The sequence below is a fragment of the Acinetobacter sp. HZNU-JH01 genome (genome assembly GCF_037996845.1).
Taxonomy (GTDB): Bacteria; Pseudomonadota; Gammaproteobacteria; order Pseudomonadales; family Moraxellaceae; genus Acinetobacter; species Acinetobacter haemolyticus.
Map to the genome: position 1 here is coordinate 749,730 of NZ_JBBMZX010000001.1, position 461,373 is coordinate 1,211,102.

Here is a 461,373-nt window from a genome sequence, read left to right on the forward strand (position 1 = left end):
GCAGACAATAATTGAATAAATAATCTGTGGTGAGTTTCAAACCTGCTTTGGATTGACTATTTTCTTCAAAGATCGGTGTTCCCGTGAATCCAAACATCTGCGCATTACTAAAGAACTTTTTAATGTTTTGATGGGTATCACCAAATTGACTACGGTGACATTCATCAAAAATAAATACCACTTTTTTATCTTTTAGATAATTGATGTGTTCTAAATATCGGTCCGTGCTAATCGCACGATTCAGCTTTTGAATGGTGGTCACGATTAGCTTGTCATGGCGTTGATCGAGTTGTTTAACCAAAGTGTGCGTGTTGTCTGTGCTATCCACGCTCTCGGCTTTAAAAGCATTAAACTCGCGTGAAGTCTGCGTATCAAGGTCATTACGATCCACCACAAACAAGACCTTTTCTACATCAGGCATCTTCATGATGAGCTGACTGGCTTTAAATGATGTCAGTGTTTTACCTGAACCTGTCGTATGCCAGATATAGCCATTTTGTTCTGAATTTTGTACATGGGCAATAATCTTTTGCACGGCGTAAATTTGATATGGGCGTAATACCATCAAACTTTTACTGGTTTCTAGCATCACCATGTATTGAGTCAGCATGTCTGTAAGATGCTGATGATTTAAAAATGCATCCGCAAAATCGACAATTTCATTGATATGTTTATTGGCAACATCAGCCCACGGAAAGGCAAACTCTATCCCAGTCGTACCATTTGAGTAATAGCGAGTATTTGCGCCATTACTGATGATAAAAAGCTGGATAAAACCAAACAGCCCTTGCCCTGCCCAATACGCTTCACGAATATAGCGTTGCGTTTGATTAAAGGCTTCGGCAATTTCCATGCCTCGTTTTTTCAACTCAATTTGAACTAAAGGCAAACCATTAACCAAGAGCGTGACATCAAAACGGCTGGTTCGACCATTAAAATCACGATGATCTACCGTGATTTGATTGGTGACTTGGTATACGTTTTTGCTTGGGTCATCTGATAAAAAGAAAATGTGCTTGCTTGAACCATCATCAAATTTAACAGGAAACTGGTCACGTAGGTTTTTAGCTCGTTCAAATACAGTGCCTGTGTTCAAAAAACTGATGACCTGTTTCCATTCCGTTTCTGATAATGGTGCAAGTCCGTTGGCACGTTCGACTTGGGTTTTTAGGTTAGACAGTAGTTGGCTTTCATCTTTAATCGTGACGGTTACATAGCCCAAGCCATTGAGCTGTGCAATCAGTTCATTTTCAAGTTGAAATTCGCTTTGTACTGTCATTTCACTCTCTTGATTAAATTTTTAGTTAACAATAATTTAGAATCATAAATCACTAGAAATAGCTAAATTTAATCATTTTTAGCTATTTTCGCTTTACCGTGTTTTAAGCAATTGTTGCACACACTGCTGGATATGTTGATATATTCCCTCTATATTCGTCATTACATCGTGATTGTTAATGCGGATAGTGGTTAAACCCAACTCTAGCATAAATTTATCTCTAATTTTATCATAAGCTTGGGCATCTTCGGAAAAATGGCTTTCACCATCGACCTCGATAATCAATTTTAATTGGGGACAATAAAAATCGACAATATAATGTCCAACTCCATGCTGTCTACGAAACTTCACACCCAGCTGATTATTTCTTAAAATTCCCCATAAGCGTTTTTCAGGTTCGGCCATGTTGTTGCGTAATGTTTGGCGGCGTTGTTTATATTCTATTTTGTTAAATATTTTTTGTGTCATGGTTTTTCTCAATTTATTCTCAACCTAACTTCCCCTTTTTATGGTGAGGGCTGTCAAGTTTAACCCTCCCTCACCTCCCCTTGTCAGGACAAGGTCGTCAAGTACAACCCCACCTAACCTCCCCTTAATAAGGGGAGGAACTCCACGAATCATATTCAGCCTTTAATTTCGTGGAAAGTCCCCCCTGCAAAGGGGGGATTTAGGGGGGTATTAAATCTACACAAACATCTGCTGCAACAAGCCTTTTTTCCACTGCTTAGCTTGTTCAATTTGCTGGGCGACCACTTCAATTTTTTGGTCGATAGCAGAGAGGAAATTGGCGATTTTGGTTTGCTCCTCAAGACAAGGTATATCCAGCTCAAAACTCATAACATCTTGGTTTGAAATGTTGGGCTGTGCACTTGCTGAAGGAATCGACTGAATATAAGTATAAAAATCTTTAGAAAGCATTATCTGATATAAGAATTCATTGGTTGAACTTTCTTTAACTATAAACGTTGCTACTCGTTGATTAATACAAGCTGTACCAGATTGAACTTTACCTAGTTTCCCGAAAGTAGCCCCAGACAATGCCATCACAATAGCTCCCTGTGAAACATAGTAGCGTTTGTCTGGAACCTCGGATGACGTAACACCATCAAAATTATCTAGATCAATATTTTTTAAAATATCGCCTATTCGCAGTACTTTAGTATCCCCATTGCCAAATTGAGTACTTTTAAAAGCATACCCTCCTTGGATATCAGTTAAATTTGCCAAACTTCCAGCAGACCACTCTCCAAACTCACTCCCATCATCCGCTTTAAAACGAATCTGCTGACTAAACAGCTTCTGCATCATGCCCTGTTTATATTGGCTAAGCAGCTCATATTTTTGAGTGAGTTGACTAATCTTTTCATCTACTGCGGAAAGGAAAGATGCGATTTTGGTTTGTTCTTTTTTTGTTGGATATACAAGTGAGAATGCTAAAACATCGCTTTTCGTAATATTTGGATCTTTTCGGCTACTTGCTGCAAAATTTTTCCAATCATCTACTTTATGATTTAAATATGTTAAAAGAAAAAATGAGTCAATTTTTTCATTTGGATAAATTGCTGATAATGCTTGATTACAAGCTGATTCATCTAATAAAAGACCAGTGCGCCCAATCTGATTGAAACCACCATACATTGCAACAAATACAGTTCCTTTAGGTAGTATTTTTACAGATGTTTCTTTTAAAGCAATTTCAGAAATCATTTCTTCAGTTTTAGAAATGAAAGAATTATTAAGGTCTGTCGTTTTTACCCAAGGAATATGTGCATTTTCAAAAAAGCGCTTATCACTTCGTAAAGGGGTTGAACCTGATGTAACTTTAAAGATTTCTCCAATTTTATTGAAATCCCAATCCCTATCAAACTCTTTAAAACGTAACTTAGGTACAGACATCACTTCACCTCCGCAAATGGTGAAGCAATCCCAAGCTCTTTACAAAACTCGCTTATTACGGCATCAGTTTTTTGACTTTCAACTTCCAAAGCTTGCAAGGCTTGAGCAATTGCATCTAGATCAATCACATCCTCAGCTTCAAAAGTATCGACATAACGCGGAATATTCAGGTTAAAGTCGTTGTCTTTCACTTCTTTTAAAGTCGCTACATGCGCATACTTTTCAATATTCTGACGGTTTTCAAATGCGCCAATAATATTATCCAAATGCTCAGGCAATAATTTATTTTGATTCTTCTGCTTCTCAAACTCGTTGCTGGCATCAACAAACAAAATATTGTCTTTATGCTCACGGTTTTTCTTCAGCACCAAAATACAGGTCGGAATAGTCGTGCCATAGAAAATATTGGCAGGTAAACCAATAATGGTATCAATCACATTGAGCTGTTCAATCAAGTACTGACGAATTACACCCTCACTCGAACCACGAAATAAAACACCATGTGGTAGCACTACTGCCATCGTGCCATGCTCATCCAGTTGATGCAGCATGTGCTGAACAAATGCCATATCCGCTTTAGAACTTGGCGCAAGTTTGCCATAAGCTGCAAAGCGTTCATCTTGTAAAAATAATGGATCGGCTGACCATTTTGCCGAAAAAGGCGGATTGGCAACCACCGCATCAAAACGCTTATCTAAGTGCTGCGGACGAATCAAGGTATCTTCTTGCTTAATATCGAACTTGGCGAAATGCACATCATGCAAAATCATGTTCATACGCGCCAAGTTATAGGTGGTACGGTTCATCTCTTGACCATAAATCATATCAACATCTTGCACTTCACGCTTTACACGGAGCAACAATGAACCAGAACCGCAAGTAGGGTCATAAACTGAACGTAAACGGGTTTTACCTTGGGTTACGATCTTCGCCAGTAAAGTTGATACTGTTTGAGGCGTATAGAATTCCCCTGCTTTTTTACCTGCACCTGATGCAAACTCACCAATCAGGTATTCATAAGCATCACCCAAAACATCGGATTCAGTATTTGAAATATCAAAATCAATATCATCTAAATGACTGAGAACCTTCGCCACCAACTCATTACGGTCACTCGCCGTATTTCCCAGTTTGGTCGAATTTAGATCAAGGTCTTCAAATAGATTGGCAAAGTCATCGGCAGAATCAGAACCCAGCGTACTTTGTTCAATTGCTTTCAGCGTGGCAGCCAAGTCATCTAAAATAAATTCGCCTTTACGACCACGTTCAGCAAGCGTGTGGAATAATTGCTTTGGTGTCAGCGCATAGCCCACTTCTTCAATGGCATTCTTTTTAATTTCTTCAATGTAAGGCACATGTTCTACATTGTTTTCATCAAGCTCTAAAAAGCCAATGTCTTCACCATCCAACAACTCGTTGGCGAAGTTCACGGCTTTTTCAGATAAATATTTAAAGAAGATAAACCCTAGAATATAGTCACGAAACTCATCTGCACCCATTTTGCCACGTAATGTATTGGCAATATTCCATAGTTGTTTTTGTAGCTGTTGCAGTTGTACTTGGGTCATTGTAAGCCTGTTTCTTCGCATATCTCTTAATAAAGTGAGTGTACAAAATTTTGAAGCTTTTTAGTTGGATTCTTTACTGAATACGTCAACAAGTGTCGTTATAAAAATCAACAACATAAAAAAACTCGCCGAAGCGAGTTTTTTTATTTGGGATGTATTACAAGCTGTAGTACATATCAAATTCAACTGGGTGAGTCGTCGTGTTAAGACGACGTACATCTTCAGTTTTAAGTTCGATATATGCATCAAGCATTTCTTTAGTGAACACACCGCCTTTCAACAAGAACTCGTGATCAGCTTTAAGCGCTTCAAGAGCCATATCTAAGCTATGAGCAACTGTTGGGATTTTTGCTTCTTCTTCAGGAGGAAGATCGTATAAGTTCTTATCAGCAGCTTCACCTGGGTGGATCTTGTTTTGGATACCATCAAGACCAGCCATCAACAATGCCGCAAAACCTAAGTATGGGTTCATCATTGGATCAGGGAAACGAGCTTCGATACGCTTACCTTTAGGGCTTGAAACGTATGGAATACGGATAGATGCAGAACGGTTACGTGCTGAGTAAGCAAGCATGATTGGTGCTTCGTAGTGAGGAACCAAACGCTTATAAGAGTTTGTAGATGGGTTAGTAATCGCATTCAATGCACGCGCGTGTTTGATTACACCACCAATGAAGAACAATGCCATTTCAGATAAACCAGCATATTCATCACCAGCAAACAAGTTCTTGCCATCTTTAGAGATAGACATGTGAACGTGCATACCAGAACCGTTATCACCTACCATTGGCTTAGGCATGAAAGTTGCTGTTTTGCCATATTGGTGAGCAACGTTCCAAACAGCATATTTGAACTGTTGAACTTCGTCTGCTTTACGAACCATTGTATTGAAGCTCACACCAATTTCTAATTGGCAAGATGCAACTTCGTGGTGATGTACTTCTACACGACCAGGCCCCATGATGTCTTCGATACGTGCACACATTTCAGCACGCATGTCTTGATGAGAATCAACCGGAGGAACTGGGAAGTAACCACCCTTAACACGAGGACGGTGACCTGAGTTACCAGCTTCGAAATCTTTGCCAGTAGACCAAGCTGCTTCTTCAGCGATCAGCGTATGGCGAGCGCCAGACATGTCGATGTCCCACTTCACTTCGTCAAAAACAAAGAATTCTGGTTCTGGACCAAAGAATGCAGTATCACCGATACCAGTAGATTTTAAGTATTCTTCTGCACGACGAGCAATCGAACGTGGGTCACGCTCGTAACCTTGGCCAGTAGATGGCTCAATTACGTCACAAGTCACAACAACTGTAGGCTCAGCAAAGAACGGGTCAAGGAAACCTGTTTCAGCGTCTGGACGTAAGATCATGTCCGAAGCTTCAATGCCTTTCCAACCAGAGATTGAAGAACCATCAAACATTTTACCATCTTCAAATGTATCTTCATCAATTGTATCTGCTGGGTAAGTTACATGTTGCTCTTTACCCTTAGTATCAGTAAAGCGAAAATCGACCCATTTTGCGCCACTTTCTTTGATGAGTTGAAGGACCTTGTTCGCCATGCTCATTTGCTCCAATGAAATTTATATGCACTTGTTAAGTGCGTGTTAGCTGTTGGTTTATAATAAGCAATTACCATACCAACAATTTTAAAGCATACTTAAAATATTGAAATTCTTTGTAGAAAAAATATTTTAAGCTCCCTGTCCTATGTCTATTCGCATGTCTGCAATCGCAAATGCACCATATTCACACATTTATATTTTAAGTCGTCCCTAAAAAAGGCTTATTGAACCAAAATAGTGCAATACATGTAACAAAGAACTATTGTAGTGCTATATTTATGCCACGTATCGTTTGCATAAAATTGACTTTTTATATCATTCTTTTCAACATCAATCCAATCAATTCATTTAGACTTTTGATTCACTTGTTGCTTATTTTGACAAAGTATTCAATTTGAAATAATTCTTTTGGTTTTTTAAGAGTTTTTTTAATTAATTAATTTTTTGATTTCCCTATCTGCCTGAAATATTCGGCATTGACCATCGGTTTTTGGTATGATGATTTCCCACTATCTTGATCACCCTCCATACTCAGACATTGTTGGTGGCTGAACATTGATACCGAGATTATTTTTTAGAATTCAATCGCACAAAAGTGCTTATTTTCAAAAAGGTTATAATCATGCTTCTAATGATTGACAACTATGACAGCTTTACTTACAACATCGTTCAATACTTTGGTGAATTGAATCAAGAAGTAAAAGTTGTTCGTAATGATCAAGTCACATTAGAGGATATTGAGCGATGGCAGCCAAAATACCTCGTTATTGGTCCTGGTCCATGCTCACCAAGTGAAGCAGGAATTTCAATTCCTGCAATCAACCACTTTGCAGGAAAAATACCTTTACTCGGTGTATGTTTAGGTCATCAAGCGATTGGTCAAGCATTTGGCGGTAACATCATACGTGCCAAAACAGTGATGCATGGTCGTTTGTCTGATATGCACCATAGTGATAAAGGAATTTTTAGCCACCTTCCTTCTCCATTTGCAGCAACGCGTTATCACTCTCTTGTGATCGAACAAGAAAGCTTACCAGAATGCCTAGAAGTGACGTGTTGGACCAACCAAGCCGATGGCACGATTGAAGAGATTATGGGTGTTAAGCACAAAACCCTCCCTGTTGAAGGTGTTCAGTTCCATCCTGAATCTATCTTGAGCCAACACGGGCATCAAATTTTCAAAAATTTCTTAGATATCTATGCTTAAAACTGTAAAAGAATTTCGTGCATAAGTCTGACAGCCTATTCATCTTGAATAGGCTGTTTTAATTTTAAACATCTAAAAACAATAAATAACTACTCTCTATCAAGAATTTTTTATATTTTAAAATTAACATACTGCCTGTATTAACTTAGAACAAATCATTCTATTTCAATAATTAATGTATTTTTCACATTAAAAAAGAAAATTAATTAAAGCCATCACCAAGCGTCTAAAAAGTGCTTTTTAATTTTTTCGATTAACTATAGTCATAGGAATGATTAAGCTTTCAGGGTAACACGATGCTAAAATTAAAATCATTATTTATAGCTTCTGGCTCCCTGAATCATCTATCAGGACACCTCTTGTGAACACACTCGTTTTATTGAATATTCTTGTTTTTATCTTGCTTTTGGCTGGATTATTTTTTACCAATCGCCATGACTGGAGTCTAGCCAAAAAAGTATTGATCGGAATGCTGATTGGTATCATTTTCGGTTTAGGTCTCAAAACCATTTACGGTGAAGGCACTGTACTCGATCAATCGGTGGCATGGTTCAACATCGTTGGTAATGGTTATGTACAACTGTTACAAATGGTGGTTATGCCACTTATTTTCATCTCGATTTTAAGTGCTGTTGTTAAACTACATCAGACCACCTCATTGGGAAAAATCAGCATTTTAGTGATTGGTATTTTACTCTTCACCACAGCGATCGCTGCCTTTGTAGGAATCAGCGTTACCAATCTCTTTGGTTTAACAGCAGAAGGTTTGGTCCAAGGCGTTCGTGAAACAGAACGTTTAGCGGCGATTGAAAGCCAGTATATTGGACAAGTTGCCAATCTCGATATTCCGAAGCTGCTGCTTTCATTATTTCCGCAGAATCCATTTGCGGATTTAACAGGTGTTCGCCCTACCGCAATCATTAGTGTGGTTATTTTTTCTGCGTTCTTAGGTGTTGCAGCCTTAAAGCTCATGGAGAAAGACAAAATTAATGGGGAGCGAATTCGACACGGGATCGAGGCATTACAAGCATTAATTATCAGTCTAGTTCGCTTAGTTATGCAATTCACGCCTTATGGTGTACTTGCATTGATGACCAAAATGGTGGTAACGGCAAACCTCGCCGACATCATCAAACTCGGTGAATTTGTAATCGCCTCTTATTTGGGGCTGATCATCATGCTTCTGGTACATGCACTGATTCTATTGTTTGTACGCGTTAACCCAATCGACTTTTTCAAAAAAGCATTCCCTGTTTTAAGCTTTGCATTTATCAGCCGTTCTAGTGCAGCGAGTATTCCCTTAAATATAGAAACACAAACAAAGCAACTCGGTGTACCTGAAGGTATTGCCAGTTTTTCAGCTTCGTTTGGTGCGACCATTGGGCAAAATGGTTGTGCAGGCTTATATCCAGCGATGTTGGCGGTAATGGTTGCTCCCACTGTCGGTATTAACCCACTCGACCCCTTATGGATTGCACAATTGGTGATTATTGTGACACTCAGTTCTATTGGCGTAGCTGGTGTGGGTGGTGGTGCAACATTTGCAGCACTGATTGTTCTACCGATTATGGGACTTCCAGTTACACTGGTTGCCCTGCTCATTTCGATTGAACCACTGATTGATATGGGGCGTACTGCATTAAATGTAAACGGTTCAATGACTGCTGGTACCGCTACCAGTCAACTGCTTGGCGTGAGAGAACCAGTAGACGATCAGCAATAACATCATTAACTCTAGTTCCAGTAAAAATGCCAATCGACATCGATTGGCATTTTTCATTTTGAAGATCAATAAAAGATAGGTTTAAGATATTATTATTTTAAAATTTGAATTTCTTGTCCAAGTGAAATCAATCCGATCCCTCGATGCAATGCATTTTGTCCCATCATGACTTTATTACCTTGCTTCCGATACGCCAGCATGGCTTGCATAACTTCAGGTTGTTTTTGGCTGGTTTTTAAATCAATCGTAGGAATAACACAACGAGAACATGGCTTAACCAAATCAAATTTAATCTCACCAATCTGAATCTGTTTCCAATGATCCTCAGCAAATGCTTCACAACCTGAAATCACAATATTAGGCCTAAACCGTTGCACATCTAATGGAAATCCAACTTTTTCAGCAAGAAATTCTACCGACGCCTCACCAATAATTAGAAAAGGAAAACCATCAGCAAAACCAACGCGATCACCTTGCTGTGCATATTCCAAATCGACTTGTCGCAAGGTTCTCTGCGGCATAAAGACCAAACACGCTTCCCGCCCTAATATCTGACTGAACCATTGATTTACAGGATGATCTATACGGTTGCCTTGCAATTGATCTTGCCATACTGTGATCAGACGATCATCAACCTGTCCTTGTGCTTCCTCAAGACTTAAAGTTACCTCATCGCCTTGGAATTCAAAACGTACTGTCTCAGCAAATACCTTGACACTGATCTGTCCCATAATCGCGCACTGACGCTGAGTGATAAAACGTCCTTCATGATCCACTAGCATCCACCTACGATCCCATTTTGGTCCAAAAGAATCGATTTCCATCTCAGTTAGTGCGTTACCACGTAATGATTTGACTGGATAATGAAAAAGTTGACTCACATGCACGATGAAATACCTTTAAGAACAGTTAGAATAATTAAAAAACAATGAAGCAGGGTTATGACAAATATCTTTTTATAATGATTCAAAATTATAACAACTAAACTAAAGTTTAGCAGCCATGCCGTTTTATGTCTGAACAAGTAAGTGAAATATCAACCTACCCTATAAAATCTAAACTATTTTCTGATAACATAACGCCTGACGTATGTAAGTCAGTAGTCATGAATACCGTCGTCCACCTCATTCCTTCAAAACATTAGAGCATGAATGCTATATCCAAATTATGAATATTCAACAGGCACTTAATCACATTACAAAAAATATCCATTTGACTCAAACACAAATGGAAGATGTCATGCGAAGTATCATGCAAGGCGAAGCAACCGATGCTCAGATTGGCGCATTGATGATGGGCCTACGTATGAAAGGTGAAAGCATTGATGAGATCACCGCAGCAGCTCGAATCATGCGAGAGTTTGCGATCAAGATTGATGTGAGTGATATCCCCCATCTTGTGGATATTGTGGGAACAGGTGGAGACGGACAAAATTTATTTAATGTTTCTACAGCCTCAAGCTTTGTGATTGCCGCCGCTGGCGCAACGATTGCCAAACATGGGAATCGTGGTGTTTCAAGTAAATCAGGATCATCAGATGTACTTGAAAAAATGGGCATTCAACTTGATTTAGACATGCAACAAACTGAACGCTGCATCCGTGAAATGGGTGTGGGTTTTCTGTTTGCACCGAATCACCATAAAGCCATGAAGTATGCTGTTGCACCACGTCGTGAGCTTGGGATTCGAAGCATTTTCAATTTACTCGGTCCGTTAACCAACCCTGCAGGCGTGAATCGATTTGTCATTGGCGTATTTTCAGATGAGCTTTGTCGCCCTATTGCGGAAGTTTTAAAACAACTCGGTGCAGTACATGTATTGGTTGTACATTCAAGAGATGGCCTAGATGAAATTAGTCTCGCTGCGCCTACAGCCGTAGCTGAATTAAAAGATGGTGAAATCACAGAGTGGACACTCACCCCTGATGATGTTGGCATTCCATCACAAACACTGACAGGTTTAGTGGTCAGCAGTTCTGAAGAAAGCTTTAAATTGATTAAAGATGCTTTGGGTCGTGATAAATCTGAAATCGGTGAAAAAGCTGCAAATATGATCGCGCTGAATGCAGCCGCAGGCATATATGTTGCTGGTCTTACCAACACCTATAAACAAGCAGTTGAACTGGCTCAAGATATTCTTTACGGTGGTCAAGCCCTAGAAAAAATGAGTATTTTGGCTGAATTTACCAAAACATTGAAACAATATCAGGCAGACTAAGGATTTCTCATGATCGATATTCAAAATACCATTCTCGGTAAAATTGTTGACCGCAAACATGAAGAACTTGCTGCACGTTTAAAACAACGTAGTTTGCATGATGTTGAACAATGGGCAAAAGAAGCAACACCTGTTCGTGGTTTTGCGAATACTTTGCAACATAAACGTCCTGCTGTGATTGCTGAAATTAAAAAAGCGTCACCATCAAAAGGCATCATTCGTGCAGACTTTAACCCTGCTGAAATTGCACAGCAATATGAACAAGCAGGTGCAGCATGTCTCTCTGTTCTGACCGATGTAGATTTCTTCCAAGGTGCAGATGAAAATATTGCGATTGCACGCAACCACTGTGCCCTGCCTGCATTACGCAAAGATTTCTTGATTGATCCCTATAATGTCGTTGAAGCAAGAGCTTTACATGCTGATTGTATTTTATTAATCGTGGCATGTTTATCGGATCAACAGCTTGAGGAAATGTCAAAAACTGCATTTGAACATCAACTGGATGTATTGGTTGAAGTGCATGATGAAGCTGAACTCGAACGTGCGTTAAAGCTTTCTGATCAATGTATTTTGGGTGTGAATAACCGTAATTTAAAAACTTTTGATGTGGATTTAAATACATCATTACGTTTGAAGAAATTACTACCTACTTCTCGTGTTTTGGTCACTGAAAGTGGAATTGCCACGCCTACTGATGTTGAAATGATGCAAGCTCACGATATTCACACTTTCTTAGTTGGTGAAAGCTTTATGAAACAGCCTCGTCCTGATGTGGCATTTGGTGAATTGTTTGGTAAGCCTGAGCAAATCTAAACATATTGAGGATCAAGGTAAAGATTTTGCCCTGATCCTTAAACACTACACAACACAATGAATAGCAGTAAAGATAAACACTCATAATAAATAATATTTAACATTAAGTGATGATCCAAATAAATAATAAGCTATCTTTTATTTCTAACACCTCATAATATCCTTTAAATTTAATATCTATAGGAGAAAATTTTGAGTATCCATTTTGAACGTTTAAGTCATATTAACATTAAAGATATTATTGAAATAAATACGAATGAACGTGTGCTTGAACAAATGCCTTTAGCACAAGATATTGTTTTCGACCACCAACAATGCATTGCTTGGGTGAAGTCTAAAGAAAAGCATTGGGGTGAATACGGTTATGGTATTTGGGCATTCTTGCTTGGCGATAATTTTGTTGGTTGGGGAGGACTACAGTTTGAAAATGGTGATCCAGATTTAGCTTTAGTTCTGCATCCGCGATATTGGGGGCTAGGCAAGAAAATTTTCAAGCAAATTGTTAATATAGCCTTTAATGAATATAAATTTAACTCCATCACGATTTTACTCCCACCTTCAAGAAATAAACTAAAAGCGATTTATTTATTAGGGTTCAAATTTGATGGTGAAGTCACAATAGATAATCAGCTTTTTATCCGATATAGATTATATAAGCCCAACTGAATAAAGTAGACTATATACAATTAAGTCAATATTTTATCTTAGATTTTTGATTTTCTCTCAAATGTAATATTAACCTCCATGAATGTATTTAGTTCAAATTCCAGTAGATTCGGATTATAATTTTACACCTCTCTCGTATCTTGCATATTTCCATAAAATTATGAGTAAACATGATTCATCGCTTTCTAAAGATCAGTTTAATTTACTGAAGCAATTTAAAAAGCAGATCTCAAATCCTCAATCCAGCAAACTTACTCAACAAGCTGAGTCAAAAAAAGTTCAGGCTGTTGAAGAAGAAATGGAAGATACCGAGCTTTTTAAAAAAGCACTGTCGGGTGTAAAACCGATTGATAATGGCAATATCGCACAGCTTCGGACTAAACCTTCAAAGAAAGTAGATGCCCAAATTTTGGCAAAGCGCGCAGCAGCAGAAGGTGGTGCTGAGCAAGAACTTACTGAGATTTCGGATACTCAAGCGATTTTAAATCCTGTGGCAAGCCAAGCTGCTCTTAGTTATCGCATTGCGACACTACAGCACAAAGTATTTGAAGATTTAAAAGCAGGTAAAATTCGCTGGTTTGAAGCGGTGGATTTACACGGTTGCACCGTTGAACAAGCACGCGCAGCAGTTTTGCAAATCATTCAGATGGCTAAAGACGAAAATCAAAATGTCATCAAAATCGTACATGGAAAAGGCCCGGAAGCGATTTTAAAAACCTATGTAAACGGTTGGCTCAGACAACACCGTGATGTACTGGCATTTGTCAGCGCCCCTGAAAACCAAGGTGGTACTGGCGCAGTTTTAGTACTATTAAAACGTGCAGAAAAGAACCCAAAGTACAAACAATAATCGGTACTTAGATCAAAGTTAATTTTTCTAGCGGTTTTCTGATACAATTCCCGTTTTGTTCAACCCACCTAAGTGAACATTGTTATGTCTATGCAGCAATCGTACGCAAATATCTTAACTGCCGTTGGTGAAGATCTTACTCGCCCAGGTCTACAAGATACACCTATGCGTGCGGCTAAAGCTTTCTCATTTTTAACTTCTGGCTATAGCAAAACGCTTGCTGAAGTAACAAATAGTGCTGTCTTTCCATCCGATAACCATGAAATGGTATTGGTTAAAAATATCGAATTTTATTCACTTTGTGAGCATCACCTGCTTCCATTTTATGGGCGTGTGCATATTGCCTACTTGCCTGAAGGTCAGGTTCTCGGATTATCAAAATTTGCACGTATTACTGAAATGTTTGCACGTCGTTTACAGATTCAGGAGAATTTGACTCAGCAAATCGCAGAAGCGGTTGTAGAAGTCACACAGGCACGAGGTGTAGCTGTAGTTATCGACTCAGCGCATATGTGCATGATGATGCGTGGTGTTGGCAAACAAGAGTCAACCACACGTACCGTTTCTTTTGTCGGTGATTTTAAAACAGACAAAGATGCACGTCGTGAATTTTTAAGTGCCGTTCCAGAAAGTTATTAAACTGAGCATTAACCATGTCATCTCTTCACTTAGCAGGTTTTGGTGAATTATCTCAACCTGAAGCGAGTATCGATTACCCACGTCCCGATCGTTTGGTCACGGGAAATCCAAAACGCCTGACTTATAGTCTATATGAGCATCCTCATATGGATTGTGGAATTTGGCAGTGTGAGGTGGGAGCTTGGAATATCCAGTTTGCGGACAATAAACAAGAGTTCTTTCAAGTCATTGAAGGTGTCGTGCGAATCCACGATGTCAAAACAGCTTCATTTGTTGAAGTGACCGCTGGAAATGCAGGTATTATTCCTCCTGCATTTGTAGGTACATTTGAAGTGGTTGAAACAGTTAAAAAATACTATGTAATTGTTGAAGTGTAAGCGTCCCTCAGGATCACACTTCAACAATTATCTTTTTAAAAGAAACGAATAAAAGCCAAACCCAATTTATTCCAGTCTTTATGATCTTGTTGTTCATATTTCCAATTTAAGCGAATGGCGTTATTGGCATTTAAACTGTACTGAACTTGTGTTCCTACCCTCAGCCCCCATTGATTTCGATCTTCCCAGTACGGTAGCTCGACTTGCAATAGGCTATTGACTTGATTGCTCCACTGATTCATACACCCAAGTGTTGGCCCTCCCCCTATCCGCCAACCTTTTTCAAGTGCTTTACCACCCTGTAAATGCCCTTGTACTTGTGCATAACATAAGTGTTTACGATCATCATCCGCTAAACTGTAGCCCACTTGCACATTTAAATTCATGACACCATGTTGGGATTGATCTGTAAAATCACCTTGCTCAATCGCCTCTTGTTTCCAACCTAAATTAAAACCCCAAGTTAAAGGCGCTTTAAAGGGTTGAATGGGATTATATGAGTTAACAGCGAGCAAATCTAAATGCTCAAGTTTAAGTTTATCCTCTCGATATTGCAGCGCACCATTTAGAAAAAGTAATTGAGTTCCTAAACGATAACCACCCGATGGATCAATTAAGTCGTGATAAGCTTGACGATGACCGAGCTCAATAAAGGTTTTGCCCTGCACCTCTCCAACGTTCACAGAAATATTTCGAGCATGATGTCCTTCAACAGGCTGGATCGAAGGTCTCTGTGGTTCTTGACGTTGTTTATCTATCTGAATCTGACTACGCTTTGCGAGTAACTGACGCAAATGTATAGGTGCAAAATCAGCATCGGCTTTATGACTAATATATTTTAGATATAAATCATCATAAGCCATTTCAAGAATTTTGGCTTGATCGTGCATTTCATAAGGTTGCAAAATTTCAGACACTTGCTCTATCGGTGTAAATGCAACATTGTGAGCAACTTTTGCCAAACTGTTTCCATGTTGTTTTGCTTGAGATAGTAACTGTGTTTCTAATGCTGGACGATAAATAACGTCTTTTACTAATTTCTGCTGATCGACCGCTTTGAGTGTCTCAATTGGAATCGCTGCATAATTAAATTGAGCCTTTAGATTGAGATTTGGACGAACTAAATCAATTAACCCGAGTAAACGATATGCACAGTTATCACTCACAAAATAGTAAGGGAAACTTACATGTTGCATTTCCCAAATATGCTCAACTAAGAATCGTGTTTCTTCTGGTGTCAAATTGAGCTCATATTCCCATAAATCACGACTTTCAAAATCACCATATTCTTTTACTTTACGGTAATATGGCATCAAAGAATATTCGCCGGGATATTGACCAGTTAGACCCTTCCATGCATAAGACCAATTGTCTTGATTATTTACCGTTGCTGCATAATTAATTGCATAAGAGACTAAGTTTAATTGTTGTTGATCTTTGGGATCTAAACGCAATAAGGTGTGTCCAAACATAGAGCTCGGATTACCCATAAAATCTGTTGCGTAAATCAATGTTGCTTTGTGAGGATTAATTTGGTTGATCCATTCATCGAATTCAGGACAGTTCACCGCTGGAAGTTGTTTTGAATCGATGTTTAACTGTTGCATCAACCAACGACTTCGTGCAGGAAATTTACAACGAATCGATTGATTATCATTAGATGCAATAAATAAGGCTTGAATATCTGCTTTTAATTCATTGAGTAAATTTGTCTGCCCATCATTGGCGTAAAAATATCCTTTATAAGTGACTTCGCTTTTATTTGTTTGCTCCGCATACATTAAACGCTGCCACGTAATATGCTGGTCTAATTTCTTCTGTTCAGCAATTTGCTGGTAATTATTGATATTTGGCTCAATCGCCGCATGTGCAACATGAGATAAAAAAGCTGTAATCGCAAAAGTTAAAAATTTCATTCAGCAACAAATATTTTAAATATAATTCGGATTGACTATAAGAAAACCCTGTCACTAGGACAGGGTTTTTAAATGCGATAGATTAAACGTAAGCTTTTAATACATCATCATTTGACATTACGTTTTGTAAAGAATCCAAAACTTGGAGTGTGTTTTGGTTTTTGCTTGAATAAATCTCAGCAAAGTTTGCTTTAGAAACTGCAAAGAAACGTGCTTTGTCTTCAGATTTAATTTGCATAAGTTCAGCAAGGACATTTAAGCTTTCGCCTTGACCAACTGCCATATCACGCGCCAAAGATTCAGAGTTTTCATTGGTGAACTGAACCACTTGTGCAGTCACTGTTCCACCTTGACGGCAGCCCAATGTACCAAAAGTAATACCGAGTAATTGGTTAGTAAAAATACCGTTGGTCGTTGCAGCAAGGATTTTAGGACCCACACCTTTTTTACCTGCCCATACTTGTGTACCAACACCACAACCTACATCATTATCAGCCATTGCGACAGTTGAACCAGCAGCGAGTAATGCAGCTAATGCAATTTTTTTTAACATCGGAAAAGTCTCCAGTATCAATTATTCTTTAGTATTTGTTATTACTAATGTGCTGTGACATCTCACAGACACAGATTAAAATAGCGAGGTTCAGGTTTTTTAGCAAATAAAATTTTTAATATTACTGAAATATTAATAAATCACCGTTTGAATATCTATATTATCCATTATACAAACCGAAAAAATGGATTAATGTAATTTCCAAACTCCTTTTCGATCACGAACACCTAATATTTTAAGTACAAGTACTAAACTCAATAACAATAATAGATACCAAGAGCCTAATTTACCCCATCCAACCATATGCCAAGCATCGACTTGACTTGGATATAGCCAAATTTTGTAAAAGGTACTGATATTTTCAGCAACCCAAATGATAAATGCGAGCAATAATAAAATTGGCAACATCGGGACATTGAAACGGTGTTGCTTTAGTTGGAAATATATTTTCGTTTTCCAAAAAATCATCACACTCCAAATAAACAATCCTATACGAATATCTGGAATGAAAAATTTTGTCATAAAGTTGAGATAAGACAATACTGCCAATAACAACATATTGCTAAAAGTGGGCAGGTTTTCAAAAGAAACTTGATAAAGTCGCAAAGAACGTGCAAAGAAACTTCCCACGGCTGAATACATAAAGCCAGCAAATAAAGGAACTGTCAGCAATTTAAATACTGCTGGTTGTGGATACTGCCAAGACGCAATTGCAGGGTGCGTAAGAAATATTTCCATCCCCATTGCAAGGATATGGAATAAAGCAATCACTTTTGCTTCTGCCCATGATTCCAACTTTAAATAGATCAAACAAACTTGGATAATCAATGCATAAAATAACAAATAGTCATAACGAAAAAATCCATAATATTCATGGCTTCCCATCGGTGCTGTGACTGCGAAAGCAATTAAAAGCAATATACCAAATAAGGCAGCAGAAGCTGCCTTAGTCATGAAATCGAGTGAGATTAAAAATAACGGCACAAAATAAACCTTTCAAAAATGATTAGGATTTGATGGCATTTCAGCCTCTAATCATTTAACCCAAATATTTCGCACTGTATTCATGCACTGTATCAACAAAAATCTTGGGTTGAGCAGGATCAACCCACTGTGTGATTCCATGACCTAGATTTGCAATATAGCCTGTCTTTTCACCATTTTGATATGCATCATCAAGCATCACTTTAACAGATTTCTCAATAGAAGCAGCAGAACCATAAAGTACAGCTGGATCTAAGTTCCCTTGTAGCGCAGCACGACCAGCAACAACATCACGTGCCGTATATAACGGTGTTGTCCAATCAAGACCAAAAGCATCCGCACCCGTCGTCAACATGGTTTCTAACCACTGCCCACCACCTTTGGTGAAAACAATAATCGGGATACGCTTTCCGTCTTTTTCACGTTGAAGCCCAGCAATAATCTTGGTCATATAATTCAATGAAAATTCAACATACTCACGATGCGCAAGTGCGCCACCCCAACTATCAAAAATTTGGATTGCCTGAGCACCCGCATCAATTTGTGCATTTAAATAATCAATGACTGAATCCGCAAGGTGATCAAGCAATGCGTGTAGCACTTCAGGTTGTGCGTACATCATTTGCTTGGTAAAACGAAATTCTTTACTCGATCCACCTTCAATCATGTAGGTTGCCAAAGTCCATGGACTACCAGAAAAACCTATCAATGGTACTTGCCCATTTAAAGCAGATCGAATTGTTGAAACAGCATTCATTACATAAGCAAGATCAGACTTTGCATTTAATTTAGGTAAATTCGCGACATCTTGTTCGGTACGCACTGTTTTATGAAACTTCGGACCTTCGCCTGTTTCAAAATATAAGCCTAAACCCAAAGCATCTGGTACAGTTAAAATATCTGAAAATAAAATAGCGGCATCAAGTGCATAACGGCGTAAAGGCTGTAATGTCACTTCACAAGCAAAATCCGTATTTTTACATAAAGAAAGAAAATCCCCTGCCTCTGCACGAGTTTCTCGATATTCTGGCAAATAACGCCCTGCTTGACGCATCATCCATACTGGCGTGGTGTCTACAGGTTCACGTAGCAAAGCTCGTAAGAAACGATCATTTTTCAACGTTGTCATTACCAATCTCTATAATCTTTCATGTGAAAGGCATGATAACAAAAATCACCTAAGATATATAACCACGTATACCGTTGATCTATTTTGATGACGAAAAAATTGTCTGGTCACAAAATTGCTACTGCAAGCTTGAGTATTTTCTGTAATACTTGCAAAGTCTTATATCTCAATATGAATAATTCTTAAGGTTGAATTACATGTTTGTTCGCTCATTACTCGCTATGAGTTTAAGTTGTATTCTTGCTAATGTTGCTTTTGCTGCGCCAACAACTGAGCAACCATTAAAACCGCAAAAAATTTCCGCAGTCCAAGATCCGATTGATCCTTTGGCAATTGATTATGCCGCATCAAGCAGTAGTGCGGTTTCTTCTGCTGCATCTGAGCCACAGCTTAGCCCAAATCCAGCAGCCAATGTTGCTCAAACAATAGAAAACACGCCTGAAGTACCTGTAACAGCTGCACCAGCACGCGAAGCTACGCTAGATACAGCAACAACAGCGACTAAAACACCATCTCAAGCACCTGAAGTTCCTGCATCTTGGACTATGGATGCAATTAATTCGGCTGAATGGTATGAAGACATGCCTAGACGCCAGTTACCTGTGTATGCGCGTGCTCATGTTATGTTGAATAACGCACATGCTTCACCGGGTGCAATCGATGGTTCTAATGGTCAAAACACGTTAAAAGCAATTGCATCATTTCAACAGATGAATGGTTTAACGCCTACAGGACAACTCACCAAAGAAACATGGGATGCCTTAGTAGCGAAACAAACTAAACCTGCTTATGTTGAATATACAATTACAGAAGCGGACCTCAAAGGTCCCTATGCTGAATCAATTCCAACAGACTATGCCTTACAAGCAAAAATGAAAGGATTGTATTACACCCGCGTAACTGAAATGTTAGGTGAAAAGTTCCATATGGATGAGCGTTTTCTAAGACAGCTTAATCCTAGAGCAAACTTTAACAAGGTGGGTGAAAAAATTATTGTAGCCAATGTCCGTAATGATTTACCTGAAGATATTCATTTAATCGTTGCACACAAAGGTGCAAAACAACTGTATTTATTTAACAGTCGCAATCAAATGATCGCTTCGTTTCCTGCAACAATTGGCAGTACAAGCACGCCTTCTCCAACAGGTACTTACAAAGTAACTGGTGTTGCTAAAAACCCATGGTATAGCTACTCACCATCTAACTTTGTCCAAGGTAAAAATCTTAAACCATTATCACTGCCACCGGGTCCAAATGGCCCTGTAGGTAACATTTGGATTGGTCTGAGCAAAAGATCGTTCGGCATTCACGGTACTCCGAATCCATCAATGATCTCTAAAAATACTTCACATGGTTGTATTCGTCTAACCAACTGGGACGCAAATGATCTTGGTAATAAAGTACGTGCTGGTGTAACAGTTCGCTTCTTAGAATAATTTGTATCATCCAAAAATATTAAAAACCGAATATCAACACTGATATTCGGTTTTTTATTTTTGTAGATGCTCTTGAAGATTAGGTAAAGGCTGATAATAAATCTGATTACGTCCCAATTGCTTTGCTCTATAGAGTGCTTTATCTGCCGTATCAATGAGCAGCTCTTGGCTAATCGCTCGATTACCGTTGAATACGGTGATACCTAAACTGATCGTCACATGATTAGATACCAAGGACTTTGCATGTGGAATCATCAACCGATCAATTGCACGATAAATATTTGTAGCTACAGCATATGCACCTTGTGCAGGTGTTTCAGGTAAAAGTACCACAAACTCCTCTCCACCATAACGTGCAATAAAATCCATATGTCGAATGGAACCTTTGATTGTCTTGGCGATCTCAGAGATCGCATGATCGCCCATTTGATGTCCATAAAAATCGTTATAGTTTTTAAAATAATCAATATCAATAAATAACACAGCCAGTGGTTTTTGTTCTTGGCATGCTAAGTCATAATAATATGTACACATCTCTTCAAAAGTACGGCGATTGGAAACATTGGTTAGATCGTCATGTTGGCTTAAATGTAAAAGTTCTGAAGCCTGCAAGCGTAATATTTTCTCATCAATCTCAGAAATTTTTGATTTTACAAAAATCCGACGTTCTTTCGAAGTCAACATCACGCTAATCGAAAACCCCAACAAAATACTGCCAATAAAGGTTCGACCAATCATCAATAAATCATAAGAAACATCAAATAAATAAAGGAAAAAGAGAATGACGATTGCCGCACAAGTTCCTATGATCAGCATATGTAATGGTTTAATACCGCTAAGAATAAAGCCAAGCATATACAGAAAAGCAATCAACACCATTGCCTGATTTTGAAGTACGACATTGGATACACTCATCATCAAAATAGATGTAAAAACAATTGTACAAAAAACCAGTGTGCAGACTGCTGGATAAAATAGGCGGCTAAACTTTCTGAATCGAGCGAATGCCCAAAATAGAAATAAAGCCAAACCAACGACAATCAAACTGAGTATGCTATATACAAAGTCTGAGAGAAAATCTTCAGTGCCTTGGATGACGATATAGTTAGACGGTAAAATCAGCAGAACAAAAATCGTATAAGTAATTACGCCCTGACCAAAAAACTGAATGGCGTTGATACGTGTCCGCTCAAGATTAAACTTCCAAAAATCATGTTCTAATTTTGGAGGTAAAGCATGATGTGTCCGTCCTGATTTAAAATGCTGAGCAACAAGCTGTTCAAGTGCTTCTTTGGACCTCCTTAACTGCTCAAGATCATATTGATTTTCCATCCTTTTTACTCTTCTTATAATTCGGCATCCTTATACCGCATAAAAATAACACAAATTCTCATTTTGTCATGAACTTTACTTAACCACTTATCCGTAATTGTAGTTACCATTTTCACACTTTATGCATTATTATTTGTATTATTTTTAAGTTTGAAGTGCACCTTGAATACACTTACTCTTTTACAACCCGATGATTGGCACGCACACCTGCGTGATGGTTTAGCTTTAAAACGTACAGTACCTGATTTAGCAAAACAATTTGCCCGCGTAATTTGTATGCCAAATTTGGTTCCGCCTGTCAAAACTGTGGATGAAGCTTTAGCGTATCGTGAGCGTATTCTTGCCCATGTTCCAGAAGGCCTTCATTTTGATCCACGTATGGTGCTGTATTTTACTGATCACACCTCTCCTGATGAAGTTCGAAAAATCAAAGCATCTGATCATGTCAATGCCATCAAACTTTATCCTGCTGGGGCAACAACAAACTCCGATAGTGGTGTAAGTGACATTCGCAAAGTTTATGCGGTGATTGAACAACTCGAAGAGCATCAAGTTCCATTGTTATTACATGGTGAAGTAACTCACAACCATGTTGATATCTTTGATCGTGAAAAAAGATTTTTAGACGAAATTCTCTCACCACTACTCAAACAATTTCCAAAACTTAAAATCGTACTTGAACATATCACAACCAGCGATGCAGCAAATTTTGTTCTTGAACAAGATCGTAATGTTGCCGCAACGATTACTCCCCAACATCTATTGTTTAACCGTAATGATATGTTGGTAGGAGGCGTGAAACCACATTTTTATTGCTTACCTATTTTAAAACGTCAAACACACCAAACAACTTTATTGGAAGTGGCAACGAGCGGCAGTCCGAAATTCTTCTTAGGTACAGATAGTGCACCACATGCACAAAATGCTAAAGAGAATGCATGTGGCTGTGCAGGTTGCTATAGCGCACCAAATGCGATTGAACTATATGCTCAAGCTTTTGATCAAGTAGGTAAGTTAGAACGTTTAGAAGGCTTCGCCAGCATATTTGGTGCTGACTTCTACGGTTTACCACGTAATACGTCAACCATTACCTTGGTCAAAGAAGAACATACCGTCGCTGAGTCTTTTGATTACCTAGAAGACCAAAAAATTATTCCACTTCATGCAGGCAAAACACTGCAATGGAGAAAAGTGTGACAGAAGAAAACAAAGTTCCCGTAATTGGTCAGCGTTTTCGTGGTTTTTTACCTGTTGTTGTTGATGTAGAAACAGCAGGTTTCAACTGCCAAACTGATGCCCTACTTGAAATCGCCTGTATTCCAATTGTCTATGATGAACATGGACAATTTGTACCGGGTCCCTCATTTCAGGCACATATCAACCCTTTTGAAGGGGCTAATCTAGACCGTCGCTCACTCGACTTTATTGGTATTGACCCATTTAACCCTATGCGCGTTGCAATGGCTGAGGATGAACGTTCAGCATTACGCCGTATTTTCAAATCACTCAATGAAATACGAAAAGCGCAACATTGCACACATGCGGTATTGGTTGGTCATAATGCTCACTTTGATCTTGGTTTCCTACAAGCCGCGATTGCGCGTTCTGGCACTAAAAATCAAAATCCATTTCATAGCTTTTCAGTCTTTGATACGGTGACACTGAGTGCGGTCATGTTTGGTCAAACAGTTTTAGCAAGAGCATGTATCCAAGCGGGTATTGAGTTTGATGGTAAAGAAGCACACTCTGCTTTGTACGATACTCAAAAGACAGCCGAACTGTTTTGCTATATTTTGAACAAACTGTCTCCTCACCTTCTTGACAGTTTGGTGACAGAACCCTAATATACACCCACCTCAAGAAGTCCCTATCGTCTAGAGGCCTAGGACATCGCCCTTTCACGGCGGTAACCGGGGTTCGAATCCCCGTAGGGACGCCAAATTCAAAAAAGCCACTGCATCATACCGACAGTGGCTTTTTTATTGCTAGTAGATTAAATCACTTTTTGTTCAGTTGATTCTGTTTCAATTACAAATGCATCGGACACAAAATCAGTTTTAGGTAATGTATTAGGTAAAGCTATCGATACGCTGCTCAAACCAATCCCAAAATCCTTTTTTATTTGATCAAGATCAGGTGTTCTTTGATAACGAATTAGCCGATAGCCAGCTTCAGCAATTAAAGCATCTCTCTCAGCATCTTTTAGTTCTTTTCCTTTGTGCGATGAGTCATCAAGCTCTACGATAGCCACAACATTAAATTGCTTATCTAATACAACGTAATCAGCCACCTTACGATTAAACAGATTGCGTGTTGCATATCCTTTAGCAGTCATAAATGCGCTAAACGCAACCTGAGCTAAAACAATATGTTCTGGTAAAGCTTCTCTAAGTCTCAAAAATGTTGGTTGCTCATTCATGGAGATGATACATCGTCCTTTTATAGGGTTACGCTCTCCTTTTTTATTCCCCTTATTAACATTTCCAAAAGCTAATACAAAAACTGCGCATAGAATTATAAAAATAATAATCCAAGTCATAGATATTTCCCCTTTTAAAAGAAATATTCTAAATGAAATTTATTTTATTTATTCATCAAAAATTAAAAAGGACTCCGAAGAGTCCCAAATACTATGCTGATTTTCGAGAGTTTACGCGTCCTTTGACCACCGCTTTAATATTTCCTTTCGCATAATTTAAGAATACCAGTAATGGTGATAATTTAGGATTTGGTTTTTTGCCCTGTCCAATCGCTTTGAACTGTGCTGCATACCAAATGATTTCCATAATTGCCATTTTATCGACAAAAGGAATACCTGTTTTAATTTGATTTACGGCGTAGCGCACGTCATGCCCTGCAATCAAACGATCTGTTAAATCTGTTTCAACGGCCAATGGACGAGCAATACCAATAAAGTCACATGCACCGCTTTCAAGCGCAGCGTTCATGCCTTCCACGGTGCGGAAGCCACCTGTAACCATCAACTTACAAGACACGTGCTGACGTATTTTCTCAGCAAACTCCAAGAAATAAGCTTCACGAGCAATCGTGCTTGCTTTACGTTTTTCTGCTTTCGCACCTGCCATCGCTGGTGCTTCATAAGTACCACCTGAAATTTCAATGAGATCAATACCAGCAGCATCAATCGTTTTAAATACATTGATCACATCTTCTTCGGTGATTCCTCCACGCTGGAAATCGGCAGAGTTGAGTTTTACAGAAATAATAAAATCATCAGATGTTGCTGCACGAACAGCTTTATAAATTTCTAACAAGAAACGCATACGATTCTCGATAGAACCACCCCACTCATCAGTACGCTTGTTGGTCAGTGGTGATAAAAATTGACTGATCAAATAGCCATGAGCACCATGTAACTGCACGCCTTCAAAACCAGCTTTCTCACAAATGGCAGCAGCTGTTGCAAAGCGTTGAATAATATCTAAGATTTCGTCATGTCTGAGTTCACGAGGTGTACCAAACATTGTGGCTAACATTGGACTAAAAGGAACAGCCGAAGGTGCGACAGTTTCTTTATTTAATCCCTTAGGACATTGACGACCAGGATGTGACAATTGAATCAATTGCACCATACCGTATTTTTTACCTACCGCAGCCCATTGCTGTAATTTAGCCAAATCGCGTTCGGTTTCAATAGCAACAACACCAGGTTCATTCTTTGCAGCAATGTTGACCATGACATTGCCAGTAATCGCACAACCCAAACCACCTTTTGCCCATGCCTCATACAAACCAATATGCAACTCATTCGGCTGTCCATCATGGTTGGCTAATGCTTCACTCATCGCCCCTTTGATGATGCGATTTTTAAATGTTGTATTACGAATCTTAATACTGTCTGCAATCTGACTCATGGTCATCCTCTGCTATCAAAATTAGAGCAATTACTCTAATTTAATCCAATTATTTATGGTGTCAAGTAACCTTGCTATAATTTGACAATATCACATGTCAACTTAATTACAAGACTAATACTGACTCGCTGCGATTAACTGACGGGTATATTCAGTTTGAGGTTGTGAGAAAAGCAATTCAGTGGCTTGATATTCCATCAGTTTTGCATGTCGCAACACCATCACTTTTTGACAAAGCGCTTTGACGACTTGCAAGTCATGACTGATAAAAATATAACTAATCTGCTCTTGCTGTTGTAATCGTCTCAACAGCTTCACAATCGCTCTTTGTGTGGTGCGATCCAGTGCCGAGGTTGGTTCATCCAAAATCATCAGTTTGGGCTGTAAAACTAAAGCACGTGCCAATGCAACCCTTTGCCGTTGACCACCCGATAACTCATGGGGATAACGATTTTTAAAATCAATCGGTAATTCTACTTTTTCAAGCGTCTGTTCAATCTGTTGATCAACAACAGCTTGATCCAGTGCTTTAAGTGCCAATCCTTCACCAACAATCTGTCCAATCGTCATACGAGGATTTAAACTGCTAAATGGATCTTGAAACACGATTTGAAAATCTGTACGCAAAGGACGCAATTTTTTCTCATTGAGCTGATTCAAATCATTGCCCAGAAAAACAATCTGCCCTTCACTTTCAATCAAACGTGTAATAGCCAAAGCCAAAGTTGATTTTCCAGAACCACTTTCACCCACAACTCCTAGAGACTCGCCCTGTGCCAAGGTCAAATCTAACGGCTCTACAGCAGTAAAATAATCTTTTACTCGATTTAATAACCCCTGTTTAATCGGGAACTTTACGCCTAGCTGATCTAGCTCAAGAATCGTTTGAGTCTCTGTAAAAGTAAGTGCCTGGCCAAAATCGTGATCCAGCAAATGCTGGGTATAACTTGCTTGAGGACGAGAAAAAATCTCAGTGACCGACCCTTGTTCCTCGACTCGCCCTTTATTCATCACAATGACATCATTGGCATAACGTTTGACCAGATTCAAGTCGTGGCTGATCAGAATCATCGCCATATTACGTTGTTGCTGTAACTGTTTCAGCAAATTTAAAATCTGTGTTTGTAAAGTTACATCCAGTGCTGTTGTTGGCTCATCTGCGATCAGAATGTCTGGTTCAAGTGCCAATGCCATTGCAATCATCACGCGCTGTCTTTGCCCACCTGACAACTCATGGGGATAACGACGTAATTTTTGTTCAGGTTCGGGTATGCCCACATCATTTAATAAGGCAATGACCTTTTCTCTTACTTTTGTTTTTGGCCAACCCAGTAACAATAATGTTTCACCAATAATTTTCTCCACACGATGTAAAGGATTTAAGGCAGTCATCGGCTCTTGGAAAATCATGGCAATTTTTTGCCCACGAATTTGACGTAATGCGATTGAATCTAAAGCCAATAAGTCCTGATCGTTCAGATATGCTTGACCCTGAATATTTAAATGGCTCGGTAACAATCCGAGCAAGGCCAAACTGCTAACTGATTTTCCTGAACCACTCTCACCAACAATTGCGACTGTTTCACCCGCAGCTAAATCGAAACTCAATTGATCAACTAAAACTTGGCCTGTCTCTGTCGTAACAGTTAATTGTTTAACATTGAGTACATGATCTTTTTTTAAATCATTGTCTTGGATCGAATGCATCACGTGTTGCCTCCCCAATATAAATCAATAATGACAACACAATTGCGAGTGTAAAAAAGCCCGACAATGCCAACCAAGGTGCATTTAAATTATTTTTCCCTTGTAGTAATAACTCACCAAGTGAAGCTGCATCTGGTGGCAAACCATAACCTAAAAAATCCAGTGCAGTTAATGCCGTAATATTTGCTGTCAACATAAATGGTAATTGCGACAGACTTGAACTCATGGCATTCGGTAAAATATGTCGAAAAATAATTGTACGATCCCTAACGCCCAATGCTCGAGCAGCACGCACATAATCAAAGTTTCGCGCACGTAGAAACTCAGCGCGAACCAACCCGACCAAAGCAGTCCAACCAAATAACAGCATAATCAAAAAAAGCCAGTATACATTTGGGGTGAACATGCTCACGAGGATCATCACCATAAACAGCATCGGCAACCCACCCCAAACTTCGAGAATACGTTGCCCAAGCAAATCAATCCAACCGCCATAATAGCCCTGAATTGCACCGACAATGATGCCTAGCACTGCCGCACAAATCGTTAAAGCAAAGCCAAATAACAGAGATACTCGTAAGCCATACAATACCCGAGCCAACACATCACGCCCCTGATCATCTGTGCCTAACCAGTTTTGTACCGTTGGTTTCGACGGTACAGGAACAGTTAAGTCCAGATTTGGTGTTTGATATGAAAATGGAACAATTGGAGAAATCATCCAGCCTTGAGCGGAGATGAGTTCACGAACAGCAGGATCTTGATAATCCGTTGCTGTCTCAAAGATGCCGCCATAAGTGGTTTCTGGATAATCTTTAAAGACAGGAAAATAAAAACTATCTTGATATTTCACCAATAACGGTTTGTCATTGGCAATAAACTCGGCAGCCAAAGATAAAATAAAAATAATCGTAAATAAAATAAAACAGCGAAAACCCAGTTTATTTTTTTTAAATCGATCTAAACGTGCTTGCATCACAGGTGACATTATTTCGCTCCTCGTGAATCAAAGTTAATACGAGGATCAATCACCTGATACAATACATCACTGACCAGACGTAAAATCAGACCAAGCAAAGTAAACAAAAACAAAGTACCAAAAATAACTGGATAATCACGTTGAACGATGGCTTCAAAACCCAACAATCCAAGCCCATCCAAATTAAAGATGATTTCGATAAAGAGGTTACCAACAAAGAAAATGCCAATTAAAGCTTCGGGCAATCCTGCGATCACGATAAGCATGGCATTACGAAATACGTGCCCATATAACACGCGATTTTCAGTTAAACCTTTAGAGCGTGCAGCGAGTACATATTGCTTATTTAACTCTTCCATGAAGGAGTATTTGGTGAGGTAGGTTAAACCCGCAAAGCCCCCCAATACGATACTTAACAATGGCAAACTCATATGCCAGAAATAATCTTTAATTTTATCCAATGTACTCAACTGAGCGAAGTTTTCAGATACCAATCCTTGTAGCGGAAACCACTGGAAATAACTGCCACCTGCAAAGAATACAATCAATAATACTGCAAATACAAAAGATGGGACGGCATAGCCCACTGCCAATAATAATGAAGTCGATTTATCGAACACTAAGCCATGCTGTTTGGCCTTACGGATTCCTAATGGAATAGAGACCAAATAAATTAATAAAGTACTCCATAACCCAAGAGAAATGGTGACTGGCATTTTTTCATAGAGCAACTGCGTCACAGGTTTATCTTTAAAGAAACTGGTACCAAAATCAAAGGACAAATATCCCTTGAGCATCAGCCAAAAACGTTCAGGTGCTGATTTATCAAAGCCATATTGCGCTTTGATTTGCTCCACCATATCCGCACTGAGTCCTCTTGCCCCTTGATACTGAGTTTGGGAACCCTGTGCTGTTTCTCCGCCAGACAACCCCACCCCTTGGAAGCTTTGTGCTTGTTGAATCGCTTGCTCAACTGGCCCGCCTGGTGCAATTTGAATCACAGCAAAATTAATCAACAAAATCAGAAACAAAGTTGGAATAATCAATAATAGCCGTTTTAATATATATGTTCCCATCAATCTTATTCCTATCGTTTAGACTGATTATTTTTTACGTAAATATTGCCCTACTTTTTTTGCTTTTTCAGCATCTATCCACCAATAATCAACTCCAACTGACAATTTTGGTTTTTGTTGTGGCTGTTGGTACATATCCCAGTATGCTAACCATGTTTCTGGCTTACCATAAGTTGGAATATGATAATAACCTGCTCGCAATAAACGGTCTAATACACGTGTATGTAATACCACCTGTTCACGACTCTCAGCAGCAATGATCTTTTGGATCACTTGATCAATGGCTGGATTTTTAATACCCGCAAAATTATAGTTTCCCTCTTCATCTGCGGCCTTGCTACTCCAAAACTGAGCCTGTTCCTTACCTGGTGTAATCGTCTGCGGTAAACGCATCGTGGTCATATCAAAGTCACTACGGCGCATTCTTTCTATATATTGTGGCACATCCACATGCCGAATATTCACCGTTATCCCTAAACGCTTCAGATTACGAACAAAAGGCATTAGCGTGCGTTGTAAACCATCTTGGTGAATTAAAATTTCGATTTCAACTGGCTTAGCCTGATGATCAAGTAAGCGACCATTTTTGATGGTATAACCTGCGTCTTGCAATATTTGACGAGAAAACAATAAATTTTGTCGATTAAAGCCACTTGCATCAGAAGCTGGAAATTTCCAATCAACCAATACACCTTTTTGCATCAATGGATTTAATTTAGATAAATAAGGGTTAAGAATGGACATTTCTGCTGCTGATGGTCGCCCAACTGCCGCTAACTCACTATTGGCAAAGTAACTCTGCAAACGTTGATACTGCCCATAAAACAAAGCCTTATTTTGCCACTCGAAATCATAGGCATAACTCAATGCTTTACGTAGGTAAATATCATCTAAAGGTTTACGTCGGGTATTGAATACGAAACTTTGAAAATCCAAAGGCTTAGATAAATTGGCATTATATTTCTTAATCAAACCATCTTGTACCGCTGGAAAGTTATACTCAGTGACCCAACGGCGTGAGATATTCTCTTCATGTAATGTGAATTGACCAGATTTAAACCCTTCAAAAGTGACATCCAAATTACGATAATACACATATCTGAGACGCTCAAAATTATAGCGTCCACGATTTACAGGCAAATCCTTTGCCCAATAATTCGGATTACGTTTGTAGGTAATACTCCGCCCGGCATCAATCCGATCAATCAAGTACGGCCCTGACCCTAAGATCGGTTGCATGGTGACACGGGTAAAGTCTTTATTTTGCCAATCTTTCTTGGAATAGATCGGTAAGCTTGCGACGATTAATGGCATTTCAGCATTATCATCCGATCTAAAGGTAAATTTGACTTGGTATTTCGATAGAACCTCTGTCTTTTCCAAATCCGACAAATACATCTTTAAGCCCGGATTGGCTTTTTCTTGATAAGTATCAAAGGTAAATTTAACATCCTCAGCTGTCAGTGCATCTCCATTGCTAAACCGAGCCTTGGGATTAAGATAAAAAATCACAAATTTAGGTTTATGTGGATCGTATGTCGCCTTTTCTGCAAGCAGTGGATACATCACATTTGGCTCATCCAGCGAACGATCCATCAAGGTATCAAATAGATAGTTGATACCATCTGTTGAGCTGCCTTTGCCATTCATACTGTTTAGGTTATCAAATGTGCCATTACTCGACTGGCTCAACATCCCGCCCTTAGGCGCATTTGCATTTGCATAAGGCATCACTTTTAAATGGGTGTACTGAGGCGTTGCATGTACTGCCAAAAAAGGCGTCGTTTGTTGAGCAGCCAAACTAAATTGACTACCCAACCCTAGACCAAATAAAAGGATGAGAGTTTGTGCTCTTCCATGAGACAAGTGCATATATATCCTTATAGATTTGGAACTTTAATCACGTCACCAATACGTAACTGTGTATTCGGAGCCAAGTCATTCATTTCAGCCAATGCTGTGGTTTGCATCCCATAGCGACTTGCCAACCCAATTAAAGTATCACCACGTTTAACACGATATTCAGTTACTGTTTTCGGGATCAAGATGGTTTGACCGCGCTGTAAACCTGTATTGGCACGCAGCTGGTTTAAGTCAGCAAGTTCACGGCCTGTCATTCCCAAACGGTTCGCAATACTATTTAAAGATTCACCTGCTTTCACGGTATATTGCTCAGTATTTGTATTGCGACTGCTTGTAGCAGCAGAATTATTTCTCGTTGGCTCCGCAGGTGCTGGCGCTTCAACACTTGCGACTTCACCTGTTAATTTCAGACGCTGTCCAATACGCACACCTGAAGTCGGTTTTAAACCATTCAAGTCAGCCAAGTAACTTACCTGTAAATTATATCGGCTGGCAATCGCATTCAAGCTATCTCCTGACTGAACCACATACTGATCTGGCACCGTTGAGCCAGCAGGAATCTTCAAACTTTGTCCAAGGCGAATACCACTATTGGCTTTTAAATTGTTTAACTCCGCCAACTCATTCAGTGTGATCTTTGATCGAGTAGCAATACTCGACAAGGTATCACCACGCTGCACCGTATAATTTTCTGTCTTGTAACTGGTTGATGCCGTAACATTTTCATGTTTTACAGTATTCTTGGTATTGGTTGTTTCTTCGGTTTGACCCACTTCTTGTAATGGGACATTGATTCGCTGTCCAACCATCAAGCTACTTGTTGCCGACAATCCTTCAGTCAAATCTGCCAGTTCTTGATTTGACAACGCATAACGATCTGCAATGAGTTTCAAATACTCACCACGTTTAACCGTATATGATTTAGTCGCAACTTTTTGTGAGGTCGCAGCTTTTGCTTCAGTTGCACGAGCAGTTTGCTGTGATGTACGGGGATTATTCTTTGGTTCTTTTAAGGTTAATCGTTGACCGACCAACAATCCATCCGTAATAGATAAATTATTATAGTCCGCCAACTGTTTGATCGTTAAATCAAAACGACTGGCTAAACTAGTGAGACTATCACCAGACTGTACCACATAACTTTCTGGTTTAGTTTCTGTCGCTTTTGTAGTCTCAGCTTGTGGCTTTGCATCATATAAATATAAGCTTGTACCCACAAATAAAGTACCAGCAGGATCAATTTGATTCCACTTTGCGATATCACGCCAGTTCACACTATTTTTTTGGGCAATAACAGCCAACGTATCACCTGGTTGTACTACATAAGTACTGCGCTTACCTTTTGGTGCGACGACAACCACTTCTGTATCTGTACTAATATAAGGTTTGCCTTGGTTACGTTTTTCATCTTCGCTATTGGCAGTAACTTTATCTTCAACTAGATTTCTTGGATAAGCAAAGCCTTTGCTTACTTCTTGTCCTTTTTCATCTGCTACAGATTGGCTAGTCTGAATCGCTGTTAACTTAATTTTTCCATCAAACGGATCGACGATCTCCGTACCCTTTGGTGCAATTGCCTTGATTTCAGCAACGACCTGATCTTTTTCAGCTTGTGTGGCTTGCGGCTCTAAAACTTGAGTAACTGATTTCTGCTGGCCTTCGGCTTTCATGGCTGCAAGAATTTGCTCACGTTCTTTGCCCGAAATCGGTGGCTCGGTGCTTACTGGTTTTACATTGGCTGCTGGTGTAACCGCTACTGGAATACGTGGTGCGCTTGGAACATCTGCCGCTGCTGCAAAAGAAGCCAATGCATCAGACCCTCTTGGTGTAGAGATTCTAGTATTCGTCGTCGTTGAACTTGGACGAGTAGTGGTACTACTCGCCGTCATCGTTGGTGTTGTTTTTACTGTGGTGTTACTTGATGGTGCAGTCGTACTTGTCGTTGTACGAACTGTTGTACTTGTATTTGATGAAGTATTCATCGCTGGTGGTGGCGTTTTACTCGCCCAGAAACCACTAGATGATTTATTTGAACGAAGTCGAGCATCAATAGATGGGCTTAAATCTGCTGGGATCAAAATACGCATCGGGCTCGTTGGGTCCATCACTTCACCACGATGTGCAGGGTTCAATGCATATAACTCAGCACGACTTAGACCCGTGATTGTAGAAATTTCATTCAATGCCATAGGTCCAGATAATGACACCTCACGAAAGTGTGGACGATTTGCAATTGGAGGCAATGACACCCCGTACGCACTTGGATTTTTAATAATTTGTGCAACTGCCAAGAAACGTGGCACATAGTTCATGGTTTCTTGTGGTAATTTTAATGACCAATAATCAGTCGGCAGACCTGCAGCACGATTCCGATTAATCGCTTGTTGTACACGACCAGGACCAGCGTTATAAGCAGCTAAAGCTAACTCCCAAGAACCAAACTGGTTGTATAAACTCCCAAGGAACTCGTAGGCAGCGCGTGTAGACTCCACCACATCACGGCGGCCATCATAAAGACTCGTTTGCTGTAAACCATATATACGTCCCGTACTCGGGATAAACTGCCATAGACCTGCCGCAGCCGCACTACTTGTTGCCGCTGGATCATAAGAGCTTTCAATGACAGGTAACAAAGCTAATTCAGTTGGCATGCCACGACGTTCAGCTTCTTTAACAGTATGGTACAAATAGCGACTAGCACGTGCACTCAATCGATCCAAATATGGTTGTCGCGAAATAAACCAACCACGCTGAGCTTCAATACGCGAGTCCCAATGATTCAAATCCATTTTGAAACCCACAGTCATGCGCTTCCACACATCACCATGTTTCAACACGAGTAGACGATCACCTTCTACTGCACGCATATCTGTGGCAGATAACAGATCTTCAAGCGAGTCTAAGCTACTCGCATCTAAATAACCCGATCCAAGTTGCTTAGAAGATGAGGTTTTTGCAGAATGAGGTGTCGAAGAACAGCCAGTTGTAATTCCCAGCGCAGCTAAAGCAGAAGTGAGTACAGTGATTTTGAATAATGATGTTGCAGATGTACGCGACACCAATGTGCTCGATTTAGACATAAAATCTTCCAGTCAACTTACGCTAGTTTATTACTTTGATAGCCATTGTAGTAAAGCCTGCTACATAGACAAGGCAATAATTTAACGTGATTTGCATGGAAATGTTACAAGAAATTAAAAAACATGAGTTTTGTAACTCACAACATCTGATTTTAGCTTTACAATGCATGATATTCGAGGGAGTGCTAATATTCTCTTCGGCTATTTTTGCTGACTTTATTGCAAAATAGATCAAGTTTTTTACTCATATATTGTTCAGGTTCAAATATGTCACAAACAATCACTCTTTATGTTGATGGCGCATGTAAAGGCAATCCAGGCTTAGGTGGTTGGGGTGCATATATCATTACAGAACATGAAGAACATAAACTGTTCGGTGGTGAAGCAGAAACAACCAACAATCGTATGGAGCTACAAGCTGCAATTGAAGGTATTTCTTTTTGCCCAATCGACGCACACCTTATCATTTGGACAGATTCTAATTATGTAAAACAAGGGATTACCGAATGGATTCATGGATGGAAGAAGAAAAACTGGAAGGATGTAAAAAACCCAGATCTTTGGAAAAAATTAGATGCTGTTTGTGCCAATCGTGATATCGAATGGAATTGGATCAAAGGTCATGCTGGTCATGCTGGCAATGAAATGGCGGATCAACTCGCAAACTTAGGGGCTGAACAAACTGCTCAACAACTCAAAGCATCAACACAGGCTAACGCTGATATAAAAAAGTCTGAAGCCGATTGGCTTTTGAATGATCCTTTGGGTTTAGACCTCGATACAGATGAAATGAATGATGAGTTAGATACTGAAAATGGGTCAGTGACTCTGCTAGATGAAGCTGAAGCAGAAAATCCAGTTCAAACTATGGAATCATTGGTAACGAATCAACATCCACACATTGTTGTGACCGAAGCTAAATTAAAGTTGCAAGGCCCACGTCAACTTATCCTCGATACTGAAACCACGGGTTTCTATTATCAAGATGGTGATCGTATCATTGAGGTCGGAGCGATTGAGATGATCAATCGTAAACTCACGGGTAGTTCGATTCATATTTATATTAATCCAGAAAAACCTGTAGGCGACTCGGTTGATGTGCACGGTATCACTGATGAATTTCTACAAGACAAACCAAAGTATGCTGAAATTGCAGATGCCCTGTTTGCTTATTTAAAAGGTGCTGAAATCATTGCGCATAACGCAACATTCGATATGAACTTCCTAGATATGGAGTTTAAACGTGTTGGTTTACCTTTACTTTCAGAGGTATGTGAAGTTACAGATACCTTAGCACTCGCAAAGAATAAGCATCCTGGACAAAAAAATTCTTTGGATGCATTGGTTAGACGCTATGAGATCCCAGCACGAGATCGTACCTTCCATGGCGCATTACTCGATGCTGAAATTTTAGCCGATGTTTACCTTGCGATGACAGGTGGACAGGTTTCATTTGACATCGATGCATTATCTCAACATGAACAAAATCAAAATAAAACCACACGTCAACGTGTCCAAATTGACTTAGCTGTGATTCGTCCATCTGAACATGAGTTAAATGAACATGAGACGTGGGTCAAACAATTTGAAGAAAAACACGGAGAACCTTGCCTTTTCGCAAAATAAATTTTTGAATCAATGTCGCTTTTTATATTTCAAGCCTTCAAAGTTAAGTTATATTAACTGTAAGTGATTTAGACCTCCTCAAAAGGAGGTCCATGGATATAACAACTCAGGAAAGGTGTAGGTCATATGTCTTACCAAACCTCGATTCATTTCGACCCAACGGCATTATTAATAATAAAAAATGAAATCGACAATTCGATTAAATTGGTAGAAACAGCGGTCAATACCCTTGCCGAAGAACAAGCTTTACCCTTCGGAATAGATGATGCACTCAATCAGTTTGAGCAATGCACTCAGGTACTTGCACTGATTGATATGCCACATTTATCGCAAATTACCCGATACTCAAGTGAACTTATGCGTAAGATCATGGCCCAACCTCAACAAATTAAAACCAGTGATGTGGTTGCGTTGAGTGAAGGTACGACGATGCTGAAACGCTATATTGAGTTTATTTGTTTACGCGAAGTTAAAGTTCCTCAGTTCTTACTCGATACCTTGAATCGTTTAGAACTAGCTTTGGGCAAACCATTAACGAAAGAAGGTCAAACAATTCAGCCTCTACTAAGTCTGATTAGTCCTCGTTTTAATCTGCCACTTGCTCCAACACTAGAGAAATCTCAATACATTCATCAGCTTTATAAGTTATGTTTGCATAAACTGATTAAACAGACAGAAACTCCTCTTGATTTACAAGGCATCAAACTTGTTGGTGTTTATCTAGCTGGATTATCTACCGATCTACAAAGCCAACAATATTGGCAATTAGTCAACGTTGCTTTAGGTTTAATTGATGAGCTTTCTATTACCGAAGCTCGGTTACGAACGCTTATCCAAATCGAAACCAATATTGCTAAGTTTTTAAACCAGCCATCTACATATGCAGCTGAACTCAGTGATCTTGCGGATGTATTATCGATTTGTATCAGCCAAGAAAACAATATTTCGCATCACATTCGTGATCAACTCAATATTGGTGACGAGTTACTGAGTGACACCCAGCTTCAAGTATTGAGTCGTCATCTATATGGTCCAGACTATGAAACCATTCATACCGTTAGCCGATTGATGACGGATGAAATGGCCCAAATTCGTAATGAAATTGAGTACAACTACCAAAACATGTCCACAGAGAAAACTCAAGAGATTCAGCAAAAGCTCAATCAACTTGCCAATGTTTTCAAAGTTCTCAATTTAAATGAAGCTGCAAAAGAGATCACACAACAAGCTGAAAAACTAAGCCATTCTGACTTCCTGACCGATGCTAATTCAGTTCAACAATTAATGAATGGTATTTTAGCTTCAATGAATTCAATTGGTATTTTAGAGCGCAATTATACCTCTAGCCGTCTACAGCTTCGTGTGAATAATCTACAAATCTCACTTGATCGTTTAGATGAAGCACATAAAGCTTTATTGACTGAAACGAAAACATTAATCGAGACGCTTACGCAGACTCTCAGCTTATATGCCCAAGATCCGACCTCACATAGCATTGAAGCTTTGCCTGACTACCTCAAAGAACTGTCAGGTGCAGCCCAATTCTTAGGTAGTACCGCACAACAAACTGCATTATTAGGTGCAGCAGATTTTGCTCAACACCGTCTTGCGCAGAACCAAGCATTAGATGCTGAACAAATCAATTGTCTACTCAATGTCGTAGCAGGTTTAGATTTGTTGGTGGATAACTTAAGGAATAAACAACCTGTATTGCAATCTATGTTTGATGTGGCATTATCAAATAGTCAGCAATTACAAACGATAGCAGCCTAATGTCTCAACGATCACTTGCTTATATTTTCCAACACCAAAAACTGTTAGTCGATGAAAATTTTCAACTGCCTAAAGTTGAAAAGTTAGCAAGTGATCTTCCCATACATCCAAATGATCATGTCATTGCACGTGACCTGTTAGAAGGCGAAATCATCCCAGAAGGCTTTCAACTTGTTCCTATCCGTGATTTGATTCAGACTTGGTCAACATCAGATTTCCTACAGGCCAGTCGCGCTGTACAACTGCTTGAATGGCGTCGTAATCATAAGTTCTGTAGTCACTGTGGTCATCGTACTGAAATTCATGCCAAAGAATATGCCATGATTTGTCCAGCTTGTGGTTATCATCAATATCCACGTGTTCAGCCTTGTATAATCACGATTATCACACGCGGTAGCAATGAAGTATTACTTGCTAAATCAGCCCATAACAAAGGCAATATGTATGGTTTGATCGCTGGTTTTGTAGAGGTTGGTGAAACTTTAGAAGAAGCAGTACAACGTGAAACAATGGAAGAAGTTGGCCTAAAGCTTAAAAATATAAGTTATATGTCTAGCCAACCGTGGCCATTCCCGAGCAATTTGATGATTGCCTTTCATGCTGAATATGAGTCTGGAGAGATCCAATTACAACTTGAAGAGATCAGTGATGCTCAGTTTTTTAAATTCGATCAGTTACCACAGATCCCATTTAAAGGAAGTATTGCTCATAGCATGATTATGCAGATGACTGAAAAAAGAAAAGCATCCTAATCGATGCTTTTCTTATAACTTCATGGATTCAATGCTTCGTCCAAAAAATGTAAAATAGTCCGTTTCGTCTTGAAATAATGGCTCATCAAACTTGCCAATGTGGCAACAATGGTAATATGCCCAGTCTTGGGAATAATCGAAATATGGCTATGATTACCCTTTTCCCTGAGTGCAATATCCAAATCAAGCGTATTTCTTCTTTCTACCAATTGATCTTGTTCAGCTATTAACAAATAATGCTTAATTTGATTAGGCTCAATAAAATAATATGGCATAACTTGTTGATAAGAAATATTCAGATCAAAGGCATGTTCTGCAAGTGGATCACCTTTATAATCAAAATGATAAGGACCTGCCAATCCAACAATCGCTTTGATTTGATCTTTATATTTAAAGTTCTTCGCTTGAGCAGAATAAACCACAGACATCACATTAAATGCACCAGCGGAATGCCCCATCAAAATCAGATTTTCTGTTGATATCTTTAACTTCGTTTGATTCTGATTCAGATAATGGATAGCTTGTGCAATATCATCAATAAAAGCAGGAAAAATATGCTCAGGTGCAAGATGATAATTGATCACAGCGACATCATAGCCTTCACGGGCAAATGTTTCACCGATAAACAAATAATCTCGCTTATTGCCATGCTGCCATGATCCCCCATGCACAAAGACAATCAGCGGTTTTTGTGGCTTGGCATTTTTACTTCGATATAGATCTAAACGTTGGCGTGCTTTTAATCCATAAGCAAGGTGTTCTTCCTTTTCGAAAGTATCTTTAGGTGTTAAATAGTTAATCGAATAACTTGCAAAATCATACAGACGAAATTCTTTATAAAAGTCTTTCGCCCGTATAACATTTTCTTGAACTTGTTGAATAAGTTGTTTCATAAATTAGGGATTAGTTGGGGTAATAGTCACAGGCTCAGCTTGATCAGGATCAATCGCTACAGGTGTTTCAACCAGAGACTGTGTTGTTGCTGTCCCTACTCGAGCCGTTGAAGTCCCTGCTGTTTGGTCGATATTATCAACCAAAGTCACAATTCTACTCACATTGCCGACTTTTTGTAAGACATCATCTAAATCTCTAATCTCAGCCGTATTTAAACGCCCCATCACATACAACACGCCATTTTCAGTATGAACTAAAACCTTACTGTCCGATACGACAGGCGCTCTCATCAACAAGCCACGTGTATTTGCAGTGACCGTACCATCTTGCATGATCGTGCTATAACCAACTTTATCGCCTACTGTAATATAGTTATGTACCGCTTTGACATCACTCATTGCACGTACATTATCCTCAGCAAGTTGCTTTAAATATGGATCAGGCACTTGACCTGTCAAAAGCACGTTGCTGTGAAAACTTTCAATATTGATGCGAGACTGTCTAAAACGATGATCTAATTTGTATAAATTAACATTTGCAGTACGTTTGATTGAAGAATCAATAAAAACTTGTCCTAGACTACGATCACCACTATTTGTGCCAACAGGTGCAGTCCCTGTTCCGCCAGAAATAAAGCTCGCACAACCCGATAAACTTGCAGCGCAAAGTAACGTGATCGATAAACGTTTTAACACTTGGCCAGACTCCCTATTCACACATTTGCTCAATCTTCCACACCTACTTTTAGATCATATTGCCAGAATTAGTCTAAAGTAAATGCATGTTCAATCCATTGCTGATCATACTTCAATTTTGAAAAATCTGGTTGTACTGTTTTTGCAATTTTCTGTGGAAAATCAAAACAAATCACATCAAAACGACAATCAAAGTCATAATAACTAGGATAACGTTGTAAAAAGAATTTGGCTGTTTTAATAATTTTACGCTTTTGCGCTTGGGTAATCACCTCATAAGCATGAGCATAACTCCCAGAGGATCTGGCTTTTACTTCAACAAAAACAAGTTCTTGACCACGCCTAACGATTAAATCAATTTCACCAAAACGTGAATGATAATTTTGACTGATACATTGATACCCATGAGAATGGAGCAATGTCTTTGCTGCTTCCTCAGCCCATTGCCCCATAGAATTTGTTTGCTGTTCCATGCGTGAGATATCTTATTTTAAAATTTGGATGTGTTTTTTCTGCTGTTCAAAGCAATAAGGCTGTCGATTGATTTTGCCCGCATTCACCTCAATAGCCCCCGTTCGTCCAACAAAAGAAAATTGCTGGTTATCAGCACCGGCTAGGAACTGCTGACTAAGCGTCCATGCATCACCACCAAATGCCAACAAGCGTTGAAAGGCCATATTCTCAGGTTGTTCTTTGTAAGCCTCAATTAGGTCAGCCCATTGTCCATTATATAAAGCGGGGGTATCACAGAAACGTAATCCGATGGGAATAGATTTCCCCTCTTCGATACTCATCGGAGTTGCATAAATATTCTGTTTTGGTAATGAACCAAGCTCCATCATCCACTCATGATCCCCTAATAGTAACAATCCTGTTTTTTTAGGTAGTTTTTTAGGTAATTCATGAATCACTTCTATCGCAGCATGTGACTGAGACATGAGTGACATCATAAATAGTTCTGTCGCAGACTCAGTCCCAGCTTCACGCAATACCAATAAAGTTTGGATTTGATCCTTGATGAGTAATTTATTTAAAGCTTCAGCGTCATGCTGTTTAGCCAAACTAAATTGCCATACATTTTCAGTTTGTGTATTCACATCGTTTAGTGCTAACACAGGAACTTTCGGTTTTAGTTTAATCACCGCCTCAATATCAGATCGGCCTAATGGCCCAACAACCAATTTCGTATTTTTATTAACCCTAGTTTTAAAAATTTGATTTACGTTACTTTTTGCAGAATCCACGAAAATAATTTTTTCTTTACTTCCCGATGCTGTATAAGCACTCATGAAACCGCGTTTAATACTTTCACCAGCTCGCGCCATAGGACCTGATTCAGGTAGAATGACCAACACGTCCGCATAAGCTGGACTAATCAATGCTGCCAAACTCAGTAGCAGCCAATATTTTTTTGAATACATTATGGAGTTACCTTTTATGAGTGCTCAATTATTTGTTGTAGCAACCCCGATTGGGCACTTGGATGACATGACGTTTCGTGCAATCGATATTTTAAAATCAGTCTCGGTGGTTGCAGCAGAAGATACTAGACAATCTGCTCAATTATTCAAACACTATAATATCTCAACTCCGCTCACTGCGTGCCATGATCACAACGAAAGTAACAAAATTGATCAACTTCTCCAAAGAATGTTAAATGGAGAAACAGTTGCCTTAATCAGCGATGCTGGAACACCTTTAATTAGTGATCCAGGGTTTAAACTTGTTCGTGCAGCTCAAGAACATGGGATTCGTGTGATTCCAGTCCCAGGTGCATGTGCCGCAATTGCCGCATTAAGTGCAGTTGGTTTACCGAGTGATCGCTTTAGTTTTGAAGGTTTTTTACCATCAAAGGCGTCTCAACGAATTAGCCAACTTGAGAAACTCAAAGATGAAACACAAACACTCATTTTTTATGAAGCTCCACATCGTATTTTGGCGTGTATTCAAGATATGGTCCAAGTTTTTGGTGAAGATCGTCCAGTAGGTTTTGCTCGTGAAATCACCAAAACCTTTGAAACCATCAAGAAAATGACCTTAAAAGAACTGGTCACTTTTATTGAAAATGATCACAACCAAGAAAAAGGTGAAATCGTGGTAGTGGTCGGCGGTGCATCCGCAGAAAAAGACATGGAACAGGATAAACTGGATGAGTTGTTAAAACGCTTATTACAGGATTTATCAGTCAAAGCGGCGTCGCAACTGGCTGCTGATTTGACTGGTATTAAAAAGAAAGTGGCTTATCAGCGTGCTTTGGAACTCACCCAAAATAATGAATAAAACATAAGGGGAGATTATAAAAATCTCCCCTTATCATTTAAATATGCAATAAGAACAATATATTTTAAGCCTTAGTCATGATATTAGCTTGATCCATTTTTCTTTCCGCTCTCGCCTGTTTAATCACGCTCAGCCCCGAAGACACACCAAGATAAGCAATCACAAAAGCGACCAGTAAATCGGGAAACATGGTTCCTGTTCCAAAAACGCCGACAGCTGCAATAATAATCGCGATATTGGCAATCGCATCATTACGGCTGCACAACCACACTGAACGCATATTGGCATCACCATCACGGAATGCATAAAGCAGGAGTGCAGAAACCACATTCACCGCCAGTGCAAGTACACCAATCGCCCCCATGAGCATCGGTTCAGGTGTAACACCCAGCCACCATGACCAAAACACTTTAACAATCACAAAAATACCAAATGCCGCCATGGTGATACCTTTGACTAAAGCTGCGGTCGCGCGCCAATACAGGGTCATGGATAACACTGCCAATGAGATGGCATAGTTAGCCGCATCACCTGCAAAATCTAACGCATCGGCCCATAACGATACAGAGCGTGCATGTGAACCACCAATAATTTCCACAAAGAACATCAGCGCATTTAGAACGAGCGCGATCCACAAAGCTCTACGAAACTTCGGACTAATCTTCTGTGTTGGTGAACATGTTGTGTTGCATCCACATCCTGCCATGACTTTTCTCACTTAATCTTTTATAGTGATTTAAAACCCTAGAGTAACTCCAGAGTCAAGCATGATAAATTTTACAATTGGGCAATTGGCAAAAAAGTCTGGCGTATCTGTGGATACGATTCGTTATTATGAAAAAATTGGGCTGCTTGAGAAAGCCAAACGCACGGCGGGCAATTATCGACATTATTCTGAACAGATGCTGTCAGAACTTCTCTTTCTAAAGCATTGTCGTGAACTGGGCATTACCTTGCAGGATATTCAAAAGCTCAAGGATATGTCAGAGAACCCGAATCAAACCTGTATGGAAGTCGATCATCTGATTGATCAATATCTTGCAGAGGTTTCTCAGAAGATTCGAAACCTAGAACATCTCAAGCAGGATCTAACGCATTTAAAACAACAATGCTCGCAACACCGTACCATTGAGCAATGTGGAATTTTAAAAGAACTACATCAACCACTCGAATGTGAACATGAATCACATCAACACAAAAAAGCACCACAATCGTGATGCTTTTTTGATGTCTTTATTCGACTTAATCTTGATGTTCATCTGGTGGGACTTCGGTAATGCGTCCACCACGTGCAAGAAACGCAGCCACTTCATCTTCTAAAGCCTGACGTTGTTTCTGCTTTGCAGTCACCGTTAACGTTTCTGCTTCGGCAAGATCGGCATCATTGGCACTCGACTCTTCGCTATCTGCACCAGTTTCTGCGGCTTTCGCCTCTTCGTCATCTACAGCAGCATCTTCGGTGTTTTCGTCGTAATCATTCATTTCCGTCATATTACTCTCCCCACAATGACTAAATCTTCATCATCGTTATTTGGTCATCAGAACTTGATGAAATTTAACAAGCTCTTCTCATTTATCAAAGCAAAATATTTATCAATTTGTGCTTTTTTTAACCAAATTCACTCTGATTTATAAATGATTGTCTAAAAAATATCTACTGTTTTTTAGCATGCATAACGTGTCTCTTTCAACGCCCCCAAACCATTGGCTTGTTGCATGAAACCATCTTTGAGCCAATCCAGTTGTTCGACCTGTTTCAGACCGAAATTTCTCGCCCAAACAAAAGGAAATAACTCTGAACTTTCTAACCAACCTATCGCTGACATGCTGTGCATCATGGCATCGTTCTGCCCTTTACGTTGGTGTTCGTAACGTAACAAAGTCTGCTCATTTGCCCATACACCACGTTTTAGATCGTGCAGCAAAACATCACAAAGCACCGCTGCATCTAAGCAACCAATATTGACACCTTGTCCAGCTAAAGGATGAATCACATGTGCTGCATCCCCAATCAATGCTAGACCTGATTTGATATACCGTTGCGCAGCGCGAGCTTTCAATGGGAACTGTGCTCTTGAACGTACTTCAACCACTTCACCAAGCATTTTCAAACTTTCTTGGGTCAGCAATTGCATAAATTCCTGATCACTGAGTGCTGAATATTCATCAGCATAATCATCTGGTAATGTCCACACAATCGATTGCCAATAACCATTGTCTTGCGCGTCCAAACTCGCCATTGGTAAATAAGCCAATGGTCCTGTTGGTAGGAAAATTTGGCGTGCCACATATTGATTCGGTTGAGTGGTTTTAATCGCACAACTGATTGCAGCTTGTTTGTAATCTAAGACATCCAAATCAATATAAGCTTGTTCACGTACAAACGAGTTTGCCCCATCAGCACCGATCAACAGTTTGGTTTTCAACGTTGTACCATCTGCTAGCTGAATCGACCAACCTTGTGGAATTTGCTCGATACGAATCACTTTCACCTGAGTGCGGTAATCTTTAAGCTGCTGCAACATTTTTTGTTGAATCGCAACATTCAGGACACTTGGCTCCACCATTGAACCCAATGCTTGATCTGCATGTGGTGGTCGCTCCGATGCATGTCCAAAATTGATTTCTCCATAGCCATTTTTATTCCAGACCTGCATGCCTGAATATGGCATCTGACGGGCTAAATCATCCCAAACATCCACAGTCTTTAATATATGAATGGTTGCCTGACTGAGGGCCAACACGCGTGGATTCATCACCGCAAGTGTTTTTTCTTGATCTAGTACAGGGGCAGCGTCCAATACTGTTGCTTGCACATTACCTTGTGCCAATAGCAAGGCGGTTAAGCCACCAACCAAGCCACCTCCTACAATGACCACATCTAACATTTCACTCATGCTTTCAGCCCCATTGCGTAATTGGCAACCAACGGCTTAATTCCCGGAATCACGTCAAAGGCAAGCAATCCTGTATTACGTATTAATTTTAAAATTGGATTTTGATTACTAAAGCCACGAACGACTGAATCACAGAACTTGATCACGCGTTGTTGGTCCTTCAAACGTGCTTGCTCATAAGCCAACAAATTGTCTGGGTGACCAATATCATCTGACTTCACTAATTGTTCCATCAAGAAACGAACCAGCACATCAGCATCACGTAAGCACAGATTAAAACCTTGTCCTGCAACAGGGTGAATGGTGTGTGCTGCATTGCCCATCAACACTACGCGCCCAACGGCTTGTTTATGTGCCAAGACTTGAGACAATGGATAACTAAAACGTTTGCCTGTTTTTTCAAATTTACCCGCACGATCGCCATAGGTTTCCTGTAGGGCTTCAAGGAAGTGCTGATCGTTTTCTTCACCTAACCATTCAGTTTCCGTACCCTTCTTCACAGGCCAAACCACTGAACGGCGGTATTCACCCGGTAACGGTAAAAGTGCCAACGGTCCTAAAGCGCTAAAACGTTCAAAGCCAACTTGTTGATGCGGTTTAGAAGTTTGCACAGTGGTGACTATCGCCACTTGGTCATAATCATGTTCATCTACACCCACGCCAATCGCCTGACGACAGAACGAATCACGACCATCTGCTGCGATCACCAACTTGGACTTGAGCGAATGAATATATTCTCCATTGCGCATCGCTTCGATGTGAACCTCATCTGCATCTTGTGTCAGTGAGGTCACTTGTACACCATCAATCAGCTCAATCAACGGCTGTTGACGTACTTGGGTCAGTAATACACGTCCTAGCCATGCATTCTCAATTACTTGTCCAAAGCTTTCTACTTTCTCTTGTTCTGCGACTAGTCGTGCTTTACCAAAGCTACCTTGCTCTGTGATATGCACTTGTAAAATTGGGGTCGCATGCTGTTGTAATGCATCCCACAATCCTAACTTTTGATAAATTTGCACACTACGGCGTGACAATGCGGTATTTCTTGCATCAAAACTAGAATGATAAGGCGCAAGGTTTTCATCATCATAATTTGGATATTTCACAGCTTCTAATAGCTTTACGGCAATATTAGATTTTGCCAACATTAAAGCAAGGCTGAGTCCAACCATACCCCCACCGACAATGATGACTTGTTGCTGCATAATATTATTCCTTATCAGTTTTTCATGACTTGATGTTAAGGGTCTGTAGGTATTTCATCTATGCATTGCGTTATAGGCTAAAACAACTTAAACGAGGCATGAAACGTAGGCAATGGCAACTCCCTTGTCAAGTTTCATAACAAAGTTTAAGGAAGTTTTAGCCATAACCCTGTGGGACAGGGATATTTTTTGTCGCTACTGCGTTATGGCTTATTTATTTAGAATGACTAAATTTCATAAGCCATGCCTTGTATCACCTAAAAAATATCCACTGTCGCAAGCATTTATGAAATATCTACAGACCCTAGCCTATCTTACTCTAACTCAAATCAGCAAAGGAATTTGTACTTTGTTTGGTCTGTGTGGTTAAAATCACCCTACATTTTGGAAACATTACATTCTTTCTGTTGAATTTGTTCTAACCTTTTTGGATCAACAAGACTGGTCTGTTTTACTGCTGTAAAATAACCAAATACAGTAAAAGCAAGTACACCCACACACCAGATTAAAAAGAAATAACAACGCCAAGTCGCCCTAAAACCATACACATACTTTGTTTTATTCATTACTTTTTTATTGGGTAAAGGATATTGTTTTAATCTATAAATTTTTAACATATCCCTCCCCTGTATCAAAATACCAACGAGAAGCATAAATAGAGGGGCAAATACCCCCATTCCATACCAAAGCATATGCCAACCATATGGATGGCATAGAATCCAATTGCTTTCGTTTAGCCATGGAAAAAAGATTCGATCTAAAACCAGAAATAGAGGTATTGCCCATAAGCAATGTAAAGCAATAATTTTTATTCGTTCTTTAAATGTATACTGTGGTGCATATTCACTCATTATTATTCTCTTAAATATAAAAATGGGCTTAATCGATTAGCCCATTTTTATGATTATGCTTTCACCTGACCCATCAAGCTTTCAATCTCTTCAACGGTTTTCACCACATTCTTGGTTAACACCAACGGTCCATTTTCAGTCACGACAATATCATCTTCGATACGAATCCCGATACCGCGCCATTTTGCATCTACCGTTTCATCGTCTGGTGCAACATATAAACCTGGCTCAACGGTAACCACCATACCAGCTTCATAAGCACGCCAATCTTCATCAATTTTGTAAGAACCGACATCATGCACATCCATGCCTAACCAATGCCCTGTACCATGCATAAAGAATTGACGGAATGCTTCACTCTCTATCAGCTCATCTACAGCACCTTGCAGTAAACCAAGATCAACCAAACCTTGAGTTAAAATCTTTACAGCAACTTCATGCGGATATTTATAATTATTGCCAATACGCGTAGCATCGATTGCGGCAAGCTGGGCATCTAAAACAATATTGTAAAGTGCTTTTTGTTCTGGACTAAATTTACCATTTACAGGGAATGTACGGGTAATGTCTGAGGCATAGCATTCATACTCACAAGCCGCATCAATTAAAACCAGATCACCATCTTTTAACGGCTTATTATTTTCAACGTAATGCAAAATACAAGCATTTTCACCACCGCCTACAATGCTATTGTAAGCAGGCACACAACCATTTTTACCGAAGATATAATTGAGTTCTGCTTCAAGCGCATACTCCATCATATCTGGTTTTACAGTTTGCATCGCACGCGTATGTGCTTCTGCACTGATATTGGATGCGATCTGCATCAGTTCAATTTCTTGCGCCGATTTTTTCAAACGCATTTCATCAATAATCGAATCAATTTGAATAATTTGCTGAGGTGCATCGCCACCCTGACGTTGCATTGCTTTTGCTTTGTGTAACCACCCACCCACTTCAGCATCAAATTTTTTCGTTTGTCCTAGTCGAACAAAGAGTTTCGATTTATTTAAAAGTAAAGGAACAATTTTCTGATCCAACTCATGGATGGTAAATGATTGATCTGCTTGATATTGTTCGACTGCACCTTCTAGTCCTGCTCGGTAACCATTCCAAATTTCCATTTCACGGTTACGTTCACGACAAAATAGCGTATAACGATATGCCTCACCCTGAGCAAAAGTCTCGATCACTGCAACAGCTTCAGGTTCAGCAAATCCAGTAAGATAATAAAAACTACTGTCTGCACGATATTTATAATCTGCATCACGATTACGGTACATTTCCGCTCGTGTCGCAATTACCGCAATACTATTACTGCCCATTTGTTCCGCAAGGCGATCTCGACGTTGTTTAAAATCTGCTTGAGTTAGTTTCATATTATCCTACGACTAAAAAGTCCCTCCGAAGAGGGATCTATAAAATTAATGCAATTAACTTGGGCGATGTGGCGTAAACATTTCAACGATCGTTTGTGGATCTGAAACCGTCTCATCTTGATTACGGCTTTTTGCATGGAAGTTTCTCAATAATGAACTTTCAGCAACAGGAACTTTTGTTCGTCCAATCGAAAGACTAACAGGAATTAAGCGTACGAACTCATACAACTCCTGATAACTTTCTTCGCCTTCTTCATCATTGTCTGAATCTTCAAATTCAACAGCTGCAACATCTTGTAAATGTTCAATCAGTTCTTGCTCTTCGCCTCGAATATGCCCCGAAGCTAAACCAAAACCAAGTACAACTCCTGCACACCAATCTGCCAATGCTTGAACTCGATCAGCCAATACATGACTGTCATCTGGCAACATTGGTAAATAATCTAATTCATCATCGGATAAAGCATGTGCTACATCTTCGGCCTCATCAGTCAAACTTCTGAGGGCTTCGGGTGAAAGTGGAGGTACATTGAGGGTGTTTAAGATTTGTGACCATTCATCTGAAGTTGGTGCTTGTGTCACACAAACTATACCTGTTAGCAAACCATGTAACTCACTTGGACTTGAAATTTCTTCAATCCCCTCAAAATGAGCATTCCATTCGTTCCAACCTGAAATATCGTCTTGCATTCGTTTATCCAATCTCTATACTGCTGTATATATTACCTTTGATTGCAACTCTGTGCGACCTTCGTTATGTTAGAACAATTACAGCGTCTACAAGCGCATATTGGTGTTTTAAAAACACGCTTAAGTCATTTAGAGCGAGAAAATAACTCGCTTTCTGAAGCTAAACAATTAGCTGCAACTGATCACCATGCACAAATTGTGCAAAAAAATAGCATCATCACGCAAAAACAGGATGAAGTTGATAACTTAACTGAACAACTCACTCAGTTACAAGATCAATTCAAACAACTGAATAATGATGCAACAACTTTAGCCGAGCGCTATAGTCGTTTGGAAAAAAGTACCACTGATCTGAAAAATCGTTTCCAAGAAATCTTGGCTGAGCGAAATGATTTACGCGTAATCAAAGAAAAGTTACAAGCCCAACAGCGTAACAACATGCAAGAGATTCAGGATCTACAACAAGATCGTGATCGACTATTGCAGAAGAATGAACTGGCTAAATCGAAAGTTGAAGCCATTATTCAGCGTCTAGCGATTCTTGGTACAGCCCAAGATCAAAATGCACAAGAAATCCAACAGCTCGCCCACCCTATTGCTGAACCTCAAGAGGAGTCACAATCATGAGTGAAACTATTGTCGTTGAACTCCGTTTAATTGAGCAGACTTTTCGCCTCAATACGACTGAGGATAAACGTGAAGAGTTAGAGCGTGCAGCGGAACTATTGAATCAGAAATTTCATGATATGCGTCGTAGTGCTCCGAGAGTCGAACATAATAAATTGGTGATTATGGTGGCTCTACAAATGGCACAGGAAGTTTTTAGTTTAAACAAGTCTTTACAGCAATATGCGCACTGCGAACGTTTGCTGCAAACTATTTTAGAAGATGTTGAACAAACTGTTGAGTAAAATTGCACAAAGTCCCATCAATTAGTAAGTATCGTTACAGATATGTGATCCACAAGGATTGTCATCGTATAAAGATCAGTTATACTTAATACTGTCTCTAGGGTGTTCGCCAGTACGTCTAGTCCCCTGCCGATACTTAAATTTATGGATGTGTTCTGTATATTTTGAGTGTATGCCTACCTCCGAGTAGGAAACCCATTAAATATGCGTCACCTCCACCTTGAACTCATCGGGTTCAGGGTAACGACCATGCAGCGGCATCTCTGGAGCATTTTTATTTACAAACACTCATCTGTGCTGTAAATTTTCCTATAATATTCCCTCACTATCAATAAGATATAGCTTCAAAAACTCGGTAAATGAATCTGCAACTTTTCTTTTAGGTGTACCCGCTACTTGATAAACAACACCATCAGATCCTATTTGATCTAGTTCTACGGCATATCCCCAACACCAAACTAAGTAATCTGAAAATACAAAACAGTTAGAATATAAAATCTTATCTGAATTACTATTTGAAATACTTTCCATTAACCGGAATTGAGCGAGTGAGAAGAAAGAAAAATAATCATCAGCCATATTCCCTTCACCAGTTCCATTAAACTCTAAAAAATAATTTCTTAAAATAGGTGACAACCTTAATTGATATTTATATTCAAAAGCCAAAACCTCTTGCCATGTCGCAGGCTTGTTTAAGCTTATATTTTGTTTTTGTAGTTTATTTTTGAGTTCAAAGATAATAGTCATGATATACCTTATAGAATCGTATTCCTCATAGGGTATATCATTAATATAAGCCGAATAATCAATTCTTTGGATATTACTTATTACTCATCATTCAAAGAACATTCAAAATGAGTCGGTTGCTGTGAACAACGAACTTGTTTAAGCAGTTTCATCATTTCTTTATTGTAATAACCCTCTTTGGTCATTTGAATACGTGCTTCACGCATTAATCGCATATAACCAGGCTTATCGCTTTCGTGGATATCCATCCAGTATTTTTCAGGAATATCTTTTTCAATTTTGTCTACAAAATCAAAGGCAGGTTGTAATTGTTTAGAGATAATCTCGCGTGCAATCGGTCCCATTCCCGCAGGAAACTTATTTCGATGCATGATTAAGGTTCCTGTTACCTGAACCACAGGAAAACGAATGATTCCTCCAGCCACTTTACCTGATTTATCGGTCATGCCCTTATGCAATTCCAAAGGATCAAATAAAATTGCTGGACCAGCAATAATCTCAACTTCTTTGTTATTAAATTTAGGGCCAACTGTCGCCAAATCTACTGATACAGGCTGTGCACCGACATTTTGTGCTAATTTTTTCTGTGTAGGATCAAAGGAAAACACCGCAACTTTTCGCCCTGCAGCCTTTGCCAACGTATTGATATTTCGGTCACTGACCATAATATACGCTGCGCCAAGCGGTACAATTCCGACCACCTCATAATCTTTATTTACCATTTTTTCATCAAATTTTGGATCTGCTAACAACTGAATTACTGAAGTTAATTGCTTATAGTTTTGCAGTGCTCCAATCGCATCAATACTTCCAACAAAAGAGTTGAACTGGCGCGCCCTTAAATTACTAATCCCTGCTCCATCACAACGCTTGCTACGAAAATCCTCAGTTAATACGCCTTCGTTGGTATACACTTTGAGCGTCACCATCGTCGAAGCAGTTTGCTTTAATTTAGGATAATCAATATCAATTTTAAGTTGTAAATTAGAAGGTCGAGTGATGTTCATATTGACCCCATACTGTTTTGCAATGCGCACAATACGTGGTAATTCACTCATATAACTGGTGGCTTGTTGGAATGCCTCACCATGCTCACCATTGGGTGAGTAAACACATAGGGTCACTTGTTTTGGAATTTGCTGCCAAATTTTTGGATCATTTAACAACGTTTTAATTTTATTTTGAGAGTGTTGGGATAGTGTGAGATCCAACTTCTCGGCTGGTGCTGCCTGAACAGTCGTAGTTAGTAATAGCGGCGTTAGCAAAGAAGCTGTAAGGGATATAGATTTGAATAAATGTCCCAATTTAAATTGTTTTTGTTGTTTAAACATCATTATCACTCCTGTGAATTATTCTTACACTAAGTAAATCCCTCGCAAATAAAATTGACCAGAGTTGCTTTGATCCCGTCAAAATAGTCAAAACAACGTATAAAAAAGCTGTCGATCACCATCACGACAGCTTTTCCTATCTCTAAAAAATTAGAGTTTATTTACATTTTAGCTTTGTATTATGAGCGATTTAATCTCAAAGCATTCACAACAACCGATAAGGAACTTAACGACATTGCGACAGCAGCAAACATCGGTGTGAGCAATAAGCCTGTTAACGGGTAGAATAATCCTGCTGCAACAGGTACTCCCAATCCATTATATATAAATGAGAAAGCAAGGTTTTGCTTCATGTTTTTCACGCCTAGTTTTGCCATATGAACCGCATGTGCAACGCCCTGAATATCCCCTTTTACCAATGTCACTTGAGCAGTTTGCTTGGCAATATCGGTTCCTGTTCCCATCGCAATACCCACGTTAGCTTGTGCAAGTGCTGGCGCATCATTGATACCATCACCTGCCATCACGACAACTTTCCCTTGGGCTTGCGCCTGTTTCACAATCTCAAGTTTTTGCTTTGGATCACAATTTCCATAGACCTGATTAATCCCAAGTTGTTCTGCTACCATCTGCGCATTTTTCTCATGATCGCCTGTTGCCATAATGACATCAATACCATCTGCATGGAGTTGGTCAATCACTGCTTTCGCATTTTGTTTAATTGCATCATGGATCGATACATAAGCAATCACTTCTTGTTCAGACATCAGAAAACTAATCACATCACCTTGTGATCTCATCTGATCAAGTTGCTTAGTTAGACTCTCACTAAAGGTTAAACCAAGTTGATCCACAAGTTTTTGGCTACCAATATACAAGGTCTTACCATCGATCTGCCCTCTTACTCCAAAACCCGTAACATCCTCAAAATCAATAACATTTAATAATTGCGTAGGTTCAACCAATTTGGTTAAGGTCTGCGCAATCGGATGTGTTGAATATTGTTCAATGGATGCGATCCACAATTCAATTTGTGCTTGAGTATATGTCTTAGACAATGGCTGAATTTTCTTTAAGCTTGGCTTTCCTTCAGTTAATGTCCCTGTTTTATCAATAATTAGGGTATTTACCTTACTCAAAGCTTCAATCGCTTCAGCATCTTTAAATAAAACACCTTTCTGTGCGGCTCGACCTGTTGTTGCCATCACAGACATCGGTGTTGCCAAACCTAAAGCACAAGGACATGCGATAATTAAAACTGCTACCGCACACATTAACGCCAAATCAAATTGCGCTTTACCAAACACCATCCATGCAATAAATGTCAAAACACTGATTGCGAGAACCACCATCACAAAATATTTTGCGACTACGTCAGCAATCCGTTGTAATGGTGCTTTGGAACGCTGTGCATCAGCGACGGTTTGGATCATTTTTGCCAGAGTTGTATTGGTACCTACAGCCGTCGTTTGGATACGAATTGAACCTTGTTGATTGATGGTTCCACCGATCACTTGATCATCCTTTTCCTTTTTCACAGGTACGGGCTCACCTGTCATCATGGATTCATCAACGTAGGTTTTCCCCTCAATCACCACACCATCCAGAGGAATTTGCTCGCCCGAAGCTATTTGTAATACATCACCTTGTTTAACCATGGCTATATCTACATCAACCACTTGATCATCTTGAACTAATTTCGCTTTACTTGGTTGTAAGCGTAATAAAGCCCTTAATGAATTCGCTGTTTGCGAACGTGCTTTCAGTTCTAAAACTTGTCCCAATAAACTCAGTGACACAATCATACAGGCGGCTTCATAATATACGGCGACACCATGACCTGTTTTTGCTTCAACAGGAATCAGTGATGGGAAAATCGTTGCCACGACACTATAAATAAATGCAGCAAGTACACCAACACCGATCAAACTCCACATATTAAGATGCCCAGTTTTATACGACACCCAACAGCGTTGTAAAATTGGATAACCTGCCCAGAGTACAACGGGCAAACTAAGAATTAATTCAATCCACGGCTGAATATGAGGAGAAATAAAAGCATGAATATGCGACCCCATGGCCAAGACCACAACCAACAAACTCAAAGGTAAAGTTGTCCAAAAGCGTTTGCTGAAATCCACCAATTCAGGATTGGGACCTTCATCTAAAGTGGGCTGCATTGGTTCTAAAGCCATACCACAAATCGGACAAGTTCCTGGTCCTTTTTGTACAATTTCGGGATCCATTGGACAGGTATAATCCATATCCATAGCACCTTCAGGCACAGGACGCTGATCGACAGGAATCAAATAAAATTCAGGATCATTTTTAAATTTATCTAAGCAAGAGGGATTACAGAAATAATAAGTCTTGCCTCCATGATCTGTTTTTAAATCGGTTGTCGTCTTCACTGACATACCGCAAACAGGATCAATCTCTGTTTCTCCATCTGCTGCAACCTCCGCATGAACTTGCTCACTTCCACAACAAGACGATTTTTTTTCTTCTGGTTTAGTCGGCTGTAATTGAGTTTTATGATCACAACATGTACTTGCCTTAGATGCATCAGGTTTTGGAGCACAACAAGAAGATGTTTCTGTAACTGTGAGTTCTTCTTTCAGAGTATCGCAGCAACTTGACTGCTTTTGCTGCTTTTCTTCAGGGCAGCAAGATGATGCATTTTGCTCAGCTTTATCCACGTTTAAGTAGTTTTCTGGGTGCACGCTAAATTTCTGCTGGCAGCCAACCGAACAAAATAAATATCGAATATCTTGATAGTCAAAATAATGCTCAGATGTTTCGGCAACCTGCATCCCACATACAGGATCAATATATTCATAAATAATTTTTGAGTTGTTACCTGAACAACATGATGGAGATTGTTGATGCGCCATTGCTACACCTATCTTTTATTTTCTGATAGGTTTAGGATAAAGTCTGTACCTAGGTACAGAGTCAAGCAATTTTTAATACTTTTTGAGGAGCAGCAAATGAACCTCACTATCGGTAAACTGGCAAAATCATGTCAGTTAAATGTTGAAACAATTCGTTATTATCAACGGATTGGCTTAATGCGTATACCTGAAAGTACGCAAAGCTATCGCTACTATCATCAACAAGATATAGAAACCTTGAGTTTTATTCAAAAAGCTAAAGATGCTGGCTTACAACTCAACGAAATTAAAGAGTTACTTACCTTAAATTTAGAGGATCGTGTAAAAGTACGCCACGTTATAGAACAACGTTTGAATAAGATCGATGAGCGCATTCAAGAGTTACAAGGATTGAAACAACGCCTATCAACATGGTTAGATGAATGTAAAACTACAGAAAATGAGTGTTGTCCTATCTTATTAGAACTGAAAAAATCTATTTGATGTCTTAAATAGGATAAGCATCCAAACATCACAAGGATAAGATGCTTATCTTATAATTTGAACCGGTAGGCTTAACTTTTTACACAAAAGACCAAATCACATTTTCATCTTGCTGTTTTAATACAAAACTAATCTGTTGATCATCTTCCACAACAATATGTTGATTTGAGATCATTTTGACTTTTAGCAATGTGTCATTTTCATATACTAAATCATTTTTGCCCTCTTTCGTTAAGATAAGCGTTTGATCTAGCACAATAAGATTTCTTGATTCCAACATAGCTTTCCCCTTCAAAACAGTTCTGCAAATTTTGTGTATGTCTTTCAAGTCAATCACAACTAGATAACATTCATAAAATTGACATCTAAAGATGTTAAATCTGCTGGGCATTTTAGATCATTTCTCGATCAATTATACATTTTTTGTAGGACAGTTCTCATTAATTTTATTTTATGCATTAATTTACACAATTTAATCGAGTTGCATGAAATTTTCAGCATTTAGCAGTATCGGAAAATTGCCATCCAACTTTTTTAGGCTACAAAGATTAACCATTCCTGATATGAATCCAGTATGTAATTATGAAGTTTTAAAGCGGACTAGTTGTAATTTTCAATCAATGTATTTTTAAGGACGACTAATATCTCAGCCGTTGCTTGCGTTGTAGTTAGAACCACTCAAAAAAGATAGAAAACAAATAATGGTAGCCTCCAGTGCATTTCAATACCCAAAGAGGAAAATATTGATAAACAATTGAGATTCCAAATCAGTTATGATTTATCCATCAAAACGACTTTCTATACAGCATGAGTCATCAACTAAATACACTAAGAAAACAGCTTCGCTTAAAAAGAAGACAACTCTCTCAGTTTCAACAAAAACAAGCCGAGCAACAGATTTTAAACCAGCTTCGGCAATTCAGTACATTTCAATCCGCAGCAAAAATTGGTTTGTACTTACATGCATTTGGTGAAATTCACACACATAAAATCTTAGAATTCTGTTTCAGGAACAAAAAACAAGTTTATCTCCCGATGATTTGTAATATGAATCAAAAATTGGTTTGGGTAAAAATCAGCGCCAACCAATATAAAAACAAACGTTTTTCCCATCATCCTCTTGGGATGAAAGAACCCATGGCTGGACGAGGTCAATCGGTTTCAAATTTAGATTTACTCATCATGCCATTACTTGCTTGTGATCATCTCGGTACAAGAATCGGCATGGGAGGTGGCTATTATGATCGAACTTTAGCTACAGCCCCACGGCGACCTTTTCGTCTAGGTTTAGCACATACATTCCAATATTTAGACTTTCCTTTAGTCCGTCAAAAATGGGATCAACCACTGGATGCTTTATTTACCCCAACACAAAAATATTTTTTCAAACGCTAAATACATCTTCTTTATAAAATTTCGCCCAAATCCCAACCAATTTAGTCTTTTTTTTATATTTTCTAATTAAAAACCCTTGTAATTTTTGAAATGCACATCACTATAAAAACATGGCAACACCGTTGTCACTCATTAGGAGTGCCCATGTCTGAATATATTATGAATAATGAAACTAACTTAGAGCCGCAGGTTCCAAGTGTATTACCACTATTGGCGTTACGTGATGTTGTGGTCTATCCACACATGCAAATTGCGCTCTTCGTGGGTCGTGAAAAATCGATCAATGCAGTGGATGTGGCTCGTAACAGTGACAATTTAGTATTTGTAGTTGCGCAAAAAGATTCGCTTACAGAAGAAATTGATCACGATAATCTCTATCAATATGGAACCGTGGCTAAGATCGTACAAGTTGTGAATCATGAGAATGATGAAAACTGTATTAAAGTGCTGATTGAAGGCTTACATCGTTCTAAATTAGAACGGATTATTGACGGGGAAGAATATTTAACTGCTGAGCATCACCTCAGTCCAATGACGGTAGCATTGGATCAAGAAGCTCAAGAAACTCGCTTAAATGAATTACGTACTCTGTTTGCTCAATATGCTGAAGCAAAATTACGTAATGCGCGTGAATTGGTTGCTGCAGCAAATAAAATCGAAGACTTATTACAACTCATGTTCTTCGTTGCAACTCGTGTGCCTTTAAATATTGAAGTGAAACAAAAATTTTTAGAGCACGATGAGTTTGAAGCGCATTTGCAAGAGTTAATGAGCTATTTGATGAATCAATCTGCTGAACAGCAAATTGAGCAAACGCTGCATGACAGCGTAAAACGTCAAATGGAAAAGAATCAGCGTGAATACTTTCTCAACGAGAAGATGAAAGTCATTCAGCGTGAACTCTCGGATATGAATGGCGGCACTGAAGATGACGTTGCTGAAATTGAGAAACGTCTCGCTGAAGCAGATTTACCTGAGCATGTCCGCAAAAAAGCGGAAGCTGAGTTTCGCAAACTGAAAGCGATGCAACCAGCTTCAAGCGAAGCGGCTGTAGTACGTAATTATCTCGAAGTGATTTTAGATACACCGTGGAATAAGGCGAGCAAAGTCAGTATTAATCTGGCAAAAGCACAAGAAATTCTCGATGCTGATCATTACGGTTTAGATGACGTCAAAGATCGTATCGTTGAGTATCTTGCCGTTCAGTCTCGCGTGAAAAAACTCAAAGGTCCGATTCTATGTCTAGTGGGTCCTCCAGGTGTAGGTAAAACCTCGCTGGGTGAGTCCGTGGCTAAGGCGACAGGTCGTGAGTTTGTGCGCATGGCACTCGGTGGTGTTCGTGACGAAGCAGAAATTCGTGGTCATCGTCGTACATACATCGGTGCGATGCCAGGTAAAATTGTGCAGTCTTTAACAAAAGTCGGCGTGAAGAATCCATTATTCTTGCTCGACGAAATTGACAAGATGGCACAAGACTATCGTGGCGATCCTGCTTCTGCATTACTTGAAGTATTAGATCCATCACAAAATAGCAAGTTCAACGATCATTATTTAGATCTTGATCTTGATCTTTCAGAAGTAATGTTCATCTGTACAGCTAACAGCATGAATATTCCTGAAGCTTTGCTAGATCGTATGGAAGTCATTCGTCTACCGGGTTATACCGAAGATGAGAAAGTAAATATTGCTGAGCGCTACCTTGTTCCAAAAGCAATCAAGAACAATGGTTTACGTGCCAAAGAGTTAACTATACACGAAGAAGCGATTCGTGACATCGTGCAACGTTACACACGTGAAGCAGGTGTACGTAGTTTAGAACGTGAAGTCTCTAAAATTGCACGTAAAGTGGTTAAAGAAGCGGTTAGCAAAAAATCTAAGAACTTACAGCTTGACGTAACATCGGCCAATCTTCCTGAATACTTAGGTCCACATAAGTTTGACTTTGGTATGGCAGAAGAAGAAGCCCAAGTCGGTCGCGTGAATGGCTTGGCTTGGACTTCGGTTGGTGGTGAGTTATTGACGATTGAAGTTGCGGCAGTAAAAGGTAAAGGTAAATTCATTACGACGGGTTCACTCGGTGATGTAATGAAAGAATCTATTACAACTGCGATGACTTTAGTACGTACTCGGGCAGATGAATTAGGTATCGAATCTTCTCGTTTTGAAGAAACCGATGTGCATGTTCACTTACCTGAAGGCGCAACACCGAAAGATGGTCCATCTGCTGGTTTAGCTCTGACCACTGCCCTTGTATCAGCATTTACAGGTATTGCAATTCGTCCTGACATTGCCATGACAGGTGAAACCAGTCTAGGTGGCCGTGCAATGCGAATTGGTGGTTTAAAAGAAAAACTTCTTGCCGCGCATCGTGGTGGTATTAAGTTAGTATTTATTCCACAAGATAATGTTCGTGACTTGGACGAGATTCCAGACAATGTTAAAGAAGGCTTAGAAATCAAAGCGGTGAAAAGCATCGATGAAATCTTACCTCTTGCATTGACGGACACACCAAAGCCTTTGCCGAAAACACCGATTGTAAAACCAGTGGAAGATGCAAAAGCCGCACGTCACTAATCATTTATCGACCAAAAAGAGAGCTTCGGCTCTCTTTTTTTGTTACATAATTTGGTTGAAAAATAACCTGCTTGTTGCATAATAAAATAGAGTCCATAAAAACAAAGGCTAAGCTTGGCTCGTGTGCAACTCATTTTTTAGTATCATCTGAACTCCAGACGGATGATACTTTGATCGCAGCTCATACGCGTTTTGAGCTGCGTTTTTTATGAACAAGATAACCCAATAATTTGTCTTTTTTATGACAAGATAAATGGCTATATCCACCATGACATAGCTTCAAGCTTTATAATGCATTTAATTCTATAAATGAAACGAAGCTATGAAAATTCGTATTCTGACGATTGGTCAAAAAATGCCTGCATGGGTGATTACTGGTTTTGAAGATTATTTCAAACGAATTCAACCTTTTGTACAAACGCAAGTCGTTGAATTACCTATGGCGAAGCGAGGCAAAAATGATTCTGAAGCGGATATTTTAAAATACTGTCAAATTGAAGGAGACAGTATTTTAAATGCGATGAAACCCAATGAAGTCTTGATCGCGCTAGAAGTGGGTGGACGTGAATTAAGCACTGAAAAACTTGCAGATACCATGAAACAATGGATGCTTGAAGGAAATGATGTCGTGCTAGCCATAGGTGGTCCCGATGGACATTCTGATGCCGTACGCAAGGCTGCTGCTTGGCATTGGTCGCTATCAAAACTCACTATGCCCCACCCAATGGTACGTATTTTACTGATTGAACAATTGTATCGAGCGATGACTATTAATCACAATCATCCCTATCATCGAGCGTAATCTAAAACAGTGTTCTGGTTTTAGAACAATCTGTTGAACCCAATCAACTTTTAAATTGTGCTTATCTTTGTCACCATAAGCATGTATTTCTATTCAGGTGCTTGATTATGAATCTGCAAACATTACCGGGGTTATTTATTTCTCATGGTTCACCAATGCTTGCACTTGATCCTGAGCAAGTCGGACCAGCTTTACATCGTTTGAGTCATAATCTTCCGAAACCAGAAGCGATCATTGTCATGTCTGCACACTGGGAAAGTCAGGCTCTCGAAGTCAGCACATCAACGCGACCACAAACTTGGCATGACTTTAGAGGTTTCCCTCCAGAGCTATATCAAATCCGTTACCCTGCTGCTGGTGCACCTGACTTAGCAGAAAAAATACTAGCACTATGTGCAGAAGCCGGCATATCTGCACATGCAAATAGTACACGACCACGAGATCATGGTGTCTGGATGCCTTTATTACATATGTATCCAGATGCAGATATTCCTGTGATTGAGATTTCACTTCCAATCTCGATGAGTTCCGATGATATTTATAAAATCGGAAAAGTCCTTGCCCCATTACGAGAACAGCAAATTTTACTGATTGGTTCGGGTAGTATTACCCACAACCTAGCTGAACTTTCATGGCAAGCTGATGCAGATGTACCACTATGGGCAAGCACTTTCCGCAATACTGTTGTCCATAAACTCTCTCATCAAAATTATGATGCAGTTCTTGACTGGCCTTCACTCCCTTATGTACAGCGTAACCATCCAACACTCGAGCATTTTGCACCACTCTTTTTTGCGATGGGAACAGGTAACCGTTTTAATATCGTCCATAGTAGTTTCTCCATGGGTTCCCTAGGAATGGATATTTATCGTTTTGATTAACCCATTAACTAGGCGAATTACTTGCCTCCATTTTTGAACAATTGCTCTATAAAAGTGGATTTTCACACACGTTAATCCACTAAAACTTCTATATTTTTATTATATTTTACAAATTGACACATTTAACGAACTTAATGCATAAAGTGCCGTCATACGCTTCTTTTAAGAATACTTTAAGCTATTAGCTGCTATTTTTTATGTGTTGTTTAGAAAATGAAAATCAAATACTTAATTCTTGCTTTACTCCCTTTTTCTTTGATGGCGTGTCAAACGGTACAAAATGTTGCAGATCATGTAAGCACAGAAGTCAACATGGCTGCTGCAAAAAAACTCACTGATTATCGCTGGACTTATCAAGCATCTACAGCCTCAAAACCATTGGTATTAAACTTTAATAGTAACCAACAATTATCAATCCAAACGGGTTGTAATGGTCAAGGGGGTACTTGGAAAGTTGAAGGCGGCAATATCATTACAACTTCAGCATTGGTATCAACGATGATGGCATGCTCTGATGATCTAATGCAGCAAGAACGTTTATCAGCAGATATCTTTAGCGAGAAAAAAGTACCGTTCCAAGTCAGCACATCAGATAACCAAGCAATTTTGACTGTAACCGACAGTAAAGGTCAAAAACACGTATTTACAGGTGTTAAAATGACTGAAAGCAAACTTTTGACCAACTATACTTGGTCTTATCAACCTACTGAAACTAAAAAACCAATCGTTTTAAGCTTCTTAGATAACAATCGTTTATCAGTAGATACTGGTTGTAACCGTCAAAATACATCTTGGAAAGTTGAAAATGATGTGATTGTTACAGGTGACATGGCCTCGACGCTTATGGCGTGTGAACCTACACTGATGAAACAAGAACAGTTCGCTGGCGATCTCTTGCAAAAACGTCAAATCCCATTTGAAATGAATGTAAGCAACTTGGATCAACCGACGCTTGTCGTACGTGATACGAAAGGTCAAGCATATACATTTGTTGGTAAAATGACACCTGAAGCGAAGTACCAAACTGAACCAAAAACCGTATTCTTGGAAATTGCGCCAGAAACAAAATCATGTGTTGGCGTAGCACCACAAACTTGTATGCAAGTTCGTGAAATTAAGTATGATGACAAAGGCATCAAAACTTATGCTGATAAAGACTGGTCACTTTATTATGGTCAAATTGAAGGATTTGAACATAATCCAAATCAACGTGTAATCGTTCGTGTTAAGCGTTTTGAAGTTAAAAACCCAGCAGCAGACCAATCAAGCCTAGCTGATGTATTAGATATGGTTGTTGAACAAGAAGTTGTTAAGAAACCTTAATACATTGCTATAAATAAAAACTCCGATGTTTTTACATCGGAGTTTTTATTTGCTCGGTAAAATACTAATAAATACCTTGAGCCAAAATTGCATCAGCAACTTTCACAAATCCTGCAATATTTGCTCCATCCACATAGTTCACTGTACCATCTTCTTTGGTGCCATATTTCAAACAATTGGCATGAATATCTTTCATGATGGCATGTAATCGCTCATCAACCTCTCCATGCGACCAACCTAGACGCAAAGCATTCTGTGACATTTCGAGACCAGAAGTGGCTACACCACCCGCATTTGATGCTTTACCTGGCGCATATAAAATTTTTGCAGCAATAAACTTTTCTACTGCATCTAATGTACAAGGCATATTTGCACCTTCGGCAACACAGATCACACCATTTGCAAGTAATGACTCAGCATCTTTTTCTTCTAATTCATTTTGCGTTGCACAAGGCAAAGCAATATCAACAGGAATATGCCAAGGTGTTTTTCCTTCAAAATATTCAAAACCATGTCTTGACGCAAACTCGGAAATACGACCACGCTGAATATTCTTAAGCTCCATAATTTCAGCTAGCAATTCATCGGTAAAACCATTTTTTAAATATACTGTACCGTTTGAATCAGAGAGTGTTACGACTTTTGCCCCTAAAAACATTGCTTTTTCTGCTGCAAACTGAGCCACGTTCCCTGAACCAGAAATAGAAACTGTTTTACCAGTGAAATTATCACCTCGTGTTTTAAGCATTTCCTCAGCAAAATATACTGCACCATATCCAGTTGCTTCTGGGCGCATGAGACTTCCACCAAACGAAACTCCTTTGCCAGTAAACACACAAGCTGTATCGTTACTGAGCTTTTTCATCATGCCAGCCATGAAACCGACTTCACGTCCCCCAACGCCAATATCGCCCGCTGGAATATCAGTATTCGGACCTAAATGACGATATAGTTCGATCATTAAGGCTTGGCAAAAGCGCATAATTTCAGCTTCTGACTTTCCTTTTGGATCAAAATCCGAGCCGCCCTTTCCTCCACCCATAGGTAAAGTAGTTAAAGCATTTTTCAAAGTTTGTTCAAAGCCTAAAAACTTTAGAATCGATAAATTCACCGATGGGTGAAAGCGCATGCCGCCTTTATATGGACCAATCGCAGAATTATATTGAATACGGAAAGCGCGATTAACATGAGTTTGGCCTTGATCATCCATCCAAGAAACTCGGAATTGAATTGCTCTCTCAGGTTCTACCAAACGCTCCAATAAACCATATTGCGCATATTTGGGATTCTTCTCAATGAATGGCCACAAGCTCAGCATTACTTCTTCAACGGCTTGTAAAAATTCAGGTTGATCAGGATCTCTGGCTTTCACATAAGCTAGAAAGTCATTTAAGCTATTGTATTTCAACATTCACCCCCGAGTAAGTGATTTATATTGGTGCGAAAAATGCACCAATACAGAATATCTCACATAATGAACATAGATTACTATTACACCTTTATACAACGCCTAGAAAATTAAAATTTTAAATATAAAAATCAAAAACTTATAACAATAAATGTTCGTTATTTTTATAATAAATATACATCAAAACAATCAAATTTTGAGCATAACCTTCTATGTGATCGTTAGCTTAGCTCAAGAATTAACCACATTTCGCACCATAAACAAACAATAAAGGCATTATTTTTGAGCATTTCCAACATTCATAATGGTCAAATTATCCTTCGTCTTTTAACAATTCAGATATGGCATTCAATTTTTAGAAAATCATACATTCCGTTCTTTTTGCTCTATATAACTTTCTGGATATGGATCTTGTTCAATGACCTTACGATATTCAAATACTGCTTCCAGCAATAAATGATCTTTTTCACTAAGATAACGACTTGGTAATAAAAAACTTCTTTAGGATCTTTAAACCCATATAATCCAAAAATCTGCTCAGATTTTTCTGATAAATGTTTTAGTGAACGTGCTGCGTTGTTTATTACAAAGAATAGAATAAAGTAAAATAAAGCTGATATTACAAGAAAAACTAATACATCTTCTAAATTAAATCCTCTTGCCCAAAAATAAATCAGGGAACCTAAAAAAATTGTGACTGCATACCAAATATTTCGTCCTTTAGTAACCGAAGCATCATGAGTTTTAACAGATGCTCCCATCCCTATCTGCATATGTAATAATCCAGTCTTAGGACTTAGTACCGAATATAATTCATAAAGATTATTTTCTAAACGCCTGACCACACAGATCACGTATTCACCCTCTTCAAATAAAGCACGATGAAATTGACCTACACAAATCCTATCATTTATTTCCAAAACAACGGACTTAACATGTAAACGACTACGTGAAGCTAAAAAAATCGTTTGTGCAGATAGTGAGACACTTTCACTTACCCCACTTAAAATTGCCGATGAAGTGATTTGTGCATCACTAGATTTTCCAAATGCACTTAGAGAGTCATCATAAACTTCTAGTCTTTGAATACGACCTTCAAATTTTAGCAAATCATACATTCCGTTCTTTTTGCTCTATATAATTTTCTGGATATGGATCTTGTTCAATGACTTTTCGATATTCATAGACAGATTCTAATAAAATTTTATAATCATCACTATAGTAACGGGCAGATAGTAAATATAAATCTTCTGTATTATTAAAATTGTATAGTTTGAATATTTCTTCTGACTTTTCTGAAAGATGTAAAAGTGAACTTACAGATCGTCTTACTATAAAATTTAAAATAAAATAAGCTATTATTATACACCCCGCCCAACTTAATAAATTATTCAAAGTATAATCACCATCAAATATAACAGTTAAAATCAAAATAAAAAATGAAATTAAAAATATAAACCTCCCACCTTTTAAAGATGATTCTTTGGATTTCTTCTTTGAACCACCCATTCCAACTTGCATATGTAGCAAACCTGTTTTAGGACTCAATACTGAATAAAGCTCATATAAGTTTTTTTTTAATCTCCTAGCCACGCAAATAACATATTCATTTTCAACTATTAGAGCACGATGGAATTGACCAACAAAAACGTTCTCACCTATTTCCATAACAACAGATTGTATATGTAAACGGCTTTGTGATGCTAAAAAAACTGTTTGTGCTCCTAATGATACACTTTCAGCAACACTAGATAGAATCGCAGATGAAGTAATTTGATTATCGCCAGTATTAGCTAATGTATTCAACGTCCCTTCATGAATTTCTAATTTATAAATACGACCTTCAAATTTAACCAAATCATACATTGCGTTCTTTTCGCTCTATATAACTTTTTGGATATGGATCTTCTTCTATACCTTTTCGATATTCATATACAGACTCAAGTAACAAGTGATCTTCTTCACTCAGGTAGCGACTTGGTAATAAGGAAACCTCTTGAGGGTCTTTAAACCCATACAAACCAAAAATCTGCTCTGATTTTTCTGAAAAATGTTTTAATGAATTTGAAGCATTTTTAATGATAAAAAATAAAATAAAATAAAATAAAATTGAGGCTACCAACCAAATAGAAAAATTTTGTATAGAAAAACCTCTACCTACTAAAAGAAGAAAAAAAAGCCCTGTTATAGAAATATAATACATAAACCGTCCACCTTTAATAACCGAAGTATTATGAGTTTTGACAGAAGCCCCCATCCCTACCTGCATATGTAATAATCCAGTCTTAGGACTTAGTACCGAATATAATTCATAAAGATTATTTTCTAAACGCCTGACCACACAGATCACGTATTCACCCTCTTCAAATAAAGCACGATGAAATTGACCTACACAAATCCTATCATTTATTTCCAAAACAACGGACTTAACATGTAAACGACTACGTGAAGCTAAAAAAATCGTTTGTGCAGATAGTGAGACACTTTCACTTACCCCACTTAAAATTGCCGATGAAGTGATTTGTGCATCACTAGATTTTCCAAATGCACTTAGAGAGTCATCATAAACTTCTAGTCTTTGAATACGACCTTCAAATTTTAACATCTCATACATTTTAAACACTCACGATTGCTTTCATAAAATCCTCATACTCTTCATCTGCATCTTTAAATTTTTTCTCTTTGCTATTAGCCAACCTAAATGCGGATTTTTGGCACCAATCCTCCATCGCATCATCTAGCACATATTTTCTGAGAACAACTTCTATCCCTATAAGACTCAATGTAATGATATTTAATCCTGCAATCACTCTAGCCCCCATCAAGAATGCAACTAAAGCATTTGTTGAGAATTTCGTTAAAGCTCTTTTAATGATTTCATTTTTACTATATTGAACAATAGCACTTGCTAAAACTCCTGCTTGTCCAATAGTCAAACTTAGTGATGCTAGCCATCTTACAGATATAACTAACAACATGAGATTTGACCTTTCACTAATGACATTTTTGCCATCAACAATTAATCCTGTAATTCCCCCTAAAGTTCCCAAACTAGCAGCAGCAATCCTAAATGCAGAGGCTGAAGCAGCAGCACTTGCGGTAGTTTGGCGAGACCAATGTTCACCTAACATATCAAATGCAACGGATGAAACTAAGAATGATGCCCCAACCAATTGTACCGAAAGCTCAGGTTTATCCTTTAGATCATTTTTCCAAGCATCATATTGGAAATAGAAATTTAGCAACTCAAAAATACCAACGATTGCCAGTATTCTATTCTTAGTAATTTCAGGTTTACCTTTTACAGACAATGTAACTGCATTCTTGATTTCAGTTGCTCTAGTATTACGATAAGTATAATTCACACCAGCATTTTGTGGTAAAGAGGCTCTAGCTGCTTCTCGAAACTCAAGATTATACATCAGTCGAGCTAAAGGTACTTGTTGTGCAAAATCACCTGATCTCAGATATAACAATCGTGCGGTATGCGTATAAGCTCCAGCAGTTGCAACCACATTGATCTGACTAACATGTAAAGTTTTTAGACGTAAATTACCAAACTCTTTCAATGCTGTATTGAGCATCAATGACATCCAATAGAATAGTTTATCGAATGCTTTGAAGTCTCGAGTAGTGATGAATTTTTTCCCTTCAATACTACCTAACCAGCTATCAAAAGCCGCATCTGCTTCTTTAAATACAGTGAAACCCTGCTTACTATAATCAAGTAAGTCTTTTGCGGAACTTTCACTTGCAAAAATCTTCTCATATTCAGTCATTAATAACTTATTATTAAAACAGTAAGCGCGGAGAAATAGGTTTTTATCCGAAACCTTTTTCTCACAAATCCAAGTATTGAGTAAATCCTTACCTTTTTGTAATAGATTCATTCCATACATTAAATCGAGTAATAATGCATGGAAAATAAAACCATTACTTTCCTTAGCAACTTTACCCTGTTTTAACTCTTCACTCTGATCAAAATAAAAAAGACCTTTTATAAGATTAGAAGAAACTAGCCAATTATAATGATCATCTACATAACGTGCAGCCACGTTATAGCTTTCATCAGATTTTTTGTCGACATTTTTACGAAATTCCTCCAATGCATCTATATCTAATTGTTTACGATATTTTTCCCATGCTTTATCACCCCCAACAGTCGCTTGTTTAACGGCCTCTGCTCTCTTTTTTTCGAGCTCAGCCGCAGCTTTAGCAGATGCATTTTTTTCGAAATTTTTTAGATTTTCAAGTCCTTTTTTATCCCCCATACGTTCAGCTCGCTGAATCGCAGCTTGAAGATAGGGATCTGTAATTTGCTTTCTTTGTTGTTCATTTGAATCAATGATTTTAAACTTCGCCTGAATTGAATTAGCAATTAACGTTTCCTTCATATTATCAATCAACGTCATCGTTTGAAGCTTATGCTCATTGCTAAAGCCATTTTTTTCTTCTTTTAGAAAACTATCAAGTCCTTTAAAACTTAAAATATTACGATCTTCATTTAGCTTAGAGGTAATCCCAATCGGGTCATATAAAGCAACACCAATATGTTCTTTAGGTTTTTCATTAAATTTTTTATTGATAGCACTCCAACGACTAGAACCAAAACTTTCCAAAGGTAAAGCAACTGTTCCTAGCTGCCCCGAAGATAAGCAGTGCTGCTGGGTACTTCCTTTTGCTACATCTATTTTTTGCCAATAACCAGAACTAACATAATGATCCGCATTTTTTTCAAACTGCGCTCTCATTTTTTGAGTGAGGGGTGCATGCGCATGTAATAAATAAACTGTCTGTGCATCATCATTATTTATAGAAGGTACAGTAATCAAGGATGCATTTGCACTATGTCCTGCTTTATTACATGCAAAATCTTGTGCCACAATTGGCGGTTTTGCTCCTATTGGAAATTCCTGATGATAGCCTTTTTTATTGGTAATATAAGCGACCCATTCTTTTTTCCCTGATTTTCTTTTTATCAATAAATATAGATAACCAGAATTAATCATGCGAACAGTATATTTATAATGTTTAAGTGAAACATTGGTTACATTCGCACCTAACTGAGCAGGTAACGGTTTTACCCCCATACGAGCAACCGAATATCTTAACGGAAGAATATTGATCCCAGTAGGCCTACAAAAGTTAGTACACTCTTTTTTATCAACTTGCGTTACAGGTATTTTTTTATTTTGTGTGGTAGCGGCTTTAGCCTGTTGACTAATTTTATTCGTATTTGGACTTACGCCCAGTTTTTGCGTAACTTTCTGTTGCTGTTGAGCAGGTGTTCCATAAATTTGCATTTGTCTCGCAAAAGTTGGTTTTTCATTAGACATGGTACACCCCTTCTGATTCCTGTTTAACTTGCAAATATTGATGTTCTTCTAAATAACTCATTGCATCGGTGAAAGATTCTTCACGAACTCTGTCAGTCCAATATTGTGTTAATACTTTATTGACAGTCGGGCTATGCATAAAATCATGATGTAAAATAACCGAATACATGCCATAAGCAATTAAGTCCGTGACAAATAAAATTCCGTATTGTTTAATGGCTTTATCGAGGGATTCTAAAATTAGGTTGTGATTAATTTCCAACTCACTATCATACTTAAGAGATTGTTTAATCACTGTATTAGATAACTCTATCAAATCAAGTCTTTGTGATTCTATTTCATTGAAGTTAAAAGGGAAAACTTGCAATCTTTCCTCCATTCGAACTTCATACAACCCATTGAAAAAAACAAAATTCCAATGTTGTAAAATTGATTCAATTTGCTCACTTTTTTGATGAATAATAGTAGGCAAATATACCAAAACACGAGCATCGTACCATCTAAAAATAAACTTGTTTTTTGCATCTTTTGCAATCAAAAATTTTTTATAGTTCTCTACAGTTACCTTCAGATCATCTACATATCCAAACCCACAAATAAAATAACCATCTTCTTGCTGATCTAAATTTAATAACAATGTATCCGTAAGAAAGTTAAGCGTGTTCTCTAAATCCTCTTTTTTCTTTATCTTAATAAAAAATAAATCTGCTTTTTTATTTCGACTTGATGCAGCAAGCTCTATAGGTTCTTTCTCAAAATCAGTTAAGTTTTGTGTAAATTCATCAAAAAAACCATTGAGTAAAGTTTCGTCACATAACAAAGTTACATGGCCATATTTTTCAAAAGAACTCAAAATAACATCGCTTAGCTTTTCCGATGTTAATTCTGCTTTATTTAATAATAGATTCATTAGTCTAGTATCACTTTTGCTGAACCACTTTTCGCTGCATCAGCCTGCTTCGCCGAACAATCAGGTAAATCAATCGCAGGAACACTGACAGATGCTCCACTCTTCAACAAATGCTGCCCTGCTTTCACCTCAAACTTTCCACCTGTAGTCGGGAAAACTCCACCACCATTAATTTCTAGCTGAGAACCTCCAGCCAAGATCACAATTTTCTTTTTCGCCGTAATTTCAATGCGTCCCTCTGTTGAAGTCACTTGCAAAGCATTCCGAGCAATCAAATCAGCGCCATCCCCTTGTGCCTGTATCTCAACCTTACCTTTGCCTGCCACTTGTTTAATTCCACCTTGTGCGGCAAATAGACTGATCTTTTGGCTGGCTTGGGCGATTAAATTCTTTTGCGTGGTCAGGTTAATACTGTCCCCTGCAAATTGGTTCAGTTGTCCATCCGAAGATAGATGAATGTCTTCTGAGGTGCTGAGTCCGATGCCATTTGGTGAGCTGAGTAACAGCATCGCTTGTTCAAAGCGGGCTATTTTCTCTTGGATCTGTTCTGCAAATGCCTGTAATTGCTCTACCGACTCCAATTCATCCGTTTGTTGGTTCTTTGCCACTTCACTCAGGGCTTTAGCATTGTTTTGGTTGCCTTCCAGTTGTTGTTTGGCTGTTTGTGCTTCGAGATGATCGCCTTCGGCTTGCGCTTGTGCATGGGTGGTGATCAGTAAGCCTTCACCTGCTCGAATCGCACCCCATTGATCCGTCCGTAGTTCAAAGCCTTCGCCTCGGTCTTCACTTTCTGCTTGGGCTTTGGGATGGCTCAGTTTACCGAGATTGAGTTGGCTGGCTGCATGGCTGCTTTGCAGTTGGGCACTAATCTGTCCGGTGGTGTCGTCAAAGCGCAGTTGGTTGTAGCCAGTGCCTTGGTATTCTTTGGATTTGATCCCTGCCAGTTTTTTGGTATCTGGCAGTTGTCCTTGGTCATCGAATTTTGTTGGACTGCGTTGTGCTTCGTGGAGTCGTCCAGTGACAAAGGGACGGTCGATGTTGCCATCAAAGAAGTCGATGACGACGATTTCACCAATACGGGGTAGAAAGCGTGCGCCATAGCCTTCGCCTGCCCATGGGGTCAGTACATCCACCCAAGCTGAATCGGTATCGTTGTTGTTGCTGCCTGCACCACCATCGTGGCTATGGTCGTCATTGCGGGTAAATAGGAAGCGAACTTTGATTCGTCCCCATTCATCCACATGGATTTCTTCGCCTTCGGGTCCCACTACTCTTGCGCGTTGTGGGTGAGCGGCTGGACGGTGTTGCAGTGGATGGTATTCGGGTACGGTTTTGATGTTACGGCGTTGTAGCGTCAGTTGGTTGGCTTGGCGTTCTTCTGGGTTTGTGTTTTGGTGATCTTGCCATTGGCTTTGGGTGATCAGCTGATGGACTTGTTGTTGTAAGTCTTTTGGGAGGTTGTTTTGGTTGTAGTAGCTTTTGGCGGTGATTAGAAATTCTTGGTCTGCACCACTGTGTTGATCGATCTCTGGGTGTTCGTTGAGTTTAAACCAGTATCCTACTTGGGTGTCTCGTACCGTGGTATTAGCGATAAATTGTTTGGCTTGGGCATCGTGGTAGTGACTGAGGTGTTGGTTCAGTTTTTCGATTTGGGTGTTGCCTGATGCGGTTGCGCCATCTTCACCGTTGAGGTCTTGCATCCATGCAGGGGTGAAGTGCCATGCGTCTTCGAGTCCTAAGCTGGCGTTGTCGTGTTGTTGACTATGTTGGTGTTTGCTTTGAACGCTACCTGCCCCATCTTCTTGTTCTAAGGCATCGGCTTGCCAGCGTTGGATATGGACTGCGGTCGGTTGTAGCGAACGTTCTGCAATGAGGCTGGTCATACTGTCGTATTGTTCGGTGGCACTGCTGCGGTGGTAGCGAATCGTTCTGCGTTCTAGGGCTTGGTATTGGCTGTTGTCATCGATCAAGCGGAGTTTTTGGGCTTGGATTGGACTGTTGCTGTTGGCAACACTGAGCTGTGCTTCGTCGATCAGCCAGTTGATGCCTTCACTTCGGAGCAGTCGGGTAATGAAGTCGTAGTCGCTTTCATTGGCTTGCATTACAAAGGGACGGATGTCGTAGTCTTGGGTAAGTCCACTCAGATCAAGGGTGAGACTCGATGCAAACAGCTGACTTTTGGCTTGCCATTCATTAAACAATATTTGCACAATATCCACGACAGTCTTATTCATAAACACACGGCTGTTTCGGCGTTTATGCCACAGTGCGGTTGCATCTTGTAGTTTGAGTTTATACAGCGTGAGACTACCGTCAGATTGTCCTTGTACGGCTTCTGTGATAATCCCTGTGGTTCTGAATAGTGTACCTGTATCGGTGACTTGGTCGATCGCTGCCTGACAACCGATGAATTGTTTTAATGGGATGTGGGCGTTAGTTGATAGGCAGATCAGCTCTGCAGTCATTCCCTGATTAATGGCATGCTGACCTTGAATTTTTTGGAGGAAGACTTGTTGATTTAAGCTCGGATTGGCAAATTGTATGTGTATCGCACGTTTTTGTGCGGTAAGACCTAATTGGTCAAGCGCTTTGAATATATTGTTCAACATTTGTTATAAAATATCGCCTAAAATCTCGAGCATTCTATAAGAAACATACAAGTTCGTCTATGTATTTAATGTTATAGATCTGGCGCAAAAGTCAACGTCTCCTCCAAGGTGACTCGTCGTAGACAGTGATTATTGCTATACTATCGATCCTGTTTTTGCTGTTCCCATGTTCATGTCATCATCTGTGCAACATTCGCTTATTGTTCAAATAGACCAACACCTACCCCAAACACAATGCGGTTTGTGTGGGCATCGTGACGGATGTTTGCCTTATGCTAAAGCCATTGCAGAAGGTGAAGATGCCAACAAATGTGTACCAGGCGGACAACCAGTTGCAGATGCTTTAGCAACACTCCTGCAACGTCCTCGATTGGTTGCTGAACCAAGTGTTTGGGAGGTTCAGGCCGATGGCCGTCCACAACGTATGAAAGCAATCATTCGTGAGGATGAATGTATTGGCTGCACCAAATGCATTAGTGCTTGCCCTGTTGATGCCATTATTGGAAGTGGCAAATTAATGCATAGTATTTTGACCGACTTGTGTACAGGTTGTGAATTATGCATTCCTCCTTGTCCGGTTGACTGTATTGATTTGATCCCAGATACCAAACCATTGCCAACCGAAGTACAACGCTCAACAGAACAAGACGATTTAAGACATCGTTACTATGCACATATCCAACGTGAAGAAAAACGGCGTATTCATCGCAAAGGTCCAATTGTACGTGCAGAAATTGATGTCGAGTTTTTTGCCCAATTTTCTCAGACAGTGAACAATGTCCCTGTCATTACACTCGCTGAACAACCAAAAGAAAAGCCATCACTAGATGCAAAAACCACGATTGAACTTGCCAAGATCCGTACTCAAATTAAGAAATTAGAAAAGCAACTCAGTGTACGTGCGGATGAACAAAAACAAACACAACTCATTGCTCTCCAACAACGTTTAAATGAATTGCAAGGAATCTAAAATGCCTGTCAAAAATATGACCAAAAAGCAAATTCAGATTTTCTTTGAACGTCTACGAGAGCAACGTCCAAATCCTCAAACTGAGCTCAACTATAGTTCACCATTTGAACTGCTGATTGCAGTTATGCTTTCTGCACAAGCCACAGATGTCAGCGTCAATAAAGCGACCGATAAGCTTTATCCAATTGCAAATACGGCACAAGCCATTTTAAATCTCGGTGTTGATGGCTTAAAAGAATATATTAAGACGATCGGTCTATATAATGCCAAAGCAGAAAATGTGATTAAGACATGTCAGATTCTGGTCAACCAATATCAAGGACAAGTCCCTGAAACACGCAAAGAACTTGAAGCCCTACCTGGTGTAGGACGCAAAACAGCCAATGTTGTTTTGAATACCGCATTTGGTCAACCTACGATGGCTGTGGACACACACATTTTCCGAGTAGGGAATCGCACAGGCCTAGCGATTGGAAAAAATGTGCTCGAAGTTGAAGATCGACTGATTAAAGTCATTCCGAAAGAGTTTATTATCGATGCACACCATTGGTTAATCTTGCATGGGCGCTATTGTTGTATCGCACGCAAACCAAAATGTGGCGAATGTATTGTTTCAGATGTATGTCACTGGCCTGACCGTTTTGAGTTTGGGGCAAACAAAGTAATTACAGTTAAAAATCTCAATTAATCTTGAGATTTTTTTTGCTGTTGTAATTTAGGGTGAAGCTGGCGCGCTTTACCATTTTTTTTATTTTCCAAAGCTTGTTGCTGTTGTACATGGCGCAGCATTTTTTGGCTTTGATACAATAAAAAAAGCAATAATGCAAAACTCAAAACCACGACAATAATCAAGATAAACTTCAGCATTATTTTCTCCCAAATAAAAAGAGCTCTATATTCAGAGCTCTTTTATCATCAACAATTTAGATTACTTGTCTAAAATTGCGAACAAATCTTTTTGAACGTCTTCAATTGCACGTAAACCATCCAACTTATTGTAAGTTGGTGCATTTTCGCCTGAAGCAGCACGTCCTTGGTAGAAACCAACCAATTGCTCAGTTTCGCTGTGGTATGAACCTAGACGCTTACGAATGGTTTCCTCTTGATCATCTGGACGCTGTACCAAGTCTTCACCAGTCTCATCATCTTTACCTTCCACTTTTGGTGGATTGTAAACAATATGATATACACGACCAGAAGCTGGATGTTGACGACGACCAGAAAGACGTTGAACAATCTCTTCGTCTGGTACATCAATCTCAATCACATGATCAATGCTAATACCAGCCACTTCTAATGCTTCAGCTTGTGGAATGGTACGTGGGAAACCGTCAAAAATACAACCGTTTTCACAGTCAGGCTGAGCAATACGTTCTTTAACTAAGCCAATAATTAGCTCGTCAGAAACCAAACCACCTGACTCCATAACGCTTTTCGCTTTTAAGCCAAGTTCAGTACCTTCACGAATTGCAGCACGGAGCATATCACCGGTTGAAATTTGTGGGATATTGTAGCGCTTACAGATCAACTGAGCTTGGGTACCTTTGCCTGCCCCAGGTGGTCCGAGTAAAATAATGCGCATAAAGAACATCCTCATCTAAAAACAATAAATCTTAAATTGAGCAATATCATACAGATTTATCGCTCAACCAACATCAAATTAATTATAAGAAAGCAACAAATAAGTGAATTAAACCAGCGAAGAAACCAGTTACACCACCCAGTACAATTAAAATCCATTCATCCTCTTGGAATGCAGGGCGTAATAAGTTCTGGAATTCTTTCGGCGTCAGTTCACGAATTCGATCTCTAAACATTTGAAAGATTTTCTGTGCACGGCTTGCATTCAAGGCTGGATCACATACTGGACCCATGGTAATTTCAATCGAACGATCAATCAAGTCGGTCTTTAGTCTAGCATACTCTCTTGGCCCTAAAGATAATTGCAATGATGTTCGCACCAAAGGTGTTTCCATAATTTCATTGATATGACGTTTAACGATACGGCGCGTTTTATCTTTTTTACTACCATACATCATTTCAGTCATAATCGACTTCAATGTAATCAGATCTTCTGTTACGACACTGGCAAATACATCCGAAACCTCTTCTTGACGTTTCATAAATGCACCCTGCACATTGTAAGTACCAATCTTAAGTACAGGCACAATCCAAGGGAATTTACGGTCTTTGGTTAAACGGAAAATCTGAGGATAACGAATCGGATGTGGTTCAATCGGATTGAATACCATCCAGATCGCGATCCAGTTGGTCAAGAAGCCCCAAATCGCCGCCCAAAATGGAACTGTCCAATGCCAAGGTACAATGAACCAAACAATCATTTGGAAAATACCAAAGAACATCCCGATCAATGCACTGATATGCCAAATAAAGTTAATTTCTTTTTGGCCAACTTTAAGGAACATACGCACCATTAAACGGCGATCACCTTCCATTTGGCTCACGACCATTTCACGCATATCGACCAATGACTCAACGTTCATGGTCAGTTCAGTCACCAATTCTTTCAGTGTATTTGGTAACTGTTTATGTGCTTGGGCATAGATACGACGTTTAATCGAATACGGTAGATTTTCCCATAGCACCGCATTTCGATCAATCATGACCTCATCAATCAAGTGCTCAAGTTCAAATCCAACTTGCTCACCAATGATCATTGCCATGTCTTCAGGATCCATCGCCTCCAAAAATTCACGCAATGAACCCAATTTTGATAGTGTATTGTCAGTAATAATGCCTGAAATACGCCCCGCTTTGCGTGGCACAATTCCTTGCCAACCTACAGGCAATGGCCCCAAGTGAAATCCCCAAAATTTAATTGGGTAGAACACCATTTTTAAAGCCATCCACACATGCGCCCAAGTCACAAAAGCAGTGACGGGGATAATGCTGAGGACTGCCCAAAAATCTGGACGAGCTAAAAAAATCTGCCACAATTCATTGACGTAATCAAACATGCATGACTCTCAGAATTATTGATACATTATGACTCATCGGCGTTAAGCAATTTGTTCACACTTATAAGCCAAAACTTAAGGTATAAGAGAATTGAATTGTAGGTTCTGTTTTCTCTATGAGATCACCATTCGCATTTTTCATACGCTCACCTGCTCCAATTCCCACACTAAAGGTACTGATACGTTCCGAATTCAACCACACGAACGCAAGATCGACACCCGCGCCTAAGCGCGCTTTTTCTTCATTATCTATTTGCTTACTTTCAATATGGCCAACATACGCTCCGATGTAATAACCATTTTTATCTGTACCTGTTAGGTGGTACGGATAGCGAAATCCAAGTTGCCCACCCGCAGGATTGTCATCATTCATGAATGCACCTGCTTTAGCATAGGCGATTCCATAAGGGTTTACCCACTCCAAATTGGCGTGTAATAGTTTTTTAGTGAAACCTGCCCCAACATTCCATGTTGAAACCTTTGCATCTGTCAATTTCGCTTCAGGAAGAAATGAGTTTCCTTCAGCATGCGCCAAACCACTAACTGCCGTAACCGCGAGTAAAAGATAAATTTTTCTCATTATTTCTCCATTTTCCCTAAGAGTGTGTATTGGTATGTCCTATCTCAAGCCGTTTGTGACTTTAACAGAATTATTTTGCTTCTAATATACAAGACCGTACAATTTTAATGTCTGCAAAGTCAAAAACGGTCAATCAAACATTTGCATGATTCGTTGAAAATTCTACAGTAAGATCATGCAACTTACGTTAAAATATTCAGTCTTTGTATTCTCTCAATCTTGTAATTAAGTCGATCCCCTATGAAACAGCACTTTCCTTTAAAAAACATGCAACAAGAAAAGCGCATTTACAAGGGTCGAATTTTCTTTGCAATGTTTGTTGTCGCAACTTTTTTATTGTTGCTGATCTGTCGTTATGCATATTTACAGATTGTTCATTACGATGATTTTACAACAGCATCAGATAAAAACAGGATTCGTTTGCAACCACTGCCACCTGCGCGTGGTTATATTTATGACCGTAATGGCATTTTATTGGCAGATAACTATCCTGTATTTACTGCCACGCTTAGCCGCACTGATGTCAGTGATATTGATGATACATTGGAACGTCTCATTCCCGTATTAAGCCTGACACAAGAAGACGTGGATCGTTTTAAAAGTCGTGTCAAAACTGCCCGAAAAACTGAACGTATTGCGATCAAACTCAATTTAAATGAAGCCGATATTGCTAAATTTAGTGAGGTCAAATATGCATTTCCCGGCGTAAAAATTGAAACGCAAATGACACGCTATTATCCATTTGGCGAATTATTTGCACACGTCATAGGCTATGTTGGACGTATTAATGACCGAGAATTAAGGGCGATTGATAAAGACTTATATGCAGGAACAAACCTAATCGGGAAAATCGGTGTAGAAAAAAGCTACGAAGAATTACTACATGGACATCCAGGTTATGAATCTGTTGAAGCCGATGCACACGGTAATGTGCTTCGTAAGCTAGGACGCAAAGATCCAACGCGTGGCAATGATTTATATTTATCCTTGGATTATGGTTTACAAACTATTGCATCGGAACAATTGGCTGGACGACGTGGCGCAATTGTCGCGATGGATCCACGTACAGGTGAAATTTTAGCTCTCGTTTCTAGCCCAAGCTTTAACCCTAATCTGTTCGTCACAGGCATTAGTTACAACGATTATGGGTCATTACGTGACAACCCTGATCAACCATTATTTAACCGTGCAGTACAAGGTGTATACCCTCCGGGTTCAACGATTAAGCCAATGTTTGGCCTTGGCGGCATTCATTATGGTTTAGTAGACTGGCACACAGCGATTTCCGATCCTGGTTATTTCTCACTACCAGGCGATAGCCACCGCTTCCGTGACCATAAGAAAAGCGGTCATGGACTGGTCAATATGCACAAAGCTCAAATCGTTTCTTGTGATACCTATTTCTATGTCTTGTCTTATCGTATGGGCATTGAAAAAATGAATGAGTGGATGCGCCAATTCGGTTTTGGTGAGAAAACAGGAATTGATTTACCTAGTGAAAGTACTGGCCTATATCCAAGTCCTGAATGGAAAATGAGAACCCGTAATGCCAAATGGTTAAAGGGTGAAACCATTTCTGTGAGTATTGGACAAGGTGCTTTTACAGCGACACCACTTCAACTGGCAATGGCAACAGCGATTACAGCCAATCAAGGTGCACATGTAACCCCTCATGTTTTACGTGAAACCAAAGGTACAAAGAAACATGATGTTCACAACGCACCTGATGGACAAATTCAATTTAATGGCACACTCGATGACTGGGTAAAAATGCGTGAAGCAATGGTTGATGTCATTCAATCAGGGACTGGCCGAGGAATCAAAAGCGGTTTGCAATATTCGATTGCTGGTAAAACAGGTACCGCTCAAGTGAAAAGTATTGCACAGGGCAAGCGTTATAACGAAGCTGCACTCTCTGAACGTCAGCGCGATCATGGTCTATTTGTAGGTTTTGCCCCTGCTGAAAATCCAGAAATTGCCATTGCAGTCGTTTGGGAAAATGGTCGAAGTGGTGGTGCTGCAACACAAATTGCGCGCCCAATTTTTGACTATTGGCTAGTTAAACGTAAGACAGAACCACTAAGACCAGCCAATCACCAAATCAGCGGTGGTCTAATGACCGCAGGTATCAAACCAGGTGAGTTACCGAGTGGAAATGTATCAACAACTACGCCTGCACCTCCAACTGACCAACCAGCTCAACCTGCCGATGGAATTTCAGAATAATGAAGAACCAGCTACGTATTATTGGTGGAGAATGGAAACGACGTGTTTTACCATTTGCCAGTATCGAGGGTTTACGCCCTACCCCAGATCGCGTGCGGGAAACCTTATTTAATTGGTTAATGTGGGATATCCAAAATGCACAGGTTTTAGATCTGTGCAGTGGTTCAGGTGCACTTGGCTTTGAAGCACTATCACGTGGCGCAGCACAAGTGGTCATGATCGAACCGAATACCACACAAGCACGTTATTTAAAAGACAACCTTCAGCTACTCAAAACTCAAAACTGTCGCCTCATTATCAGCACAGCTCAACAAGCATTAAACAAATTAACTGAACAATTTGATGTTGTATTTCTCGATCCACCTTATAGCCTCGATTTATGGCAAGAGTTATCAACGTTGGCTGATCCATTGATTAAAGATAACGCTTATATCTATGTTGAAGCAGACCGCGAATTATCCCAAATCCAATTACCTGCATCATGGCAAAAAATAAAAGAAACCAAAGCTGGACAAGTTCGAGCAGCGTTATACCAAAAGAAAATTTAAAATAGGCGTAACCAGAAAAAACGAATTAATTGCCCTCGATCAAATGGGAAACTGGACAGATACTCATAGCCGATTCGATTGCTCAAGTTAAACTGATACACAATCCCATATCCCAATGAAATGGAAAAATCATCTAAGGAGAGGCTCTGTGTCTCTCCTGTCAACATCTTATGGTTGAATTGATTGGTTTGATAAGCGGTATAATTGTAGATACGCCAACGTTCATCCTGAAAAAACATATTATGCAAAATGGAATAATCAGTTTTGCTTTGTTGAGGATAAGCAGAATCAAATAGCTCATCTGAATCATCTTTGATTTCTGCAAAAAAATTATAATCCTCTGCATAGGTATAACTGGATAGAAGCAACAGTAGTCCACAGATAAAAATTTGCATCATTAATTCAAAATATTTGGGATCAAGGATAGAGATAGCATAACGCCTAAAATAAATTTTACTATGTTAGACATAAATTATTATTTTATAAAATGAATGTTATATACCATAATACCGTCTTTAGAATTTCACCTTAAATAACATGAAACTTTTTTTCTTACTTGTTGCTATGCTAACTTTAACTGGCTGTCTGTTTGGGAAATCAAATGAAGTACAACGTGCAGAGAAAATCTTTCAACATTTTGAATGCAGTAATATTGAAACCAATCAACTGGCATCATCATCTATTTCTAGTTTTCACCAACAATCTCTTGCGGTAAATAAAGAAAAAGTCAGTTCTTATATTGAACAGTATAAAAATGGTGAAGATCTCTTTGACATCCCCTTAGATGAAGTTGTACAACAAAAATATCAATTATATAAACAAGCGTGTCAGGCACTTGGCGGTATCTCTTCAGCGAAACAAACCATCCGCATAGATGATGCTGAATAAGATCCAAACTCAGTGTTAGACCTCATTTGAGATATGGCATGATCGAAAAAAAATTTAGTTTAAAACATTCTATTGCCCTTGCAATGGTGCTGCTTTTTATCATCATCGCTAGTATCAATCCATTAGAATTTGAGTCTTATCTATTACACCAAGCAGGCACCATCATCATGCTGGTCGTTCTCATTGTTACAATGAGAAAAATCGGCATCAGCTTTTTTAGCTTTTTTTTATATTTAGCTTTCCTATTTATTCACATCATTGGAGCACATTATTTATATTCTTATGTTCCATATAATCAGTGGCTTCTAGATCTCTTTGCTTTTGATTTAAATCAAAGTATGGGATGGTCACGTAACATGTATGATCGATTAGTTCATTTTGCTTATGGTGTATTGCTTTACCCATTTTTTTATCGTTGTTTTCAAGTTTGGATTCCATCAGCAAAACCCTTCACCCTATTTTTATTGGTTCTCCAATTTGTTATGGCATCCAGTATGATTTACGAGCTACTTGAATGGGGGCTATCCATAGGTCTATCCCCCGAAGATGCTGAAAATTATAATGGGCAACAAGGCGATATGTGGGATGCACATAAAGATATGTTCTTGGCAACCATCGGTGCATTACTTATGGGCATCGGGTATTATTATCAAATGTCAAATACCCATGCAAAAACACCAACATAAATACCTTTTTGTCGAATCCACCCAATGATTTAAATCACTGGGTGCTGAACCGTATCGAATAATGCAAAAGGATCAGATTTAATCGTCTGTGAAAAATCTGTATATACGGTACTCAGTCCAGTATCCGATACAGCTGTATCTGATGGAACTAGAGTTTGCTCTGGAACGAGTTGATCCAGCACATCATCCAATTGATTAGAATGTTGATCCGATGAAATCATGACCTCATCTAGCGCAATCGTTTCAAGTTGATTGAAAGAAAGTGTACTTGCCTCAGTATTAGCAAGTAATTTTTCCAAATCAACTGAATCCGCAAGTGAGATTTCAGCGTGCTGTGTTTCAAATGATTCTGTTTGAGCCAAGGTGTTAGTTGTTACAGGAGGAACTACTGTAAAATTAAATGCATCACTCACTTCACTGGTATTTCCTGCCGCATCTGTTTGGGTTAGGGTGATTTTATGAGATCCTAAGGCTAAATCTTGAGTAATTTCAAAACTCCACTTTCCATCATTACCAACAGTAACGGTCCCAATCGGCTGCCCATTGTCATAAATGGTTAATACAGCTTTGGCTTCCCCTCTTCCAGATAATGTTGGTCTTGCATCATCCGTACTTCCCCCTGTACTAATTGGACCTTTCACCGCCCCAACATCATCCATAACCTTTTCTAATACAGGTTTTGTTGGCGCTATAGTATCTTTATTCCCAATAACATTTGCTTCAACTGAACGGTTACCAGCCGCATCAATTACATAAACCTTTCCGCTGTTTTTATCTGTTAAAGCTGGTGAAATACTCACCGTAAATTTGCCATCAGCGCCGACTGTACCAGAACCAATCACTTTTCCGTCAGCACTTCTAATTTCAATTTTTGCATTGGCTTCAGCCGTACCTGTGATGGTGTCTCCAGCCGCATTAATTTGTACAGTTGCCTGATCAGGTGCAATTGTATCTTTACCTGCATTAATTTCGACAGGTTTAGACTGATTACCTGCTGCATCTTCAATAATAATCGTGCCTTTTTTTCCATCAGTCAAAGCTGGGGAAATATTTACTTCAAATTTACCTTGAGCATCAACTGTACCACTCCCTATTATATTCCCATCGGCATCTTTAATTAATACTTTTGCATTGGTCTCAGCCTTACCTTGGATAACTGAACCTTCTTTATTTACTTCCACTAAGGGCTGTTCTGGAGGCGTTGTATCTTTACCCGCAATCACTTTTGATGCTTCAGACTTATTACCAGCAGCATCTTCGGCAATCACAGTCCCGCCTTTTTCATCAGTCAATGGTGGAGTAACTTGTATCGAGTACAAGCCTTCTTTATTTGCTTTAACTGTCCCTAAGAGTTTGCCATCAGAATCAAAAATAGATACTTTGGCATTTGCTTCCGTTTTACCGGTTACGATCGTACCGTCTGCATTTAGCTGAGCAGTTGGTGCATCAGGTGCAATCGTATCTTTCGTACCAGTCACAGAGGTACCTTGTGAAATATTTCCCGCACGATCTACAGCAACAACACTCACTTTATTACCATCAGTCAACACCTGATCAAGTTTTATCGTATAGTTTCCTTGATCATCGGCCTGCCCACTTGCAATCACCTTACCCGTCGCATCACGAATTAATATCTTAGCTTTTGCTTCAGTTTTACCTGAGATCGTTAATGCATCGCTTGCTAAAGCCGCTGTAGGCGTCGCTGGTGGTGTAGTGTCTTTAGGTGAGTTATCACTTTTTTTATTGTCATCATCATCCTTTACTGCCCATAGGTAAATTCCTTCTGCAGCAAGCGCAACCAACCCAGCTTTCATCAGTTGTGACTTTGTAACACCAAAATCATCTGATCCATCTTGATTCATTGGCGTTTGCGTTGGTGACTGAGTGTAAGCAAATTGAGACAACTGGGTTGCAGGCACATAACGGATAAACTCACCAGACTGATCAAACTGTGCAACCTCATACGTTCCGTCAGCTTTTTCAAGTGTTAAACTGTGTTCACTGGTACCATTCTCATTGTAAAAGTCACTGATTACAATCTTTTCTCCATTCTTCAATGTAATGACAAGATCATTACCTTGCTTTGTAATTGACTTTACATCTGCTTGAGTTATACCAATTTGTACAATAGAAGGCTGATTTAAAATCACTTCTTTCATTTGCGCATCTTGTAAAGTCATTAAATTTTTCTTTGAAGAAACGACAACGTTCGTCATTATTATGCTCACTGATCCATTATAATTTTTAAGACTTATCGATTAATGAATAATTAAGTTATTAATCTAGCAATTAAAGTATCAAATGATCACTATAAGAACAATCATCTCAAAGCAAGTTTTGTCGCTTTTATTTAGCTGACCATTTGTTAAAATCTTTAAAGTTTTATTTTTGAAAATAATTATATTTCTTTATAAAAAAACCAGCCTTATTTAAGACTGGTTTCCAATACAATCCATCCAATTAGAATTTCGGATCACGCATTTGTACCAAACTGCTATTTGCTTTAGCTAAACTATCGGCCAACTTACCCATGACAGTTGGAATAAGATTTTCAGCCATTTGTGCTGCTTGTAATCCAAGCTTTTCACCAAACGTTGGACGCTTGCGCGTATTGATGACATAGACATCATGTTGCGACAACAAACCAAGTAAATATTCATCTGAAGTCTGAAGCTTATCCACTAAGTTTAACTGACGTGCATCTTCGCCATACCAATGCTCACCTGTTGCAACTTTTTCAACATCCAATTGAGGACGATATTTTTCGATGAAGTGTTTGAAGAGAACATGAGTCTGTTGTAATTCTTCTTCAAATTTAGCTTTACCTTCAGGCGTATTTTCACCAAACATGGTGACTGTACGTTTATATTGACCAGCCGTGTATAGATCAAAATCTACATGATGTTGTTTGAGTAAGCGATTGAAATTAGGTATTTGTGCCACCACACCAATTGATCCAACGACTGCAAATGGCGCTGAAATAATTTCACTTGCGATACATGCCATCATGTAGCCACCGCTAGCAGCTACTTTATCCACACAAATCGTCACATGAAAGCCCGCATCACGTAAACGAACCAATTGTGCAGCAGCAAGACCATAACCGTGCACCATACCGCCAGGACTCTCTAAACGCACTACAACACGATCATGTCCTGCTTTTGCCGTCGCTAGAATCAGAGTAATTTCTTCACGAATCGTATCGACTGCGGAAGCCTGCATATCCCCTTTAAAATCTAAGACATATATTTTCTTATCATTCTTTTTACGTACTTTTGCTTCTTTTGCAAGTTGTTGAACAAGTTGCAATAATTCCAAACGAGAAGCTGTAGTCTGCGCAATCTTTTTTCTTTGTTCATTTACACGCGCGTTTAAATGGCTAATACGAATTTCAGCAGGAAATTTAGGTAAATGGAATAACATAAAATATGTGCTCTTTAGTTCGGCTTTATTGCACTAAGATGCGGTCTGTTCAATAAAAATTCAATAGTGAATTTGCAAAATAGATTCATTTTCATCTATATACACGCTGAATTCGGAGAAACTTCCTCCAAGTGTGCTGACTAACATTTCATATCGACCTACGACATCAACATGATTCTATCTCAACCAAAACAGGTTATATTTAAACAATAGAATCTCTGAATCAATAAAAAAGAGCCCTCAGGCTCTTTTATAAATACAGTTCGATATTAACCGAAACGCCCCGTAATATAGGCTTCTGTAAGTTGATGATCAGGCTGGGTAAACACTTTTTCAGTTGAGTTTACTTCGATCAAATCACCCAAGTGGAAATACGCTGTACGATCAGAAACACGTGCTGCTTGCTGCATCGAGTGAGTTACGATTGCAATGGTATATTGCTCAGAAAGTTCAGAAATTAACTCTTCAATCTTTGCAGTCGCAATTGGATCAAGTGCTGAACATGGTTCATCCATCAAAATGACTTCTGGGCTGACCGCAATCGTACGTGCAATACATAAACGCTGTTGTTGACCGCCAGATAAACCTGTACCAGGTTGATTCAAACGATCTTTAACCTCATCCCATAGACCCGCTTTACGTAAGCTATTTTCGACGATCTCTTCTAGATCATATTTATTACGAGCCAATCCATGTAATTTTGGGCCATAAGCAACATTGTCAAAAATTGACTTTGGGAATGGGTTTGGTTTTTGGAATACCATACCCACTTGTGCACGCAATAATACAACATCTAAGTTTGGATCATAGATATCTTGGCTATCCAAAGTCACCTTGCCTGTGACGCGACAAATGTCAATCGTGTCATTCATACGGTTCAAGGTACGAAGAAAGGTTGATTTACCACACCCTGATGGACCAATAAATGCAATGACTTCATTTTGGTAAATATCTAAATCGATGCCTTTAATCGCTTCAGTCTCACCATAGTACACATGCACATCTTGAGTACTGATCTTCACATCACCATGCGACGGATTTTTTGCTTTGGCAGAAGTTTCAAACTGTGCAACAAACGCTGTTTCCTGCTGAGCTGGTGTTTCCGACGATGTAAATTGAGTTTGCTGTGGATTCACTGATTTATCCTTTTCTAAGGAGTTCGTGGTATCAATAGTATTCATCATGTTATCTCCGATTACCAACGTACTTCAAATTTCTTACGTAACCAAATTGCAAGACTGTTTAAACCAATCATCAGGGCAAGCAGCACAATAATCGCCGCTGCGGTACGTCCTTCGAAGAAGTTACGTAGCTCATTGCCCTGCCATAAGAAAATTTGTACAGGTAATGCTGTAGATTGATCCAATGGCGAAGCTGGCACACTCGCAACGAAAGCACTCATACCAATTAACAAGAGTGGTGCTGTCTCACCTAGTGCCTGTGCAACACCAATAATTGCTCCCGTCAAAATACCTGGCAAAGCCAACGGTAAAACATGATGGAAAACGGTTTGAACTCTTGATGCGCCTAAACCTAGAGCAGCTTGACGAATCGAAGGAGGAACGGCTTTTAGTGATGCGCGTGTTGTAATAATCACTGTTGGAAGTGTCATTAAACTTAATACCAAACCACCCACTAATGGTGCTGAGATTGGTAAATGCATCCAGCCAATAAAGATTGCTGCACCTAATAAACCGAATACAATCGAAGGTACTGCTGCCAAGTTGTTGATGTTGACTTCAATAATATCAGTCATCACATTCTTTGGTGCAAACTCTTCTAGGTAAATCGCACTCGCCACACCGATTGGAATCGAAATCAAGATTACGATAAGCATCATGAACAAAGAGCCCATGAATGCACCTGCCAAACCACTGGTTGCAGGAGAACTACGCGAATCTGGATTAACAAACAAGTTCGTATTAAAACTATTTTTAATCACGCCATCCGCTTTTAATTGATCCGCTAACTGACGTAATTCTGGGTTTAATTGCTGTTGTTCATCTGGAAGAGAACGATCAATATTACCTGCCAACCAAACATCTACATTTGCATCAGCCAAAATCTTAATATCTTGTGTTTTACCAATCAGTGATGGATTGGCAAATACCATGTCACGTAAACGGTACGCTTCTGAACTGGTATATAGACCTCTCAACTCATCACGTTGAGATTCAACCGCAGGATCTTTTGTAATGATCGCATTTGCAATTAAAGCATCCCAATCGACCATTCCCATTTGCGTTTGCCACTCAATATAACGCTCTTCAAAACGCGCTGGACTCTCCCCAGCTTGACGCTTTGGAGGTGCACCCACATCGATAATAGTCGGATCAAAATACACTGGAACCGTCATCGTATTTTGCCAGAAAGCTGGAAGCCCCTTCGATAAAATACTCACGAAAAGCAATGCAACAAACGCTAAGCCAAGCATCACGGCTGAAAACCCAAAGAAACGAAACGTTTTTTCTTTGCGATGCCGTTTTGCAAGTGACTTTTCAATTCTTGCTTTACGCTCAGCACGTAACTCTTGCGCTGCTTGTGGGTCAAATGCAGGACTTTGATCCACGGGAGATGTATTGGATGAAGTCATTCGTATTGCTCACGATATTTACGCACAATGTACAGTGCAATAATGTTGAGACCCAATGTAATTACAAATAAGGTCAAACCAAGGGCAAATGCCACAAGCGCTTGCGGGCTTGCAAAGTCGGTATCTCCTGTTAACTGGTTCACGATCGTAACCGTTACGGTAGATACTGCCTCTAATGGATTTGCATGCAATATTGGACTATTACCAGCCGCTAAGACCACGATCATGGTTTCACCAATCGCTCGCGAAGCAGCCAATAAGAATGCACCAACGATCCCTGGTAGCGCAGCTGGCATCACCACTTGACGAATCGTTTCTGATTTAGTCGCACCTAAGCCCAAAGAACCATCACGTAACGATCTCGGCACTTGCGTAATGATGTCATCCGATAAAGACGATACAAATGGGATAATCATAATCCCCATAACGAAGCCAGCAGTAAGCGCGCTGGTCGCATTGATATTGAGTCCTATCGCCTCACCGAACAATCGGAAATATGGTCCGATGATCATTAATGCAAATACACCATACACAATCGTTGGAATACCAGCCAAAATTTCAATCGTTGGTTTTGCCCAAGAGCGTAAACGTGGTGAAGCATATTCGGCCAAATAAATAGCAATCATCAATCCAACAGGAACTGCAACTAAAAGTGCAACTCCACTGACCATTAACGTACCCCAAAGCAATGGTAATAAACCATAACTTCCTTCAGCAGTACCAGAAGTGCTAAAACCAGGATTCCATTCTGTTCCAAAGAAGAAATCAAATGGACTAACAAAACTAAAGAAGCGTAAAGCCTCACTAAACATCGACAATACGATTCCAATCGTGGTTAGAATCGCAACACCAGAACATAAAATTAAACCAACGTTAATCGCACGTTCAACTTGATTACGCGCTCGAAACTGTCGACTGATTGTTCTTTTGGCCCAAACCAATCCCGCCAGTGCTGCACTAATCACAACTGCTACTTTAGCAAAGGTACCAATACTCTGAAATTTAGCCAGCTCTTTAGCTGCTGCAAGCTCATAAGTTGCAGCTTGATCAGTTACCCCAAAGCCTGAAGCAATTGCTTGTACACGACTAAATAAAACTGAACGACCACTTTCATCTAGGCTGGCATTCACAGTGGCAGGAATATGATTAAATACAATTTGTTTTAATACTGTTGGCTCAACCACATTCCAAATCAACAAAATTAAAAAAGCTGGAATACCACACCACAAAGCAACCAAAGCACCATAATAACCGGGACGCGAATGCAATGCAGCCGAGTTATTTCCCTTACCTGCTAGGTTACGGCTTTTTCTCAGCCCAATTTGATATGCGATTGCCACAAGGGCCAACAACACACCGATAATTAGCAGATTCATGCAATCTCCACTGTTTTCTCAATTCTTTTCATCTGAAAAAACTTAGCCTGATAAAAAAGGCTGATGATATAAATATCACCAGCCCGATTTAGTCGATCTTATTTAACAGTTTTACCTGCTTTAAAGTCCGCCAAGATTTTTGCACGCTCGCTATCCGACATTGGAATTAAACCAGCGCGCTCTAACTTAGAACCTTTACCTGTAACATTCTTATTCAAGAAGTATTCTACATACTGTGGTAAGCCTTTGATTGATTTCAAGTGCTCCCCTTTCACATAGAAGTATAAAGGACGAGATACAGGATATTTACCACTTAAAATCGTAGCTTCTGACGGTACAACATTATTTACTGTTGCCACACGAAGCTTGTCACGGTTTTGATCATAGAAACTTAAACCGAATACACCGACAGCACTTTGATTTGTTCTTAAACGTGCAAGAGTTTCTGTGTAGTCACCCGCAATTTCAATTACACGACCATCTTTACGGAAGTTCGAACATGCTTTTTTCTGTGCGTCTTTGTCTAAGCCTTTGATATATTCATAAGTTTCACAACCTGAATCTACCATTTTCTCTTGGAAAACTTCACGTGTACCGTGGTTAGAGCCAGGAATTACCAATGTAATTGGCTCATTCGGTAAAGTTTTATCAATTTGATTCCAACGTGTATACGGATTTGGCACTAACTTACCATTTGATGGTAACTCAGCTGCAATCGCGGTAAATACATGATAAGGCTTTAATTTAAATGCTGCTTTATTAATATTTGATGCAAATACGATACCGTCATAACCAATTTTTATTTCTAAAATTTGATTAACACCAGCTTTTTTACAAACTTCAATTTCAGAATCTTTAATTTTACGAGATGAGTTTGCAACATCGATCGTGTTATCACCCACACCTTGACAGAATTGTTTTAAACCACCTGAAGAACCACCAGAACCAACTACAGGTGTTTTAAATTGTGGGAAAGTGTTACCAAACTCTTCCGCTACAATACTTGCAAAAGGCAAGACAGTTGAAGAACCAGCAATTTGGATCGTATCACGAGCTGCGTTTGCAGTCGTTGCTACAGTTGCCCCAGTTACAGCTAATGCAATTGCGAGATTACGTGGATTTAAGCGCATATTGTTTTCTCTCATTTATACAATTTGATTTACAACTCTTTTAAATTCAAGTGTTGTACTTTGGTTAACTGCATTTTGATTAGATAATATGACAAATAAGTTACAACTTTGTGACGCTTTGATGATAATTGATGTATTGCATCAAATTTAATTAAATATTATTAAATATCAATAACTAAAAGAATTAAAAATATCCTTATAACCTAAACAGGTATCATTAAAATTGTAATATTTAATTCATTTAATGCAACTTATATTTAATTTTTTAGAACAAAATCATCTTTGATTGTAAAAAAGCTATGCTGAGTAACATTTCAAGCATTTTGCCGATTCAATCATGTGACAGACTGATTAAACATCGACACCTCACCATAGCCCTTGCTCTTAAACTTAGACATCATAATAGCTTAGAGTGAACTATGATCATCCAAATGGATTCATCTAAATCTAAGTCGTGTTCTAAAAGTATCAACACATCATTCAGTTTATTGAAATTTATTCGAACAGTGTATTGATCTATATTCAATTTAAACGAATAGAAAGAAGAGATCATGAATACTAAAGCCATCGCGACCTTCAATCCTGATTTACCCATTCACATGACATTTTCAGAGCATGATTGGCATTTACTTGCCCAACATTGGTATCCAATTGCTTTAGCACGTGACATTAGCGAACAACCCACAGCCGCTACATTACTGGATATGCCATTGGTGATTTACAAAATGTCAGATCAGCTTATAGTTGCCAAAGATGCTTGTCCACACCGTGGTGTTCCATTGAGTTTAGGCCGTAATGATGGTCTTGGTGTCGTCTGTCGCTATCACGGTTTACGTTTTGGTGAAAATGGAAAATGTAATCGGATTCCCGCCCACCCAGAACACAAAATATCTGAACGCTTTCATTTAAAGACATATGCTGCTATCGAGAAATATGGGTTGATCTGGTGCAATCTCACGGCAAATAAAGATGCGTTACCCACCATTCCACAAATGCCTTATTGGGATCATTCTGACTTTCAACAATTGGTGTGCCCCTCTGTAGAACTCAATTGTTTTGCAGGAAGACAGCTTGAAGGTTTTATTGATGTGGCTCATTTTGCTTGGGTACATCCTGATACTTTTGGAGACCCAGATAATGTTGAAGTACCAGATTACACGACGACAGAGACAACCTACGGTTTTGATGCCGATTATATCAGTAGTGTTGGTCGTTACCCGATTGGTATGGATCAGCGTGGACAAGAAGGCTTTCAGTGGTTAAGGCATTTTGAAATCAGCCTCCCCTTTACTGCAACACTGACGATCCACTTTCCGAATGATAGCAAGCAAGTGATTATGAATGCTGCTAGTCCTGTGTCTGCGCGTCAAACGCGTTTATTTGCACCAATCTGCCGTAACTATGATAAAGACTTACCTGTCGAAGAGGCTTATAAATTCAATTTAGAAATTTTTGAAGAAGATCGCCTCATTGTTGAAACACAAAAACCTGAATATCTACCACTAAACCTATCTATGGAAGCACATTTCCCAGCAGATCGTAGTTCTAGCATGTACCGTAAACTGCTCCGAAAAATGGGATTTAGTCCAATTTTTGCTGCCTGACTTTATTTTCGAACATTCATAAATAAAAACGAGGTCATTAAAGACCTCGTTTTTATTAGTAAACCAAACTGCAACTACACAATTGGTGGTACATAAGTACCTTCAACAATTGAGTCTTTGATTCGATCTGCTTCTGCAAGCACAAGTGCAAGCAAGTTCTGTACGTTTTCAAGCGTTGCAACAGGACTTAATGTAGTCATCTTCAAAGATTGAACATTACCCACTTTGGTCACACCAATATTCGCCTCACCACGTGCAAACAATTCATCTGCAACGTTTTGATTCAAGCTATCAACAAACTCAGCAGGATAACCTTCTGGCACGACACGGAACAGCACTGACGCAAACTGCGGTTCAACTAACAGCTCAAGACCATCTGTTGATTTGATATAGTCTGCAACTTCACGTGTTAATTTCACGCCGTGATCGATCATTGAACCATAAAGCTCTTCACCTAATGCTTCAACCGTCATCCACAATTTCAATGCATCAAAACGACGAGTCGTTTGTAAAGATTTAGACACAAGGTTAGGTACACCATGTTCTTCATCATAAGCAGAGTTTAAGTACTCCGCTTCATAATGCATAAAGCGATAGTTTGCTTCGTCTTTCAACAGGAAAGCGCCACAGCTAATGCTTTGGAAATAGTGCTTATGGAAATCAAGCGTGATTGAGTCTGATAATTCAATTCCATCAAGCATTGCACGATGGTCATTTGAAAGAATCAGTGCACCACCCCAAGCAGCATCAATATGCATCCATGAACCAAATTTATTAGTAATTTCACGGATTTTCTTGAGTGGATCAATCGCACCAGCATCTGTCGTACCCGCTGTTGCAACTACACAAGCGACGATTTTGCCTTCTGATTGAAGATGTGCCATGGTTTTTTCTAGCGCATCCACATCCATTTGTGCATTTTCATTCACAGGAACAGTGACAACTGATTGGAAACCCATGCCCATCATTGCCATGTTCTTTTGCACAGAAAAGTGTGCATTTTCAGAACAAATCACTTTGACGTTTTTCATCGCCTCGGCTGGGATACCATCACGCTGAACAGACCATGGTTTACCATTTTCGTCTTTCCAGTTTTTCGAAATGCACCAGTCGCGCGCAAGTAATACACCCATCAAGTTAGACTGTGTTCCACCTGAAGTAAACACACCTGCTTGACCTGCACCATAACCCACTTTTTGGCGTAGCCAATCAATCAACTGAACTTCCATCAATGAACCTGCTGGGCTTTGGTCCCATGAGTCCATTGATTGGTTAGTCGCATTGATTAACACTTCCGCGATTTGGCTCATCACCATCGTTGGGCAATGCAAATGTGCCAGTGAATGCGGATGATGTACTTTTAAGCTTTTGTTGAGAAATAACTCAACCATACGCTGCAAAGACTGCTGTACGCCTAAACCTTCTTTCGATGGATTAAAAGATATTGCTGCACGCAAATCTTTAATGCTACCACCTGTATACATTTTATCGTTTTGCAACCATGCTGAAACGGCTTGTACCGCCTCGCCCATTGCTGACTGATAGTCAGCAATAGATTGAGCATCATTGCAGAGTAACGCTTTACGATGTTCTGCAAAATCAACCATGGTTTAGCCTCGTACTGCTTTGAGTGCTTCCGCAACTGCCTTTTTGAAACGTGCAATCACTTCAACACATTCATCTTGGTTGATAATCAACGGGCAAAGTAAACGAATAACTGTACCGTTGCGACCACCTTTTTCCAACAATAGCTTATTGTTGAAACATGCAGTTTGAATTGCCGCAGCTAATTGTGCATCAGCAGGAAGCGAACCCATATGGTCTGCTGGTTTACGCTCATCGACGATTTCAACGCCGATCATTAGGCCACGACCACGCACATTACCAATACATGGGAATTCTTGTGCAAGTTTCTTAAACTCTGCTTGTAAGAAATCACCACGCTCTTGTGCATTTTGCGCAAGATTTTGCTCTTTAATGGTTTTCAAAACCATTAGGCCTGTGCCCATCGCCAATTGGTTACCACGGAAAGTACCCGTGTGACCTGCTGGCTGCCAAGCATCAAACTTACGCTTAATACCAAGCACAGCTAATGGAAGACCACCACCAACAGCTTTTGACATCACCACAACATCAGGCTCAATCCCAGCATGTTCAAAGGCAAACATTTTTCCTGAACGTGCGAAACCAGCTTGAACTTCGTCCAAAATTAAAACGATATTGTGCTTTTCAGTCACTTCACGAATTTTTTGTAGCCATTTCGCTGGCGCAGTTACAACACCACCTTCACCCTGAATTGCTTCTAGAATGACAGCAGCTGGCTTTGTTACACCGCTTTCAACATCTTCAATGAAGTTTTCAAAGAAATACGTTAATGCATCAACACCAGCCTCACCACCTAAACCAAGTGGGCAACGGTATTCATGCGGATATGGCATGAATTGAACACCAGGCATTAAACCATTCACAGCATTTTTAGCAGACAAATTACCTGTCATTGCTAATGAGCCGTGAGTCATACCATGATAACCGCCAGAGAAGCTGATCACTGAACTGCGACCAGTAAAAGTTTTTGCAAGTTTAATTGCTGCCTCAGTCGCATCTGCACCAGAAGGACCACAGAACTGTAGGCAATATTCTTCTTTACCACCCGGCAAGTGTGCCAAAAGTGCTTCTGTAAACGCATCTTTTAAAGGAGTCGTTAAGTCTAAAGTATGCAATGGCAAACCGCTTGCCAATGTATCTTGAATACTTTGAATCACCGCAGGATGATTATGACCTAAAGCCAATGTTCCTGCCCCAGCTAAACAATCAAGGTACTCTGTACCTTCAACATCAGTAACCCAGCAGCCTTGTGCTTTTGCAATTGCCAACGGTAGTTTACGAGGATAACTACGAACATTCGATTCCATTTGACTTTGGCGAGTCAAATAATATTCGTTGGTTGCATTAGCGGCAGGATTTACGGAAGTAACGCTCATATCGAATTACCATCTCTGATATGGGTAAAAGAAATAAGTCTGGTGACTTTTGGTCCTTTGACTCGGTGCTTGTTTGAATCTAGCGCAGACACAAAATTTTATATCTTTCAACTAGGAGCGAGATGATACCTAATTTTCAAAGAAAATAAACAATTTTATGTCTTAGATTCATCTAATATTATTGAAAAAAAAATTCTTTCAATTAAGTATGATGGATTATCATCATACTATGTGACAAGAGAAAGAAAGTAAGCTTTTTTTAATATGAAATTTATTTTTAGATAAATGGTCAAATTACACAAGATATACAACTGATTTTTAAATATTTTTTATTTTATTTCTCAGTTGCAAGATCACACTAAGTTATTACAAATCCACCACAAAATATGCTGATGTTACTCACGACTTCTTTTTAATATCAAAGTTGAAAAAATAAATCTTCAGTACCAAATTCTAAGGAATTTTTTATGCGCACTCTAGCTCTCTCAACCATGATACTTGGAGCAACATTGAGTCCTACACTTTTTGCCCATGAAACAGAAAAACTAAACTACAACATCGTTAACATTCAAGCAGATGCTTCGCGACAAGTTGCAAATGATGAAATGCGCGCCGTGCTTTATATTGAAAAAAGCCACAAGCAGCCTGCTGAACTCTCTAATCAAATCAATCAATTGATGAATCAAGCACAAGCAATTGCTCGCAAATACACTCAAGTTAAAGTTGAAACTGGCGCTCAAAGTACCTACCCAATCTACGACAATGACAGTAGAAAATTGAAAGAATGGCGTGCTCGTGCTGAGATCCAACTGGAGAGCAAAGATTTTAAAGCAGCAAGCCAGCTCATTAGTGAGTTACAACAAAATTTCCAAACTCAATCCATTAACTTTACTGTTTCAGATGAACAGCGTAAAAAAGTTGAAAATGAGTTGATGATTGAAGCATCTAAAAATTTCCAGCAACGAGCACAAGCCATTACTCAAGCATGGAACAAAGCTCAATATAATTTGGTCAGTTTAAACTTGAATACCAGCAACTATTTCCCTCAACCTGTGATGCGTGGTGGGATGGCTAAATTTGCGATGGCAGAAGCTGCCCCTGTTCAAGATATGGCAGCAGGTGAATCAAAAATTACGGTCAATGCGAATGGGAGTATTCAGTTTAAATAATTTGTACTCGATATTTGAATAAGAAAAGGCATATTGATATGCCTTTTCTTCATTTGGTCTGGGCAAGATTCTGCAAAGAATCCCACGCAGCTCTTGCTAGCACTTCCCGATACATTTTGGGATCAGCAACCACTTTTTTAGATAACCAAGCGCGGCAATAACTTTCTGATGCACCAATCACCAATGACATCATCAATTCAATCGGTATTTTTTTCAATGATTCAAAATCAGCGTGTCGTGAAACATGAGCCATAATATTTTGATTTCTTTTTTTATTTTTATCGCTTAATGCCTGTTTATATTCACTTTGCATAACACTGAAATGCGCTAATAATAAAAACTTTGCGAATTTTGGTTGATCAGATACCCAATCAACATAGCTATATATCAGTGCAAAAATTACATCTTGTAGTGATTGTGCCTCATCTAAATATCGATCTCGTAAGCAAGCTTGATCTTCTAAAGCGGCAAAAACCAGTGCTGCAATCACACCCTCTTTATTTTTAAAATGATGATAAATCGCACCTACACTACTTTCAGACTTTTCTCGAATCATCTCAATACTGGTTGCATCTAATCCATAGTCAAGAAAACAGGACAATGCATCCAACAATATCTGTCTTTTTAACAAAGATCTTCGCTGAGGATACAATCTTTCCAATAATTGCTGAGCCGTTTCCATATTCAATTTAAGTTCACCGATCGTCGGAACTATTGTGTATGACTTGACCATAACTTGTAAACAGAATTATATTCTGTAAAAGAATTAAATTTTGTTTAATTAGGATAATATCAAATGGCTTCAACTTTAGATTTATGGAATAAAGCTTCTGCTTTTCCTGCTGGCAAATGGACATTTACACGCATGCTTTGTCTTAAAGCACCCTATTTCAGTAGTATTGCTCCATTATTTGAAGAACTAAAACCCAATTACTGCAAAATATCGATTAAGAAAAAACGTTCGGTACTCAATCATATTGGTACTGTGCATGCGATTGCGATGTGCAACATGGCTTAATTAGCAGGCGGAACGATGACAGAAGTTACGGTACCTTCTAGCCACCGTTGGATACCAAAAGGCATGACTGTTGAATACTTAAAGAAAGCAGAAACCGATCTAATCGCAATTGCCTCACCTGTTGAGGAAAACTATGATTGGGACAAAGCGGGCGAATATCTTGTGAATGTTGACGTATTTGATAAAGTAAATGAAAAAGTGTTCCATGCAAAAATCACAATGTGGATTTCTAAAAAGAAAAAATAAAAAAAGCCCCGAACTCTACAAGTTCGGGGCTTTTCACATTTAAAGATTATTTTTTAAATGGCAATGCATATTTAAAGATACGACCCACCACTTCACCGAATTGTTTTACAAAACTCGCATTGTTGTAATTTAGGCCATATTTTTTACATACAGCTTCCACTTTTGGTGCGACTTCACGATAACGACGTGCAGGGATATCTGGAAACAGATGATGCTCAATCTGGTGACTGAGATGCCCTGTTAAAATATGAAATGCCTCTGATCCCGTGAGATTTGATGACCCACGAATTTGGCGCATATACCAATGACCACGACTTTCATTTTGTAAAACTGTTTTCGGGAAAACTTCTGCATCTTTGGTAAAGTGACCACAGAAAATAATACTAAATGTCCAAACATTACGTATACCATTGGCAACCAAATTTCCTGCAAATACAGGAATTGCCGACGGCCCCGCAATCAATGGGAAAAATACATAATCTTTAAATAATTGTTTGCCTATTTTCTTTTTAACAGGTCGCCATTCCTGCTTAAACTCATCCATAGTTTTGCGCTTATACACGAGTTTGCCTAATTCAAGATTTTGAATTGCGACACCCCATTGGAATAACAGACTGAAAGGCAAGATATATAATGGCTGAATCACAGAGAACTTCGTCCACCGCTGCTCTGGAAATAAGCGAAATACGCCATAGCCAACATCATCATCCATACCTTTAATATTGGTATAAGTATGATGCTTGTAATTATGTGTTTGTCTCCAATTATCTGAAGTCCCTACCGTATCCCATTCGTAGGTTTGACCATTGAATTTAGGATCGTTCATCCAGTCATACTGACCATGCATGACATTGTGTCCCAACTCCATGTTTTCCATGATCTTGGCAAAACCTAATAAACCTGTTCCCAATAACCATGCTGGCGGAAACCAACCTGCAAATAACAGTGCACGTCCTAAAAAGCTACTATAGCGAATGGTTGAATAAACACGACGAATATATTTCGCATCTTTTTCGCCCAAATCATTTAACACATCTTGTTTGATTTGATCCAATTCGCGTGCAAAAGCTTCTAACTCTGCGGCAGTTAAATCACGATTTTTAGGGTTTTTAAAATATTGAATTTTAACAGGCATGTTCATAATCATTTTCTCGCTTATAGATCAATCACAAGATCAGATTGAGCAGAATTTACACAAATTTTTAATAGCTGAGATGGTTCATGATTGGCTGAACCATTAAGTAGATTTTTTGTCGCACCTTGCGCTTTATTACAAGCACACTTATTACAAATTCCCATACGACAACCGTGGTTTGGCTTGATGCCTTGCTGTTCTAAACTGGCTAAGATCGATTGACCTTTTGGAATTGCCACAGTCTTATTGGACTGAGTTAATGTGACATTAATAAAACCCGTATCTGTCGCATCATGTTCAAATTGACTTAAGCTAAATGCTTCTGTTTGGATAAATGCAGCATTTACGAATAATGTCTCTGCGGTTGCCACAAAGCCAGAAGGACCACATGCATAAACTGTGGTTTGATTCAACTTGGTTAATTGATCAACATGATTTTGATTTAAACGCTGATCTTGTTCTTGGGTATAAAGAATTTGATAACTAAAATTTGCAAAATTTTCTGAAACTTCTTTTAAATACTTAGCGTATGCTGCATCTTCATAGGTTTTAACCCAGTACATTAACTGAACATTGACCGTATTCAATTGCTTAGATTGGCATAGTGCTTCAATCAAACTCAACATCGGTGTGATGCCACTGCCTGCTGCAAGTAACAATAAATTTGGACTTTGAATATGCTGCTGCATATCGCCATAAGGCTGCCCTAAACGAACGATATCGCCTATTCGAGATTTCTCAACAAGCCATGAACTAACAAGACCTTGATCAACTTTTTTCACCGTCAAGCAAAGATGTTCTGCATCCACTTGCATCAAACTATAAGTACGCTCGTAATGACGTCCAGCAATTTCAACCGTAATCGGATGATGTTGTCCTGCCATCCCGCGCTGAACATGACGATTGCATTTTAAAATTAGACTGACTGTATCTTTTGCCACTATTTGTTTTTTTACGATTTGGGCTAAAGGTTGATTTACAGACCACAATGGATTGATTTTCTGTAACCAAAAATTGGCATCATGGCTGTTCATTACGCTGTTTGCCAATGAATTGAATAGAGAATTTCTCTTTTCGATTGCATACATGAGCAGGTACTCTGGTTGTTTTGTAGTTATTATACACATGTATATTTATTTGTATATATACATGTGTATAATAATTTATGTTTCACAAGTTCAAATACAACCGCTATACTCTGAATTAGCTTACTTATATTTTGAAAACAATGGTTCATTCTTCTTTTTCACAGCTCAACACTGACACATTAAATGACCAAGATGTCATTCCAATGAAAGCTCCTGTGCGTTCAGTAGGCAGAAAAGCAACAATTACAAGAGAAGAGTTATTCCAAGCAACTTTGAATCTGATCGGTCCACAAAAAAGCATTGCTTCATTGAGTTTGCGAGAGATCGCACGTGAGGCAGGTATTGCACCTAATAGCTTCTATCGCCATTTTAAAGATATTGACGAGCTTGCGATTGCACTAATTGATCGTGCAGGTTTGGTTCTGCGTAAGATTATTCGTGAAGCTCGATTAAAAGCAGTTTTACAACAAAGTATTATCCGAAGTTCTGTCGAGGTCTTCATTCAGCAATTAGATGCAGATGAAGGAAATCTCAGTCTATTGCTACGTGAAAGTTATACTGGCTCAACCTCGTATAAAGCTGCGGTTGATCGTCAACTCAATTTCTTTCAACAAGAATTACAAGAAGATTTGATTCGTTTAGAACAAATGAATAATAGTAAAATGAGTCATGCCGACATTGCAGCCAAAGCGATCACTCAATTGGTATTTAATATGGGTGCTAAAGTACTCGACCTCCCTGTTGAACAACGAACCGAGGTTGCAGAACAGACTATGATCATGATTCGAATGATCTTAGAAGGTGCTCGACATTTGGATGAAGCCAGTATTCGTTAATCCATGTCTATCACAATTTACATTATTGTTGATCACCCGCTTGAATAATCCGTACTGGTATAAATCTTATTTGTACAAGAGTAGGCATATTTTTTAAGTCACGCGGTAAAATAGCGTTTAATTTCTCTATTTCTGCAGTATTTGGCAATGTGTCTCCTTCAACGACAACACGGACTAACGTGTATTGAGTCTGATTAGCAAATTGTATTTTGTCGATAATATTATTATTTTTATTTAAAGCTTCGGTAATAGCTGTACGCGCTTTTGTTTCGTACATCTGTTTTTTGATCATATGTAAAAAATTTGCAGTCAGATAAACACTCAGTACCAACAAGCACAGTAAACTCACCATATTCCGTTTTATAAACTCTAATACATTACTCTGTACTTGCTCATCAGAACCTCTTCTAAAACCTGCAATCCACAATACCAATGAAGAACTGATCTGTATTGCCACAATATTGGTAAATGCCAATAAAAAGGCGTTGGCGGAATGGCGAAAATCCAAATGTGCCAATAAAATCCCACTTGCAACTAATGGCGGAACTAAAGCCGTTGCAACCGCAACACCAACGACAGCCACGGAGAGTCGAGGTGAAACAGCTGCAAATGCACCAGCAGCCCCACCTGCCAACGCAATCATTAAATCAATCACATTGGGTTGAGTTCTAGATAATATTTCATGGGTGAGCGCCATATTAAAATTGATCAGTCCTAATATCACACCAATCCCAAAAATCATGACCACACCTAGAACCAACGTTTTAAGTGCCGTAATAAACAAGATCCATCGATTATCAATCAGAGACAATGCAATTGCTGAAATTGGCCCAAGCATCATTGCGACAAGCATAGCCCCAATTACTACTGCTGAAGAATCAGCCAACAAACCATAGCCTGCAATGACTGCAGCTAATGCATTCATAATAAAGAATGTTTTCGTAGGTAAAGCATCTGCCTGAATATTTAAACGCACTAATTTATGGTCAATCTTTTTAGAATTCTCTCGCAAAGCTTGCTTATAACGTAGTTTTTCTTTTAAAACTTCAATTCGCTTATGTTCAGGATGATCACTAATGACAATGGTTGGCTTATCTTTTTCATTTTCCATTTGTTACGTCTCTTTATTAAAAGAATAAAATCACTACGCTCAGCACAGCAGAACCAAGGCTTTATTTCAATCGAATCATTTTACTTTAAGACACTGTAATTTATTCAAAAAAATATTAAAACTCACCATTGATTACAAAAGGTTTAAAAACTAAAACACTCTCAAAAGATCTTGAAGCGTACTCTAAATAAGGAGTCAACGGTTTTAATTTACTGTTTTTCATTAATGATAATTGAATGAGGTAACTATGAATTCTTCAGCGGCTAAAACTTTAAAAGTATATACACGTAATAATTTAGATGATTCAATCAAAGAAGCGACGGTTAAAATCTTGAATCAAATTCTTGCAAATTTGATCGATTTATCATTATTAACAAAGCAAGCACATTGGAACATGCGCGGTAGCAATTTTATTGCAGTTCATGAAATGTTAGATATGTTCCGTACATCTATTATTACGCATTTAGATAATGTTGCTGAACGTGCGGTACAAATTGGTGGTACGGCGCTAGGGACTACTCAAACAGTTGCAGAAAGCTCTCATCTAAAACCTTATCCAGTTGCGATCCATGCTGTACAAGACCATTTAAAAGAACTAGCTGATCGTTATGGCGTAGTGGCTAACCATCTACGCGATACAATTGACGAAATTCAAGATCCTATTTCGGAAGATATTATTCATGCAGCTTTAGAAGACTTAGACCAATATCTATGGTTCTTAGAAGCCAATATTGATCACTAAATTTAAATGCATAAAAAAGAGGACCTTATCGTCCTCTTTTTTGTTGGTATTACAATTATGGTTTAACGACGACCAACACCTGAATCGCCTCAGGCGTAACAGATAAACCATCAAGTAAGCCTAAGCCTTCTTGTTGGAATTTTTGCAAACGCTCAATTTCATCTTGGCGAATACTTGGGTTAAATTGCTTGAGATAAGTTAAACGGTCAATCTCATACTGCCATTTACCACTATAGTGTTCTTTAGCCTGTTGCATTAACTCAGGCAATGACGATTTAGCAATATCCAACGCTTGTGCATAACGTGTTTCAATCACTTCGCGACGTGCTTTCACCACTTGACGGCAACTATTACCATCTAAATGGTGCAGGTACGGACGTAAAATGCTTGGATCAATCTTTGCAGACAAGTCCTGACCATTTTCACTCAGTAATACACGAATCAAATGCTTCGGCAAACTAGATGGTAAGTTCAATGCTTTGGGCGCAACCACGTCAACTTTAAACCAAACTTCAAGTAACACTGAACCTTGTTTTAACGCATTAGATTTTAACAACGCAACATTGGTACTACCAAAAGATTGTGTACGGATCATTTCCATCACACTTTCAATAAATGGGTGTTCCAACGTTAAGTATTGCGCGTCTTCACGAATCTGTGCCTGATCACGATAGAAAGTTGCTGTCATACCTTCTTCATCCAAGGTCAAACCTTGAACTTGCATTTGATCAGTAGGCTTGATGATCACGGTACCGTTACTTTGCTCATCAAAATCAATGTTGGTTGATGACATAAAACGCTTCACAAACATCGGTAAAGTCGTATTGTCATCATAATCTTCAAGTGCTTGTACAATGCCTTGTGCAACCACTGGACGACATGAATTGTACTCAAGCAAACGGTCACGCCCTGCTTGTAATTCAGCTTCCAGTGCTTGACGTTGTACATTCACTTCTTCAAGTAAATCTTCAAAGGTCTGACCTTGATCCGCAAGCAAACAATCTTTCAATTCAACAATAAAGTTCTCTTGTAGCGTTTGTGCCGTTGGAGAAATATTACTGAAAATATTGAGTGCTTCGTTGTACCAACGGAACATACGTTCTTGCGCTGTTCCCATTAAGTAAGGCACGTGGATTTGTATACGGTTTTCTTGACCGATACGATCTAAACGACCAATACGTTGTTCAAGTACATCAGGATTTGCCGGTAAATCAAATAGGATCAGGTCGCTGGCAAACTGGAAGTTACGCCCTTCTGAACCAATCTCAGAACACAACAGGATTTGAGCACCATAACTGTCTTCTGCAAAGTATGCCGCCGCTTGGTCACGCTCTAATAAACTCATACCTTCATGGAACATCGCTGTGCGAATGCCTGCATGTAAGCGTAATGCATTTTCCAAGGCCTCAACCACAGGCCCACTGCGTGCAATCAACAATACCTTTTTATGTTTTAAATCCTTGCGGAGCACTTCCATTAACCAAGGCACACGCGGATCTGTTTCCATCCAAGCGCCATCAATTTGCCCCTCTTCAGGCCACATCTGCTCACGCATTTTGCCATCCATAGACCAATCTTCTGGTGCTGGTAATGGCGCTGGCTGACAATCACGACCAGGGAAACCTTGGATCGCTTCACGGGTATTACGGAATAAAATACGACCTGTACCATGACGATCTAAGAGCTCATGAATCGCGCGCATGCGCTGTTCAGGCTGATCATCAATCCGATGACCCAATAAGCCTTCTAATGCTGCCAAATGCGCTTCAGTCAATGCTTCGTCAGACATTAATACTTCGGCAACTTTCGCCGTTTGTTGATATTGTTCTTCTTCATCAAGGAAACGGTCGAGGCTGCTAAAACGTTGCGGATCGAGTAAACGTAAACGTGCAAAATGACTTTCTACACCTAACTGTTCAGGTGTAGCTGTAAGTAATAAAACACCCGCCGTTTGTTCTGCTAATTCTTCTACCAGATCATAACGATCATTACCGCCTTCTTCTTCGCTCCACATCAAGTGATGCGCTTCATCCACCACCAGTAAATCAAAGCCCGCTTCAACCGCCTGCTCACGTAAATCCTCATGGTCAACCATCAAATCGACACTGGCGATAATGCATTGTTCCGTTAGGAAGGGATTAAGATCAGGATCATGTTCTTTGATCGAAGCAGTACGGGTTAAATCGAAAAGCGAGAATTGCAAATTGAAACGGCGACGCATTTCAATCATCCACTGATATTGCAGTGAATCAGGCACCAAAATCAGGATACGTTCTGAACGTCCTGTTTTGAGTTGTTGATGGATGATTAAGCCTGCTTCAATGGTTTTACCCAAGCCTACTTCATCGGCCAATAAAACACGCGGTGCAAAACGCTTACCGACTTCATGCGCAATATAAAGCTGATGTGGAATCAAACCGACACGCGCACCGAGAAAACCACGTAAAGGACTGGTATGCATTTGCGCTTGCAACAACATCGCCTCGATACGAAGGTCATACCACTCTTTATAATCGACTTGGCTTGCCAACAGACGTTCTAAAGGTTTTGACAGCTGAATTTGCGCACCAATACGGGTTTCATTGAGAGACTTACGCTCTTCTTCACCATTTTCCAGTGTGCGAACCACGTCATAACGCAATACACCATGACGGTCTTCAATGGATTCAACAATCCACTTGATTCCTTCTTGGTCTTGCACTTCATCTTTAACATTAAAAATGATTCGTGATAAGGGTGCATTGTTACGTGCATAAACACGAGTTTCATCACTTTTGGGGAATAAAATACTAATAGAACGTTCATCTACATCAATAAGAACACCTAAACCGAGTTCAGTTTCTGTATCTGATAACCAACGTTGACCAATAGCAAACGGCTGCAATTTATTCCACCTTTTCTCATGTTAGCCCACATATTGTATGCCTTAAACTGATGAAAGTTTAAGCTACTTTATGTAGTTTTAAATTTGGTTTTCACGGAAAATGATTCACGCAAACAACCCTAATATTTTGACATAAAGCTGACTAAAATAGCGCACTTTAAGTCTCTTTAGATTAAAAAAATACGGTTAAAACGGCACAGGACAATCAAAATCAAGCTGTGTGCCTGTTTTAGGATGAGCAAAGCTCAGTTGCGTCGCATGTAAACACAAACGCTCATAAAGCTGTTGCTGTTCTGGTGTGGCATATAAGGTATCGCCAAGAATCGGATGACCTAAATATTGCATGTGTACCCGAAGTTGATGTGAACGCCCTGTAATTGGGATCAACTTGACCCGTGTAACTACTTGCCCTTGAATCTCTAAATGCTCAAGCACTTGCCACTCTGTTAAAGCTGGTTTGTGATGAGTTGCATCAACGATATGTAATGGAGGACGGCTTGGATCATAAATCACAGGAATATCAACTGTACCCTGTCCTTCTAAATGACCCGCAACCAAAGCTTGATAGATTTTTGAAGTTTGGCGATCTTGGAATTGACGCGAAATAGTACTTTGCCCAAATTTAGATAATCCAAAAACCAAAATACCGGAGGTATCACGATCCAAACGATGGATGAGTAAAGTTTTGGGTTCTAATTTTAATAATCGATTGATCAGACAATCTTGTAAATCTGGTGTTTTCCCCGGCACTGTCAGTAGTCCAGCAGGTTTATGGATGACCATAAAATCTTCATCACGATGAATCAAATGTTCACTTAGAAAATCACTCAAGGTAGCCTTCCAACGACTCGATGAAAACAAGCGGGCAATCATAAAAAGCTTAGAAGAAAATTACAATCAAATTTTATCTAAATTGGTTATTCTTTATCAACAGCATGTTAGAATACAATCAATTCTTTGTTTCTCTGTTAGACATATTTCTAGCTCAATCACGCCCGAACTTGACAGTACATAACAAGAAAAAGCATCACAATTGGTTTAAAATCAAACAATGTTAGCGAGTTATTAATCAATGGAAATTAATAAAAAAACAGGACTATATCTTTTTTCTTTATATATTCTCTTAGGATGTACAAGTAAAGATGAAGTTAAACGCTTAGAGAGTGAAAATAAAATTAACAAACAGATTCAAGAATATATCCAAATACGAAAAAAAGTAATATCTAGTCACTCTGATAAAGTTTTTGGCATTGGTCTAGGCACAAATTATAATGATATAAAAATTTTATTAAATCCATCTTTATCCACTATCAATTCAAATTCATATGAAGATGATATAGATAGCATGAATATGCTTATTGAAATAGGTGAAGACTCAGCCAAAGTAAAACCATTATATAGCTTTACAAAAAGCTATTTATTTAATAAAGATATAGATACAGAAAATTTTAATTATCAAATCTTCCCTATAAAACCTTCACAACCTTTCACAAAATATGAAGCCAAGATCAGTAAAAAATATGGTGTTTGTGCACTTTCTGGTAATTACTTCTCTAACAAGGAATCAGGGGTAATAATAAGTAGAAGTGAACTGTATAATCAGATTGAAAACATAATTTATGTCCTCAATCAAAGATATCAACTAAAAAGTATAGCTTTAAGCCCAAATAACCTATTAACAAACTCATCTTCTAATGGAGTATTAATTGGAGATTGGTATAATAAAGATATTGATATAAAATTATTCGGACTTTTTAGCCAGCTAAAGGATGGAAAGGTTATGGAGCATATTAAAATAGAATATTTCTCTAAGGATTCAAATTGCCATGAAGATGTAAAAAATGAACTTTACAATATCAAAAGAGAGCGAGATGATTTAAACTCCATAAAAATCGAAAAAAATAAAATTAAAACTCTAGAAGAATCTCCACTCTAAAAATAATTAGTCAAAAAATAAAATAAAATTAATTATGTCCACCAAAGTGGACATAATTAATTAAATATACAACTTAATAGATACTAAAAATTCATTTTAAATCTTATTAAATTAATTTTTTTATATTTTAAATCTTTCCGAAAATATCTTTATACAAATAAGATATCTTTGATTAATGAGTGCAGTTACAGCTTTTTTATATTTTATTCAGCAGAACATTTTAGTTCATAATATATCTCAAAAATAGTTAATTTAAATATATTTTTTCTCACTCCATCCATCACATCCTGATTTACAGATTGAATAATATCAGTTATGGGCACTCCATTTTATCTATCTTTCATAACTACTTTTAGCAAAACCAGCCATATCCCCACGAATATTTTCTATAAAATCAGTTTTAGATAATACTGAATTGTTCTTTTTAATTTCTTTAGCATTTACCAACGAACTTAAACTAGTCAGCAATAAAAATAGAAAAGATTTTTTCATAACAATTTGGAGCTTTTTTCAATAAGCTTATAATATTGAACAAATAAACACCTTTTAAAATAGTTTTTTAAAACAAAAAAGCAAGCATATTCGAAAAAATATGCTTGCCTTAGATTTAAGCATTCATTTCGGCAAAAGTTTCTTTGGCAGCTTGAATAGTATCTGCAATATCTTGATCTGAATGCATAGATGAAATAAATCCAGCTTCAAATGCCGATGGTGCAAGATATACACCGCGCTTTAACATGCCATGAAAGAATTTCTTAAATGCTTCAACATCACAAGCCAGCATTGAATCAAAGCTGGTAATGTCATCCTGATCTGTAAAGTACAAACCAAACATGCCACCCACTTGTTGGGTTTTAAATGGAATTCCGAATTCGTCTGCCGCAGTCTGTAAACCTGCGAGCAATTTTGCTAACTGTGCAGCAAGTTTGTCATAGAACTCTGGCTCACGTAGATGCTTGAACATCGCAATACCTGCTCGCATTGCCAATGGATTACCCGACAATGTTCCAGCTTGATAAACGCCACCCAAAGGTGCGATGCATTCCATAATTTCACGTTTACCACCGAAAGCACCGACTGGTAAGCCTGCACCAATGATTTTACCCAAAGTGGTCAAATCTGGTTTTACGTTATACACCGATTGCGCACCACCTAAAGCGACACGGAAACCTGTCATCACTTCATCAATGATAAATACTGATTTGTATTCATCACAAACATCACGAATTGCTTGTAAGAAACCATCAATTGGCGTTACCAGATTCATATTACCTGCAACAGGCTCAATGATCACACCCGCGATCTCATGACCAAATTTGCTAAAGCATTCTTTCAACGCTTCAATATTGTTATACGGCAACGTTAAGGTATGTTTAGCAAAATCAGCAGGTACACCTTTTGACGTTGGTTCACCTTCTCCTAAAGTCAATAAACCAGAACCCGCCTTTACCAATAACGAATCTGAATGACCATGGTAACAGCCTTCGAACTTTACGATTTTGTCACGACCTGTATAACCACGTGCTAAACGTATCGCAGTCATCGTCGCTTCAGTCCCAGAACTGGTCATACGAACCAACTCAATTGATGGCATAATTTCGCAAATCGTGTCTGCCAAAGTGGTTTCGTGTACCGTTGGCGCACCAAAACTTAAACCATCTTCCGCCGCTGTTTGTACTGCTTGGATAATATCTGGATGTGCATGACCCAAAATCATCGGTCCCCATGAACCAACGTAGTCTACATAACGCTTACCATCAACATCCCACAAGTACGCACCTTTAGCCTTTTCAATAAAGACAGGCGTACCGCCAACACCGTTAAATGCACGTACAGGCGAATTGACACCACCCGGAATATGTTTATTTGCTTGTTTAAATAACTGTTCTTGCTTTGGAGATAAACTCATAAAAGACTCAACCTAGAATCGAGGACAAGGAACGTTGTCGTTCCGAGAAACGATGAAAGTTCCGCAAAGCGGATTACATCTAATTTAGTCAAATAACGTTGCCCATGCATTTACACGAGCAGGAATTTCGGCTGTTGATCGTCCTAATATATCACTAATTACGGCACAAAGGCTTGCCCCAGCCTCAATCACCACTTGAGAATTTTCAACGGTCAAACCACCAATCGCACAAATGGGTACAGTAAACTTTTGTTTAGCCTGCTTGATTACTTCGATGCCAACATTACCTGCTTCTGGTTTGGTTGAGGTAGCATAGACAGCACCAAAAGCCACATAAGTTGCGCCATCAGCAATTGCTTTTTCAGCCAGCTCTAATGAGTTTAAGCATGTACGTCCAATAATCACATCTTGCGGTAACCGTGCAGCCGCATCGCTTATTTCCCCATCTGACTGCCCCAAATGGACACCTAATCCAAATTGTTCAGCTAAAGCCAAATCATCATTAATCACAAATGGTACTTGGTACTTTTCACACAATGTTTTGATCTGTTCAACTTCCATCGGTTGATCTATTTTTGCCACTTTCTTACGGCGATATTGCAAAATCGCAACCTTTCCCGTCGCTAAAGCAACTTCTAATTTTTCAAGTAATAATTGGATGGGATCATCATTGGTGATGAGATAAAGACCGCGCATGAAAAATTCACTAAAAATATATTAGGTTCAGGGTATATTTTCTTATTTAAAAATTAAAGTGCCTGAATGTATTAGGAATAACCATTTACACTATTTAAATAGCGTATGACACCATGAACCTCGCCGTGACTCGCCTTCTGTCATTATGATGTTTATAAATGGCGTATGCCGCCATGAACATCACATGAAAGATTTCTATTTGTCGTTCAAATTTCTAAATGGCGTATGCCGCCATGAACTCGGCAACGGCACTGGTGGCAGTGATGGTAATTTTCTAAATGGCGTATGCCGCCATGAACTAGGTGGCTGCCATGACTGAACGTGTAGTTAATTTCTAAATGGCGTATGCCGCCATGAACAGCACGATCGGGAGGATACTTTTCTAAGTAATTTTCTAAATGGCGTATGCCGCCATGAACGTTCTGCAATATGGAGCGCCTGATCTTCATGTTTTCTAAATGGCGTATGCCGCCATGAACTAGTTGCAATGTGTAATTCACCTGTGCTTTTCTTTCTAAATGGCGTATGCCGCCATGAACTCCAAAGCCAAGCCCTTGATGACAATGAAACATTTCTAAATGGCGTATGCCGCCATGAACGTTTGACGTTGAAATTATGATTACGACCCGATTTTCTAAATGGCGTATGCCGCCATGAACGGTTTATTTGCAGCTCTATACGTGCTTTACACTTTCTAAATGGCGTATGCCGCCATGAACCAGATAATATTTCCAAAGTTATTGTTCCTAAGTTTCTAAATGGCGTATGCCGCCATGAACATTACACAAAGCTTTCGACATGGGGGCGGTATTTTCTAAATGGCGTATGCCGCCATGAACTGTGGATTATGAAACTGAAAATGGATTTATTTTTTCTAAATGGCGTATGCCGCCATGAACTGCTTGTCATCTTGTCTCTGCCTCTTGAGATTTTTCTAAATGGCGTATGCCGCCATGAACCTTGCTCAATACCTTGCATATTTACTTGAGAATTTCTAAATGGCGTATGCCGCCATGAACATTACGCTTACTACACTGAATTACCTGAAGAATTTCTAAATGGCGTATGCCGCCATGAACTTATCCCCCGATCCACGGTCAACTTTCGTGTCTTTCTAAATGGCGTATGCCGCCATGAACTTTCTCATTTTGACTGTGTTGGCAGCAATGGTTTTCTAAATGGCGTATGCCGCCATGAACTTATAAATAAAGTAAAGCCGCTTTACTTAAGCTTTCTAAATGGCGTATGCCGCCATGAACTTATAAATAAAGTAAAGCCGCTTTACTTAAGCTTTCTAAATGGCGTATGCCGCCATGAACGTGTGCACATCGTTTGAAATGGTTTTACAGTTTTTCTAAATGGCGTATGCCGCCATGAACTTCCGACAATCCCCGCACCGCCACCCCCATTATTTCTAAATGGCGTATGCCGCCATGAACGTCTACCTGGCGCGATTCGTTTGGGAACCTATGTTTCTAAATGGCGTATGCCGCCATGAACATTTGCTTATAAGTCCTTGATATATCTTGGTATTTCTAAATGGCGTATGCCGCCATGAACCATTCGACTTTGACCGTGGTTCGCATCGTACATTTCTAAATGGCGTATGCCGCCATGAACTTTTCTTTCTGTGGGTTTCCGTGTGATTCCTTTTTCTAAATGGCGTATGCCGCCATGAACTTTCAATATGAGAAATAGTCAAAGCAACGGTATTTCTAAATGGCGTATGCCGCCATGAACCACCAATTACATGGGTGATAAGGGCAAAGACTTTTCTAAATGGCGTATGCCGCCATGAACCGTACGCCCATGTTGGCGTTCTGCTTTGCGTATTTCTAAATGGCGTATGCCGCCATGAACTTAAGTTTTCAGAAAATATGGTTCGCATGGATTTTCTAAATGGCGTATGCCGCCATGAACGTCACCAAGCTTGAACAGGAAAAACAAGAGTTTTTCTAAATGGCGTATGCCGCCATGAACACCACTTTCAGCAATTCGTTCTGCTTCATCTTTTTCTAAATGGCGTATGCCGCCATGAACTACTTCGCAACTGGCTTGTACTCGTCGTGAATTTTCTAAATGGCGTATGCCGCCATGAACTGCTAGAGAGTGACACAGTTACTACACCGTCATTTCTAAATGGCGTATGCCGCCATGAACGGTTTACTAATGGAAACTATAAAGTTTATAGATTTCTAAATGGCGTATGCCGCCATGAACCCATAGTTGAACCAACAGCAGCGTTTTGTCCCTTTCTAAATGGCGTATGCCGCCATGAACAATATTGTGAGTAAATCAACTTAAGCCAAAATTTTCTAAATGGCGTATGCCGCCATGAACACAAAACAAATGACGACAAATGCCCCTTTATTTTTCTAAATGGCGTATGCCGCCATGAACATGTAAACTGGCTCTTTATGCTCAATCTTCGCATTTCTAAATGGCGTATGCCGCCATGAACTTGCTTACTTAGCAATTATTGTTGGTGCTGTATTTCTAAATGGCGTATGCCGCCATGAACGGCTATTGGTAATGGTTGTGAAACTTTCAATTTTTCTAAATGGCGTATGCCGCCATGAACGCCTGCCGACAATGAAATTGCTGTCATTGACTTTTCTAAATGGCGTATGCCGCCATGAACAATAGCCGACACCTGTGGTTCCAGAAATTACATTTCTAAATGGCGTATGCCGCCATGAACATTATCCACGACAGAGGAGTGGAGCTAATCATTTTCTAAATGGCGTATGCCGCCATGAACGATGTAGTCAGTTATCACAACCCGATGCTAATTTTCTAAATGGCGTATGCCGCCATGAACGGTTGAACGTAACAAGAGCAGTGATCTTATCTTTTCTAAATGGCGTATGCCGCCATGAACTGAGGAGTGCTTCTATCGTCGTGCCATTGACTTTTCTAAATGGCGTATGCCGCCATGAACCAATAATCCTCTGGTACCAGAAGGCACATTCATTTCTAAATGGCGTATGCCGCCATGAACTTTCGATAGATCCATTAAGTAAGGAGCTAGATTTTCTAAATGGCGTATGCCGCCATGAACTTTCCAAGGGTCAGTCATGGCTGTGCTCCTGTTTTCTAAATGGCGTATGCCGCCATGAACCGTCATAACCCATCTTGGAGTAAGACTTCACTTTTCTAAATGGCGTATGCCGCCATGAACAAGCCGATGCAAATCGCCAAAACGGAAAAACATTTCTAAATGGCGTATGCCGCCATGAACTTACCAATCGCATTACCACCAGTCAAATCCATATTTCTAAATGGCGTATGCCGCCATGAACTATAAAATTATAGTAAAAATATAAGTTACAACAAGTACTTATCATGGGTTTTAGCAATTTACCCAATCAAAAAACGACTTATTGTAACTTATTGATTTTATTAAGCTGTTAAAGAGTAGAAAAAATATTGGGTCAAAATTCTGGAACTGTTGCCACTCGACTTAGCCCATACGTTCCAAACTCTCCATCTTTTGCCTCATCAACAAGAGATTTACCAATATATAAACGATATGGTCGATCTATATTTTGTTCTCGTTTTGCACTCAGACTTTTTAAACTCACATAAGGCTCAATGATAGGTTGTTCAATATATAGCTTAAAATGTTGCTTAGCTTCATCCAAAGAAATATTTCGACGTTGCGCTTGATGAACTATACGCTCCTCTATACTCATCTTTGGATTGACTCGATAATAGTGTGCATGACCATTAACCTTGGCTTGAGGTACTTCTCTCGGTTGAGTGATATGTACATAATCAATGAATCGTTCTAGCCATTTACCTAAATTAAGCTGTTGTAGCTGACTTTCCGAGCTGGCAAACACACGAATTTTTGTCCCCAAAAATCCAATCTTTTTTTGCTCATTCATACGATATTGAGGGAAAGATACGCCAAAGGATATTCTTCCCTGCTCATTACTATGTTCCGCAAAAGCAATATGAAGCTGGGTATAAACTTTTGACCAAAGAAAATACGCAGAAGTATCTTCATTAGGCAAAAGTGTAAGCTCAATATAATATTGCATTATTTGTCACTCTCACCAAAGACGCCACCACGTACCAAAACAGACATAACATAATGCTGCTGCTCAATTTCAGGAACTTTACCTGTATTTATCCAACCATCAAACAGGCTATAGAAATCTTGTCCTTCTTTGGGCTGACGATACGCTTTCCCTTCTGAAGTCACTGAACCATAAGGTTCAACTGCAATTGGTTTAGTGGCTTCTGGATACCATGTATCAATAGTACGTAGGGCGTTACCAATTTTTTGTGAGTGAATCCCTGCTTCATTGTCCTTTATTGCATATAGGGTTTTACTTTTTTTACCCTTTGTATTTCCTGTATCAAGAATTAATTCTTGAGAGGGATAAACCTCTTGCCCTTCTCCTAAACGCGCAAAACCTGTAACACGTAATAATACATGTTCATCACCCGTCAACCCTGCCTGAATCCATGTAGAAAGTTGTGTTAACGATTGTTCCTGATCTGAATGGACTTTAACCTCATATAAGCGATTAGCCAAAGCATCAAAATTCAATTTTGCACTTGGTTTACCATCAACAATACGCTCAACGGTCACACTGACATTTTCAGCACCGATACGATTACGCCATAAAAAACGTCCATTAGCGAGATTTACTGCATAACGTTTAGCCAATTCTTGAAATTGTGTTTCAACTTTATACCCTGAAACAACTGCATTAAGACGTTCTGCAAAACTTTCATCATTACAGGCTGATGGTTGTCCAACATTCGGTAAAATACGTAAGGTAAATGTAACAGCAACCGTATCTTTACCTTGTGGTAATGCTGCAATATCAACGGTTTGTAAGTTGGCTTTTTCTACCGCTGCATTAATATACGCAGGATCAATTTCTTTGGCATTTTTAGGGCGATTTGAAATCGTACCTCGTACTGATTTTTCCTGAATCTGGATAACCGTTGTACCAGCACCATTTTCAATTTCTTTCCAGTTGACTGCAGTCATACGCCCATCTGATGGGTCTAAATGACGGTTAAATGATAATACTGATGCAGTTTTAATTTTAGTTGTTGGAGCTTTAGCCATGATTAATCTTCCTGTTCTTCTAAATCTAATTCATCGAAATCAAATGATTGTTCTTCTAAATCATCTGACAATAATTGTAAGTTGAGTTTTGGAGCAAAAGGTTGAGTGATTTCATAAACCCCATCTTTAGGTTCGGTGTTATAAGTCCATAAGGTATGGGTTAAATCTGAAATCCGATGCGGACTTTGCCACTCTCCCAAACTCAATAAAGTTTCAACAAAAGTTGCTGGATATTGATTATCTCTTACGCCTGTAATTGAACCTTTGTCTTGAAGTTTTGTTAATGCTGCATAGCCAATTGGTATCGGCACTAACCAGCCTTTTAAATGCTCAGGTCGAGACCTCACTTGCCAAATACCTTTAAGCTCTCCCTCAGCACCAAGTTGCGATTGTTCCTTACTGGAAAGATTGAGGCGGCTGATATCCAACAAAGTATCCAGAACATCAGGATTCTGCTCTTGTGTCTCTAAATACGCTTGTTGTCGGCTTAACCATTTTTGATGAGCAAGCAACACTTCATGTCGATGCAGCAATGCAAAACCTGGCAATAACGCATGACGCAATTTTTCGGTTTTATTGATAGCCTCAGACAATGTCCAATTCACCAATTTAGGCTTTACCCGTCGATGAGGAAAAATTGCTCCACCAGCCAATCGCATTCCGTAAATCAATTGGTTAAGTCTTTGAATTAAGTATTGGGTTTGCTCATTTAAATCTTCATCATTGGCAGATAAATGTTGATCTAAATCATCGCCACTTAAACCAATGATCAAACTAACCTCAAAATGCCCTTTTCCTTCTTCCACCATTGCAGGCGTTGATCCATCTGATTCTAAAGGATGACGAGCGAGATTGAGTTGATAGGGTGAATAACGGTAATCGCTACTTTTCGTCACTTGAGGGGTAAACTGGTGACATACGATACCAATCCCACAACATTCCAGATTGCGATACTGTTCTCTTTCATTCAATTTTCGCTGCAAAGCATGAGCAAAGCCTGTAAAGGCACTCGGTGCAGGAAAGCCCCATGTTAGATGACTACTGATAATAGAAGCATTTTCAACTTGTAAACGGACAATATATAAAGCTTTAGGATGGGCATAACTCATTAGGCAAACTCCTCTTTGAGTAATTGCAACTTATCCCGCAAGGCGATTGACCATACCCGAGACTCATGATCATCCAGATCAACTAATTTGCCTCTGACAATTAAAATTTTGTTTAACCAATTGCCAAAGTTGTTGCCCACTTCAGTACGCCAATCCCGACAACGATAATCTTCTAACCATTGCTGTTCTTCATCCGTTAAAATATTTTGATCTTCCTTGTCAAAAAGCTCCTCACGATAGCCACGATCCAACCAGAAACTTTCGGCACGGTTAAAGTTACGCTGCGAGTCAAGTGTCCACCCTGAATTTGCACTTTGTTGAAGTTCAAGACTCATATCAATCACACAATCCACAAGCTGATTGACTAATTCATCTCGCCTATCTCGAAACACAACATTATTTCGATCATATTCATGTCGATATATATGAATGATAGACTTTAAAATCGGTTTTACATCCTTACGATTACTTAAATACCCTGTAAAGACTGAATCAGATTTTGGCAATTCAACTAACTGTCCTTGCCAAACAGGTGGTAACGATGGCAATAACCACATCGAACCACGACGATCACTATTCAGTTGTGAGATATTCTGCGGCTTAGAACCGCCATAATTATGAACCAGTAAACTTGGGTATTCTCGGCTTTCCTTCGAATAATGCAGCCCCTTAAAGCGAGCTTCACGTAACACCTTGCTTTGCTCACCAAAGCGATCATGTGAAATTTGCTGATAAACCCGATGTACTAAAGCACTTGGGTATAAAATCACCAAGATATGATACTTATCTTGAGCGACAGGAAAATAAACCTGCTTGGATAAACGCCCTGCATTTAACTCCGATGGAATTTCACTGAATGCCAAAAATCTTTGATAGCGGATTTGTGCCTGTTCAGCATTGCTTGCGAGCGCAGCAATCAAGTCTTGATCCGCTTTTAATAAACGATCAAGTAAGGATATCCCTTCGAACTTTTGCCGTAATAGCTTAAATACATCCAAGACGGCAGCATTTCCAATCACATCAGCTTCCAGTTGTAGACCCTGTGATCCAACAAAATTATGAGTCTTATCTTGCTCTGCATAAAACATAGCCGAAGCTTTAGAACTGGGATGGTGCTGTTTTGGGGTATGTGTTGCCAAACGAATTTGGCTGATCCTTAAACTTGCATCTTCTAACCATGTTTCAGGTTGGTATTTTTCTAGTAACTTTTCACGCTCAGTGAAGTCATCTTCTTTTAGCTTCCCCAACTTTTCCTTTAAACGCCCCTGAATGTATTGCTCAATCAAGAATCGAATGGTTGGAGGAGAAGCATCTTCGAGTACTTCAGTCATTATTTTTCCTTAGTTTTTACAAAGTAAATTATTTTTTTAAAGTTATCTTTGTTATCATTTACGATAGTTTAACTACCGTAAACGATGTCCATTACCTAACTGCTTAGACTCTTCTAACCAGATATGTGCTAAACATCATTTCCTCCTTACCCTATCGGGTGATGTGATGATCCTGCCAGATCGTTAGTTAAACTAATCATTTTTAACAACCTAGTCAGTAATTCATAAAATGTAAGTTATCCACTAATTAAACTAATAGATTTCCATCTACATTGCAATAGATTTTCATGTGATATACTTCGCTCTACCATACAGGTAGCTTAGAAATAGTCTGCTTATACAAGTGTTCACTGCCGCACAGGCAGCTTAGGAATAGGGATTTATAAGGTTTATTCCCTTATAAATCCTAGCCAATCGTGATACAGCCATTTCTTTTGCTCTGCCAGTTTGGGTAAATTAAGACTTAAATATCGAGAACAGTTTTCAGCCCAGCTTCGACCCAATGAAATTGTATTTAAATATTTTTCTAAAGCGATTTCAGGTTTCTGATTCGGCCAACAGTGAATTTGAGGATTATTTGTCAATTCAATTCGTCTAACCAAACTTTCAACCAATAACCAATTTCCTGTTTTTTCATTGTATTGATATAGCTTTAAAGCCTGCTCTTCCTCTTCTGCTCTCAACGCAGTAAAAAACTCAGCCTGTGACTGCCGAAATCGGCTCAATGTTTGTAAAATGCCTGTATAGTGAATAGGCGTATTCCAAAAACTATAAGCAGGAAATTTAATTGGTGATACATCAATAGAACGCATCTCAGGACAGATGCCATGACCCAATAAAATGTGATGCATACGGTCATGTTCTAAGTCAGCTAAGCGTGGATAGCCTGATCTTTCATAGTATTGTTTGAGGTAATTTGCTGGTGGCTGGATCAATCGAGCAATTGAGTCGAGTTGTTTAAAATGGTTAAGATCCATTAAACCTGCATTTTTTGTATCATCTATTCCTCGTAAAAAATGCCTCCTTACACCTTTCCCTTGAAACTCAAATCCAGTTGCTTCAAAACCAGGACGAGAAAAACAAGCTTGTTGAGGATACCTAAAATGACGGATGTTAGTTTCCATAATAAAGACATTAGAATGGAAGTAAGGTTCTGTACGATGCCGTCTTGCTCGACCTGATGCCTGAATAATAGAACGCATCGAAGAAGGTTCAATGATCATCCAGTCATAATCATGATCTCTACCTACTTCACAGACAGGCGAAGCCAATACCAAAATAATCTGTTTTTGTTCAGGATATTTTTGCAACCAGTTCTGTACCAAATAATGATCATGTGGTTGCTTTCCATTGTTGCGATCTAAAATTTCATCCAGATACTTTTCGATATTGGCTCGAATCAGTAACGGAAAACGGGAATGATATACACATAAATGAATACGAGTGTCTGCATCAATTTTTTGTTTTAATAATAGTTGGGCAATGTCTGCCATGGGATCAATATTGGCAAAACGCACCAACCCCACACTATATTGTTTTTGTGTTTTGGGATCAGTAATGGCATTTAACTGATGAGCTTTCAAACTAGTACTTAGAATATGTTGGGTAAATACATCTTGCCATTTTTCAATTGCAGGGATTTGTCTAGGTAAACCAACCCATTCTAAAGTACGTCTTTGTGTTGATACTGCATGTTCATTTAAATAAGCTGCTCGTTTCTTGGTAAATTGACGATGTGCTTTTTCAAATACGGGATTGGCTTCTGAATTTTTAACAGTACCATCACATGGAATGACTTGATGCGTAATGTTTTTTTCATTTTCATCGAACCATGCAGCAATAATTGGCTGATTGGCTTGAGTACGATGAAGATTATAAAACTTACGTCCAGAACTATAGGCCAGATATAAACCATTAATTTCAGCAGGCGTTAATGTTGCAGAAGACAATAACACCCGACTTCCCAATAAACCTGCCCAATAGACCAGTCGGGCGAGTGCATAATAATCCTCTGGTGAAAAATCATCGGGTTCATCAAAGACTAAATCAGATGACATCAGGCGTAACATAGGTGCAATTTGTCGCCCACCTCGGGTACTTTCAGTTGCAGGAATTAAATGGTCAATCGTGCAACATAAGATTGGACTCATCAGCATTTTTTTGACTTGATGATTACCTTTCAGCCACTTTGTTAACAAATGATCTGATGGCAAAATTCCTTCAAAATCTAGCTCAATGTCTTCAAAATCAACCCGCACATCAGGTTCAAATAAACCAGTTAAAGATTCCGATCCCATCATTTTGGCTAAGGCAGGGTTTTTAGTTGGGTCAGGGTTTTGTATATCCTTAAGAAATTGTTCTGAACTAGTTTGGCTATATTTTTCAAATATTTCTTTAACCGCACCGCCACCAACCATAATGGCTAAATCAGTCTCATCCAGATGTAATTTTTGTCGCAGTGCCTTGCCTGTTTGTAAGGTCAAAGTTCTCAAACCCAACGCAATATTAAACCGTGTGCCCTTTTCAGGATCAGCTAAACCATACATAATTCGTGTATTGGCTAGGGTTTTGCCTCGTCCTGTAGAGGCTAAATTCACACCAAAAAAACCATGATTTGGATAATTTTTCTGAATACTACAAGCTTCCTGATAAGACTTATCCTGCCATTTATAATAAGGATTGCTGGTTTTTCCTTCCAAAGATCGTTGTTTCGGTAGACGATTAAATAATTCATCTAAACGAGTCAACGCGCCCATAAGTTTTCGAGCAGATTGACTTACACCAACCAGATGATCATCTAAAGGCTGTTTTAATACGCCAAATTTATCAGTGTTGGCATAACAGGAGTATTTCGGATCATGCCATTTTGGTGTCGCCTCACAACTTGAATAATAATGATCAGATAACATCAACACCAAACGAGAAACATGACTGAGATAAGGATCAGTCAAATTAGCCGCTGGATGGGCTTTGTAAAGTTGTAAGAGCTTTGCTGCACAGCTATTCATTTCCTTACACCATATTTGGCTATTAAAAGGAATATGCTCAGCTTTAATTTTCCAACATTGCTGAATGTCTTTTTCCTTATTTTTATCTTCAATATTATACTGACGTGGATAACACCACCTAAAATTCAGATCATCTAATACGGTGTCAAACTTTGATGCGGCATACTTGTCATTGCTATTTTTGTTTAATAAATAGTTAGGGATAGGCAAACGATGATGTGAAACGATTAACCATGCCACCAATTTGGCAATGTCAGGAAGTTCCTGAAAGGGTGATTGATGTTGCGCTTGGTCAGGATGATCTTTAATCATATTATCCAGCCACACATAATCATCATTTTGGGGTGAAATTTTGATTAATTTTTCAATCCAAAATTCATCTTGATGACCACATGATTTCACAAAGGCTTCAAATAACCTTAAAGAAATCCATTCATGCCGAAATGGATCAGCAATCGGTTTTTTATTGTACTTTGCGTTGGCTATTTTCTTGGCAAAAAAAGGATTTATTTTCCCAAAATCATGAAATAAAGCAGCAATTCGGCTCAACACAGCAATTAATGGAGCCGTTTGCCAATTATGATCACTATAATCCAATTTAATTGGCTTGGCTGTCCGATTCACAGGAACAATCCCCTGCTCATTAAACTTATTACGATTTCCCACAATCCATAAAAGTTCACTTCTACGCCGACCACGAATCCAATGACAGCTCACCGCAGTATTCTTAGTAACTGTTTTTCTAAGCAGCTTTTTTACTGCTAACAAACCATCTTCGGTAATCACCGTTTGCCACGTGTTATCACCGATCCGATCTGCAAAAGCATCTAACACACGCCGTGTGCGAGGAATCGCTTTCTTTTCACATTGGGAAATAAAAGTGACGATCATCATTCACTCTCCACTACTGGAAAGCTTTTACATGCCTGAAACTTTACCTGCTCAAACATCCAGTCTAAGCATTTATATTCTGTAAACTTCTGCAAGAGCTGTTGACGGAACTCCTGCTCAGTCATGCCCTCTTTAGCACAAATAAATGCCCACGGCAAAACCACTGCATCCTTAACCAAATCAGCCACATCAAACACCAAAGCACCCCGTCGAGTCTTACCATGCATCACAGCAAAACCATGATTGATACCGAGTACCCAAAGTGTGGTTGCTGAAAGCCCATAAGCCAAATAGTTGCCATGGTTTAAAAAGTCATTCGCCAAATCACCCTGTTCAGGATTACGTTCAAAACTAAGTTTGCAACGAGTCGCTGCAATCTTATAAAGCTGTTTGGTCATTTGTGCTTCTGCAAGCAATAAATCGCCAACCTTAGCCATATTTGGAATTTTCTTTTCAAAACCATTTAAAGCTTGTTGAATATCCTGATCATCTAAATAAAAGCCTTCGTCTTTTAGGTCTTTGTCTTTTGCCCAAATTTTGCGGATAAATTCAATTCGAGCAAATTGAAATTGTTTTGCCACGTCTAAGCGTTTAGCTTCATCAAACCAAAAACTCATCCATCCTTGCATGTATTCCGTTGGACGATATTCACTCTGGGGCGTTAACCACTCCACCTCACTCCCTGCAAATAATGGTGTACCGCCACCACCACAAAAACCCACCAATACACCGGCACTACACAACATTCGCATCGCCGCTTGAGTAATAGACGTACCTGTTCCAAGTAAAATTACCGTCGTATTGGCTATCGGAATATTCCAATATTGATTTTCATTTTTAGCTTCAGTGAGATATAAAACCCGACCATCTTTTTGCATCACGCGGCAATGTTCGAGATAATAAAGATTGGCACGCTTTGAATGTAATATTGCTTTTAAATCAGATGGATTAAGTTGTTCCATTGTTATGATTTCTCTTGTTTTTTCTTATACTACTTGAACATTTGGTAATAAAAAAGCTGCCGAAGCAGCTTAGCGACATTCCACGTCGTTTTAGGTCTTTTTATTTGAAAAATTAACAAAAATTAAGAATCAATCTTATCAAACTTACGATCAATCAAACTCAGGCGACCACGAACCACATCGGACAACATCCGCCAATCAGAGATAAAACTATAAAGTGGTTGCTTAAAACTTGCAGGCTTATTATGTTCAAAGAAAAAATGTCCAACCCAAGCACACGCATAACCAGACAATAAGCCATAAGCCAAATATTTAGCCTTACGCTGGCGAATCGCTTTACTCCAAAAATATAAACCAATCGAACTGCCTGCTACATGCAAACGACGACTCGCCATACTGCGATGCTCGGTTAAGTAAAAGCGATAAAACTCATTGTAATCTTTTATCGGTAATGTGAATTCTACCGGCTTCGTTAAATTTGCTGGTGCATTCATTTTTTGATCATCCTAATCCTGTCCTCTCTGCACACGGTACTGCATTTTTTGTACAAAATAAAGTCATGTAAGATAATACGATATACTGAACCATGTCCTACAAGGAAAATAGCCTTTTTCAGCATAATTGCTCAACTTGTGCTTAGGTTATACTCAATCATAAACTTATTCATTCTAACGGTCAGGAGTCATCTCCACATGGAAATAGAACTTAAATTTCAACTTCCTGCATCTAAGAAAAAAAGTGTTTTATTGGCATTAAATAAGCAGAAAGCTCAAAAAATTCGTCTACAAGCCAAATACTACGATACTGCTGATCGAACTTTAGCAAAAAACTATGTCGCAATCCGTTTGCGTCAAGAAGGTGAACATTGGGTACAAACCTTTAAAGCAGCGAGTAAAAACCATTTACAACGCATCGAAGAAGACATTGAACTGGGTAAATGTGAACAAGAACCCGTTTTAGATTTATCTCTTTATGAAAATTATCCAGCTGTACAAAGTATTTTGAAAGACCTGTTAGGAGATCCACTCGCTCCACTAGAATTGCAATTTCAAACTGATGTGGAGCGCACCTTTCACACCTTTGAATTTCAAGGTTCTAAAATCGAAGTCTGTTTAGATGATGGTGAAATTCGAACCGCCAAGGACACTGCAAAAATCTGTGAAGTAGAATGTGAGTTAAAACAAGGTTCAGCCCGCGATTTAATTATTTTCTCGAATCACTTAGTCGAAAAGTACCAATTATGGCTCGATGTACGCAGTAAAGCTGAACGAGGTAATTTATTGGCAATAGGGAAAAAAGTTTCACCAGCGACTAAAGCCAAAACATTACAACTTCAATCAGACTTTTCTGCTGAGCAAGCGATCAAACTGATTATTGAAAATTGCTTAAATCAAATCCTACCCAACGCTGCCGCAATTGCTGGCGAGGTGGCTGAAGCAGATCATATTCACCAAGCGCGCGTTGGCATACGTCGTTTACGTTCAGCACTCAAACATTTTTCTCATTGGACAGAGCAACTTGATCCAGCTTGGCAAAATGATCTGACAGAGATTTTTCAAGCATTGGGTCAATCAAGAGATCAAGATGCGATTCAAGCATCCGTCATTCCATTAATTAAGACTGTATCTGATTTTGACTTCTCATTTCCAATTTCAGCTAAAACGAATATTTCCAAATCATTAAGCAGTGTTAAAACAACACAGCTATTTCTATCATTATTTAGCTTTATCTATAGTGAAAATGAATCAACAACGAAGTTATCGAAACAAGTTGCGAAAAGCTTAACTTCACTCTATCAAAAGATTTTGAAAGATACCTCGGTATTTTCAGAACTTCCAGTAGAGCAACAACACCGTACACGAAAACGAGTAAAACAATTGCGTTATTGCATCGACTTTATTACTGGGCTTTATCCAGAAAAAGTAGTTCAAAAGTTTCTGAATGAATTACAACCGATTCAGGAATATTTAGGTTTCTACAATGATCTATTTGTTGCAGAACACCTGTTCGAACAATATGCACCGAAACAACCGCAGTTTTTATTTGCTTTAGGTTGGGTCAAAGCGCAACAACCGCATGTGATGAAAAAAGCAGATAAAAAGCTACAAGTCTTGTCTCATAAAGATATCTTCTGGGAGTAAAAGTTTCTTTTGCCTTCTATATTATTATCATAACGGAGTCGTACCGAACCCTCATTCAATCTCGGTATATGCCTTCGGCGACCTACTTTTCTTTCGGGAAAAGTAGGCAAAACCATTTGTCATCCACAAAACCTGTTCTCGGCTTTCATTAATCTAATTTCATTAACTCGTCCAAAACTACCTATCTTTTTAGTATCACGCAGGTTGTGGATGACGCTCCCGAGTAGCATATTCCCAAACAAGATTTTTATGCAGCTTAGATCATTCAACGATACTTCCCAAAAATCTTCCATGTGCCATTATCAGCAACTGGATCGCTATAGCTATCATTACGCTGCTTGCGCGGCTTATCCCGCGCATCGACCAATTTAAAATGTGGCTCTACACTGAGAATCATGCCATTCATATAAAAACGAGTTCGCGTGTATTCACTTTGCCCATGCTGAAACACATAAGTACGCAGATCAATAAATTCACGGTGCGCCACCAAAGCGGCTGTATCATCGCTCTCTAACCACGCTTGCATCGCAAAAATTTGATCAGTATCAAACTGTCCGCATTTTTCCACTAATGCCGCCACGCCTCGAAAAGTTTTAGATTCTTTTGCACGAGTTTTATTGATCCGAATCCGATCTACATGGAAAAAAAATAGAGGTAGATTCAGATGACTCGGTAAATGGATGGCATCAACAAGCTCATCTTGCATAAATGGCTGACAAAGTTGCTGCGCTCTTTCAATCAAAGGTTGCCATTGACGATAATATTCATTTACTTCCTCTTTTAAGCCGTAATATATCGGCAGCCCTTCTACATGCTGCAAATGTTGAGGTGGATGAATATGCTGACGTAGTAAAGCAATATCGGTTTTTAGGCTTTGAATCTCGATTGCATCTGACATTTTGATTATTCTAATTTACTTAGGCTATTTTAGAGTAAGACAACGGTTTTGTTTATGCAAGGCATTGTCTATAATGTCTAATCTAGTTTTTGTTGGAAAAGACCATGTCTCAAAAAATTAATGCGACTGATGTAACTGAAGAAGAAGCTTTAAATGCGGTATTTTTTGAGCGTGCAGATGAATTTATTAAACTCGCCAATGAATTTTGCCGCCCACCAAAAGGACAAACAGCAAAACCAGAAGAGTTACGTGGTCAAGTGAGTGCAGCAATGCTATTTGCCACTGCCCGTTTTAACACATGGGTCGCAGCAAATAATTTTAAAGATGGCAATGAAATGCAAGAAGCGAAAGAGCAAGTCATGTCATATTTACTGCAACAATTTCAAATGATGTTAGAAGATAACTTTGACGAATATTGTGAGCAGTTTGATAACTATTTACGTTTCCGCAAAAACGAAGATTTCCACACACATAAACATGACCACAAATAATCCTTTGTAGGTCGAATCGATAAAAGGCATTGGGTATCTCAATGCCTTTATCTTTTTTAATTAGAATGCGGTATTCACCAAATATGCGGTATAAGCAACGAAGCTGAATAACCACACTCCACCCTTAACACGTCCGATTCGCCCTCTTCCTTTAAAGCTCAGTGTAAATATCAATAGGCTTAAAGTGAGTGCACCCATTACCACCATGTCACGATGTAACACTTCTTGTGGCACAACTGTAGGATGAATCACCCCTGCTAAACCGACAACAGCGAGCGTGTTAAACATATTGGAGCCGATCACATTACCTATCGCAATATCTAACTCACCTTTGCGTGCTGCTGCGATCGAAGAAGCCAGCTCTGGCAAAGACGTTCCAATAGCAACCACAGTTAATCCAATAATTAAGTCACTCACACCAAAGGCTTGAGCAATTTCTACCGCCCCCCAAACCAATAAGCGTGAACTAATCACTAAGATAATCAAACCAAATAAAAGCTGAAAAATCGAACTCTTTAATGGTGTTTTTTTGCTTTGTAGATCGGTGTTGAACTCATGACTCAATACATCACTTTGACTTCGCATGCCTTGCCAAATCGACCAGCCCATATATAAGACCAGCATCAAAAGCATTAACACTGCATCAATTCGGCTGAGCATCTCATCAAAAATTTGTAAGATACAGATTGCGGTGACTAACAATAATATTGGCAATTCTTTACGTACAACCGCAGATTGCACCATAATCGGATGAATTAATGCAGTTACACCAAGAATCAAAGCAATATTTGCAATATTTGAACCATAAGCATTCCCTAATGCCAGCCCTGGGTTTCCATCAATAGCAGCCATAACCGAGACAACAATTTCGGGTGCTGATGTACCAAACCCGACAATAATCATCCCAACTAGCAAGGGCGGCATACCTAAGTGACCCGCAGTGGCTGAAGCACCATCAATAAACTTATCGGCACTCCAGACCAATAAAATCAGTCCAACAATCACCGCGATCACAGCAAAAGCCATGCTACTCCCCTTTTCCTTATCAATGAAAACACTTCACATGCATTGGATTAGCTTGTCTTCTAATATGACGAGCAACAAGAATTCAAGCATGTGAATTTAAATCTAACTTCAACCATGAAAGCACAGATTTTTAAAAAAACCACCATCAAAGTGAGGAGATCCTAATCAACGAGGATCTTGAGCCTGACCATATTGATCAGCCATCACCTCAACGAAATGCTCAAGTTTAATGTATTTTTTAATGACACGATCAACATCATCTTTACTTAGCTTGGCAAATTCTTGGTCACGCACAGCTCGATCCAATAGCGTTTTATTACGTTCTAATTGCGAAGTCAACATGCCGTGAATACGGCGTTCATCTTCTAGTGCAGTCACTCGCTTTTTCATGATATCAGCCTTAGCTGCTTCCACTTCTTGCGCTGTTACACCTTTGCTGAGTAAATCATTCAGTACCTTGTGAACTGACTGAGAGACTTGGCCAGAACGACCTGCCGTATAGTTGGCGGTGATACTTAAAGTACCATCATCGATATCAGGATCTAGGTCTAAACCACTCCCAAATCCATAGACCAATGCATTTTTCTCTCGTAATTCTTGCGCTAAACGCGAAGAAAGTTGCGAGTTACCTAAAATATGACTAAGCACAATTAAAGCAGGTGCATCTGGATGATAAGAACCAACCGGAATCGCTAAAATACTTTGATAGCTTCCAAATTCACGCTGTTCAGATAGCGCATGAATTTTCTGTGCTTTATATTCCGTATATTGTCCAGTAACTTTACGGAAAGGTTGTTTTGCTTTCCAAGACCCAAAGGTTTTCTGCAAAGTCTTTTTCATTTTCTTTGGATCAAAATCACCTGTGATCGCAATTTGCGCGTAGTTCGTTTCAAAGAACTGATCGTAAAACTGCTTAACTTGTGCTTGTGTCGCTTCATTCAACTGCTTCTTCGCAAGTTCAGGCTCAAAGTGGTAACGTAAATCTCCCGGCTGATAGATTTCTAACACACGAGATAAAGTCATCGATGCAACGACTGCGGGTTCAGTATACGGACGATCCAATGCCGATAAACTTTGATTCTTAGCTAGATCAAACTCTGTTTGGGCAAACTTTGGCTGCTTTAACACATCCACGATAAAACTGAAGAAATCTTCAAATTTATCTTTTTTCGCCTGTATAACGATGGTTAAACCGTTGCCATTTGAACTCACGGAAGCCCCACCACTCGCAGCAATCGCCTTATCCGTAATTTCCTGCAAAGTATGTTTTTCAGAACCACGTAACATCAAATAACTCGCTAAATCTAAGGTTGTTGCCTTTCCAAATAGCGCCTTTTCATCACCAAAATCTAAACTAATCGTGGCATAGGTTTTATCATCACGTGTTGACGTTGGATAAAGTGCGTAACGAATGCCATTTTTCAACTGACCACGTTGAATCTTCTGTTCGTTTTTCTGCAATTGCTGTGCTGACTGTTCAACAAACTGTGCCACTTCTTGCTGATAAACTTTCACGTCCTTAAGTGGTTCAGCCACTTCATTCGTCTGATCTAAAGTTTTGGGCTGCTTTTCCTCGCTCAACGTCATTGCCTTTTTCTGATCTTCTGGCGTAGGTCGGATATCACCAGAAATACGATGTTCAGGCACTAAAAACTGTTTGAGAGTCGTATTTAATTCATCAACTTTGAGTGCTTGAATCGCTTGTAAATCTTTAAAATAACGATCCCACTGGCCATGCGAAGTTACTGCATAATCGCTTAAACGCGAACCTAAAGCGACCGCATCATTGGCAATGGTATCGGCTGCATTCTGGGTGATATTTTTGAGACGCTGTAGTTCGACTTCACTAAAAGCTTGTTTTTTCTCAACACCCGTTGTTAAGGCTTCACTCACTTGCTTCTCGTCATGATTCGGCGCATAAATTGCCCCCATAAACACAAGATTGAAATCCTGATCCAGCCATGTTGTTGATTGAACAGCAGTACTTATCCCTGTTTCAACCATACTTTTATATAGACTACCGCTTGGCTGTAAAGTAAATAATCCTGGTGCAAGCGCTAAAGCAGGTGCGATATCGCTATTTTTTCCATTCATGTAAATATGAAACTTGGCGAGGTCACTTCCCTTTTCTACACTGAACTGACGTTGTTTGATCATGGTACTATCTAATACTGGAACTTGCACTGGTACAGGCACGGGTCTCGCTGGAATTGGGCTAAAATGCTGGTCAATTTTTTTCAGCACTTCGGCCTTATCAAATTTTCCAGAAATCACCATGATTGCATTATTCGGTGCATACCACGTTCTGTAAAACTGATTCAACTCACTCATATTGATTGATTTCAACTCAGCAAGATCACCAATTGGCAAACGCCCAAGATACTGATTGCCGTAAGCTGCTTTCAACATTTGATCCATCAACACCGCAAAAGGTTGATCCATACGGATCTCACGTTCACGCTTTACAATCTCAATTTCGGCTGGAACAAATTTTTCCTGTAGAACCAACTTATCCATACGCTCAGCTTCGAGGTATAGAATTTCATTCAGCGCATTTTTCTCAGGACGAACAATATTAATATACTTGGTTGAATAATAATCAGTGCTGGCATTGGTCATTAGCGTGTATTGATCCAAACGGCGCTGAAACTCATCGCCTTTAACATTGACCGTACCTTTAAATGCCAAATGCTCTAATAAGTGTGCAAGACCGCCCTTGCCCTTAGGATCGTTCAATGAACCGGTCAAATAAACTGTGTTTACATAGACTTTATTTTCTTTTTCATTTGGTGCCAGAATAACTCTAAAACCGTTATCTAATTTATATTCTTCAATATTTCTTTCACTTTTTACGAGTACCGCTTGAGACCAAGACGTCGCACTCAACCCGATCAAACAAAGAGAGAGAGTAAGCTGCTTAAACCGCGTTAACATAATTTATCCAAGTATTTTTGGTGATTTAAATAAAAAAACTATAGTAGAGAACGATTCGCATTTTTAATAGTTATGTTTTGAAAAAAGCTGTTTAATTAAACAGCTTTTTTCTTTATTTGTTTTAAGATTACGTAAATTTTAGAGATTAAGCTCAGCTTGCATATAGAGTTTTGCATAGCCCGAAATCTCAATTCGATCTTCAGATTGAATAACGCAATCTAAAATACCGCCTCGTTTCGAAGCTTGAAAAGCAACCAATTGCTTTTGATTCAGTTTATCTGCCCAAAGTGGAACAATAGCTGTATGGATTGAACCTGTCACCGGATCCTCATCTATGCCAATCGCAGGCGCGAAATAACGTGACACACAATCAAACTGTCCTTCACCTCTTGCTGTAATTGCCACATCTGGTTGAGAGGCAGTAATCGCTGTACGCACTTTGCCAAGCTGCTTTAGCTTTTCCAGATTGGGTTGCTCATCCAATACATCTTGCACAGTTTCGTACTCAACAATATACGCCTGAACATTTAGGTACACAGCCTTAAACGGTTTCGTTAAGCCATCACGCAACACTTGTGGGTAGTCAGTGATCAACTCGGCTCTACGAATCGGGAAATTCATTTTAATTTTACCGTCTTCAGCTTGAGTAACGATAAAAATTCCTAAATCTTTCACATGAAATTGAATCGTCTTTACAGTAGTGAAATCTTTAAATAAAACAAAGGCACTAGCTAAAGTCGCATGTCCACAGAAAGCAACTTCATCTGTTGGTGAAAACCAACGAATTTCATAATTCGCATCATCTTGTCTTTTGACAAAAGCAGTTTCAGACAAATTGTTTTCTAAAGCAATATTTTGCATCAGCGCTTCATCTAACCACTCATTCACAACGATTACAGCCGCTGGATTACCTTTAAAAAGTTCTTTGGTAAAAGCATCAACTTGGTACATTTTCATAAATTTAGACTCTCAAACTTTTTCAATTATTTTGAACAAATGGTTGATGAATTATAGATACAGATTTTTCTAAATTTACAATACACATCTAAACTTTTAGCGATAAACAACTTTATTTGCAAACAGCATCGTTTTTTTAAGTTATGACTTAGAAACCCAAAGTCTTAACACGACTCAACGAGTTTCTAACTTACAGATTTTGGGTGTTGAAGTTTTACTTCTTTTCAGTGACCCATAACATGATTGTACCTTGTACAACTATAGTTCCGTCTTCACGATAAGCTTCAATCGTAACATTCAGATCACCAGCTTTCCATTCATCTTCAACACGCGCAATCAGTTTAATATCTGAATTAGATTTAGCGACATAGTTGACCTGCATCCCTTTTGGCAACCATCTAAGATGGGCTGGAATAGATGCTTCTGTTAATACTCCCATCACAAACTCTAAACCATTACAGATTGCAATCACATGAACCGTTCCAATATGATTTTCGACAGTTCTAGTTTTAGACATTATTGCTTCGCAATAATTACGCTCTAATTTCTGAATAATCGGATCAACTGTCTGAAAATATGGAGCTTTGCGACTTACAACTTTAGAAAGTAGTCTTAATCCGCCCGGAACAGGTTTTAACCATTCATAAGCAGCTAGCACATAGTTTTCTTGACGAGTAACTTTCTTTTTTACTTGATTGAGAACCGATGTAATTATATTAGTCATGTGAGTATGATATTAGGTGAATGAGCAAATAACATAACATCTCTCAGGAGTGCCCGACATTGTCTAAGTCAAATAAACGTAGACTCAATAAAGACAACCCATAAAAATAAAAAGGATGGCGCACCACACTGCTGTCCCACAATTATTCCAAGAAGAACCTCAATTGAGGTTCTTCTTGTTTTCGCCACTTCTTATCGGGTAAAAATAATGCCTTTAGAAGTTTTCTTTCAAATAAATTGACCTGAATAATTCTTAATAATCTCTGGACAGTCCATCCCTCATGAGCCATATGTTTTGCAAAACTCACTAATAAATAGGCAATTAATGCAATCCATATTTGAGTTTGTATGGCATTTCGGCTTCGACCTAGAAATGATTTCAATTTTAAATTCTGTTTAATCGCTTTGAAAAATAATTCTACTTTCCAACGATCTTTGTAAATTGCTGCAATAGTCGATGCAGCTAGATGAAAGTTGTTACTTAGAAATTCAAATGTCCTTTTCTTTTCAACATCATAAAATTCTATTCGTCTTAATCGCTTCGGTGCACCACGCTTTTTAGCATAATCACTGCTCAACTCAATATATTCATCCGCAAGAATTCCTTTGCAAGCGTATACTTCACGTTTTGACTTTACTTCATAAACCGTCTTCGGTCTTAGCCGTGTCACAAAGCTGACTTTTCGGTCAGTCATCTCTGCAAACCACTGATAATCAACATACCCCTTGTCAAAAACTACGATACTTCCAGGTGGAAATTTGAGTAATCTGCCTTGCACCATATCATTTTCAATACCATCTCCGAGTGCAACAAATTCAGGAATCGTATTGCTGTGATTTAATCCAACTGTCAGTTTAATGCTCGCTTTGGATTCATGTACTTTTGCCCATTCGCATAAGGACAGTGAAAGATCAATGTGGCTTGCATCAAGTGAATACAGCGGATTCTTAAATCGAAATTTATGTGCAATCTTTGTGTTTTCACAATGCCGAAGTAACTGAGTAAATAATTGCTGATATAGGCTGGCAGGTTGTTCTTGATTGATTCTTGCCAAGGTGCTTCGTGCAATAGTCTTAGCACCGAGGTGATAGAGCTTTTCCTGCTGTGATTCGAGATTGGATTGAATATCTCTTAAGCTTTGCCGACAGGACAGCTGGGACATCAATATGGCAATAAACTGATCCCAGCGTGTGGCTGATCTTAATTTTTGTCCACAATGATGCTGCTTGGCAAGACGTTCAAAATCACATCGTGAAATAGGTTTAAGTAATTGATGAAATACGGTATTCTGATGTGACAAAACCTGAGTCCTTGTAGTTAAAGTGTTTGTTCGCACTTATATTTTAACTATTTTGGACTCAGGTTTTTTATTTAAACAAAACTATGGGACAGCAGTGTGGCGCACCATCCTCTTGTTCACTGGATATTTACTCTTCCATATGCTCAATAATGGCTCGACCAAACTCTGAGCAGCGTAATAAGGTTGCATTTGGCATTAGACGCTCAAAATCATAAGTTACGGTTTTTGCCGCAATTGCTCCTGAAACACCTTTGATAATCAAATCAGCGGCTTCGGTCCAGCCCATATCTCGTAACATCATTTCAGCAGAAAGAATAATCGAACCCGGATTGACTTTATCTTGTCCAGCATACTTTGGCGCAGTTCCATGTGTTGCTTCATAAACTGCAATCGCACCACCAATATTTGCACCGGGCGCTATACCTATCCCGCCAACTTCTGCCGCCAGAGCATCAGAAATATAGTCACCATTCAGATTTAATGTGGCAATGACTGAATAATCCGCTGGGCGCATCAGAATTTGTTGTAAGAATGCATCAGCAATCACGTCTTTAATAATAATGTCTTTGCCGGTTTTAGGGTTTTTAATTTTAACCCAAGGACCACCATCCAGCAGTTCACCGCCAAAACGCTCGATTGCAAGCTCATAGCCCCACTCTTTAAACGCACCTTCGGTATACTTCATGATGTTGCCTTTATGCACCAAAGTCACAGAAGGCTTATCATTATCGATCGCAAACTGAATTGCTTTTCGAACCAAACGTTGCGTTCCCTCTTTTGAGACAGGCTTAATACCAATACCACATCCTTCTGGGAAACGAATTTTGGTCACACCCATTTCTTCTTTGAGAAACTTAATCACTTTTTTCGCTTCAGGAGAATCGGCTTTCCATTCAATCCCAGCATAAATATCTTCCGAATTTTCACGGAAAATCACCATATCTGTTAATTCAGGATGCTGTACTGGTGAAGGAACGCCCTCAAACCAGCGTACAGGTCGCACACATACATACAAATCTAGTTCTTGACGCAAGGCAACATTTAAAGAGCGAATGCCACCACCAACAGGTGTCGTTAATGGACCTTTGATCGAAACAATGAATTCACGTAGTGCATCAAATGTCTCTTCTGGCATATAATTACCGTAAATCTTATCGGCCTTTTCACCACAATAGACTTCCATCCATTCAATCGAACGTTTGCCACCGTATGCTTTTAGAACAGCAGCATCTACAACTGCTTTCATTGCTGGTGTAATATCTACACCAATACCGTCGCCTTCGATAAAAGGAATGATTGGATGATTTGGAACATTCAGTGACAGGTCTGCATTTACGGTAATTTTATCGCCATCTGCAGGAACCACGATCTTCTGATAACCCATTGTATAGGCTCTCCCTCATGTAACTTGCGAGTAAATGTATACCTTCTTATGGCATACTTTATTTTTTATACTGTGAATTAGTTTAATCCAATCCAATATGTTTTTTGATTTATATGAGAAATAACCGCATTTCCCGATAAAATAAAAGCATATATTCACCAAATACCCCATAATCCAAAAGTAGTATTTCTCTATGAAAATAGTTGTCTTCAACAAACCTTATGATGTCTTGTCACAGTTTCGGGAAGATGAAGCACATTTAACGGTTTCAAGTTTTATCAAAGATCCTGAGTTGCGAATTGCAGGTCGTTTAGATTTAGACTCCGAAGGTTTGATGTTTCTGACCGATCATGGAGGTTTAAATCAGTTCATCACTCATCCAAGCAATAAAAAATATAAAACTTATTTAGCCCAAGTTGATGGCGATGTTACCGAAGAAGCTTTGGAGCAACTTCGTAATGGTGTCGAACTTGCGGATGGTATGACCTTACCTGCTAAAGCGATGAAAGTTGATGAACCAGAATGGTTATGGGATCGTGATCCTCCTGTTCGCTATCGCGCAAGCATTCCGACGAGCTGGATAGAACTGCAAATTTGTGAAGGTCGTAATCGTCAAGTTCGCCGTATGACTGCCGCTGTTGGGTTCCCTACCTTACGTCTTATCCGTACTCAAATTGGTTCAATCAATTTGATTCGTCTAGGTTTACAACCGGGCGAACAAACTGAAATCGAGCCGTTGCTTTTCCCTGATTTTAAAGACCTGCCTGAGGACAAGCCTTACCGTTCTCGCTCTTATGTGAAGAAACCTGGCGGGACTGGCGGCAAGCCTATGCATCAAAAGAAAAAAGAAGGTGACAAGAAAGACCCGAATAAGAAAAAATCAGGTACCAAGCGTATTTGGCAAATGGATGAAAGTGAAAAGCCACGTCGTAAAACCAATGGTACAACTCGACCAAATACTAAAGCACCGCGCGGACGTAGCCGTAATGGTCGTTAAATAAAAAAATTATGAAAGAATGCATATGCATTCTTTCATAAAACTATTACGCCATTTCCTCATCTAAGATTTTTATATATTGTTTTAAATCGTTATTAATAAGATCATGAAAACGACTAGTAATAATTTTCTTTATCTCTTCAATATCATTATTTTCCACATAGTTGAATATCTCTTCAGAGGTCAAAATAGTCTTTTGAAATGATAAATGCCACTCAGGTGACATCTTTTTTCTACCAACTTTAGAAAAGAAGTTTTTATTTTTAGAATAAATCTTATGAAGTTTTTCTCGTATTTCTTGATTGCCTTTACCAATTTTTAAATCAAATTTAACAAAATCATTTCTTACATTGAACTCAAACAAATAGAGCCAGCTATCTTGCAAATTTTCAGAAAAATCTAACAAGCCTTTTGATCTCAACCTATCATAATTTTCATGTATAAATTTTGGCTGAAATCTAATATAGGTTTTATTACTATGAAAATACACAATACTAGATTCATTTTTTATCATATCACTTATTATTTCACCAATCTCCGTAATTTCCGTTGGTCGATTATATTTATAAACCAGATCAAATGCCGCCTTATATTTCTTATATAAGCGTTTAGAAATATCTTCAATTTCCTTATTTTCATTTAACATTGATTTCAAAGTTCCTAAATATTGTTCAAGTACAAATTTGACTTTATCTGCCAAACCTAACCTTTGATTTAAAATTATTTTCTCTAAAAGCTTTATAATATGAGAATAAGTTAGTTTCACATAATACTTCTCAGCCTCTTGGCTAACCACCTGATCTTTAAGAGATAAATATATATAAATTTGATGATTATATTCTCCATACAAATTATTCACTATATTTCTATATTTTTCTAATTGCCCACTACTCTCTCCAGAATAAATTTTATTCTCAACAAGCATAAAAAATTTATTCTTAGGTGAAATAAAAAGAAGATCTATATTTTTAAACTCTCTTTTAATAATTAAATCATCAAAATCCAAACTAAAGAAATCAAAAACTGATAACCCATTCTCTACACCTAGATTTTGGAATTCATTTTCTTGGAAATAAATTTTTATAAACTCTTTAAAAACATAATCACCTAAACCATGCGTAGCATTGGGATCAAACAACCATGATAAAAAATTAGAGTGTTGAAGCTCACGATGTGAAACTCGAAGTATACTCATTAAATTTACTTCTTCATTTGCTAAATTTTGTAAATTCGTGAAATCATCATCAAGAATCAATGCTTTTAATTGATTCTCCACCTCAGTCTCCATTGCTACCCCCCATTAATTAAAACTATTACTTAAGACGATATATTGATTTAAATCTAATAAAAATTAAAGACACAAAAAAGCCGATGTTTTCACATCGGCTTTTTACATCACTGATAAATTTATCAGTAAAGTATTAAAACTTAAATAGTTTCAAGCGCAGCATTAAGTGTTGCACTTGGACGCATTACAGCACTTACCTTCACAGGGTCTACAGCATAGTAACCACCAATATCAGCAGCTTTACCCTGCACTTCACTTAATTCAGCAAGAATTTTCTGTTCATTTTCAGCGAGTGCTTTTGCTAGAGGAGCAAACTTCGCTTTTAACTCAGCATCTTCATCTTGAGCAGCTAATGCTTCTGACCAATACAACGCTAAATAGAAATGACTACCACGGTTATCAAGTTCACCTGTACGACGTGATGGAGACTTGTCGTTATCCAACAATTTTCCTGTCGCTTGATCAAGTGTCTTGGCAAGCAATTTTGCACGGTTATTGTCTTCTTTGATACCAAGTTCTTCTAAAGACACAGCCAATGCAAGGAACTCACCAAGAGAATCCCAACGTAAGTGGTTTTCTTCAACTAACTGCTGTACATGTTTCGGTGCTGAACCACCCGCACCTGTTTCATACATGCCACCACCCGCCATTAACGGCACGATAGACAACATTTTCGCAGAAGTACCCAATTCCATGATTGGGAATAAATCAGTTAAGTAGTCACGAAGAATATTACCTGTTACTGAAATCGTATCCAAACCACGAGCTACACGCTCAAGCGTATAACGCATTGCGCGTACTTGCGACATGATTTGAATATCTAAACCTTCAGTGTCATGATCTTTCAAGTATTTTTCAACTTTCTTGATCAGTTCATTTTCGTGTGGGCGGTATGGGTCAAGCCAGAAAATCGCAGGCATACCAGAGTTACGTGCACGTGTTACTGCAAGTTTCACCCAATCACGAATTGGAGCGTCTTTCACCTGACACATGCGCCAGATATCACCTTCCTCAACATTCTGAGACATCAACACTTCACCTGTTTCAAGATCAGTGATGTTGGCAACACCCGCTTCTGCAATTTCAAACGTTTTATCGTGTGAACCGTATTCTTCTGCCTTTTGCGCCATCAAACCGACGTTTGGCACAGTACCCATCGTACGTGGATCAAAGTTACCGTTCCACTTACAGAAATTAATCATTTCTTGGTAGATACGTGCGAACGTTGACTCAGGCATTACTGCTTTACAATCGTATGGTTTACCATCAGCACCCCACATTTTACCGCCACCACGAATCATTGCAGGCATTGAAGCATCTACAATCACATCATTTGGTGAATGGAAATTGGTAATACCTTTTGCAGAATCAACCATTGCAAGTGCAGGACGGTGCTCTTGGCAAGCATGTAAATCTTCGATGATTTCTTCACGTAAAGAAGTCGGTAATGTCTCAATCTTTTCATAAAGACCAGCCATACCGTTATTCACGTTAATGCCTAACTCATCGAATAATTTGCCGTGCTTTTCAAACGCATCTTTGTAGTAAATTTTCACACAGTGACCAAATACGATTGGGTGTGACACCTTCATCATGGTCGCTTTTACGTGTAAAGAGAACAAAATGCCCGCTTCACGACAATCTTCAAGTTCTTTTTCATAAAAGTCGCAAAGCGCCTTTTTGCTCATGAACATTGAATCAATGATTTCACCATCTTGTAACGCAACTTTTGGCTTAAGCACGATGGTTTCACCACTTTTGGTGATGAGTTCCATTTTTACATTACGTGCACGGTCAAGTGTCATCGACTTTTCACCGTGGTAGAAGTCGCCTTCATCCATATGAGAAACGTGAGTTTGTGACCATTGCTTCCACTCGCTCATTGAGTGCGGGTGTTTTTTCGCATAGTTTTTAACAGCCGCAGGTGCACGACGATCAGAGTTACCTTCGCGTAAAACTGGATTTACCGCTGAACCAAGACATTTACCATAACGCGCCTTGATTTCCTTTTCTTCCTCAGTTGTTGGGTTTTCAGGATAATCAGGAATTGCATAGCCCTTAGACTGCAGCTCTTTTATGCATGAGGTTAACTGCGCTACAGAAGCACTGATATTTGGAAGTTTGATAATATTTGTATCAGGATCCTGAGTACGACGACCAAGTTCTGCGAGATTATTCGTTACCTTCTGTTCGTCATTTAGGTAATCCGAAAACTCTGCAAGTACCCGTGCAGCAACAGAGATATCACTTTTAACGATCTCGATGCCTGCAGGCTTAGTAAAAGTCTCAATGATTGGCAGTAGCGAATAGGTCGCCAACAGTGGCGCCTCATCAGTCAGTGTGTAAATGATTGTTGACTTCCCACTAGCCATATATAGCCCCTTGTGTTGGATTGAGTTTTGAGGGTCGAACTTGTGGCCCAACCCCTAAGAACCGATGTGCTTAAATAAAACCCTGAGAGTATCAGCCCTGATCGCATCTCAGTCAACGCAATATCCAGTGATAACGACATTTCGCTACGAAATAGTAGTAGCAAGTTGGAGTTTTATCGCCTGCAAATCGGTTAGCTTAAGTAAAACATGAGAGTATCAGTACTGATCACTTCTCAGTCAATGTAATATATCGAGATAACGACATTTCAATACGAAATACTACAAAACGAATATTATTTGTTCGGGTTCAAGACTTAGATTGATGAGAGTTTCAGCTCAACATTTTTTTAGAACGACTTCCGATCATAAGTGATCGAAATCAATCTGAATATTCGACTCTAGTTTTATTTACACTTTTTAAACTTAATTTTTGACCAAATGATTAAAATTAGTTTTTTTATTTCAGGATAGATCAAATGATGAAAGTTTTCGTCCCATTAGTCGCTATGACTCTTTCTTCTTTTAGCTTTGCTCAAAATCCACTAAGTGTACATGTGCTCAACTTAGAAAATGGGCTCCCTTCTGCTGGGGTTAAGGTTATTCTGGAAAAACAAGAAATAATCAATGGAAAGTGCTCAATAACAATATAACTAATCAGCAAGGACGTATTACGGATTTATATCCCAAAGACTCACCACTTCAAAAAGGGATTTATAAAGTCACGTTCAAAACAGGAGAATGGTTTGAACAGCACAAACAGAGTTCATTTTTTCCAGAAGTGCCAGTCATTTTCTCTATAGATGGAAAACTTGAACATTACCATATTCCACTTTTAATTAGCCCTTATGGTTATTCAACTTATCGTGGTAATTAACCTCATCCTAATCTATACATATATTTGCGAAGGTTTAATCATAGAAAAGCAGCCTTCAAATTAGACGATGTATCTAACCTGAAGGCTGTAATCTAGATTTTTCCTGCAAAAATAGAATTACGAATACTTCATCGGAAGTTGTGTCTGCGATCCTTTGATCAAGATGCTAACCAAGTATCAAGTTTCGCTTGGTCTTCAACATTTAAATCAACTGTAGTCAATGGATTTTCCCCACCATTCAGCTCAAATGTTAATAGCTCATCACGGCGGAAAGCATAAACCGTATATGTACCTTGCTGTTTTGCATATTTTGCCAGAAGCTTTTCCGAAGCTTTAACACCATCAATCGCAATAATGACATCATTTGCTGATAAACCAGCTTGAGCTGCCGCACCTTCACGACGTACTTGTTGCACAACAACACCTTCAGTTTTATCGAGCAATTTCAAACCAAAAGGCAAGGCTTTTTCGTTTTTAAGCACGTAACTTAGACCAAACTCAGGTAATAATTGGTCCAGTGGCAGTTCGTCAGTGGTATTGATCAAGTGATTAATCTGCTCAATCCAATCATCGCCTGTCAGCGCTTTGCACAAATCAAAGATTGTACGCTCATTGACTTGAATACCCTGCTGAGTATTTTCGTACAAACGGCGCATTAACGCATCCAAGCTAGAACCACGTAAACGAAGCCCCAAGTCTAAACACAGCGCCACCAAACTGCCTTTATTATAGTAACTGGTACCCGCATTATTAGAATTTTCATCTTGGCGGTAAAATTTAATCCAAGCATCAAAACTTGACTCAGAAACCGTTTGAATGAAACGTCCTGGATTTTGCAAATAACGATCAATTTGCCCTTTCAATAAATCTAAATACGATTTCTGAGAAATCACACCACTACGCAATAAAATCAAATCATCATAATAGGAAGTGAAACCTTCAAAGATCCACAATAGGCTGGTGTAACCTTCTTTGTGTAAATCATAATTGGCAAAATTATCCGGTCGAATAAACTTCACTAACCATGAGTGAAAATATTCATGGCTGCATAAACCTAAGAAACGTTGATAGTCCTTTGAAGGTTCTTCAGCTTCGTCAAGCTTAGGCAAATCATCCCGCGGTGTAATCAAACTGGTGCTATTGCAATGTTCCAAACCACCATAGCTATTACCTGTTGCTATCGTCATAAAGGTATAGTTTTGAAATGGCGCGGAACCAAACATTTCTATTTCAGTTCGACAGATTTTCTCAATATCTGCTTGCATACGCTCTAAATTGGTATTGTGCTTTCCTGAAATCACAAACTCATGTGGAATCCCGTTCGCTTCAAAGCTGAAACGGCTCTGCTCTGCTAGCTCAAAAGGACTATCAATCAATTGATCGTAGTTATCCGCTTTTAAGGTGAAACGTCCTTTGACTAAACTTTTAGAAGTTAAACCTGTAGCAATCTGAAAATGCTTCAACTCATCTGGCAAAAACAGCTCAACTTCACATGGGGCTTGCTCCTGATCCTGAAGTCCCAAACAAACACAGGCTGGATTGACATAGAGTCGTGTTTGATCAACATAAGCACCACGTACAGATAGATCATAAGCATAGACATCATATTCAACCGTAATCAACTCATGGTCGGTATTGAATAAACGCCAACGATTCTTCTCTGTTTTTTTAATACTGAGCAAACGTCCGGCTTCATCAGATGCTTTCACTGATTCAATATGCTTAGAGAACTCTCGAATTAAATAACTGCCCGGAATCCACGTCGGTAGCCAAAGCTCTTGATTTGGATTTGCAAGAAAACGAAGCGTGACATGAATAAGATGTTGGCGATAATCGTCAAATTCAATTTGATAGTGCAGCATAATTCAAACTAAAAATAAAAAAATTTCCGACAGCTTAGCATTTTTTTACAAACTCATGCGTAGATGTCTTAAATGTCAGCAAAAGTTTAGGGGGCTGTTGTCACTTTATCTATGGTTGCGACAGAGGATGTTTTTTAGGCGATACAAGGCATGACTTGTGAAATTTAGTCATTCTAAATGAAGAAGTCATAACGTAGTAGCGACAAAAAATATCCCTGTCCCGAAGGGTTGTTACTAAAATTCCCTCATACTTCGTTATGAAACTTGGCAAGGGAATAGCCATTCCCTGCGTTTCATGCCTCGTCTAATGAAATTTTAGTCTACAACGCAATTCATATATAAAATGTCAACAACCCCTAGATTCTTCTACGAAAAAGTCATAGCATGCTTTTTTCGCATTCCATGCCCATGGATTGGCCGCACAAGGTGTTCTCGTGAAATTTTTCCTCTCATTCCTTACATTATTGAGTTTGTTTTTTGCAAATATTGCACATGCGACTTTACTTAATATCTCCCCTGAAACGGTTGAAGCTCAAGCATGGTCTATTGTCGATGCACAATCAGGACAAATCATCGCCGAGCATAATAGCCATGTACAACGTGCTCCAGCATCTTTGACAAAGATGATGGTGGCATATGTGGCATTGAAGGAAATTGAAGCTGGAAAATTACGCAAAGAGGATGTAATCACTGCAACCTCCGTTGTAAATACCGTGATGTGGGACGAATCCCAAATGTATTTAAAAGAAGGTGAGCAGATTTCTGTTGATCAACTTTTAGCAGGTTTAATTGTCATGTCTGCCAATGATGCCGCATTGACGCTTGCTGAGAGAATTTCGGGTAGCGTGCCTCAGTTCATCATACGTATGAACCAAGAAGCTCAAGCCTTAGGCATGAAAGATACTCATTTTAGTAATCCTGCGGGTATCACGATGCCAGATCATTACTCAACAGCATCAGATTTGGGCTTATTAGCACAAGCAATTGTAACCAAAACACCTGAATATCTTTATTATTCAAAAATGCCAAGTTTTAGTTACAACCAACGTTTCCATCGCGCAACGAATCTTGCTCTAAAAATGGACCCAACAGCAGATGGTCTAAAAACAGGTTTTACCAAAGCTGCTGGTTATAACTTGGCTCTAACAGCAGAACGCCCAACTTTAAATCCACATATAGATAAACGCCGCTTAATCGTCATCGTACTTGGCACACCAAATGCCATCACACGTGCAGAAGTCGCGAACAAGTTAATGAACTTGGCTTATGCTTATACCCGTGACGAAGAAGTGATCCCAAAACATCAACTGATCGCTGAGTTGCCAGTCATTCGTTCAACCCTCAAAATCTTCAAAGTTGAGACACAGCAACCGACAATTGTGACGACTTCACTATATGACCAAGCCACACCAATCGATTTAAATCAGTTTGATCCACTGACCCAACGTCTTCAAATTGTGGATGAAAATGGTGTAAAAATCATTGAGCCACTCCAAAACACGCATACGCGGGTTAATATTGAACTCAACGAGCAACGCTTAACTGCGCCACTCACTCAAGCAATGAATTTGGCTACCGTGTCTATTTATCAAAATAATCAACTACTTCGCAGTCTACAGATTGAAAATGAGGTACAGATTGAAGAAGCAAATATTTTCCAAAAAATTATGTTGTGGTTTTCTAACTTATTTTCGTTCTTCTCAACAAATGATACAAAAGCTGCCAAACTTTATCCTTTAAATCAAGGGTAAAAAACCAACTATTTTTCTCAAGATTAACCATACAAGATTGAAAAAAGGATGGCATAATCCAACCATCCTTTCACAAAAACAATTAGGTTAATCATGAGCAAAACCTTACATCATATCGTGATTGTGGGTGGTGGCGCAGGTGGTTTAGAACTTGCGACACAACTAGGCGAACGTTTTGGTAAACATAAAAAAGCCAAAATCACCTTAGTCGATCAGAACCTCACCCACATTTGGAAACCTCTCCTACACGAAATTGCCGCAGGCTCACTTAACCCCCACGAAGAACAAACCAATTATTTCGCCCACGCAGAAAAGCATCATTTTGAGTTCGTCCTCGGTACCCTGATTGCTGTCAATAAAGATCAAAAACAAATTACACTTTCTCCCCCACAGCTTTCTAAAGAACACACCCCTGCTATTCAAAGTTTAAGCTATGACACATTGGTGATCGCAGTTGGCTCTGTATCAAATGACTTTGGTACAGAAGGTGTACGCGAACATTGTCATTTCCTAGACAGTCGTCAACAAGCTGATATTTTCCAACAAGATTTATTTCATCTTTATATTGAGGCACAAAATCAATCAACTGAACGTGCTTTAAATATCGGGATTGTTGGTGCTGGTGCAACTGGTGTCGAGCTCGCTGCAGAGTTGATTGAAACCACCAAGAATTTTTATCGCTACGGGTTAAAGAAAATCAATCCGAAACAAGTCAAAATTACTCTCATTGAAGCTTCTGATCGCATCTTACCAGCACTCAATGAGAAAACAGCAGCACATAGTGCCAAGCAATTGCAAAAAATGGGAATTGAAATTCTAACCCAGCACAAAGTGCAAAAAGTTGATGATTCCAATGTCTATTTTAGTAACGGCAATGTCATCCATTCTGATATTACAGTTTGGGCAGCAGGCGTTAAAGCACCTAAGATATTAGAAGCTTTAAATGATTTTAAACGTGATAAAATCAATCGTTTAATGGTCTATGCGACCTTACAAACGTATTCGGATCCGAATGTTTTTGCATTTGGAGATTGCGCCCATTGCCAACTGGATGCACGTCAACCACCTCTCGGACCTCGTGCACAAGTTGCCAGCCAGCAAGCGAGTTTTTTAGTTGATGCGATGGCAGCACGTTTAAACCACTCACCACAACCGATGTTTGTCTTTAATGATAAAGGCTCATTGGTTTCATTAAGCCGAAATCAGGCTGTAGGTGAGTTATTGGGTGACGTGAGTGTGCAAGGTTTTATTGCCAAAACGATGTATGTATCTTTGTATCGACTGCATCAAGCCAACATTCATGGTTATACACAGGCAGGAATGTTAACTATGAAAGATTTGCTTACCCGTCGTGTTCGCCCAAAAATTAAACTGTACTGAGTTGAAAACATAAATTTCGTTCCCATTTATAACGAAATCGTTTCAAAAAGTGGAAAATAGTCAACAAAATCGACTTTTCACTTTATGATGTACACCTGAACTCTTTGAATGGATTAACAACATGACTGCTATTGCAAATAACCACGTGGTTTCATTCCACTACACTTTAACAAACGCTGAGGGTGAAACACTTGATAAATCTCAAGGTGAACCACTTGCATATTTGCACGGCGCAGGGAACATCATTCCTGGTTTAGAAAACGCACTTACAGGTAAAACTGTAGGTGAGAAATTCACTGTAAATGTTCCTGCAGCAGAAGGTTACGGTGAATACAACCCTGAACTTGTTCAAGAAGTTCCAGCTCAAATGTTCCAAGGTGTAGACAACATTCAACCTGGTATGCAATTCCAAGCGCAAACTGATGATGGTGTACAAATCGTAACTGTTAAAGCAATCGAAGGCGACAACGTTGTTGTTGATGCAAACTTCCCACTTGCTGGTCAAGATCTTACTTTTGAAGTAGAAATCGTTGAAATTCGTGATGCTTCTCAAGAAGAGTTAGATCACGGTCACGTACACGGTGCAGGTGGTCACCACCACTAATTCTTTTTAGAATTAGCACAACTAAAAAGCAAAGCTTCGGCTTTGCTTTTTCTTCACATTCACTTTTATAAAATAAGAAAGATACCTTACTTCGAATAAATTGAGTGGTTCTTACTTTATGCAAAGCGATTATCAACTGATTTGGTTTCGCCAAGATCTCAGAATCCATGACCATGCCGCCCTTTGGCATGCAACACAAACAGGACCTACGGTTGCGCTAGTGATCTTGTCACCTGAACAATGGCAACTACATGATGATGCACCCATCAAGATCGACTTCTATCTTCGTCAACTACAACAATTACAAATTGCGTTGCAATCTCTCAATATTCCTTTAATTGTTCAGCATTTACCACTTTGGAAAGATATAACACAGCTCTTTGCAGATTTAATGCAAAATATCCCAATTCAGCAGGTATATGCCAATATTGAACTAGGGGTTAATGAACTAAAACGAGATAACGAGGTACAAAAATTATTAAACCAACAAAACAAAGAACTGGTACTTTTTCATGACCGTACACTTTTTCCAGTAGCGTCGATTCGTAATCAGAGCCATCAGCCCTATCAAGTTTTTAGTGCGTTTAAAAAAGTCTGTTATCAACGCTTGCAACAAAGCTTACCCCAATGCTATCCAGTACCTGACGTGCAGCAGCCGATCAACATCGATCCGTACCCCTCACTTGAAGATTTCAAAGAGCTAAAACTTAAATATACTCAGCAACTTAATCATCTAACACAACAATGGCCAGTAGGCGAATCCTTTGCATTAACATTACTCGATCAATTTATCCATGACAGATTGGACGATTATAAAAATGCCCGCGACTTCCCTGCACAAGCAGGCACCAGCCAACTATCTGCTTATTTAAATATTGGCATTCTCTCTATCCGTCAATGTCTACAGGCATTATTCCGTAAACAGCACGGCGATTTTGTGATTGAGTCTGAAGGCCAGCAAACATGGCTGGATGAACTACTCTGGCGAGAATTTTATCAGCATATTTTGTTCGACTACCCACGTGTTTCAAAGCACTTGCCATTTCAGCTTTCAACCCAAAAAATCAACTGGTGTGATGATCCAGTTGCGCTGCAACAATGGCAACAGGGTCATACTGGTATTCCAATCGTCGATGCAGGTATGCGACAACTCCTTGCAACAGGTTGGATGCACAATCGAGTACGTATGATTTGCGCCATGTTTCTGAGTAAAAATCTTTTGATTGATTGGCGAAAAGGGGAACAATGGTTTATGCAGCACCTTATAGATGGTGATCTAGCTGCAAACAATGGTGGCTGGCAATGGTGTGCTTCAACAGGTACCGATGCTGCACCGTATTTCCGTATATTTAATCCAATTAGCCAATCACAAAAATTTGATCCAAATGGCGACTATTTACGACAATGGATTCCCGAACTTGCTCATTTAGATGCTAAATCCATCCATGAGCCTTACGCTTACAAAATGAATTCTAGTCTTAACTATCCAATACCAATCGTTGATTTAAAAAGTAGCCGAGCACGGGCTATCGCCGCTTTTAAAGAATAGATTTGGATTATTTATCAACCGACTTAGTAACATATAGACAACACTATATGTTACTGACTATAAATTACTTCACAAAGTCAACAACATAAAACTATCGCAATCACTATAAAATAGTGCTACTTTTATCACAAAAGACAATATTAAAACTAAAATTACTATGCAAAAAAATCCTGCTCCCGCACTCGTCTTATGGATCATTTCGGCTCATATCTTCATGGGTGTAGTGGCTTATGAATGGCTGCCAGCAACTTATCGAGGCAGTTGGATTTTCTTGCTATTGTTGGTCATCGCAGGTGCATACTTAAATATTGGTATGGCATTAATACTTGGTTTGGTGGCATTTGTCGGTATTGCGTTCTATTTCTTTCTTGATCTCGCCAATCAAACTTATATCGAGCGTCAACTGCTCCTATTATTTGTAGCGCCGCTCGCGCCAGTTTTTCTTAGTGCGATCCGTCACAATATTAAAAATGCCTTGGCCTCTTATCGAGCTATTCAAAGTTATGACAGAAATTATCAACATGATATTTTACCGCTTACTGCACTCAAGCACTTTCAGGACCAGCTAAAAAAACTATTACAGTTGACTCATAAAGATCATTATGAAGTGATCAGTATTCAAATTACCAACACCGTGCTCATTCGAGAAATGCTTGGTGAAGATATTTGGAAAGAAACTCAAAATAAGATTATGACGATCTTATCCACTGAGGGTGATAGTATTATCTATCATTTCATCAATGAAGAGTTGAGTGAAATAAAAAGTATCGTAATTCATGAAAATCAAATGGATGAGCAACACCCTACCCCACATTTCTTACAACAACTACAAGAGCTGAGTGTTTTAAAACTTAAAGTCGAACAACATACAGAATACCTGTCACAAGTAGACCGAGAGGTGCACTGATGTCAGTACTTCTTAATATTTGTGGTCTGCTGGTTACAACCGAACATTACCCAGACATGACTTTACAACAACTTTATCAGCAGTATTATCACTGCTCAATTCAACCTGCAAAATCAGAGTCAAGCCCACACATTCAATCTTCTGAAATGGTTTCAGAGATCTTTTCTCAGCCTGCAACATGGTGGCCCGTTTTTACAGCAGATCAACTCCAATCGAATAGTTTTAAAGAGCTTATTGATAAAGGTGTAAAACCAGGCGTTATTTTACCAGATGAGTATTTTAGTTTTTTAACCTACTATCGGATAAAAAAAGCCGTCAATGACGGCGCAATTCCTATCGCGCTCTTTCACATGGAACATTCGAAGTACTTTTCTGCCAAAGCCACATTTTCTACCGCAATTGGTCTGAGACCATTAGCGACATTGATTGAAACAGGCTGGGATGAAAACCTCATCTCACAACCTGCGGGTAGCTATATCATTCAATCGGATAATAAACAAAATCTGCCCATACCTGCACGTAAGATTCAACATCATCAGCACTTCTTTTATCAAGCCAATCATAACTATGCTCAAAACTCTGGCTATCAAATTTTAATTAATCCTCCAGCACACTTGCCTGTGAACAGCATAGAATATCCCCAATTGGGAATATCATGGCGTTTTGGTCGTGTTGATTACACCAGTACCCCTGACGGAGTTGAAACCAATCTATTTGGTTATTTCTTAATTGCAATCAGTACTGTCGTGATTCCATTTGACTATCTTTTTTCAACCCATTTTCCTAGTTTATTAAGTAGTTTTGGTAGTTCTGTTTCTTGGATTTCGCTGTTGCTTGGTGGATCATTACTTTTGATTTTAATCATCTCTATCATTCGTAGGAGAAGACTCAATGCCCGCGATTGATATTCTATTTTTGTTTGGTTTTCTTGGTATTTGGATTCCACAAGCTTTTTGGGCGTGGTTAAGTTATCAGGCATGGAAATACTCGAAAAATGCAGCCAAAGAGTTAGAAAATTTGCCTGTGCCCGCTGAGTGGCCAATGCTCAGTGTCTTGATCCCAGCCTATAACGAAGGTGTAGTGATTGAAGATACGCTCCATGCCATTGCGCAACAAGACTACCCTGCACATGCCTATGAAGTGTTATTAATCAATGACGGCTCTAAAGACAATACTCTTGAGATCGCTGAACGCATGGCGGAGATTTATCCGTGCATTAAAATTGTGAATGTCCCGAAAGGTATGGGAGGTAAAGGTAAATCTCGGACCTTAAACAATGGTCTACCTCATGCCAAAGGTGAGTTAATTATTGTCTATGATGCCGATAGTACGCCCGAACCAGACTGCGTTCGACTCTTGGCTCAAACCTTATTGGCAGATAAAAAACTGGTTGCCGTCAATGGCAAAGTCCGCACACGAAATTGGCGCGATAGTATTTTGACTCGCTTTATTGCCATCGAGTTTATTTTCTTTCAATGGATCTTCCAAGGAGGCCGATGGCAACGTTTTGAATTATCGACCTTGATGGGAACCAACTATGTCATATGGCGGGATGCACTAGAAACATTGGGAGGATTTGATGAAAAATCATTGGTTGACGACACTGAAATGAGCTTCAGAATCTTTCTAGGGCAAAAGCGAATCAAATGGGTACCTTATGCCGTAGGTTGGCAACAAGACCCGCCATCACTGAGTGTTTTTGTCAAACAACGATCACGTTGGACTCAAGGTAATTTCTATGTGACCAGTAAATATCTACCGATTGCATTAAGAAAACCTTTTCCAATTGGTATCGAAATTTTCAACAACATAATGTGTTATGTCCTGTTCGTACCTGCGCTGATTTGGAGTCATATCACTCTAACACTTGGCTTACTTGGCATAGCGGGGATCACCTTACCCGGACCATTTACAGTGTTATGGGCATTGTCATTTTGTCTATATGTCGCACAAATGTGGTTCACCCTATCGCTTGAAAGAGTTAAACCCCAACTTTATTTCTTTTCAGTTTTATCTTACATCACATATTCACAGATCTTTTTATTCATCGTATTTAAAGCAGCCTACGACATGTTGAAAAATAAGATACAAGGGAATTCACTACAGTGGTACAAAACTGAACGTAGCAAAGAGAGAAAATAAATGAAAAAAAATCGACTCAACCATCCTGTTTTCAAAATTCTGTTAGCAAGTGCGACTCTCTCTTTGCCCGTATTTGCTCTAGCAGATTCTTGGAATACATGGAAATTTGATAATATTAATACGTCAAACAAATACACGATCGAGCCACACTACTTCTATGTTGGTAAGGGTTCTGAGTGGCAAAGTATTCGTTTTAGCAGCGATTATTCGACTGAACATTTCACTACTTTACTGGTGAAATATGATGATAAGTTGATTTATAACACTGTGTTAAACGGTGATGGTAAACTGGAATTTAATATTCCCGCTGCTGAAAGTGGTTTTCATCGCTTAGATTTTATTTTACAGCAATATTCACCCCGAACCTCACCTGCTGCTGATCGCACAACCTTCTGTAGTGAAGATGTCGATCAAGTCACGTATTTAAGTAATTCACAAATTGACTATGCACGACATCGACCAGTCTATCGTTTAAAAGATCTGCCCGATGCGTTGTTTAATCCACAAATTGTCAGACCTACACCATTCGTAGGCGTACTCAAATTCAACCCTGCCAATGTAAATGAAGCATCGATGCTCGGTCGTCTCATGAACGCATGGGGATCTGTTACCCCTGTTCAATGGTATGAACAAAATCCACCAGCAGGCCAAGCCGCCGATTTCTTAATTGAAATTTCAAAATCACCTACACCGCTATCTCAGGGTACTTTAGTTCAGATTAGTTCTGAAAATAATGTGCCAACTTTGCAAATTAAATATGATCATCCTCAAAAACTAGTCTCAGCAATTAACGGATTACTCAATCCAAATTACTTAGAGCAACTCAATACTTCTGCCACTTTTCTACCCGATAAACTTGCAGCACCAACATGGGCAAAAATCAAACAGATTAAAACATTGGCGGATTTAGGCATCAGTGATTTTCGACTCAACCAAGCTGAAAAAAACCTGTTCCTCAACTTCCCTTCTGTTTGGCAACCTACAGATATTTTGCAAGGACAAATTGCGTTACGCGTCCAGAGTGGCTTATTAGAAGGCTCTAATATCACCACTTGGATTGATGGTGGATTGGCAGGTAGTTTGAAAACTGCAGAATTAGATTCTGACCCTGTAAATCGTCAATTTAACTATTTCGCAAAAACCATTTCAGATAGCACATCATTTCACTTAAAACTCGAAAATTCTGTGATCGTAAACTCACAATGTTTACCTACAGCAAAAGGCTCTTTATGGATTGATACTGAGAAATCCACAGTCAAATTACCACATAAACTCAAAAACGGTGTGGCATCACTATCGATGGCATTTGCCACACATCCAACCATTGCAATCGATGGTGAGCTGGGTAGTTTAGAAATTGCGTTAATTTTGAGTCAAACAGCAAAACGAATGCTACTGACCAATGATCCATTGCCATTGAATTTCGTCAAATTTGATCCAGCAAAGCCCGAATTAATTAATGTTCAAGTCAACCCTAATATTTATCGCCAGCAAGTCTCTATGCATCGAGATACTGTTTATGCACCTGCTGCGGCTAAGGGTTTTTTAGTGCGTTTTCATGAACAACGTTTTGATGTTTTGACGGACTCCATTGATGGCGCTCAAAACTTCACGAAGTTTTGGGAGAAAATTCAACAAAATATTCCCAATAACGCCAGTAAAATCTTGGTGACACAGAACGGTCAAGTCTTTACTTTACAAAAAATTATTGTCGGTAATCAAAAAGCACCTCTGGTTCAGCAGTCATCTTTCTTTATCTTGGTGCTTATCATTTCTGTTATCATGATTTTGGCAATCTTGCTTTGGTACTGGCGGAAAAAACCGAATGCTAAAAATAAGGCAGAATAATTTCAAACTCATTATTATTTTCTTTTTTTCAACCATAATTTTTTTGGGCGGCTGCATACATTTTTCTCAATCTGAAATGCAGCCTGCTCATATTGAAGGAATTTTTTGGCAACCAGATTTAGCTACCACCCCACCCAAAGGCAACTGGAACCTACTCGGGGTTTCTACATTTGTTCCACAATGGTCAATTGTTCAATCCAAATCTTGGTTTGATCATGATACTGGCTTTGTAAAGTGGGATAAAAATATAAATCTTCAACAGCTAAACCAAAATGCGTGGGCATCGGAGATTATTTTAGGTTTAGCAGGCGAATATGATGAAAAGCTGGCGCGCTCTCAAGTCATGTTGCTTGCTCAAAACTCTAAACAACTGATTGCACATACTCAATCGATCCCACTCAAAGGATATTATTTTCCAGTTGAGGCCGATCCAACTTGGTTAGGTGTAGGAATATTAGGTCAAGCTTTAACGCAACTTCCAAAACCTTTATGGGTGAGCATTTATAGCGCAGATGAAATGCCAACACATTACGATGTATGGTTAAAAAGTTGGTTGCCTGAGCAGACCAATGTTTTTTTTCAAGATGGCGTTGGTGTAGGCACTCGTTCACCTGAACAAGCAAGGATCATCTTAGATGAGCTGCAACATGAATTTGGTAAAGATAAAATTACTATTGTTTTAGAAGCATTTCGAGCAACCAAAAATGGACACTTTCGAGCTGCATATCCTTGGGAAATTATCCAACAATTGAAAGCCTACGAGGGACAAAAAGTTTATATCTTTGATGGCCCCCACTATATGAGCCGTATCAATGTCTATATGATTGCCTTATGGTATAAGCTTAAATATCGCTCATAAAACAAGGCTGTTTCTTCACTAAGACAGCCTAGATCTTAGAAACTCTTATAAAATACCAGTTCCGTTCGAGTGTTGTTATAACGCTCTTGTCCATTCGCCAATGCATCTTTGAAATAGTGGCCATATAAACGCTCAACACGTACTTTTACAGGCAAATAATTAAACGGTTGCCACGCAACACCAGCACCGTATTCAAATAAATTATTATAATTCTCACCTTCAGAATCTGCCAAAGCATGTAATTTGGCATAGGCTTGTACAGTTCCCGTTTCACCTCGGTAAACATTAAAACCTGAGCGTAATCTTAAATCTGCAATGACATTATAATCTTCACGTGAATAACTAGCCACGTTACCATACAGGTCGGTGAAATAATCATTCCAAACCGTGCGATTTTCTACACTCGGATTTGCGTACCATTCTTGATAACCTGTTACACCACCAACAACACTCTCACGGAACTTATCTCGATTACGATCAATTAAGTCATAACTACCACCTAATTCTAAATAGGCTCTAATCGGGATACTTAGCCAAGGCTGATAATTTGCCCCTACACCAACCGTCACTGCATTCTCATCAATGATTTCAGGTCGAACTCCACCACGTGATTTAGTATCACGATTTAGATTCATAAAGCCATAAACCTGTGCACGGCCATTGTCCCAATTACGTCCATAACGCATTTTTAACGGAAAAATAAAATCGTCGTAGCGCGACTCATATGACGGTGCAAAATAAATATCTTTGAATACAGGTTTGACTGTCCCACCACTTAAATTCTGTACTGCTTGCTGCGCTTTAGTTGCGATTTCTACATCATTTGACTGAGCCAGCATTTTGAATATTGGTAAAGCATCTCTATCTCTCTGCAGTTGATTCAACAAATATGCTTCTTGTAGCTTAAGTTGATCATCCTGAGGTGCAAGTTGCGATGCTTTACGAACGCTGTATAAAGCCTGATCTTGTTTATTCAAACGAATTTGTAAATAAGTCAGACTTTTCCACACTTTAATATCTTGTGGGGTAAGTGCTGCAAGTTCGAGCAGAATTTTTTCCGCCTGCTCTGGCTGCTGTTGTTCTAATTTATAAAACTGATCCCATCGATCATAAATTGGATTGCCAGGTTTATAAGCCGCATCACCTTCTTTTACGAAATCAGCTTCAGCACTCATAACCGCTTGTAATGGAAACAAAAGGCTTAACGTAAACAAGGTATGACTGAGTAATTGTTTTTTTGATTTTTTCATCACATATCTCAAGTAAATATTGCCAGTTATAAGTGGATATAATCGTCAGCTTAAATCAATTTAAAATGTTAATTTATTCACACATTATAACTAAATCATTGTTATCATGTCGTTAAAATACGTTATTTTATAAATCGATTCAGCATATGAATCATAGATAAAAATAGTATGCCGCATAAGAAAACAAACACTTTTTAACTTTTTATCAAAGAGCACAACTATGTCATTTTCACATCATACAGAACCTCATGTGATTCAACGATCAGGTTGGTTAAGAGCTGCCGTCTTGGGTGCAAATGATGGCATTATTTCCGTCACCAGTTTAGTTATGGGAATGGCAGCGAGTGGTGCACATAACCAGACATTATTAGTCACTTGCATAGCAGGCTTAATTGCTGGTGCAACATCAATGGCTGCTGGCGAATATGTTTCTGTAAAATCTCAAGAGGATATTGAAAAGGCTGATTTAAAGTTTGAAGCAAGAGAACTCAAGAAAAACCCACAAGCTGAATTAAATGAACTGACCCAAATTTATATTGCTAGAGGATTAGACACACAGTTAGCATTACAAGTTGCAACTCAACTCACTGCACATGATGCACTTGCTGCACACGCAAGAGATGAAATCGGTATTCATGAAAATACTGCTGCAAATCCTATTCAGGCTGCACTGTCTTCTGCCGCTGCTTTTTCGTGTGGTGCAGCATTACCGATGCTCGCTATTTTACTCAGCGCTGAAAATTATGTCTCGCAAACCGTTATGTTCACAGGCATTTTGTCTTTAGCATTGTTAGGTGCACTTTCAGGTTATGTTGCAAAAACATCGATGTTGAAAAGCAGCTTAAGGATTACCATCTGGGGGATTTTAGCCATGCTGTTCTCAAGTTGGATCGGTTCACTATTTAATGTTCATCCACTTTGATTACACACTTAGATCACTTTTCTGTTCAAACACTTATTAGATAATGTTAATTATTTGACATAAAAATATAAAAGCATAATATTCCTCACAGTCTAAAGCTTTTTTTATCATTTGGATGTATGATCAAAGAGAACTTACACTCATAGACCAAGCTCAAAAGCCAATTTATGAATAGGGTCAGTAAATATCCAATGTAGAGAGCGGTTTTGATACATCGACTTGGGATATGGTTTGCTTTTGCAACCATCACACTACAACTTGCTGTTTTTCTACAGCCTCTTTTGCCAGAGAAGTTTCAAATTTCTCCAGCTTGTGAGACTGTTGTGCATCTGTCATCCCAATCTCGACATCATCACGGTACACAAAACTCATCCATCGTTTCTCGATCTCATTCTGAGCATCATCATGCCAGCACAGTTGATCATGTCACATCTGATGCCATCGATCATACCCATCAGCATGATATTAACCATCAATGCCCATTCTGTTTTTTCTATGGACAATTGGTCGTACCGCCGACATTAGGTATTCAAGAAGTCTTTGTCCGTATACAAGTGCGTTATGTTCACTTGCAACAGCTTTTCCTTAGCTTCTTTTTTGATTTACAACGTCTTTTCCTTCTGCCCCAAGGTCGAGCTCCACCACTCTCTTTTTCAATTAATTAGCGTTTAGAACTATTTATTGAAAAGTGAGTAATCCATGTTTTTTCAAACTTGTTTTGTTGTTTGGCAGCAAACACTGGCGATTTTTATCGCAAATAAATCTCTGTATCTCAATGTTCTTCAACAACCGTTTCGATCGGTATCGGAGGCTTCGTGATGGATTTAGGTTTAACCGCATTAGAATTGGCACGTATCCAATTCGCATTTACTGTTTCATTCCATATTATTTTTCCAGCGACATCGATTGGACTGGCATGTTTTCTTGCCGTTTTAGAATGGAAATGGCTAAAAAGCCATGATCCGATTTATCAAGATCTCTATAAATATTGGCTCAAAATCTTTGCTGTGACCTTCGGGATGGGGGTTGTTTCAGGTGTAGTGATGAGCTATCAGTTCGGTACAAACTGGAGTGAATTTTCACGCATTGCAGGAAGTGTCACTGGACCTTTGCTGACCTATGAAGTGCTGTCTGCCTTTTTCTTGGAAGCTGGGTTTCTGGGTGTCATGCTGTTTGGATGGGGGCGTGTCAGCGAAAGAGCCCATTTCTTTGCCACCTTAATGGTCGCAATCGGCACCTGTATCTCCATGTTTTGGATTTTATCATCCAATAGTTGGATGCAGACTCCTCAAGGTTTTGCAATAGAAAATGGCATTATTGTCCCTAAAGACTGGTTTGCCATCGTATTTAATCCGTCATTCCCTTATCGCTTTGCACACATGGCTGTCGCTGCATTTTTAGTTTCTGCTTTAGTCGTTGCCGCAACAGCAGCATGGCATTTATTACGTGGTCGTCGTGATGCATTGGTAAAAAAATCATTTTCCATGGCAATGTGGATGATCTTATTTGCAGCACCTGCACAAGTCATTATTGGCGATCATCATGGTTTGAATACATTAAAACATCAACCAGCTAAATTAGCTGCAATGGAAGGACACTGGGAAACCAATGTCAACGAACCTATGCCGCTTTATCTATTTGGTATCCCCGATATGCAAGCTGAAACCACTAAATATGCAGTAGGTATCCCATATTTAGGAAGCTTGATCCTTACCCATAGCCTTGATGGTGAAGTTAAAGGATTGAAAGAGTTTGCTCCCAAAGATCGTCCAAATTCAACGCTGGTATTTTGGAGTTTTCGCATCATGGTGGGGCTAGGCACACTCATGGTTTTACTTGCCGTGATCGGGTTAATCCTCCGCAAAAAAGATCAAATTTATGAGAAAAAATGGTTCCATAAATTTGCCCTCATCATGGGACCGACAGGTTATATCGCCTTACTGGCAGGTTGGTTCACAACTGAATTAGGTCGTCAACCTTGGGTGGTCTATGGTGTATTACGCACAGAAGATGCATTATCAAGTGTTTCTGCAAGTCAAGTTGGCCTTACCCTAATCATCTTCGTAGTGGTATACACCATCGTATTTGGTACTGGGATTTATTACATTCTCAAACTCATGTACAAAGGTCCGCAATTCATTCATACCCCAGTCCAAGATTCTGGCGGCGTTGGTCATTTTAAAACGCCAATGCGTCCGCTGAGTGCTGTTGATGAAAGCCTCGATAACAATGACCAGAAGAAAGGAGAATAACATGTTCGATATTCCTCTTATTTGGGCAATGATTATTGCCTTAGGCGTATTAATTTATGTCGTACTTGATGGTTTTGATCTCGGCATCGGGATTCTATTTCCCTTCATCAAAGGTCAGCAAGAGCGTGATGTGATGATGAATACCGTTGCACCCGTATGGGATGGCAATGAAACATGGATGGTGCTTGGCGGCGCTGGTTTGTTTGCGGCCTTCCCAATCGTCTACGCAACCGTATTATCCGCTCTCTATATGCCGATTACCCTAATGGTGATTGCCCTCATTTTTAGGGGTGTTGCTTTTGAGTTCCGCTTTAAAGCGAATCGCTCCAAAGCACTTTGGGATATGGCTTTTATTTGGGGGTCAACACTTGCCAGCTTCCTGCAAGGCGTGATTTTAGGTGCCTATATTCAAGGTTTAAAAACTGAAAATGGTATCTATGTTGGGGGAAGTTTGGACTGGTTAACACCTTTTGCTCTATTTACTGGTCTAGGTGTGGTCGTGATGTATGCAGCGTTGGGATGTGGCTGGTTAATTCTAAAAACAGATCAAGCACTACAAAACAAAATGTATGATCTGATGCCAAAACTGATCTTCACACTATTGGCAATTTTCATTGCGGTGAGTTTATATACCCCATATAGTCAACCTGCCATTGCAGAGAAATGGTTTACTGTGCCACAACTGATCTACTTTAGCCCTGTTCCAATTTTAGTATTGATTTTTAGCTATTTGGCATGGCGCGCTTGTGTAAATAGAAGTGAATATAAACCTTTTATTTATACTTTAATGCTGATGTTTCTTGCCTACTCTGGCTTTGTCATTAGCTTATGGCCATACATTATTCCACCATCTGTCACGATTTGGGATGCCGCTGCGCCAAAAGAAAGCCAAATCTTTGCTTTAGTCGGTGCTGCAATCATGATCCCAATCATTTTGGTCTACACCTTCTGGGGATACTGGATCTTTAGAGATAAAGTACGTATCGGTGACGAAGGCTATCATTGAGGTGAAATCCAATGAAAAAATCACAAATCAAATGGTTTATCGGATTATGGCTAGTTGGTTTTTTAGGTTTGGCAATTATCGCAGGTCTCTTTAAGGCTTTGCTCATGTTGGCTTATCAATAACCTCTAAGCTCTTTTGGGTGTTTGACTATTCATGAGTCAAACACCTTTTTACATCATTCCTTAATAGTTCATTCCTCAAGTAAATAACCACTATTATTTGCTATTTTTTTTAAATCTAAGCTATGTTGGATGAAAAGAGATGAGGTACTAATACATGTCAATTTTAGAATTACTAGAAATAAAACATCCTATTTTTCTAGCACCTATGGCAGGTGTGTCTACTCCTGAACTTGCAGCTGAAGTTTCCAATCAAGGTGCACTCGGTTCTTTGGGTCTTGGTGCCAATACACCGGAATCAGCAAAAGAACTCATCTTAAAAACTCAACAGCTCAGTGACCATCCATTTCAGGTCAATTTCTTTTGTCATCAACCAGAACCATTAAATCCACAGCATGAACAACAATGGATTGAATATTTAACCCCAGCGTTCAAAAAATTTGATGCTCAGCCACCAACTGAACTCAAGTGTATTTACCCCAGCTTTCTAGAAAATGACGATTTTTTAAATGTGGTATTAGAGACTAAACCTAAAGCTGTCAGTTTTCATTTTGGGACTCCTCATGCTCATCAAATTAAAGCGCTCAAAAATGCAGGCATCATCACGATGGTGTCTGCAACAAATTTGATAGAAGCCCAAGCCATAGAAGCTGCTGGTATTGATTTAATCATTGCGCAAGGCATTGAAGCTGGTGGACATCGTGGTATTTTTAATCAACATTTTGATGCGGCAATCAAAACCAGTGATTTGGTCGAATTACTTACCCAACACTGTTCACGACCAATCATTGCTGCTGGCGGCATCATGAATGGTGATCAGGCAAAAAATATGTTAAAACATGGCGCAAGTGCAGTACAACTGGGGACTGCATTTGTACAATGTAAAAGTTCAAGTGCCAATGCTGCCTACCGTAAAGCGCTGTTTAGCCAAAGTATTACACAAATAAGTGCAAGTTTATCTGGTCGCCCAGCACGGGGTTTATTGGGTACATGGCATACGCAAATCGATGCACCGAATCGACCAACGGTCCCTGCTTATCCATATACTTATGATTTGGCAAAACAATTAATGAGCATCGCAAGTCAGCATCAAGATTATAGTTATGGTGCATTTTGGGCAGGAAGTAATGTGTCACAGATTCGCGAATTAGAAGCAGCCGATTTAGTCAATCAACTGATTGTAGAAATGACCACACGCTAAATTTTCGCAAAAAAAATCGACCTAATTAGGTCGATTTTTTTTAACTCAATCATTTAATCGCTTCTAATAACTTCTGCTGTGCATTATGAGGAGTTTCCCCTTCAGCAAGCTGTGCACGTACCCAGACACCATCACCTTGTAGCAACCATGCTTGTTGATTGTCTTTAAGATAATTTAACAGACCCAGTTGATAAATTGATTTTTTCAACGCAGGATCTTCAATTGGGAAACACGCTTCCACACGATTAAACAGATTACGATCCATCCAGTCTGCGCTTGAGCAATAAATACGCGGATTGCCATTATTGCTGAAATAATAAACACGAGTATGTTCTAAGAAACGACCAACGATCGAACGAACACGAATGTTTTCTGACAGATTTGGCAAACCTGGACGTAAGCAGCAGATAGAACGAATAATTAAATCAATTTGCACACCCGCCTGAGAAGCTTCATACAGTTTGTTGATCAACTGCACTTCCGTCAATGCATTTACTTTAATGATAATTTGGGCTGCTTTTCCTGCTTTTACATTTGCGATTTCATCATCAATAAAGTTGATCAATTGCGCGTGCAAAGTAAAAGGTGCATGCAAAAGCTTTTTCGGTTTTGCCATTTTGCCCATACCCGTGAGCTCTTGGAAAATCCGATGCACATCTTCGCAAATATCTTTGTCAGTGGTCATCAAGCCGTAGTCAGTATAAATACGCGCATTGCCTGCATGGTAATTACCCGTACCTAAATGAACATAACGAATCAGTTTATTATTTTCACGGCGCACAACCAGAATCATTTTGGCGTGAGTCTTATAACCAACGATACCGTATACAACCACCGCTCCCGCTTCTTGCAAAACGTTTGCCACTTCGATATTTGACTCTTCATCAAAACGTGCACGCAGCTCAATCACAGCCGTTACTTCTTTACCATTGCGTGCCGCTTCAGCAAGCACTTGCACGATTTCTGAGTCAGCACCACTACGATAAAGGGTTTGTTTGATCGCCAAAACTTGAGGATCACGCGCCGCTTCGCGTAATAATTGAATCACTGGTGCAAATGACTCAAAAGGATGGTGTAGAAGAATGTCCTGCTTTTGCATCGCCGCAAAAATATTCTCAGACTTTTTAAACGCTCTAGGCAAGATAGGCGTATGTGAGTCATAACGTAGATGAGGACGTTTAAAATTAGAAAGTAGACGCGCTAAATTTACCGGTCCATCCACACGGTAAAGCTGCTCTTCATTTAGATCAAATTCATCTAACAAATATTTATAGATATGCTCTGGACAGTTATGTGTGACTTCTAAACGCACCGCTCGACCAAAACGACGTGAACTTAACTCACCTTTCAAAGCTTTCGCTAAATCTTCAACATCTTCATTTAGTGCCAAATCAGCATTTCGCGTGACGCGAAACTGATAACATCCTGTCGCAGTCATGCCGGGGAACAGATCTGATACGTGCTCATGGATGATGGCAGATAACATCACATGATGTTCCTTACCATCTGTTAATTCATCAGGTAATCGAACAACACGAGGTAATGAACGTGGAGCAGGCACAACCGCTAGATCAATTTGACGACCAAACGCATCCTTACCTTCCAAAGTCACAATAAAGTTTAAACTTTTATTCACTAAGCGTGGAAATGGATGAGCAGGATCAAGGCTAATAGGTGTCAGTACAGGTGCAACTTGTTCTTGGAAATATTTCTTAATCCATGCCGATTGAGCTGGTGTTAATTCACCACGACGTAAAAAGCAAATATCTTCTTCGCGTAACTTCGGCAAAATTTCTTGGTTAAGAATACGATATTGGCGCTCAATCGCAGCATGTGCTGTTTTTGAAATTTGTTCCAACACTTGCTTTGGGGTTAAGCCATCAGGAGTACGGCTTTCATTACCTAATGTTAGTTGCTCCATAACCCCTGCGACACGAATTTCAAAAAACTCATCGAGGTTACGTGAAAAGATCAGCAAAAAGTTCATCCGCTCTAACAGGGGATGAAGTGGATCAACTGCTTGTTCCAATACACGAAGATGGAAATCAAGAATTGAAAGTTCACGATTAATATAACGATCGTTGTAACTGTATTCTATTGGCGCTGTTGTCGTCACTGCAGTATTCATACCGAACCTTGTCGCATTATCATTTATCAAGTGATGATTTAAGTATGCTGCAAAATTATGTCAATTTGGTAAAAAAGCCCAAAAATATTGAGCTTTTCTTTTATAAAATAATTCCAATCTGCGGAGATCTTATTCATCAACTACCAAATGAACATTTAAGGTTTTTGCGTCCCGTTCATATATTTCAAAATAACACGCTTACGGTATTGCAACTTTCGATCATTACGGTTGTTTTGATAATATTTAGGGTTTGGTAGCAATGCAGCGAGAAAGGCGGCCTGTTCGCGCGTTAAGCTTTTCGCACTTTTGCCATAATAAAATTGCGCAGCAGCTTCTACACCGTAGATATTTTGTCCGAACTCAACAGAGTTCATATACACTTCTAAAATTCTACGTTTTGACCACATACGCTCCATCATCCATGTCGCGATGGCTTCTTGTCCTTTGCGCACAAATGAACGTTTATTGTAGAGGAATAAATTTTTCGCTAATTGTTGTGAAATCGTCGAACCACCCGCCACAACTTCACCTTTTTTATTATTACGCTCTAAAGCATGCTGAATCCCAGCCCAGTCGAAACCATGATGATGAATAAATTTAGCATCCTCACCCGCCAGAACTGCATGTTTGAAATTATCACTAATTTCATCATAGTCACGCCAATGATGTTGAATCGGTTTTAGATCAGACCAGTAGTCCAAACGCATAAACATGGTGGTATTGACGGGATGAGTGCGCCACCAAACGAGACTACTAAAAATCCACAACTGAATCAGTAAGATCACGCCGATGATCAGCATCACTATACGCGCGAATAAGGCTTTCATTTAAATGCATCACTCCTAGGTGCAAAAAGTCTGCGTCGTATCTACAAACCTTCGATTCATGCTAAGCTATTTTTCATTGCAGCAACTCATTTAAGTACATGACTGAAACAACACCACCACAAATTACTCAAAAATTACACGTACATACTTGGTGGTTTACTGCAGCTTTGATTGCTATCAACGTGAGCCTATTTGGCTGGCAAATCCTCACAGGCGTCGATATTACCGACCCTTCCCCTGTTGATGCAATTGCTTGGGGTGCAGATTTCACACCACTGACCTTTTTAGGTCAGCCAGAACGGCTTTTCAGCAGCATGTTTTTCCATTTCGGAATGATCCATCTCATGCTGAATATGTGGGCATTATACATTTTTGGCAGTATCGCTGAGCAACTGTTTGGTCGTCGCTACTATATTGCACTTTATTTCCTTGCTGGGTTGATGGGGAGTGTTCTATCAAGCTATCTCAGTATCCTAGATGGCTATCAATTGCTACAGCATTTTGATCCAAAATACTTACCTAAAATCAGTGCTGGTGCTTCTGGTGCAGTGATGGGATTAGGTGCAGCCCTTACCATTATTTCCGTCTTACCGATGTTGCCACGACAACGTTTCCTCTTAGATAAGAAGTCTTTGCTATTGATTATGGCAATTAACCTCATATTCGGCTTTACAGTTTCAGGGATTAATAATGCTGCCCATATCGGTGGGATGATCATGGGGGCTGTTTTAGCAACCGCATGGTATCTCAGCCAAAAAACTGGGAAAAAAATAATGTTCCAACTTGGAGCTGTTCTGATTGCAACACTATTGCTATATGGATTTTACGTTTACTGCACAGCATTAGGTCAAACACTACATCCGTTATGGTATGAGATTTTGATGCAAAATAAACTCAATTAAAATCGCTTAAACAATTAAATTGGGCGATCATCTCAAACAAATCACCGCCCAATTTAATCCATTCATGCGCATACTACCCTTTCAATATTGACTAAAATCCATCCATTTATTATGCTTTTTTTGTCAAAAACAGATTAGGTTTGGGACGGTTGGCCCATTCCCTCGTTGATACGAGTTCTTCCGTTATTCGACTAACGGCCCATGACGAATAATGTACTCACTTCATATAGGTACATCTATGACATCAAAAGGGGCACAAAGATGAAACCACACATTTCCATTTTAACGCTTGGCGTTACCGATCTAGAACAATCGCTTGTTTTCTACCGTGATGGTCTTGGGCTACAAACAGAAGGTATTGTAGGTCAGGAGTTTGAACATGGCGCTGTTGCTTTCTTTGATCTTCAACGCGGACTAAAACTCGCAATCTTTGCTCAAGAAGATCTCGCGATTGATGCAGGATTAATTCCGCAACCTGTCAGTTCAACTGCCATGTCGATTGGACATAATGTCAGCAATAAAAATGAAGTTGATGAAATTATGGAAACTGCGAAAAAAGCAGGTGCTGTCATCGTGAAACAAGCCCAAAATACTTTTTATGGCGGTTACGCAGGATACTTTCTTGATCCGAATGGCCATCTTTGGGAAATCGTCTGGAATCCACAAATTATGCCACCCTCGGATTGTTGATCAAACGAAGTTTTTTAAAGCATAGTAGGATTTAGATGCAAAATAACAGAATATCTTGCATCTAAATCATTACATAATTTTTAAGATTGGTTGATTTCCCTCAAGCTCTGCAAGGGTGGAATATCACATAAATAGCTTAGGCGATAACGTCCAATCAAGGTACAAACCAACAGCATACTCAACGGCAGAATTAACCAAATCTCAGGGTGCCATTGGATTGCCATTTGCATTTTATAACTGGCAATCGCACTAATCACCTCAGCAAAAAGACAGGCTACCACACCAGCCAATGCACCAATAAAACCGATCTCTAAACTGAGCATCCGTTTCAATTTATTTTTAGCAATTCCAAATGAGCGCATCAACGCGACTTCTTTACGTCGCTCATCCATCAGTACATTTAGACAGGCAATCAACACCAGTAAACCAGATAGTCCCACCAGCATTGCCAATACCGTGACAATTTGCACCAACACATTCATCAGTCTTTTCACTTCATCCAAAACACGTCCCACATCAATAAACACGGTATTTGAAAACTGTTGAATTAAGGACACCATTTTGGCTTGATCCGTAGGAGGTACGTAAAAACTCCCTAGATAACTACCTGCATTTTCATCCATGCTATTTGGCGAAAAAATAAAGAAGAAATTTGGACTAAAGCTCTCCCACTCAACCGATCTGAGGTTGATTACTGTGGCCTGTAATGTTCCTTCGGGCAAACTAAAACTGAGCTCATCGCCGATCTGGATACCTAGTTCAGCAGCTAACTTTTCTTCGACGGAAACTTGATGTGTCTTTGTGAACACACGCTCACCACTTGTAATGATATTGTCATTCGGAAAGTCAGATGCTTGAGTTAAATTGAGTTCTCGACGTAATGAGTTATTCTGCTCAACCAATTCAGGTGAAAATGCCTCTCCATTTTTTGCGATCAACCGTCCCCGAATATTTGGATAAAGTGGTGTGGATTGCCAACCATTTTGTTCAATTTGCTGTTTTAGCAGAGGCATATCAAAAGGTGGTAAACCATAAACAAACTGATTGGGTGTACCTTCAGGCAATTGCTGTTGCCATCGTTGTAATAAATCGGTTCTTAAAACACTGAGCACTGTTATTAAACTTAACCCCAAGGCCAAAGCTGTAATTTGCAAAGCGGTTTGATGAGGAATCCGTACATAGGCAGAGATTGGATGTTTAAGCTGTTTGATCGCTTTTAATAACAGCCAAATCAGTACATAAAGTACAGCACACAAGAACAAGATTGCGGTCAATACCAATAAACTTAGCGTCAAGTTATCACTCAAAACCAAACTAAAAATAACTAAGCTCGTCACTCCTACCGCAAACATTGCAACATAAGATTTACGCGAACGTTCTTGCTGTCGAATCACTCGAATTGGAGGTGTGTTTAGCAATTCCCAAATACTTGGCAAAATAAAACCAATCAGCACCATTACACTGGTAAAAATAGCGACCGGTAAGGCATAAAACAAATCACCTATAGCAAAACTCAATTGTAATTGCGGTATCAACTGCAACATTAACTGCAACAATCCATAACCCAAACCAACACCAATCAAACTTCCGACCATAATCGATAAGGCACTGACCACTGCGAGTAACACACAATAAGCCACAATGATTTGTTTCTTACTTGCACCCATACAACGTAACAATGCAATATGATCTTGGTTTTGTTGTACATAACGTTGACTGGTTAAGGCAATGGCAATACCGCATAATAAAATTGTCAACAAATTGGCAAGCTGCAAGAAGGTATCCAAATTTTCAATTGGTTTCATCAATCGCGTATTGGATTGACTCGCATCTCGCAATTTTAAAGAACTCGTCTCTTGGTTCGACATGGTAGGATCATCTGTTTGAACCTCAGGATGATCTTGCTTGTTTTGCAGTTCAAACTGTTGTTGAAATGTGTTGACCTGTGCCGATGTTCCAGCCATAAGTAAACGATATTCTATGCGGCTTCCCACTTGAACAGCATTGGTTTTAGCAATATCAGTTTGATGAATGATCACAGTCGGTGAAAAACCAGAAAAACCAAGTTCTTGATTCGAATCGTGTTCAATCTGCCCTGAGACCTTAAACTGGCCATCTGCAATCGCAACCTGATCCCCGATCTTTACCTGTAATAAGTCCATTGCTCGAGGACTTAACCAGACTTGTCCCGACTGAATCGTCTGTGCCACTGGTGAAATCTCTAATTTTCCTCGTAAAGGAAAATTTTCATCGACGGCTTTAACATTCACCATCATAAACTGATCATCCGTATGTGCCATAGAGCCAAAGACCGTTACAGCAGACTGCTTCAGATCTAGTTTTTCAGCCTGCTGATGCCAATCAGCTTGGATAGGTTCATGGTCAGATAACACCAAATCAGCGCCAAGCATTTCTGCTGCTTGTAGAGTGACTGCATTTTGTACTTGTGTATTGCTAAATTTTAATGCAGTCGTAGCGCTGATCGCGAGAGATAAAGCAATGATCAACAGATACAATCCACCTGTACGAAAGCTCTGTAGAAGTAAGGGTTTTACAATTGAATTCATACCCCTTCCCCAACTTTGATCACATCCTGAACTTGACCATCGACAAGTCGTACATGTCGTTGGCACATTGCGGCTAGATTTTGATCATGCGTGACTAAAACTAAAGTCGTTCCAAGCGCCTTATTCAAATCAAACAAAAGCTGCTCAATCTCTTCCGCAGTTTGACCATCAAGATTGCCTGTTGGTTCATCGGCAAAAATAATCTTCGGTTCTGCGATCAAAGCACGAGCAATCGCAACACGTTGTTGTTCGCCACCCGATAACACTTTCGGTGTTTGTTGAGCTTGACGCACGAGTCCAACACGCTCTAACCATGCCAAAGCTTTTTGTTCTGCTTGCTTAAAATTAAAGTTTGGCTGTAAACGTAATGGCAACATCACATTTTCTAAAGCACTCAACTGGGGCAATAGTTGAAAGGACTGAAATACAAAACCAATATTTTCTAATCGTACCTGTGCACGTTGCTCTTCTGTAAGCGTATGAACGGCTTGTCCACATACCCATAACTCACCACTACTTGGTCGATCCAGTGTTGCTAAAATACCTAACAGTGTTGACTTACCCGAACCTGAACGCCCAGTAATCGCAATTTGCTCACCTTGATAAATCTCAAGATCAATCTCTCTTAAGATCGTTAAACTTTGCTGATTAATTTGAATATTTTGTGTAACTTTTTGAGCAGAAATAATCGGTTGTGGCATGATGTCACGTATCCTGTTGAGCAAATTAATTACGGTTATGCAAATTTCTAGAGTGATTTTGTCGATATCGAAACCATTGATGATGATCGGCGTTTTTCTATCTCCGACGCTGGCTTCTGCAAAGACGATTTTAATATTGGGCGACAGTCTGAGCGCAGGTTATGGTATTGAAACCAAACAAGGTTGGGTTCACTTACTACAACAACGTTTAGACCAACACTATCCGAAACAGCATAAGGTGGTCAATGCAAGCGTAAGTGGAGAAACTACCAGTGGTGCGCTCGCACGACTACCCAAACTTTTGCAAACCTATCAACCTGAAGTTGTCGTCATTGAGCTGGGTGGAAATGATGGGTTACGTGGGCAACCACCACAATTGATTCAAAAAAATTTAGCTCAATTGGTGCAACTGAGTCAGAAACAAAAGGCCACTGTTTTACTGTTTGGTATGAAAATACCACCAAATTATGGTACAGCCTATAGCCGTGCTTTTGAAAATAATTATAAAGTTGTAAGTCAACAATACCGTATTAAACTACTACCGTTTTTTCTTGAAGGTGTAGCGGGCAATAAAAGTTTGATGCAGAACGATCAAATTCATCCAAATGCCAAAGCACAACCGATCATGCTTAACTTGGCTTATCCTTATATTCGAGGGGCGTTGTAAATAACTGCATCTCAAGTTGGATTAATCTATTTTTTTACTAAAATAAACGACTTTTTCAGTTTCTTGAAAACCTAATGAACGATGCATAGCATGACTAATTACATTGTCCAATGCCGCATCAGATGCAAATTCAGTGCAAGAAAATTGTTTTGCCCACACTTCGGCCTGTCGAATAAGCATGGTTGCAACGCCCGAGCGACGCTGTTCAGGAAGTACGTAAATACCTTCCAAAAAACCCACAGGAGAAGTCTCAGTCCCATTCACATATTCAAACCGAATTGAGGCTTCTAACATCGCAATAGCTTGGTGCTCAGAATAGGCTAATAATTGTAGGGCATATTTTTCGGTTAATAATTGATGCATCTCTTGTAAATGAGAAGATTCAGAATCACTCCATAATTTATTTCTTAATTCTAACCAATCTTTGAGTGAAGCTTCTGATGCAGGTTTAATATTCATGAGATAACCACCACTATGCTCATCAACATCCTGAAAATAACAGCTGAAATATGGCTAACTTAAAAAGTTAGCCATGGATATGATTTAAAAATCAAAGAATGTGACTTCACCTGTTTCTAGTGAGTATTCAGCACCCACAACAATCATTTTACCTTTTTCAATTAGGCTCTCTAATACAGCAGAACCATGGCGTAGCTGGTTTACAGACGCGAAAACATTTGAACGAACAGCATGAGCGCACAGTTTTTTCAAATCGTCCTTTAACTCAGTTTGCATCAAAATTTCTACCGATGGACGCACACGATTCACAATTGACATCAGGTTTGATGATGGCGGTTGATCTGGATTCTTTAGAGTATCAATAGTTGCTTGGATTGCACCACAATGGCTATGCCCCAAAACCACAACCACGGCGCAATCATATCGTTCTGCGGCAAACTCAACACTGCCGACTTGCGACGGTGCAACAATATTACCCGCAACACGTATCACGAATAAATCACCTAAGCCTTGATCAAACACCATTTCAGCAGGCACGCGTGAATCTGAACAACCCAAAATAATCGCAAAAGGATTTTGTTCACTTGCCATCTCGGCACGCTCTTGGTGAGTGAGCAATTTTTGTTGGGTTGCTTCCCCTTTCACAAAACGAGCATTACCAGCTTTCAAACGTTCTAGAGTTTCTTTGGCAGTGAGCATGTGTATATCCATCTATGGTAAATATGAGAAAATAGTTTAATCTGCGCTAAGTTGAATGTCACTGACAAAAATACAAACTGCATCGACTAAGGAACATACCTTTGATCATAAAAATAGCTTAAAAATACTGATTTCATTGGCAAGAATTTCCATACACCTGTAGATTATGCAAATGACTCACTGAGCAACATCCTCAATAATCAATTGGTTTAAAATAGATCAAGGACTGAGCAAAGATGAATATCCCATTTTCGTTACCCATAGCTAAGACATTCACTGCCGCACTATTGGCACTTAGTTTAACAGCAACCATAAATACAACACATGCTGCTGAAATTGAAATGAGTTTCCAAAACCTACTCCAACAAGAACGCTCATGGGCTGGTCTACAAACCAAAACCCTAAAAGTAGGTGATATCACTTGGTCATACAGTGAAGGTGGAAAAAGTGGTAAACCAATTATTGTTTTAATTCATGGTTTGGCAGGTAGTCGTGATAACTGGAATCGTGTTGCTCATGCATTGACCACAAACTATCATGTCATCATTCCTGACTTACCAGCCAGCGGTGAAACACAAGTTCCCAAAGATTTTGACTATTCTGTTCCGAACGTAACAGAAAAGTTACGTCGTTTTATTGAGGCTGCCAACCTAACTGGGCCAGCACATATTGCGGGTCACTCACTCGGTGGATCAGTTGCCATGCTCTATGCAGGTCAATATCCTTTTGAAACTAAGAGCCTGTTTCTCGTCAATGCCGCGGGCGTTTATCGTTCAGCAAACACGCCTTATCTAAAAGATCCAAATCAACTGAGAAATATGGTTGTGAGTAAAAAAGGAGATTTTAATTTCCTGATGCAGCAAGCGATGTATGCCCCACCTTTTATTCCAAAAGAAATTGCACAAGCTCAAGAACGCATGATGATCGGCCAAGTTGAACAGACCAAAAAAATGGTCGATCAAGTGATTGCCCTAAATAAATTATACACGCCTGACTCTTTTGCTTTGCTCGCACGCGCTATCGATGCTCCAACGCTTATTTTATGGGGCAAACAAGATAAAATTATCAATGTTGAAGTTGCACCAGAATTAAAGTCATTATTGAAAAATGCGCAAGCGCCTGTGATTTTAGAAAATGTGGGACACATGCCGATTCTTGAAGCGGATCAATTGGTTGTTCAACAGTATCTACCATTTTTGAGCAAAATTCAGGCACAAAAGCCTGCAACCGCTTCAACACCATAAACTTAGAGGCGTGATTTAAACCCTATGCAAAAACATCCAATGATAGAACAATTGATTGATGCACAACTTGATTTTCTCGACCATGAGTTTGCTCAAACAGAAACTATTCAACATGAGTTTAAACAGTTCTATCATTGGTTGCGCTTACAGCAATTACAACACATTTGGTCGTTTGAACAGATCTTTGATTTAATCGAAAAACAGATCTTAGCCACACCTGCAAGTTCATTTTTAATTGAGCAGATTGCAGAGCATATCCGTTTTGCACTGATTCATCCGGTCAATGATGAAACTCCAATTGAGGATGTTATCCCGGTTTTAACCATTGATTCCATCGCACAATACATCGCAAGTAAAAGCGGACACCGCCAACGATTAATCAAAACTGTTGTGAATAATCCAGCGTTTTCTGCACTGATTACACAACTCATCCAACACTCTATTCAAGATTATTTAGACAACTCAGTGATGTCTAAACGTGTCCCTGGTGTGGGGCAGTTTATGAAAATGGGAAAGTCAGTTTTAGAAACCGTAACGGATTCAAACCTGAATAACACCATTGGACACTACTTACAGAAGAATATTTTAAAAATCAGTCAAATGAGTGAGAAAGTGTTAAATCAACACTTCAATGATGACAAGCTCTATCACTTTCAAGCTAATATTTGGCATAAAATCAAAGTAATGCCATTGTCGGTTTTACGCAACTATATTGAAGTACAAGATTTACCTCGTACTGTGGCTATGGGACATGAGATTTGGGATCATATTCGTCAAAGCGACTATTTGAAACAACAAGTCCATGATGGCGTTTATGCATGGTATGCACGAAATCAAGAACGAACTTTTGATTTGTTGCTTCATGATCTCAATATTGATGAAGATTTGATTCAGAATGAATTAAATGATTTGTTAGTGCATGTTTTAGAACAAGTGATCCAAACAGGTTATTTAAGACAACGTGCTCGTTCTTATTTAGAGAAGTTTTATTATTCAGAGCAGATTTCTGAGATTTTTAAATTACAAGGATAAGGGACTACAACAGCCCTATCCTTGAATTTATATCTTAGAAACTATAAGTCACACCTAGATTATAACGACGTCCATCTAATACATAATTATAAGTTGCTGTATCAATCTCTTTGTCTAATAAGTTATAGATTCCTGCTGCGACCGCGATGTTCTGTGTTGGTTTGTAATTCAACCCAACATCCACCATGGTATAGGCTGGTTTACCTTTTTCCATCGTTGTACGACTTAAATAATCCGAGGTTTTACTACGATAATTGATACGCCCCCAACTTGAAAACTGATCATTAATCTCCCAGTCTGCGGTGGTATTAAACATATGTTTTGGCATTTCATTTAAAGGCTTTCCTTTATTCACGCCACTCTTTTGTTCAGTATCGGTAAAGGTATAATTTGCACTTAAGTTTACATTTGGTAGGATTTTCCAGCCAAACGTTGCTTCTGCACCACGCATATTGGCTTTATCCACATTTTCACGCAAACTAACAAAATCAAACTTCTCCCCTAACCAATCACAGCTATTTGACCCAGCATCTCCCTGACAGGTTCTTACTTCAGTAATTTTATCTTTAAACTCACTATTAAAAATTGTTAGTCCAGCAGTAAGATCATCTAAATTATCCCAGTTAAATGAAACTTCATAGTTCACACTTTTTTCAGGTTTTAAATCAGGATTTCCGACAATCACGCCATTGCTTTGTCCACCACCTGTAGCTTGTCCCCATTCTGCAACAGTTGCACGCAGTGCTGGGGTTTTATAACCCGTCGATATGCCACCCTTAATCACCCAATTATCATTTAAGCCCCAAACTCCATACACTTTGGGACTCCAGTGATCACCAAATTTTTCGTCTTTATCTAAACGAATTGAGCTGGTCAAAGTAAAGTCATCAACAATATTCCATGCATTTTCAGCAAACAATGCCCAGCTATAACGATCAAGATGTGAAATAGGTTTTGCACCACCCACACTTAATTGATTACCTTGATCATCTAACTCTTCTTTTAAGTACATCCCACCAAAGCTCAAACTATGTTGGTCAAAATTAATTTTATTGATGGTATTAAACGTGGTGTTGGTCGCTTCCATATTGCGTGATGGATTATCATTTTCTTCACGCTGAATATAGGAGTTTGTTTCTACCGCACCAATTTGACCACGATGCTTTAAGCTATATTCTGTACGATAATAATTGGTGAGTGAATCTGTAGGATATTCACCACGTTTATTTGGTTTGTTTTCTATTGTTTTACCCACGGTTGCGTTACGTGCTTGAATAGAGCGTTGATATTCCAAATCAATCGTATGATCATCATTCGGTGTTAAGCTAAATGCCGCACCGCCTGCACGCATTTTTTGCTTCTTATAACCGCCATAGATATCATCTTCATCACGCTGAGAATATAGTCCATTGGCTTTGAACGATAAGAGATTGGCAATTAAAGGGCCTGCTATATAAGCGTTAGTTTGATAAAGATTACCTGAATCAGAATTTTCTTGTAATGTCGTATCTAATTTGATAGATCCAGTCCATTCAGTCGTATTTTTTTTAGTAATGATATTAATTACCCCCCCCCATAGCATCTGAACCGTATAAACCTGACATTGGTCCTCGAATCACTTCGATACGTTCAATCGCTCCAATATTAGGTAGCCATCCTTGTTCAATTCCTGAATTATCGCTATTTGGTCGTACTGAACGCGTATTTACTTTTTTACCATCGACCATGATAACGGTATAGGCACTGCCCATTCCCCGAATACTAATATCACTTGAGCTACCACCACCCGTGACAACGACTCCTGGAACATCTTTCAATGCATCTGTCACATCACGATAAGCTTTTTTATTAATTTCTTCTTGTGTGAGAACGGAAATAGATGCCGCAGCTTTTTTAATGTCTTGTTCAAATCCACTCGCAGTAACAACAATCTTATCTAATTTGGTCACATTTTTATTGTAATTTTCACCTTTACTACGTGCATTTCCCTCAATCTCATTTGCTGAAGCATTACCGATTGAAGACATACAGACAAGAACTGATAAAGATAGCAGTGAGAGAGTTGATTGTTTATACATACAAATTCCAATAAATTAACATGTGATTTAAAAGTGGATATTTCACACATCATGGTAACAATATTGGATATAATTGTAAATATTAATGATAATTACTATCATTAATTGGATTGTAATTTACAAAAAAAATAGCCTCAAGATATGAAGCTATTTCAAATTTTCTACATGCTAGGCTTACTTAAAATAAGCACCTTCTGCTTGTGTATGGTCTGTTTGGTCAACCACACGTTGTAACTCCGGAATATGTTGACGCAGCGTTGTCTCTACACCTTGTTTCAAGGTTACATCAATCGCAGAACAACCTTGGCAACCACCACCAAACTTCAATACAGCAGTAAGCCCATGCTCAGCATCTTCTTGAACTTCGACGAGGCTACAGTTACCGCCGTGCCCTGCTAGACCTGGGTTAATCTCAGATTGCAAGATATAAGTAATGCGCTCTTCAATAGAAGCATCTGGTCCTACACGAGGCACCTTGGAGTTTGGTGCACGGAACGTTAATTGACCACCAAAACGATCTTTATTGTAATCAATCACCGCATCAACCAAATATGGAATCGATGGTGCATCTACATAAGCAGGGAAATCAGGATAGTCCTGTTTATAATCCGTTGGTATAACTTCTTCTGGTGCACTATATGCCATACAACATTCAGCACGTGGAGTACCCGGATTTTCTACAAAAACACGAACGCCAATCCCTGGAGTATTTTGTTTTGCTAATAAATCACTTAAATACTCTTGTGCAGAGGGAGTAATCAAAAGGTTTGGAATTTCTTCTGCGACAGCAGTGTTGGTGTTCTCAGTCGACATAACAATAATCCTCAAGCTGATGTCGTTATATTAACTGAAGATGGAGGGTAATGAAAAAAAATCAACCATTTTTGTAGGAATTCTATGCAAGATCATTGTTTATTAAGTTTTTAATGGCATTATTGCTTAGACACTGATCAATTTGAAACGTTTATGTTACATCTACCCTTCAATCATACTGTGACCCTGATTTTGATCACAGTCGCGATTTCTTTACTCGCATTCTCCAATCAACGTGTAATGAACCGACTTATTTTTTGGCCACCAGCAATGCAACGTGGTCAATATGATCGTTTTATTACGCATGGTTTTGTTCATGCTGATGGTATGCATTTACTATTCAATATGATCACGCTTTTTTTCTTTGGCAATATCATTGAAAGTTTTTATCGCCAGTTTTTCTATGACATGGGGTTTGTCTTATTTTATTTGGGTGGTCTAATTGTTGCAATTTTACCAAGCTATCTAAAACATCGACATGATGCTCGTTGGGCAAGCCTAGGAGCATCTGGTGCTGTTTCAGCAGTACTCTTTGCCTATATCTTGTTCCAACCTTGGAACTTGATTTTCGTCTTCTTCATCCCTGTCCCTGCCATTATTTTTGCCATTTTATATGTGGCATATAGTGTATGGTCTGGCAAACGCGGCAATAGTAACATTAATCACAGCGCCCACCTTTGGGGAGCTGCCTATGGTATTGTAGTGACGATCATCTTAGAGCCTAGAGTGGTTCCGCATTTCCTCAATCAACTGACCAAATTGCCATTTTAAACAATAAAAAAACAAGCCTCCAAATGAGGCTTGTTTTTCAAATATACACATCAAATTTGATCTAACCTTCTTATTATCATTAACTTTGATCGATTTCACTCGTATCAGCATCAGCCAAATTTAACCAAAGCATGTTATTGTATAAAAAATCAACTCGTAAAAAAGATGAGATAGGCTTAAAATTTAATCAGATCAAATACAAAGGATGTATAAATATGAAAATAATTTTATTGAGCTTAAGTATTTTATTCTGTCTCAGCCTATCTGCATGTGCAGTACATACCCCACGTGGCAGCGTGGTGATTGACCCAGATGGCTATGACCACAGATACCATCGCCAAGGCGGTAAGGGAGATTTCTGCCCACCAGGACTAGCAAAACAAGGGCGTTGCTAATCATCATTTATAAGCGTCTAAATGATGTGCATCTAGGCGCTTTTAAGTTCAAGCGATCTCTGCTGGAAAGGCGATGACTTTATCAATATTCACCTGATTCATCACCACCATCAATAAACGATCAATACCTAAGGCAATCCCAGAACATTCAGGCATATTGGGAAGTGCTGCCAATAAATACTGATCAGTTGGAATCACAGGCAAACCTTGTTCAGCACGTTGCCTATTATCTGCTTCAAAACGTGAAGCTAACACATCCGCATCCAACAATTCATCATAGGCATTTGCCAGCTCTAAGCCCTCTATATAGACCTCAAAGCGTGCTGCAACTAACTCACCATCTTCATCCTGTTTGACTTTTGCTAGTGAAGCCATTTCAGGCGGGAAATCCGTCAAAAATACAGGCTTATCAAATCCCAAACTCGGCTCTACAAAATGAGAGAATAATAAATCCATGTACGCTAAACGGTCATCACCCAAATCTAAATTAAGCCCAACACGATGAGCCGTTTCTTTGAGCTGCTTGAGTGATGCTTGCAATGGATTGATATCTAAGCGGTCTTGAAATGCATGCTTATAACTCAAAACAATGGGACGAATATCACCAAAACGATGTGCCAAACAGCTTTCTAACAGATCGGCTGTCTCATGCATCAAGGCTGTTAAATCCATTGCAGGTCGATACCACTCCAACATGGTAAATTCACTATTGTGCTTACGTCCATGTTCATCATCACGAAATACTTTACAGATTTGGTAGATTGGCCCACTTCCACTTGCCAACAGACGCTTCATTGGAAATTCAGGAGAAGTCTGTAAATATTGGGTATTTAATTTTCCATGAATATGGCGCTGTACTTGTACCGATGCCAAATGTACATCAGTGACCCCTGCTTGGGACAAAATAGGTGTTTCGACTTCTAAAACATTCCGTTCTGCAAAAAAATGGCGAATTTTTTTATACATCTCGGCACGCGCTTTTAGAGCTTCGATAGAACAGGTCGGTTGATAGCTTTTCATTTCATCTTGACTCATGCTTTTGGTCCACCATGTGCAGCCCATTCACGGCGTAATGGATAATTTTTTCTCAGTAAATCAAAGGCCTGCTGATCAACTTTACCATGTTTCACACAAGCTCTTAATTGTCGGTCATCTTCGCTAATATTATAAATTTGGGGAAGACGTTGCTTTAATACTTCTTTCAAGTCGTGTTGTTCAAAATATTGTTCAACGCTTGGTAACTGACTTTCAAAGCGCTTCGATGCGGTATAACCAAACTTCTGGCAAAAAGCATCATAAATCATCTGTGTACCTCGTGCCTTCCCTTCTAAACTATAGCCAGCAATATGAGGCGTTGCTAAAGCCAATAGATCTAATAAATCTTGAGGAATCTCAGGTTCAAACTCAAATACATCCAGCACGACTTGACGTTTGGTTTTCATCATATCTGCCATCAATGCCGATTGCTGAATCACAGGACCACGCGCGCTGTTGATTAGAATGGCTGAAGGTTTCATTGCTGCTAAAGTCGCTTGATTGAACAAGTGCTGCGTTGGATATTCACCAGTTAAAGTTAAAGGGACATGAATTGAAATCGCATCTGCACGCGCTAACAACGTATCAAAAGAAACATTTTCAATGTCATTAAGTTGCACATAAGGATCGTAACCGATCACATTCCACCCCAGCAGTTGTGCCATCACCGCCAGTCGACTACCCACATTACCTAAACCAACAATTCCTAAAGTAAAATCGGCATCTTTTTCTAATAATTCAATATCTAAGTACAATAAAGCGGTAATGACATATTCTGCAACAGCCTGAGCATTACAACCAGCAGCATTGCTCCATGAGATATTTTGATTTTCTAAAGTTTGAATATCTAGATGGTCTGTTCCAATCGTGGCACTACCCACAAATTGAATTTTAGTTTGATCAATTAAAGCGTGATTGACCTTCGTCACTGAGCGAACCAATAAAGCGTCCGCATCCCGAACATCTGCATGCGTTAACGTACGCCCTGCTCGATGCTGTATTTCTGCAAATTCCGCAAAGAAATAATCGGTAAATGCCAAGTTTTCATCTGCGATAATTTTCATGCAGTCAATTCCATAATTTTCTTTGGGCTTATTATCCTAAGCATCAAAGAAATTAACAAATCAAATCTGAATGTTTGAGTAAAATTGGCGCGAAAGACAACGATTTTGAAATGCCCATGCAACTTCTTGCCAATTCTAGATCGTTTTTTACTTTTATAATGTCAGCATATTATTTTCTGTAAGTTCAATTATGATGCCTTATTCTCCCTATAAAGGCAAAAATGGTATCAAACGCATCCTAAATGCCACAGGCTATTCGCTTGCTGGCTTTAAAGCTGCATTTAACAATGAAGCTGCTTTTAGACAAATTATCTTGCTTAATTTAATTTTGATTCCTGCCAGCTTTTTTATCCATGTATCTGCCTTGGAGCAGACACTGATGGTTGCTGTCTGTTTGTTGGCAATTATTGTCGAATTATTTAATTCAGCCATTGAAGCTGTTGTTGACCGTATTTCACTTGAAAAACATGAATTGTCTAAGAATGCAAAAGATATGGGAAGCGCAGCCCAGTTCGTTTCTTTAGCTATTATCTTTTTTACTTGGATGATTATTTTATTTCGCTAAACATCCAATATATTCCATATAAAAAAGTCCCTGCAGATGCAGGGACTTTTTTGATCTAGACGAAGATGCGCTGTTACATCATTCCGCCCATACCACCCATACCGCCCATGTCTGGCGCAGCTGGTTTGTCTTCTGGGATATCAGTGATCATGCACTCAGTGGTCAACATTAAACCAGCAACAGAAGCTGCGTGTTCAAGTGCAGAACGCGTTACTTTAGCTGGGTCAAGGATACCCATTTCTAACATATCACCATATTCGCCAGTTGCAGCGTTATAACCAAAGTTACCTTCGCCAGCTTTAACTGCATTGATCACAACTGAAGGCTCATCACCAGCATTTGAAACGATTTGACGAAGTGGAGCTTCAATCGCACGACGTAAGATATTGATACCCGCTGTTTGATCTTCGTTAGCACCTTTCAAGCCGTCTAATACATTTACGGCACGTACAAGTGCAACACCACCACCAGCAACAACACCTTCTTCAACTGCTGCACGAGTCGCATGAAGCGCATCATCTACACGGTCTTTCTTCTCTTTCATTTCAACTTCAGTTGCAGCACCGATTTTAATCACTGCAACACCGCCTGCTAATTTAGCAACGCGTTCTTGAAGTTTTTCCTTGTCATATTCAGAAGTAGATTCTTCGATTTGAGCACGGATCTGTTGAACACGCTCAGCGATTTGAGCTGCATTACCAGCACCATCAACAATCACAGTATTTTCTTTAGATACTGTTACTTTGTGTGCTGTACCTAAGTGCTCAAGAGTTGTTTGATCAAGCGCCATGCCAATTTCTTCTGAAATCACAGTACCGCCAGTTAAGATCGCGATATCTTGAAGCATTGCTTTACGACGGTCACCAAAGCCAGGTGCTTTTACTGCACATACTTTGATAATACCGCGCATGTTGTTTACAACAAGTGTCGCAAGCGCTTCACCTTCAACATCTTCAGCGATGATTAAAAGCGGTTTACCCGTTTTAGCAACTGCTTCTAATACAGTGATTAATTCACGGATATTACCGATTTTTTTGTCAACAAGAAGGATGAACGGGTTTTCAAGTTCAGCAGTTAACGTATCTTGCTTGTTTGCGAAATATGGAGAGATATAACCGCGGTCAAACTGCATACCTTCAACAACGTCTAAAGCGTCTTCGAAGCCAGAACCTTCTTCAACAGTGATTACACCTTCTTTACCCACTTTTTCCATTGCTTGTGCAATTAACTTACCAACAGTGGTATCAGAGTTCGCAGAGATCGAACCGACTTGTTCAATTGCTTTGAAGTCATCAGCAGGTTTTGCATTGGCACGAATATTTTCAACTACAGTTTTCACTGCGATATCAATACCACGTTTTAAATCCATTGGGTTCATACCAGCCGTTACTGATTTGATCCCTTCATTTAAGATTGCTTGAGCAAGTACAGTTGCAGTTGTTGTACCGTCACCTGCGATGTCATTCGTTTTGCTTGAAACTTCGCGAACAAGTTGAGCACCCATGTTTTCAAACTTGTCTTTTAAAGAAATTTCTTTGGCAACGGTTACACCATCTTTAGTGATGTGTGGCGCACCGAAAGAACGATCGATAACGACATTACGACCTTTAGGGCCTAAAGTTACTTTTACTGCATCTGCAAGTACGTTTACACCTGCGATCATTTTTGAGCGAGCTGAATCACCAAATTTTACGTCTTTAGCTGACATGTTAAACTCCAAATCTTTTTAAATACTGTATCTGATAATGTGTGAGTTATAAGTCGATTAGCCTTCAAGCACAGCTAAGATATCCGACTCTTTCATGATTAAAAGTTCTTCACCACTTACTTTCACAGTTGTCCCTGCATAAGTACCGAACAATACCTTATCTCCAACTTTAACGTCTAAAGCACGAACGCCATTGTCAGTGATCTGACCATTACCTACTGCAATCACCTCACCTTGAGATGGTTTTTCAGCAGCAGAGCCTGGAAGTAAAATACCACCAGCTGTTTTGGTTTCTTCTTCTACGCGACGAATCACTACGCGATCATGTAATGGACGAATGTTGCTCATATTTAACTCCATCAGACTTAGTCTTTTTGATTAATTTGCATTGCTACTCCAGTAGCAATCAACAAAATTTTGATATGCCACTTTTGTGGGGTTAAAAAAAAAGGCTTCAAGGGGAAAATTAAAAAAAATTTCGACTTTTTGTTCTTTTTTCAAACATCACGAACACGAATCTTAAATTCAGTCTATTTACGCTACTTTTCAAACTGTTTTTTATCTTCATTAAAATAATAATGCTCAATCACACCATTGCTCAAAATCACATTAAAACTATTCGGCAATCCAAAACGTACACGATTGGATATCGCTGTACCTGCATGAATATCGAGAATCGGATGATCAAATCCTAAATCGAAAATTTGATTTAAATCATGCACGGCGACTTTGTGTAAATGCCCATGCAACAAACCAAATAATCCAGTTTCACCCCATTTCTGCAATGCAATTTTCCCTAAAACAGGACAATCCTTACCACCATGATCATCTGGAAAAGTATAAAAAGGTTGATGAAAAACCCCTAACTTAATCTTGCCCGATGGTGCATTTTTTAACTTTTCATAGGTTTCATTGATCTGGTCAAAAGAAATGTGTCCTCGCGTATGGTATCGCCTACGAATACTATTCATTCCAACAATATAGAAATGCTCTGTCTCTAAAGTCGTCTCCAAACTGCCGAAAAACATTTGATAACGTAAAAATGGAGAAAAAAAACGATTCCAGATGTGGTAAAGCGGAATATCATGATTTCCAGGTACTACCAAATAAGGAATAGATAGCGAATTTAAAAACTGCACACATGCATAAAACTGTTGATAACGTGCTCGCTGGGTCAAGTCTCCACTCACCACAACCACTTCAGGACGATATTGCTGACAAAATTGGTGAATTGCCTCAATACACACCTCCCGCTCTGTTCCAAAATGCAGATCAGATAGATGTAGTAACATTCGGAACCATCACTTTCAATGCGGACTTTTCTACTGAGAATTTTAAGGGGCTTTGCATTTCTACCAGTTCCCCATCGATGGCAACCGTTAACTGCATTTTTTTACACCCGACCTCGATTTTCTCAGCACAAAATGAATAGACGTCAGAAGCCTGATCAATTTTACCTTGAATCAATTTCCATAACATTTTTAATAAACTGAAACGATCACTTTTCGCAACAACAACACCTGCAAGTTTTCCATTTGCTGCGCACTCAGCAATTCTTAATTTCATATCACTGAGCTGAAGCTGATTATTACCAAAAAAAATGAGAGGTGTCGTCACTGGATATTTCTGACCATCTACAGTAACTGAAAGCTTGAGTGACTTGTACTCACGCAGGAGCACATCCAATCCTGATGTGTAAGCATGTAAAGGAATACGACCTAAACGTTGATTATATAATTCACGTTTTTTAATAAATAAGGGATATAACCCCAAACTCGCATTATTTAAATAAATATGATCATTGATTTTGGCGACATGTACTTCACGTACCTTCCCAGTTGCAATGACTTCCGCCGCTTGAACGACATCAATCGGGATATGCAAAGCACGAGCAACATAATTAAATGTCCCTAATGGCATGATACCCATCGGAATATCCGTATGCATTAATCGCTGAGCGACAGCATTCAATGTCCCATCACCACCTGCTGCGACCACTACACCGCGAAAATCAGTTTGTTGATGTCTCACTAAAATCTCCGACATCATGTCATCAAAACTGGCGTGTTGACTTAACTCAAACACCTGAATTTCGAAACCATGTTGCGTCCAATAAGTCAGCAGTTGTTCGTACTCTTCACTTTGTTGTGCAGCGTGGAATCCTGACTTCTGATTATAAATGATCGAAAGAGGTCGTAATTTTAAGCTCATGGAGATCAAACTTAGGGCGATTAATAGCCCTATTTTTGTTTACTAAATCAACAAATAAAAGCTTGTTTATGTAATTTTTGAATGAACAACATTCATTTAATCAATAATAATTCTCAAGTATTGTGAATAACACAACTTATTGTTTATTAATATAATTTTTGATAAAAATAACACATATAAAAAATTCAAATAAAGATAAATAAAAATATCACAGTCAATAAAAACAAACACTTAGACACAAACAACTTGTTTAGAGTCAATACACTACAACATTCATTGCACTTATTTTTTTTTGGATTTTATGCTTTAATACAGCCACTTTTTTTACTTCATCTATTTTACTGTCACCCAGTAGATAGAATTTGTACGTCGTACACACTTTAAAAAGGCATCACCATGACCCAAGTGAACGCACCAGAATTCGTTCGTCACCCTAAGCTAATTGCATGGGTGGAAGAAATTGCAAAATTAACCAAACCAGCAAAAATCGAATGGTGTGACGGAAGCGAAGAAGAATATCAACGTCTTATCGACTTGATGATCGCTAACGGCACCATGCAAAAACTTAACCAAGAAAAACATCCTGGTTCTTATCTTGCAAATTCTGATCCTTCTGACGTTGCTCGTGTTGAAGACCGTACTTATATCTGTTCACAAAACCAAGAAGATGCTGGTGCAACCAATAACTGGGTTGAACCTGCTGAAATGCGTGCAAAATTAAATGGCTTATTTGATGGCGCAATGGAAGGCCGTACCATGTACGTGGTTCCATTCTCAATGGGTCCTTTAGGTAGCCATATCGCGCACATCGGTATCGAATTAACTGATTCTCCATATGTTGCGGTTAGCATGACCAAAATGGCACGTATGGGCAAAGCAGTTTATGACGTTCTAGGCACTGATGGCGAATTCATTCCTTGCGTACATACAGTTGCAGCGCCGTTAAAAGACGGTCAAAAAGATGTTGCTTGGCCTTGCAACAGCGAAAAATATATCGTGCATTACCCAGAAACTCGTGAAATCTGGTCTTACGGTTCTGGTTATGGTGGTAACGCTTTACTTGGTAAAAAATGCTTAGCTTTACGTATTGCATCTGCAATGGGTCGTGAACAAGGCTGGTTAGCTGAGCACATGTTAATTTTGGGCGTAACAAACCCACAAGGTGAAAAACACTACATCGCAGCGGCATTCCCTTCTGCTTGTGGTAAAACTAACTTTGCAATGTTAATTCCACCAGCTGGTTATGAAGGTTGGAAGATTGAGACTGTAGGTGACGATATCGCTTGGATCAAACCAGGTGAAGACGGTCGTTTATATGCAATCAACCCAGAAGCTGGTTTCTTCGGTGTTGCACCTGGTACAAACACCAAGACTAACCCGAACTGTATGGCAACACTTCACAAAGATGTGATCTATACGAACGTTGCTGTAACTGATAACGGCGAAGTATGGTGGGAAGGTCTTTCTAAAGAAGTTCCAGCTAACCTTACCAACTGGAAAGGTCAACCGCATACTGGTGAAGACAAAGCTGCTCATCCAAATGCGCGTTTCACAGTTTCAGCAGGTCAATGCCCTTCTATCGATGCTGACTGGGAAAATCCAGCAGGCGTACCAATCTCTGCATTCATCTTCGGTGGTCGTCGTGCAGATACAGTGCCTTTAGTTTCTGAAGCTTTTGACTGGGTTGATGGCGTTTATAAAGCTGCAACTATGGGCTCTGAGACAACTGCTGCGGCTGTTGGTCAACAAGGTATCGTTCGTCGTGACCCATTTGCGATGCTTCCTTTCGCTGGTTATAACATGGCTGATTACTTCGGTCACTGGTTACAACTTGGTCAAGAAGTTGGTGCTAAAGCAGAAGCTGCTGGTAATAAATTACCAAAAATCTTCAATGTAAACTGGTTCCGTCGTGATGCTGAAGGCAACTTCGTATGGCCTGGTTTCGGTCAAAACATGCGTGTTCTTGAGTGGATCATTGATCGTTGTGAAGGTCGTGCTGAAGCGACTGAAACTCCAATCGGCTTTGTTCCAACTTACGAACAACTGAACTGGACAGGTATTGATTTCTCTAAAGAGCAATTCGAAACTGTTACTGCTCAAGATAAAGATCAATGGATCAAAGAACTTGAAAGCCACACTGAGTTATTTACTAAACTTGGTGATCGTTTACCTAAAGCACTTAAAGATCGTCAAAATGAATTATTAAATGCAGTTAAATCTGCTTAATAATTAAATGACATAAAAAGGTCGCTTCGGCGACCTTTTTTGTTGTCTGGTGATTTAGCTTTTAATATAAAAAACCTATTCCATAAGAAGAATAGGTTTTAAGAAATGTTGTATCAACTATCAATAAATTTTTTAAGAATATCTGAAATGTAATGCCCTGTTCGACGATCTGTACTCACAATAACGAATGATAATGGACATTCTCTAAAGCTGCCCGCATGTATTTGCAGGAATATCATAATAGGCATGCTTCGGGTCATCCAATTCAATAACCCATTTTCCACCCAGATTTTTTCTAAAATTTTCAGTAACATAACATGCATAACCATCAACGGTATGTATTTCTCATTGAAAGGACATCTCATCAGTTGTTGGATACCGCTCCAATATCCAATGCTCCAAGCATATTCAATGAATCTATTGAATAATCCAACTTCTCACTAATTTATTTTGGGAGGCTATCATACATACATGATAAAGCATCACGCATATCCATTCACCAATATTGAAAGCTGTCAAACCATTCTTCTCTAGTTTTCAAATTAAGAGTACTGATGTAAATTTATTTAAAACCATTAATACCCCCAAAGTAAAGATATGACTATTAAGCCCATTCTAAATATTTTTCGCCATTATCTAGCGTATAAATCCAAACTGGTCTCAAAGGGCAGAAACCCTGATCGTAAATAACCAACCATGTTCCTATATCATGCGCACCAATCTCTCTAGCATATTCTTCAGAAGAAGGAAAGAACCTCTTAAATAATTCCAATTGTTCTAAAACAGGAATATCATATATAATAGTGTCATCACCACTTTTTGCTAACAATAACTCCCCAGCATTCATAAGCTGGTGCAATATATTAATAAATATATCTCGTTTCTCAATAAGCTTTTTTTCAATCTGGACATCCTCCGCCAAATTAGACGCTGCTAACCACACAGCATCTAAGGCTTGTCCCTTTACAGAATTCATCAATGCATTAAATTCCTTATCACTTAAGGTAATTCTCATATTATGAACCTTATCTGAAATTAATTTCCGCCCACTAGTTTTATTATTAAACAACAAAAACAATAAAAAAGAACAGATATATTAATATTTATTTATATAACTTTTTAATAGCCTCTATTTTAAAATCCGCTTCACCCTGTGTTTATAGTGCTGATTTGCCCAATGTTTGCCCATTGATTCGATTAAAATACCCTTCAATATAGTAGTAAGACTCTCTGGATTATTTTCAATCCAATTAAGCGCTAAATTTGGCCAATAAACACTCACAGTTTCTCCTAATGCATACTGTAGAACCTTTACTTTATTTTCAGCATTTAATTCATTAAAACTCTGATTACACTCCTGCTGCTCAAGCAGCAATAGCCCATGTCGGACATCCATCAAATGCATTCTCCCGTCATCCCACTACGGTTAGAGTGATGTAGCACAAGATCTATCACACTGCTATCCAAAGTTTAAATTTCTCTCATAGAATAACTAATCTCCAAAAATTCCAATCAATCATCTAAATCTCTTCTTTTATTCCTATTAAGGATTAGACGAAATGAATTGCAATATTAACGAATATTAACAATAATTGTAACAATAATATTTCTCATTTACATGGTTGTAGACATGAGTTCAAACCTCTCCTCTCTCAAGCGCAATTCATTGTTTCTTGCAATTTCATCAAGTCTGGTCAGCATAAGCCCCTATAGCTTTGCAGTAGACACTGTCTCTCAACAGCTTCCGACTATTCAAGTTAAGGCGACACAGAATGAAGGTTCAGATACTGAAATCACCAAAGCCTATACGATTAAGGATAGCTCAAGTGCAACCAAGCTCAATATCGCTGCCAAAGAAACACCACAAACCATCAATGTTGTGACACGCCAACAAATAGAAGACTTTGGCTTAACCTCAACACGAGATATTCTAAATAATACCCCTGGGGTAACCGTCAATGCCCTTGAAACGGAACGCGCCGTATATATGGCACGTGGCTTTGAAATTTCTAACATATTAATCGATGGTGTGGGATTTCCACTAACCAATTGGAATACCACCGATATCAATCCTGACAGCTATTTTTATGATCGAGTTGAAGTCGTAAAAGGTGCAAATGCATTAACCAATGCCTTTGGTGATCCAAGTGCAACCATCAACTACGTTCGAAAACGTCCTACTAAAGAGTTTCAAGCCAATACAGGCTTAAGTTATGGCTCATGGGATACTCAACGTTATGAAGCAGATGTTTCTGGCAGTTTAAATGATCGCATCCGAGCAAGACTGTTTGGCTTCCAACAAACAGGTGACTCATATCGTGATCGTTATTCCTCAGAAAAAAATGGTGTTGCAGGTGTTGTAGAAGCCGATGTTACGGATTCTACCCTTCTCACGATTGGAGCAAGTCAAGAAAAAAATAAACCAAACGCCAATAACTGGGGAGCAATTCCGCTGATGGATAGCTCTGGTCGACAGCTCAGTTATGATCGCTCATTTAACCCCAATCCAGATTGGGCATATTGGGACAACACTTCTAGAAATGCATTTATCGAACTAAAACAAAAATTCCTAGATACATGGTCTGCTAACTTGAGCTATAACTATAATGAGAAAGATCGTGAAAGCCAGCTTTTATACTATTATGGCTATCCAAACGCAGACGGTTCAGGAGTTTCATTAACACCAAATGGTTATTTAGAGAATAATAAACTACACACTGCTGATTTTAATTTGCAGGGGAAATTTGATCTTTTTAATCGTGAACATGAAGCTATCATTGGTTATTCTTTCTCAAAAAGTGATCAAGTTGACCATCAAAAGAAAGGCACGCTACATGACAGCAATATTAATCATGTAAGCTCTGAATATAACGGACAAATTACAGTTACCCCCTATACAACAGATTGGGCAAGCTGGACGCCAAAGCATGTCACTTGGTCGGATTTCGTCAAACAAGCCGATTATACCCAACGCAATCAGTCAATTTATGCAGCCACACGTCTACATTTAAACGATGATCTCAAGCTGACTCTCGGTGCGAACTACATCCAAGCCAAAAGTGAAGGTTCGAGCTATGGCTCACCGATGAATTACGATGAAAGTAAAGTTTCACCTTATGCCGGGATTACCTATAATTTTACACCTGAGTACACAGGTTATATGAGTTATACTTCGATTTTCCGCCCACAAACATCTGTAAATGAAGCAACAGGCAAAGTAGCTGATCCAATCGAAGGAAAAAGTTATGAAGTTGGGATGAAAAGCTCATGGCTAGACAACAAACTTACTGGAACATTGGCAATCTTTAGAACAGAGGAAAACAATTACCCGCTTCGTTCAACAGATGGACATCCTTTAAACCGAAAAGTGGGGATCAGTGATTTACGCTCACAAGGCGTTGAGGTTGGTTTGGCAGGACAACTCACCGATCAAGTAAATGTCTCTTTGGGTTATGCCCAATTTAGTTTACAAGATCTAAAAAATGGTGGTGCAGCCCGAACTTATAACCCAACTCAAACCTTTAATTTACTAACTACTTATACACCCGCTCAATTACCCAAATTAAAAGTAGGTGCAGGGCTACAGTGGCAAGGAAAAACCTCTGTTTTTGACAATGTAAAATCAGCATATCTAAAACAAAGCGATTATGCGTTGCTTAACCTAATGGCAAGTTATGAAGTCAATAAACACTTTAGCGTTCAAGCTAATGTAAATAATGTAACTGATAAAAAATATTTAAATAGTTTTACCTATAGCCAAGCATTCTACGGAGAACCTGCTAACTATACTGTTGCACTGAAGTTTAAATATTAAAAAGAAAAAAGCCCCTCGAACATGAGGGGCTTTCTTTATGCTGCATTCGGAGCTTGGTTTTTAGGCTTTAAATAAGCATCTAATAATGCAATTTCATGTGCTTGCATATTCAGTCCTAATTTAGAACGTCTCCAAAGGATATCTTGGCTATTGCTTGCCCACTCATAGCGGCATAGATAATCGACCTCTTTGACATACAAGCCCTGACCAAAATGTTGACCAAGCTGCTTAACCGAACTTGCTTCACCTAAAATATTCCAAATACGCGAGCCATAGGCTCCCGCCCAACGTTTCGCCAAAGCTTCTGAAGCATCGGAGATTTGCGCGCGGATTTCATTAGCTAACTGCTCAACCGACACCATCTTTTCACCGCCCGGCAAAGTTTCCATTGCAGTCCAACTGCCTTTCATCGCTGGGAAAAATGCTTTCAGTTGCAACATTGCAGACTCAGCAAGCTTACGATAAGTCGTTAACTTTCCACCAAATACCGAAAGTAATGGCGCCTGCCCCGCAGCTTCTTTTGATAAGGCTAACGTATAGTCACGTGTCACCGCAGATGGATTATCTGACTCATCGTCACATAATGGGCGCACCCCAGCGAAAGTTGAGATAATATCAGCTTGGGTAAGTTGCTTTTTAAAATGCGCATTACTCACATCAATGAGATAATCAGTCTCAGCTTGAGTAATTTTCACTTGAGCTGGATCACCTTCATACTCATGGTCTGTGGTACCAATCATGGTGTATTGATCCAAATATGGAATTGCAAAGACAATACGGCGGTCATCATTTTGCATAATGAAAGCTTTATCACCCTCATAAAGCTTCGGTACGATGATGTGACTACCTTGAATCAAACGAATACCATAAGGAGATTTTAGCTGTAAATCCTGTTTAATAAACTGTGCGACCCAAGGACCTGCAGCATTCACCAAAGCTTTCGCTTTAATTTGAAATTGCCCTTCTGCATTTTCCAAATCGACAACCCAAATTTGTCCTTCACGTCGAGCAGACAAACAACGGGTACGCGTTACGATTTCTGCCCCTTTTTCACGTGCATGCATTGCATTCAAAACAACTAAACGTGAATCATCCACAGCACAGTCTGAATATTCAAAACCACGTGTAATCGCTGTGTTTAACGGACTATCATCTTTAAAGTAGACATTATTTGAACCCAATAATTTTTCACGCTTACCTAAATGATCATAAAAGAATAAGCCCGTACGAATCAGCCATGCTGGGCGCAAATGTGGACGATGAGGCATAATAAAACGCATTGGGCGAATAATATGTGGCGCCTTATTGAGCAACACTTCACGCTCAGCTAATGCTTCACGCACCAAACGAAACTCTTTATGTTCAAGGTAACGCAAACCACCGTGAATCAGCTTACTACTCGCAGATGAAGTATGGCTCGCCAAATCATCTTTTTCACATAAAAATACCGATAACCCACGCCCAGCAGCATCAACAGCGATACCCACACCATTGATCCCACCACCAATGATGGCAAGGTCATAAATTTTGTCACTTGACTGAGGAGAAGTTTGCATAAATCACCGCAAATTTTCATTATTGTTCAATAATGAAAATTTAAACATATAAAATGAAAATTAACAATATAAAATAGCCACAAAAACGTAAACCAATCGACATTTTGTGTATTGAATTATTCAAATGAAAATTAAGTGAAAGCAGTGGAATGACTGAGACATTCCACTAAACAAGAAAACATAATTGATTTTAAATAATTTTTATTAGAGTTTGGTACGTTGTTTTTCGAAAATGAAATCTATTTCGCAATAATCAAACCAACGTCTAATTCTTGGATCATCTTCATATATTGCTCATTGGGTTGTTGATCCGTAAAAATGCAATCCACTTGTTTTAATGATCCTAAACGAATCATTGCATTTCGACCAAACTTACTACTGTCTGCTGCGAGGAAAACCTGACGAGCACTTGAGATAATTTCTTGTGATACACAGACTTCTTGAAAATCGAAATCTAACAATGTGCCATCTTCTTCTATTCCACTAATACCGACTAAAGCATAATCAGCCTTGAACTGTTTAAAAAAGTCAGCGGTTGCTTGACCAATCACCCCTCCATCTGGACGAACACGCCCACTGGCGATCAATACCTCAAAATCTTCTTTAGTACTCAAAATCTTCGCGACATTTAAATTATTGGTGATAATTTTTAGTCCAGTGTGATTTAACAATGCATGTGCAATGGCTTCTGTGGTTGTCCCGATGTTAATAAACAACGAAGCATGGTCAGGTACAGCCGCCGCCACAGCCTCTGCAATGGTTCTCTTTTCTTCAAGCATGTAACCAACACGGGTGGTATATTCCGTGTTTTCCACCGTTGAATCATGTGCTGCGCCGCCATGATAGCGACGCAGCAAACCTTCATCAGCCAATTGATTAATATCACGACGAATCGTCTGTGGTGTCACATCGAAATATTGAGCAAGTTCTTCAATACTGATATAGCCACGTTCCCGTACAAGCTCAAGGGTTTTTTGTTGGCGTAGTATCAAGCTCATGCTCATCCATCCTATGCTATTTCAAATCAATATAACGCTGTGATTGTTCTGCTTAATCCTCAGCCCAATCACGGGTACGACCTACAGCTTTTAGCCAGCCAGTGTAGAGTTTTTCAGTTTCTTCCTGCGTACATGCTGGCGTGAAAGTATTTTCAATCGTCATTCTACGCTTTAACTCGTTTAAATCCGACCAAAAACCGACAGCAAGACCCGCTAAAAATGCTGCGCCCATTCCTGTAGTTTCTTTCATCGCAGGACGCTCTACAGAGGTGGATAAAATATCTGCTTGGAACTGCATTAAGAAGTTATTTGCAGTGACCCCGCCATCTACACGTAAGGTTCGCAATTTCTCACCAGAATCTTGTTGCATTGCGTCCAAAACATCACGCGTCTGATAAGCAATAGATTCTAAAGTTGCACGGATGATATGTTCAATACTCACACCACGAGTAATGCCCAAAATTGCACCGCGAGCGGTAGGATCCCAATACGGTGCGCCAAGCCCAGTAAATGCGGGTACCACATACACCCCGTTACTATCTTTGACTTTGGTTGCGTAATACTCTGAGTCATGTGAATCATTAATCGCTTTTAACTCATCGCGTAACCATTGCACACAAGAGCCACCGTTAAAAACAGCTCCTTCTAGCGCATAGTTCACTTCGCCTTTTGCACCACAAGCAATCGTCGTCAACAAGCCATGATCCGATTGAACCATACGCTCACCAGTGTTCATGAGTAAGAAACAACCTGTCCCATAGGTATTTTTGGCTTGGCCAACTTCAACACACATCTGCCCAAACAATGCAGCTTGTTGATCACCTGCAATACCTGCAATTGGAATACCAATTTCCTGACCACTAATGGTATGCGTATAACCATACACCTCAGAAGAACTACGCACTTCAGGCAACATTGCCTTTGGAATATCTAAAGCCTCAAGCAGCTTGTCATCCCACTGCAAAGTTTCAATATTGAATAACATCGTACGAGAGGCATTGGTATAGTCTGTAACATGCACTTGACCATTGGTTAATTTCCAAATTAACCATGTATCGATCGTCCCGAATAAAAGCTCACCACGTTCTGCACGCTCACGGCTGCCTTCAACACGATCAAGAATCCACTTGATTTTAGTCGCCGAGAAGTAAGGATCAATTACTAACCCTGTTACTTTTCGCACATAATCTTGCCAGCCATTTTGGCGGAGCTGATTACAAATTTCATTGCTTTGTCGGCTTTGCCATACAATCGCATTATAGATAGGCTTACCTGTTTTTTTATCCCAAATCACCGTAGTTTCACGTTGGTTGGTAATCCCGATCGCGGCAATTTCATCACTAGAAATGCTCGCTTGTGCTAAGGCTTCAACCCAAACTGCGCTTTGAGTCGCCCAGATTTCCATAGGATCATGCTCAACCCAACCTGGTTGCGGGTAAATTTGCGTAAATTCACGCTGAGCAATAGTGATGACATTCGCATCGTGATCCAATACGATTGCACGTGAACTCGTTGTACCTTGATCAAATGCAACAACATATTTTTTTTGACTATCTGTAGAGATCATGACATACCTAACCAGACCTGCCTTATTTTAGGATTTGTTGGACATCAACAGCTCCTATTTGAGCAATAAATTAAACGCCCGAAAAACGGGTAGCAATATCGCAATAAAGCAATGACTTTTGCATTAAATTAAAAACTCGGCAGATTATATGCAAAATTGTTCGTAAACGAAAATTCTTTCTTTAAATTTGAATATAAAATTGACGAAACGCAGAACTTTTAAAGATTCCTAACAATTCAAAATTTATTTTATGCGATACTAAAACCAGAAATAACAGGACGATTGAAATGAAAAAAACCAATTTACTTTTTATTGTGGGCGGTACACTTTTAATTACTGCGTGTCAGAGCACTTCACATCAATATAATGGTGAAAAGGGTTATCAAATTGAAAGTAAAACAGCAACTTCCGCAACAATTGCATATACACTTTCTGCCCGTGGCAATGCAAATCTAGATGAGAAAAAACTCCAACATGCCTGTAAACAAGTGCTCGGTGCAGAGAGAAATTATAAATTAAACATTCTCAGTACCAATGAAATCATGAACCCAACCAAGCAAGAACAATATGGTGTTCAGCTCGGTAACAGTCGCGCAACTTTTGGTCTATCGAACTCACCAGATTTTAATAATACGACTGGCTATGCAACTCGTCAGGCACTTGAAGCTAAACCAACAACGCTAACTGTTGTTCGCTATACCTGCTCATAATTAACTCATCAGAAACTGGATGTATATAGATCAGAACTAAATACATCCTATTTTACTTATGCTTTTAATACATCACGAATAGATGGATCTTTATCAAATACAGATTTTGCAAAAGGACACAGCGGAATAACTTTGACCTGACGCTGACGCACAAACTCAACTAATGCATCAAGGAGTTGACGACCAACACCTTGTCCTCTGAAATTCTCATTCACATCGGTATGGTCAATAATAAGCATTTCTTCGCCGGCCCATGTATAAGCCATCTCGCCAGCGATCACCTCACCATCCAATAGTTTAAAAACACCATGCTTGCCATCATCTGTTTGCTGAATATCCATGCCACTCTCCTGCTCTATTTTGTTTGATTTGGTGTAATTATAAGATCACCTAAATCACTACATGTTTTAACATGCTATACCATAGGATTGTGTTGAGTTTTGATATTTTAAATCAAGTAGAGCCAATCACTTAGTTCGATAAAAGCTTACATTTCTGAACTCTTTGGCTTCATCTAAATCAGGCCACGTTGTCGCACTCCGCTCATCCAACTTAATATAATGTGGATGGCTAAAGTTTTTCACTCGACTATCTGCAACCCAGACTTCAGGCGCGAACTTTAAAAACTCATCCAAAAAGAAGCGATTACACTGATCGTAAAGAACATCAGCTGCAAGCAAAACATCGACTTGTTCAGATTTATACAGATCATCTAAATATTCAAGTTCGACATTATTCAGTAATGCATTTTCACGACATGACGCTAAGCTCACTTGATCAATGTCACAGCAAATAACTCGTTTTGCGCCTGCCATCTTTGCCGCAATTGCAACAACACCTGAGCCTGCCCCAAAATCTAACACCACTTTATCTTTGACGTGATGGGGTTCTGCCAATAACCATTGCGCCATCGCCAAACCCGATGCCCAACAAAAAATCCAATACGGTGTTTCATTCCAAATTCGTCGAATAACCTCATCGTCTAAGCGATCAGTAGGAAATACAGGTGGAATCAACCATAAGGAAATTGGAGTTTCTGGCAGTTGTTGAGCCAATAAATCAGTATTTGGAATAACTTCGTGTAGTGCTTTTAGCAATTGCTCAGGCGCTTTCGCAAATTGGAATGTACAGCTCATCGTTCTTTAATTCTTGAAAAAAACCCCTCTATATTAGAGGGGTCAAAATATTAACCTAAAGCCTTTTCAGCAGCTTCTACTGTTTGGCGAATCAATGTGGTAATCGTCATCGGACCTACACCACCAGGAACTGGTGTATAAGCTGATGCAACTTCTTCAATACCGACTAATTGAATATCACCTACGCCACCGCCTTCACGTGGATGGAAACCAGCATCAACAACAACCGCGCCTTGTTTAATCCAGTCTTTCTGAATTAATTCAGCCTTACCGACTGCACCCACAATAATATCAGCTTGCTTCACCAGCTCAGGAAGGTTTTGAGTACGTGAATGACAAATCGTCACGGTAGCATTGGCTTGTAATAGCATCATTGCCATTGGTTTACCTAAAATCGCTGAACGACCAACAACAACCGCATGTTTACCTGCGATTTCAATCTTGTTTTCTTGCAAAATCGTCATGATACCTGCTGGCGTTGCTGAACCATAAGCAGACTCACCCATCGCCATACGACCAAAACCTAAACAGGTTACGCCGTCGACATCTTTTTCTAATGAAATTGCATCGAAACATGCTCTTTCATCAATTTGTTCTGGAACAGGATGTTGAAGCAAAATACCGTGTACATCAGGATTTGCATTTAATTTTTCAATTTCAGCTAATAATTGTTCTGTGGTTGTTTCTTTTGGAAGTTCTACTTTAAGTGAATCCATTCCAACACGGCGGCACGCATTACCTTTCATACGTACATAAGTTGCAGATGCACCATCATCACCAACCAAGATTGTTGCCAAAATTGGGGTACGTCCCGATTTTGCTTTTAATGCTTCTACACGTACTAACAAATCAGCTTCGATTTGTGTTGCTAATGCACGACCGTCTAAAACCAATGCCACAGCGCATCTCCAAAGTGGGTATCAATCAATAGCGTAAATAATACATGATAATTTGAGCAATATTCTTTTAGATGTTGTTTTTATGTGCATATTCGCTAGAAACACTATTGTTTTTTTTCTAAAGATTGCTAATATGTGCATCACCAAGAGATGGCGGGGTGGCAGAGTGGTCATGCAGCGGACTGCAACTCCGTGTACGCCGGTTCGATTCCGACCTCCGCCTCCATTGGTAAAGCCCGAGTGGTGAAATCGGTAGACACAGGGGATTTAAAATCCCCCGCCCACAAAGCGTGCCAGTTCGAGTCTGGCCTCGGGCACCATCCTTCAACTACTGAAGTTTGGTGCAATAAAAATCCAGCGTAAGCTGGTTTTTTTATACCTGAAATTTAATAAATCAAAAAACAAAAGCCAAGTGCAACGCCTTGGCTTTTCGAGTCAAATGATTATGCGACTTGCTGATTCGTTTGAATCGGCAATAAATCCAAATCTAAATCCAACTGATAGTGTCTAGCAGTATCAACTTGATATTCTGATTTTTTAATTGAATCAACGAAAATCCATTCTGAGTGAACTTTTTCTTCATTAAACTCAACCATCAAATAACCGCGCTGGTTTAAATTACAATAGTTCAACTCATCGATTAAGGTCGTAAATGCAAATTCAAATTGTTGTAGTTGATCAGTTGGAATATTGAGATACTTTTCCATACCCGGTGAAGATACCGAACTGGTTGCAAGCTCAACACCAACAAAAGCGCCATCTTGACTATATAAGTTAGACGACCATGCATTGTGCGTATCCCCTGCTAACACAACAATTTTCTTTTTTAATTGTGCCAAAGTACCATACAGAATTTCACGCTCAGCAAAATAACCATCCCATGCATCCAAGTTATAAGGTGCAACCGTTAGGACACGTGCTTTTTCTTGTAACGTTAAAGTTGGATCACCTTGTTTTAAACGCATCTTTAAAGTGACCAGTTCTTTAATCTGTGCTTGCATTTTGGTTAATGTATCGGCACTTGGCTGACCAGAAGTAATCTCAGCCAAAGAAAATAACAACTCAGCAGGAATCTGCATTTTACTCATTAAAATCTGTTGGCCTAATACATTCCATGTTGCAGTTGAGCTTTGCAAGACACCTACGATATTTTTCTCTTTACTCCCCAATAACCACTCACGCTGAGTTTCCCCCATTAGAGTACGTGCTGGATTAGTGAGATCTGCTTGGAATTTTGCAATATCCAAACCATTCGCTGTCATATAGTTCGCATAGTCCAACTGCTTATCGCGCGCAATAATTCGCGTATCTAGCATCATTAAATTGACAAGCCCCCCAAAATCAAACTGGCGATAAATTTTGGTGTGTTGATTATCGACAGGACGTATTGGCATCCACTCAAAATAGGCCTGTAGAGCTGCTAATTTTCTTTCTAAAAACTTACCTTCGTTCTTTGCTTCCGATGTTTCTTCTGTATGATTCTCAGCCCCATCCCGCCATGCATCATTGGCTAACTCATGGTCATCCCAAACCACGATGAATGGATGGCGTTGATGAACTGCTTGTAGATCTGGATCCTGACGATATAGAGCATAGCGTTTGCGATAATCATCTAATTTGATAATTTCCTGATTATTATCAGCAGCTAAGGTTCGCCCTAATTGAACAGCATCTTCTGAAGCATATTCACCTGCACCATATTCATAAATATAATCACCAAGATGAATAACCACATCGACGTTTTGCTTTGCTATCTCACGATAAACATAAAAATAGCCTGCTGGATAGTTAGAACAAGAACACACTGCAAAACTTACTTTTGAGGTATTTACAGCTAAAGTCTTGGTTTGCCCAACAGGAGAAATCTTGTCTCCAAAGATAAAACGATAAAAATAACTTTGGTCCGCTTTCAAACCCGTCGCATCAACTTTTACCGTAAAGTCATCCGATGCTGTGGTGATGACTATATCGGTTTTGATGATTTGTTTAAATTGTTGATCTAACGCAATCTGCCAAGTCACTTGTAAACGTGCACTCGCATCATTCGGCGTTAATCGAGTCCATAAAATGACACGATCCTGCAATGGATCACCACTTGCAACGCCATGCTCAAAACTGACTTTCAGCGAATGGTTTTCTTTATCTGAACTGTTATTACATCCTGTTAAACTGGCAGATAAAGATAAAGCCCCAAAACCAAATAAACTTTTTTGAATCAGTTCCCGTCGTGAAATTTTTGCTGTCATTGGATAGCTACCTTAGTTTTTATCACTACAAATAGCTAAAAATAAGTCTTTGATATGAAACTTTGATCTCAATTTGATGAATAAATGATGAAAATCAACCTAGTTTTATCCGATAAACACATGAATTGATTGAAAAGAAAGCAAACAATCAGTTTTATACTTGCCAAGTTTTAAAGTGTCCTCTATTATTGCGCTCATGCCCGAGTGGTGAAATCGGTAGACACAGGGGATTTAAAATCCCCCGCCCACAAAGCGTGCCAGTTCGAGTCTGGCCTCGGGCACCATTCTTCAACAAGTGAAGTTTGGTGCTAAAAAATCCCAGCGTAAGCTGGTTTTTTTATGTCTAAAATTTAATAATCAATCACTTGAAAATTGGGATGCTCAGCAAGCTGTTGTAAATAATGGCGTTCTTTTTGATAAAAATATTTATACATGCGATTTACCCACTCCCCGCGCCGAAAAGTAAGTACCTTTTTGTTTACCCCATCATAATTTAATAAAACAACATCGCCTTCATCCTGATTCAATAAAGTAATTCGATAACTATGTTGGGCATGTAAATGGGTTGCACTTTGTTCTCTGACAATTTCAACTTTATGCTCACCATCAAGCCAATAATGTTTATCAATTAATGCTTTTTCATTCACCCAAAAACCTGTTTCAGCACCATCATAAGTATCAATCAAGAAGAAGTGATGTAATTCTCTCAATAGCTCAGATGCCGTGATATCCAAATAATCATTCATATATTGTTCTACCCATTCAAAATTTTTTATGACTTGTTGGCTTAATACCGCATTTTTATAATCTAAATTGCCTTCAGCGTTTGTGGACCACACGTTGATTACAACTTTATGAGCAATTTTTTTGAAAGACCAGAACTGTTGATTTTAGGCAAGTTATTATCATTTAAAAAATTTGCTCTTTAATCTCAAAGATATATAGCCAATTTTATAGAATCAATCTTTTTTTCTTAGGCTGTGATAAAAATCAGATAAATGAAAAATTATGTAAAATCATAATCTTGTATAAAAATAATCGGTATCGCTTTTTTTAAACTTATATTTATGATTTTTAACGTGATTTAGAATCATCATGAAACTAAATCACGTAATGTCGATCAACGATCAGACAAGCTATTCGTCGCGAGTTTTCACATCAAAAAGCTCAATTTCAAAAATTAGATTTGAATTGGCAGGAATAATTTTTCCCATCTTACGCTCACCATACGCAAGATATGCAGGTACGATCAATTTACGTTTTCCACCGACCCGCATTCCCATAATGCCTTGATCCCAGCCTTTGATTACACGTCCTGTGCCGATCACTGTTTCAAAGTAATTTCCACGATCAAGTGAGGAATCAAACTGTGTTCCATCTTCCAACCATCCAGTGTAGTGTGTGGTAATTAATGCCCCCTTGACGGCTTCTTTACCTTCACCAACTTTCAGATCAATAATCTGTAACTCTGCACTCATTTCATCTCTCCAAACGACATTAATACTATCGAAAATTATTGCAATTGTTGCCACTGAATGTCGACTTGACCTTTGTCACTTAACAATGTCCACTCTCCATCCATAATATTGAGTTGCAATTGCATCGTTCGCTCGCACAATTTCTCTAAAGCTTCACTGGTTTCTGGTGCTAATTGCCAAACCTCAACATTCGTCAATGTTTTGATTTTAGTGTTTTTTTGCCACCAATCTTGCGCTTGGCTTCCATAGGTAACAACCGCAACACGTTTGCATCGTGCACTTGCCTTTTTGACTTTATCTTCAGAAGGACAACCTACTTCAATCCATTTTTCTAATAAACCCGTTAAGTCCTTCTGCCATAAAGCAGGCTCATCTGTTTCAAATAGATCTTTGGTAAATTCTAATTGCTCATCAGCATAACGAGCATAAGCCAAAATACGAACCATTAAACGTTCGATGGTTTCTGAAGGATGTTGAGCAAGTGTTAGTTGATAATCCGCGTAAATGTGATCATCCATATTGGCAATATTAAGATCTGCCTTATATATTGTTGCTTTTAGCGCCATGAATCATGTCCTCAAATTTGGCGCTAAGCATACTCTATTTTGCTCAACAAATGCGGAGATTCATATTGATTCTAAGCCATCTACGCGACAAGCCAACAACTGCGTTTCAAATAATAACCAATCATGTTGAACTGAATCCTGAATAATTACTTCGATTCGATTATCAATACTTTCCTCTGTAGATTTATAATTGAATTGCTCAGGATTAAAATTAAAACTTTTCCAGCCCTGATCGGTATAAAAGATTGCTTTGATTCGAATCCAATCCTGTTGTGTACATAATAGATCTAAGACATCATAAAACTTGAATTGCCATCGTTTCGGAAATTTCCATCCAGCTACGGTATAGCCTTGAGCTGTTTCTACATAATGATAAGGGAGCTGTTTGATTTCTTGCGTCTCGCTCTCATTTTGCTGAGTCATTTGCTGACGCAGTAACGGCTGAATTTTTCGTTGCACTGGCACTAAAGGTAAATCAAGCTGTAAAAGTGGAACTTGCCCATTTTCAGCTTCAATCCAAGACTGCACATAAGTTTGATATTCTTGTTTTAATTGAATATAGGCTTGCTGATCATCATCATTCATACCGTCTTTGTGCGAAATTACAACGACTTGTGCAGCCTTTAATTGATCGGTATAAAGATGCTGTTGCACCCATGGTTTGTCATGTAAACGGCTACCATCAACCACGACCACCAATGCACGCATATCCAAGCTACTGTGCCAATGTGGTTCAGTCAACTGCTCCAAAAGTTGCGCTGGATGCCCCAACCCAGTTGGTTCAATAAACAGTCGATCTGGTTTACTTTCACTCAGTAATCGAGATAACGCGATCTGCATAGGCAACTGACTACTGCAACACAAGCAGCCACCTAATAATTCCTTGACTGCATAACCTGACTGCTGTGTGATCAGTTGTTGATCAACACCAATTTGCCCAAATTCATTCATGAGAATTGCCCAAACCTCATTTTTCGGTTTTTGGGTCAATAAATGCTGCAATAGCGTGGTTTTACCCGCCCCTAAAAAACCAGAAATAATATGAGTTGGAACTGCTTTGCGAGCAATAATTTTCACGACATACTCAAGAATAAGAATTTAAGGAATTGTAATGCGGAAAATTGTAGAAATAAAATTTTCCTCTCAAAATTACAAACTTTAAAATAACCACATTAATAAAGAATAAAGTGATATAAATCACATTAGCGATCTAATATCCATATTTAAAATTAAAATATAAATGAATTATCCAATTAAGTTAATCTTATCAACTCTTATTAAATGTTTAATCTGCGTAAATAATTAGTTTATTTTTTATCCAAAAAAACATATTTTCATACATTTTAATTCTGAATTCTTTGCTCAGGGTTTACAGAGTAAGTACATAAACATGAGTAACTTTGCGAATTGTTAAGATCAACGTAATAGATTGTTAAGAACATTGCCGCAATGAACTTTGGCACATAGCATGGAGCACATGTCTAGATTCGTGGTTAATCTACAAATTTAGGCTGTTTTTATTGAAACTGAAATTAAGGATGCCAACAATGAAACTTATCAAAACTCTTCTTGCGACAACACTTACACTTGCTGCGGCTACAACTTTCGCTGCAACTGCTGATGAAGTGCAAACTGAAGCTCAGACTGACGAGCGTGTTGTTGTTTCTACTCAAGAACAACCAGCTACTGATGCATCAAGTGAAGCTGCTCCAGCATCAGCACCAGTTGCAAACTAATACGACATAGATTTAAAACTTACCTCTGCTTTTAAATCGGTTTATTATGATTTGACCCTATTTCATAATAAACAAAAAAAAGATCGAACCATGCTGCGGTTCGATCTTTTTTATAGATATCATTTTTAAGAAGAGGACTTAAAAATACTACATGAAGGCTGATGCACCTCTTGTAAACGCATTTCTTTGCGTTGTTCAGCGGCCTCAAAACGGCAACGTTTCCAGTCTGTGTTTAAGTTTAAAGGCGGAACTTGTTTCGGTTTACGCTCCTCATCGACCGCAACCATTGTGAAATAGCAAGTATTGGTGTGTCGTATCGTACGATCTTGAATATTTTGTGCTTCCACTCGGATCCCGACCTCCATTGAGGTACGTCCTACATGGTTGATACTTGCCAAGAATGTGACCAACTCACCCACATAAATAGGTTCTTTGAAATTTACTTTATCTACTGACAGCGTAACAACATAACTTCCTGAATAACGACTGGCACATGCATACGCCACTTGATCCAACAACTTTAGAATCGCACCACCATGAACATTGCCTGAAAAGTTGGCCATGTCAGGTGTCATCAGTACTGACATCGTGAGCTCTGATTGATCATCAGGAATTTGATTCATTTGGTCTAATGGATTCATAGACAAGGACTCACAAAAAAAGCGTTCTTTCTTATTGAATATTATGCGCCATAATTAGTAGAAAGAGAGACTAAATTTCATTGATTTAGTCTCTCAATTTAATCCCTAAAATCGATGTTTCAATTATCTATTTTTTTATTGTGTTGATTGGATAAGACCTGTTACTCCATTGACAATCATATCTACCGCAATCGTACCAATCAGCAATGCAGATAAACGACCAACAATATCAAAATAGCGGTCGATGTATTTGGCATGTTTATATCGTAAATGATCATGCCCATATTTCATTAAAATCAAAATACTACAGGTCAAAAATAAAGTGAGTGTAATCACAGCAACCGCGCTAATAAAAGGCACAGTAACCCCTGTAACAACAGCAGCACTAATCGTTCCTGGGCCAATCATAAATGGCATCGCAATAGTTCCAGCAAGATGTTCGGGCGCACCGCGCATTTCACCAATTGTTTCCGCACCTTGGAATACATAACGATAGCCAATGACCAAAAAGATTAAACCACCAAAGATTTGGAATGATTCAAAACGCACATTCAAATAACGACTAAAAATACTTTCCCCACCCCAAGCAAACAATATAAATACAGCTAAAGCAATAAAACTCCCCTGAATCAAGGCCTTGTTAAATATCTTAGCATCGGTATTGCGAATCATCCCCACCATATAAACACTCATTAGGAAAGGATTTAGCAATGAGAAAAATAAAGCAAATGCATGAACGTGCGCTGATAACATAAATAACTCTTTATTGGCAGCAAAGGTTAAATGATTTTAGATTTTGACAGATTAGATGAATAGACACTAAATCGTTTAGGAATTTATAAACGTTTTACAATTAGACGTTACATTGTTTAATGCATCATCTTTATTTAATTCAAATGTTACACCCAATCCGAGCATACGCATATGCAGATTGGCTTGTGATGCATTGATCGATTTTACGTTAAACTTTAGACCTTGATCGCTATAAAGCACGTCATTCACTAATTTTACTCGGTACGACATGACTTCTTTGCTATTATCAATACAAAGTTTTCCATGGCCTTGACGATTTAAATGTAGTACCGCGGATGCTTCTCCGACTTGCCCTGACCAATTGCCAGAAAATGGAAGTTGTGTCGTGCTAAGTTGATTAAATTGCTCAGATGACATTGTCGTAATCGAAGTACAGCCGACAAGTCCAAAAAACAAAATACTTGATAAAAAAATATACTTCACAACCAACACCCAAATAATAAAAAAGCAAACAATTACAATTATTTTCCCATAGCCGAAAGCGGTATAAATTGTAGGGTATGTATACACCGGGTATGGGATGTGTAACTGTTCTTGCAATACCGATTTTATTTAACTGAAATAAGTAATTAAAGTTTCTTCAAGATTCGATTCTAAGATTTAATTTAGTCACTGCCCTCCTTTCGAAAGGCAGTATAAATTAAAAAAAGGGATTAGAAGGTTACCCGACGATAATGACGATATTCAGGTGTCCAGAAGTTATCATCGATCACCGTCTTGAGTAGATCATTACTCATTGGAACAGCCAAGCCATCTGCCATCGCTGCTTTTGCTACTTTAAAGGCAATAAACTTTGAAACCTGTTGAATATCATTGATATTTGGCAACAAATCAGCTGCTGGATTTTTCAATCGAGGAGAACAATCTGCCAGAGCGGTACTAGCCGCCATTAACATTGAGTCACTAATATGTGTCGCTCCACAAGCGAGCACACCCAGTCCAATCCCAGGGAAAATATATGAGTTATTGCATTGTGCAATCGAATAAGGTTTGCCTTCATAATACACAGGGGCAAACGGACTACCTGTTGCTACAATTGCTGAACCTTGTGTCCATTCAATGATATCTTTAGGTTGCGCCTCAACTTGGGAGGTTGGATTCGACAATGGCAAGATAATTGGATGCTTATAATATTTAGCTAAAGTCTTAATCACTTCTTCGCTAAATAATCCAGCCTGTCCAGATACGCCAATCAAAATGCTCGGTTTGGCATTCTTCACCACATCCAACAAGGCAATATTGTCACTAAATCCTTCCCATGATTGAATCGCAGCGACTGGGGTTGCCAATTTTTTCTGGAAATCTAATAAATTTGCTTGTTGATCAGTCATCAAACCAAAGCGATCCACCATAAAAATCCGTGAACGCGCCTCATGATCGCTTAAGCCTTCATCGATCATTTGTCGTACAATATGCTCAGCAATACCACAACCTGCAGAACCTGCACCAACAAAGGTAATAGTCTGATCTTTAAGTTGTTTACCTTGTGCACGTGAAGCTGCAATCAGTGTCGCAACGGTGACTGCTGCCGTACCTTGAATATCGTCATTAAAGCAACAAATCCTGTCACGATACTGATTAAGTAAAGGCATCGCATTATGTTGCGCAAAATCTTCAAACTGGATAAGCACATTAGGCCAGCGTTTACGAATTGCAGAAATAATTTTTTCTACAAACTGGTAATATTCCTCACCTGTAATCCGCGGACTCTTCAACCCCATATAAATCGGATCATTTAATAATGCTTGGTTATTGGTTCCCACATCAATGGTGATCGGCAATGTATAGGCAGGACTAATCCCACCACATGCTGTATATAGCGACAGCTTTCCAATCGGAATCCCCATACCGCCGATCCCTTGATCCCCCAAACCGAGAATGCGCTCACCATCCGTGATCACGATAACTTTAACATTACGCTTATTCACATTATGGATAATTTGATCGATATATTCTTTCTCACCATAAGAAATAAAAATACCGCGATGACGACGATAAATATCAGAGAAGCGTTGACAAGCCTCGCCTACAGTAGGGGTATAGATAATGGGCAACATTTCATCTAAATGTTGACTTAATAAATTATAAAAAAGCGTTTCGTTGGTATCTTGGATGTTTCTTAAATAAATATGTTTATTTAAGTCGCTGCCAAAAGATAAATACTGCTGATACGAACGCTGTGTCTGTTCTTCAATATTTTCAATATTGTTAGGGATCAAACCATGTAAATTGAATCGTTCACGTTCGTCTTCAGTAAAAGCAGAACCTTTATTTAACAAAGGTAATTCTAAAAGCGCGTTTCCAGCATAAGGGATATACAAAGGTTTTTTGATTTTAATTGGATTTACTGTCATACCGTACTCGTTCACTTCACCGTCAAATATCTAATCTTCATTGCTCAAGTCCATCCATCACTGAACTTTGGCCTTGTAATAATTTACACTAATCAAGCTCTGAAACTGTATTTATCTGGTTGTATATAAAGTGCATCATTATTTAGAGACTAAATAGTATGGCAAAATAAAGTCCAAAATGAAGTTACAATGGTGCAAAAGTTTAACTAGCAAAGTACGCATACGTTAAAATCTTATCTCACGTATACGTACTTGAGTATAATGGTGTCATTTAAGACAATTTATCCTTATAAAAGAAATAGTAACTTGCATAACATGCAATGATGAATAATAGACAGCAGACAAAACCAACTTGCATTGATGGATCAGCCACCATACTCAAGCAAGTAATCACGCAGAATACGCCACCTAAAATCGGTGTCAAAGGAAACAATGGCGCAGCAAATTTCAGATCCTTAACGGTTTTACCTGATTTGATCCATTGTCGACGGAAGTTAAATTGACTAATACAAATCGTAATCCATACCACAACCATGGTAAATGCAGCGACACCCAACAAGTTCTTAAAAATCGTTTCTGGTGCGAAATGCTCTGATAATAGTCCAGGAATTGCACCGAACATGGTGACTACAATCGCAATAATCGGTGTACCCGAAGCAGTGAGCGTAGAAAACACTTTAGGTAATTGTTTTTGAATGGAGAGCGACCACATCATGCGAGATGCAGCAAACAATCCTGAGTTCGCTGCAGAAAGTAATGCGGTAATAATTACAAAACGAATAATATCTTCGGCATACGGAATTCCAATAAAATTAAATACCGTAACGAATGGGCTACTACTAATACCACTGGCATTGAGGCCTGCCATTTCAAATGGAAGTAAGGCACAAATCACCACTATCGTACCGACAAAGAAAATCAGTAAGCGCCAAATTGCAGCATTGATTGCTTTCGGGACCGTTTTAGCTGGATTCTCAGCTTCTCCCGCTGCGACACCAATCAACTCAGTGCCGGAAAAGGCAAAATTAACGATCAGCATCGTGGCAAAAATTGGAAAAATACCTTGAGGGAACCAACCATGTTCTGTCAATTTACTAAACAATGGCGCTGATTCATGACCTTGATAAGGAATAAAACCAAAGATCGCCACAAGCCCCAAACCAATAAAGCAAATAATCGTCAACACTTTAACAAGTGATAACCAAAACTCTGACTCAGCAAAAAAACGAGTCGAACTCACATTGAGTGCAAAAACTAAACCTGCAAATATTAATGTCCATATCCACATCGAAACCGAAGGAAACCATTCCTGCATAAGCAATGCCGCGGCAGTAAATTCTGTACCGAGGGTGGCAGTCCATGTCAACCAATACAACCAAGTCACCATGTAACCTGTACCCGGACCAATATAGGTGCGAGCGTATTCACCAAAAGCCCCAGAAACAGGCATGTGTACAGCCAACTCTCCGAGACATAACATCACCATATAGGCAATAACACCACCGAGTAAGTAAGCTAAAACAGCCCCAAAAGGCCCAGCTTGAGAAATGACATCTCCCGATCCAAGAAACAGTCCTGTTCCAATCGCGCCACCTAATGAGAGCATCACCAAATGACGCTTGGTCATAGCTCGTTTTAATGGTTGTCCAACCACCACACCAGATGATGAAACATTCGATTGCTGAGATGATTCTTGCTGGGGTGCATAGTCCCCACTCAAGACATCTCCAGTCAGAAATGTCTTCTCATTGTTATTACTCATACACAATTACTCCAATTGTATTCTTATGACAACTTGTCCTTGCTGTTTCGATTTTTAAAAAAGATGATTAAGAGAATCCTTCATTTTTCAATAATTTGTTTCTACTGAATATCCATATTCAAACTCCATGTACATCGTTTCCTTGAACCGCTTTTAATATTAAGACTGATTTTTATCTACATCATTTCTTTGAGGATGAGCCCTGCCCTTAATCCAATTTTCACATTCGGATTTGGAAACAAAATCCAAACCTGTTGATCATGTGCAATATAATTTCCAGCCGCTTGCATCGCGATTACATCGCCTTTATGAAAGGTTGAAAAATTAGGGGCAGCTGCATCGAGCTGTAGTTGGAAGTTTTCACTTTGCTTTAAAATTGAATCCACAACCTTAAATTGGCGAATGGTTGTTTTTTGTCGTGTAGGTAAAACTCCACCTGTAATTACAGCGCGAAGCACTTGATCAATCGCTGAAAACTCAGCTAAGTTATTTTGACCAAATGGCTTGGCCTTACCCAACTCCAAAGTACTGCTCGCGGCCTGAAAATGCGCAGCGGTAAAATGTGTGAAGGTTTTACCCACAGCATTGTGATAGACCAAAGCATCAAGATCGGCAGCATTGAGACTTTCAATCAGAAAATCATCGTAAGGTTGCGTTTGATAAGGAAATAAAGCAAAGACAGGAAGTAATGATGCTCGAATTGCCGTATGCAAATCATAATGATAGCGTTGGGCATCAACATTGCTTTGTTGAAAAAATTGCGTTGTGACTTGCTCTAGCAGTGCAGCCCGTTGGGTTTCATCATCCATCGTTAATTGCTGATAAGCACCACAAAACATGCGGTTCATATCATTTTCCAAATAACGCACACCTTTGCGAATCGCTTGCGTATTGCCAAAAACAAAAAGTACCCGTTCTGTTAAACGCAAACGACATGCAAACAAGTCTTGAATCATCTTTGCAAGTAATTCAATAGGCGCCGTTTCATTCCCATGCACACCGGCAGACAGTATGATGGCTTTGTTATAGTGTGTTTTAGGCGTACAGACCAACACCCCTTCACCGAGCCATTGCCAAGTAAATTCAGCTGTTTCACCTTGAGTGTGTTCAGGTGTTTGCTGCGCAAGAGTCAACTCTAGTAGATCAACCATATGCCATCACTCCCTCGTTTAACCACCTCAAATCCAATACCATGGTGAGCATTCGGATTTGAGGAAAATCCATATCAATCTTTTAACTACGAAGATTAGCGTTGAAAGTGATAAACCGACCCTAAACCTAAAATTTTGGTTAATTTATCTAATGCTGTACGACTCTCAATCAACAAACTTGGATCAGCTAAATCATCCTGCGTTAATTCATCACGATAATGTTGATCTACCCATTGATTGAGTGTTTTAAACAGGTCGTCATTCATAAATAAATTTGGATTAACTGCTGCTAACTCTTTTTGATTGACCGCAACACGTAAACGCAAACATGCTGGTCCACCGCCATTACGCATACTTTCACGCAGATCAAACACCTTGATGTCATCAATAGGCGTGCCCATCTGAATCATGTCATTCAAATAGCTCCAAACCGCTTTGTTTTGATGAGACTCTTCAGGTACAACGATACTCATCCCACCATCTGCGCGTGTCAAAATTTGGCTATTGAATAAATATGTCGCAACAGCATCCTCAACCGTCACACGGTTTTCAGGGACTTCGATCGAAATAAACTCTTGTTCAATCCCTGCCATTTTCTGGTGAATTTCATCCAAGGCTTGTGTTTGATTCAAAAACGCATGTTGATGATGGAAAAGTACCTGTTGGTTGCTGACCGCTATCACATCATTATGAAATACACCTTGATCAATCACGTCAGGATTCTGTTGAATAAATACCGTCCGTTTTGCATCTAAACGATGTAAACGTGCAATCGCCTCACTCGCTTCACGAGTTTGACGTGCAGGGAATTTCTTCGGCGCAACCGTACCACCGAGCTGTTGCTGTCCGTAAACAAAAACTTGAACGCCCTTCTGCTCATATCCACCGCCAAGACGGTTATGATTGGCTGCTCCCTCATCACCAAATAGTGCTGCATCTGGTAAGGCTTCATGATGCGCGAAATATATATCATTATCGAACATCGCTTTAAGAATTCGCGTTGTCGTATGATGCTCAATTGAGCGATGGAACTTATTATTTAGATTTGCGGCTGTAAAATGTACACGTCCATCCGCGCTATCAGCCGATGGTGACACGGTGCATGAGTTTGCAGTCCACATAGAAGATGCTGAACTGAGTGAAGATAATAATGCAGGTGCTGTTCGCATTGCCTGTGCAATCACCTCAATATCACTGCCTGTAAAACCTAAACGGCGTAAGGTTGGAACATGTGGACGCTCTTGTGGAGCAAACACCCCTTGTTTAAGCCCTAAATCCGCAAGGGCTTTCATCTTCATTAAGCCTTGTTTGGCTGCTAATTTAGGATTCGATGCATTATTACGGTTTTTTGTTGAAGCAACATTACCAAAAGAAAGACCTGCATAATGGTGAGTTGGTCCAACCAAGCCATCAAAATTGATTTCATAACCTGACATTTTTTTCTCCATATCGTCACGGCACGATTTAACTTAGAGCACAATGCCCGGTGATAATTTTGAAGGTAGTGTAACGTGATCACTTTCCAGTGAAGCCATCGGCCACGCACTATAATCTGCTGCATAAAATGCACTTGCACGATGGTTACCCGATGCACCGACACCGCCAAATGGAGCAGCACTCGATGCGCCAGTTAATGGTTTATTCCAGTTCACAATGCCAGCTCGTGCTTCGATCAATACTCGATCAAATAATTCACGATCAGGAGAAACCAAACCTACAGCTAAACCAAAACGTGTATTATTGGCGATTTTGAGTGCTTCATCAAAATCGTGATAACGATAGATCGTCGTCAAAGGACCAAAGTATTCATCGTCTGGGATTGCATTCACTTCACTCACATCTAAGATGCCAGCGGTAAGTAATGAACTGTCAGCTTGAGGACGGGTCATTTCAAGTAATGGCTTTGCTCCCAAAGCAATCAGTTTGCTTTGTGCTGCCATCATTTGATCTGCTGCATGCGCTGAGATTACCCCACCCATAAATGGTTGTGGTTCTGCATCCCAAGCACCGATCACTAAGTTTTTTGCGACTTCAACAAAACGTTGAATGAATGCATCACCATTGGCACCATGTTTTACAATAATGCGGCGTGCACAGGTACAACGCTGTCCCGCAGACACGAAAGCGGATTGGATGGCTAGATTCACCACTGCATCAATATCCGTTGCTTCATCAATAATTAAGGCATTATTTCCGCCCATCTCAAGGGCTAGAATTTTTTCAGGTGCACCTGCCATTTGTTTATGCAAGTGATAGCCAGTGTTGGCGCTACCTGTAAACAGTAAACCGTCAATTTGTTCAGCAGCAGCTAAAGCCTCACCTGTGGTGCGACCACCTTGCACAAGGTTGAGCACACCCTTTGGTAATCCAGCCTGTTGCCACAATTTTGCAGTTTCTTCTGCTGTCCATGGCGTAAGCTCACTTGGCTTAAATACCACCGTATTACCCGCAATTAATGCAGGTACGATATGACCATTCGGGAGATGCCCAGGGAAATTATAGGGACCAAATACAGCGAGTACGCCATGAGGACGATGACGCAATGATGCGATGCCATCTGGCATTTCAGTTTCACTAAAACCCGTACGTTGATGATAAGCACGAATTGAAATCGCGACTTTCCCAATCATCGATTGGACTTCAGTCAAGGTTTCCCAAAGTGGTTTACTGGTTTCTTGACTAATCACTTGAGCCAGTTGATTTTTATTTTGTTCAAGTAAACTTGCAAAACGTTCAATAATAGCAATGCGTTGCTCTAATCCAAGTCGTGCCCATGCAGGGAAAGCGTCTCTTGCTGCCGCACACGCTGTATCAACATCAACAACATTGGCTTCGTGACCCGCCCAAATCTGTTGATTGCTCACAGGATTGGTTTTAATAAAGCTTGCACCTTTTCCCTGTACCCAAGCACCATTGATTAATAATGCACCTTGTGACATTAGTGATTCTCCATTTTATCTAATGCTAAAACTCGCACTTCGTCCTGTTCGCTAACATGGAGTGCTTGAGCTTGTGCTGGTGTGATCATTAAAGTATCGTCCTCAGAGACACAGTTATTGATTAACAGCACGCAATAATCTTGGTATTGGTCATTGGCAACCAAATAGTGAATATCTGTCGTTTCAATTTGCTCAGTGATTTTGACTGTGAGTAAACGACTTTCTTTGACTGCACGTAGATCGGCAGTATTGGCCTCTAAGGTTGGCCCCGCATCAAAAATATCGACATAGCCTTGATATTGAAGCCCTTCTGACATCAATACTTTCGCAGCAGGAAGGGTTTGAGGATGAACTTCCGCAATGACTGCACGAGCATCGGCGGGTAATAAATCCACATAAACCGGAAATCTTGGCATCAATTCAGCAATAAAGACTTTCTGTCCGATTCCACTCAAATAATCTGCGGTCGCAAAATCCATATTAAAGAAGTGATATCCCAAGGCATCCCAAAATGGTGAATGTCCATTTTGATCAGAATAACCACGCATCTCCGCAATCAGTCTTGCTTTAAAGTGCGACTGAAATGCGGCGATAAAGAGAAAGCGTACCTTTGATAAAAATTTGCCGTTTTGATTTTTACGATAATCAGGATCAAGGAATAACGTACACAGTTCGCTACAACCCGTATGGTCATTACTCAGAAACAAAGTATCTAAAGCCTTATATACATTTAAGGTTTTCGAGGCATGCACCTGTGTTGCCACACGGAAGTTATAGAATGGTTCGTTTAAACCCACCGCAACTTCAATCGCACTCACCCCCACAATTTTTTGTAGACTGGTGTCCTCAAGTACAAATAAATAGCTCTCGTCTGACTTCTCAGCTAAGCCAGCCAAGGTATTGGCTGTTCGTGTAATACGTTCAGCCAAGATTTCTTTATTACGTGGCAAGGAGGTCAGACCAATGCCTGTCTCTCCTGCTCGTTGCGCTAAACGATAAATATCATCTAAGTCCCGATGCGCTGCATGTCTAACAATCATCATGGTTAGATGCTCACAAATAGATTAAAGACGTGCTAAAGCACGAGCAAAACGACTTAGACCTTCATCAATATCTTGCTGAGAGATAATCAATGATGGCGTAAAACGCACCACATCTGCGCCAGCAACGAGTGCTAAAAGACCTTCTTCACCTGCCAAGGTCACGATGTTTTTTGCTTTACCTGCATATTCATCTTTAAGAACGCAACCAATCAATAAGCCTTGACCACGAATTTCCTTGAACAAATCATATTCAGCATTCAATTTATTTAATGCATCTACGAAATATTGATGACGTTGTTTCACACCCTCTAGGACTTCAGGCGTATTGATGAACTCAAATACAGCGCCAGCAACAGCACAGGCCAATGGATTACCACCATAGGTTGTACCGTGATCACCCACCGCATACATATTGGCGTATTTATCTGTTGTAATCATGGCACCAATTGGGAAACCACCACCCAATGCTTTTGCGGTGGTTAAAATATCTGGCGTTACCCCTGTATTCATATAAGCGTAGAGCGAACCTGTACGACCAACACCAGTTTGTACTTCATCAAAAATCAGCACTGCACCTTTTTCATCACACAGCGTACGTAGACCTTTTAAGAACTCAAGATCAGCAGGAACAACACCACCCTCACCTTGGATTGGTTCAACAATCACCGCACAGGTATTGTCATTAATCACTGCTTTCGCAGCTTCTAAATCATTGAATGCGGTATGTTCAATACCTTCAGGCAATGGCGCAAAATCTTGTGAATATTTCGGTTGACCGCCTGCCGTAACCGTAAATAAGGTACGACCGTGAAAAGCATTTTTAAATGCAACGATATTCTTTTTGTTAGGATTGCCGCTGAGCAAACCAATTTTTCGAGCCAGTTTTAATGCGGCTTCGTTGGCTTCTGCACCCGAGTTACAGAAAAATACTTTATCTGCAAAGGTACTATCCACTAATTGTTTCGCAAGGCGTAAAACCGGTTCATTGGTATAGCCATTGCCAATATGCCAAAGCTTCTGTGCTTGTTCAGTTAAGGCGTTGACTGCAACAGGATGTGCATGTCCTAATGCATTGACGGCAATTCCACCTGCAAAATCAACATATTCTTTATCATTTTGATCCCACAGACGAGAGCCTTCACCACGCACTAAAATGAAATTTGCTGGTGCAAAAACCGGAACCATCCAGTCATTAAAGTTGCTACGTGTAATCGTGACATTACTCATTTTATTTACTCACTTCCTGTTTGATCATTGGGCTGTTTTTAAACTTCACAGCCCAGTTTAAAGCTGATGTACTAAATTTATTAACCTGGGAAAATACCGCGTTCTTTACGTGCTTTTAAAATACGCTCACATGCCAAAATATAAGCAGCAGTACGTAAACTACATGCCTTATGCTGTGCGATTTCCCAAACATCTGCCGTTGCTTGAATCATTAATTTATCGAGGCGTTCATTGATCTCATCTTCAGTCCAGAAATAACTCGCCATGTCTTGAACCCATTCGAAATAACTGACGGTCACACCACCAGCGTTACAAATCACATCTGGGACCACGACAATATTTCGTGTGATGAACACATCATCTGCTTCTGGATAAGTTGGACCATTGGCACCTTCCAATACGATTTTGGCTTTTAGTTTCTGAGCACGTTCAACCGTAATTTGACCTTCTAATGCCGCAGGAATCAGAATGTCCATATCGACATCCCAGAATTCATCGTTCGAAATGACTGTTGCCTCAGCAAACCCCATGACACCACCTTGCTCAGTGACATGCTTTTGTAGTGCTTTTACATTTAAGCCATCTGCATTAAAAATCGTGCCTGTATGATCTTGTACACACACCACTTTCGCGCCTGCATGACTAAATAAATAAGCGGCTTCATTACCCACATTACCAAAGCCTTGTACAGCAACTTTGCTGCCTTCAATCGTTAAGCCAATACGCTTTGCAACCTCTAAACCAGTCACAAATACACCACGACCTGTCGCACGTACACGACCTAGAGAACCACCTAAATGCACAGGTTTGCCCGTCACTACACCTGTAACTGTATGACCTTTAATACTTGAATAGGTGTCCATCATCCAACCCATAATGTTGGCATTGGTACCAACATCTGGCGCTGGAATATCAATTTGAGGACCAATGATTGGACTGATTTCACTGGTAAAACGGCGCGTTAAACGCTCTAACTCACGCGGAGACAATTCTTTTGGATTGACCCGGATACCACCTTTTGCACCACCAAATGGGAGATTAAGTACGGCGGTTTTAATGGTCATCCATGCAGATAAGGCCATGACTTCATTGAGCTCAACATCTTGATGATAACGAATACCGCCTTTACCAGGACCGCGAGATAAATTGTGTTGAACACGATAACCTTCGAAATGACGGATCGAACCATCATCCATGACAATAGGAACATCAACGATTAATGTACGCTTAGGCGTTTTCAACGTATTAATAAAATTGCTTAGGTCTGCGTCAAGATATGGCGCCACTCGATCAATTTGAGTGAGATAGGTTTGCCAAGCACCGCTATTTTGATCCGTATATGATAAAGACATCATCTGTTCCTTAATTAATCAATTATCCCTGTTTTTTTCAGATTCCCTTTTTATTTAGGGTTTCCTGCCCTTTCATCCCTGATGCACATTCTGCGCAGCCACATCACGCAAAAAATGTTTTGGGCTTCATATACTGATTATTATTAAGAATCAAATTGATTCACAAAATTGCTTTTAATGATTAAAATGAATTAATTTTTATCAATTTGCGCATAGAAAATATCAAAATGAACAATATAGATCATATTATTCTAGGATTACTGAAAGACAATGCACGCATGTCCATTACCGACTTGGCGGCCAAAGCACGTGTCTCACGAGCAACTGTGCAAAAGCGCATTGAATACATGGAATCTACGGGTGTCATTACAGGCTATACCATTCGCTTTCGTCCCAACGCTGAAAGAAATGTGATTCGAGCATGGATGAGCATTATGGTGGAAGGTACCAAAGCCCAAGCTGTAATACGTGAACTACGCTTAGAATCCGCCGTTGAACGCTTACATACCACCAATGGTAAATGGGACATTTTGGTGGAGTTAGAATCTGACAGTTTAATCAACTTCGATAAGGCACTTGAACGTATCCGCAATATTTCAGGGATTTACAATAGTGAAACCAGTATTTTACTTTCTACATATAAAACTTAAGTCCCTATCAAGTGAAAAGCCGCTTGATACGATATGGCATCAAACGGCTTGGTAGCTCCAATGTTAATTTAGACTAAGTTTTTAAATGTGGATTTTCTAAGGGCAGATCCTTTTCTAAATGTTCATCAAAAACATCCGTCAGCATACTGTCATAACGTTGAGCATTGTATTTCAACAGCTGTTCTGCCTCTGTGGTATTAATAAAACCGACAGCAACGGCATCTGCAATATGCTCCTCAAATGACAGCCCTTTAAACTGATCTTTGGATTCTGCTTTTTTAAACTTATTCCAAAGCGGTTGTATTGCTAACAACATTTGGAAAGTAGACTCCATGCGCCCCATCACATCACTTTCATCAGTGTTGTAATACACATGTTTTTTCAGCTCTGCTCTAAATGGCGTTTCCTGTAACAGCAATTGAGCCACGTCCTGCTTCAACTGATCAGATGGTTTAGCAATTGGGCGACCAAATGGGAAACATACCAATTTCACCAACTTCGCGGCAATTTTCATTGGGAAGTTGTCATAAAATCCGAAAAATGCTTCCTGTGCATTAAACAAGGCCTTATTCAATGCCAATTCAGCATGTTTTTGATCAGACGCTGTGCGTTGACCATTTTCATAGTATTTTAAAATCGCTGTCGCAATAAATAGATGCGAATGGATATCCGCCAAGCGTCCAGAAAGCATTTCTTTACGTTTCAAATCACCAGCTAAAATACCCAATGCCATATCTGCGGTCAGTGCAAAATCAGCACTCATTCGATTGATCACCGCATAATACGGTTTTGAAAAATCGTCAGCTTGCTTAGAGCCTTCACGAGATCCACCCGTGATAGCAAATGCCACCGCTTTGGCACCACGATTAAAGGTATAAGCCAAATGCTTAAACAACAATGGACTAAATTGTTTAAGTGCCGCCGCTTTATCTTCTGATTGCAACAATTGCAATTCTTCAAACAAGTATGGATGACATCTCATCGAACCTTGACCAAAAATCATCAATGAACGTGTCAAAATATTGGCACCTTCAACCGTGATAGCCACTGGAATAGACTGATAGGTCAACGCAAGAAAGTTACGTGGTCCAAGCTGAATTGCACGACCACCGACCACATCCATACCATGATTAATCACTTTTCTCATGGTTTCGGTAGCGTAATACTTCGCCATGGCAGTCATTACTGCTGGCGTTCCACCCTGATTGAGTCCACATGTCACTAGATATCTAAATGATTCCAGCATATAAGCATCACTGGCAATATCACTGGTCGCTTCTTGTACACCCTCAAAATGCCCAACGGAGATTTTAAATTGTTGTCGGATACTCGCAAAAGCACCCACTAAAAGATAACCCATCTCCCCTGCAGCCGTCGCTAATGCAGGCAATGAAATGCCGCGTCCAACACCGAGACACTCCATCAACATACGCCAGCCTTTACCAGCATTCTCTTGACCACCAATAATCCAGTCGATCGGGATAAAGATATCAGTCCCTTCAACCGTACCATTCATAAAAGGGGCACCGGGATGATGTCTTGCCCCGATTTTAATTCCTTCATGGCTGGACGGAATTAAGGCACACGTAATTCCATATTCAACTTTGTTTTTATCTCCCAACAAGCCATCTGGATCGTAGAGCTTAAACGCCAGACCTATCACGGTTGCTATAGGAGCCAAAGTAATCCAGCGTTTAGAAAAATTCATTTTTAAACCAAGGACTTCTTGACCATCATGGTTTCCATAACACACGATACCTGTATCTGGAATTGCACCTGCGTCAGAACCCGCTTCAGGACTGGTTAAACCAAAACAAGGCACTTCTGTACCATCAGCTAAACCCGGCAAATAACGCTGTTTCTGTTCAGTGGTTCCGTAGTGCAACAACAACTCGCCCGGACCCAAAGAGTTAGGGACCATACAGCTTACTGCTGCGGTTAAAGATCGTGACGCAATCTTACTCATAATGCGACTTTGCGCAAAAGCGGAAAACTCTTTACCACCGAATGTTCTTGGAATAATTAAACCAAGAAACCCTTTATCTTTAATAAATTGCCAAACTTCTGGCGGCAAATCTTTTTGGTGATGATGAATTTGCCATTCATCTAGCATTGAACACAGTTGCTCAACTTCATTGTCTAAAAAAGATTGTTCTTCAGTTGAAAGCTTTGGATAAGGATATTGATCAAATTTCTCCCAATCAGGCTCCCCCATAAATAGCTCTTTTTCCCACCAACTGGTACCTGCTTCTAACGCTTCTCTTTCTGTCGTACTCATACTTGGCATCGCATTTGAGAGAAGATTAAATGCGGGGCGACTAATCAGTGCTTCACGTAGTGCAGGAATTAATATCACGATACTCATTAGAATAATCGGTATACCAACCAATAAACTCCACGGTGTAATAAACACAGCACAGATGACTGCAACTGCAACAGAAACGAGACTACCAATTGTTTGATTTAGTTTGAAATAAAATACAGCCCACAACACAGCAAACTGAATCAACAAGCTAAGCAATATCAATAATAGAGTCATGGTTACTCCTTTGCCTTCAACTTGAATTAAGAAGAAATGTGATTAAATATTTATGCTTTACTATATTTTTTAACGTATTAAGTTAAGTGTGAAAAAAGAGTGAATTTTGATTGTACAGTGCGTTTTTTTATTTTCAGGATAAACTACTAAATATTACATAACCGCATAGAGATGAAAGGCTTTGTTGCATAATCATTAACTTTGAGTGCGATTCATTCCAAAATCATATCTTTTTTTAAAACTTTCATAATCAAATCATGATTCTACTATCTGACATCGTTTGGTAGGTATTTGGTAGGTAGGAAAAATTTTCACCCCCTGCATACTAAGCCTACAGTGATGAAATCACTGCATAACAAACAATGGATTATGGAAGAAGGAATCGCTCCATGGCTTTTAAGAATATTGCAGATCAAACTAACGGTTTTTATATCCCTTGCGTCTCACTTTTTGGACCTGGCTGTGCCAAAGAAATTGGAATCAAAGCTCAAAATCTTGGTGCTAAAAAAGCACTCATTGTCACCGACGAAGGCTTATTTAAATTTGGTGTGGCGGCAACTATTTCAGAATATTTAAAAAATGCTGGTGTTGATAGCCATATCTTTGCAGGTGCTGAACCAAACCCAACCGATATCAATGTCCACAATGGTGTACAAGCATATAACGACAATGGTTGTGATTTTATTGTTTCTCTCGGCGGCGGCTCTTCACATGATTGCGCCAAAGGCATTGGCTTAGTCACCGCTGGTGGTGGGCATATACGTGATTATGAAGGTATTGATAAAAGTACCGTGCCAATGACACCACTCATCGCAATCAATACTACGGCAGGAACAGCCTCTGAAATGACCCGTTTCTGTATCATTACCAATACTGACACCCATGTCAAAATGGCAATCGTTGATTGGCGCTGTACGCCGCTGATCGCGATTGATGATCCTAAACTCATGGTCGCTAAACCTGCAGGTTTAACTGCTGCAACTGGGATGGATGCATTAACCCACGCCGTCGAGGCTTATGTTTCTACCGCTGCAAATCCGATTACTGATGCTTGTGCAGAAAAAGCGATTAGTATGATTAGTCAATGGTTACGCCCTGCTGTTGCCAATGGTGAAAATATTGAAGCGCGTGATGCCATGAGTTATGCACAATATTTAGCGGGTATGGCATTTAACAATGCTTCTCTCGGTTATGTGCATGCAATGGCACATCAACTAGGTGGTTTCTATAATCTTCCACATGGCGTATGTAATGCGGTGCTTTTACCCCATGTTTGCGAATTCAACCTGATTGCTTGCCAAGACCGTTATGCAAAAATTGCAGAATTGATGGGGATCAACACGGAAGGTTTTACTGAAACGGAAGCAGCATACGCCGCAATTGATGCGATTCGAGAACTATCCGCTTCGATTGGTATTCCTTCTGGTTTGACCGAACTTGGTGTGAAAACCGAAGATCTTGCCATCATGGCTGAAAATGCACAAAAAGATGCCTGTATGTTAACTAATCCTCGTAAAGCCACCCACGCTCAAGTGGTTGAGATTTTCAAAGCTGCACTTTAAATTTATTTCCTCTCAAAAGTAAGCCAAAGCACTCCGACGACAGGCTTACTTTTTTGGGAATATAAAATTGGTTATATTCCCATTTTTTATAATTGACTACTCTATTCAAGCACTTAATTTTAAGCAATATGATTTCAAAATAGATCTTTAAACTTATTCAATGATAAATGCGCAGGATGCTCTGCCGGCAATAACTCCATTAAACGCTCAACGGCATCGATTGCTTCAGGAAAATGAGCCACGTGTTTCAATAATAAATCCGTTTCTGTGGTTTTAAAGATCGCATCACTTAAACGCGACTCTAAACAATCTCGCCATGCACATAAAAATGGGCTTTCAGTTTTAGCGAGAAAAACACCTTTATATAACTGCAATGCAGAAGCCACATATCCAGAATCAAGTGCTTGTTCAACCAAAAGAAAATCTGCTTCTACATCTGCCAATAGACGGTATGGTCTTGAACCTAGCATTCCACCTAAGATATCTCTCAGTTGCGACATTTCAGCTTTTAAAGTGCCGATACTCACTTTACGTTCACCATATAAAGCTTGATGCAATTTTTCTAGATTTAAGCCATTTGGACACAATACCAATATTGCCAAAATCTCAATTTGGCGTGGCGTAAGCACCAGCGATTTACCATTAAAGAAAATCTGCGGTGTCGAAAAAGCACGAATGTATAAATGTTGTCGTTGCTGTTCGATCAGTGCCGTTTGAATAATCGAGGCGCAACGTTCAACAGCTAATACGCCTAAACTATTATGTTTTTTCCATGTAGTCGATAAATCCACTACACCTAAGACTTGCTTAGAATACGGATCAATGATCGGTGCGGCATAACAAACCCAATCATGAATCGACTCCATATAATGTTCATTTGAAAACACACAACTGGATTGTTGCGTTTTAAGCGATAACGCTAAGGCGTTGGTACCGACGACCTCCTCTGCCCATTGCCCACCTGCAATGAAATGTACCTTTTCAGCAGCACGTTGCATTTGCGTACTTGAAGCTGTCCATATAATGGTACTTCCAACATCCCCCACAGCGATCACCATCGATGACTGCGCTGCAATATGACTTAACTCGTTAGCACAAGCATTTAAGGCTTTATCCAAACTACTTGAATTTTTCTTATTTTGACTAAGTAAAGGTGCTGCAAGGCGCTCTTTCGGAATTGAAGACGATACAGATCGCTGCCAAGAACTCGCAATACTCTGCTCTAGTTTCTCAGCGCTTTGGGGAGACAAACTATTTTGTTGCTTTAACTGATCAATAGACTGTCTTTGCCGTATTAGCTCTTGTTTTGTAAACATTTGTGTATCCCTCACACTTGAGCATGGTTTCCAACCTTTCTCCAACCTTCACCGATCTATCCTAGTGAAATAGCGTACAAAAGTACCTTATACCAAAGCTGTAGATGCTTAAGATCAATTATAAGCAAAGGAATATTTATATGCGTTACATCGATCCGAATCAACCTAATTCAAAAGTCCAGTTTAAACCACAGTATGAAAATTTCATTGGTGGTCAATGGGTCGCTCCTACTAGAGGAGAATACTTCGATAACGTTTCGCCTGTCGATGGCAAAGTGTTTACAAAGATACCGCGTTCTTCTGTCGAGGACATTGAACTGGCACTAGATGCAGCACACAAAGCTAAAGCAGAATGGAATAAAAGCTCTCCAACATTCCGTTCAAATATCTTACTTAAAATTGCTGATCGCATGGAAGAAAACCTTGAAATGCTTGCGGTGGCAGAGACTTGGGACAATGGAAAACCTGTTCGTGAAACCTTAGCAGCGGATATTCCATTGGCAATTGATCATTTCCGTTACTTTGCAGGGTGTATCCGCGCACAAGAAGGCGGCATTTCAGAAATTGATGAAGATACCATTGCCTATCATTTCCATGAGCCGTTGGGTGTGGTCGGTCAAATTATCCCATGGAACTTCCCGATTTTGATGGCAGCTTGGAAACTTGCTCCTGCGCTTGCGGCAGGAAATTGCGTGGTTTTAAAACCGGCTGAACAAACTCCAGTTGGAATTTTATTAGTTCTCGAACTCATTCAAGATCTTTTACCAGCAGGTGTGTTGAACGTCATCAATGGCTATGGTGCTGAAGTCGGTCGTCCTCTCGCAACCAGTCCTCGTATCGCTAAAATTGCATTTACAGGTTCAACCCAAGTTGGACAGTTGATTATGCAATATGCGACAGAAAATATTATTCCCGTAACGCTCGAACTGGGTGGTAAATCTCCGAATATTTTCTTTGAAGATATTATGGATAAAGAAGATGATTTCTTGGATAAAGCGCTAGAAGGCTTTGCCATGTTTGCCCTAAACCAAGGTGAAGTATGTACCTGCCCATCTCGTGCCTTGGTTCAAGAAAGCATTGCAGATGCATTTTTAGAAAAAGCCATTGAGCGCGTCAAGCGAATCAAGGTGGGACATCCTTTAGATACTGAAACCATGATTGGTGCTCAAGCTTCTCTTGAACAACAAGAGAAAATTTTACGCTGCATCAGTACAGGTCGTGAAGAAGGTGCTGAGCTGTTGACAGGTGGTAGTGCGAGACAAGAAGTCGGTGAGGGTTTCTATATCGAACCAACAGTGTTTAAAGGTCATAACAGTATGCAAATTTTCCAAGAAGAAATTTTTGGTCCTGTGCTTTCAGTAACGACATTTAAAGACTTTGATGAAGCCATTAAAATCGCAAACGAAACCATCTATGGTCTGGGTGCAGGTGTTTGGGCACGTTCTGCACATACCTCATATCGCGCAGGTCGTGCGGTAGAAGCAGGTCGTGTATGGACCAACTGCTATCATATTTATCCTGCACATGCGGCATTCGGTGGATATAAAAAATCAGGCATTGGTCGTGAAAACCACCGCATGATGTTAGATCATTATCAACAAACCAAGAATCTTTTGGTGAGCTACTCAACCAAACCTGCTGGATTCTTCTAACAATCCATTTCACTGATTAAAAAGAGCAAATGTTGTTTCACATTTGCTCTTTTCATAGGTAAATTATAATTTTCCCTGCAAATTAATTGGTCAAACTGAGTTCCTGTGACCAAGTCGATTTCGGTTGTTGATGTAGATGCCAACAGACTTGAGCAATCGATTGCATCAACTTTGGATTCTGATCATCCCATTTTTCTAATGTGCAGTAAGCCACATGAATTCCTTTAGGATGAAACTCTCTTGCCAATGACTGTGACAAAGCTCGAATACTGGCAAACATACTCATCGTCAATAAATCTGCTTGCTTTTCCGCACCTTCTGATCTTGCACCAAGGAAAATCACTGTTCCTTTTTGCTGTTTAAGCATGTTTGCAATCATAGCTTGCGAAACACTGACTGCATTTAGACCTGTAGCTTGCCAATATTGCTCGATCATTTCAGCAGATACAGTATTGATATGATCAGCACACCCAAACTTCGGCTGGATAATACATAATTCAATCTTATAGCCCTGTTGTTGAATATATTTGACCAGATTTTTTAATGAAGTATTCGACAAAAAATTCAATCGAATAATAGTGCTTTGATTTTCAGAACTGATAATTTTTAAATCTTGCTGAGATGGATCATGTGTTACTTGAAAAAAATGTAATGAATAATCTGAATCAAGATTGATAAACGCTTGACTCAACAACTCAATATTTTCACCAAAGACCACCATACAGGGTTGAGCATTTTGTGATGATTTAAATAATCGTCCTAACTTATTCATCTTAGAAGCGCTCCTGATACGGACGTAAATCTAATTCATGTGTCCATAAATCATTGCTTTGCTGATACAGCATTAAATAATTATCTGCAATTGCCTCAATATTTAAGCCGCCTGTACCACGCGTTAATCTTGCTAAACGTCCAAGTCCGAATAAGGCTTTATTGACCCGATCTCCATCGACCATGCCATCTACGATTACATGCGCAATATGTATATTTTTCGACTTATACAGACTTGCTAAATTAAGTGCATAAGCACGTAATGCCGATTTACCCATGGTAAAAGCAGCGAAAAATGGTTTACCACGCATTGATGCACTCGCGCCTGTGAAAATCAGAGTTCCTTTTTGTTGCTGTTCAAAAATCTTCAAACAAGACTGCGAAACCAAATAAGCAGATAGGAAAGTCGAGCGCCACATTTTTGAAAAAAAGGACAACTGCGTTTTTAAAAACAGGGATGGAATATTGCCACCCACATTATGAGCTACAACTTCTAGCTGTTCATTATTTGCTATGATCATATCGAATAAAGATTGAATCTGTTGATCATTTTCTGCATCTAAACAATAAGCGACAGCACTCCCACCTTGCTCAGCAATCGTTTGAGTCACTGCTTGTAATTTATTGAGCGTTCGTCCTACCACATAAACCTTTAACCCCGATTGAGCAAAACGTCGTGATACAGCAGCCCCAATCCCTTTTTCTGCCCCGACTCCAACGACAACAGCGACTCGCGTACTCATATCTGTTTGATCCAAGCAGAAATATTTGAATAGCTGTTAATTTTTGCTCCCCACACTTTACTGGTTCGGACAATCTCTAAAAGCTGTGAAGCAACTGCAATATCGGCTATTGTTTTTTGCTCCCCGACTAACCACCCCGTAGCACTCAGCACCAGTTCTATACGTTCTAAATGACGAATAAACTCTGCTTCAATATCGGCTTTTGCCATACGTCCGGTACCTTGCATTTTCAGTTGAAAACTGAGTGCGGACTTCAATAAGGGTTTCATCAAAATCACTTCATGCTTCGGACGACCTTGCGCACTGATTGCTACAGCATGATCTAAAGCATCAGCATCACTCACTCGAAAGTGGATCTCATAGAAATACAATAATTCATCTGCCCAGTCTTCCCACAACTCAGCATAAGCTTTTTGTATCGGATCAAGAGGATAAAGAGGTGGTAAGTCAGGATACGTTTCATCCAAATAACGTGCAATACGGGTACTGTCTTGAATCCGCTGTTCATTAATATCTAGTACCGGTACTTTCCCGACCTTACTCAACATTGGAACTTTAGCCCCCAACACACCGTTATAATTGATGGTTTCAAATTCAATCCCTTTAAATTTCAACATTCTTGCTACTTTCTGACAAAAAGGTGAAATTTCCCACTGATGTAAAGTAACCATTATTTTTCTTTCCTTTGACTTGATGTTTTAATCACGATCAGATTAGTCACGCCGATCAATATACTCAATATAACCACGCCCCTGCGTAGCAACTCCTGATCTACTACCATGCCAGTGATATCCACCAACATAGCCCGTCGCTAGACCAAAAAGCATTGGCGTATCGACAGTAGCATAGATATCGAAAAGTAAGTTTTTATGCTTATCGATGACTTGCCATCTAAATGTTTCAGGCAAACTCATTAAGCTGCCGTCTTGCCCCTGCGCGGCTTCGGCTTGTAAACTCAAGACTTCAAAATGTACGTCTGCATCTAAATGAACTGCTGTTCCATCTGCTTGTCTTAACATCGCAAATGCTGCAACTGAATGGTCTAAAATAGTGACATAACCCAACAAGAGCTGTGTGGTTGCATCAATCGTCAAAACTTGATAGGTAAAGAAATCTGCTGGGATCTTCAACCATTTTGGAATGGTTTTATTCAATGGATAAGCCAATGAAGGTGCTTTCCAATGTTCCCATGTGGCTAAACCTGATACCTTTTGCGTCTGATCCTGATAGGTAATTTCACCCTCATAATTCATCAACAGGCTCATGTGCTGGTAAATCGCGCTGTGAGCAAACCAAGAATTTGCACCTGTGGCTGTAAGCTTTAAATCAACAGCAAAATCCCCCCTGCGACTTATCAATCGAAAATGAGGATACTGTCCAAATATTTCTGCATTCTCACCAAATCTAATTAAATTATGTTGTGGATCGAATTGCATATCGTGCTGAATCGAATAGCTCGAAAAAGCATTTTTATTTGCTAGCGCAGTACCATGAACCAAAACCGCTGTATTAAGTGGTCCATCTTTGGGGTCAACATAAGCATCAGCATCTACCACTTTTATTCCAAGCATGCCAAGAATCGAAGCAAAACTTAAAAAGTAATGTGGTGCAGGCAAATCAGCAATCATGATGCCAAAATGAGTGCCTTTAAATGGAAAAGGATTATTAATGGCTTGATAAAAATCTGGACTCGGATACGGAATATTTTGATTCGGACGAGCAACACCCATGATGCGCCCGACACCCTTTGTCAATAAACCGATGGCATGACCTTTAAGCCCATGATTAATTTTACGACTATTTGGCAACATTCGCCCTGTGATCGTAACGGGAACATCTGATTGAATTTGTTTAGATATCATTTTTATTCTCAATTCATCAAAAACGCTTTATTTCTCATTGAACAATTACATTGCTAAAATTGAAAAAAGAAGGTTTTTAAACCTTCTTTTTATTGATTATTTTTGACGAATAATCATATTAGTCGCTGTCGCATGAGCATACAATTTACCTTCTTCATCGCGAAGATAACCTTCTGAAATCACCAAATTCTTTCCGACATTGATGACCTTACCTTCAGCGATGAGTTTCTTATTAAATGGCATTGGACGACACATTTTGATTGCTAAATCAGTCGTGCCGTATCCTTCACCTGCTGCCAATACGGTGTGTGTTGCACATCCAGTGACCGAGTCCAATACAGTCGCAGCGAAGCCACCATGCACACCACCTAGTGGATTGGTATGACGTTCATCTGCGGTCGCAATAAAAACGATACGACCAAATTCAACTTCTCCAACACCGTCCATCCCCATGGTTTTCGCAATACCAGGTGCGGGTACTAGACCTTGTTGAAATGCTTGCATAAGTTCTAAACCAGTCATATTTGATGGATTCATACCTGTTCCCTATCTGATGAAAAAACTAAAAATATTGTTTAATGAATAAAGGTCGATTGTTCTGGAGACAGACCAATTTTTATTTTGGTTTGCGCCACGATTTCAGATTCATCTGTATCATTCGGATGAAAATCAAAGCGGTAATAATCTAAAAATTTTGGAATAAAAACTTTATATTTTTCTCTACCATGATGCATAAATTTACGCCAAGAATTTAAATTAAATAATTGACGATCACGTTTTAAAAGTACCACCTGATATAGCGTCGACATCACCGTAATCATGGCTAAACTAAAGGTAAAAATAGCAATACGAGGAATATAAGCATCTAAGCCCTTACCATACAGATATTCATACATATCATAGGCAACTGCTTTATGTTCAGTTTCTTCGACACTATGCCATAACCATAAATTGCGGATGGTTTCATCTGTCATTAATTCGTTCACGTCTTTCATCATTTCCACCACCAAAACGGCGGTGTAGTGTTCTAGACCAACGGTGACCAATAAATTCCACTTTTTAGGAAAAGTACGTTCAATCGCTTTTAGAACAATACCTGTCATTTTTTCTAATGATTCAGGGTCTAAACAATATTGCTGCGCACTCTGATGAAAGGCATGATGCTCTTTGGAATGCATCGCTTCCTGACCAATGAAAGCTCCAATATCACGATCAAGCTGCTCATTATTTTTAACCTCAGCTCTTAAAGCTCGAACTGAACGGACGAAATAAGACTCACCTTCTGGAAATAGCGTAGATAAGCCAGTGAAATAATGCGTAAAAGTTGGCTCGTTATTACACCAATACTTAGGCATATCCTGAAACTCATAGTCCATACGACGTACTGGAAATGATGCAGGTGTTTTTTGCTTTGATTTTTCTTTCAACACTGACGACATTACTGTTCACCTCAAGAGTTTTAGCTCAAATTATCAAGTTCCAAAAAAGAACTTATAAGGCAAAATAGCTACGTAGTGTGATCTTGTCAATGTCGTTCATATCTTAAACAAGCAACTTGTCCTGAAATGACTGTCTCATTCCTCAAAAGATAAAAGACTAAAAGCTTTTGTAATAAACCTCCGATCCACTAATCCTGTGTCAATATATTCCATCCCATACGTGGGCCAAATGTTGAACAACAAACCTAATCTAAATTTAGGATTGTGACTTGAAAAATAAAACACAGGAACAATATAGAGGTATAAGCGCATATTTTGCTCGGTGGTTAGAAATTAAGATTTAAATTTTAATGATCTATGCTATGATTGCGCTGTACTTTGGGGGTGTCTCTGGCTTCGACGCTGGTGATGAAACTCATAGATGCATGCCGAGAGCGCATTTTCTCTCGTAAATAAAATTTGCATTTTAATAGTCGCAAACGACGAAACTTACGCTCTAGCTGCCTAAGGGCAGCTTGTCCGCTTCCTAGAATACTTGTGGTCTAGGAACCCGACCGAAGCGCACGCACACAAGTCCGTATAGAGTCAAGCCTCGGGGCTTTATACCAAACTTAGAGGATCGCACTTTGTACCCTGTTCGTCGGGTCACTAGGTGTTAAAACAATAGACGATATCTAAGCATGTAGTATTCTCGAGTGTAGTGCTGGCGGACGCGGGTTCGACTCCCGCCACCTCCACCAAAATACCGTAAATAAAAAAGCCACTTACTAAAGTGGCTTTTTTATTGTCCGTAACATGCCGCAAACATATCTAGTACCCGACTTGAATTTTTATTAATAGACAACCAAACCGTTAGATTGCTTCGCTGCATGACATTAATTAATCCAAGTAATATAAAATCTCACCTACATTAATGCGGTGCTGGTCCACCAGTCATTTGTTTCGGTTTAGGACTTAACCAAATCAAAATACTGGCAAATGCAAACACAATAGCCAGAATCATAAATACATGATTGGCTGAGATCGTAATGGCCTCTTTATCTACCAAATTTGCAATCATGCCTAGAGTTGCATCAGAGGAAAAACCATTTTGCATCAAAGTATTCTGTACGTCCTGCGGATGTAAGCTATTGACCATTTCACTACGCGCGACTTTGGCATGATCATCCCAAATCGTGACAGCAATAGACGCACCGATTGCCCCTGCCATCGTTCTTAAAAAATTCATTAAACCTGCTGCAGATGCCATTTCTTGTGGCAATACTGAACCCATCGCAATATTGGACAGAGGAATAAAGAAGAATGGTACGGCAAAACCTTGCAAAATCTGTGGCCATGCCAACGCCATAAAATCGGCATCTGTGACCCAAAATGCGCGCATCAAAGTCACGACACCTAGCAAGGCTAAACCAAAACTGGCTAATGCACGTGGATCGTATTTCGTTGCCAGTTTTGCCACAATCGGCGACATGGTTAAACTACCAAACCCCATAGTTGCAGTCAGATAACCTGCCCATGTAGCGGTATAGCCCAAGTTGATTTGTAACCATTGGGGAATCAAAACAATACTGCCAAAGAATGAGCCAAAGCCAAAGGCTAAAGCAAGTACAGAAATGCTAAAACCACGATGCCGGAACACATATAAATTTACAACAGGATGCTTTTCGGTCAACTCCCAAATCATGAACACGATGAAACCGATTACGGCGACTAGAGCAAGCATAATAATACTGCTACTGTTAAACCAATCTCGCTCATGTCCAAGATCAAGCATCAACTGCAATGCTCCGATCCACAGCACCAACAAACCTAAACCTATCGCATCAATCCGTAGTTTTTCAGTTTTGGTTTCAGCCACTTTTAATAAACGACTTGCAGCGAATACACAGAAAATACCGACAGGAATATTAATAAAGAATATCCAATGCCAAGACAAATTATCACTAATTAAACCACCAAGAATAGGCCCTAAAATCGGCCCAACCACGGTCGTCATCGCCCAAAGTCCCATGGCTTGTGAGTGCTTTTCTGGTGGGAAAATCCGCATCAACAAAGTTTGGCTCAAAGGCATGAGTGGACCACCACATAACCCCTGCCCGATACGGAAAAACACCAACATTTCTAGTGAAGTCGCCAAGCCACAAAGGAATGAAAAAATAGTAAAACCAATTAATCCAAAGACAAAGACACGAACAGTACCAAAGCGTCCTGCTAACCATCCAGTTAAGGGCACACAGATCGCTTCCGCAACTGCATAAGAGGTAATGACCCATGTGCCTTGTGAGCTGGAAACAGCCAAATTCCCTGTAATATGTGGAACTGAAACATTGGCAATTGTGGTATCTAAGACCACCATAAAATTTGAAAGTGCAATGACAAAAGCAGCAAGCAGTAAGCGTCCACCACTCAGTTCAGCAAAAGGATTTTGAGTTTTCATAGCTGATTACTTCGATGCGAGATCAATATCCGCTTGCATCGACAACCCCACCCTCAATGGATGTTCAGCCAGTTCTTTAGGATCAAGCGAAATTCGCACAGGCAAACGCTGTACCACCTTGATCCAATTACCTGTTGCATTTTGAGCTGGAATCAATGCAAAAGCTGCACCCGTACCCCCAGAAAAACCTTGCACTGTGCCGTGATAAACTACATCACCCCCATACAGATCTGAGGTTAAAGAAACCTTTTGCCCAGCTTTTACTTTGGCGAGTTGGCTTTCTTTAAAATTGGCATCTACATATAAATCAGAAACTGGAACAACTGACATCATCACGGCACCTGGCGCAACACGTTGTCCAATCTGGATATTACGGCGCGCGATCACACCATCAACAGGTGCACGAATCACTGTCCGCTCTAAATCAAGTTGTGCTTGATCGACATGTGCTTTTGCCACAAGAACGTCAGGTGTTGAAGCCTCATTTACACCTTGAATCAACGCTTCATTTGCAGCAAAAGTACTTTCGGCAGCTTTACGACTCGAAGTTGCCTGAGCCAAACCTGCTTGTGCCAACTCAAGGCTCGCCTTCGCGGTTGATACCGCGCTTTGTGCCTTGCTCAATTCTTCCTTTGAAATTGCTCCCGTAGCAGCCAATTCATTACGGCGTTTGAGTTCTAATGAAGCACGGTCATAATCTGCTTGAGCTTTGGTGACTTGTGCTTGTGCACTACTAATTTCGTCATTACGCACCACCACTTGCGAATTTAAAGAACGACTATTGGCTTGGCTTTGTTTGTATTGACGCTGTGCTTTGGCTAGTTCAGCTTGAGCTTGCGCTAACTGAATTTTGGCATCACGCTCATCAATTCGAACCAATACATCACCTTGTTTGACCTGTTGCGTATCTTTGACGAGTACTTCAGCCACTTGCCCACTCACCATTGAGGTGACCTGTGCAGTTTCTGCACCGACATACGCATTATCGGTGCTGACGGAATGATTGAAAAACAATGCCCAAATCGCATACAAAATAGCAGCGAGAATCAGAATAAGCATAAAGAACCCAAGAAATTTTTTACGCTTTGCTTTCATTGCATTGTCTGTTGCAACATCTGAACCTATATTCTGCTGATTTGCTTGGGCATCATTCATACGTTATTCCTGAAAATTAAAACGACTTTTTAACTTTTGGTTTAATCAGCCGATCAGCTTAATTTTGGAAACTTAACTGAATGTTAAAATTGAACTCAAAAGGCATATAAGATGCTTTAACCACTCAAAAAATCAGCAACGCCACTACAAAAGCTTTAAATTATTAATATTTATAATTATTTTTCGTATATTTCTTAGTATTAAAAAAAAGCGCCACAAGACGCTTTCATATTCAATTTCAAACTTAGAATGCATAAGAAGCAATAGCCGTTGCAATCGGTTTCTCTTCATCATTGACCATGGTCATACGCATCGTGCATCCCTTACGCCCTAGACGTAAGGTTTCTGCACGAGCAATAAAATATTTACCTCGACCAGGCGATAGGTAATCCACTCGCATATCCACTGTCGCGAGACGTGATACCTTTTTAATCGTATCTGGTAGATCTTCAGGTGATGCACGACGGTAAAGTTGCTCCATCGCAACGACCCCACCGATACTGTCTAACATGGTTGCAGCCACACCACCATGCAAAATTTGGAATGCCACATTGCCGATCAATTCAGGCTGCATTTCAAAATACCCTTCAATCTGATCATCAACAACTCGCATGACCATGCCACTGTATTTAAAAAAAGGACAGGCATTAAATGCTTTACAAAGCTGTTTCAAGACCACGTCATGATCGGCTTTTGCACCTAATTGAATATTTCCAGTCCAGTTTTTCTTTACATCATTCATACGCTGCTAACATCCAAGGGAACGATAAATACCCCATTATTTTGCACAAATCTAAAATTATGGGGCTACAATAGCTAAGTTTTTTAATTGATCTAAGCCGCTAAGCTCTCCCTAGCATGACTTAAATAACTCAATTATTCCTATAGTGTAATACTGAACATCGAGATTGTTATGACTTATACGTTCAATCGTCCTGCTTTTCCTGCGACTCGCATGCGCCGTATCCGTAAAAATGACCAACTTCGTGCAATGGTCAGTGAAACACAACTCACTGCCAATCATTTGATTTATCCAGTATTTGTACTGCCAGGACAGCAACAAACTCAAGACATTCCAAGCATGCCAAATGTGCAACGTCTATCTGCCGATTTATTGCTCAAAAAAGCGGAAAGCTTATTAGAACTCGGCGTTTCAAAACTGGCACTCTTCCCTGTTACCCCCCAAGAAGATAAAAGCTTAACCGCAGAAGCGGCATGGCATGAAGATGGTCTAGTGCAAACCACTTGCCGTTTATTAAAAAAAGAACTACCAGAAATGGTGCTCATCACAGATGGCGCACTTGATCCTTATACAACACATGGTCAAGACGGTATTATTGACGAGACAGGTTATGTCTTAAATGATGAAACTGTTGAATGCTTAGTTAAACAAGCACTCAGCCATGCGGAAGCGGGTGCAGATGTAGTTGCCCCAAGCGATATGATGGATGGACGAATTGCTGCCATTCGCCAAGCGTTGGAACAAAATGGTTTTATTTATACCAACATCATGGCGTATTCAGCAAAATACGCATCAAGCTTTTATGGTCCTTTCCGTGATGCAGTCGGTTCTGCAAGCAACTTAAAAGGTGGTAATAAATATAATTACCAAATGGATGTGGGCAACCGTGCAGAAGCATTGCATGAAATCGCGCTTGATATTCAAGAAGGCGCAGACATGGTGATTGTCAAACCGGGTATGCCTTATCTAGATATCGTTCGTGAAGTGAAAGACACTTTTGGCGTGCCAACCTTCATCTATCAGGTGAGTGGTGAATATGCCATGCTTGCAGGTGCGATTCAAAATGGTTGGTTATCTGACAGTGTGATTTTAGAATCATTGATGTGCTGCCGTCGTGCAGGTGCAGATGGTATCTGGACCTATTTTGCTGAAGAAGCAGCACGTAAACTGAAAGAGATGAAATAGAACTCCACTTATGCATATTGCCATCATTGGTGCAGGAATTAGCGGCTTAATGACTGCACTTGAGCTCGTTGAACAAGGCTGCTCCGTCGATATTTTTGATCAACAACAAGCTGGTCAAGCCGCTTCGTGGGCGGGTGGCGGTATCCTCTCTCCGATGTATCCATGGCGATATGCACCTGAAGTGAATCAACTTGCCAAATATGGCAAATCACTCTATCAATCATGGAATGAAAAACTGTCCCCGATCACAGGTATCGATTTTCAAATTCACGATACAGGTATGTTGATTTTTGATAAGGGTGACTTCCAAATAGGCTTGGAATATGCTGAAAAATATAATGAGCCGATGCAACGTTGTGAATACTTAACAGGCGATGACATACAACAGGTAAATCAGCATATCTCTGCGGACTTCAAACAAGCAATCTATTTCCCTGAGCTTTCAAATGTTCGCAATCCTCGCCTATTACAATCTTTGATTCATTATTTAAAACAACATCCTTGCGTTCGCTTTTTTGAACATTGTACCGTCGAGAAGCTGATCATTAAAAATAAAACCGTTCACGGTATAGAAACTGAAGATCATCAACAATATTTTGCTGATCAGGTGGTACTCACTTCAGGTGCATGGAGCAATTATTGGCAACAACAAGTTCAGCGAAAGATTCCTGTACATCCCGTCCAAGGTCAGATGCTACTGTTTAAAACCCCTGAAAACTGGCTCCCCACCATGTGTATGAATCGCGTCATGTATTTAATCCCACGTCAGGACGGACATATTGTTTGTGGATCAAGTATGTCTGAATGCGGATTTAGTACAGCCGTGGATGCACAAACCCAACAAGATATTTTATCTGCTTGTTTAGAAATGGTACCAGAGTTAGCACAATTCCCGATCGTAAAACGCTGGGCTGGTTTACGTCCAAGTTCGCCACATGGTATTCCCTATATCGGTGCAATGCCTGAAATTAATCGTCTTTGGGCAAATTTCGGGCATTTCCGCAATGGGCTATGTATGGGTGCAGGATCAGCAAAACTCTTGGCGCAGCTCATGTTAAACCAAAAAACTTTTGTTGACCCACACGCCTACTCACCTGACCGATTGGCATGTACTCAATCAGCGATCCATGAGAATCTGAGTTAAGGCATCTTGTAAACTTGAATAGTTAAATCTAAAACCATGTGTCAATAAGGCTTGGGGCTGGACATATTGCCCGTTCAAGATCAACTGAGACTGTTCACCTAAAATGATTTCAAAAACACATTTTGGCATAGGAATAAATGGCTTACGTTTTAATAACCTAGATGCTGTTTGCATAAAATGCTGCTGATTTGTCAACTCAGGTGAGACCACATTATAAATTTTTTGAGCACTATCTAGATGCATCAAAAATAAAATTGCATCTAATACATCTTGGATATGCACCCAGACAACAGGTTGTTGTCCTGTGCCAATTTTTCCAACCGTATTCAGTTTAATTGGCAAAAGCATTTGCGGCAAAATGCCTCCACCACGACCAAAAACAACGCCTAAGCGGATAATTTTAGTATTTTGCTGTCTAAATTTAAGTGCTGTTTGTTCCCATGCCTGACACAATTCAGACATAAAAATCGCTTGTCCAGGGGTATTTTCATCACAGATTGCAGTCCATTGTTCGTGTGGATCAATCCCGTAATAACCAATCGCTGAACCTGAAATAATGCACTTTGGATAAATATTTTGACGCTCTAACCAATCATACAGCCGCTGCGTCATGTTGACTCGACTTTCAATCAATTGTTGTTTACGTTTTTCAGTCCAACGCTTTTCACCGATATTTTCACCAGCCAGATTAATCACATAATCTATTTCGGAGGTAGTTATTTGTTCTAAATCATTGATCCATCTAAGCTGGGGATGTTGAGATACTTTTTGCTTTTGTCGTGTTAGTGCGATCACATGATATTGCTGTTCCAACAAAAAAGGTAAAAGATGAGAGCCAATAAATCCACTCGCACCTGTTACCAACACCGTCATTTTTTGCATGGTACGACCTACTTAGCAGAATACTCATTGTAAATAGCTATAGCAGAATATCGAGGAATTACAAGTCAGCTTAAACTAAGCAAACATTTTAGCCGCCATACGTTGCGCTTGTTTACCATAAAACCAATAGGTAATCAGATATAATGGGATGGCTAACATCAACCACATGGCCAAAACAGTAAGTAAAAACTTGGGTTGTTGTAAATACAATAAGAAATTTTGCCACACTTGAGGATCTTTACGGGCAAAGAGAAACAGTCCACCAAGTAAACCAATTAAGTTATATCCCCAAAAAATCAGAGAGAAAACCAATGTAAAACGTTTCTGCTCTTGAGCTGTTGGTGCACGGCGCTGTTGCCTTAAAAACTTGAATAAAACTAAAATGATCGCAATCAAATAAGGCATTGCGGTGAGGATACCACCTATACTATTCGGTAAAAATGCTGCCAGTACGCCTGTGAGCAAAGTCAAAACCAAACAAATTATAAAAAACCATAAATAATACAAACGCAATGAAATCATACAGATAACCTTATAAGATTGGTTTCGAAAAATAATTATAAGTTTTTTTCAATTTTTTTTCATTTTAATGTCAACCAAAGCCAAACTCATGTCGTTATATAGGGTATAAGGTCGCAGCAACCGACGAACATTGCACGGCATCCGCAGTTTTTTTCGGTGACCTTTCATTATGACTCCCCATCTTTAACAATGGTTTTGTTAGCAGCCAGAACTTTTGATAAAGATTTTGACCGACGATTTCTCATCACTCGAATCGTCGGTTTTATTTTGCCTGTGATTTGAGTTTGATCAAATATTAGCAACATACATTTTGATCAACGCCCCCTCATCATCTCTGACATTTGTTAAGAACGCCCAATTACACTTTTCATAAAAATCGTCGAGGTCTGTCACCAGATAGAGCGTTTCAAATCCCAAGGTTTTCGTTTCCGCTCGGGCAAAATCCAACAGCTTTCTGGCGATATTTTGCTTTCGATACGCCGTTTCAACGAATAAAGCGCACAGATTCGGACTAAGGTCTTTCCGATCATGGAAATCATTGTCAATTATTCCAGCGCCTGCAATGATCTGCCCTGTATCACTTAGAATTACATACCATTGTGGGATGCTGTTTGACTGTTCAATCGAAGTTCGGATGCTGTCCCGATAGACTTCTACAGGTATCTCCCATTTATCCGAAAACCATATCGCCGCTAGTTCAAGCAACTCAGGATTATTCGCTAACTTAATAATATTCATCAGGATTAAATTAATCTCTTTTAAATACTTTAACAATAAACCATTATTGACCTTTAAACTGTGGCAAACGTCTTTCAAGCATCGCCCGAACACCCTCTTGAGCATCCTCAGATTCAAATAATGGTTTGAGGTAATCATCCATTTTCTGAAATGCATCAGTCTGTCCTAAAGTAACCCCATCCTTGGCAGAAGCCAGTAAAGCCTGTACAGCAAGCGGCGCAGCTATACAAATCTCTTTGGCAACTTCGATCGCACGCTCGAGCTGCTTCCCTTTTTCCACAACTTCAGAAACGAGATTCAATTCATTGGCTTTTTGAGTATCAAAGGTTTTACCTGTAAGCAAATAAGGCATGGCTTTTTGCCAACCAGCTGCCTGTACAAAACGAACCGTCGCACCGCCAAAAGGCATAATTCCACGTAATACTTCGAGTTGCCCAAACACAGTATCTTCGCTGGCAATCACCACATCGGCATTCAGCATTAACTCAACACCAGCGGTGTAGCAAATACCCTGTACCGCGACCACAACTGGTTTGGTTCTATGTCGACCACCGACACCCCAAGGATTGATTTGCGCTTCTTCAAAATTAAAAATCCCATGTGGAATTTTAGGTTGTAATTCCACTAGGTCTAGACCAGCAGTAAAATGATCACCATGCGCAAAAATGACAGCACAACGTAATTCAGGATTATTCTCATATTCTGTTAATGCTAAAGATAAATCCTCAATCATATGGCTATCAAAGGCATTGCGTTTTGCCACACGATCTAAACCGATCAACATAATATGGTCAATAATTTCACGGCTTACTTTTCCTAAGCTCATTTTCTATTTCCTGTTATTAAATTAATTGGATACCAAACTAGTTGATCGTTTTAAAATGAGCAAGCGATATCTTGTAGCTACTTTCTGCTTGGCTAAGCTCTACTTTTTTCTTGAATACGTGCTACCTTATTCGCATTCATTTTATTATTAGATTCACTTATGACTGTGCGTTTTTTTCATACTTCTGACTGGCATCTGGGACAGTTTTTTTACAACCATTCCCGCCACTACGAACATGAACAATTTCTTGCATGGTTACTTGAGCAAATCAAAATTAAACAACCGCATGCTTTACTCATTGCAGGTGATATTTTTGATGTGATCAATCCGAGTTCACAAGCACAGAAACAGCTTTATCAATTCCTTGCCAATGCGCATGATCTTGCACCACAGATGCAAACATTGATGATCGCGGGAAATCATGACTCAGGCTATCGCATTGAACAAGTTGAACCCTTACTTGAAAAATACAATGCCAAAACAGTCGGAGTGATTCGCTGGAATGAAGATAAAAGCTTAGATTTAGATCGTTTAATTTTGCCGATTTATGATGAGCAAAAACAGATTGTCGCATGGTGTATTGCCCTGCCTTTCTTACGTTCAGCCGAAATCACAGGTTTCAATGAAAACACCACAAACAGTCAAAATGCGATTGCCTATCTGCATCAACATTTAATCGCTGAAGCAAAACGCCGTAAAACCGATGATCAAGCTTTAATTTTGATGTCGCATGCACATATGCAAGGTGGTGAAACTTCAGATTCTGAACGACCAATTATTATTGGTAATGAGGAAGCACTTTCAACCACGCTGTTTGACGACGAGATTGACTATGTGGCTTTGGGACACCTGCATAAACCACAGAAAGTTGGGCAAGATCACATCCGTTATAGTGGCTCTCCAATTCCCTTGTCATTTAGTGAAATTAATTATAAACATCAAGTACTTGAAGTCACGATAGATCCTATTAAAACTGAAAATCAAGTTGAATTCGAAGCGATTGCCATTCCACGAGCGATTCAATTACACAAAATTAAAGGTGAACTCAATGACGTCATGCAGCGACTCAAAAATCTGCCACAGGGCCTCATTGAATGTATAGATCATCGTGAATATGTTGATATTGAATATCACACAGCCACGCCTCCTCAACCGAATCTCAGACAACAATTTGAAGATGCCTTGCCTAAAGACCGTTACCGTTTGGTGCGGATTTCACGTCAATATTTATCCAATCAAACCAATGCAGAAATTGAATCAAAAATTAATTTAGAGCCACCGACACCCGAAAAACTGTTTCAACAAATTTGGGAGAAAAAAGGCTATAGCGCTGATGATGAAGTCACCAAAGACTTTTTAAGCTTAGTTGCTGAAGCACAGAAAAAACTTGAAGATGATCAAACAGTTTAAGGATTTGCCATGAAAATTTTATCCATTCGACTAAAAAATCTGGCATCTCTTGCAGGTGAGCATTTTATTGATTTTGAAAGTGAGCCTTTAGCACATGCTGGATTGATTGCGATTATAGGAAAAACAGGTGCAGGTAAATCCACGATTTTAGATGCGATGTGCCTTGCCCTATTTAATCAAATCCCACGACTAAAAGGCAGTGATGGCAAACTAATCGATGTAGATGGATCAGAATTGCTGACAAACTCTCCTCTCACTGTATTACGTCGTGGTACTGGACATGGTTTTGCCGAGCTGTGTTTTGTCGCACAGGATCAAAAACATTATTTAGCGCGTTGGGAAATTAAACGTGCACGTGAAAATGCCAGTGGCAAACTGCAAAGTGTACAACGCTCATTGAAATGCCTCACCGATGGCGTGGTTGTCGCAGATAAAACCAAAGCCGTCGAAACTCATATTCAACAAATTACGCAGCTCAGTTTTGAACAATTCACTCGTGCGGTGCTTTTGGCACAATCCGAAGTCACCGCCTTTTTAAAAGCACGGGATAATGAACGTGGTGAATTATTGGAATATCTGACCAACTCCAGTATTTTTGCCAAGATTGGACAGTTGGCTTTTGAAAAAACCAAAGAAGTTCGCTTACAACGAGAAAAATTAGAAAGTGTTTTAGGACACATTGAAATTCGTTCTGATGAAGAAATCGCTGAGTTACAACAGCAATTCCAACAGCTACAGCAACATGTCCAACAACTTGAAAATGAAAAAAATCAATTCAAACAACAACAACAGTGGTTTGAGCAACGCGATAAAATCAATAATGAAATTGGATTAAAAAAGCAACAGTATGATCTGCAACTTAAAGCCCAAGAAAACATTGCCAAAGATCGGTACTTACTGAGTCAATTAGAGACATTCGCTGAGATACGCCCTATTGTTTTTCAACAACAACAGTTGCAAAAAACTTTGCAACAACTCGCGCCACAAATTCAACAAAAACATCATGAATTTAGTACTTTAACCACTCAATTTGAGCAACAAAGAACGCTTTATACACAAGTAGAAACAACACTCAATCAATTTCAAGATTTCGAGCAAAAGCATCAAACTGAACTGACACAAGTACGCAAGTTTGTGCAAGAACGTGACTATATTGCTGAAGAATATAAGAAAACAAAGATTCGACTGACTCAATTGGAAAGTCAACAGCAACCACTCATCGAGCAACAACAACAGCTAGAACAAAGCATTCAAAACTTGAGTGCACAACATACAGCTTGCTTAGAACAGTTAAAACACAGTGCTCAATATGCTCCTTTGGATAACGGCTTACATGCCCATATTCAACAACTCAAGCAATTTATTCAGCAATATCAAAAAGTAGAAAACACGTTAGGTTCTATTCAACAAGCACAGACCCAACTTAAGCAAGATCAAAACACATTCAATGGTTTAATCACGCAATTTGGCACGACCCAACAAATTGAACAGCGTATTGAGCAACAATCGAAACTAAAAGAAACCCAACAAATTCACCTCAATCAATTGGATGCAATTCAACAAAAACTTCAGCATTATTTTGAATTAAAAAATGAAGTCCTTACGCAGCAAAACAAATTTGAAACAGTACAAAAGCAAGCTCAACAGCTAGAACAACGCAGCAGAGAAACTGAGAAAGATTTTCAGGCTGCCAAAACTGAACGTGAGAAACTACAACAGGTTTTGCAACAACAACGTCTGTTGCATGCTGAAAATATTGAACATCTAAGAGCTGAACTCAAGCACGGTGAAGCCTGTCTAGTCTGTGGTAGTACCGAACATCCCTATCGTGATGATGAAAGCCAAATCTCTAAAGCGTTATATGCCTTACAGCAACAACAAGAACAACAAGTAATTCAGCAGGAACAACAGTGTTTCCAACTTTGGCAAAAAGCTCAACAACAATTCACTCAAAGCCATACTGAACACAATCAATTGCAACAGCAGTTGCAGCAGTTGCATGACAAATTAAAAACCCACGATCAACTGTTACAGCAACATGTCTCACAGTTGAATATTCAACTCGATTTCAATCTTACTGAGCATGACCCAAATGAAAATAGCATCAAGGCTAAGATGCAAGCATTGGTTTTAGAAGCATCACAGACTCAACAGCAGCTTGAAAAGGAATTACAACAACTTAACCAAGCCAATAAAGATCAGCATGTGCTCAGTCAAAACATTCAGAATACGCTTCATCAACTTCAGACCATAGAGCACTTACAGCAACAGATTCAACATATCGTGGATTGTCTCAATACTGACGATAAAATGACTTGGTCAAAACAAGGTTTGTCATTCTCACAACACGTATTACACTTATTGCAACAACGCAGCCAACAACTAGAGCATGCAGAATCGCTCATCAAACAAAAAGACCAAATTGATCAGCAGTTGAATGTATTAAAGACCAATTTGGCAGGACTCACTACGCAACAAGCAGAATGTGCACAGCAGTTAAAAGATATCGAAATTAAAGGCAAACAAAATACGGATGCTGCTAATCAACTGATTATCACCATGACAGGTTCAGCTGAAATCAAAGCCAATGAATGGTTACAACAGCATGATCAACAACGTCAGCAATTGCAGAGTAAATATCAGCAAGTGAAGCAAAGTTTTGAACAAGCTCGTCAGAATTATGAACAGCAGAAAAATGTGCTCGAACAACTTAAAGCACAACAGAATCAGAATCATGATTCTCTTGAACTATGTAAAACTGAAATCACCAATTGGTTAGCTCAGCATCAAAATTTTGCAGAAGATCAACTCAGCGAATTACTTGCGATTTCATCAACTCAAGAACAGCAGATTCGAAATGCAATACAACAAGCGGATCGTGCTTTGAGTGAAGCAAATTCTGCACTAAAAACCATGCAAGAACAGTTGAATGTACATCTTCAATCAGAACCCAATATTCAGGTTGAACAACTCACTGAATTAATCAATGCCAATCAAGAAATTTTGCAACAGACAACAGATCAACGAGATCAACTGAAACTTCAATTGGAAGTGCATCAACAAAATTTAGCCAAACAAAAACAGTTTGCGGATCAGATTCAACAGATCCAACAACAAGAACATCGCTGGAATAAAATTTCTAGCCTTATTGGCGACTCTAAAGGTAAAGAATTTCGTGATTTAGCTCAGCAATATAATCTCGACATTTTGCTTGAATATGCTAATCAACAACTGGCGATGTTATCTCAGCGCTATACCTTAAAACGTTTGGATAATTCGCTGAGTCTTGCAATTATTGACCATGATATGGATGGTGAAACCCGTTCAGTTGCTTCTTTATCTGGCGGGGAATCGTTCCTCACTGCCCTTGCCATTTCATTAGCGATTGCCAATATGGCATCAGGTTCGATGAAAATCGAATCGCTGTTTATTGATGAGGGCTTTGGCACCTTGGATGCATCATCCTTACATATGGTGATGAATGCACTCGATCAGTTACAGAGCCAAGGGCGTAAAGTCATTTTAATCTCACACATTCAAGAAATGCATGAACGTATTCCTGTTCAGATTCAGGTACAACCCATTGGTTCAGGTTCGAGTCGGATTGAAGTGGTGGGTTAAAGTGAATAATCTCTCTTCCCAAACAGTGCCGTCCCGACTCTCACCATGGTTGAACCTGCAGCAATGGCAGCATCCAAATCGGCAGACATCCCCATACTCAATGTATCCCAATCTTGGGGCTGTGCGTGGAATGATTTGACTTGATCAAATAAAGTTTTAGCATCAACAAACGCAGCAACATTATCAGGTGCTGGAATCACCATCAAACCACGTAGACGTAAATTTGGTAGTCGGCTGATTTGCTCTACCAGATCTGCAACTTCGTTGGGCTGACAACCATCTTTAGAGTCTTGTCCATCAATATTAACTTGTAAACATATACTTAATGGCTTTTGACTATCTAAGCGTTGATTCGATAGGCGCTCGGCGATAATTAGGCGATCTACGCCATGTACCCAATCAAACTTTTCAGCTAAATGTTTAGTTTTATTGCGTTGAACATGCCCGATAAAATGCCATTCAATTTCTAAATCTTGCAGTTCCTCAATTTTTCCCAACGCCTCTTGAAGATAATTTTCACCAAAACTACGTTGCCCAGCTAGATACAGCTCTCGCAAACTTTGACTCGGATGTGTCTTTGATACAGCTAACAATTGCACAGATTTTGGATCACGCTGAACGTGCTGGCAGGCTTGTTCTATTTGCATTAGTACGTGTTGGCGTTGTTGTTGGAGTAAATTCATTGACACAGTTCTCATTCACGACATCTTTTTTTGTATAACCACAATCAGAAGTCTTGGTAAGCTTCGGGGAAAGTCTTATATTATTCTACAAAATAATGAATTACTTTTGATTGTTTCGGGGAAATTATGGATATCACAGAATTACTCGCCTTTTCAGTAAAAAATGGTGCATCGGATTTACACCTTTCGGCGGGAATGCCACCTATGATTCGTGTAGATGGTGAGGTTCGCCGAATTAATCTACCAGCTCTAGAGCATAAAGATGTCCATCGTCTTGTTTATGACATCATGAACGATAAGCAACGTCGTGATTTTGAGGAAGATCTTGAAACTGACTTCTCTTTTGAAGTACCCAATATCGCACGTTTCCGTGTCAACGCATTCAACCAAAACCGTGGTGCGGGTGCCGTATTCCGTACCATTCCATCCAAGGTTTTAACCATGGAAGACTTGGGTTTAGGCACAATTTTCAAAGAAATTTGTGATTATCCGCGAGGAATCGTATTGGTTACTGGACCTACAGGTTCGGGTAAATCGACAACTCTCGCAGCAATGATTGATTACATCAATGAAAATCGTTACGACCATATCCTAACGGTTGAAGATCCAATCGAATTTGTACACCAATCAAAAAAATGCCTGATTAACCAACGTGAAGTGCATCGTGATACCCATGGTTTTAACGAAGCATTACGTTCTGCACTGCGTGAAGACCCTGACATTATTCTAGTCGGTGAGATGCGTGACTTAGAGACCATTCGCCTTGCACTCACCGCAGCGGAAACAGGTCACCTTGTATTTGGTACACTGCATACCACCTCAGCAGCAAAAACCATCGACCGTGTCATCGACGTATTCCCAGCCGAGGAAAAAGACATGGTTCGTGCCATGCTCTCAGAATCATTACAAGCGGTAATTTCTCAAACCTTATTGAAAAAGAATGGCGGCGGTCGTGTGGCAGCACATGAAATCATGATCGGGATTCCTGCGATCCGTAACCTCGTCCGTGAAAACAAAGTCGCACAAATGTATTCTGCGATCCAAACGGGAGCGAACTATGGCATGACGACTTTAGATCAAAGTCTAAAAAGTCTGGTATCTAAAGGTCTTATTAGTCCACAAACCGCACGTACAGTTGCAAAGCAACCAGAATCATTCCTATAAAAAATATAAAACAGATTAGAGAAAACATATGGATTTTAATGATTTACTCAATTTGATGATTCAACAAAACGCATCTGATTTATTTATCACTGCTGATGTTGAACCATCTATGAAAATTAACGGGCAAATTGTACCTGTTTCTAAAACTAAATTATCTGCTGAAATTGTGGGGCAACTTGTCAATTCAATTATGAGTGACAAGCAACGTAAAGAATTTGCAGATACACGTGAGTGTAACTTCGCCATTACTAACCGTGAAAAAACAGCGCGTTTTCGTGTCAGTGCTTTTCAGCAACGCGATATGCCTGGGATGATTTTACGTAAAATCGAAACCCATATTCCGAGTATGGACGATTTAAAACTGCCTGAAGTACTCAAAGAACTTGCTATGACCAAACGTGGCATTATTATCTTTGTTGGCGCAACAGGTACAGGTAAATCTACTTCCCTCGCTTCAATGATTGGTTATCGTAATCACAATTCCAAAGGACACATTATCACCATCGAAGATCCGATTGAATTTGTGCATCAACATGCGGGGTGTATCGTCACGCAACGTGAAGTCGGGATTGATACTGAATCTTTTGAAGTTGCATTAAAAAATACACTTCGTCAGGCGCCAGATGTTATTTTGATTGGTGAGATTCGTTCACGCGAAACCATGGACTATGCGATCGCCTTTGCTGAAACAGGTCACTTGGTCTTGGCAACGCTTCACGCCAACAATGCCAACCAAGCCCTAGATCGTATTATTCACTTCTTCGAAGCCGATCGTCATAGTCAGTTGTATATGGATCTGTCACTTAACTTAAAGGCATTGGTCGCGCAACAATTGATCCCAACACCTGATGGAAATTCACGTCGTGCTGCGATTGAAATTTTGATCAATACTCCTTTATTGGCTGACTATATTCGTAAAGGTGAAATCCATGAGATCAAAGATCTGATGAAACGCTCTCGTGAATTGGGTATGCAAACCTTTGACCAAGCCCTATTTGACCTCTATAAAGCGGGACAAATCACTTACAAAGATGCGCTTAAACATGCAGACTCACCAAATGACTTACGTCTCACCATCAAGTTATCTGAAGAAGGTGCCGATCAATTATTGAATGCGAGCCGTAACATTACCTTTGATGGTCAATAAAATCTCCCCTAGCCCCTCTTTATCAAAGAGGGGTACTCCTCCCTTTGAAAAAGGGAGGTTGGGAGGGATTAAAAAAGGAAGGTTTTTGTAACCTTCCTTTTTTAATTGTTCACATTTAGTGAAGCTATTCATTTTTAACGAAATTGTGCTTATTTTTTACGATAAGCCTCTTGGCATTCATTATCGTTACAATAGCCATAAAGATTGAGAGAATGTCCAGTAAGCGTGAAACCATGCTGATCGGCAACCGCATGTTGCTCACTTTCGATAATATCATTCGTAAATTCAATTACTTTGTTACAGTTCAGGCAAACCAAATGATCATGATGATCTTCTTGCATGATCTCAAAAACAGAATGATTATTTTCAAAATGGTGACGCTGAATAATCCCAGCAGATTCAAATTGTGTTAACACTCGGTAAACCGTTGCTAAACCTACGTCTTCACCTTGTTCAAGCAAAGTTTTATAAATATCTTCTGCACTTAAATGGTGTTGTTTTGAATTTTCTAATAATTCCAAAATCTTAATACGAGGAAGGGTGACTTTAAGTCCAGCTTTGCGTAAGTCTTGATTGGAAATAGGCATGAAAAAAGGTCTCTCAACAAATCTTAAGTTGGAATAGGAAATAGAGTTTAGATGCAGTATGATCTATCCTTGGATCAAATGCATCATCATTTATCAGGATAGTGTAGCAAAATGCAAAAAATCATGCTGACGTTATTCGTCACTTCAGTACTAAGCGGTTGTTCAGTCTTCGGTGTTTATAAAGTTGACATTCCACAAGGAACGCCCTTAACCAAGGCACAAGCAGCACAAGTACAGGTCGGCATGAGCTTTCAGCAAGTCCGTTTCTTGTTAGGCAGTCCAACAATTTCAGACCCTCTGAATCCGCAACGTTGGGACTACATCTACAACTATATCCCAGGCACTTATGCAAAAAAAGCAAAAATTCCTGCTGCGCATGGACAACATCTACAAATTTACTTTGATGCAAACGGCAATGTTGAACGTATCGAAGGTTTAGACACCATCCCAGAATCACAACCTGGTCTACCAGCATCGAAAGAAGCGATCTTAACTGCACCTCCACTATAACGGCTTCACCATAAAATAAAACCCCTCATCGAATCATTCATGAGGGGTTTTATTTATCAGCTTGATTGCTTGAAACGATTGCCTTTTATAAATCGTCCCACGGGATTCTGTGCTGCACGTTTACGCCGAATATCTTTGGGGTTAATGGTTAATGCCCTATAGATTTCTACGCGGTCACCGACTTGTAATAATGTGCTTGTTTCAGCCTTCACGCCAAAAATGCCAAGTTGCAAAGGTTCAGGTAAGACAACTGCATGAGCCAGTTCACTGTTCTCAATTGCATCGATTGCAGTCATTCCATCGATGAAATCGACTGCAATATGAAATTGCTGTTCTGGTGTCGCATACGCAACCCAAACCTGTCTAAGCTGTTCCATTATATAATTTGCCCAATGACTGCAATCATGGCGATAACAATAGAGATCGGCAATACTAAACGTACTGCTATACGCCATAAATTATAAAATAGCTCATTACTAAATCCCATTGCTTTACGTAGATGGCTGATCTTCATCACCCAACCAGCGAAAACAGCGTAAATCAAACAAATTACTAAGCCCCATAGCATCAACCCAAGATTAAAGAACTGCTGTAATTGTGGCACAAACCAAACCGCAATCGCTGCAATAATGACTGCCCATTGGATGACTAAAGCAAGTTGGCGCTGTGCCAATTGTTCTTTAGCGAGTTGTATCAGCAACGCAGAGGAAACAATAGCTACCAATACCCAAACTAAAGCAGGGATTTGTGCTTGAACTGAGAAAAATCCAAATGCAATAACTGCTAATAATTGTGCGATCCAAATAGGTAATACAGCAGTGGTCGCAGCAGATTGTTTCTTCACTTCAGACAAACTACTTTGCCAATATAAGCCCAATCCCAAGCCACTTGCCACTAAAGCAAGAACAGTTGCATTGCCCCACTCTTTGAACTCAACACTCGTCCAATACCATGCTGGTAGCTCAGTCCCCACTACGTTTGCAAGGATAAATGCTGCAACCACACTAAGCGCTGTCAATGCAAGTAACCATTGACGAGGAACAAAAGAAAGGCCAAATGCAATTACAGCCAAAATAGCAAAAATGATTTGGCTAGAAAGCTCCGCTGCAACATGTTGATTGACCATACCACTTGCTGTCGTTAAAACACTACCTGCAAAGAATGGAACAAAAACAACTGCTAACCACCCAACAACACGCCATCGTGGTGAAGCATCTGCGTCACGTGTTAATGCGGAGAGTGCCTGCAATGCAGTTGTTTGTGATCTTTTTGCTAAAGCAATCTCTAAATAACCAATCGGCAATGCTAATAAAAACATTGTTCCTAACCATAACAGCCAAAAATCCAGTTGACGATCAATCTGGATACCCACTGTCGGCGCTAATGTGGTAATCATGACAAAAGATAAGCAAAACGCCATCACTGGAGCAAACCAGCGTGACAGAGTTGTGTCCTGCATAATGCAATCCTTGAAAAATATTTGAACTCATTGCAGTTCTTTATGGAGCTTACAATGAAATATTCAATCTATTTTGCCTTTCTCAAGCTTGAAAATCAAAACAAAAGATATCGAAAGAAAAAGCAAACCACCTTAACGATGATTTGCTGCGCATGATTTATTATTAGATTTAATTAGCCCCCTTATTTTCACTCATATTGGCCTTATTATTTTTCTCTCATTAAGGGGGCCTTTGTTATTATCTTATTGTTATGAGAAAAAACGAGCAAACCAGTTTTTGCCTTTTTTCTTTTCATTTTCCTTAATAATTCCAAGCATATTTTCCTTTACGGCCCCCACATAATCGGCATCATCATGACGAATATGATTGATTAACCATTTAGATAAAGCCTCATGCAGCTCAGCTTCAATTTCATGCCCCAATTCAAAGCGCTCTCGATATACTTCTATCTTTTTGATAAATAAATCATGTACGCGTTTATGTGGTACACGATATTTATAATTCGCTTCTTCTTGTAAGCTTTCTTCGAAAGTAAAATGAGACTGCGTATAATCAATAATATTATTGAGAACTTCTTTAATTTTTACGCGATCATTGCAATGCTTTAACTCATCGATTTGATTAATATAATCAAGGATACGACGATGCTGCTCATCAATGACTTCTATACCTGTATTATAATCCACAGACCATTTCATCCCCATAATCCCCCAAAATCAATGTTATTGATTGAATAAGAACATAATATCGGCAAAAATATAAAATAAAAACAAAGCGTTTTTGTCAGATTTCATATATTTTTCAACTAAATAAATTAACCCCTTGTTTTATATTTATTTTAATTTTTTCACCAATTAAAACACTCAAGTATTTTTTAACCAATTATGTTACATATCTATATAATTTTATTAAAAAAACTAACTAAATTACTCGGTTATAACCGAGTAATAAATATCAAATCACTCAAATAAATGGTGATTAATAAAGATCTGCTTTGGTTATTCGTTTTAATGCTGGATTTTCAGCTTCACGGATAAGTCTATCCACACGTGTTAAAGCATGTTTAATCGGTTTACCATGCTGAAATAAAATCATTTCACCTGCTTGAAATGCTGTCCATGTTTCATTATGGGTCAACGGTTCAGTGGTAATCACCGCAACTCGATCATCAGGGGTCGTCACCTCACTAAAATCCACTTCAACATCTAAATCAATCAAATGTGCATTTTGAAAAGGATATTCACGTACCAACCAATGAAGTTTAGTGGTTGCATAACTAAACAATGCCTGTCCGTTGGACAAGCAAAAATTAAAAGTCCCATGTTCAGCAATTTGAGGCGAAATACGCTCTAAGAGCACAAACAAGTCATCTAAACTTGGCTCAGTATATCCAAAGGTCTCAACCATTTGATCCAATAAATAACAAAACGCAAGTTCACTATCGGTATTTCCTACGGGTTCAAACCGACCACTCAAATGAGGATTAAAATCATACAAATCCCCATTATGAGCAAAAATCCAATGTCTCCCCCATAGCTCTCGCAAAAAGGGATGTGAATTTTCTAATGTGATTTTGCCTTGTGTCGCTTTACGAATATGCGCAATCACATTACGTGATTTTATTGGATAGTTTCGAACCAAGTCGGCTATTGGCGATTCGACTGCCGACTGATTATCTACGAACAAGCGGCACGCTTTATCTTCAAAAAAAGCGATACCGAAGCCATCACTATGATCAGAAGTCACCCCAGCTCGCTGAGAAAATCCACGAAATGAAAAAGTGATATCTGTGGGTGTGGCGCAATTCATTCCTAATAGTTGGCACATATCTTTTTAACTTTATAACATCTACACCTATTGTGCATGAGGTATAGATCGCTTGTAAATCTGAATATGTGCTCACTATAGGATTGAGAGCGATATGCACTTATCGTTGCACCATCTTGTTCATAACGAAAGACGTTGCAATCTTATTCACCTCTAAAAATACAAAATAATCTAAGCATTTAAAATGTTCATCATAAAATGCTTCTTTAGAAAGCTTAGATTGCATCCCCAAATAGGTTTGGAACAGTTTCGGCATACGCTCGTCTTGCGGAAAACTAAAATCTGGGCGTTCAGGCTCAAATGCTCGTTTAGAACGGATATCAATTGTTTGATGATCTGCCAGTTGTTGAATTTGACGATGGGTGTAATAGGCACGAGCTGTATTATCTTCGAGATGGATACTTACACAACCCATCAAATATTTTGCACGCATCGACCAAAGCACCTTTGGCACCAGATTTAGCCACAGAGTCGATAATGCTTTACCAGAACGAAACTTTGGGTGGACACACGTTCGTCCAATTTCCAAGACACTTGGTAGATGAGACAAATGAGGAACGATTTCAAATTCTTGAGCACTATAGCTTTGCCCAATCTCATAGCCTTGGAATAGTTTTAGTCGCGTATAAGCAACAATTTCACCCGTCCATTTTTCACGTAATACCGCGTGTTCACAACCAAAATCATAAAGATCTTGATCCAATCCATCTTCAAATGACATGCCAAATTGATGGCTAAATTGTGTTGCTCTAAAACGTTGTACTTCTTGTAATTCTTTTAAATTATCAACCCATTCAAATCGAAATTGATTTTGAGCTGGTTTTTGACGCAATGGTAGTGTCAGTGTATGACGATATTGGTTTAATTTTTCTAGCATAATGAAAGCTCCTTATGACTAGAATTACCTTAAATCGTATTAATGACACTTTAGTGAATGAAAAATGAAGAGATAGTGACAGCAAGCCTATAGGATATACCTATAGGCCTATGTACTTAATATCAATCTTGCAAAGTTAAAATATAATATTTTAAATTAGCAGCGTAAGGTAAACTAGAACCGATCTGAACCAATGCTAATGTTTTATTATCTACTGTTTGGAACAATTTCATACCATAGCTTTGAACACCATTAATCTCTGGTAAATTATAAGCTGTGACAACACCATAACCATAACCCGAATATTTCAAATAACCTGGTACATAAGAGTACAATTCCTGCTCCCAAGTCCCATATACGGCTGGCAACACTCTTAAATCACTAACAGACTTATCTTGAATCAATGAAATAATAAATGTATCTTGCAACATTTTTATTCTTCCACCATAGTTCAAGTTTGCCGTATAAAAATAGGTTCCTTCACTGCTGTAAACATACTCATGTTTTTGGTCAAAGAATAACTTCCCCCCAATTGGATAATCGCCATGATATGGAGAATCCTTGGTTGAGATTGCATTTGTAGAATTCTTATCAAGATTTATACTAATTAAATCTCGCGGACTAACACCAAAGTACGTAAAGATAATTTTATTGGTTTTTCTGAATAAATTCCTTTTAACTCCGAAAAGAATCCAAAATTATTGGAATCTAACTGGATATCTTTCACCCCATTATTTAAATCAAGCTTTACCACACCTTTACTAGAAGCTTGGCTATCTTTAACACCTAAAAAGAAGCCAATCCCTTGATCTGTAAGAAATCCATCCGTATATGGTCCTTCATTTGGGAAAGTTTTAAGCAATTGACCTTTTTCCAAATCAATATATGAGATGTGGTTTGGATGAATAACAATTGCCCTTTTACCATTTGGACTTAACTTTATCACTTCAGCTGAATCAGATAACGGAATTCTGACTGTCGATGCAGTCAATCTATTTACAATATTTAAAGTCGCTAAAGATTGATCATATGCAATAATTTTATCTAGACTTACTGAATACTCTGATAATTCTGGGCGAAATGATATTTCTTTAATCGTTTTTACCGAAACACCCTTTTCAACAATCTGATTATTATTATTTCCAGTAGATGCACCACCGCCTCCACCGCAAGCAACTAATAAACTACTTACAACTAAAATAGCTAATATTCTTTTCTTAAAAAACATAATTTTTCCGTACGTATTAGATTATTTATTTAATATTAAATAAATATCATACCATATAAAAAAATAAGACCTGCTATATAGCAGGTCTTATTTTTTTATATGGTATTTTAATGTTTCGCCCGATTGGTAATCAAAGTCCCGACCCCATGATCTGTAAAGATTTCCAAAAGCGTTGCATGTGGCACACGTCCATCTACAATATGAGCACTCACAACCCCACCTTTGACCGCATCTAATGCACAGCCGACTTTAGGAATCATGCCACCATAAATCACACCTGTTTCAATCAAGCGATCAACTTCTTGTGTGGTTAATCCTGTCAATAAGTTTTTATTTTCATCCAATACCCCTGTGATATTGGTCAATAAAATCAGCTTTTCTGCACTTAGCGCTTCAGCCACCTTACCCGCAACTAAATCAGCATTGATATTGTAGGTATTTCCCTCTTCATCCACCCCTAGAGGTGCAATCACGGGAATAAAATCACCTTGCGTAAACATTTCTAATACATCTGTTTTTACACCGGTGACTTCACCAACCATCCCTAAATCGATTTGAGAAACTGAGCCATCCGCTTCCTGTTTTTCCATCAACAACTTACGGGCACGCAGTAAATTACCATCTTTACCAGTCAAACCAATCGCACGACCACCATGCTGATTAATCAAGTTCACAATCGATTTATTTACGCTGCCACCTAACACCATTTCAACAACTTCCATCGTTGCTTGGTCAGTCACACGCATTCCATCAATACGATCAGATTCTTGTCCAAGACGCTTTAACAGCGAGTCAACTTGAGGTCCACCACCATGCACGACGATAGGATTTAATCCAACAGTCTTCAACAACACAATGTCACGAGCAAATGAACTTTCCAACTCTGGATCGGTCATGGCATTGCCGCCATATTTAACGACCAACGTTTTACCAGCAAAGCGTTGGATATACGGCAAAGCTTCAATCAAAATTTTTGCTTTATCAATGCCGATATGCTCGTGTGGCATGAATCTCTCCTTCTTAAGACTGTGCGAGTTCTTGTGCAATTTGTGGATATTGATCCTGCAACATAGAAATAAACTTCTGGCGAATTTCAACTAACCGATCTGGATGATCTGCATCAAAACGAACGGTAAAGTATTCACCCGTATTGGATGCTCGAATAATGCCAAAACCATCGTCAAAATCAAGCCTTACCCCATCAATTTTACTTAATCGTGCGGCCAAACGATGACTGATAATCTCAATGTTATTTAAAACTTGTTGCGGTGAAGCATTGTGTGTGCTGATGTAAATATCTTCTGTGCAATAACGTTCTGGAAAAGCAGCCAATAACTCAGATAAACATCTTGCCTCAGATTGACCCAAATATTCCATCACTCGTAATGCTGCATATAATCCATCATCATAGCCAAAACCACGTCCATCATTAAAGACATAATGGCCTGCGTATTCTCCACCAAATACAGCATTACCATTCGATTGTGACAAATATGAGCGCAGGAAGCTGCTACCTGTACGGATCATTTTAGCTTGTCCGTTAAGTTGTTCCACCGTATCTGCCACCATCCGCGAACACTTTACATCGAAGACAATTTCTTTATGCGGATGCTGCTGCAAACACATCTGAGCAAATAACGACAATAAGCGATCAGGACTAATGATGTGTGCTTGCTCATCAAGTAACACCACACGATCCCCATCACCATCCAATGCAATCCCTAGATCCGCATTTTCAGAAATAATCGCCTGCTGTAATTGTTTTAAATGCTCAGCATGTGATGGATCTGGTGCATGATCAGGAAAGTGTCCGTTCGCCTCACAACGCAATGCGATAACGTCACATCCCAACTTCTCTAAAACAGACTTTGCACAGCGACCAGCGGAGCCATGTAAACCATCTAAAACAACTTTCAAAGGCTGAGATAACTGAATATCACTGAGCAAAGCTTGCTGATACTTTAAACAATACTGGGGAATGATTTTATGGAAATGGTCTAAATTTGGGAGTTCGATTACTTGATCAGTGAAACCTTCAGCATATAAGCCAACCTGTTGTATCGCTTCAGGACTTGGTGGCTCGCCTTTTAAAATCCATTTAATGCCATTGTCAGACTTAGGATTATGACTGGCTGTCACCATAATGCCATTACCAGCATAATCTCGTGCGATATAGTACATCATCGGTGTTGAACAACAGCCGATGTTAATGACTTCCAATCCCTGATGCTCAAATATCTGTTGAATAATATTGGCATAGGTTGGGCTAGTTAAACGCGCATCGTACCCTATTACGATTTGCTTTTGGCCAGCTTCGATATATTGTGCTGCCAAAGCTACAGCAATTGAACGAATAATCGTGGGGGTAAGATTAGTCAGTTTTCCACGGATATCATAAGCACGAAAAATATTCAGAGGAAATTTATGTTTTATGTTCACAATAAGTCCCTATTTTTATATATCAAAATTATTGCAGAAACAAAATACTATTAAGAAATTCACTAACTCTTGTTGAGAAAAATTAAAATAGTTGGTCAGCTGCTTTGTAATACAAAACTACAGAACAATCAATATGAAAAATGCAATGCTTTTGGACAAAGCATTGCATTTTAAGTGATAAGTACGACAAATTACTGTTGGCCTGTATGACCGAAACCACCCGCGCCTCGTTCAGTCGCAACAAATTCATTCACTTGTTCAAATTCAGCCTGTACGACTGGAACCAGTACGTATTGTGCTAAACGTTCACCAGGCTCTAAACGGAAAGTCGTCTGTCCACGATTCCAGACAGATACCATCAGTTCACCTTGATAGTCAGAATCAATTAAACCGACCAAGTTCCCTAAAACAATACCATGCTTATGACCCAAGCCTGAACGCGGCAAAATTAGACCTGCAAAGTTTGGATCTTCAATATAAATTGCCAATCCAGTTTTAACTAAAACCGTTTCTCCCGCAGCAATCTCAATCGCTTCATCCAAACATGCACGTAAATCTAAACCAGCTGAACCATGAGTTGCGTATGCTGGCATTGCCCACTCTTGACCTAAACGCGCATCTAATACTTTAACTTGGACTTTCATTCCATCTTCCTATTTACAATTTTTTAACGTTTCAATAAAGCTTTTAAGTTGGCAAGATACTGCTGTGCTTGCTCTTTTGGATCTACATTCGGAGCAAGTTTCTTTTTACGCCCATGCCATTCCAAATCATCTTGGGGCAATTCATCCAAGAAACGACTTGGCGTCATTTGACGCATTTGACCACCATTTTTACGTTGCTCTGCCAAGGTCAAGGTTAAGCCTTGACGGGCACGGGTAATCCCCACGTACATCAAACGGCGCTCTTCTTCAATAGTTTCTGAAGCAATCGAGTTCTTATGCGGTAGAAGCTCTTCTTCTAAACCAATCATATAAACATATGGAAATTCCAAACCTTTGGCTGCATGGAGCGTTAATAAGTTGACCTTATCCGTATCTTCCTCTTCCTGCTGTTGCTCCAACATATCGAGCAACACCAGTTTGCGAATCACACTCTCGATGTTCTTCTCATCTACGTCATCAGTACGATTAATCAAATTTTGAATACTGGTATAGAGACTTTCGATATTGTCGATTTTGGTTTTTTCTTGTGCAGGGGTCGCCGCCTGCTCACGAACGTAATCAATATAGCCAGCTTCATTGATCATCTGACGAACTTTAGGAACAGGCTCATCATCATCGAGAAGTTCACGGGTGAAAGTTGCAATAAAATCAGCAAACTCGTGTAATTGTGTTGCCGCTTTCTTTGGTAAGACCATCGATAAACGCTGATCTGATGAAGCCGTTAACAACGATAAAGTATTTTCTTGCGCAAATAATCCCAGCTTTTCTAAAGTGACAGGACCAATTGCACGTTTTGGCGTATTAATGATACGTAAAAATGCACTATCGTCCTCAGGGTTAATGATTAAGCGTAAATAGCTCATCACATCTTTAATTTCAGCTCGAGCAAAGAATGACTGACCACCAGACAATTTATATGGGATCTGCATTTGACGTAGTTGTGTTTCTAATACACGTGCTTGGAAATTACCACGATACAAAATTGCGTAGTCTTTCCAGTTTTTGCCATTCATCAACTTATGCGTGATCAAATCTTTCACAACGCGTTCTGCTTCATCATCATCATTTAAACACGTGATGACACGAATATTTTCGCCATGCCCTTTGTCACTCCATAACTTTTTATCAAAGATATGAGGGTTGTTTTCGATTACAGCATTCGCCGCTTTTAAAATTCGACTGGTCGAACGATAGTTTTGTTCAAGCTTAATCACTTTTAAATTATGGAAGTCATCTTTCAATAACGCCATATTTTCAGGCTTTGCACCACGCCAAGCATAGATGGACTGGTCATCATCCCCAACCGCAGTGAACTGCCCCATGACACCGACCAAAAGTTTGACTAAAGTATATTGTGCTGTGTTGGTATCTTGATACTCATCGACCAATAAATAACGAACACGATTTTGCCATTTGTCCCGTACTTCCGCATTTTCCTGTAATAAACGCGTTGGCATCACAATCAGATCATCAAAATCAACCGCGTTATAGGCACGCAAATTACGTTCATATAATTGATACAGATGCGCAAGCTGTACATCTTCTACAGTTTCACAAGTTGAATGTGCTTGCTCTGGCAAGATCAGATCATTTTTCCAATCTGAAATTTTCTTCATGGCCTTCGCAATCAATTCTTTACTTTCTGCACCAGACATATTATCTCGCTGCATCAAGTCCATCAAAATGCGTTTACAGTCATCTGCATCTAAAATAGAAAAATTAGCTTTAAGCGGTAAGTTTTTTAATTCTAAACGTAATAAATTCAAGCCAAAGGTATGAAAGGTTGAAACTGATAATCCTTTGGCTTCTTCACGCGACAGTAGTTTACCCACACGTTCTTTCATTTCACGTGCAGCTTTATTGGTAAAGGTCATCGCTGTAATTCGATAAGCAGGGATTCCACACTGTTGCACTAAAAATGCAATTTTGCGTGTAATCACTGAAGTTTTACCCGAACCTGCACCTGCAAGCACCAACAATGGCCCCTGAACATACTTCATGGCTTCAAGTTGTTTGTCATTCAATTGACTGGCAGATGACATCTTGTAATTCCTCTCTCGTTTCCGAGCCTGATTTTCCGAGCACAATTATAGACATCTCTTTTTTATAATCCCAATAATAAATCTTGGGATATGTATAAATTATGATGATTCATCCAATTGAAGCGCCGCAGCTTGTCGTCGGTATTTTTTTCACATAAAAAAACCACCCGAAGGTGGTTTTAAATTAGTCAAAACTAATTATTGTTTTGCATAGATGCTGATTTCAACACGACGGTTTTGTTCACGACCAGCAGCAGTACTGTTGTCTGCGATTGGGTTTGATGAACCATAACCTTGTGCATCAATACGATTTGAAGCAATACCTTTACCAGCTAAGTAGTTCTTAACTGATTGGGCACGTGCTTGTGACAAAGGAATGTTAATTGAGTCATTACCTGTATTGTCTGTATAACCAGTCACCAAAATCGCGCTTTGGTTATCTTCACCTAAAACTTGAGCGACTTTGTTTAAAGTTGCATAGAAGTTAGGCTTGATGTTTGATTTATTTGTATCAAATGTAATGCTACCAGGCATAATCAATTGAACAGAACCATCTGGATTACGACCAACATCTACACCAGTACCCTGCATTTGTTGACGAAGTTTTTTCTCTTTATTGTCAAGATATAAACCGCCAGCACCACCAAGCACCGCACCAATTGCCGCAGCACGGTTATTTTGCTTACTTGTGTTTGCATTTCCTTTAGAAACGCCATAACCTGCAGCAGCACCAATCAATGCGCCTAAAGCAGCTTTATCATATTCTACGCCGCCAATATTATTACCTGTAGTTTGGCAACCAGAAAGAACCAATCCAGCCCCTACGAGTGTTGAAATCATTAATGCACGCATTGCGTAGCTCCTGTCTATGTATTTTGTTGTCTCGGTGAATAATGAATGAAAAAATAATAGCGCACCATTGATATTTTGTTAATAATAAACGGTTTATTTATATTTTTGTAATACTTTGATGCATTTTACTTGCATAAAGCACCACATTTTCTCCATTGTTATTCTCTCGTACTTATTTATAAATGCTATCAAATCGCTTCGATGTAATTGTATAACTTATGATGTATTCATATTTCAGTCTTATACCCCTGATGGATACTTGCCTAACCCAACTAAACCAAAGAAAGATATAAAAATTGTCACTTCGTCAAATATACGGTTGTATTTCAATTTCTGTTGTTTATAGTTGGAACATCTTCTTTTCAAAAACAGCTGCACTCAAGGTTCGATTTATGTCTACCGCAAATAAAAAAGCATCCTTTTTGCAAAAAATTGGTAAGGGATTAACTGTTGGCTCAGTCATCACAGGAAGCACTTTCTTACATGGTCCACCTGTACTTGCTTTAGGTTTGACAAAATTGTTTAAGAAGTCAGCAAAAGTCGATGAAACCAATATCCAAATTACCAATAGCTGGTTAGGTGTAAATAATTGGTTAATTGACAATGTATTACCTGATTTACATTGGGATATCAGTATAGATGAAAACCTAGACCTTAATTTACAAGGACGTTACTTGATGATTTGTAATCATCAAAGCTGGGTTGATACAACAGTGAATCAATATTTTGGTTTAACTCGTATGCCCCTAACACGCTTCTTCACAAAATGGGAACTCATTTTCATTCCTTTCGTTGGTCAAGCTTTTAAAATTCTAGGCTTCCCAATGATGAAACGTCATACCAAAGAGCAAATCGCAAAAAATCCTGAACTAAAATCGAGAGATATGCTCGAAGCACGTAAAGCTTGTGAACAGCTATTAAGTCAGCCTTTTACCCTACTCAACTATTTAGAAGGCACGCGATTTACACCTGAAAAGCACGATAAACAACAATCCAAATATAAAAACCTACTCAAACCTAAAGCTGGTGGTTTAGCACTTGCTTTAAATATATTAGGTGATCAAATTGATGCATTCGTCGATATGACTATTGTTTATCCAGATGGTGCACCTGAATATAGTGATTTTTGGTTAGGTGATGTTTCCCGTATTGCTGTAGATATTCGTAAAATTGAAATTCCTCAATGGGTAATCGGCGGTGATTACGAAGATGATCCACAATACCGCGAACGTTTCCAAAAATGGGTTGACCAAATATGGACAGAAAAAGACCAACTCATTAGTGAAATGAAAGCAAAATACTCCGCAGCATCACAGGTTGAGTAAAAGATGGTTCAACAGAATACAAAACCCAAGTCTAAATACCATCGTGTTGATCAAAACAGTTGGGCTTTCCGATTGTTTCTGATCTATGACATCTTTATGGTGTTTATTATTGTGTTTAACTTATTCTGCTTAGGTATGAACCTGTTTCTGATGAGTTCATTGGGAGAGTGGTTATTTCAACAAATCCACCTTCCCAATGTTCTTGAATTCTACCGAAGCTATCTGCACCCTTGGGTCATTACCACCGAAGCATGGTTTATTATTTTCCTCATCGCTGAATTAGTGGTTCGCTGGATTGTTGCTATTATCTATAAACATCATGCACGCTGGTGGTGGTTTCCATTCATACATTTTTATGAAATCTTGGCGATTATTCCATTTCTACGTTTTTTAAGATTATTTCGTGCAGGAGTTATTGCCTATCGTTTATATGAAATGGGTTATCAAGTCATTCCAGAAAAAATACAGCGTACACTTTTATTTTACTATCGTGTCGTCATGGAGGAGCTATCTGACCGAGTGGTACTGACCGTTCTTGATGGTGTAAAACATGAGTTAAAAACCAATAACAGTCATCAAAACACCATTCACAACCTCGTCGATCATCACCGACAGCTCTTTGTCACCACCCTTTCTTCTTTACTACAAGAATCACTTGCAACTGCACTACAACAGCAGCAACCCGTGATTAAAAAGAAAGTAGGCGAAATTGTGAATCAAGCCATTGAAGATACACCAGAGTTGACACAGTTGTTGAGACTAATCCCAATCGTTGGTGGACGTATAGAGCAACAAATCCAAAGTATTGGACAGCGTTTGGGCGAAAACATCAGTGCTGGCTTAATTGAACCTTTCACTGCGGGTTCACCACAACAACCCAATGAAAATTTCCAACTGATTGCTAAAAAGGTCAGTGAGATCAATATTGATAACCAACATTTAGAAGAGCTAGTCAAATCAGTAGTTTTTGAAAGTATTGATGCAATACAAAAACAAGTTCAAGTAAAACAATGGCAGGAAATGCTCTCTGAAAATGATCAATTGCACAAAAAAACGGAATGATTACAAGAAAATTTACTAATCACGCTAGAGAATTGATGTAATTTGTTCTAGCATTTGCTTTTATTTATAACACACTAGAGTGCTTAAAAGCCCTGAAGGATACATTATGGCTGATATACGGATTACGGGCAGAATGGTGAATTTTAGTCGATTGGTATTCGACACAAATGACCACAATGCGATCCGACAGCAATTAACAAGCACATTAAATGAAGGTTCCTATTTAGGAACTTTGGTCATTATAGACAGCACCGTTGAGCAAGAGCTGATTGCACTCATTCAACTCCTGATTGATCTTGGCTTACAACCTATGGCGGTCATTGACGGAGTTTTAGGTGATGAAGCACGCGCCATTCAATTCCCTGTTTTACCTGCTGACCAGCCTTTACAGCGTATCAAAGCATCGAAAGAGCAAGTCATTGCTCATCAAGCCAAAGATGTTCCAGATAATGCTGCAATACAAACACCACAAAAAAATACAGCTAGCGCGCAAATCACCTCTTATCATGATGAGATTTTGCGTACTGGACAATGTTTAGTACAAGATCAAGGCGATATTATATTAAATGCAGGCATGAACAGTGGTTCAGAAGTGATTGCGTCTGGAAATATTCACATCTATGGTAATGCTCGTGGTAGAGTCATTGCTGGTGCAGGTGGACATACGTCAGCACGCATTTTTTGCAATTCGCTTGAAGCAGAATTGGTTTCTATTGCAGGGACCTATTGTGTGGCAGATGATATTCCTAAAGATATGATTCGAAAGCCAGTACATATTTATTTAAATAACAAGCAAGAGCTTGAATTCGAAGCCTTGCAGTTTTAATTTATAAACACCAAAAAAGCCCTTTCAGGGGTGTATGACCATAAATAGGAGTGGATTCGGTGGCCAAAATTGTTGTCGTAACGTCAGGCAAAGGTGGTGTAGGTAAAACTACAACAAGCGCATCTTTTGCAACAGGTTTAGCCCTACGTGGTCATAAAACTGTTGTGATTGATTTTGATGTAGGTCTACGTAATCTTGATTTGATCATGGGCTGCGAACGCCGTGTAGTTTATGATTTTGTAAATGTCATCAATAATGAAGCTCGCTTGCAACAAGCGCTCATCCGTGACAAAGAAATTGAAAACCTATACATTCTGCCAGCTTCACAAACACGTGATAAAGATGCTTTAAGTGATGAAGGTGTCGCACGTGTCATTGATGAACTATCGCAAGAGTTTGATTACATCATCTGTGACTCACCTGCTGGTATTGAGCGTGGTGCAATTTTAGCCATGTATCATGCAGATGAGGCGATCATCGTAACCAACCCTGAGATTTCATCGGTTCGTGACTCAGATCGTATTATTGGTATGCTAGATAGCAAAACCAAAAAAGTTGAACAAAATGAAGGGCGAATCCGTAAGCATTTATGTATTACACGCTTTAACCCTGAACGTGCCGATCGACAAGAAATGTTGACAATTGATGACATTTCCAAAGATATCCTACGTGTACCAACATTAGGTGTCATTCCAGAATGCCCAAGCGTACTTCAAGCATCAAATGAAGGTAAACCTGTTATTCTTTATTCAGAAGAAAAAGCGGGTCAAGCGTATGATGATTTAGTGGCGCGTTTCCTCGGTGAAGAACGTCCTTATCGACACATTGAAGTACAGCCAAAAGGTTGGTTAGCTAGACTATTTGGAGCGTAATGATGGCAGGATTCTGGAGTAAATTATTTAGTAGTGATGAAAAACCATCAAGTGCACAAACTGCTAAAGACCGTTTAAAGGTGATCGTTGCATCTGAACAAGGTTTAGGTCGTCGTTTAAGCCAAGACAAAATCGACCAAATGAAAAAAGAAATCATGCAAGTCGTTAGTCGCTATGTGCGTGGTGTAGATGAGCAACATATTCAAATGCAAGTCCGCTCAGAAGCAAACATCGAAATGTTAGAAATGAATATCAATTTACCTGAAGATCGATAGAAGTTTTTTCATTAGCGATTTTTTGTAAATAAAGGCAAAATACCTTGCAGCTGAGCAAAGCGTTGCTTTGCAAATCCAGCCTCGTATTTTGCCTTTATTATTTTAAAACTGAGGAGATTGATATGGCATTATCACAGCCAGCAACTTTCAATGAAGAATGGTCAGATGAGCGTGTTTTTGCCTACCTTAACCAACTTCCTCCAACGGGTGTAAATGCTGACTTTCATGTGCTTTATCATGCATTCAAACATATGCGTCCAAATGATTATGAGCGTTTGATTGTCAAGTTTTTAGCTGATGGTCGTGATTTGAACGCTACCAATCCTGAAGGACAACGCATTCATGATGTGATTGCACAATTTCCTCGCCAAAAAGATGGATTCCTAGAAGTTTTGGCAAAATTTGCTTAAAAAAAATGCCTGCATCATGCAGGCATTTTTTTATTAAAACTATCGACTTCCAATCAAGTAGACACCCAACAGCGTGAAAATTCCACCTGAGACACCATCAATCCATTTGGCAAAGTTTTGATAAGCAGTGCGAAATGCTGGTAATGAGAAAACAAAAGCAACCAGCGTAAACCACAAGGCTGTCTCAACTGAAACAATGATAAAAAGCAGAGAATGATGTTGATCAAATAAGGGATTGGTTAAAAATAAAGAAAATACACTACCGAAATAAATAATGGCTTTCGGATTTGAAAGATTAGTCAACAAACCTTTCATAAAAAACAAATATGGGGATTGTGGTAGGGTAATTGGATTTATTGTTTGATTATTTTTAGAAAAAGCAGAACGTAGCATCTGATAACCAAGCCAGCACAGATATAAACCACCTGCGATTAAAAGACCTTGTTTCAGCCAAGCCATTTTTTCAAAGATGATATTGAGCCCCATCAAAGCAAGAAGCGACCAGAGCATTGCGCCGATACAAATACCCAATACCACCAGCACCGCCTCTTTTCGAGAACGGCTAATTGCAGTTTGCGAAACCAAAAAGAAATCTGGCCCTGGCGTAATTAATGCACAAAAATGAATAAAAATTAGTGTACTCAATGCAACTAACACGGCTCACCTCAAAGTTGAGATTTTAAAGGCCAAGCTTAAATAAAAAATGTGATTTTTACCATATAAAAATAAACAAATATAAAAAAGAAAGCCTCAAAACTGAGGCTTTCATAGTGGATTATTATCATTAAAATAAAATCACACTAAAATATCTCGCTTTCCATTTGCACCCATCGCGCTAACAATCCCATTCTCTTCCATTTGGTCGATAATACGCGCTGCACGGTTATATCCTAAGCTAAATTTACGTTGTAACGATGAAGTCGAAGCTTTACGCGTTTCAAGGACAAACGAAACACACTGATCATACAATGCATCTCGATTTGGATCTCCATCACCATCTTCAAAACCACGAGAACTTGGTTCTTCATCAAATGGTGTTAAGATTTCATCGACGTAGTCTGGTTCACCACGCTCACGCCATGCATCACAAATACGGTTCACTTCATCATCACTGATAAATGCCCCGTGAACACGTTCAGGTTCAATTTTACCAGGGCCCAAGAACAACATATCACCATGCCCAAGCAGGTCTTCTGCCCCACCTGCATCCAAAATCGTACGTGAGTCAATTTTACTGTTCACACGCAAGGCAACACGTGTAGGAATATTCGCCTTAATCAAACCCGTAATCACGTCTACAGATGGTCGCTGAGTCGCAAGCAGTAAATGAATACCAGCTGCACGAGATTTTTGTGCAAGACGGGTAATCATTTCTTCAGCCTTTTTACCCACCTGCATAATCATATCTGCAAACTCATCAGCAACGATCACAATGGATGGCAATGGAGTTAAACGTGGGGCACGTTCTTGAGTTGCAGAATCACTCGGCTTCCAAGTCGGATCAATCAAATCCTCACCATTGGCAATCGCTTCTTCAACCTTACGGTTATAGTCACTCAATTTACGAATTTTCAAGAATGACATCAATTTATAGCGACGTTCCATTTCATTAACACACCAGTTCAATGCACTGACAGCATCTTTCATATCAGTTACAACAGGTGTTAATAAGTGTGGAATGTCGTTGTAGTTGGCTAATTCAAGCTGTTTTGGGTCGATAAGAATCAAGCGCAGTTGGTCTGGTGTATATTTCAATAACATCGATAAAATCATCGAGTTAACCGCAACAGATTTACCTGAACCTGTGGTTCCCGCAACCAACATATGTGGTGCTTTACCCAAATCTGCAATAACAGGATTACCTGAGATGTCTTTACCCATTGCCATAGAAAGCATGCTATTCGGATCGGTAAAAGCAGGAATCGTCAATAATTCAATCAAACGCACCATTTCACGCGTGCTGTTTGGAACCTCAATGCCAATATAAGGTTTGCCTGGAATGACTTCTACAACCCGTACCGATGCCATCGACATTGAACGCGCCAAATCACGAGAAATATTAGTAACCTTAGATGCTTTAACACCGGGCGCCAAATCAAGCTCAAAACGTGTTACGACTGGACCAGGTTGAGCTTCAACCACCTGAGCCTTAACATTAAATTCTTGTAATTTAATTTCTAGCAGCTCAGACAAACGAGCCAATTGCTCGGCAGTAAAGTTTACTTTTTTATTTGGATCAACCTCATCCAGCAATTCTAAACCTGGTAATGTTGGAAGATCACGTCTTTTTTGTGCCACTTGCATCGCACGCGACATAGGACGCCCAAAAGCATCTGTTAATGGCGCATCGAGATCAAAGTCATCCATATCGACATCTAAATCAGACTCAGTTTTACCCGCAGTTTCCTGCCAAGCTTCAATAAAGGCTTCTTTAGATAACGCCTCTTTCGGCTTATTTACATCGATCGGTGCTTTTACAAATGCAGATGATTGTGCGTAACTTGTTGCTTGAGAAACTGATTTTTCACCATCTTCATCGACAAGAAGATCATTAAAATCATCGAAATCCTCTCCTGCTACAACATGCTTATCATCTTGAATTGTGTTTTGCACAGGAGCGCTATGAGGCATTGCTACTGTTACGTTTTCAGACTCAGTAATTAGTGCATTGATTTCATGATCAAACTCAACTTCATCAATATGAGAGCTTGTATTATTTGAAAAAGTTTCTTGTTGTGTAAATGGCGTATGCGCATCTGTTGCTGTCTTACTATTCGGCACAGCAGCAAGTAACTCATCAAAAATTTGATCATCGTTCCAATCTAATCCCTGATGATGACTTTGCTGAATGACTGGTCTTGTTTGTGGTTGTGCAGAAAGTTCAGCAGCAGGATTCATATCATCTTCAGCAGCCCTGAGAAGCGCATCAATTTCTTGTTTATGATTCGCATCATCACTTTGTAATGCACGCCACACTTCACCTGTCTGAATCAAGCGCTGACTCTCTGTTTCCAATTGATGTGCACGTTGCAGGGTTTGTTCAAAATCTTCATTTTGTGGCTCTTGTTGGGGTTGAACATGCTGCTGCCCTAATTCTTTTGCAGCAACATCTGCAAATAATCTTTCAGCAAGCTGTTGATGACGATCATCTGTTTTTATTGACTGATCAACAATCATGTCTGCATCATTATTGTTGATAGTTTGATCAGATTCTAACGCCGCTGAATCTATAGCATTATTGGTGAGCGTACTTGTCTCAGTCTTACCAATTGTAGCCAATTGCTCCGTTCGGTCATACGCAGATTCATTTTGAGGAACATTTCGGTAAAACAAATCCTGCAAATACACAGGCGTTTTTTTCAATACACTCCATGTTTTGCCCCATTGGATCCCAAACGCTAAGGTCAACAATATGACACTAAAAACCAATAAGAATAAGGTTGCCCCGTAGATAGTCAAAGTTTGCGATAAACTCTGCCCCAACTCATAACCAATAATCCCTCCAGCAGCATTATCTAAAGTGTCAGCAGGTGTATTCCAATATAAATACAGAAGGCTAGAGATGGACAGAATTAGGAAAAACTGTGCTGCGTAACGAAATGGGCGGTTCAAAAAGCTTCTCGGCCACCAAACTTGTATCGCTTCTATGAATAGAAACAATGGAAGTAACAAACTCGCCCAGCCTAAGAAACCAAAGAGTAAATCTGCGATCCAAGCACCCGCCACACCACTTGCATTTGAAACATGTTGAGTGTCACTGGATATATGCATCCAGCCTGGATCAAATGGTGTATAGGTTACTGTGGCAAGAAATAAATAAATGCCAAAAGAAATCAAAAATAATGTCATTAAAAAGCGTTGTGCATAAACACTTGACACCGCAGTCATATACAGTCCTGTAACCCAATTCGTTATTTGTTGGTATATTACTTAAGGCCATAACAGCCCTAATCAATAAGTCTAATATTATGCACTCGTTCTTACAAAAAAGATGCACGATTGTTTACTGTTGTTGTTAACATCGGGAGCTATTCACATTTCCGACACGTATTTTTGCAATAATCTGCTCGTCAGAAATGATATAGCCCAATTCGATCAAGTTAATCAATATTATCCTAATCGATTTAACCCACTCGTCTTTGGTTTCACGTATAATTTTAGCAGTTTCAATATAAAAAGGATGTTCTTTAATGAGCGCTCGTCACTCACGGTTAATTATTTTGGGTTCTGGTCCTGCTGGTTATAGTGCAGCTGTATATGCAGCACGCGCTAACCTCAAACCAACTCTGATTGCTGGTTTACAGCTTGGTGGTCAACTTACAACGACCACTGAAGTTGATAACTGGCCTGGAGACCCAGAAGGATTAACAGGCCCTGTACTCATGGAGCGTATGCAGGCTCATGCTGAACGTTTCGGTACAGAGATTATCTATGATCATATCAATGAAGTAGACCTTAAAACTCGCCCATTCGTTTTAAAAGGTGATATGGAAGAGTACACATGTGATGCGCTGATTATTGCAACAGGAGCAACTGCACAATATTTAGGTCTTGAGTCTGAGGCTGCCTTTATGGGTCAAGGTGTAAGTGCTTGTGCGACTTGTGATGGATTCTTCTATAAAAACCAAAATGTAATGGTTGTCGGTGGTGGTAACACCGCTGTTGAAGAAGCACTTTACCTATCTAACATTGCTGCGCACGTAACATTAGTTCACCGTCGTGACAGCTTACGTTCTGAGAAGATTTTGCAAGATCATCTTTTTACTAAAGAAAAAGAAGGCAAAATCAGTATCATTTGGAACCATCAAGTTGATGAAGTGCTCGGTGATAAAACTGGTGTAACATCAGTTCGTATTAAATCGACTCAAGATTCAAGCACTCAAGATATTCCAGTTCAAGGTTTATTTGTTGCGATTGGACATAAGCCCAATACAGGTATGTTTGAAGGTCAACTTAACTTGAGAGATGGATACATTCAAGTGCATAGTGGCACGGCAGGTAATGCAACAGCGGCTTCAGTTGAAGGTGTTTTTGCTGCTGGTGACGTAGCAGATAGTATCTATCGCCAAGCAATCACTTCAGCAGGTTCAGGCTGTATGGCTGCATTAGATGCAGAAAAATATTTAGACAATTTGAACTAATCACATCGTTCCATCTTCGTTGGCAATCTAACTGATTGTCAACGTTGCTTCATTCAGATAGTTTAAGCATGTCATTATTTACTTACTTCAATCATGCAACAACTTCCCCCATCTGAGTTTATCTTTCCAAATCCCATTGAAGCTGACCCTGAAGGTCAAGGCCTCATCTGTATTGGTGCCGACCTCTCCCCTGCTACGTTGTTTGAAGCTTATACACATGGCTTGTTTCCTTGGTTTAATGAAGACGAACCCATTTGTTGGTGGAGTCCAGAACCTCGTTGCATCATCGAGCCATATGCGTATAAACCAAGTAAATCACTCCTTCGCAATATGAAGAAGCATGATTATCAAATTACCATTAATCATGCTTTCGAAGATGTCATTCGTTCCTGCTCACTGCCACGAAGTTATGCAGACGAAACATGGATCAGTGAAGATATCATTCAAGGTTATTGTGCATTGTTTAACGCAGGTTACGCCTATAGCGTTGAAGTTTGGCAGCAAGAGCAACTTGTTGGTGGTTTATATGGTGTAAGTATTGGCAAAGGCTGTTTTGGTGAGTCCATGTTTAGCACTCAAACAGATGTTTCTAAAATGGCTTTTTACACTTTGATGCTAATTGGTCAAGAAAATCACATGCCATGGATAGACTGTCAACTAGTCAATGACCACCTTTTAAGCCTAGGCGCGAGTACAATTTCTCGCCAAGCTTATCTAAAATCGTTACAAGATGTAATTATTGCCCCCCCTATCAATTGGAAAAGTTATCAAGAACGTGTATTTTCAAGTAAAACAATAGCAGTTTTTAAAAAATTAGACGGTTAACGGATGAACACCTTGGAGGGACAGATTCATGAAATCATATCAACCCAAGTCCCTTTTAAATGACTTACAGTATTACATTACTCCACCACACGACTGTAGTTATCTCGATAACAAATCAGCTCGTATGGTATTTTTGGACCCCATTCACCGCATTGATGTGGTGACGTTATCAGAACTTTCACGTGTCGGTTTTCGCCGTAGCGGTGATTTTATTTATCGCCCTGAATGTCATTTATGCCGCCAATGCTTATCTTGTCGCGTACCAATTCAAGAATTTAAAATGAACAGTAGCCAAAAAAAAGCTTGGAAACGCAATCAAGATTTACAGATGAGCATTTTGCCAACATCTCAGGCCACACAACAGCATTATGATTTATACGAACGTTATATTAACGAAAGGCATGCTGATGGCGACATGTATCCTGCGAGTTTAGATCAATTTGAAAAATTTCTAGTGCACAGCTGCACAGAAAGCTTCTTCATTGAGCTCTGGAAAGATCAAAAATTAATTGGTGTTTCAACCTGTGACTTGATGGATGATGGTTTATCTGCAGTTTATACTTTCTTCGATCCAGATGAACAACGTCGCTCCTTGGGCGTATTTGCGATTCTTAAGCAAATCGAATATGTCAAAACGCTGAATCTTGATTATCTCTATTTAGGCTATTGGGTACCACACTCATCCAAGATGAATTATAAATCGCAATATACGCCACTCGAATTATTACTCGATGGGCAGTGGCGCCGACTCAATCGTCCTCTTGCAAACAATGAAATCCAGCAACTCGGTAACTCTTTGATGAGTACACTACCCTCTGAGTGGAATAATTTAATTATTAAATAAAGCTGCAAAATCATCAGTGCATGTTTTGACCATAATCACGGCATGCTCTTTTGAACCATCGACATTTGGATAATAGTTTTTACGTAAATCAATTTGATGAAAACCGGACTTTTCATACAAACGAATTGCCGCTGCGTTACTTTCACGCACTTCTAAAAAAATCTGAATCGGATCATTCTTTAAGTGCTGGATAGAATAATCGAGCAACTCGTATCCAAGACCTCTGCCCTGATGACTTGGATGAATCGCCATCAATAATAAGTTTGCTTCATCTAACACAGGTTGCAAAATACAGAACCCGACTATCTGATTCGCCTGTTCATATACCGTACATTGATAAGAAGCTAAAGATTCTTGGAATTGCTGCTTCGACCATGGATGAGTTTGCACTAAACGCTCAATGGTGAAGACGCTTTCTAGATCACTTTCCTGCATCAATCGAATCACGATTTATTACTCTATAAAATACTGATGCAGATTATCAGCAATTTAAACCAAAATTTGAATAAAAAAATGGGCAATCTAAATTGCCCATCATTTTAGTTCGGATTAAAACCTAATTCCGCACGCCATTTATTCAACAGTTCAGTCGTATCATCATCATTAGGATGGAAATTTGGTCGTAAGAATGCGAGTAATGTTGGTATTTGACGTGTCATAAAACCTTTATAACCATACATAAACTTCAACATGTATTTGGTATCACGCCATGTCAACTTACCATCAGTTTTGAGTAATGTCGCTGTAAAATAGGATTGAGTGATAAAGATAAGCCCCATCGCAATAACCAAAGCTAACGAGCGCATAAAATAAGCTTTAACACCTTGACCATACATTGCCTCGTACACATCAAAGGCAACAGCTTTATGTTCATTTTCCTCTACCGCATGCCACATCCAAAGGTGATACATTGTTTCATCTTGGAACATTGCCTGAATATCTGGATTGCTCAACAGTTCTTCCGCGATCGTAGACGTGAAATGTTCTAAAGCACATGTCCCCGTTAGACCAATCATTTCTTTAGTAAAACCGAACGGTTTCATTACAGTTGAAATAATCGTAGCTGCGGTATCTATCACTTTACCAGTCTGGGCTTCCAATTTTCGTACATCATAACCATAGGCTTGTGCTGATGCATTAAAAGCCAAATGTTCTTTAGAGTGCATCGCTTCTTGACCAATAAATGCACTGATTTCTTTTTGTAATTTTGGATCAGCAAGTTTAGGATCATTTCGAACAGCGCGAGTACTATTCACAAAGAATTGTTCACCTTCAGGGAACAGTGCAGAAAGTGCGGTCATAAAATGTGTCAATGCCGCATCACCATTTGCCCAATAACGTGGTACTTCACCAAATTCAAAATCCATTCGACGTACAGGGAAGCTTGCACCAGCTCGGTTTGAAATATTGACTTTAGCATTCATACCGTTCTCCTAAAACATTTTTTGAATAATCATGATCTATTTATAGTTATACGCTGATTCACATGCATGAAATAAGTGCATATAAGGTCACAAAAGCATCATCTTAGGACATGTCATTTAAGACAATTTATTTTAAATTTAATTTTCATGTATAAAAAAGGGCAACAATATTGCGCCCTTTCTCTCAAAGTAATTTCAAAATTGAATTACAGACCTAACTTTGCTTTCCAATCTTTAAGTAATTGAACTGTATCTAAATCATTTGGATGAAAACGAGGTCTGAAATAAGCCAACATTTCACCCGCCATACCTGTAATAATTCCTTTTGATGGGCTATAACCATATTTATAAATCATACCAAGCTCTTTCAGATTCAACTTCTTATCTTGTTGAAGCAAACGCAAAGTGAAGTATGATTGAAGAATAAAAATTAATGCCATCGCAAAAACCAGTGCCGTAGTACGTAAACTATAAGCTTTAAGACCTTTACCAAACACTGCCTCATATACATCATAAGCAACTGCTTTATGTTCATTTTCTTCAACAGCATGCCAGAACCACATATAAGACATGGTTTCATCGGTCATTAAGTCTTGAATGTGCTGATTACGCAATAATTCAGAAGCAATCGTAGCTGTAAAATGTTCTAAAGCTGTGGTTGCAGTTAAATCAACCATTTCTCTAGTCATTCCAAAAGGCTTCACAACTTTAGAAAAGTTTTTAAGCGCAAATTGAATATAACGCCCAGTAATCTGTTCTAAAGATCGTACATCATGACCGTATTTTTGAGCAGAAGCATTGAAGTTTACATGCTCCTGCGTATGCATCGCCTCTTGACCAATAAACGCACTAATTTCTTTCTGTAATTCCGCATTATCTTTAATTGTTGGGTGATAACGTACAGCACGTACAGCGTCGATAAATAATTTTTCACCATCTGGGAATAATGCAGATAATGCTGTCATAAAATGTGTAAGTCCTGCTGAACCATTCATCCAATATTCAGGGACTTGATCGAAGTCAAAATTCATACGACGGACTGGAAAACTTGCACCTGCACGATTAGAAATATTCACTTTAGCATTCATGCTGCCAACTCCTTTTAAGTGGAGCACTCCACTTAGTTCTATTGTTCATTTTCTTGAGTTTTATATTACGTTTTTATATGAATCAATTAAGTGCAGTTAAGGACAGCAAAGTATCAGTTTGGGACACTATTCAATAAAATCGTCCTACAATTTGAGCTACATGTGCAAACTAATGCTTATAATAAATAAATAAAAAAATACAAATCAAAAATATAGTAGCTATTCCAAATGCCCAAATTCTGATTCTTTTTTTCAAACGATAAACATCATGATCGAAATTAAAGTGTTCAGGATGAATATTTAATCGATAGAAAATTTCAGGAGAGACAGTAATATCAGGTCGCCGTTGATGTAAACGCTTAAAGAATTCACAAGCAAGTTCATGAGAGTTTTTAATTACATATTCACCAACGAATCCACCTAATTGAAAATACAATTGTTTTATAACAACTTTATTTAGATCTACATTATTGATATAGACATAAAGTGAACTTGGCAGTTTGGAATAATTAACAATATAGATATCATAATTTGATCTATTTACGTCATGATTTAATTGATCGAATAAAATTGATCTTTTCCCTCCACCAAATAAATGATGATGAAAACCCAAATCATCAATTGAATAGCTACATACTTGATTTTTAAATATCTTTTTTAAAGTTGCCACTTTAAAGACATACCACCAAATTAAAGCACTCAATCCAAAAGATATAATAATTAACAAAAAAAGATATGACTTAAGCCATTGTTCTGATTTATAAAAAATTATTGGCAGAGTGATGATGACGTTAATAAAACAAGTAAAATAAAAGAAATAAACTATACGCAAAAAATTCGTTAATTTCTTATTTGGTATGGATTTTATTGTGTTCATATTTTCTCTCATAAAAAAACACCCCAAAGGGGTGTTTTTTTATTACTCTAGGGCAATTATGCAGTTACTTTCGCAACAACACCAGCACCTACAGTACGACCACCTTCACGGATCGCAAAACGTAGACCTGGGTCCATTGCGATCGGGTGGATTAACTCTACTGACATTTCTACGTTGTCACCAGGCATTACCATTTCTACGCCATCTTGTAATTTGATCGCGCCAGTTACGTCAGTTGTACGGAAGTAGAACTGTGGACGGTAACCGTTAAGGAATGGAGTGTGACGACCACCTTCTTCTTTAGAAAGTACGTATACTTCCGCATCGAATTTAGTGTGTGGCTTGATTGAACCTGGTTTAGCAAGTACTTGACCACGTTGTACGTCTTCACGCTTAGTACCACGTAGAAGAACACCACAGTTCTCGCCCGCACGGCCTTCGTCAAGAAGTTTACGGAACATTTCTACGCCAGTTACAGTTGTTTTAACTGTATCTTTAATACCAACGATTTCAACTTCTTCGCCGACTTTAACGATACCAGACTCAACACGGCCTGTTACTACAGTACCACGACCAGAGATTGAGAATACGTCTTCGATTGGCATCAAGAATGCTTTGTCGATCGCACGCTCTGGCTCAGGAATATAAGAATCAAGCGCTTCAACAAGTGCAAGAACTGAAGACTCACCGTATTGACCAGCATCACCTTCTAACGCTTTAAGCGCAGAACCACGGATTACTGGAGTATCATCACCTGGGAAGTCATAAGTAGAAAGAAGTTCACGAACTTCCATTTCTACTAATTCAAGTAATTCTTCATCATCAACAAGGTCACACTTGTTCAAGAATACGATGATGTACGGTACACCAACCTGACGTGAAAGAAGGATGTGTTCACGAGTTTGTGGCATTGGACCATCAGTCGCAGCACATACAAGGATCGCGCCGTCCATCTGAGCAGCACCAGTAATCATGTTTTTAACATAATCGGCGTGGCCCGGGCAGTCTACGTGAGCGTAGTGACGGATTGGAGAATCGTATTCTACGTGTGAAGTATTAATTGTAATACCACGTGCTTTTTCTTCAGGAGCAGAGTCGATTTGCGAGTAATCTTTCGCTTCACCGCCGTAAGTTTTTGCACAGATTGTTGCAATCGCAGCAGTTAAAGTTGTTTTACCATGGTCAACGTGACCAATTGTACCCACGTTTACGTGTGGTTTGTTACGTTCAAACTTGGCTTTAGCCATGATGATCTTCCTTTATAAACTGCTCATGAGGGTCACCCATGAGCACTTGGTTTTTAACTAAATTTTAGTTGGGTAATATAGTAATCGAAAGATTACTCGTCGTCACCTTTTTTACCGCCAGCTTGGAACTTAGCGATGATGCCTTCAGCCACGTTACGTGGAGTTTCAGCGTATTTAGCGAATTCCATAGAATACGTTGCACGACCTTGAGACATAGAACGCATTTGAGTCGCGTAACCAAACATCTCAGCCAATGGAACTTCTGCTTTAATTGCTTTTGTTCCACCAGGAAGATCGTCCATACCTTGAACCATACCACGACGGCGGTTTAAGTCACCCATGATATCGCCCATGTAGTCTTCTGGAGTTTCAACTTCAACTTTCATGATTGGCTCAAGAAGGATCGGATCTGCTTTCATGAAACCGTCACGGAAAGCGTATGAACCCGCCATTTTGAACGACAATTCATCAGAGTCGACATCGTGGTAAGAACCATCATAAAGAACAGCTTTAACGCCTACAACTGGGTAACCAGCCAAGACACCATTCTTCATACGCTCTTGAATACCTTTATCAACCGCACCAAAGAATTCTTTAGGTACTACACCACCTACAACTTCTTCAGCAAATTCGTATTCTTTACCAGCAGCTTCAACATCAAGTGGCTCTAAACGAACATATACATGACCGAATTTACCTTTACCACCTGTTTGACGAACGAATTTACCTTCTTGCTCAATAGTTTTCTTAATCGTTTCACGATAAGCAACCATTGGTTTACCGATATTCGCTTCAACACCAAATTCACGCTTCATACGGTCAACAATGATGTCAAGGTGAAGCTCACCCATACCAGCAATAATTGTTTGACCAGATTCTTCATCTGTACGAACGCGGAACGATGGATCTTCTTTCGCCAAACGACCTAAAGCAATCGACATTTTTTCTTGGTCAGCTTTAGTTTTTGGTTCAACAGCCAATGAAATTACTGGCTCAGGGAATTCCATACGCTCAAGAGTAATGATGTTTTTCTCATCACATAATGTATCACCAGTAGTTACGTCTTTAAGACCTACACACGCTGCGATATCACCTGCACGGATTTCATCAAGATCTTGACGTTCGTTCGCGTGCATTTGCACGATACGACCGATACGTTCACGCTTAGACTTAACTGGGTTATAAACTGGATCGCCTTGTTTAAGAACACCAGAATAAACACGTACGAATGTTAAGTTACCTACGAACTTATCGTTCATAATTTTGAACGCAAGTGCAGAGAACGGTGCTTCGTCAGATGCTTCACGAGATGCTTTAGTTTCAGCTTTATCGTCAAGAATACCTTCGATTGCTTTAACTTCAGTCGGTGATGGTAAGAATTCAATCACAGCATCCAACATACGTTGAACACCTTTGTTTTTGAACGCAGAACCACAAAGCATCACTTGAATCTCAGATGCTAATGTACGAGCACGTAAACCAGCGATGATGTCTTCTTTAGAAAGATCACCTTCTTCTAGGTACTTGTCCATTAACTCTTCTGAAGCTTCAGCAGCCGCTTCAACCATGTTAGTACGCCATTCGTTAGCAGTATCAACGAGGTCAGCTGGAATCTCACCGTATTCAAACTTCATACCTTGAGATGCTTCATCCCAGATAATCGCTTTCATCTCGATAAGGTCAACAACACCTTGGAATGTGTCTTCAGCACCGATTGGCACAACGATTGGAACAGGGTTACCGCCCAAACGAGTTTTAACTTGTTCAACAGCACGGAAGAAGTTTGCACCAGTACGGTCCATCTTGTTCACGAATGCTAAACGAGGCACTTTATATTTGTTTGCTTGACGCCATACAGTTTCAGACTGAGGCTGTACACCACCAACTGCACAGTAAACCATGCACGCGCCATCAAGAACACGCATAGAACGTTCAACTTCGATTGTGAAGTCTACGTGTCCCGGTGTATCAATTACGTTGATACGGTGTTGGTCAAATTGGTTAGCCATACCAGACCAGAAACAAGTCGTAGCAGCAGAAGTAATGGTAATACCACGTTCTTGCTCTTGTTCCATCCAGTCCATTGTTGCTGCACCGTCGTGTACTTCACCAATTTTGTGAGATACACCTGTGTAGAACAAAATACGTTCAGTTGTAGTTGTTTTACCTGCGTCAATGTGCGCAGAAATACCGATGTTACGGTAACGAGTAATAGGGGTTTGGCGAGCCATGATGTCTACATTCCTAAATGTTATATTTAAAACAGGACGCACCAATTATATTGATGCGCACGAATATCCAAGCAGACAACTTAAATACCCGCAAAGCCCCCACTTTGGTAAAGAGCGATGTTGAATCGAGCAGCGGTACGCATGAATACTCTCCTGATTAGGGACTGTTTTATCCGCTTAGAAACGGTAGTGAGAGAAGGCTTTGTTGGCTTCAGCCATACGATGCACGTCTTCACGTTTTTTGATTGCTGCACCTTTACCTTCAGCTGCATCAAGCAACTCACCAGCAAGACGTAAAGCCATCGTTTTTTCAGAACGCTTAGCAGCAGCATCTACTAACCAACGCATAGCTAAGGCAGTACGACGGGATGGGCGTACTTCCATAGGTACTTGGTAAGTAGCACCACCAACACGGCGTGCTTTTACTTCAACCATAGGACGAACTTTTTCAAGAGTAGTCTCGAAAAATTCAACTGGGTCTACTTTATTTTTTTCTTGAACACGTTCTAAAGCACCGTAAACGATACCTTCAGCAACAGATTTTTTACCATCTTGCATTACGTGGTTCATGAATTTAGCGATTGTTTGGCTGCTAAATTTTGGATCTGGAAGGATCTCACGAGCAGCGACTACGCGACGTCTTGGCATTTTAATACACCTAATATTATGACACTTCAGGATAATCCAGCAGTTTGTACAAGTGTCATGCACATGACGCTGGCCTTACTATACGTCGCTTGAATTACAAATCTATGAAGAATTCAAACAAGCGAAACGCTAAAGGGTTGCTTGGGCAAGTTGCCTAGAATTACTTCTTAGGACGTTTCGCACCGTATTTAGAACGTGACTGGTTACGATCTTTCACGCCAGCACAGTCTAAAGAACCACGAACGGTATGGTAACGTACACCTGGTAAGTCTTTAACACGACCACCACGGATAAGAACAACACTGTGCTCTTGTAAGTTATGACCTTCACCACCGATGTAGCTAGATACTTCAAAACCAGAAGTTAAGCGAACACGGCAAACCTTACGCATTGCTGAGTTAGGTTTTTTAGGAGTAGTCGTATATACACGTGTACATACACCACGACGTTGTGGACAAGCCTTCAACGCAGGAACTTTTGATTTTTCAATCAAAGTTGTACGACCCTTACGGATCAACTGATTTGTTGTTGCCATTTGGCAATTCTCCCGTTATTAAACAACCTCGAAAAAAAGAAAAAACACCTCTTTTCAAGGGCACATAATTGTAAGCCAAGATGCAACAATGGTCAACAATGCAATAAGCTGCATTGTTGACCATTGTTTGTTTAAAACGTTGCTTCGATGTAAACAGCAAGTAAAGACCGAATCAGCTATGTTTGGTTGAAGCTGGCTCTATGTCTATAGTTTGTTGCTCAGTTGTTGATTCCTGCGTTTCAGCCACAAATTCTTCTACTTCCTCAGACTTCAAGGCAGGCTGTTGTTCAGTGTGCTCATGCTCTTCAACATATTGCTCAGCAAGTTGCTGTAAACCATCACTAACTTTGTCGTCATTTTGTTCAGGCAATACATCGTGTTTCAACTGCACAGCGACGTGGGTAATCACATCATTCTTCAAATCATCTGTTTTTAACACCGTATTTTCGGCTTGATTTAAATATTTCGATGGTTCCTTGCGAAGTAGAGCTTCAGCTTTGAAATAAGCCTCCAATGCCGAAATTTGTTCATTTGGATGTTCATTTAAATAAAAACGCGCTGCTCCAAAAATTGATTGTGACTTATGTCCAACATCTTCTAGTAGCTTCCAGCTATAAAAACCACCCAATGCCGCACCAGCAATTGGCGTTAGTTTCCCCACCATCGAAACCTGAGGAATACGATTTAGCCATCCCCATTTAAATTGACCTTGATCATCAACCAACCATTGCTTCACCAATTCAATATCGTTGTTTGATCCTAGAAGCTGTTGGAATTGCTGCAAATCATGGGTTTCTAACATTGATTTCAAAGCTTTCAAAGCAAGTAAAAGTGTTTGCTTTTCTGCAACCAACCCTAAATCAATTTCTTTAAAAACAAATGCTACAACATCCTGATCAACTTCATCTGTTAAATCGAAACCGTGTGAACGACCTGTTTGATAAATAGTTCTCAATGCCAAAACAAAAGATGCAGGAATATCTATTGCAGCGCCCCAAACACCTGTTGCACCAGTCACCGCACCTTGAGCAGCAGCCAACAGCTTATTTTGTTCGATCAGTGCTTGGCTTAAACGCTGCGAACGCCCTGTATCTTTGGTAAGTTCCATAATATCTGTTACGCCAGCCTCATCTAAGATTTTCTCAGTCAATGAACTATTGGAACTAAACTCATTTAACCATTGAAATAAATAGTCTGAAACTTTTTCACCTAAATCTGGTGACACAAAAGAAGCCACATTATTCACCTTTGCGTAGTGGCGACCTAACAACTGATGTGAAAATTTAGGCAATTGTTGACGCAACATCTGCTGAGGACTTTCATACTTTTCTACTTCAAATGGACTTTTTATACGTGCGCTCCCCTCAATGATATTGGCTGCATGAGCATGCTCACCACCAGATGTCGTTGGGGCAACTTGAAGTTTTTGTAATTCCGAACTGAGCTTTTTAGCCACTCCAAAGGCTTGTGCAAATAAACCTGAAGCTGGTTTGTTTTTAGATTTTGTCATCAAGTACCTCTGTTGTATATTGTGTGCATCTCTAGGTAAATACTAGGTTGAATACAGATTTATCTCAACTTTTATCTGTATACTTTCATTACCTTTTGTCGACAGATAGTGGATCTTTACCAAAATTTACACAACTGAAAATAGGCATAAAAATTGCCATAAGAAATAAAAAACCTTTCTGTTATCATGATGTCATTCACACATAAGCCGTTTTAATCATTATCTTCTCCTCGTTATTTTGCATAGCGATGATATACAAGGCTTAGTATTACCATAAAAGGGAACTGTAAATGAAACGTGTTGTAATCACTGGTATGGGCATTAACTCATGCATCGGTAACTCTTTAGAAGAGGTGACTCATTCTTTAAAAAATGGAATCTCTGGGACACGTTTTAACCCAACTTATGCCGAACTTAATTTCAAAAGCCATGTCAGCGCTGCTGCCGAGCAAGATTTTGATGGTATCGACCGTAAACTTAAACGCTTCATGGGCGTATGTGCGATGTATGCCTACAATGCAGCGATTGCCGCGGTAGAACATGCAGGTTTAAAACAAGAAGATTTAGCCAACAATCCACGATATGGTATCGCAGGCGGTAGTGGTGGTAACTCAACAGCTTCTGTTGCAGAGATGGTAAAACTTCTTGAAGAAAAAGGCGCACGTAAAATTGGACCTTTCTTCGTCCCACGCAACATGAGTAATACCATTACCGCGAACGTTGGTGTCGCTTTAAAACTACAAGGTATTGCTCATTCGATTACCAGTGCTTGTGCAACTTCTGCAGATGCTATTGGTTATGCTTATAATTTAATCCAACTAGGCAAACAAGATTTAATGCTTGCAGGTGGTGGTGAAGAAGATCACTGGTCACAAAGCCTATTGTTTGATGCGATGGGTGCATTATGTTCTAAATACAATGACACACCTGAAACTGCCTCACGCCCATACTCAAAAGACCGTGACGGTTTCGTCATCGCTGGTGGTGGCGGTTTCGTTATCCTTGAGTCTCTTGAACATGCTCAAGCTCGTGGTGCAAACATCCTAGCAGAAGTTGTTGCCTATGCAGCAAATAGTGATGGTGCTGATATGGTTGCACCATCAGGTGAAGGTGCAACTCGCTGTATCCTTATGGCGCTGGATGAAGCCAAACAAAATGGTGTAGAAAAAGTTGATTACGTCAACACACATGGCACATCTACGCCAGCAGGCGACATTACTGAACTAAAAGCAATGGAGCGTGCATTTGGTGAAGGTCAAGTTCCTGCATTTAGCTCAACCAAATCAATGACAGGTCACAGCTTAGGCGCAGCAGGCGTTCAAGAAGCCATTTACTCTGTATTAATGATGCAAAATGATTTTATTGCACCAAACATTAATGTGACCGAGTTAGATGAAGGCGCACAAGGTTTCGATATTGTACTTGAAAAACGTGATGCGAAACTGAATACTGTAATGAGTAACAGTTTTGGTTTTGGCGGTGTTAACGCCTGCCTTATTTTCAAGAAGTGGGATGCCTAAATCCCACGTGAAATACACACGTAGGATTATCGATGGATGCACCTTCTGATGCTTTCTTGTGGGTAAAAGCATTACATATTATCGCTGTGGTATGTTGGTTCGCAGCATTGTTCTACTTACCACGCCTTTATGTTTATCATGCGATGAGTGAAGATGCGATTAGTCACCAACGCTTTGAAGTAATGGAACGTAAGTTGTATCGTGGCATTATGTGGCCATCTATGATTGCCACATTAGTGACTGCCCACTTTCTCGTTGAATGGGGCGATGCAACTCGACATTACCATGAAGCAATATGGTTTTATCTTAAAGTCGGATTGGTTGGATTGTTGGTGATTTACCATTTTGTGTGTGGTTATTATCGCAAAAAGTTGATTGGTAACGCACACTACAAATCGCACAAGTTTTGGCGCTTTTTCAATGAAATGCCAACGCTGCTTTTATTTGCGATCATCATTTTAGTTGTTGTAAAGCCTCAGTTTTAACTGGGGTTTTTCTTTAGACGCTATATTAAAAAACTAGATAATTTATTAAACACCACTCACCTTAGATTCTCAAAATGTTCAAACTTTGGTATCGATTGACTCAAGAATTAAAAGCGAGATTCATTTCTAGTTTGATTGTTTTTTTTAGGATAAATGAATTTGCTTATCGCGGACTCACTCTAGCTGAGATTGAGATGGCTCGACCCGTCTTTGGTGACCTTATTGATTATTCAAAAATTAGAATTTTTAATATCCCCTACTTACCTTGGCAACCCACCAATATTTTTATTGCGCCAAACGGAAATTTATATGTCCATCAAAAGTATTTCCATTCAGACTATTCAAGATGTTCAATTACTTTACAAAGCATCTTTATTCATGAACTTACCCATATTCTTCAATATCAACAACAAACCAATGTCATTTTAAAAGGCGCTCTATTACAACTGGGTTATTATTTAAGTCTAAAACTATATAACCCCTATAAATATCAGTTTGTTGAGGGTAAGGCATTTACTCAATACAACATTGAACAACAGGGAGACATCGCTCGTGATATTTTCCTCAAAAAAGTCCCTAATATTATTCTTAAAAAATAAAAAGCCCTGTTATTTTATCCACAGGGCTTTTTAAGTGAGTAAATTAGAATCTACTTTACGCAGCAGAACCTTTTTGGCTTTCAGATTTGAGTTCATGACTATCATCCATTTCAGTCGTAAAATCTACACGCATTGCATCTTTAACAATTGTACCAACACGTCCTATACCAATTGCTAAACCAAACGCAACCACAGGAAATAAAATCATAGGAACCATCATTATTGTTACCTCGCTCATTTAATTTATAGGTGACAGTTAAAATCGTATTACTTCGATTCATCTTGATGTTGCAATATGATTGTGCCTACGCGACCAACAACGATTGCTAAAGCAGATGCAACAACTGGAAATAATATAATTGACATGTTCATCTCCTAAATATGATCAAACTCAGTTTTTTGAAATAGAACTGTACCTACACGACCAACAACTATTGCCAAAATAGATGCAATCACAAGAAAAAATAAAACAGACATATTTGTTACCTCTCTTTATGTTGGATGACATTCGATAAGCTTGCTTAACAGTGTACACCCGTTCACATTAATTAGGATAATAGCAGTGCACAAATGTACACTCAAGTGTCGCAATTGGATTCCCGACGAACGGTATAAAAAACAAGCACAACTCAATAACGTATTGAAGAAATTAAATTAATAATTTTATATAGTTAGATTAGCATCAGATAGTTTGTATTTTTTTTAAACAAATCTTATTTTGTATGACCAAATTCAATACAATACTGGTCATTGGAATGTCATTAAATTTTGAAAAAATATAATGAAAAAGCGCTCAAGCAACAGAATTTATTCACAAACATGCTTCAGCCCAACATAAATATTGAGAAATGCTAAATTCCACCAACAAATCTAGATGTTTTATACAGAAAAACTTGTTATTTTTACGCAGAAAAATGTGCATTTAGTATATATTAGTGAACTTGTCATTTTTCTTTAAGATACAGAACGTTTGACACCATGATATGCATTTGTTTTTTAAAACTATACTTATACAAATCAAAAGCTTGCATATCATCATTAGTTAAGACTTAGGATTAGGTTTGAATGAAAAATTTTAAAATTGCCCTTGCTCAATTCTCTCCGCATATTGGCAATATTGACGCAAATACTCAAAAGATGGTTGAACAGGCTAATTTAGCGAAACAACAACAAGCTGATTTGATCGTCTTTCCAGAACTATCAACGCTAGGCTACCCAGCTGAAGATCTTATACTTCGCCCGAACTTACAAAAACGCACACAAAAGGCGTTTGCTCAGTTAAGCGAAGTAAAAGATATCGTTATGGTCTTTGGTTTTGTTCACCAAACAGAAGATGGTCATCGCTATAACTCAGCTGCAGTGATGAAAGATGGTCAGGTTTTAGGTATCTATAACAAACATAATTTACCCAATTATGGTGTGTTTGATGAAAAGCGCTATTTCCAAGAAGGTCATCAGCATTTAGTGTTTGAGTATCTCGGTCATAAATTTGGTGTCCTTATATGTGAAGATGTTTGGTCATTGAATACAGTAAAACAACTGAGCCAACTAAATGTTGAAACAGTCTTGATCTTAAATGCTTCGCCTTACGAAGTTGGTAAGCCTCAACACCGTATTCAGACTTTGAGTGAGCTCGCAAAACAACTAAACCTGAATATTGTGTATGTGAATCAGGTCGGTGGCCAAGACGATCTTATTTTTGATGGCTCTAGCTTCGTCAATAATCATAATGGTGAACTCGCATTGCAAGCGCCAAGCTTTAAAGAAGCTGTTTACTTTACAGAGTATGACGTGGCACAAAAGCAATTTAAAAAAGCTGATGCGATTCCTGCATTAGATACTTTTGCTGAAATTTATCAAGCTCTCGTTATGTCCACCCGTGATTACGTACAGCGCTCTGGCTTTCCTGGTGTGATCTTAGGTCTATCTGGCGGTATTGATTCAGCTTTAACACTTGCCATTGCTGTTGATGCAATTGGTGCTGATAAGGTACAAGCGGTGATGATGCCTTATACCTACACCTCTCAAATGAGTGTAGAAGATGCAACCGAACAAGCACGTCGTATGGGGGTAACTTTTGGAATTGCCGAAATTCATCCAATCGTAAATAGCTTCATGCAAACACTATTTCCATTTTTTGGAAACTCACCTGCTGATGCAACAGAAGAAAACTTACAAGCACGTGCACGTGGCACCTTACTCATGGGTTTATCCAATAAATTTGGTAATCTTGTGCTATCTACAGGTAATAAATCTGAAATCTCAGTTGGCTATTGTACATTATACGGCGATATGGTCGGCGGTTTCTCTGTGCTCAAAGATGTATATAAAACTATCGTATTCGAATTAGCAAAATACCGTAATAGTCTAAGCGAAACGCCTGTTATCCCTGAGCGTGTGATTACTCGTCCACCATCAGCAGAATTACGTCCTGACCAAAAAGACCAAGATTCTTTGCCTGCTTACGATGTACTTGATGCAATCTTATATGCTTATATAGAAGAAGATTTAAGCCAAGCAGACATTATCGCAAAAGGCTACGAAGCTGAAGTGGTCGAAAAAGTGATTCGCTTGGTTGATCGAAATGAATATAAACGTCGTCAAGGCGCGATTGGTCCACGTATTAGTTCCCGTGCATTCAATCGTGAACGACGCTACCCAATCGTCAATGGATGGACTGCGAATGACTGAAAAAGTTGTTTCTGAAAAGTCACAACTACTTGCTCAAGCACTTTTGCTTGAGCAAGTGGCTTTTTATAAAAACCAACTCACTACACAACTTTCTGCTGATTTCTTCCAGCAATTCATCCAACTCATTTTACAGCACGCACCGAATATTAAACTCAAAGAAGTCATAGAACTTGAGCAAATTCAGGCTGTAGTTAAACGTTATGCATTTGAAATGCAGCTTGGGGCAGGACTACTAGAGTTTATTGGTGAGATCGCACAAAAGCTTCATGTCTTTTCTATACAATCTTCTGCTCAATTACAAGATGTTTTCTCAGATCATCAATTCGAAATCTGGTTATCCAAGATTTTAGAACTTGAAAATATTCGTCATTATCTCAATCATTTCTTAAAAGAAAGCCCTTCTATTCAGCAGTTATGCCAATACATTGCAACAACAACTTTGCAGAACAAATTACCCAGACTATTTTCACAAATAGATGAAGAGCGAATTGCTGAAAGTAAATATGAATGGCAATATAAACTCAGAACCTTTTCGTATCGTCAACAACAACGTATTGAGCATAAAATTGAAGAAAGTATTGCACGCCTTATTCAAGAACAACTGGCTGATTTAAGCCTACTTTCTAATGATGATTTAGAAAGTCTCGCTCGTAATATTTGGGATGACAATAAAGCAAAACCTTTATCAGAATATACCAAACAAGTAACACCGCTTGACGTCGAAGAATTCTTTGTCATGATTTATGAATATTGGAAAGAATTACGTCAATCTGCTTTTTTACAAGATTTAATTTTATATGGTGTCAAAGTATTCTACGACTTTTATAAAGATGAGAGCTTAGAAGAAGTTTTTGCAGCAATTGGCTTAGAAGAAACAGATTTATTAAATGAGGCAATGCGTTTTTACCCTAAAGTCGTAATTGCCTTAGATGAACACGATGTTCTTGAGCCACTCATTACTTTAATCTTACAGCCTTTTTATCAAAGCACTCAAACTTTGATCACGATCGAGAAACACCTTTAATATTATTGCTAGTCAAAGTAGCCCATATAATGACTAGCAAACTTATCGTCATATGAACAAATACATAATAAAAAAAACCACGCAGGAGCGTGGTTTATAAAATGGTGGCTATGACGGGACTTGAACCTGTGACCCCCGCATTATGAGTGCGGTGCTCTAACCAACTGAGCTACATAGCCGTAAACTGTGAGCGCATTATCTAGTGTTATGCTATGCAGGTCAAGCCTATGACATTGAAAAAACAAAACATATGCGCACTTTTTATGCATCCGAATATCGATTGATTATTTTTCAGCAAATAGAACATTTCATAAGTGCTTTTCAATATTCTAGTTTTACAAAGACCATTAGAAACTGAGCGCAATCGCTAAAAATAGCAGATAAAAAGAGACCACGCAGGAGCGTGGTCTATAAAATGGTGGCTATGACGAGACTTGAACTTGTGACCCCCGCATTATGAGTGCGGTGCTCTAACCAACTGAGCTACATAGCCTAAAACTGTGCGCGCATTATCTTAACTTTCACTACACTCGTCAAGCATAATTTTAAAAAATCTTAGAAGTGGGCCTGTAAGCCGGGTTCTGTCGAGGACGATCATTCCTCTAGGCGTACAATCACTCATACGCTCAAGCGACCTACCCGAATCCAGCACGGGCCGTGCCTCAGGATTCCTATTTGGTCTTGCTTCTGGTGGGGTTTACCTTGCCGTGAACTGTTACCAGACACGCGGTGCGCTCTTACCGCACCCTTTCACCCTTACCTCACGAATGAGGCGGTCTACTCTCTGCTGCACTTGCCGTCGGTTTACACCGCCCAGGCGTTACCTGGCACCCTGCCCTATGAAGCCCGGACTTTCCTCCCCTGCTTCAGTCACGGAGACCTCCACAGCAGCGACCGTCCAGCCCACTTCGTGGCGCATATTATCAAAGTTCGACGTTAATTGCTCGATTTTTTTTGCGCTGTTAATTTTTTGTATTTTTCCATAAGCTCATCATGTGATTCCACATGCGTAGGATCCAAAGGAATACAATCCACTGGGCAAAATAATTGGCACTGCGGCTGATCAAAATGCCCTATACACTCTGTACAAAGTGATGGATTAATCTCATAAATCAACTCACCCATATAAATGGCTTCATTTGGACATACAGGCTCGCAGACATCACAATTGATGCATTCATCTGTAATATATAATGACACGCTACCAGCCCTGTTGATGTTTTCGTGCAAAGGCCTCGACCACAACGGCAGGCACAAACTTAGTCACATCCCCTTTCAAACGTGCAATTTCTCTCACCAAAGTCGATGAAATAAATGAATACTGCTCTGATGGCGTTAAAAAAACTGATTCAAACTGGGGATCGAGTTGGCGATTCATATTGGCTAACTGAAATTCATATTCAAAATCAGAAATCGCTCTTAGACCACGGAGAACCGCTGTCGCACGTTGCTCACGAAAGAAATTCACCAACAAGCCATCAAAACCAACAAATTCAACATTGTCTAAATGGCTTAATGATATTTTTGCTAGCTCAACTCGTTCTTCTAAACTAAACACAGGATTTTTATGATGCCCAATCGCAATTGCCACTACAACTTCATCAAACATTTTTGATGCTCTTGCAACCAAATCTACATGTCCATTGGTAATTGGATCGAAGGTCCCCGGATAAATCACACGTGTTTTAGACATGCGTTGTACTCTAGTTAATGAGATAAGGTGCATATTTTAACAAAAGTTCAGCCTAAACGCTAAGTTCCTAAATGATGGAAAAAGATTACGTTTTACGGCACAATATATGCAATTGTGGAAGTTTGAATTATGGCGCAAGCAACAGTTGTAAAAAATAATAATGGTTAATGTTTTTTATAATTCCTTACAGTTCTTTTAATGATCATAAGTATTTGAAATAAAATAAATACTATTCTTATTAGTTCTTTTTAGTATCTTTTAATTCCTTATAAAAACGGGTAATAATACGGGTAACATTTCATTCAAAATACTCTCAATGGCTACTACAAAACTTTCTGATGTCAAAATTAAGAGTCTAAAACCAAAAGATAAATTATATAGACTACTAGACTCTGATCGACTATATATAGAGATTAGACCGACTGGTGCTAAGGTATGGCGATTTAAATTTGTTTTTCAGGGTAAAGAATCATCAATGAGCTTGGGGGAATACCCTGCTATTAGTTTAGCCGAGGCTCGTTCTTTAAAAGACCAAATGAGAGCAAAGCTAGCAAAAGGCATACATCCTGTTGAAGATCGAAAAAATATTAGAGCTCAGGCATTAGCTGAAACAACTAATACCTTTGATTCAATTGCTGCTGAATTTAAACTGAAACGAATGTGTTCAAAGTCCGAAACATATCAAGGGAAGTTTGATATTGCTTTAGAAAAAGATATTTCACCTGTTATTGGGAAGAAGAATATAAACGAGGTAACATCAGCAGATGTGCTTAAAATACTTGATAACACTGTAGAACGTGTTGTAAAAGAATCAAATGGAAGATTTACTGGTGCTTCTGCGGCACTTGAGAACAGAAGATTTGTTGGGGGGGTTATTCGATATGCTATAGCAACGCTTCGTGCTGAGAATGATCCTACTTATGCAGTACGTGATGTAATTAAACGTCCTCGTGTCAATCATGCAAGAGCATTAACGAAAGAAGAACGATATAAAGCTAGAACAAGCCTACCTAAATACAATGGCACACAAACTGTAAAGAATGCAGGCTTTATCCTCTTATACACAATGCTACGTGCTGTAGAAATCAGGAAGATGCAATGGTCATGGGTAGACTTTGAATCAAGATTAATTACATTTCCAATAGAAGTGATGAAGAAAGCTAGAATCCATGTATTGCCAATTTCAGATCAGGCATATAAGGTTTTGCGGCAGCAGTATGAAATATCAGGTGATAGCATTTTGGTGTTCCCTGCTATTTTTAGCAAAAAGAGTAGCGGGATGCTTTCACCATCAACTTTAAATAGCATGTTGGAGTATATCGGTCTTAAAGATGTAACTACTCATGATTTTAGAGCCACAGCATCAACCTTACTATATGAAAAAGATTATGAAGAAGCGTGGATAGAGAAACAATTAGCACATGCTGAATCTAATAAAACTAAAGCCTCTTATAATCATTCTAAGCATCTAAAACAAAGACGGAAAATGATGCAAGATTGGGCTGACATTGTTGACAGTTGGAAGACTGAAGAGAATATAAATGAAAAAAATAAATGCGTATGAAGTTAGGATATTGGCTGACTGGAGATTTTAAATAATTTGTATTAGCTCAAACCTAAGCTGACAGTTACCGATATTTGCTTTCGGATATGTCTGTGACTACATTTATAAAATACATGTATAAACAAAATGGCTTAGGCTAGATAGATCCAAAACAAAACAGAGTGATCACGACACATGGTTTCCACTCTACATTCCGTGATTGGTCAGCCGATAAAACGGATTATTCACGGGAAGTTTGTGAGCATGTACTTGCCCATAAACTTCCCGATGAAGTTGAAGCTTCTTACTTACGTGGAGGGTACCTTGAAAAACGTAAAGGTTTAATGGCTGATTGGACTGAATTCTGTTGTACACACTTTAACTAGACATCATAAAACGAATGCTTCAGCCTTAGATGGCTGAAGCATTCGTTTTAAAGGGAATTACACAGATTTTTTTACAGGCTCTGTACTCTTGATATTAGTTATACTTTTGACATTACTTGTTTTCTGGTTTAACACTTACGATTTTGTAAATTTCACCATCTGCTTTTAATTCAAAGTCAACTTTATCTCCTACAGTTAAACCATTTAATAAGGATGGGTCAGCAACTTTAAAGCCCATCTTCATTGCTGGCCAATTAATCGCAGGAATTGCTTCATGGTCGAGTGTTAAAATATTTTCTTTCGTATCAATAGCAGTAATCACCCCAACGGCTTGAGCCGTTGTAGCGGTAGAAGACTCCTTATTCATCTGCTCCATAGGTGCGTCTGCTTTCTTCTGCTCTGATGCTTCATTTTTACTACATGCGCTTAATGCAGCAATAGTGGTAACAAGAGCAATAATTTTCATGAATTTCAACATAATAAAACCTCTTTAGACGAAATAATAAAACGATCAATGTGTTGATAGTTTTCTTTTGATTAAAAGCTGATATACAGCCGGGATAACAAACATTGACAGTAGAGGAGCTGAAATCATGCCCCCAACCATAGGTAAAGCAATACGGCTCATCAATTCAGAACCTGTCCCAGTCCCTAAAAGTATAGGAATTAAGCCTGCCAAAATGACGGCAACCGTCATGGCTTTAGGACGAACGCGTAGTACAGCTCCTGTTCGGATTGCATCATTGAGTTGTTGCTCCGTTAAGGATGTCGTTGAAGAAGATAGGTTTTGCTGTGCATGTTCAACTGCTTGCTTCAAATAGAACAACATGACTACACCAAACTCAGCAGCAACACCTGCAAGTGCGATAAAACCAACTGCAATCGCAACTGAAAAGTGAAAACCGCTCAAATACATGGCCCATATACCACCAATCAAAGCAAAAGGTAGCGTTGCCATAATCAGAACTGCATCTTGTACTTGTCTAAAAATCAAATAGAGCAGTAGAAAAATAATCATCAATGTAATTGGAATGATGACTTTTAAACGCGCATTAGCACGTTCCATAAACTCAAATTGCCCTGAATAGCTAATGCTCATGGCAGAGGAGCGTTTTACTTTTTGATCAATAGACTGCTTCAAATCTTGCACAACCGAAGCTAAGTCACGTCCTTGTACGTCTACATAAACCCAACCACTAGGGCGGGAATTTTCGCTCTTCAGCATTGGAGGGCCATCTGTAATTTGAATATTGGCAACACTACTTAATACAATTTGTTGTCCAGATTCAGTTACAATCGGTAAATTTCTCAAAGCTTCCAATGAGTCTCGAATCTCTCGTGGATAACGTACATTAATAGGATATCTTGCTAATCCCTCAACAGTTTCACCAATATTTTCCCCGCCAATCGCAGATGATACAATTTGCTGCACATCGTTGATATTGAGGCCATATCGTGCAGCCTGCATACGGTTAATATCGACATCAACATATCGACCACCTGTGAGTCGTTCAGCCAAAGCCGAGCTAACTCCGGGCACCTGTTTAGCCACTTGTTCAATTTGCTGTGCTACCCGATCAATATCTTGCAGATCATTTGCTGAAATCTTAATCCCGATTGGACTTTTCACCCCAGTTGCCAACATATCAATCCGGTTACGAATAGGTGGCACCCAAATATTCGTTAAACCCGGTACTTGAACTGCTTTATCCAGTTCTTTTACTAATTTGTCAGGTGTCATACCTGAGCGCCATTCAGACCGTGGTTTGAACTGAATCGTGGTTTCAAACATTTCTAAAGGCGCAGGGTCTGTTGCTGACTCAGCTCTCCCTGCTTTACCAAATACTGTCGCAACTTCTGGAACCGTTTTAATCATTCGATCTGTTTGCTGTAGCAGTTCAGAAGCTTTGGCTGCGGACAATCCCGGTAAAGCCGACGGCATATATAGTAAATCGCCTTCATCCATGTTAGGTAAAAATTCTCCACCTAAACGGGTCAGAGGGTAAAGGCTCACTAGAAAAATAAGCAATGCAACCAGTAATGTCGTCTTTGGATAAGCTAAAACTTTATCCAACATAGGACGGTATATTTTGATGAGAAAACGATTTAGTGGATTACGTTGTTCAGACGGTAATTTCCCGCGGATCCAATAACCCATCAAAACAGGAATCAGGGTAATGGATAAACCTGCTGCCGCTGCCATGGCATAGGTTTTGGTAAACGCCAATGGCGAGAACAAGCGTCCTTCTTGTGCCTGTAAAGTAAAAATAGGAATAAAAGATAAGGTAATGATAAGTAAGCAGAAAAATAAAGCAGGACCAACCTCACTGGCTGACCGAGCAATAATATCCCAACGTTCTTGTGGTGCTAAGATTTGATCAGGATGCTCATACTGCCAAGCTTCTATATGTTTGTGTGCATTTTCAACCATCACAACCGCAGCATCGACCATGGCCCCAATCGCAATGGCAATACCACCCAGAGACATAATATTGGCATTTAACCCCTGATAATACATGACCAGGAAAGCCGATAAAATCCCAAGTGGTAGAGAAACAATAGCCACCATTGCTGAACGTAAATGCCATAGAAACAGTCCGCAGACTAAAGCCACCACAATGAACTCTTCAATCAATTTATGGCTGAGATTCTCTATAGCCCGATCGATCAATTGACTACGATCATATACGGGAACCACCTGCACACCTTTAGGTAAACTTTGTTGCAATTCAGCCAGTTTTGCTTTCACAGCAGTAATCGTTTCACGTGCATTCTTACCGGCCCGTAAAATCACAACACCGCCAACAGTTTCACCTTGTCCATTCAGCTCAGTGATACCACGACGCATTTCCGGTCCGAGTTGAATAGTTGAAACATCACCTAAAGAAACAGGAACACCCAAACTATTTGTTCGTAGTGGAATCTGGCGAAAATCATCTAATGTCTTTAAATAACCAGAAGCTCGTACCATATATTCAGTTTCAGCCATTTCAAGGACTGAACCACCAGTTTCCTGATTAGCCTTTTGAATCGCTTCAATGACATTGTTTTGAGTAATTCCTAAGGCGGCCATTTTACTTGGATCTAAAACAACCTGATATTGCTTCACCATTCCCCCAATCGTGGCAACTTCAGCCACATTGGGTAATGTCTTTAGTTCATACTTTAAAAACCAGTCTTGTATGCTTCTCAGTTGTGAAAGGTCATGTTGTCCTGTTGGATCAACTAACGCATATTCATAAACCCAGCCAACGCCTGTGGCATCTGGCCCTAATGAAGATTTCGCATTTGCAGGAATTCTTCCCTGAATCTGATTTAGATATTCCAATACACGCGAACGGGCCCAATAAAGATCGGTATGTTCATCAAAAATGACATATACAAATGAATCACCAAAAAAAGAATAACCACGAACAGTTTTAACACCAGGTACTGATAACATCGTTGTTGTTAAAGGGTACGTCACCTGATTTTCAACAATTTGTGGTGCCTGACCGGGAAAATTAGTTCGGACAATCACTTGTACATCAGACAAATCTGGCAAAGCATCAACCGGTGTATTCTTTACAGCCCAAGTTCCCCAAGCTGCCAAAACTAAAGCTGCCAACAAAACAAATATGCGATTCGCAATTGAAAAACGAATAATACGAGCGATCATAATAGTTCTCCCGTTAGTTCTTCAAAGATGCCATAGACATCTTGGAAATGTCAGAAATAACGTAAGCATCTCCAACTTTTGTAAAACTAAAGTTGACCTGGTCACCTTGCTGAATTCGGGTAAATGGTTGTACGGGCTGTTTAAAGCTCATGGTCATAGCACCCCAGCCCAACTCAGGAATAGCTTGGTGTGAAATGGTAATATCTTGATTTGTGACTTTTTCAACTTTACCAAGACCTTGATATGTTGACCTCTTAATCGTTTGAGATGATGCAATTGGTTGCCCAGTGTTGAGCTTATCCAATACGCCTTGCAAATTTGCTTCAGAATCAATCAGAAATTGTCCTGAAATCACTACTCTCTGACCAGCTTTCAACCCTTGCAGGACTGCAATTTTATTGCCATCACTTTGCCCTAACTGTACAACAACTGGTTCAAAACGTCCTTGCTCACGCCCTACAATGACAACATTCCGAGTACCTGTCCGTATAACAGCTTGCTCTGGTACAACCAAACTGCTTTGGGGATTATTTATTATATTGACAGAAGCAAACATCCCTGGCTTAAGTTGACCACTAGGATTTGGTAATTCAATCCGAACTTTAATAGTTCTTGATGTTGTATCTAAGGTAGGCAAAATGTCGATAACTTTGCCAGTTACTTTTTGAGAAAAAGCAGCAAAATTGGCTTCTACACTCATACCTCGTTTGATTCCAGCAATTTGTTTTTCAGGAACGGCTGCCTCTAGCCAAATCGGGTTGATACCTTTAATTGTGGCCAAGGTTTGTCCCATAGCCAAAGCCATACCATTGCGGACTTCTAGTGAATCAATAAATCCACTAATGGGAGCTTGCAAAGTTATATTAGATTGCACTCGACGAGTTCGCTCAACTTGATGAATCACATTTTGTGGTATTCCTAAAAGCTGCAAACGTTGACGGCTTGCTTGAATAAGGGAACGATCTCCAGTACGGAGCACAGCTAAAAATTCAGTTTGCTCTCCAGTCCATTCGGGTATTGAAATATCAGCTATAGGGCTTCCTTCGGTCACCATATCTCCAACAGCATGCCCATACACTCGCTGAACAAAGCCACTTGCTCTAGTTTGTAAAATAGCTGTTTGCCGTTCATTTGCTTGTAATATGCCATTAGTAAACATGGCATTTCCAATTACAGCCTGTTCAACAGTGCCGTAACGGATGGCTAAATTTTGTTGAAGAGATGGATCTATTTTGACTGTAGGACGACTTTCATCCGTCATCGCAGTATTTTCGTCTGCATATTTAGGTACCAGTTGCATGTCCATAAATGGAGACTTACCTGGCTTATCAAAATGCTGTTCAGGCTTCATTGGGTCGTACCAATACAACACTTTGGCATCCTGTTGCTGACCCGCTAAAGTAGATTGAGGATTGTCTTTCTGATGTGCTATCCAATATCCAGCACCACCACCTGCAACCAAACTAATTGTGGCAACTCCTATGACAGTCACTGCCAATTTATTTCTTAACATTATGGCTGCTCCTCAACATAGTTTAAGGTTGGTTCTTCAAAGGCAAAATAAAGTTGGGCTTTAGTCACAACCTGTTGTTGTTGGAGATCAATGAGACGCAAACGTTGTTCTAAAAGAGATTGTCGGGCAGTAATAACATCAGACAAATTGCTTTTACCAGCTTGGTAGCTTGCCAACTGTAAACCCACTTTTTGTTTAGCGAGTGGAATACTTATTTGCATTGCACGTCTAATTTGCTGATCAAGCGCATCAAGATCAGATAACCCATCATCCAGCATGGTGAGATGTTCACGGTATTGAACTTCTTGATCGGCAATGATCCGGTTTTGTTCGGCTAAAGCTGCCTGAACGAGCGGCCCACTACGTCTTTTTGAAAATACTGGAAGCTCTGTTGTGAGTTGAACCCCGATCATATCGCCAAATTCGCGTGCTCGATGCTGATAAGCAAGCTCAATCCCCCAATCTGGTTTCTGTAAAGCCTGAGCTTGCTTCAGTTTTGCTTCAGCAGTTTTCTTTTCTGCCTGAAATGCTTTTAATTCAGGATGTTGATGCAAATGATGATATAACTTTGATGAATCAAGATGGATGGATGGAGCTTGGTCAGGTAAGGTTTCAATTTGAGTAAGGTTTTCGGTAGGCTCTGCACTGATCAAGCGATGCAACTCTAGCTTGGCTTTATTTAAATCACGAAGCAAATCATCCTTCTGGTCAAGCAATACCGTGGCTTCTTGTTTTGGATCAAGTGCATCAGCAACCATTGTCCGACCAGAGGTGACCTGTGTTTGGGTCATCTGAGAAAGTAATCGATTCTCTGAAAACAGTTCATCGTATAGCGCCAATTTACGCTCAAGATAAAAACGTTTAAACCAAGCAGATGCAACTTTTTGACGTAACTCAATACGTAGAATCTCAGTTTGAGCAGTGACTGAACCCAATTCAGCTTTTGCTAACTCGACCTCGGCTTGTCTTTTGGCGCGGTTTGGAAAATCTTGCATAACGCCAATTTTCTGCATGGTCATGCCATCTTGTGTGACTGACCATGACGCATCACCAGATATAGGATAATTCTCCAAACCGACAAATAATTTAGGGTTGGGTAAAATACCTGAAGCTAAAACTACATTCTCAGCCCCTTCAATTTGGGCACTATTTGCTCTTAAGGTAGGCGCATATTGCTCAGCAAGCTTCAAAGCTGTATCCAGAGTCATTGGCTGAGCATAGACTTGGCCATAGACCAGAGAAAAACAGATCACACCTATCGGCCATCTCACCCTGCGAGATAGCTTTTCTTTATAAAGTTTCATATTTTTAGCTCTAAAATGATATACACGCGCACGCGCAGAACATCCATAAAAATGCTATGAATGACGATGAATCATTAAATTAGATAGAGCGTGGGGGTTTCCAGAGAACAGAAGGAAAAGGAGCAGGAAGGTTTTGATCTGGAAAATAAAAGACTGATCGCTCTACGGGTGAGAATACCGTTGAGTGCAAAATGCTTTGAGGATCACTGGCGTACGCAATTTTGGCAAAAGACATAATGCAATCTTGCTCAGACATACAGGAAGGATCATGTAGCGTTTTTTTGACCTTTGCTTCAACTTTCATACAGTCGGTATGCATCATATCCTGGTTTTGAGATGCTTCCATTTGCATGGATTTCATCTGTTCAGATGGCATTAAACACCGCTTATGTACAGACGAAGCAGCAGCAGCCGATCCTACTAAAAGGATAGCAAACGATAAAAACAGCGATAGGCATGTTTTTAACCACTGCATAATGTCATGACCAAAATTTAAGCTTTTTTACTTTTACATATTTAGAAAAAATTAGCAATTTTATTCATTAAAATAGCAGCCTTAAGGCTGCTATTTTAATATCGAGACAAATTAAAAAACTAATTCAATACCTGCACCATATAGCCATCCCTTTTCAGAATCTGTTGCTTCTTGAAAAGGAGTTGATTTTTTTCCTTTCTCATATTGATAGGCTATATCAACAAATGGTCTGATACGTTTGGTAATCTCATAACGAGTTTTAATACCTGTCTTCAATTCTGACAACCCCGTCTTTGATGCAAAGTCAGAATTATCATTAAACACAACATCTGCTTCAATATATGGCTGAGTAATCAACTTTTGAGTGAGTAATAAATCACGGTCGAAATCAAAACTAGCTCCCCAGAAGTTGTCTTTTCCACCATAAAGGTAAGCTTTGGTCTCAAAGAAATAAGGAGCAAGACCTAATATACCAACGACACCATCGACTCGATCGCTGTTCTTGTTATTTTTATCCTCGCTGTATCTTAGACCAGCTTGTACATCCCAAAATGGTGCTACATTACGGCTATAAAGTGCAGACACATCATAATTGGGATCATTACTCTCTGCTTTATTCAGATTGGCTTCAACAAATACTCGATTCTCATCTGTTCCAATCAATGTTTCGAAACTAGAACCTAAACTACCCTTACCATCGTTATCAATTACCCACTCATTGGAAAATTTAGTTGTTTGGTAAATCTGTCCACCATGCTCGTTCAGATGTTTATCATGATTTTGGCTAAGAGCTAATTTGCCTTTTGAAGTACTTTGAGCAGCATTACGTTCAACATAGCCTAATCCTCCAGCTTCTTTTAAAAGCACATTCATACTTGACGTACTCTTATTTAGATTTTCAGTCGAATTATCATTAGCAAATGCCATACCTGCTAAACCAATTAAAGCAACTGATAAAAGTGTTTTTGAAAAAAGTTTTTTAGTGGTTTGCATGTTGATTCACTCCCTTATCATTTGCATGGGGTTGGGCAACGATACTTTTTGAATCAACATCATTGCTATCTACATTTGCCACAATGAGTTTGTTCATCATTCCAGCTGCCATGTGATATAACAAATGGCAGTGGATAGCCCATTCACCTAATTCATCAGCAGTAAGTAAAGTTGTAACTGTTTTCCCTGGTGGCACAATGATCGTGTGTTTATTTGGCATATTACTTGGATCTTGACCATTTTCAAGCTGCATAAACATACCGTGCAAGTGCATTGGGTGAGCCATCATACTGTCATTCACAAATTTCAAGCGTATACGTTCCCCATATTTCACTTTGAATGGTTCTGTTTCATTAAACTTCTTACCATTAATTGTCCAAATGTAGCGCTCCATATTCCCACCAAGACGGATTTCCATTTCACGTTCAGGGGCACGAGTATCTGGTTGAGGGTTTAAAGATTGTAAATCACTATACTGGAGTGCTTTTTGACCAACGGGTGTTGAAGCATTTGCCCATCCAAATACGGTATTATCATTCTTGTCTGAAGCCGACTTAACAGTAGTGCTATTCATCGGCATATCATGATTCATACCTTTCATAGAAGACATATCGTGATCCATACCTTTCATAGAAGACATATCATGATCCATACCTTTCATAGAAGACATATCATGATTCATACCTTGCATTGAAGACATGTCATGATCCATCCCCATATCTTCCATAGTCAATAAAGAGCGAGGACGAGGTTTAGGCATCTCAATTTGTTTTACAGGTAAGGTATTTTCATCATGTAAGGTTCCAACCGAAAAACCAGTACGATCAATAGATTCAGCTTCAATTTGGTAATGTGCTTGTTTTGGTTCCACAATGACATCATAAGTTTCAGCAGTACCAATACGGAACTCATCTACAGGAACGGGCTTTACAGGTTGACCATCAGCACTGACTACAGTCATTTTTAGGTTTGGAATGCGTACATCAAAGAATGACATAGCGGAAGCATTAATAAAACGAAGGCGAACTTTTTCACCAGCTTTGAAGTTACCCGTCCAATTTTGCTGAGGTGTCTTGCCATTCATTAAAAATGTATAACCAGTCACATCGGACATATCTGTTTTCAGCATTCGCATCTGATTCCACATAGAACGGTCTTGCCAAGTCGCTTTTAGCCCATCACGTTTAACTTGTTTTAATACATCGAATACTGTTTCGCGGCGGTTCTGATAGTAGTCTGCTTCTTTTTTAAGATTTTTCATAATTTGATCACTTGTCGAATTATGAAAATCAGAAAGCAAAACAACGTAATCTTTATCGGTTTTTTCAGCAGCTGTTAGTGGAGTTTTATCTTTAGGATAAATAACAAAAGCACCATATAAACCGTCTTGTTCTTGTCCTTTACTATGTGAATGATACCAATAAGTACCATTTTGGCGGACTTTAAACTTATATTCATAAGTTTTATTAGGGGCAATGCCATTAAATTTGTTAAATCCAGGTACACCATCCATAATTCCAGGTAATAATAAGCCATGCCAATGGATTGAAGAGTCCTGATTTTTTAACTTATTGTGAACACGGATAACGGCCTCATCACCTTCTTCAAATTCAAGAAGTGGTGCAACGAATTTACCATTTACAGTAATTCTCTCAACTGGTTTTCCTGTGATATTTACAGTTTGTTCAGCGATTGTTAAATCATATTCTTTAACTGCCGCCATTACCCAAGTTGATGAAAATAAACCAACTCCTATTAAAAGGACATGACTTAATTTTTTAGACATTTATTTCACCTATCTAATATAAAGATGGGGAGCTCAAGCAAACCAATTATTCGCTTTAATCTCCCCAATCTTTCATTTATCGTATTTGTTATTTATTTGATGTATTTGACATGTTCATCTTTGAGTGGTCCATGTTCATCATATTTGAATGATCCATATTACCCATTTTAGACTGATCCATATTCATCATCTTAGAGTGATCCATCTGAGACATATCAGCCATATTGCCATGCTCATGCTGACTATGATCCTGTTGGGTTTTCTCATCATTCTTCATATTACAAGGTTTTTGGCATTTCTCTGACATTTTTGAGTCCGCTTTAGTTTCAGTGACTACAGTGGTTCCCTGTTTAGCATCGGCTGCCCAAGACTGAGTTCCTGCAATTAAAGTTCCAATACACATAAGTGTAGTTAAGCTACGACGGAATAGAGTTTTCATGTTTTGCTCCAAAAATTAACTTTATACAAATACCTTAAAGGCTACCACTGAACATCTATGTGACATGAAAATGACATTTTTGTAATCTACAACGAATCACGTATTTATAACGTTATTATGTTCTTAATGAGTGATATGGGATTTTTATCAATGAGAATCTTACTAGTTGAAGATGAACAAAAAACCGGTGACTACCTTAAACAAGGTCTATCTGAAGCTGGGTATATAACGGATTGGGTAACGGATGGATTATCTGGTAAACATCAAGCGCTTTCCGAAGAATATGACCTCATCATTTTAGATGTGATGCTTCCAAAGCTAGATGGTTGGGATATCATTTATGATATCCGAAAAAGTGGCAAAACTATGCCTATTCTTTTTCTTTCAGCACGTGATCAAATTGAAGATCGTGTGAAAGGCTTGGATTTAGGTGCTGATGATTATCTAGTCAAGCCTTTTGCTTTTGCTGAGTTATTAGCACGAATTAAAAGCTTACTCCGACGGGGACAACAAAAAGAAGATAGTAACCTTATTACAATTGCTGATCTTGAACTTGATCTTCGTAAACGCCGCGTCACTCGCGCTGGGCAACGTATTGACTTAACAGCTAAAGAATTCGCGCTGATGGAATTATTTATGCGTAGACGTGGTGAAATTTTACCTCGCGCACTCATAGCTTCTCAAATTTGGGATATGAATTTTGATAGTGATACCAACGTCGTAGAAGTCGCTATTAAACGTTTGAGAAGTAAAATTGACAGTAACTTTAGCCCTAAGCTAATCCAGAACATACGGGGAATGGGTTATGTTCTAGAGGTTGAAGATGACTCGTAAATTGTTTAATGCAATCAGCTTTCGTATAGCTATTATTTTTTCTCTATCTACCGTAATCATTCTAATGATTATGGGACTAGTTATTCATCAACTCGTAATGCATCATTTCGAAGCTCAAGACCGAACTCAATTAGAAGGTAAAATTCAACTTATAGAGAATCTATTAGAACAGAATCCTTCTAATTCTCAAGAATTGAATTTATATTTAAAAGATGCCTTAGTTGGTCATCATGATCTAATTGTTCAAATTGAACGACCAACGGGTCAAATTATTTTTAGTTCAGCACCATCCACCATTCATACCCAAACACTCAATAAATCAAAACGAAAGCCTTGGGTTGAATGGAGCATTCAAAATAAAACCTACCGTGGTTTAATTTATACAAAGTCTTTTAATCATCAAGACTCAATTATGTCAGCTCAAATTGTCGTTGGCATCGATACTTCTGAGCATCTACATTTCTTAAATGACTTTAGACGTCAACTTCTATACATTGGATTTGTGGGTACAATTTGTTTAATGTTCTTAGGGTGGTTCGCAGCATGGCGAGGGTTACGCCCAGTTCAAAAAATGGCAAAAGTGGCAGAAGGTATATCTGCTCAACATCTTTCTGAACGCTTAGAAGTCGAAAACACGCCAACAGAGCTTAGATCCTTAGCCATAGCTTTTAACGATATGTTAGATAGACTGGAATCTGCTGTAGAGAAATTATCAGACTTCTCATCTGATCTTGCTCATGAAATTCGCACACCTATTAATAATTTGATGACTCAAACCCAAGTATGTTTATCCCGTAGTAGAGATATCAATACTTATCAGGAAGTTCTCTTTTCTAACTTAGAAGAGTTTGAACGTTTAGCTCGGATGGTTTCAGATATGTTATTCCTTGCCAAAGCCGAACACGGTTTGCATTTACCAAACTTACAAAGAATTGATTTGGTCAAAGAAATTTCAGCTTTATTTGACTTTTATGATGCTATTGCTTCTGAAAAGAAAATGACTTTAGAACAAACTGGTCTAGGTTATGTAAATGGCGATCCTTCAATGTTACGTCGAGCACTCAGTAATCTATTATCAAATGCGATCAAATATGGAAAAACAGATTCAGTGATCAAAATCAATTGCCAACAAAGCTTTGATAAAACTGTTTTTACAATTGAGAATGAAAGCTCACCTTTATCATCAGACCAGCTAAATCGATTATTTGACCGTTTTTATAGAACAGATGCTTCCAGACAGCGAGTTGAGGAAGGTACTGGCTTAGGGCTAGCAATTACCAAATCCATTCTTGATGTACATGGCGCAACAATTCAAGCAGACTATAATAACGGACGTATAATTTTTAAAATTATTTTTAAAAATTAATCACTTATATAAAAATAAACAACTACTGACTACTCATCTTTAATAGTTAAAAATAATGAGTAGTCAGAAAAACTTAGTTTTGGCTACGTAGTCGTAAAGCATTACCAATTACCGATGCTGAGCTTAGGCTCATTGCTAATGCTGCGATCATAGGCGAGAGTAACCAGCCAGTAAATGGATACAGTACACCAGCAGCCAAAGGGATACCTAATCCATTATAGAGGAAAGCAAACATCAAGTTTTGTTTCATATTTTTAACAGTTGCCTCTGATAAAGAACGAGCAATTTCAATACCACGTAAGTCACCTTTTACCAAAGTAACTTGGGCACTATTCATTGCTACATCTGTTCCTGTACCCATTGCAATTCCGATATCAGCCTGAGCTAAAGCTGGGGCATCATTGATCCCATCACCAGCCATCGCAACCACTCTTCCTTCTTTTTGCAATTTCTTAACCAATTCTAATTTATCTGCGGGTTTAACCTCACCATAAACCTCATCAATACCTAATCTAGCGCCAACAGACTTAGCTGTTGTTAATCCATCACCAGTAGCCATTACGATTCTTAGACCGGAATCTTTTAATGAAAGAACAGCCTCAGGTGTACTTGCTTTGATTGGATCTGAAACAGCTATTAACCCTATCAGTTTTCCATCCACAGCTAAATGCATGACACTTGCACCTTCGGCTCTTAACTTTTCAGCTTCGGGAACAAATGCTTTAACTGATATTCCCAGCTGTTCCATTAATGCTGTATTACCAAGAGATAATTGTTGTCCATTTAACTCTCCTTTAACACCAATCCCAGAGCCAGATTCAAAAGATGTTGGTCTAGACAGTACAAGATTTCTTTCACGGGCAGCACGTACGATTGCATCAGCTAAAGGGTGTTCACTCCCCTGATCCAGACTAGCTGCTAACCGAAGTACCTCATTTTCTTCATAGCCCGAAAGAGCGATAACCTTATCGAATGAGGGTTGGCCTTCAGTTAAAGTACCTGTCTTATCAATAATTAAAGTATCAATCTTACGTAAATTTTCTATTGCAGCTGCATCACGAAAAAGTACACCATTCGATGCACCACGACCTGTTGCCACCATAATTGACATAGGTGTCGCTAAGCCTAAAGCACATGGGCAAGCAATAATTAACACTGCGACAGCATTAATTAACCCGTAAACCCAACTAGGCTCTGGGCCAAATACCCCCCAACCAAAAAATGTAAGCACAGAAATAGCAATAACTACCATAACAAACCAACCTGCAACATGATCTGCCATTCTTTGCATCGGCGCTTTAGAACGTTGAGCTTGCGATACCATTTGTACGATCTGAGACAGTACCGTTGAAGATCCAACCTTTTCTGAACGCATTACTAATGAACCATTCATATTTATTGTTGCACCTATTACTTGATCGCCTTCACGTTTTGTAACGGGAACAGGTTCTCCTGTTAACATTGATTCATCAATAGAACTTGACCCTTCAGTAACAACTCCATCAACAGGGACCTTTTCACCTGGTCGTACTCGGAGCAAATCTCCAACATGTACATGGGAAAGAGGAATATCTTCTTCTTTACCATCGTCATTTATTTTTCTTGCAGTCTTAGGTGCTAGCCCAAGTAAAGATTTAATTGCTGCCGAGGTCTGTGATCGAGCTTTCAACTCAAGAACTTGGCCTAATAAGGTCAGCGAAATAATGGCTGCTGTGGCCTCAAAATACACAGCAACACGCCCCATAGATACAAATGAGTCTGGAAATACTTGAGGTACTATTGTTCCAACAAGGCTGTATATAAAAGCAGCTCCTGTACCAATTCCAATCAAGGTCCACATATTTGGACTCCGATTAAGGATTGACTGCCAACATCTCACAAAAAATGGCATTCCTGCCCACAAAACAATTGGTAAAGTCAGTACCAGTTCAATCCAGCTTTGCACCTGCATTTCGAACCAGTTCAATTGATGACCAAACATTGCTAAGAAAACTACAATAATGGTTAGCGGTAAGGTCCACCAAAATCTATGCTTAAAATTCTTGAGTTCTGGGTTTTTATCAGCGTCATCTAAGTCAGGAAGTAAAGGCTCTAACGACATACCACAGATCGGACAATTTCCCGCATGGTTCTGTCTAATTTCAGGATGCATTGGACAAGTGTATATCGTGAAGGTATTAACATGAGCAGGCTGATTAACTTCATTTGAATCCTCACCATCCCTCTTTTGTGGTTCTTTTAACGTAACTACATTCTCAACTTTAGTAATATAAAAATGAGGATCACTTTTAAACTTTATGTGGCATTTCTCACTACAAAAGTAAAAAGTTCTATTTTTAACTTCTTCATAAAACTTGGATGCTTCTGTAACTGTCATACCACAGACAGGGTCAGTAAGTCTGTTATTGAGTACTTTGTTTTCATGATGATGGTCCATAAAAGCCTCCTTCATATTTAATTTTTTAAATTAATAATTTCATTAAGATGGAAATAGACTCCCTCTTATTAGTTTGTTTAGTGATCATTGTTTTCTTTAAAGCCAGTGTACCACTTGTGGTTTTTTAATTTTTAAAATGACAAAAATGTAATTTTGAAGTCATCGGGATGTTTCTCTCATCCTTTAATAATAAGCATGAGAAAGGTGATGACCAAGCAACCAATTGATGCATTTCATTCGGTCATTACTGAGCCCAAGATTAATTTAAAGAGGATGAAGAAATGAAAATTTTCAAAAATAAAATGTCAGCTCTACGTAACACTCTCGTAGGTGTAACACTGATTGTTACTGCTTCAAGTGCATTTGCACACGTGAAACTTGAAAGTGCAATTCCTGCGATCAATGCTTCTGTAGCAAGTCAACCAAAAAACATAACACTCAATTTTGGTGAAGAAGTCATGCTAATGAACGTTAAGTTACTTGATGCCCAACGTAAGGATATCCCTTTGAACTACCAAATAACTCATGATATGAAAAAATCATTTGACGTAGCGGTTCCAAAACTAAAAAAAGGAAAATATACGGTGGTTTGGACCACAATGGGTACCGATGGCCATAACATGAATGGTGAATATAATTTCACTATTAAATCGGTAAAATAACAATAAATGCAAATAGCCAACATGCAAGCAGCTTGCTTACACGTTGGCTATAACTGTGGGAGAAAAATATGATTCCTGAGACTTGGATATACGCAACATGGTTGGTTAAAGTCATTCTATATTTAGGGATTGCATTTATTATAGGTGGTGCTTTCTGCTATTTCTTACTTGGACGTTATGTTGAAATAAAGGGAACTATTCTCAAATACATAACTATTGGTACAGGATTAGGTCTTTTTTCAAGTGTTCTCGGCTTCTTCATTCTTATAGGAAGTTTTGCCAACACTGGCCTTTCAGGTATGTGGGATAGCAACTATATAAATATACTAGTCAATACTCCTACTGGACATGTCTATATCATTCGATCAATCAGTTTTGCACTTTTACTCATATTTATGATAGTCAAACTTAGTAAAGGGACGATTGATATTTCCAAAACTGAAGGAGCAATCTTTACCATACTGCTCACACCAATCGTTTTAAGTTTTTCACAACTCGGACACGTCACGAATTTACCCTTTTTCGCTCAAGCTTTGTTAACAATACATGTACTTGTAATGTCCTTATGGATGGGGTCGCTTTATCCATTATGGAAAACAAGCAAAAAAATTAATGGCTTACCACTTAAAGAACGTATGCATCTATTTGGGCAAATAGCAGCCTTTATTGTAGGAATACTCATCGCTTGTGGTCTTAGTATTGCTTTATTACTCTTTAAAGATTTTAATACTCTAATCAATACACCTTATGGGCATGGATTTATTATTAAAATATTATTTGTCCTAAGTATTTTATTGTTAGCAGCCTTTAACAAATGGTATTTCACACCTCGCTTACAAGACCCGAAATTTGCGAAACAATTGGGCTATGCCATTTTATTTGAGATGTCATTAGGTCTATCAATTCTTTTAGCCACTGGTTATATCACCACTGTAGTCGGTATTGAGTAAAAAAGGATCACGCTATGACTTCATGGATGAAGTACAATTTATTATTTCTCATATTTTTAAATACAATATCTTGGGCTGAACCTAGCACTTCAAAAACGATTCGCTCCTTAGATGATACTGATTTACGTAATATTACTGATCATAACCATGGCGATACCAAAGTTGATGAGAATAAAGATGACCATCATTCCAAAGATAAACAACTACGTAATGAGGATAGTAGACAACAAAAAGTTATAAATGGATTAATGTTACAAAAGCCTAACGTACTACCGCCCTCCAAATAAACGATACTTAAGTAATGTTTATTGATTCAATAAGTAGTTCAAATTTTTTAATAAAAAATAGTAGCAATATTACTGTTGGGGGCTTCTTAGCCCCCAACAGTATTTAATTCAAAGCCTGCACCGACTGCTGCAACCCTTTCTGAATATCCTGAACATGATTCAGGTCATGCGTTTGCTTACGCTGTTCTGGTTTGGAATCCTCCGTATAAAACTCCTCAACAATGTCCATCCCTTCCTCACCTCCCACCTCAAAGCTGGCATTGCCATAACCTATCCTCGCTACTTGATCCAATGCCTCTTGATAGAACCCTGCTGCTTTGCTTTGTTCACTGATTTGCTTGGCATTGCTAATCGCTTCCTGCAAATTGACACCATCACGTAAGGTCAAGTCCACGTAGTAAATCGGAGTACGGTAACTTTGCGTGGTACTTTTGCCTCTGAGAGTAAGTTGCAAAGGTAGGCATGAAAGTAAATCACCTGAAGCCGAGCTGTAATAACGTAATCGCGCTGCCAGAGTGCGGATGCTATTAAAACCTGTGGTTCTAAAGATGAAGGTACCGAACTCATCGGATTCGTCTAAATTGACGTAAAGTCTCCCGTAAGGCTTACACAGTCCACCTTGTGCCAATGGACATAAATCAGGGGATGGACATGGATGTTGCTCAATCCCATTTTGTCCAAGTCGCTGGCAAGTTTCTCCATTGCCTGAACAGATTAAGCGTCCTGTTTGGCGGTCAAATAGGCTGTACTCTGCCCGTAGACTCAGTTCGGGATCATTGAAGATCATCCGCACTGGAATGGTTCTGAGTTTTTGATTGGGTGCTTTAGCTCGGAGTTGTTCATCCAAGGGATGCTTGATCCACCCATCCTTTCCTTGAATTTGGCTGGTAATGGTAAATTGATCATCCTTTTCAGGGACGCGCTTTCCGTTCTTTTCCACGATCTTACCAATACTGATACGACCTAAAACGGGTGGTGTGATTGCTAAACCTTTAATCATGGTGATGTCCTCTATATAGGTGTTGAAGTGATGTTTAAATTTTGCGCATAAAAAAATCCCATATCTGTTGAGGTATGGGATCGGGTTATTTGATGTGGCTATGGTGATTGATGCGTTGTTGGGAAATAAATGCTGGAATGTGTATTTGGCCTATCCACCATTCGGATAAATCTGAAATCTTCGTGTCCCTACTTTGATTTGTGGGAATTGCTGTAGATATTCAGGATGTTGTTTCAGTAACGCTTTACTATTTAAGGTGGTGGCGTCTTGTGCCTTCTTCCACGTCACTGAGCCTCCTGTAAATACCGCACGTTCCGCATCTTTCATCAGCATTTGTATTTGATGTTTAAGTTCATCGAAATACTGTTGATGCTGTTCAAGCCTATGTCGCTCTTCTAACAGTTGGTTAAAGAGGTAGTTGGCCTGTTCATTTTGGCTGAGGTCTTCGACTAATAATGGAATCTGTTCAGGATAGAGTTGTTGTAGTGCTTTGGCTGCTGAATCCGAGGCATCGACACTCGGTGGAATACCCGATTCAACACATTGCCAGAAGTGACGCTCCGCATTAATGATGTGCTGGATCACCGTTTCATTACGGGTCACTTTATAGATTTTAGTTTCATGCCCACAGATCAAGGCACAGATATGCGCGGCTTGTTTGCCTGTGACAGCGAGTTGATGTTGTACTTGGCACAGCACATACAGTGGTACGCCATCTCGCCAGAGTTTTGCACCATATTCTCCGACAGTTTTACACTCTAATATTTGAACTTCTTCATTACTGACAATGGCATAGTCCAAATTGGCGAGCATAAAATGTTTGTCTTCATCAGGGTGTTGTAATACTGCATTGACACGACGGACTTTGTTGTTGGTGTGCATGCTGTAGTATTCAGCCACCAAGGGTTCAAGTTGTTTGCCCCAGTACAACGGTGCATAGCCTGCACTCTCGTCTTCAATGTTTTGTTGCATCCGATCGGTTTTGATCATCCATAATTCAAGCATCGACATATAGGGATTGAGTCCGCATGCGGTTGCAGCATCACTACTGCCAATGCCCTGTTTGCGGATTTCAAGCCATTGTTGATAGTTGAGTTGCTTGGTGTTGGCAAGGCGTTTGGCAGTGGGTGTTTTGGATTTTCTTGGCTGTTTATTGGGTCGGTCACGTTTGGTTCGAGTGCCCACTTCCACCTGTGAAGTGGATGGATTGATATTCGGTGAGTAGGCTTGTAATGGGGGTTGGTTTAATGCGTTTTGAATATGATGATGACTATTCATAATGGCGAGATTCCTTTTTAAATAAAGTATCGTCACCACAGCAACCGCTAAATTTCAGGCATAAAAAAGCCACCTCTGAGAGTGGCGAAGGGTCTTGCACTGCGGCTATCGTATAACCACTGGCTTAGGCTAATGGTGAAAACTTAAATGAAGCTGAAATTTGAGTCACTATGGTGGGTATAGATTTTGAGGGAATTGACGTGGATCTGATATTGGTTGGACTAAGTAAGGCTAAGCCAACATGCGTAGAGCCTGTTCCAAACCACGTTGTTTAATTGCAGCCCCTGCCCCAAACCATGCTGAATCCAGTCGATGATCGGTACTCATCGCTCGACGTTCATGGTCGGTGAACTCGGTAATGGCGCATAGCAAACCATAGGCCGTATCTTTGGCTGAACTCAGTTCTGCGCCACGTCCATGCCCGTTAAACATGGTCATCACTTTTGACATCGCACGTCCATTGGGTTCAGTTTTATTTTCGGATTTATTGATGCTCGGTGTTACGGGAATAGTTGCTTTGGGTAGTGCTGCATTGCGATAGTATTGAATGATACTGTCCTCTTGATCTGCCACACTCAGATTGCTGTTGTTAAACACTGCATCAAAGTAAGCGGCTGCTTCTTGTTGCGTCACTTTACGTTGACTCAGTTGCTTCATTTCATACATGTGTTCATCCCATGCACGCACTGAAATACCGAGTTGATGTTTGACTTTCTCTGCATCAAAGCGAGTACTGTGTGGAACTTTGACTACGCCCGTGTTGTTCGATCCAGCGTTTTGTGCTTTCAGGGCAATCGCAAGCGTGTTGTTACAGACCACACGAATAGAGGTGAATTGGGCGGTGGTCGCTAAGGTTCCATCACAAGCAGTAGCTAATAGAATATAGCCATTACTCACATCCTTTCCTTTTAAGGCAGATGTTTGTCCTGTCTTAGCCAATGCCCAGAATTTCTTACCGCCTTTAAGCACCCCAGCAGTTTCCAGTTCAAAACCTGATTGCTCAGTCAGATCACGGTAAAACTCTAGAATCTCTTTGGGCTGAACCTCTTGAAAGCGTTGACTGACCACGGATAAAGGTTCATGCGTATCAGAGCGATACAACACGCGTTGCTCTTGATAAGGCAAGATTAGGTTTTGTTGTTTATGGTTTTCAGCCATATAACTGACATTTGAAGATTCAATACGCCAATCCATGCCTGCTTGTTTGGCCCAGACTTCAATCGGTTGATTGGGCGTGAGTTGGTTGCCTAGTCCATGCCAAGGGGTTTGTCCTACAAATGCCATGTTTTCAACTAAATGTGCCATAGAGATGATTCCTGTATAAAAGTGATGTTGTTTAAAACAATAAAATTGAATGATGCTTAGTCAGCCACAGCAAAGTCCTGTCCGCATTGCAGACAGTGGTAATGTTGCGCAGATTTATAATGACGATAGAAATAATGCTGACTGACCATAACCAGTGTTCCACCGACTACCACTCCAATCAGCCCACCGATATACGGAGGGATACCTGCCTCTTTTGCCAGTTTGATCCCCAGTGCGGCCATTGCGGGTGGTGAAAATGCATCTAGGATTTTTTCAAAATACTGTGGACCATTCGGCTGAGATTCTCTGAGAATCACCTGTTCAGAATGGCAATAAGGACAATGTACGGTGCTCATCACGAAAGTCCTTTCAGTGAATGTGAATATTGATTTTTATGTCTAAATCTTGGGATTTTCAGGCATAAAAAAACCATGCCTCTTGGGCATGGTTGATATGTCTGCTTTCGTTTTGTTATTTAAAGCTATAGCTTGCTGAGCCTTGATCCGTCTCAATATCAACTTTTACCACAGCATCGTAGGAACATCTGAGGTAAAGCTGTAGGGATTGCCCAATCTGGAAATAGGCAGGTAGCTTGATTGGATCATTGTATCGACCTGTGTAACTGCAACGTCCATTATTTACATTGACGTTGGTCACCGCGATTGGCTCAGCATCGATAGAACGAATGGTGAGAATCACATAGGTTCGATCGTATAACCCTCCTGGGCTATATTCTGTATTTAAATTCACTTCCAATACATCAGGATTAAAACTCGAACCACATCCTGTCAGCATCAGTGGTAGGGTAATTAATGTAGGTAGTATCAATTTCATTAATCGTTTCACAATTATTTTTCCTTTATTCGGTTTAGCTTCTTTAATGTTAATCAGCACCAAGTCCGCTTGTGTCTGGGCTGGGTACTGGGTCTTCACAGAGGTAATATGTATTTGAAATTTCTTTAATTTGATTAAGTGTTCCCTGTTATAAATGCTGGGAACTGCGCAAGAATGCTCGTGGCAGTTGCCTGATCAACATTTAAAGCGGTACTGATCTGAAAGAAATGGTTCCGCGCTGTTTCAACTTCAAAGTTCCTTTTTTCCATCAACACCAGTACTTCTTCAAGCAGGCTCTGACATAGTTGGGGTGACAGGCTGTTTTGAATCGCAGAGACTTCATCAAGTAGGTCAAAAAAATCAAACTGCTGATCTTGTTGCATCAACTTCCCAAGGAATGCCTGATCCTGTGGATGGACAAATTCACGATCAAATAACTGTTGCATCAACGCCCTCACCTGATTGCTCCACTCACCTCGCTAGCCCAGTAATAAGTAGGCATACAGTTTGATGATTGGCTGTAGGTTTGCGATCGTTGTGGGTTGGCTTTGTTGAGATTGTTGCTGCGTAGATACAGATGACAATGAATCAGTCAGGGTTTTATGAAGCGCACAATATTGGTTTAGGAAATCTGCCAATAGCCGTAGCCCTGCTTTTTCAGGCTGAGCCAAAGTCACTTTAGCGGTGCTATTGATCACTAACTGCTTACTGAGCATTCCCATTGAATAACCCACTGAAGTGATTGCTTTCATTGGATAGACATTTGCATTGGCAAAGGCTTCCTTGAAATAGATGCCTTGCGTTGTCAGACACAATCCATTCTTGCCCTGACCAAATACCGTTTCATCGACCAAAAGCAATACTTCTTCAGGCTTAGTCCTAGGAGGCAAATAGCTCATTGCACCTAGAATCTTATTCATAGGAATCTGGGGTGCTAGGAAAATAGCGGGGTCAGCCTGTAATAAATCTAACTGCGGAAACTGTTGTTTACATTGATTAAAGTCCATCATTATTTTTTCACTCTTCATCTTTTTGATCGTGCTTAGTTCGATGCAACCAATTGCCAGCCTGTTTCTGAATCATAAGGGCGTAAATGTACGACCTGATCTTTGAGGAAGGATTGCTTATATTCATCATCAAAGCGTTCAACCGTGATCTGACAGCGATAGAGATCGTATTTGGAACTTGTCCCTTCTTGCCCTACAAACAGATTCCCGACCTGACATTGCTGTAACTTGATCTGAATCACTGAGGCATCTTGAGCATGCAAGAGCTGAAGCACTGCATCAGCTTGAGGAAGTTCTGTTGGTGTGTCCTTACTGCCACATCCATACAGGCTGCCAAGTAACAACAGACTGCATATAAATTGGATATTTCGAACGGATTTATGTTTAAAGATCTCTAACATTTACAGTGCCCCCTCTATACCACTTGACCCTACATTTAGGCTGAGTTGCGTGATTTCTTCTTCAGTTGGTGGTCGAACTTCGAGTTCAGGCTCAGCTTGTTGCTGTTCAGGATTACGGTAATGTTTAAGACCAAACAGGAATGGCAGTTTTTGTTGGAGTGGGTATGGCTGTTCAGCATTGAGATTCTTGTTGGACTCATCTGCATTTAATGGACGAGTGCTTAAATAAAGTTGTGATGGATTGATGGTGGCTAAGCGTAGGTAGCGACCATCATTGTTATTGTGCTGGTACAGGATGGCTTGTTCTAAAACCAATTGCCCTTGCTGCATACTCAAGATAAAACCAAGATAATTCCGCTTGTCTCGTTCATCACGTAGATTGCCTAGAATGATTTCGGCATCTTTGGGTGATGCACTAAAGACTAGATTGAGCTTAGATACGGTTGAATCGTAGTAGCCCGCAGCATTGGTGCTCGATGCCTGTATATGCATAACCTGCCGATCCGCATCATATTGCGCTGAATCTTCGCTGGATGGACTAAGTACATTGATGGGAATTGGATAAGCCAAATAATTTAAGGCATCTTCCAATCGTCCAAGGTCAACATTGAGATGGGCTGTGGCTTTTTTTAAAGTGCCTTGTTCTGCCTGAATCCGTTGCTGGTATTGCTCGGTCGTTTCAAATTCGCCTTTACCTGCTCCTGTAACTGGAGTCTTCAACATTCGGGCATGGTTAATCACCAAATCATTGGCACTGGCAAATAAGTCATTGTTTGGAAATTCCAGTAAGGATTGCTGACTTGGTTTTTCTATCCCCAACACCAAGACTTGATTTGGCTTGAGTTGCAGTTTTTCTCGGAATTGCAGCAGTGCAGATCGATTGCCTGATTGACCATGCAGATAGTCACGAAAATCTGAGACCTCGGCTTCAGGCAGTTGTTGTAGATTGATAAATGGTTGTAATGCTTTGGCTTCGACCAGAACAGGTCGCTGTGTTGGTTCAAGTCGTTGGCTGAGTGCTGCATTTTCGTCAGGGCGTAAAACTTCAGTGGAAGCATCTTTATTTCCACAGCCGATCAGTAAAAATGATCCGAGCACACAGACAAACAGAGGATGCACATCCTTCATTTGTTTACCCCAGATAAAATTATTGTTTTATGTATGCTGTTATTGGTTTAGCTATGACAAAACCGTATACAGCACTGGGGGATAGAGAAGAACGGGAAATTAAGAATTTGTAGACGCATGGGCGACTCCTTTGTTTATTAAAGAAGTTCTACCAAAATCACTGCTAAATAATGGTGGCAGAACGAATGGGGGTTAGCAGACTGGTAAACAAAGAAACCAGCACGCGCAAGCGCGTCCCCCAAACGTCTGCCATAAAGAGAATGGGGGACGAACGGGTCCACAGCAGATAAAAGTAAACTTTTAACTACCGTCTTTGTTTATAGGGTCTGCTAAAACCCACTGGCAATGTAGGCCAGCATCGAAAGGATAGCCCCCACTCTGTCTGCCGTCAAGCAGACAAAGTTGAGCGAACGGATTGATGTTGATTTGATAAGCAGTGTATCTAGCGATTGAAAGATACTTTTAAAAATTAAAGCCTTTGACTGGCTTAGCTAAGAATTGTTGAAATTTTCGAGGGCGTACTCTTAACCGCGTCGCCTTATCATCTACACTGTAAAACTCATTTCGCCTCATACCTTCTAGATCATCACGAATATCTTCCATTTCCTCAAACATGGCAAGGAAGCTATCATCTCGTTCTTCCCATGGTAAATCCGAATTTGAATCGAGTACCAAACCATTGCCATGAGTTACAGTCAACCATTCCTGATTGAGTTGCTGACAAAGCATTTCTGCTTGTTTTAGCACGTTGCCATTAAACGTTAGAAAGTAAGCACATACATACTGATTCGTTTCAGGGATACGCAATACTTTGCGATAAAGAAATAAACAACCATTTTGAATCAAGGCACTATTCTGAATCCTTTTTTCAAAAAGGCTTACATGCTTAGCAACGTCAAAAATCGAGACTAAAGGGATTTGATCCGCCTGATAGGTGAAATAGCATTTCAGCGTATTGAGATGGTGTTGATGTATGGTAATTGCGTCATATTGTTCAACACATTTACGAATACGTTTTGCGTGCGCCTCGTTGTCTGCTTTGATCGTTTCTAAGAATTGAACACTGGTATATACCACCCGTAACTTTTCCAGCAAGAGTGCAATGAAAACTTTGATCTGCTCCACTTCTTCACTAGGTAGGTATACAAGTTTGAGATCACACAATGTTGCGTGATAACAATAGGCTAAAATTGAAATCCACAGATCGAATTCCAATTCTTTATAGTGCATCAATGGTTTCCAATCAGGCAACGTATCTAAAAATACCTCATGCCAATATTGCATATCTAACGCCGACTTCTCAAAACGTGCTTGTTGATAGAACTTTTGTAGATTTTGTTCTAGGCGAGTGGCATGTTGATGTTCGACTTGGTAAAAACTCATTGCAAAAACTCCTATGCGATTGAATTGCATAGGAAGGTGTTTGGCGTATTTTTTTAATTTTGCTTGATCCTGACCATCACTCAGCCTAGTGACTGGAAGCGACTTACTTCACCTTGTTATGCTTAAAGTGGCTACAAGCATAGGCTTCAAAACCACGTGGCTTTATTCGCAAATATTGATGCTCACTGTCGATCCCTATTTTGGTGAGGTATGGAGCCACATAATTGAACAATATATTCATGCGCCCTGTATCTGCCCGATCAATGACCTGACCATTGATGTGCTGTTGAATAGGATAACGAATGTTCTCTTTGCGTTGGACATATAAATATCCCCTACCCTCCGTAACACGATGCCAAATATTTACAGCCCCTTGATAGAATCGATAAGGGGTTTGTAAATGTTTCCCATCAAGGATCACCATAAAATGAATATGGAAATGTCCGCATTCTTTGCCTTGCTCAACCACTCTGGCATAGAACAAAATCTCTAAATCAACTTTATCTCGATCTTGCTCAGTCAGTACATAGTGTTCAGGTTTATTTATCTCTTTGACAAATTGCTCAAGATGAGTCCTGAGATCAAGACTGCTCACTGAATCTTCATAAGCTTTAAAATAGTACAACTCAAAACGAAACGGTAATAATCTGGACTTACGCGCTGAAAGTTCTCGTAGTTTCTCAGCAATGACCTTCCTTCTTTGCTTTGCCTGATAAGTACGATCAGACTTAATGCGACTATATGAAGAGGAAAATAACTTGGTGGCAAAGTCAAAGATTATCTCCTGCATCACACTTAATGGACGAGAACGAAGTACAATATTTCGATCCTGTTCAGGGTACTGTTCAAAGTACTCAGCTACGCAATTGGCAAACACTGTAATACGTGGGCAATACTCTCGATCAGGCAAATTCAGCAACCATAACCATTCATTTCGCTGTCCGATAATTTCTTCAATCCATGATGTATTAGCAAGAAATCGTACCAAGTCCTTATGATCCCAATGCTTAGCACCATGCCGAGCCAAGTCCTTCTCGAAACTACATAACAAGTAATCAAACCAAAAAGAAATATCTGATTCAGAATAATCTTGATTAAACACTTCACTCTCCTATGACACTTTGAAGTCATAGGAGGAGAACTTCTCTAATTTTTTACATTATGAATGGAGTCATAGTGCTAGACCTAGTGATGATCTCTGTCATCTAGTCAATAGCTGTATCACAATCAGTAGGTTCTTCTTTAGCAGTAGTAAGCTATTATAATGATTAGATTATCTATGTAGATTACTTATTAGATTAGTTATATATATCATAAATATATGCACCGTATGCAATGAACCCAAAGCCGTAAAAATATACGGCATCGCCCTTATATTATGATGAAAAATCATGATTTGAGTTTAAATTTTTTAGCTGAGATTTTTTGCTTTCACTCGTCCCTTGTAGTTTGACGATCCCTTGATTGCGCGCTTGATTTCTCCATCAAGTAATATCTTCAGGTATGACGGCTTTTGACTAACATAATGGAACCATGCATCAATCGTGGCTTTTTCTTCCCCCTGCATAAGCCCTGCTTTAAGTTTTCTGATAACTAAAGTTGAAAAACGATCTTCCGTTTGTGTTATTGAGACTTGATCATCACTTTCAGTTTGGGTGTCGTTATATTTTTTGCATACAAATTCTAACTTTTGCATAAAGTGCTGAATGAAATCCATCTTCATGGCAATATCACGTTTACAGACCGAAAATAGAAAAGTTATGTTAGCCGAGTTGATTTGAGCAGCATGACCCAATATGTCCCAACACCCCAAATATGCTAGAAGCTGTATCGACGTATCCTTATTCAGTTTATCAATGGTCGTTTTAAAAATATGATCAATGGCCTTAAAATTTGATGCAAAATGGGCACATTTAACTTCACAGGAAATAAAAATATTTTCCCCAGCAAATGCCTTTTTTTGTGTCCAATAAGTTTCGTACTGACTCTTGGCCCGACTTGCCTGTTCCTGATTTGATTTAATCAATGCGCTTAAGGTTTTTGCTTTCTTACCACTTTGGTATAGCGTTTCGATATACTGATTCAAACTAGGAAGAACATGCGTCTTAAATTCATTATTTGGGTTCTGCCCAAGGTAGTGTCTTAAATCGTTTGCAAAATTGCTTAAAGGCTGATCAAGCAGTTGCCGAATATCAGCACAAAGTCGTATCAATTGTGCGCCTGAGGGCTTAGAAAATTCCTGATAATTAAGCTCATCTTGAATTTTACACAAAGCGATAGACGTAATTAAAACAGATGGGCTAAAAACAAAACCATAATGGCTGAACAACCGTTCTAAGAACAGTTTTGACGCATCAATCTTTTGAAAAAATATCATATATAACTTTTGTAAGTCAGTGCCTCGATCATCTTTCTTTGACCTAGCAGAAGTATTATCGGGATTTATAGGTAGTTGTTTCCACTTTGCCAATAAATATACAAATGCTTCCAATTCCATTAAATACTGCCATACCTGCGGATCTATCTGAGGATATCGATCTACCAAGTTCCCATAAATAAACTCAATATTTTTTATAGATTTCTTTTCCATCGTTCTAAGCTTGATGTACTTAAAATATTTCCACAAACCAAATTCAAATTTTTCTACGATAGGCTCAGATCGCTTTCTTGGTTTTTTTGGGGTCTTGGTGTTTTGCTTTATGGTCTGCGGTTTATATATAAGCCCCTCATTTTCACAACAAAAATATCGCTTACATTCTTTACCTGCAATCCATAACTCAAACAGTGCTGAAGAGTTAATGACATAATTTAAAGTTGTCCTGATGAACAAATTATATTTCTCACTATCTTTAGCTATAACACCAGATCTGACGTTATGAATTATACGTTCACAATAAGGCTTATACACCAACTCTCGATATTTATTTCTTTGGATTTCTTGAGTTGAATACTCTTTCCCATCGAAAAAACGAGAGTTTTGTTCATAAAGTGGGAGATTGAGGTATGTCTTTTCCCATATTTTTTCTACCTCATTCTTTATACTATCCATAGATTCTGTTTTTTGGTTTTTGAAGACAAATATGCCAAATACAGAAAAATCATAGTGTGAACCAAAATCAAGTTTTAGAAAGCTCGTAAGTATTCGTTCATTACTTTTAACCTCATATCTAAAAATGTTTAGATGATGAAGGGTCCTGTTTTTAGCCCATTCTAGTTGCGCACCATGTATTCTTATCGGATCTATTAGGGGGTCTAAACAATAACCAAGTTTTAAACATAAAACCTTTACTTTATTCGATTCGTTATAGGATTGATCAAATCTTTCCTTGAAGTACTCAAGATCCCGATACATTTTCAGCCAAGTATTATCTAGCATCGCTGGAAAATTATTGAGCCATTGCCTAATTAATAGCTCCTCACTCCCATCAAAAGCGTATCTATGCATCCAAAACCTTGATAAGTTTTGTGCAAGAACATTGAAAAAAATCCGCCAATTTTTAGGTAAAAGAATAAGCGCATTAACTTGAGGATAGCATGTACTGAATGGATGAAATCCGAAGATTGAATCATCTGTTCTAGACGGTTTTGTTGAAAGTATTTGTTGGTAATGTTGCTTGATATAATCCAATTGAGCAACATCATTACGTTCTGGATCAAATAATTTTTTAATAAAATCTATTAACTGTTTTTGTCTTTTATCTGCTATTTCCTCACCAAACTGTCGGCGTAAGGCAAGTTCATAAAATGTATCCAATGCATAAATAACCTCAGAGTTGACCTCCCTCCCATGTAGCTAAAGGAAGATTCTCAAAACCTCAGCAATGTCTCTGATTCTTCTATCCACGTCAATTTTAGTAAGTTCCATACCCATAAATCAGCCATTTTTATTCTATAAGCTATATATTACATAAATCTTGTTTATAAAAAACACACCTATTTTCACTTAGTCAAAATTATAAAATAAAAAAGGTGCTTTTGAGGATAAACACGGCATAAAAACAAAATAATGATAATCATTAATAAATGATAATAATTCCAAAAATAAGAATGAGAAGTTCGAGGCAGAAAAAAAAGCCTAAACAAAAAATCAGAGAAGATTTTTCTGCTTAGGCTATATTTTTAAAATATTATTTTCTTTTTCATTTAAATTTAAAAGCAAAATTTTTAGTGTTATGCAAAAAAATGGCATCAGTGTAGTTCAAAGGAATATGTCTCTAGACGCTCTGAAAGCTCCCCCCCTACTTGGAATCTTTTTCAATAATCTCTGCAAGCAGTTCTGGACAATTCCGTACATGATTAAGAAGTGTCTGTTCTTGATCATTCGAGTTAAATGCCATTTTTTTCTTCAAAATATCTGCAACATTATGGGCATTTAAAGCTCGTCTAAATTCTCTGTTTTCTTCTTCCAGACTTTTAATGTAACTAATATAAGTTCGATCCTGAATTTTGATATCACAGGCACCCTTATAACGCTTTTTATTATTTTCTAAAGCATCCCGTAATTCTGCAATTTTGCTGGTATTTTCTGCTACGCGACTTGTGATCCAATTTTGATCAAAGGCTTTAAGCTCTTTTTCCAGTGTCGGGTAAACATCATTGATTGCAGCTGTAACAGATTTCCAACGTCCTTTTATTTTTGCAGTTTCTCGTAATACACGATAAATGATCTCTCGCTTTTCATAAAGATTACCTTCATAGCGCTTTTTCACATTTTTTATGCCATTGATTCGGCGTTGTAACTTTGGGTGCTGAAAAACATGCTGATCGAAATCAAGTTCTAGGTATGCATAAAGTATACGTCTATAGCCATCCACGCTGTGTTTATTTTTTTGATTATCATCCATCCCCAATAATTCTTCTTTTAGTTGAGCAATCCGATCTAATAACCGATTCAGCTCATAAAACTGTGAGAGTTGAGCTTCTCCTCTGAGTGAAATCTCATCAGCCATACATTTTCTTATTAACTCAATTTCGTCAGCAGAGAATGCCTGTTGCTCTTCCAAATGCCCTACACCACCTGCATGGTAAATGTAACAATTAAGCATTTCCGCCTCTAGAATATTGATGTCTTCATTAGTAATTTTCATCATACTCAAAATAAAAATATTATAATAATTATTAATTTAACACATATTCTAGTATAATATTTTATTATCTTTGTAGTATGCTAAAAAAAAACTCAATGAGTCACTACCATTAGGTCATGGACAGTCATTAAGTCGGCATCACACGAAAAGTCTGATGTAATTGAATTGATGATTGAGTAAAATTTGGCTCAATGGAAACTAGTAAAATGTTAGAGTCCCGTTATCGTGTAAAAGATTTAGTCAACTATCCTGAACGTCCAGCAAAGGACTATGTGGATCGTAGTGGCCGTAGATGCAAAGTTTCATACAAGCCTGCCAGCAAAGGCTTGTTGAATATCACAGAATCAACTTTTTGGAAGATGGTTCGCCGTGGTGATTTTCCTGAATCGACATTTAGTGTTTTGTATACGAAAGTCAAAATTCAAAGTTTGGAGGGTGTGTAAAATGGGTATTGCACATAACTTTAAAATTGATCGTAGAATTCGAGCAAAAGAGTTTATGGCACTTCTTTCTATTGGCAGAACCAAGTTTTATCGAATGATTAAAAAGGGTGAAATTCCGCAGCCAATTAGAGTTAGTGAGAAAGAAGTCTTTTGGCACGAATCAAGTGTTAAATTAGTTGTAGAAAAACACAAGTAAAATTCTGATATGATAGCCTGCTAAATGCAGGCTTTCTTTTTAGATTAAGAGCCTTTTAAAACGGGTAACTAAACGGGTAACTCGAAAGAACTCAAGAATTTAATTATTCATTTTCAAAAGGTTGAGATGAACAAGATTGTTGTAAAAAAACATAATGGTGGCACGATTGCTCAAAACAAAAGAGCGCGCCACGATTACTTTATTGAAGAAAAATTTGAAGCAGGCATGTCCTTACAAGGCTGGGAAGTAAAATCACTTCGAGCTGGTCGTATGAGCTTGACTGAAAGTTATGTCATTTTTAAAAATGGCGAGGCTTTTTTATTTGGCTCACAAATTCAGCCTTTATTATCTGCTTCAACACATGTAGTACCTGAAGCAACACGTACACGTAAATTGCTCTTATCTCGCCGCGAGTTAGAAAAGCTTTTAGGTGCAGTGAATCAAAAAGGGTATTCTTGTGTACCTTTAGCATGTTATTGGAAAGGACCTTTAGTAAAGCTTGAAATTGCTTTAGTAAAAGGTAAGCAATTGCATGACAAGCGCGCAACAGAAAAAGACCGTGACTGGCAACGTGATAAAGCACGGATGTTGCATAAATAGTAAAAACCTCCTATTTGATCTGACCCCAATAAGTTGGACGGTTTGATTAAGTCGCTTTTAAGGACTGGGTTCTGTACTGTACAGGACTCAGTCCTTTTAATTTAACCTTGATTCTTTCATGGTTATAATAGTGTATATATTCTTTCACTGTCTGTTCTAGTTCATCAACTGAATTAAATTTCTCTCCATAGAAACATTCAGATTTAAGTATGCCAAAGAAGCTTTCCATCACTGCATTATCCAAGCAGTTTCCTTTACGTGACATACTTTGTGTTAAACCATGCTGTTTCAACTGTTGCTGATAATGACGCATTTGGTATTGCCAACCTTGGTCTGAATGTAAAAGAGGCTTGTCATCGGGCTTGAGCTTACCTAACGCAGTGTCTAGCATGTTTTTGACTAGAGCATAATGTGGTCTGCGCTGGGTTTGAAATGCAATGATTTCTCCATTGAATAAGTCTATGACTGGAGATAAATACAATTTCTCACCACGTACATTAAATTCTGTCACATCCGTAGCCCACTTCAGATTTGGTCGATCCGCTTTAAATTGACGTTGTAATACATTGTCTACAATCTTACTCACTTGCCCTTTGTAAGAGCGATATTTCATCACCCTGATACGTGATTTAAGCTGCATAGACTGCATCAGCCGTTGAACACATTTATGGTTGATGATTCGTCCCATATTCCTTAAGGCAAGCGTAATCCTACGATAACCATATCGTCCCTTATGTTGATGATAAATCGTCTTTATTTGTTGTTTAAGATCACTATATTTATCTTCAAGTTTGCGTTGCTGTTCATGATAAAAATAGGTGCTTCGAGCCATTTGAGCTGCATGCAATAAATGCTTTAGCTCATGATCTTGCCTTAATCCTGATATAAGTTCTGCAAACGCTGCTGTTCGGCTGCTTCTTTTGCTTCTTGTTCCAGTCTTAAGGCTCTCCGCTTTTTTAAAAGTGCAACCTCAGCTCGTAGATATGCAAGTTCTTCAAGCAACTGTTCCTGTGTTTTATCGCGATCTGCTTGAGAATATTGAGTTCTGGTTCTTTGCGGCTTTGGCATCTGTTTGGCTCGTCCTTTAGGTTTGGCTTTTAAGCCATCTATACCATATTCATGATATAGATTTAACCATTGCAGAATGGTTGCTTTTTCTCTGATATGAAACCGTTGTGAAGCCTCTTTAGCTGAAAGTCCTTCATTTAAAAGGCTTTGTACAACTTGAAATTTAAATTCTTGAGAATAGTGGGATTTAGTGGTTTTTACACTTAAACCTGAAATACCATATTGTTCAAAAGCTGTAACCCATTTCTGAACATCCATATGGTCAACACTAAATTTTTGACCTGTAGCAGCCTTTCCAAAACCAGATAAGTAGTATTGGACAACCTCAAGTTTAAATTCTTGAGAATATTTAGCCATAGAAAAGCACCCTTCAAATTAGACTAAAAGTGTCCAACTTTCGGGGTGCAGTTCATATTGGAGGTTTTTTTATTGCACTATTAAACAGTGAAATGTTTCTGCTTCAATTCCGCTAAATATTTTCCAAACTTGCGTGCAGTTTCCAGATCACCTTCTGGCGGTGTGATTTCAACGCTGGCATTATCCGACTGTGTCATTAAACCCAAGAAACTCGACATACGATTAATATCTAAAGGGCTACGTCCAGTCGGCATAAAAGGTAAACCAGCCCATAACATGCCATGTTGCATGGCAAATAAATTAATTTGCTGTAAAACAGCTAACTTATCGCCACTCAATCCACCACCATTGGTAAAGCCAGCAGCAAGTTTGCCTTGCCATGACCGTGCTAACCAACGTTTAGAAGAGTCTTCCATAAACTGTTTTAATGCAGAGGTTAAACTTCCCATATAGGTTGGGCAACCCATCACAATCACATCTGCTTGGTCTAACAAATCCCATTGCGGCGCAGCCACAGAAAGCAGATGCACTTCTGCCCCCGCCTGCTCAGCACCCTGAGCAAGGTATTGTGCAACTTTGGCTGTATGACCATAAGGACTATGATAAATCACACAAACTTTAACTTGGGGAGTAATTTGCTCAATAACAGACATGGAAAATTTAAAAACCAATGAATTAGCTCAAGTTTAACATTTTTAGATACAACAAGGCGAATCAACAGCATAAAGATGTGATTTATTGCATAAATACAAACGTTGCCATTCGTCCTGTTTTACTATTACGGCGATGTGAAAAGAACTCATCCGCCTGTTGATAAGAGCACTGCCCCCCACCCAAAACGGTTTCAACACCTAAACGATTTAAAATAAATCGAGCAATCGCATAGAGGTCTGCCTGATATTTATCCTCGACTTGCCCTACCATAAATGCAGACTCTAATTCAGGATATTTATCACAAAAAGCAGCTTTTACTTCAGCTCCAACCTCGAAACAAGGTTGACTGATAGCCGCTCCTAACCATGCCCATGTTGGCGAAGATTGCATTTGAGTAACCGTATTTTCAACAATACCATTCGCCAAGCCACGCCAACCCGCATGTAAATTGGCAACTTCTGTCCCCTCAGCATTGCCTAAAACTACAGGTAGACAGTCGGCAGTCATCATCATAAGTGCATGACCTTTGCGTTGCGTGACGAGACCATCACCTTCAAGTGCGATAAATGAAGTTTGTTCATTTACAGTATGACAAATCGTACTATGGGTTTGAGTCAACCACGTCAGCTTATTGACACCAAATTCTGAAAATTGATTTAATAAAAGCATACGGTGTTGTTGCACACGCTGTGCATCATCATTGACATGTAAAGCCAAATTAAATCCAGCTAAATTTATATTCGTTGTACTTATTGCTTGAGGATGCTCAATACGAGTTTGTCCTGCGTAAATGCCTTTAGGTAAACCTGATACAAATTCCATAAAATATCTCCTAAGCAATATTTTCTATATCAGTCTTTCTCTTGTGGAACCACAATCGGCTCAAATCGCCTAAGCCTAAGAAGAGAGCGTTTAAAACCGCTAACAGCATGGAGTTCACAAAAGCATCCCCCTCAGGAGAGATAAGGAGCGACTAAAGCTCTACAAGAGGGAGAAAGACTTCATTTAATATGCCTGATTTTCCGTGCGTAGTACTTCAACCAACTGGGTAAAATCTTCTGGCCAAGGAGCTTCAAACATCATGTCCTCACCTGTACGCGGATGGACTAAGCCCAATTTTGCAGCATGTAACGCTTGACGCTTAAAGCCACGAAGCATATCAGTTAACGTAGCTGAAGCCCCAGCTGGAAAGCGCACACGATTGACATACACAGGATCTCCCACTAACCCATGTCCTAAATAGCTAAAGTGCACACGGATTTGATGGGTACGCCCTGTTTCCAATTGCGCTTGAACACGAGTGAAATCACGGAAACGCTCTTTCACATTGTAGTGTGTTACCGCATCACGACCACCAGGCAGGATTGCCATTTTGACGCGGTCTACAGGGTGCCTTTTTATCGGTTCATCAATGGTGCCACCTGCAATAATATTTCCATACACCACAAGGTCATAGACACGGTAAACTGTCTTTTTGGCTAATTGTTTACTCAATGAAAACTGGGCTTCTAAATTTTTAGCAACGACCAATAGTCCACTGGTATCTTTATCAATACGATGAACCAAACCAGCACGTGCTAGCTCAGCAAGTCTTGGTGCATGATAAAGTAAAGCATTCACCAATGTCCCTGTCGGATTACCAGCACCTGGATGAACCACCATTCCCACGTCTTTGTTGATCACAATAATATCGTCATCTTCATAGACAATATTTAAGGGAATGTTTTCAGGCTGACTGGATGTTTGTGCCTCGAGTTCAACTTCAAGCGTTAATAATTCATTACCTTCACAACGGTACTTGGGTTTTACAATATTGCCATTTACTAACAGATGCCCATCTTTCATCCATTGCTTAAGTTTTTCACGAGAAAACTCATTCCACACCAGCGCAGCGACTTGATCAATGCGTTGACCTAAATAGTTTTCATCGAGTTGAACTTGCAACGATAAACGTGTTGCAGTTGAGTCAGAATTATGATTATCTGCATCGACAGAATCTTCGAGTAAGAAATCTGTTTCAGAGAAGTTTGAATTGGAAGATTGTGCTGAAGTCATTTGATGATCGGTACAAAAATGGTTTAATAGTACCATTGTAGCTTATTGCCCAGAATAACAGAGGAGTTTTTATGTCGCTACCACGTTATAAAATTACAGTGCTCGCACTTTCTTTAGGTGTAGCATCTGCATTTGTGGGCTGTAGCAGCAATCCGAGTAAGAAAGAAGTGGTTGATAAAGGACCACAATCAAGTGAACAAGTTTATTTTGAAAAAGCACTCAAATCTCTTGAACGCAATCAATATACTGACGCAGTGAAATCATTAGAAGCGTTAGATACTTACTTCCCAACTGGACAATATACCCAGCAAGCACAACTTGAACTTCTCTACGCAAAATTTAAACAGAAAGATTATGAAGGCACGATTGCACTTGCGGATCGATTCATTCGTTTAAATCCACAGCATCCTAACGTAGACTATGCCTACTATGTTCGTGGTGTTGCGAATATGGAAATGAACTACGATAGCTTAATTCGTTATACGTCATTGAAACAGGCGCATCGTGACGTAAGCTATATTAAAGTTGCTTATCAAAATTTCGTTGATTTGATTCGTCGTTTCCCTAGCAGCCAATATTCTGTTGATGCTGCGCAACGAATGAAATATATCGGTCAAGAACTTGCTGAAAGTGAAATGAATGCTGCGCGCTTCAATATTCAACGTAAAGCATGGTTAGCAGCGGCTGAACGTGCTCGTTGGGTTCTTGAGTATTATCCTCAAACCCCACAAACACCTGAAGCATTAGCAACTTTAGCTTATAGCTATCAACAACTTGGGGATAAGACAACATCCCAACAATATATTGAGATTCTTAAACTCAATTATCCAAATCTAGTCAAATCAAATGGTGAAGTTAATCTTCGTGCTGCACGCAAAGAAGGCAGTTGGGTTAACCGTGCAACCTTAGGTTTATTGGGGCGCGAATCTCAACACATTGAAGTTGAAAATAACGAGACTCAAATCGAACCACCTCGTCGTAGCTTAACCAACCGTTTAAGTTTCGGATTATTTGATAAACCAGAAACTGAGCAAAGCAGCGAAGAAGATGCAGCGAATTAATTTCTAAGTGTTCGGGTGTGTGGTTTTAGTCTATAACGTAATGCATGGTTAAAATGTCAACGCCACCTGATCTCATTATGCGAACAGGCAAGTTAATCCTTGCCTGTTTTTCATTTTATGCAACAATGATAAAGAATATTTTTGCATTCTTCCAAATGCTCTACCCAGTTTTAAATGGTAACCTCTCATGGCAATTCCACAGCATACAATTGATCAAATCCTAGATCGAACCGACATCGTCGATTTGATTGGTCAACGTGTGAAATTGAAAAAAACTGGACGAACATATTCTGGCTGTTGCCCTTTTCACCAAGAAAAAACACCATCCTTCCATGTCTATCGTGATAAACAGTATTATCACTGCTTTGGCTGCCAAGCCAATGGAAATGCGATTCGTTTCTTGATGGACATTGACAGTCGTAACTTTATCGACGTGATGAAGGATCTGTCTAATCAGACTGGAATAGAATTACCCAAAGATAATCACGACAACAAAAAACTCTCTTATAAACGTAGCCCTCAGACGCCACCTTCTCCGCCTGAAAAGATATCTCCCCCATCAACAACAAATCACGCTATTCATGAACCCATGGATGAGCATTTTGTTGATATGGATCGGTTTATGGACGATCCCTTTGCACAATTCGATCCAGGCTTCGGCATGGATGAACAAGTGCAAGAAGGCAACTTGTATGACCTCTTGGAAAATGTGGCACAGTTCTATGAGCGTCAACTTCCCCATAGCCAAAAAGCGCAAAATTATTTCAAACACCGTGGCTTATCAGCTCAAACCATTCAATTCTGGCGTTTAGGTTATGCACCAGAGGATTGGCAACACTTAGAAAAAGCATTTCCTCAGGATATAGAAGGCTTAAAACAAATTGGATTGATTCGCTCTAGTGACAGTGGTCGAGATTTTGATTTATTACGGGATCGTGTAATTTTTCCGATTCGTGACCATAAAGGTCGTGTGGTCGGTTTTGGTGGACGTGCGTTGAATGATGACATTAAACCTAAATACATTAACTCCCCTGATTCAGAAGTCTTCCATAAAAACCAACTGCTTTATGGTTTATATGAGGGGCGTAAACTCAAAGCCAATGATTGGTTGATGGTTGAAGGCTATATGGACGTAATTGCCCTACAGCAATACGGCATCAATGGCGCTGTCGCAACGCTTGGAACAGCAAGTAATGCAGACCATTTGAATACCTTGTTTAAACAAAACTCTCGTATTACCATCGCTTTTGATGGTGATGCGGCGGGACAAAAAGCAGCTCGACGAACTTTAGAAATTGCACTGCCCTTACTTAATGATGGGCGTGAGTTAAAATTCTTTGTACTCCCCAATGAACACGACCCGGACTCGCTGATTCGTCGAGAGGGTTTGGAAAATTTCCAAAAATTGCTACAACAAGCGCCATTATTATCTGATTTTGTATTTGCTCATTTAACGGGGCAACATGATATTAGCACCCCTGAAGGTAAAAGCTTAGTCATGGGTGAACTCCGTGAATTGACCGAGCTACTCCCTAAACAAGGCTCATTTCGTTATTTGCTCACTCAATCGTTCCGCGAAAAACTGGGTCTAGGCAAACGCTTTACCCCACAAATTAGCCATGATGCATCTTTATCTTTTAATATCCATACTAAAGATGAAGATTTTGCAATAGCAATCTTGATGCACCACCCATTTCTTTATATCCACTTTGAAGAGCTGCGTGCAGTCATTGATCAAAATGAGCTATTGGCGAAGATCTTAGCTGTATTAAATATTGTATTTGACGATCTACCCGATGATCAGGAATTGGCAACTTATTATGTACTCGGTGCATGTAGTCATTATAGCCATGAGCTTGCAGATATTATGCAACGTACCAACATTGAGTCTTTGACTGAAGCACCAGAAGTGGCCGACAAATTAGCGAGAGACTTCTCTTTAAATTTACAAGAAAAATATTTAAGGCTCAAACTTAAATCACCTATCTCTCTGATAGAATCACGCAATTTACGCCAACAATTAAATGAGTTAACCAAGCAAATTAGTTTGAAGTTGTTGTCTTAGCGTTAGACTTAATTCTTAGGTTTTCGTTCATGCTCAAACACATCTTGTAGATGCTGCTGTAGCCATTCAAAATAATCAGGGTTTTCCGCTTTAGCTGCTTCTCTTAATAAGATCGAAGTCGGGTGCATAAGTTTTTGGGTTAAACGATGCGCAAACTCTTGTAATACTTGCTCAGCTGCATGTCCATGCTTTAAAGCGTCCAAAGCATGGGTTAATTCTTTTTGACTAATCTCTTCGCTATGTTGACGATAAGCCTGAATCGTACCACTCGCCTCTTTCACTTTTTGCTGGGTCATCAATTGGGTCGCCAATTGATTGACCATAAATTCAGCCTCAACAGCTGCTTGACGACGTTGCGCCAAGTTTTCATCAATCACGCTCTGTAAATCATCAACACCATACAAATAAACGTTATCCAAAGATTCTACTTTGGGATCAATATCACGAGGAACTGCCAAATCTACCATTAACATTTGTTGATAGCGACGACTCTTTAACGCACTTTTAACATGTTTATATTCAATCACTTGATGCAAACTGCCTGTACAACTCGAAATCACATCTGCCCTGTGCAAATTTTGCGCCAGCTCTACAAAAGGAATGATTTCGACTTCAACTTGATGCGCGATTTCTTGTGCCAGCTGATCTGCTCGTTCACGGCTACGATTACAAATGATGATCCTTGCAACCCCCATTTCAGCCAAATGTTTAGCAACAAGGCTATTCATCTCTCCAGCAGCAACCACCATAACCGTCAGCTTTTCTGGATGACTAAACACTTGTGTTGCTAACTGCGCCACTGCATAGCCCATAGATACGGCATGACTACCCACTGAAGTTTCAGAACGGACCCGTTTTGCTGCATAAAATGCGTATTCAAAAATCCCATTCAATTCAGGAGAAACTGTCTCTGCATCTTTAGATAAAGCCAAAGCGCTTTTGACCTGCCCTAAAATTTGCGGCTCTCCTAACATCAGTGAGTCTAAACCACTTGCAACGCGCATTAAATGCGTAACGGCTTGAGCATTCTCGTAACGATAAACATGATGAATCAACTGTTTAACATCAATATTATTCACTTGGGCGAGCCAATTTAGGATGCTATCTGCATCCTCCGTCATGGCATAAACTTCTGTACGATTGCATGTCGAGACCACCACCATATCCTTCAATGCAGGATGTTGGTTTTGTTCAAGCAATAACGCTTCCAATCGCTCTGCATTGAAAGCGATTTGCTCACGGAGTTCGACAGAAGCTGTTTGATGGTTGACACCCAATGCAAAGAAAGACATATCAGATCATCATTTCGCTAAATTTATGTTATTGTGCAACATCGGTGTCATAAAAAGCATTACTTTGGATCAATAAAAATTGCGTCAGCTATATCGCCGTATCCAGTTTAGCGGCAAGACGATTAGACGGTATTCTACCACAATCTTATTGTTAGGTAGTATGAGTGCGTACGTCTCTGCACAGGCAATACACGACATGTATGCCGATCAGAGCTTTGAATATGCCCTCAAACAGAGCATGGTTGCTGAGTTTTCGCTCGCCTATGATGATATTCCAACAGCACTACATAACTACACTGTACTTGCGATTCGCAGCAATTCAACCACGATCAAACAGCGTGCGCTAGATATCGCACTTGAATATGATGATTTGCAAGCAGCTTTAGACATTGCAACACATTGGGTTGAACAAGAACCTAAAGACGTTCCCGCTTTATTTTACTTGTCACACATCGCTTTAAAAACCCATGAATACGAACTCGCGGCAAAAACCCTCGATAAAATTTTAAATATCGACCCTACGGCTGATTTAGAACAAATACTTGCAGGGATTGCACCAGAGCAAGCAGAAGATCGTGAAATTCTGCTTAATGCATTACGCGCAAGTAAAGAAAAAAATAATCCCTCTATTTTGGCACTGATTGCAGGTCTGGAAGCTCAAGATGGCTTGTACGAACAAGCACTGAAAAATATCAACCGTGCCCTACGTAAACGTTCTAAATCAACAAGTTTTATTTTAATGAAAGCCAATTTGTTAATGGCTTTAAAAGACCAAGAAGCCACACAAAAGTGGTTAGCACGCGCTAGCCGTAAAAATAAAAATAATTTGGATGTTCGTTTAGCAGAAGCACGTTATTACATTCAAATCAATCAACAGCAGCAAGCCTTTGATAAGCTTCAAGCAATAATTAAAGACCATCCTCATGCTGAAGAAGCTTTATTTATTGCAGGTTTAACCAGTATCGATTTAAAGCAATACGAACTTGCTGAGCAATATTTGGTCGAGTTACGCACGTCTGAAAAGTATCAAAACGAAGCTTATTACTACCTTGCTATCAATGCACAACGTAAACAGCACTATGAAACAGCCAAAGCGTACTATCGCTTGGTCGATGGCAACTTATATATCGTCTCCAGACGCAATATGATTGCGATTTTTGAACAGCAGCAGCAACTCAATGACGCTTTAAGATTTTTGACCCAAGAGCGCGTTAACTATCCGCAACATGCCAGTTTCTTATATCAAGCACAGGCTGATATCTTAAAGAAAATGAACAATAAAGCGGCTGCTCTAGCCTTACTTGATGAGGCGATTAAAAATATTCCTGATGACCCGGAACTCATTTACGCAGAGGTTTTACTGCTCGATCCTTATACCGATCGTGATAAATTGGATAAAGCCCTTAAACAACTTTTGCGCATAGAACCCAATAGCCCTACTTACCTAAATGCTTATGCTTATACTTTGGCACTGCAAAATCGTCGTCTCAAAGAAGCACGAAAATATGCCGAACTCGCACTAGAGTACGCCCCTGAACAAGCTTCTATTTTAGATACACTGGGCTATATTGCATTTCTACAAAATGATTTTGATACGGCAGTTAATGTACTCGAACAAGCATATTCACTCAGTCAAAACATCAATATCGGTGTTCGTTATGCCAAAGCACTCTATATGCAAGGCTCACTCACCGAATTTAGCGATGTGTTACAGCAACTGAAACAAAAACATGCGAATGCCCCACAATTACAACAACTTGATAGCTTAATCTTACCTGTCACTGTAAAAAAGAGTTAAATCCATGCGTTTTTTTCCAAAATTATGCGTCGCATTATGTAGCAGTAGTGTGTTGCTATTAACAGGTTGTCAACACCTGAGCCAACCCAAAAAAACGATCATTTCTCCACAAGTTCAAGATGAAAATAATTTTAGCTTACAGGGAAAAATAGGGGTTCGCACACCACAACAATCAGGTAGCGCATTCTTCACATGGATACAACAACAAGATCAATTTGATATTGAACTGACAGGAATTCTAGGTGTCGGCAAGACCCAAATTCAAGGAAAATCTGGTGAAGTCACGTTGAATAGTTCTAAAACAGGCTTAATCACAGCAAGTTCACCTGAAGAACTTTTGGAAAAAGCAACAGGTTGGCAAGCACCAATTATGCACCTCACGCATTGGATACAAGCCAAACCCGCTACCCTACATGCTCAAATGACACGAGATGAAAGCAATCGCCTAAAACAACTCATCGAAGATGGTTGGACTGTAGATTTTAGCTACAATGATGGTCAAACATTGCCAAACAAGCTACTACTCAAACAAGCGCTTGAGGAAAATAAAGAAAACCGTATTACAATGGTGATTCAAAATCGATAACCTAGATGTTTATATGATTAAAGTACCGTCTCCTGCCAAGCTGAATTTGTTTCTGCACATCACAGGTCGCCGTGAAAATGGCTACCATGAACTACAAACTATTTTCCAACTGATTGATTTATATGATTGGATGAGTTTTGAACCCTGTGTAAGTGAAACAATTCAAATTGAAGGCTTGGCATACGTACAACTTGAGCAAAACTTAATCTATCGTGCAGCACAACTATTACGTCCACATGCCAAAAAACCTTGTGGCTTGAAGATTCATATTGAAAAAAATATTCCGATGGGTGCGGGTTTAGGCGGAGGATCTTCCAATGCTGCGACAACACTCATCGTACTGAATCAACTATGGCAATGTGACTTAAATGAGCAGCAACTTGCCGACTATGGAGTGCAACTTGGTGCTGATGTACCGATCTTTGTTTTTGGACGTAATGCATGGGCTGAAGGTATCGGTGAACATTTATCATTCATAGACTTAGCTCAAAAAAAATTCATAATCCTAAAACCTGACTGTTTTATCAGCACTCAATTGTTATTTTCACAAAAAACATTGACAAGAGACTCTAAGATCACTAAATTTTGCGCCTATCAGTTAGAACCTTCCAGTTTTGGAAATAACTTTGAACCTCTGGCTCGATCGTTATATCCCGAAGTTGAAGAAGCAATGCAATATTTAGATCAGTTTGGTCCAGCAAAGCTTACAGGTACAGGTGCTTGTGTTTTTACTGAAGTAACTGATGAAATGAATATCGAGTTAATCTTGAAAAATGCACCTTGTAAATCTTACTTGGTAAGCAGTTTGACAGAATCACCGTTAAGACATTTCAAAGTTGCACGTTAGGGGCGTCGCCAAGTGGTAAGGCAGCGGGTTTTGATCTCGCCATCCGTTGGTTCGAATCCAGCCGCCCCTGCCAATTTTCACCTGTAAATGATGTATGTAATAGGGGCGTCGCCAAGTGGTAAGGCAGCGGGTTTTGATCTCGCCATCCGTTGGTTCGAATCCAGCCGCCCCTGCCATTACAGATCATCAAATTTAGGGGCGTCGCCAAGTGGTAAGGCAGCGGGTTTTGATCTCGCCATCCGTTGGTTCGAATCCAGCCGCCCCTGCCATATCTTTAGACAGACTTGTTTTATCTCGATGTTTGATCAAATATATTGACAATATCAAGTAAAACGATTAAAGTTCTGCCGCATTAGGGGCGTCGCCAAGTGGTAAGGCAGCGGGTTTTGATCTCGCCATCCGTTGGTTCGAATCCAGCCGCCCCTGCCATATAATAGATTGCTTTTTAAACTACCCGTTGGAAAATTTTTTAATTTTTCTTTAGCGCTTGGGTGAAGTATTCTTCATATAGCCCTCTTTGGAAAATCATCGATTTTTCTCTTGCGCTCGGGTGAAGCGTTGCTTCACGTAATCCTCGCTCAGGTGCTTCATGCCCAATCTTGTCGTTTTTAGTGGAAGTGCTCATCCACAATTTGCTCAAAAAGTCGTAAGTCATTTACATATCCCTTTAGGTGCTGCTTCAGTTAGCAAGTTCTCTGATGGCGAAATTTCAGTTGAAATCACTGAAAATGTACGTGGTAAAGACGTTTTTATCGTTCAATCTACTTGTGCTCCAACCAATGATAACCTGATGGAAATCTTGGTCATGGCTGATGCTTTGCGTCGTGCAAGTGCGGGTCGTATTACGGCGGTTATTCCTTACTTCGGATATGCACGCCAAGATCGTCGTCCACGTTCTGCTCGTGTACCAATCACAGCTAAAGTTGTAGCTGACATGCTAACAACTGTTGGGATTGACCGTGTAGTAATGATTGACTTACACGCAGACCAAATTCAAGGTTTCTTTGATATCCCTGTTGATAACATCTACGGTACACCAGCATTACTTGCTGACTTACGTCAACAACAACATGATAACTTGATGGTGGTTTCACCTGACGTTGGTGGTGTTGTTCGTGCGCGTGCTGTTGCCAAACAATTAGGTGATATCGATTTAGCGATTATTGATAAGCGTCGCCAAAAAGCAAATGAGTCACAAGTGATGCATTTGATCGGTGATGTTAAAGATCGTGACTGTGTCATCGTTGATGATATGGTAGATACCGCAGGAACGCTTTGCAAAGCTGCTGATGCACTTAAACAATTTGGTGCACGCCGCGTTATTGCTTATGCAACTCATCCTGTTTTATCCGGTAAAGCGATTGAAAACCTACAAAATTCTGTCATTGATGAATTGGTTGTCACTGATACCATTCCTCTTTCAGATGAAGCAATGAACTTAGGTAAAATTCGCCAAGTTTCTGTTGCTAGCATGGTTGCTGAAACAATTCGTCGTATTAATAACGAAGAATCTATTAGCGCTATGTTCGATAGTTATCTATAATAGCCCAGCTTTTTTCAAGCCCTGCCCTTTGGCAGGGTTTTCTATCACTAAACTGGTCGCAAGTTTAGTTCATTAAACTCCAATGAGGATATGCCCATGGCAAACTTCGTATTAAATGCTCAAGCACGTGAAGCTGCACAACAAGGGAAAGGTTCGAGCCGCCGCCTTCGTCACGCAGCTCAAATCCCAGCAATCATCTATGGTGGTAGTGCTGAGCCTGTAGCAATTACTTTAGAACTTCGAGAAATCGTTAAAGCTTTAGAAAACAATGCGTTTTTTGAAGAAGTTATCGAAATCAAAATCGATGACAAAGTTGAAAACGTTAAAATCCAAGCGTTACAACGTCACCCAGCTAAAAACACACCTATGCACGCTGACTTCAAACGCGCATAAGTGTTAAAGGCGTAAATTAGTGTCAAATATTTCGCTAATTGTTGGTTTGGGCAATCCTGGAAAGGAATATGCCCAGACCCGTCACAATGCAGGTTTTTGGTTCGTCGAACAACTTGCAGATCGTTATGGTATTTCCTTAAAAGCAGATCCAAAGTTTCACGGATTCAGCGGTCGTGGTCAGATTGAAGGTCATGACGTACGCTTATTATTACCAACAACGTTTATGAACCGTTCTGGTCAAAGTGTTGCCCCTTTCGCTAAATTTTATCAAATTTCTCCTGAATCAATTCTCGTTGCTCATGATGAACTCGATATGGATCCTGGCGTTATTCGTTTGAAATCAGGCGGTGGACACGGCGGACACAATGGTCTACGTGATATCGTTCCTCATATTGGTGCTAATTTTCATCGTTTACGAATTGGAATTGGACACCCTGGCTCCAAAGAGCGTGTTTCAGGCCATGTGCTGAATAAAGCACCTAGCAGTGAACAACACTTAATGGATGCAGCTATTGATCATGCACTTTCCAAGGTGAAACTACTTGTTGATGGACAAGTTTCACTCGCCATGAATCAAATTAATGCTTACAAACCCGCTTAACCTTGAACTGAATTGTTGAACAATCACGCTTGCCATATTGCTCATTTAGGCGCAAAATGCGCATCAAACCGCCTATAGCCTGCGGAAAACGTGACAAGTCAACCATAAGATATTCATCTTAGGTCTTACTCAGGAGACGCTAGCCATGCTATCTCGTTTATTAAAATGTAAAATTCACCGTGCAGTTGTGACACATGCTGAACTTCATTATGAAGGTTCTTGCGCAATTGATGGTGTGTTGATGGATTTAGCAGGGATTCGTGAATACGAAGAGATTCACGTATGGAACGTAACTAACGGCAAACGCTTTACTACGTATGCGATTCGCGGTGAAGATGACTCAGGTATCATTTCAGTCAACGGTGGCGCAGCGCATCAAGCGGATGTAGGCGACTTAGTCATTATTGCAACTTTTGGTGACTTTACTGAAGTTGAAGCAAATGCACATAAACCACGTTTAGTTTATGCAAACCCAGACAATACAGTAAATCACACAGCAAACTGTATTCCTGTCCAAATCGCATAAGCTTTAAAGATTCCCAAAGAGCCAGTCAAAAATGAACTGGCTTTTTTATTGGATTTTATTCAATCACCCGACCAACATACAAAAACACCTACAAATGCCCTGCTAATTTACTCAACCAGACTTGCAATACGCGATCAGTATTTATTAAATAAATAGAAAATAACGATAATTTTAAATATATGGATATTATTAAAACACTCCGTAAGGTCACTATACTTGCAGAGCTTGATGATGCGGTACTGCAAGGCCTAGCAAGTGAATGTAGAATCAAATATTTACATACAGGTCAGCGACTTTATCAAGCGAATGATCCAGCACATCATGTGTATATTATTGTCTATGGACGTCTCAAACTCACATCCACAACAGGATTGTCAACCTACTTAGGACATCACGAAATCATCGGAGAAATGGGTGTCATTTCCGAACATCCCCATCACGGTACAGTGCATGCAATACGAGATACCGCTCTACTGACTATACCTCAACAACAGTTTATTGATTTTATCTACAAGCGTCCAAATGTATTATTGGCGCTATCTCGATTAATCATTGCTCGCTCACAACCAGAGTTACAACACACCCATGCAATGAGTCATAGCCGCACATTATCAATTGTTCCCGCAGCACCGCAGATACCCGCAATTCATCTTGCCGAAAAACTAACTGAACATCTGCAACGTTGGCCACATGTTCGTCTTATTACAGCAGCGCATGTAGATGCATTATTTGGCAGTGGCTTTAGCCAAACACCCTTGGATTACAGTGCTGATGATTTAAAATTACGTTTATGGTTAGCCAGTTTAGAAGAAGAGCATTGTTATGTGTTATACGCAGCCCACAGTCATTCTGATGAATGGGCAAAGCGTTGTTTACATCAAGCAGACCGTATTTTAATTCTCGCCGAAGCAAATTTAACGCCAATCCACACTCCCTTAGTGGATGTATTAAATCAACATCAATGGCAAAGTCCAATTGAATTGGTTGTATTACGTTCGGAGGGTGATCCCTCTCCACATACACTAGAATGGAAACGGCTCTATCGAGCCCGCGCTCATTATTTTATACATCCATGGGCACGAGCTGATATCAGTGCTGTGGCTCGACAAATTTCAAGCCAAGGACTCGGACTGGTTCTGGGTGGAGGTGGTGCACGCGGCTTTGCACATATTGGTCTCATACGTGCATTGGAACAACTACATATTCCAATTGATATCATCGGTGGAACAAGTATGGGCGCATTTGTAGCAGCCTTAGTGGCATGCGGTTTTGATAGTGTCGAAATGACCCATATTGCCTATGAAACCTTTGTAGCCCGAAATTATTTAAATGACTATACCATGCCAAGAGTGTCGCTAATCCGTGGTCAAAGGTTCCATAGTCGGCTCCAAGCTATTTTTGGGCAACGTCGGATCGAAGAGCTCAGGCAAAGTTATTATTGTATTTCAACCAACTTATCTACTGGCCAAGCCGTCATCCATGATCAAGGAGAACTTGCAACGTGGGTGGGCACAAGTATGAGCGTTCCAGGTGTTGCTCCACCTGTCGCATGGCATGAAAATTTATTATGTGATGGTGGCGTAATTAACAATCTGCCTACCGATGTAATGCAAAACCTCGAGAGAGGAACAATTATCGCAAGCAATGTCAGTTTAATTGATGATATTCGAGTCCCAGGAATTGGTTTAGATGAACCTGATCAAAGTGCTTTACTCAACTGGAATAAACTAATTAAAGATAAACTGTTACCTGCACCTAAACTCGCTGAAATTTTAATGCGTACTGCAACTCTGGCAAGCGACACCATGATTCAAACAGCCGCAATTGAACGCGCTCATTTACATATTCGTATGCCCATCGAAGGTATTGGCATGTTTGACTGGAATAAACTCGATGAACTGGTCGAACGAGGATATCAACATGCAATAGAAACACTACTCCCGATTCGAGACACACTCCCCCATGTCTAAATGTTATTTATTCTTGGTACTTGTATCTGATAATGATCCATCAATTGATCTAAATATTGATAAGTTTCCAGATCCAACTCTTGCATATATGCATCTAAAATCCTTTGACACTGCTGTTGTTTTTCCGGTGGCATCCGTCGTACAACATCAAAAGTGACATTCCATTGAGAACGAACCAAAGAAGCATATGCAATGTGTTGTAACACCTCCTCATCAATCTGTGCAATTGCTTTTGCAACTGCTTCTCTTGCCTCATCTTGCATATAATTTACAACAACCAACATATCTGGCCATAAGTCACAATGATCCGCTGCAGCCACAATACTTTGAATAATATCAGCCTGTCTTAGTGCGGGTAGATTCGCAACATAACGTTGAGCGTGATCAGATAAACATGCCACCACTGGTAACATATCCTCCCACAACTGATCTTCTTGCGCTGCCTGAATAATAGCATTGATGACTTTTTCCCCTTGTTTTACAGCTAAATCACCTAGATCACGCTTTAACTCATAACCAATATGACTCATCAACGCCAATAACTTGGGCCAAACCAACCGTTGTGCAGGATCACAAATGATCAAAAGTGCTTTCTCAATTCGTACTTTGGGTAAGACATGAACAAGATGATCTATGCGCTCCCTAGATTCAATATAAAATGCAATCTCAAGCAGATCACTTTCTTGCTCAATCATCTGCGCAACATCTTGAACAACATCATCTGATAACATCCCAACAAAGCGCCCCATGGTGACAAAATCACGCTGTTGCAACAGAATATTGGAAATGTCCTTAATTTGATGCGTCGTAAAATAGACCAACAACTCTCTCGCCAATCTCGGATCTAAATACACTGAAATAGCAGCAAGCGTATCTGCAGGTAGATGCTTCGCAATCTGATATAAATTTTCCGTCGATAAATGTACGGCGATTTGCGCCACAATAAGAGGATCTAAAAATCTTTTTACTAAGAAAACACTAAATCGATTGGGTAACCAACTCACCCACGATGCCAAATAACGAAAACGTGTTTTTTGTTGATCTTGCAGCAACTCAATAATTGCAAAACGAAATTGTCTTAAACTCTCTGGTGCAAGTGACTGTAAAAAATCCAATTGCTGCTCTGATACTTTCAAGATATGAGCAAGCTTTATAATTTCTGCATGTACAGCTAATCGAGTCATATACATCACCGATTGTCATTTCTGGATCGAAACAAGGCTCGAAGAAAAAAAGGCATTTGAAACAAGTGCTGATTGATTTTTCGATTTTCATCTTCAATGGTTTGCTGTAATTGCTGATTGAGCCAAGCAAGATGCTGCTCAGATAATTGTGAAAAATCTTGAAAGCTCATCACAGGACGCCTAAGTTGCTGTGCAAGCTGCTCTAAGGCTACTGTTTGTTCTTTTGTTGGTTCTTTGCTCATCATCCATTCTTCCGTGTTATTGTTGTTTTATCTATTCAGTGTAAGCTGAATTAAAAAATATTAGCAACTTTGCAAAAAATAAAAACATTGAGCCCATCATCATATTTTTTCATTTTTATAGAACGATTCATTCTATAAAAAGTTCTCTTTTTCAAAGCAACTTTGGCTATAATCAAATTACATCGCTTCAGGGCGGGGTGAAATTCCCCACCGGTGGTAAGTTAGGCATTAAACATAAATGACCTAATCAGCCCACGAGCTTGTATATATGTTTATATACTCGCAGATTTGGTGAAATGCCAAAGCCGACGGTATAGTCCGGATGAAAGAAGACGAAACCACCGAAACAATCTTTTGGTTTGTTTTGGTACGCGCTTATTTTTACATCAGTCCTGAAATGTTCAACCGTAGCTTATTTACGAGAGCGTTTCATTATGTCGAGTTTAATTCAACCCGAACTTTTCTTTTCAGCCCTTTCCCCAGCTGAACAACGTATTCAACAAGCTTTAGAAGATATTCGCCAAGGCAAACCAGTGTTGGTGATGGATGATTTTGACCGTGAAAATGAGGCCGATTTAATTATTGCTGCTGAAACTTTAACAGTCGAAGTTATGGCGCAAATGATTCGTGATGGTTCAGGTATTGTCTGTTTATGCCTAACAGAAGCATTGGCTGATCATTTAGCTCTTCCGCCTATGGTCGTGGATAACTCAAGTCAATTCAAAACTGCATTTACGGTAACAATTGAAGCCGCTCAAGGTGTAACCACAGGTGTCTCGGCCAAAGATCGCGTGACGACTGTTTTCGCCGCGACTCAAGACGGTGCTGTAGCAAGTGACCTCAGTCGCCCAGGACATGTATTTCCATTACGCGCACGTGATGGTGGTGTACTCACTCGTCGAGGTCATACTGAGGGAACGATTGACCTCGCCCGTTTAGCAGGCTTAAAACCTTCAGGTGTGTTGTGTGAATTGACCAATCCAGATGGCTCAATGGCCTCTGGTATTCAAGTTCTCGCTTATGCGCAAACCCATGGTCTCACGGTGATCAGTATTGAAGAGTTAGTCCAATACCGCTTAAAACATAATGTTTAATTATTAATTAATTGTCCCGTCCTGAAATAGATTGACAGTATTTCATTTCAAACCGAGTTAAGCAATTAGCTCGGTTTTCGCTTTCTCATACATCTGATTAGGAGTAATCATATTTAAACTTAAATGCGGTCTGTAGCAGTTATAAATCACTATAGATTCCGAAATTAAATGGTCTAACTCCTTCATCGTTTTACATCGTGTAGTTAAGAACTCCTGTTTGAGTATGCCATTGATTCGCTCTGCTAAAGCATTTTGGTAACAGTCTCCTCCATCTGTCATCGAGGGACTTATACCGTAATGCTGTAGTGCCGATTGATATAATTCAGAGCAATATTGAGAACCTCTATCTGAATGATGAATCAGGGTTGTTGCTCTATCTTTTATAGACTTCATTGCCATATGTAAGGCTTGTACAACATTCTCTGCCCGCATATCACTTGATAACTTATAACCTTTAATTTGTCGGGTATAGGCATCTGTCACAAGTGATAGATAATGCACACCCTCTGCACTTTCAACATAGGTAATATCACTAACAAAGACTTCATTTGCCCGTATTGGAGAATAATCCTTTAATAAATTAGGATGTTTCTTCATCCAGTGTTTGCTATCTGTAGTTTTGGTATAGCGACGTTTAGGGCGTATCAATAAATCATTCTCTTTTAATACTTTAAATAACTGATCTCGACCAAACTTCAGTCCTTGTTCTAGCAATTTTGGTTTGATCAGCCAATAGAGTTTACGCGTACCGATACTTGGCATCAAATAACGATACTCCATAACCAATTCAAGTACTTGCTGAGTTTCCCGAGCTTTGATTTGAGCACGTTTTTCTGATTGATAGTAAGCCTGTCGGGTGATTCCTATCCACTCACAATAACGTGAGACATTTAGTCTTCTTTGGGCTTGCCAATCTTTGAAACGTGCTCGGTATACTTTTTTCCAAGATCTCTCCCACATTCTTTGTCTATGTGATAAATCACATCTTGGATAAATTCAGTTTTTAGCTTTTCTGCGGCTAATTGTTTTTCCAACTGGCGAATGCGTTGTTGAGGGGTGAGTTGGCGTTTTGAAGTGGAAGGCATAGCTTTAGAAGTCCAATCTTGTTGTCCGTACTTACGTAACCATGTAAGCACAGTTGATCTTCCTTGAATACCATATTTTGCTTGAGCTTGTTTATAAGTGATTTGCCCTTTTTCTACCTCATGGACAATCAGCATTTTAAAGGCAAAACTGTAATCTCGTTGTGTTCGTTTAACTCGTTGTTCTTTTTCATATTCCATAAAATAAGCCTCTTAAGGGGTAAACTTATTTCAGGACGGGACAAATTAAACATTAAAAAAGCCTCGATCATTGATCTGACCCCAATAAGTTGGACGGTTTGATTAAGTCGCTTTTAAGGACTGGGTTCTGTACTGTACAGGACTCAGTCCTTTTAATTTAACCTTGATTCTTTCATGGTTATAATAGTGTATATATTCTTTCACTGTCTGTTCTAGTTCATCAACTGAATTAAATTTCTCTCCATAGAAACATTCAGATTTAAGTATGCCAAAGAAGCTTTCCATCACTGCATTATCCAAGCAGTTTCCTTTACGTGACATACTTTGTGTTAAACCATGCTGTTTCAATTGTTGCTGATAATGACGCATTTGGTATTGCCAACCTTGGTCTGAATGTAAAAGAGGCTTGTCATCGGGCTTGAGCTTACCTAACGCAGTGTCTAGCATGTTTTTGACTAGAGCATAATGTGGTCTGCGCTGGGTTTGAAATGCAATGATTTCTCCATTGAATAAGTCTATGACTGGAGATAAATACAATTTCTCACCACGTACATTAAATTCTGTCACATCCGTAGCCCACTTCAGATTTGGTTGATCCGCTTTAAATTGACGTTGTAATACATTGTCTACAATCTTACTCACTTGCCCTTTGTAAGAGCGATATTTCATCACCCTGATACGTGATTTAAGCTGCATAGACTGCATCAGCCGTTGAACACATTTATGGTTGATGATTCGTCCCATATTCCTTAAGGCAAGCGTAATCCTACGATAACCATATCGTCCCTTATGTTGATGATAAATCGCCTTTATTTGTTGTTTAAGATCACTATATTTATCTTCAAGTTTGCGTTGCTGTTCATGATAAAAATAGGTGCTTCGGCACTGCTGTCCCATAGTTTTGTTTAAATAAAAAACCTGAGTCCAAAATAGTTAAAATATAAGTGCGAACAAACACTTTAACTACAAGGACTCAGGTTTTGTCACATCAGAATACCGTATTTCATCAATTACTTAAACCTATTTCACGATGTGATTTTGAACGTCTTGCCAAGCAGCATCATTGTGGACAAAAATTAAGATCAGCCACACGCTGGGATCAGTTTATTGCCATATTGATGTCCCAGCTGTCCTGTCGGCAAAGCTTAAGAGATATTCAATCCAATCTCGAATCACAGCAGGAAAAGCTCTATCACCTCGGTGCTAAGACTATTGCACGAAGCACCTTGGCAAGAATCAATCAAGAACAACCTGCCAGCCTATATCAGCAATTATTTACTCAGTTACTTCGGCATTGTGAAAACACAAAGATTGCACATAAATTTCGATTTAAGAATCCGCTGTATTCACTTGATGCAAGCCACATTGATCTTTCACTGTCCTTATGCGAATGGGCAAAAGTACATGAATCCAAAGCGAGCATTAAACTGACAGTTGGATTAAATCACAGCAATACGATTCCTGAATTTGTTGCACTCGGAGATGGTATTGAAAATGATATGGTGCAAGGCAGATTACTCAAATTTCCACCTGGAAGTATCGTAGTTTTTGACAAGGGGTATGTTGATTATCAGTGGTTTGCAGAGATGACTGACCGAAAAGTCAGCTTTGTGACACGGCTAAGACCGAAGACGGTTTATGAAGTAAAGTCAAAACGTGAAGTATACGCTTGCAAAGGAATTCTTGCGGATGAATATATTGAGTTGAGCAGTGATTATGCTAAAAAGCGTGGTGCACCGAAGCGATTAAGACGAATAGAATTTTATGATGTTGAAAAGAAAAGGACATTTGAATTTCTAAGTAACAACTTTCATCTAGCTGCATCGACTATTGCAGCAATTTACAAAGATCGTTGGAAAGTAGAATTATTTTTCAAAGCGATTAAACAGAATTTAAAATTGAAATCATTTCTAGGTCGAAGCCGAAATGCCATACAAACTCAAATATGGATTGCATTAATTGCCTATTTATTAGTGAGTTTTGCAAAACATATGGCTCATGAGGGATGGACTGTCCAGAGATTATTAAGAATTATTCAGGTCAATTTATTTGAAAGAAAACTTCTAAAGGCATTATTTTTACCCGATAAGAAGTGGCGAAAACAAGAAGAACCTCAATTGAGGTTCTTCTTGGAATAATTGTGGGACAGCAGTGGGTGCTTCGGGCCATTTGAGCTGCATGCAATAAATGCTTTAGCTCATGATCTTGCCTTAATCCTGATATAAGTTCTGCAAACGCTGCTGTTCGGCTGCTTCTTTTGCTTCTTGTTCCAGTCTTAAGGCTCTCCGCTTTTTTAAAAGTGCAACCTCAGCTCGTAGATATGCAAGTTCTTCAAGCAACTGTTCCTGTGTTTTATCGCGATCTGCTTGAGAATATTGAGTTCTGGTTCTTTGCGGCTTTGGCATCTGTTTGGCTCGTCCTTTAGGTTTGGCTTTTAAGCCATCTATACCATATTCATGATATAGATTTAACCATTGCAGAATGGTTGCTTTTTCTCTGATATGAAACCGTTGTGAAGCCTCTTTAGCTGAAAGTCCTTCATTTAAAAGGCTTTGTACAACTTGAAATTTAAATTCTTGAGAATAGTGGGATTTAGTGGTTTTTACACTTAAACCTGAAATACCATATTGTTCAAAAGCTGTAACCCATTTCTGAACATCCATATGGTCAACACTAAATTTTTGACCTGTAGCAACCTTTCCAAAACCGGATAAGTAGTACTGGACAACCTCAAGTTTAAATTCTTGAGAATATTTAGCCATAGAAAAGCACCCTTCAAATTAGACTAAAAGTGTCCAACTTTCGGGGTGCAGTTCACATTCGAGGCTTTTTGATCAATATAGTTATGAAACCTTTCGCTCAATATTTAATTGATCAACCACCTCAATCAATTGGCCAAATTCAGAAATATATGCAACAGGTTGTACCTGAGCTAACTCTTGCGTTGTTCCATAACCATAATTCACAGCAATAGTTTCGATCCCGTTTGCGCGTGCACCAATGACATCATATTGACGATCTCCCACCATAATGCAGTGCTGAGCATTCAACTGCTCTTGCTCAAGAATATAAGCAATTAAATCTGCTTTATTGGTACGTTCCCCTGTTAACTCACTACCATACATTTCAGTAAAATACTGATCTAACTGGAAATGAACCAAAATTTGCTTTGCATAAACTGTGGGCTTCGCTGTTGCAAGAAATAATTGATATCCTTGTGTTTGTAGGTGCCGTAAAGTTCCTTCCACTGTTGGATAGACTTCATTTTCAAATAAGCCTGTCACTGAAAAGCGCTCGCGGTAAGCAGCTAAAGCTTGTTCGGCCAAATCATCATCTTGAGTATCTAATAATTTTGCTAATGAGGCTTTCAAAGGTGGACCAATCGTCCAATCTAAATCAACTTCATCGGCCAATGGTTGATTGAGCTTTTCTAACGCATAACGAATCGAACCATGAATTCCTGTTTTAGGATCGGTTAATGTCCCATCTAAATCAATCAGTATGTTTTTGATCGTCATTCGTTCAATCTCTTAAAGCCTTACACAACATAGTCGAGAGTTTCTCGAAACTTCCCTATACTAACGTAAATGAAAACATAAAAGGAAATTGCAGTGCGTCCGACCGTACTTTGTTTTTCAGGTTTAGATCCATCAGGCGGTGCAGGTCTACAGGCAGATATTGAAGCGATTGGACAAAGTGGTGCACATGCTGCAATTGCTTGTACTGCTTTAACCATTCAAAACTCACAGCAAGTATTTGGTTTTGAAGCAACCTCAAAAGAACTATTATTGGCTCAAGCAAATGCTGTGGTCGGTGATTTACCGATTAAGTGCGTAAAATCAGGTATGTTAGGCACAACCGATAATATTGCAGCATTGGCTGAATTCTTACTCGCTCACCCAGAGTATTTATATGTGCTGGATCCTGTTCTGGTTGCAAATAGCGGTGGTTCACTGGGCGATCAAGCGACTTTGGTAAAAGCATTTGCTGAGTTAATTCCCCTAGCAACAGTCATTACCCCCAATACCGTTGAGCTCAGAGCTTTAACTGGAGTTGATGACATCGAGCAAGCCACACAAACATTATTTGAAATGGGTGCAAAAGCAGTCCTTGTTAAAGGTGGGCATGAAGATACCTCTGATCATATCCGTAATGTACTCTATGTTGATGGGAAAATGATTGCTGAAAGTCAATGCCCTCGCCTAGATGGTGAATATCATGGCTCGGGTTGCTCTTTGGCAAGTTTTATTGCAGGGCGCTTAGCCCTCGGTGATTCACTCAAAATTGCGGTACAGCATGCTGAAACATGGTTATTTGGCGTGTTAAAACATGCGGAAACACCCGTACCCAATGGGCAAAAGATTCCAAAACGGTTTTAAGCCACGTATATTGAGATCCATCATCTCTGTATGTCCCGTCCTGAAATAGATTGACAGTATTTCATTTCAAACCGAGTTAAGCAATTAGCTCGGTTTTCGCTTTCTCATACATCTGATTAGGAGTAATCATATTTAAACTTAAATGCGGTCTGTAGCAGTTATAAATCACTATAGATTCCGAAATTAAATGGTCTAACTCCTTCATCGTTTTACATCGTGTAGTTAAGAACTCCTGTTTGAGTATGCCATTGATTCGCTCTGCTAAAGCATTTTGGTAACAGTCTCCTCCATCTGTCATCGAGGGACTTATACCGTAATGCTGTAGTGCCGATTGATATAATTCAGAGCAATATTGAGAACCTCTATCTGAATGATGAATCAGGGTTGTTGCTCTATCTTTTATAGACTTCATTGCCATATGTAAGGCTTGTACAACATTCTCTGCCCGCATATCACTTGATAACTTATAACCTTTAATTTGTCGGGTATAGGCATCTGTCACAAGTGATAGATAATGCACACCCTCTGCACTTTCAACATAGGTAATATCACTAACAAAGACTTCATTTGCCCGTATTGGAGAATAATCCTTTAATAAATTAGGATGTTTCTTCATCCAGTGTTTGCTATCTGTAGTTTTGGTATAGCGACGTTTAGGGCGTATCAATAAATCATTCTCTTTTAATACTTTAAATAACTGATCTCGACCAAACTTCAGTCCTTGTTCTAGCAATTTTGGTTTGATCAGCCAATAGAGTTTACGCGTACCGATACTTGGCATCAAATAACGATACTCCATAACCAATTCAAGTACTTGCTGAGTTTCCCGAGCTTTGATTTGAGCACGTTTTTCTGATTGATAGTAAGCCTGTCGGGTGATTCCTATCCACTCACAATAACGTGAGACATTTAGTCTTCTTTGGGCTTGCCAATCTTTGAAACGTGCTCGGTATACTTTTTTCCAAGATCTCTCCCACATTCTTTGTCTATGTGATAAATCACATCTTGGATAAATTCAGTTTTTAGCTTTTCTGCGGCTAATTGTTTTTCCAACTGGCGAATGCGTTGTTGAGGGGTGAGTTGGCGTTTTGAAGTGGAAGGCATAGCTTTAGAAGTCCAATCTTGTTGTCCGTACTTACGTAACCATGTAAGCACAGTTGATCTTCCTTGAATACCATATTTTGCTTGAGCTTGTTTATAAGTGATTTGCCCTTTTTCTACCTCATGGACAATCAGCATTTTAAAGGCAAAACTGTAATCTCGTTGTGTTCGTTTAACTCGTTGTTCTTTTTCATATTCCATAAAATAAGCCTCTTAAGGGGTAAACTTATTTCAGGACGGGACAGTATCTCCATTAAAAAAGGCGCTCAATGCGCCTTTTTTACAATTCGTAGATTATTGTGGGATACGTAAGACTTGACCTGGGAAAATATCATCTGCATTTTTCAATAAAGGTCGATTTGCTTCAAAAATTTTATTGTATTGGTTTGGATCACCGTAATACTCTTTAGAAATCTTTGACAGATTGTCTCCTGATTTCACTGTATAGAATTTACTTTCTGGCTCAGCGGTTTCAACTGTCATTTGATCATCAACCTGTGCCACATGATCGATATTACCCACAGCAAGAATGATTTTTTCTTTATCCGCCTGACTTTTTACCTGCCCTTTAATCACAGCAGTATCAGTTGTACCGTTATATGTCACGGACAGACCTTCCACCCCTAATCCTAAACTCTTAATTAAACCTAATAATTTATTTGCAATCTCTTGAGCTGATGGCTCAGCTGGTGTTGCTGGCGCAGCTTGTGGTTCCGCTGGTGCTGTATTTTTCTTACCAATACCTTTTACAAAATCAAAAAGACCCATTGTTATTTCCTCTGTAATTATTTATGAAGATTGGCCTCAATCGACCTAATTTCTAGTTATACCTAAAAAATAAATGCTACAGGTTTCAATTTAAAGCGGTCTTGTAAATAAATGTACAGTGATCTGCTGCAACATTTTTTACTTTTTTGATTCTTAGATTCAAAAAATGAAAAGCCACCTTACGGTAGCCTTTGATCGCTAAAATGGATGATACGATTACATGTCGCCTTCCACATTAGTCATTATATAGTCAATTGCAGCTTGGACTGTCGTAATTTTCTCTGCATCTTCATCTGGGATTTCAAAGCCAAACTCTTCTTCAAAAGCCATAACCAATTCAACGATATCCAAAGAATCAGCGCCTAAATCATCGACAAAAATTGCGCTAGGTACGACCTCTTCCTCATCTACGCCGAGTTGTTCAACGATAATTTGTTTAACTCGCATTTCGATACTCATAATATTTCCTTTTGTTGTTATGATTTAATAATTTATTTTAAATAGCATAGATTTTATACACTTAAATAAACTCATTTCATATTCAGTGTTTATTTTTTTCTTGTAAAAATATGTATAAATCCTCTCAAGTAAAAAATTGAGCACATAAAAAAGCCACCTTTCGGTGGCTTTTCAATCATGCAATATGATTAACCAAGTTTTTTGGTTACATAATCAATTGCTGATTGAACCGTAGTGATTTCATTTGAATCTTCATCAGGAATCGTGATGTCGAAATCATTTTCAAAAGACATTACAAGTTCAACCAAATCTAAAGAGTCAGCACCCAAATCATCCATGAAAGATGCTTCGTTCTTAATCTCTTCAGCACGCATACCTAATTGTTCAGCTACTGCTTGTTTGATGCGTTGTTCGATATCGCTCACAGGAATTCTCCTCATTGCTTGTGGCGTTTTAATTTGCCACTAGTTTAATTGAATATAAAAACTTTTAAAAGTTTATACATCGCCAGTTAGGCCATGTATAAACCACCATTTACGTGTAAAACTGTACCAGTAATGTAACTCGCCTTGTCGCTAGCAAGGAAACTCACTGCATTTGCAATATCTTGAGGCTCACCTAAACGATTTAAAGCAACTTGATCAGTCATTTTTTTGCGAATTTCTTCGCTTAACTGATCCGTCATTTCAGTCGCAATGAAGCCTGGCGCAACACTGTTCACTGTAATCTGACGGCTGCCCATCTCTTTCGCTAAGCTACGACTAAATGCTTCAATCCCTGCTTTTGCTGCTGAGTAGTTTGCTTGTCCTGGATTGGCAAAATGCGCTACAACAGAACTGATGTTAATAATGCGCCCAAAGCGAGCTTTGGTCATGCCTTTCAATACGCGCTTGGATAAGCGGTAAACGGCTTTCAGATGGATATTGAGAATATCATCCCAATCATCTTCAGACATACGCAATAACAAGTTATCTTTGGTAATACCCGCATTGTTTACCAATACAAGAACTGAACCATATTTCTGTTCAATATCTGAAACAAGTGCATCTATTGCTTCGCCGTTACGAACATCGAGTACAGCACCTGCTCCATGTTCAGCAAAGCTTTCTGTCAGTTTTTGCGCGCCTGATTCAGAGGTCGCGGTTCCAACTACAAAAAAACCGTCTTGAATGAGTTGCTGTGCAATAGCTGCGCCAATACCACGGCTTGCTCCTGTCACTAACGCAACTTTTCGTTGTTGTGTCATGCAATTTTTCCTTCTGCCACTAACACTGCGTTTAGGGCATCTTCCATACGTGCTTTGCTATCAATGGCAAATGCTTTTTCTATGTTCGGTAATCGCTTTGCAAGATTGCTAAGTACAGTACCAGGTCCACATTCGACCACGTACTGAATACCTTGATCCTGTAGATATTGCATGGTGCGTGTCCATTGTACCGATTGGTACAATTGAGCTGTTAAAGCCTGACGCAATTGAGCAACATCTGTCGCGATTTCCGCGTTGACATTTTGTATTACAGGAAGGCATGGTAGCTCAATGGCAGTTTGTTCCAAAGCTTCAGCAAACTTTTCTGCGGCTGGCTTCATTAATGAACAATGAGACGGCACAGATACTGGTAGGGCAATCGCTTTACCAGATTGCTCCTTCGCTTCAGCCATCACTTGTTGAACCAATGCTGCACTACCCGCAATCACGACTTGACCTTGTGCATTATAATTTGCAGCTTCCACTGAGCCTTGACCTGCCGCAGATACTTGCTGACAAAGCTCAACAACTTTTTCATCCGCTAAACCAAGAATAGCAGCCATTGCCCCCTCACCTTGAGGTACAGCACTCTGCATCAGTTTGCCACGTAAATGAACCAGTTTTACAGCATCAGCCAATGTCATCGCTTCCGCAGCAACCAACGCGCTATATTCCCCTAAAGAGTGTCCAGCCAAGTATTTCGGTGTAATACCACCTAACTCTAACCATACACGCCATAAGGCAATACTGGCAGTCAATAACACTGGCTGTGTATTTTCAGTTTGGTCTAAGCCTTCACCACTTTGAGCAATATGCCAAAGATCAAAACCGAGTGCTTCAGACGCCTCAGCAAAAGTCTCTCTAACAACACTGAATTGCTCTGCAAGTTCAGCAAGCATACCTACTTTTTGTGAACCTTGACCTGGAAAAACAAATGCAGTTTTTGTTGCTTGAGCTGCCTGCTCAAGTCGTTTAGTCGACATATAAAAATCCTTAAATTAGTCTATCGCCAATTTGATCAACACCCATAATTCTACATGAGAATAGCAATAGACTCTTTAGCGATGCGGCAATTTAACATTGATTTAATCTTTTTATAATTGCGAAAAACAACAAAAAAGGGAGCTTTCGCTCCCATTTTTTCTATACTTTAAGCTAACGCTTAATGCATATGATTCAATTATTCAGCATCAGCTGCTTTAGCGAATAATTGACGACCACGGTAAATACCATCTTTAGTCACGTGGTGACGACGGTGAGTTTCACCAGTAGTTTGGTCTACAGATAATGCATTCTCGGTTAAAGCGTCATGTGAACGGCGCATGTCACGGCGAGAGCGACTTTTACGGTTTTGCTGAACGGCCATGATGGCTCCTTACAAAGATCGAAAAAATGGATCAGAACAAATTCAGTTGTCTTAACTCAACATTATAACATAAATTATGAGTTAAGTTTACCCTTCAAACCTGCCAAAACATCAAACGGATTATCCCGTTTTTCTTCGACAACGTCCTGAATGGTAGGTCGATGTTTATGCTCACAAGCATCATGCTTAGGAGATAAAGGCACCAACAATAACAGTTCATCTTCTAGCAATGCGAGTAAATCAATCGAAGCAGGCGTATCAAAATCACCTTTTTTCGAAAATTCACTTTCACCTAAAACGATGAAATCAGCATCCTCATCCAAGCGCTCTATCAGTGACTCATCATCGATTAAAGCCAAATGGAAATCTGAAACAAGTTCAGTTTCAACAGTATCCAAACAACGTTGGCATTCCATTGGAACTCTTGTATCAATATGTCCATCTAACCATACAATGCGATGATAGGCATCCATTGATAGCTTACAGTCTATGTTGATCAATTGATCATTAATTGATCCAACAGCTTCACGGGCGATACGAGCAAAGCGAGACAATGGCAGTGTTCCTGACCATGTAAAGCCCTGTTCAGCCCATTTAAACGGCTCAATCTGTGCCGGAAAGGTATTTGCTGACATAATTAAGGCGGCAATTCTACAAATTCATCGGTACTCTGTCAAAGATTAAGATACAATTTTGCACTTCTTTAGACAGAACTCGGGGTAAATTAAGCAATGCACCTGTTGCAGCCGCAACTTGAAGTAACAACTTCATTACTTGTTAGCACCCATTCAACCACTGCTCCTGTTTTAACACCAGATCAAGTGCAACGTTCATCTTGGCAAAAGTTAACAACAGAACCAGAACAGGTTGATTGGCTTATTTTACACTTTAATCACTGGTTTTCCCACCATAATGTCACACTTGTTAAAGGTGAATTTGAACCAGAATATTTCCCTGCGGAAAATGGACAACCTGCAAGAATCCAATTTGCGCATGGTTTTTTTAATAGTGCCCTGCATGAAATTAGTCATTGGACGATTTCTGGCGCACAACGTCGTCTATTACCTGATTTGGGTTATTGGTATGCACCAGATGGTCGAACGGCTGAACAACAGGCGCTTTTTGAACAAGTTGAAATCAAGCCACAAGCGATTGAATGGTTATTTGCTACTGCCTTTGGTCGAAAGTTCCGAGTATCTTTAGATAATTTGACGGGTGATAGTGGTAACGGACAACAATTTAAAGACAATGTGTTCTCTCAAGTCCAACGTTACTTTTCTGACGAAGCAAAATTACCAGATGATGCAGCTCATTTTATTTATTACATCTGTCTATGTACACGTAATGGCTTAGCGTTACAACGCGATGAATTTAAACGCGAACAGCTTGATTAAATGACAAAATTATCACATCTGAGACTTGCATCCTCCCCTATACACGTTTCATACTAAATTCAGCCATAAAGATCAGGGAGTTATAATAATGTTGCATTTACATATTCATCCTGAAAATCCTCAGGCTCGCTTAATCACTCAAGCTGTAGATCGCATTCGCGCTGGTGATGTCGTAGTTTATCCGACTGATGCAGCCTATGCGATTGGTTGTCAGATTGGTAATAAAAGTGCGATGGAACGAATTGCTCAAATTCGTGGTTTAGGTCCAAAACATCAATATGCGATTATGTGCTGTGATTTATCCGACATTGCGACCTATGCCAAAGTGGATAATGCCATGTATCGGCTGTTAAAAAATAATACCCCTGCCGTCACCACCTTTATTTTGCCCGCCACCAGTGAAGTGCCAAAGCGTTTGATGCACCCGAAGAAAAAAACCATTGGTTTACGCATCCCAAGCAATCCAATTGCCCAGGCTTTATTAAAGGAACTGGGCGAACCGTTGTTGACCAGCACCCTGATTTTACCTGATCAAACAGATCCTTTGGATGACCCATTTGATATTGAAAATCAGCTCGGTAAACGTATTGATGTATTTATCGATAGTGGTTTCGGTACTTTATCCACGACTAGTATTGTCGATTTGTCAGGTGAAAACCCTGAAATTATTCGTCGCGGGGTTGGTGACGTCAGCGCGTTTGAATAACGTTATATAAAATGGATTTATTTCAAGTTTTACTCAACATAAATGATTTTCAAGATAATGAAACCATTTATGTTGTTGAACCTTGGACATTAGAATCTGAAACAAAAGTTCTAAAAGAACCAGATATAGGACTTATCCAAATCGAAAGTAATCACTTAATTTTTGAATATTTTTTAGAGGTTTCCATTGTGAAAGAAATATGGAAAAATCTCGAACACCGAAATCTTTGTATGCGTGATCAATGTCAAAACATTATCGAATATGCAATCCACGATGCCTAATATCTTAAGCCATTACGTAAAATCAGTTAACCGACGTTTCTGAAAACCTTGCTCATCAAAATTATCTGGACTGAGCCATTGTTGATAGATTTTTTCTAAATCAGACCATTCTTCATCAATGATTGAAAACCAAGCGGTGTTGCGATTGCGCCCTTTTACAATCCGATCCTGACGGAACAAGCCTTCAAATTGAAATCCAAAACGTAAGGCTGCGGCTTTAGAGGGGGCATTACAATCATCACATTTCCACTCAACGCGTCTAAAACCGTGTTTAAAACATTGTTGTAACAGTAGAAATATGGTTTCTGTTGAAGCTTTGGATTTTTTCATCTTATGCGAAAAATAAACATTACCAATCTCTATCGCACAGTGTTCAAGCCGAGGATTAAGTAATGCAATCCAGCCTTGAACTTCTCCATCTACCTCAATAAGAAAATGTGTTGATCCATAAAAACCAAATAAGTTATGCAAGGCATCGCTTAATACTATCGCACTGGTTGGTGCCGAATAAGGTAAATAAGTCCAGCATGCTGCATTGGGTTCAGAACTTACACATGCCCAAATTTGTGCTAAGGCTGAATCAGCTATTGTTCCAACGATAGAGATCAATTGAATATTCTGTCCAAAGATACTTTCTTTAATCGGCTGACTAGTTTTGAAATTTTCAATAGCTAGGCCAACGGTCTGACCAAGATCATTGTGTTGTGTTTTTAAATAGTTTTTCATCGTAATTTGTTATGCTGTAAAAATATGACTCTAATCACATATTTAATCATAAAGTTTTTCTATGTCGAATATGCTTTGATATAAAAACTCAAAATACCCTGAGAAGATTAAGGTTTTTGTAAGCAAGTAATTTATTAAATCGAGTATTTCGATTAGAATAGCCAAGCTCCTTGTGGCGTGTGTCATCCCTTGAACACAAAAATGATCTTTCATGCTTTTGAAAATTCGCGTGGCTTATAACGGTAATGAACCAAATTCTTCCTACTTCGTTGGAGTTAACTCCTTCCATTCGTGTGCTTGACGAGTGGCAAGAAGCCATACCTGAAGATTTGTATATCCCGCCAGCCGCATTTGAAATTTTATTGGAACAATTTGAAGGTCCTTTGGACTTCTTGATTTACCTGATTCAAAAGAATGGCTTCGATCTTTTACAGTTAGATATTTCTCCAATTGCAACGCAATATCTATCATATATGGATAGTATGAAATCGTTGAATATCGAACTGACTGCGGATTATATGGTGATGGCTGCATTACTGGCTGATCTAAAGTCACGTTTACTACTTCCCAAACCTGTTGCTGTCGATCCTTTTGAAAAGGATCCTAAACAAGAACTCATCGATCGTTTAGAAACTTACCTCCGCATTAAGCAAGCTGCTGAAAAACTTGGTCAAATGCCCATCTTTGAACGAGATACCTTTAGTACAAATGTGAGTATCGGACATATTGCCCCAATCTATGAGGGTTATGATGCTGATGCTTTAAGGGATGCGTTATTTTGCGTATTCAATCGCCCTGAACCGATTACACACGTTATTGCTCAAGAGCCTGTTTTACTTGAAGAGCGAATTGCTTATATTGAAAGCCAACTGGCTTCTGGTGAAAGTTTAAGTTTTATAACTTTACTCAATCCTCAGCAAGGTCGTATGGGCATGGTCGTAACATTTATGGCAGTACTTGAATTGACTCGTCAACAAAAGATTCAAATTATTCATACAGGGATCGAAGCACCTCTGACAATTCAAGGGATTTCAGCATGAGTTTAGATCAGTTTGATTCCAATGAAGGCATGTCATTGGAAGATATTCATCATGATGTTCTACTGCAAATTGAAGCGATATTATTCGCTAGTGACTCACCAGTTTCACTTGCACGACTAAAAGAAGCCTTTCAAAACCAATATAATAAGCAACAATTACGTCAGTTTTTGCAGCAACTCGCAATGTTACAACATGGCCGTTCTATTGAATTAATCGAAACAGCTCAAGGTTTCCGTTTTCAGGTCCGTGCCAAGTATCGTAATATCATTGCGCAAGTTTGGCCTGAACGCCCAACTAAATTATCGCCGTCTTTACTCGAAACCGTCGCTGTTATTGCGTATCATCAACCTGTAACACGTGCAGATATTGAGCAAATTCGTGGTGTATCAAATAACAGTCAAATTTTAAGAACACTGTTTGACTGGAACTGGATCAAAGAGTCTGGTTTCAGAAATTTACCTGGAAGACCTGCGTTGTTAGTGACAACGCCCCAATTTTTAAATGCATTTGGTCTAGCTTCGCTAGGTCAACTGCCTCCCCTGCAGAACGCCAAGGAAGCTTTCATGACACTCGATGCGCAAGCACCGAAGTCTTGAGAAGGTGAACTGTTGATCATTATGTCTAAGGTTGTGCTGTCATGAGTGAAAAATTACAAAAGGTTTTAGCGAGAGTTGGGCTTGGCTCACGTCGCTATATGGAGGAAGTCATTGCTGCTGGTCGTGTCAGCATCAATGGTCGTATTGCCCAAGTGGGTGAACGCATTGAGCCAGGTGATGAACTTCGTATTGATGGTCGTAAAGTACAATTCCAAGTAGAAGATGAAATTCGTCGTCGTGTTTTAATTTACTATAAGCCAGAGGGTGAAATTTGCTCACGCAATGATCCTGAAAAACGTCCAACCGTATTTGATCATTTGCCTCAAATCGCCAATGATCGTTGGGTCATGGTCGGTCGCCTCGATATCAACAGTACAGGCTTATTACTATTCACCAATGACGGTGAACTTGCGAACCGTTTAATGCACCCATCAAACGAAGTAGAGCGGGAATATGCAGTACGTGTCATGGGTGAAGTGACACCTCAAATTCGTAATAACATGCTCAAAGGTGTTGAACTTGAAGATGGCCCTGCTAAATTTGAGTCTTTCTCTGAAATTGGTGGCGATGGAATCAACCGTTGGTATCAAGTAGTCGTGAAAGAAGGTCGTAATCGCGAAGTTCGTCGTATCTTTGAATCGCAGAATTTAAAAGTCAGCCGCTTATTACGTACTCGCTACGGAACCGTGATTTTACCTCGTGAGTTACGTACAGGTCGCTGGATGGAACTCGACAAGATGGATATCGATAACTTAGCAAAATCTGTTGAATTAAAACCACGCCAAGGTACAGGTTTATTTGGTATGGCTAAACGTCGTACTGAACGTATGACAGATAAACCAATGGCAGCACGTCGTGGGGGGTATTTACGTCAACAACGTCGTGATGATGAACAACCTGAACAACGTCCAAACAGCAATGGTGGCAACCATAATAACAATGGTCGCAAAACGATTGGCTTTAATAAAGGCTTTAAGAAGTTTTAAAAATCCTAAAGAATCATCTAAGCTAACAAGTCCGTTTGTTAGCTTTTTTTATTTAATTTCACTTATGACGATAGGGAGAACCAAACTATTTACTTTGTATCCTTTAGGCTTGTCATTACAAGCATTTCCTGTCACCGTTGTTTTCACAACGTAAGGCGAATACGGCATCACATTTAAATAACCCGTGTTATCTGATCCAGTACGACAATCTTCTGCATCAAGTTTTTCGTCATAGCGACCAGAATTAGAAGACTCCTGAACTTCAGTAATCAACTTGGCATTCCATTGACTCAAATAAACTAAACTTTTAGTAGCTTCAACAGTTCCTTGTCCCGACCCAGCACTTTCGATTTCAATCAGTTCAATTGGTTTACCTTTATACATCGTTGGATGAACTTTAAATGTATTCGATTGACCACCAAACTCTTTTAAAATTTTTGCTTGTTTGAGCTTTGGTCGAGTCAATACATAACCTGCCCAAAAGTTACGCCCTGCATTTTCAAAACTAACACCAGACAAATAAGCTTCTTCGCCTGAAATTAATTTTACTTTTTCCGTGTGATCAATCTGAATGGCTTGCTGAGGATTCGCATTTGAATCTTGTAAATTAGTGATCCAACTAATGATGGTTTTATCTGACGGCACTTCTGCATGAGTCGTCGAGATCAAACCTGACAAGCATAGTGTTATAAAAACAAAATTCTTCTTATTCATTGTTATTCACCTTAAGTTTATGAATTAAATCGCTTATGAAATCCATTAACTATCGTGACTTAGTCTTCCCAAGCCCACCCACTCATAGCAAATCTTCTTACTTTTCAAAGATGAAAAGTAACATAAATCTTTTATCAGACTGACGGTACGTTCTGAGCAATTTCAAAGCAAGGCTTTGAAAGCAGCGCAAGGCAGTCTAACTTGGCGGCATCCTCGCCGCCCTCCATGATCATAGATATTTACTAGACAATAAATACCTAAAGTTAGTTAAACTTTTCCAACTCAATCCATTGAGCATCAGGAAAATGCTTTGCCAAATAAGCCTTTAAATAATCCGCTGTATCTTTAGAAATAAGTGGATCTTTCGATTCATCTTTTAAGTTATATACCAAAGCATGCAAACTCAAACCACGATGTTTTAAAGCTTCTAAACTCAACAATGTGTGGTTAATGCTTCCCAAACGTCCAGAAGTCACCAAAATCACAGGAAATTGATGTTGAGCAATATAATCAATGGTCAATAACTCTGTGGTTAAAGGCACCATTAAACCGCCCGCACCCTCTAACAGCACCACCTCAAAACGCTGAGCAAGCTCTTTAGTTGCAGCCTCGATCTTGTCAAAATCTAACTCACGCCCATCTAAACGTGTAGCTAAATGTGGTGAAGCTGGATAAGTGAAAATTTCAGGCATAGTCAATTTTTCATGATCTTCCTGAAACCAACCACTCCCCATGATTTCACGATGTTTTTCGATGTCTTCAGACACATCGATATTGCCTGTTTGCACCAACTTCTGGGTAATGACACGCTGTCCTTGTTCGGTCCAGAGCTTGGCGAGATAACCTGTGGCATAAGTTTTACCAATTTCTGTATCAATACCGCTGACAAAATAAATTGCTGCACTCATGCTTTTCTCCGCGCAATCACGTAAATCGGATGATAAGTTAGGCGAAAACCATGCTCATCATAGAACTGTTGATAATCAGAATAGAACTGCTGTAAAGATTGCTTGGTCCAACGATGTGACTTTGCTGTTGCAGTCACCCCTGTCGCTTTTAGATGGTGCAGCACTAATTTAGGATCATCAAAATATAGATCTTTTTGTTCTTCTTGTATAAACACAATCTCAAAGCCATTTTCTTCAAGTTTCTGTTTCAATACCTCAATGGAATAATAATTTAAACCTTGCCCAGTCAGCTTTTTGATTTCAATTAAATTATTTTCACCAAATGTTGAGAAACCCAAATAGCCTTTCGGTTTTAATGCATCATGAATTCGTTGTAATAACGCAGGTAGATCAGTCATCCATTGCAAAGCTGAACTTGAAATCATCGCATCCAATTCTGATGGTAATTCAAGCTGTTCAATATCTCCGATCAACCAAGCTATATTTTTAATCGTTGAAAAATGCTGATCAACATCCTTATAAAGATCATTTAAAAATAATTGATCAAACTGAAAATGAGTCTGAAATAAATGCGTTAAATTACCCGACCCACAACCGATCTCAAGTACAGAATCAAAAGTCTTTGGACAATATGCTTTCAGATATTCAAATAACTGTGCACTGATCTGCTTTTGCACTACAGCATGCTCAACGTAACTTTGCCCTGCTTTAGCAAAACGTTGAGCGACTAAAGCTTTATCGACACTCACAAACATTCCACCAATTTTTCTAATTCTGCTTTTTGAACCATAGACGTTAATGAGATACGTAAACGTGAACTATTTTGCGGTACTGTTGGCGGTCGCACAGGCATGGCATAAAAACCTTGTTGCTGAACAAAACGTGCTTTTTCAATCGCTGCATTACTTTCGCCGACAATAATTGGAATAATATGGCTACTCGATGGACTTGAAAAACCTTTTGCAATCACCGACTGCTGTAAAAACTGACTGATCTCAGCCAAGTGCTGACGCTGCTGCTGCATATTTAAAACTTTATTAAAAATAAAGTCAGACCATGCTATCGAGATTGGTGGTAACGCTGTGCTGAAAATCAAAGGACGCATTTTATTAATGAGATAATCACGGATGATAGGATCACAAATAATATAACCGCCAATCGAAGCAATCGCTTTGCCAAAAGTCCCAACAAGGAAATCAACCTGATGCAATACACCATATTGCTCAGCACAACCTAGTCCTTGCCCACCTCTCACACCTATGGCATGAGCTTCATCAACATACAACATGGTTTTGACAAAACGTTGCTTTAACTGAGCCAATGCAGCTAAATCCGTTTCATCACCATCCATACTAAAAATACTTTCAGTCACCACAATAATACGTTCAACTTGCTCATCTTGTTGATACTTTTGCAATAACTGTTCCAAATGCTGCAAATCATTATGACGATAACGCACATATTGAGCATTCGATAGACGAATACCATCAATCATACTGGCATGAACTAGTTTATCCGCCAAAATCACGGTTTTACTATTAGCTAATGCAGGCAAAATACCGATATTCATGTGATAGCCACTATTGAAAAGCAAGGCAGCACGATCAAAAGCTTTGCTTAGGCTATTTTCAAATTGCTCGTACTCTGCAAAATTACCTGTAAGTAAACGTGAAGAAGAAGAGCTAAAAAGTGCACGGTCGATTTTCAAAGTATCAAGAAATTCTTCTCTTAAATGCAAATCAGCAGCCAAACCTAAATAATCATTGGATGCCAGATTCAACATGGTTCGATCTTGAATAGTGATCCATTTTCCCTGTTGTTGATTTGCAGTAAATTGGCGGAAATTACCTTGCTGTTTGAGTTGCTCAAGCTGCTCGGCATAATGATTAAGCAAGGACATTGGCATTTGCTCCTTGCATATTTTTCACCACTTCACTCATCTGTGCTAATAAGTAATTTAGCTCGTCATTGGTAATCACATACGGTGGCATCACGTAAACCAATTTTCCAAATGGTCTTACCCAAATACCACGCTCCACAAACTGCTGCTGTAAGCTTTTCATGTCGACATTAGATGTTAATTCAACTACACCAATCGCACCTAGAACCCGTACATCAGCAACGTAATCAAGCTGTGCTAAATCACTTAATTGTTCAGCCAGAATCGTTTCAATCCGTTGAATATTACTCTGCCAATCTTGCTCAACCAATAATTGAGTACTTCTCAAAGCAACAGCACAAGCCAATGGATTTGCCATAAAGGTGGGGCCGTGCATAAATACACCCGCTTCACCACGACTGATGGTTTCAGCTACCTGCTTGGTGGTTAAGGTTGCGGATAATGTCATATAGCCACCAGTCAAACCTTTACCGATACACATAATGTCAGGTTCAACTTGGGCATGTTCCCAAGCAAACATTTTACCTGTGCGCCCAAAGCCTGTTGCGATCTCATCAAAGATCAACAATAAATTGTACTGCTCACATAATTCTTTGGCTTGGCGTAAATACTCAGGATGATAAAAACGCATCCCTCCTGCACCTTGCACAATTGGCTCGATTATCAGTGCAGCAATACTGTGATGATACTGTTCAATCTGGTGTTTGAGCTCTTGAATATCTTGTGGATTCCACTCACCATCAAAGCGACTTTGTGGCGCAGGCACAAAGATTCGATTCGGTAAACTTGAGCCAAAAATCTGATGCATTCCCGTGACAGGATCACACACAGACATCGCATTCCAAGTATCACCATGATAGCCAGAACGTGTAGTAATAAAATTAGTTTTCTCAGGTTGATTCAACGCAGCCCAATATTGCACTGCCATTTTTAAAGCCACTTCAACTGAAACTGAACCAGAATCAGCATAGAAAATTTTATCTAAACTCGGAGGCGTAATTTTTAATAAGAGTTTACCCAATTCAATTGCAGGTTCATGCGTCAAACCACCAAACATGATATGCGCCATATTTTGCAATTGCTCAGTAATGGCTTTATTGAGTTCAGGGTGGTTATAACCGTGAATCGCACACCACCATGACGACATGCCATCAACCAAAGTTCGTCCATCCTCTAATTCGATGGTTGCACCATAAGCACGTTTGACTTTAAAAGTTGGCAGTGGATTTAACATCGAGGTATAGGGATGCCATATATGTTCTAAATCAAATAGGTCTGTCATCCTATACCTCTATAAATCCAATATTTAACAATGTACCGCATGGTGTTATTCCGAGTACTCACCCAATTTCAGGATAAGCTTTCAGCTGGACTTACTTTTCAAAGATGAAAAGTAAGCAAAAATCTTTTGTTAGGCTGATGGCACGTCCTTGATGCCACAGCCTAACGGCGACATCCATGTCGCCTTCACGATAGCGAATACTCAAAGTAAATTTCAACAATGATAAAACGTTCAATAAGTTTCAATCGCTCTTAATCTTAAACTTGTCAAAATCTAAAATATATTGCGAGAACTTTCAATTCAAGCAAGATTAAACCGTCATTTGAATAAAATCTTCAATTACTTGCACAATCTTCTCCACCATAAAACATGGAAAACCATGCGAAGCCCCTTCAATAGAAATAACAGATAGATTTTTTGCAGCTAAATTCTGGATAATTTGAGCGACTTGGTAAGGAACTAAAGCATCATGCTCTGCGAAGACATGTAACTGTTTACCTTGGTAGTTTTCATAGACTTTAACTAGATTTAATTGTTCCAACAACTGCAACCCATCCCGAAGCAATGCAATTGGTTGAGGAAGAATCAATTTCTGCATAGCCAAAAAGTCTTTTTTTGCTGAATTTGAACCTTGGCACACCAATAAACCAAACCGTTTTAGCGTAGTAATTGCATCCTGTTCAAATGATTGCTTAAACTGCATAAAAGTTTCGACTGGCATTGCTGTAAGCCAATCAGCTTGAATGACAAAACATGGATTCGATGCCAAAGTGATTAACATCTTCTGTTCTGCATATTGTTGCTGGATATGATCGACTAATATTGTTGCTAATTGCCCCCCCAGAGACCATCCCACAATGACATCAAATTTTACTGCAAGCTCAACATGCTGTTGCAGGATTTCATGATCTAACGCATTAAAGATATTAATTCGTTCAACGATATGTCCTTTTTGCTCCAATCCGTCATGTAAAGGTTTTAATAATTCAGATCCACCACCCCATCCAGTGATGAGTAAAATTTTATACTTCAACTTATAACCCAATCATTCAAACTTAAAAAAATTATATCTTCTTTTCACATCACTATTTTCTAGATCTATCAATAGTTTTGTTAGATAAAACGTAAAATAACTATAAAAAAATTACTCACGCATCAAATTTCTAAATTTGCTAAAGTAGATTTCTATCATACGTTGAGATCATGATGATGAACACAATAAAGTCCAAAGTTCTTATAGTGTGTAGTTCACTGTTTTTATTGACTACACCCAGTTTAAGCTCCGCACAAAATACTTTGTTTTCTAAACAGAATACAGCACAAAAAGAATGGGTTGGACACTCAGCACCAGATTTCAAATTACAAGATCAAAATGGCAAATGGCATACCCTAGATCAATATAAAGGTAAGTGGATCGTACTTTATTTTTATCCCAAAGATGACACAGCTGGGTGTACTCAAGAAGCCAATCAATTCAAAGCACTCTACCCTGAGTTTTTACAATCAAATGCTGTTGTACTAGGCGCCAGTTTAGACGATGTTGCTTCACATCAAAAATTTTCAGAAAAGCTAGGCTTACCCTTTCCAATTCTGGCAGATGAAAAAGGAACACTTGCTGGAAAATTTGGCATCGTAAGAAATCTAGGCATTACTAAAATCGCCAAACGAGAAAGCTTTCTGATTGATCCCAAAGGTGCGGTGATATATCACTATACAAGTGTTAATACACAAACTCATGCTGATCAGGTTCTAAAAGACCTAAAAACCTTGCAAAAAAATAAATCATGATTGTATAAAAAACTCAGCCAAGGCTGAGTTTTTTCAAATATCTTACATTTGAGATTGAATATAATTTTGTAAACCAATTAACTCAATTAATCGCAACTGTTTTTCTAACCAATAGGTGTGATCTTCTTCCGTATCTGAAAGTTGCTGACGCAACATATCTCGGCTAATAAAATCACCTTTCTCTTCACACAACTTAATACCTATCGCTAGTTTCTCACGAACATGATATTCAAGTGCTAAATCTGCTTTTAAACAACTTACAACATCCGTACCAACATTGATGTCTTCGCGGTTCATATTTGGTTTTGCTTCTAAAAAAAGAACACGGCGAATAATCGCATCAGCATGAGATGCTTCTTCTTGCATTTCATGGTCAATACGCTCATAAATCTTGGTTAAACCCCAATCTTCATACATTCTTGAATGAATTAAATATTGATCACGAGCAGCCAATTCACCGCCAATGAGCATATTTAAATAGTCGACGACTTCTGGATTGCCACGCATAATATTTACTCCTATCGATTAACGTTATTATGCGTAAGTTTGAATAAAATTGCAAAAATCAAAAACACGTAAACCCATGATTTTTATAAAATTAAAATGAGAAACATACGCATTTACAGTTCTAATTAATCCAATTTATTGAAATAAAATAAGTGCTTGCAATCAACTCATGTATTTAAATAGCTATGAAAGATCAAAAACCGCTTTATTTTAATTTTTGTAACGGTTAGCAATGCTTCTTATTTAACTCATTTTTCAAGTAAAAAAGGTAAGAAATTCTTTCAACCATTGTGTATTTAGGTAAAATTCGCTAAATAGAATCATTTACAAAAAGCATTATGCGGATATACAAAATGGATAAAAGCAAACCGATTTTAGTTACTGGGGCGACCGGCTATATTGCAGGTTGGATTATTGAACGACTCTTAAATCAGGGATACATCGTTCATGCAACGGTTCGTGATCCATCAAAAAAGGATAAAATCCAACATCTGTACGACATCGCAGAAAAATCTACAGGGCAAATTCATTTTTTTAAAGCAGACCTACTACAAGCTGGCGCTTTTGATGAGTCTATGAAAGGATGTGAAATCGTTATTCATACCGCCTCACCTTTCGTTGTGACCAACTATAAAGATGCGGTCAAAGATATTATTGAACCAGCTGTAATCGGTACTGAGAATGTACTAAACAGCGTCAATCGAACTGAATCAGTCAAACGTGTGGTACTGACATCAAGTATTGCATCAACTTATGGCGATGCGATTGAGATTCTTGATACTAAAAACAATGAATTTGATGAAAGCCACTGGAACAATACCAGCAGTGAAACTCATCAACCTTATCCATTTTCAAAAGTTGCAGCAGAACGTAAAGCTTGGGAAATGGCTGAACAACAAAATCGTTGGGATTTAGTCTGCATTAATCCAGCATTGGTGATGGGACCATCATTAACTGCCAATACACAATCAGGTAGTGTTGAAGTTTTACAGCAATTTGCCAATGGTATGACTTTACTCGGTGTACCGCCCATGTGGAATGGCATCGTTGATGTCCGTGATGTAGCTGATGCACATATTCAAGCTGCAAGTAACACCAATGCAAAAGGACGCTATATTATCAGTGGTGGAACTTTAAGTTTATTGGAAATGGGGAAAATCTTACGTCAGAATTTTGGCAATCGTTTTCCTTTTCCTCGTAATCAATTACCAAAATCAGCATTTAAATTATTTGGACCATTCGCTGGATTTTCGAGATCATTCGTTGAACTCAATATGGGTTATCCAATTTATTTTAATGCGCAAAAGAGTCAACAAGAGCTAGGAATACAATACCGAGATATTGAATCTAGCGTCGTTGAACACTTTCAACAATTACTCGATGATGGTGTCGTTAAAAAATATCTTTAACTCATCAAAAAGCGGCTTTTATTTGTTCAAATCTTCAAGTCAATTAGGTTTGATATTGAGCCAAAAAGTCTAAAAATTCTTGCTCATTCATTACTCGAATTTCTAATTTTTGCGCTTTTTCTAATTTACTGCCCGCTTTCTCACCCGCAACTACACATTTGGTTTTACTGGAAACACTGCCACTTACTCGAGCACCCAACGCTTGAAGACGTTGTGTTGCCTCATCACGCCCCATACTTTCCAATGTTCCTGTGACGACCCAACTCTCACCATTTAGTGGCTGACGAGTCGGTGCTGTCGGTGCATCCCAATGAATGCCAGCTGCCATTAAACGATCTAACACTTCGATGTTATGCGGTGCTTGGAAAAAGTCAGCGATCCATTCAGCGGTAATATCACCGACATCAGGCGTTTTCTTAAGGGACTCAACATCAGCTGCTTTCAAGGCATCCAAGGTCTGAAAGGTATTGGCGAGCATACGTGCAGTCGTTTCACCAACACCACGAATACCTAAGCCATAAATAAAACGCGCTAATGTGGTTTTCTTGCTTGCTTCAATGGCATCAATCAAGTTCTGAACCGATTTCTCACCCATTTTCTCAATGGTCAGTAAAGTTTCACGATGCTCATGCAAATGATAAATATCAGCCACATCTTTCAGTAAATCGAGATGTAACAATGACTCCACCCAACGATCACCCAAACCCTCGATATCTAAGGCCTTACGTGAAACAAAGTGTCGAATGGCTTCAATACGTTGCGCAGCACAATACAAACCACCTGAACAACGTGCTAAAGCTTCGCCTTCTGGCATGACCACTGGTGAATCACATACTGGACAATTCGTAGGGAGATGAACAATCTCCGCATCGGTAGGTCGGAACTCAGCCCAAACTTTCTCAACCTTTGGAATCACATCACCAGTACGATATACACTCACCGTGTCACCAACACGCACATCTAAACGATGAATTTCCCCGATATTGTGTAAAGTCACATTCGAAACAGTTACACCACCGACAAATACAGGTGCAAGACGTGCAACCGGTGTCAGTGTTCCGGTACGTCCGACTTGCCAATCTATATTTTCGACTTTGGTTAAAGCTGCTTGTGCTGGAAATTTATAAGCAGTTGCCCAGCGTGGTTCACGACTTAAGAAGCCCAATTGTTGTTGCTGTTTCAGGTCATCGACCTTTACCACCATGCCATCAATTTCAACATTTAAATCTGGGCGTTCTTGTTGAATCTGCTCATAACGTTGTTGAACTTCTTCAATCGACTCGCAAAGATATTGTCTTTCGGCGATTTCAAAACCAAATTTGGTAAGCCAATGCAAACTGTCATGCATCGTTGCTAAACCATGATGTGGTTGACACTGTGCGATCCCATAAGCATAGAATGCTAAAGGACGTGATGCTGCGATATTAGGATCAAGTTGTCTTAAACTACCAGCTGCAGCGTTTCGAGGGTTCGCAAAAGTTTTTTCACCTTTGGCTGCTTGATCAGTATTAAGCTTTTCAAACCCTTGTTTTGGCATTAATACTTCACCACGCACTTCTAAAAGCTGTGGTATAGCTTGAGATTGACCTGATAGAACCTTCGGCAAATTGCGAATGGTCTTCACGTTCTGAGTAATATCTTCACCAGTTTCACCATCGCCACGCGTCACGCCACGCACCAACACACCATTTTCATACCAAAGTGAGATCGCTAAACCATCTAGTTTCAGCTCGACTTCATATTGCACTTTCTGATTGGGTAAACGTTCATCTATGCGACGGGCAAAAGCAAATAACTCTTCTTGATTAAAGACATTGCCCAATGACAACATCGGCACTACATGGGTCACACTTTCAAATTTCGACAGTGCTTGACCACCCACTTTATTGGTTGGGGTATCCGCTTGGATGCATTCAGGGTATTGTTGTTCTAATGCTTTAAGCTGATGAAATAAATGGTCATATTCACTATCTGAAATTGAAGGTTGATCCATCACATAGTAAGCATGATTGTGTTTTGCAATGAGCTGAATCAATTGACGCATTTGCTCAATCACTGAATTATGTTCCATTTACTTTTCACCATATAAAAGGGCGGAAAAACCGCCCTATAACTTTTCACTCAATTCATTATAAAAGATTAATTAGGTCGCTGCTTGATTTGAACGATAGTCAATCACATGATGACGCCAATGTTCTTTCAATTGCGGTGTAAATTCTAAGTTATTTTCATCATAGACTTTACCATCAACTTCACGCGCAATTAAACCTGCAATACTGGTCATCATGTCATAACCCGTAACAGCTTTGCTATTCGGTAAAGCCAAGAAAAATGCTAAGCCTTGAACTTGTTCACCTGACAATGTTTCCAAATCAAAACCTGCAGGCCCATGATCGGTAATACGTAAGACAGAGAACATTAAAGCACTTGGCTCATCGGTATTTTCATAACGATGGAAGCAAGACATTTCTCCATAGCGTAAACCATATTTGAGTAAAACTTTTAACGCTTTATCACCAGACAAGGCACGGCGAGGATTTGGGTAAACATTTAATGCAATAATCTGTTCAGCTGTTGCCAATGCACTTTCATCATCATAACGCTGTTGTTCATGCAAATGTATATCCAGAATATTGCTTTCTCCATCAAATTCAGCGATTTCAACCGTTTCAATATTAGGATTTAAACTCAGCTCTGGTTCACTTTTAACTTGCTCTGACTGAGTTTCCTCTGTGGTTTTATCCGACTCTTCAACCTTCACAACTTGTTCGGTAAGTGATGGGGCAGTTTCTGTCGTTTCCTGTGTCAATTTCTCTTCTTCAGTACCTGTTTCCGAAGTAACTGCAACCTCACTGCTGGTGTCTTCGGCTTTCTCATCTAGCTGTTGTTCAACTTTTTCTTCAACAATCACCTCTTGTTTTGGTGATTCAACTTGTGGTTCGACCTCAACCACTTCATCATTTAAACGAGGTTCAACACGTGCGCTTGGACTCGCCACGTCATTTTGTAGCAGTTGGTCTCGTACATGACGAGGAATTACAGGCTGATTACTTTCAGGATTAATATGTAATTCTGCTTCTAATGAAGGTTCAACTGGTTTTGGTTTTCTTAAAATCATGGTCAAACCAACAAGCATAATCACAACGGCGACAACAATGCCTATTATTGTATTCACTTCCATACTAGGACTCCGCAACTAACCCGTATTCTTTTGCCTGTTTAGGGGGGAATGATGATTATTTCAGCCATGCCTGCGTTATTGGCTAAAACCACGTAAACAAGGCATGAAATGCAGACAATGGTACTTCCCTTGTCAAATTTCATAACGAAGTTTACGGCAGTTTTAGCCATAACCCTGCGGGACAGGGACATTTTTGCCGCTGCGTTGTTACTCATTACTTATTTAGAATAACTAAATTACGTAATTCGTGCCTAGCATCGCCTAAGAAATGTCCTCTGTCGCAAGCATGTGTGGAATATCAACATCCCCCAGATCAACAGTCACTAATTTTGATGTACCTGGCTCTGGCATGGTTACACCCAACAAATCTGTCGCCATTGTCATTGCCAATTTATTATGTGTAATGTAAATGAATTGCACTTGTTCAGAAAGCTCTTTTACCAAATTACAATACCGCTGCACATTTGCATCATCCAATGGCGCATCGACCTCATCCAAAACACAAAATGGTGCTGGATTTAATCTAAAGATCGCAAAAACCAAAGCCAAAGCAGTTAAAGTCTTTTCTCCACCTGAAAGTAGGGCCAAAGAACTATTCCGTTTACCAGGTGGGCGCGCCATCAACTTTACGCCTGATTGCCAATCATCTTCGAGGCTTAGTGTCGCTTCACCACCACCAAACACTTTCGGAAACAACATTTGTAACTCTTGATTGACCTGATCAAATGTTGTCATAAACAACTTACGTGTTTCTTGATCAATACTCTTCATCGCAGCTTTGAGCTGGTCTACAGTATTTTGCAAATCCTGCATTTGATGATTGAGTTCATCAAAACGCTGAGAAACTTCCTCATATTCTTGTGAAGCTGCCAAATTCACCGCACCAATTTTTTCAAATTGTTGTTGTGCTTTTTCAAGTTTCTGCTGATGTTCTTTAATTTCAATCGATACATCTTGGAGAACCTCAGCGTTTAATTCTTTTAGCTGATCGAGATAGTGCTCCCGATCTGATTTAGCTGCCTGCCAAGCCAAACGCTTTTGTTCCAACTGCTCACGCACCTGCTCATCTTTCTGTTGAGCTTGATGGCGTTGTTCTGTGAGTTGCTGTTGTTTCTCTTGCACTTGATTCAGTTCAAGTTGCCATTCATTCCAGGTTTTTTGCAGCTTTTCGGTTTGCTGAAATTGCTCGTGGAATTGCGACTCCAAGTTCGGCAGCTCAAGCTGAATCGGATCAACAAACTTCTTGGCCTGCTCAATTTGTTCGATGATTTGACGATACTGCGTTTTCAGGAACGAGATATCTTTCTCTAACAATTCAATTTGCTGATTGGCTTGCGAGGTTTGACGGCGTAAAGCTTCACGTTGCTGCTGTTGTTGAGTCAACTGCTGTTGCTGCTCATCCAACTGCTCATTCAAGTTTTCCACCTGAAATTGTAAAGTTTTATAGTTCGGCAACACTGCTTCTAATTTCAATGCAAGCGCATGCAGATCAATCTCCAGATCATCACGCTGCATGGCATCTTCTTCAAGCTGTAGATCAAGCTGTTTCAGTTGATCGGCCAATTGCTGTTGCTGCAACACAAATGCCTGTGCCGTACTTTGTAGCTTGGCAATTTGCACATCGAGTTGTTGTAATTCTTTTTGCTTTTGTTTTTGGCTTTGTTGCTGTTGCTGTAAATGTTGTTGCTGTTGCTGCAAAGTTTGTTGTTGAACAGAAAATTGGTTTTCTAATTCAAGTAATTGTGGCTGCTTTTCTGCAAGTTGTTGTTCGATTTCCTCTAAACGCACTTGATGGCTTAGCACGCCCTGTGCACTTTGACTATCTTCATCATAATGCAGGCCAATCATCCAATCCGCACCAATATGATAACCATCAAGCGTCAGAATTGATTGTGCATGATTAAGATCAGACTGATAACCCAATGCTGTCGTTAAATCATCTGCAACGGCAACATTTGCCCAGAGCGAAGATTGGGGAGCTTCAATAAAATCACTTAAACACCGCAGTTGTTGTATTTGAATCTTTTGCTGCGTAAATGATTTTAACTGACGCGCCACATCTTCTTGGAATGTTTGTCCACTCTCAATCAGCTGTGCTTGCAACCATTTAGCTAAAAATTTTTCAATGATCACAGCATGAGCTTTGCCTTGAGCAGTTAAACGCAAGCTTTGCATCAACCGTACTGCATTCTGATCATGCTTTGGACTTTGTTTTGCAACGAATTGATTTAAGTTTTTTTGCTCAGCCAATAAAACCTGAATCTCTGTTTTTAGGCTTTGTAGATCCGTCTTATTTGACTGTTGCTGATCTTGCTGTGTCTGTACCTCGTACTGTAACTGGTCAATTGCAGTTTCTAACAGAACAATTTCTTGCTGCAATTGTTGCTGTAATTGTTCGAGCTGTTCTTGCTCATCATTCTGAACTTGTGCACGAATCTGACTGGTTTGTGCTTGTAAGGTCTGCTTTTGTTGTTCAAGCCTTAAAACATTTTTCGTCAATTGCTCAATTTGTGCTGCCATTTGCAATTTTTTTTGCTGTTGCTGCTCAACTTGAGTTTTGAGTTGCTCAAATTGCTGCTGGGCTTGTTTTTGCTGGGCTTGAACATCCGTAAAGTTTTGCTCAGATGATTGCGTTTGCTGTTCCAATGCCAGCAATGTTTCATTTTGCTCATCAAACTGAGTGCTAAGCGTTTCTACCTGTAACTCTGATAATTGTAAGCGCTCTTTGGTTTGAAGCTTTTGCTGCTCAAGTTGAGCCAAACTACTACTATTTTGCTGAAATAGACTTTGTTTCTGCTCCAGTGTCATTTTCAACTCAGCAAGTTTTTTCTCTGCTTGCTGCCATTCCTGCTGCAAAGGCGATGATTGCTGAATTAAACGCTGGAATAATGCACTGGTCGCTTCTAGGTCATGCTCAATGGTATTTGACTCAGAACGAACCAGTTTGAAACGCTCACCAAGTTCTGTCATTTCTACGGTATATTCTTGTTGTAACTTGTGACTTTGATTGGCTTGAAAAGAAAGGATTTCAATTTTTAAATGACGAATTTGGCTTTCTAGCGTTTTATATTGAATTGCGGCTTCAGACTGACGTTTTAGCGTTCTTAGCTGTGATTTTAACTCAACAGCGATATCTTCTAAACGTGCTAGATTCTGTTCGGTATGTTCTAAATGCTGTAGCGTCTCACGACGACGTGCCTGATAGCGGGAAACACCTGCCGCTTCTTCAATAAACACACGCATTTCTTCAGGTTTGGCTTCGACTAGACGGCTAATCATGCCCTGCTCAATCACCGCATAAGAACGCGGTCCTAAGCCTGTACCCAAGAAAATATCGGTAATATCACGACGACGGCACCGTGTACCATTTAAGAAGTATTCCGACTTACCTTCACGCGTCACTTGGCGACGAACAGCAAGCTCATTATAGGCATTATAAGCGCCACCTAATTTGCCATAGGTATTATCAAAACGAAGTTCTACACTGGCCACACCGACAGGCTTACGCTTGGATGTCCCTGTGAAAATAACATCCTGCATACTGCCGCCACGCAATTGACGTGCGTTGGACTCGCCCATAACCCAACGAATCGCATCAATGACATTCGACTTTCCACAACCGTTCGGCCCAACAACCGCAGTACGGTTGGCCTTAAAATGTAAAGTGGTACTATCGGCAAAAGATTTAAAGCCTGAAAGTTTTAAACTGCTTAAACGCATACTGCCCTAACTAACGGCGTGAGCGTCTCGCCCAAGCCAATTCAATCTGTTTCATACGTGTCAGAGATTCCAACACAAGGTTACGCAAGTGTCGACAAAAATCTTCCATAAATAAAGCAGCTTGTTGTGATTTTCGGATCAAAATAGCATCAATCACGAGCTTAAATAGCGTAAATGATTCTTGCAGCTCACGACGTGAGGTATTTAAGGTTAAAAAATAACTACGACGCAGAGATGGCAACAGTTCTTTATAGAATTGCATTAAATAAGGATTTGCCACCATGTCATGCTGTTCAGCTAAATAATTAAAAATTGCGTCATAAAATTTCTCAATATCCCCGGCTCTAACAAACTCAACCAACTGATCCAACATAACTTGCAATTGTTCAGCTTCGTTGACACGCCATGTCTCACTAATCCGCTGCACAATATGCCCAAGTACCATGACGTTGGTATCAAACAAGGCTTTAACCTGTTGAGCGGACATTTCAGAAACAATCGCACCACGACGTGGGAAAATTTCGATCAGATAAGTACGTTCTAGTAATAATAATGCTTCACGGACAGAACCCCGACTGACATCCAATTCTTTAGCGATACGTAATTCTTGGATGCGTTCACCCTCAACCAACTCACCGCTAATGATTTGTTCACTAATATATTTTGCAATCTGTTCAGAAAGACTATCAGCCTCTTCAAGATTCATGGGCCCCTCGCTATCTTTGTTATACGCATTGTCCAATGCTATTTGCGCTTTTTTGTTTTAACTGATCTGGCGCTATAAATTCTATATCATTGTCTGACAATTTTATTGCTTTTTAAGCCAATCATATGGAAAAAAACCACGCAGCCCCCTGTTTTCAATAAAAACATTAACTTTTCTACTTTTAATATCAAATATTTATGTATAAATTTTAGCGATCAACCATATATCTGAAACATAAAACCAATAAAGAAATTGTTGATGCAAATCATATTAAATAAAATTTAATCAAAACAAGTCACACAAAACCCATATTCATCTTGGTAATTTCCAATAAGCTCACAAAAGCTGCGTTTTTTAACCAAAGGGCTTAAAAAAGCCCTTTATATACAAAATAACAGCCTACTGTGACTAGCAGCCCTGCAAAACATTTTTTTAACATCGCTGGAGACAAACGATGAGCCACTCGCGCACCGACTTTCGCTGTAATAAAACTCATTATGCTAATGCCTATAAAAGCATAAATATGAACATAACCAATGGTGTTTGGTACCTCTACTTGCTGTTTAGTACCAAACCACATAAACCCCACTGCACCAGCAACCGCGATCGGTAAACCACATGCCGCAGAAGTTGCGACTGCTTTTTGCATTACCACACCATATCGATTTAGGAAAGGAACTGTTAAGCTCCCCCCACCGATACCAAAAATTGCAGATGCGACCCCAATTCCGCCTCCAGCAGCCAATTGAATCGAAGCGGATGGTAAATGGCGATTTGGGTCTACTACACCATGTGCACCTCTAAACATTTTAAATGCCATCCAAATTGCAAATATACCGATCACCAATTGCAAATGCTGACCAGACATAAGATCTGCAATACCAGCCCCTAAAAATGAACCTAGAACCAAACCTGGTGCCAAATTACGAAAAACCGACCACAAGACTGCCCCTTTTTTATGATGAGCCATCACTGAACTGATCGAAGTCACAATAATCGTCGCCAAAGATGTTCCTACGGCAATATGCATGATGACGTTAGGGTCATAATTTAGTTGAGTGAAAACAATATATAAAATTGGAACAATAATTAATCCACCGCCCACGCCAAATAGCCCTGCGGTAAATCCAGCAATTGCACCAATCAGCAAATATATGATTAACTCCATAAATACATGACCACTCTACTTAAAAATGATGGATGATTTCGTAACACGTCAACTACAGCAATTGCTTAGTGCCAAAGGCCAATTTCCCGAAGTGGTTTTACTCAAAACTACGACCACATCAACCAACGATGATATGCGTGAAATTGCTCAAAAAGGTATAAGCACAGGATTGGTGTGCAGTGAACAACAAACACAAGGTCGCGGTCAACACCAAAGAGCCTGGTCATCACCAGAAGGCAATATTTATTTAAGCACATTGATTCAAAGTCAAACGGCCTTGGATGGTCGTCTTGCGCTTGAAATTGCATTAAATATTTTACAAATGCCAAGTCTGCACAGTTTAAATCTACAAGTAAAATGGCCCAATGATTTATATAGTCCTCAAGGTAAATGGGGCGGAATCTTGGTTGAACCTTTATCAAGCAATCAAGCAATTGTCGGTGTAGGCATTAACCTCAACACACCGCCCGTTGAAAATGCAGATCAAGCGATCACGTCACTGCATATGCTTGGCTTACATCAAATTGATCGACTTACATTGATTGCAGAATTGTATACAGCGATTCAACAAGCAGCTCAATGGTTTGAACATGGCTCTTATAACTTAGCTGAACGCTTCAATCATCATGCGATTTGGATCAACCAACCCGTTGAATTTGAACATACTCAAGGCAAAGTTCAAGGGATTTTTCAAGGGATTTCAAATGATGGTGCTGTCCTTATCCGTACAGATCACACGCAAACTTTTTATCAAGGTCGGTTAAGACTTACATCGCATTAAGGAATGAAACCACTTATGAAAAGTTTATGGCTAGATATCGGCAATACACGTCTTAAATATTGGATAACTGAAGGTGAGCATGTCATTGAGCATGCCGCTGAACTACATTTACAATCCCCAGCAGATCTACTCTTAGGTTTGATCCAACATTTTCGCTACCAAAGCCTCAGCCGTGTCGGAATTTCTTCGGTATTGGACAGTGAGAATAATCAACGTATTCAAAGTATTCTTGATATCCTTGATATACCCGTCATTTTTGCAAAAGTGCATGCAGATTATGCAGGTTTGCAATGTGGTTATGATGTACCAAACCAACTCGGGATTGATCGTTGGTTACAAGTTTTGGCAGTTGCGCATGTAAATAAAAACTATTGTGTAATTGGTTGTGGAACTGCTCTAACAATCGACCTAGTAGAAGGTATGCAGCATCTTGGTGGATATATCTTACCGAACTTATATTTACAACGAGATGCACTCATCCAAAATACCAAAGGCATTAAAATTCCTGATTCTGCTTTTGATAATTTAAAACCAGGACACAACACTGTCGATGCTGTCCATCATGGCATTTTATTGGGACTGATCAGTAGCATTGATCAAATTATGCAGCAATCTCCAAAGAAACTTATTTTAACGGGTGGAGATGCAAATTTATTTGCAAAGTTCCTGAATCATTATCAACCACAAGTTGAACCAGATTTACTTCTAAAAGGCTTACGACAATATGTTCAACTTAGTTCAACTTTGAGTAAGGCTTGAATAATGGGTAAAAGTTGAGGAAATTCTGAATAACCATCTTCTGCACGAAAATGTCCAGCTTGTGCTACTTCGATCAACTGCGCATTGAGTAAATGTGAAAACTTAAAACTAAATGGAACAGGTACTATTGGATTGTTACTCGAAAAAACAACGACTCTACGCTGGATATTTAACCGCAATATTCCAGCATCGATTTTACAATGATTTATAAATGAATCTAATGCTGGATAATTTGGAATTGACTCATTAAAACCGGCAATAAATATGCCTGCCTTTATCGTTTTTTGTTGCAGTTTTTTCGTCAGATATCGAGCAACCGCTACACAAGAAAGCCCATGGGCCACAACTATACTTTGTTCATCCATTTTTTTTAACTGTGCTTCCAAACAGGTCTGCCAAATCTCAGGATCCGGATGACTCGCATCAGCTAAAAAAATCCGCTCAACAGTAACATTTAACAGTTTGAGCTGTTGTTCCAACCAAACATACCAGTGCTGATCTGGATCAGCGTTCATACAATGTGCAATATACACCGTATTCATTATATTTTGAGACATATTTGACATTATTATTCAATATAAAACATAGACTTAAAATTAATTTTGCTCCTTTAAAACCAGATTGAATATCGATTTTTTGTATTAATTTTATACAACATCACTCGATATAGATTAATAAAAAAGGCGCATAACGCGCCTTTTAGAAATGATGGTTCAATTATTTTTTGGAATCATTATTTCCAAATAATGGTCCCATACCACCGCCACCACCAAATTGTTTTTGCATATTGCCTAGTGATTTAAGCATCTTGCTCATACCAGATGGATTGGCGAACTTCTTCATCATTTTCGCCATCTGCGCTTGTTGCTTAATGAGTTTATTCACTTCAGCGACATCCATACCACAACCCGCAGCAATACGCTTTTTACGACTCGGATTCATCAAGTCAGGATTACGACGCTCTTTAATCGTCATCGACTGGATGATTGCTTCCATACGTTTCACTTGTTTTTCAGGATTTGCTTTTTCAATCGCATCCTGAATACCAGAGTTACTCATACCTGGGAGCTTATCCAAGAAGCCCATCATGCCGCCCATTTTGCTCATTTGCTCAAATTGCATCAGCATATCTTCAAAGTTGAAGGTGCCGCCCTTTTGCAATTTCTTCGCCATTTTTTCGGCTTTTTCTTTGTCGATTTTACGTTCAACTTCTTCGACCAAAGAAAGGACGTCACCCATCCCCAAGATACGTTGTGCAACACGATCTGGATGGAATGGCTCTAACGCATCCAGTTTCTCACCAATCCCCAAGAACTTGATTGGCTTGCCTGTAATGGCACGAACAGAAAGTGCCGCACCACCACGCGCGTCACCATCAGTTTTGGTCAAGATCACACCCGTTAAAGCCAAAGCATCGTTAAACGCTTTTGCTGTATTGGCAGCATCCTGACCTGTCATCGCATCAACGACAAACAAAGTTTCTGTTGGTTTAACCGCAGCATGTAATTCTTTGATCTCATCCATCATGTCATCATCGACATGGAGACGACCCGCCGTATCGACAATCAAGACATCCGCAAATTGAATCTTCGCTTGTTCAATCGCGCGATTTACAATATCAATTGGTCTTTCAGATGCTTGCGATGGAATAAAACCAACACCGACTTCGTTCGATACGGTTTCTAACTGCTTGATCGCTGCTGGTCGATACACGTCAGCAGAAACCGTCATTACTTTTTTCTTTTGGCGTTCTTTTAAGAAGCGTGCCAATTTTGCTGCGGTTGTGGTTTTACCCGCACCTTGCAAACCTGCAAGGAGTACAACGACAGGTGGCTTAGCACTTAAATCTAAAGTTTCATTTGCCTCCCCCATCATCTTGGTGAGTTCATCATAGACAATTTTTACAAATGCCTGACCAGGAGAAAGCTGTGTCATGACCTCTTGACCGAGTGCTTCTTCCTTCACCTTCGCGATAAATTCACGAGTTACAGGTAACGCCACATCGGCTTCAAGAAGTGCCATACGTACTTCACGTAGGGTATCTTTAATATTGTCTTCGGTCAGCTGCCCTGAGCCAGTAACATTTCTTAAACTCTGTGTGAGTCGTTCTGTTAAGGTATCAAACATTGCGAAATCCGCTTAAAATGGCTAGTTGCAAAAAAATCTTTCTTAAAATAGAAAATTTATGCATAAGATGCTATAGGATACTGTAGTTCGCAGCGAATTTATATCTTATATGGTGAATATTATTCATCCCCCTAAAAAAGGTTTGACATGATCAGTCTCCCCTTGGTTTACACAATTTTGGCACTTGTGGCTTATACCAGTTCTTTTTGGTATTTGTTTATTCGTCTAATGTCAAAACGTACACCAAATCTTTGGTGTTACGGTCTTCTCGTTGGTTTAGGACTGTTATTACACGGTGTAGTTCTCTATCAAGACATGATGACACCAATGGGCATCAACTATGATGTGTTTAACCTTATCTCGTTCACCTCAGGGCTTATGCTCACCTTGAGTTTAATCCTTAGCCTGATTCGCCCCGTTTTACCTTTAAATCTGATCGGTACGCCCGTTGCTGCATTTGGTTTAATTCTAGGATTTGTATATAGCAAGCCAAATCAATTTATTGAGTTGCATAGTCTTGGATTAGATCTACATATTATCTTATCGCTTTCAGCCTATGCTGTACTTTTAATGGCAACCATTCATGCCGTTCTCTTGTGGTTCCAAGACAGAGAACTGAAAAAAAAGCAAAAAAAACGGATTTGGGTCAATTTACTCCCTCCCTTTCAAGTGATGGAATCATTACTCTTTGATTTAATTATTACAGGATTTGCTCTACTCACTGCCGCCTTATTATTTGGCTTCTTTACCATTGATAATTTCTTTGCCCAACACCTTGCGCATAAAACTGCGTTTAGCATAATTTCGTGGTTTTTATATGGTGCTTTGTTGATTGGACATTACAAATTTGGTTGGCGTGGACGCAAAGCGATTCGTTTTACAATTACAGGTTTTATCTTGCTCGCGATTGGTTTTATTGGCAGTAAATTTGTACTCGAAATGATCTTAGGACGTTAAGTATTTCGTGGATGAATAAACACTAGACAGCGTTTCTTAAAATGCGTATAACGCTGTTTTCGCTTAACTAGGTAACCACCGTGAAACTTGTACTTGCCCCAATGGAAGGTCTAACTGATCCAATCATGCGTGATGTTCTCACTCATGTGGGCAGCTTTGATTGGTGCGTGACCGAGTTTATTCGTATTACAGACAGTATTCTACCAGACCATATTTATTATAATTTTTGTCCTGAACTACAAACGGATGGCAAAACTGCTGCGGGTACACCTGTCCACGTTCAGTTTCTAGGAAATAATCCCGATATGCTGGCAGCGAATGCAGCTAAAGTTGTTGAACTTGGCGCGCCAGCAATTGATCTTAATTTTGGTTGTCCAGCCAAAACGGTCAACCGCCATCGTGGTGGTTCAGTGCTACTCGATGAACCTGAAACTGTTCATTTATTAGTAAAAGCAGTACGTGACGCTGTACCTTCTCACATCCCTGTTTCAGCCAAAATGCGTTTAGGTTATCTGGATGAAAATCATACGATGGAAAATGCTCATGCCATTGAAGATGCAGGTGCTAGTTGGTTAACCGTACATGCAAGAACCAAAGCCGATGGTTATACTCCGCCCGCATATTGGGAAAAAATCCAACCGATCACTGAAGCATTAAAAATCAATGTGATTGCCAATGGTGAAATTTGGAACAATGCCGATGCCAAAGCATGCTTACAACAATCACACTGTCAGGACATCATGATTGGTCGTGCTGCTGTCACCACGCCTGATATCACCTTATGTGTTCGTCAAGACATTGACGATGCACTTCTTTCTTGGCAGAACTTAGTTGAACTGCAACAACGCTTTTTAAGTGGTCAATATAAAACTGAAATTGGCATGATTGGGCGTTATAAACAGTGGTTAGGTATGATGAGCAAAGCCTATCCCGAAGCGCAGGAACTATGGGGGCAAGTGAAGCGAATGAAACAACTTGAGCTGATTGTTGATGCACTTAATGCAAAAAAATAAGAGTTATTGAATTAAAAAAGCGACTCATGAGCTAAATGCATAAAGTCGCTTTCGCAAAATTGAAAAACCAGAAGATACAACCTCAGCCTATAACCCGCTCACTCTCATTCTCAAATTAGTCACAGAAGCGCCAGTCAAACCAAAGCTCCCCATAGATGCATTGGGTAAATTATTGAAGACATCTGCTTGTTGAGCATTATTACTACCAAGCAACACATTGTTGAGTTGTAAATTGAACTTATCTGTTGTTCCTACATGCCCAAAAATAAAGCCACCCGCATCTGAACCTTGAGGAGCTTCAATCCCTGCATAGAAACCAGTCAAACCAAAAGGTGATCCATTATGCCCAGTAAATTTAAAATCAAAGCTTGCGCCTATCGGTGCAGTAGTTGAATCCCCAGAAACGGCATAGTCAGAAACCAGCATGATATTACAACCATCACCAGCGCCACAGATTGAATCAATACCACCGCCAAACTTGATCATGTTGCCTTGCGGTGCAGCTCCCAATTGAATATTCATCGTGGGCTTATTTGCAGCAAAGACGACGTCAATTCCACCTACGCGTAATATTTCTTTGACATCGCTCTTTAACAAGGTGCCAGAATTAAAAATAGAGTTTTGTGTATAGGTACTACCGCTAATACTAGAGAGTGAGTTTGCTGCAGCTGCGTATACAGAGAAAGGAGAAACTCGAAGCCCTGTGACATTGTTATTAAATGCGATCGCGATATTTGCAAATGCGCCATTTGTACCTGTGCCAGCATCTGTATCTATCGTCGCGCTAAAACCAAGTGTCGTTTCAGCACCGCTATTTAAACCGACTACTTTTACGGGTGCATCCGTCGTTTGCCCAGCAACACCGGCAACAACTAAACCAGCTCGATTGGTATAGTCTGTAGCTAGACCATCATTATCAATAATTGCCAACTGATTGAATTGTATATTCGACTGTACACTGATCGTCAAACCATCTTGTCCTGTCGTGGCTGAAAGGCTTTGATCATCCATGGGTTGCATTGCCATTGTTAAAGGACTTAACAATAACAATGAAAAACATCCTAGCTTTTTGTTTTTATTCATTGCCCTCATCCATAGACAAATGTTTAAAATATGTACTCTAGCTTAGCATAATCTAGAGAAACCACAATCAATGTAAAGCATCTGAAACTAAAAGTGACTGAGTGCCACCTTTAGCTATAACATCTAAAAACCTAACAGAACTTCAAACCACCAAAACAGTTCGCAACTGGTCGTTGATGCCCATCTAAAAGCAGGTTTTCCAAAACCATAATTGCACGTGCATCATTAGCAAGTTGTACATTTCCAATCCCCTTATACAAAGGAGCACCAAATGCAGCACCTAATACATCGCCAATACCCAAATTAATAGTATTTTGAGAAAGATAATTAGTAATAAAGGTTGCAATTTGTGGTAGGACATCTTGCATTGGAATGCCTGTGGTTGGATTTAAAGCACCAAAATCAAGTGGATCTTTAAAAGACAGCCACCAACCAGGTTGAGCAATATCATTCGGATCAGCACCAGGCCACATTAAGGCCGTATTTTGTAAAGCAAGATATCCACCACTACTAATTGGCAAGTTATGAATTAAATTAAAATTTTGATTAACCTGCACATTCGCTTTTAGATTGGTAATATAAGAACAATTATTAGTATTTATCACTGCAGCACAACCAGCTGCTGTGGTTCCTTTTGCCCCCATAAAGAATGTTGCACTACTAACCCAAGTCAGATTTTCATCTAAAGTCATTGATATCCCCCCACTATCAGCACCAATAGCAATCGTTGGAATTGGTACATCCTTCACCACAAGATTCAGTTGCTTCATCCTATTTCCCGTTACAATCGTTTCAGGAAAGTTAAATGCTACTTCTTGGCGTGGTACATTTATTCCCCAAATAGGATTACCATTATACTTATATAAAGCTGCGACTAAATCACTATCGCTATTAGGGTTAATATAGCCACTAGCGCCAGGAGTCATTGCATTAGGATTAGTAAAAACTGTACGACTACCGATTATCATATTAACATCAGCATAGATTAACTGATCTGCCGTTGTTCCAAACATGGCAGGATCAGTAAACGCATTTACGGGTGTTTCGCCTACCTTAATAAATCCGCTAAAGGTATTAATCCCACCTCCAGTTGACAGACCATTGCCATCAATGTCATTCCGTGTACCTGCTGTTAGATAACCTAAAATTTCTTCAGCACTCAATCGAAAACCAGCAACTTCACGTGTAGAAGCACTATTTGGATTCTTAATTGCAAACTCAATAAATGGATTCGTTAGAACAGCACTGGTATTAGCACGTCCTTTTGACCATGTAGGTGTACCATCTGCCAATTTTCCATCTGGTGGGCCACTTAATGAGACATTTTCCATATCGATATCACAACCATCTGGCCCATTTCGTCCACCACAACCCAGTTGCAATGCACGAATATTGGCGTTCAATTCCATTTTTGCTTCTAGGCCTAATTTATAATAGCCAAAGTTTTGCAATGGATTAGATGTATTGGGTGCAGTAAAACCTAAAGATAAAAGTGCCTGACCTTGTATAGAAGATAACTCGTTATCTGTCATTTCAACCAGACTATCGTTACTTGCCCACGTATGAGTAGAAAACATCGTCATGAGTAAGCAAGAGGTCAATATTGATTTTTTAATTCCGTTTTTCATCATTTCCTTCCTATATTACTCAATCAGTTACGCGGTTTTAGCGTGAATTCAGATCGAATTTGTCCACCAGTCATAACCATCTCTCCAAGACGCTGTGCTCGATTATTGGCAGCATCTACTCTAGGATAGAAGTTAATGTCTTTTACTCGGAAAACATCATTTGGATTTCTATCTGGGTTAAAATCAAAACCGAAGTTAAAACCTACATTGTCTTTATTAATTACAATCGCATTATTAAACTGTATCAAACCAGACATATTGTCAAACCCGATACTCGCCTCATCGATTGGGTCACTCAACTGCAAAGTCCCATCTTTTAAACGATAACGCCCAACAACAGACAAACGATTACCATTATTCGCTGAAATTTCATTATTTGGAATCAAACTAAAATTCATATCACCTAAAAATTTCAGTTTTAAACCCATTAATACATCATCTTTGGTATTGAATGCATTGATAATGACAGGGGTAGCACTATTTGGATCATTGTAAGTTGGTAAATATCCAGCTGCGATTTCAGCCGCCATAACCATCAGTAAATCTTTTAATTCAACATTTACATTACCACTTTCAAATCCCATACTGCCATAACCACGTAATAGCATGTCAATATTACGCAAACCCATGTAATAGTTTTTATCACCATCAACGATCAAAATTGACGTTGTTTTACTTCCATCGCTATTACGCCCTTCCGTACTCAATCCTAAAGCTAAACCTAAACGCTGTGAATTAGTTACTGTAGAGCGTGTAACCATATTATTTGAATTATTCAGGTTAAACACTTCACCTGTATAAGATGTTGCGTAAGTGGCAATATTCGCATTGACATTATAAAACGGTAGCCCCAATCCCCATTTATTATTGAGTCCTGCACTCGGGTCTATTTTATTTGCAACTGAGACCCCACTACCAGAGGTAAAACGTCCGCGTCGTGAGAGTGCTTGGAAATCCGCTCCACGTACTGCAACTACTAGACTATAGGGATTTTCTGCTTGATTATGGATTTGCTGTAGATAATCCGCAGATGTTGTCAACGTGCCAGTTGCTGTTCCCCCCAACCGGGAATTACGCAATACTGAGTTTTCTGGCATTTTCAAATGACGTGTATTCGCAAGGTTAATGTAGACATTCCCACTATCAAAATAAGCACGTTGATTTGAGTTAATCACCAATGGACTCAGATCGCCGAACTCAAAGCCAAAAGTATTATTACCAGCGCCTCCAATTTCTAAGGTAGTGGCTTTACTATCATCACCAGCAAGCATTGCATCACCTTTCTGAGTAAATTCCCCTCTTAAGCGTAATGCTAAACCTGTCGAACCGATCACTGTTCCATCAGCACCATTTGCAGTTGTACTTGCATCACTTGCAAAACCCAATACGTTATTTGGTGTGTGCGTATTGGTTTGATTATTATCAACAGGTGCCGCTAAACCTTGAGCACTTGTACCACGTAACTGCAAGGCACCATTTACTACGCGCCCACTCATGCCTACCCGAATCAAACCTTTACTATCATCGAGGTTATAGACGGGTAGGTTTGGATCAATGGTCACATTAGCTTTTGTCATTAACTCAATATTAAGACCAGCACTTGTTCCAGCATAAGTTCCTGTTTCAGCACCCAACTGATTTGGATCCGTCACGCGAGCAAAATCAACATAGCCATATGTTGTATTGGGACTGGTTAGTTTACTTGCTGAAGCAGAACCTAAATTGGTTTGTAAAATCAACCCTTTCGTCGCATCGACGTACATCGCGCCTTTGCCTAGAAAGTTAAAGTTGAAATTTTTTAAAATAAGTTGATTAAACTGGTTTGCTGTTCCTGTACCTAAACCTGTATAAAGGTTAATATTTTGCAAACCAAGCTGCAATGAAGATTGTGAGTTAGAATTAAATAGACCATCTCGGGTGCTCAGTGCTATCACTTGTGGCGATCCTGTTTGGATCGCCAAATTACCAATCGCTGCATTACAATTTACAGCAGGTGTTTGAGCACAAATTTGGAAATTATTAACTGAAATTGTAGCGGGTTGTGACTCAATTTGTAGATCTAGCCCCGTCTTAGAGCCATTTGACCCAGTATTGATTTTAAAGTGTGTACCTAGCGTATAATTCCCAGCGCCTGAGCCTGCATCATAAGCCATATTTTTACGAACTCTTACATCATTCGCTACTGCACGAAGTGATTGCTCAACATTATTTGCCATACCAGCTTGATCTTGCCAATAGAGCTGATCAATTTTCACTTCATCATATTCGAGTTGTAATGAGATACCATCTTGGCCATTGACCATACGTAAGTCACGATCGTGTAACTCTTGCAATGCATAAGCACTTTGTGTCAAAACCAAGATACTACTTGCCAATGCTGTTAAAACAAAATGGCGGTGTGTTTTTGCAATCCTTTTCATAACCATTTTTCCTTTTTATTTTAACAACGCGGATGTGCCGAGCCACAAGAGAAAATTTTGATATCGCCCGTCAATGACAAATTACCATTCATATTTAGACCAATAAAGCCTCGTTCCTTATTGGCATCAAAACCGCTGCCACCATAGGGAGTCGCTGGTGTTAGATAACCTGGCAAATTATTTGATCCTGTAGAACAGTTAGCACCACTTTCAGTACATGTATCAGTTTCAATAGATAAAGATTGGAATCCCACATTTCTAAATTCAATTGGTTTTACAGGATTGAAACCCAATTTAATTGCTGCATGAGAAATACCATTATAAATAACATCTTCACCATCCAATTTAATCTCTTGGATATTCACAGTCCCTTGTATACCTTTCATCACCAACCATTGCTTACGACCTGTTGGTGAGGGAATACGATTCCCTTGAGCATCGTATGTATCTTGTGTCCCATCATGATAGCGGTTATTCAACGATAGTGCTAAACGACAATATAACAAGTCCGCACATAAAAAATTAGCATTGCTATCGTGATTCAAACTCACTTTTAATGATAAGTCTGCCCCAGCCTGCCCAGTAATATTTTGCAAACTTTGATCATCTAAGCTTTCCATGGCAAACAAGGATGTTGACACAAAAAGAAGCGTTAAACCTTTAATAAAAAAAGTCATCCCACCATGATAGTTTTTCTTTTTATATTTAAGAAACTTCATCGTCTTATATCCTTATAAGCCCGTTGTACTAAACTTAAAATGTTGAATCAATAAACCATCTATAACAGCCGAACCAAAGTTATTACTCACTGTAGCACCCGTTGGTTGCATACTATTAATTCTTCCAGCAATATCTGTAGGTGTTGTTGTTTGGATTCCTAAAATTTGATTATTGGTATTCTGACGCCAAGTCGTTTCATACGGGTCAGGGCGATCAAGAGATGGATGTAACTGTCCCGTTAAAGGTGTTTTAGGAGCCACAGCACTCCAACTCCCCCACGCTCCCCAAACAGTTTCTGTGCAAAGAAAACCACAACTTTGGGTGGTGGTTCCACGAGTTCTACGCCAAACTTGAGTAAAATCCTCTTGTACAGAACTGTGCAATCCAGTTCCAGACTTTAACTCACCAATCGACACCCCATAAGCACCAATCCCTTTGTGTGCAGTGAGTTGATTAGTCACAGGGTTATATTCTGTTGAACCAATGGTAATACTACTATGCGTCGCAGCACTTCCCTGATAACCCGCAATCGTTGAACTACCACATTGATAAATATTACAAGTCGACCCTAAATAAGTCACGCCCGAATCAACACTTGCCGCAGGATCAATATGTTCATAACGCGTATAAATACGACTATACACCTCTTGTACATTCGGAATACGCGCTAACTCAATAGAGAAGTTATTACCATCAGTACTTAACATCAAGGGTTGATATAAATTCCCTAATACCAAGTTCATGTTGACATCATAGAGAAACAGCCCATCTGCATTCGAATTGGGTTGAAAATTTGGAACGACACCACCTAATGCTGGTGTGCTATTATCAGTCGCACCACCAATCAGCTCTTGAGTACTAATTCTAAATACACTGGTTGAAGTTGGTGCTGTCCAGTCATTACTGCCCTTGGCTCTTAACCGTCGGGTAGTAAAACCATTTTGGTTTAAACACTGACCAGCATGTCCATTTCCAGTTACAGTATTATTTTTAGGAGACGTACACATCCCTCCACTTGGAAAACTCCCTGGTACTGTAGCATTAGTTGGAGGATCATAAGACGTTCTAATACCATTGGTGTTATTAGATGCATTACCTTGAGCATTAGTAATCGTGGTTCCAGTGGCCAACACCCCATTTTCAAAGAAAATATTCGTTGTCGGATTATAATCGACTTGTACAATTTCACGAGTTACAGTCTGATTACTCACTGTGCCACGCTTTGTATCAGTTGCACCACTGTTTAATCGAACCAAACCCGCCACACCAAAGGTTTGGTTATAGTTGGTATTTAGACCATAATTGAAAGTTTTTGTCGTTTCTACATTATTTACTTTCATTACAGCATCATAAGTTCCGCCCATCGCAGGTGAAACACCACCTAATGTTTGGAATACTTTTAGATTTGAGCCGTTGATGCTAAATCCATCCCAAACGGCGGTTAGACGCAAACGATTACTCAGTCCATCTAGACCATTTTCAACAACATTTGCATCTCGTTGAAAAATATCAGTCCATAAGCCTAGCTTTAAGTTATATGCAGAGGACTCTGCACTTCCTGCGGCTGGAAGTGTAGTATGACGTAAAGGAGCTTCCAAAGTTAAATAAGTAACGTTTTCAATATTACCTACAAAATTAGGTACATCATCAGTTAGTGTTTTGATCACCCATGGATTCGAAGCAGATCCCCAAGAGTCAATTGGTCGACCATACAGTGTCCCCCAATCACTGCCATCAATAGCAGTACCAACATTTTTGTTTGATTGAGATAAAGACAGACCATATAGCCAAGCGTCAGCCTTTTTATAACCTTTTGCTGTCGCTGTTGCACTTAATGGCCCAACAGGAATCAGTCGAATCGAACCTGCACCATACGTCCCTGCACCACTATTGGCAGTATCAGCACCATTGAAACGAAAAGAAAAGTTTTCAGGTAGAAGTGCAATACCTTCACCTGTTGTCTGACTAAGACCTTCATCGGAAATTTCTTGCAATGCAAAAACAGCTTGACTCATACACAAGCCAATAAAACTTGCCAATAAAGTTCGTTTAAAAACTACCGTAGAAGTACATTCAGCCATAATGACCATCCTATCAACTGATGCTCCGCACCATCTTTATTTTTCTTTCATCCTATTGAGTGACCAAATCAATTAAGATTTTTCAGCTTCCGAGCCACACTCAAACTTGTTAGGCTATTTTTGCCTACCGATTCTCATTTTTTATTATGCCGAATATTTACACAAATGCAAAAGAAAGTGGTCAAATGTTACATTTTTCCGATAAGCGAATTTATCATCTAAAAAATGAAGATAAGAACAAAATTAAAATCTCCACCCAAGCGAAAACTGAACTTAGGTCTAATTAGCTGCATCACACTAGACATCAACTATTCTTCTATGTGAGATAAAAGACTCTTTCCAAATGCCAATATAAATAGAGTATCAATTAAGTTGATAAAACAATTCTTTCTTTAGCCTTATAATAAGGAAAATTTTATATGTAAAAAGGATCTCTTAAAAAATAATATAAGCAACTGCTTCAAAACCAATACTTTACTCTGATAATTTAACCATTGACCGAATGATCAATGGTTAAATTTTTTTATAATAATAAACACCCTGAAAATTTAAGTCTTCGGCAGTGTCACGCCTGTTTGACCTTGATATTTCCCGCCACGATCTTTGTATGATGTTTCACATACTTCATCACTTTCAAAAAACAACATCTGAGCCACACCCTCACCCGCATAAATACGTGCAGGTAAATTTGTGGTATTTGAAAACTCAAGGGTAACGTGACCTTCCCACTCAGGCTCTAACGGCGTAACGTTCACAATGATACCGCAGCGCGCATAAGTTGATTTCCCTAAACATACAGTAAGTACATTACGTGGAATACGGAAATATTCAATCGTACGTGCTAGAGCAAACGAGTTTGGTGGAATAATACAAACATCAGACTCGATATCAATAAAGCTTTTATCATCAAAGTTTTTTGGATCTACAATTGCAGAGTGTACATTGGTAAATACTTTGAATTCACGCGCACAACGGACATCATAGCCATAGCTTGATACCCCATAGGAAATCAACTTTTCTCCGTTTTCATCGAAACGAACTTGATTTTCTGCATAAGGTTCAATCATGCCGTGTTTTTCGCTCATTTCACGAATCCAACGATCAGATTTTATTGCCATGTCTTTATATCCAAAAACGAAGTTGATGATTGGTGGCTACTTTAACGTAAAATGCTGCCAATGAAAACAATGCTGTTCTATCAGCAATCTGATAGAACGACTAGAGTTTAGAAAGTGCAGAATAACTGATCGGAATCGCAAAACTCACGAGCACAATAGATGCGGTCCTTTGTAATTTGGCTTGAGATAACCATCCAACTTTATTCGTTGCTAAAGCTGCCCCAACGGCAATCCAAAACATAGCAATCGGAACAATTAGCCCAACGAAAGTACTCATATGAGTCAAATATATTTCTTGGCTCGTCCAAGCACTTGCAGGGAAAATTGCTGACGCAAACAATAATGCTTTAGGGTTCAGCAATGTCGCACATAAAAGCTCTCGTGGTCTGATCGTTGGCTGATTCAATGCAACTTGTTGGTCTGCTGTACGCCATAATTTTATAGCTAGAAAAAGAATATAGCTTGCACTCAATAATTTTAAGAATGTTGGGAGCAATGGCAAGGTAGCAGAGGCAGTACCAATCAACACCCCCCATGCACTAATCGCTATGATATAACCCATCACTTCTGCAGGTATGAGCAATAAAGATTTGCGTACGCCGACTTGGATACCTGAAGATGCTAGCAAAGTATTGGTTGGACCTGGTGTGAACAAGATCGTGGCAACCAAACCGATAAAAAACCATGAAATCATTGAATGACCTCACTAAGAGAGGTTTTTAGATTAATCTAAACAATACTATGATAGCAAAAAATATCTGTAAGGGGTCATGTCTACCTTTCAGCTAAGCTTTTATATTTACTATCTTTTTAAAGAGTCAATGTTTAGTAACTTGTAAGTCACCACCTCATTATCGTAGATTTATTCACCACCCCACTCTGTACTTTGGCTTTTACAACATGAAAATCAAACATTTATTGTACATAATTTAAGTTTGAGCTAAGAAACGACTGTTAAAATAAAGATGATATTTTCTCATCACTTTACCCATTTTATGCCTAAGCTATTCTTCCAAAAGTGGCTTCCTTCCTCAGAAAAAATTGCTGATTTAAAACTTATGAAAATATTCGGCACTCGCACCTTGAATCCATTGCTTTGGTATGTGAATCGACACTCGATTGCAAAAGCGATAGGTCTTGGGGCATTTTGGGGAATTTTACCAGTTCCTTTCCACAGCCTTTTCATTATTCTCACGGTTTTATATTTTGAAGTAAATTTGCCGCTTGGGCTATGTATGGCTTGGCTAACCAATCCGTTGACCATTGTCCCAATTTTATATTTAGGTTTTTGGTTTGGTGCAAAAATCTTCCACGTCAATATGATTAATAAAGACATGCTACTTGGCGTCTTACATCAGATCCTCAACTGGTTACAAAATTTTGGTCATGGACATATTGATTTGCATTTAGCCAAAATCTTAATTACAGGGCTCATCATCGAAGCCGTTCTGTTCGCACTATTATTTTATATTGCTACACATTTAATCTGGCGTTGGATGGTGATCCGCAAATGGAAATCACGCCATTCAGCAGGATAAATTCTTTAGTCTAAAAACCTGTAAAAAAAGTTGCCATCCCCCTGAGAATACGGTAAGAGTAGAACATATTTAATTGCGTAAAAATGTACTGAATATTAAATGAAGCAGCCAAATGATGGATTTATGGTGTGCATATAAACAGGAGATAGTAATGAAAAAATGGCCCCAACTCATTTTACTCGGTTTAGCAATAACAGGTTTATCTGCTTGTTCTGACAATACTGGCAATAAAAATGCAAGCCAAGAAGGCAGTAGCGCAACGACAAGCGCCAATAAACTGGAAACACGATTTGTTAATATTGCAACTGGTGGAGCTTCAGGTCCATATAATGTCATCGCAACAAATTTGGCTGAAATTTACCATAAAACTTATGGTGTTAACTCTAAGACACAGACCACAGGTGCTTCTGTAGAAAATCTAAATTTGTTAAAGCAAAACAAAGTAGAAATGGCTTTTGTGATGAGCGACAGTCTCACCGAAGCAATCAATGGACAAGGCAGCTTTAAAGATAAAATCACCAATGTTCAGCAAATCGCAGCGCTCTATCCGAACTATGTGCAAATCGTAACCTCAAAGAAATCTGGAATTAAAAATATTGAGGATTTGAAAGGTAAACGTATCGCAGTTGGTGCTCAGAACTCAGGTGTTGAAGTCAATGCTCGTACTTTGTTGAATGGTTTTGGTATTACCTACAAGGATGTAAAAGTAGATTATTTAGGTTATGCCGAAGCAGCGGATGCATTGAAAGGTGGAAAACTAGATGCAGCCTTCCTTACCAGCGGTATTCCAAACTCGTCACTGATGGAATTGCAACGTGGTTATGATCTACAGTTGGTCAGTATCAATCCTGATAAGATTAAAGAAATTGCCAAAGATCAGGCCTATTTCTTACCAATGATTATTCCGAAAGGAACCTATGACAATGCTGAGGATATTCCAACTGCAGCAATCATGAATGCTTTAGTCGTTCGCTCTGATTTATCTGAAGATGATGTCTACAAATTGACTAAAACCTTCTTCGAAAGCCTAGATGCTTTAGCCAATACTCACCAAGCAGCAAAAGACATCACTTTGCAAGGTGCTCAAAATGGTTTAGTCGCACCACTCCATCCAGGTGCTAAAAAATACTACGACGAGGTCGCGACAGCTCAATGAAAATTATAAGTGCAGCTTCGGCTGCACTTTTCTGTTTAGCCTTTGGTATTGTTTTATTGGTCAGTTATCCAATTGCAAATACACATGTGATGAGTGAAAAACATAATTGCATCATTCGTGAAGCTGACTTTAACTTGCAGTGGCGACATTCTGTCGAAAAAACAATATGGCGGGAAAGTTATCATCGTGAAAAAAATACATTCCGTTTGGTCTATACCGATCTAATATCTTTTGGCGCTGGTACACCAAGCGATTACCCCATTATTTCTCAAAAAGATGGCGTGATCAGAATGGCTGTAAATCAAAAACTGAAAGAGATTAATTGGACTGTTTCACGAAATATGCAAGGTCAACTGTCCTGGAACAATACGACATGGTCAATTGCAAATGAACTGCCTGATTATAGCCTTGTGCAGTTTAAGAGTACGTACACACCATTATGGAAGATCTGGTGGTTAGGAGAATGTAGATGAATAAACCCGATAACAGTGCAACACCAGAACAGAGTGATCAAGCCAAACAAAGAGAATTATTAGAAAAGTTTGATAAGGAATCGGTTACTCGCACACCCAAACAGAAATCTGTTGCCCTCTTTATTACCGTTTTAGCAATTTGTTATTCACTCTTTCATTTATTTATTACCTATAACCCGTTACCTGAACTGATCCAACGTTCAGCACATGTGTCTATCGGTTTAGCACTAATTTTCTTACTCTATCCTGCACGACAAAGTAGTGATCGACAGCATATTGCATGGTATGACTGGATTTTAATGTTAGCCTCCTTTGCCTCACTGGGCTATTTATGGATTGAATATCAAAACATCATGACCTCTCGTGGTGGTATTCCCAATACCATGGATATTGTGTTTGCAGTCATGACGGTTGTGTTAGTCATTGAAGCGGCACGACGAATCATGGGCTGGATGCTCCCGATTTTAGGGTTGGTTTTTCTCGCCTATCCATTCATTAGTCATTTTAATTGGATGCCTGACCGCTTACTCACTCGACCATATAGTGTGAGCGATATTTTTGGTCAAATGTATTTAAAAACTGAGGGCTTGTATTCATCAGCCATCGGTGCATCGGTCACGTTCATTTTCTTATTTATCCTATTTGGATCATTTCTTGCCAAATCTGGTATGGGCAAACTGTTCAATGATCTCGCAATGGCTTTAGCAGGTCATAAACAAGGTGGCCCTGCAAAGGTTGCTGTGATTTCTAGTGGCTTTATGGGCAGTATTAACGGTACAGCGGTCGCAAATGTGGTGGGAACAGGCTCCTTCACTATTCCTTTGATGAAAAAAATTGGCTATCAAAAGAATTTTGCGGGTGCGGTGGAAGCCAGTGCCTCAGTTGGTGGACAAATTCTCCCGCCAATTATGGGCGCGAGTGCATTCATTATGGCTGAAACAACAGGGGTCAGTTATGGCACTATTGCCCTTGCTGCGGTGCTCCCTGCATTGCTCTATTATCTTGGGGTAATCTCCCAAGTGCACTTCCGTGCAGGTCGGGATAATTTAAAAGGCTTGCCTAAAGCTGACCTTCCTCGCGTTAAAGAAGTATTAAAAGAACGCGGACATTTACTGATTCCAATCGTGGCGTTAGTTTTTTTCTTATTTCAGTCTATGCCTGTCAGTTATGCTGCCGTCTACACAATTCTTTTAACAATCGTGGTTGCCAATCTTCGCAAAACCACGCGTATGGGATTCAAACAGATCTTAGAGGCGCTTGCGGATGGTGCTAAACAATCCTTATCAGTGATGTCTGCCTGTGCGGTGGTTGGTTTAATTATTGGTGTGGTGAGCTTAACCAGTTTCGGATCGGTGATGACCTCTTATATCATGAGTGTCGGCGCAGGAAATCTGTTTCTGACCTTATTATTTACTATGGTCGCTTCCATGATCTTAGGTATGGGACTTCCTTCTATTCCTGCCTATATCATCACGGCAACAATGGCTGCCCCTGCTTTGGCTCATTTTGATGTGCCTATCCTCGTTGCTCATATGTTCGTTTTCTATTTTGGTTTATTCGCCAATATCACCCCTCCTGTTGCTTTGGCTGCTTTTGCTGGGGCTGGTATTTCAGGGGGCGACCCGATGAAAACTGGTTTTCAGGCACTCAAATTGTCTCTAGCAGGCTTTATCGTACCCTTCTTGTTTGTCTATAACCCTGCAATGCTAATGATTGATACGACTAATATTGCATTGAATGCACGCGAGTTTGCGCTTCCACCAATCTGGAGTATTGTCAGTATTACGGTTACATCAATTGTTGGTATCTTGGCTTTAGGCGCTGCGGTAGAGGGCTATTTTAAAACCTCAATGAATCTAGTTTGGCGTTTAATTTTAGGGATCGGTGCATTACTGATGATTATGCCTGAGGGCAGAACTGATCTGATCGGAATAGTGATGGTCGGTCTTTCAATTGCAATGAATATTTTACAAGCCAAGAAAGAAAGTCCATCGTCTTCGAACATTTAAACTCGAAGTTTAAGCAAATTTCAGAAAGGCGGTCGTCAAGACCGCTTTTCTTTTCATACGGAACATACAACGCTTTATTTCAACTCGCTTTTTGCTTTCATGTATTGTTCTGCAACATCTAAGACATAGTCCTGACATGCTTCTCCTGTCGCAGGGTCGTAAGCGCCATTATTGGTGATATTATTGGATAAGATCCGAATCCCAAGAAATGGTACATTGAATTGATGAGCAATTTGCGCAACTGATGCAGCTTCCATTTCTTCAACTGAAGTTCCATATGTGTTATGGAAAAATTTAATTCGATCCAATTCATTATTCCAAACATCTGCTGAACCAATCGTTCCTTCAACAACTTGTCCTTTGCTATAGCTTGCTTTTGCCGCATAAGCTGCAATTAAAAGCTCTGGATCACTCTCAAACTTACGAATGGCAATTGGCTCTGGATCAGATTCATCTTCAGGCAGTACATCAAATGCTTCATGCCATGTTAAGGCATCTGAACCACCACCAATTGGTTGTTGCGGTGTTCTAAATGCACCAATATTGGTCGTATATTTTCCGAGAACAATATCAAAAACATTTAATTCAGGGTCATGTCCACCTGATGTCCCTTGGTTAATAATGGCTATTGGTTGATACTTTTGAATCGCAATCGCAGTCGCTGCTGCTGAGTTACTCATCCCCATACGTGTTTTAGAAATAATCATCGGGTAACCTTTGTAGGTACCTTTCCAAAATTTCCAACCACCAATGGTTTCAACAGTTACATGATCTAACTTTGCAGCCATGCGTTCAGATTCTACGGGTAATGCACCTTGGATCACGATAGGTTGTAATTTCATTTGCTGCTGGGTTTCATTGTTTTTTTTTAGATTCATCACTATTGCATGCACTAAATAAAAAGGCAGCACAAACACCTACAATACCGACAGCATATTTCAACCGCTTCATAAAACTCATCTCAAATTAAAATTGAGATGAAGCAATCGACATGCCAATTTTTACTAAACGTTATATTTTTACAAGCACACAATTAAAAGCCCAACAATTTTGTTGGGCTAGGCGTTGTTAGAAAATACGCTTATCGTCCCGCTGACGCTGAGGTAATTTATTCATTTGTTCCAACACTACTGCTGCAATATTCATATAACTTTCTGCTGCATCATCTTCAACTACGACACTCGGTTGACCATTATCAGCATGTTCACGGATTTTTGCATCTAAGGGTAAACGCCCCAACAATGGAATATCATATTGTTCAGAAAGCTGATCGCCACCACCGATACCAAAAATCTGTTCTTCATGTCCACAGTTCGAACAAATATGCGTTGACATATTTTCAATCACACCCAGTACAGGAATATTCACTTTATTAAATAATTCAATCCCTTTCACGGCATCCATGAGCGCGACATTTTGTGGTGTGGTGACAATCACAGCCCCAGTTACAGGGATACGCTGCGCTAAAGTGAGTTGGATATCACCTGTACCTGGCGGCATATCAATCACTAATACATCCAAATCTGGCCACAATGTTTGATTGAATAACTGCATCAATGCACCCGTTGCCTTAGGCCCACGCCAAGCCACAGGCGTATTGTTCGTCCCAATAAGATGACCAATCGAAATAACCGCCATGCCATAGGCATCTAAAGGAACAAAATGTTCATTTTCAATTTGTGGCGTACGGCCTGCATTTCCTAACATGGTTGGAATACTTGGGCCATAAATATCCGCATCAAGTACACCAACTTTCAAACCAAGTTTTTGTAGTGCCAAAGCTAAATTTACAGTGGTTGTTGATTTACCTACACCACCTTTCCCCGAAGACACCAAAATCACATTTTGAATACGTGGATGTGGTGCCACATCTCGTTGCTGTGGTGCGGCTTTCTGGATTGGAGGATTATTCGGATCTTCCTCAGCTTTTGGAGAAGCATCCATCACAGGCGGTAACTTATTACTATTTTCAGCTTTAGGTTGAGATGAACAGCTATGCCCCGCCTCTCCATGTGCGGCATGTTTTTGTTGAATAATATGAAGATTAAGTTCTTGGATTCCACATCTTTCCAAAGCATCAGCCAACTCGTCATGAATTTGTTGCAAATGATCTTTTTCTTGTGGGTATGTATTGATGGTCAGTTGTAAGATACGACCTTGTACATTGACTTGGCTAATTCGATCTTTTAAAGCATTTTCAGAGTTTGGCAAAACATAATTCTGTAGCACTGCTTGAATTTCGTCTTCCTTCACCTCTTGAGCTGGTGAAAAAACAGATTTTAAGGAAGAAAGCCACGACATTTTGTTTACTCCAAAAACAGGTCAACATATCACTGAGTTTGGTTAGTTTAGCAGTATTAATAGCGGTTGCCACTTTATAAATGAATCACGTTGCAGACTAAAATTCATTACTTAAGCTACAAATATAAAAAATAGACGCTCATATCTCAGAAGATTGTCGCGCATTTTTTAAATGCACTTTCTTCAGTCAATATCAGCGTCTAGATTTATTCAAAAAGTGCTAAGCATCAACCTTTGAACTTATTAATGGTATCAGTTGCAGCTTTCTTCAAATCATCTAATTTGTGACTCGCTTGAGCTTTCAAATCATCAAACTTGGCAGCAGCATCATCTTTTAACTCAGCCGCTTTTGCTTTCGCATCGTCCAATTTATGACTTGCTTCTTCTTTTAAATGATCAAACTTTTCCTGAAGACTATGTTGTGTGTCTTCTAGTTTTGCTTTCGCCTCATCCACCTTGCTTGAAAAAGCATCTTTAGTTTCTGAGCCTTGCTCCGATACATCTCTCTTTAAATCATCGAGTGCTTTTTCACCCTTTAATTTCAATTCTTCAGCAGAGTGTTTTAAGTCATCAACCGCTTTTTCACCTTGTAGCTGAGCTTCTTTTGCTTTGTGTTTAAGATCATCACCCAATTCAGCTGCTTGAGTTTTTAATTCATCAATTTTGTCATTTGTCATGGTATTTCCTCACTAACGAATAAGCAAAGTACATATTGTTGGAGCTAGATTTATTTATAGCGCATTTAGATGATTTTTTTAGTGATTGCTGCAAATTGAAACAATTGGGATACAGGAAGATTCATTTCATATCCGACTGATAACCTTTTGAATTTTTTAGATATAAAAATCATATAAATGAACAACATCAACCTTGATTATGAAACTCTTTCCTAGAGATTTCATATAAAACATGCCTGCTCAATGGATGATCGGATGCCAAAGCAGGATGTTGGAATTCTGTGATTTTTCTCATTTTTAACTTTTTCATTACGGCTTGTGATTTTTCATTTTCCAAAGTTGTAAAAGATACAACTTTATTCAGTTGCAACTGTTCAAATGCAAAATCCAAAGCGGCATTCGCAGCTTCTGATGCGTAGCCTTGCCCCCAATATGCCTGATCAAGCCGCCAACCAATTTCAACACAAGGCGAAAATGAAAATTGTATGGGCTGATCATGCAATCCAACAAATCCTATGAATTGTTGGGTTTCTTTTAATTCTACTGCCCAAAAACCCCAGCCTTTCGTCTCGATAATTAACTTCATACGATCAATCAAGGCATCACTTTCTGCTCGTGACAGCAGATTCGGAAAATACTGCATCACTTGAGGATTAGTTCCCATTTCAGCAAAACATGGATAATCACTATCTCGCCATTGGCGCAAAATCAGTCTTGGTGTTTCGATCATTTTTACAACCATCAAATTTCAATTAAAAACTATTCACAATATAGCGAAATAGATCAGATATACTTTCGCATTAACGATATCTTAAACTTATTTATAAAGTTATGAATGAAAATGAACTTTTAGAAATTCAACATGAACTTCAAGCTCAAGAAAAACGTCTGAATTATATTCTTTCAAGTAAAAGAAGAATCCAGCATATGATTCTTTCTTTTGAACAGGATCTGGCTGAACAATTAATTCCTGTTATTGATCAAATCAGTGATGATAAAGCGCCAGTTGAAAGCAGTTTAGCGCTGACGATTTGCTGGAAATTTTCTAAAGCCGAGTTTCCGAAAACTGAACATTGGTGTAGCGAACTCAGCATTACTGACCTTGAAATTAGGGATCAATTTACTGTGACGTTAAAAGCACAGGCATGGTTAGGGACTCTAGGCAGTGATGAGCTTTGGCAAACTCCAATGTACGCTGAAATTACGCTTGATCCAAAAACAGATGGTCTCAAGAGCTACTACATCCATTTCTTGTCTAAAGGCAAAATTATTTCGCTGAGAAAGAACTCAAAGCACAACGTAACCGTTAAGCAGATGCAGAGTATGTGATCTTTGAATATTTCACTGAATCCCTTGTGCAAGTCGGGGTCAAGTCATGTAAAATCATCTGCCTTGCAAATACGAATGAGAGAACAATATCCGTGCGTAAAATTTTAGTCACCAATGCCCTCCCTTATGCCAATGGTCCTATCCATATGGGTCACTTACTCGGTTATATCCAAGCAGATATTTGGGTTCGTGCGATGCGTGCAATGGGTCATGACGTGACTTACGTATGTGCGGATGATGCTCATGGTACAGCGATCATGTTACGTGCTGAAGCAAACGGCATCAGTCCTGAAGCGCAAATTGCCAATGTTCAAAAAGAACACATTCGTGATTTCGATGGTTTTGGTGTGCATTTTGATCATTATGATTCAACACATAGTGATGCAAACAAAGCACGTGCATCTGAGATTTACATCAAAAACCGTGAAGCAGGCAATATCGCTGTTCGCCCTGTCACACAATTATTTGATCCTGAAAAAGGCATGTTCTTGTCTGACCGTTTCATTAAAGGCACGTGCCCAAAATGTAAATCGGAAGATCAATACGGCGATGCGTGCGAAGTGTGTGGCACAACTTACAATGCAACTGAATTACTCAATCCACGCTCAACTTTGAGTGGTGCGACTCCTGTTGAGAAATCGTCAGATCACTATTTCTTTAAACTTCCGAATTTTTCAGAATACTTACAGAAATGGACGCGTGACCAAGGTCGCCTACCTGTTTCGATTGCCAACAAACTAGATGAGTGGTTTGAAGCAGGTTTATCAGATTGGGATATTTCGCGTGATGCGCCTTATTTCGGTTTTGAAATTCCAGATGCGCCAAACAAATATTTCTATGTTTGGGTAGACGCTCCGATTGGTTATATGTCGAGTTTTGAAAACTACATCAAAACCAAACGTCCTGATCTAAGCTTTGATGACTTTTGGAAAAAAGACAGCGATAAAGAAGTCTATCACTTCATCGGTAAAGACATCGTTTACTTTCACGCACTGTTCTGGCCTGCAATGCTAGAAGGTGCAAACTACCGCACGCCATCAGGTTTGTTCGTCAATGGTTTCTTGACCGTGAACGGTCAAAAAATGTCGAAATCTCGCGGTACCTTCATCAAAGCTGAAACTTATTTACAGCACTTGAATCCTGAATATTTACGCTACTACTTTGCCTCTAAGCTTTCAGACAAAGTTGAAGATTCAGATTTAAATTTGGATGACTTCGTTCAAAAAGTGAATTCTGACCTTGTCGGTAAAGTGGTGAATATTGCCAGCCGTTGTGCAAAATTCATTAACAGCAATTTCAATAATACGCTTTCTAGCACTTGTGCTGAGCCTGAATTGGTTCAAAGCTTTATTGATGCGGGCGATTCAATTGCGCAAGCCTATGAAGCGCGTGAATTCTCTGCGGCTATTCGTGAAATCATGGCGCTTGCGGACAAAGCGAATCAATATATTGATGAGAAAAAACCGTGGGCACTTGCAAAGCAAGAAGGTCAAGAACAACAAGTTCATGACGTTTGCTCAGTCGGTATCAACTTATTCCGTCAGCTTGCGATTTACTTGGCCCCTGTTCTTCCAACACTTGCGGCTCAAGTACAAGCTTTCTTACAACTTGAAAGTTTTGACTTTGCATCTCGTCAGCAAATCCTCGTTGCACACGAAATTGCTCAATTCCAACCGCTGATGCAGCGTGTTGATCCTAAAGCAGTTGCAGCTATGGTTGATGCATCGAAAGACTCTTTAGCCGCTGCGGCAGAAGCACCAAAAGTGGAAAAGAAAAAAGACAAGAAAGCTGAGAAGAAGCCTGAACCTAAAGTGGGTGAAGCTGAAATCATTGGTATTGAAGACTTTATGAAAGTTGACCTCCGTGTAGCTGAAGTTTTAGAAGCTTCAACTGTCGAGGGTTCGGATAAGTTGCTTCAACTCACTTTAAATGTAGGTGAAGCTGAGCCGCGTAATGTGTTTAGTGGTATCCGTGAGTTCTATCAGCCTGAAGACTTAAAAGGTAAATTGGTGGTGATGGTCGCTAACCTTGCACCACGTAAGATGCGTTTTGGTATTTCTAACGGTATGGTACTTGCAGCGGGTAATGGTGAAGGTGTTTGGGTGATTTCACCGGAATTAGGTGCTAAAGCTGGTGATAAAGTGTCTTAGGATTTAGTTCTTAAATGAAAAAGCCTCTACTTGTGTAGGGGCTTTTTAAACTCTATAAAGTTAATTAATAACTGCTGTAACGACACGTATACGTTGATCATCAATAAAACTATAAAAACTTTTTAATCTACGTGTATGAGCCATTATAATTTTACATCGTTCAAAATCATAATCTGCAAAACTATCTAACCACACAGAGTCTACACAATATAATTTAGAAATTAATAAATTATAATATTTTTGGCAATCTTGATCTGATAAAAACTCATCCCTTGCTTTAGCCAAAGTTAAACCATTAAGACCTAAATCTTTTATTCTATTATATAAATCAGTATAAATTTGATCAATAACATCTTTTTCATTTTTGTATTCATTAATTGCTTTAAAAGTTAATTGAGCAATATCACTATCCATTTCCATTTTCATATAACCAGGTGATGCATAATGAATTGCATCTAAATTTGAATTAGATGCTTGTGGTATTATATCTTTTAATTTATTATAAAAATGCATAGCACTAAAACCACCTTGCCATGGCATTCCTCCAGAACTCCCCAGTTGTTTCTTTGCAACAAAAATAAAATCATATAACTGTGTTAACTTCCTATATACCTCTTTTAAATCATCAAATTTCCAATTATTTTCAAACACTAAAGATGTAATATCTTTATCTTCAACATAGTCCTCAATATTTAAATAAGAATCTTGCTCAGGATAATAATCATCAGGTATATCAGACAAATCTACAAGTTTATAGTTTGATTTATTCTCATTTTCATCAATAAAAAAAACAAAGCTACCAGTCTTTTCTTTAATACAACTGACTAGTGATAGCTCACCCAATACTAGTCTCAACCTATCTTCTTCTTTTATTCTGAACAACATCCAACGATTATATTCATTATCGCAGTCACACCAATATTTTAAATACTTCTCTCCATTTCCTGAGATAAACTCAGATAATAAAGGCCCCTCAAAATATATAAGATCTCTATTCCATACTAAATTTTTCAATGGAAGATTTTGTAAATATGACCCTTTTAAATCAATCATTTTATACACCACTAAGATCAAGCATTATTTTAAAATCAGAGCTTAAATCTATATTTTTATACTCAAATAAATCATAATGGCCATGACCATTTGGTTCAGTTACAAGACCATGTTTAGGTTCAATAGTACCTATTGCTAGATGTGTACCAATTGTTTTATCAATATTTCTAATCATTTTTTTTAAATACTTATATCTAGAAATTGCTTTTGCTTCAGTTGTAAACATTGACAATCCTAACAATGAGCAACGTTCAGTATCATTAGCTGCTTTATTAACTCGTTGTGGGCTTTTTTTACCTTGTGGAATAAAACTTTTACTACAAATCGGATTAAATACGAATCGATAAGCTGGTCTCTGAATATTAGCACAACTCTGAGGAGGGCAATCAATTATTGTACATAAATCGGATTGATATTTCATTGTTATTTAAGCCTAAAGCATATAAATTTGTCATATTTCATTATATTATTTATTTTTGTAAATACAAATATTGCTAGAAAAATAACTTACACATAAATTATGTTAAAAGTAAGATAAATTAAAACTTAGAGAAGTATTTTATGAAAAAAACAGCCATACTCCTTTCTATCTCATTCTTGAGCAGCGTTCCTTTACTCACTCAAGCAGAAACAAACAAAACCCTGCCAATCATTGAACAACAAAAACAAGTCGCTGGCTTTTACCAGCACCAAGTGGGTGATGTGCAAATCACTGCCCTGCTCGATGGCAGCAACTTTATGTCGCCAACCTTATTCAAAGATATATCGCCACAACAAGTCCAAGAAATCTTAAAAAAATACTATGCTGATCAAGACAAAGGCGTGCAAACCTCGATTAATGCTTTTCTCGTCAATACTGGCAAATCATTGGTTTTAGTCGATAGCGGTGCTGAAAGTTGCTTCGGTGCGCATCTTGGTTCTATTTTGAAAAACCTAGTCGCTTCAGGATATAAACCTGAACAGGTCGATACGATTTTACTCACTCATTTACACCCAGATCATGTGTGTGGCATTAGTCAAAAAGGCACTGCCAATTTTCCTAATGCGACAGTCTATGTATCAGATGATGAAGCTAAATATTGGTTAGATCCGAAACAAATAGCAAAACTACCAAAAGACAAACAAGCCAACTACTTAGGTACAGTCGAAAAGATCAAAGAAGCTATTGCACCCTATCAAGCCAAGCAACGTTTCAAGACCTTCAAGCTCGGTGATGAAATTCAAGGTTTTAAAGTGATCAACACGGCAGGACATACACCGGGGCACTACAGTTATGAGTTAAAAACTAAAGACCAAAGCGTAGTATTCATCGGCGATATTGTTCATTCTCATACTGTGCAATTTGATAAACCTGAAACGGCGATCGAATATGATATTGATCCGAAAAAAGCAATACAAACCCGTTTAAAACAATTTGCGAATTTTGCAAAAAATGGCCAAACCATTGCTGCACCACATTTACCATTTCCGGGTATTGGGCATATTTACTCAGCAGATCAGAAAAGCTATCAATGGATTCCCGTACATTTTAAAGATTAATAACCATCAGCATGTGTTGCCCGTCAATGCATGCTTTTACCGAACTAAAACAAAAATTAAAATGACTTAAATTTACAACGGACAATAATGTCCGTTAAATTTAGCTAAATTTTCTATGAATCCCCAAAATGATAAAACGTCAGCAACGTGCGATTCAAAATCGTGATGAATTGCTCCATGCCGCAGAAGAGATTTTTCGAATCCATGGTGTGCATGTTCCTTTACAAACCATCATTGACCACGCAGGTGTGGGACGTGCAACGTTTTATCGTAATTTTGCTGACCGTAAAGCATTGATTGTGGCTTTACTCGAACAAGCCATGACCAGACTCGAAGATCATGTACAGACTTTACTGGCTTTTGATGATGGCTTTCTTCGCTTAATCGAAAGCTATGTTGAACAAGTTCCTCATCTAATTGTTCTTATTGATTACTGGCGTATTGTTGATCGTCATGACCCAATCATGTTAAACATTTATGCACGGCGTGATAAAGCATTACAACCACTAATTAACCAAGCAATAGAACATAAACTGTGCCGTCCTGATCTTACACCACAAGATTTTTCTATGATTGTGGGAATCTTAGGTTCTTCATTTCAGGGACATAATGCCGCTGATCAAGTTCAGCTAGCCAAACGAGCAATAGAATTATTATTAAACGGCATTAAAATTTAGTTCGAGGATCATATGGATAAAAGCCCTCGCTACCTTGAAACTCCACCAGATTGGTCTGCTGAAGAGCGTCCCACACTACCGGGCTCGCCTGCAGCAATTGCTCATGCCACACCGAAACGTTTCGCTTATTTTTTTATTGGCTTATTTATCTGTATTGCTGCCAGCTTAAGTAACGGCTTTGTGATTGCGAACTTACCTATTTTCCAAGGTGAGTATGGTTTAACTCCTTCTCAAGCGGCATGGCTCCCCGCAGCGTATGTGATGGCAAATGTCAGCGCCAACTTAATTTTATTTAAAGCACGCCAACAATACGGTCTACGTCTATTTTCTGAGATCGGTCTGCTGGTTTTTATTGGTGTGTTAATTCTCCATCTCATCGTACAGACTTATGAAATGGCATTGATTGTCCGTTTTATTGCAGGTCTTGCAGCTGCGCCATTAAGTTCGCTTGGGATGTATTACACCATGCAGGCATTTGGTAAAGCTGATTTAGCGAAAGGCATTTATCTGGCATTTGGCTTTCAGCAACTCGGTCTACCACTGGCATGGATGATTTCACCCTTTCTCTTAAGTGCTAATCAATGGGATGTGATTTATACCTTTGAACTGGGATTGGCCATTTGCTGCTTTGCCATGGTGGTTGCACTCAAATTACCTCGAAGTCTGCGTCTTGCTGTTTTTGAAAAGCAAGATTTCTTTACATTTGCCTTACTGGCGCCAGGTTTTGCTTGCTTATGTATTGTTCTCACGCAAGGCCCTATTCTTTGGTGGTTTGATAGTCCTTGGCTGGCTTATGTGTTAATTGTCGGCTTTTGCCTGATTGTCTTAGGCTTAACTTATGAGCATTATCGTGCCAATCCACTGATTATGACGCGCTGGCTGGCAACAAGCGACCTGCTTACGTTTATCTTTAGTGCATTTGCCTTACGTCTGTTGATGTCAGAACAAAGCTATGCGGCTGTTAATTTTCTAAAAACCATGGGAATGGGACCTGACCAATTTGTTCCGCTTTATAGCGTCATATTTTGTGGGACCATTGCAGGCTCAGTCTTTAGTGCATTGACCTTTCATAAAGATCGCCTGATTTTGAATTTGTTTTTGGCAGAGTTTCTAATCTTAGTCGCATGTATCTTGGATTATCACCTAACCAGTGATGTACGTCCTGCAAACTTCTATCGAAGTCAGTTTCTTGTTAGTTTTGCTGGTGGCGTATTTATTGGTCCTTTGTTATTGATGGGCTTTGTACGTACTTTACAACGTGGCCCACAATACGTCGTTACCTTTGTTGTGCTCTTTACGGCCACACAAAATTTTGGAGGTTTAGTCGGTTCATCCTTTTTCAACACTTACCAACAACAGCATACCTATGATTATAAAATTGAAATTAATAGCCATTTAAACCCAACCGACCCAACTGTTGCCCAACGCATAAAAAGTTATGAACAGAGTGCCATGTTAAATACAACCGATCCTGTTTTGCAAAATAAACAAGCGATGCAAAACTTGAATCAAGTTGTGACCCGCGAAGCACAAGTTCGTGCCTATAACGATGTGATTGTGCTCAATGGTATTTTCGCGATTATTCTCTTGATATGGGGCTTATTTAAATATGCCCGTGAGAAATATAAAACGATAAAAAATAGATCCCTACCAAGCACTTCGAGTTAAACATTTGATTGAGAAAATATTATGGCAGAAGAAACCAAAGATAATACCGAAAAGCAGACTCAGGAAAGTCCAGCAATAAATGCTGAAACACCTCCTCAGTCTAGCAATACAACTCAAGCTGCTGAGATGCCACCGCCTCCTCCGCCAGCAAGTAAGTTGATCAAAACTAAGCGTTCAACCTTATGGTGGATGCTGTTGGTTTTATTGGTAGGTATTACCATCATCTTATGGGCATGGAAAATTGGTCCCTTTCATACAGCGATTGAGCAGACCGACAACAGTTATATCAAAGGGAAAACCACGATATTGTCCTCACAAATCAATGGTTATATCAAAGATGTACTGGTCAAAGATTTTGATCATGTGAAACGAGGTCAAGTGTTGATGCATATCGATGCAACAACCTATGATCAAAAAGTTACACAAGCGGTTTCAGGTGTAGAACAAGCTCAAAATAGCCTTGCCAATCAAACTCAAGCCATCGCACAACGCCAAGCCGATGTCGTAGCGGCACAAGCCAAGCTTGATCAGGTCAAAGCGCAATATGATTTATCACTGGCACAACTGAAACGTTATCAACAATTGGGCAATAGTGGCGCAGCATCCAAATCTGAGCAAGATAAGGCCGCAGCCGATGCACAAAACAATCTTGCGTTACTCAAACAAGCCCAAGCCAATATTCTAGTGGCACAAGAGGCTTTAAAAACCGCACAAGTGGCGGAAGCTGGTTTAAAAGCACAGGTCAACAGCGCGCAAGCACAACTGGATCAAGCCAATACCACTAAAGATTACAGCACCATAGTCGCGCCACTGGACGGCCAACTGGGTGAAGTGAATCCTCGTGTCGGTCAATATGTTGCCGCAGGTTCACAATTACTTTACTTGATTCCACAACAAACATGGGTGATCGCTAACTTTAAAGAAACACAGATTGCCAATATGAAAATAGGTCAGAAAGCTTCTTTCACTGTTGATGCCATGAAACATCAAAAATTTACAGGGCGTGTTGAACAAATCTCTCCTGCAGCTGGATCAGAATTCAGTGTATTGAAACCTGATAATGCAACAGGTAATTTCACCAAAGTGGTTCAACGAATTGCCGTTCGTATTGCGATTGATCCTGATCAAGAAGGTATCGAAAATTTACGTCCTGGCATGTCCGTGGTGACATCCGTGGATACCGATTCTTAAGCCATACTGACATTCTCAATCAAATCCATTTACAATGTGATCAAATCCATTTTTAACTTACCAAAATGTTTGATCACATTGCTTTTCCCACACCCTATCAAACATTGGATCTGCCTTATCCAGTTCAACTGACGATCAAGCGTCTTGACCTGATTCATCCTCAGATTTCAGGCAATAAATTTTTTAAATTGAAATACAACTTACGTGCAGCCCATCAACAAGTCTATAAGCAAGTGCTCACTTTTGGTGGGGCTTACTCCAATCATATCGCGGCAACGGCGTATGCGGCTCAATATTTTGGTTTTCAAAGTATAGGCATCATTCGAGGTGAAGAACTCGCGTCTCAAACATTAAACTCAACACTACAAACAGCACAAAATTTTGGTATGCAACTGCATTTTGTTAGTCGATCTGAATATCGCCTACGCCATGAAGCTGAGTATTTACAACAATTAAAACAGCTTTATCCAAATACGTTAATTATTCCAGAAGGCGGAACAAATGAACTTGCAATACAAGGGACAAAAGAAATATTGTCTGAGGAGGATCGAGAAAATTATGATGTGATTTGTTGTGCTGTGGGTACAGGTGGAACTATTGCAGGGATAATCGAAAGTAGTTCAGATCAGCAACAGGTTTTAGGATTTTCTGCACTCAAAGGTGATTTCCTCAAATCAGAAATTCAACAATGGACGGATAAGCAAAATTGGTCTTTAACCGATGCTTATTGTTGCGGTGGCTATGCCAAAATCACACCTGAATTGCTGCAATTTATGCAGGACTTTGAGCAGAAATATGCAATCCCTTTAGAGCAGGTCTATACCGCTAAAATGATGATGGGATTGTTTGATTTAATACAGCAATATCATTTTCCGACTGATACCCGTATTTTGGCGATTCATACTGGCGGACTCCAAGGAAAACTGAAAACATATTAAATACTGCATAAATCTTTTATAATTGCCCGCTTTTCGTCGATCGAGTAATGTCCATGGTTCATCAAGTTGATGTTGTTGTTTTAGGTGCTGGCGCATCTGGCTTGATGTTGGCTGCTGAAGCAGGTAAACGTGGACGTTCAGTTGTTGTTCTCGAAAAAGCCAATAAGGTAGGCAAAAAGATTTTAATGTCTGGTGGCGGTAAATGTAACTTTACCAATCTTGATGTAGAGCCATCCAACTATCTTTCAGAAAATCCGCATTTCGTGATTTCAGCACTCACCCGCTACACCAACTGGGACTTTATTGGTTTAGTCTGTGAATACGGAATTGAATACGAAGAACGTAAACATGGTCAGCTCTTCACGCTGAAAGGCTCTAAAGAAATTCTTGAGTTGTTACTTTCAGAATGTGATAAAGCAAAGCGTGTTCAGATCCATACCCATTGTGAAGTTGAGCACGTTCAATCAAAAGCAGATACAGGTTTTATCATTGAGACCAATCAAGGCACATATCACTGTGAATCTTTGGTGGTTGCCACAGGCGGCTTATCGATTCCAACCTTAGGTGGTTCAGGTTTTGGTTATGAGCTTGCCAAACAATTTGGACATCATGTGTTCCCGACCCGTGCAGGCCTCGTTCCATTTACCTTTTCTGATCATTTCAAAGAAGTCACGACCCGACTGAGTGGCAATGCTTTAGATGCCACACTCATAAATGATCGTCATCAATTTACTGAGGCCTTGTTATTTACCCATCGTGGCTTAAGCGGACCAAGTTCATTACAACTATCTAACTATTGGCATGTCGGTGAAAGTTTTAAAATTGATTTCTTTCCAAGCCAAGATTTTAGTCAATTTTTCAAAGATAAGAAAAAAGCACAACCGAAAGTTCTACTCAGAACGTTGCTCAGTGAGTTCACAGCCAAAAGCATTGTTCTCGAATTACAGCAACTCATTTGGGCCGAACATAGTGAAATTACAATTGGAAATATCAGCGACGCTCAACTCGAACACATCGCAACTCAACTGCATGCATTTACAGTTAAACCATCAGGAACGGAAGGCTATCGCACCGCAGAAGTCACGCTCGGTGGTGTAGACACAACCGAAATCTCCTCTAAAACCATGGAGAGTAAAAAACAAAAAGGCTTATATTTTATTGGTGAAGTCTTGGATGTTACAGGACATCTAGGAGGATATAACTTTCAATGGGCATGGTCGTCAGCACAAGCCGCAGCGCAATTTGTATAATCCTCATTTGTGCAAAGCATGGATGAGCCAAATACCAATACTTTAGCTCAAAGCAACGGCTTTATCAGCGTTCATCCCGTTTGGCATCATCTAAATTTGATTTTTTATGAGTATTTAACTGTGACTGTTGCTTTTCATTATTTGCTTTTGCAAATACAAATTTATAAGCACTCGCTAAGAACCCAACAGTAATCCCAGCAATGATAATAGGTGTGAATACACGATTTGGCCTCTTCACTTCATTCTCCTGTCGATTTTTTATTTAGAGACGATTGATATTAGGGGTTTGTTGCTATTTTCATCCTATATTTCAATGAGAGCTATCGCTCGTAAGGTGAAATATAAACAGACCTTATATATAAATGAATTGCTTTTTAGGTCATTTTTTTGATTGAAAGCATTCATCATAGTGTAGAAATGTTCTGTTTCCTCTCTATGATAAAGATCAATAGCACAGATATAAACAAAACGACCACCCTGTTAGAGTGGTCGAATTGACTGAAAAAATCAAAGATTATTTTTTCTATTCATCAGAATTTGGTGAAGTTGGCGGTGTTGGATTCACCGGATTCACGGGCTTTTGTTGCTCCTGATGTAAAGGATTTGGTTGTTTTGCTTCATTTTTTGCCTTATCAAGCAAATCCGTCAGCAAACGTTCAGCAGGTTGACGACCGCCTAAACCAAACGCCAAAGCAAATGCAACTGCAACTGAACCTAAAGTTAAACCAAACGCCAAGTTTACAATCGAGTCAGCAATACCCATTGCTTTTAACCCCATTGCGATCACTAAGCCCATAATGAGGATACGAACTAAATTACCTAACCAACGAGAGCTGTTGTATTCACCACGTTGTACAACGTTCGCAACCACATTTGCAAGCCAGAAACCGATCACAAGGATCACAGCACCTAACAAAATACTTGCACCGAATTGGATAAACATTGCAATCAGAACGCTCACTTGCTCCAGACCAAGTCGATTTGCAGCTTCAGAAACTGCAAATAGCATTGTGAAGAATACGATCAAATATCCAATAATATCAGACACACGTGTTTGACCAAGGAAGCGCTGTAAATCCAGCTTCATTGGAACTTCATCAACACCAGCCCCAGAAATCAGTTCAGCGACTAATCGTCCAACAAAGCGAGAAACGACATAAGCTACGATTAAAATCAATGCTGCAGCAATGATTTGTGGTATAGCAAGCATAATGTCATTCAACATTGCAGTTGCAGGTTGTGAAATAGCTTCTATGCCCAACGCTTCAAAAGCAACAATCAAACTAGTAATGATAATGATGGCAAAAACAAATGAACCTAAGAATCTAGAAACATTTGAATTTTTAAACAATCCAACTTTTTGTGCTTGTGCTTGTAAGCCAAGACTATTGCTCAAACCTTCCACGATACCGCGTACAATTTTTGCCAGAATATAACCAACAAAGATGATTACACCCGCAATAAATAGATTAGGTAAATATGAAATCGCATCATTTACCATATTCTGTACAGGGATCAACAAGCCAGTTAAGCCCAGAATCGAAAGCACAATCGGTAAGAATAGTAATAATACAAGCCAGTAAAAGATCTCACCTATATTACTACTCAGTGAGCTCACACCCACCTCACTGCTCAGCTTTTCATCCCATTCTGTTTTCGCAAGTACTTTGGTTAAACCTGCTTGCACTAAACGAGCAACGATCCAGCCTATGAAACCTACAGCAACCGCAGCCAATAGATTTGGTAAATAAGCGAGTACACGCCCCACCATATTACTAAATGGATCACTCACACCACTAATGTTGAGGATATTCAAGGCCCCGACAACCGCAAGGATCATCACAAACCAGAAAACAAGCTTGGATATTAGACTTTCAATATTTGAGTTCTGTCCAGTCGCGGAAGAGAGTCGATTATTGGTATCCAGCTTTTGTAGTAACTTCTTTACGCCAGCAGCAATGACCAACGCCACGATCCAACCGACTAGTAAAATGACGATTGCAGCTAAAATAGGCTGAAACTGATCCCAGTAGTACATGGCATCGAATCCTCCTCGTTGGGAGGGGGCTCTAAAAAAATCATTCATGTTGTTATCCTTATGTCATGTTTTTACATGTTGTACGATCCACTCATGATCACTCAGTGAGCAAGCAAATAATTTATGGATGCTTTCACCTTAGTTTTTGTCTATTTTCCAATCAATGAATCGCATCACTAATACAACAAAAAATCCGCAAAATATTGCAAAAAAGCCTATTGATTCACATCAACAGGCTTTTCCCATTATCAAATTTGGTCTATAAGAAACTGCTTATGCATTTAAAATTACCGACTGCAAATGTGACATAATCACTTGGGCAGTGGGTTTCGCCGAATGATCAGCAACCATAAATACAAGCAGTGCGATTAAAAAGATTCCCACAATAATCAAAATATAAACGGGTAATCTTCTCTTCTTGGTAATTTCTTCTTTACTCGCCACATGAGGCTGTGGCTTACTAAAATCATGCATGATAGCAGCCCTCATCCTTTTTACTGTTCAGCTTTATATTAACAATACGCAATGTTGCATTGTGTGAAGAAGATTCGGACTATCGTTGCCCTAGTTGCATAACTCTACTTTATATTTCAATATACTTTGTATAAAATATAGGCGCTTTAGCAATACTATAAAATAAGCTATAATACTTGCCCTCATTTCCACACTGTTCTGCTTTATGTCCTACAGTCAACAAAGCGTTTCTCTTGAATTGGACACTGATGTTAGCCATCAATGTTTTTTGCATCACACTCGTGATGAACATTTGATTGGTATTATTGAATTTAATAAGCCGAGCTACATTTTAAAATGGGGTGATCTTGAATATTTCCGTCGTCGTACCGATGAGTTTTCAGTCATGCCTGTACCTGACTGTATCAATGCCATGATTATTGATATTCGAAATGTGCAACCTTTTTTAGATAATGAAGTTCCAATTGTACCTTGGCGCTTACTTGAAGAAGACTGCCCAATCAGGCTTGTAGTACCGCAGGACCGTTTAGCCCATTATACAGGTGTGTTTGAACCGACATGGTTAAGCACTGACATCGATACCGCAATTCAAGAAATTCGTGAATTTATGGATATGCTTGTTCATTAACACATATCCTATTCAACTTATTTTTCTCGGTTGGTTACCAATAATTCTCAACCGCAATATTCCCCTCTCCACGACGATTCATGGTTAGCCCACGCTGTTTTAATGCTTCTTTGGTATCATCCACCATTTGCGGATTGCCACACAACATGACATGGCTAGTTTCTGGATTAAATTCCAATCCAACAACTTTTTCGAGCTGACCATTGGCAATTAAAATTGGTAATCGATCATGCAATTTAGCGTTTGGATCACGGGTAATAATAGGTACAAACTGAAACCCAGAATGACCTTCACCAAAGGTTGCTGCAATCTCCTGAATACGTTCAACATACGCCAATTCTGAAGCGGTACGAACACTATAAACGAGATTGATATGCTGATATTTATTCCACGTTTCAAAATCTTGCAACATCGATAAAAATGGTGCTAACCCCGTACCCGTAGCCAATAACCACAAATCTTTTGGTAATGGCTGCTGATAACGTGCAAGTGTTAAATAACCATAAGATATCTTTTCAAGATAGAGCTCATCACCTACTTTTAGATGCTGTAAGTTTGAGGTAAATACCCCATCAGGGACAACAATTGAAAAGAACTCCAAAGTTTCATCAAATGGCGATGACACAACTGAATAAGCACGAACCACCAATTCACCATCCACCATTAAACCAATACGCGCAAATTGACCTGCGGTAAATTTAAAATGGGCTGGACGGGTCATCGTAAAACTAAATAGAGTATTGGTCCAACGATGAACCGATAAAACTTTTTCTACGCTAAATTTTTCAATTGACATGATTTGAACGTGGCACGAAACAGTGTGCTCATGGTAGCATGATCTGATTATTTATAAATACTCTAGAGTCTGCTAAATATAGACTCTCAATACGTTAAGGCTTTTAACATGCGCATGACATTACGCCAATTGGCTGTTTTCGTGGCGGTCGCTCAAGAAGGAACTGTTACCAAAGCGAGCGATGCTGTCAGACTCACGCAAAGTGCGGCAAGTATGGCTTTAGCTGATTTAGAAGATGGTCTTGGAGCACCATTATTTGATCGCTTGGGTAAACGTCTACAACTCAATGATTTGGGTAGATTCTTACTTCCCCAAGCACTAGAAATTTTAGGTCGTTGTGAATCTTTTGAACAAGCGGCGAAAGGTGAATTGCAAAGTATTGATTTACGTTTAGGTGCAACCTTAACGATTAGTGACTATTTGATGCCTGATCTGATGGCTGATTTTTTACAGCTTCATCCTCAAGCTCATCTACAACTACAAGTTGGTAACACACGCCAGATGATCGAAGCCGTCAATCAATTTCAACTTGATTTAGCCTTAATTGAAGGTTCTTGTCACCTCCCACAGCTCCAATGTATCCATTGGCGCAATGATGAACTCGCTGTTTGTTGTGCACCCGATCACCCTCTTGCACAGTTAAATCGTCCTATCACAGCAACCGATTTTCTAGATGTTGAATGGATCTTACGTGAAGAGGGTTCTGGTACTCGTGAAGTATTCGACAATGCAATTTTACAAGACCTACCTGATGCAAATATTCGCTTAACATTGGGCCACAATGAAGCAATTTTAAAAATTGTTGCAGGTGGTTTAGGTATGACCTGTGTTTCTCGATTGGCCATTGAACCTTTGCAGGAAAAAGGACAATTAGTCATTCTAGACACACCCTACTGGGCGTTAACGCGTCCTCTTTACATGCTCGTGCATCGTCAAAAGTATCAGGGACCAGGTTTAAAAGCCTTTTTACAATTCTGTGAAGATCAGGTTTAAACCTGATCTTCTTAATGACGTGCAAATTGTCGTTCGCACGGAATTCCATCTCCATCCCCATCCATTTGGGTATTGGGACAATTTCTTAAAAAGAATACAGCCTCATCATAAGACCTCATTTGCGAGCAATGAGTTCGCCCATCACAACTAAATTGATTTTCTGAAGCAACCTGCTGTTGAATTGATACTCTGGAGTTATGAGTAGATTTTAATGCATTTTCTGTTTTTTCAGAGAGCTTTACATCAGGCAGATCTCCTATAGCTTGACGTTGAGCATCTATAATTCTTTTTTGCTCTTCAATCAATTGCCCGACCTTGAGTTGTTGAGATTGCTGATAAGCTTGATATTTTTTAAACACCAGTCCTAGTAAAATTGCGATGATAATCATCGCAACTATTGTGTAAGTCAGTCCCTTTTTACCTTTTGTTTTTGAGTTACTTTGAGCAATATTTTTTATAGACATGTCAGTTTGAATCGCTTCATGAACTGGACTAACACCTTTCAGGTCTAGCCGCACGATATTGGTTGCTTTAAATTTACCTTTATCCTCAACAATTAAAAACTTAACTAATTCCCCAGTTTTTGGCTCACCGCCTATTTTAGGAAAATCTGTTATATGAAAAAAAATATCTGATCGATCATGTTCTACTTCGATAAAACCAAAACCACGATCTGAATTATAATTTTTAATTTTCCCCGTAAGAAACATAAAAACTTCCTTTACTTTTATTCTTTTCTACAAAGAATAAGGGCTAAGCATAGCTTACCCTTATTCTATACACCGAATTATTTAACGTCGAAAATTTGATAATAGTTCGCTTGTAATTGCTTTATTATGATTCGCTATTTTAGTTTTCTTGGTTTTTGCAGGGTTAGGATCAACACGCTCAATTTGTACAGCTTTAAATTTGCCTTGATTTTCGACCACAGCAAACTTCACTTTTTCATTTCGTTTCGGTTCGCCTTCTGCTGACGGGAAATCTGAAATATGAAAAAAGACATCTCCTTCAGCCGTTGCAATAAAACCGAATCCCTTATCAGGATTATATTGTTTAACTTTTCCTTGATAGAACTCTTGCTTCATGACATTTATCCTAGTTGATCAATACGATTGTTGCAGTATATAAAAGCAAAAAAGAGACTGCCAATCCACCCTCAACACACTATATGGCTGGATTTCGTCTCTTTTTTATCTGTATTTTAAAAATTAATCTTTTTGTACACTACCGAAAATCTTGTCACCTGCATCACCAAGACCAGGAACAATATAACCTTCTTCATTTAGACCTTGATCAATTGAAGCGGTATAAAGACGCACATCAGGATGCGCTGCTTCAACTTTAGCAATACCCTCAGGTGCTGCAACCAAAACCATCACACGAATATCTTTACAGCCACTTGCTTTCAAAACATCAATCGCAGCAATCAACGAATTCCCAGTTGCAAGCATAGGATCGATAATCATGGCCAAACGATTCGCCACATCAGGTACGAGTTTTTTATAATAGGTGCGCACCTCTAGCGTTGCCTCGTCACGTTCTAAACCCAAAACACTGACTTTAGCACTTGGAATCAGATTTAAAACACCTTCAAGCATACCAATGCCTGCACGCAAAATTGGAACAATGGTAATTTTCTTTCCAGCAATGCGCTGTGTAGCAACTTTCCCTGCCCACCCATCAATTTCATGATCAACAACGGGTAAATCCTTTGTCGCCTCATAGGTCAATAACATTGTGACCTCTTGTGCCAATTCACGAAAGTTCTTGGTGCTGATGTCTGAACGACGTAATAAACCAAGTTTATGGCGAATAAGCGGATGACGAATTTCTTGGATCGACACGAGTAAGTACCTAGCTAATATAAATCTTCGACTATTATAAAGCGTTTTTTTACTATTCAATAAAAAAGCCCCCAATTTTGGAGGCTTTTTTGTACAAATCAGACCATTAGTGCTGTTGTGACATCATAAAATGCAATGGAGACAGAATTTCTGCTTTCAATGCTAAGTTAATCATCGGATCCGGGTACACACCCAAGAACAAGACTAATAATGCAGCACCAAGTACCATGATACCACCAACTTTAGTTCCCCAATGTGCGTCAGCATCAATACGAGGTACATCTGGTGGTGTCATATACATGACAACCATCACACGAAGGTAATAATATAAACCAATACCACTACCCACAACGATCATCGCTGCAAGGAACCAATGTTGAGTTGTGACTGCTGCCAACACCACCAAGAACTTACCGATAAAGCCAGCAGTTAATGGAATACCAGCAAGAGACAACATCATTACGGTTAATGTTGCAGTCAAAATTGGACGACGCCAGAATAAACCACGATAGTCGGCAAGACTTTGTGCTTCATCTACGTTGTTATAAGGACTCGACATCAATGCAACTGCACCAAATGCGCCGATGGTCGTCAATACATAAGTAATGACATAGACACTCACACTACCCAAACTCGCATAGGTCATACTGATTAAAGCAATCAATAAATAACCAAAGTGTGCAATCGATGAATAACCCAAGATACGTTTCAAATTAACTTGACGCACTGCAAGCAAGTTACCCACCACAATTGACAATACTGCAAGAATTGTCAAAATCGTAACCAGTGATTGCTCTAAAATTGCCCCTGAAGTCAACAAGTAACGAACAAATAAACCAACCGTTGCCACCTTGGCAGCAGTTGCCAAGAAAGTTGCCATTGGTGCTGGCGCACCTGCATACACATCTGGCGTCCATTTATGGAAAGGTGCAAGAGAAAGTTTGAATGCCACAGCAAAGATAATTAACGCTAGACCCAATAACACCATTGGTTGATCAATCACAGCAAATAAATTCTGTACTGAATCATAGAATGATAACGAGCCAGTATAAGCATAGATATATGCCATACCCATCAATAACATTGCCGATGCTGTTGCTGAAAGCACAAGATATTTAATCCCTGCTTCCAACGACTGGCTACGTTGATAGGTATACGCCAACATGCCATAAATTGGAATTGACATGAGTTCAAGGCTGATAAAGAACGCTGCATAATGAGAGCTTGCAACCAACAACATTGCACCTGCTACGGAACACAGTAACAAGATATAAAGCTCTTCACGATTGTCTTTATAGGTCTCAATATAGGCATGAGACAACGTGCAACATGCTAAAGCAGCAATCAAAATCAAGAATTGATAGAGCATGGTAAATGGATCAACCATAAACATGCCCATCACATTTACTGGAGCAAAACTTCCAGTAAACATGGTATACGCAATTAAAATTGCAGCAAGGTTTAAACCGACAACCGAAGTTGTCGCAATTAAATTGTGGTTTCGCTTGATCGCAATCAACAACATCACAACGATTGCAGTCAATGCGACAATCATTACGGGTGCCAGTGGCATAAGCTCAGAAAAAGAAAGTGTGAAGTTCATGATTTATTGCATCTCCACATGTTCAAGTTGAGTTGCTGTCTGTTGAACGACTTCAACAACTTCTTGTACTGGCATATAACTATTTACAATCCACTGCATACTTGATTGTGAAACATCCAAGAATGTTTGAGGGTAAATACCTAACCAAACCAAACCAACTGCGCATAGCATTAAAATACTAACTTCACGAGCAGATAGATCTTTGAGAGGACTGGTATAGTGCTGCTGCTGTTCTGGATTCGGTACACCAAAAAGTGCTTTATGAATCAGAATCAAACCATATAGACCAGCAAATACCAAGCTCACAGCGGCAATGATAGTGAAAGTCGGATAGGTATTGAATGAACCCATCAAGATTAGGAACTCACCAATAAAGTTGCCTAGACCTGGTACACCAACAAGTGCTGCTACAAAGAACATTAAGAAGAATGGCAAGTATTGCAGTTGACCACGAAGACCACCCATCAAACGTAAATCACGGGTATGTAAACGCTCATAAACTTGACCAGACATAATGAACAATGCAGCAGATGATAAACCATGTGCCAACATCATGATCATCAAGCCTTGGAAAGTCAGAATATTACCTGCATAAATCGCAAGTAAAATGAAACCCATGTGCGAAATAGACGTATACGCAAGTAAACGTTTCATATCAGTTTGCTGGTATGCAAGGAATGCACCGTAGAAAATACCAATCAAACCCAGAATAATTGCAAAATCAGCAAACTGTGCCGATGCTGCTGGGAAGAATGGAATGACAAAACGAAGCAAACCATAAGCCGCTGTTTTAATCAAAATACCTGCTAAATCCACCGAACCCGCTGTTGGAGCTTGCGCATGTGCATCAGGTAACCAACCGTGTAATGGGAATACTGGCAATTTCACAGCAAAACCAATGAAGAAACATAACATGAAGGCGTATGCCACTTCAGGCGGTAAACGATGTGCTACAGCCATAAGGTAGTTATAATCAAAACCAATCATGCCTGTCATCATGTATCCATAAACCACAAGGCCTAGGATACCGATCAACATAATTAAACCGGCAATTTGGGTATATAAGAAGAACTTAGTTGCAGCGTAAACACGCGAACGACCATTCGAACCTTTATGCCCCCATAACGCAATCAAGAAATAGATTGGTACGAGCATCATCTCCCAGAAGAAGAAGAATAAGAACAAGTCAATCGCTAAGAATACACCGATCACCCCACCTAAACTCCAAAGGAGGTTTAAGTGGAAGAAACCAACATTCTTTTGAATCTCACCCCAAGAGCAACCTACAGCAAGCACACCAAGTAACGCTGTTAATAACACCATCAGTAGTGATAAACCATCTACTGCAAGGTGAATGCTAATACCTAAGGTTTGAATCCAAGGAAGATAAAACTCTGCAGCCCATGATGGCGTTTGGCCACCCATACTGTAGCTGAAAGTACCATTTTGCCAGAGAGCTATACCCAAACCAAAGGTGATGAGCATACCAATCAAGGCAATCCAACGCGGTAATTGTTGGTCGAATTTATCCACCAACCAACAAATGAAACCAGCAATGAAAGGAACTAAAATCAGTGCGGGTAAAATTAAATTGTTTTCCATTTTATTTCCCCACAACCTGAATCACGATCAAGATCATCAACAACACCACGATACCGAGTGACATGCTTGATGCGTATTCACGCAATGAACCTGTTTGACGCGCGCTTGTAAAGCTATTACCACCCTTCACAATCGCAGGCAATACCAGCCATAAACCATCAACAGGATCACGACCTAAGATTTTTGCAATAAACAAATATGGTTTTACAAACACGATGTCATACAAAGCATCAAAACCGAATGCTGTACGGCAGATATGCGCTAAACCTGCACCCAAAGAACTTTGAGCAAACGACTTGACAGCACCATAAGCAAAAGCAAACAGGAAAATACCTACGGCTAAACCAGCCAATGCAATCCCAACTGCTTTTAATTCAACACCATGCTGTAAATGCGCGAGAGCTTCAGTCATGGCAAACGCAGGAATACCTGCCTGATTTAAAATGCCGATAACTGGCGCTTGTAATAACGCACCCACACCTGTTGAAAGTACAGCAAGAATCGCAAGTGGAGCCCAGTAAGTTGCGCCTTTGATTGGGTGATATGCCGTCTTTTCTTCACCAAAGAATACGATCCAAATTAAACGGAAAGTATAGATAGAGGTTAAGAAAGCACCAGCAACACCAACCCAGAACAACGTACCGAAGGTTTCAATACCTGTAGTATGACCATGCGCCCAAACTTGCCACAAGATCGCATCTTTCGAGAAGAAGCCAACGGTCAAGAATGGAATCGCAGCTAAGGCACCGCCACCAATCGCGAAGCAAGCAAATAAGAATTTGTTATGCTTGAACAAGCCACCCATCTTGAAAATGTTTTGTTCATGATGGTACGCCAAAATGACAGCACCTGAAGACAAGAACAATAACGCTTTGAAGAATGCGTGAGTCAACATATGGAACAAACCAGCTTGGTACGCTTCAGCACCCACTGCCATAAACATATAACCGAGCTGACTCATGGTTGAGTAAGCCAAGATACGTTTGATATCGGTTTGAACTAATGCAGCAAAACCAGCAACCAATAAAGTCACAGCACCTGTAATGGAAATGAATTGCATTACTTCTGGTGCCATCTCCATTACAGAGAACATGCGGCAGCATAAGTACACACCCGCTGTAACCATCGTTGCAGCGTGGATCAATGCCGATACTGGTGTCGGACCAGCCATCGCATCTGCTAACCAAGTTTGTAATGGAATTTGTGCTGATTTACCTGCCGCGCCTAAGAACAACATTAATGCTGTCCAGATCGACAATGATGAGCTTTGTGTCATTACAGTTGCTGCATTTTCAACAATGTACTGAGTATTCAAAGTACCAAATTGTTGATAGAGCAAGAACAATGCGATGAGTAAAAATACATCACCTACACGTGTTACTGTAAATGCCTTGATTGCTGCCCAACCATTTGCAGGATTTGAGTAGTAGAAACCAATCAGTAAGTAAGAGCACAGACCTACACCTTCCCAACCCAAGAACAATAACGCCAAGTTATCGCCCAATACCAACAACAACATGCTGGCAACAAATAGGTTAAAGTATGAGAAGAAACGTGCGTAATCTTCTTCACCACGCATATACCAAGATGCGAAGATATGAATCAGAAAGCCGACCCCAGTCACCATTCCCATCATAATGAGAGAAAGACCATCTAGCTGTAAGCTAATACCCGGTGCGAAACCACCGACATTAAACCATGTCCATAAATGCTGAACGAAAACGGTATCACCGCTATTGGTAAATGCCAATCCTGCAATTAATGCAAATACAGCAGATAAACCAACTGAACCAACACCAATAATCGCTGCAACATTTTCAGAAAGTTTATTACGACCCGCTGCTAAAAGGATAAAACCAATGAGCGGAAATAAAATGGTTAAATATAAAGTACTCATCCGCGCATCTCACTAGCAGCATCTACATCCAAATGATGGAAGCGATGATAGAACTGAAGGACGATCGCAAGACCGATACAAGCCTCTGCCGCAGCAAGAGTCAAAATCAAGATAAACATGACCTGACCATCTGGTTGTGCCCAGACACTACCAGCCAAAACAAATGCTAACGCAGCAGCATTCATCATGACTTCAAGACTCATTAACATAAATAATAGGTTGCGTCGCACCATCACACCGTAAAAACCCAGTGCAAAAAGAATGGTCGCGACAATCAAACCATGTTCTAAAGGAATGTGTCCCATTATTCTTTTTCCTCTTCTGCACCTGGTTCACGTTTACCTAAATGGAATGCTGCAACCAATGCTGCAAGCAATAACAAAGCGGCAACTTCAACCAATAATAGATAATGCGTAAATAAAGCCTGCCCTACTGCTTTTGGACCAACAATTTCACGCCCCATCACTGCGCCTGAAGTAGTGTAATCACTGCCAAGCATCCAGACGAGAATCAAGCCCATAAGAAAGCTCATGAGCGCTGGGAATGCCCATGCATCAGAAGTCAACCACTTGCTTTCTTGTTCTACAGTGTCCTGTCCGAGATTTAACATCATGACCACGAAGACGAATAAGACCATGATCGCACCGGCATAAACGATGATTTCAAGTGCGCCAGCAAATGGCGCACCAACGATCATGAAAATACCCGCCACAGCAAGTAAGGAAACGATTAAGCTCAATAGTGCATGTACAGGATTTGTATTCGTCACAACACGGATGGTTGAAACAATGGCCACAAGAGCCATCAAATAAAATGGCCACATCATGGTAATAAGCTCCGTACATCAACTGGCGCACTTTCTTTTTGCGCTTGACCTTTGTCTTTACCTGTCACAGCCATACCAGTCACGCGGTAGAAGTTATAGTCTGGATATTTACCTGTACCAGAAATGAGCAAGTTTTCTTTCTCATACACCAAATCCTGACGTACATATTCTGCAAGTTCAAAATCAGGTGTCATCTGGATCGCAGTCGTTGGACATGCTTCTTCACACATACCGCAGAAAATGCAACGTGAGAAGTTAATACGGAAAAACTCTGGATACCAACGTCCATCTTCTTTTTCCGCTTTTTGTAATGAAATACAGCCAACTGGACATGCAACCGCACATAGGTTACACGCCACACAACGCTCTTCACCATCTGGATCACGCGTTAAGATGATACGACCACGAAAGCGTGGAGGCACAATTTGTTCAGCTGGTACTTCTGGATATAAAATCGTGTCACGTTTACGTGTTGCATGGCTGAACACCATCCACAACGAACGTACAATCGATCCAAATCCAGCTAGAATTTTATACATTTTGTACTCCCTGCTGTCCTAGGCCTGATTCATCAGAATCACAGCACCAGTCACTAACAAGTTGACCAACGCCAATGGCAAACAAACTTTCCAACCAAAATTCATCACTTGGTCATAACGTGGACGCATCAATGAACCACGTGCCAAGACAAACATCATTACAAAGAATGCTGTTTTAATTACGAACCAAAAAACTGGCGGAACAAATGGAATTTCTAAGTTAAATGGTGCAAGCCATCCGCCGAAGAATAAAGTCACGATTAATGCTGAGATCAATACCACGTTGACATATTCTGCAACGAAGAACATCCCCCACTTCATACCACCATATTCAACATGGTAACCTTCTGCCAACTCTTGCTCAGCTTCAGGTTGGTCAAATGGATGACGGTGCGTTACCGCAACACCAGCAACCACAAAGATCAAGAAACCTAAGAATTGTGGGATGATGAACCACATATCACGTTGTGCTTCAACAATCTCACGTAGGTTGAATGAACCTGCAATCGCCACCACACCCATCAACGAAATACCCAAGAACACTTCGTAAGAAATGGTTTGTGCCGCTGAACGAAGACCACCAAGCAATGAGTATTTGTTATTCGATGCCCAACCACCAAATAGCACTGCGTAGACTGCAATACCCGCCATTGCCATAAAGAACAATAGACCGATACTCATATCTGCAACACCCAACATTGGGCTCACAGGAATGACCATAAAGGAAAGTACCGCAGTTGCCATCGCAACTGCTGGTGCTAAACGGAAAGTCAACTTATCAGCAAACTTTGGTGTCCAGTCCTCTTTGAACATGATCTTGAGCATGTCGGCAACGATCTGGAACATACCTCCAGGGCCAACACGGTTTGGACCATAACGGTCTTGCCATAATGCCAACAGACGACGCTCAATAAACGACATCAACGCAGCAACCAATACCACCACAAGCAAGATCACAATGGCTTGAATCACTGAGTAGGCAATCGGCCAGTTCTCAGCCCAAAGTGGCGTTTGACGTATAATTTCTTGATTCATGAATTACACTCCTACCGCCACAGAAACAGGCTCTGCCAATGAAACTGTTGGTGCTAAGCCAATTGGATAACCAATATAACCTGTTGGTAAATATTCAATCACTTGTACAGGTAAGCTAATGCTGGTTTCGCCAGCTTTTACCGTAATACGTTGACCATCTTGAACATTTAAACGTGTCGCATCTTGCTCACCGACCGCAAACATTGCTTCAGGAATACGAGATTCCATTGCTGGTGTTTTAATGGTGAATTCACCAGAACCAAAGATATGGTGCATAGGTACAAGACGGAAGCTTTCAGGGTTCACCACAACAGCAGTTGGTGCAACATAGCTACGTGCAGGACGTTTTGCTAAATGATCAAAAAGACGAACACCAGAATCACCACCTTTTAAGTGACCACCCACTTCATCTTGGTATTTGTTCCAAGCTTGAGGTGAGTTCCAACCCGCTGACCATGCGAAAGGCACCAATGAAGACGCTGTTTGATTACCGACATAACCTTCCATTGAGAAGGTTAATGCTGAATCAGGATCAGTTGGTTGTTTAGGCTCATGAACAGATAATGGTGCACGCATTGCGGTACGACCAGAATAACGACGTGGTTCACGCGCAATTTTTAAACCATGGATACGATAGCCAGCATCTGGTGCAACATCTTGAATCGCTTCAAGCACAGGAACATTTTTCACGATGTCATCAATCACATCATCAAGAAGTGTCCAATCTACAGCTTTACCTTTGAGACCTGTCTCAACGGCATGTAACCAACGCCAAGATTCTTTGATTGCATATTCAGGCTTGTAGTAGCTTGGGTCATACACTTGATAGAAGCGTTGTGCACGTCCTTCTTGACTGACTACAGTTCCGTCACCTTCCGCAAAACTGGCAGCAGAAAGAACAATATCTGCAAGTTTCAAGGTTTCAGTTTCGCTGTGATCCAATACAATCACAGTTTCAGCTTTATCCAATGCAGCTTTGACTTGAGCAACTGGGATACGACGAGTTAAGTCATTTTCAACTACAACCACTGCATCATAATCTTGTGCAAACGCTTGTTCTAAGCTTAAGCCACCGAATAATGCTAAGCCCATTGAGTTCACTTCAGGAACTGTCAATGATAAGCCCGCATTTTCACCTAGATTCTGAGCAAGTTGTGCAGCAGCTTCCATAATTGCTGGATCTTGTAAGCTGGTACCAGAGATAATCAATGGCTTTTTCGCAGCTTTTAAGGTATCAGCAATGGTTTGTGCAAATGCTTTTGCGTCATCATCAAGACCAGATACTGTTTCACCTTTCACAGCAGCAGCAACCGCAAAACCTAAACGTGCAATATCGTTTGGAGAAGCAACCACTTCACCTGTTGCCACATCCGCTAAACGCGTTTGTGTTGCAGCAAGAATATAAATCGGTGATTTTGCTTCTTGACCAATACGTTGTACAGGTTCTGCTAACCAGTCAGGTGTACGCGTTTTAGCAGCCATTTCTTTCGCTTTATTTTTCGCAGCTTGGCGAACCGACAAAGCCATACGTGGTGCTGTTTGCGTTAAGTCTTCACCCAAGATCAACACGGCATCATAGCTTTCAATTTCACGCATGTTCGGGTTATAGATACCCTCTGTTTGCATGATAGATGCAGCTAACTCCACCAAGTTCTGCTCTTTTTGAGACATACCTGTTGAATAGTTATCTTGACCAACAAGTTGGCGAAGTGCGTAGTTTGATTCCAAGCTTGCGCGAGGAGAACCAATACCTAAAACTTTTTTACCTTTAAGCTGCGCAATGACTTGATCAAGTGCCTGATCAACACTCACGGTTGCTACAGTTTCACCATTACGGAATTGAGGTTGACGCGGACGATCTTCACGATTGACATAACCCGTACCAAAACGACCTTTATCACAAAGGAAGTATTGATTGACTGAACCATTAAAACGGTTTTCAACACGACGGATTTCGCCATAACGCTCACCCGGAGAAATGTTACAGCCAGAAGAGCAACCAAAGCAGACACTTGGCGCATACTGCATGTCCCACTTACGGTTATAGCGTGCTGAATGTGTCTTATCAGTAAACACACCTGTTGGACAGACTTCTGTCAAGTTACCAGAGAATTCTGATTCTAAAGTACCCGACTCTGGACGACCAAAGTAAACACGTGAAGCATTGGCATACACACCAAAGTCTGTACCGCCTGCATAGTCTTTGTAGTAACGCACACAACGATAACATGCGATACAACGGTTCATCTCATGCGCAATAAACGAACCTAACTCTTGGTTATGATGGGTACGTTTAGTAAAGCGATAGCGACGACGATCATGCTGTGTCATCACCGTCATATCTTGTAAATGACAGTGACCACCTTCTTCACAAACTGGACAGTCATGTGGGTGGTTCGTCATCAAGAATTCAACAATCGATGCACGAAACTCTGTTGCTTCTTTATCTTCAATCGAAATATAAGTATTGTCAGCGGCCGGTGTCATACAAGACATCACCAAACGCCCACGTGTGTCCTCAGGATTCGCGTATTGAGTTACCGCACATTGACGACAAGAACCAACAGAACCTAAGGATGGGTGCCAACAAAAATACGGGATATCGATGCCAAGGCTAAGACATGCTTGTAGCAAGTTTTCTGAGCCGTTGACTTCATACGATTTTCCATCGACATGAATTGTAGCCATAGTCGAATTCCTTAAACCTGTTCTACATCACGAGTTGCTGCATGGGTACTTACCTTTGCTTCAAACTCATGACGGAAATATTTTAATGCGCCCATCAGTGGCTCCATCGCACCAGGTGCGTGGGCACAGAAAGTCTTACCAATCCACAACTTTTTAGTAAGTTCAGAGAGATGTTGAATATCCTCCATCTTCCCTTCACCATTTTCGAGTGCTTTCAGTGCTTTAACAGCCCACGGTAAACCATCACGACATGGTGTGCAGAAACCACAAGACTCACGCGCAAAGAATTCTTCTAGATTACGGGTCGCTGAAACCATACATTGCGTTTCATCTACCACCATCAACAGACATGTTCCTAAACGAGAACCTGCCTTCATGATGCTTTCAGCATCCATTGGCAAGTCAATATGTTCAGCAGCCAAGAAATCTGTTGATGCGCCGCCCGGTAACCATGCTTTCAGTGTTAAACCATCACGCATACCACCCGCATGATCTTCAATTACTTCACGCGCTGTTGTACCAAATGGCAATTCCCAAAGCCCAGGGAACTTCACCTTACCTGATGCACCGTAAATCTTAGTTCCAGGATCTTTAGACTTGTGTGCAGACAAGTTGATGTACCATTCAGGTCCACGCAACATAATCGCAGGCAAGTTATTGTAGGTTTCAACGTTGTTGACAATCGTCGGACGACCCCATGCACCCGCAACTTGTGGGAATGGTGGTTTAGTACGTGGATTGGCACGGCGACCTTCAAGTGAATTAATCAATGCGGTTTCTTCACCACAGATATAACGACCTGCACCCGTGTGAACATGCATTTCAAAGTTCCAGCCCGTACCGAGGATATTTTCACCTAAGTAACCTTTGGCACGGATTTGCTCTAATGCTTCATTTAGGTATTGAGCAGCTTCGATATATTCACCACGAATGAAGATATAACCATGCGTTGCTTCTAAGGTATAACCTGCAATCAACATCCCCTCGATCAATTGATGAGGAAGTTTTTCCATCAACAAACGGTCTTTGAAGGTACCTGGCTCCATTTCATCGGCATTACAGATCAAATAGCGAGGACCAGAATTATCATTTGGCGCCATCAATGACCATTTAATACCCGCAGGGAAACCTGCACCACCACGGCCTTTAACCGTCGCAGCTTTAATGACTTCAAGTACATCTTTTGGTGGCATGCTGAGTGCTTTTTTAAAGCCTGCATAACCTTCAAGTGCTTCGTAGTCATCAGCATTGCGTACTGCATCTTGCTTACTCAAACGCCAAGTCAGCGGATGAGTTTCTGGATTACCGTCGCCATAAATTGGTTTTGGTTCAGTATTCATACATACTTCTCCAATAACTGTTTAACTGATGATACGTCCACTAAACCGTGGGTATCTTCATCAATCATTAACGTTGGACCTTTGTCACAATTACCTAAACAGCAAATTGGGAGCAAGGTAAAACGACCATCAGCTGTAGTTTGCCCATACTGGATACCCAACTCACGTTGGAACGCTTCTGCAAGCGTTTCTGCACCCATCAAGAAACAAGCAATTGAATCACACAATAAAATTACATGACGCCCCACAGGTTGGCGGTAGATACGGTTATAGAATGTTGCTACACCTTCCAAATCCGCCACACTGATTGTCAATAATTGCGCAATTGCATTCATTTGTGCATCATCTACCCAACCGTTACGGCGTTGTACACACTTCAATGCATCCAATGAAGCTGCACGTGGGTATGGGTAATGACCAATGTGATGTTCAATTTCATGGATTTCATCCGCAGTCAAAATCCCTTCAACATTCACACGTGGTTTTTTATCAGTCAAAATCATCATAATCGTTTACCCCTAGCGATCCACGTCAGCCATAACCACATCAATGGTCGCCAAATAAATGATCAAGTCAGATACCAAGCTGCCGTTAATCACGGAAGGAATTTGCTGTAAGTGCGTGAACGTTGGTGTACGAATACGGGTACGGTAACTCATCGTCGACTTATCCGAAGTGAGGTAATAGGTACTCGCACCTTTCACCACTTCAGTCATAAAGGATGCTTCACCTGCAGGCATTACAGGACCCCATGACACGCTCAAGAAGTGCGTAATCAAGGTTTCAATATCTTGTAATGTCTTATCTTTCGGTGGTGGAACAGCCAATGGATGATCCGCTTTATATGGACCAGAAGGCATGTTATCCAAGCACTGTTGAATGATTTTCAAAGACTCAGTGATTTCACGGAAATGTACCAATACGCGTGCATATGCATCGCCTTCATATTCCACTGGAATATCAAAGTCGAAGTTTTCATAACCACTGTATGGACGATATTTACGAACGTCAAAATCAATACCCGTCGCACGTAAACCTGTACCTGTCACACCCCAAGCCAACGCAGATTTAGCATCATATTGCGCAACGTTACGCGTACGACCGATAAATACTGAGTTTTTCAGGGCGGCGGTGTAGTACTCGTTCAAACGTTTCGGCATCCACTCCAACAATTCCTTAACTAGCTTTTGCCAATTGTTTGGAAGGTCGTGTGCTGTACCGCCGATGCGGAACCATGCTGGGTGCATACGGTAACCCGTAATCGCCTCAACGATGTCGTAAACTTTTTGACGGTCAGCGAACATATAGAATACTGGCGTCATACCACCCGCATCCTGAATCGCTGTACCACAGTAAAGTAAGTGGTTATTGATACGGAATAATTCGTTCAACATGACACGAATGACTTGCGCACGCTCAGGTACTTTAATCCCTGCAAGCTGCTCAACCGCCATCACATATGGCATGTTTTGCGCACAACCACCTAAGTAGTCAACACGATCCGTATAAGGGATGAATGAATGCCAAGTTTGACGTTCAGCCATCTTTTCCACACCACGGTGGTGATAACCGATATCTGGCACACAGTCTTTGACTTCTTCGCCGTCCAACTGTAAAACCACACGGAAAGCACCATGCGCAGATGGATGGTTAGGACCCAAGTTCAAGAACATGAAGTCTTCGTCATCATTGCCGCGTGTTAGACCCCAATCTTCTGGTACAAAACGCAAATGCTCTTGCTCGAAATCTTGCTTGGCTTGATCTTGCATATACGGCGTATATTCTGTCGCACGGGCAGAATATTCTTTACGTAATGGATGACCTTCCCAATAAGTCGGCAATAAGATACGACGAAGCATTGGATGCCCGGCGAAATCAATTCCAAACATATCGTAAGCTTCACGCTCGTACCAGTTGGCATTTGGCCAAATATTGGTTGCCGTTGGAATACTTAAATCATTTTCATTCAACGCAACTTTGATACGAATATCACTATTACGCTCAAGCGATAATAAGTGATAGAACACTGTGAAGTCAGATGGTGGCAACCCATCACGGTGAACACGCAAACGCTCATCTACCGCAGATAAGTCAAACAACATCACATAAGGACGTTCCACTTTACGGAGGAACATAAGGACTTCTTGCACGCGTGCGCGCTCAACCCAGACTGTTGGAAACTCTTCACAAGTCGTCTGCACGTAAAAGTTCTCACCAAATTTGGTTTTGAGCTCTTCTACAATTGCAAATGCTGGGCGTGAATCGACTTGAGTCGATTCTGGCATAGCAATGTCAGTTTCAGCCATTGGCTTGGCTTCCTATTTAATACAAATTCTGGCAATTCTTTCCGATGACCATATCCATCAGGGATATGTCAAAAACTCATCGTTAAAATTATTTAATTTCATCCATAGAGCGTAAGTTTTTCACCGCAATACGTTCAGCATTTTTACGGTCACGTTCTGGCATCATCTTTGGCTTATACACAGGCTGAAGATCATCACCAATAACCGCTGAAAGTGGACGGCGCTCTAGTTGAATTTGGTCTTGAAGTAACATCAATGCTTGAATCAATGCTTCTGGACGTGGTGGGCAACCTGGGATGTACACATCAACAGGAATAATTTTGTCTACACCTTGAACCACTGAATAGATGTCGTACATACCACCTGAGTTAGCACAAGCACCCATTGAGATCACCCATTTTGGTTCCAACATTTGTTCGTACAAACGCTGAATAACAGGTGCCATTTTAACGAAGCAAGTCCCTGCAACAATCATCAAGTCAGCCTGACGTGGTGAAGCACGAATAACCTCAGCACCAAAACGTGATAAGTCATGTACGCCTGTCAAAGTTGTTGCATATTCAACGTAGCAGCATGATGTACCAAAGTTAAATGGCCATAATGAGTTTTTACGTCCCCAGTTGACTGCGGTATGCAACACATCTTCAAGACGTGTCATCATCACACTTTTATTCACTTCTTCCTCAAGTGGATCAGTGACGATTTGACGATCTTGCAATGGATATTGATCGGCATCTGGATTCGCACGGGTTAAAGTATATTTCATCCCGACTTACTCCTGTTCAAATGATGATGTAGTCGGTGTTTTAGATTTAACACGACCAGAAGACTGTGCTGGAATTTGACCAGTAGGATCGACAACGAGTTCTTCGATATTATTGAATCGAGTAATGTCAGCGATATTCATATTTGGTGAACCAATTTTTGTTTTGATCCCTGCTGCTTTACGACGATCCGAAGGTGCCCAATTCAGTCCACCAGTTGAAAGTTCGTAAATCAAACCAATCAATAAAATCAAAATAAAAATTGCAGCAGCTGCAAAGCCAACCCAACCTACTTCACGCACAGAAGTTGCCCACGCGTAGAGGTAAAGTGCTTCTAAATCAAAAACGACAAAGAAAATTGCAACTAAATAGAATTTGGCTGATAAGCGAATACGGGCACCACCCGCACTCACTACACCTGATTCAAACTGTTCTTGCTTGGCACGTCCCCATGCTTTACCCCCAAGGAGTAAAGGAACGGTCAGCATAAAAACGCAAAGAAATGTAACGCCGATCACGAAGGCAATAATCGCCCAATCGTATGGAGTAATGGCACTCATGCGGGGATAACTCCTGGCAGGCCTATTTTTAACAAAGAATGTATGTATTGGCCTTCAAATACACCAAACACAAAATTAATTCCGCCAATTGTACCTGATTTCTAATTTCTCATGCTAGTTGAAGCGCTTTAGTCTTTCGGATGATTTTGTCCTTAAATTTACAAATATATCCAATAACATGGTTAATTCACCCTCAAAAATCGAATTAACTAATCAAATACCAGAAGTTAATCATTTTTTTCTTTATTCATGCGCCAAAAACATCCGCCTTTCGCACCCTATGCGCAAAAATATTGCAGCATGAACTAAATCATTGCATTGCGATAAATTTATGATGAAAATTTAAACAAAATTTATATAATAGCGCGACCCAATTCCCCCTTATGGAAACGCGTCAGAATGCCTCACCCCAAAGCAGCATTAAAACCCCGCTCGCTCTTCCAACTCTTTCTACTTTTTGCTGGGGTTATTTTTCTGTGCTGCCTACTAGGGATTGCCACACGACACCTTACATTTCTTGCTTCTTTTTGGCCTGCAAATTCGGTGCTACTTGGCTTATTAATTCGCTTTCCACAAACACGCCACCCAATCAGTTTTATAGGGGCAATTGTTGGCTACCTGATTGCCGATACCACTCAAGATACTCCTTTTATATTAAATACTTGTTTAACAACCGCAAATCTACTTTATGTCATCACAACACTAGCCTTGTATGTCCGTTTTAGTCAAATTATTCGCTCAATGCATCATGGCTATTTTTATTTATTCTTATTTAGTTTTTGTTGTATTGGAGGACTGACTAGCGCCCTATTTGCAGCAATTTTACTGCCTTATTTAGACACGCCCTTTGCTTTAGGTTCATTTTGGGAGGACTTCGGCTATTGGTTTACATCCGAAATTCAAAATGCCTTACTATTGCTACCTGCACTCATCAGCATGCCGAATCTAACCGCCTTCAAACAGTGTTTGAAAGAGCTAAAAGATACCGCTATTCAAACCGTTTTGCCTTTGGTTGCCGTAGTCGTTTCGATTGTGATCGCTTACTATGATGCTGGTCCCGGATCTTTACTTTACCCAATTGCCCCCTTAATTTGGTGCGCACTGCGATATCAACATTTTTCCGTGACCATCATTAGCTCGATCAGTTGTGCCTTTATTATTTATCATGTGTCTCAAAACTATTTACTGCTTTATCCCGACAATTATTTAAACAACACGATCTCAACGCGTCTTGGGCTGATCATGATGACAATTGCCCCACTCACCGTTTCCAGTATTAATAAAGTTCGATCCAAACTCATTGAAGAACTACAACATACTATTGCTCACGATGAGTTGACCTCCAGCCTAACACGTCGTCAATTTCTTCAATCACTGCAAATTCTCCAAGAACAAGCCCAAAATGCAGGCCATACAAGTGCTTTCTTGATGCTTGATATTGACCACTTTAAACACATTAACGACAGCTACGGCCATCAAATCGGTGACCGTGCCTTACAACACTTTGTTAAAACCACTCAAACGCTCTTAAACCCTCAAGACTTGTTTGGACGCTTGGGAGGTGAAGAGTTTGCAATTTTCATTGCCAACACCAATGAAAGTGTAGCCTATCAATGTGCCGAAAAAATCCGCCAACATGTCAGTGAATCTCCAATTCAACTAGAACACGCACAAATTTTCTCAATTCAAACTAGCATTGGTATCTGCATCAACACACCAGAAAAAAACTACTCGACTGAACAATTATTCAAACATGCCGATGATGCGCTTTATCGTGCCAAGCGGCAAGGACGAAACCAAGTGGTCATTTCGACATAATCTGTTGCAATTCAGCTAAATACTTTAATTATCTTTATACACAGCTTTAGCAATAGATCGGTATTCTAAAGAAAAGGGGCTGTTGATATTTCATCCATGTCTTGCGTTATAGGCTAAAACAACTCAAACAAGGCATGAAACGCAGACAATGGCGATACCCTTATCAAGTTTCATAACGAAGTTTGGGGCGGTTTTAGCCATAACCCTTTGGGACAGGAATATTTTTTACTGCAACAGCGTTATATTTTGCTTATTTAGAATCACTAAATTTCGCAAATTATGTCTTGTATCAGTAAAAAATATCCTCTGTCGCAAGCATCTGTGAAATATCCACAGCCCCTATAATAAGGAGAATAAATATGCAGCTAAAATTCGCACACGACTCAGATTATTTCTTTTTTTCACAACTCCTCATGCGCCATATTGAAAATTATGTTCGAAAGCATCCAGATGCGGATAATGCGATTTTTGATTTAAGAGATATTTATGACGTATTTCGAGAAGACTTTGCATCAACAACAACCAATCTTGAAGGTATTCTAAATATTGCTGATGCCTATCGAGTTGAGACATTGAATGGAGATGAACGACTGATTCAAAGCTATAAAATTGATGTCAAAAACAACTCTTTATTGATTGATTTCAATGCAGATGCATTACAAAGTTTGAGATCTGGTCGCCCATTAATCGAACCTGATTCTTCGCTACAAGAATAATCAACCTTGGTTGCATCGTTTTAAATATTCTTTCGCCAAAGCTCAACTACGCTTTGGCTTTTGTTATGATTTTTAAACTCTTTTATACATTGATCATGTCTAGGAGGCTGCACCGAATTAAGCCCCCTAGGTTGCTATCATTTTTTGGTGGTTTGCTTATAACGCTTCGCTGGCCAAGTCATAATAAAACGCGCTCCACCCAAGTTTGGACTTTGATCGACCTGAATTGTCCCACCAAACCAATATGCAATACGACTCACAATAGATAAACCCAAACCATAGCCACCTGAAGCACGAGTACGACTGTCATCGAGACGAGCAAAGGCTTCAAAAATTCGAGAGCGATCTTCTTCTGGAATCCCTGGACCATCGTCCTCAACACAGACATAAGCTTGACCATCTGCACGAACACCACCGCTGACACGTACCTTGTTATCGCAATAACGTACTGCATTACCCACAAGGTTTTGTACTACACGATGTAAATAGCGACGTTCTGCATCAACTTTCAATACCAACGAAGGTGCAATCAATTCTATTTCTTTTTGTGTTTTTAGCGCCTCAGTTTCCATTGCCACTTGATCAAGCACTTCAACCAATACAACTTCTTCAAAATCTAACGAAGGGGTTCCCTGCTCCAACTTGGCATAAGTCATGATTTCATCAATCAAGGTGTTCAACGCCTCAATATCCTTATCAATCATATCGACCTGCTGAATACGATAATTATAATCATCTTCTTCAGCCAACATTTCCATCCCAAAACGGATTCGTGCCACTGGCGTTCTGAGTTCATGCGAAACAGCACGCATCAACTCTCGCTGCGCCTCGATCAAACGTTGAATATGATCCGACATATTGTTATAGCTTGAAGCTAGATTTGCCATTTCATCGCTACCTTCGATCGGTACACGCAGTGACAAATCACCAGACTTCATTTTATTTAAAGCATAACGAACCTGACGGATTTTTCGTTCTAATGGCAAGATCAGCCCATAGACACCTAAACTCAACAAGAACAAGCTAAATAAGGTAATGCCTGCGGAAAGCTGGAAAGGCATCCAGTTAAACATCGGCACAGGACCCAAGATCAAGACTCGTGCAGGATAGTTCGGCATCGGGGAAACAATCGAAATCGTGGTGCCGCGTATGGTCGCGCTATCTTTATATAGCAACACGCTTTGGTCTTGGCGTAGACGTCCTATTTGTTCTGAATCTAAATTCACATCTCGGATATCCATGATTTCAATAGGATAATAAAAATGTTGTTTGATTCGTTCCAAATACTCACGTTCTTGTCCCGGATAAAACATCAAATAATCCAAGACAAAAATTGGCAACGCCTTCATCTGGCGTTCACCTATCTTATCGACTTTGATATAGAGAAAATGCTGCGGATCATCTTTCAAACCGATGATGATATAGCCCACGCCATGATTCGCATCATATCGAACCACTGACTTTTGTTCAGCAATTCGCTTTTTTTCAGTCCGAGACAATTCAACTCGTGCCGCATCTACATAATAAATCGGCAATTCCAACAGATCAGAAGCATCAGAAATCCAATCTAATTTCTGCTGTTTCTCTGGTTGGCGAGATACCCCCTCACTAATAACGTAGGAAATACCATCTGTAAGAGACTCTCGATATTCTTGCGCACGCTGATAGTTAATGATTTGGACCAGCAAATAACAAAATGCGGCAACCACAACCACCAATACAACCAATCCAGCATAAATTCGCAAGAATATGCTGTTCTTCAGTACTCGACTCACCATAAGGGATATGATTCCAAATTATTCAACAGCTTCTCCTTTTCAAAAGAAGAAACCCTCCTTGTAAGAAGGAGGGGCTGAATTTTACATCCCATTGGTTTCTTTAACGAATAAGTAACCTTTACTACGTACTGTTTTAATACGTTTCGGGTTTTCTGGATCATCACCAATTTTTGGACGAATACGAGAAATACGAACATCGATCGAACGATCTTGACCATCATATTCGATACCACGTAAACGCTCGAAGATATCTTCGCGAGATAGAATACGACCTGCATTTGATGCTAGTAGCCATAACAAATCATATTCTGCACTGGTAAAGTCAACCAACTCACCATGCAAAGTGACCGAACGACCGCCATTATCAATCACAAGATCATCAAATTCGATACGTTGTGCCACTTCATCTTCAACGGTTTTGTCAGTACGACGTAACAAAGCACGGATACGCGCCAATAACACACGTGGTTGAACAGGTTTAGCAACATAGTCATCTGCCCCCATTTCCAAGCCAAGCACTTGATCCATATCTTCAGTACGCGCAGTAAGCATCAAAATTGGTTGGTGATAGTGTGGACGCACTTCACGGCAAACAGTCAAACCATCCGCACCAGGTAACATCACATCTAATACCACTAAATCTGGTTGCTCACTAATGATTCGACGGATTGCGCGATTACCATCTGTTTCAACCCCAACTTCCAAACCGTTACGGATCAAATACTCTTGTGTTAATCGTGCTAAACGCTCGTCATCTTCTACGATTAGAATCTTCGGTAACTTTTCTTCTTGGCTCATTTATTTGCCCCTAATAATCTTACAGATACATTGGTTTATGTTTTGCAATATACACACGTTTACATTGTAAACAAGTGGCCTTCACCAAACTGATACACGCCTAGCCAGTTTTGTTATCTTTTTATTAAAATTATGAATTTTAATACCTTTTTCAGTTTTATCTGGGTTTTTTCAGCAAAATGAAAATTAAGTATATTTTTTGTGCCAATGTTAAACAATTTGTTTCTTCCTTCATCAAACAAAATTTAAGTGTTTGTTTTTTGAGTTATCCACAGAGTTATCTATACGTGTTTTTAAATCGCTTTGTTATGCTATGTCCCTGTGAAATCAGCAGTTAAGACATGAAAAAAAATTTAGTAAAATGTCAAGGATTGATCTGCTGGTAAAAATCCCGTATCTTGTGTTTAAAACAAACTTTAACCACTAAGTATTGTGTTTATCCCTCAAATATCGTGGCATACTTTTTGCTCGATTCAAACGGTCTATGAACATAAAAATAGATGATAATGGAGCTATGCTGACATGAGCATCATCACTTCTACTCCTGGCCAACTTCAGGTCATTAAACGCACCGGAGAGATTGCGACATTTAATGCCGAGAAAATTTCTGTTGCGATAGGGAAAGCATTTCTGGCAGTTGAAGGTCAACAAGGTGCAGACTCTAGTCGCATCCATGACCGTATTACGCAATTGACCGAAATGGTAATGAACACATTTAACCGTCGTTTACCTTCGGGCGGCACAATTCATATCGAAGAAATCCAAGACCAAGTTGAATTGGCTTTGATGCGCACTGGCGAACAAAAAGTTGCTCGTGCCTATGTGATTTATCGTGAACAACGTGCAACTGCTCGTCAGCAAACTGGTGCAAATCATCACCCGACCCTACAAATCACGGATGCCAAAGGACAGCTCCAACCTTTGGATCTCGATGCACTTACTGCGACAATTGAAACCGCAAGTGCAGGTTTAGAAGGCATTGATGTTCAAGCGATCGTGGATGAAACCGTTAAAAATTTATATAACGGCGTAAAAGAAAGCGATGTTGCAACCACTATGATGATGGCAACGCGTACCCGTATTGAGCAAGAACCAAACTATACTTATGTGACTGCACGTTTATTATGTAATGAACTGGTTAGCACTGGATTAGAGTTCTTGGGTCTACCAACAGACACTTTAGAAGGCGACGCATTAGAAACCTTCTTGAAAAAAGGGATCGAACTTGACCTTCTATCTCCTGACCTTCTGAATTTTGATCTTGCAAAATTGGCAGCAGCAATCCAACCAGAACGCTCAAACCAATTTACCTATTTAGGTCTTCAAACTTTATTCGATCGTTACTTCATTCACTCAAATGGCGTACGTTTTGAATTGCCACAACTTTTCTTTATGCGTGTGTCGATGGGTCTTGCACTCAACGAAGAAAATAAAGAAGAGCGCGCAATCGAGTTCTATAACTTATTATCTAGCTTCGATTACATGGCATCTACGCCTACCCTGTTTAACTCAGGTACATTGCGTCCACAATTATCAAGCTGTTATTTAACAACAATTGGTGATGACCTGTATGACATTTATGGTGCGATGCGTGACAACGCAATGCTTTCTAAATGGGCGGGTGGTTTAGGTAATGACTGGACACCAGTACGTGCTTTGAACTCTTATATCAAAGGCACCAACGGTAAGTCTCAAGGTGTTGTACCATTCCTTAAAGTAGCGAATGATACCGCAGTTGCTGTTAACCAAGGTGGTAAACGTAAAGGTGCGGTTTGTGCGTACTTAGAAACTTGGCACTTGGACGTTGAAGAATTCCTAGAGCTACGTAAGAACACAGGTGATGACCGTCGTCGTACCCACGACATGAACACAGCAAACTGGGTTCCTGATTTATTCATGCAACGTGTATTTGAAGATGCTGAATGGACACTATTCACGCCTTCTGAAACACCAGACTTGCATGACTTAACAGGCGCTGAATTTGCTGAGCGTTATGCGCACTACGAAGCAGTCGCAAAAGAACAAAACATGCTCCACAAGAAAGTACGTGCCAAAGACTTATGGCGCAAAATGCTTTCGATGTTGTTTGAAACAGGTCACCCTTGGATCACATTCAAAGACGTATGTAATTTACGTTCACCGCAACAACATGTTGGCGTGGTGCACTCATCGAACTTGTGTACAGAAATCACGTTAAACACCAACCAAGATGAAATCGCGGTATGTAACTTAGGTTCAATCAACCTTGTACAACACGTTCAAGGTGGTATGTTAGATCGTGAAAAGTTAGCACGTACGATTAAAACAGCAGTTCGTATGCTCGATAACGTAATCGACATTAACTACTACGCTGTACCACAAGCGAAAAACTCAAACTTGAAGCACCGCCCTGTCGGTATGGGCATCATGGGCTTCCAAGATGCACTCTATGAAATGGGTATTGCTTACGGTTCAGATGCGGCAGTTGATTTTGCTGACGAATCAATGGAAGTGATCAGCTACTATGCGATTCAAACATCAAGCGATCTTGCGCTTGAGCGTGGTGCTTATTCAACATTTAAAGGTTCATTATGGGATCAAGGTATCCTACCAATTGACTCTTTAGAGCTAGTTGCAAAATCACGTCCAGAACGTATGTTCGAAGTAGACCGTACCCAACGTTTAGACTGGGACACTTTACGTGCCAAAGTTCAAAAAGACGGTATGCGTAACTCCAATGTGATGGCGATTGCTCCAACTGCAACCATTTCAAACATTTGTGGTGTGTCTCAGTCGATTGAGCCGACATTCCAGAACTTGTATGTGAAATCTAACCTTTCTGGTGAGTTCACTGTAATTAACCCATACCTCGTTCGTGCATTAAAAGAACGTGGTCTATGGGATACAGTGATGGTGAATGATCTGAAACACTTTGAAGGTTCAGTTCAGAAGATTGCACGTATTCCTGAAGAATTAAAAGCGATCTTCGCGACAGCTTTTGAAGTTGATACACGCTGGATCGTCGATGCTGCATCACGTCGTCAAAAATGGATTGATCAAGCACAGTCACTTAACCTTTACATCGCTGGTGCAAATGGTAAGAAGCTTGATATCACTTATAAGATGGCATGGTTACGTGGTCTTAAAACCACTTATTACCTCCGAGCGTTAGGTGCAACTTCTGCTGAGAAGTCAACCATCAATACAGGCGCGCTCAATGCAGTAAAACCTGCATCAGTTGAAGCTCCCGTGGTTGCAGCACAAGCAGTTGAAGATAAGAAACCAGAAGCTCAAGTTGAAGAAGATGGTTTCACTACAGCGGCTCCAGTACCAATGGCATGTTCAATTGACAATCCAGACTGTGAGGCTTGTCAGTAATTTAATCTAATAATGAACCCTTCTTTATAATAAGAAGGGTTCAAAGATTAAAATATATTGAGGCAAAGAGTGGGATGAATATGACTCATAACTATATGTTGGGATTAGCTGTTCTGATCTTTGCCTTTATTTTCTTTTATATACCAATGGTCTATGCATTTTTAGCCATTCGTAAACAACAGCGTAAGCAAAATAAGTCTTAAGGGTTGTGAATTTCAATCATCAAGAAACTGAAGCTCAATCAGTAAAACTTAATTTTGCTTACACAATATAAACGTATATTACAGATATCTTTGTTGAGAGATATCGATAACAGCTATATACAACGAAGAGAGAACGAAAATGTCTATCCTAAGTTGGGACGATTTTGAAGATGATACGCAAAAACCGACTACACCTGAACACAAGTCTGCGTCCCTCGACTCGCAAAAAACGGTTAATACGCAGATGGTACCTCCTACAGAGCCATCATCGCCGCGCGTGGCAGCTCCACAACCCGCTGGAACCAATACCAGCAGATCAACAAATCCAACCGATTCGTTGGCTCGAGCATCTGAAGCCTTAGAACATTTGGATGTTGCGCCTGGTTTAGAAGAGTTGGAAATGGGTGCTCAACGTGTACAAGTTGATGATAAAGCGATGATCAACTGTCGTGCGGACTTAAACCAACTTGTTCCATTTAAATATGAGTGGGCTTGGCAGAAGTATCTTGACGGGTGTGCAAACCACTGGATGCCGCAAGAAGTCAACATGAACCATGATATCGCGCTTTGGAAGTCAGAAAATGGCTTAACTGAAGATGAGCGTACCATCATCATGCGTTCTTTAGGTTTCTTCTCGACCGCAGATTCATTGGTTGCAAACAACTTAGTATTGGCGATCTACCGTCATATCACGAACCCTGAATGCCGCCAATACATTTTGCGTCAAGCATTTGAAGAAGCAATTCATACCCATGCATATCAATACTGTATTGAATCATTGGGCATGGATGAAGGTGAAGTCTTTAACATGTATCGTGAAGTTCCATCTGTTGCGCGTAAAGCAGCTTGGGGCTTGAAATATACACAGTCTTTGAGTGACCCTACTTTCCATACAGGCACGCCTGAAAACGATCAGATTTTACTTCGTAACTTGATCGCGTTCTATTGTGTACTTGAAGGCATCTTCTTCTACTGTGGTTTTACACAAATCTTGAGTATGGGTCGTCGTAACAAGATGAATGGTGTTGCTGAGCAATTCCAATACATCTTACGTGATGAATCAATGCACTTGAACTTTGGTATCGACATGATCAACCAGATCAAGATCGAGAACCCACACTTGTGGACAGCGACTTTCCAACAAGAAGTGATTCAAATGATTCTTGAAGGTACGATGCTTGAGATCGAATATGCGCGTGACACGATGCCACGTGGTGTATTGGGTATGAATGCGAGCATGATGGAAGAATACTTGAAGTTCATCTGTAACCGTCGTTTAGCGCAACTTGGTTTGCCTGAGCAGTTTGCTGGTGTGACCAATCCATTCCAGTGGATGTCAGAAATGATGGACTTGCGTAAAGAGAAGAACTTCTTTGAAACACGTGTAACTGACTACCAAACTGGTGGTGCGTTGAGCTGGTAAGCTATAGCCGCTGAATGACAGATAATGTGAGATTTTTGACACGTATTTCGAGATTGTTACATTTACGTTCGCAAGGCAGCGTATCTGTTTTCCTAAGCGACAAATGAAATCCCCCTCAAAAAAGAGTCTAAATAATAGGCTCTTTTTTAATCAAAAAAATGCTCTTAAAATTGATATATGAGAAAAACATGAGTAGAAAAATTTTTGTTTCATATAAATATGCAGATACTAATGTCTTATCACTTACCGATAACATTTGGGAAACAACCAAATCACGAGATTATGTAACAGCCTTACAAGATCTTCTTAATGAAAATGATGAAATTTATAAAGGTGAAAATGATGGCGAAGATTTAAGTGACTTTGCCGATAGTACAATTGAAACAAAGTTAAAAAAGAAAATTTTCGATAGTAGTATTACTTTAGTAATTATTTCACCTAATATGAAAAACCTTTTAGAAAGTGAAAAAGACCAATGGATACCATGGGAAATATCTTACTCTCTTAGAAATAAAACTATTGGTGACAGAGTAAGCCGTCCAAATGGTATGTTAATGGTAGTCTTACCTGACAAAAATGGAAAATATGATTATTACATTGAAGACAATACTTGTAGCTACTGCAACTGTCGGACTCTAAAAACAAATTTCTTGTTTCCAGTATTGAGAAAGAATACTTTTAATCACAAAAAAAAGGTTGAATCAGACTGTGACCAACATAGTAGTTCCCCTGTATATACTGGGGATCACTCCTATATTGAATCAGTAAAATGGCAGGATTTTATTAAAAACCCTTCCATTTATCTTGATAATGCCACTAGAAAACGTGAAATTATTGAAGATTTTGATATAAGTAAAATGTTATGCGACGATTTTGTATTTTAAAGTCTACTTTTTAAGTGATTTTAAAATTTCTAAAATACGTTCTTTCAATACTTCTAAATCTGTAATTTTTTCATTAACACTATCTAGTGAAATTGAAGGCTGTAAATTTTGCTCCAATACTTTATCAGCTAATTTTTGTGCCATACTTCCTGTAGCACCTATAGGAAGTAGTACACAATTATTTGCTTTTGCAATTTCGAACTCTTCAATCATTCCACTAGAATCAATAACTTTCTCAGTTTTCTGATCATATTTATTACCAAAAAGAAACAGTGATATTCCAGCAAAAGAAATCATATCTTTTCTATAAGCACTCCATAGCTCTCCTAAATTCTTTTCACCCGAAGTAGTCTGAGGAAATGGTCGTAAAATTAATTCATCTTCAGTAATCCTTTTACCACTTAAAAGCAGTTCTTCAATAGCACCTGCTATCACAGAACTTCCTATTCCCAAACCAAAACCAGTAACAATTCTAAAATCTAATTTTATGATTTCTTTAGATAATTCAAAAATGAACTTTTCAACATTTTCTTTAGAGAAAGGTGAAAAATCATGAGCTGCACCTGAAATAAAAATTGTTTTCCTTTTAAACTCTCTTTCAACCGCAATTAAGATATCTGTTATCTCAGAATATTCCTTAACTAATAAAGTCTCAACACCAACCCTTTGCAAATCATCAATAAAATATTTCTGCTTTCTCTCTCTATACTCAAAATCAGCGAGCTCTTCATTTTCCAGCCTTTGAACTCTTTTTAATATACAATAATGGGTTTGATGATGTTCCGAATATGATGCGCGTATTTTTCCTAGAATATAATCGATATTAGGGTCGGCAAAACTAAACCCCAAAAATAAAAATTTTTTAGTTAACAAATCACCTCTTAAAGCCGTATAGAACTCTCCATTATTTAAAAGATATTTTTCATAATCATCTTTAATAATAATAGCTTTCGTAGGGTGTAAATAATCGCCATGCATTTTATATATTACAACGTCTCGTTTTCTCAACGATGTTAGCAATTGAATAGGCTCATGTTTAATATCTACAACTTTTCTTATTTCACTTAAAGATTTTTCAATTAAATTATCATAATTTGTTGTCCAATATGTAGAAATTGGCAATCTGGCAAGAATTCTATGATTCTCAGTAATACTTATATCTTTTGAAAATTCATCAATAATAACCTGATTTATTTTAGCTCGATTATTTCTTTTTGAGTTTACATGATATTGCGCAAGCGTTACTAAATCTGATTCTTTTTCAATATCTAAATCTAACTCTTCAGCAACCTCTCGTAATAAATTCTTCCAATCAACAAATCCAGCTGGCTTAGATAATCCAGCACCAGCAAAAATAGCTAGATTGTCTGCTTGTAATTCTTTAACTAAGTTTCTAATTAAACTTGCTTTAGTTACCATTGATAAGGACTCTCTTTAATAAATTTTGAAAGGTCAACTAATTTACCATTTATAGGAATATAGCCTTTATCGATCCCATAAATACCTATGTCGCGATGAGTCCAGTTTTTAACAGAAGGGTATAATCCCAGATATTCTTGTCCATAAAAGTAATCATCTTCAGAATTCAAAATTGGTAAGATGGCTACTTTACCAATACTATACCCATCAAAATACCCTAATTCCCATGGCATCCACTTAGATTGGGATGAGTTATCTGTTGCTATATAAAGTAAACAAGAGGATTGTCGCATTCTATTACGTAGAGTTTCAGCTGTTCTACTAGTTACTTGAGATCTATCTAGTTGCTTGTCATCAATCCAATCAACATAGACATTCATTCCATTTGCTTCAAGCCAGTTTTTGACACCTAAGACAGTTTTGGCATCTTTGACAGAGTGTGAAAGAAAAACATCATAATTTCTTAATGCGCTTTGTTCTTTAATTGATTCATTTAAAAGATCATTGTAAGATTCAAAAGAATATCTTCTCGTTTTATCTGAATATTTTGATATAAAATCCTTTGTAAAAAAAGCCACAAAAACTCCATACAATGTTTTAATTCATAATTATATGGAGTTACATGTGAAAAATTCAATATTATTAATAAATTATAAAACCTATTCTAAAAAAATCGCCACCTCTATAGCAGTTTTAATCAATAAAATATGACTATTTATTTAAAGTTATAATTTAGGCGTAATAGAGTGAACTTTCATCCACTTAAACCCATTCAACACTTCATTTTTACCAAACCCTTTCTTCTCTTCCGACCAAGCATAAAAATCTTTCAAAAGCTGTTCTTCAGTAACAGATTGCTTGTTCTCAAGCAAACGCAGCCAACAAGCAAACAATGTTGCTACAATTTCTATATGGTCAGATTTACTTGTTCTAAAAAGTCCGATTAGCGCATAAATATCTGATGTTTCTTTAGCAAAATACTTATTAAATGCAGATCTATGATCATTACATCTACTGAGAGGTTTGTACTTTAAATCTCGCTTAGGATCGTAACTAAACCACTCATGATCTTTAAACTTTTTATCTAAATAACGTGCCATAACTGGATCATATGGACCAGCGGCATGTTGTTTAAAATCAGCAGCTAAATCCATATGCTTTAACTGTTGGCATAAGTAAATCAATTTTTGTAGCTTTAGATGACCAAAAGTTGGCTCTGTATGCAATTGAAAAGTGATTTCAGCAGCTAGAGATAAAAGCTTCACATCATCGTCAACACTTTCATCTGTAAATAAATCAATTTGGTCAGTACTTTTTTGTTTCGATTGCTTAATAGCCTCAATTGGCTTTTCAAACTGGACAATTTTATCTGCAACTTCAAACTTACTTTTATCGTTTGAATCACTCAAAGCATTAGCAACCAAACTATCCGCTAAATTAAGTTTTGTTCTTTGTAGTTTACCTTGAAGAGTTCGTAGCTTCTCAATCATAGAAAAGAGTTGATTAATTTTTTCCACAATACGTTTTTGTTCACATAAAGGTGGTATAGGCATTATAAATTTAGCAATATTGCCCATGCTCAAATTGGGCCTAGCATTATCAACTTGCTTATCAAACATATAGTTTTTACAAATTTCAGAATTAAAAAAATGTAATAGAAAATTTTTATCTAGATAACTTATTAATAATCTTAAAAGACAAACTGCTTGATTAATATTAGAAGTTTCATCTAAATCATAAATTGCAGTCCTTCCGATAGACCCACCAACAATGTTCATCAAGAAATCATTTTTTTGTAAAATTGATCTTGGTTCAATTTGATTGAATTTTTCTTCAACATACTTCTTTTTATCTAATATCAAAGAATAAGAGCCTACATTTTCACTGGTAATGAATAATATACCTTTTTCAACATAACTTATTCCTTGCCATTTAGGTGAAGAACCTTTTGTTATTAGCAATGAAATATCTTCCAAATAAGACCACGACCATCCCTTAGGCAATTCAAAGGGCTTTTCTCCATCTATTATTTCAGGCAAAGGCTTAGACTTCTTAATCTTCCCTTCTTTTACTAATTTCGCTTTCTCTTCAGCAATTCGTTCAAGTAACTCACTTGCTGGTTCATCCTTAGGGTCTTGTTTTACCAACTTACCCATCACAGCCAACTGCAAAATCGTTTGCTTTAGCTGTTCGATACTGTATTCAGTAGTAAATAGCAGATCAAAGTTTTCTGAAATACGTTGCCAATTCTGTTGGAACTCTTCAACGTCGGATGAATTAATCAAAACACTCAACAATGTATCAACTAATTGATCGTGCGCTTCCGAACTTAAATTTTGCTGATGTTCGAGTTGATCACATAGTTGCATCAATTCATCAACTTTACTAACGATACGTTTTTGTTCTTCTAATGGTGGAATTGGTAATAACCCACTGAAGAATTGCTTATCATTAATAGCAGGATAAGCAATCCCTACTTGTTGCGACTCAACATATTTTATAAACAAAGGACTACGTAAGTAATAAAATAAATAATAAGAATCAATAATCTTATATGGATGGATTACAGCAAAAGCTGTACTTGCAATAGGTTCGTACTCAAAAACCTCATCAATGACGGCAATATTGTTGAGATAAGGTCTAACCGTAGAATATATAACCGTACCAATCCCCACTATCTTACGTGCTCGTGAAGGTGCATCCTCAGCATTTAAAATTGATTGATTTTCTACACGTCCATAAAGACTATTAATTGCAGACACATCAATATAAGAAAATTTGGAAGTAGGAATTTTTTGTCCTAAGTTATAACCTGAATCACCTAGTTTTAATAGAACCCATGTATTAGGCAAAGAATAGTCAAATTCACTATTTTCTAGAATATTTATATTTGTAGTCTTTTTTAAAATTTTATTTTTTACTAATTCATTTTGCTCACTTAAAATTTGTTCTAACAAATTAAAAGGTTTTTTTCCATTAGGTACCAATTTACCAAGGAAAGCCAATTCCAAAATTAATTCACGTAATTTCTGAATGCCATAAATCGTATCATTTGAACCTGAACTACGCCCACGCCCCGACTTTTTCTCAGTTTCTGCTGTCAACCAAATATCTAAATGCTCAGTAATGAGTTTTTTAACATCTGTCATCTTACTCATCCCTAACTATTGACCTAAAGCTTCATCTAAAATTACTTTTAATTGCTGACGTATTTTAGCAACCTCAGCCTCAAGACTTTCATACTTAGCTAAAAGCTCTTTAGGGTCTTTTATATCCTCTTCAACCTGATGAGGATTTTTAATATCAAGGTTATAGCCACGATCAATAATATCTTGAAGTGAGACTTTCCATGCCTGTTCATTTTCTATACGGCTTGCAAAGCCATCACTTTCTTTACCCCACCATGCTTTTAAAGTATCGAACTCTTTAAGCTGAAGCGGTTTGGTTTTGTTATAGGCTTTTACACCTTGTGGCAATTGATGCGCATAAAACCATACATGTTCTGTTTTCTTACCTTTGCTAAAGAACAAAATATTAGTACTAATCGATGTATAAGGCGCAAATACAGACTTAGGTAAACGAATAATCGTATGAAGATTACAGTCTGCCATTAATTTTTCTTTAATCGCAGTTTTGATACCCTCTCCAAACATAAAGCCATCTGGTAATACTACTGCTGCACGACCATGAGCTTTTAAAAGCTGAATGATCAACACCATAAATAAATCGGCAGTTTCACGAGTCTGGAATTTTGAAGGAAAATTCTTTTCAATGCCTTGTTCTTCAGTACCACCAAATGGAGGGTTAGTCAGAACTACATCTACACGTTTATCTGTTCCCCATGAAATCAAAGGATACGATAAAGTATTGTCTCTACGGATTTGTACAGGTACATCAATACCATGCAAAATCATATTAGTTGTACATAGCAAATGCGGCAAAGGCTTCTTTTCTATTCCGTAAATACTATTTTGTAATATCTTTTCATCTTCAGCAGTTTGAACATAATTTTCGCGTTTATGTTCAATTGCAGAAGTAAGGAATCCACCAGTACCGCACGCAGGATCAAGCACAGATTCACTTAATTGAGGATCGATCATCTGTGCCATAAAAGTTGTGACTGCACGTGGAGTATAAAACTCACCTGAGTTCTTAGCAGCTTGTAAATCACGTAATAACTGTTCGTAAATATCACCGAAAGCATGACGTTCTTTAGATTTATTAAAATCAAAGCCCTTTTGAATCTGGTTAATTACTTTACGAATCAAACCGCCAGATTTCATATAGTTATATGCATCAACAAATACATTTTGTACTACACGAGCGCGTGGATCGTCATTTTCAACAGCTAGATTTTGTAATGCTGGGAACAATTCATTGTCGATGAAATCTTTAAGCTCATCTCCTGTCATACCTTCATCATTCGCAGCCCAATTGCGCCAACGGAATTTTTCAGGAATCGGAGATTTAAAAGTGCTCCCCTCCAATAAAGCGAAAGTTGCCAGTTCATTTTCTCGGTCATCAACAACCTTCAGGAACAACATCCACACCAACTGCCCAAGACGTTGTACGTCTCCATCAACACCGACATCTTCACGCATGGTATCTTGGATAGATTTAATTGTTCCTGAGATGCTCATATAACAACTGCATTAGATTTTAAAAATTTGGCTGCAATTGTATCAATCAGACCGTTAAGATGCATCCTCATATAAGTGATCTTCTAATTCTTTTAAAGCATTTGTATACGCTTCAACCGACCCAAATGACTGAATAATTTCAATGATTGATCCCATTTGATTAAACGGAGGAATTTGTAAAACCTTTACATCTTCAATTGGCTCAATCCCTTGATCTGCATATTTATCTAGTAATGCATCTAGTACCTGACGAGCCTGATCATTATATTTGGTGAAATAGTTACGTTTACGCACATTATTTGCACGTTCTTTTTTAGTTAAAGCTGGCTGATCGAAAGCAATGTGGCAAATCATATCGAATGGATCAAAATCTTTACCAACCTCATCCTCTAATGCTTCAAAAATTACACCCTGCTTTTTGAACTCATCAATTATGAGCGACTTCTTATCAGCACCTTTCCATTTTCTTAAAAATGCATCTAAAGATTCATAGTCTTTTAAAATATGCTGACGAGTATAATCTTTCAGAGATTCAGTCACTAATTTTCCATCGTTATCATAAAACTGAACTCGCTCTCCAATCACATTAACAGCAACATCATTTACATAGAATTTTCTTGGTGGTTCACCATCACCTCCACCAGTATCTTCACCACCAGAAGTACCACCTGTTGTTGAATCATCATCAGGATAATCTGTCTCATCACCTTCATCTTCAATATCTGGCTCATCGGGTGGTACTACAGGTTCATCAGGTTTAGGTTCATAAATGACAACAGGCTCACCATCAAAAGCTGGATCACTAAAAAGCTCTGTCGCCTTTTTGAAATCCATAATCGTAAACCAAGTTTTTCCGAACTCTTCATTAATACGCGTACCACGACCAATCATCTGTTTAAACTCAGTCATAGACTTAATATGCTGATCAAGCACGATCAGTTTACAAGTTTCAGAATCTACACCTGTGGTCATTAATTTAGATGTTGTTGCTATGACAGGATAGCGTTCTTCAGGATTAATAAAGTTATCCAGTTCAGCCTTACCCTCTTTATCATCGCCTGTAATACGCATGACAAATTTACGGTTTTCTTTAACTCGCTCAGGATTCAAATTAACCAATGCTTGACGCATCCGTTCTGCATGATCAATATCATCACAAAACACAATTGTTTTGGCATAAGGATCTGTATTAACTAAAAACTCTGTAATTTTTTGAGCAACAAGTTCTGTACGACTCTTTAAAACAAGCCCTTTATCCATATCTTTAAGGTTATAGATGCGATCAGTAATTTCATTGCCATGCTGATCCTTTTTGCCTTTTTCTGGTCGCCATCCTTGTAGGTCTTTATCTATATCGATACGCACAACTTTATAAGGTGCAAGGAAACCATCTTGAATCCCTTGTTTCAACGTATAGGTATAAACAGGATCACCAAAATATGTAATATTTGAAGTGTCTTTGGTCTCTTTTGGGGTAGCCGTTAAACCAACATGAGTAGCTGAATTAAAGTATTCTAAAATTTCACGCCATGATGAATCTTCTTTAGCACTTCCCCGATGGCATTCATCAATCACAATTAAGTCAAAGAATTCAGGAGTAAACTGTTTATAAATATTTTTTTCTTCTTCTGAACCTGTTACAGCCTGATAAAGCGAAAGATAGATTTCATAACTCTTATCAATCATTCTCTTTGATATTTTTGTCATTTTCTGACCAAAAGGTTTAAAATCTTTATTTTTAGTTTGGTCTACTAAAATATTTCGATCTGCTAAAAATAAAATCCGTTTTTTTGCACCAGCCTTCCATAGCCTCCATATAATTTGAAAAGCTGTATAGGTTTTACCTGTACCTGTCGCCATCACAAGTAAAATACGATTTTGACCACGTGCAATTGCCTCAATAGTTTTATTAATTGCATTTACTTGGTAATAACGTGGTATACGTCCTGAGCCATCATCATAATATGGGTATTCAACAATTTGCTTTGACTCTGGCGTTGTTAATCCTTTATGTTGCTCATAAAGTTTCCATAGACGTTCTGGTGAAGGAAACTCATCTAGTCCTAATTCTTGTTCAACTTTTCCAAATAATCCTGTTTGATCGTGGAATAAGAACCCATCTCCATTACTCGAAAAAATAAAAGGCACTTGTAAACAATCAGCATAGGCTAAAGCCTGTTGCATACCAGCTCCAACACTATGATTGTTATCTTTAGCCTCAATAATCGCTAAAGGAATATTTTTCTTATAGTAAAGAACATAATCGGCACGTTTACGCTCACCACGAGTGTATAGCTTCCCACGCACCATGATTTGACCATTGGTAAAAGTTACTTCTTCACGGATTTGATGTGCAGTCCATCCTGCTAGTTCTAATGCAGGATTAATAAATTTACTGCATATATCTCGTTCTGATAGTTTCTTCTTATCCATTCTAAAGCCATATATTTGATCTTTATAATTAGAATAAAGAATTTTGCAAAGTTTTGATAGTTAATCAATAATTAATGCCTATGACAAAATAGATATTAACCAATATAAATATCAAACCATCTGTCTTTTACCTAATATTTATTATAAAAAAATAGAGCCATCAGGCTCTATTTTTTCTCTATTCAAGCTGTTATAGCCGATTTCGCTAGAACTTCTGCCATCGCTTTAGCAACTTTATACACATTGTTCATGTTGAGACCTGCAACGCAGATACGACCACTGCGCACAAGGTAAATGGCATACTCTTCGCGTAAGGTATCGACTTGTTCGCCTGTCAAACCTGTGTAGCTGAACATGCCTTTTTGGTTTACAAGGTAGCTAAAGTCACGGTCAGGAAGCGCTTTGCTCAACTCATCTTTTAAGATGCTACGCATTTTGATAATACGTTCGCGCATCTCTTTAACTTCGCCTTGCCATTGTTGATTCAGATCAGCGTCATTTAATACTTGATCAACCAACCATGCACCAGTTGTTGGTGGGCTAGAGTAGATACGACGTACCGTTGCTTTTAACTGACCGAATGTGCATTTTGCTGCTTCAGAATCGTCACATACGAAAGTTAAACCACCAACACGCTCACCATAAAGTGAGAAGATTTTAGAGAACGAGTTGCTGACGATGAAGTTCAAACCTGCTTGGTCTAAAGCACGAATTGCATAAGCATCTTGCTCCATACCATCGCCAAAACCTTGGTAAGCGATGTCGAGGAATGGAATCAGGTTGCGCTCTTTTAAGACCGCAATCACTTGATCCCACTGTGCTGGATTTAGATCTGCACCTGTTGGGTTGTGGCAGCATGGGTGTAACAACACGATGCTTTGTTCTGGCAAAGTTTTTAGTGTTGATAACATACCATCAAAATCAACGCCGCGTGTTTCTGCATCGAAGTATGGGTAGAAGTTGCTCTTGATGCCAGCACCGTTAAAGATTGCCACATGGTTGTCCCATGTTGGTTGGCTCACCCACACTTCTGAATTTGGGAAATAGGTTTTTAAAAAGTCTGCACCCACTTTTAATGCACCTGAACCACCCAGCGTTTGAATGGTTGCAACACGACCTTGTTGAATTGCAGGGCTATTTGCACCAAACAATAACGCTTGAATCGCATCACGGTAAGGTTTGAAACCTTCCATTGGAAGATAAAGTTTGGTTTGAGTATTTTTAGGTGCAATACGTTTCTGCGCTTCGATAATGGTATCGAGCTGTGGAACGATACTGTCCTCGTTGTAATACAAACCAATACTTAAATTAACCTTTTCAGCGCGTGAATCAGCATTAAACTGTTCCATTAACGAGAGGATTGGATCGCCTGCATAAGGTGGGATATGTTGAAACATTAAACAATTCATCCTTTTATTGAATCACACTCATGCACATGAGGTTCTTCATTCAATTGATCAATAAAAATATAGGACTGAGTATGACTCAGCCCTATTGATAAAGACTTTCAAAAATATTAGAAATTAATCTGTACCTAAAGCAACGCTAGGTTGAGCATTTTTCAATTTTCGTAACTTCACTGCATAGGCCAACATGAGACAGAGAATCCATGCAGGAATCATCATCACAGCAATACGCATATCTGGTGAAAGCGACATCACGACTAAAATACCCAGCATAAAGACAATACACAGATAGTTACTAAATGGATAAGCAATGCTTGGGAATTTAGTGGTCTGTCTTTGTGTCTGCATCGCTTTACGGAACTTGAGATGGGTCCATGAAATCACGATCCAGTTAATAACAATCGCAGCGACAACTAACATCATCAATAACGCAAAGGCTTTTTGTGGGAACAGGTAGTTGATCACTACACATAACACTGTCACAAAAGCAGAGACCAATACCGCATTGGTTGGAATACCACGTTTATTGATCTGCTTTAAGAATTTTGGAGCATTGCCTTGTTCAGCCAAACCTAACAACATACGGCTGCTACAATAACTTGTACCGTTATATACCGAAACAGCAGCAGTCAAAATGACGAAGTTCAACATCGTCGCCACACCATGACTGTCCAAAGAAGCAAATACCATCACAAAAGGACTACCGCCTTCTGCCATTTGATTCCAAGGGAACAATGCAAACAGAATAAATAACGTAGCGATATAAAAAATCAGGATACGGTAAATAATCTGGTTAACGGCTTTAGGTAAAGTTTTATCTGGATCACGTGCTTCTGCTGCCGTAATACCAAACAATTCAATTCCACCGAAAGCAAAGATAATCACCGCCATTGCCATGATCAGACCTTCAACACCAAATGGGAAGAAACCACCCAATGCCCAAAGGTTACTAATCCCCGCTTGTGGACCTGCTGTACCTGTTGCCAACAAATAAGAACCGAAGCCAATCATGGCTAAGATGGCTAAAATTTTGACGATAGAGAACCAAAACTCCATTTCGCCAAAGAGTTTGACATGTAATAAGTTGATACCGTTAATTAACAGGAAAAACGCCAATGCGGATGCCCATGTTGGAATCTCGGGCCACCAATATTGAATATAGAGTCCAATTGCAGTCAGCTCTGCCATACAGACCAGAATATTGAGTACCCAATAATTCCAGCCTGACATAAATCCAGCAAATGAACCCCAATATTTGTGTGCAAAATGACTAAAAGAACCACTCACAGGCTCTTGAACCACCATTTCACCTAACTGTCGCATCATCATGAATGCAATAAATCCTGCGATTGCATAACCCAAGATGACGGACGGACCTGCGAGCTTAATCGATTGAGAGATACCGAGAAATAACCCTGTACCAATTGCCCCACCTAGCGCGATAAGCTGGATGTGCCGATTGCTCAAACCGTGTTTCAGGTTTCCTTGCTGTTGATTTGACATATGATTATTCTCATCCTTGTCACGTAATTTTCTTATCCAAAATTACGTATATCATAAATTAATCAGAAATGCCTAGTGTTGATCAAAAAATAATTGATTCACTTTTCTCATAACCGCGCATATAAACAGAAAATTCAACAAATAACAACAATTATGAAATATGTAATTAAATTATGTATTGCGTAATTAATTATTTTCAGTATGATAGAAATGATCAGCTACGGTTCAGAGCCTTGATGAAGCATAACAAGCACGATGATTTTTAAATTTAGCCTTGTTTTTCAGATATCTAATCAAGACTCAAAAAATATTTATGGTAAATCCAGACAAAATTAAGACAAGGAAGGCAAACTCATGACACAGCATTTAACCTCTTTTCTTGAGATTGACTCACAATCTGATTTCACAATTCATAATTTGCCTTATGGAATTTTTAGTGAAAGCAACCCAGCACATAAACGTGTGGGTGTAGCAATTGGTGACTGGGTACTTGACCTTGCAGCCTTAACAGCACATGGCTTATTAAAAATTGAAGGAAATCAAGATTATTTCAATCAGCCAACACTGAACGCTTTTATCGAATCAGGTAAACACAACTGGCAATACGTGCGTCAGACCTTACAAAGCTTGTTGTCTGCCAACAGTCCAACCCTGCGTGACAATGCGGAACTACGTACTTTAGTTTTACGTCCACAAAATGCGGTAACTTTACACTTACCAATCCATGTTCCAGGCTATACCGATTTTTATTCATCTAAAGAACATGCCACTAATGTCGGTACCATGTTCAGAGACCCAAAGAATGCCCTATTACCTAACTGGAGTGAGTTACCAGTCGGTTATAACGGTCGTGCCAGTTCTGTGATTGTGAGTGGTACTGATATTGTCCGTCCATCTGGACAGATCAAATTACCAAATAGCGAGCGTCCAGTTTTCTCTGCAACACGTAAACTCGATTTTGAGTTAGAAACTGCATTTATCGTGGGTAAACCAACAAGCTTAGGTCAGCCCATAGCGATTGAAGATGCTTGGGATCATATTTTTGGTATGGTGTTATTAAATGACTGGTCTGCACGTGATATCCAACAATGGGAATACGTGCCATTAGGACCATTTAATGCCAAAACTTTTGCCAGCGCGATCTCACCGTGGGTAGTGACCATGGATGCATTGGAACCTTTCAAAGTCAAAGGTCCAGTACAACAACCGCAGCCTCTCAGCTATTTACAAGAAAATATCGCCAACAGTTACGACATCCAGCTCAGTGTCGAAATTCAAAGCCCGAAATCACGAACTGCCGATGTGATCTGTCAGACCAACTTTAAATATATGTACTGGTCGATGGCACAACAACTCACTCACCACACCATTGCAGGTTGTAATGTCCAAGTTGGTGATCTAATGGGTTCAGGTACGATCTCCGGACCAACGGAAGATTCTTATGGTAGTTTGCTTGAGCTGACATGGAATACCACCAAACCACTTACCCTTGCCAATGGTGAGCAGCGTGGCTTCTTGGAAGATGGTGATCGCGTCATTATGAAGGGTCACTGTGAAAAAGATGGTATTCGTATTGGTTTTGGCCAAGTCGAAAATACCATTCTTGCAGCACACCGCTTTGACTTTCAGGAAACTGAGGAAGTGAGCTATGAAACTGTATAGCTATTTCCGTAGTTCAGCCGCCTTTCGGGTACGAATTGCGCTCAACCTAAAAGCACTTGCCTATGACACGCAGGCAGTGCATCTGGTGAAAAATGAGCAACAACTGGCAGATTATCAAGCACTCAATCCAAGTCAGTTGGTACCTACCCTCATGGATGCAGATCAGCCTTTACTCCAGTCCATCAGTATCTTGGAATATCTGGAAGAAGCCTATCCAGCGATTGCTTTATTACCAACGGATCTTGCAGATCGCGCTAAAGTGCGTGCATTTGCCCAAGCCATCGCTTGTGATATTCATCCACTCAACAATCTAAGAGTGCTGAAATACTTACAAAATGAGCTTGCGCTCAGTGATATTCAAAAAAATCACTGGTATCAGCATTGGATTATCGAAGGTTTTCATAGCTTAGAGGCGCAACTTAGCCAATCCAATGGTCAGTTTTGTTTTGGTACACAAGCAACTTTTGCCGATTGCTGTTTGATCCCACAAGTCTATAACGCTAAACGTTTTAAAGTAGATTTGAGCGGATTTCCAAAAATTGAATCGATTTATCAACACTGCATGGCGCTTCCAGCATTTCATCAAGCTGCCCCTGAACAACAACCCGATTGGGAATAAAGATAAAAAGGAGCTTTATCATGACATTTGCAATTAAAAAGATTCACCACGTTGCCTACCGCTGCAAAGATGCCAAAGAAACAGTGGAATGGTACAAAACCATGTTGAATATGGATTTTATTTTGGCATTTGCTGAAGATCATGTCCCTTCAACCAAAGCCTTTGACCCTTATATGCATTTATTCCTCGATGCAGGTCAAGGGAATGTTTTAGCCTTCTTTGAGTTACCAACACAGCCTGAAATGGGACGTGATGAGAACACTCCTCAATGGGTACAACATATTGCCTTTGAAGTTGAAGACCAGGCAACATTGTTAAGAGCCAAAGAACATCTTGAAGCAAATGGTGTAAAAGTCCTTGGCGTGACCAATCATGGCATTTTCCATTCGATTTATTTCTTTGATCCAAATGGTCATCGTTTAGAACTCACTTATAATGATAGTCATGCCGATGCCAAGATTGCGCGTATTACTGAAGAGATGAAAACCGAAATGCTAGAGGAATGGAGCAGAACCAAACGTGCCCCTCAACATACGCACTTCCTGCATGAAGAAGAATTAGGCGTCTAAGCATGATTCTTGTGAATAGGATGCAATTGAAAGATGTAATCACAAAATTCATGTCAACGCATCGATTCACAGCATAAATGTAAGATTGATCGACATTGGAGTAGATTTGCTTCAATGTCGATTTTTTTATGGTCAAATGTTGGCTGCGCTGACACAGAAATCTTGTCCTCTGTTTTGCGACAAACACAATACTATCTCAGCGCAAAGCATTGTATGCTTATGCAATTCACCTATTTAAGTCATTAAAAAAGGTGATTTCTATTTTGTAGCATGCTCAGGCATGATGTGTTGAACATTGAAACCATCTATTCAAATCAAACGAATACGGCTAGATAACATGTGTATAAAGGGTTTATTGAATGATTGAAGAAAAGTTATCTGGTGGAGTTCAATCACTAGAGGTGGGTTTATCTGTACTCAATGCCCTTTTAGAACACAATAAGCCAATTATATTGAAAGAACTCTCCAGTAAACTAGATATGCATCCTGCTAAGGTTCACCGCTATTTAGTCAGCTTGATTCGTATGAATTACGCCAAACAGCTTGATGATGGTCAATATGCACTCGGTGATCAAGCGTGGCGATTAGGTCTGAATTGCATCCAACACACCGATGTACTCCAGCTGGTGCAACATTTAATTTATGAACTGCAAAGCAAAATTGGTTGCGGTATTCAAATCAGCAAATGGTCACCGAAAGGTCCTTTGGTGGTTCAGTCGATTGAGTCCAATCATCCAATTTCGATCGTAACCAAAGTCGGCTCGATCATGCCATTGGTGAACTCTGCTGCTGGTCGTATTTTTGCCTCTTACCTACCTGAAGCTGTGATTCAGCCATTGATACATGCTGAATGGGAACGAGCTGCACATCATCACTACCCAATCAAACCTGCGAACTGGGATGAGTTCCAAAAACTAAAAGAAAATATCTTAGATCACGGGATGGCAATCGCCCAAGGTGACTTACTGGTTGGGATCAATGCAGTTGGACTACCGATCTTCAATGCGCATCAAGCGATGGAGTTTTGTATTGTTGCATTGGATAGTGAAATGTTTTTCCCAGTCCATGAAGGCAGTGAAAAGCTCGAACTTTTCAAACGAGAAGTGGCAGCAATCAATCAATATATCAAGACACGTTAATTCAAATCGTTTCCCCCATAAAAAAAGCCAAGAAATTGATTTCTTGGCTTTTTGCTTTGGATCTTTAAACGAATTATTTGGCTTCTAACACACCACGGCGAATTTGATCACGCTCAATCGATTCAAATAGTGCTTTGAAATTACCTTCACCAAAACCATCATCGTCTTTACGTTGAATAAACTCAAAGAATACAGGTCCGAGCATATTTTGAGAGAAGATTTGTAATAACAATTTCTTCTGACCATCTTTGGTATTTCCATCCAACAAAATACCACGCTTTTGCAGTTCTTCGGTTGGCTCACCATGCTCTGGCAGACGCTCTTTCAACATCTCGTAATAAGTTTCAGGCGGTGGCGTCATAAACTCAAGCCCTAAGCCTTTTAACTTATCCCAAGTTGAAATCAAGTCATCAGTAATAAAGGCAATATGCTGAATACCTTCACCATTGAAATCAGACAGGAATTCTGCGATCTGACCGTTACCCTTGTCTGAATCTTCATTTAAAGGAATACGGATCATGCCATCTGGAGCCGTCAATGCTTTAGAGGTTAAGCCCGTATATTCACCTTTGATGTCAAAGTAACGAATTTCTTGGAAGTTGAAAATCTTCTCATAGAAATTCGCCCAATATTCCATACGACCTTTATAAACATTGTGAGTCAAATGATCGATCTCATTTAAGCCAGCGCCTTTTGGATTCTTCTCGACATCATCGAAGAAGATGAAATCATTTTCATAAATGTCACGATCCACAAGGAAGATTGGCATGCCACCAATGCCTTTAATCGCAGGGATATTCAGCTCCATTGGACCCGCTTGCGAGTACATTGGCTCAGCACCAAGCTCAACTGCTTTCTTAAATGCTTTTGCTGCATCACGGGTTCTAAAGCCCATCGCACACGCTGATGGCCCATGTTCTTTAAAGAAGAAAGAAGCATAAGATTCAGGCTGGTAATTCAAAATGATATTGATATTGCCTTGGCGCCATAAATAAACTTTTTTAGACTTATGCTTTGCGACTTTGGTAAAACCAATGGTCTCAAAAATTTGATCTAATCCATTTTCCGTCGATACAAACTCAATAAAAGCAAATCCACATAATTCTAATGGGTTATCTAAAATGTCCATCTAGTTTCCCTTATTTAGATAAATTCATCCGTTTCACGCTCGGTTTTCTTGTGATTGATCTAAATGCTTAAAACATGTCATTTAAATGCCATCAACAACCGTAAGCATGATTAGAAAAGGTTTCCGATGTTTTTATAAATAGGTCAAAAGCATCCGTGTTGAAACCTTTTCCTCCGTCCATAAGTCAGCCAAATGTAATCATTGGCTCTCAACATAAATTCATGCTACAAGAAACTATGAATTTATGCAATACATAATTTAATTATACTATATGTAATTCAATTCTTACTCTTCTGATCTTCAGCTCCGTTGTTTTGCCCTGCTTTTAACGCTAGCTTTGCCGTATAAATCCACTATATTTAAATCCTAAGGCGCATTGCGGTCGAGATAAAGGGTAAAATCTATCACTTCAAAAAAATTGTAGAAAAGGACACATAAAAAAGTGACTGACTTCACTATTTCTAAAATTATTAATTACCTGTAAATGAAACAATAAAGCAGCAAACAAACACTAGATCAGACTTGATTTGTACATTTTTAAACATTAAAACTATAAAAAAGTACTCAAATTAAAGTAAAATTCACAAAATTGTCTCCAATCCCAATTTAGGCACCCGCCTATCCCGATGTTCCTTGAGTGCATGCATCATCATTTAAATCTTTTCTCTCTATATATGGCTTTTATATAGAGCGTCATTTAATTTTTAAGGTAAATTGAATGAAAAAATTTTGGAAATACTTATTAGCACTACTGCTTGTGCTAATTGTTATCGCAGTTGCCTTTCTTTTTAGACCGATTACGTCAAAGGCAATTAAAACTAAAAGTGACGAACCTGTTGTCGATGTCGTATTGATCGGTGGCGGTATTATGAGTGCCACATTGGGTACTTATCTAAATGAGTTACAACCTGACTGGAATGTTCGCATGTATGAACGTCTTGATGCGGTTGCACAAGAAAGTTCAAACGGTTTCAACAATGCGGGTACTGGTCACTCAGGCTTTATGGAAATGAACTATACCGAAGAAAAAGACGGTAAAATGGACGTTTCTAAAGCCGTGAATGTGGCAAGCCAATTCGAAATTGCAAAACAATTCTGGGCGCATCAAGTGAAACAAGGTGTATTGGGTACACCAAATAGCTTTATCAATCCAGTACCACATATTGCCTTCGTTTGGGGTGATAATGTGCAATTCATGGAAAAGCGTTATGCAGCTATGATCCAAGAGCCGTTGTTTGCGGGCATGAAAATCACTGAAGATCCAGCAGAAGTACAGCAATGGGCACCTTTGGTGATGGATGGTCGTGATCCACAACAAAAAATCGCAGCAACACGTATGGATGTAGGTTCAGATGTGAACTATGGTGCGATTACAACACAATTGATCAACCACCTCGAAAAAAATCCAAACTTCAAGCTGAGAACCTCTACTGAAGTCACAGGTATCAGTAAAAATGATGACAACACATGGTCTGTCGCATTTAAAGACCTGAAATCAGGTGAAGTTAGCCATGTCAAAACCCGCTTTGTATTTATTGGTGCAGGTGGTGCAGCGATTAAATTATTACAAATGACTGGCTTACCTGAAGCAAAACAATATGCTGGCTTCCCTGTGGGCGGTGAGTTCCTTGTGACAGATAATCCTGCAATTACTGAAAAGCACACTGCTAAAGTCTATGGCCGTGCGGATCTTGGCGCACCTCCAATGTCAGTGCCACATATTGATACCCGTTATATTGATGGTAAAAAATATGTATTGTTTGGACCTTTTGCGACCTATTCGAACAAGTTCCTGAAATATGGTTCTCAACTCGACTTATTAGCATCGACCAACAAAAACAACATCTTGCCAATGACTGCAATTGGCTTACAAAATGCAGACCTTGTTCAATACTTGATTAGCCAAGTATTGATGTCTGATGAAGATCGTTTCAATGAGTTGAGAAAATACTACCCAGAAGCTGATCCAAAAGACTGGCATTTACGCCAAGGTGGTCAACGTGTTCAGATCATTAAAAAGGAACCTGGTAAACCAGCGAAGTTGCAGTTTGGTACAGAAATCTTTGCATCTGAAGACAAAACCGTAACTGCTTTACTTGGCGCTTCTCCCGGTGCTTCAACATCACCTTACATCATGCTGAATTTGCTTGAAAAAGCATTCCCAGAAAAAACTAAAGGTGAATGGGATGGGAAGTTGCATGAGATCGTTCGTTCTTATGGTCAAGACCTTGCTACAGACCCTGTATTACTCGATCAAATTCGCCAATATACAAGCTCAACACTCGGCTTAAATTATACAACGCCAGCTCAACTTGTTCCTGCAAAGCAACAAAGTAACGCTGTCGCTGTGGCGCAATAAGTCCTGCTGTAACACATGCTAAAGGGAGGAGTTTCGACTCCTCTTTTTTATTTATCTTGATTTTGAAATCTCAACCGATCTGATGTCATCTCGCCCTGCCCCTACTTCGGCTTTTGCTGCTTTTCGTTGTCGTGACTTTAGTTTACTGACACTAAATCAATGCTGCTTAACTTTTGCTGTACTGATTCAGGAAGTCGTGATTGCTTTTCAACTCTATCAAATCACCAAAAATCCTTTAATACTCGGGTTAATTGGCATCATGGATCTATTACCCTTTTTAATGCTGTCGTTATGGGGCGGTTATATTGCGGATCGCTTTAATCGTCAGCGTATTTTGCAAATCTGTTTTAGCTTCACGATTCCACTCTCCGCTGCTTTATGGCTTTGTTTTGATTTATTTCATAGTCAACTTATTCCAACAAAACACTTGTTAATTCTTAGTTTCAGTATTTTATTCTTATTCGGCTGTATCCGAGGGATTTATAGTCCTTGCTTCAACTCACTGCGTCCATTTGTCGTACCTGAGCATCTATATACTAATGCTGCTACGTGGACCAGTATGTGCTGGCAGGCAGGTGGAATCATTGCGCCTGTCATTGATCTGACCCCAATAAGTTGGACGGTTTGATTAAGTCGCTTTTAAGGACTGGGTTCTGTACTGTACAGGACTCAGTCCTTTTAATTTAACCTTGATTCTTTCATGGTTATAATAGTGTATATATTCTTTCACTGTCTGTTCTAGTTCATCAACTGAATTAAATTTCTCTCCATAGAAACATTCAGATTTAAGTATGCCAAAGAAGCTTTCCATCACTGCATTATCCAAGCAGTTTCCTTTACGTGACATACTTTGTGTTAAACCATGCTGTTTCAATTGTTGCTGATAATGACGCATTTGGTATTGCCAACCTTGGTCTGAATGTAAAAGAGGCTTGTCATCGGGCTTGAGCTTACCTAACGCAGTGTCTAGCATGTTTTTGACTAGAGCATAATGTGGTCTGCGCTGGGTTTGAAATGCAATGATTTCTCCATTGAATAAGTCTATGACTGGAGATAAATACAATTTTTCACCACGTACATTAAATTCTGTCACATCCGTAGCCCACTTCAGATTTGGTTGATCCGCTTTAAATTGACGTTGTAATACATTGTCTACAATCTTACTCACTTGCCCTTTGTAAGAGCGATATTTCATCACCCTGATACGTGATTTAAGCTGCATAGACTGCATCAGCCGTTGAACACATTTATGGTTGATGATTCGTCCCATATTCCTTAAGGCAAGCGTAATCCTACGATAACCATATCGTCCCTTATGTTGATGATAAATCGCCTTTATTTGTTGTTTAAGATCACTATATTTATCTTCAAGTTTGCGTTGCTGTTCATGATAAAAATAGGTGCTTCGGGCCATTTGAGCTGCATGCAATAAATGCTTTAGCTCATGATCTTGCCTTAATCCTGATATAAGTTCTGCAAACGCTGCTGTTCGGCTGCTTCTTTTGCTTCTTGTTCCAGTCTTAAGGCTCTCCGCTTTTTTAAAAGTGCAACCTCAGCTCGTAGATATGCAAGTTCTTCAAGCAACTGTTCCTGTGTTTTATCGCGATCTGCTTGAGAATATTGAGTTCTGGTTCTTTGCGGCTTTGGCATCTGTTTGGCTCGTCCTTTAGGTTTGGCTTTTAAGCCATCTATACCATATTCATGATATAGATTTAACCATTGCAGAATGGTTGCTTTTTCTCTGATATGAAACCGTTGTGAAGCCTCTTTAGCTGAAAGTCCTTCATTTAAAAGGCTTTGTACAACTTGAAATTTAAATTCTTGAGAATAGTGGGATTTAGTGGTTTTTACACTTAAACCTGAAATACCATATTGTTCAAAAGCTGTAACCCATTTCTGAACATCCATATGGTCAACACTAAATTTTTGACCTGTAGCAGCCTTTCCAAAACCGGATAAGTAGTACTGGACAACCTCAAGTTTAAATTCTTGAGAATATTTAGCCATAGAAAAGCACCCTTCAAATTAGACTAAAAGTGTCCAACTTTCGGGGTGCAGTTCACATCGGAGGTTTTCTACTGGCCCACCTAAATTTAGATCTGAGTTTTGCTGTCATCATTGTTCTGTTTGCGCTAGGAAGTCTTGCGTTATGGTGCTTGCAAACCCGACAATTTCCAGCTTTACATCCCGAATCGATTTCAAATAGTTTAAAAGAAGCAATACGATTTATTTTTAAAACTAAAATAATTTTTTGGGCAATGTTTCTTGATCTTAGCTCTGTATTTTTTGGTGGCATAATCGCCTTATTACCCATTTTTGCTCAGGATGTTTTACACGTCGGTGCTGATGGTTATGGACTACTGCGCGCAGCACCCGCAATTGGTGGACTAATGATGATGGTGATTTTGGTTCGCTTTCCACCACGATCACAACCTTGGCGAATCATGCTCATTGCGGTTACCGGATTTGCGTGCTGCACTTTAATTTTTGCAGTTACCAGACAACTCTATTTTTCTATGTTCGTTCTCATTATT

The 461,373-nt window shown here is 39.4% G+C and carries 400 protein-coding genes, 10 tRNA genes, 3 other RNA genes, 12 pseudogenes, 1 CRISPR repeat array and 1 riboswitch (2 of these 427 running past the window's edge); of the genes and pseudogenes, 162 read left to right on the forward strand and 263 right to left on the reverse strand.

Features of this window, described 5'->3' with window-relative positions:
- The 5 genes from AAC851_RS03635 to glnA form a co-directional block, all read right to left on the reverse strand.
- Positions 1-1,279: the 5' end (the start) of a type I restriction endonuclease subunit R gene (locus tag AAC851_RS03635; RefSeq protein WP_100833512.1), read on the reverse strand. The gene continues 1,610 nt to the left of window position 1, outside the view; only the first 1,279 of its 2,889 coding nucleotides appear in the window; it begins with the start codon at positions 1,277-1,279; the stop codon falls past the left edge of the window.
- 93 nt (positions 1,280-1,372) lie between these two features.
- Positions 1,373-1,747 carry an endonuclease domain-containing protein gene (locus tag AAC851_RS03640; RefSeq protein WP_100833511.1) on the reverse strand — a complete coding sequence of 125 codons (375 nt, stop codon included), beginning with the start codon at positions 1,745-1,747 and terminating at the stop codon, positions 1,373-1,375.
- Positions 1,748-1,963: 216 nt separating this feature from the next.
- The gene (locus AAC851_RS03645; RefSeq protein WP_340600516.1) at positions 1,964-3,175 is read right to left on the reverse strand and encodes a restriction endonuclease subunit S; all 1,212 of its coding nucleotides are present in this window, start codon (positions 3,173-3,175) and stop codon (positions 1,964-1,966) included.
- Positions 3,175-4,743: a type I restriction-modification system subunit M gene (locus tag AAC851_RS03650; protein ID WP_340600517.1), complete on the reverse strand. Its 1,569-nt coding sequence runs from the start codon at positions 4,741-4,743 to the stop codon at positions 3,175-3,177. The genes AAC851_RS03645 and AAC851_RS03650 overlap by 1 nt, the downstream gene beginning before the upstream one ends.
- Before the next feature lie 157 nt (positions 4,744-4,900).
- A complete protein-coding gene (gene glnA / locus AAC851_RS03655; RefSeq protein WP_171055742.1) occupies positions 4,901-6,316 on the reverse strand; it encodes a type I glutamate--ammonia ligase in 1,416 nt (471 codons plus the stop codon).
- A gap of 619 nt (positions 6,317-6,935) precedes the next feature.
- Here glnA and AAC851_RS03660 point away from each other — a divergent pair.
- Together AAC851_RS03660 and AAC851_RS03665 are read left to right on the forward strand one after the other, a co-directional pair.
- Positions 6,936-7,520 (forward strand): anthranilate synthase component II, encoded by a 585-nt coding sequence (locus tag AAC851_RS03660; protein ID WP_005082008.1) that lies wholly within the window; start codon positions 6,936-6,938, stop codon positions 7,518-7,520.
- A 361-nt stretch (positions 7,521-7,881) separates the two neighbouring features.
- Positions 7,882-9,243, forward strand: a complete 1,362-nt coding sequence (locus tag AAC851_RS03665) for an L-cystine transporter (protein WP_150026256.1) — start codon at positions 7,882-7,884, stop codon at positions 9,241-9,243.
- 92 nt (positions 9,244-9,335) lie between these two features.
- Here the strand turns inward: AAC851_RS03665 and AAC851_RS03670 are convergent, their stop codons facing one another.
- Complete coding sequence (locus tag AAC851_RS03670) at positions 9,336-10,130, reverse strand: MOSC domain-containing protein (protein ID WP_005082006.1); 795 nt, start codon at positions 10,128-10,130, stop codon at positions 9,336-9,338.
- A 280-nt stretch (positions 10,131-10,410) separates the two neighbouring features.
- On the opposite strand from AAC851_RS03670, the gene trpD reads away from it, so the two are divergent.
- From trpD to AAC851_RS03700, 6 genes are all read left to right on the forward strand, one after another.
- Positions 10,411-11,460 carry an anthranilate phosphoribosyltransferase gene (gene trpD, locus AAC851_RS03675; protein WP_004638455.1) on the forward strand — a complete coding sequence of 350 codons (1,050 nt, stop codon included), beginning with the start codon at positions 10,411-10,413 and terminating at the stop codon, positions 11,458-11,460.
- A 9-nt stretch (positions 11,461-11,469) separates the two neighbouring features.
- Positions 11,470-12,276 carry an indole-3-glycerol phosphate synthase TrpC gene (gene trpC, locus AAC851_RS03680; RefSeq protein WP_004638454.1) on the forward strand — a complete coding sequence of 269 codons (807 nt, stop codon included), beginning with the start codon at positions 11,470-11,472 and terminating at the stop codon, positions 12,274-12,276.
- A gap of 192 nt (positions 12,277-12,468) precedes the next feature.
- Entirely contained in the window at positions 12,469-12,942 is a 474-nt protein-coding gene (locus AAC851_RS03685; protein WP_340600518.1) for a GNAT family N-acetyltransferase, read from the forward strand.
- A 160-nt stretch (positions 12,943-13,102) separates the two neighbouring features.
- Positions 13,103-13,792: a Smr/MutS family protein gene (locus tag AAC851_RS03690; RefSeq protein WP_134252632.1), complete on the forward strand. Its 690-nt coding sequence runs from the start codon at positions 13,103-13,105 to the stop codon at positions 13,790-13,792.
- A gap of 90 nt (positions 13,793-13,882) precedes the next feature.
- The gene (folE, locus tag AAC851_RS03695; protein ID WP_340601035.1) at positions 13,883-14,431 is read left to right on the forward strand and encodes a GTP cyclohydrolase I FolE; all 549 of its coding nucleotides are present in this window, start codon (positions 13,883-13,885) and stop codon (positions 14,429-14,431) included.
- A gap of 14 nt (positions 14,432-14,445) precedes the next feature.
- Positions 14,446-14,808 carry a cupin domain-containing protein gene (locus tag AAC851_RS03700; RefSeq protein ID WP_340600519.1) on the forward strand — a complete coding sequence of 121 codons (363 nt, stop codon included), beginning with the start codon at positions 14,446-14,448 and terminating at the stop codon, positions 14,806-14,808.
- 35 nt (positions 14,809-14,843) lie between these two features.
- Here the strand turns inward: AAC851_RS03700 and AAC851_RS03705 are convergent, their stop codons facing one another.
- The 4 genes from AAC851_RS03705 to hemE all read right to left on the reverse strand — a co-directional run bounded on the left by AAC851_RS03705 (position 14,844) and on the right by hemE (position 19,390).
- Complete coding sequence (locus AAC851_RS03705; protein WP_340600520.1) at positions 14,844-16,724, reverse strand: Lnb N-terminal periplasmic domain-containing protein; 1,881 nt, start codon at positions 16,722-16,724, stop codon at positions 14,844-14,846.
- An 82-nt stretch (positions 16,725-16,806) separates the two neighbouring features.
- Positions 16,807-17,277 (reverse strand): DUF3015 family protein, encoded by a 471-nt coding sequence (locus AAC851_RS03710; protein WP_004638449.1) that lies wholly within the window; start codon positions 17,275-17,277, stop codon positions 16,807-16,809.
- 189 nt (positions 17,278-17,466) lie between these two features.
- On the reverse strand, positions 17,467-18,231 hold the full coding sequence (locus AAC851_RS03715; RefSeq protein WP_017394509.1) for a DUF817 family protein: 765 nt from the start codon (positions 18,229-18,231) through the stop codon (positions 17,467-17,469).
- 85 nt (positions 18,232-18,316) lie between these two features.
- A complete protein-coding gene (gene hemE / locus AAC851_RS03720) occupies positions 18,317-19,390 on the reverse strand; it encodes a uroporphyrinogen decarboxylase (protein WP_160127188.1) in 1,074 nt (357 codons plus the stop codon).
- Positions 19,391-19,587: 197 nt separating this feature from the next.
- On the opposite strand from hemE, the gene AAC851_RS03725 reads away from it, so the two are divergent.
- Positions 19,588-20,826, forward strand: coding sequence for a L,D-transpeptidase family protein (locus AAC851_RS03725; protein ID WP_340600521.1), 1,239 nt, complete (start codon positions 19,588-19,590; stop codon positions 20,824-20,826).
- Positions 20,827-20,880: 54 nt separating this feature from the next.
- Here AAC851_RS03725 and AAC851_RS03730 read toward each other — a convergent pair whose 3' ends face one another.
- The gene (locus AAC851_RS03730) at positions 20,881-22,158 is read right to left on the reverse strand and encodes a GGDEF domain-containing protein (protein ID WP_075315876.1); all 1,278 of its coding nucleotides are present in this window, start codon (positions 22,156-22,158) and stop codon (positions 20,881-20,883) included.
- A 162-nt stretch (positions 22,159-22,320) separates the two neighbouring features.
- Here AAC851_RS03730 and pyrC point away from each other — a divergent pair, with 162 nt between their 5' ends.
- The 3 genes from pyrC to AAC851_RS03745 all read left to right on the forward strand — a co-directional run bounded on the left by pyrC (position 22,321) and on the right by AAC851_RS03745 (position 24,097).
- Entirely contained in the window at positions 22,321-23,355 is a 1,035-nt protein-coding gene (gene pyrC / locus AAC851_RS03735; RefSeq protein WP_004638444.1) for a dihydroorotase, read from the forward strand.
- Positions 23,340-24,002: a ribonuclease T gene (gene rnt, locus AAC851_RS03740; protein ID WP_340600522.1), complete on the forward strand. Its 663-nt coding sequence runs from the start codon at positions 23,340-23,342 to the stop codon at positions 24,000-24,002. Before pyrC ends, rnt begins: the two co-directional genes overlap by 16 nt.
- Before the next feature lie 19 nt (positions 24,003-24,021).
- Positions 24,022-24,097: transfer RNA gene (locus tag AAC851_RS03745), tRNA-Glu, on the forward strand.
- Positions 24,098-24,151: 54 nt separating this feature from the next.
- On the opposite strand, the gene AAC851_RS03750 is transcribed toward AAC851_RS03745, so the two are convergent.
- The 7 genes from AAC851_RS03750 to AAC851_RS03780 all read right to left on the reverse strand — a co-directional run bounded on the left by AAC851_RS03750 (position 24,152) and on the right by AAC851_RS03780 (position 34,738).
- Positions 24,152-24,697: a DUF2726 domain-containing protein gene (locus tag AAC851_RS03750; protein WP_340600523.1), complete on the reverse strand. Its 546-nt coding sequence runs from the start codon at positions 24,695-24,697 to the stop codon at positions 24,152-24,154.
- Positions 24,698-24,788: 91 nt separating this feature from the next.
- Positions 24,789-26,033, reverse strand: coding sequence for an NADH:flavin oxidoreductase/NADH oxidase family protein (locus tag AAC851_RS03755; protein ID WP_340600524.1), 1,245 nt, complete (start codon positions 26,031-26,033; stop codon positions 24,789-24,791).
- A gap of 114 nt (positions 26,034-26,147) precedes the next feature.
- A complete protein-coding gene (locus AAC851_RS03760; RefSeq protein ID WP_125502044.1) occupies positions 26,148-27,740 on the reverse strand; it encodes an ABC transporter ATP-binding protein in 1,593 nt (530 codons plus the stop codon).
- Complete coding sequence (locus tag AAC851_RS03765; RefSeq protein WP_125502004.1) at positions 27,718-28,728, reverse strand: ABC transporter permease; 1,011 nt, start codon at positions 28,726-28,728, stop codon at positions 27,718-27,720. Before AAC851_RS03765 ends, AAC851_RS03760 begins: the two co-directional genes overlap by 23 nt.
- Complete coding sequence (locus tag AAC851_RS03770) at positions 28,728-29,795, reverse strand: microcin C ABC transporter permease YejB (protein WP_125502006.1); 1,068 nt, start codon at positions 29,793-29,795, stop codon at positions 28,728-28,730. The genes AAC851_RS03765 and AAC851_RS03770 overlap by 1 nt, the downstream gene beginning before the upstream one ends.
- 27 nt (positions 29,796-29,822) lie before the next feature.
- Complete coding sequence (locus tag AAC851_RS03775) at positions 29,823-31,667, reverse strand: extracellular solute-binding protein (RefSeq protein WP_125502008.1); 1,845 nt, start codon at positions 31,665-31,667, stop codon at positions 29,823-29,825.
- A gap of 8 nt (positions 31,668-31,675) precedes the next feature.
- Positions 31,676-34,738, reverse strand: a complete 3,063-nt coding sequence (locus AAC851_RS03780; protein WP_340600525.1) for a lytic transglycosylase — start codon at positions 34,736-34,738, stop codon at positions 31,676-31,678.
- 267 nt (positions 34,739-35,005) lie between these two features.
- Between AAC851_RS03780 and dnaQ the strand changes: the two genes are divergently transcribed.
- The 3 genes from dnaQ to nudC all read left to right on the forward strand — a co-directional run bounded on the left by dnaQ (position 35,006) and on the right by nudC (position 38,889).
- Positions 35,006-36,364, forward strand: coding sequence for a DNA polymerase III subunit epsilon (dnaQ, locus tag AAC851_RS03785; protein WP_340600526.1), 1,359 nt, complete (start codon positions 35,006-35,008; stop codon positions 36,362-36,364).
- Positions 36,365-36,490: 126 nt separating this feature from the next.
- Entirely contained in the window at positions 36,491-38,137 is a 1,647-nt protein-coding gene (locus tag AAC851_RS03790; protein WP_340600527.1) for a chemotaxis protein, read from the forward strand.
- A complete protein-coding gene (gene nudC, locus AAC851_RS03795; RefSeq protein WP_005081970.1) occupies positions 38,137-38,889 on the forward strand; it encodes an NAD(+) diphosphatase in 753 nt (250 codons plus the stop codon). The genes AAC851_RS03790 and nudC overlap by 1 nt, the downstream gene beginning before the upstream one ends.
- Positions 38,890-38,909: 20 nt before the next feature.
- On the opposite strand, the gene AAC851_RS03800 is transcribed toward nudC, so the two are convergent.
- The 4 genes from AAC851_RS03800 to AAC851_RS03815 form a co-directional block, all read right to left on the reverse strand.
- Positions 38,910-39,782: an alpha/beta hydrolase gene (locus AAC851_RS03800; protein ID WP_004638432.1), complete on the reverse strand. Its 873-nt coding sequence runs from the start codon at positions 39,780-39,782 to the stop codon at positions 38,910-38,912.
- A gap of 3 nt (positions 39,783-39,785) precedes the next feature.
- Positions 39,786-40,478 (reverse strand): BON domain-containing protein, encoded by a 693-nt coding sequence (locus tag AAC851_RS03805; protein ID WP_004638431.1) that lies wholly within the window; start codon positions 40,476-40,478, stop codon positions 39,786-39,788.
- 68 nt (positions 40,479-40,546) lie between these two features.
- Complete coding sequence (locus tag AAC851_RS03810) at positions 40,547-40,951, reverse strand: YraN family protein (protein WP_005081968.1); 405 nt, start codon at positions 40,949-40,951, stop codon at positions 40,547-40,549.
- A 12-nt stretch (positions 40,952-40,963) separates the two neighbouring features.
- Positions 40,964-41,899: a penicillin-binding protein activator gene (locus tag AAC851_RS03815; RefSeq protein WP_113997488.1), complete on the reverse strand. Its 936-nt coding sequence runs from the start codon at positions 41,897-41,899 to the stop codon at positions 40,964-40,966.
- 16 nt (positions 41,900-41,915) lie between these two features.
- On the opposite strand from AAC851_RS03815, the gene rsmI reads away from it, so the two are divergent.
- The gene (rsmI, locus tag AAC851_RS03820) at positions 41,916-42,758 is read left to right on the forward strand and encodes a 16S rRNA (cytidine(1402)-2'-O)-methyltransferase (RefSeq protein ID WP_340600528.1); all 843 of its coding nucleotides are present in this window, start codon (positions 41,916-41,918) and stop codon (positions 42,756-42,758) included.
- Positions 42,759-42,822: 64 nt separating this feature from the next.
- Here rsmI and AAC851_RS03825 read toward each other — a convergent pair whose 3' ends face one another.
- Positions 42,823-43,464, reverse strand: a complete 642-nt coding sequence (locus AAC851_RS03825) for a cation transporter (protein ID WP_100833485.1) — start codon at positions 43,462-43,464, stop codon at positions 42,823-42,825.
- A gap of 61 nt (positions 43,465-43,525) precedes the next feature.
- On the opposite strand from AAC851_RS03825, the gene AAC851_RS03830 reads away from it, so the two are divergent.
- Positions 43,526-43,975 carry a MerR family transcriptional regulator gene (locus AAC851_RS03830; RefSeq protein WP_005258889.1) on the forward strand — a complete coding sequence of 150 codons (450 nt, stop codon included), beginning with the start codon at positions 43,526-43,528 and terminating at the stop codon, positions 43,973-43,975.
- Between the two features lie 25 nt (positions 43,976-44,000).
- On the opposite strand, the gene AAC851_RS03835 is transcribed toward AAC851_RS03830, so the two are convergent.
- From AAC851_RS03835 to AAC851_RS03860, 6 genes are all read right to left on the reverse strand, one after another.
- Positions 44,001-44,249: a hypothetical protein gene (locus tag AAC851_RS03835; RefSeq protein WP_340600529.1), complete on the reverse strand. Its 249-nt coding sequence runs from the start codon at positions 44,247-44,249 to the stop codon at positions 44,001-44,003.
- A gap of 173 nt (positions 44,250-44,422) precedes the next feature.
- Positions 44,423-45,655: an FAD-dependent monooxygenase gene (locus AAC851_RS03840; RefSeq protein ID WP_005081955.1), complete on the reverse strand. Its 1,233-nt coding sequence runs from the start codon at positions 45,653-45,655 to the stop codon at positions 44,423-44,425.
- The gene (gene ubiH / locus AAC851_RS03845) at positions 45,652-46,863 is read right to left on the reverse strand and encodes a 2-octaprenyl-6-methoxyphenyl hydroxylase (RefSeq protein ID WP_340600530.1); all 1,212 of its coding nucleotides are present in this window, start codon (positions 46,861-46,863) and stop codon (positions 45,652-45,654) included. The genes AAC851_RS03840 and ubiH overlap by 4 nt, the downstream gene beginning before the upstream one ends.
- A gap of 377 nt (positions 46,864-47,240) precedes the next feature.
- A complete protein-coding gene (locus AAC851_RS03850; RefSeq protein WP_262570255.1) occupies positions 47,241-47,714 on the reverse strand; it encodes a hypothetical protein in 474 nt (157 codons plus the stop codon).
- A 53-nt stretch (positions 47,715-47,767) separates the two neighbouring features.
- A complete protein-coding gene (gene pepP / locus AAC851_RS03855; RefSeq protein WP_340600531.1) occupies positions 47,768-49,093 on the reverse strand; it encodes a Xaa-Pro aminopeptidase in 1,326 nt (441 codons plus the stop codon).
- 54 nt (positions 49,094-49,147) lie between these two features.
- Complete coding sequence (locus tag AAC851_RS03860) at positions 49,148-49,783, reverse strand: UPF0149 family protein (protein WP_005081949.1); 636 nt, start codon at positions 49,781-49,783, stop codon at positions 49,148-49,150.
- Between the two features lie 66 nt (positions 49,784-49,849).
- On the opposite strand from AAC851_RS03860, the gene AAC851_RS03865 reads away from it, so the two are divergent.
- The 3 genes from AAC851_RS03865 to ssrS all read left to right on the forward strand — a co-directional run bounded on the left by AAC851_RS03865 (position 49,850) and on the right by ssrS (position 50,968).
- A complete protein-coding gene (locus AAC851_RS03865; RefSeq protein ID WP_004638419.1) occupies positions 49,850-50,410 on the forward strand; it encodes a hypothetical protein in 561 nt (186 codons plus the stop codon).
- The gene (locus AAC851_RS03870; RefSeq protein ID WP_004638418.1) at positions 50,407-50,694 is read left to right on the forward strand and encodes a cell division protein ZapA; all 288 of its coding nucleotides are present in this window, start codon (positions 50,407-50,409) and stop codon (positions 50,692-50,694) included. The genes AAC851_RS03865 and AAC851_RS03870 overlap by 4 nt, the downstream gene beginning before the upstream one ends.
- A gap of 91 nt (positions 50,695-50,785) precedes the next feature.
- A non-coding RNA gene (gene ssrS, locus AAC851_RS03875) (6S RNA) lies at positions 50,786-50,968 on the forward strand.
- 35 nt (positions 50,969-51,003) lie between these two features.
- Here ssrS and AAC851_RS03880 read toward each other — a convergent pair.
- The 3 genes from AAC851_RS03880 to AAC851_RS03890 all read right to left on the reverse strand — a co-directional run bounded on the left by AAC851_RS03880 (position 51,004) and on the right by AAC851_RS03890 (position 55,666).
- Positions 51,004-51,441, reverse strand: a complete 438-nt coding sequence (locus AAC851_RS03880; RefSeq protein WP_161413932.1) for an SMI1/KNR4 family protein — start codon at positions 51,439-51,441, stop codon at positions 51,004-51,006.
- A gap of 80 nt (positions 51,442-51,521) precedes the next feature.
- Positions 51,522-52,772: a putative solute-binding protein gene (locus AAC851_RS03885; RefSeq protein WP_409333574.1), complete on the reverse strand. Its 1,251-nt coding sequence runs from the start codon at positions 52,770-52,772 to the stop codon at positions 51,522-51,524.
- 179 nt (positions 52,773-52,951) lie between these two features.
- Positions 52,952-55,666 carry a heavy metal translocating P-type ATPase gene (locus AAC851_RS03890; RefSeq protein WP_340600533.1) on the reverse strand — a complete coding sequence of 905 codons (2,715 nt, stop codon included), beginning with the start codon at positions 55,664-55,666 and terminating at the stop codon, positions 52,952-52,954.
- A 96-nt stretch (positions 55,667-55,762) separates the two neighbouring features.
- Between AAC851_RS03890 and AAC851_RS03895 the strand changes: the two genes are divergently transcribed.
- Positions 55,763-56,149, forward strand: coding sequence for a MerR family transcriptional regulator (locus tag AAC851_RS03895; RefSeq protein WP_340600534.1), 387 nt, complete (start codon positions 55,763-55,765; stop codon positions 56,147-56,149).
- Between the two features lie 79 nt (positions 56,150-56,228).
- Here AAC851_RS03895 and AAC851_RS03900 read toward each other — a convergent pair whose 3' ends face one another.
- Positions 56,229-56,429: a hypothetical protein gene (locus AAC851_RS03900; protein WP_005081942.1), complete on the reverse strand. Its 201-nt coding sequence runs from the start codon at positions 56,427-56,429 to the stop codon at positions 56,229-56,231.
- Between the two features lie 527 nt (positions 56,430-56,956).
- Between AAC851_RS03900 and AAC851_RS03905 the strand changes: the two genes are divergently transcribed.
- The 5 genes from AAC851_RS03905 to AAC851_RS03925 all read left to right on the forward strand — a co-directional run bounded on the left by AAC851_RS03905 (position 56,957) and on the right by AAC851_RS03925 (position 63,124).
- Positions 56,957-57,544, forward strand: coding sequence for a 5-formyltetrahydrofolate cyclo-ligase (locus AAC851_RS03905; RefSeq protein WP_005081940.1), 588 nt, complete (start codon positions 56,957-56,959; stop codon positions 57,542-57,544).
- A 144-nt stretch (positions 57,545-57,688) separates the two neighbouring features.
- Positions 57,689-60,118 (forward strand): endopeptidase La, encoded by a 2,430-nt coding sequence (gene lon, locus AAC851_RS03910; RefSeq protein WP_125502022.1) that lies wholly within the window; start codon positions 57,689-57,691, stop codon positions 60,116-60,118.
- Positions 60,119-60,440: 322 nt separating this feature from the next.
- Positions 60,441-60,920, forward strand: a complete 480-nt coding sequence (gene rlmH, locus AAC851_RS03915) for a 23S rRNA (pseudouridine(1915)-N(3))-methyltransferase RlmH (protein WP_004638409.1) — start codon at positions 60,441-60,443, stop codon at positions 60,918-60,920.
- Between the two features lie 107 nt (positions 60,921-61,027).
- On the forward strand, positions 61,028-61,801 hold the full coding sequence (locus AAC851_RS03920; protein WP_125502024.1) for a DODA-type extradiol aromatic ring-opening family dioxygenase: 774 nt from the start codon (positions 61,028-61,030) through the stop codon (positions 61,799-61,801).
- A gap of 213 nt (positions 61,802-62,014) precedes the next feature.
- Positions 62,015-63,124, forward strand: a complete 1,110-nt coding sequence (locus tag AAC851_RS03925) for an META and DUF4377 domain-containing protein (RefSeq protein WP_005091069.1) — start codon at positions 62,015-62,017, stop codon at positions 63,122-63,124.
- 64 nt (positions 63,125-63,188) lie between these two features.
- Here AAC851_RS03925 and gdhA read toward each other — a convergent pair whose 3' ends face one another.
- The 7 genes and pseudogenes from gdhA to AAC851_RS03960 all read right to left on the reverse strand — a co-directional run bounded on the left by gdhA (position 63,189) and on the right by AAC851_RS03960 (position 73,387).
- A complete protein-coding gene (gdhA, locus tag AAC851_RS03930; protein ID WP_340600535.1) occupies positions 63,189-64,535 on the reverse strand; it encodes an NADP-specific glutamate dehydrogenase in 1,347 nt (448 codons plus the stop codon).
- Between the two features lie 360 nt (positions 64,536-64,895).
- Positions 64,896-65,641 (reverse strand): annotated as a pseudogene (locus AAC851_RS03935) (putative type VI secretion system effector).
- A 1-nt stretch (position 65,642) separates the two neighbouring features.
- Positions 65,643-66,398 (reverse strand): putative type VI secretion system effector, encoded by a 756-nt coding sequence (locus tag AAC851_RS03940; RefSeq protein WP_100833473.1) that lies wholly within the window; start codon positions 66,396-66,398, stop codon positions 65,643-65,645.
- A complete protein-coding gene (locus tag AAC851_RS03945; protein ID WP_160124362.1) occupies positions 66,391-67,137 on the reverse strand; it encodes a putative type VI secretion system effector in 747 nt (248 codons plus the stop codon). The genes AAC851_RS03940 and AAC851_RS03945 overlap by 8 nt, the downstream gene beginning before the upstream one ends.
- Positions 67,138-67,147: 10 nt before the next feature.
- Positions 67,148-69,868 (reverse strand): T6SS effector BTH_I2691 family protein, encoded by a 2,721-nt coding sequence (locus tag AAC851_RS03950; RefSeq protein WP_340600536.1) that lies wholly within the window; start codon positions 69,866-69,868, stop codon positions 67,148-67,150.
- The gene (locus AAC851_RS03955) at positions 69,861-70,778 is read right to left on the reverse strand and encodes a hypothetical protein (protein WP_262444574.1); all 918 of its coding nucleotides are present in this window, start codon (positions 70,776-70,778) and stop codon (positions 69,861-69,863) included. Before AAC851_RS03955 ends, AAC851_RS03950 begins: the two co-directional genes overlap by 8 nt.
- Positions 70,778-73,387 (reverse strand): type VI secretion system Vgr family protein, encoded by a 2,610-nt coding sequence (locus AAC851_RS03960; RefSeq protein WP_340600537.1) that lies wholly within the window; start codon positions 73,385-73,387, stop codon positions 70,778-70,780. The genes AAC851_RS03955 and AAC851_RS03960 overlap by 1 nt, the downstream gene beginning before the upstream one ends.
- 172 nt (positions 73,388-73,559) lie before the next feature.
- Here AAC851_RS03960 and AAC851_RS03965 point away from each other — a divergent pair, with 172 nt between their 5' ends.
- Together AAC851_RS03965 and nth are read left to right on the forward strand one after the other, a co-directional pair.
- Positions 73,560-74,357, forward strand: coding sequence for an RnfABCDGE type electron transport complex subunit B (locus AAC851_RS03965; protein WP_340600538.1), 798 nt, complete (start codon positions 73,560-73,562; stop codon positions 74,355-74,357).
- Between the two features lies 1 nt (position 74,358).
- On the forward strand, positions 74,359-75,045 hold the full coding sequence (nth, locus tag AAC851_RS03970; RefSeq protein WP_042874219.1) for an endonuclease III: 687 nt from the start codon (positions 74,359-74,361) through the stop codon (positions 75,043-75,045).
- On the opposite strand, the gene AAC851_RS03975 is transcribed toward nth, so the two are convergent.
- The 4 genes from AAC851_RS03975 to AAC851_RS03990 form a co-directional block, all read right to left on the reverse strand.
- A complete protein-coding gene (locus AAC851_RS03975) occupies positions 75,042-75,224 on the reverse strand; it encodes a hypothetical protein (protein WP_005081916.1) in 183 nt (60 codons plus the stop codon). The two genes, nth and AAC851_RS03975, sit on opposite strands and share 4 nt — an antisense overlap.
- A 61-nt stretch (positions 75,225-75,285) precedes the next feature.
- Complete coding sequence (gene adk, locus AAC851_RS03980; RefSeq protein WP_005081914.1) at positions 75,286-75,939, reverse strand: adenylate kinase; 654 nt, start codon at positions 75,937-75,939, stop codon at positions 75,286-75,288.
- Between the two features lie 82 nt (positions 75,940-76,021).
- Positions 76,022-77,335: a hypothetical protein gene (locus AAC851_RS03985; protein ID WP_004638396.1), complete on the reverse strand. Its 1,314-nt coding sequence runs from the start codon at positions 77,333-77,335 to the stop codon at positions 76,022-76,024.
- A gap of 61 nt (positions 77,336-77,396) precedes the next feature.
- Positions 77,397-77,915 carry a hypothetical protein gene (locus AAC851_RS03990; RefSeq protein WP_005081912.1) on the reverse strand — a complete coding sequence of 173 codons (519 nt, stop codon included), beginning with the start codon at positions 77,913-77,915 and terminating at the stop codon, positions 77,397-77,399.
- Between the two features lie 240 nt (positions 77,916-78,155).
- On the opposite strand from AAC851_RS03990, the gene mrdA reads away from it, so the two are divergent.
- Both mrdA and rsmD read left to right on the forward strand, forming a co-directional pair.
- Positions 78,156-80,141, forward strand: coding sequence for a penicillin-binding protein 2 (gene mrdA, locus AAC851_RS03995; protein WP_340600539.1), 1,986 nt, complete (start codon positions 78,156-78,158; stop codon positions 80,139-80,141).
- The gene (rsmD, locus tag AAC851_RS04000) at positions 80,141-80,689 is read left to right on the forward strand and encodes a 16S rRNA (guanine(966)-N(2))-methyltransferase RsmD (protein WP_004638393.1); all 549 of its coding nucleotides are present in this window, start codon (positions 80,141-80,143) and stop codon (positions 80,687-80,689) included. The genes mrdA and rsmD overlap by 1 nt, the downstream gene beginning before the upstream one ends.
- Here rsmD and AAC851_RS04005 read toward each other — a convergent pair.
- A complete protein-coding gene (locus AAC851_RS04005) occupies positions 80,686-81,084 on the reverse strand; it encodes a hypothetical protein (protein ID WP_100833464.1) in 399 nt (132 codons plus the stop codon). The two genes, rsmD and AAC851_RS04005, sit on opposite strands and share 4 nt — an antisense overlap.
- Before the next feature lie 142 nt (positions 81,085-81,226).
- Between AAC851_RS04005 and AAC851_RS04010 the strand changes: the two genes are divergently transcribed.
- Together AAC851_RS04010 and AAC851_RS04015 are read left to right on the forward strand one after the other, a co-directional pair.
- Positions 81,227-81,577, forward strand: a complete 351-nt coding sequence (locus AAC851_RS04010) for a hypothetical protein (protein WP_100833463.1) — start codon at positions 81,227-81,229, stop codon at positions 81,575-81,577.
- Between the two features lie 38 nt (positions 81,578-81,615).
- Positions 81,616-82,263, forward strand: a complete 648-nt coding sequence (locus AAC851_RS04015) for a DUF2238 domain-containing protein (RefSeq protein WP_100833462.1) — start codon at positions 81,616-81,618, stop codon at positions 82,261-82,263.
- A gap of 29 nt (positions 82,264-82,292) precedes the next feature.
- On the opposite strand, the gene blp2 is transcribed toward AAC851_RS04015, so the two are convergent.
- The 6 genes from blp2 to AAC851_RS04045 all read right to left on the reverse strand — a co-directional run bounded on the left by blp2 (position 82,293) and on the right by AAC851_RS04045 (position 90,785).
- On the reverse strand, positions 82,293-84,479 hold the full coding sequence (gene blp2 / locus AAC851_RS04020; RefSeq protein ID WP_100833461.1) for an Ig-like repeat protein Blp2: 2,187 nt from the start codon (positions 84,477-84,479) through the stop codon (positions 82,293-82,295).
- A 244-nt stretch (positions 84,480-84,723) separates the two neighbouring features.
- Positions 84,724-85,686 (reverse strand): protease SohB, encoded by a 963-nt coding sequence (gene sohB / locus AAC851_RS04025; protein WP_100833460.1) that lies wholly within the window; start codon positions 85,684-85,686, stop codon positions 84,724-84,726.
- A 269-nt stretch (positions 85,687-85,955) separates the two neighbouring features.
- Positions 85,956-86,867 carry a phosphate ABC transporter ATP-binding protein PstB gene (gene pstB, locus AAC851_RS04030; RefSeq protein WP_017394722.1) on the reverse strand — a complete coding sequence of 304 codons (912 nt, stop codon included), beginning with the start codon at positions 86,865-86,867 and terminating at the stop codon, positions 85,956-85,958.
- A 14-nt stretch (positions 86,868-86,881) separates the two neighbouring features.
- Positions 86,882-88,279 carry a phosphate ABC transporter permease PstA gene (pstA, locus tag AAC851_RS04035; RefSeq protein ID WP_125502711.1) on the reverse strand — a complete coding sequence of 466 codons (1,398 nt, stop codon included), beginning with the start codon at positions 88,277-88,279 and terminating at the stop codon, positions 86,882-86,884.
- Positions 88,276-89,655, reverse strand: coding sequence for a phosphate ABC transporter permease subunit PstC (gene pstC / locus AAC851_RS04040; protein ID WP_075315912.1), 1,380 nt, complete (start codon positions 89,653-89,655; stop codon positions 88,276-88,278). Before pstC ends, pstA begins: the two co-directional genes overlap by 4 nt.
- A 98-nt stretch (positions 89,656-89,753) precedes the next feature.
- A complete protein-coding gene (locus tag AAC851_RS04045; protein ID WP_340600540.1) occupies positions 89,754-90,785 on the reverse strand; it encodes a substrate-binding domain-containing protein in 1,032 nt (343 codons plus the stop codon).
- Positions 90,786-91,336: 551 nt separating this feature from the next.
- On the opposite strand from AAC851_RS04045, the gene AAC851_RS04050 reads away from it, so the two are divergent.
- Positions 91,337-92,389 carry an aromatic ring-hydroxylating oxygenase subunit alpha gene (locus AAC851_RS04050; protein WP_153568198.1) on the forward strand — a complete coding sequence of 351 codons (1,053 nt, stop codon included), beginning with the start codon at positions 91,337-91,339 and terminating at the stop codon, positions 92,387-92,389.
- A gap of 74 nt (positions 92,390-92,463) precedes the next feature.
- On the opposite strand, the gene AAC851_RS04055 is transcribed toward AAC851_RS04050, so the two are convergent.
- Together AAC851_RS04055 and AAC851_RS04060 are read right to left on the reverse strand one after the other, a co-directional pair.
- Positions 92,464-93,996 (reverse strand): pyridoxal phosphate-dependent decarboxylase family protein, encoded by a 1,533-nt coding sequence (locus AAC851_RS04055; RefSeq protein WP_004638381.1) that lies wholly within the window; start codon positions 93,994-93,996, stop codon positions 92,464-92,466.
- Between the two features lie 3 nt (positions 93,997-93,999).
- A complete protein-coding gene (locus AAC851_RS04060; RefSeq protein WP_004638380.1) occupies positions 94,000-95,370 on the reverse strand; it encodes a diaminobutyrate--2-oxoglutarate transaminase in 1,371 nt (456 codons plus the stop codon).
- 467 nt (positions 95,371-95,837) lie between these two features.
- Here AAC851_RS04060 and AAC851_RS04065 point away from each other — a divergent pair, with 467 nt between their 5' ends.
- Entirely contained in the window at positions 95,838-96,539 is a 702-nt protein-coding gene (locus AAC851_RS04065; protein WP_125502705.1) for an SIMPL domain-containing protein, read from the forward strand.
- A gap of 49 nt (positions 96,540-96,588) precedes the next feature.
- Here the strand turns inward: AAC851_RS04065 and AAC851_RS04070 are convergent, their stop codons facing one another.
- Positions 96,589-97,221 carry a TetR/AcrR family transcriptional regulator gene (locus AAC851_RS04070; RefSeq protein ID WP_075315916.1) on the reverse strand — a complete coding sequence of 211 codons (633 nt, stop codon included), beginning with the start codon at positions 97,219-97,221 and terminating at the stop codon, positions 96,589-96,591.
- Between the two features lie 114 nt (positions 97,222-97,335).
- Between AAC851_RS04070 and AAC851_RS04075 the strand changes: the two are divergent.
- A pseudogene (locus AAC851_RS04075) lies at positions 97,336-97,803 on the forward strand (hotdog fold domain-containing protein).
- 46 nt (positions 97,804-97,849) lie between these two features.
- Here the strand turns inward: AAC851_RS04075 and AAC851_RS04080 are convergent.
- Positions 97,850-98,944, reverse strand: a complete 1,095-nt coding sequence (locus tag AAC851_RS04080) for a fatty acid desaturase family protein (protein ID WP_005091108.1) — start codon at positions 98,942-98,944, stop codon at positions 97,850-97,852.
- 14 nt (positions 98,945-98,958) lie between these two features.
- Positions 98,959-100,026 (reverse strand): ferredoxin reductase, encoded by a 1,068-nt coding sequence (locus AAC851_RS04085; RefSeq protein WP_340600541.1) that lies wholly within the window; start codon positions 100,024-100,026, stop codon positions 98,959-98,961.
- 140 nt (positions 100,027-100,166) lie between these two features.
- Between AAC851_RS04085 and fabR the strand changes: the two genes are divergently transcribed.
- Positions 100,167-100,862: an HTH-type transcriptional repressor FabR gene (gene fabR, locus AAC851_RS04090; protein WP_004638372.1), complete on the forward strand. Its 696-nt coding sequence runs from the start codon at positions 100,167-100,169 to the stop codon at positions 100,860-100,862.
- A 22-nt stretch (positions 100,863-100,884) separates the two neighbouring features.
- On the opposite strand, the gene AAC851_RS04095 is transcribed toward fabR, so the two are convergent.
- Positions 100,885-101,973: a DUF389 domain-containing protein gene (locus AAC851_RS04095; protein ID WP_005081876.1), complete on the reverse strand. Its 1,089-nt coding sequence runs from the start codon at positions 101,971-101,973 to the stop codon at positions 100,885-100,887.
- A 247-nt stretch (positions 101,974-102,220) separates the two neighbouring features.
- Here AAC851_RS04095 and dps point away from each other — a divergent pair, with 247 nt between their 5' ends.
- The gene (gene dps, locus AAC851_RS04100; RefSeq protein WP_004638370.1) at positions 102,221-102,715 is read left to right on the forward strand and encodes a DNA starvation/stationary phase protection protein Dps; all 495 of its coding nucleotides are present in this window, start codon (positions 102,221-102,223) and stop codon (positions 102,713-102,715) included.
- A 55-nt stretch (positions 102,716-102,770) separates the two neighbouring features.
- Here dps and rapA read toward each other — a convergent pair whose 3' ends face one another.
- Entirely contained in the window at positions 102,771-105,599 is a 2,829-nt protein-coding gene (gene rapA, locus AAC851_RS04105; RefSeq protein WP_340600542.1) for an RNA polymerase-associated protein RapA, read from the reverse strand.
- Positions 105,600-105,785: 186 nt separating this feature from the next.
- Positions 105,786-106,430: an RluA family pseudouridine synthase gene (locus tag AAC851_RS04110; protein WP_340600543.1), complete on the reverse strand. Its 645-nt coding sequence runs from the start codon at positions 106,428-106,430 to the stop codon at positions 105,786-105,788.
- Between the two features lie 241 nt (positions 106,431-106,671).
- Between AAC851_RS04110 and AAC851_RS04115 the strand changes: the two genes are divergently transcribed.
- Complete coding sequence (locus AAC851_RS04115) at positions 106,672-107,535, forward strand: hypothetical protein (RefSeq protein ID WP_340600544.1); 864 nt, start codon at positions 106,672-106,674, stop codon at positions 107,533-107,535.
- Positions 107,536-108,142: 607 nt separating this feature from the next.
- On the opposite strand, the gene hemL is transcribed toward AAC851_RS04115, so the two are convergent.
- The 9 genes from hemL to AAC851_RS04160 all read right to left on the reverse strand — a co-directional run bounded on the left by hemL (position 108,143) and on the right by AAC851_RS04160 (position 123,027).
- Complete coding sequence (gene hemL / locus AAC851_RS04120; RefSeq protein WP_100833452.1) at positions 108,143-109,444, reverse strand: glutamate-1-semialdehyde 2,1-aminomutase; 1,302 nt, start codon at positions 109,442-109,444, stop codon at positions 108,143-108,145.
- An 84-nt stretch (positions 109,445-109,528) separates the two neighbouring features.
- Positions 109,529-110,140, reverse strand: a complete 612-nt coding sequence (gene thiE / locus AAC851_RS04125) for a thiamine phosphate synthase (RefSeq protein ID WP_340600545.1) — start codon at positions 110,138-110,140, stop codon at positions 109,529-109,531.
- A 91-nt stretch (positions 110,141-110,231) separates the two neighbouring features.
- A CRISPR array of direct repeats spans positions 110,232-113,442; the repeat unit is 28 nt; unit sequence TTTCTAAATGGCGTATGCCGCCATGAAC.
- Positions 113,443-113,574: 132 nt separating this feature from the next.
- Positions 113,575-114,186, reverse strand: a complete 612-nt coding sequence (gene cas6f, locus AAC851_RS04130) for a type I-F CRISPR-associated endoribonuclease Cas6/Csy4 (protein WP_340600546.1) — start codon at positions 114,184-114,186, stop codon at positions 113,575-113,577.
- Positions 114,186-115,232, reverse strand: coding sequence for a type I-F CRISPR-associated protein Csy3 (gene csy3 / locus AAC851_RS04135; protein WP_113997526.1), 1,047 nt, complete (start codon positions 115,230-115,232; stop codon positions 114,186-114,188). Before csy3 ends, cas6f begins: the two co-directional genes overlap by 1 nt.
- Positions 115,233-115,234: 2 nt before the next feature.
- Positions 115,235-116,341 (reverse strand): type I-F CRISPR-associated protein Csy2, encoded by a 1,107-nt coding sequence (gene csy2 / locus AAC851_RS04140; RefSeq protein WP_340600547.1) that lies wholly within the window; start codon positions 116,339-116,341, stop codon positions 115,235-115,237.
- Entirely contained in the window at positions 116,341-117,672 is a 1,332-nt protein-coding gene (csy1, locus tag AAC851_RS04145) for a type I-F CRISPR-associated protein Csy1 (protein WP_340600548.1), read from the reverse strand. Before csy1 ends, csy2 begins: the two co-directional genes overlap by 1 nt.
- A 389-nt stretch (positions 117,673-118,061) precedes the next feature.
- Positions 118,062-121,574, reverse strand: a complete 3,513-nt coding sequence (cas3f, locus tag AAC851_RS04150) for a type I-F CRISPR-associated helicase Cas3f (protein ID WP_340600549.1) — start codon at positions 121,572-121,574, stop codon at positions 118,062-118,064.
- Positions 121,571-122,533 (reverse strand): type I-F CRISPR-associated endonuclease Cas1f, encoded by a 963-nt coding sequence (gene cas1f / locus AAC851_RS04155; protein ID WP_340600550.1) that lies wholly within the window; start codon positions 122,531-122,533, stop codon positions 121,571-121,573. The genes cas3f and cas1f overlap by 4 nt, the downstream gene beginning before the upstream one ends.
- A gap of 122 nt (positions 122,534-122,655) precedes the next feature.
- Positions 122,656-123,027 (reverse strand): DUF962 domain-containing protein, encoded by a 372-nt coding sequence (locus AAC851_RS04160; RefSeq protein WP_151212317.1) that lies wholly within the window; start codon positions 123,025-123,027, stop codon positions 122,656-122,658.
- Between the two features lie 198 nt (positions 123,028-123,225).
- On the opposite strand from AAC851_RS04160, the gene AAC851_RS04165 reads away from it, so the two are divergent.
- Positions 123,226-124,674 carry a CYTH and CHAD domain-containing protein gene (locus tag AAC851_RS04165; RefSeq protein ID WP_340600551.1) on the forward strand — a complete coding sequence of 483 codons (1,449 nt, stop codon included), beginning with the start codon at positions 123,226-123,228 and terminating at the stop codon, positions 124,672-124,674.
- A 265-nt stretch (positions 124,675-124,939) separates the two neighbouring features.
- Here the strand turns inward: AAC851_RS04165 and AAC851_RS04170 are convergent, their stop codons facing one another.
- The gene (locus AAC851_RS04170) at positions 124,940-125,572 is read right to left on the reverse strand and encodes a hypothetical protein (protein WP_075315924.1); all 633 of its coding nucleotides are present in this window, start codon (positions 125,570-125,572) and stop codon (positions 124,940-124,942) included.
- Positions 125,573-125,676: 104 nt separating this feature from the next.
- On the opposite strand from AAC851_RS04170, the gene AAC851_RS04175 reads away from it, so the two are divergent.
- On the forward strand, positions 125,677-126,063 hold the full coding sequence (locus tag AAC851_RS04175; protein WP_004638360.1) for a DUF3144 domain-containing protein: 387 nt from the start codon (positions 125,677-125,679) through the stop codon (positions 126,061-126,063).
- 60 nt (positions 126,064-126,123) lie between these two features.
- Here AAC851_RS04175 and AAC851_RS04180 read toward each other — a convergent pair whose 3' ends face one another.
- The 6 genes from AAC851_RS04180 to icd form a co-directional block, all read right to left on the reverse strand.
- Positions 126,124-127,089 (reverse strand): calcium/sodium antiporter, encoded by a 966-nt coding sequence (locus AAC851_RS04180; protein WP_005091128.1) that lies wholly within the window; start codon positions 127,087-127,089, stop codon positions 126,124-126,126.
- Positions 127,090-127,254: 165 nt separating this feature from the next.
- The gene (locus tag AAC851_RS04185; RefSeq protein ID WP_340600552.1) at positions 127,255-130,023 is read right to left on the reverse strand and encodes a M16 family metallopeptidase; all 2,769 of its coding nucleotides are present in this window, start codon (positions 130,021-130,023) and stop codon (positions 127,255-127,257) included.
- A 138-nt stretch (positions 130,024-130,161) separates the two neighbouring features.
- Complete coding sequence (locus tag AAC851_RS04190) at positions 130,162-130,980, reverse strand: PhzF family phenazine biosynthesis protein (RefSeq protein WP_340600553.1); 819 nt, start codon at positions 130,978-130,980, stop codon at positions 130,162-130,164.
- Positions 130,981-131,194: 214 nt separating this feature from the next.
- A complete protein-coding gene (locus tag AAC851_RS04195; protein WP_125502693.1) occupies positions 131,195-131,704 on the reverse strand; it encodes a hotdog fold domain-containing protein in 510 nt (169 codons plus the stop codon).
- 142 nt (positions 131,705-131,846) lie between these two features.
- Positions 131,847-133,004 (reverse strand): IS4 family transposase, encoded by a 1,158-nt coding sequence (locus tag AAC851_RS04200; RefSeq protein ID WP_008942576.1) that lies wholly within the window; start codon positions 133,002-133,004, stop codon positions 131,847-131,849.
- Between the two features lie 127 nt (positions 133,005-133,131).
- The gene (gene icd, locus AAC851_RS04205; protein ID WP_005081826.1) at positions 133,132-134,388 is read right to left on the reverse strand and encodes an NADP-dependent isocitrate dehydrogenase; all 1,257 of its coding nucleotides are present in this window, start codon (positions 134,386-134,388) and stop codon (positions 133,132-133,134) included.
- Positions 134,389-134,581: 193 nt separating this feature from the next.
- Between icd and AAC851_RS04210 the strand changes: the two genes are divergently transcribed.
- Positions 134,582-135,385 carry an rRNA large subunit pseudouridine synthase E gene (locus AAC851_RS04210; RefSeq protein ID WP_005091135.1) on the forward strand — a complete coding sequence of 268 codons (804 nt, stop codon included), beginning with the start codon at positions 134,582-134,584 and terminating at the stop codon, positions 135,383-135,385.
- Positions 135,386-135,431: 46 nt separating this feature from the next.
- Here the strand turns inward: AAC851_RS04210 and AAC851_RS04215 are convergent, their stop codons facing one another.
- Positions 135,432-136,661, reverse strand: a complete 1,230-nt coding sequence (locus AAC851_RS04215; protein WP_252150430.1) for a PDDEXK-like family protein — start codon at positions 136,659-136,661, stop codon at positions 135,432-135,434.
- A gap of 152 nt (positions 136,662-136,813) precedes the next feature.
- Positions 136,814-139,045 carry an NADP-dependent isocitrate dehydrogenase gene (locus tag AAC851_RS04220; protein WP_125502689.1) on the reverse strand — a complete coding sequence of 744 codons (2,232 nt, stop codon included), beginning with the start codon at positions 139,043-139,045 and terminating at the stop codon, positions 136,814-136,816.
- Between the two features lie 476 nt (positions 139,046-139,521).
- On the opposite strand from AAC851_RS04220, the pseudogene uraH reads away from it, so the two are divergent.
- Positions 139,522-139,919: pseudogene (gene uraH, locus AAC851_RS04225) on the forward strand (hydroxyisourate hydrolase).
- Positions 139,920-140,077: 158 nt separating this feature from the next.
- Here the strand turns inward: uraH and AAC851_RS04230 are convergent.
- Positions 140,078-141,781 (reverse strand): M61 family metallopeptidase, encoded by a 1,704-nt coding sequence (locus AAC851_RS04230; protein ID WP_125502687.1) that lies wholly within the window; start codon positions 141,779-141,781, stop codon positions 140,078-140,080.
- Positions 141,782-142,215: 434 nt separating this feature from the next.
- Here AAC851_RS04230 and AAC851_RS04235 point away from each other — a divergent pair, with 434 nt between their 5' ends.
- The 9 genes from AAC851_RS04235 (at position 142,216) to AAC851_RS04275 (ending at position 152,821) form a co-directional block, all read left to right on the forward strand.
- On the forward strand, positions 142,216-143,532 hold the full coding sequence (locus AAC851_RS04235) for a D-alanyl-D-alanine carboxypeptidase PBP6B (RefSeq protein WP_125502685.1): 1,317 nt from the start codon (positions 142,216-142,218) through the stop codon (positions 143,530-143,532).
- Positions 143,533-143,625: 93 nt separating this feature from the next.
- Positions 143,626-144,912 carry an NAD(P)/FAD-dependent oxidoreductase gene (locus AAC851_RS04240; protein WP_004638348.1) on the forward strand — a complete coding sequence of 429 codons (1,287 nt, stop codon included), beginning with the start codon at positions 143,626-143,628 and terminating at the stop codon, positions 144,910-144,912.
- Positions 144,913-145,033: 121 nt separating this feature from the next.
- Positions 145,034-145,516, forward strand: coding sequence for an FKBP-type peptidyl-prolyl cis-trans isomerase (locus AAC851_RS04245; RefSeq protein ID WP_004638347.1), 483 nt, complete (start codon positions 145,034-145,036; stop codon positions 145,514-145,516).
- A 118-nt stretch (positions 145,517-145,634) separates the two neighbouring features.
- Positions 145,635-147,065: a deoxyribodipyrimidine photo-lyase gene (gene phrB, locus AAC851_RS04250; protein ID WP_125502683.1), complete on the forward strand. Its 1,431-nt coding sequence runs from the start codon at positions 145,635-145,637 to the stop codon at positions 147,063-147,065.
- A 157-nt stretch (positions 147,066-147,222) separates the two neighbouring features.
- Positions 147,223-147,972, forward strand: a complete 750-nt coding sequence (locus AAC851_RS04255) for a hypothetical protein (protein ID WP_125502681.1) — start codon at positions 147,223-147,225, stop codon at positions 147,970-147,972.
- Positions 147,972-148,877, forward strand: coding sequence for a hypothetical protein (locus AAC851_RS04260; protein ID WP_125502679.1), 906 nt, complete (start codon positions 147,972-147,974; stop codon positions 148,875-148,877). Before AAC851_RS04255 ends, AAC851_RS04260 begins: the two co-directional genes overlap by 1 nt.
- Entirely contained in the window at positions 148,864-150,114 is a 1,251-nt protein-coding gene (locus AAC851_RS04265; RefSeq protein WP_004638342.1) for a glycosyltransferase family 2 protein, read from the forward strand. The genes AAC851_RS04260 and AAC851_RS04265 overlap by 14 nt, the downstream gene beginning before the upstream one ends.
- Positions 150,115-151,962, forward strand: a complete 1,848-nt coding sequence (locus AAC851_RS04270) for a hypothetical protein (RefSeq protein ID WP_340600554.1) — start codon at positions 150,115-150,117, stop codon at positions 151,960-151,962.
- The gene (locus AAC851_RS04275) at positions 151,940-152,821 is read left to right on the forward strand and encodes a hypothetical protein (RefSeq protein WP_171057135.1); all 882 of its coding nucleotides are present in this window, start codon (positions 151,940-151,942) and stop codon (positions 152,819-152,821) included. The genes AAC851_RS04270 and AAC851_RS04275 overlap by 23 nt, the downstream gene beginning before the upstream one ends.
- Before the next feature lie 35 nt (positions 152,822-152,856).
- On the opposite strand, the gene AAC851_RS04280 is transcribed toward AAC851_RS04275, so the two are convergent.
- Positions 152,857-154,071: a tetratricopeptide repeat protein gene (locus tag AAC851_RS04280; RefSeq protein WP_340600555.1), complete on the reverse strand. Its 1,215-nt coding sequence runs from the start codon at positions 154,069-154,071 to the stop codon at positions 152,857-152,859.
- Positions 154,072-154,291: 220 nt separating this feature from the next.
- Here AAC851_RS04280 and AAC851_RS04285 point away from each other — a divergent pair, with 220 nt between their 5' ends.
- The 5 genes from AAC851_RS04285 to AAC851_RS04305 all read left to right on the forward strand — a co-directional run bounded on the left by AAC851_RS04285 (position 154,292) and on the right by AAC851_RS04305 (position 159,571).
- Positions 154,292-154,993 carry a VIT1/CCC1 transporter family protein gene (locus tag AAC851_RS04285; RefSeq protein ID WP_005091149.1) on the forward strand — a complete coding sequence of 234 codons (702 nt, stop codon included), beginning with the start codon at positions 154,292-154,294 and terminating at the stop codon, positions 154,991-154,993.
- A 206-nt stretch (positions 154,994-155,199) separates the two neighbouring features.
- Positions 155,200-155,658: a DUF2946 domain-containing protein gene (locus tag AAC851_RS04290; protein WP_075315936.1), complete on the forward strand. Its 459-nt coding sequence runs from the start codon at positions 155,200-155,202 to the stop codon at positions 155,656-155,658.
- A 153-nt stretch (positions 155,659-155,811) separates the two neighbouring features.
- Complete coding sequence (locus AAC851_RS04295) at positions 155,812-157,245, forward strand: cytochrome ubiquinol oxidase subunit I (protein WP_125502671.1); 1,434 nt, start codon at positions 155,812-155,814, stop codon at positions 157,243-157,245.
- Position 157,246: 1 nt separating this feature from the next.
- A complete protein-coding gene (cydB, locus tag AAC851_RS04300) occupies positions 157,247-158,251 on the forward strand; it encodes a cytochrome d ubiquinol oxidase subunit II (protein ID WP_017395778.1) in 1,005 nt (334 codons plus the stop codon).
- 276 nt (positions 158,252-158,527) lie between these two features.
- Positions 158,528-159,571, forward strand: a complete 1,044-nt coding sequence (locus AAC851_RS04305; RefSeq protein ID WP_340600556.1) for an NAD(P)H-dependent flavin oxidoreductase — start codon at positions 158,528-158,530, stop codon at positions 159,569-159,571.
- Between the two features lie 49 nt (positions 159,572-159,620).
- Here AAC851_RS04305 and ppk1 read toward each other — a convergent pair whose 3' ends face one another.
- Together ppk1 and mtgA are read right to left on the reverse strand one after the other, a co-directional pair.
- A complete protein-coding gene (gene ppk1 / locus AAC851_RS04310; protein ID WP_340600557.1) occupies positions 159,621-161,699 on the reverse strand; it encodes a polyphosphate kinase 1 in 2,079 nt (692 codons plus the stop codon).
- Between the two features lie 155 nt (positions 161,700-161,854).
- Positions 161,855-162,526, reverse strand: a complete 672-nt coding sequence (mtgA, locus tag AAC851_RS04315) for a monofunctional biosynthetic peptidoglycan transglycosylase (RefSeq protein ID WP_004638331.1) — start codon at positions 162,524-162,526, stop codon at positions 161,855-161,857.
- A gap of 98 nt (positions 162,527-162,624) precedes the next feature.
- Here mtgA and AAC851_RS04320 point away from each other — a divergent pair, with 98 nt between their 5' ends.
- Both AAC851_RS04320 and AAC851_RS04325 read left to right on the forward strand, forming a co-directional pair.
- A complete protein-coding gene (locus AAC851_RS04320) occupies positions 162,625-163,428 on the forward strand; it encodes a rhomboid family intramembrane serine protease (RefSeq protein WP_004638330.1) in 804 nt (267 codons plus the stop codon).
- A gap of 261 nt (positions 163,429-163,689) precedes the next feature.
- Positions 163,690-164,118: a VOC family protein gene (locus AAC851_RS04325; protein ID WP_161984624.1), complete on the forward strand. Its 429-nt coding sequence runs from the start codon at positions 163,690-163,692 to the stop codon at positions 164,116-164,118.
- Positions 164,119-164,198: 80 nt separating this feature from the next.
- Here the strand turns inward: AAC851_RS04325 and AAC851_RS04330 are convergent.
- From AAC851_RS04330 to AAC851_RS04335, 3 genes and pseudogenes are all read right to left on the reverse strand, one after another.
- Positions 164,199-165,974 (reverse strand): annotated as a pseudogene (locus tag AAC851_RS04330) (ABC transporter permease); the annotation flags it as partial.
- Positions 165,975-166,051: 77 nt separating this feature from the next.
- A pseudogene (locus AAC851_RS15905) lies at positions 166,052-166,685 on the reverse strand (ABC transporter permease); the annotation flags it as partial.
- Entirely contained in the window at positions 166,682-167,386 is a 705-nt protein-coding gene (locus tag AAC851_RS04335; protein ID WP_004638327.1) for an ABC transporter ATP-binding protein, read from the reverse strand. The gene AAC851_RS04335 and the pseudogene AAC851_RS15905, both read right to left, overlap by 4 nt.
- Positions 167,387-167,423: 37 nt before the next feature.
- Between AAC851_RS04335 and AAC851_RS04340 the strand changes: the two genes are divergently transcribed.
- On the forward strand, positions 167,424-168,053 hold the full coding sequence (locus tag AAC851_RS04340; protein WP_113997995.1) for an arylesterase: 630 nt from the start codon (positions 167,424-167,426) through the stop codon (positions 168,051-168,053).
- 21 nt (positions 168,054-168,074) lie between these two features.
- On the opposite strand, the gene aac(6')-I is transcribed toward AAC851_RS04340, so the two are convergent.
- Complete coding sequence (aac(6')-I, locus tag AAC851_RS04345) at positions 168,075-168,512, reverse strand: AAC(6')-Ighjkrstuvwx family aminoglycoside N-acetyltransferase (protein ID WP_100833441.1); 438 nt, start codon at positions 168,510-168,512, stop codon at positions 168,075-168,077.
- Positions 168,513-168,596: 84 nt separating this feature from the next.
- Entirely contained in the window at positions 168,597-169,211 is a 615-nt protein-coding gene (locus tag AAC851_RS04350; RefSeq protein ID WP_005081763.1) for a carbonic anhydrase, read from the reverse strand.
- 236 nt (positions 169,212-169,447) lie between these two features.
- Here AAC851_RS04350 and AAC851_RS04355 point away from each other — a divergent pair, with 236 nt between their 5' ends.
- The gene (locus AAC851_RS04355; RefSeq protein WP_017395770.1) at positions 169,448-170,455 is read left to right on the forward strand and encodes an alpha/beta fold hydrolase; all 1,008 of its coding nucleotides are present in this window, start codon (positions 169,448-169,450) and stop codon (positions 170,453-170,455) included.
- Positions 170,456-170,479: 24 nt separating this feature from the next.
- The gene (locus tag AAC851_RS04360; protein ID WP_017395769.1) at positions 170,480-171,487 is read left to right on the forward strand and encodes a hypothetical protein; all 1,008 of its coding nucleotides are present in this window, start codon (positions 170,480-170,482) and stop codon (positions 171,485-171,487) included.
- Positions 171,488-171,521: 34 nt separating this feature from the next.
- Here the strand turns inward: AAC851_RS04360 and AAC851_RS04365 are convergent.
- Positions 171,522-173,565: pseudogene (locus AAC851_RS04365) on the reverse strand (ligand-gated channel protein).
- A 174-nt stretch (positions 173,566-173,739) separates the two neighbouring features.
- Complete coding sequence (gene nfuA / locus AAC851_RS04370) at positions 173,740-174,378, reverse strand: Fe-S biogenesis protein NfuA (protein WP_004638320.1); 639 nt, start codon at positions 174,376-174,378, stop codon at positions 173,740-173,742.
- Positions 174,379-174,531: 153 nt separating this feature from the next.
- On the opposite strand from nfuA, the gene AAC851_RS04375 reads away from it, so the two are divergent.
- Both AAC851_RS04375 and AAC851_RS04380 read left to right on the forward strand, forming a co-directional pair.
- Complete coding sequence (locus tag AAC851_RS04375; protein ID WP_004638319.1) at positions 174,532-175,149, forward strand: rhomboid family intramembrane serine protease; 618 nt, start codon at positions 174,532-174,534, stop codon at positions 175,147-175,149.
- Between the two features lie 215 nt (positions 175,150-175,364).
- Positions 175,365-175,544 carry a hypothetical protein gene (locus AAC851_RS04380; RefSeq protein ID WP_005081751.1) on the forward strand — a complete coding sequence of 60 codons (180 nt, stop codon included), beginning with the start codon at positions 175,365-175,367 and terminating at the stop codon, positions 175,542-175,544.
- Positions 175,545-175,592: 48 nt separating this feature from the next.
- Here the strand turns inward: AAC851_RS04380 and epmA are convergent, their stop codons facing one another.
- Together epmA and AAC851_RS04390 are read right to left on the reverse strand one after the other, a co-directional pair.
- Entirely contained in the window at positions 175,593-176,579 is a 987-nt protein-coding gene (gene epmA / locus AAC851_RS04385; protein ID WP_004638316.1) for an EF-P lysine aminoacylase EpmA, read from the reverse strand.
- A complete protein-coding gene (locus AAC851_RS04390) occupies positions 176,576-177,643 on the reverse strand; it encodes a 4-phosphoerythronate dehydrogenase (protein ID WP_340600558.1) in 1,068 nt (355 codons plus the stop codon). The genes epmA and AAC851_RS04390 overlap by 4 nt, the downstream gene beginning before the upstream one ends.
- Positions 177,644-177,833: 190 nt before the next feature.
- Between AAC851_RS04390 and AAC851_RS04395 the strand changes: the two genes are divergently transcribed.
- Positions 177,834-178,208: a diacylglycerol kinase gene (locus tag AAC851_RS04395; RefSeq protein WP_340600559.1), complete on the forward strand. Its 375-nt coding sequence runs from the start codon at positions 177,834-177,836 to the stop codon at positions 178,206-178,208.
- 73 nt (positions 178,209-178,281) lie between these two features.
- On the opposite strand, the gene groL is transcribed toward AAC851_RS04395, so the two are convergent.
- The 4 genes from groL to AAC851_RS04415 all read right to left on the reverse strand — a co-directional run bounded on the left by groL (position 178,282) and on the right by AAC851_RS04415 (position 182,127).
- The gene (gene groL, locus AAC851_RS04400; RefSeq protein ID WP_004638311.1) at positions 178,282-179,916 is read right to left on the reverse strand and encodes a chaperonin GroEL; all 1,635 of its coding nucleotides are present in this window, start codon (positions 179,914-179,916) and stop codon (positions 178,282-178,284) included.
- A 57-nt stretch (positions 179,917-179,973) separates the two neighbouring features.
- Positions 179,974-180,264 (reverse strand): co-chaperone GroES, encoded by a 291-nt coding sequence (locus tag AAC851_RS04405; RefSeq protein ID WP_004652030.1) that lies wholly within the window; start codon positions 180,262-180,264, stop codon positions 179,974-179,976.
- A gap of 191 nt (positions 180,265-180,455) precedes the next feature.
- Complete coding sequence (locus tag AAC851_RS04410) at positions 180,456-181,208, reverse strand: metallophosphoesterase family protein (protein ID WP_340600560.1); 753 nt, start codon at positions 181,206-181,208, stop codon at positions 180,456-180,458.
- A complete protein-coding gene (locus AAC851_RS04415; protein ID WP_340600561.1) occupies positions 181,189-182,127 on the reverse strand; it encodes a diacylglycerol/lipid kinase family protein in 939 nt (312 codons plus the stop codon). The genes AAC851_RS04410 and AAC851_RS04415 overlap by 20 nt, the downstream gene beginning before the upstream one ends.
- A gap of 396 nt (positions 182,128-182,523) precedes the next feature.
- Between AAC851_RS04415 and AAC851_RS04420 the strand changes: the two genes are divergently transcribed.
- Positions 182,524-184,353 carry a phosphoenolpyruvate carboxykinase (GTP) gene (locus tag AAC851_RS04420; RefSeq protein ID WP_340600562.1) on the forward strand — a complete coding sequence of 610 codons (1,830 nt, stop codon included), beginning with the start codon at positions 182,524-182,526 and terminating at the stop codon, positions 184,351-184,353.
- 604 nt (positions 184,354-184,957) lie between these two features.
- On the opposite strand, the gene AAC851_RS04425 is transcribed toward AAC851_RS04420, so the two are convergent.
- Together AAC851_RS04425 and AAC851_RS04430 are read right to left on the reverse strand one after the other, a co-directional pair.
- A complete protein-coding gene (locus AAC851_RS04425; protein ID WP_005081727.1) occupies positions 184,958-185,368 on the reverse strand; it encodes a DUF596 domain-containing protein in 411 nt (136 codons plus the stop codon).
- 114 nt (positions 185,369-185,482) lie between these two features.
- Entirely contained in the window at positions 185,483-185,749 is a 267-nt protein-coding gene (locus AAC851_RS04430) for a hypothetical protein (protein ID WP_340601036.1), read from the reverse strand.
- 222 nt (positions 185,750-185,971) lie between these two features.
- Between AAC851_RS04430 and AAC851_RS04435 the strand changes: the two genes are divergently transcribed.
- Positions 185,972-188,167 (forward strand): TonB-dependent siderophore receptor, encoded by a 2,196-nt coding sequence (locus tag AAC851_RS04435; protein WP_340600563.1) that lies wholly within the window; start codon positions 185,972-185,974, stop codon positions 188,165-188,167.
- A gap of 35 nt (positions 188,168-188,202) precedes the next feature.
- Here the strand turns inward: AAC851_RS04435 and glpD are convergent, their stop codons facing one another.
- The 3 genes from glpD to glpK form a co-directional block, all read right to left on the reverse strand.
- Positions 188,203-189,723: a glycerol-3-phosphate dehydrogenase gene (gene glpD / locus AAC851_RS04440; protein WP_340600564.1), complete on the reverse strand. Its 1,521-nt coding sequence runs from the start codon at positions 189,721-189,723 to the stop codon at positions 188,203-188,205.
- A 239-nt stretch (positions 189,724-189,962) separates the two neighbouring features.
- Positions 189,963-190,721: a DeoR/GlpR family DNA-binding transcription regulator gene (locus AAC851_RS04445; RefSeq protein ID WP_005081720.1), complete on the reverse strand. Its 759-nt coding sequence runs from the start codon at positions 190,719-190,721 to the stop codon at positions 189,963-189,965.
- Between the two features lie 52 nt (positions 190,722-190,773).
- A complete protein-coding gene (glpK, locus tag AAC851_RS04450) occupies positions 190,774-192,288 on the reverse strand; it encodes a glycerol kinase GlpK (RefSeq protein WP_005081717.1) in 1,515 nt (504 codons plus the stop codon).
- Positions 192,289-192,575: 287 nt separating this feature from the next.
- Here glpK and AAC851_RS04455 point away from each other — a divergent pair, with 287 nt between their 5' ends.
- A complete protein-coding gene (locus AAC851_RS04455) occupies positions 192,576-192,998 on the forward strand; it encodes a hypothetical protein (protein ID WP_004638300.1) in 423 nt (140 codons plus the stop codon).
- Positions 192,999-193,054: 56 nt separating this feature from the next.
- Here AAC851_RS04455 and AAC851_RS04460 read toward each other — a convergent pair whose 3' ends face one another.
- The 3 genes from AAC851_RS04460 to folD form a co-directional block, all read right to left on the reverse strand.
- On the reverse strand, positions 193,055-193,339 hold the full coding sequence (locus AAC851_RS04460) for a GNAT family N-acetyltransferase (RefSeq protein WP_109441244.1): 285 nt from the start codon (positions 193,337-193,339) through the stop codon (positions 193,055-193,057).
- Positions 193,340-193,465: 126 nt separating this feature from the next.
- Entirely contained in the window at positions 193,466-194,134 is a 669-nt protein-coding gene (locus tag AAC851_RS04465; protein ID WP_005081711.1) for a class I SAM-dependent methyltransferase, read from the reverse strand.
- A gap of 50 nt (positions 194,135-194,184) precedes the next feature.
- Positions 194,185-195,033, reverse strand: a complete 849-nt coding sequence (gene folD, locus AAC851_RS04470; protein WP_005081710.1) for a bifunctional methylenetetrahydrofolate dehydrogenase/methenyltetrahydrofolate cyclohydrolase FolD — start codon at positions 195,031-195,033, stop codon at positions 194,185-194,187.
- 152 nt (positions 195,034-195,185) lie between these two features.
- Here folD and AAC851_RS04475 point away from each other — a divergent pair.
- Positions 195,186-195,259: transfer RNA gene (locus tag AAC851_RS04475), tRNA-Cys, on the forward strand.
- An 8-nt stretch (positions 195,260-195,267) separates the two neighbouring features.
- A tRNA-Leu gene (locus tag AAC851_RS04480) sits at positions 195,268-195,353 on the forward strand.
- Between the two features lie 123 nt (positions 195,354-195,476).
- On the opposite strand, the gene AAC851_RS04485 is transcribed toward AAC851_RS04480, so the two are convergent.
- Complete coding sequence (locus AAC851_RS04485) at positions 195,477-197,279, reverse strand: alkaline phosphatase D family protein (RefSeq protein WP_340600565.1); 1,803 nt, start codon at positions 197,277-197,279, stop codon at positions 195,477-195,479.
- A gap of 198 nt (positions 197,280-197,477) precedes the next feature.
- Here AAC851_RS04485 and AAC851_RS04490 point away from each other — a divergent pair.
- Positions 197,478-197,563: transfer RNA gene (locus AAC851_RS04490), tRNA-Leu, on the forward strand.
- Positions 197,564-197,629: 66 nt separating this feature from the next.
- Here AAC851_RS04490 and AAC851_RS04495 read toward each other — a convergent pair.
- From AAC851_RS04495 to AAC851_RS04510, 4 genes are all read right to left on the reverse strand, one after another.
- Positions 197,630-198,025 (reverse strand): hypothetical protein, encoded by a 396-nt coding sequence (locus AAC851_RS04495; RefSeq protein WP_026056310.1) that lies wholly within the window; start codon positions 198,023-198,025, stop codon positions 197,630-197,632.
- 390 nt (positions 198,026-198,415) lie between these two features.
- Positions 198,416-198,757 carry an FKBP-type peptidyl-prolyl cis-trans isomerase gene (locus tag AAC851_RS04500; RefSeq protein ID WP_340600566.1) on the reverse strand — a complete coding sequence of 114 codons (342 nt, stop codon included), beginning with the start codon at positions 198,755-198,757 and terminating at the stop codon, positions 198,416-198,418.
- Between the two features lie 35 nt (positions 198,758-198,792).
- The gene (locus AAC851_RS04505; RefSeq protein WP_340600567.1) at positions 198,793-199,323 is read right to left on the reverse strand and encodes a YaeQ family protein; all 531 of its coding nucleotides are present in this window, start codon (positions 199,321-199,323) and stop codon (positions 198,793-198,795) included.
- A gap of 60 nt (positions 199,324-199,383) precedes the next feature.
- Positions 199,384-200,400, reverse strand: coding sequence for a CobW family GTP-binding protein (locus tag AAC851_RS04510; RefSeq protein WP_340600568.1), 1,017 nt, complete (start codon positions 200,398-200,400; stop codon positions 199,384-199,386).
- Between the two features lie 470 nt (positions 200,401-200,870).
- On the opposite strand from AAC851_RS04510, the gene AAC851_RS04515 reads away from it, so the two are divergent.
- Positions 200,871-201,059, forward strand: a complete 189-nt coding sequence (locus AAC851_RS04515) for a hypothetical protein (RefSeq protein WP_005081698.1) — start codon at positions 200,871-200,873, stop codon at positions 201,057-201,059.
- Between the two features lie 125 nt (positions 201,060-201,184).
- Here AAC851_RS04515 and AAC851_RS04520 read toward each other — a convergent pair whose 3' ends face one another.
- From AAC851_RS04520 to AAC851_RS04570, 11 genes are all read right to left on the reverse strand, one after another.
- Positions 201,185-201,700, reverse strand: a complete 516-nt coding sequence (locus AAC851_RS04520) for an acyl-CoA thioesterase (protein WP_004638290.1) — start codon at positions 201,698-201,700, stop codon at positions 201,185-201,187.
- 135 nt (positions 201,701-201,835) lie between these two features.
- The gene (locus AAC851_RS04525; protein ID WP_004638289.1) at positions 201,836-202,453 is read right to left on the reverse strand and encodes a MarC family protein; all 618 of its coding nucleotides are present in this window, start codon (positions 202,451-202,453) and stop codon (positions 201,836-201,838) included.
- A 75-nt stretch (positions 202,454-202,528) separates the two neighbouring features.
- Positions 202,529-202,936 (reverse strand): J517_1871 family lipoprotein, encoded by a 408-nt coding sequence (locus tag AAC851_RS04530; RefSeq protein ID WP_407641391.1) that lies wholly within the window; start codon positions 202,934-202,936, stop codon positions 202,529-202,531.
- A gap of 230 nt (positions 202,937-203,166) precedes the next feature.
- Complete coding sequence (locus AAC851_RS04535) at positions 203,167-204,867, reverse strand: NAD-dependent malic enzyme (RefSeq protein ID WP_017396000.1); 1,701 nt, start codon at positions 204,865-204,867, stop codon at positions 203,167-203,169.
- Positions 204,868-205,138: 271 nt separating this feature from the next.
- Positions 205,139-206,629 carry an amino acid permease gene (locus AAC851_RS04540; RefSeq protein WP_125501924.1) on the reverse strand — a complete coding sequence of 497 codons (1,491 nt, stop codon included), beginning with the start codon at positions 206,627-206,629 and terminating at the stop codon, positions 205,139-205,141.
- A 176-nt stretch (positions 206,630-206,805) separates the two neighbouring features.
- A complete protein-coding gene (gene astE, locus AAC851_RS04545) occupies positions 206,806-207,780 on the reverse strand; it encodes a succinylglutamate desuccinylase (protein WP_125501922.1) in 975 nt (324 codons plus the stop codon).
- Positions 207,781-207,875: 95 nt separating this feature from the next.
- A complete protein-coding gene (gene astB / locus AAC851_RS04550; protein WP_125501919.1) occupies positions 207,876-209,216 on the reverse strand; it encodes an N-succinylarginine dihydrolase in 1,341 nt (446 codons plus the stop codon).
- A 33-nt stretch (positions 209,217-209,249) separates the two neighbouring features.
- Entirely contained in the window at positions 209,250-210,719 is a 1,470-nt protein-coding gene (astD, locus tag AAC851_RS04555) for a succinylglutamate-semialdehyde dehydrogenase (RefSeq protein ID WP_340600569.1), read from the reverse strand.
- Positions 210,719-211,762: an arginine N-succinyltransferase gene (astA, locus tag AAC851_RS04560; RefSeq protein ID WP_320532486.1), complete on the reverse strand. Its 1,044-nt coding sequence runs from the start codon at positions 211,760-211,762 to the stop codon at positions 210,719-210,721. Before astA ends, astD begins: the two co-directional genes overlap by 1 nt.
- A gap of 21 nt (positions 211,763-211,783) precedes the next feature.
- The gene (locus tag AAC851_RS04565) at positions 211,784-212,989 is read right to left on the reverse strand and encodes an aspartate aminotransferase family protein (protein ID WP_340600570.1); all 1,206 of its coding nucleotides are present in this window, start codon (positions 212,987-212,989) and stop codon (positions 211,784-211,786) included.
- 80 nt (positions 212,990-213,069) lie between these two features.
- Complete coding sequence (locus AAC851_RS04570; protein ID WP_340600571.1) at positions 213,070-214,344, reverse strand: Glu/Leu/Phe/Val family dehydrogenase; 1,275 nt, start codon at positions 214,342-214,344, stop codon at positions 213,070-213,072.
- A gap of 224 nt (positions 214,345-214,568) precedes the next feature.
- Between AAC851_RS04570 and AAC851_RS04575 the strand changes: the two genes are divergently transcribed.
- A complete protein-coding gene (locus AAC851_RS04575) occupies positions 214,569-214,991 on the forward strand; it encodes an Lrp/AsnC family transcriptional regulator (RefSeq protein WP_004638267.1) in 423 nt (140 codons plus the stop codon).
- A gap of 73 nt (positions 214,992-215,064) precedes the next feature.
- On the opposite strand, the gene AAC851_RS04580 is transcribed toward AAC851_RS04575, so the two are convergent.
- A complete protein-coding gene (locus AAC851_RS04580; RefSeq protein ID WP_340600572.1) occupies positions 215,065-217,530 on the reverse strand; it encodes an acyl-CoA dehydrogenase in 2,466 nt (821 codons plus the stop codon).
- A gap of 389 nt (positions 217,531-217,919) precedes the next feature.
- Between AAC851_RS04580 and mdh the strand changes: the two genes are divergently transcribed.
- A complete protein-coding gene (mdh, locus tag AAC851_RS04585) occupies positions 217,920-219,092 on the forward strand; it encodes an iron-dependent methanol dehydrogenase (protein ID WP_004638265.1) in 1,173 nt (390 codons plus the stop codon).
- Between the two features lie 134 nt (positions 219,093-219,226).
- On the opposite strand, the gene AAC851_RS04590 is transcribed toward mdh, so the two are convergent.
- Positions 219,227-220,408, reverse strand: a complete 1,182-nt coding sequence (locus AAC851_RS04590) for a helix-turn-helix domain-containing protein (RefSeq protein WP_325771651.1) — start codon at positions 220,406-220,408, stop codon at positions 219,227-219,229.
- 140 nt (positions 220,409-220,548) lie between these two features.
- Between AAC851_RS04590 and exaC the strand changes: the two genes are divergently transcribed.
- Positions 220,549-222,060, forward strand: coding sequence for an acetaldehyde dehydrogenase ExaC (gene exaC / locus AAC851_RS04595; protein WP_075316002.1), 1,512 nt, complete (start codon positions 220,549-220,551; stop codon positions 222,058-222,060).
- An 82-nt stretch (positions 222,061-222,142) separates the two neighbouring features.
- Here exaC and AAC851_RS04600 read toward each other — a convergent pair whose 3' ends face one another.
- The 6 genes from AAC851_RS04600 to AAC851_RS04625 all read right to left on the reverse strand — a co-directional run bounded on the left by AAC851_RS04600 (position 222,143) and on the right by AAC851_RS04625 (position 226,875).
- Complete coding sequence (locus AAC851_RS04600; RefSeq protein WP_325771652.1) at positions 222,143-222,832, reverse strand: oxidoreductase; 690 nt, start codon at positions 222,830-222,832, stop codon at positions 222,143-222,145.
- 1 nt (position 222,833) lies between these two features.
- Positions 222,834-223,574 carry an SDR family NAD(P)-dependent oxidoreductase gene (locus AAC851_RS04605; RefSeq protein ID WP_118903076.1) on the reverse strand — a complete coding sequence of 247 codons (741 nt, stop codon included), beginning with the start codon at positions 223,572-223,574 and terminating at the stop codon, positions 222,834-222,836.
- Positions 223,571-224,245 carry a glutathione S-transferase family protein gene (locus AAC851_RS04610; RefSeq protein WP_325771655.1) on the reverse strand — a complete coding sequence of 225 codons (675 nt, stop codon included), beginning with the start codon at positions 224,243-224,245 and terminating at the stop codon, positions 223,571-223,573. The genes AAC851_RS04605 and AAC851_RS04610 overlap by 4 nt, the downstream gene beginning before the upstream one ends.
- Positions 224,246-224,287: 42 nt before the next feature.
- On the reverse strand, positions 224,288-225,436 hold the full coding sequence (locus tag AAC851_RS04615) for a DUF6670 family protein (RefSeq protein WP_325771656.1): 1,149 nt from the start codon (positions 225,434-225,436) through the stop codon (positions 224,288-224,290).
- 96 nt (positions 225,437-225,532) lie between these two features.
- Positions 225,533-225,973: a PaaI family thioesterase gene (locus tag AAC851_RS04620; protein ID WP_005091296.1), complete on the reverse strand. Its 441-nt coding sequence runs from the start codon at positions 225,971-225,973 to the stop codon at positions 225,533-225,535.
- A 38-nt stretch (positions 225,974-226,011) separates the two neighbouring features.
- Entirely contained in the window at positions 226,012-226,875 is an 864-nt protein-coding gene (locus tag AAC851_RS04625; protein ID WP_340600573.1) for a metal-dependent hydrolase, read from the reverse strand.
- 380 nt (positions 226,876-227,255) lie between these two features.
- Between AAC851_RS04625 and ssrA the strand changes: the two genes are divergently transcribed.
- Positions 227,256-227,615: a transfer-messenger RNA gene (gene ssrA, locus AAC851_RS04630) on the forward strand.
- A 170-nt stretch (positions 227,616-227,785) separates the two neighbouring features.
- Here the strand turns inward: ssrA and AAC851_RS04635 are convergent.
- From AAC851_RS04635 to AAC851_RS04645, 3 genes are all read right to left on the reverse strand, one after another.
- Entirely contained in the window at positions 227,786-229,312 is a 1,527-nt protein-coding gene (locus tag AAC851_RS04635) for a DHA2 family efflux MFS transporter permease subunit (protein WP_340600574.1), read from the reverse strand.
- A gap of 6 nt (positions 229,313-229,318) precedes the next feature.
- Positions 229,319-230,467: an HlyD family efflux transporter periplasmic adaptor subunit gene (locus AAC851_RS04640; protein ID WP_115736590.1), complete on the reverse strand. Its 1,149-nt coding sequence runs from the start codon at positions 230,465-230,467 to the stop codon at positions 229,319-229,321.
- 244 nt (positions 230,468-230,711) lie between these two features.
- Positions 230,712-231,209, reverse strand: a complete 498-nt coding sequence (locus AAC851_RS04645) for a thioesterase family protein (RefSeq protein ID WP_004638231.1) — start codon at positions 231,207-231,209, stop codon at positions 230,712-230,714.
- Between the two features lie 171 nt (positions 231,210-231,380).
- Here AAC851_RS04645 and hemB point away from each other — a divergent pair, with 171 nt between their 5' ends.
- Positions 231,381-232,394, forward strand: a complete 1,014-nt coding sequence (gene hemB, locus AAC851_RS04650; protein ID WP_004638230.1) for a porphobilinogen synthase — start codon at positions 231,381-231,383, stop codon at positions 232,392-232,394.
- Positions 232,395-232,404: 10 nt separating this feature from the next.
- On the forward strand, positions 232,405-233,538 hold the full coding sequence (gene thiO / locus AAC851_RS04655) for a glycine oxidase ThiO (RefSeq protein ID WP_005091308.1): 1,134 nt from the start codon (positions 232,405-232,407) through the stop codon (positions 233,536-233,538).
- On the opposite strand, the gene AAC851_RS04660 is transcribed toward thiO, so the two are convergent.
- From AAC851_RS04660 to AAC851_RS04675, 4 genes are all read right to left on the reverse strand, one after another.
- The gene (locus AAC851_RS04660; RefSeq protein WP_005091310.1) at positions 233,512-234,420 is read right to left on the reverse strand and encodes a TIGR01777 family oxidoreductase; all 909 of its coding nucleotides are present in this window, start codon (positions 234,418-234,420) and stop codon (positions 233,512-233,514) included. The genes thiO and AAC851_RS04660 overlap by 27 nt on opposite strands.
- 75 nt (positions 234,421-234,495) lie before the next feature.
- Entirely contained in the window at positions 234,496-234,942 is a 447-nt protein-coding gene (locus AAC851_RS04665) for an ABZJ_00895 family protein (protein ID WP_004638226.1), read from the reverse strand.
- Positions 234,943-235,230: 288 nt separating this feature from the next.
- The gene (locus tag AAC851_RS04670; protein WP_017394608.1) at positions 235,231-235,680 is read right to left on the reverse strand and encodes a GNAT family N-acetyltransferase; all 450 of its coding nucleotides are present in this window, start codon (positions 235,678-235,680) and stop codon (positions 235,231-235,233) included.
- Positions 235,681-235,723: 43 nt separating this feature from the next.
- The gene (locus AAC851_RS04675) at positions 235,724-236,506 is read right to left on the reverse strand and encodes a crotonase/enoyl-CoA hydratase family protein (protein WP_340600575.1); all 783 of its coding nucleotides are present in this window, start codon (positions 236,504-236,506) and stop codon (positions 235,724-235,726) included.
- A 159-nt stretch (positions 236,507-236,665) separates the two neighbouring features.
- On the opposite strand from AAC851_RS04675, the gene AAC851_RS04680 reads away from it, so the two are divergent.
- Positions 236,666-237,916 (forward strand): exonuclease SbcCD subunit D, encoded by a 1,251-nt coding sequence (locus AAC851_RS04680; protein WP_340600576.1) that lies wholly within the window; start codon positions 236,666-236,668, stop codon positions 237,914-237,916.
- Positions 237,917-237,925: 9 nt separating this feature from the next.
- The gene (locus AAC851_RS04685) at positions 237,926-241,537 is read left to right on the forward strand and encodes an AAA family ATPase (protein WP_340600577.1); all 3,612 of its coding nucleotides are present in this window, start codon (positions 237,926-237,928) and stop codon (positions 241,535-241,537) included.
- On the opposite strand, the gene AAC851_RS04690 is transcribed toward AAC851_RS04685, so the two are convergent.
- Positions 241,534-242,220 (reverse strand): YggS family pyridoxal phosphate-dependent enzyme, encoded by a 687-nt coding sequence (locus tag AAC851_RS04690; RefSeq protein ID WP_340600578.1) that lies wholly within the window; start codon positions 242,218-242,220, stop codon positions 241,534-241,536. The two genes, AAC851_RS04685 and AAC851_RS04690, sit on opposite strands and share 4 nt — an antisense overlap.
- Before the next feature lie 126 nt (positions 242,221-242,346).
- On the opposite strand from AAC851_RS04690, the gene AAC851_RS04695 reads away from it, so the two are divergent.
- Positions 242,347-243,384: a type IV pilus twitching motility protein PilT gene (locus tag AAC851_RS04695; protein ID WP_004638216.1), complete on the forward strand. Its 1,038-nt coding sequence runs from the start codon at positions 242,347-242,349 to the stop codon at positions 243,382-243,384.
- Between the two features lie 28 nt (positions 243,385-243,412).
- Entirely contained in the window at positions 243,413-244,531 is a 1,119-nt protein-coding gene (locus tag AAC851_RS04700) for a PilT/PilU family type 4a pilus ATPase (RefSeq protein ID WP_005081584.1), read from the forward strand.
- A gap of 149 nt (positions 244,532-244,680) precedes the next feature.
- Here the strand turns inward: AAC851_RS04700 and fur are convergent, their stop codons facing one another.
- Complete coding sequence (fur, locus tag AAC851_RS04705) at positions 244,681-245,118, reverse strand: ferric iron uptake transcriptional regulator (RefSeq protein WP_340600579.1); 438 nt, start codon at positions 245,116-245,118, stop codon at positions 244,681-244,683.
- Between the two features lie 111 nt (positions 245,119-245,229).
- On the opposite strand from fur, the gene AAC851_RS04710 reads away from it, so the two are divergent.
- A complete protein-coding gene (locus AAC851_RS04710; RefSeq protein WP_004638212.1) occupies positions 245,230-245,628 on the forward strand; it encodes an outer membrane protein assembly factor BamE in 399 nt (132 codons plus the stop codon).
- A gap of 56 nt (positions 245,629-245,684) precedes the next feature.
- Here the strand turns inward: AAC851_RS04710 and AAC851_RS04715 are convergent, their stop codons facing one another.
- From AAC851_RS04715 to AAC851_RS04770, 12 genes are all read right to left on the reverse strand, one after another.
- Complete coding sequence (locus tag AAC851_RS04715; RefSeq protein WP_340600580.1) at positions 245,685-246,005, reverse strand: RnfH family protein; 321 nt, start codon at positions 246,003-246,005, stop codon at positions 245,685-245,687.
- Positions 246,005-247,087 carry a hypothetical protein gene (locus AAC851_RS04720; RefSeq protein ID WP_340600581.1) on the reverse strand — a complete coding sequence of 361 codons (1,083 nt, stop codon included), beginning with the start codon at positions 247,085-247,087 and terminating at the stop codon, positions 246,005-246,007. Before AAC851_RS04720 ends, AAC851_RS04715 begins: the two co-directional genes overlap by 1 nt.
- Before the next feature lie 249 nt (positions 247,088-247,336).
- A complete protein-coding gene (locus AAC851_RS04725; RefSeq protein ID WP_008940857.1) occupies positions 247,337-247,792 on the reverse strand; it encodes a bacteriohemerythrin in 456 nt (151 codons plus the stop codon).
- A 274-nt stretch (positions 247,793-248,066) separates the two neighbouring features.
- A complete protein-coding gene (locus tag AAC851_RS04730) occupies positions 248,067-248,915 on the reverse strand; it encodes a class II glutamine amidotransferase (protein WP_340600582.1) in 849 nt (282 codons plus the stop codon).
- 100 nt (positions 248,916-249,015) lie between these two features.
- On the reverse strand, positions 249,016-249,792 hold the full coding sequence (locus AAC851_RS04735; protein WP_005081577.1) for a GNAT family N-acetyltransferase: 777 nt from the start codon (positions 249,790-249,792) through the stop codon (positions 249,016-249,018).
- 122 nt (positions 249,793-249,914) lie between these two features.
- Positions 249,915-250,223, reverse strand: coding sequence for a hypothetical protein (locus AAC851_RS04740; protein ID WP_004638206.1), 309 nt, complete (start codon positions 250,221-250,223; stop codon positions 249,915-249,917).
- Positions 250,224-250,399: 176 nt separating this feature from the next.
- Complete coding sequence (locus tag AAC851_RS04745) at positions 250,400-251,020, reverse strand: hypothetical protein (RefSeq protein WP_340600583.1); 621 nt, start codon at positions 251,018-251,020, stop codon at positions 250,400-250,402.
- Positions 251,021-251,127: 107 nt separating this feature from the next.
- On the reverse strand, positions 251,128-252,027 hold the full coding sequence (gene argB, locus AAC851_RS04750; RefSeq protein ID WP_004638205.1) for an acetylglutamate kinase: 900 nt from the start codon (positions 252,025-252,027) through the stop codon (positions 251,128-251,130).
- 13 nt (positions 252,028-252,040) lie between these two features.
- Complete coding sequence (locus AAC851_RS04755) at positions 252,041-253,459, reverse strand: phosphomannomutase/phosphoglucomutase (RefSeq protein ID WP_075316020.1); 1,419 nt, start codon at positions 253,457-253,459, stop codon at positions 252,041-252,043.
- A 191-nt stretch (positions 253,460-253,650) separates the two neighbouring features.
- Positions 253,651-254,103 carry a dUTP diphosphatase gene (gene dut / locus AAC851_RS04760; RefSeq protein ID WP_004638203.1) on the reverse strand — a complete coding sequence of 151 codons (453 nt, stop codon included), beginning with the start codon at positions 254,101-254,103 and terminating at the stop codon, positions 253,651-253,653.
- 23 nt (positions 254,104-254,126) lie between these two features.
- Positions 254,127-256,166: a DNA helicase Rep gene (rep, locus tag AAC851_RS04765; RefSeq protein ID WP_004638202.1), complete on the reverse strand. Its 2,040-nt coding sequence runs from the start codon at positions 256,164-256,166 to the stop codon at positions 254,127-254,129.
- Positions 256,167-256,364: 198 nt separating this feature from the next.
- Positions 256,365-257,018 (reverse strand): OmpA family protein, encoded by a 654-nt coding sequence (locus AAC851_RS04770; RefSeq protein ID WP_017396750.1) that lies wholly within the window; start codon positions 257,016-257,018, stop codon positions 256,365-256,367.
- 392 nt (positions 257,019-257,410) lie between these two features.
- On the opposite strand from AAC851_RS04770, the gene AAC851_RS04775 reads away from it, so the two are divergent.
- The 6 genes from AAC851_RS04775 to AAC851_RS04800 all read left to right on the forward strand — a co-directional run bounded on the left by AAC851_RS04775 (position 257,411) and on the right by AAC851_RS04800 (position 261,788).
- A complete protein-coding gene (locus tag AAC851_RS04775) occupies positions 257,411-258,343 on the forward strand; it encodes an acyltransferase (protein ID WP_340600584.1) in 933 nt (310 codons plus the stop codon).
- A gap of 3 nt (positions 258,344-258,346) precedes the next feature.
- Entirely contained in the window at positions 258,347-259,405 is a 1,059-nt protein-coding gene (locus AAC851_RS04780; RefSeq protein WP_340600585.1) for a preprotein translocase subunit SecA, read from the forward strand.
- Positions 259,406-259,511: 106 nt separating this feature from the next.
- A complete protein-coding gene (gene minC, locus AAC851_RS04785) occupies positions 259,512-260,231 on the forward strand; it encodes a septum site-determining protein MinC (RefSeq protein WP_005081563.1) in 720 nt (239 codons plus the stop codon).
- A gap of 59 nt (positions 260,232-260,290) precedes the next feature.
- A complete protein-coding gene (minD, locus tag AAC851_RS04790; RefSeq protein WP_005081560.1) occupies positions 260,291-261,103 on the forward strand; it encodes a septum site-determining protein MinD in 813 nt (270 codons plus the stop codon).
- A gap of 2 nt (positions 261,104-261,105) precedes the next feature.
- Entirely contained in the window at positions 261,106-261,378 is a 273-nt protein-coding gene (minE, locus tag AAC851_RS04795) for a cell division topological specificity factor MinE (RefSeq protein WP_004663449.1), read from the forward strand.
- Between the two features lie 122 nt (positions 261,379-261,500).
- A complete protein-coding gene (locus tag AAC851_RS04800) occupies positions 261,501-261,788 on the forward strand; it encodes a PA4642 family protein (RefSeq protein ID WP_004638195.1) in 288 nt (95 codons plus the stop codon).
- Between the two features lie 39 nt (positions 261,789-261,827).
- On the opposite strand, the gene rhtC is transcribed toward AAC851_RS04800, so the two are convergent.
- Positions 261,828-262,445 (reverse strand): threonine export protein RhtC, encoded by a 618-nt coding sequence (rhtC, locus tag AAC851_RS04805; protein ID WP_005081559.1) that lies wholly within the window; start codon positions 262,443-262,445, stop codon positions 261,828-261,830.
- A 138-nt stretch (positions 262,446-262,583) separates the two neighbouring features.
- Positions 262,584-265,676 carry a DNA translocase FtsK gene (locus AAC851_RS04810; protein WP_134252744.1) on the reverse strand — a complete coding sequence of 1,031 codons (3,093 nt, stop codon included), beginning with the start codon at positions 265,674-265,676 and terminating at the stop codon, positions 262,584-262,586.
- A gap of 302 nt (positions 265,677-265,978) precedes the next feature.
- On the opposite strand from AAC851_RS04810, the gene trxB reads away from it, so the two are divergent.
- From trxB to AAC851_RS04825, 3 genes are all read left to right on the forward strand, one after another.
- On the forward strand, positions 265,979-266,929 hold the full coding sequence (gene trxB / locus AAC851_RS04815; protein WP_340600586.1) for a thioredoxin-disulfide reductase: 951 nt from the start codon (positions 265,979-265,981) through the stop codon (positions 266,927-266,929).
- 93 nt (positions 266,930-267,022) lie between these two features.
- Complete coding sequence (gene aat, locus AAC851_RS04820) at positions 267,023-267,754, forward strand: leucyl/phenylalanyl-tRNA--protein transferase (RefSeq protein ID WP_340600587.1); 732 nt, start codon at positions 267,023-267,025, stop codon at positions 267,752-267,754.
- A gap of 28 nt (positions 267,755-267,782) precedes the next feature.
- Positions 267,783-268,598, forward strand: coding sequence for an arginyltransferase (locus tag AAC851_RS04825; RefSeq protein WP_340600588.1), 816 nt, complete (start codon positions 267,783-267,785; stop codon positions 268,596-268,598).
- On the opposite strand, the gene rimI is transcribed toward AAC851_RS04825, so the two are convergent.
- From rimI to AAC851_RS04870, 9 genes are all read right to left on the reverse strand, one after another.
- Positions 268,584-269,045 carry a ribosomal protein S18-alanine N-acetyltransferase gene (gene rimI / locus AAC851_RS04830; RefSeq protein ID WP_213069908.1) on the reverse strand — a complete coding sequence of 154 codons (462 nt, stop codon included), beginning with the start codon at positions 269,043-269,045 and terminating at the stop codon, positions 268,584-268,586. The genes AAC851_RS04825 and rimI overlap by 15 nt on opposite strands.
- A 92-nt stretch (positions 269,046-269,137) precedes the next feature.
- Positions 269,138-270,022, reverse strand: a complete 885-nt coding sequence (locus AAC851_RS04835) for a metal-dependent hydrolase (RefSeq protein WP_004638188.1) — start codon at positions 270,020-270,022, stop codon at positions 269,138-269,140.
- Between the two features lie 206 nt (positions 270,023-270,228).
- Positions 270,229-271,110 carry a metal-dependent hydrolase gene (locus AAC851_RS04840; RefSeq protein WP_004642138.1) on the reverse strand — a complete coding sequence of 294 codons (882 nt, stop codon included), beginning with the start codon at positions 271,108-271,110 and terminating at the stop codon, positions 270,229-270,231.
- Positions 271,111-271,279: 169 nt separating this feature from the next.
- The gene (locus AAC851_RS04845) at positions 271,280-271,987 is read right to left on the reverse strand and encodes a hypothetical protein (protein ID WP_125501778.1); all 708 of its coding nucleotides are present in this window, start codon (positions 271,985-271,987) and stop codon (positions 271,280-271,282) included.
- Positions 271,988-272,043: 56 nt separating this feature from the next.
- Positions 272,044-273,234, reverse strand: a complete 1,191-nt coding sequence (gene tuf, locus AAC851_RS04850) for an elongation factor Tu (RefSeq protein ID WP_005081540.1) — start codon at positions 273,232-273,234, stop codon at positions 272,044-272,046.
- Positions 273,235-273,326: 92 nt separating this feature from the next.
- A complete protein-coding gene (gene fusA / locus AAC851_RS04855) occupies positions 273,327-275,465 on the reverse strand; it encodes an elongation factor G (RefSeq protein ID WP_004638187.1) in 2,139 nt (712 codons plus the stop codon).
- Positions 275,466-275,642: 177 nt separating this feature from the next.
- On the reverse strand, positions 275,643-276,113 hold the full coding sequence (rpsG, locus tag AAC851_RS04860) for a 30S ribosomal protein S7 (RefSeq protein WP_004638185.1): 471 nt from the start codon (positions 276,111-276,113) through the stop codon (positions 275,643-275,645).
- 160 nt (positions 276,114-276,273) lie between these two features.
- Complete coding sequence (gene rpsL / locus AAC851_RS04865; protein ID WP_004638184.1) at positions 276,274-276,648, reverse strand: 30S ribosomal protein S12; 375 nt, start codon at positions 276,646-276,648, stop codon at positions 276,274-276,276.
- Between the two features lie 172 nt (positions 276,649-276,820).
- Positions 276,821-278,158, reverse strand: coding sequence for an EcsC family protein (locus tag AAC851_RS04870; protein ID WP_340600589.1), 1,338 nt, complete (start codon positions 278,156-278,158; stop codon positions 276,821-276,823).
- Positions 278,159-278,448: 290 nt separating this feature from the next.
- Between AAC851_RS04870 and AAC851_RS04875 the strand changes: the two genes are divergently transcribed.
- The 3 genes from AAC851_RS04875 to AAC851_RS04885 all read left to right on the forward strand — a co-directional run bounded on the left by AAC851_RS04875 (position 278,449) and on the right by AAC851_RS04885 (position 280,762).
- Entirely contained in the window at positions 278,449-279,678 is a 1,230-nt protein-coding gene (locus tag AAC851_RS04875; RefSeq protein WP_004638181.1) for a beta-ketoacyl synthase N-terminal-like domain-containing protein, read from the forward strand.
- 32 nt (positions 279,679-279,710) lie between these two features.
- Positions 279,711-280,163 carry a CopD family protein gene (locus tag AAC851_RS04880; RefSeq protein ID WP_004638180.1) on the forward strand — a complete coding sequence of 151 codons (453 nt, stop codon included), beginning with the start codon at positions 279,711-279,713 and terminating at the stop codon, positions 280,161-280,163.
- A gap of 74 nt (positions 280,164-280,237) precedes the next feature.
- On the forward strand, positions 280,238-280,762 hold the full coding sequence (locus AAC851_RS04885) for a hypothetical protein (RefSeq protein ID WP_005081534.1): 525 nt from the start codon (positions 280,238-280,240) through the stop codon (positions 280,760-280,762).
- Positions 280,763-280,817: 55 nt separating this feature from the next.
- Here the strand turns inward: AAC851_RS04885 and AAC851_RS04890 are convergent, their stop codons facing one another.
- Positions 280,818-280,982: a hypothetical protein gene (locus AAC851_RS04890; protein WP_005081532.1), complete on the reverse strand. Its 165-nt coding sequence runs from the start codon at positions 280,980-280,982 to the stop codon at positions 280,818-280,820.
- 845 nt (positions 280,983-281,827) lie between these two features.
- Here AAC851_RS04890 and AAC851_RS04895 point away from each other — a divergent pair.
- Both AAC851_RS04895 and AAC851_RS04900 read left to right on the forward strand, forming a co-directional pair.
- Positions 281,828-283,453, forward strand: coding sequence for an NAD+ synthase (locus AAC851_RS04895; RefSeq protein ID WP_005081526.1), 1,626 nt, complete (start codon positions 281,828-281,830; stop codon positions 283,451-283,453).
- A complete protein-coding gene (locus tag AAC851_RS04900; protein WP_340600590.1) occupies positions 283,446-284,477 on the forward strand; it encodes a hypothetical protein in 1,032 nt (343 codons plus the stop codon). The genes AAC851_RS04895 and AAC851_RS04900 overlap by 8 nt, the downstream gene beginning before the upstream one ends.
- A 102-nt stretch (positions 284,478-284,579) precedes the next feature.
- Here the strand turns inward: AAC851_RS04900 and AAC851_RS04905 are convergent.
- The 5 genes from AAC851_RS04905 to coaD all read right to left on the reverse strand — a co-directional run bounded on the left by AAC851_RS04905 (position 284,580) and on the right by coaD (position 286,170).
- Positions 284,580-284,656, reverse strand: a tRNA-Met gene (locus tag AAC851_RS04905).
- Positions 284,657-284,893: 237 nt separating this feature from the next.
- Positions 284,894-284,970, reverse strand: a tRNA-Met gene (locus AAC851_RS04910).
- Positions 284,971-285,031: 61 nt separating this feature from the next.
- Positions 285,032-285,387: RNase P RNA component class A (rnpB, locus tag AAC851_RS04915), an RNA gene on the reverse strand.
- A gap of 26 nt (positions 285,388-285,413) precedes the next feature.
- The gene (locus AAC851_RS04920) at positions 285,414-285,677 is read right to left on the reverse strand and encodes a YfhL family 4Fe-4S dicluster ferredoxin (RefSeq protein ID WP_005081519.1); all 264 of its coding nucleotides are present in this window, start codon (positions 285,675-285,677) and stop codon (positions 285,414-285,416) included.
- 1 nt (position 285,678) lies between these two features.
- Positions 285,679-286,170, reverse strand: a complete 492-nt coding sequence (gene coaD / locus AAC851_RS04925) for a pantetheine-phosphate adenylyltransferase (RefSeq protein WP_004638166.1) — start codon at positions 286,168-286,170, stop codon at positions 285,679-285,681.
- Positions 286,171-286,486: 316 nt separating this feature from the next.
- On the opposite strand from coaD, the gene AAC851_RS04930 reads away from it, so the two are divergent.
- Positions 286,487-287,734 (forward strand): tyrosine-type recombinase/integrase, encoded by a 1,248-nt coding sequence (locus AAC851_RS04930; RefSeq protein ID WP_005091398.1) that lies wholly within the window; start codon positions 286,487-286,489, stop codon positions 287,732-287,734.
- 74 nt (positions 287,735-287,808) lie between these two features.
- Positions 287,809-288,099: pseudogene (locus tag AAC851_RS04935) on the forward strand (tyrosine-type recombinase/integrase); the annotation flags it as partial.
- Between the two features lie 112 nt (positions 288,100-288,211).
- On the opposite strand, the gene AAC851_RS04940 reads toward AAC851_RS04935, so the two are convergent.
- The 8 genes from AAC851_RS04940 to AAC851_RS04975 all read right to left on the reverse strand — a co-directional run bounded on the left by AAC851_RS04940 (position 288,212) and on the right by AAC851_RS04975 (position 298,267).
- Positions 288,212-288,577 (reverse strand): copper-binding protein, encoded by a 366-nt coding sequence (locus AAC851_RS04940; RefSeq protein ID WP_125503020.1) that lies wholly within the window; start codon positions 288,575-288,577, stop codon positions 288,212-288,214.
- A gap of 33 nt (positions 288,578-288,610) precedes the next feature.
- The gene (locus AAC851_RS04945) at positions 288,611-291,757 is read right to left on the reverse strand and encodes an efflux RND transporter permease subunit (RefSeq protein WP_151708169.1); all 3,147 of its coding nucleotides are present in this window, start codon (positions 291,755-291,757) and stop codon (positions 288,611-288,613) included.
- Between the two features lie 13 nt (positions 291,758-291,770).
- A complete protein-coding gene (locus AAC851_RS04950; protein ID WP_340600591.1) occupies positions 291,771-293,270 on the reverse strand; it encodes an efflux RND transporter periplasmic adaptor subunit in 1,500 nt (499 codons plus the stop codon).
- Positions 293,270-294,574, reverse strand: coding sequence for a TolC family protein (locus AAC851_RS04955; protein ID WP_340600592.1), 1,305 nt, complete (start codon positions 294,572-294,574; stop codon positions 293,270-293,272). Before AAC851_RS04955 ends, AAC851_RS04950 begins: the two co-directional genes overlap by 1 nt.
- Before the next feature lie 79 nt (positions 294,575-294,653).
- Positions 294,654-295,049, reverse strand: a complete 396-nt coding sequence (locus AAC851_RS04960) for a hypothetical protein (protein WP_340600593.1) — start codon at positions 295,047-295,049, stop codon at positions 294,654-294,656.
- Positions 295,050-295,160: 111 nt separating this feature from the next.
- Positions 295,161-296,042, reverse strand: coding sequence for a copper resistance protein B (locus tag AAC851_RS04965; RefSeq protein ID WP_004658646.1), 882 nt, complete (start codon positions 296,040-296,042; stop codon positions 295,161-295,163).
- Positions 296,029-297,828, reverse strand: a complete 1,800-nt coding sequence (locus AAC851_RS04970) for a copper resistance system multicopper oxidase (RefSeq protein ID WP_340600594.1) — start codon at positions 297,826-297,828, stop codon at positions 296,029-296,031. Before AAC851_RS04970 ends, AAC851_RS04965 begins: the two co-directional genes overlap by 14 nt.
- Positions 297,829-297,916: 88 nt before the next feature.
- Positions 297,917-298,267, reverse strand: a complete 351-nt coding sequence (locus tag AAC851_RS04975) for a hypothetical protein (protein WP_002058521.1) — start codon at positions 298,265-298,267, stop codon at positions 297,917-297,919.
- 150 nt (positions 298,268-298,417) lie between these two features.
- On the opposite strand from AAC851_RS04975, the gene AAC851_RS04980 reads away from it, so the two are divergent.
- Positions 298,418-299,101, forward strand: a complete 684-nt coding sequence (locus tag AAC851_RS04980) for a heavy metal response regulator transcription factor (protein WP_075316531.1) — start codon at positions 298,418-298,420, stop codon at positions 299,099-299,101.
- Positions 299,091-300,467 (forward strand): heavy metal sensor histidine kinase, encoded by a 1,377-nt coding sequence (locus AAC851_RS04985; protein ID WP_340600595.1) that lies wholly within the window; start codon positions 299,091-299,093, stop codon positions 300,465-300,467. Before AAC851_RS04980 ends, AAC851_RS04985 begins: the two co-directional genes overlap by 11 nt.
- Before the next feature lie 73 nt (positions 300,468-300,540).
- Here the strand turns inward: AAC851_RS04985 and AAC851_RS04990 are convergent, their stop codons facing one another.
- Complete coding sequence (locus tag AAC851_RS04990) at positions 300,541-302,904, reverse strand: heavy metal translocating P-type ATPase (protein WP_340600596.1); 2,364 nt, start codon at positions 302,902-302,904, stop codon at positions 300,541-300,543.
- 281 nt (positions 302,905-303,185) lie between these two features.
- Between AAC851_RS04990 and AAC851_RS04995 the strand changes: the two genes are divergently transcribed.
- From AAC851_RS04995 to AAC851_RS05005, 3 genes are all read left to right on the forward strand, one after another.
- Entirely contained in the window at positions 303,186-303,566 is a 381-nt protein-coding gene (locus AAC851_RS04995) for a copper resistance CopC family protein (RefSeq protein ID WP_340600597.1), read from the forward strand.
- 68 nt (positions 303,567-303,634) lie between these two features.
- Positions 303,635-304,516, forward strand: coding sequence for a copper resistance D family protein (locus AAC851_RS05000; protein ID WP_004880444.1), 882 nt, complete (start codon positions 303,635-303,637; stop codon positions 304,514-304,516).
- A 14-nt stretch (positions 304,517-304,530) separates the two neighbouring features.
- A complete protein-coding gene (locus tag AAC851_RS05005; protein ID WP_004880446.1) occupies positions 304,531-304,803 on the forward strand; it encodes a hypothetical protein in 273 nt (90 codons plus the stop codon).
- A gap of 103 nt (positions 304,804-304,906) precedes the next feature.
- On the opposite strand, the gene AAC851_RS05010 is transcribed toward AAC851_RS05005, so the two are convergent.
- From AAC851_RS05010 to AAC851_RS05065, 12 genes and pseudogenes are all read right to left on the reverse strand, one after another.
- Positions 304,907-305,803, reverse strand: a complete 897-nt coding sequence (locus AAC851_RS05010; protein WP_004880447.1) for a recombination directionality factor — start codon at positions 305,801-305,803, stop codon at positions 304,907-304,909.
- Between the two features lie 150 nt (positions 305,804-305,953).
- The gene (locus AAC851_RS05015) at positions 305,954-307,081 is read right to left on the reverse strand and encodes a YqaJ viral recombinase family nuclease (RefSeq protein WP_125503032.1); all 1,128 of its coding nucleotides are present in this window, start codon (positions 307,079-307,081) and stop codon (positions 305,954-305,956) included.
- A gap of 231 nt (positions 307,082-307,312) precedes the next feature.
- The gene (locus AAC851_RS05020; RefSeq protein ID WP_340600598.1) at positions 307,313-308,386 is read right to left on the reverse strand and encodes a DUF932 domain-containing protein; all 1,074 of its coding nucleotides are present in this window, start codon (positions 308,384-308,386) and stop codon (positions 307,313-307,315) included.
- Between the two features lie 56 nt (positions 308,387-308,442).
- Positions 308,443-308,742 (reverse strand): hypothetical protein, encoded by a 300-nt coding sequence (locus AAC851_RS05025; protein WP_005091437.1) that lies wholly within the window; start codon positions 308,740-308,742, stop codon positions 308,443-308,445.
- Between the two features lie 115 nt (positions 308,743-308,857).
- Positions 308,858-309,220 (reverse strand): hypothetical protein, encoded by a 363-nt coding sequence (locus tag AAC851_RS05030; RefSeq protein WP_026056367.1) that lies wholly within the window; start codon positions 309,218-309,220, stop codon positions 308,858-308,860.
- A 134-nt stretch (positions 309,221-309,354) separates the two neighbouring features.
- Positions 309,355-310,230 (reverse strand): annotated as a pseudogene (locus AAC851_RS05035) (hypothetical protein).
- A gap of 32 nt (positions 310,231-310,262) precedes the next feature.
- Positions 310,263-310,628, reverse strand: coding sequence for a hypothetical protein (locus AAC851_RS05040; protein ID WP_005091440.1), 366 nt, complete (start codon positions 310,626-310,628; stop codon positions 310,263-310,265).
- Positions 310,629-311,756: a hypothetical protein gene (locus AAC851_RS05045; protein WP_125503034.1), complete on the reverse strand. Its 1,128-nt coding sequence runs from the start codon at positions 311,754-311,756 to the stop codon at positions 310,629-310,631.
- 462 nt (positions 311,757-312,218) lie between these two features.
- Complete coding sequence (locus tag AAC851_RS05050; protein WP_100833368.1) at positions 312,219-313,139, reverse strand: hypothetical protein; 921 nt, start codon at positions 313,137-313,139, stop codon at positions 312,219-312,221.
- A gap of 103 nt (positions 313,140-313,242) precedes the next feature.
- Positions 313,243-314,241, reverse strand: coding sequence for a hypothetical protein (locus AAC851_RS05055; protein WP_005091443.1), 999 nt, complete (start codon positions 314,239-314,241; stop codon positions 313,243-313,245).
- A gap of 309 nt (positions 314,242-314,550) precedes the next feature.
- A complete protein-coding gene (locus AAC851_RS05060) occupies positions 314,551-316,893 on the reverse strand; it encodes a hypothetical protein (protein WP_340600599.1) in 2,343 nt (780 codons plus the stop codon).
- Between the two features lie 484 nt (positions 316,894-317,377).
- Complete coding sequence (locus AAC851_RS05065; RefSeq protein ID WP_005091447.1) at positions 317,378-318,229, reverse strand: hypothetical protein; 852 nt, start codon at positions 318,227-318,229, stop codon at positions 317,378-317,380.
- Between the two features lie 203 nt (positions 318,230-318,432).
- On the opposite strand from AAC851_RS05065, the gene AAC851_RS05070 reads away from it, so the two are divergent.
- The 3 genes from AAC851_RS05070 to smpB all read left to right on the forward strand — a co-directional run bounded on the left by AAC851_RS05070 (position 318,433) and on the right by smpB (position 319,465).
- On the forward strand, positions 318,433-318,669 hold the full coding sequence (locus AAC851_RS05070; RefSeq protein ID WP_005091449.1) for a hypothetical protein: 237 nt from the start codon (positions 318,433-318,435) through the stop codon (positions 318,667-318,669).
- Position 318,670: 1 nt separating this feature from the next.
- Positions 318,671-318,865 carry a helix-turn-helix transcriptional regulator gene (locus tag AAC851_RS05075; RefSeq protein WP_005091450.1) on the forward strand — a complete coding sequence of 65 codons (195 nt, stop codon included), beginning with the start codon at positions 318,671-318,673 and terminating at the stop codon, positions 318,863-318,865.
- A gap of 126 nt (positions 318,866-318,991) precedes the next feature.
- A complete protein-coding gene (gene smpB / locus AAC851_RS05080; protein ID WP_005091452.1) occupies positions 318,992-319,465 on the forward strand; it encodes an SsrA-binding protein SmpB in 474 nt (157 codons plus the stop codon).
- Between the two features lie 46 nt (positions 319,466-319,511).
- Here the strand turns inward: smpB and AAC851_RS05085 are convergent.
- The 4 genes from AAC851_RS05085 to rluD all read right to left on the reverse strand — a co-directional run bounded on the left by AAC851_RS05085 (position 319,512) and on the right by rluD (position 323,599).
- Positions 319,512-320,890, reverse strand: a protein-coding gene (locus tag AAC851_RS05085) for an IS3 family transposase (RefSeq protein ID WP_340600600.1) whose coding sequence is annotated in 2 segments (ribosomal slippage) — positions 319,512-320,360 and positions 320,363-320,890 — 1,377 coding nt in all. Because the reading frame shifts where the segments join, the coding sequence is not laid out codon by codon here.
- An 80-nt stretch (positions 320,891-320,970) separates the two neighbouring features.
- Positions 320,971-321,543, reverse strand: coding sequence for a flavodoxin family protein (locus tag AAC851_RS05090; RefSeq protein ID WP_100833366.1), 573 nt, complete (start codon positions 321,541-321,543; stop codon positions 320,971-320,973).
- An 82-nt stretch (positions 321,544-321,625) separates the two neighbouring features.
- Complete coding sequence (gene pgeF / locus AAC851_RS05095) at positions 321,626-322,366, reverse strand: peptidoglycan editing factor PgeF (RefSeq protein ID WP_100833365.1); 741 nt, start codon at positions 322,364-322,366, stop codon at positions 321,626-321,628.
- Positions 322,367-322,549: 183 nt separating this feature from the next.
- Positions 322,550-323,599 carry a 23S rRNA pseudouridine(1911/1915/1917) synthase RluD gene (gene rluD / locus AAC851_RS05100; RefSeq protein WP_161421970.1) on the reverse strand — a complete coding sequence of 350 codons (1,050 nt, stop codon included), beginning with the start codon at positions 323,597-323,599 and terminating at the stop codon, positions 322,550-322,552.
- 71 nt (positions 323,600-323,670) lie between these two features.
- On the opposite strand from rluD, the gene AAC851_RS05105 reads away from it, so the two are divergent.
- Together AAC851_RS05105 and AAC851_RS05110 are read left to right on the forward strand one after the other, a co-directional pair.
- Complete coding sequence (locus AAC851_RS05105; RefSeq protein ID WP_125501166.1) at positions 323,671-324,660, forward strand: outer membrane protein assembly factor BamD; 990 nt, start codon at positions 323,671-323,673, stop codon at positions 324,658-324,660.
- A 187-nt stretch (positions 324,661-324,847) separates the two neighbouring features.
- Positions 324,848-326,725, forward strand: coding sequence for a DNA primase (locus tag AAC851_RS05110; RefSeq protein ID WP_005091458.1), 1,878 nt, complete (start codon positions 324,848-324,850; stop codon positions 326,723-326,725).
- An 8-nt stretch (positions 326,726-326,733) separates the two neighbouring features.
- On the opposite strand, the gene hemA is transcribed toward AAC851_RS05110, so the two are convergent.
- Entirely contained in the window at positions 326,734-328,017 is a 1,284-nt protein-coding gene (hemA, locus tag AAC851_RS05115) for a glutamyl-tRNA reductase (protein WP_161421969.1), read from the reverse strand.
- Positions 328,018-328,096: 79 nt separating this feature from the next.
- Here hemA and AAC851_RS05120 point away from each other — a divergent pair, with 79 nt between their 5' ends.
- From AAC851_RS05120 to AAC851_RS05175, 12 genes are all read left to right on the forward strand, one after another.
- Complete coding sequence (locus AAC851_RS05120) at positions 328,097-329,815, forward strand: tetratricopeptide repeat protein (RefSeq protein ID WP_005091462.1); 1,719 nt, start codon at positions 328,097-328,099, stop codon at positions 329,813-329,815.
- A gap of 4 nt (positions 329,816-329,819) precedes the next feature.
- On the forward strand, positions 329,820-330,401 hold the full coding sequence (gene lolB / locus AAC851_RS05125) for a lipoprotein insertase outer membrane protein LolB (RefSeq protein WP_005081509.1): 582 nt from the start codon (positions 329,820-329,822) through the stop codon (positions 330,399-330,401).
- A 13-nt stretch (positions 330,402-330,414) separates the two neighbouring features.
- Positions 330,415-331,248 (forward strand): 4-(cytidine 5'-diphospho)-2-C-methyl-D-erythritol kinase, encoded by an 834-nt coding sequence (ispE, locus tag AAC851_RS05130; protein WP_161421968.1) that lies wholly within the window; start codon positions 330,415-330,417, stop codon positions 331,246-331,248.
- A tRNA-Gln gene (locus AAC851_RS05135) sits at positions 331,247-331,321 on the forward strand. The genes ispE and AAC851_RS05135 overlap by 2 nt, the downstream gene beginning before the upstream one ends.
- Positions 331,322-331,349: 28 nt before the next feature.
- Positions 331,350-331,424 (forward strand) — tRNA-Gln (locus tag AAC851_RS05140).
- Between the two features lie 18 nt (positions 331,425-331,442).
- Positions 331,443-331,517, forward strand: a tRNA-Gln gene (locus AAC851_RS05145).
- An 85-nt stretch (positions 331,518-331,602) separates the two neighbouring features.
- A tRNA-Gln gene (locus AAC851_RS05150) sits at positions 331,603-331,677 on the forward strand.
- Between the two features lie 160 nt (positions 331,678-331,837).
- The gene (locus AAC851_RS05155; RefSeq protein ID WP_004638154.1) at positions 331,838-332,791 is read left to right on the forward strand and encodes a ribose-phosphate pyrophosphokinase; all 954 of its coding nucleotides are present in this window, start codon (positions 331,838-331,840) and stop codon (positions 332,789-332,791) included.
- Between the two features lie 96 nt (positions 332,792-332,887).
- Positions 332,888-333,184, forward strand: a complete 297-nt coding sequence (gene rplY, locus AAC851_RS05160; RefSeq protein WP_161421967.1) for a 50S ribosomal protein L25 — start codon at positions 332,888-332,890, stop codon at positions 333,182-333,184.
- A gap of 19 nt (positions 333,185-333,203) precedes the next feature.
- Positions 333,204-333,785: an aminoacyl-tRNA hydrolase gene (pth, locus tag AAC851_RS05165; protein ID WP_004638152.1), complete on the forward strand. Its 582-nt coding sequence runs from the start codon at positions 333,204-333,206 to the stop codon at positions 333,783-333,785.
- Positions 333,786-333,930: 145 nt separating this feature from the next.
- Positions 333,931-334,311, forward strand: coding sequence for an aspartate 1-decarboxylase (gene panD, locus AAC851_RS05170; RefSeq protein WP_004638150.1), 381 nt, complete (start codon positions 333,931-333,933; stop codon positions 334,309-334,311).
- 179 nt (positions 334,312-334,490) lie between these two features.
- A complete protein-coding gene (locus AAC851_RS05175) occupies positions 334,491-336,281 on the forward strand; it encodes a patatin-like phospholipase family protein (RefSeq protein ID WP_340600601.1) in 1,791 nt (596 codons plus the stop codon).
- On the opposite strand, the gene AAC851_RS05180 is transcribed toward AAC851_RS05175, so the two are convergent.
- Complete coding sequence (locus AAC851_RS05180; RefSeq protein WP_340600602.1) at positions 336,278-337,465, reverse strand: hypothetical protein; 1,188 nt, start codon at positions 337,463-337,465, stop codon at positions 336,278-336,280. The genes AAC851_RS05175 and AAC851_RS05180 overlap by 4 nt on opposite strands.
- A 5-nt stretch (positions 337,466-337,470) precedes the next feature.
- Positions 337,471-337,710: a hypothetical protein gene (locus AAC851_RS05185; protein ID WP_005091467.1), complete on the reverse strand. Its 240-nt coding sequence runs from the start codon at positions 337,708-337,710 to the stop codon at positions 337,471-337,473.
- Between the two features lie 177 nt (positions 337,711-337,887).
- Positions 337,888-338,045, forward strand: a riboswitch (FMN riboswitch).
- Between the two features lie 96 nt (positions 338,046-338,141).
- On the opposite strand from AAC851_RS05185, the gene ribB reads away from it, so the two are divergent.
- On the forward strand, positions 338,142-338,801 hold the full coding sequence (gene ribB / locus AAC851_RS05190; protein WP_005081497.1) for a 3,4-dihydroxy-2-butanone-4-phosphate synthase: 660 nt from the start codon (positions 338,142-338,144) through the stop codon (positions 338,799-338,801).
- A gap of 57 nt (positions 338,802-338,858) precedes the next feature.
- Here the strand turns inward: ribB and AAC851_RS05195 are convergent.
- Positions 338,859-340,084, reverse strand: a protein-coding gene (locus tag AAC851_RS05195; RefSeq protein ID WP_340600449.1) for an IS3 family transposase whose coding sequence is annotated in 2 segments (ribosomal slippage) — positions 338,859-339,745 and positions 339,745-340,084 — 1,227 coding nt in all. Because the reading frame shifts where the segments join, the coding sequence is not laid out codon by codon here.
- A 102-nt stretch (positions 340,085-340,186) separates the two neighbouring features.
- Positions 340,187-340,966 (reverse strand): annotated as a pseudogene (locus AAC851_RS05200) (IS3 family transposase); the annotation flags it as partial.
- Positions 340,967-341,064: 98 nt separating this feature from the next.
- Here AAC851_RS05200 and AAC851_RS05205 point away from each other — a divergent pair.
- Positions 341,065-342,222, forward strand: coding sequence for an IS4 family transposase (locus tag AAC851_RS05205; protein WP_008942576.1), 1,158 nt, complete (start codon positions 341,065-341,067; stop codon positions 342,220-342,222).
- Between the two features lie 72 nt (positions 342,223-342,294).
- On the opposite strand, the gene AAC851_RS05210 is transcribed toward AAC851_RS05205, so the two are convergent.
- Positions 342,295-342,846 (reverse strand): helix-turn-helix domain-containing protein, encoded by a 552-nt coding sequence (locus AAC851_RS05210; RefSeq protein ID WP_340600603.1) that lies wholly within the window; start codon positions 342,844-342,846, stop codon positions 342,295-342,297.
- An 81-nt stretch (positions 342,847-342,927) separates the two neighbouring features.
- Entirely contained in the window at positions 342,928-343,602 is a 675-nt protein-coding gene (locus AAC851_RS05215; protein WP_335963703.1) for an HAD-IA family hydrolase, read from the reverse strand.
- Positions 343,603-343,695: 93 nt separating this feature from the next.
- Between AAC851_RS05215 and AAC851_RS05220 the strand changes: the two genes are divergently transcribed.
- Positions 343,696-344,463, forward strand: coding sequence for a hydroxymethylpyrimidine/phosphomethylpyrimidine kinase (locus tag AAC851_RS05220; protein WP_161422062.1), 768 nt, complete (start codon positions 343,696-343,698; stop codon positions 344,461-344,463).
- A 76-nt stretch (positions 344,464-344,539) separates the two neighbouring features.
- On the opposite strand, the gene AAC851_RS05225 is transcribed toward AAC851_RS05220, so the two are convergent.
- The 8 genes from AAC851_RS05225 to AAC851_RS05260 all read right to left on the reverse strand — a co-directional run bounded on the left by AAC851_RS05225 (position 344,540) and on the right by AAC851_RS05260 (position 350,038).
- Positions 344,540-345,765, reverse strand: a protein-coding gene (locus AAC851_RS05225; protein WP_340600449.1) for an IS3 family transposase whose coding sequence is annotated in 2 segments (ribosomal slippage) — positions 344,540-345,426 and positions 345,426-345,765 — 1,227 coding nt in all. Because the reading frame shifts where the segments join, the coding sequence is not laid out codon by codon here.
- Positions 345,766-345,858: 93 nt separating this feature from the next.
- Positions 345,859-346,332 (reverse strand): peptidoglycan-binding protein LysM, encoded by a 474-nt coding sequence (gene lysM / locus AAC851_RS05230; RefSeq protein ID WP_005081486.1) that lies wholly within the window; start codon positions 346,330-346,332, stop codon positions 345,859-345,861.
- Positions 346,333-346,548: 216 nt separating this feature from the next.
- A complete protein-coding gene (acpP, locus tag AAC851_RS05235; RefSeq protein ID WP_161421829.1) occupies positions 346,549-346,791 on the reverse strand; it encodes an acyl carrier protein in 243 nt (80 codons plus the stop codon).
- A gap of 188 nt (positions 346,792-346,979) precedes the next feature.
- Positions 346,980-347,216, reverse strand: a complete 237-nt coding sequence (acpP, locus tag AAC851_RS05240; RefSeq protein WP_004655272.1) for an acyl carrier protein — start codon at positions 347,214-347,216, stop codon at positions 346,980-346,982.
- 86 nt (positions 347,217-347,302) lie between these two features.
- Positions 347,303-348,037 (reverse strand): 3-oxoacyl-ACP reductase FabG, encoded by a 735-nt coding sequence (gene fabG, locus AAC851_RS05245; protein ID WP_004638137.1) that lies wholly within the window; start codon positions 348,035-348,037, stop codon positions 347,303-347,305.
- Entirely contained in the window at positions 348,034-349,020 is a 987-nt protein-coding gene (fabD, locus tag AAC851_RS05250) for an ACP S-malonyltransferase (RefSeq protein WP_017396104.1), read from the reverse strand. The genes fabG and fabD overlap by 4 nt, the downstream gene beginning before the upstream one ends.
- A gap of 197 nt (positions 349,021-349,217) precedes the next feature.
- A complete protein-coding gene (gene rpmF, locus AAC851_RS05255) occupies positions 349,218-349,403 on the reverse strand; it encodes a 50S ribosomal protein L32 (RefSeq protein ID WP_004638135.1) in 186 nt (61 codons plus the stop codon).
- Between the two features lie 74 nt (positions 349,404-349,477).
- Complete coding sequence (locus AAC851_RS05260) at positions 349,478-350,038, reverse strand: YceD family protein (RefSeq protein ID WP_005081479.1); 561 nt, start codon at positions 350,036-350,038, stop codon at positions 349,478-349,480.
- 96 nt (positions 350,039-350,134) lie between these two features.
- On the opposite strand from AAC851_RS05260, the gene AAC851_RS05265 reads away from it, so the two are divergent.
- The 3 genes from AAC851_RS05265 to AAC851_RS05275 all read left to right on the forward strand — a co-directional run bounded on the left by AAC851_RS05265 (position 350,135) and on the right by AAC851_RS05275 (position 351,784).
- The gene (locus AAC851_RS05265; RefSeq protein WP_340600604.1) at positions 350,135-350,797 is read left to right on the forward strand and encodes an elongation factor P hydroxylase; all 663 of its coding nucleotides are present in this window, start codon (positions 350,135-350,137) and stop codon (positions 350,795-350,797) included.
- Positions 350,798-350,885: 88 nt separating this feature from the next.
- On the forward strand, positions 350,886-351,503 hold the full coding sequence (locus AAC851_RS05270; RefSeq protein WP_340600605.1) for an L-threonylcarbamoyladenylate synthase: 618 nt from the start codon (positions 350,886-350,888) through the stop codon (positions 351,501-351,503).
- 11 nt (positions 351,504-351,514) lie between these two features.
- Positions 351,515-351,784, forward strand: coding sequence for a hypothetical protein (locus tag AAC851_RS05275; protein WP_320532524.1), 270 nt, complete (start codon positions 351,515-351,517; stop codon positions 351,782-351,784).
- Positions 351,785-351,796: 12 nt separating this feature from the next.
- Here the strand turns inward: AAC851_RS05275 and AAC851_RS05280 are convergent, their stop codons facing one another.
- The gene (locus AAC851_RS05280; RefSeq protein ID WP_340600606.1) at positions 351,797-352,510 is read right to left on the reverse strand and encodes a GNAT family N-acetyltransferase; all 714 of its coding nucleotides are present in this window, start codon (positions 352,508-352,510) and stop codon (positions 351,797-351,799) included.
- A gap of 245 nt (positions 352,511-352,755) precedes the next feature.
- Here AAC851_RS05280 and AAC851_RS05285 point away from each other — a divergent pair, with 245 nt between their 5' ends.
- The 3 genes from AAC851_RS05285 to rluB are packed head-to-tail and all read left to right on the forward strand — an operon-like array spanning position 352,756 to position 355,132.
- On the forward strand, positions 352,756-353,550 hold the full coding sequence (locus tag AAC851_RS05285; protein WP_340600607.1) for a segregation and condensation protein A: 795 nt from the start codon (positions 352,756-352,758) through the stop codon (positions 353,548-353,550).
- Positions 353,547-354,146 carry an SMC-Scp complex subunit ScpB gene (scpB, locus tag AAC851_RS05290; protein WP_004638126.1) on the forward strand — a complete coding sequence of 200 codons (600 nt, stop codon included), beginning with the start codon at positions 353,547-353,549 and terminating at the stop codon, positions 354,144-354,146. The genes AAC851_RS05285 and scpB overlap by 4 nt, the downstream gene beginning before the upstream one ends.
- A gap of 41 nt (positions 354,147-354,187) precedes the next feature.
- The gene (gene rluB, locus AAC851_RS05295; RefSeq protein ID WP_005081469.1) at positions 354,188-355,132 is read left to right on the forward strand and encodes a 23S rRNA pseudouridine(2605) synthase RluB; all 945 of its coding nucleotides are present in this window, start codon (positions 354,188-354,190) and stop codon (positions 355,130-355,132) included.
- A 48-nt stretch (positions 355,133-355,180) separates the two neighbouring features.
- Here the strand turns inward: rluB and AAC851_RS05300 are convergent, their stop codons facing one another.
- The 6 genes from AAC851_RS05300 to AAC851_RS05325 all read right to left on the reverse strand — a co-directional run bounded on the left by AAC851_RS05300 (position 355,181) and on the right by AAC851_RS05325 (position 360,981).
- A complete protein-coding gene (locus AAC851_RS05300; protein ID WP_340600608.1) occupies positions 355,181-355,846 on the reverse strand; it encodes a hypothetical protein in 666 nt (221 codons plus the stop codon).
- Positions 355,847-356,109: 263 nt separating this feature from the next.
- Positions 356,110-356,754, reverse strand: a complete 645-nt coding sequence (gene bioD, locus AAC851_RS05305) for a dethiobiotin synthase (RefSeq protein WP_340600609.1) — start codon at positions 356,752-356,754, stop codon at positions 356,110-356,112.
- Positions 356,751-357,509, reverse strand: coding sequence for a malonyl-ACP O-methyltransferase BioC (gene bioC, locus AAC851_RS05310; RefSeq protein WP_340600610.1), 759 nt, complete (start codon positions 357,507-357,509; stop codon positions 356,751-356,753). Before bioC ends, bioD begins: the two co-directional genes overlap by 4 nt.
- The gene (locus AAC851_RS05315) at positions 357,500-358,654 is read right to left on the reverse strand and encodes an 8-amino-7-oxononanoate synthase (RefSeq protein WP_340600611.1); all 1,155 of its coding nucleotides are present in this window, start codon (positions 358,652-358,654) and stop codon (positions 357,500-357,502) included. The genes bioC and AAC851_RS05315 overlap by 10 nt, the downstream gene beginning before the upstream one ends.
- Entirely contained in the window at positions 358,641-359,936 is a 1,296-nt protein-coding gene (bioA, locus tag AAC851_RS05320) for an adenosylmethionine--8-amino-7-oxononanoate transaminase (RefSeq protein WP_340600612.1), read from the reverse strand. Before bioA ends, AAC851_RS05315 begins: the two co-directional genes overlap by 14 nt.
- A 310-nt stretch (positions 359,937-360,246) precedes the next feature.
- Entirely contained in the window at positions 360,247-360,981 is a 735-nt protein-coding gene (locus AAC851_RS05325; protein WP_340600613.1) for a hydrolase, read from the reverse strand.
- Positions 360,982-361,142: 161 nt separating this feature from the next.
- Between AAC851_RS05325 and AAC851_RS05330 the strand changes: the two genes are divergently transcribed.
- Positions 361,143-361,724, forward strand: a complete 582-nt coding sequence (locus AAC851_RS05330) for a peroxiredoxin (RefSeq protein ID WP_005081431.1) — start codon at positions 361,143-361,145, stop codon at positions 361,722-361,724.
- Between the two features lie 42 nt (positions 361,725-361,766).
- Here the strand turns inward: AAC851_RS05330 and ftn are convergent, their stop codons facing one another.
- Positions 361,767-362,231: a heteropolymeric bacterioferritin subunit Ftn gene (gene ftn / locus AAC851_RS05335; RefSeq protein WP_004638102.1), complete on the reverse strand. Its 465-nt coding sequence runs from the start codon at positions 362,229-362,231 to the stop codon at positions 361,767-361,769.
- A gap of 353 nt (positions 362,232-362,584) precedes the next feature.
- On the opposite strand from ftn, the gene AAC851_RS05340 reads away from it, so the two are divergent.
- On the forward strand, positions 362,585-363,640 hold the full coding sequence (locus tag AAC851_RS05340) for an SDR family oxidoreductase (RefSeq protein ID WP_113997633.1): 1,056 nt from the start codon (positions 362,585-362,587) through the stop codon (positions 363,638-363,640).
- Between the two features lie 43 nt (positions 363,641-363,683).
- On the opposite strand, the gene ligA is transcribed toward AAC851_RS05340, so the two are convergent.
- The 5 genes from ligA to AAC851_RS05365 all read right to left on the reverse strand — a co-directional run bounded on the left by ligA (position 363,684) and on the right by AAC851_RS05365 (position 372,415).
- Complete coding sequence (gene ligA / locus AAC851_RS05345; protein WP_340600614.1) at positions 363,684-365,711, reverse strand: NAD-dependent DNA ligase LigA; 2,028 nt, start codon at positions 365,709-365,711, stop codon at positions 363,684-363,686.
- Positions 365,712-365,783: 72 nt separating this feature from the next.
- Entirely contained in the window at positions 365,784-366,821 is a 1,038-nt protein-coding gene (locus AAC851_RS05350; RefSeq protein ID WP_340600615.1) for a cell division protein ZipA C-terminal FtsZ-binding domain-containing protein, read from the reverse strand.
- A 261-nt stretch (positions 366,822-367,082) separates the two neighbouring features.
- Complete coding sequence (gene smc, locus AAC851_RS05355; RefSeq protein WP_160127242.1) at positions 367,083-370,541, reverse strand: chromosome segregation protein SMC; 3,459 nt, start codon at positions 370,539-370,541, stop codon at positions 367,083-367,085.
- Positions 370,542-370,551: 10 nt separating this feature from the next.
- Entirely contained in the window at positions 370,552-371,247 is a 696-nt protein-coding gene (locus tag AAC851_RS05360) for a GntR family transcriptional regulator (RefSeq protein ID WP_005081419.1), read from the reverse strand.
- A gap of 367 nt (positions 371,248-371,614) precedes the next feature.
- Positions 371,615-372,415, reverse strand: a complete 801-nt coding sequence (locus tag AAC851_RS05365; RefSeq protein ID WP_100833338.1) for a sulfite exporter TauE/SafE family protein — start codon at positions 372,413-372,415, stop codon at positions 371,615-371,617.
- A 25-nt stretch (positions 372,416-372,440) separates the two neighbouring features.
- Here AAC851_RS05365 and AAC851_RS05370 point away from each other — a divergent pair, with 25 nt between their 5' ends.
- Both AAC851_RS05370 and AAC851_RS05375 read left to right on the forward strand, forming a co-directional pair.
- Positions 372,441-373,196, forward strand: a complete 756-nt coding sequence (locus AAC851_RS05370; protein ID WP_100833337.1) for a biotin--[acetyl-CoA-carboxylase] ligase — start codon at positions 372,441-372,443, stop codon at positions 373,194-373,196.
- Between the two features lie 15 nt (positions 373,197-373,211).
- Complete coding sequence (locus AAC851_RS05375; RefSeq protein ID WP_340600616.1) at positions 373,212-373,955, forward strand: pantothenate kinase; 744 nt, start codon at positions 373,212-373,214, stop codon at positions 373,953-373,955.
- On the opposite strand, the gene AAC851_RS05380 is transcribed toward AAC851_RS05375, so the two are convergent.
- Together AAC851_RS05380 and ffh are read right to left on the reverse strand one after the other, a co-directional pair.
- Complete coding sequence (locus AAC851_RS05380) at positions 373,925-374,512, reverse strand: RBBP9/YdeN family alpha/beta hydrolase (RefSeq protein WP_109440257.1); 588 nt, start codon at positions 374,510-374,512, stop codon at positions 373,925-373,927. The genes AAC851_RS05375 and AAC851_RS05380 overlap by 31 nt on opposite strands.
- A gap of 160 nt (positions 374,513-374,672) precedes the next feature.
- On the reverse strand, positions 374,673-376,082 hold the full coding sequence (ffh, locus tag AAC851_RS05385; protein ID WP_004638090.1) for a signal recognition particle protein: 1,410 nt from the start codon (positions 376,080-376,082) through the stop codon (positions 374,673-374,675).
- A gap of 147 nt (positions 376,083-376,229) precedes the next feature.
- Between ffh and AAC851_RS05390 the strand changes: the two genes are divergently transcribed.
- Positions 376,230-377,039: a cytochrome C assembly family protein gene (locus tag AAC851_RS05390; RefSeq protein WP_004761875.1), complete on the forward strand. Its 810-nt coding sequence runs from the start codon at positions 376,230-376,232 to the stop codon at positions 377,037-377,039.
- A gap of 80 nt (positions 377,040-377,119) precedes the next feature.
- Positions 377,120-378,052 (forward strand): tRNA dihydrouridine synthase, encoded by a 933-nt coding sequence (locus tag AAC851_RS05395; protein WP_340600617.1) that lies wholly within the window; start codon positions 377,120-377,122, stop codon positions 378,050-378,052.
- An 87-nt stretch (positions 378,053-378,139) separates the two neighbouring features.
- Here AAC851_RS05395 and AAC851_RS05400 read toward each other — a convergent pair whose 3' ends face one another.
- The 7 genes from AAC851_RS05400 to AAC851_RS05430 all read right to left on the reverse strand — a co-directional run bounded on the left by AAC851_RS05400 (position 378,140) and on the right by AAC851_RS05430 (position 387,796).
- Positions 378,140-379,135, reverse strand: a complete 996-nt coding sequence (locus AAC851_RS05400; protein WP_340600618.1) for a DUF6160 family protein — start codon at positions 379,133-379,135, stop codon at positions 378,140-378,142.
- 131 nt (positions 379,136-379,266) lie between these two features.
- A complete protein-coding gene (locus AAC851_RS05405; RefSeq protein ID WP_340600619.1) occupies positions 379,267-380,766 on the reverse strand; it encodes a hypothetical protein in 1,500 nt (499 codons plus the stop codon).
- A 20-nt stretch (positions 380,767-380,786) separates the two neighbouring features.
- Positions 380,787-383,183, reverse strand: a complete 2,397-nt coding sequence (locus AAC851_RS05410) for a DUF6160 family protein (protein ID WP_340600620.1) — start codon at positions 383,181-383,183, stop codon at positions 380,787-380,789.
- 20 nt (positions 383,184-383,203) lie between these two features.
- Positions 383,204-383,902, reverse strand: coding sequence for a hypothetical protein (locus AAC851_RS05415; protein WP_340600621.1), 699 nt, complete (start codon positions 383,900-383,902; stop codon positions 383,204-383,206).
- A gap of 12 nt (positions 383,903-383,914) precedes the next feature.
- Complete coding sequence (locus tag AAC851_RS05420; protein ID WP_340600622.1) at positions 383,915-385,984, reverse strand: hypothetical protein; 2,070 nt, start codon at positions 385,982-385,984, stop codon at positions 383,915-383,917.
- Between the two features lie 548 nt (positions 385,985-386,532).
- Positions 386,533-387,102, reverse strand: coding sequence for a dCTP deaminase (gene dcd / locus AAC851_RS05425; protein WP_003653416.1), 570 nt, complete (start codon positions 387,100-387,102; stop codon positions 386,533-386,535).
- A gap of 100 nt (positions 387,103-387,202) precedes the next feature.
- Positions 387,203-387,796 carry a LysE family translocator gene (locus AAC851_RS05430; RefSeq protein WP_340600623.1) on the reverse strand — a complete coding sequence of 198 codons (594 nt, stop codon included), beginning with the start codon at positions 387,794-387,796 and terminating at the stop codon, positions 387,203-387,205.
- A gap of 301 nt (positions 387,797-388,097) precedes the next feature.
- Here AAC851_RS05430 and AAC851_RS05435 point away from each other — a divergent pair, with 301 nt between their 5' ends.
- The 4 genes from AAC851_RS05435 to AAC851_RS05450 all read left to right on the forward strand — a co-directional run bounded on the left by AAC851_RS05435 (position 388,098) and on the right by AAC851_RS05450 (position 392,278).
- On the forward strand, positions 388,098-388,640 hold the full coding sequence (locus AAC851_RS05435; protein WP_008941850.1) for a DUF2062 domain-containing protein: 543 nt from the start codon (positions 388,098-388,100) through the stop codon (positions 388,638-388,640).
- A gap of 151 nt (positions 388,641-388,791) precedes the next feature.
- Positions 388,792-389,796 carry a TAXI family TRAP transporter solute-binding subunit gene (locus AAC851_RS05440; protein WP_340600624.1) on the forward strand — a complete coding sequence of 335 codons (1,005 nt, stop codon included), beginning with the start codon at positions 388,792-388,794 and terminating at the stop codon, positions 389,794-389,796.
- Positions 389,793-390,269, forward strand: coding sequence for a DUF1850 domain-containing protein (locus tag AAC851_RS05445; RefSeq protein WP_340600625.1), 477 nt, complete (start codon positions 389,793-389,795; stop codon positions 390,267-390,269). The genes AAC851_RS05440 and AAC851_RS05445 overlap by 4 nt, the downstream gene beginning before the upstream one ends.
- Complete coding sequence (locus AAC851_RS05450; RefSeq protein ID WP_100833329.1) at positions 390,266-392,278, forward strand: TRAP transporter permease; 2,013 nt, start codon at positions 390,266-390,268, stop codon at positions 392,276-392,278. Before AAC851_RS05445 ends, AAC851_RS05450 begins: the two co-directional genes overlap by 4 nt.
- A gap of 74 nt (positions 392,279-392,352) precedes the next feature.
- Here AAC851_RS05450 and AAC851_RS05455 read toward each other — a convergent pair.
- The 4 genes and pseudogenes from AAC851_RS05455 to AAC851_RS05470 form a co-directional block, all read right to left on the reverse strand.
- Positions 392,353-393,229: pseudogene (locus AAC851_RS05455) on the reverse strand (5'-methylthioadenosine/S-adenosylhomocysteine nucleosidase).
- 117 nt (positions 393,230-393,346) lie between these two features.
- Positions 393,347-394,579 (reverse strand): iron-sulfur cluster carrier protein ApbC, encoded by a 1,233-nt coding sequence (gene apbC, locus AAC851_RS05460; protein ID WP_340600626.1) that lies wholly within the window; start codon positions 394,577-394,579, stop codon positions 393,347-393,349.
- Positions 394,580-394,806: 227 nt separating this feature from the next.
- Positions 394,807-395,256 (reverse strand): hypothetical protein, encoded by a 450-nt coding sequence (locus AAC851_RS05465; protein WP_004638076.1) that lies wholly within the window; start codon positions 395,254-395,256, stop codon positions 394,807-394,809.
- A 187-nt stretch (positions 395,257-395,443) separates the two neighbouring features.
- Complete coding sequence (locus AAC851_RS05470; protein ID WP_026056257.1) at positions 395,444-395,986, reverse strand: GNAT family N-acetyltransferase; 543 nt, start codon at positions 395,984-395,986, stop codon at positions 395,444-395,446.
- A gap of 101 nt (positions 395,987-396,087) precedes the next feature.
- Between AAC851_RS05470 and AAC851_RS05475 the strand changes: the two genes are divergently transcribed.
- Both AAC851_RS05475 and metG read left to right on the forward strand, forming a co-directional pair.
- Complete coding sequence (locus AAC851_RS05475) at positions 396,088-396,585, forward strand: hypothetical protein (RefSeq protein ID WP_005081383.1); 498 nt, start codon at positions 396,088-396,090, stop codon at positions 396,583-396,585.
- 92 nt (positions 396,586-396,677) lie between these two features.
- Positions 396,678-398,735 carry a methionine--tRNA ligase gene (gene metG / locus AAC851_RS05480; RefSeq protein WP_340600627.1) on the forward strand — a complete coding sequence of 686 codons (2,058 nt, stop codon included), beginning with the start codon at positions 396,678-396,680 and terminating at the stop codon, positions 398,733-398,735.
- Between the two features lie 60 nt (positions 398,736-398,795).
- Here the strand turns inward: metG and AAC851_RS05485 are convergent, their stop codons facing one another.
- Together AAC851_RS05485 and AAC851_RS05490 are read right to left on the reverse strand one after the other, a co-directional pair.
- Complete coding sequence (locus tag AAC851_RS05485) at positions 398,796-399,788, reverse strand: hypothetical protein (RefSeq protein ID WP_340600628.1); 993 nt, start codon at positions 399,786-399,788, stop codon at positions 398,796-398,798.
- Position 399,789: 1 nt separating this feature from the next.
- The gene (locus AAC851_RS05490; RefSeq protein WP_340600629.1) at positions 399,790-400,209 is read right to left on the reverse strand and encodes a hypothetical protein; all 420 of its coding nucleotides are present in this window, start codon (positions 400,207-400,209) and stop codon (positions 399,790-399,792) included.
- Between the two features lie 140 nt (positions 400,210-400,349).
- On the opposite strand from AAC851_RS05490, the gene AAC851_RS05495 reads away from it, so the two are divergent.
- From AAC851_RS05495 to AAC851_RS05520, 6 genes are all read left to right on the forward strand, one after another.
- Entirely contained in the window at positions 400,350-401,327 is a 978-nt protein-coding gene (locus AAC851_RS05495) for an MBL fold metallo-hydrolase (RefSeq protein ID WP_340600630.1), read from the forward strand.
- Positions 401,328-401,455: 128 nt separating this feature from the next.
- Positions 401,456-402,004, forward strand: coding sequence for a TetR/AcrR family transcriptional regulator (locus AAC851_RS05500; protein ID WP_284085239.1), 549 nt, complete (start codon positions 401,456-401,458; stop codon positions 402,002-402,004).
- Between the two features lie 12 nt (positions 402,005-402,016).
- Positions 402,017-403,672 (forward strand): MFS transporter, encoded by a 1,656-nt coding sequence (locus AAC851_RS05505; protein ID WP_340600631.1) that lies wholly within the window; start codon positions 402,017-402,019, stop codon positions 403,670-403,672.
- A gap of 126 nt (positions 403,673-403,798) precedes the next feature.
- On the forward strand, positions 403,799-404,863 hold the full coding sequence (locus AAC851_RS05510) for an HlyD family secretion protein (RefSeq protein ID WP_227553791.1): 1,065 nt from the start codon (positions 403,799-403,801) through the stop codon (positions 404,861-404,863).
- A gap of 65 nt (positions 404,864-404,928) precedes the next feature.
- The gene (locus AAC851_RS05515) at positions 404,929-405,801 is read left to right on the forward strand and encodes a 1-aminocyclopropane-1-carboxylate deaminase/D-cysteine desulfhydrase (RefSeq protein WP_340600632.1); all 873 of its coding nucleotides are present in this window, start codon (positions 404,929-404,931) and stop codon (positions 405,799-405,801) included.
- 47 nt (positions 405,802-405,848) lie between these two features.
- Positions 405,849-407,051 (forward strand): NAD(P)/FAD-dependent oxidoreductase, encoded by a 1,203-nt coding sequence (locus AAC851_RS05520; protein ID WP_340600633.1) that lies wholly within the window; start codon positions 405,849-405,851, stop codon positions 407,049-407,051.
- A gap of 64 nt (positions 407,052-407,115) precedes the next feature.
- Here the strand turns inward: AAC851_RS05520 and AAC851_RS05525 are convergent, their stop codons facing one another.
- The 3 genes from AAC851_RS05525 to AAC851_RS05535 all read right to left on the reverse strand — a co-directional run bounded on the left by AAC851_RS05525 (position 407,116) and on the right by AAC851_RS05535 (position 409,563).
- Positions 407,116-407,289 carry a hypothetical protein gene (locus AAC851_RS05525; protein ID WP_340600634.1) on the reverse strand — a complete coding sequence of 58 codons (174 nt, stop codon included), beginning with the start codon at positions 407,287-407,289 and terminating at the stop codon, positions 407,116-407,118.
- Between the two features lie 285 nt (positions 407,290-407,574).
- Complete coding sequence (locus tag AAC851_RS05530; RefSeq protein ID WP_115736036.1) at positions 407,575-409,137, reverse strand: mechanosensitive ion channel; 1,563 nt, start codon at positions 409,135-409,137, stop codon at positions 407,575-407,577.
- Positions 409,138-409,362: 225 nt separating this feature from the next.
- Entirely contained in the window at positions 409,363-409,563 is a 201-nt protein-coding gene (locus AAC851_RS05535; protein ID WP_005081354.1) for a hypothetical protein, read from the reverse strand.
- A gap of 205 nt (positions 409,564-409,768) precedes the next feature.
- Here AAC851_RS05535 and AAC851_RS05540 point away from each other — a divergent pair, with 205 nt between their 5' ends.
- A complete protein-coding gene (locus tag AAC851_RS05540) occupies positions 409,769-410,191 on the forward strand; it encodes a hypothetical protein (protein ID WP_075316069.1) in 423 nt (140 codons plus the stop codon).
- Between the two features lie 34 nt (positions 410,192-410,225).
- Here the strand turns inward: AAC851_RS05540 and AAC851_RS05545 are convergent, their stop codons facing one another.
- The gene (locus AAC851_RS05545; RefSeq protein ID WP_125501192.1) at positions 410,226-410,987 is read right to left on the reverse strand and encodes a ferredoxin--NADP reductase; all 762 of its coding nucleotides are present in this window, start codon (positions 410,985-410,987) and stop codon (positions 410,226-410,228) included.
- Positions 410,988-411,095: 108 nt separating this feature from the next.
- On the opposite strand from AAC851_RS05545, the gene gigC reads away from it, so the two are divergent.
- Positions 411,096-411,980 carry a LysR family transcriptional regulator GigC gene (gene gigC / locus AAC851_RS05550; RefSeq protein WP_004638064.1) on the forward strand — a complete coding sequence of 295 codons (885 nt, stop codon included), beginning with the start codon at positions 411,096-411,098 and terminating at the stop codon, positions 411,978-411,980.
- 11 nt (positions 411,981-411,991) lie between these two features.
- Here gigC and AAC851_RS05555 read toward each other — a convergent pair whose 3' ends face one another.
- The 16 genes from AAC851_RS05555 to ndhC form a co-directional block, all read right to left on the reverse strand.
- Entirely contained in the window at positions 411,992-412,690 is a 699-nt protein-coding gene (locus AAC851_RS05555; protein WP_125501193.1) for a cold shock domain-containing protein, read from the reverse strand.
- 81 nt (positions 412,691-412,771) lie between these two features.
- Positions 412,772-413,065: a cold shock domain-containing protein gene (locus tag AAC851_RS05560; protein WP_340600635.1), complete on the reverse strand. Its 294-nt coding sequence runs from the start codon at positions 413,063-413,065 to the stop codon at positions 412,772-412,774.
- Positions 413,066-413,188: 123 nt separating this feature from the next.
- Positions 413,189-413,824, reverse strand: coding sequence for a uracil phosphoribosyltransferase (upp, locus tag AAC851_RS05565; protein WP_004638061.1), 636 nt, complete (start codon positions 413,822-413,824; stop codon positions 413,189-413,191).
- Positions 413,825-413,930: 106 nt separating this feature from the next.
- Entirely contained in the window at positions 413,931-415,427 is a 1,497-nt protein-coding gene (gene nuoN / locus AAC851_RS05570; RefSeq protein WP_340600636.1) for an NADH-quinone oxidoreductase subunit NuoN, read from the reverse strand.
- A gap of 3 nt (positions 415,428-415,430) precedes the next feature.
- Positions 415,431-417,029, reverse strand: coding sequence for an NADH-quinone oxidoreductase subunit M (gene nuoM, locus AAC851_RS05575; protein ID WP_075316075.1), 1,599 nt, complete (start codon positions 417,027-417,029; stop codon positions 415,431-415,433).
- A gap of 1 nt (position 417,030) precedes the next feature.
- Positions 417,031-418,926, reverse strand: a complete 1,896-nt coding sequence (gene nuoL / locus AAC851_RS05580; RefSeq protein ID WP_340600637.1) for an NADH-quinone oxidoreductase subunit L — start codon at positions 418,924-418,926, stop codon at positions 417,031-417,033.
- Complete coding sequence (gene nuoK, locus AAC851_RS05585) at positions 418,923-419,231, reverse strand: NADH-quinone oxidoreductase subunit NuoK (protein ID WP_004638057.1); 309 nt, start codon at positions 419,229-419,231, stop codon at positions 418,923-418,925. The genes nuoL and nuoK overlap by 4 nt, the downstream gene beginning before the upstream one ends.
- The gene (gene nuoJ, locus AAC851_RS05590) at positions 419,231-419,749 is read right to left on the reverse strand and encodes an NADH-quinone oxidoreductase subunit J (protein ID WP_340601037.1); all 519 of its coding nucleotides are present in this window, start codon (positions 419,747-419,749) and stop codon (positions 419,231-419,233) included. The genes nuoK and nuoJ overlap by 1 nt, the downstream gene beginning before the upstream one ends.
- Entirely contained in the window at positions 419,749-420,291 is a 543-nt protein-coding gene (gene nuoI, locus AAC851_RS05595; RefSeq protein WP_075316079.1) for an NADH-quinone oxidoreductase subunit NuoI, read from the reverse strand. Before nuoI ends, nuoJ begins: the two co-directional genes overlap by 1 nt.
- 18 nt (positions 420,292-420,309) lie before the next feature.
- Complete coding sequence (gene nuoH / locus AAC851_RS05600; RefSeq protein WP_004638054.1) at positions 420,310-421,326, reverse strand: NADH-quinone oxidoreductase subunit NuoH; 1,017 nt, start codon at positions 421,324-421,326, stop codon at positions 420,310-420,312.
- A 3-nt stretch (positions 421,327-421,329) separates the two neighbouring features.
- Positions 421,330-424,014, reverse strand: coding sequence for an NADH-quinone oxidoreductase subunit NuoG (gene nuoG / locus AAC851_RS05605; protein WP_075316080.1), 2,685 nt, complete (start codon positions 424,012-424,014; stop codon positions 421,330-421,332).
- Between the two features lie 11 nt (positions 424,015-424,025).
- Positions 424,026-425,354, reverse strand: coding sequence for an NADH-quinone oxidoreductase subunit NuoF (gene nuoF, locus AAC851_RS05610; protein ID WP_008941874.1), 1,329 nt, complete (start codon positions 425,352-425,354; stop codon positions 424,026-424,028).
- On the reverse strand, positions 425,351-425,860 hold the full coding sequence (gene nuoE, locus AAC851_RS05615; protein ID WP_004638051.1) for an NADH-quinone oxidoreductase subunit NuoE: 510 nt from the start codon (positions 425,858-425,860) through the stop codon (positions 425,351-425,353). The genes nuoF and nuoE overlap by 4 nt, the downstream gene beginning before the upstream one ends.
- 12 nt (positions 425,861-425,872) lie before the next feature.
- Positions 425,873-427,660 (reverse strand): NADH-quinone oxidoreductase subunit C/D, encoded by a 1,788-nt coding sequence (nuoC, locus tag AAC851_RS05620; protein WP_004638050.1) that lies wholly within the window; start codon positions 427,658-427,660, stop codon positions 425,873-425,875.
- A gap of 88 nt (positions 427,661-427,748) precedes the next feature.
- Entirely contained in the window at positions 427,749-428,426 is a 678-nt protein-coding gene (locus tag AAC851_RS05625) for a NuoB/complex I 20 kDa subunit family protein (RefSeq protein ID WP_004638049.1), read from the reverse strand.
- Positions 428,427-428,432: 6 nt separating this feature from the next.
- Positions 428,433-428,984 (reverse strand): NADH-quinone oxidoreductase subunit A, encoded by a 552-nt coding sequence (gene ndhC, locus AAC851_RS05630; RefSeq protein ID WP_004638048.1) that lies wholly within the window; start codon positions 428,982-428,984, stop codon positions 428,433-428,435.
- A 399-nt stretch (positions 428,985-429,383) separates the two neighbouring features.
- Here ndhC and AAC851_RS05635 point away from each other — a divergent pair, with 399 nt between their 5' ends.
- Positions 429,384-430,802: a sensor domain-containing diguanylate cyclase gene (locus AAC851_RS05635; protein ID WP_340600638.1), complete on the forward strand. Its 1,419-nt coding sequence runs from the start codon at positions 429,384-429,386 to the stop codon at positions 430,800-430,802.
- A gap of 359 nt (positions 430,803-431,161) precedes the next feature.
- Positions 431,162-431,518, forward strand: a complete 357-nt coding sequence (locus tag AAC851_RS05640; protein WP_004638046.1) for a hypothetical protein — start codon at positions 431,162-431,164, stop codon at positions 431,516-431,518.
- Positions 431,519-431,655: 137 nt separating this feature from the next.
- Here the strand turns inward: AAC851_RS05640 and bfmS are convergent, their stop codons facing one another.
- Positions 431,656-433,296, reverse strand: a complete 1,641-nt coding sequence (gene bfmS / locus AAC851_RS05645) for a sensor histidine kinase BfmS (protein WP_115736041.1) — start codon at positions 433,294-433,296, stop codon at positions 431,656-431,658.
- An 81-nt stretch (positions 433,297-433,377) separates the two neighbouring features.
- Positions 433,378-434,094: a response regulator transcription factor BfmR gene (bfmR, locus tag AAC851_RS05650; protein ID WP_005081325.1), complete on the reverse strand. Its 717-nt coding sequence runs from the start codon at positions 434,092-434,094 to the stop codon at positions 433,378-433,380.
- Between the two features lie 522 nt (positions 434,095-434,616).
- Here bfmR and AAC851_RS05655 point away from each other — a divergent pair.
- The 4 genes from AAC851_RS05655 to AAC851_RS05670 all read left to right on the forward strand — a co-directional run bounded on the left by AAC851_RS05655 (position 434,617) and on the right by AAC851_RS05670 (position 439,961).
- Positions 434,617-437,451 carry a ribonucleoside-diphosphate reductase subunit alpha gene (locus AAC851_RS05655; RefSeq protein WP_125501197.1) on the forward strand — a complete coding sequence of 945 codons (2,835 nt, stop codon included), beginning with the start codon at positions 434,617-434,619 and terminating at the stop codon, positions 437,449-437,451.
- Between the two features lie 74 nt (positions 437,452-437,525).
- Positions 437,526-437,654, forward strand: a complete 129-nt coding sequence (locus AAC851_RS05660) for a hypothetical protein (RefSeq protein ID WP_005081321.1) — start codon at positions 437,526-437,528, stop codon at positions 437,652-437,654.
- 139 nt (positions 437,655-437,793) lie between these two features.
- Positions 437,794-439,077: a ribonucleotide-diphosphate reductase subunit beta gene (locus tag AAC851_RS05665; protein WP_004638040.1), complete on the forward strand. Its 1,284-nt coding sequence runs from the start codon at positions 437,794-437,796 to the stop codon at positions 439,075-439,077.
- Between the two features lie 188 nt (positions 439,078-439,265).
- Positions 439,266-439,961 (forward strand): TIR domain-containing protein, encoded by a 696-nt coding sequence (locus AAC851_RS05670; RefSeq protein WP_115736044.1) that lies wholly within the window; start codon positions 439,266-439,268, stop codon positions 439,959-439,961.
- Between the two features lie 3 nt (positions 439,962-439,964).
- On the opposite strand, the gene AAC851_RS05675 is transcribed toward AAC851_RS05670, so the two are convergent.
- The 7 genes from AAC851_RS05675 to AAC851_RS05705 form a co-directional block, all read right to left on the reverse strand.
- Entirely contained in the window at positions 439,965-441,380 is a 1,416-nt protein-coding gene (locus AAC851_RS05675; protein WP_005403168.1) for an SIR2 family protein, read from the reverse strand.
- Positions 441,374-441,958 carry a toll/interleukin-1 receptor domain-containing protein gene (locus tag AAC851_RS05680; RefSeq protein WP_340600639.1) on the reverse strand — a complete coding sequence of 195 codons (585 nt, stop codon included), beginning with the start codon at positions 441,956-441,958 and terminating at the stop codon, positions 441,374-441,376. Before AAC851_RS05680 ends, AAC851_RS05675 begins: the two co-directional genes overlap by 7 nt.
- A gap of 147 nt (positions 441,959-442,105) precedes the next feature.
- Positions 442,106-444,529: a restriction endonuclease subunit S gene (locus tag AAC851_RS05685; protein ID WP_340600640.1), complete on the reverse strand. Its 2,424-nt coding sequence runs from the start codon at positions 444,527-444,529 to the stop codon at positions 442,106-442,108.
- 15 nt (positions 444,530-444,544) lie between these two features.
- Positions 444,545-446,020: a type I restriction-modification system subunit M gene (locus tag AAC851_RS05690; protein ID WP_340600641.1), complete on the reverse strand. Its 1,476-nt coding sequence runs from the start codon at positions 446,018-446,020 to the stop codon at positions 444,545-444,547.
- A gap of 54 nt (positions 446,021-446,074) precedes the next feature.
- The gene (gene hsdR / locus AAC851_RS05695; RefSeq protein WP_340600642.1) at positions 446,075-448,453 is read right to left on the reverse strand and encodes an EcoAI/FtnUII family type I restriction enzme subunit R; all 2,379 of its coding nucleotides are present in this window, start codon (positions 448,451-448,453) and stop codon (positions 446,075-446,077) included.
- Positions 448,454-448,635: 182 nt separating this feature from the next.
- On the reverse strand, positions 448,636-449,850 hold the full coding sequence (locus tag AAC851_RS05700) for an amino acid aminotransferase (protein WP_340600643.1): 1,215 nt from the start codon (positions 449,848-449,850) through the stop codon (positions 448,636-448,638).
- Between the two features lie 126 nt (positions 449,851-449,976).
- Entirely contained in the window at positions 449,977-451,362 is a 1,386-nt protein-coding gene (locus AAC851_RS05705) for an amino acid permease (protein ID WP_335961830.1), read from the reverse strand.
- Between the two features lie 354 nt (positions 451,363-451,716).
- On the opposite strand from AAC851_RS05705, the gene fahA reads away from it, so the two are divergent.
- From fahA to AAC851_RS05725, 4 genes are all read left to right on the forward strand, one after another.
- A complete protein-coding gene (gene fahA / locus AAC851_RS05710) occupies positions 451,717-453,024 on the forward strand; it encodes a fumarylacetoacetase (protein ID WP_340600644.1) in 1,308 nt (435 codons plus the stop codon).
- Positions 453,011-453,643, forward strand: a complete 633-nt coding sequence (gene maiA / locus AAC851_RS05715) for a maleylacetoacetate isomerase (protein WP_100833308.1) — start codon at positions 453,011-453,013, stop codon at positions 453,641-453,643. Before fahA ends, maiA begins: the two co-directional genes overlap by 14 nt.
- Before the next feature lie 20 nt (positions 453,644-453,663).
- Positions 453,664-454,212, forward strand: a complete 549-nt coding sequence (locus tag AAC851_RS05720; protein WP_100833307.1) for a VOC family protein — start codon at positions 453,664-453,666, stop codon at positions 454,210-454,212.
- A 359-nt stretch (positions 454,213-454,571) separates the two neighbouring features.
- Positions 454,572-455,351, forward strand: coding sequence for an IclR family transcriptional regulator (locus AAC851_RS05725; protein WP_100833306.1), 780 nt, complete (start codon positions 454,572-454,574; stop codon positions 455,349-455,351).
- 73 nt (positions 455,352-455,424) lie between these two features.
- On the opposite strand, the gene hppD is transcribed toward AAC851_RS05725, so the two are convergent.
- Positions 455,425-456,480: a 4-hydroxyphenylpyruvate dioxygenase gene (gene hppD, locus AAC851_RS05730; protein WP_075316091.1), complete on the reverse strand. Its 1,056-nt coding sequence runs from the start codon at positions 456,478-456,480 to the stop codon at positions 455,425-455,427.
- 718 nt (positions 456,481-457,198) lie between these two features.
- Here hppD and mqo point away from each other — a divergent pair.
- Positions 457,199-458,839, forward strand: coding sequence for a malate dehydrogenase (quinone) (gene mqo / locus AAC851_RS05735; RefSeq protein WP_161401418.1), 1,641 nt, complete (start codon positions 457,199-457,201; stop codon positions 458,837-458,839).
- Positions 458,840-458,921: 82 nt separating this feature from the next.
- Positions 458,922-459,437: pseudogene (locus AAC851_RS05740) on the forward strand (MFS transporter); the annotation flags it as partial.
- 30 nt (positions 459,438-459,467) lie between these two features.
- Here AAC851_RS05740 and AAC851_RS05745 read toward each other — a convergent pair.
- A protein-coding gene (locus tag AAC851_RS05745) for an IS3 family transposase (RefSeq protein WP_340600307.1) occupies positions 459,468-460,846 on the reverse strand; the annotation gives its coding sequence in 2 pieces (ribosomal slippage) (positions 459,468-460,316 and positions 460,319-460,846; 1,377 coding nt in all).
- A gap of 56 nt (positions 460,847-460,902) precedes the next feature.
- On the opposite strand from AAC851_RS05745, the pseudogene AAC851_RS05750 reads away from it, so the two are divergent.
- Positions 460,903-461,373: pseudogene (locus AAC851_RS05750) on the forward strand (MFS transporter) (its annotated part continues 267 nt past the right edge of the window); the annotation flags it as partial.

Bases quoted from the DNA above. Each gene is read 5' to 3' on its own strand.
- AAC851_RS03640 (WP_100833511.1), bottom strand. From the start codon at position 1,747: ATGACACAAAAAATATTTAACAAAATAGAATATAAACAACGCCGCCAA.
- AAC851_RS03645 (WP_340600516.1), bottom strand. From the start codon at position 3,175: ATGTCTGTACCTAAGTTACGTTTTAAAGAGTTTGATAGGGATTGGGAT.
- AAC851_RS03650 (WP_340600517.1), bottom strand. From the start codon at position 4,743: ATGACCCAAGTACAACTGCAACAGCTACAAAAACAACTATGGAATATT.
- glnA (WP_171055742.1), bottom strand. From the start codon at position 6,316: ATGAGCATGGCGAACAAGGTCCTTCAACTCATCAAAGAAAGTGGCGCA.
- AAC851_RS03660 (WP_005082008.1), top strand. From the start codon at position 6,936: ATGCTTCTAATGATTGACAACTATGACAGCTTTACTTACAACATCGTT.
- trpD (WP_004638455.1), top strand. From the start codon at position 10,411: ATGAATATTCAACAGGCACTTAATCACATTACAAAAAATATCCATTTG.
- trpC (WP_004638454.1), top strand. From the start codon at position 11,470: ATGATCGATATTCAAAATACCATTCTCGGTAAAATTGTTGACCGCAAA.
- AAC851_RS03690 (WP_134252632.1), top strand. From the start codon at position 13,103: ATGAGTAAACATGATTCATCGCTTTCTAAAGATCAGTTTAATTTACTG.
- folE (WP_340601035.1), top strand. From the start codon at position 13,883: ATGCAGCAATCGTACGCAAATATCTTAACTGCCGTTGGTGAAGATCTT.
- AAC851_RS03700 (WP_340600519.1), top strand. From the start codon at position 14,446: ATGTCATCTCTTCACTTAGCAGGTTTTGGTGAATTATCTCAACCTGAA.
- AAC851_RS03705 (WP_340600520.1), bottom strand. From the start codon at position 16,724: ATGAAATTTTTAACTTTTGCGATTACAGCTTTTTTATCTCATGTTGCA.
- AAC851_RS03710 (WP_004638449.1), bottom strand. From the start codon at position 17,277: ATGTTAAAAAAAATTGCATTAGCTGCATTACTCGCTGCTGGTTCAACT.
- AAC851_RS03715 (WP_017394509.1), bottom strand. From the start codon at position 18,231: ATGACTAAGGCAGCTTCTGCTGCCTTATTTGGTATATTGCTTTTAATT.
- hemE (WP_160127188.1), bottom strand. From the start codon at position 19,390: ATGACAACGTTGAAAAATGATCGTTTCTTACGAGCTTTGCTACGTGAA.
- AAC851_RS03725 (WP_340600521.1), top strand. From the start codon at position 19,588: ATGTTTGTTCGCTCATTACTCGCTATGAGTTTAAGTTGTATTCTTGCT.
- AAC851_RS03730 (WP_075315876.1), bottom strand. From the start codon at position 22,158: ATGGAAAATCAATATGATCTTGAGCAGTTAAGGAGGTCCAAAGAAGCA.
- rnt (WP_340600522.1), top strand. From the start codon at position 23,340: ATGGAGAAAAGTGTGACAGAAGAAAACAAAGTTCCCGTAATTGGTCAG.
- AAC851_RS03750 (WP_340600523.1), bottom strand. From the start codon at position 24,697: ATGACTTGGATTATTATTTTTATAATTCTATGCGCAGTTTTTGTATTA.
- AAC851_RS03755 (WP_340600524.1), bottom strand. From the start codon at position 26,033: ATGAGTCAGATTGCAGACAGTATTAAGATTCGTAATACAACATTTAAA.
- AAC851_RS03760 (WP_125502044.1), bottom strand. From the start codon at position 27,740: ATGCATTCGATCCAAGACAATGATTTAAAAAAAGATCATGTACTCAAT.
- AAC851_RS03765 (WP_125502004.1), bottom strand. From the start codon at position 28,728: ATGTCACCTGTGATGCAAGCACGTTTAGATCGATTTAAAAAAAATAAA.
- AAC851_RS03770 (WP_125502006.1), bottom strand. From the start codon at position 29,795: ATGGGAACATATATATTAAAACGGCTATTATTGATTATTCCAACTTTG.
- AAC851_RS03775 (WP_125502008.1), bottom strand. From the start codon at position 31,667: ATGCACTTGTCTCATGGAAGAGCACAAACTCTCATCCTTTTATTTGGT.
- AAC851_RS03780 (WP_340600525.1), bottom strand. From the start codon at position 34,738: ATGTCTAAATCGAGCACATTGGTGTCGCGTACATCTGCAACATCATTA.
- dnaQ (WP_340600526.1), top strand. From the start codon at position 35,006: ATGTCACAAACAATCACTCTTTATGTTGATGGCGCATGTAAAGGCAAT.
- AAC851_RS03790 (WP_340600527.1), top strand. From the start codon at position 36,491: ATGTCTTACCAAACCTCGATTCATTTCGACCCAACGGCATTATTAATA.
- nudC (WP_005081970.1), top strand. From the start codon at position 38,137: ATGTCTCAACGATCACTTGCTTATATTTTCCAACACCAAAAACTGTTA.
- AAC851_RS03800 (WP_004638432.1), bottom strand. From the start codon at position 39,782: ATGAAACAACTTATTCAACAAGTTCAAGAAAATGTTATACGGGCGAAA.
- AAC851_RS03810 (WP_005081968.1), bottom strand. From the start codon at position 40,951: ATGGAACAGCAAACAAATTCTATGGGGCAATGGGCTGAGGAAGCAGCA.
- AAC851_RS03815 (WP_113997488.1), bottom strand. From the start codon at position 41,899: ATGTATTCAAAAAAATATTGGCTGCTACTGAGTTTGGCAGCATTGATT.
- rsmI (WP_340600528.1), top strand. From the start codon at position 41,916: ATGAGTGCTCAATTATTTGTTGTAGCAACCCCGATTGGGCACTTGGAT.
- AAC851_RS03825 (WP_100833485.1), bottom strand. From the start codon at position 43,464: ATGGCAGGATGTGGATGCAACACAACATGTTCACCAACACAGAAGATT.
- AAC851_RS03830 (WP_005258889.1), top strand. From the start codon at position 43,526: ATGATAAATTTTACAATTGGGCAATTGGCAAAAAAGTCTGGCGTATCT.
- AAC851_RS03835 (WP_340600529.1), bottom strand. From the start codon at position 44,249: ATGACGGAAATGAATGATTACGACGAAAACACCGAAGATGCTGCTGTA.
- AAC851_RS03840 (WP_005081955.1), bottom strand. From the start codon at position 45,655: ATGAGTGAAATGTTAGATGTGGTCATTGTAGGAGGTGGCTTGGTTGGT.
- ubiH (WP_340600530.1), bottom strand. From the start codon at position 46,863: ATGCAGCAACAAGTCATCATTGTCGGTGGGGGTATGGTTGGACTCAGC.
- AAC851_RS03850 (WP_262570255.1), bottom strand. From the start codon at position 47,714: ATGAGTGAATATGCACCACAGTATACATTTAAAGAACGAATAAAAATT.
- pepP (WP_340600531.1), bottom strand. From the start codon at position 49,093: ATGAAACTAACTCAAGCAGATTTTAAACAACGTCGAGATCGCCTTGCG.
- AAC851_RS03860 (WP_005081949.1), bottom strand. From the start codon at position 49,783: ATGCAAGACGATATTTCAGGTTGGAACGAATGGAATGCTCATTTTGAG.
- AAC851_RS03865 (WP_004638419.1), top strand. From the start codon at position 49,850: ATGTTAGAACAATTACAGCGTCTACAAGCGCATATTGGTGTTTTAAAA.
- AAC851_RS03870 (WP_004638418.1), top strand. From the start codon at position 50,407: ATGAGTGAAACTATTGTCGTTGAACTCCGTTTAATTGAGCAGACTTTT.
- AAC851_RS03880 (WP_161413932.1), bottom strand. From the start codon at position 51,441: ATGACTATTATCTTTGAACTCAAAAATAAACTACAAAAACAAAATATA.
- AAC851_RS03885 (WP_409333574.1), bottom strand. From the start codon at position 52,772: ATGTTTAAACAACAAAAACAATTTAAATTGGGACATTTATTCAAATCT.
- AAC851_RS03890 (WP_340600533.1), bottom strand. From the start codon at position 55,666: ATGGCGCATCAACAATCTCCATCATGTTGTTCAGGTAACAACTCAAAA.
- AAC851_RS03895 (WP_340600534.1), top strand. From the start codon at position 55,763: ATGAACCTCACTATCGGTAAACTGGCAAAATCATGTCAGTTAAATGTT.
- AAC851_RS03900 (WP_005081942.1), bottom strand. From the start codon at position 56,429: ATGTTGGAATCAAGAAATCTTATTGTGCTAGATCAAACGCTTATCTTA.
- AAC851_RS03905 (WP_005081940.1), top strand. From the start codon at position 56,957: ATGAGTCATCAACTAAATACACTAAGAAAACAGCTTCGCTTAAAAAGA.
- lon (WP_125502022.1), top strand. From the start codon at position 57,689: ATGTCTGAATATATTATGAATAATGAAACTAACTTAGAGCCGCAGGTT.
- rlmH (WP_004638409.1), top strand. From the start codon at position 60,441: ATGAAAATTCGTATTCTGACGATTGGTCAAAAAATGCCTGCATGGGTG.
- AAC851_RS03920 (WP_125502024.1), top strand. From the start codon at position 61,028: ATGAATCTGCAAACATTACCGGGGTTATTTATTTCTCATGGTTCACCA.
- AAC851_RS03925 (WP_005091069.1), top strand. From the start codon at position 62,015: ATGAAAATCAAATACTTAATTCTTGCTTTACTCCCTTTTTCTTTGATG.
- gdhA (WP_340600535.1), bottom strand. From the start codon at position 64,535: ATGTTGAAATACAATAGCTTAAATGACTTTCTAGCTTATGTGAAAGCC.
- AAC851_RS03940 (WP_100833473.1), bottom strand. From the start codon at position 66,398: ATGTATGATTTGGTTAAATTTGAAGGTCGTATTTATAAATTAGAAATT.
- AAC851_RS03945 (WP_160124362.1), bottom strand. From the start codon at position 67,137: ATGTTAAAATTTGAAGGTCGTATTCAAAGACTAGAAGTTTATGATGAC.
- AAC851_RS03950 (WP_340600536.1), bottom strand. From the start codon at position 69,868: ATGTCTAATGAAAAACCAACTTTTGCGAGACAAATGCAAATTTATGGA.
- AAC851_RS03955 (WP_262444574.1), bottom strand. From the start codon at position 70,778: ATGAATCTATTATTAAATAAAGCAGAATTAACATCGGAAAAGCTAAGC.
- AAC851_RS03960 (WP_340600537.1), bottom strand. From the start codon at position 73,387: ATGTTGAACAATATATTCAAAGCGCTTGACCAATTAGGTCTTACCGCA.
- AAC851_RS03965 (WP_340600538.1), top strand. From the start codon at position 73,560: ATGTCATCATCTGTGCAACATTCGCTTATTGTTCAAATAGACCAACAC.
- nth (WP_042874219.1), top strand. From the start codon at position 74,359: ATGCCTGTCAAAAATATGACCAAAAAGCAAATTCAGATTTTCTTTGAA.
- AAC851_RS03975 (WP_005081916.1), bottom strand. From the start codon at position 75,224: ATGCTGAAGTTTATCTTGATTATTGTCGTGGTTTTGAGTTTTGCATTA.
- adk (WP_005081914.1), bottom strand. From the start codon at position 75,939: ATGCGCATTATTTTACTCGGACCACCTGGGGCAGGCAAAGGTACCCAA.
- AAC851_RS03985 (WP_004638396.1), bottom strand. From the start codon at position 77,335: ATGTTTGATTACGTCAATGAATTGTGGCAGATTTTTTTAGCTCGTCCA.
- AAC851_RS03990 (WP_005081912.1), bottom strand. From the start codon at position 77,915: ATGAGAAAAATTTATCTTTTACTCGCGGTTACGGCAGTTAGTGGTTTG.
- mrdA (WP_340600539.1), top strand. From the start codon at position 78,156: ATGAAACAGCACTTTCCTTTAAAAAACATGCAACAAGAAAAGCGCATT.
- rsmD (WP_004638393.1), top strand. From the start codon at position 80,141: ATGAAGAACCAGCTACGTATTATTGGTGGAGAATGGAAACGACGTGTT.
- AAC851_RS04005 (WP_100833464.1), bottom strand. From the start codon at position 81,084: ATGCAAATTTTTATCTGTGGACTACTGTTGCTTCTATCCAGTTATACC.
- AAC851_RS04010 (WP_100833463.1), top strand. From the start codon at position 81,227: ATGAAACTTTTTTTCTTACTTGTTGCTATGCTAACTTTAACTGGCTGT.
- AAC851_RS04015 (WP_100833462.1), top strand. From the start codon at position 81,616: ATGATCGAAAAAAAATTTAGTTTAAAACATTCTATTGCCCTTGCAATG.
- blp2 (WP_100833461.1), bottom strand. From the start codon at position 84,479: ATGACGAACGTTGTCGTTTCTTCAAAGAAAAATTTAATGACTTTACAA.
- sohB (WP_100833460.1), bottom strand. From the start codon at position 85,686: ATGTTATTCCATTTACCTAAATTTCCTGCTGAAATTCGTATTAGCCAT.
- pstB (WP_017394722.1), bottom strand. From the start codon at position 86,867: ATGAATACTATTGATACCACGAACTCCTTAGAAAAGGATAAATCAGTG.
- pstA (WP_125502711.1), bottom strand. From the start codon at position 88,279: ATGACTTCATCCAATACATCTCCCGTGGATCAAAGTCCTGCATTTGAC.
- pstC (WP_075315912.1), bottom strand. From the start codon at position 89,655: ATGAATCTGCTAATTATCGGTGTGTTGTTGGCCCTTGTGGCAATCGCA.
- AAC851_RS04045 (WP_340600540.1), bottom strand. From the start codon at position 90,785: ATGCGCTTAAATCCACGTAATCTCGCAATTGCATTAGCTGTAACTGGG.
- AAC851_RS04050 (WP_153568198.1), top strand. From the start codon at position 91,337: ATGAATACTAAAGCCATCGCGACCTTCAATCCTGATTTACCCATTCAC.
- AAC851_RS04055 (WP_004638381.1), bottom strand. From the start codon at position 93,996: ATGGTTGATTTTGCAGAACATCGTAAAGCGTTACTCTGCAATGATGCT.
- AAC851_RS04060 (WP_004638380.1), bottom strand. From the start codon at position 95,370: ATGAGCGTTACTTCCGTAAATCCTGCCGCTAATGCAACCAACGAATAT.
- AAC851_RS04065 (WP_125502705.1), top strand. From the start codon at position 95,838: ATGCGCACTCTAGCTCTCTCAACCATGATACTTGGAGCAACATTGAGT.
- AAC851_RS04070 (WP_075315916.1), bottom strand. From the start codon at position 97,221: ATGGAAACGGCTCAGCAATTATTGGAAAGATTGTATCCTCAGCGAAGA.
- AAC851_RS04080 (WP_005091108.1), bottom strand. From the start codon at position 98,944: ATGAACATGCCTGTTAAAATTCAATATTTTAAAAACCCTAAAAATCGT.
- AAC851_RS04085 (WP_340600541.1), bottom strand. From the start codon at position 100,026: ATGTATGCAATCGAAAAGAGAAATTCTCTATTCAATTCATTGGCAAAC.
- fabR (WP_004638372.1), top strand. From the start codon at position 100,167: ATGGTTCATTCTTCTTTTTCACAGCTCAACACTGACACATTAAATGAC.
- AAC851_RS04095 (WP_005081876.1), bottom strand. From the start codon at position 101,973: ATGGAAAATGAAAAAGATAAGCCAACCATTGTCATTAGTGATCATCCT.
- dps (WP_004638370.1), top strand. From the start codon at position 102,221: ATGAATTCTTCAGCGGCTAAAACTTTAAAAGTATATACACGTAATAAT.
- AAC851_RS04115 (WP_340600544.1), top strand. From the start codon at position 106,672: ATGGAAATTAATAAAAAAACAGGACTATATCTTTTTTCTTTATATATT.
- hemL (WP_100833452.1), bottom strand. From the start codon at position 109,444: ATGAGTTTATCTCCAAAGCAAGAACAGTTATTTAAACAAGCAAATAAA.
- thiE (WP_340600545.1), bottom strand. From the start codon at position 110,140: ATGCGCGGTCTTTATCTCATCACCAATGATGATCCCATCCAATTATTA.
- cas6f (WP_340600546.1), bottom strand. From the start codon at position 114,186: ATGCAATATTATATTGAGCTTACACTTTTGCCTAATGAAGATACTTCT.
- csy3 (WP_113997526.1), bottom strand. From the start codon at position 115,232: ATGGCTAAAGCTCCAACAACTAAAATTAAAACTGCATCAGTATTATCA.
- csy2 (WP_340600547.1), bottom strand. From the start codon at position 116,341: ATGAGTTATGCCCATCCTAAAGCTTTATATATTGTCCGTTTACAAGTT.
- csy1 (WP_340600548.1), bottom strand. From the start codon at position 117,672: ATGACTGAAGTACTCGAAGATGCTTCTCCTCCAACCATTCGATTCTTG.
- cas3f (WP_340600549.1), bottom strand. From the start codon at position 121,574: ATGATGATCGTCACTTTTATTTCCCAATGTGAAAAGAAAGCGATTCCT.
- cas1f (WP_340600550.1), bottom strand. From the start codon at position 122,533: ATGGAACAACTTAATCCATCTGATTTAAAAGCAATATTACATTCAAAG.
- AAC851_RS04160 (WP_151212317.1), bottom strand. From the start codon at position 123,027: ATGAATGCACCAGCAAATTTAACGAAGCCGGTAGAATTCACATTACCG.
- AAC851_RS04165 (WP_340600551.1), top strand. From the start codon at position 123,226: ATGGAAATAGAACTTAAATTTCAACTTCCTGCATCTAAGAAAAAAAGT.
- AAC851_RS04170 (WP_075315924.1), bottom strand. From the start codon at position 125,572: ATGTCAGATGCAATCGAGATTCAAAGCCTAAAAACCGATATTGCTTTA.
- AAC851_RS04175 (WP_004638360.1), top strand. From the start codon at position 125,677: ATGTCTCAAAAAATTAATGCGACTGATGTAACTGAAGAAGAAGCTTTA.
- AAC851_RS04180 (WP_005091128.1), bottom strand. From the start codon at position 127,089: ATGGCTTTTGCTGTGATCGCGGTGATTGTTGGACTGATTTTATTGGTC.
- AAC851_RS04185 (WP_340600552.1), bottom strand. From the start codon at position 130,023: ATGTTAACGCGGTTTAAGCAGCTTACTCTCTCTCTTTGTTTGATCGGG.
- AAC851_RS04190 (WP_340600553.1), bottom strand. From the start codon at position 130,980: ATGAAAATGTACCAAGTTGATGCTTTTACCAAAGAACTTTTTAAAGGT.
- AAC851_RS04195 (WP_125502693.1), bottom strand. From the start codon at position 131,704: ATGACTAATATAATTACATCGGTTCTCAATCAAGTAAAAAAGAAAGTT.
- icd (WP_005081826.1), bottom strand. From the start codon at position 134,388: ATGGGTTATCAGAAGATCGTGGTTCCTGCAGATGGCGATAAAATTACC.
- AAC851_RS04210 (WP_005091135.1), top strand. From the start codon at position 134,582: ATGAAAATAGTTGTCTTCAACAAACCTTATGATGTCTTGTCACAGTTT.
- AAC851_RS04220 (WP_125502689.1), bottom strand. From the start codon at position 139,045: ATGGCTAGTGGGAAGTCAACAATCATTTACACACTGACTGATGAGGCG.
- AAC851_RS04230 (WP_125502687.1), bottom strand. From the start codon at position 141,781: ATGCTGCACTATCAAATTGAATTTGACGATTATCGCCAACATCTTATT.
- AAC851_RS04240 (WP_004638348.1), top strand. From the start codon at position 143,626: ATGAGCAAAACCTTACATCATATCGTGATTGTGGGTGGTGGCGCAGGT.
- AAC851_RS04245 (WP_004638347.1), top strand. From the start codon at position 145,034: ATGACTGCTATTGCAAATAACCACGTGGTTTCATTCCACTACACTTTA.
- phrB (WP_125502683.1), top strand. From the start codon at position 145,635: ATGCAAAGCGATTATCAACTGATTTGGTTTCGCCAAGATCTCAGAATC.
- AAC851_RS04255 (WP_125502681.1), top strand. From the start codon at position 147,223: ATGCAAAAAAATCCTGCTCCCGCACTCGTCTTATGGATCATTTCGGCT.
- AAC851_RS04260 (WP_125502679.1), top strand. From the start codon at position 147,972: ATGTCAGTACTTCTTAATATTTGTGGTCTGCTGGTTACAACCGAACAT.
- AAC851_RS04265 (WP_004638342.1), top strand. From the start codon at position 148,864: ATGCCCGCGATTGATATTCTATTTTTGTTTGGTTTTCTTGGTATTTGG.
- AAC851_RS04270 (WP_340600554.1), top strand. From the start codon at position 150,115: ATGAAAAAAAATCGACTCAACCATCCTGTTTTCAAAATTCTGTTAGCA.
- AAC851_RS04275 (WP_171057135.1), top strand. From the start codon at position 151,940: ATGCTAAAAATAAGGCAGAATAATTTCAAACTCATTATTATTTTCTTT.
- AAC851_RS04280 (WP_340600555.1), bottom strand. From the start codon at position 154,071: ATGAAAAAATCAAAAAAACAATTACTCAGTCATACCTTGTTTACGTTA.
- AAC851_RS04285 (WP_005091149.1), top strand. From the start codon at position 154,292: ATGTCATTTTCACATCATACAGAACCTCATGTGATTCAACGATCAGGT.
- AAC851_RS04295 (WP_125502671.1), top strand. From the start codon at position 155,812: ATGGATTTAGGTTTAACCGCATTAGAATTGGCACGTATCCAATTCGCA.
- cydB (WP_017395778.1), top strand. From the start codon at position 157,247: ATGTTCGATATTCCTCTTATTTGGGCAATGATTATTGCCTTAGGCGTA.
- AAC851_RS04305 (WP_340600556.1), top strand. From the start codon at position 158,528: ATGTCAATTTTAGAATTACTAGAAATAAAACATCCTATTTTTCTAGCA.
- ppk1 (WP_340600557.1), bottom strand. From the start codon at position 161,699: ATGAATACTGCAGTGACGACAACAGCGCCAATAGAATACAGTTACAAC.
- mtgA (WP_004638331.1), bottom strand. From the start codon at position 162,526: ATGAAAGCCTTATTCGCGCGTATAGTGATGCTGATCATCGGCGTGATC.
- AAC851_RS04320 (WP_004638330.1), top strand. From the start codon at position 162,625: ATGACTGAAACAACACCACCACAAATTACTCAAAAATTACACGTACAT.
- AAC851_RS04325 (WP_161984624.1), top strand. From the start codon at position 163,690: ATGAAACCACACATTTCCATTTTAACGCTTGGCGTTACCGATCTAGAA.
- AAC851_RS04335 (WP_004638327.1), bottom strand. From the start codon at position 167,386: ATGCCACAACCGATTATTTCTGCTCAAAAAGTTACACAAAATATTCAA.
- AAC851_RS04340 (WP_113997995.1), top strand. From the start codon at position 167,424: ATGCAAATTTCTAGAGTGATTTTGTCGATATCGAAACCATTGATGATG.
- AAC851_RS04350 (WP_005081763.1), bottom strand. From the start codon at position 169,211: ATGCTCACTGCCAAAGAAACTCTAGAACGTTTGAAAGCTGGTAATGCT.
- AAC851_RS04355 (WP_017395770.1), top strand. From the start codon at position 169,448: ATGAATATCCCATTTTCGTTACCCATAGCTAAGACATTCACTGCCGCA.
- AAC851_RS04360 (WP_017395769.1), top strand. From the start codon at position 170,480: ATGCAAAAACATCCAATGATAGAACAATTGATTGATGCACAACTTGAT.
- nfuA (WP_004638320.1), bottom strand. From the start codon at position 174,378: ATGTCGACTGAGAACACCAACACTGCTGTCGCAGAAGAAATTCCAAAC.
- AAC851_RS04375 (WP_004638319.1), top strand. From the start codon at position 174,532: ATGTTACATCTACCCTTCAATCATACTGTGACCCTGATTTTGATCACA.
- AAC851_RS04380 (WP_005081751.1), top strand. From the start codon at position 175,365: ATGAAAATAATTTTATTGAGCTTAAGTATTTTATTCTGTCTCAGCCTA.
- epmA (WP_004638316.1), bottom strand. From the start codon at position 176,579: ATGAGTCAAGATGAAATGAAAAGCTATCAACCGACCTGTTCTATCGAA.
- AAC851_RS04390 (WP_340600558.1), bottom strand. From the start codon at position 177,643: ATGAAAATTATCGCAGATGAAAACTTGGCATTTACCGATTATTTCTTT.
- AAC851_RS04395 (WP_340600559.1), top strand. From the start codon at position 177,834: ATGATGCCTTATTCTCCCTATAAAGGCAAAAATGGTATCAAACGCATC.
- groL (WP_004638311.1), bottom strand. From the start codon at position 179,916: ATGTCAGCTAAAGACGTAAAATTTGGTGATTCAGCTCGCTCAAAAATG.
- AAC851_RS04405 (WP_004652030.1), bottom strand. From the start codon at position 180,264: ATGAGCAACATTCGTCCATTACATGATCGCGTAGTGATTCGTCGCGTA.
- AAC851_RS04410 (WP_340600560.1), bottom strand. From the start codon at position 181,208: ATGTTACTACATCTATCTGATCTGCATTTTGGAACAGAGCGGGAGGTG.
- AAC851_RS04415 (WP_340600561.1), bottom strand. From the start codon at position 182,127: ATGAGCTTAAAATTACGACCTCTTTCGATCATTTATAATCAGAAGTCA.
- AAC851_RS04420 (WP_340600562.1), top strand. From the start codon at position 182,524: ATGACCCAAGTGAACGCACCAGAATTCGTTCGTCACCCTAAGCTAATT.
- AAC851_RS04425 (WP_005081727.1), bottom strand. From the start codon at position 185,368: ATGAGAATTACCTTAAGTGATAAGGAATTTAATGCATTGATGAATTCT.
- AAC851_RS04430 (WP_340601036.1), bottom strand. From the start codon at position 185,749: ATGGATGTCCGACATGGGCTATTGCTGCTTGAGCAGCAGGAGTGTAAT.
- AAC851_RS04435 (WP_340600563.1), top strand. From the start codon at position 185,972: ATGGTTGTAGACATGAGTTCAAACCTCTCCTCTCTCAAGCGCAATTCA.
- glpD (WP_340600564.1), bottom strand. From the start codon at position 189,723: ATGCAAACTTCTCCTCAGTCAAGTGACAAAATTTATGACCTTGCCATC.
- AAC851_RS04445 (WP_005081720.1), bottom strand. From the start codon at position 190,721: ATGAGCTTGATACTACGCCAACAAAAAACCCTTGAGCTTGTACGGGAA.
- glpK (WP_005081717.1), bottom strand. From the start codon at position 192,288: ATGATCTCTACAGATAGTCAAAAAAAATATGTTGTTGCATTTGATCAA.
- AAC851_RS04455 (WP_004638300.1), top strand. From the start codon at position 192,576: ATGAAAAAAACCAATTTACTTTTTATTGTGGGCGGTACACTTTTAATT.
- AAC851_RS04460 (WP_109441244.1), bottom strand. From the start codon at position 193,339: ATGGATATTCAGCAAACAGATGATGGCAAGCATGGTGTTTTTAAACTA.
- AAC851_RS04465 (WP_005081711.1), bottom strand. From the start codon at position 194,134: ATGAGCTGTACATTCCAATTTGCGAAAGCGCCTGAGCAATTGCTAAAA.
- AAC851_RS04485 (WP_340600565.1), bottom strand. From the start codon at position 197,279: ATGACAGCAAAAATTTCACGACGGGAACTGATTCAAAAAAGTTTATTT.
- AAC851_RS04495 (WP_026056310.1), bottom strand. From the start codon at position 198,025: ATGAATGATTATTTGGATATCACGGCATCTGAGCTATTGAGAGAATTA.
- AAC851_RS04500 (WP_340600566.1), bottom strand. From the start codon at position 198,757: ATGAGTGCAGAGTTACAGATTATTGATCTGAAAGTTGGTGAAGGTAAA.
- AAC851_RS04505 (WP_340600567.1), bottom strand. From the start codon at position 199,323: ATGGCGCTAAAAGCAACAATATATAAGGCAGATCTTAATATTGCCAAT.
- AAC851_RS04515 (WP_005081698.1), top strand. From the start codon at position 200,871: ATGAAACTTATCAAAACTCTTCTTGCGACAACACTTACACTTGCTGCG.
- AAC851_RS04520 (WP_004638290.1), bottom strand. From the start codon at position 201,700: ATGAATCCATTAGACCAAATGAATCAAATTCCTGATGATCAATCAGAG.
- AAC851_RS04525 (WP_004638289.1), bottom strand. From the start codon at position 202,453: ATGTTATCAGCGCACGTTCATGCATTTGCTTTATTTTTCTCATTGCTA.
- AAC851_RS04535 (WP_017396000.1), bottom strand. From the start codon at position 204,867: ATGACAGTAAATCCAATTAAAATCAAAAAACCTTTGTATATCCCTTAT.
- AAC851_RS04540 (WP_125501924.1), bottom strand. From the start codon at position 206,629: ATGAGTAATAACAATGAGAAGACATTTCTGACTGGAGATGTCTTGAGT.
- astE (WP_125501922.1), bottom strand. From the start codon at position 207,780: ATGGTTGATCTACTAGAGTTGACTCTTGCGCAGCAAACACCTGAACAC.
- astB (WP_125501919.1), bottom strand. From the start codon at position 209,216: ATGTCAGGTTATGAAATCAATTTTGATGGCTTGGTTGGACCAACTCAC.
- astD (WP_340600569.1), bottom strand. From the start codon at position 210,719: ATGTCACAAGGTGCATTATTAATCAATGGTGCTTGGGTACAGGGAAAA.
- astA (WP_320532486.1), bottom strand. From the start codon at position 211,762: ATGATGATTGTTAGACATGCAGCGCATCGGGACTTAGATGATATTTAT.
- AAC851_RS04565 (WP_340600570.1), bottom strand. From the start codon at position 212,989: ATGAGTAATGTCACGATTACACGTAGCAACTTTAATGACTGGATGGTT.
- AAC851_RS04570 (WP_340600571.1), bottom strand. From the start codon at position 214,344: ATGATGTCTTTATCATATACGGATCAAAATAGCGGTGCTTGGCAAACC.
- AAC851_RS04575 (WP_004638267.1), top strand. From the start codon at position 214,569: ATGAACAATATAGATCATATTATTCTAGGATTACTGAAAGACAATGCA.
- AAC851_RS04580 (WP_340600572.1), bottom strand. From the start codon at position 217,530: ATGACTCTATTATTGATATTGCTTAGCTTGTTGATTCAGTTTGCTGTG.
- mdh (WP_004638265.1), top strand. From the start codon at position 217,920: ATGGCTTTTAAGAATATTGCAGATCAAACTAACGGTTTTTATATCCCT.
- AAC851_RS04590 (WP_325771651.1), bottom strand. From the start codon at position 220,408: ATGTTTACAAAACAAGAGCTAATACGGCAAAGACAGTCTATTGATCAG.
- exaC (WP_075316002.1), top strand. From the start codon at position 220,549: ATGCGTTACATCGATCCGAATCAACCTAATTCAAAAGTCCAGTTTAAA.
- AAC851_RS04600 (WP_325771652.1), bottom strand. From the start codon at position 222,832: ATGAATAAGTTAGGACGATTATTTAAATCATCACAAAATGCTCAACCC.
- AAC851_RS04605 (WP_118903076.1), bottom strand. From the start codon at position 223,574: ATGAGTACGCGAGTCGCTGTTGTCGTTGGAGTCGGGGCAGAAAAAGGG.
- AAC851_RS04610 (WP_325771655.1), bottom strand. From the start codon at position 224,245: ATGGTTACTTTACATCAGTGGGAAATTTCACCTTTTTGTCAGAAAGTA.
- AAC851_RS04615 (WP_325771656.1), bottom strand. From the start codon at position 225,436: ATGATATCTAAACAAATTCAATCAGATGTTCCCGTTACGATCACAGGG.
- AAC851_RS04620 (WP_005091296.1), bottom strand. From the start codon at position 225,973: ATGAATCCATCAAATATGACTGGTTTAGAACTTATGCAAGCATTTCAA.
- AAC851_RS04625 (WP_340600573.1), bottom strand. From the start codon at position 226,875: ATGTCGTCAGTGTTGAAAGAAAAATCAAAGCAAAAAACACCTGCATCA.
- AAC851_RS04635 (WP_340600574.1), bottom strand. From the start codon at position 229,312: ATGAAAACTCAAAATCCTTTTGCTGAACTGAGTGGTGGACGCTTACTG.
- AAC851_RS04640 (WP_115736590.1), bottom strand. From the start codon at position 230,467: ATGAATGATGCCCAAGCAAATCAGCAGAATATAGGTTCAGATGTTGCA.
- AAC851_RS04645 (WP_004638231.1), bottom strand. From the start codon at position 231,209: ATGAATGATGTAAAGAAAAACTGGACTGGAAATATTCAATTAGGTGCA.
- hemB (WP_004638230.1), top strand. From the start codon at position 231,381: ATGACTTATACGTTCAATCGTCCTGCTTTTCCTGCGACTCGCATGCGC.
- thiO (WP_005091308.1), top strand. From the start codon at position 232,405: ATGCATATTGCCATCATTGGTGCAGGAATTAGCGGCTTAATGACTGCA.
- AAC851_RS04660 (WP_005091310.1), bottom strand. From the start codon at position 234,420: ATGCAAAAAATGACGGTGTTGGTAACAGGTGCGAGTGGATTTATTGGC.
- AAC851_RS04665 (WP_004638226.1), bottom strand. From the start codon at position 234,942: ATGATTTCATTGCGTTTGTATTATTTATGGTTTTTTATAATTTGTTTG.
- AAC851_RS04670 (WP_017394608.1), bottom strand. From the start codon at position 235,680: ATGAATATTATTAAGTTAGCGAATAATCCTGAGTTGCTTGAACTAGCG.
- AAC851_RS04675 (WP_340600575.1), bottom strand. From the start codon at position 236,506: ATGAGCTTAGGAAAAGTAAGCCGTGAAATTATTGACCATATTATGTTG.
- AAC851_RS04680 (WP_340600576.1), top strand. From the start codon at position 236,666: ATGACTGTGCGTTTTTTTCATACTTCTGACTGGCATCTGGGACAGTTT.
- AAC851_RS04685 (WP_340600577.1), top strand. From the start codon at position 237,926: ATGAAAATTTTATCCATTCGACTAAAAAATCTGGCATCTCTTGCAGGT.
- AAC851_RS04690 (WP_340600578.1), bottom strand. From the start codon at position 242,220: ATGAATTTACTCCAACAACAACGCCAACACGTACTAATGCAAATAGAA.
- AAC851_RS04695 (WP_004638216.1), top strand. From the start codon at position 242,347: ATGGATATCACAGAATTACTCGCCTTTTCAGTAAAAAATGGTGCATCG.
- AAC851_RS04700 (WP_005081584.1), top strand. From the start codon at position 243,413: ATGGATTTTAATGATTTACTCAATTTGATGATTCAACAAAACGCATCT.
- fur (WP_340600579.1), bottom strand. From the start codon at position 245,118: ATGCCTATTTCCAATCAAGACTTACGCAAAGCTGGACTTAAAGTCACC.
- AAC851_RS04710 (WP_004638212.1), top strand. From the start codon at position 245,230: ATGCAAAAAATCATGCTGACGTTATTCGTCACTTCAGTACTAAGCGGT.
- AAC851_RS04715 (WP_340600580.1), bottom strand. From the start codon at position 246,005: ATGGAACAGCTTAGACAGGTTTGGGTTGCGTATGCGACACCAGAACAG.
- AAC851_RS04720 (WP_340600581.1), bottom strand. From the start codon at position 247,087: ATGCAGGACACAACTCTGTCACGCTGGTTTGCTCCAGTGATGGCGTTT.
- AAC851_RS04725 (WP_008940857.1), bottom strand. From the start codon at position 247,792: ATGGGGATGAAATGGTCTGTGGATTATAATACAGGTATAGAAGTCATT.
- AAC851_RS04730 (WP_340600582.1), bottom strand. From the start codon at position 248,915: ATGTGCCAACTATTAGGAATGAATTGCGCCACACCCACAGATATCACT.
- AAC851_RS04735 (WP_005081577.1), bottom strand. From the start codon at position 249,792: ATGCTAGAAAAATTAAACCAATATCGTCATACACTGACACTACCATTG.
- AAC851_RS04740 (WP_004638206.1), bottom strand. From the start codon at position 250,223: ATGTTGCAAGATACATTTATTATTTCATTGATTCAAGATAAGTCTGTT.
- AAC851_RS04745 (WP_340600583.1), bottom strand. From the start codon at position 251,020: ATGTTTTTTAAGAAAAGAATATTAGCTATTTTAGTTGTAAGTAGTTTA.
- argB (WP_004638205.1), bottom strand. From the start codon at position 252,027: ATGCCACACGAGCATATCGGCATTGATAAAGCAAAAATTTTGATTGAA.
- dut (WP_004638203.1), bottom strand. From the start codon at position 254,103: ATGAAAGTCCAAGTTAAAGTATTAGATGCGCGTTTAGGTCAAGAGTGG.
- rep (WP_004638202.1), bottom strand. From the start codon at position 256,166: ATGTCATCTGCCAGTCAATTGAATGACAAACAACTTGAAGCCATGAAG.
- AAC851_RS04770 (WP_017396750.1), bottom strand. From the start codon at position 257,018: ATGCGTGCATTAATGATTTCAACACTCGTAGGGGCTGGATTGGTTCTT.
- AAC851_RS04775 (WP_340600584.1), top strand. From the start codon at position 257,411: ATGTCTACCGCAAATAAAAAAGCATCCTTTTTGCAAAAAATTGGTAAG.
- AAC851_RS04780 (WP_340600585.1), top strand. From the start codon at position 258,347: ATGGTTCAACAGAATACAAAACCCAAGTCTAAATACCATCGTGTTGAT.
- minC (WP_005081563.1), top strand. From the start codon at position 259,512: ATGGCTGATATACGGATTACGGGCAGAATGGTGAATTTTAGTCGATTG.
- minE (WP_004663449.1), top strand. From the start codon at position 261,106: ATGGCAGGATTCTGGAGTAAATTATTTAGTAGTGATGAAAAACCATCA.
- AAC851_RS04800 (WP_004638195.1), top strand. From the start codon at position 261,501: ATGGCATTATCACAGCCAGCAACTTTCAATGAAGAATGGTCAGATGAG.
- AAC851_RS04810 (WP_134252744.1), bottom strand. From the start codon at position 265,676: ATGACTGCGGTGTCAAGTGTTTATGCACAACGCTTTTTAATGACATTA.
- trxB (WP_340600586.1), top strand. From the start codon at position 265,979: ATGAGCGCTCGTCACTCACGGTTAATTATTTTGGGTTCTGGTCCTGCT.
- aat (WP_340600587.1), top strand. From the start codon at position 267,023: ATGCAACAACTTCCCCCATCTGAGTTTATCTTTCCAAATCCCATTGAA.
- AAC851_RS04825 (WP_340600588.1), top strand. From the start codon at position 267,783: ATGAAATCATATCAACCCAAGTCCCTTTTAAATGACTTACAGTATTAC.
- AAC851_RS04835 (WP_004638188.1), bottom strand. From the start codon at position 270,022: ATGAATGCTAAAGTCAATATTTCAAACCGAGCTGGTGCAAGCTTCCCT.
- AAC851_RS04840 (WP_004642138.1), bottom strand. From the start codon at position 271,110: ATGAATGCTAAAGTGAATATTTCTAATCGTGCAGGTGCAAGTTTTCCA.
- AAC851_RS04845 (WP_125501778.1), bottom strand. From the start codon at position 271,987: ATGAACACAATAAAATCCATACCAAATAAGAAATTAACGAATTTTTTG.
- tuf (WP_005081540.1), bottom strand. From the start codon at position 273,234: ATGGCTAAAGCCAAGTTTGAACGTAACAAACCACACGTAAACGTGGGT.
- fusA (WP_004638187.1), bottom strand. From the start codon at position 275,465: ATGGCTCGCCAAACCCCTATTACTCGTTACCGTAACATCGGTATTTCT.
- rpsG (WP_004638185.1), bottom strand. From the start codon at position 276,113: ATGCCAAGACGTCGCGTAGTCGCTGCTCGTGAGATCCTTCCAGATCCA.
- rpsL (WP_004638184.1), bottom strand. From the start codon at position 276,648: ATGGCAACAACAAATCAGTTGATCCGTAAGGGTCGTACAACTTTGATT.
- AAC851_RS04870 (WP_340600589.1), bottom strand. From the start codon at position 278,158: ATGACAAAATCTAAAAACAAACCAGCTTCAGGTTTATTTGCACAAGCC.
- AAC851_RS04875 (WP_004638181.1), top strand. From the start codon at position 278,449: ATGAAACGTGTTGTAATCACTGGTATGGGCATTAACTCATGCATCGGT.
- AAC851_RS04880 (WP_004638180.1), top strand. From the start codon at position 279,711: ATGGATGCACCTTCTGATGCTTTCTTGTGGGTAAAAGCATTACATATT.
- AAC851_RS04885 (WP_005081534.1), top strand. From the start codon at position 280,238: ATGTTCAAACTTTGGTATCGATTGACTCAAGAATTAAAAGCGAGATTC.
- AAC851_RS04890 (WP_005081532.1), bottom strand. From the start codon at position 280,982: ATGATGGTTCCTATGATTTTATTTCCTGTGGTTGCGTTTGGTTTAGCA.
- AAC851_RS04895 (WP_005081526.1), top strand. From the start codon at position 281,828: ATGAAAAATTTTAAAATTGCCCTTGCTCAATTCTCTCCGCATATTGGC.
- AAC851_RS04900 (WP_340600590.1), top strand. From the start codon at position 283,446: ATGACTGAAAAAGTTGTTTCTGAAAAGTCACAACTACTTGCTCAAGCA.
- coaD (WP_004638166.1), bottom strand. From the start codon at position 286,170: ATGTCTAAAACACGTGTGATTTATCCGGGGACCTTCGATCCAATTACC.
- AAC851_RS04930 (WP_005091398.1), top strand. From the start codon at position 286,487: ATGGCTACTACAAAACTTTCTGATGTCAAAATTAAGAGTCTAAAACCA.
- AAC851_RS04940 (WP_125503020.1), bottom strand. From the start codon at position 288,577: ATGTTGAAATTCATGAAAATTATTGCTCTTGTTACCACTATTGCTGCA.
- AAC851_RS04945 (WP_151708169.1), bottom strand. From the start codon at position 291,757: ATGATCGCTCGTATTATTCGTTTTTCAATTGCGAATCGCATATTTGTT.
- AAC851_RS04950 (WP_340600591.1), bottom strand. From the start codon at position 293,270: ATGTTAAGAAATAAATTGGCAGTGACTGTCATAGGAGTTGCCACAATT.
- AAC851_RS04955 (WP_340600592.1), bottom strand. From the start codon at position 294,574: ATGAAACTTTATAAAGAAAAGCTATCTCGCAGGGTGAGATGGCCGATA.
- AAC851_RS04960 (WP_340600593.1), bottom strand. From the start codon at position 295,049: ATGCAGTGGTTAAAAACATGCCTATCGCTGTTTTTATCGTTTGCTATC.
- AAC851_RS04965 (WP_004658646.1), bottom strand. From the start codon at position 296,042: ATGCAAACCACTAAAAAACTTTTTTCAAAAACACTTTTATCAGTTGCT.
- AAC851_RS04970 (WP_340600594.1), bottom strand. From the start codon at position 297,828: ATGTCTAAAAAATTAAGTCATGTCCTTTTAATAGGAGTTGGTTTATTT.
- AAC851_RS04975 (WP_002058521.1), bottom strand. From the start codon at position 298,267: ATGAAAACTCTATTCCGTCGTAGCTTAACTACACTTATGTGTATTGGA.
- AAC851_RS04980 (WP_075316531.1), top strand. From the start codon at position 298,418: ATGAGAATCTTACTAGTTGAAGATGAACAAAAAACCGGTGACTACCTT.
- AAC851_RS04985 (WP_340600595.1), top strand. From the start codon at position 299,091: ATGACTCGTAAATTGTTTAATGCAATCAGCTTTCGTATAGCTATTATT.
- AAC851_RS04990 (WP_340600596.1), bottom strand. From the start codon at position 302,904: ATGGACCATCATCATGAAAACAAAGTACTCAATAACAGACTTACTGAC.
- AAC851_RS04995 (WP_340600597.1), top strand. From the start codon at position 303,186: ATGAAAATTTTCAAAAATAAAATGTCAGCTCTACGTAACACTCTCGTA.
- AAC851_RS05000 (WP_004880444.1), top strand. From the start codon at position 303,635: ATGATTCCTGAGACTTGGATATACGCAACATGGTTGGTTAAAGTCATT.
- AAC851_RS05005 (WP_004880446.1), top strand. From the start codon at position 304,531: ATGACTTCATGGATGAAGTACAATTTATTATTTCTCATATTTTTAAAT.
- AAC851_RS05010 (WP_004880447.1), bottom strand. From the start codon at position 305,803: ATGATTAAAGGTTTAGCAATCACACCACCCGTTTTAGGTCGTATCAGT.
- AAC851_RS05015 (WP_125503032.1), bottom strand. From the start codon at position 307,081: ATGAATAGTCATCATCATATTCAAAACGCATTAAACCAACCCCCATTA.
- AAC851_RS05020 (WP_340600598.1), bottom strand. From the start codon at position 308,386: ATGGCACATTTAGTTGAAAACATGGCATTTGTAGGACAAACCCCTTGG.
- AAC851_RS05025 (WP_005091437.1), bottom strand. From the start codon at position 308,742: ATGAGCACCGTACATTGTCCTTATTGCCATTCTGAACAGGTGATTCTC.
- AAC851_RS05030 (WP_026056367.1), bottom strand. From the start codon at position 309,220: ATGAAATTGATACTACCTACATTAATTACCCTACCACTGATGCTGACA.
- AAC851_RS05040 (WP_005091440.1), bottom strand. From the start codon at position 310,628: ATGTTAGAGATCTTTAAACATAAATCCGTTCGAAATATCCAATTTATA.
- AAC851_RS05045 (WP_125503034.1), bottom strand. From the start codon at position 311,756: ATGAAGGATGTGCATCCTCTGTTTGTCTGTGTGCTCGGATCATTTTTA.
- AAC851_RS05050 (WP_100833368.1), bottom strand. From the start codon at position 313,139: ATGAGTTTTTACCAAGTCGAACATCAACATGCCACTCGCCTAGAACAA.
- AAC851_RS05065 (WP_005091447.1), bottom strand. From the start codon at position 318,229: ATGATGAAAATTACTAATGAAGACATCAATATTCTAGAGGCGGAAATG.
- AAC851_RS05070 (WP_005091449.1), top strand. From the start codon at position 318,433: ATGTTAGAGTCCCGTTATCGTGTAAAAGATTTAGTCAACTATCCTGAA.
- AAC851_RS05075 (WP_005091450.1), top strand. From the start codon at position 318,671: ATGGGTATTGCACATAACTTTAAAATTGATCGTAGAATTCGAGCAAAA.
- smpB (WP_005091452.1), top strand. From the start codon at position 318,992: ATGAACAAGATTGTTGTAAAAAAACATAATGGTGGCACGATTGCTCAA.
- AAC851_RS05090 (WP_100833366.1), bottom strand. From the start codon at position 321,543: ATGTCTGTTATTGAGCAAATTACTCCCCAAGTTAAAGTTTGTGTGATT.
- pgeF (WP_100833365.1), bottom strand. From the start codon at position 322,366: ATGGAATTTGTATCAGGTTTACCTAAAGGCATTTACGCAGGACAAACT.
- rluD (WP_161421970.1), bottom strand. From the start codon at position 323,599: ATGACTTCAGCACAATCTTCCAATTCAAACTTCTCTGAAACAGATTTC.
- AAC851_RS05105 (WP_125501166.1), top strand. From the start codon at position 323,671: ATGTCGCTACCACGTTATAAAATTACAGTGCTCGCACTTTCTTTAGGT.
- AAC851_RS05110 (WP_005091458.1), top strand. From the start codon at position 324,848: ATGGCAATTCCACAGCATACAATTGATCAAATCCTAGATCGAACCGAC.
- hemA (WP_161421969.1), bottom strand. From the start codon at position 328,017: ATGTCTTTCTTTGCATTGGGTGTCAACCATCAAACAGCTTCTGTCGAA.
- lolB (WP_005081509.1), top strand. From the start codon at position 329,820: ATGCGTTTTTTTCCAAAATTATGCGTCGCATTATGTAGCAGTAGTGTG.
- ispE (WP_161421968.1), top strand. From the start codon at position 330,415: ATGATTAAAGTACCGTCTCCTGCCAAGCTGAATTTGTTTCTGCACATC.
- AAC851_RS05155 (WP_004638154.1), top strand. From the start codon at position 331,838: ATGCCCAATCTTGTCGTTTTTAGTGGAAGTGCTCATCCACAATTTGCT.
- rplY (WP_161421967.1), top strand. From the start codon at position 332,888: ATGGCAAACTTCGTATTAAATGCTCAAGCACGTGAAGCTGCACAACAA.
- panD (WP_004638150.1), top strand. From the start codon at position 333,931: ATGCTATCTCGTTTATTAAAATGTAAAATTCACCGTGCAGTTGTGACA.
- AAC851_RS05175 (WP_340600601.1), top strand. From the start codon at position 334,491: ATGGATATTATTAAAACACTCCGTAAGGTCACTATACTTGCAGAGCTT.
- AAC851_RS05180 (WP_340600602.1), bottom strand. From the start codon at position 337,465: ATGACTCGATTAGCTGTACATGCAGAAATTATAAAGCTTGCTCATATC.
- AAC851_RS05185 (WP_005091467.1), bottom strand. From the start codon at position 337,710: ATGATGAGCAAAGAACCAACAAAAGAACAAACAGTAGCCTTAGAGCAG.
- ribB (WP_005081497.1), top strand. From the start codon at position 338,142: ATGTCGAGTTTAATTCAACCCGAACTTTTCTTTTCAGCCCTTTCCCCA.
- AAC851_RS05210 (WP_340600603.1), bottom strand. From the start codon at position 342,846: ATGGCTAAATATTCTCAAGAATTTAAACTTGAGGTTGTCCAGTACTAC.
- AAC851_RS05215 (WP_335963703.1), bottom strand. From the start codon at position 343,602: ATGACGATCAAAAACATACTGATTGATTTAGATGGGACATTAACCGAT.
- lysM (WP_005081486.1), bottom strand. From the start codon at position 346,332: ATGGGTCTTTTTGATTTTGTAAAAGGTATTGGTAAGAAAAATACAGCA.
- acpP (WP_161421829.1), bottom strand. From the start codon at position 346,791: ATGAGTATCGAAATGCGAGTTAAACAAATTATCGTTGAACAACTCGGC.
- fabG (WP_004638137.1), bottom strand. From the start codon at position 348,037: ATGACACAACAACGAAAAGTTGCGTTAGTGACAGGAGCAAGCCGTGGT.
- fabD (WP_017396104.1), bottom strand. From the start codon at position 349,020: ATGTCGACTAAACGACTTGAGCAGGCAGCTCAAGCAACAAAAACTGCA.
- rpmF (WP_004638135.1), bottom strand. From the start codon at position 349,403: ATGGCCGTTCAGCAAAACCGTAAAAGTCGCTCTCGCCGTGACATGCGC.
- AAC851_RS05260 (WP_005081479.1), bottom strand. From the start codon at position 350,038: ATGTCAGCAAATACCTTTCCGGCACAGATTGAGCCGTTTAAATGGGCT.
- AAC851_RS05265 (WP_340600604.1), top strand. From the start codon at position 350,135: ATGCACCTGTTGCAGCCGCAACTTGAAGTAACAACTTCATTACTTGTT.
- AAC851_RS05270 (WP_340600605.1), top strand. From the start codon at position 350,886: ATGTTGCATTTACATATTCATCCTGAAAATCCTCAGGCTCGCTTAATC.
- AAC851_RS05275 (WP_320532524.1), top strand. From the start codon at position 351,515: ATGGATTTATTTCAAGTTTTACTCAACATAAATGATTTTCAAGATAAT.
- AAC851_RS05280 (WP_340600606.1), bottom strand. From the start codon at position 352,510: ATGAAAAACTATTTAAAAACACAACACAATGATCTTGGTCAGACCGTT.
- AAC851_RS05285 (WP_340600607.1), top strand. From the start codon at position 352,756: ATGAACCAAATTCTTCCTACTTCGTTGGAGTTAACTCCTTCCATTCGT.
- scpB (WP_004638126.1), top strand. From the start codon at position 353,547: ATGAGTTTAGATCAGTTTGATTCCAATGAAGGCATGTCATTGGAAGAT.
- rluB (WP_005081469.1), top strand. From the start codon at position 354,188: ATGAGTGAAAAATTACAAAAGGTTTTAGCGAGAGTTGGGCTTGGCTCA.
- AAC851_RS05300 (WP_340600608.1), bottom strand. From the start codon at position 355,846: ATGAATAAGAAGAATTTTGTTTTTATAACACTATGCTTGTCAGGTTTG.
- bioD (WP_340600609.1), bottom strand. From the start codon at position 356,754: ATGAGTGCAGCAATTTATTTTGTCAGCGGTATTGATACAGAAATTGGT.
- bioC (WP_340600610.1), bottom strand. From the start codon at position 357,509: ATGTTTGTGAGTGTCGATAAAGCTTTAGTCGCTCAACGTTTTGCTAAA.
- AAC851_RS05315 (WP_340600611.1), bottom strand. From the start codon at position 358,654: ATGTCCTTGCTTAATCATTATGCCGAGCAGCTTGAGCAACTCAAACAG.
- bioA (WP_340600612.1), bottom strand. From the start codon at position 359,936: ATGACAGACCTATTTGATTTAGAACATATATGGCATCCCTATACCTCG.
- AAC851_RS05330 (WP_005081431.1), top strand. From the start codon at position 361,143: ATGATGAACACAATAAAGTCCAAAGTTCTTATAGTGTGTAGTTCACTG.
- ftn (WP_004638102.1), bottom strand. From the start codon at position 362,231: ATGCGTGGCAATCCAGAAGTCGTCGACTATTTAAATATGCTCATTGGC.
- AAC851_RS05340 (WP_113997633.1), top strand. From the start codon at position 362,585: ATGGATAAAAGCAAACCGATTTTAGTTACTGGGGCGACCGGCTATATT.
- ligA (WP_340600614.1), bottom strand. From the start codon at position 365,711: ATGGAACATAATTCAGTGATTGAGCAAATGCGTCAATTGATTCAGCTC.
- AAC851_RS05350 (WP_340600615.1), bottom strand. From the start codon at position 366,821: ATGGAAGTGAATACAATAATAGGCATTGTTGTCGCCGTTGTGATTATG.
- smc (WP_160127242.1), bottom strand. From the start codon at position 370,541: ATGCGTTTAAGCAGTTTAAAACTTTCAGGCTTTAAATCTTTTGCCGAT.
- AAC851_RS05360 (WP_005081419.1), bottom strand. From the start codon at position 371,247: ATGAATCTTGAAGAGGCTGATAGTCTTTCTGAACAGATTGCAAAATAT.
- AAC851_RS05365 (WP_100833338.1), bottom strand. From the start codon at position 372,415: ATGGAGTTAATCATATATTTGCTGATTGGTGCAATTGCTGGATTTACC.
- AAC851_RS05370 (WP_100833337.1), top strand. From the start codon at position 372,441: ATGATGGATGATTTCGTAACACGTCAACTACAGCAATTGCTTAGTGCC.
- AAC851_RS05375 (WP_340600616.1), top strand. From the start codon at position 373,212: ATGAAAAGTTTATGGCTAGATATCGGCAATACACGTCTTAAATATTGG.
- AAC851_RS05380 (WP_109440257.1), bottom strand. From the start codon at position 374,512: ATGTCTCAAAATATAATGAATACGGTGTATATTGCACATTGTATGAAC.
- ffh (WP_004638090.1), bottom strand. From the start codon at position 376,082: ATGTTTGATACCTTAACAGAACGACTCACACAGAGTTTAAGAAATGTT.
- AAC851_RS05390 (WP_004761875.1), top strand. From the start codon at position 376,230: ATGATCAGTCTCCCCTTGGTTTACACAATTTTGGCACTTGTGGCTTAT.
- AAC851_RS05400 (WP_340600618.1), bottom strand. From the start codon at position 379,135: ATGAATAAAAACAAAAAGCTAGGATGTTTTTCATTGTTATTGTTAAGT.
- AAC851_RS05405 (WP_340600619.1), bottom strand. From the start codon at position 380,766: ATGATGAAAAACGGAATTAAAAAATCAATATTGACCTCTTGCTTACTC.
- AAC851_RS05410 (WP_340600620.1), bottom strand. From the start codon at position 383,183: ATGAAAAGGATTGCAAAAACACACCGCCATTTTGTTTTAACAGCATTG.
- AAC851_RS05415 (WP_340600621.1), bottom strand. From the start codon at position 383,902: ATGAAGTTTCTTAAATATAAAAAGAAAAACTATCATGGTGGGATGACT.
- AAC851_RS05420 (WP_340600622.1), bottom strand. From the start codon at position 385,984: ATGGCTGAATGTACTTCTACGGTAGTTTTTAAACGAACTTTATTGGCA.
- dcd (WP_003653416.1), bottom strand. From the start codon at position 387,102: ATGGCAATAAAATCTGATCGTTGGATTCGTGAAATGAGCGAAAAACAC.
- AAC851_RS05430 (WP_340600623.1), bottom strand. From the start codon at position 387,796: ATGATTTCATGGTTTTTTATCGGTTTGGTTGCCACGATCTTGTTCACA.
- AAC851_RS05435 (WP_008941850.1), top strand. From the start codon at position 388,098: ATGCCTAAGCTATTCTTCCAAAAGTGGCTTCCTTCCTCAGAAAAAATT.
- AAC851_RS05440 (WP_340600624.1), top strand. From the start codon at position 388,792: ATGAAAAAATGGCCCCAACTCATTTTACTCGGTTTAGCAATAACAGGT.
- AAC851_RS05445 (WP_340600625.1), top strand. From the start codon at position 389,793: ATGAAAATTATAAGTGCAGCTTCGGCTGCACTTTTCTGTTTAGCCTTT.
- AAC851_RS05450 (WP_100833329.1), top strand. From the start codon at position 390,266: ATGAATAAACCCGATAACAGTGCAACACCAGAACAGAGTGATCAAGCC.
- apbC (WP_340600626.1), bottom strand. From the start codon at position 394,579: ATGTCGTGGCTTTCTTCCTTAAAATCTGTTTTTTCACCAGCTCAAGAG.
- AAC851_RS05465 (WP_004638076.1), bottom strand. From the start codon at position 395,256: ATGACAAATGACAAAATTGATGAATTAAAAACTCAAGCAGCTGAATTG.
- AAC851_RS05470 (WP_026056257.1), bottom strand. From the start codon at position 395,986: ATGATCGAAACACCAAGACTGATTTTGCGCCAATGGCGAGATAGTGAT.
- AAC851_RS05475 (WP_005081383.1), top strand. From the start codon at position 396,088: ATGAATGAAAATGAACTTTTAGAAATTCAACATGAACTTCAAGCTCAA.
- AAC851_RS05485 (WP_340600628.1), bottom strand. From the start codon at position 399,788: ATGATTGATTTAAAAGGGTCATATTTACAAAATCTTCCATTGAAAAAT.
- AAC851_RS05490 (WP_340600629.1), bottom strand. From the start codon at position 400,209: ATGAAATATCAATCCGATTTATGTACAATAATTGATTGCCCTCCTCAG.
- AAC851_RS05495 (WP_340600630.1), top strand. From the start codon at position 400,350: ATGAAAAAAACAGCCATACTCCTTTCTATCTCATTCTTGAGCAGCGTT.
- AAC851_RS05500 (WP_284085239.1), top strand. From the start codon at position 401,456: ATGATAAAACGTCAGCAACGTGCGATTCAAAATCGTGATGAATTGCTC.
- AAC851_RS05505 (WP_340600631.1), top strand. From the start codon at position 402,017: ATGGATAAAAGCCCTCGCTACCTTGAAACTCCACCAGATTGGTCTGCT.
- AAC851_RS05510 (WP_227553791.1), top strand. From the start codon at position 403,799: ATGCCACCGCCTCCTCCGCCAGCAAGTAAGTTGATCAAAACTAAGCGT.
- AAC851_RS05515 (WP_340600632.1), top strand. From the start codon at position 404,929: ATGTTTGATCACATTGCTTTTCCCACACCCTATCAAACATTGGATCTG.
- AAC851_RS05520 (WP_340600633.1), top strand. From the start codon at position 405,849: ATGTCCATGGTTCATCAAGTTGATGTTGTTGTTTTAGGTGCTGGCGCA.
- AAC851_RS05530 (WP_115736036.1), bottom strand. From the start codon at position 409,137: ATGAATGATTTTTTTAGAGCCCCCTCCCAACGAGGAGGATTCGATGCC.
- AAC851_RS05535 (WP_005081354.1), bottom strand. From the start codon at position 409,563: ATGCATGATTTTAGTAAGCCACAGCCTCATGTGGCGAGTAAAGAAGAA.
- AAC851_RS05540 (WP_075316069.1), top strand. From the start codon at position 409,769: ATGTCCTACAGTCAACAAAGCGTTTCTCTTGAATTGGACACTGATGTT.
- AAC851_RS05545 (WP_125501192.1), bottom strand. From the start codon at position 410,987: ATGTCAATTGAAAAATTTAGCGTAGAAAAAGTTTTATCGGTTCATCGT.
- gigC (WP_004638064.1), top strand. From the start codon at position 411,096: ATGCGCATGACATTACGCCAATTGGCTGTTTTCGTGGCGGTCGCTCAA.
- AAC851_RS05555 (WP_125501193.1), bottom strand. From the start codon at position 412,690: ATGTTTCTTACGGGGAAAATTAAAAATTATAATTCAGATCGTGGTTTT.
- AAC851_RS05560 (WP_340600635.1), bottom strand. From the start codon at position 413,065: ATGAAGCAAGAGTTCTATCAAGGAAAAGTTAAACAATATAATCCTGAT.
- nuoN (WP_340600636.1), bottom strand. From the start codon at position 415,427: ATGAACTTCACACTTTCTTTTTCTGAGCTTATGCCACTGGCACCCGTA.
- nuoM (WP_075316075.1), bottom strand. From the start codon at position 417,029: ATGGAAAACAATTTAATTTTACCCGCACTGATTTTAGTTCCTTTCATT.
- nuoL (WP_340600637.1), bottom strand. From the start codon at position 418,926: ATGAGTACTTTATATTTAACCATTTTATTTCCGCTCATTGGTTTTATC.
- nuoK (WP_004638057.1), bottom strand. From the start codon at position 419,231: ATGGGACACATTCCTTTAGAACATGGTTTGATTGTCGCGACCATTCTT.
- nuoJ (WP_340601037.1), bottom strand. From the start codon at position 419,749: ATGTGGCCATTTTATTTGATGGCTCTTGTGGCCATTGTTTCAACCATC.
- nuoI (WP_075316079.1), bottom strand. From the start codon at position 420,291: ATGTATAAAATTCTAGCTGGATTTGGATCGATTGTACGTTCGTTGTGG.
- nuoH (WP_004638054.1), bottom strand. From the start codon at position 421,326: ATGAATCAAGAAATTATACGTCAAACGCCACTTTGGGCTGAGAACTGG.
- nuoG (WP_075316080.1), bottom strand. From the start codon at position 424,014: ATGGCTACAATTCATGTCGATGGAAAATCGTATGAAGTCAACGGCTCA.
- nuoF (WP_008941874.1), bottom strand. From the start codon at position 425,354: ATGAATACTGAACCAAAACCAATTTATGGCGACGGTAATCCAGAAACT.
- nuoE (WP_004638051.1), bottom strand. From the start codon at position 425,860: ATGATGATTTTGACTGATAAAAAACCACGTGTGAATGTTGAAGGGATT.
- nuoC (WP_004638050.1), bottom strand. From the start codon at position 427,660: ATGGCTGAAACTGACATTGCTATGCCAGAATCGACTCAAGTCGATTCA.
- AAC851_RS05625 (WP_004638049.1), bottom strand. From the start codon at position 428,426: ATGAAATATACTTTAACCCGTGCGAATCCAGATGCCGATCAATATCCA.
- ndhC (WP_004638048.1), bottom strand. From the start codon at position 428,984: ATGAGTGCCATTACTCCATACGATTGGGCGATTATTGCCTTCGTGATC.
- AAC851_RS05635 (WP_340600638.1), top strand. From the start codon at position 429,384: ATGCCTCACCCCAAAGCAGCATTAAAACCCCGCTCGCTCTTCCAACTC.
- AAC851_RS05640 (WP_004638046.1), top strand. From the start codon at position 431,162: ATGCAGCTAAAATTCGCACACGACTCAGATTATTTCTTTTTTTCACAA.
- bfmS (WP_115736041.1), bottom strand. From the start codon at position 433,296: ATGGTGAGTCGAGTACTGAAGAACAGCATATTCTTGCGAATTTATGCT.
- bfmR (WP_005081325.1), bottom strand. From the start codon at position 434,094: ATGAGCCAAGAAGAAAAGTTACCGAAGATTCTAATCGTAGAAGATGAC.
- AAC851_RS05655 (WP_125501197.1), top strand. From the start codon at position 434,617: ATGAGCATCATCACTTCTACTCCTGGCCAACTTCAGGTCATTAAACGC.
- AAC851_RS05660 (WP_005081321.1), top strand. From the start codon at position 437,526: ATGAATATGACTCATAACTATATGTTGGGATTAGCTGTTCTGATCTTT.
- AAC851_RS05665 (WP_004638040.1), top strand. From the start codon at position 437,794: ATGTCTATCCTAAGTTGGGACGATTTTGAAGATGATACGCAAAAACCG.
- AAC851_RS05670 (WP_115736044.1), top strand. From the start codon at position 439,266: ATGAGTAGAAAAATTTTTGTTTCATATAAATATGCAGATACTAATGTC.
- AAC851_RS05675 (WP_005403168.1), bottom strand. From the start codon at position 441,380: ATGGTAACTAAAGCAAGTTTAATTAGAAACTTAGTTAAAGAATTACAA.
- AAC851_RS05685 (WP_340600640.1), bottom strand. From the start codon at position 444,529: ATGACAGATGTTAAAAAACTCATTACTGAGCATTTAGATATTTGGTTG.
- AAC851_RS05690 (WP_340600641.1), bottom strand. From the start codon at position 446,020: ATGAGCATCTCAGGAACAATTAAATCTATCCAAGATACCATGCGTGAA.
- hsdR (WP_340600642.1), bottom strand. From the start codon at position 448,453: ATGGATAAGAAGAAACTATCAGAACGAGATATATGCAGTAAATTTATT.
- AAC851_RS05700 (WP_340600643.1), bottom strand. From the start codon at position 449,850: ATGTTTCAACATATCCCACCTTATGCAGGCGATCCAATCCTCTCGTTA.
- AAC851_RS05705 (WP_335961830.1), bottom strand. From the start codon at position 451,362: ATGTCAAATCAACAGCAAGGAAACCTGAAACACGGTTTGAGCAATCGG.
- fahA (WP_340600644.1), top strand. From the start codon at position 451,717: ATGACACAGCATTTAACCTCTTTTCTTGAGATTGACTCACAATCTGAT.
- maiA (WP_100833308.1), top strand. From the start codon at position 453,011: ATGAAACTGTATAGCTATTTCCGTAGTTCAGCCGCCTTTCGGGTACGA.
- AAC851_RS05720 (WP_100833307.1), top strand. From the start codon at position 453,664: ATGACATTTGCAATTAAAAAGATTCACCACGTTGCCTACCGCTGCAAA.
- AAC851_RS05725 (WP_100833306.1), top strand. From the start codon at position 454,572: ATGATTGAAGAAAAGTTATCTGGTGGAGTTCAATCACTAGAGGTGGGT.
- hppD (WP_075316091.1), bottom strand. From the start codon at position 456,480: ATGGACATTTTAGATAACCCATTAGAATTATGTGGATTTGCTTTTATT.
- mqo (WP_161401418.1), top strand. From the start codon at position 457,199: ATGAAAAAATTTTGGAAATACTTATTAGCACTACTGCTTGTGCTAATT.